The organism is Salinibacter ruber DSM 13855 (genome assembly GCF_000013045.1).
Taxonomy (GTDB): Bacteria; Bacteroidota; Rhodothermia; order Rhodothermales; family Salinibacteraceae; genus Salinibacter; species Salinibacter ruber.
In genome coordinates this window covers 2,813,269-3,274,641 of sequence record NC_007677.1, presented here as the reverse complement: position 1 = coordinate 3,274,641, position 461,373 = coordinate 2,813,269, and the positions used below count along the sequence as shown (strand labels likewise).

379 protein-coding genes, 5 tRNA genes and 4 pseudogenes (2 of these 388 cut by a window edge) are annotated in these 461,373 nt (G+C 67.4%); 246 read left to right on the top strand and 142 right to left on the bottom strand.

Going from position 1 to position 461,373, the window contains the following annotated elements; genetic code table 11:
- A protein-coding gene (locus SRU_RS13870; RefSeq protein WP_164923682.1) for a hypothetical protein crosses the window boundary here: on the bottom strand, window positions 1–91 show its 5' portion. It extends 698 nt beyond the left edge of the window; the window shows 91 of its 789 coding nt (coding positions 1–91); it begins with the start codon at window positions 89–91; its stop codon lies off the left edge, out of view.
- A 268-nt stretch (window positions 92–359) separates the two neighbouring features.
- Here SRU_RS13870 and flgF point away from each other — a divergent pair, with 268 nt between their 5' ends.
- The 10 genes from flgF (at window position 360) to SRU_RS13815 (ending at window position 9,561) form a co-directional block, all read left to right on the top strand.
- On the top strand, window positions 360–1,085 hold the full coding sequence (gene flgF / locus SRU_RS13865) for a flagellar basal-body rod protein FlgF (protein WP_011405356.1): 726 nt from the start codon (window positions 360–362) through the stop codon (window positions 1,083–1,085).
- A 39-nt stretch (window positions 1,086–1,124) separates the two neighbouring features.
- Window positions 1,125–1,913, top strand: coding sequence for a flagellar basal-body rod protein FlgG (gene flgG, locus SRU_RS13860; protein WP_011405355.1), 789 nt, complete (start codon window positions 1,125–1,127; stop codon window positions 1,911–1,913).
- 27 nt (window positions 1,914–1,940) lie between these two features.
- The gene (gene flgA, locus SRU_RS13855) at window positions 1,941–2,669 is read left to right on the top strand and encodes a flagellar basal body P-ring formation chaperone FlgA (RefSeq protein WP_011405354.1); all 729 of its coding nucleotides are present in this window, start codon (window positions 1,941–1,943) and stop codon (window positions 2,667–2,669) included.
- A 47-nt stretch (window positions 2,670–2,716) separates the two neighbouring features.
- Window positions 2,717–3,364: a flagellar basal body L-ring protein FlgH gene (locus SRU_RS13850; protein ID WP_011405353.1), complete on the top strand. Its 648-nt coding sequence runs from the start codon at window positions 2,717–2,719 to the stop codon at window positions 3,362–3,364.
- 57 nt (window positions 3,365–3,421) lie between these two features.
- Window positions 3,422–4,585: a flagellar basal body P-ring protein FlgI gene (locus tag SRU_RS13845; RefSeq protein ID WP_112904907.1), complete on the top strand. Its 1,164-nt coding sequence runs from the start codon at window positions 3,422–3,424 to the stop codon at window positions 4,583–4,585.
- Window positions 4,586–4,626: 41 nt separating this feature from the next.
- A complete protein-coding gene (locus tag SRU_RS13840) occupies window positions 4,627–5,139 on the top strand; it encodes a hypothetical protein (protein ID WP_013062800.1) in 513 nt (170 codons plus the stop codon).
- Window positions 5,129–5,665, top strand: a complete 537-nt coding sequence (locus SRU_RS13835; protein ID WP_112904905.1) for a flagellar protein FlgN — start codon at window positions 5,129–5,131, stop codon at window positions 5,663–5,665. The genes SRU_RS13840 and SRU_RS13835 overlap by 11 nt, the downstream gene beginning before the upstream one ends.
- A 16-nt stretch (window positions 5,666–5,681) precedes the next feature.
- The gene (flgK, locus tag SRU_RS15590) at window positions 5,682–7,484 is read left to right on the top strand and encodes a flagellar hook-associated protein FlgK (protein ID WP_011405349.1); all 1,803 of its coding nucleotides are present in this window, start codon (window positions 5,682–5,684) and stop codon (window positions 7,482–7,484) included.
- Window positions 7,485–7,524: 40 nt separating this feature from the next.
- Complete coding sequence (locus SRU_RS13820) at window positions 7,525–8,484, top strand: flagellin (protein ID WP_011405348.1); 960 nt, start codon at window positions 7,525–7,527, stop codon at window positions 8,482–8,484.
- A 72-nt stretch (window positions 8,485–8,556) separates the two neighbouring features.
- Window positions 8,557–9,561, top strand: coding sequence for an HDOD domain-containing protein (locus tag SRU_RS13815; protein ID WP_011405347.1), 1,005 nt, complete (start codon window positions 8,557–8,559; stop codon window positions 9,559–9,561).
- Window positions 9,562–9,779: 218 nt separating this feature from the next.
- Here SRU_RS13815 and SRU_RS13805 read toward each other — a convergent pair whose 3' ends face one another.
- On the bottom strand, window positions 9,780–10,643 hold the full coding sequence (locus SRU_RS13805) for a sulfotransferase domain-containing protein (RefSeq protein WP_011405345.1): 864 nt from the start codon (window positions 10,641–10,643) through the stop codon (window positions 9,780–9,782).
- A 102-nt stretch (window positions 10,644–10,745) separates the two neighbouring features.
- Window positions 10,746–11,603 (bottom strand): sulfotransferase domain-containing protein, encoded by an 858-nt coding sequence (locus SRU_RS13800; protein WP_164923681.1) that lies wholly within the window; start codon window positions 11,601–11,603, stop codon window positions 10,746–10,748.
- A 289-nt stretch (window positions 11,604–11,892) separates the two neighbouring features.
- Between SRU_RS13800 and SRU_RS13795 the strand changes: the two genes are divergently transcribed.
- The 8 genes from SRU_RS13795 (at window position 11,893) to SRU_RS13740 (ending at window position 23,343) form a co-directional block, all read left to right on the top strand.
- Entirely contained in the window at window positions 11,893–13,155 is a 1,263-nt protein-coding gene (locus SRU_RS13795) for a flagellin (protein ID WP_011405343.1), read from the top strand.
- Between the two features lie 98 nt (window positions 13,156–13,253).
- Entirely contained in the window at window positions 13,254–14,498 is a 1,245-nt protein-coding gene (locus SRU_RS13790) for a flagellin (RefSeq protein WP_011405342.1), read from the top strand.
- A 363-nt stretch (window positions 14,499–14,861) separates the two neighbouring features.
- Window positions 14,862–15,356, top strand: coding sequence for a hypothetical protein (locus SRU_RS13785; protein ID WP_011405341.1), 495 nt, complete (start codon window positions 14,862–14,864; stop codon window positions 15,354–15,356).
- A gap of 583 nt (window positions 15,357–15,939) precedes the next feature.
- Entirely contained in the window at window positions 15,940–20,142 is a 4,203-nt protein-coding gene (locus SRU_RS15250) for a PAS domain S-box protein (RefSeq protein ID WP_183956854.1), read from the top strand.
- A 410-nt stretch (window positions 20,143–20,552) separates the two neighbouring features.
- Window positions 20,553–20,867, top strand: coding sequence for a flagellar export chaperone FliS (fliS, locus tag SRU_RS13755; protein WP_112904885.1), 315 nt, complete (start codon window positions 20,553–20,555; stop codon window positions 20,865–20,867).
- Window positions 20,868–20,920: 53 nt separating this feature from the next.
- A complete protein-coding gene (fliD, locus tag SRU_RS13750) occupies window positions 20,921–22,405 on the top strand; it encodes a flagellar filament capping protein FliD (protein ID WP_011405338.1) in 1,485 nt (494 codons plus the stop codon).
- Between the two features lie 47 nt (window positions 22,406–22,452).
- Window positions 22,453–22,860, top strand: coding sequence for a flagellar protein FliT (locus tag SRU_RS13745; protein WP_011405337.1), 408 nt, complete (start codon window positions 22,453–22,455; stop codon window positions 22,858–22,860).
- Window positions 22,861–22,983: 123 nt separating this feature from the next.
- A complete protein-coding gene (locus SRU_RS13740) occupies window positions 22,984–23,343 on the top strand; it encodes a hypothetical protein (protein ID WP_011405336.1) in 360 nt (119 codons plus the stop codon).
- 13 nt (window positions 23,344–23,356) lie between these two features.
- On the opposite strand, the gene SRU_RS13735 is transcribed toward SRU_RS13740, so the two are convergent.
- Both SRU_RS13735 and SRU_RS13730 read right to left on the bottom strand, forming a co-directional pair.
- The gene (locus SRU_RS13735; protein WP_164923680.1) at window positions 23,357–24,895 is read right to left on the bottom strand and encodes a sigma-54-dependent transcriptional regulator; all 1,539 of its coding nucleotides are present in this window, start codon (window positions 24,893–24,895) and stop codon (window positions 23,357–23,359) included.
- Between the two features lie 87 nt (window positions 24,896–24,982).
- Window positions 24,983–25,744, bottom strand: coding sequence for a sensor histidine kinase (locus SRU_RS13730; RefSeq protein ID WP_118839914.1), 762 nt, complete (start codon window positions 25,742–25,744; stop codon window positions 24,983–24,985).
- 318 nt (window positions 25,745–26,062) lie between these two features.
- On the opposite strand from SRU_RS13730, the gene SRU_RS13725 reads away from it, so the two are divergent.
- From SRU_RS13725 to SRU_RS13680, 10 genes are all read left to right on the top strand, one after another.
- Complete coding sequence (locus SRU_RS13725) at window positions 26,063–26,401, top strand: flagellar basal body rod protein FlgB (protein WP_103017338.1); 339 nt, start codon at window positions 26,063–26,065, stop codon at window positions 26,399–26,401.
- A 46-nt stretch (window positions 26,402–26,447) separates the two neighbouring features.
- Window positions 26,448–26,948, top strand: coding sequence for a flagellar basal body rod protein FlgC (flgC, locus tag SRU_RS13720; protein ID WP_011405332.1), 501 nt, complete (start codon window positions 26,448–26,450; stop codon window positions 26,946–26,948).
- Between the two features lie 50 nt (window positions 26,949–26,998).
- A complete protein-coding gene (locus SRU_RS13715) occupies window positions 26,999–27,319 on the top strand; it encodes a hypothetical protein (RefSeq protein WP_011405331.1) in 321 nt (106 codons plus the stop codon).
- 79 nt (window positions 27,320–27,398) lie between these two features.
- On the top strand, window positions 27,399–27,719 hold the full coding sequence (gene fliE / locus SRU_RS13710) for a flagellar hook-basal body complex protein FliE (RefSeq protein ID WP_011405330.1): 321 nt from the start codon (window positions 27,399–27,401) through the stop codon (window positions 27,717–27,719).
- Window positions 27,720–27,805: 86 nt separating this feature from the next.
- Window positions 27,806–29,404 (top strand): flagellar basal-body MS-ring/collar protein FliF, encoded by a 1,599-nt coding sequence (gene fliF, locus SRU_RS13705; protein WP_011405329.1) that lies wholly within the window; start codon window positions 27,806–27,808, stop codon window positions 29,402–29,404.
- Window positions 29,405–29,461: 57 nt separating this feature from the next.
- Window positions 29,462–30,595 carry a flagellar motor switch protein FliG gene (fliG, locus tag SRU_RS13700; RefSeq protein WP_013062779.1) on the top strand — a complete coding sequence of 378 codons (1,134 nt, stop codon included), beginning with the start codon at window positions 29,462–29,464 and terminating at the stop codon, window positions 30,593–30,595.
- Window positions 30,596–30,639: 44 nt separating this feature from the next.
- Entirely contained in the window at window positions 30,640–31,599 is a 960-nt protein-coding gene (locus SRU_RS13695) for a FliH/SctL family protein (protein ID WP_011405327.1), read from the top strand.
- A 39-nt stretch (window positions 31,600–31,638) separates the two neighbouring features.
- Entirely contained in the window at window positions 31,639–32,967 is a 1,329-nt protein-coding gene (locus SRU_RS13690) for a FliI/YscN family ATPase (protein WP_011405326.1), read from the top strand.
- 181 nt (window positions 32,968–33,148) lie between these two features.
- Window positions 33,149–33,610, top strand: coding sequence for a flagellar FliJ family protein (locus tag SRU_RS13685; RefSeq protein ID WP_158442709.1), 462 nt, complete (start codon window positions 33,149–33,151; stop codon window positions 33,608–33,610).
- Between the two features lie 8 nt (window positions 33,611–33,618).
- A complete protein-coding gene (locus tag SRU_RS13680; protein WP_013062776.1) occupies window positions 33,619–34,308 on the top strand; it encodes a kinesin K39 in 690 nt (229 codons plus the stop codon).
- A 1,370-nt stretch (window positions 34,309–35,678) separates the two neighbouring features.
- On the opposite strand, the gene SRU_RS13675 is transcribed toward SRU_RS13680, so the two are convergent.
- Window positions 35,679–35,843 carry a hypothetical protein gene (locus tag SRU_RS13675; RefSeq protein ID WP_237701760.1) on the bottom strand — a complete coding sequence of 55 codons (165 nt, stop codon included), beginning with the start codon at window positions 35,841–35,843 and terminating at the stop codon, window positions 35,679–35,681.
- Window positions 35,844–35,886: 43 nt separating this feature from the next.
- Here SRU_RS13675 and SRU_RS13670 point away from each other — a divergent pair, with 43 nt between their 5' ends.
- The 31 genes from SRU_RS13670 (at window position 35,887) to SRU_RS13520 (ending at window position 68,281) form a co-directional block, all read left to right on the top strand.
- Window positions 35,887–36,300 (top strand): hypothetical protein, encoded by a 414-nt coding sequence (locus SRU_RS13670; RefSeq protein WP_164923678.1) that lies wholly within the window; start codon window positions 35,887–35,889, stop codon window positions 36,298–36,300.
- 81 nt (window positions 36,301–36,381) lie between these two features.
- Complete coding sequence (locus tag SRU_RS13665) at window positions 36,382–37,104, top strand: flagellar hook assembly protein FlgD (RefSeq protein ID WP_231847195.1); 723 nt, start codon at window positions 36,382–36,384, stop codon at window positions 37,102–37,104.
- 48 nt (window positions 37,105–37,152) lie between these two features.
- Window positions 37,153–37,554, top strand: coding sequence for a TIGR02530 family flagellar biosynthesis protein (locus SRU_RS13660; protein ID WP_011405320.1), 402 nt, complete (start codon window positions 37,153–37,155; stop codon window positions 37,552–37,554).
- Window positions 37,555–37,711: 157 nt separating this feature from the next.
- Complete coding sequence (locus tag SRU_RS13655) at window positions 37,712–39,010, top strand: flagellar hook protein FlgE (RefSeq protein ID WP_011405319.1); 1,299 nt, start codon at window positions 37,712–37,714, stop codon at window positions 39,008–39,010.
- Between the two features lie 189 nt (window positions 39,011–39,199).
- Window positions 39,200–39,718, top strand: a complete 519-nt coding sequence (locus tag SRU_RS13650) for a chemotaxis protein CheW (protein WP_043552707.1) — start codon at window positions 39,200–39,202, stop codon at window positions 39,716–39,718.
- 45 nt (window positions 39,719–39,763) lie between these two features.
- Window positions 39,764–40,642, top strand: a complete 879-nt coding sequence (locus tag SRU_RS13645; RefSeq protein WP_011405317.1) for a CheR family methyltransferase — start codon at window positions 39,764–39,766, stop codon at window positions 40,640–40,642.
- Between the two features lie 68 nt (window positions 40,643–40,710).
- The gene (locus SRU_RS13640; protein WP_164923677.1) at window positions 40,711–41,082 is read left to right on the top strand and encodes a response regulator; all 372 of its coding nucleotides are present in this window, start codon (window positions 40,711–40,713) and stop codon (window positions 41,080–41,082) included.
- A 53-nt stretch (window positions 41,083–41,135) separates the two neighbouring features.
- Window positions 41,136–42,125: a hypothetical protein gene (locus SRU_RS13635; protein WP_013062772.1), complete on the top strand. Its 990-nt coding sequence runs from the start codon at window positions 41,136–41,138 to the stop codon at window positions 42,123–42,125.
- A 68-nt stretch (window positions 42,126–42,193) separates the two neighbouring features.
- Window positions 42,194–44,113 (top strand): chemotaxis protein CheA, encoded by a 1,920-nt coding sequence (locus tag SRU_RS13630; protein WP_164923676.1) that lies wholly within the window; start codon window positions 42,194–42,196, stop codon window positions 44,111–44,113.
- A 46-nt stretch (window positions 44,114–44,159) separates the two neighbouring features.
- Window positions 44,160–45,260, top strand: a complete 1,101-nt coding sequence (locus SRU_RS13625; RefSeq protein ID WP_119841931.1) for a protein-glutamate methylesterase/protein-glutamine glutaminase — start codon at window positions 44,160–44,162, stop codon at window positions 45,258–45,260.
- Window positions 45,261–45,344: 84 nt separating this feature from the next.
- Window positions 45,345–46,028 carry a lytic transglycosylase domain-containing protein gene (locus SRU_RS13620; RefSeq protein WP_011405312.1) on the top strand — a complete coding sequence of 228 codons (684 nt, stop codon included), beginning with the start codon at window positions 45,345–45,347 and terminating at the stop codon, window positions 46,026–46,028.
- 204 nt (window positions 46,029–46,232) lie between these two features.
- On the top strand, window positions 46,233–48,950 hold the full coding sequence (locus tag SRU_RS13615) for a methyl-accepting chemotaxis protein (protein ID WP_193345374.1): 2,718 nt from the start codon (window positions 46,233–46,235) through the stop codon (window positions 48,948–48,950).
- A gap of 116 nt (window positions 48,951–49,066) precedes the next feature.
- Window positions 49,067–49,687, top strand: a complete 621-nt coding sequence (locus tag SRU_RS13610) for an ABC transporter substrate binding protein (RefSeq protein WP_231847194.1) — start codon at window positions 49,067–49,069, stop codon at window positions 49,685–49,687.
- A gap of 106 nt (window positions 49,688–49,793) precedes the next feature.
- On the top strand, window positions 49,794–51,689 hold the full coding sequence (locus tag SRU_RS13605) for a methyl-accepting chemotaxis protein (RefSeq protein ID WP_013062767.1): 1,896 nt from the start codon (window positions 49,794–49,796) through the stop codon (window positions 51,687–51,689).
- A gap of 161 nt (window positions 51,690–51,850) precedes the next feature.
- Window positions 51,851–52,495 carry a hypothetical protein gene (locus SRU_RS13600; protein WP_231847193.1) on the top strand — a complete coding sequence of 215 codons (645 nt, stop codon included), beginning with the start codon at window positions 51,851–51,853 and terminating at the stop codon, window positions 52,493–52,495.
- A 47-nt stretch (window positions 52,496–52,542) separates the two neighbouring features.
- On the top strand, window positions 52,543–54,501 hold the full coding sequence (locus SRU_RS13595) for a methyl-accepting chemotaxis protein (protein ID WP_237701759.1): 1,959 nt from the start codon (window positions 52,543–52,545) through the stop codon (window positions 54,499–54,501).
- Window positions 54,502–54,627: 126 nt separating this feature from the next.
- Window positions 54,628–55,449 (top strand): motility protein A, encoded by an 822-nt coding sequence (locus SRU_RS13590; RefSeq protein WP_011405306.1) that lies wholly within the window; start codon window positions 54,628–54,630, stop codon window positions 55,447–55,449.
- Window positions 55,450–55,473: 24 nt separating this feature from the next.
- Window positions 55,474–56,250, top strand: coding sequence for an OmpA/MotB family protein (locus tag SRU_RS13585; RefSeq protein WP_112904838.1), 777 nt, complete (start codon window positions 55,474–55,476; stop codon window positions 56,248–56,250).
- Entirely contained in the window at window positions 56,187–56,801 is a 615-nt protein-coding gene (locus tag SRU_RS13580; protein WP_011405304.1) for a flagellar basal body-associated FliL family protein, read from the top strand. Before SRU_RS13585 ends, SRU_RS13580 begins: the two co-directional genes overlap by 64 nt.
- 59 nt (window positions 56,802–56,860) lie before the next feature.
- Entirely contained in the window at window positions 56,861–57,979 is a 1,119-nt protein-coding gene (gene fliM, locus SRU_RS13575; protein WP_011405303.1) for a flagellar motor switch protein FliM, read from the top strand.
- On the top strand, window positions 57,897–58,847 hold the full coding sequence (fliN, locus tag SRU_RS13570; protein WP_112904835.1) for a flagellar motor switch protein FliN: 951 nt from the start codon (window positions 57,897–57,899) through the stop codon (window positions 58,845–58,847). Before fliM ends, fliN begins: the two co-directional genes overlap by 83 nt.
- Window positions 58,848–58,925: 78 nt before the next feature.
- Window positions 58,926–59,543, top strand: coding sequence for a FliO/MopB family protein (locus SRU_RS13565; protein ID WP_231847191.1), 618 nt, complete (start codon window positions 58,926–58,928; stop codon window positions 59,541–59,543).
- Between the two features lie 29 nt (window positions 59,544–59,572).
- Window positions 59,573–60,394 (top strand): flagellar type III secretion system pore protein FliP, encoded by an 822-nt coding sequence (gene fliP, locus SRU_RS13560; RefSeq protein ID WP_051010891.1) that lies wholly within the window; start codon window positions 59,573–59,575, stop codon window positions 60,392–60,394.
- Window positions 60,395–60,448: 54 nt separating this feature from the next.
- Window positions 60,449–60,718 carry a flagellar biosynthesis protein FliQ gene (gene fliQ, locus SRU_RS13555; protein WP_011405299.1) on the top strand — a complete coding sequence of 90 codons (270 nt, stop codon included), beginning with the start codon at window positions 60,449–60,451 and terminating at the stop codon, window positions 60,716–60,718.
- An 84-nt stretch (window positions 60,719–60,802) separates the two neighbouring features.
- Window positions 60,803–61,579 (top strand): flagellar biosynthetic protein FliR, encoded by a 777-nt coding sequence (gene fliR / locus SRU_RS13550; protein ID WP_011405298.1) that lies wholly within the window; start codon window positions 60,803–60,805, stop codon window positions 61,577–61,579.
- A gap of 108 nt (window positions 61,580–61,687) precedes the next feature.
- A complete protein-coding gene (locus SRU_RS13545; protein ID WP_011405297.1) occupies window positions 61,688–62,749 on the top strand; it encodes an EscU/YscU/HrcU family type III secretion system export apparatus switch protein in 1,062 nt (353 codons plus the stop codon).
- A gap of 36 nt (window positions 62,750–62,785) precedes the next feature.
- On the top strand, window positions 62,786–64,948 hold the full coding sequence (gene flhA / locus SRU_RS13540; protein WP_231847190.1) for a flagellar biosynthesis protein FlhA: 2,163 nt from the start codon (window positions 62,786–62,788) through the stop codon (window positions 64,946–64,948).
- Window positions 64,949–64,975: 27 nt separating this feature from the next.
- Complete coding sequence (locus SRU_RS13535) at window positions 64,976–66,325, top strand: flagellar biosynthesis protein FlhF (RefSeq protein ID WP_011405295.1); 1,350 nt, start codon at window positions 64,976–64,978, stop codon at window positions 66,323–66,325.
- 33 nt (window positions 66,326–66,358) lie between these two features.
- Window positions 66,359–67,129: a P-loop NTPase gene (locus tag SRU_RS13530; protein ID WP_011405294.1), complete on the top strand. Its 771-nt coding sequence runs from the start codon at window positions 66,359–66,361 to the stop codon at window positions 67,127–67,129.
- 47 nt (window positions 67,130–67,176) lie between these two features.
- Window positions 67,177–67,494 carry a hypothetical protein gene (locus tag SRU_RS13525; protein ID WP_118839889.1) on the top strand — a complete coding sequence of 106 codons (318 nt, stop codon included), beginning with the start codon at window positions 67,177–67,179 and terminating at the stop codon, window positions 67,492–67,494.
- A 40-nt stretch (window positions 67,495–67,534) separates the two neighbouring features.
- A complete protein-coding gene (locus SRU_RS13520) occupies window positions 67,535–68,281 on the top strand; it encodes a sigma-70 family RNA polymerase sigma factor (protein WP_011405293.1) in 747 nt (248 codons plus the stop codon).
- A 156-nt stretch (window positions 68,282–68,437) separates the two neighbouring features.
- On the opposite strand, the gene SRU_RS13515 is transcribed toward SRU_RS13520, so the two are convergent.
- From SRU_RS13515 to miaB, 6 genes are all read right to left on the bottom strand, one after another.
- A complete protein-coding gene (locus tag SRU_RS13515; RefSeq protein WP_011405292.1) occupies window positions 68,438–70,015 on the bottom strand; it encodes a methyl-accepting chemotaxis protein in 1,578 nt (525 codons plus the stop codon).
- A gap of 85 nt (window positions 70,016–70,100) precedes the next feature.
- The gene (locus SRU_RS13510) at window positions 70,101–70,808 is read right to left on the bottom strand and encodes a bacteriorhodopsin (RefSeq protein WP_011405291.1); all 708 of its coding nucleotides are present in this window, start codon (window positions 70,806–70,808) and stop codon (window positions 70,101–70,103) included.
- Window positions 70,809–71,147: 339 nt separating this feature from the next.
- Window positions 71,148–72,032, bottom strand: a complete 885-nt coding sequence (locus tag SRU_RS13505; protein WP_164923675.1) for an HDOD domain-containing protein — start codon at window positions 72,030–72,032, stop codon at window positions 71,148–71,150.
- 251 nt (window positions 72,033–72,283) lie between these two features.
- Window positions 72,284–72,619 carry a DUF4286 family protein gene (locus SRU_RS13500; RefSeq protein WP_164923674.1) on the bottom strand — a complete coding sequence of 112 codons (336 nt, stop codon included), beginning with the start codon at window positions 72,617–72,619 and terminating at the stop codon, window positions 72,284–72,286.
- A gap of 120 nt (window positions 72,620–72,739) precedes the next feature.
- Window positions 72,740–73,672, bottom strand: a complete 933-nt coding sequence (locus tag SRU_RS13495) for a CapA family protein (RefSeq protein ID WP_237701758.1) — start codon at window positions 73,670–73,672, stop codon at window positions 72,740–72,742.
- A 255-nt stretch (window positions 73,673–73,927) separates the two neighbouring features.
- On the bottom strand, window positions 73,928–75,439 hold the full coding sequence (gene miaB, locus SRU_RS13490) for a tRNA (N6-isopentenyl adenosine(37)-C2)-methylthiotransferase MiaB (RefSeq protein WP_043552700.1): 1,512 nt from the start codon (window positions 75,437–75,439) through the stop codon (window positions 73,928–73,930).
- Window positions 75,440–75,837: 398 nt separating this feature from the next.
- Between miaB and SRU_RS13485 the strand changes: the two genes are divergently transcribed.
- The 11 genes from SRU_RS13485 (at window position 75,838) to SRU_RS13435 (ending at window position 88,207) form a co-directional block, all read left to right on the top strand.
- On the top strand, window positions 75,838–78,078 hold the full coding sequence (locus SRU_RS13485) for a PAS domain-containing sensor histidine kinase (RefSeq protein WP_164923671.1): 2,241 nt from the start codon (window positions 75,838–75,840) through the stop codon (window positions 78,076–78,078).
- 169 nt (window positions 78,079–78,247) lie between these two features.
- Complete coding sequence (locus SRU_RS13480) at window positions 78,248–79,123, top strand: DUF58 domain-containing protein (RefSeq protein ID WP_043552698.1); 876 nt, start codon at window positions 78,248–78,250, stop codon at window positions 79,121–79,123.
- Window positions 79,124–79,161: 38 nt separating this feature from the next.
- Complete coding sequence (locus SRU_RS13475; RefSeq protein WP_011405284.1) at window positions 79,162–80,178, top strand: hypothetical protein; 1,017 nt, start codon at window positions 79,162–79,164, stop codon at window positions 80,176–80,178.
- Window positions 80,179–80,269: 91 nt separating this feature from the next.
- Window positions 80,270–81,028 (top strand): SIR2 family NAD-dependent protein deacylase, encoded by a 759-nt coding sequence (locus SRU_RS13470; RefSeq protein WP_011405283.1) that lies wholly within the window; start codon window positions 80,270–80,272, stop codon window positions 81,026–81,028.
- A 72-nt stretch (window positions 81,029–81,100) separates the two neighbouring features.
- Window positions 81,101–82,078: a vWA domain-containing protein gene (locus SRU_RS13465; RefSeq protein WP_112904820.1), complete on the top strand. Its 978-nt coding sequence runs from the start codon at window positions 81,101–81,103 to the stop codon at window positions 82,076–82,078.
- A 65-nt stretch (window positions 82,079–82,143) separates the two neighbouring features.
- Window positions 82,144–83,220, top strand: coding sequence for a VWA domain-containing protein (locus SRU_RS13460; protein ID WP_164923669.1), 1,077 nt, complete (start codon window positions 82,144–82,146; stop codon window positions 83,218–83,220).
- Between the two features lie 77 nt (window positions 83,221–83,297).
- Window positions 83,298–83,939, top strand: coding sequence for a hypothetical protein (locus SRU_RS13455; RefSeq protein ID WP_011405280.1), 642 nt, complete (start codon window positions 83,298–83,300; stop codon window positions 83,937–83,939).
- Window positions 83,939–84,535 (top strand): hypothetical protein, encoded by a 597-nt coding sequence (locus tag SRU_RS13450; RefSeq protein WP_221231603.1) that lies wholly within the window; start codon window positions 83,939–83,941, stop codon window positions 84,533–84,535. The genes SRU_RS13455 and SRU_RS13450 overlap by 1 nt, the downstream gene beginning before the upstream one ends.
- Before the next feature lie 155 nt (window positions 84,536–84,690).
- A complete protein-coding gene (locus tag SRU_RS13445) occupies window positions 84,691–86,490 on the top strand; it encodes a BatD family protein (protein ID WP_011405278.1) in 1,800 nt (599 codons plus the stop codon).
- A gap of 34 nt (window positions 86,491–86,524) precedes the next feature.
- Window positions 86,525–87,274, top strand: a complete 750-nt coding sequence (locus tag SRU_RS13440; protein WP_011405277.1) for an SH3 domain-containing protein — start codon at window positions 86,525–86,527, stop codon at window positions 87,272–87,274.
- Between the two features lie 96 nt (window positions 87,275–87,370).
- Window positions 87,371–88,207, top strand: coding sequence for a hypothetical protein (locus tag SRU_RS13435; RefSeq protein ID WP_237701757.1), 837 nt, complete (start codon window positions 87,371–87,373; stop codon window positions 88,205–88,207).
- Between the two features lie 181 nt (window positions 88,208–88,388).
- Here SRU_RS13435 and SRU_RS13430 read toward each other — a convergent pair whose 3' ends face one another.
- On the bottom strand, window positions 88,389–89,291 hold the full coding sequence (locus SRU_RS13430; RefSeq protein WP_011405275.1) for a LysR family transcriptional regulator: 903 nt from the start codon (window positions 89,289–89,291) through the stop codon (window positions 88,389–88,391).
- 240 nt (window positions 89,292–89,531) lie between these two features.
- On the opposite strand from SRU_RS13430, the gene SRU_RS13425 reads away from it, so the two are divergent.
- From SRU_RS13425 to lipB, 12 genes are all read left to right on the top strand, one after another.
- Complete coding sequence (locus SRU_RS13425; protein ID WP_011405274.1) at window positions 89,532–90,128, top strand: MarC family protein; 597 nt, start codon at window positions 89,532–89,534, stop codon at window positions 90,126–90,128.
- 69 nt (window positions 90,129–90,197) lie between these two features.
- Window positions 90,198–91,394, top strand: a complete 1,197-nt coding sequence (locus SRU_RS13420) for an MFS transporter (protein ID WP_011405273.1) — start codon at window positions 90,198–90,200, stop codon at window positions 91,392–91,394.
- Between the two features lie 42 nt (window positions 91,395–91,436).
- Window positions 91,437–92,069 (top strand): trimeric intracellular cation channel family protein, encoded by a 633-nt coding sequence (locus SRU_RS13415; RefSeq protein ID WP_231847184.1) that lies wholly within the window; start codon window positions 91,437–91,439, stop codon window positions 92,067–92,069.
- Window positions 92,070–92,220: 151 nt separating this feature from the next.
- The gene (locus SRU_RS13410) at window positions 92,221–92,928 is read left to right on the top strand and encodes a thymidine kinase (RefSeq protein ID WP_051010882.1); all 708 of its coding nucleotides are present in this window, start codon (window positions 92,221–92,223) and stop codon (window positions 92,926–92,928) included.
- Window positions 92,929–93,008: 80 nt separating this feature from the next.
- Complete coding sequence (locus SRU_RS13405) at window positions 93,009–93,218, top strand: hypothetical protein (protein ID WP_162713407.1); 210 nt, start codon at window positions 93,009–93,011, stop codon at window positions 93,216–93,218.
- A 52-nt stretch (window positions 93,219–93,270) separates the two neighbouring features.
- Complete coding sequence (locus tag SRU_RS13400) at window positions 93,271–93,747, top strand: RDD family protein (RefSeq protein WP_011405270.1); 477 nt, start codon at window positions 93,271–93,273, stop codon at window positions 93,745–93,747.
- 169 nt (window positions 93,748–93,916) lie between these two features.
- Window positions 93,917–96,103, top strand: a complete 2,187-nt coding sequence (gene dnaX, locus SRU_RS15245) for a DNA polymerase III subunit gamma/tau (protein ID WP_011405269.1) — start codon at window positions 93,917–93,919, stop codon at window positions 96,101–96,103.
- A 169-nt stretch (window positions 96,104–96,272) separates the two neighbouring features.
- A complete protein-coding gene (locus SRU_RS13390) occupies window positions 96,273–96,617 on the top strand; it encodes a YbaB/EbfC family nucleoid-associated protein (protein WP_197537018.1) in 345 nt (114 codons plus the stop codon).
- Between the two features lie 95 nt (window positions 96,618–96,712).
- On the top strand, window positions 96,713–97,426 hold the full coding sequence (locus tag SRU_RS13385) for a recombination mediator RecR (protein WP_011405267.1): 714 nt from the start codon (window positions 96,713–96,715) through the stop codon (window positions 97,424–97,426).
- A gap of 18 nt (window positions 97,427–97,444) precedes the next feature.
- A complete protein-coding gene (locus SRU_RS13380) occupies window positions 97,445–98,695 on the top strand; it encodes a saccharopine dehydrogenase family protein (protein WP_011405266.1) in 1,251 nt (416 codons plus the stop codon).
- A 361-nt stretch (window positions 98,696–99,056) separates the two neighbouring features.
- Window positions 99,057–106,796, top strand: a complete 7,740-nt coding sequence (gene sprA, locus SRU_RS13375) for a cell surface protein SprA (RefSeq protein WP_237701756.1) — start codon at window positions 99,057–99,059, stop codon at window positions 106,794–106,796.
- A gap of 63 nt (window positions 106,797–106,859) precedes the next feature.
- Window positions 106,860–107,630: a lipoyl(octanoyl) transferase LipB gene (gene lipB / locus SRU_RS13370; protein WP_011405264.1), complete on the top strand. Its 771-nt coding sequence runs from the start codon at window positions 106,860–106,862 to the stop codon at window positions 107,628–107,630.
- Here lipB and SRU_RS13365 read toward each other — a convergent pair.
- Window positions 107,596–107,958 (bottom strand): hypothetical protein, encoded by a 363-nt coding sequence (locus SRU_RS13365; RefSeq protein ID WP_011405263.1) that lies wholly within the window; start codon window positions 107,956–107,958, stop codon window positions 107,596–107,598. The genes lipB and SRU_RS13365 overlap by 35 nt on opposite strands.
- A gap of 220 nt (window positions 107,959–108,178) precedes the next feature.
- Between SRU_RS13365 and SRU_RS13360 the strand changes: the two genes are divergently transcribed.
- On the top strand, window positions 108,179–108,538 hold the full coding sequence (locus tag SRU_RS13360) for a hypothetical protein (RefSeq protein WP_011405262.1): 360 nt from the start codon (window positions 108,179–108,181) through the stop codon (window positions 108,536–108,538).
- A gap of 36 nt (window positions 108,539–108,574) precedes the next feature.
- On the opposite strand, the gene SRU_RS13355 is transcribed toward SRU_RS13360, so the two are convergent.
- The 4 genes from SRU_RS13355 to SRU_RS13340 form a co-directional block, all read right to left on the bottom strand.
- Entirely contained in the window at window positions 108,575–108,946 is a 372-nt protein-coding gene (locus tag SRU_RS13355; RefSeq protein WP_011405261.1) for a DUF423 domain-containing protein, read from the bottom strand.
- Between the two features lie 29 nt (window positions 108,947–108,975).
- Window positions 108,976–109,443 carry a ribosome silencing factor gene (gene rsfS / locus SRU_RS13350; protein ID WP_011405260.1) on the bottom strand — a complete coding sequence of 156 codons (468 nt, stop codon included), beginning with the start codon at window positions 109,441–109,443 and terminating at the stop codon, window positions 108,976–108,978.
- Between the two features lie 60 nt (window positions 109,444–109,503).
- On the bottom strand, window positions 109,504–109,971 hold the full coding sequence (locus SRU_RS13345) for a LytR C-terminal domain-containing protein (protein WP_011405259.1): 468 nt from the start codon (window positions 109,969–109,971) through the stop codon (window positions 109,504–109,506).
- Window positions 109,972–110,058: 87 nt separating this feature from the next.
- Complete coding sequence (locus SRU_RS13340) at window positions 110,059–110,568, bottom strand: hypothetical protein (RefSeq protein WP_011405258.1); 510 nt, start codon at window positions 110,566–110,568, stop codon at window positions 110,059–110,061.
- A gap of 190 nt (window positions 110,569–110,758) precedes the next feature.
- Here SRU_RS13340 and tsaD point away from each other — a divergent pair, with 190 nt between their 5' ends.
- Window positions 110,759–111,763, top strand: a complete 1,005-nt coding sequence (gene tsaD, locus SRU_RS13335; protein ID WP_112904802.1) for a tRNA (adenosine(37)-N6)-threonylcarbamoyltransferase complex transferase subunit TsaD — start codon at window positions 110,759–110,761, stop codon at window positions 111,761–111,763.
- 121 nt (window positions 111,764–111,884) lie between these two features.
- The gene (gene mltG, locus SRU_RS13330) at window positions 111,885–112,925 is read left to right on the top strand and encodes an endolytic transglycosylase MltG (RefSeq protein ID WP_164923667.1); all 1,041 of its coding nucleotides are present in this window, start codon (window positions 111,885–111,887) and stop codon (window positions 112,923–112,925) included.
- 31 nt (window positions 112,926–112,956) lie between these two features.
- Here the strand turns inward: mltG and SRU_RS13325 are convergent, their stop codons facing one another.
- Window positions 112,957–114,570 (bottom strand): OmpP1/FadL family transporter, encoded by a 1,614-nt coding sequence (locus SRU_RS13325; RefSeq protein WP_011405255.1) that lies wholly within the window; start codon window positions 114,568–114,570, stop codon window positions 112,957–112,959.
- Window positions 114,571–114,651: 81 nt separating this feature from the next.
- The gene (locus tag SRU_RS13320; protein WP_011405254.1) at window positions 114,652–116,043 is read right to left on the bottom strand and encodes a hypothetical protein; all 1,392 of its coding nucleotides are present in this window, start codon (window positions 116,041–116,043) and stop codon (window positions 114,652–114,654) included.
- Between the two features lie 415 nt (window positions 116,044–116,458).
- Between SRU_RS13320 and proS the strand changes: the two genes are divergently transcribed.
- The 5 genes from proS to SRU_RS13295 all read left to right on the top strand — a co-directional run bounded on the left by proS (window position 116,459) and on the right by SRU_RS13295 (window position 123,055).
- On the top strand, window positions 116,459–117,931 hold the full coding sequence (gene proS, locus SRU_RS13315) for a proline--tRNA ligase (protein WP_118827359.1): 1,473 nt from the start codon (window positions 116,459–116,461) through the stop codon (window positions 117,929–117,931).
- 153 nt (window positions 117,932–118,084) lie between these two features.
- A complete protein-coding gene (locus SRU_RS13310) occupies window positions 118,085–119,296 on the top strand; it encodes a DUF3667 domain-containing protein (RefSeq protein ID WP_103015861.1) in 1,212 nt (403 codons plus the stop codon).
- A gap of 36 nt (window positions 119,297–119,332) precedes the next feature.
- Window positions 119,333–120,034, top strand: a complete 702-nt coding sequence (locus SRU_RS13305; RefSeq protein ID WP_118827358.1) for a hypothetical protein — start codon at window positions 119,333–119,335, stop codon at window positions 120,032–120,034.
- A 151-nt stretch (window positions 120,035–120,185) separates the two neighbouring features.
- A complete protein-coding gene (locus tag SRU_RS13300; protein ID WP_164923666.1) occupies window positions 120,186–122,699 on the top strand; it encodes a TonB-dependent receptor in 2,514 nt (837 codons plus the stop codon).
- 44 nt (window positions 122,700–122,743) lie between these two features.
- On the top strand, window positions 122,744–123,055 hold the full coding sequence (locus tag SRU_RS13295) for an ArsR/SmtB family transcription factor (RefSeq protein ID WP_011405249.1): 312 nt from the start codon (window positions 122,744–122,746) through the stop codon (window positions 123,053–123,055).
- A 34-nt stretch (window positions 123,056–123,089) separates the two neighbouring features.
- Here SRU_RS13295 and SRU_RS13290 read toward each other — a convergent pair whose 3' ends face one another.
- From SRU_RS13290 to nagB, 7 genes are all read right to left on the bottom strand, one after another.
- Window positions 123,090–124,094, bottom strand: coding sequence for a sugar phosphate isomerase/epimerase family protein (locus SRU_RS13290; protein WP_011405248.1), 1,005 nt, complete (start codon window positions 124,092–124,094; stop codon window positions 123,090–123,092).
- A 46-nt stretch (window positions 124,095–124,140) separates the two neighbouring features.
- Entirely contained in the window at window positions 124,141–124,545 is a 405-nt protein-coding gene (locus SRU_RS13285) for a hypothetical protein (protein ID WP_164923665.1), read from the bottom strand.
- A gap of 53 nt (window positions 124,546–124,598) precedes the next feature.
- Entirely contained in the window at window positions 124,599–125,552 is a 954-nt protein-coding gene (locus SRU_RS13280) for a Gfo/Idh/MocA family protein (RefSeq protein WP_164923738.1), read from the bottom strand.
- A 76-nt stretch (window positions 125,553–125,628) separates the two neighbouring features.
- Window positions 125,629–126,402 carry a 3-keto-disaccharide hydrolase gene (locus tag SRU_RS13275; protein WP_237701755.1) on the bottom strand — a complete coding sequence of 258 codons (774 nt, stop codon included), beginning with the start codon at window positions 126,400–126,402 and terminating at the stop codon, window positions 125,629–125,631.
- A gap of 107 nt (window positions 126,403–126,509) precedes the next feature.
- Window positions 126,510–127,685: a Gfo/Idh/MocA family protein gene (locus SRU_RS13270; protein ID WP_118827353.1), complete on the bottom strand. Its 1,176-nt coding sequence runs from the start codon at window positions 127,683–127,685 to the stop codon at window positions 126,510–126,512.
- A 386-nt stretch (window positions 127,686–128,071) separates the two neighbouring features.
- The gene (locus SRU_RS13265) at window positions 128,072–129,040 is read right to left on the bottom strand and encodes a sugar phosphate isomerase/epimerase family protein (protein ID WP_164923664.1); all 969 of its coding nucleotides are present in this window, start codon (window positions 129,038–129,040) and stop codon (window positions 128,072–128,074) included.
- A 110-nt stretch (window positions 129,041–129,150) separates the two neighbouring features.
- Window positions 129,151–131,118, bottom strand: coding sequence for a glucosamine-6-phosphate deaminase (gene nagB / locus SRU_RS13260; RefSeq protein WP_118827352.1), 1,968 nt, complete (start codon window positions 131,116–131,118; stop codon window positions 129,151–129,153).
- Window positions 131,119–131,372: 254 nt separating this feature from the next.
- Here nagB and SRU_RS13255 point away from each other — a divergent pair, with 254 nt between their 5' ends.
- Window positions 131,373–133,106 (top strand): GMC family oxidoreductase, encoded by a 1,734-nt coding sequence (locus SRU_RS13255; RefSeq protein ID WP_011405241.1) that lies wholly within the window; start codon window positions 131,373–131,375, stop codon window positions 133,104–133,106.
- 100 nt (window positions 133,107–133,206) lie between these two features.
- Window positions 133,207–133,833, top strand: a complete 627-nt coding sequence (locus SRU_RS13250) for a gluconate 2-dehydrogenase subunit 3 family protein (RefSeq protein WP_103017578.1) — start codon at window positions 133,207–133,209, stop codon at window positions 133,831–133,833.
- Window positions 133,834–133,971: 138 nt separating this feature from the next.
- Here SRU_RS13250 and SRU_RS13245 read toward each other — a convergent pair whose 3' ends face one another.
- The 3 genes from SRU_RS13245 to SRU_RS13235 form a co-directional block, all read right to left on the bottom strand.
- Window positions 133,972–135,324, bottom strand: a complete 1,353-nt coding sequence (locus SRU_RS13245) for a hypothetical protein (protein WP_183958871.1) — start codon at window positions 135,322–135,324, stop codon at window positions 133,972–133,974.
- Window positions 135,325–135,453: 129 nt separating this feature from the next.
- Complete coding sequence (locus tag SRU_RS13240) at window positions 135,454–135,999, bottom strand: hypothetical protein (protein WP_146032014.1); 546 nt, start codon at window positions 135,997–135,999, stop codon at window positions 135,454–135,456.
- A 56-nt stretch (window positions 136,000–136,055) separates the two neighbouring features.
- Window positions 136,056–136,565, bottom strand: coding sequence for an RNA polymerase sigma factor (locus tag SRU_RS13235; RefSeq protein ID WP_162713406.1), 510 nt, complete (start codon window positions 136,563–136,565; stop codon window positions 136,056–136,058).
- Between the two features lie 234 nt (window positions 136,566–136,799).
- On the opposite strand from SRU_RS13235, the gene SRU_RS13230 reads away from it, so the two are divergent.
- Both SRU_RS13230 and SRU_RS13225 read left to right on the top strand, forming a co-directional pair.
- On the top strand, window positions 136,800–138,062 hold the full coding sequence (locus SRU_RS13230; protein WP_162713405.1) for a hypothetical protein: 1,263 nt from the start codon (window positions 136,800–136,802) through the stop codon (window positions 138,060–138,062).
- Between the two features lie 53 nt (window positions 138,063–138,115).
- Entirely contained in the window at window positions 138,116–138,772 is a 657-nt protein-coding gene (locus tag SRU_RS13225) for an ATP-binding cassette domain-containing protein (RefSeq protein ID WP_011405235.1), read from the top strand.
- A gap of 26 nt (window positions 138,773–138,798) precedes the next feature.
- Here SRU_RS13225 and SRU_RS13220 read toward each other — a convergent pair whose 3' ends face one another.
- From SRU_RS13220 to SRU_RS13210, 3 genes are all read right to left on the bottom strand, one after another.
- Window positions 138,799–140,082 carry an ectonucleotide pyrophosphatase/phosphodiesterase gene (locus tag SRU_RS13220; protein WP_164923663.1) on the bottom strand — a complete coding sequence of 428 codons (1,284 nt, stop codon included), beginning with the start codon at window positions 140,080–140,082 and terminating at the stop codon, window positions 138,799–138,801.
- A gap of 91 nt (window positions 140,083–140,173) precedes the next feature.
- On the bottom strand, window positions 140,174–140,962 hold the full coding sequence (locus SRU_RS13215) for a hypothetical protein (protein ID WP_237701754.1): 789 nt from the start codon (window positions 140,960–140,962) through the stop codon (window positions 140,174–140,176).
- 4 nt (window positions 140,963–140,966) lie between these two features.
- On the bottom strand, window positions 140,967–141,254 hold the full coding sequence (locus SRU_RS13210) for a PLDc N-terminal domain-containing protein (RefSeq protein WP_011405232.1): 288 nt from the start codon (window positions 141,252–141,254) through the stop codon (window positions 140,967–140,969).
- Between the two features lie 190 nt (window positions 141,255–141,444).
- On the opposite strand from SRU_RS13210, the gene dusB reads away from it, so the two are divergent.
- A complete protein-coding gene (gene dusB, locus SRU_RS13205; RefSeq protein WP_237701753.1) occupies window positions 141,445–142,584 on the top strand; it encodes a tRNA dihydrouridine synthase DusB in 1,140 nt (379 codons plus the stop codon).
- A 149-nt stretch (window positions 142,585–142,733) separates the two neighbouring features.
- Here the strand turns inward: dusB and SRU_RS13200 are convergent, their stop codons facing one another.
- Together SRU_RS13200 and SRU_RS13195 are read right to left on the bottom strand one after the other, a co-directional pair.
- On the bottom strand, window positions 142,734–143,210 hold the full coding sequence (locus tag SRU_RS13200; RefSeq protein WP_164923660.1) for a nucleoside deaminase: 477 nt from the start codon (window positions 143,208–143,210) through the stop codon (window positions 142,734–142,736).
- A gap of 207 nt (window positions 143,211–143,417) precedes the next feature.
- Complete coding sequence (locus SRU_RS13195) at window positions 143,418–143,696, bottom strand: hypothetical protein (protein WP_011405229.1); 279 nt, start codon at window positions 143,694–143,696, stop codon at window positions 143,418–143,420.
- 317 nt (window positions 143,697–144,013) lie between these two features.
- Here SRU_RS13195 and SRU_RS13190 point away from each other — a divergent pair, with 317 nt between their 5' ends.
- On the top strand, window positions 144,014–145,702 hold the full coding sequence (locus SRU_RS13190) for a hypothetical protein (protein ID WP_011405228.1): 1,689 nt from the start codon (window positions 144,014–144,016) through the stop codon (window positions 145,700–145,702).
- Between the two features lie 59 nt (window positions 145,703–145,761).
- The gene (locus SRU_RS13185; RefSeq protein WP_164923659.1) at window positions 145,762–147,117 is read left to right on the top strand and encodes an SPFH domain-containing protein; all 1,356 of its coding nucleotides are present in this window, start codon (window positions 145,762–145,764) and stop codon (window positions 147,115–147,117) included.
- 96 nt (window positions 147,118–147,213) lie between these two features.
- Here SRU_RS13185 and SRU_RS13180 read toward each other — a convergent pair whose 3' ends face one another.
- Both SRU_RS13180 and SRU_RS13175 read right to left on the bottom strand, forming a co-directional pair.
- Window positions 147,214–148,047: an HDOD domain-containing protein gene (locus SRU_RS13180; protein WP_221231597.1), complete on the bottom strand. Its 834-nt coding sequence runs from the start codon at window positions 148,045–148,047 to the stop codon at window positions 147,214–147,216.
- A gap of 54 nt (window positions 148,048–148,101) precedes the next feature.
- The gene (locus SRU_RS13175; protein WP_164923658.1) at window positions 148,102–149,868 is read right to left on the bottom strand and encodes an ATP-binding protein; all 1,767 of its coding nucleotides are present in this window, start codon (window positions 149,866–149,868) and stop codon (window positions 148,102–148,104) included.
- Window positions 149,869–150,501: 633 nt separating this feature from the next.
- Between SRU_RS13175 and SRU_RS13170 the strand changes: the two genes are divergently transcribed.
- The 3 genes from SRU_RS13170 to SRU_RS13160 all read left to right on the top strand — a co-directional run bounded on the left by SRU_RS13170 (window position 150,502) and on the right by SRU_RS13160 (window position 155,496).
- Window positions 150,502–152,769: a sensor histidine kinase gene (locus SRU_RS13170; protein WP_011405224.1), complete on the top strand. Its 2,268-nt coding sequence runs from the start codon at window positions 150,502–150,504 to the stop codon at window positions 152,767–152,769.
- Window positions 152,770–153,163: 394 nt separating this feature from the next.
- Entirely contained in the window at window positions 153,164–153,883 is a 720-nt protein-coding gene (locus tag SRU_RS13165; RefSeq protein WP_011405223.1) for a bacteriorhodopsin, read from the top strand.
- A gap of 56 nt (window positions 153,884–153,939) precedes the next feature.
- Entirely contained in the window at window positions 153,940–155,496 is a 1,557-nt protein-coding gene (locus SRU_RS13160; protein WP_011405222.1) for a methyl-accepting chemotaxis protein, read from the top strand.
- 370 nt (window positions 155,497–155,866) lie between these two features.
- Here SRU_RS13160 and SRU_RS13155 read toward each other — a convergent pair whose 3' ends face one another.
- The gene (locus tag SRU_RS13155; RefSeq protein WP_011405221.1) at window positions 155,867–158,746 is read right to left on the bottom strand and encodes a PAS domain-containing sensor histidine kinase; all 2,880 of its coding nucleotides are present in this window, start codon (window positions 158,744–158,746) and stop codon (window positions 155,867–155,869) included.
- A gap of 442 nt (window positions 158,747–159,188) precedes the next feature.
- Window positions 159,189–159,671: a CBS domain-containing protein gene (locus tag SRU_RS13150; protein WP_164923656.1), complete on the bottom strand. Its 483-nt coding sequence runs from the start codon at window positions 159,669–159,671 to the stop codon at window positions 159,189–159,191.
- 665 nt (window positions 159,672–160,336) lie between these two features.
- Between SRU_RS13150 and SRU_RS13145 the strand changes: the two genes are divergently transcribed.
- From SRU_RS13145 to SRU_RS13135, 3 genes are all read left to right on the top strand, one after another.
- A complete protein-coding gene (locus SRU_RS13145) occupies window positions 160,337–160,654 on the top strand; it encodes a hypothetical protein (protein ID WP_118829377.1) in 318 nt (105 codons plus the stop codon).
- A 447-nt stretch (window positions 160,655–161,101) separates the two neighbouring features.
- On the top strand, window positions 161,102–161,545 hold the full coding sequence (locus SRU_RS13140; RefSeq protein WP_013062694.1) for an SCP2 sterol-binding domain-containing protein: 444 nt from the start codon (window positions 161,102–161,104) through the stop codon (window positions 161,543–161,545).
- A 50-nt stretch (window positions 161,546–161,595) separates the two neighbouring features.
- Window positions 161,596–162,078 carry a phasin family protein gene (locus SRU_RS13135; RefSeq protein WP_237701752.1) on the top strand — a complete coding sequence of 161 codons (483 nt, stop codon included), beginning with the start codon at window positions 161,596–161,598 and terminating at the stop codon, window positions 162,076–162,078.
- Here SRU_RS13135 and SRU_RS13130 read toward each other — a convergent pair.
- The 5 genes from SRU_RS13130 to SRU_RS13110 all read right to left on the bottom strand — a co-directional run bounded on the left by SRU_RS13130 (window position 162,075) and on the right by SRU_RS13110 (window position 167,384).
- Entirely contained in the window at window positions 162,075–163,484 is a 1,410-nt protein-coding gene (locus tag SRU_RS13130) for a WS/DGAT/MGAT family O-acyltransferase (RefSeq protein ID WP_011405217.1), read from the bottom strand. The two genes, SRU_RS13135 and SRU_RS13130, sit on opposite strands and share 4 nt — an antisense overlap.
- 63 nt (window positions 163,485–163,547) lie before the next feature.
- Window positions 163,548–164,756 carry a DUF445 domain-containing protein gene (locus tag SRU_RS13125; RefSeq protein WP_011405216.1) on the bottom strand — a complete coding sequence of 403 codons (1,209 nt, stop codon included), beginning with the start codon at window positions 164,754–164,756 and terminating at the stop codon, window positions 163,548–163,550.
- Between the two features lie 48 nt (window positions 164,757–164,804).
- Window positions 164,805–165,737, bottom strand: a complete 933-nt coding sequence (locus SRU_RS13120) for an MlaD family protein (RefSeq protein WP_013062687.1) — start codon at window positions 165,735–165,737, stop codon at window positions 164,805–164,807.
- A 57-nt stretch (window positions 165,738–165,794) separates the two neighbouring features.
- Window positions 165,795–166,565: an ABC transporter ATP-binding protein gene (locus SRU_RS13115; RefSeq protein WP_011405214.1), complete on the bottom strand. Its 771-nt coding sequence runs from the start codon at window positions 166,563–166,565 to the stop codon at window positions 165,795–165,797.
- Window positions 166,566–166,631: 66 nt separating this feature from the next.
- Complete coding sequence (locus SRU_RS13110) at window positions 166,632–167,384, bottom strand: MlaE family ABC transporter permease (protein WP_011405213.1); 753 nt, start codon at window positions 167,382–167,384, stop codon at window positions 166,632–166,634.
- Between the two features lie 236 nt (window positions 167,385–167,620).
- On the opposite strand from SRU_RS13110, the gene radA reads away from it, so the two are divergent.
- From radA to SRU_RS13080, 6 genes are all read left to right on the top strand, one after another.
- Window positions 167,621–169,000 (top strand): DNA repair protein RadA, encoded by a 1,380-nt coding sequence (gene radA, locus SRU_RS13105; protein ID WP_011405212.1) that lies wholly within the window; start codon window positions 167,621–167,623, stop codon window positions 168,998–169,000.
- A gap of 141 nt (window positions 169,001–169,141) precedes the next feature.
- Window positions 169,142–169,747: an RNA polymerase sigma factor gene (locus tag SRU_RS13100; protein ID WP_013062684.1), complete on the top strand. Its 606-nt coding sequence runs from the start codon at window positions 169,142–169,144 to the stop codon at window positions 169,745–169,747.
- Window positions 169,748–169,795: 48 nt separating this feature from the next.
- Window positions 169,796–170,359 carry a hypothetical protein gene (locus tag SRU_RS13095; protein WP_164923655.1) on the top strand — a complete coding sequence of 188 codons (564 nt, stop codon included), beginning with the start codon at window positions 169,796–169,798 and terminating at the stop codon, window positions 170,357–170,359.
- 50 nt (window positions 170,360–170,409) lie between these two features.
- A complete protein-coding gene (locus SRU_RS13090; RefSeq protein ID WP_164923654.1) occupies window positions 170,410–171,153 on the top strand; it encodes a hypothetical protein in 744 nt (247 codons plus the stop codon).
- A 149-nt stretch (window positions 171,154–171,302) separates the two neighbouring features.
- The gene (locus tag SRU_RS13085) at window positions 171,303–172,589 is read left to right on the top strand and encodes an N-acetylmuramoyl-L-alanine amidase family protein (protein WP_011405209.1); all 1,287 of its coding nucleotides are present in this window, start codon (window positions 171,303–171,305) and stop codon (window positions 172,587–172,589) included.
- An 84-nt stretch (window positions 172,590–172,673) separates the two neighbouring features.
- A complete protein-coding gene (locus SRU_RS13080) occupies window positions 172,674–173,228 on the top strand; it encodes a hypothetical protein (protein WP_164923653.1) in 555 nt (184 codons plus the stop codon).
- 16 nt (window positions 173,229–173,244) lie between these two features.
- On the opposite strand, the gene SRU_RS13075 is transcribed toward SRU_RS13080, so the two are convergent.
- A complete protein-coding gene (locus SRU_RS13075; RefSeq protein WP_011405207.1) occupies window positions 173,245–173,643 on the bottom strand; it encodes a RidA family protein in 399 nt (132 codons plus the stop codon).
- A 232-nt stretch (window positions 173,644–173,875) separates the two neighbouring features.
- Here SRU_RS13075 and mnmA point away from each other — a divergent pair, with 232 nt between their 5' ends.
- From mnmA to SRU_RS13060, 3 genes are all read left to right on the top strand, one after another.
- The gene (gene mnmA, locus SRU_RS13070; protein WP_011405206.1) at window positions 173,876–175,027 is read left to right on the top strand and encodes a tRNA 2-thiouridine(34) synthase MnmA; all 1,152 of its coding nucleotides are present in this window, start codon (window positions 173,876–173,878) and stop codon (window positions 175,025–175,027) included.
- A gap of 226 nt (window positions 175,028–175,253) precedes the next feature.
- Window positions 175,254–176,684, top strand: coding sequence for an RtcB family protein (locus SRU_RS13065; protein WP_011405205.1), 1,431 nt, complete (start codon window positions 175,254–175,256; stop codon window positions 176,682–176,684).
- Window positions 176,685–176,930: 246 nt separating this feature from the next.
- The gene (locus tag SRU_RS13060) at window positions 176,931–177,671 is read left to right on the top strand and encodes a response regulator transcription factor (RefSeq protein WP_011405204.1); all 741 of its coding nucleotides are present in this window, start codon (window positions 176,931–176,933) and stop codon (window positions 177,669–177,671) included.
- Between the two features lie 28 nt (window positions 177,672–177,699).
- On the opposite strand, the gene SRU_RS13055 is transcribed toward SRU_RS13060, so the two are convergent.
- On the bottom strand, window positions 177,700–178,410 hold the full coding sequence (locus SRU_RS13055) for a response regulator transcription factor (protein ID WP_013062678.1): 711 nt from the start codon (window positions 178,408–178,410) through the stop codon (window positions 177,700–177,702).
- Between the two features lie 244 nt (window positions 178,411–178,654).
- Here SRU_RS13055 and SRU_RS13050 point away from each other — a divergent pair, with 244 nt between their 5' ends.
- On the top strand, window positions 178,655–179,725 hold the full coding sequence (locus tag SRU_RS13050) for a M42 family metallopeptidase (RefSeq protein ID WP_011405202.1): 1,071 nt from the start codon (window positions 178,655–178,657) through the stop codon (window positions 179,723–179,725).
- A 27-nt stretch (window positions 179,726–179,752) separates the two neighbouring features.
- Here SRU_RS13050 and SRU_RS13045 read toward each other — a convergent pair whose 3' ends face one another.
- The gene (locus SRU_RS13045) at window positions 179,753–181,111 is read right to left on the bottom strand and encodes a class II 3-deoxy-7-phosphoheptulonate synthase (RefSeq protein ID WP_011405201.1); all 1,359 of its coding nucleotides are present in this window, start codon (window positions 181,109–181,111) and stop codon (window positions 179,753–179,755) included.
- A 197-nt stretch (window positions 181,112–181,308) separates the two neighbouring features.
- Here SRU_RS13045 and SRU_RS13040 point away from each other — a divergent pair, with 197 nt between their 5' ends.
- The 3 genes from SRU_RS13040 (at window position 181,309) to SRU_RS13030 (ending at window position 185,376) form a co-directional block, all read left to right on the top strand.
- Complete coding sequence (locus SRU_RS13040; RefSeq protein ID WP_011405200.1) at window positions 181,309–182,046, top strand: response regulator transcription factor; 738 nt, start codon at window positions 181,309–181,311, stop codon at window positions 182,044–182,046.
- Window positions 182,047–182,198: 152 nt separating this feature from the next.
- Window positions 182,199–183,674, top strand: a complete 1,476-nt coding sequence (locus SRU_RS13035) for a sensor histidine kinase (protein ID WP_164923652.1) — start codon at window positions 182,199–182,201, stop codon at window positions 183,672–183,674.
- A gap of 202 nt (window positions 183,675–183,876) precedes the next feature.
- Window positions 183,877–185,376, top strand: coding sequence for a spondin domain-containing protein (locus SRU_RS13030; RefSeq protein WP_011405198.1), 1,500 nt, complete (start codon window positions 183,877–183,879; stop codon window positions 185,374–185,376).
- A 92-nt stretch (window positions 185,377–185,468) separates the two neighbouring features.
- On the opposite strand, the gene SRU_RS13025 is transcribed toward SRU_RS13030, so the two are convergent.
- Complete coding sequence (locus SRU_RS13025) at window positions 185,469–186,974, bottom strand: carboxypeptidase M32 (protein WP_011405197.1); 1,506 nt, start codon at window positions 186,972–186,974, stop codon at window positions 185,469–185,471.
- A gap of 156 nt (window positions 186,975–187,130) precedes the next feature.
- Here SRU_RS13025 and SRU_RS13020 point away from each other — a divergent pair.
- From SRU_RS13020 to SRU_RS12980, 9 genes are all read left to right on the top strand, one after another.
- Window positions 187,131–187,849, top strand: a protein-coding gene (locus tag SRU_RS13020; RefSeq protein ID WP_076611408.1) for an IS1-like element ISSru3 family transposase whose coding sequence is annotated in 2 segments (ribosomal slippage) — window positions 187,131–187,379 and window positions 187,382–187,849 — 717 coding nt in all. Because the reading frame shifts where the segments join, the coding sequence is not laid out codon by codon here.
- A gap of 162 nt (window positions 187,850–188,011) precedes the next feature.
- The gene (locus SRU_RS13015) at window positions 188,012–188,530 is read left to right on the top strand and encodes a hypothetical protein (RefSeq protein WP_164923650.1); all 519 of its coding nucleotides are present in this window, start codon (window positions 188,012–188,014) and stop codon (window positions 188,528–188,530) included.
- A gap of 77 nt (window positions 188,531–188,607) precedes the next feature.
- The gene (locus SRU_RS13010) at window positions 188,608–189,534 is read left to right on the top strand and encodes a CPBP family intramembrane glutamic endopeptidase (RefSeq protein ID WP_011405195.1); all 927 of its coding nucleotides are present in this window, start codon (window positions 188,608–188,610) and stop codon (window positions 189,532–189,534) included.
- Window positions 189,535–189,573: 39 nt separating this feature from the next.
- Window positions 189,574–191,088: a DUF5687 family protein gene (locus tag SRU_RS13005; RefSeq protein WP_164923649.1), complete on the top strand. Its 1,515-nt coding sequence runs from the start codon at window positions 189,574–189,576 to the stop codon at window positions 191,086–191,088.
- A gap of 190 nt (window positions 191,089–191,278) precedes the next feature.
- Entirely contained in the window at window positions 191,279–192,007 is a 729-nt protein-coding gene (locus SRU_RS13000) for an ABC transporter ATP-binding protein (protein WP_162891552.1), read from the top strand.
- A gap of 45 nt (window positions 192,008–192,052) precedes the next feature.
- Entirely contained in the window at window positions 192,053–193,546 is a 1,494-nt protein-coding gene (locus SRU_RS12995; protein WP_011405192.1) for a DUF5687 family protein, read from the top strand.
- Between the two features lie 114 nt (window positions 193,547–193,660).
- The gene (locus SRU_RS12990; protein WP_011405191.1) at window positions 193,661–195,169 is read left to right on the top strand and encodes a DUF5687 family protein; all 1,509 of its coding nucleotides are present in this window, start codon (window positions 193,661–193,663) and stop codon (window positions 195,167–195,169) included.
- Between the two features lie 59 nt (window positions 195,170–195,228).
- Window positions 195,229–196,704 (top strand): DUF5687 family protein, encoded by a 1,476-nt coding sequence (locus SRU_RS12985; RefSeq protein WP_011405190.1) that lies wholly within the window; start codon window positions 195,229–195,231, stop codon window positions 196,702–196,704.
- Between the two features lie 16 nt (window positions 196,705–196,720).
- Window positions 196,721–197,119: a CHY zinc finger protein gene (locus SRU_RS12980; protein ID WP_011405189.1), complete on the top strand. Its 399-nt coding sequence runs from the start codon at window positions 196,721–196,723 to the stop codon at window positions 197,117–197,119.
- Between the two features lie 11 nt (window positions 197,120–197,130).
- Here the strand turns inward: SRU_RS12980 and SRU_RS12975 are convergent, their stop codons facing one another.
- Together SRU_RS12975 and SRU_RS12970 are read right to left on the bottom strand one after the other, a co-directional pair.
- Window positions 197,131–198,654 (bottom strand): glycine betaine ABC transporter substrate-binding protein, encoded by a 1,524-nt coding sequence (locus SRU_RS12975; RefSeq protein WP_011405188.1) that lies wholly within the window; start codon window positions 198,652–198,654, stop codon window positions 197,131–197,133.
- A 15-nt stretch (window positions 198,655–198,669) separates the two neighbouring features.
- On the bottom strand, window positions 198,670–199,425 hold the full coding sequence (locus SRU_RS12970; RefSeq protein ID WP_011405187.1) for an ATP-binding cassette domain-containing protein: 756 nt from the start codon (window positions 199,423–199,425) through the stop codon (window positions 198,670–198,672).
- Window positions 199,426–199,558: 133 nt separating this feature from the next.
- Here SRU_RS12970 and SRU_RS12965 point away from each other — a divergent pair.
- Window positions 199,559–199,631 (top strand) — tRNA-Thr (locus SRU_RS12965).
- 90 nt (window positions 199,632–199,721) lie between these two features.
- On the opposite strand, the gene SRU_RS12960 is transcribed toward SRU_RS12965, so the two are convergent.
- Window positions 199,722–199,943 carry an Lrp/AsnC family transcriptional regulator gene (locus tag SRU_RS12960; RefSeq protein WP_237701751.1) on the bottom strand — a complete coding sequence of 74 codons (222 nt, stop codon included), beginning with the start codon at window positions 199,941–199,943 and terminating at the stop codon, window positions 199,722–199,724.
- Window positions 199,944–199,973: 30 nt separating this feature from the next.
- The gene (locus tag SRU_RS12955; protein ID WP_237701750.1) at window positions 199,974–200,402 is read right to left on the bottom strand and encodes an STAS/SEC14 domain-containing protein; all 429 of its coding nucleotides are present in this window, start codon (window positions 200,400–200,402) and stop codon (window positions 199,974–199,976) included.
- Between the two features lie 221 nt (window positions 200,403–200,623).
- Here SRU_RS12955 and SRU_RS12950 point away from each other — a divergent pair, with 221 nt between their 5' ends.
- The 3 genes from SRU_RS12950 to SRU_RS12940 are packed head-to-tail and all read left to right on the top strand — an operon-like array spanning window position 200,624 to window position 202,413.
- On the top strand, window positions 200,624–200,887 hold the full coding sequence (locus SRU_RS12950) for a hypothetical protein (protein ID WP_011405184.1): 264 nt from the start codon (window positions 200,624–200,626) through the stop codon (window positions 200,885–200,887).
- A gap of 6 nt (window positions 200,888–200,893) precedes the next feature.
- Window positions 200,894–201,154 (top strand): DinB family protein, encoded by a 261-nt coding sequence (locus SRU_RS12945; RefSeq protein ID WP_011405183.1) that lies wholly within the window; start codon window positions 200,894–200,896, stop codon window positions 201,152–201,154.
- Window positions 201,151–202,413, top strand: coding sequence for a hypothetical protein (locus SRU_RS12940; protein WP_164923646.1), 1,263 nt, complete (start codon window positions 201,151–201,153; stop codon window positions 202,411–202,413). Before SRU_RS12945 ends, SRU_RS12940 begins: the two co-directional genes overlap by 4 nt.
- A gap of 11 nt (window positions 202,414–202,424) precedes the next feature.
- Here the strand turns inward: SRU_RS12940 and SRU_RS12935 are convergent, their stop codons facing one another.
- From SRU_RS12935 to SRU_RS12920, 4 genes are all read right to left on the bottom strand, one after another.
- Window positions 202,425–203,183: a hypothetical protein gene (locus SRU_RS12935; RefSeq protein WP_103016719.1), complete on the bottom strand. Its 759-nt coding sequence runs from the start codon at window positions 203,181–203,183 to the stop codon at window positions 202,425–202,427.
- 198 nt (window positions 203,184–203,381) lie between these two features.
- The gene (locus SRU_RS12930; protein WP_011405180.1) at window positions 203,382–203,477 is read right to left on the bottom strand and encodes a YqaE/Pmp3 family membrane protein; all 96 of its coding nucleotides are present in this window, start codon (window positions 203,475–203,477) and stop codon (window positions 203,382–203,384) included.
- Between the two features lie 105 nt (window positions 203,478–203,582).
- Window positions 203,583–204,155, bottom strand: a complete 573-nt coding sequence (locus SRU_RS12925) for a hypothetical protein (protein WP_011405179.1) — start codon at window positions 204,153–204,155, stop codon at window positions 203,583–203,585.
- A 224-nt stretch (window positions 204,156–204,379) separates the two neighbouring features.
- Window positions 204,380–205,093, bottom strand: coding sequence for a hypothetical protein (locus SRU_RS12920; RefSeq protein WP_221405894.1), 714 nt, complete (start codon window positions 205,091–205,093; stop codon window positions 204,380–204,382).
- Window positions 205,094–205,252: 159 nt separating this feature from the next.
- Between SRU_RS12920 and SRU_RS12915 the strand changes: the two genes are divergently transcribed.
- From SRU_RS12915 to SRU_RS12895, 5 genes are read left to right on the top strand one after another with little or no spacing between them, the layout of a single operon-like run.
- Complete coding sequence (locus SRU_RS12915; protein ID WP_011405177.1) at window positions 205,253–205,591, top strand: ArsR/SmtB family transcription factor; 339 nt, start codon at window positions 205,253–205,255, stop codon at window positions 205,589–205,591.
- A gap of 5 nt (window positions 205,592–205,596) precedes the next feature.
- Window positions 205,597–206,409: an arsenite methyltransferase gene (locus SRU_RS12910; RefSeq protein ID WP_011405176.1), complete on the top strand. Its 813-nt coding sequence runs from the start codon at window positions 205,597–205,599 to the stop codon at window positions 206,407–206,409.
- A 47-nt stretch (window positions 206,410–206,456) separates the two neighbouring features.
- Window positions 206,457–207,617 (top strand): ACR3 family arsenite efflux transporter, encoded by a 1,161-nt coding sequence (gene arsB, locus SRU_RS12905; RefSeq protein ID WP_202795382.1) that lies wholly within the window; start codon window positions 206,457–206,459, stop codon window positions 207,615–207,617.
- 39 nt (window positions 207,618–207,656) lie between these two features.
- On the top strand, window positions 207,657–207,953 hold the full coding sequence (locus SRU_RS12900; RefSeq protein ID WP_011405174.1) for a CC/Se motif family (seleno)protein: 297 nt from the start codon (window positions 207,657–207,659) through the stop codon (window positions 207,951–207,953).
- Window positions 207,954–207,986: 33 nt separating this feature from the next.
- On the top strand, window positions 207,987–208,400 hold the full coding sequence (locus tag SRU_RS12895) for an arsenate reductase ArsC (RefSeq protein ID WP_011405173.1): 414 nt from the start codon (window positions 207,987–207,989) through the stop codon (window positions 208,398–208,400).
- A 190-nt stretch (window positions 208,401–208,590) separates the two neighbouring features.
- Here the strand turns inward: SRU_RS12895 and SRU_RS12890 are convergent.
- A protein-coding gene (locus tag SRU_RS12890) for an IS1-like element ISSru3 family transposase (RefSeq protein WP_076611408.1) occupies window positions 208,591–209,309 on the bottom strand; the annotation gives its coding sequence in 2 pieces (ribosomal slippage) (window positions 208,591–209,058 and window positions 209,061–209,309; 717 coding nt in all).
- An 87-nt stretch (window positions 209,310–209,396) separates the two neighbouring features.
- Between SRU_RS12890 and crcB the strand changes: the two genes are divergently transcribed.
- The 7 genes from crcB (at window position 209,397) to SRU_RS12855 (ending at window position 215,568) form a co-directional block, all read left to right on the top strand.
- Window positions 209,397–209,798 carry a fluoride efflux transporter CrcB gene (gene crcB, locus SRU_RS12885; RefSeq protein ID WP_011405171.1) on the top strand — a complete coding sequence of 134 codons (402 nt, stop codon included), beginning with the start codon at window positions 209,397–209,399 and terminating at the stop codon, window positions 209,796–209,798.
- A gap of 85 nt (window positions 209,799–209,883) precedes the next feature.
- Window positions 209,884–210,345 carry a DoxX family protein gene (locus tag SRU_RS12880; protein ID WP_164923645.1) on the top strand — a complete coding sequence of 154 codons (462 nt, stop codon included), beginning with the start codon at window positions 209,884–209,886 and terminating at the stop codon, window positions 210,343–210,345.
- Window positions 210,346–210,394: 49 nt separating this feature from the next.
- On the top strand, window positions 210,395–211,075 hold the full coding sequence (locus tag SRU_RS12875; RefSeq protein WP_011405169.1) for an ABC transporter ATP-binding protein: 681 nt from the start codon (window positions 210,395–210,397) through the stop codon (window positions 211,073–211,075).
- A 66-nt stretch (window positions 211,076–211,141) separates the two neighbouring features.
- Complete coding sequence (locus SRU_RS12870) at window positions 211,142–211,948, top strand: ABC transporter permease (RefSeq protein ID WP_011405168.1); 807 nt, start codon at window positions 211,142–211,144, stop codon at window positions 211,946–211,948.
- 114 nt (window positions 211,949–212,062) lie between these two features.
- Window positions 212,063–213,544 carry an alkaline phosphatase gene (locus SRU_RS12865; RefSeq protein WP_237701749.1) on the top strand — a complete coding sequence of 494 codons (1,482 nt, stop codon included), beginning with the start codon at window positions 212,063–212,065 and terminating at the stop codon, window positions 213,542–213,544.
- A gap of 205 nt (window positions 213,545–213,749) precedes the next feature.
- Entirely contained in the window at window positions 213,750–213,977 is a 228-nt protein-coding gene (locus SRU_RS12860) for a cold-shock protein (RefSeq protein WP_011405166.1), read from the top strand.
- Window positions 213,978–214,146: 169 nt separating this feature from the next.
- Entirely contained in the window at window positions 214,147–215,568 is a 1,422-nt protein-coding gene (locus SRU_RS12855) for an amidohydrolase family protein (RefSeq protein WP_221231646.1), read from the top strand.
- A 38-nt stretch (window positions 215,569–215,606) separates the two neighbouring features.
- Here SRU_RS12855 and SRU_RS12850 read toward each other — a convergent pair whose 3' ends face one another.
- Window positions 215,607–216,428, bottom strand: a complete 822-nt coding sequence (locus SRU_RS12850; RefSeq protein ID WP_164923643.1) for a DUF3108 domain-containing protein — start codon at window positions 216,426–216,428, stop codon at window positions 215,607–215,609.
- A 154-nt stretch (window positions 216,429–216,582) separates the two neighbouring features.
- On the bottom strand, window positions 216,583–217,635 hold the full coding sequence (locus SRU_RS12845; protein ID WP_164923642.1) for a TlpA family protein disulfide reductase: 1,053 nt from the start codon (window positions 217,633–217,635) through the stop codon (window positions 216,583–216,585).
- A gap of 539 nt (window positions 217,636–218,174) precedes the next feature.
- Between SRU_RS12845 and SRU_RS12840 the strand changes: the two genes are divergently transcribed.
- From SRU_RS12840 to SRU_RS12810, 7 genes are all read left to right on the top strand, one after another.
- Window positions 218,175–218,975 (top strand): metallophosphoesterase, encoded by an 801-nt coding sequence (locus SRU_RS12840; RefSeq protein ID WP_011405162.1) that lies wholly within the window; start codon window positions 218,175–218,177, stop codon window positions 218,973–218,975.
- Between the two features lie 211 nt (window positions 218,976–219,186).
- Entirely contained in the window at window positions 219,187–220,932 is a 1,746-nt protein-coding gene (locus SRU_RS12835) for an L-aspartate oxidase (RefSeq protein WP_011405161.1), read from the top strand.
- Window positions 220,933–220,939: 7 nt separating this feature from the next.
- Window positions 220,940–221,545: a hypothetical protein gene (locus tag SRU_RS12830; protein ID WP_011405160.1), complete on the top strand. Its 606-nt coding sequence runs from the start codon at window positions 220,940–220,942 to the stop codon at window positions 221,543–221,545.
- Window positions 221,546–221,593: 48 nt separating this feature from the next.
- Window positions 221,594–223,684 carry an ATP-binding protein gene (locus tag SRU_RS15650; protein WP_262504699.1) on the top strand — a complete coding sequence of 697 codons (2,091 nt, stop codon included), beginning with the start codon at window positions 221,594–221,596 and terminating at the stop codon, window positions 223,682–223,684.
- Window positions 223,685–223,717: 33 nt separating this feature from the next.
- On the top strand, window positions 223,718–225,085 hold the full coding sequence (locus tag SRU_RS12820; RefSeq protein ID WP_011405158.1) for a hypothetical protein: 1,368 nt from the start codon (window positions 223,718–223,720) through the stop codon (window positions 225,083–225,085).
- Between the two features lie 70 nt (window positions 225,086–225,155).
- A complete protein-coding gene (locus SRU_RS12815; RefSeq protein ID WP_118829345.1) occupies window positions 225,156–225,491 on the top strand; it encodes a GCN5-related N-acetyltransferase in 336 nt (111 codons plus the stop codon).
- Window positions 225,492–225,538: 47 nt separating this feature from the next.
- A complete protein-coding gene (locus SRU_RS12810; RefSeq protein WP_011405157.1) occupies window positions 225,539–226,471 on the top strand; it encodes an SDR family NAD(P)-dependent oxidoreductase in 933 nt (310 codons plus the stop codon).
- Window positions 226,472–226,544: 73 nt separating this feature from the next.
- On the opposite strand, the gene SRU_RS12805 is transcribed toward SRU_RS12810, so the two are convergent.
- Both SRU_RS12805 and SRU_RS12800 read right to left on the bottom strand, forming a co-directional pair.
- Complete coding sequence (locus SRU_RS12805) at window positions 226,545–227,039, bottom strand: CBS domain-containing protein (protein ID WP_043552617.1); 495 nt, start codon at window positions 227,037–227,039, stop codon at window positions 226,545–226,547.
- Window positions 227,040–227,214: 175 nt separating this feature from the next.
- On the bottom strand, window positions 227,215–228,168 hold the full coding sequence (locus SRU_RS12800; protein ID WP_011405155.1) for a CHRD domain-containing protein: 954 nt from the start codon (window positions 228,166–228,168) through the stop codon (window positions 227,215–227,217).
- A gap of 346 nt (window positions 228,169–228,514) precedes the next feature.
- Between SRU_RS12800 and SRU_RS12795 the strand changes: the two genes are divergently transcribed.
- Window positions 228,515–229,738: an FAD-dependent oxidoreductase gene (locus tag SRU_RS12795; protein ID WP_164923640.1), complete on the top strand. Its 1,224-nt coding sequence runs from the start codon at window positions 228,515–228,517 to the stop codon at window positions 229,736–229,738.
- A 127-nt stretch (window positions 229,739–229,865) separates the two neighbouring features.
- On the opposite strand, the gene SRU_RS12790 is transcribed toward SRU_RS12795, so the two are convergent.
- The 4 genes from SRU_RS12790 to SRU_RS12775 form a co-directional block, all read right to left on the bottom strand.
- Complete coding sequence (locus SRU_RS12790) at window positions 229,866–231,557, bottom strand: CCA tRNA nucleotidyltransferase (RefSeq protein WP_118839799.1); 1,692 nt, start codon at window positions 231,555–231,557, stop codon at window positions 229,866–229,868.
- A 124-nt stretch (window positions 231,558–231,681) separates the two neighbouring features.
- Window positions 231,682–232,401: a bactofilin family protein gene (locus SRU_RS12785; RefSeq protein WP_011405152.1), complete on the bottom strand. Its 720-nt coding sequence runs from the start codon at window positions 232,399–232,401 to the stop codon at window positions 231,682–231,684.
- A gap of 45 nt (window positions 232,402–232,446) precedes the next feature.
- Window positions 232,447–233,475: a ParM/StbA family protein gene (locus SRU_RS12780; RefSeq protein WP_164923639.1), complete on the bottom strand. Its 1,029-nt coding sequence runs from the start codon at window positions 233,473–233,475 to the stop codon at window positions 232,447–232,449.
- A gap of 227 nt (window positions 233,476–233,702) precedes the next feature.
- Window positions 233,703–234,869, bottom strand: a complete 1,167-nt coding sequence (locus SRU_RS12775) for a D-TA family PLP-dependent enzyme (protein WP_011405150.1) — start codon at window positions 234,867–234,869, stop codon at window positions 233,703–233,705.
- 140 nt (window positions 234,870–235,009) lie between these two features.
- Here SRU_RS12775 and SRU_RS12770 point away from each other — a divergent pair, with 140 nt between their 5' ends.
- Window positions 235,010–235,519 (top strand): thioredoxin family protein, encoded by a 510-nt coding sequence (locus tag SRU_RS12770; RefSeq protein ID WP_164923638.1) that lies wholly within the window; start codon window positions 235,010–235,012, stop codon window positions 235,517–235,519.
- 53 nt (window positions 235,520–235,572) lie between these two features.
- Here SRU_RS12770 and SRU_RS12765 read toward each other — a convergent pair whose 3' ends face one another.
- From SRU_RS12765 to atpD, 3 genes are all read right to left on the bottom strand, one after another.
- Window positions 235,573–237,603, bottom strand: a complete 2,031-nt coding sequence (locus tag SRU_RS12765; RefSeq protein WP_237701748.1) for a peptidylprolyl isomerase — start codon at window positions 237,601–237,603, stop codon at window positions 235,573–235,575.
- 596 nt (window positions 237,604–238,199) lie between these two features.
- The gene (atpC, locus tag SRU_RS12760; RefSeq protein ID WP_011405147.1) at window positions 238,200–238,649 is read right to left on the bottom strand and encodes an ATP synthase F1 subunit epsilon; all 450 of its coding nucleotides are present in this window, start codon (window positions 238,647–238,649) and stop codon (window positions 238,200–238,202) included.
- Window positions 238,650–238,726: 77 nt separating this feature from the next.
- Window positions 238,727–240,229, bottom strand: coding sequence for a F0F1 ATP synthase subunit beta (gene atpD / locus SRU_RS12755; protein ID WP_011405146.1), 1,503 nt, complete (start codon window positions 240,227–240,229; stop codon window positions 238,727–238,729).
- 275 nt (window positions 240,230–240,504) lie between these two features.
- Between atpD and SRU_RS12750 the strand changes: the two genes are divergently transcribed.
- Window positions 240,505–243,093 (top strand): zinc-dependent metalloprotease, encoded by a 2,589-nt coding sequence (locus SRU_RS12750; RefSeq protein WP_164923637.1) that lies wholly within the window; start codon window positions 240,505–240,507, stop codon window positions 243,091–243,093.
- Window positions 243,094–243,329: 236 nt separating this feature from the next.
- A complete protein-coding gene (locus tag SRU_RS12745; protein WP_011405144.1) occupies window positions 243,330–243,701 on the top strand; it encodes an Hpt domain-containing protein in 372 nt (123 codons plus the stop codon).
- 4 nt (window positions 243,702–243,705) lie between these two features.
- Here the strand turns inward: SRU_RS12745 and thiL are convergent, their stop codons facing one another.
- From thiL to SRU_RS12700, 9 genes are all read right to left on the bottom strand, one after another.
- On the bottom strand, window positions 243,706–244,788 hold the full coding sequence (thiL, locus tag SRU_RS12740; protein WP_011405143.1) for a thiamine-phosphate kinase: 1,083 nt from the start codon (window positions 244,786–244,788) through the stop codon (window positions 243,706–243,708).
- Between the two features lie 148 nt (window positions 244,789–244,936).
- Window positions 244,937–246,130 carry an anhydro-N-acetylmuramic acid kinase gene (locus tag SRU_RS12735; protein ID WP_011405142.1) on the bottom strand — a complete coding sequence of 398 codons (1,194 nt, stop codon included), beginning with the start codon at window positions 246,128–246,130 and terminating at the stop codon, window positions 244,937–244,939.
- Window positions 246,131–246,205: 75 nt separating this feature from the next.
- The gene (locus tag SRU_RS12730; protein ID WP_164923636.1) at window positions 246,206–247,060 is read right to left on the bottom strand and encodes a tetratricopeptide repeat protein; all 855 of its coding nucleotides are present in this window, start codon (window positions 247,058–247,060) and stop codon (window positions 246,206–246,208) included.
- A gap of 143 nt (window positions 247,061–247,203) precedes the next feature.
- On the bottom strand, window positions 247,204–248,736 hold the full coding sequence (locus SRU_RS12725) for a glycosyltransferase (RefSeq protein ID WP_011405140.1): 1,533 nt from the start codon (window positions 248,734–248,736) through the stop codon (window positions 247,204–247,206).
- Window positions 248,737–248,838: 102 nt separating this feature from the next.
- Window positions 248,839–250,383: a hydroxymethylglutaryl-CoA reductase gene (locus tag SRU_RS12720; protein WP_011405139.1), complete on the bottom strand. Its 1,545-nt coding sequence runs from the start codon at window positions 250,381–250,383 to the stop codon at window positions 248,839–248,841.
- A gap of 185 nt (window positions 250,384–250,568) precedes the next feature.
- Entirely contained in the window at window positions 250,569–251,798 is a 1,230-nt protein-coding gene (locus SRU_RS12715) for an ArsA family ATPase (protein WP_237701747.1), read from the bottom strand.
- Between the two features lie 38 nt (window positions 251,799–251,836).
- The gene (locus SRU_RS12710; RefSeq protein ID WP_011405137.1) at window positions 251,837–253,144 is read right to left on the bottom strand and encodes a bifunctional folylpolyglutamate synthase/dihydrofolate synthase; all 1,308 of its coding nucleotides are present in this window, start codon (window positions 253,142–253,144) and stop codon (window positions 251,837–251,839) included.
- Window positions 253,145–253,271: 127 nt separating this feature from the next.
- Entirely contained in the window at window positions 253,272–253,763 is a 492-nt protein-coding gene (tsaE, locus tag SRU_RS12705; protein ID WP_011405136.1) for a tRNA (adenosine(37)-N6)-threonylcarbamoyltransferase complex ATPase subunit type 1 TsaE, read from the bottom strand.
- 123 nt (window positions 253,764–253,886) lie between these two features.
- Window positions 253,887–255,455, bottom strand: a complete 1,569-nt coding sequence (locus SRU_RS12700; protein ID WP_164923635.1) for a response regulator — start codon at window positions 255,453–255,455, stop codon at window positions 253,887–253,889.
- A 329-nt stretch (window positions 255,456–255,784) separates the two neighbouring features.
- Here SRU_RS12700 and SRU_RS12695 point away from each other — a divergent pair, with 329 nt between their 5' ends.
- The 8 genes from SRU_RS12695 (at window position 255,785) to SRU_RS12660 (ending at window position 267,369) form a co-directional block, all read left to right on the top strand.
- Window positions 255,785–256,630, top strand: coding sequence for a hypothetical protein (locus SRU_RS12695; RefSeq protein WP_011405134.1), 846 nt, complete (start codon window positions 255,785–255,787; stop codon window positions 256,628–256,630).
- Between the two features lie 177 nt (window positions 256,631–256,807).
- On the top strand, window positions 256,808–257,470 hold the full coding sequence (locus tag SRU_RS12690) for a class I SAM-dependent methyltransferase (RefSeq protein WP_011405133.1): 663 nt from the start codon (window positions 256,808–256,810) through the stop codon (window positions 257,468–257,470).
- A 757-nt stretch (window positions 257,471–258,227) separates the two neighbouring features.
- The gene (locus tag SRU_RS12685; RefSeq protein WP_183959084.1) at window positions 258,228–260,996 is read left to right on the top strand and encodes a TonB-dependent receptor; all 2,769 of its coding nucleotides are present in this window, start codon (window positions 258,228–258,230) and stop codon (window positions 260,994–260,996) included.
- A 104-nt stretch (window positions 260,997–261,100) separates the two neighbouring features.
- Entirely contained in the window at window positions 261,101–262,021 is a 921-nt protein-coding gene (locus SRU_RS12680; protein WP_011405131.1) for a fasciclin domain-containing protein, read from the top strand.
- Between the two features lie 174 nt (window positions 262,022–262,195).
- Complete coding sequence (locus SRU_RS12675; RefSeq protein ID WP_237701746.1) at window positions 262,196–264,307, top strand: BatA domain-containing protein; 2,112 nt, start codon at window positions 262,196–262,198, stop codon at window positions 264,305–264,307.
- Window positions 264,308–264,549: 242 nt separating this feature from the next.
- Window positions 264,550–265,917, top strand: coding sequence for a GTPase HflX (gene hflX, locus SRU_RS12670; RefSeq protein WP_164923633.1), 1,368 nt, complete (start codon window positions 264,550–264,552; stop codon window positions 265,915–265,917).
- A gap of 140 nt (window positions 265,918–266,057) precedes the next feature.
- On the top strand, window positions 266,058–266,717 hold the full coding sequence (locus SRU_RS12665; protein ID WP_013062612.1) for a CBS domain-containing protein: 660 nt from the start codon (window positions 266,058–266,060) through the stop codon (window positions 266,715–266,717).
- Window positions 266,718–266,850: 133 nt separating this feature from the next.
- Complete coding sequence (locus SRU_RS12660; RefSeq protein ID WP_011405127.1) at window positions 266,851–267,369, top strand: hypothetical protein; 519 nt, start codon at window positions 266,851–266,853, stop codon at window positions 267,367–267,369.
- Window positions 267,370–267,390: 21 nt separating this feature from the next.
- Here SRU_RS12660 and SRU_RS12655 read toward each other — a convergent pair whose 3' ends face one another.
- Window positions 267,391–269,241, bottom strand: coding sequence for a glycoside hydrolase family 13 protein (locus SRU_RS12655; protein WP_112904626.1), 1,851 nt, complete (start codon window positions 269,239–269,241; stop codon window positions 267,391–267,393).
- Window positions 269,242–269,529: 288 nt separating this feature from the next.
- On the opposite strand from SRU_RS12655, the gene gyrB reads away from it, so the two are divergent.
- Complete coding sequence (gene gyrB, locus SRU_RS12650) at window positions 269,530–271,488, top strand: DNA topoisomerase (ATP-hydrolyzing) subunit B (protein WP_011405125.1); 1,959 nt, start codon at window positions 269,530–269,532, stop codon at window positions 271,486–271,488.
- Window positions 271,489–271,637: 149 nt separating this feature from the next.
- Window positions 271,638–272,600, top strand: coding sequence for a glycosyltransferase family 2 protein (locus SRU_RS12645; RefSeq protein WP_011405124.1), 963 nt, complete (start codon window positions 271,638–271,640; stop codon window positions 272,598–272,600).
- A 9-nt stretch (window positions 272,601–272,609) separates the two neighbouring features.
- Here SRU_RS12645 and SRU_RS12640 read toward each other — a convergent pair whose 3' ends face one another.
- Window positions 272,610–273,518 carry a hydrogen peroxide-inducible genes activator gene (locus tag SRU_RS12640; RefSeq protein WP_011405123.1) on the bottom strand — a complete coding sequence of 303 codons (909 nt, stop codon included), beginning with the start codon at window positions 273,516–273,518 and terminating at the stop codon, window positions 272,610–272,612.
- A gap of 229 nt (window positions 273,519–273,747) precedes the next feature.
- On the opposite strand from SRU_RS12640, the gene katG reads away from it, so the two are divergent.
- From katG to SRU_RS12620, 4 genes are all read left to right on the top strand, one after another.
- On the top strand, window positions 273,748–275,895 hold the full coding sequence (gene katG / locus SRU_RS12635) for a catalase/peroxidase HPI (protein WP_272481480.1): 2,148 nt from the start codon (window positions 273,748–273,750) through the stop codon (window positions 275,893–275,895).
- Window positions 275,896–276,027: 132 nt separating this feature from the next.
- Entirely contained in the window at window positions 276,028–276,576 is a 549-nt protein-coding gene (locus SRU_RS12630) for an ankyrin repeat domain-containing protein (RefSeq protein ID WP_164923632.1), read from the top strand.
- 197 nt (window positions 276,577–276,773) lie between these two features.
- The gene (locus SRU_RS12625; protein WP_183956949.1) at window positions 276,774–277,754 is read left to right on the top strand and encodes an aldo/keto reductase; all 981 of its coding nucleotides are present in this window, start codon (window positions 276,774–276,776) and stop codon (window positions 277,752–277,754) included.
- Between the two features lie 156 nt (window positions 277,755–277,910).
- Window positions 277,911–279,083, top strand: a complete 1,173-nt coding sequence (locus SRU_RS12620; protein WP_011405119.1) for a glycosyltransferase family 4 protein — start codon at window positions 277,911–277,913, stop codon at window positions 279,081–279,083.
- 28 nt (window positions 279,084–279,111) lie between these two features.
- On the opposite strand, the gene SRU_RS12615 is transcribed toward SRU_RS12620, so the two are convergent.
- Window positions 279,112–281,223, bottom strand: a complete 2,112-nt coding sequence (locus SRU_RS12615) for a S9 family peptidase (protein WP_011405118.1) — start codon at window positions 281,221–281,223, stop codon at window positions 279,112–279,114.
- 192 nt (window positions 281,224–281,415) lie between these two features.
- Here SRU_RS12615 and SRU_RS12610 point away from each other — a divergent pair, with 192 nt between their 5' ends.
- The 4 genes from SRU_RS12610 (at window position 281,416) to SRU_RS12595 (ending at window position 286,013) form a co-directional block, all read left to right on the top strand.
- Window positions 281,416–282,507 carry an iron ABC transporter substrate-binding protein gene (locus SRU_RS12610; protein WP_011405117.1) on the top strand — a complete coding sequence of 364 codons (1,092 nt, stop codon included), beginning with the start codon at window positions 281,416–281,418 and terminating at the stop codon, window positions 282,505–282,507.
- Window positions 282,508–282,616: 109 nt separating this feature from the next.
- The gene (locus SRU_RS12605) at window positions 282,617–284,206 is read left to right on the top strand and encodes an ABC transporter permease (RefSeq protein WP_164923631.1); all 1,590 of its coding nucleotides are present in this window, start codon (window positions 282,617–282,619) and stop codon (window positions 284,204–284,206) included.
- A 74-nt stretch (window positions 284,207–284,280) separates the two neighbouring features.
- On the top strand, window positions 284,281–285,372 hold the full coding sequence (locus SRU_RS12600; protein WP_011405115.1) for an ABC transporter ATP-binding protein: 1,092 nt from the start codon (window positions 284,281–284,283) through the stop codon (window positions 285,370–285,372).
- A gap of 113 nt (window positions 285,373–285,485) precedes the next feature.
- Window positions 285,486–286,013, top strand: a complete 528-nt coding sequence (locus SRU_RS12595) for a DUF1648 domain-containing protein (protein ID WP_011405114.1) — start codon at window positions 285,486–285,488, stop codon at window positions 286,011–286,013.
- Between the two features lie 138 nt (window positions 286,014–286,151).
- On the opposite strand, the gene SRU_RS12590 is transcribed toward SRU_RS12595, so the two are convergent.
- The 4 genes from SRU_RS12590 to SRU_RS12575 form a co-directional block, all read right to left on the bottom strand.
- Entirely contained in the window at window positions 286,152–286,805 is a 654-nt protein-coding gene (locus tag SRU_RS12590; protein ID WP_164923630.1) for a CIA30 family protein, read from the bottom strand.
- 750 nt (window positions 286,806–287,555) lie between these two features.
- A complete protein-coding gene (locus SRU_RS12585) occupies window positions 287,556–288,833 on the bottom strand; it encodes an RNA-guided endonuclease InsQ/TnpB family protein (protein WP_011405112.1) in 1,278 nt (425 codons plus the stop codon).
- A gap of 299 nt (window positions 288,834–289,132) precedes the next feature.
- Window positions 289,133–289,597, bottom strand: a complete 465-nt coding sequence (locus tag SRU_RS12580) for a hypothetical protein (RefSeq protein WP_164923629.1) — start codon at window positions 289,595–289,597, stop codon at window positions 289,133–289,135.
- A gap of 241 nt (window positions 289,598–289,838) precedes the next feature.
- Entirely contained in the window at window positions 289,839–290,432 is a 594-nt protein-coding gene (locus tag SRU_RS12575) for a hypothetical protein (RefSeq protein WP_164923628.1), read from the bottom strand.
- Window positions 290,433–290,880: 448 nt separating this feature from the next.
- Here SRU_RS12575 and SRU_RS15860 point away from each other — a divergent pair.
- Both SRU_RS15860 and SRU_RS15575 read left to right on the top strand, forming a co-directional pair.
- Window positions 290,881–291,138 (top strand): annotated as a pseudogene (locus tag SRU_RS15860) (site-specific integrase); the annotation flags it as partial.
- A gap of 22 nt (window positions 291,139–291,160) precedes the next feature.
- The gene (locus SRU_RS15575; protein ID WP_237702058.1) at window positions 291,161–291,493 is read left to right on the top strand and encodes a hypothetical protein; all 333 of its coding nucleotides are present in this window, start codon (window positions 291,161–291,163) and stop codon (window positions 291,491–291,493) included.
- 480 nt (window positions 291,494–291,973) lie between these two features.
- Here the strand turns inward: SRU_RS15575 and SRU_RS15570 are convergent, their stop codons facing one another.
- Together SRU_RS15570 and SRU_RS12560 are read right to left on the bottom strand one after the other, a co-directional pair.
- Window positions 291,974–292,297 (bottom strand): sensor histidine kinase, encoded by a 324-nt coding sequence (locus tag SRU_RS15570; protein ID WP_237702057.1) that lies wholly within the window; start codon window positions 292,295–292,297, stop codon window positions 291,974–291,976.
- Complete coding sequence (locus tag SRU_RS12560) at window positions 292,212–293,954, bottom strand: histidine kinase dimerization/phospho-acceptor domain-containing protein (RefSeq protein WP_011405110.1); 1,743 nt, start codon at window positions 293,952–293,954, stop codon at window positions 292,212–292,214. Before SRU_RS12560 ends, SRU_RS15570 begins: the two co-directional genes overlap by 86 nt.
- 413 nt (window positions 293,955–294,367) lie before the next feature.
- Here SRU_RS12560 and SRU_RS12555 point away from each other — a divergent pair, with 413 nt between their 5' ends.
- The 7 genes from SRU_RS12555 (at window position 294,368) to SRU_RS12525 (ending at window position 304,863) form a co-directional block, all read left to right on the top strand.
- Window positions 294,368–295,834: a dihydrolipoyl dehydrogenase family protein gene (locus SRU_RS12555; RefSeq protein WP_112904604.1), complete on the top strand. Its 1,467-nt coding sequence runs from the start codon at window positions 294,368–294,370 to the stop codon at window positions 295,832–295,834.
- A 148-nt stretch (window positions 295,835–295,982) separates the two neighbouring features.
- Window positions 295,983–297,950 carry an Ig-like domain-containing protein gene (locus SRU_RS12550; RefSeq protein WP_011405108.1) on the top strand — a complete coding sequence of 656 codons (1,968 nt, stop codon included), beginning with the start codon at window positions 295,983–295,985 and terminating at the stop codon, window positions 297,948–297,950.
- A gap of 97 nt (window positions 297,951–298,047) precedes the next feature.
- On the top strand, window positions 298,048–299,115 hold the full coding sequence (locus tag SRU_RS12545) for a YncE family protein (RefSeq protein ID WP_237701742.1): 1,068 nt from the start codon (window positions 298,048–298,050) through the stop codon (window positions 299,113–299,115).
- The gene (locus SRU_RS12540; protein ID WP_011405106.1) at window positions 299,112–299,561 is read left to right on the top strand and encodes a GIY-YIG nuclease family protein; all 450 of its coding nucleotides are present in this window, start codon (window positions 299,112–299,114) and stop codon (window positions 299,559–299,561) included. The genes SRU_RS12545 and SRU_RS12540 overlap by 4 nt, the downstream gene beginning before the upstream one ends.
- A 107-nt stretch (window positions 299,562–299,668) precedes the next feature.
- Window positions 299,669–299,875, top strand: a complete 207-nt coding sequence (locus tag SRU_RS12535; protein WP_164923626.1) for a YccF domain-containing protein — start codon at window positions 299,669–299,671, stop codon at window positions 299,873–299,875.
- A gap of 375 nt (window positions 299,876–300,250) precedes the next feature.
- Window positions 300,251–303,301 (top strand): excinuclease ABC subunit UvrA, encoded by a 3,051-nt coding sequence (gene uvrA, locus SRU_RS12530; protein ID WP_011405104.1) that lies wholly within the window; start codon window positions 300,251–300,253, stop codon window positions 303,299–303,301.
- A 143-nt stretch (window positions 303,302–303,444) separates the two neighbouring features.
- Window positions 303,445–304,863, top strand: coding sequence for an ammonium transporter (locus SRU_RS12525; RefSeq protein ID WP_011405103.1), 1,419 nt, complete (start codon window positions 303,445–303,447; stop codon window positions 304,861–304,863).
- Window positions 304,864–305,276: 413 nt separating this feature from the next.
- On the opposite strand, the gene rodA is transcribed toward SRU_RS12525, so the two are convergent.
- Both rodA and mrdA read right to left on the bottom strand, forming a co-directional pair.
- Window positions 305,277–306,539 (bottom strand): rod shape-determining protein RodA, encoded by a 1,263-nt coding sequence (gene rodA / locus SRU_RS12520; protein WP_011405102.1) that lies wholly within the window; start codon window positions 306,537–306,539, stop codon window positions 305,277–305,279.
- Window positions 306,536–308,476 carry a penicillin-binding protein 2 gene (mrdA, locus tag SRU_RS12515; RefSeq protein ID WP_011405101.1) on the bottom strand — a complete coding sequence of 647 codons (1,941 nt, stop codon included), beginning with the start codon at window positions 308,474–308,476 and terminating at the stop codon, window positions 306,536–306,538. The genes rodA and mrdA overlap by 4 nt, the downstream gene beginning before the upstream one ends.
- Before the next feature lie 392 nt (window positions 308,477–308,868).
- Here mrdA and SRU_RS12510 point away from each other — a divergent pair, with 392 nt between their 5' ends.
- Window positions 308,869–311,979, top strand: coding sequence for a basic secretory protein-like protein (locus SRU_RS12510; RefSeq protein WP_237701740.1), 3,111 nt, complete (start codon window positions 308,869–308,871; stop codon window positions 311,977–311,979).
- Window positions 311,980–311,992: 13 nt separating this feature from the next.
- On the opposite strand, the gene SRU_RS12505 is transcribed toward SRU_RS12510, so the two are convergent.
- Complete coding sequence (locus tag SRU_RS12505) at window positions 311,993–312,805, bottom strand: PhzF family phenazine biosynthesis protein (RefSeq protein WP_103017434.1); 813 nt, start codon at window positions 312,803–312,805, stop codon at window positions 311,993–311,995.
- 116 nt (window positions 312,806–312,921) lie between these two features.
- Between SRU_RS12505 and SRU_RS12500 the strand changes: the two genes are divergently transcribed.
- The 8 genes from SRU_RS12500 to SRU_RS12465 all read left to right on the top strand — a co-directional run bounded on the left by SRU_RS12500 (window position 312,922) and on the right by SRU_RS12465 (window position 322,709).
- Entirely contained in the window at window positions 312,922–314,022 is a 1,101-nt protein-coding gene (locus SRU_RS12500) for a quinone-dependent dihydroorotate dehydrogenase (protein WP_011405098.1), read from the top strand.
- Between the two features lie 86 nt (window positions 314,023–314,108).
- A complete protein-coding gene (locus tag SRU_RS12495) occupies window positions 314,109–316,007 on the top strand; it encodes an AMP-dependent synthetase/ligase (RefSeq protein WP_011405097.1) in 1,899 nt (632 codons plus the stop codon).
- 212 nt (window positions 316,008–316,219) lie between these two features.
- Window positions 316,220–316,293: transfer RNA gene (locus tag SRU_RS12490), tRNA-Pro, on the top strand.
- Between the two features lie 287 nt (window positions 316,294–316,580).
- Window positions 316,581–317,072: a hypothetical protein gene (locus SRU_RS12485; protein WP_011405096.1), complete on the top strand. Its 492-nt coding sequence runs from the start codon at window positions 316,581–316,583 to the stop codon at window positions 317,070–317,072.
- Between the two features lie 230 nt (window positions 317,073–317,302).
- Window positions 317,303–318,628 (top strand): threonine synthase, encoded by a 1,326-nt coding sequence (gene thrC / locus SRU_RS12480; protein ID WP_237702056.1) that lies wholly within the window; start codon window positions 317,303–317,305, stop codon window positions 318,626–318,628.
- A gap of 76 nt (window positions 318,629–318,704) precedes the next feature.
- Complete coding sequence (locus SRU_RS12475) at window positions 318,705–319,424, top strand: COG3650 family protein (RefSeq protein ID WP_118829318.1); 720 nt, start codon at window positions 318,705–318,707, stop codon at window positions 319,422–319,424.
- A gap of 151 nt (window positions 319,425–319,575) precedes the next feature.
- Window positions 319,576–321,213: an adenine deaminase gene (gene ade / locus SRU_RS12470; RefSeq protein WP_118829317.1), complete on the top strand. Its 1,638-nt coding sequence runs from the start codon at window positions 319,576–319,578 to the stop codon at window positions 321,211–321,213.
- A 50-nt stretch (window positions 321,214–321,263) separates the two neighbouring features.
- A complete protein-coding gene (locus SRU_RS12465) occupies window positions 321,264–322,709 on the top strand; it encodes a phytoene desaturase family protein (RefSeq protein ID WP_011405092.1) in 1,446 nt (481 codons plus the stop codon).
- A 40-nt stretch (window positions 322,710–322,749) separates the two neighbouring features.
- Here SRU_RS12465 and pckA read toward each other — a convergent pair whose 3' ends face one another.
- Window positions 322,750–324,342, bottom strand: coding sequence for a phosphoenolpyruvate carboxykinase (ATP) (pckA, locus tag SRU_RS12460; protein ID WP_011405091.1), 1,593 nt, complete (start codon window positions 324,340–324,342; stop codon window positions 322,750–322,752).
- A 215-nt stretch (window positions 324,343–324,557) separates the two neighbouring features.
- Here pckA and SRU_RS12455 point away from each other — a divergent pair, with 215 nt between their 5' ends.
- Window positions 324,558–325,160, top strand: coding sequence for a ribonuclease HII (locus tag SRU_RS12455; protein ID WP_011405090.1), 603 nt, complete (start codon window positions 324,558–324,560; stop codon window positions 325,158–325,160).
- A gap of 37 nt (window positions 325,161–325,197) precedes the next feature.
- Here SRU_RS12455 and SRU_RS12450 read toward each other — a convergent pair whose 3' ends face one another.
- The 4 genes from SRU_RS12450 to SRU_RS12435 form a co-directional block, all read right to left on the bottom strand.
- Window positions 325,198–325,980, bottom strand: a complete 783-nt coding sequence (locus SRU_RS12450) for an ABC transporter permease (protein ID WP_011405089.1) — start codon at window positions 325,978–325,980, stop codon at window positions 325,198–325,200.
- Between the two features lie 44 nt (window positions 325,981–326,024).
- Window positions 326,025–326,990 carry an ABC transporter ATP-binding protein gene (locus SRU_RS12445; RefSeq protein ID WP_011405088.1) on the bottom strand — a complete coding sequence of 322 codons (966 nt, stop codon included), beginning with the start codon at window positions 326,988–326,990 and terminating at the stop codon, window positions 326,025–326,027.
- 67 nt (window positions 326,991–327,057) lie between these two features.
- On the bottom strand, window positions 327,058–327,963 hold the full coding sequence (gene cyoE / locus SRU_RS12440) for a heme o synthase (RefSeq protein ID WP_011405087.1): 906 nt from the start codon (window positions 327,961–327,963) through the stop codon (window positions 327,058–327,060).
- A 98-nt stretch (window positions 327,964–328,061) separates the two neighbouring features.
- Entirely contained in the window at window positions 328,062–329,054 is a 993-nt protein-coding gene (locus SRU_RS12435; RefSeq protein WP_011405086.1) for a COX15/CtaA family protein, read from the bottom strand.
- Between the two features lie 224 nt (window positions 329,055–329,278).
- Here SRU_RS12435 and glmM point away from each other — a divergent pair, with 224 nt between their 5' ends.
- The 4 genes from glmM to SRU_RS12415 all read left to right on the top strand — a co-directional run bounded on the left by glmM (window position 329,279) and on the right by SRU_RS12415 (window position 333,311).
- Window positions 329,279–330,688 carry a phosphoglucosamine mutase gene (gene glmM, locus SRU_RS12430; RefSeq protein ID WP_164923623.1) on the top strand — a complete coding sequence of 470 codons (1,410 nt, stop codon included), beginning with the start codon at window positions 329,279–329,281 and terminating at the stop codon, window positions 330,686–330,688.
- Between the two features lie 186 nt (window positions 330,689–330,874).
- Window positions 330,875–331,168 carry a hypothetical protein gene (locus tag SRU_RS15565; protein ID WP_237701739.1) on the top strand — a complete coding sequence of 98 codons (294 nt, stop codon included), beginning with the start codon at window positions 330,875–330,877 and terminating at the stop codon, window positions 331,166–331,168.
- A gap of 60 nt (window positions 331,169–331,228) precedes the next feature.
- Window positions 331,229–332,761 (top strand): AMP-binding protein, encoded by a 1,533-nt coding sequence (locus tag SRU_RS12420; RefSeq protein ID WP_011405083.1) that lies wholly within the window; start codon window positions 331,229–331,231, stop codon window positions 332,759–332,761.
- Window positions 332,762–332,819: 58 nt separating this feature from the next.
- Window positions 332,820–333,311 carry a DUF427 domain-containing protein gene (locus SRU_RS12415; RefSeq protein ID WP_103017635.1) on the top strand — a complete coding sequence of 164 codons (492 nt, stop codon included), beginning with the start codon at window positions 332,820–332,822 and terminating at the stop codon, window positions 333,309–333,311.
- Between the two features lie 17 nt (window positions 333,312–333,328).
- Here SRU_RS12415 and SRU_RS12410 read toward each other — a convergent pair whose 3' ends face one another.
- Together SRU_RS12410 and SRU_RS12405 are read right to left on the bottom strand one after the other, a co-directional pair.
- Window positions 333,329–334,525 (bottom strand): cystathionine gamma-synthase, encoded by a 1,197-nt coding sequence (locus SRU_RS12410; RefSeq protein ID WP_164923622.1) that lies wholly within the window; start codon window positions 334,523–334,525, stop codon window positions 333,329–333,331.
- A gap of 165 nt (window positions 334,526–334,690) precedes the next feature.
- Window positions 334,691–336,241 (bottom strand): tetratricopeptide repeat protein, encoded by a 1,551-nt coding sequence (locus SRU_RS12405; RefSeq protein ID WP_237701738.1) that lies wholly within the window; start codon window positions 336,239–336,241, stop codon window positions 334,691–334,693.
- 367 nt (window positions 336,242–336,608) lie between these two features.
- On the opposite strand from SRU_RS12405, the gene SRU_RS12400 reads away from it, so the two are divergent.
- The 4 genes from SRU_RS12400 (at window position 336,609) to SRU_RS12385 (ending at window position 340,455) form a co-directional block, all read left to right on the top strand.
- Window positions 336,609–337,613 carry a hypothetical protein gene (locus SRU_RS12400; protein ID WP_237701737.1) on the top strand — a complete coding sequence of 335 codons (1,005 nt, stop codon included), beginning with the start codon at window positions 336,609–336,611 and terminating at the stop codon, window positions 337,611–337,613.
- A 93-nt stretch (window positions 337,614–337,706) separates the two neighbouring features.
- The gene (gene fahA / locus SRU_RS12395) at window positions 337,707–338,996 is read left to right on the top strand and encodes a fumarylacetoacetase (RefSeq protein ID WP_011405078.1); all 1,290 of its coding nucleotides are present in this window, start codon (window positions 337,707–337,709) and stop codon (window positions 338,994–338,996) included.
- A gap of 213 nt (window positions 338,997–339,209) precedes the next feature.
- Window positions 339,210–339,743, top strand: coding sequence for an Hsp20/alpha crystallin family protein (locus tag SRU_RS12390; RefSeq protein WP_011405077.1), 534 nt, complete (start codon window positions 339,210–339,212; stop codon window positions 339,741–339,743).
- A 262-nt stretch (window positions 339,744–340,005) separates the two neighbouring features.
- Window positions 340,006–340,455 (top strand): hypothetical protein, encoded by a 450-nt coding sequence (locus tag SRU_RS12385; protein WP_231847158.1) that lies wholly within the window; start codon window positions 340,006–340,008, stop codon window positions 340,453–340,455.
- A gap of 94 nt (window positions 340,456–340,549) precedes the next feature.
- On the opposite strand, the gene SRU_RS12380 is transcribed toward SRU_RS12385, so the two are convergent.
- Window positions 340,550–341,782 carry an Lnb N-terminal periplasmic domain-containing protein gene (locus SRU_RS12380; protein WP_011405075.1) on the bottom strand — a complete coding sequence of 411 codons (1,233 nt, stop codon included), beginning with the start codon at window positions 341,780–341,782 and terminating at the stop codon, window positions 340,550–340,552.
- Between the two features lie 106 nt (window positions 341,783–341,888).
- Between SRU_RS12380 and nth the strand changes: the two genes are divergently transcribed.
- Complete coding sequence (gene nth, locus SRU_RS12375) at window positions 341,889–342,737, top strand: endonuclease III (protein WP_237701736.1); 849 nt, start codon at window positions 341,889–341,891, stop codon at window positions 342,735–342,737.
- 109 nt (window positions 342,738–342,846) lie between these two features.
- A complete protein-coding gene (gene gpmI, locus SRU_RS12370; protein WP_011405073.1) occupies window positions 342,847–344,418 on the top strand; it encodes a 2,3-bisphosphoglycerate-independent phosphoglycerate mutase in 1,572 nt (523 codons plus the stop codon).
- Between the two features lie 46 nt (window positions 344,419–344,464).
- On the opposite strand, the gene sppA is transcribed toward gpmI, so the two are convergent.
- The gene (gene sppA, locus SRU_RS12365; RefSeq protein WP_237701735.1) at window positions 344,465–346,270 is read right to left on the bottom strand and encodes a signal peptide peptidase SppA; all 1,806 of its coding nucleotides are present in this window, start codon (window positions 346,268–346,270) and stop codon (window positions 344,465–344,467) included.
- Window positions 346,271–346,872: 602 nt separating this feature from the next.
- Between sppA and hrcA the strand changes: the two genes are divergently transcribed.
- From hrcA to SRU_RS12345, 4 genes are all read left to right on the top strand, one after another.
- Complete coding sequence (hrcA, locus tag SRU_RS12360; RefSeq protein WP_237701734.1) at window positions 346,873–347,964, top strand: heat-inducible transcriptional repressor HrcA; 1,092 nt, start codon at window positions 346,873–346,875, stop codon at window positions 347,962–347,964.
- 118 nt (window positions 347,965–348,082) lie between these two features.
- Window positions 348,083–348,745: a nucleotide exchange factor GrpE gene (locus tag SRU_RS12355; protein WP_237701733.1), complete on the top strand. Its 663-nt coding sequence runs from the start codon at window positions 348,083–348,085 to the stop codon at window positions 348,743–348,745.
- Window positions 348,746–348,844: 99 nt separating this feature from the next.
- On the top strand, window positions 348,845–350,011 hold the full coding sequence (dnaJ, locus tag SRU_RS12350; protein ID WP_011405069.1) for a molecular chaperone DnaJ: 1,167 nt from the start codon (window positions 348,845–348,847) through the stop codon (window positions 350,009–350,011).
- Window positions 350,012–350,151: 140 nt separating this feature from the next.
- Window positions 350,152–350,694: a flavin reductase family protein gene (locus SRU_RS12345; protein ID WP_011405068.1), complete on the top strand. Its 543-nt coding sequence runs from the start codon at window positions 350,152–350,154 to the stop codon at window positions 350,692–350,694.
- On the opposite strand, the gene SRU_RS12340 is transcribed toward SRU_RS12345, so the two are convergent.
- Window positions 350,619–351,461 carry a TIGR02757 family protein gene (locus tag SRU_RS12340; RefSeq protein WP_118827327.1) on the bottom strand — a complete coding sequence of 281 codons (843 nt, stop codon included), beginning with the start codon at window positions 351,459–351,461 and terminating at the stop codon, window positions 350,619–350,621. The genes SRU_RS12345 and SRU_RS12340 overlap by 76 nt on opposite strands.
- A 218-nt stretch (window positions 351,462–351,679) precedes the next feature.
- On the opposite strand from SRU_RS12340, the gene SRU_RS12335 reads away from it, so the two are divergent.
- Window positions 351,680–352,687: an acetyl-CoA carboxylase carboxyltransferase subunit alpha gene (locus SRU_RS12335; RefSeq protein ID WP_011405067.1), complete on the top strand. Its 1,008-nt coding sequence runs from the start codon at window positions 351,680–351,682 to the stop codon at window positions 352,685–352,687.
- A gap of 38 nt (window positions 352,688–352,725) precedes the next feature.
- On the top strand, window positions 352,726–353,142 hold the full coding sequence (locus SRU_RS12330) for an acyl-CoA thioesterase (protein WP_011405066.1): 417 nt from the start codon (window positions 352,726–352,728) through the stop codon (window positions 353,140–353,142).
- A gap of 34 nt (window positions 353,143–353,176) precedes the next feature.
- Here SRU_RS12330 and SRU_RS12325 read toward each other — a convergent pair whose 3' ends face one another.
- Window positions 353,177–354,448, bottom strand: coding sequence for a serpin family protein (locus SRU_RS12325; protein ID WP_118829304.1), 1,272 nt, complete (start codon window positions 354,446–354,448; stop codon window positions 353,177–353,179).
- A gap of 203 nt (window positions 354,449–354,651) precedes the next feature.
- On the opposite strand from SRU_RS12325, the gene SRU_RS12320 reads away from it, so the two are divergent.
- The 3 genes from SRU_RS12320 (at window position 354,652) to SRU_RS12310 (ending at window position 357,774) form a co-directional block, all read left to right on the top strand.
- On the top strand, window positions 354,652–355,788 hold the full coding sequence (locus SRU_RS12320; protein ID WP_011405064.1) for an acetoin utilization protein AcuC: 1,137 nt from the start codon (window positions 354,652–354,654) through the stop codon (window positions 355,786–355,788).
- A gap of 624 nt (window positions 355,789–356,412) precedes the next feature.
- Complete coding sequence (locus SRU_RS12315) at window positions 356,413–356,805, top strand: VOC family protein (protein WP_112904553.1); 393 nt, start codon at window positions 356,413–356,415, stop codon at window positions 356,803–356,805.
- 276 nt (window positions 356,806–357,081) lie between these two features.
- On the top strand, window positions 357,082–357,774 hold the full coding sequence (locus SRU_RS12310) for a cell wall hydrolase (protein ID WP_011405062.1): 693 nt from the start codon (window positions 357,082–357,084) through the stop codon (window positions 357,772–357,774).
- 15 nt (window positions 357,775–357,789) lie between these two features.
- Here the strand turns inward: SRU_RS12310 and SRU_RS12305 are convergent, their stop codons facing one another.
- Both SRU_RS12305 and SRU_RS12300 read right to left on the bottom strand, forming a co-directional pair.
- Window positions 357,790–359,421, bottom strand: a complete 1,632-nt coding sequence (locus tag SRU_RS12305; RefSeq protein WP_011405061.1) for a UDP-N-acetylmuramoyl-tripeptide--D-alanyl-D-alanine ligase — start codon at window positions 359,419–359,421, stop codon at window positions 357,790–357,792.
- A gap of 119 nt (window positions 359,422–359,540) precedes the next feature.
- A complete protein-coding gene (locus SRU_RS12300) occupies window positions 359,541–360,317 on the bottom strand; it encodes an alpha/beta fold hydrolase (protein WP_011405060.1) in 777 nt (258 codons plus the stop codon).
- Window positions 360,318–360,998: 681 nt separating this feature from the next.
- Here SRU_RS12300 and rho point away from each other — a divergent pair.
- From rho to SRU_RS12285, 3 genes are all read left to right on the top strand, one after another.
- Window positions 360,999–362,120, top strand: coding sequence for a transcription termination factor Rho (gene rho / locus SRU_RS12295; protein ID WP_011405059.1), 1,122 nt, complete (start codon window positions 360,999–361,001; stop codon window positions 362,118–362,120).
- Window positions 362,121–362,248: 128 nt separating this feature from the next.
- Window positions 362,249–363,025 carry a RadC family protein gene (gene radC, locus SRU_RS12290; RefSeq protein ID WP_013062547.1) on the top strand — a complete coding sequence of 259 codons (777 nt, stop codon included), beginning with the start codon at window positions 362,249–362,251 and terminating at the stop codon, window positions 363,023–363,025.
- A gap of 60 nt (window positions 363,026–363,085) precedes the next feature.
- Window positions 363,086–363,472 carry a four helix bundle protein gene (locus tag SRU_RS12285; protein WP_011405056.1) on the top strand — a complete coding sequence of 129 codons (387 nt, stop codon included), beginning with the start codon at window positions 363,086–363,088 and terminating at the stop codon, window positions 363,470–363,472.
- Between the two features lie 3 nt (window positions 363,473–363,475).
- Here SRU_RS12285 and SRU_RS12280 read toward each other — a convergent pair.
- A protein-coding gene (locus tag SRU_RS12280; RefSeq protein ID WP_076611408.1) for an IS1-like element ISSru3 family transposase occupies window positions 363,476–364,194 on the bottom strand; the annotation gives its coding sequence in 2 pieces (ribosomal slippage) (window positions 363,476–363,943 and window positions 363,946–364,194; 717 coding nt in all).
- Window positions 364,195–364,299: 105 nt separating this feature from the next.
- Here SRU_RS12280 and SRU_RS12275 point away from each other — a divergent pair.
- On the top strand, window positions 364,300–365,838 hold the full coding sequence (locus SRU_RS12275) for a glycine--tRNA ligase (protein ID WP_011405055.1): 1,539 nt from the start codon (window positions 364,300–364,302) through the stop codon (window positions 365,836–365,838).
- Window positions 365,839–365,863: 25 nt separating this feature from the next.
- Here the strand turns inward: SRU_RS12275 and SRU_RS12270 are convergent, their stop codons facing one another.
- Window positions 365,864–367,228: a CaiB/BaiF CoA transferase family protein gene (locus tag SRU_RS12270; protein ID WP_011405054.1), complete on the bottom strand. Its 1,365-nt coding sequence runs from the start codon at window positions 367,226–367,228 to the stop codon at window positions 365,864–365,866.
- Between SRU_RS12270 and SRU_RS12265 the strand changes: the two genes are divergently transcribed.
- Entirely contained in the window at window positions 367,180–367,851 is a 672-nt protein-coding gene (locus SRU_RS12265) for a class I SAM-dependent methyltransferase (RefSeq protein ID WP_011405053.1), read from the top strand. The two genes, SRU_RS12270 and SRU_RS12265, sit on opposite strands and share 49 nt — an antisense overlap.
- Window positions 367,852–368,051: 200 nt before the next feature.
- On the opposite strand, the gene SRU_RS12260 is transcribed toward SRU_RS12265, so the two are convergent.
- Window positions 368,052–368,495 (bottom strand): Hsp20/alpha crystallin family protein, encoded by a 444-nt coding sequence (locus SRU_RS12260; RefSeq protein ID WP_164923619.1) that lies wholly within the window; start codon window positions 368,493–368,495, stop codon window positions 368,052–368,054.
- Window positions 368,496–368,737: 242 nt separating this feature from the next.
- Here SRU_RS12260 and SRU_RS12255 point away from each other — a divergent pair, with 242 nt between their 5' ends.
- The 3 genes from SRU_RS12255 to SRU_RS12245 all read left to right on the top strand — a co-directional run bounded on the left by SRU_RS12255 (window position 368,738) and on the right by SRU_RS12245 (window position 372,686).
- A complete protein-coding gene (locus SRU_RS12255; protein ID WP_011405051.1) occupies window positions 368,738–370,351 on the top strand; it encodes an FAD-binding domain-containing protein in 1,614 nt (537 codons plus the stop codon).
- A 287-nt stretch (window positions 370,352–370,638) separates the two neighbouring features.
- Complete coding sequence (locus tag SRU_RS12250) at window positions 370,639–371,586, top strand: glutathione synthase (RefSeq protein ID WP_011405050.1); 948 nt, start codon at window positions 370,639–370,641, stop codon at window positions 371,584–371,586.
- A gap of 50 nt (window positions 371,587–371,636) precedes the next feature.
- Window positions 371,637–372,686 carry an LLM class flavin-dependent oxidoreductase gene (locus SRU_RS12245; protein WP_193345383.1) on the top strand — a complete coding sequence of 350 codons (1,050 nt, stop codon included), beginning with the start codon at window positions 371,637–371,639 and terminating at the stop codon, window positions 372,684–372,686.
- A gap of 175 nt (window positions 372,687–372,861) precedes the next feature.
- Here the strand turns inward: SRU_RS12245 and SRU_RS12240 are convergent, their stop codons facing one another.
- The 3 genes from SRU_RS12240 to SRU_RS12230 form a co-directional block, all read right to left on the bottom strand.
- Window positions 372,862–373,698 (bottom strand): LytR/AlgR family response regulator transcription factor, encoded by an 837-nt coding sequence (locus tag SRU_RS12240; protein WP_011405048.1) that lies wholly within the window; start codon window positions 373,696–373,698, stop codon window positions 372,862–372,864.
- Window positions 373,699–373,719: 21 nt separating this feature from the next.
- A complete protein-coding gene (locus SRU_RS12235) occupies window positions 373,720–374,880 on the bottom strand; it encodes a sensor histidine kinase (RefSeq protein ID WP_164923618.1) in 1,161 nt (386 codons plus the stop codon).
- A 156-nt stretch (window positions 374,881–375,036) separates the two neighbouring features.
- Window positions 375,037–377,508, bottom strand: coding sequence for a TonB-dependent receptor domain-containing protein (locus tag SRU_RS12230; protein ID WP_237701730.1), 2,472 nt, complete (start codon window positions 377,506–377,508; stop codon window positions 375,037–375,039).
- 340 nt (window positions 377,509–377,848) lie between these two features.
- Here SRU_RS12230 and SRU_RS12225 point away from each other — a divergent pair, with 340 nt between their 5' ends.
- Window positions 377,849–378,895 (top strand): hypothetical protein, encoded by a 1,047-nt coding sequence (locus SRU_RS12225; RefSeq protein ID WP_112904533.1) that lies wholly within the window; start codon window positions 377,849–377,851, stop codon window positions 378,893–378,895.
- A gap of 64 nt (window positions 378,896–378,959) precedes the next feature.
- On the opposite strand, the gene SRU_RS12220 is transcribed toward SRU_RS12225, so the two are convergent.
- On the bottom strand, window positions 378,960–379,433 hold the full coding sequence (locus tag SRU_RS12220; protein WP_013062535.1) for a hypothetical protein: 474 nt from the start codon (window positions 379,431–379,433) through the stop codon (window positions 378,960–378,962).
- A 410-nt stretch (window positions 379,434–379,843) separates the two neighbouring features.
- Between SRU_RS12220 and SRU_RS12215 the strand changes: the two genes are divergently transcribed.
- The 6 genes from SRU_RS12215 (at window position 379,844) to SRU_RS12190 (ending at window position 387,405) form a co-directional block, all read left to right on the top strand.
- On the top strand, window positions 379,844–382,069 hold the full coding sequence (locus SRU_RS12215) for a hybrid sensor histidine kinase/response regulator transcription factor (protein ID WP_164923617.1): 2,226 nt from the start codon (window positions 379,844–379,846) through the stop codon (window positions 382,067–382,069).
- Between the two features lie 457 nt (window positions 382,070–382,526).
- Window positions 382,527–383,183, top strand: coding sequence for a hypothetical protein (locus SRU_RS12210; protein WP_011405042.1), 657 nt, complete (start codon window positions 382,527–382,529; stop codon window positions 383,181–383,183).
- Between the two features lie 257 nt (window positions 383,184–383,440).
- A complete protein-coding gene (locus SRU_RS12205; RefSeq protein ID WP_112905276.1) occupies window positions 383,441–384,997 on the top strand; it encodes a magnesium chelatase in 1,557 nt (518 codons plus the stop codon).
- A 51-nt stretch (window positions 384,998–385,048) separates the two neighbouring features.
- Window positions 385,049–385,558, top strand: coding sequence for a GNAT family N-acetyltransferase (locus SRU_RS12200; protein WP_011405040.1), 510 nt, complete (start codon window positions 385,049–385,051; stop codon window positions 385,556–385,558).
- A 69-nt stretch (window positions 385,559–385,627) separates the two neighbouring features.
- Window positions 385,628–386,389, top strand: a complete 762-nt coding sequence (locus SRU_RS12195; RefSeq protein WP_164923616.1) for a glycosyltransferase family 2 protein — start codon at window positions 385,628–385,630, stop codon at window positions 386,387–386,389.
- A gap of 74 nt (window positions 386,390–386,463) precedes the next feature.
- Window positions 386,464–387,405, top strand: coding sequence for a branched-chain amino acid transaminase (locus tag SRU_RS12190; protein WP_011405038.1), 942 nt, complete (start codon window positions 386,464–386,466; stop codon window positions 387,403–387,405).
- A gap of 71 nt (window positions 387,406–387,476) precedes the next feature.
- Here the strand turns inward: SRU_RS12190 and SRU_RS12185 are convergent, their stop codons facing one another.
- From SRU_RS12185 to SRU_RS15770, 3 genes are all read right to left on the bottom strand, one after another.
- A complete protein-coding gene (locus SRU_RS12185) occupies window positions 387,477–388,259 on the bottom strand; it encodes a queuosine precursor transporter (RefSeq protein ID WP_237701729.1) in 783 nt (260 codons plus the stop codon).
- Window positions 388,260–388,376: 117 nt separating this feature from the next.
- Complete coding sequence (locus tag SRU_RS12180) at window positions 388,377–391,631, bottom strand: UvrD-helicase domain-containing protein (protein ID WP_011405036.1); 3,255 nt, start codon at window positions 391,629–391,631, stop codon at window positions 388,377–388,379.
- Entirely contained in the window at window positions 391,574–392,521 is a 948-nt protein-coding gene (locus SRU_RS15770; RefSeq protein ID WP_011405035.1) for a protein-L-isoaspartate O-methyltransferase family protein, read from the bottom strand. Before SRU_RS15770 ends, SRU_RS12180 begins: the two co-directional genes overlap by 58 nt.
- Window positions 392,522–392,824: 303 nt before the next feature.
- Here SRU_RS15770 and SRU_RS15645 point away from each other — a divergent pair.
- Window positions 392,825–393,457: pseudogene (locus tag SRU_RS15645) on the top strand (carboxypeptidase-like regulatory domain-containing protein); the annotation flags it as partial.
- A 24-nt stretch (window positions 393,458–393,481) separates the two neighbouring features.
- Window positions 393,482–395,536, top strand: a complete 2,055-nt coding sequence (locus tag SRU_RS12170; protein ID WP_341475708.1) for a TonB-dependent receptor plug domain-containing protein — start codon at window positions 393,482–393,484, stop codon at window positions 395,534–395,536.
- A 30-nt stretch (window positions 395,537–395,566) separates the two neighbouring features.
- Here the strand turns inward: SRU_RS12170 and SRU_RS12165 are convergent, their stop codons facing one another.
- The 3 genes from SRU_RS12165 to SRU_RS12155 all read right to left on the bottom strand — a co-directional run bounded on the left by SRU_RS12165 (window position 395,567) and on the right by SRU_RS12155 (window position 397,290).
- Window positions 395,567–396,904 carry an APC family permease gene (locus SRU_RS12165; RefSeq protein WP_011405033.1) on the bottom strand — a complete coding sequence of 446 codons (1,338 nt, stop codon included), beginning with the start codon at window positions 396,902–396,904 and terminating at the stop codon, window positions 395,567–395,569.
- A gap of 136 nt (window positions 396,905–397,040) precedes the next feature.
- A tRNA-Leu gene (locus SRU_RS12160) sits at window positions 397,041–397,126 on the bottom strand.
- Between the two features lie 90 nt (window positions 397,127–397,216).
- Window positions 397,217–397,290 (bottom strand) — tRNA-Lys (locus SRU_RS12155).
- Window positions 397,291–397,618: 328 nt separating this feature from the next.
- Between SRU_RS12155 and SRU_RS12150 the strand changes: the two genes are divergently transcribed.
- The 3 genes from SRU_RS12150 to SRU_RS12140 all read left to right on the top strand — a co-directional run bounded on the left by SRU_RS12150 (window position 397,619) and on the right by SRU_RS12140 (window position 402,102).
- Complete coding sequence (locus SRU_RS12150; protein WP_043552545.1) at window positions 397,619–398,221, top strand: short chain dehydrogenase; 603 nt, start codon at window positions 397,619–397,621, stop codon at window positions 398,219–398,221.
- Window positions 398,222–398,411: 190 nt separating this feature from the next.
- Entirely contained in the window at window positions 398,412–399,803 is a 1,392-nt protein-coding gene (locus SRU_RS12145; protein ID WP_237701728.1) for an alpha-amylase family glycosyl hydrolase, read from the top strand.
- A gap of 1,075 nt (window positions 399,804–400,878) precedes the next feature.
- A complete protein-coding gene (locus SRU_RS12140) occupies window positions 400,879–402,102 on the top strand; it encodes an MFS transporter (RefSeq protein ID WP_011405030.1) in 1,224 nt (407 codons plus the stop codon).
- A 72-nt stretch (window positions 402,103–402,174) separates the two neighbouring features.
- Here the strand turns inward: SRU_RS12140 and SRU_RS12135 are convergent, their stop codons facing one another.
- A complete protein-coding gene (locus SRU_RS12135; protein ID WP_043553401.1) occupies window positions 402,175–403,185 on the bottom strand; it encodes an alcohol dehydrogenase in 1,011 nt (336 codons plus the stop codon).
- Window positions 403,186–403,428: 243 nt separating this feature from the next.
- Between SRU_RS12135 and SRU_RS15855 the strand changes: the two genes are divergently transcribed.
- Together SRU_RS15855 and SRU_RS15850 are read left to right on the top strand one after the other, a co-directional pair.
- On the top strand, window positions 403,429–404,139 hold the full coding sequence (locus tag SRU_RS15855) for a DUF2207 domain-containing protein (protein ID WP_013062521.1): 711 nt from the start codon (window positions 403,429–403,431) through the stop codon (window positions 404,137–404,139).
- Window positions 404,140–404,190: 51 nt separating this feature from the next.
- Window positions 404,191–405,072, top strand: a pseudogene (locus tag SRU_RS15850) (DUF2207 family protein); the annotation flags it as partial.
- Window positions 405,073–405,136: 64 nt separating this feature from the next.
- On the opposite strand, the gene SRU_RS12120 reads toward SRU_RS15850, so the two are convergent.
- Genes SRU_RS12120 through ribD form a run of 3 tightly spaced genes read right to left on the bottom strand, consistent with a single transcriptional unit; the run spans window position 405,137 to window position 407,306 of the window.
- Window positions 405,137–405,358, bottom strand: a complete 222-nt coding sequence (locus tag SRU_RS12120) for a putative signal transducing protein (protein WP_162890683.1) — start codon at window positions 405,356–405,358, stop codon at window positions 405,137–405,139.
- Window positions 405,359–405,398: 40 nt separating this feature from the next.
- Entirely contained in the window at window positions 405,399–406,052 is a 654-nt protein-coding gene (locus SRU_RS12115) for a riboflavin synthase (RefSeq protein ID WP_011405026.1), read from the bottom strand.
- A gap of 60 nt (window positions 406,053–406,112) precedes the next feature.
- A complete protein-coding gene (gene ribD, locus SRU_RS12110) occupies window positions 406,113–407,306 on the bottom strand; it encodes a bifunctional diaminohydroxyphosphoribosylaminopyrimidine deaminase/5-amino-6-(5-phosphoribosylamino)uracil reductase RibD (RefSeq protein ID WP_013062519.1) in 1,194 nt (397 codons plus the stop codon).
- Window positions 407,307–407,925: 619 nt separating this feature from the next.
- On the opposite strand from ribD, the gene SRU_RS12105 reads away from it, so the two are divergent.
- The 5 genes and pseudogenes from SRU_RS12105 to SRU_RS15550 all read left to right on the top strand — a co-directional run bounded on the left by SRU_RS12105 (window position 407,926) and on the right by SRU_RS15550 (window position 418,659).
- Window positions 407,926–408,816 carry a lysophospholipid acyltransferase family protein gene (locus SRU_RS12105; RefSeq protein WP_231847148.1) on the top strand — a complete coding sequence of 297 codons (891 nt, stop codon included), beginning with the start codon at window positions 407,926–407,928 and terminating at the stop codon, window positions 408,814–408,816.
- A 46-nt stretch (window positions 408,817–408,862) separates the two neighbouring features.
- Window positions 408,863–408,935 (top strand) — tRNA-Gln (locus SRU_RS12100).
- Window positions 408,936–409,789: 854 nt separating this feature from the next.
- Window positions 409,790–416,860, top strand: a complete 7,071-nt coding sequence (locus SRU_RS12095) for a S8 family serine peptidase (protein WP_011405023.1) — start codon at window positions 409,790–409,792, stop codon at window positions 416,858–416,860.
- 125 nt (window positions 416,861–416,985) lie between these two features.
- Window positions 416,986–417,372: pseudogene (locus SRU_RS16055) on the top strand (cohesin domain-containing protein); the annotation flags it as partial.
- A gap of 333 nt (window positions 417,373–417,705) precedes the next feature.
- Window positions 417,706–418,659 (top strand): T9SS type A sorting domain-containing protein, encoded by a 954-nt coding sequence (locus SRU_RS15550; protein ID WP_231847147.1) that lies wholly within the window; start codon window positions 417,706–417,708, stop codon window positions 418,657–418,659.
- A 16-nt stretch (window positions 418,660–418,675) separates the two neighbouring features.
- Here the strand turns inward: SRU_RS15550 and phoU are convergent, their stop codons facing one another.
- From phoU to SRU_RS12060, 6 genes are all read right to left on the bottom strand, one after another.
- Window positions 418,676–419,413 (bottom strand): phosphate signaling complex protein PhoU, encoded by a 738-nt coding sequence (gene phoU, locus SRU_RS12085; RefSeq protein ID WP_011405021.1) that lies wholly within the window; start codon window positions 419,411–419,413, stop codon window positions 418,676–418,678.
- A 45-nt stretch (window positions 419,414–419,458) separates the two neighbouring features.
- Entirely contained in the window at window positions 419,459–420,340 is an 882-nt protein-coding gene (pstB, locus tag SRU_RS12080; RefSeq protein WP_013062515.1) for a phosphate ABC transporter ATP-binding protein PstB, read from the bottom strand.
- 48 nt (window positions 420,341–420,388) lie between these two features.
- Window positions 420,389–421,276, bottom strand: coding sequence for a phosphate ABC transporter permease PstA (pstA, locus tag SRU_RS12075; RefSeq protein ID WP_237701727.1), 888 nt, complete (start codon window positions 421,274–421,276; stop codon window positions 420,389–420,391).
- Between the two features lie 85 nt (window positions 421,277–421,361).
- Window positions 421,362–422,327: a phosphate ABC transporter permease subunit PstC gene (gene pstC / locus SRU_RS12070; protein WP_011405018.1), complete on the bottom strand. Its 966-nt coding sequence runs from the start codon at window positions 422,325–422,327 to the stop codon at window positions 421,362–421,364.
- A gap of 42 nt (window positions 422,328–422,369) precedes the next feature.
- Entirely contained in the window at window positions 422,370–423,437 is a 1,068-nt protein-coding gene (locus tag SRU_RS12065) for a PstS family phosphate ABC transporter substrate-binding protein (protein ID WP_011405017.1), read from the bottom strand.
- Window positions 423,438–423,539: 102 nt separating this feature from the next.
- Window positions 423,540–424,250 (bottom strand): response regulator, encoded by a 711-nt coding sequence (locus tag SRU_RS12060; protein ID WP_011405016.1) that lies wholly within the window; start codon window positions 424,248–424,250, stop codon window positions 423,540–423,542.
- Window positions 424,251–424,837: 587 nt separating this feature from the next.
- On the opposite strand from SRU_RS12060, the gene SRU_RS12055 reads away from it, so the two are divergent.
- Window positions 424,838–426,154, top strand: coding sequence for an MATE family efflux transporter (locus SRU_RS12055; RefSeq protein WP_011405015.1), 1,317 nt, complete (start codon window positions 424,838–424,840; stop codon window positions 426,152–426,154).
- Between the two features lie 16 nt (window positions 426,155–426,170).
- Here SRU_RS12055 and SRU_RS12050 read toward each other — a convergent pair whose 3' ends face one another.
- From SRU_RS12050 to ilvA, 4 genes are all read right to left on the bottom strand, one after another.
- A complete protein-coding gene (locus SRU_RS12050; RefSeq protein WP_231847146.1) occupies window positions 426,171–426,950 on the bottom strand; it encodes a porin family protein in 780 nt (259 codons plus the stop codon).
- 93 nt (window positions 426,951–427,043) lie between these two features.
- A complete protein-coding gene (locus tag SRU_RS12045) occupies window positions 427,044–429,302 on the bottom strand; it encodes a DEAD/DEAH box helicase family protein (protein WP_118841309.1) in 2,259 nt (752 codons plus the stop codon).
- Window positions 429,303–429,414: 112 nt separating this feature from the next.
- Window positions 429,415–429,699 (bottom strand): hypothetical protein, encoded by a 285-nt coding sequence (locus SRU_RS12040; RefSeq protein WP_011405012.1) that lies wholly within the window; start codon window positions 429,697–429,699, stop codon window positions 429,415–429,417.
- 345 nt (window positions 429,700–430,044) lie between these two features.
- Window positions 430,045–431,259, bottom strand: coding sequence for a threonine ammonia-lyase (gene ilvA / locus SRU_RS12035; RefSeq protein WP_043552539.1), 1,215 nt, complete (start codon window positions 431,257–431,259; stop codon window positions 430,045–430,047).
- 271 nt (window positions 431,260–431,530) lie between these two features.
- On the opposite strand from ilvA, the gene SRU_RS12030 reads away from it, so the two are divergent.
- The 4 genes from SRU_RS12030 (at window position 431,531) to SRU_RS12015 (ending at window position 435,487) form a co-directional block, all read left to right on the top strand.
- Window positions 431,531–432,130, top strand: coding sequence for a TetR/AcrR family transcriptional regulator (locus SRU_RS12030; protein WP_011405010.1), 600 nt, complete (start codon window positions 431,531–431,533; stop codon window positions 432,128–432,130).
- 172 nt (window positions 432,131–432,302) lie between these two features.
- On the top strand, window positions 432,303–432,947 hold the full coding sequence (locus SRU_RS12025; RefSeq protein ID WP_043552537.1) for a nitroreductase family protein: 645 nt from the start codon (window positions 432,303–432,305) through the stop codon (window positions 432,945–432,947).
- A 284-nt stretch (window positions 432,948–433,231) separates the two neighbouring features.
- The gene (locus tag SRU_RS12020) at window positions 433,232–433,537 is read left to right on the top strand and encodes a hypothetical protein (RefSeq protein ID WP_148278439.1); all 306 of its coding nucleotides are present in this window, start codon (window positions 433,232–433,234) and stop codon (window positions 433,535–433,537) included.
- 108 nt (window positions 433,538–433,645) lie between these two features.
- A complete protein-coding gene (locus SRU_RS12015) occupies window positions 433,646–435,487 on the top strand; it encodes an ABC transporter ATP-binding protein (RefSeq protein ID WP_011405008.1) in 1,842 nt (613 codons plus the stop codon).
- A gap of 72 nt (window positions 435,488–435,559) precedes the next feature.
- Here SRU_RS12015 and SRU_RS12010 read toward each other — a convergent pair whose 3' ends face one another.
- Window positions 435,560–436,042, bottom strand: coding sequence for a CBS domain-containing protein (locus SRU_RS12010; RefSeq protein WP_011405007.1), 483 nt, complete (start codon window positions 436,040–436,042; stop codon window positions 435,560–435,562).
- 253 nt (window positions 436,043–436,295) lie between these two features.
- Between SRU_RS12010 and SRU_RS12005 the strand changes: the two genes are divergently transcribed.
- From SRU_RS12005 to SRU_RS11995, 3 genes are all read left to right on the top strand, one after another.
- On the top strand, window positions 436,296–437,033 hold the full coding sequence (locus tag SRU_RS12005; RefSeq protein ID WP_013062511.1) for an SDR family NAD(P)-dependent oxidoreductase: 738 nt from the start codon (window positions 436,296–436,298) through the stop codon (window positions 437,031–437,033).
- 99 nt (window positions 437,034–437,132) lie between these two features.
- Window positions 437,133–437,594 (top strand): hypothetical protein, encoded by a 462-nt coding sequence (locus SRU_RS12000; protein ID WP_011405005.1) that lies wholly within the window; start codon window positions 437,133–437,135, stop codon window positions 437,592–437,594.
- A 101-nt stretch (window positions 437,595–437,695) separates the two neighbouring features.
- Window positions 437,696–438,118 (top strand): OsmC family protein, encoded by a 423-nt coding sequence (locus SRU_RS11995; protein WP_011405004.1) that lies wholly within the window; start codon window positions 437,696–437,698, stop codon window positions 438,116–438,118.
- 58 nt (window positions 438,119–438,176) lie between these two features.
- Here SRU_RS11995 and SRU_RS11990 read toward each other — a convergent pair whose 3' ends face one another.
- The 10 genes from SRU_RS11990 to trkA form a co-directional block, all read right to left on the bottom strand.
- Window positions 438,177–438,563 carry a hypothetical protein gene (locus tag SRU_RS11990; RefSeq protein WP_011405003.1) on the bottom strand — a complete coding sequence of 129 codons (387 nt, stop codon included), beginning with the start codon at window positions 438,561–438,563 and terminating at the stop codon, window positions 438,177–438,179.
- Between the two features lie 44 nt (window positions 438,564–438,607).
- On the bottom strand, window positions 438,608–439,207 hold the full coding sequence (locus SRU_RS11985; protein ID WP_013062510.1) for a hypothetical protein: 600 nt from the start codon (window positions 439,205–439,207) through the stop codon (window positions 438,608–438,610).
- Between the two features lie 171 nt (window positions 439,208–439,378).
- Window positions 439,379–440,236: a shikimate dehydrogenase gene (locus SRU_RS11980; RefSeq protein ID WP_011405001.1), complete on the bottom strand. Its 858-nt coding sequence runs from the start codon at window positions 440,234–440,236 to the stop codon at window positions 439,379–439,381.
- Between the two features lie 164 nt (window positions 440,237–440,400).
- The gene (locus SRU_RS11975) at window positions 440,401–443,868 is read right to left on the bottom strand and encodes a PAS domain S-box protein (protein WP_011405000.1); all 3,468 of its coding nucleotides are present in this window, start codon (window positions 443,866–443,868) and stop codon (window positions 440,401–440,403) included.
- A gap of 440 nt (window positions 443,869–444,308) precedes the next feature.
- Complete coding sequence (locus SRU_RS11970) at window positions 444,309–446,444, bottom strand: amino acid permease (protein WP_011404999.1); 2,136 nt, start codon at window positions 446,442–446,444, stop codon at window positions 444,309–444,311.
- Between the two features lie 168 nt (window positions 446,445–446,612).
- A complete protein-coding gene (locus SRU_RS11965; RefSeq protein WP_011404998.1) occupies window positions 446,613–448,823 on the bottom strand; it encodes an APC family permease in 2,211 nt (736 codons plus the stop codon).
- Window positions 448,824–448,936: 113 nt separating this feature from the next.
- Complete coding sequence (locus tag SRU_RS11960; protein WP_011404997.1) at window positions 448,937–450,514, bottom strand: cation:proton antiporter; 1,578 nt, start codon at window positions 450,512–450,514, stop codon at window positions 448,937–448,939.
- Window positions 450,511–452,139, bottom strand: coding sequence for a cation:proton antiporter (locus SRU_RS11955; RefSeq protein ID WP_011404996.1), 1,629 nt, complete (start codon window positions 452,137–452,139; stop codon window positions 450,511–450,513). The genes SRU_RS11960 and SRU_RS11955 overlap by 4 nt, the downstream gene beginning before the upstream one ends.
- Before the next feature lie 345 nt (window positions 452,140–452,484).
- Window positions 452,485–453,984 (bottom strand): TrkH family potassium uptake protein, encoded by a 1,500-nt coding sequence (locus SRU_RS11950; RefSeq protein WP_011404995.1) that lies wholly within the window; start codon window positions 453,982–453,984, stop codon window positions 452,485–452,487.
- On the bottom strand, window positions 453,981–455,321 hold the full coding sequence (trkA, locus tag SRU_RS11945) for a Trk system potassium transporter TrkA (RefSeq protein ID WP_011404994.1): 1,341 nt from the start codon (window positions 455,319–455,321) through the stop codon (window positions 453,981–453,983). The genes SRU_RS11950 and trkA overlap by 4 nt, the downstream gene beginning before the upstream one ends.
- Window positions 455,322–455,656: 335 nt before the next feature.
- Here trkA and SRU_RS11940 point away from each other — a divergent pair, with 335 nt between their 5' ends.
- Complete coding sequence (locus SRU_RS11940; protein WP_011404993.1) at window positions 455,657–457,081, top strand: TrkH family potassium uptake protein; 1,425 nt, start codon at window positions 455,657–455,659, stop codon at window positions 457,079–457,081.
- A gap of 113 nt (window positions 457,082–457,194) precedes the next feature.
- Here SRU_RS11940 and SRU_RS11935 read toward each other — a convergent pair.
- A protein-coding gene (locus SRU_RS11935; protein WP_118841017.1) for an IS1-like element ISSru2 family transposase occupies window positions 457,195–457,913 on the bottom strand; the annotation gives its coding sequence in 2 pieces (ribosomal slippage) (window positions 457,195–457,664 and window positions 457,664–457,913; 720 coding nt in all).
- 269 nt (window positions 457,914–458,182) lie between these two features.
- On the opposite strand from SRU_RS11935, the gene SRU_RS11930 reads away from it, so the two are divergent.
- Window positions 458,183–458,863 (top strand): potassium channel family protein, encoded by a 681-nt coding sequence (locus SRU_RS11930; RefSeq protein ID WP_043552532.1) that lies wholly within the window; start codon window positions 458,183–458,185, stop codon window positions 458,861–458,863.
- 197 nt (window positions 458,864–459,060) lie between these two features.
- The gene (locus SRU_RS11925) at window positions 459,061–460,695 is read left to right on the top strand and encodes a potassium channel family protein (protein ID WP_011404991.1); all 1,635 of its coding nucleotides are present in this window, start codon (window positions 459,061–459,063) and stop codon (window positions 460,693–460,695) included.
- A gap of 141 nt (window positions 460,696–460,836) precedes the next feature.
- Here SRU_RS11925 and SRU_RS11920 read toward each other — a convergent pair whose 3' ends face one another.
- Window positions 460,837–461,373, bottom strand: partial view of a DUF3124 domain-containing protein gene (locus tag SRU_RS11920; RefSeq protein WP_118841308.1) — the 3' portion only. It continues 78 nt past the right edge of the window; the window shows 537 of its 615 coding nt (coding positions 79–615); its start codon lies beyond the right edge, outside the window; it ends in the stop codon at window positions 460,837–460,839.

The window sequence follows — 461,373 nt, the reverse complement described above, 5'->3', positions numbered from 1 at the left end:
CGGGCGCCGTCTGCCCGTGCCCCGGCGGCGCGAGGAGCAGGCCGAGGGCGCAGAGGAGCGCGAGTCGAACGCGCCGCGAAGGCGTCGTCATGGAGGGCGGGGCGATTGGGGCGACAGAATGCGGCGGGGGGCTGGCTGGTGTACGCCGGACGCGGGCCCTCGTTTTGGCGCCGGGGGGGATGAGGCCACCGCAGCGCGGCGACGGCAGGATCTGCCGTGACGGGTCGGAAAATTGTGCCCGAGCAGAGGCGGGCCCCGTCTCGCCGCTGGGGCGCGTCCCGCCCGTGGAACCTGGTAGGCTCTTTGAAAGGCCTTTGGGGCCCGACCGACCATCCCGTTCATCGTCCCCCCGGCCCGCCATGCTTCCCCGGTTCCAGAACGCCGCCGCCGCCATGAGCGAGATGCGACTCCAGCAGGAGCAGGTGGCGAACAACCTCGCCAACGCCAGCACCACCGGCTACAAGAAGGACCGCGTCTTCACCGAGGCCCTCAACGAGCGCCTCACGAAGGACGGGTCGCCGATCAGCGACCGGCGCCTGGAGCAGGCCAACGACCTGTCGGGCGGCAGCCTCAAGGAGACCGGCAATCCGCTCGACGTGGCGCTGGGGGACGAGGGCTTCTTCGTCACCCAACCCCGCGGGGGCGGGGCCGAACGCTACACCCGGGCCGGCCACTTCGTCGTGGGCAGTCAGGGGACGCTCCGCACGCCCGAGGGGCGCGAGGTGATGGGGGAGGGCGGGCCGATCCAGCTCCCGGTGGAGCAGGGGGGCGACATCAGCATCTCCAAGAGCGGGCGCATCACCGCGGGGCAGCAGCAGGTCGGGGCCCTTCGCGTCGCGACGTTCGAGAACCCCGAGCAGCTGGAGCGGACGAGCGGGGCGTCCTTCGCGGCGGGCGACGCCCAGCCCCAGGCGGCCGAAAACCCGGTCGTGCTGCAGGGCAAGGTGGAAACCAGCAACGTGGACCCGGTGACCGAGCTGACCAACATGATTGAGATCCAGCGCCAGTTTGAGGCCCAGCAGAAAACCATCCAGACGACCGACGGGGTGCTGGGGCGCGCGACCCAGTCGCTCGGCGGCATGTAGACCCGGCACTCTCTCTCGCATCATCGATTCTCGACGCCTATGCCCCCTCGCTCTCTCCAGACGGCTGCGCTGGGAATGCAGGCCCAGCAGACCAGCATCGACAACATTGCCAACAACCTCTCCAACGCCAACACGACCGGCTACAAGCGGTCCCGTGTGGTCTTTCAGGACCTGCTCTACGAGAACGTGCAGGCCAGCGCGGAGGGCCAGACCGACGGCGCCGAGCCGGCGGAGCTCCAAATCGGAAGCGGCACCACCGCCGTGGCTACGGTCCGCAACTTCTCGCAGGGCAGCTTCTCCAAGACGGGCAACTCGCTGGACCTCGCCATCAACGGCGACGGGTTTTTCCAGGTGCAGCAGCCGGACGGGTCCCTCGCCTACACCCGCGACGGCACATTTACCCTCAGCAGCGAGGGCAACATCGTCACCCAGACCGGCCTGAAGGTGCAGCCGAACATCAACGTGCCGCCCAACGCGGTCGAGATCAGCATCGATCAGGAGGGAACAGTGAAGGCGCGGCTGCAGGGGGAGTCCGAGATGGTGGAGCTGGGGCAGATGGAGCTCGCCCGCTTTCCCAACTCCGCCGGCCTGCGGCCACAGGGGGGCAACCTCTACGAGCAGACGGAGTCGAGCGGGGAGCCCTTCATCGGGACGCCGGGACGCGGGGGGCTCGGCAACGTCCGCCAGGGCTTCCTGGAGAAGGGCAACGTGAAGGTGGTGCAGGAGATGACGAGCCTGATCCAGGCCCAGCGCACCTACGAGTTGAACTCGCGGATGGTGACCACCAGCGACGAAATGATGCAGACCGCCAACAACGTGAAGCGGTAAGTCCCTGCCAGCCCCCCGCTCGCCCGTATGCAGCGCGTTCTCGTCTCCATTTTTCTCGGACTGCTTGCCGCCAGTGGGCCGCAGGTCCTGCGGGCGCAGGAGGGCGGGGCCGAGGCGGCGGTGCGGCGCGCCGCGGAGCAGAAAATTGCGGCACGTCGCCCGGAGAGCGCCGGTCACCTGGAGGTGCGGGTGCGCCGTGTGCGGGGGGCGATCGACAGCACGGCCCGGCTCCGGCTGGAGCTCCCCGATCGGGGGGCCATGACGGGCGGCCTCACCCGGGCCCGCGTCCGGGCGCAGGCCCCGACGGGCGACTGGGAAGACGCCGGCTGGGCAACGCTCCGAGTGACCCGGTACGACTCGGTACTGACGACACGGAGCCGCATCAAGCAGGGGGCTCCGGTGAAGCCCGAGGACGTGGAGCGAACCTGGATGCGCGTAAGCGACCTCCACGGCGAGCCCCTGCGGGCGTCGGCGTTTCGGGCGCAACGGAAGAAGGGGGCGCTCGTCGCCGACCGGTATCTGCGCCCGGAGCGCGTCCTGCGGGCCCGGGACGTGCGCCCGCCTTACGCGGTGGACCCCGGCACCGACACCGATATGTACTACCGGCGCGGCCGGGTTCGCTTCCGGCTCTCCTGCACGGTGCGGGAGACCGGCTTCGTCGAGGACGTGGTCCGGGTGTACTGCCCCGGCACGCGCAAGACCTACCAGGCCCGCGTCCGGACGGCGGAGGCGGTGACGTGGGTCAAAACACTGTAGCAGCGACGTTTTCCCTTGCATTCTTGCTCATCGTACCGATTAGCCCCATGATTCGATTTCGTTGTGCCTCAAGTGCGCTTCTCGTCACGTTAGCGCTTGCCCTCGGCCTGGCGGGCGCGCCCCCGGCGCACGGGCAAGAGTCCTCCACGAGCGTACGGGCGGCGGAGCAGTCGCTGTACGCCGACCCGGTGGCCCGCGAGCCGGGCGATGTGATCACCGTCGTCATCGACGAGCAGACGTCCGGCCAGCGTGAAAGCTCGTACGAGGGCAACTCCTCGTCGAGCCTGAACGGCAGCGGGTCCGGAACCTTCTCCGAAAGCATCAGCGGCAGCTTCTCCGCGGGCACGGAGGTCAGTTCCGAGACGGAGAACAGCAACGAGTCCGTCCAGAGCGAGGTGCTGAACGGGACCTTCACCGCCCGCGTGACGGCCGTTAACAACGCCGGCAACCTGGAGGTGAAGGGGGAGCGGCGCCTGACCATCGACGGGGTGACGCACATCATGGAGGTGTCCGGCGTCGTGCGGCCGACCGACGTGCGCCAGAACAACACCATCCTGTCCACCCAGATCGCCAACGCCAAGATCAAGTACGGGGAGGAGGGCTTCCGCAACCAGGGCATCTTCTCGAAGGGCCTCCTCCTGAAGGTGGGCGGCGTCGTCGCGACCGGCATTGGCATCTTTCTTGGGGTACGATAACCAAGACAAAGCCCCGAACGCCGCCTTTACGCGCCCCGTGCACACATTCGCCACTTTATGAGGACCGTTCGCCTACGACGCATTGTGCTGGGACTGCTGGTGCTCGTCCTGAGCGGAAGCGTGGGCGCGGCCCGTGCCCAGCAGGGCCCCGCCGCCGCGGACTCCGGGGAGGCCTCCACGGCCACCTCGGAGCTGAAGAGCATGGTGACGATCGAGGGCGCCTCCTCCATGCCGCTGACCGGGTACGGCCTCGTGGTGGGCCTCGACCGCACCGGCGACCGCGCCCGGGCCCAGAGCGGGGCGGTCTTCACCGTCCAGAGCATCGCCAACATGCTGCGCGAGTTTGGGGTGAAGGTCGACCAGGAGGTGCTGCAGTCGCGCAACGTGGCGGCGGTGCTGGTGACGGCCACCCTGGATCCGTTCGCCGGCACCGGCAGCGAAATTGACGTGACCGTCTCCTCGATGGGCGATGCCCGCTCCCTCTCCGGGGGCGTGCTCCTGCGAACCCCCCTGCAGGGGCCCGACAAGGCGCTCCGGGCCGTGGCGCAGGGCCCGCTGACCACCGGGGCGGCCCAGGCGTCGAGCCAGGGCACGGAGGTGACGGTCAACAGCCCAAACACGGGCCGCATCCCGAACGGGGCCATCGTCCGGCAGGCCCGCCCCGTCAACCTCACCGGAGACGAGGTGGGCCTCGTCCTGCGTCGGCCCGACTTCACGAACGCAAGCAAGATTGCCGACGCGATCAACGAGGTCTTCCCCGACGCCGCCGAGGCCGCCCACGCGGGCCTCGTCAACGTGGGAATGCCGGAGGCGCTGAACAACACCTCGCAGCTGATGGCGGCCCTGGAGGGGGTGGAGGTCGAGGTGAAAGCGCCCGCCCGCGTCGTCGTCAACGAGCGCACCGGCACCATCGTCGCCGGGGGCAACGTCACGATCAGCGAGGTAATGGTCACCACCGGGGGCATCACGGTCTCCACGCGGGAGGACCGGTTCGTCTCGCAGCCGAACCCGCTGGGGGAAGGGGAGACCCAGCCGGTGGCGGAGGGGGAGGCCGAGGTGCAGCAGGAGGGCGCGCGGTCGGTCGTGCTCCCGCCGAACACGAACGTAAGCGAGCTCGCGTCCGCCCTGAACGACCTCGGCATCACGGCCCGCGACATCATCTCCATCTTCCAGTCCATCGACCGCGCCGGCGCCCTCCAGGCCGAGCTCGTCATTCTGTAGCCGCCCGCCTCGCTCCCTGTCCCACCCCCACGCCGTTCCCCATGTCCTCCGTTGCGTTTGCCAGTTCCGAACAGGCCGCCCGGGCCGTCCGGCGCCGCGCGTCCCCGTCCCCGGGCGGGCTGGGCACGGGCCTGACGGGCGACGACCCCCCCGAGACGCCCAAGGAGGCGGCGGAGCAGTTCGAGAAGGTGCTGGTCCGCCAGTTCGTGGACGTGATGACCGAAGACATGTACTCCTCGTCCCTCGCGGGGGGCGACGGGAAGAACTGGATGAGCAGCCAGCGCGACCGGCAGCGCCGGGTCATGACCGGCATGATCACCGACAAGCTCACGGAGGCCGGCAACCTCCAAATTTCGGAGACGCTCATGCAGAGCTGGGGCACGGACGCGTCCGCGGAGGCCGACGCCCCAGAGGCCAACGCCCCAGAGGCCGACGACGCGGCCCCCGCCCCGGCATCGCCGGAGAACTCCATCCCGGAGTTCGTGGACCCGCTTCCCGCCCCGGCCGACCCCTCAACGCCTACGGATCGCCCCCAGATTGACCATGTCGTTTAAACGCCTCACGCCGGTCACCGATAAATTGGTTGAGACCCTTAGCGAAAAGGCCGATGCGTTCGAGAAGCTGGAGTCTCTGTTCGAGCAGCAGCTGGATGCCCTCCGGAACGGGGAGACCGACGCGCTGGGCCCCCTCGCGACGGAGGCGCAGGACTGCACGGACACGATCGACGACCTGCGCCAGACGTACCAGCGACAGGCCCGCCTCCTCATCCGAATGCTGGAGCTGGAGGAGGACGACCCGTCCCTCGAGACCCTGATCGAGGTGCTGGAGCAACGGGCCCCCTCCGCGGAGGCGAGCACGCGGCTGGCCGAGGCGCGGGCCGCCGTGCTGGAGCGGGCCGAGTCGGCCCAGCGGACCAACGACACGCTTCAGTTTGCGCTGGAATACGCCGCCGGCCTCAACCACGAGCTGCTGGCCGCCGTGCAGCAGGCCGCGGTCGACACCGACCGCCGCACCTACACCGCCGACGGGACGGCCGAGTCCGGGGGCGGCGAGCATTCTCTCGTCAACACTGTTGGATAGACCCTGACCGCGTCCCGTGAGCGTCAACTCGCTGTTCGACATTGGGAGCACGTCGCTGCGCGCCGTCGGCGAGAAGATCGACGCGACCAGCCAAAACATCGCCAACGCCGAGTCGGAGGGCTACCGCCGGCGCCGCGTGAGCCTCAGCTCCCGCAGCGTCGCCGCGACGGGCCTGTACGCCTCGAACGGGGCGCAGGACGTCACGTCGAGTGGCGTGGGGGTCGAACAATTCGAGCGGGTGCGGGACGGCATGCTCGTGGGCGCCCGGAACGAGGCCCGGAGCAGCGAGAGCGCCGCCCGGGAGGAGGGCCGCGTGCTGGGCGTGCTGGAGGGGGCCCTCGCCACCGACACGGACGCGAGCCTGTCCGCCTCGCTTCAGGGCCTTGCCGACGGCTTTAGCAATCTCGCCAACAACCCGGAGAGCCAAGGCGTGCGCGAGTCCGTTCTGGGCCGGGCCCGCCAGCTGACCGACACGTTCGGCCGCCTCGACCAGCGCCTCGGGGAGCTCACGTCCAGCACCACGAAGGCGCTGGCCAGCAACGTGGAGAAGGCCAACGGGCTCCTCGACAAGGTGGCCTCCCTGAACGAGCAGATCGAAAGCGCCCGGGCCGGCGGCTCGCCCGACTACGCCGCGGAGGACCAGCGGGACCAGACCGTCAAGGAATTGTCGAAGCTGCTTCCGGTGGAGGCCCAGGAGAACCGGTCGGACGGCTATACGCTCACCGTCGACGGCATGACGGTGGTGCAGGGCGACGACGCGACGACTCTCTCCACGGAGAACAAGAACGATCCCAGCAAGCCCACGAGGGTCGAGTTCGGAGACACCGGTGTGGCGTTCGATCCTGGCGAGGAGGGCGGTGGTGAAATTGGCGCGCAGGCGCGCCTCCTGAACGACACCCTGACCGGCAAACAGAGCGTGCAGGACAGGCTGGACACCCTCGCCGACAGTGTGGTGGAAAAGGTGAACACGGCCCACCGGAAGGGGGCCGACCAGAACGGCGACACGGGGGAGAACTTCTTCGTCGACAAGTCCAGGACGGCGGGCAACATCGAACTCAACGTCGACGGCCCCAAGGACATTGCGGCCGTGGCGACGCCGGCCCTCGGCACCCCGGAGGGAAACGAAACGGCCGTCACCATCGGCCAGGGCGACTTTGGCGACAGCAGCGGGGCGGGCAACATCGAGGACCGACTCACCGTCGGCCCCGACGGCAGCGCCAGTACGGTCGAGGTGTCGTCGATCTCCCCCGACGGAAACCTCCCTGGGGGGGTGGAGGGGGGCACGTTCGATATTACCGTAGAAGATAATGCCAATACCGGTGAGCTCGACTTCACGATCAATCGCCCCGACGGGTCGACCAGTGCCCAGACCGGTGTCGATGTCAGCTCCGACGGCACCAGGATCACGCTGGAGGACGACGGAAGCGGCAATACGCTGAAGCTCGACGTGGGCACCGCCTTCGCGGACGGCGACGTGGGACCGACAGAAACGAAAGAGTTTTCGGTGACGGTGGACAATTCCCTCCCCGGCAACACCGGCCCGGCCCAGAATATCGCCGACGTCGCGTCGGACCTGACCACGGGCGCGACCGACCTGGCCGCCGGCGTCGGCACGCAGGTGCAGGAGGCCGCCGCCAAGGAGGAGGCGCAGGCCGCCGTGGGGGAGCGCGTTCAGGCCCAGATCGAAGACGTGTCCGGCGTGTCGGTCGACCAGCAGCTGAGCAGCCTGATCGAACAGCAGCAGCAGTTCGCGGCGTCCGCACAGGTGCTCACCACGGCGCGGGAGGTCTCCAGCACGCTGCTCTCCATCGCGCGGTAACGACCATCGGGCGCTCCGTCCACAACCCTGAGACTTCGCCATGGCCAACGTCAGCATCGCCACCAATTCAAGTGTCTACTCCGGCGTGATTTCCGACGAGGTGCCCCGCCTGCAGCGCGACATCAGCCGCCTCCGCGAGCAGATCAGCTCCGGGAAGCGGATCAACCGCCCCTCGGACGACCCCTCCTCGTTCGCCACGGCCGAGCGGATGAAGACGCTCGGCAACCAGCTCGCGCGGCGCGAGGAGTCGATCGCCAGCGCCCGCACGTTCGTCGACCGCACGCAGCAGGAGCTCGACGGCCTGGCCGACCTCTTCACCAAGGCCCGCGAGGACGGCGTCCGGGCCGCCGACGACACCCGGAGCGCAGACGACCGCGCGGCCATCGCCGAAGAACTCCGGTCCATCAAGGGGGAGGTCGTAGACCGGATGAATAGCACGCAGGGCGGGGAGTACATCTTCGCCGGCAATCGCACCGACACGCAGCCGTTCGGGGCGGACGGGAGCGCCAACGACGCCGCCCCCATCAACGGGTCCCTCGACGCCCTCGACGGCGACCGCACCCGGCCGATCGGGAAAAACAAGGACCTGACGATCAACGTCGACGGCAAGGCGCTCGCCCAGTACGACACGGACGGCGGGGACCCGGAGACCATCACCGGCGCCCTCGACAACCTGATCAAGGCCGTGGATCCGGCCGACAATTCCCCCCCGAGCGGGCCGCCGGACCCCGACATCAGCACGGCCCTCGGCGAGGTCGAAGACGCGCTCGACCACGTGATTTCGAAGGGCTCGGAGGCGGGCGCGATTGGGCGGCGCCTCTCCACGGCCCAGGAGCAGGTGGAGGCGGCGTCGCTGGAGGCCAACGAGCGGCGCTCCGACGCCGAAGACACGGACCTCGCCACCGCCATCTCCGAGCTCCAGCAGCGGCAGACCCAGCTGCAGGCGGCCTTCCAGGCTACCTCCTCGTCGCAGCAAACGTCCCTCGTGAACTTCCTCTAGCACGACCCCTGAACCCGAGCCGACCCCGCGGCCCGCCCCTTCCTGCGGCCCGCGCCCCGGCGCCCCAGCCCGATGAGCACCGACCCGTCCCCCCCGTCCGACTCGGCCCTGCGCGACCTCGACCTGCGCGTGCCGCCGTTCCCGCGCACGCTGCCCAGCGTGCTGGAGCTCCTCCACGAACCGGGCTTTACGGACCCGGAGGACCTGACCGAGATCGTGCAGCACGACCCGGCCGCCACCGCGCGGCTGCTCAAACAGATCAACTCCGCCTACTACGGCCTCCGCCGCTCCATCTCGGACGTGGGGCGGGCGATCCGCATGATGGGCACGACCACCGCCGCCGGGTCGGTCGTCAGCCTCGGCATGCTGCGGATGGACGAGCTGGCGGACGGGCCCGTGGAGGCCTGCTTCCACCGGTTTATCCGACACAGCGAGGCGACGGGCTTCCTCGCCAGCAGCCTGCTCGGCCCGCTGTCGCCGGCCGACGACGGCCCGGCCCCGGAGTCGGACGTCACCCAGGGGGAGGGCTTCGCGGAGGGCCTGCTCCACGACTTTGGCAAGCTGGTCCTGTTCTACAACTACCCCGAAAAGGCCGCCGCGCTCTACGAGGAGAAGCGGTTTGCGGAGCACCTACAAGAGACGGACCCCCGCAAGCTGGAGCGGTTCGTCTTCGGGTGCGACCACGGCCAGGCCGGGGCGTACGCGGCCCTGGAGCTGAACTTCCCGCAGACGCTCGTCGACGTGATCCGCCACCACCACCCGCCCCATTCCGAGACGGGCGACGCGCCGCGGCGGGTGCTCCGGGCCGTCCGGGCGGCCAACCTGGCCGCGAAGGCGATGGGGGCGCCCCTCGCCGGCGTGGCGCCCACAGAAGAGCCGATCGACTGGGCGGCGTGCGCCGACCGGCCGGTGTGGCGGCACTGGAACCCCGCCCCCGAGGCCGAGGGCCCGCCCCCGGACCTCATGGACCGGCTGCGGGGGAAGAAGGAGATGGTGATGCTCTTCACCGACTTCTTCGTCGGCGCGTCGGACGCGGAGACGCCGGACCGGCCGTCCGGCGAGCCCCTCGCGGCGTAGGGGGCCGCGCCGAAGAGGGACCGTGGGGAGTGCCGCCCTCGTTGGGGGCCCCCAGACAGAACTACAGGTAGCCGAGGGCCTCCATCACCTCGCCGTGGTCTCGTTCGATCGTACGGGCGACCCCGACCGGCACCTCCTCCTTCCGCCCGTCGGTCTCTCCGGAGCGGAACACCTGTCTGTGGCCGGCCTCCGGAAAGCCGGCCGGCCCGTCGGGTGCGCTACAGATACCCGTAGCCCAGCGCGTTCATCATGTCGCCGTGGTCCTTTTCGATCTTGCGGACGAGCCGGACCGGAAGCTCCCCCTTCCAGCCGTCCGTCTTGCCGGAGCGGAAAAAGTTGTCCTGGTGCTCGGTGGACTCGGGAAACTCGTGCTCGTTTTCTTTCTGTTTGAGCCGGTCGAATCGCGTTTTCTCGACGGCCTTTTCTACCCGTTCGATGGTCAGGTCGGGCGCGTTCAGAAAGTCCAAGATGTCGTAGAACTCCCCGACGGGGTTGGCCTTCATGTCCTCGTACCGCACGGTGTGGACGGGGGTCTCGTCGGCGCTGAGCCACCCCCGGACGTGCTGCGACCAGGTGCCGAGCAGATGGTAAAGGTTCTCCCCGCCCCCAATGGTGAACTTCTCCTCGTTCATCTGCTCGGCGGTCTTCTCCAGGCTGTTTCCCATGTGCGCGGCGAATGAGCAGCAGACCTCCCGCGGGTCGCGGACCGGATTCACGACCCGGTCGGTCCACGCCGGGTTCCAGAGGTTGATGCCGTCCACGTCGCCGTTGAGGTGGTGACTCTTCACCAGAATGGGACGCTGGGTCGTCGTCTCCGACAGCTCGTGTTCGAGCTTGAGCATGGCGGCCGGCCGGAGACGGGCCTGCGCCGAAAAGTTGAGGGCCTTGATGGGGTAGGGGCTGACCGCCTGGAAGTAGTACTTGGTTCCGTCCCCAAACCGGATCACGTTGCTGATGCGGGACTCGTCGTCCTCGTTGAACCGCATGAAGTCTTCGGCGGTGACGTTTTGCAACGAGTACGCGGCGGCGACGAGGCGAATCCAGGTATTTCCGCTCTTTGGGTAACTGGCAACAAACTGCATAGGGCAGATAAGGAATTGGTGGGACGATCGAGGCGGTGGGGCCGGAAGGCCGTGCGGTCCGGGTCCGCTCCTGCTCAGATCCGTGCGGCAGTCGACCGGGGGCTACAGGTATCCGAACTGCTCCATCACATCCCCGTGGTCCTTTTCGATTTTGCGGGCCACGTCGGTGGGGAGCTCGTCCTTCCATCCATCCGTCTCGCCGGAGCGGAAGAACTGGGCCTGGTCCGCCGTGCGCTCGTGGAAGCCGTGCTCCGCCTCCATCGCCTGCATCCGCTCGAAGCGCGTCCGCTCCACGGCGTCCTCGACGCGCTCCTCGGTCAGGTCCGGCACCTCCAGAAAGTCGAGGATGTCGTAGAACTCCGCGACCGGATTCGCCTGCAGGTCCTCGTACCGCACAGTATGGACGGGGAGCTCACCGGCGTTTTGCCAGCTCCGAACGTGCGTCGACCAGGTCGTGAGGAGGCTTTCCACCCGCTCGTTTTCTTCGCCCATTCGCGCCTGGGAGTCGTTCATGAACTCGGCCGTCTCCTCGTAGTCCATGTCCCGGTGGGCGGCGAACGAGCAGCAGATCTCGCGGGGATCGCGAATGGGGTTGACGACGTGCTCGACCCACTGGCCATTCCAAAGGTCAATGTTGTTGACCTCCCCGTGGATGTGGTGGCTCTTGATGAGGGCCGGACGTTGGCTCGTCGTCAGGTTCTTTTCCCGGTTCAGGACGAGCATCGCGGCCGGGCGGAGGCGGACCTCCACCGGAAAGCTGATCTGGGAAAGGGGGAACGGGGAGATGGTCTGGTACTGGTACCGCTCCACGTCGGTGTATTGGAGCGTGGCGGGCAGGTCCGCGGAGGCCGTGGGGTATTTCAGGGCGTTCATTAACTCCTCGTCGGAGAGGGTGTACGCGGCGGCGACGAGGCGGACCCACGTGTTTCCGCTCTTCGGGTAGCTGGCGACAAACTGCATAGCGGGGGATCGTAGGAAATGAGCGAGGGGCACGGACGAAAGGGACCGGAAAGCCTTTCGGTTAGGGCTCCACACCGGCCGGGCGTAGATACAGCGCAAACACCGGACCAGAAGGGGGGCTCCTGCGTCTCTCGCCCACAGGGGCCACAGTGGCTCAGGCCCGGGATTTAAAAAGCCAGGTCTGCGTCCGATAACCGGAGGTGAGCCGATGCGAGACGGCGGAGACCGGCCGTCGTGGCGCACACGCACCGTCCGATAAACCTTCTCTCGCGCAAACAGACTGAGACCCATGAGTAGTTTTTCGCAGATCAACACCAACATTCAGGCCCAGCAGGCCTTCCAGAACCTCTCCGACACCAGTGAGCAGCTGGCCGAGACGCGGGAGCGCCTGACGACCGGCCTCCGCATCAACAGCGCCAGCGACGACGCCGCCGGCTTCGAGATTGCGGAGGGGCTGGAGGCACGCACCGGGTCTCAGCAGCAGGCCCTCCGCAACATTGGGGACGCCAAAAGCGCGCTCAGCGTGGCGGAGGGGGGGCTCGACTCCCAGCTCAACATTTTGCAGTCCGCCCGGGAGAAGGCCGTGCAGGCGGCCAACGGGAGCCTGTCGCAGAACGAGCGGAACGCGATCGCCGGGGAGCTGCAGGAGCAGGTCGGGGAGATCAACGACATTGCCAAGAACACGACCTTCAACGGCGACAAGTTGATTGAGGGGGGCACGTCGGGGGATAGCGGCAACTCGGTCGGACTCACCTTCCAGACCGGGTCGGAGAGCGACCAGACCTTCGACGTCAACATCGAAAACTCCACCGCCGACGATCTCGGCGTCCGGCAGCCGTCTGTTAATGTAAACCAAGCCACGACCAACTCAGGTGGGCAACTCGTGAATGAAGGAGACTTCGCCGAATCGGCCGTGTCAGGGCTTGAGGGATCTGTTACTGTAGCTTCGGGGTCAACGGCCTCCACCTTGGCCAGTGGCCTCGAAGGGGGGGAGTTTGAGGTGCAGGTATCTCAGACTGCGTCAGACAAGATCAAGCTCAGTGCGAACGGTAACTCGGCAACGCTCACCGGTGTCAATGCTGGCAACGGGACATTCAGCGGTGCCGGCACCCTGACACTATCGAAAAGCGGTACTAAGACCATCCAGGCCAAGGCCAGCAACATAACCATCGCCACCGACAGCCTTGAGCAGGGAGGCGATGCGAAGAGCTTCACGGTGGAGGTTCGGGACGAGCTGGACATCGGGACCCGGCTGCAAAACAACGGTGCCGACGAGGCCCGCGAGATCATCAACGACGTGGACAGCGCGATCAACAGCCTGACCTCCCAGCTCAGCGACCTGGGCGCGAGCCAGAACCGGCTTTCGTTTAAGGAGTCGAACCTGGAGACGAGCCAGACGAACCTGCAGGCCGCCCAGAGCCGGATTCAGGATGCGGACTTTGCGAAGGAGCAGACGCAGGCCGCGAAGCTGCAGGTCCAGCAGCAGTCCGGGACCGCGCAGCTGGCCCAGGCCAACGCCGCCGGCCAGAGCGTCCTCTCGCTCCTCCAGTAAACGACCCGCGGTGATTCCCTCCGGACGGTGAAGGATGAATTTGACGTCCGGGGGAAAGCAGTCCTCGCGTCCTTCGATGAGACAACCAGCCTAGACCCATGAGTAGTTTTTCGCAGATCAACACCAACATTCAGGCCCAGCAGGCCTTCCAGAACCTCTCCGACACCAGTGAGCAGCTGGCCGAGACGCGGGAGCGCCTGACGACCGGCCTCCGCATCAACAGCGCCAGCGACGACGCCGCCGGCTTCGAGATTGCGGAGGGGCTGGAGGCGCGCACCGGGTCTCAGCAGCAGGCCCTCCGCAACATCGGGGACGCCAAAAGTGCGCTCAGCGTGGCGGAGGGGGGGCTCGACTCCCAGCTCAACATCTTGCAGTCCGCCCGGGAGAAGGCCGTGCAGGCGGCCAACGGGAGCCTGTCGCAGAACGAGCGGAACGCGATTGCGGGGGAGCTGCAGGAGCAGGTCGGGGAGATCAACGACATTGCCAAGAACACGACCTTCAACGGCGACAAGTTGATTGAGGGGGGCACGTCGGGGGACAGCGGCAACTCGGTCGGGCTCACCTTCCAGACCGGGTCGGAGAGCGACCAGACCTTCGACGTCAACATCGAAAACTCCACCGCCGAAGATCTTGGGGTTCAGTCGAACCTCGACGTGACGACGACGGACGGGCAAGACGTGAGTGCGGGGGACTTTACTCGATCCCAGGCAGTTACGGCAGCCTCCGGAAACATTTCCCCGTCGGCCTCTGGGACTAACCTTGCGGGAACGCTCGAAGGTGGGACCTTCGACGTTACGGTGGAGCGAAGTGGTACGTCTCTCACGCTCAAAGCCAATGGGAGTACGGTCTCCGCTGCAGGGACTAACGGTGGTGGTAACGGTACATTCACGGGAAGCACCTCGGTGACACTCTCATCGGACACGAGTGGAAACAAGATCGCACTCAACGTTACGGAATTGAGCGTGCGGAAGGGTGACATCACCGACGGTGGATCGAAAGACTTTTCCGTACAGGTCCGAGACAGCGAGAACATTGGGAGTCGGTTGCAAGGAGGCAGCTCCGACGAAGCCCGCGAAATTATCAACGACGTGGACAGCGCGATCAACAGCCTGACCTCCCAGCTCAGCGACCTGGGCGCGAGCCAGAACCGGCTTTCGTTCAAGGAGTCGAACCTGGAGACGAGCCAGACGAACCTGCAGGCCGCCCAGAGCCGGATTCAGGACGCGGACTTTGCGAAGGAGCAGACGCAGGCCGCGAAGCTGCAGGTGCAGCAGCAGTCCGGGACCGCGCAGCTGGCCCAGGCCAACGCCGCCGGCCAGAGCGTCCTCTCGCTCCTCCAGTAATCCTTTCGTCAGTACTCAGCCGAGCGGCGACGCGTCGAGCGGACGTTCGCTTGACGACGTTCTCGCCGTAGTCTTAAAATCAACACCAATGCCCACAGCCTCCGGCCCAACGCCGGAGGCTGTGCTTTTTTATTTGTTGTGGGCTGTCGTATTGGGTCCCCCCGTTCGATTCCGTGAGGCTCCAGACGGTCTGGCGTGTCGCCCTCCCGGACCGGCTCGTCCGGACCCCCTGGGCTCGTCTCCCGCGGGCCTCTGTTCGCGGGGCGTTTAAAGTCCCCCGCTTACGTCCGATAACAAAAGACGAGCCGGACTCACACGGCGTGCCCATTCGCCCTGCACTCACATAGCCCCCCGGTCTCCGCCATGCGTGTCTTTTCGGCGTCGCCCCGTCCCGCCTCCCCGACGACGTTTCTGCTTCCGCTCGGCCCCGGCCCGGAGGCAATTCCGGACGACGGAGCACGTGTGCACGTCCCCCACGCGACGGGCAGCACCTCGGGCGCCACGCGCACCGGCATGGACGGGCGGCCTGTGAGCCGGGCCAGCGCGGGGGCGTGGCCCGACAATCCGATGCGCATCCCGTCCGATTCTCTCGAAGACGCCGGGTCCACGACCGCCGGGCTGGCGACGGGCGATGGGGCCCGGGATCGCGCCCCGGCCCCGAATCTGCAGGAGGCCCGGTCCGAAGCGGATGCCCCCGAGCACACCGTAGCGGACGCGATGGCCCCCCGTCCCTCCCGGGCCGATCAGGTTCGGGCGCAGGCCCGGGCCGCGAAGCTCCAGATGCGCGCCCAGGCCGAGACGGCGCGCCGCGCCCAGGCCCACGCCACGGGGGCGGCGGTGCGCGACCTCATCGAGTAGCTTATCTGAAGCCCATCTGGAGCGCCCCCGGAGCCCACTCGTGCCTCTTCGTCGGGGCGGGCTGCACGGGGTGCCGGTGCGCGTGAGCGGCCCCGCGACGCACGGTGCGCCAGGCGGGGGCGGGGGACGGTGGGCCTCGTGTTGAGGGCGGCCGTTCGGCATCAGCGGGCGGCCGGTTGGACCAGAAGAGTCATTTCATTCCGCACCGACGGGGCCGGGAGAGGCATCGCTCAGGTCTTCTACCCGTCCGCGCCGGTCGAGTCGTCAGCAGGCCGGCCGCCACGACATCACCGGGGCCCGGCGTCCACCCCTCCGAGCCGAGAGGATTTGAGCCGTCGTCGGAGGGGCGCTCAGTCACGCGGAGGGCGAGGAACGTGCCGTTTTTTGGGACGGCGCCTATTCCCGGGACACAGCACGTACTCTGCGCTATGGCGCAGGCCGTTGTTACAGACTCGTGACGCACCCGGGGCATTCGACCCGCACCGGCGGGTGTGATTTTCGTTTGCCTAACTTTTGCTTACATTCACTACTGGGTGTATCTTCACACCCCCGGCACGTCACCACTTCACACAGGCACCGTCCAATGAGCGTGCTTTCTCCCGGCATGCTGGTGTTCGGGTACGTTCTCTCGTTTCTCGCCGGCGCCGCCGTGTGCCTGGCGGGGGCCGGGCTCTGGCGCCGGTTCGGGGCCGCAGGGGCCGAGGCTGCCGGGGAGCAGGCGCGCCGGACGCCCGAGGCGGACCGGCTTCGGGGCGTGTCGCAGAGCCTCCCGGGCATCGAATTTCAATACCGGGTCGACCCGGGCGGGGCGGGCCGGTACCGGTTTGTCGGCGCGCGGGCGGAGGCCCTGCTCGGGCTGTCCCCGGACGCGGACGACTTCGAAGAGCAGTTCCTGGCTCGGGTGCCGGAGGCGTACCGGGACCGGCACGACCACTGCGTGCGGGCGGCCCGGAGCGGGGCGCGCCCGGAGCAGGTGGAGCTGCCGTTCGACCGGCCCGACGGGGAGCGGGTCTGGCTGCTCCTCACCTCGGTGCTGGAGCGCCGGCCGGAAGCAGGGGGCGAGGCGCTTGTCTTCAACGGCTTCATGCTGGACATCACCGAACGAAAGGAGCAGGAGCACACCCTGCGCATCCTCTCCGAGGCGGTCGAGCAGACCACGGACGGCGTCGTGGTGACCGAGGCCCCCGGACGCGACGACGCGGGCGAAGCGGACGGCGGCACCATCGCGTACGTCAACCGCGCGTTCGAGGAGATGACCGGGTACGCCGAGGAGGAACTGATCGGCCGCACGCCGCAGCTGCTCCGGGGCCCGGAGACCGATCCGGACGTGATTGCCTCGCTCGAGCAGGCCCTGGCGGCCCAGGAGCCGTGGACGGGAGAAACCGTGAACTACCGGAAGGACGGGACGCGCTACAGTGCCCGCTGGACCACGACGCCGATGTTCGACGAGGCGGGCGCCCTGCAGTACTGGGTGTCCATCCAGCGGGACGTGACCGAGAAGCAGGAGCGCGAGCAGGCGCTCCGGCGGCAGCGACGCCTGCTGGAGCAGGCCCAGCGGCTGACGGGGGCGTGGATGGCCGACCTCCGCACCGGAGATGTGGCCTGGTCGGACGAGGGGTATCGGATCCACGAGCTCGCCCCCGGCGCCGAGCTGGGTCTGGAAGAAGGGTTCGAGTTCGTCCATCCGGCGGACCGGTCGGCGGTGCATGCGGCCTTTGAGCGCTGCGTGGAGGCGGGCGCCTCCTACGACGTGGAGCATCGAATCATCACGGCCGAGGGGAATCGCCGGTGGGTCCGCACGGTGGGGGCGCCGGTCGAGGAGGACGGGGAGATTGTGAAGGTGGCCGGGGCCCTGCAGGACATCACCGAACGGAAGCGGCGCGAGCGCGAGCTGGAGCGCCAGAACGACCTCTTCGAGCGGGCCCAGGAGATCGCCGATGTCGGGGCGTGGGAGTACGACGTGGAGGCCGACACGGTGCGCTGGACCGAGAACGCCCGCCGAATGATGGCCCTGCCGGCTCGTCCCAGTGACAGTCTGGACGAGGCCCTTCGCACCTGCCACCCGGACGACCGCCCGACGGTGCGGGCCGCCGTCGAGGACGCGGTCGAGGAGGGCACGCCGTTCGACCTGAAGGCCCGGCTGATTGCCCCCGACGGAGAGCGACGATGGGTGCACGCCCGCGGGGAGCCCCAGTCCGAAGACGGGACGGTGGTGCGGGTGCGGGGGACGATTCAGGACATCACCGACCGACGACGGCGGCAGGAGGCCCTCCGGACGTCGAAGAGCCAGTACCAGACCCTCGTCGACAACTTTCCGGACGGGGCCGTCTTCCTGTTCGACGAGGACCTGACGTTCCGGACGGCCGGGGGGCAGGGGCTGGCCGACGTCGGGCTCTCGACCGACGAGGTCGTGGGGCGCACGCTCCACGACCTGTTTCCCGAGGACATTGCCGATCGGCAGGTCGAATATTACCGCCGTGCGCTGGACGGGGAGAAAAGCGTCCTGGAGGAGCAATACCAGGGGGGCGACTACCGCGTCCAGGTCCTTCCGGTCCGGGACGAGGACGGGACGGTGATCGCCGGCATGGCCGTCTCTCGGGACGTCACCGACGAGAAGGAGCGCGAACGCGCCCTCCGGGGGCGGCGGGACAAAGTGGAGGCCCTCTACGAGACGGCCGATCGTCTGCTGACGGCGCGCAGCACGGACGAGATCGCCACGGTGCTCGTCGAGATCATCCGGGAGGCCCTCGGCCACCAGGGCGTGTCCGTCCGGTTTGCCCGAGAGGGCGTTCTGGAGGTGGCCCACGTGGCGGAGGCGACCCGCGAGTTCATGCCCGAGCGCCCGCCCTTCGACGTGGACGGGGACAGTGCGGTGGCGGAGGTGTACCGGAGCGGCGATACGCTCACCATTTCCGACCTGCAGGCCACCGAGGTGGAAGACCCGCACGACTACGGGGCGCTCCGGTCCGTGGTGGTCGTGCCGATGGGGGCGCACGGCACCTTCGCGGTCGCCTCGCCCGACCCCGGCGCCATCAGCGAATTTGACATCCGCCTGATTGAGGTGCTTGGCACCTACGCGACGGCTGTGCTCGACCGGTTGGACCGAGAGAACCGTCTTCGGGAGGAGCGGGATCTGCTGGATCAGTTGTTGTCCACGAGCCCGGCGGCCATTGTGCTGCTGGACGAGGCGGGCAACTTCGTCCGGGTCAACGAGCGGGCTAAGGAGGTGCTGGGCATCGAAAGGAGCGAGGTCACTGAACGTGCCTTCGACGACCCAGAATGGGGCATCACGACGGTCGACGGGCGCCCCATCCCGGATGCAGACCTTCCATTCCGGCGGGTCCTTCGGAATCAGGAGCCCGTCTTCGGCTACGAGCACGCGATTGAATGGCCGGACGGGACCCGTCGCATTTTGTCGGTGAGTGGGGCGCCCCTCCAAGACGTCGAGGGCACGGCGCAGGGGGCCCTGTTTCACCTCAACGACATCACGGAGCGCACGGAACAGAAGCAGGCGCTCCGCAGGCGCACCGAAAAGATCGAGGCGCTCTACGAGGCCACCCGGCGGCTGCTCCGGGCCGGGTCCCGCGAGGCGGTGGCCGCGGAGGTGCACGGGGTGCTCCAGGATGTCTTTGCGTACCCGTTCCGGCACACGGCCTTCGTGGAGGCCGGCGAGATCATCCCGAAGAAGACCACCGCCGAGGGGGACGCCGACCTGCCGGCGCCCAGTCCGCAACCGGTCGATGGGGACACCGTTGCGGCGCGTACGTTGAAGGCCGGGGAGGCGGTCGTCGTCCCCGACACCGCAGCGCTGGAGAACGGCATCGACTACGGGGACCTGCGGGCCGCGGCCGGGGTGCCGATTGGGCGGCGTGGCGTGATCATTGCCGGCACGTCGGACGAAGGCGACTTCGACCGGCTCAACCTACGCCTGCTGGAGGTGCTGGGCGGGTACGCGGCCCTGGTCCTGGAGCGCCTGCGCCGCGAGGAGGAGCTTCGGGGGGCGAAGGACAGGGCGGAGGCGGCCCGGGCCGACGCCGAGCAGGCCCGGGACGACGCCCGGAAGGCGGCGCGGCTGAAGTCCGCGTTCCTCGCCAACATGAGCCACGAGATCCGGACCCCGCTGACGTCGATCATTGGATTCGCCGAGGTGCTGGGGGCCGAGGTGGGGGCCCTGGACGCGTCGGCGGCCGGCTCGCTGGAGCAGAAGGCCCATCTGATCGAGCAGGGGGGCAAGCGCCTCCTGGACACCCTGGAGGGGGTGCTCAACCTGTCGAAGCTAGAGGCCGGGCAGATGGAGCTGGACCGCCGGCCCGTCGACCTGGCGGACCGGGCGCGCCGAACGGCCGAAGAGCTAAAGCCCAAGGCCACGGACAAGGGGGTTCGCCTCCAGGTCGAGACCGGGACCGGGCCCGTCCGGGCCCGGGCCGACGAGGGAGGGGTGCAGATCGTGGTCCAGAATCTTCTCTCCAACGCGATCAAATACACCAACGAAGGCGGACGCGTCCGTGTGCGAACGTACCGGGAGGACGGGGCGGCCGTGCTGGAGGTCGAGGACACCGGGATTGGGATGGAGCCCGAGGCCGCGAAGGAGCTCTTCGAGCCGTTCCGCCAGGCGTCGGAGGGCATCGGCCGGAAGTACGAGGGCAGCGGGGTGGGGCTGGCCGTCACCCAGAAGGCAACCGAAGAGATGGACGGGGACATCGAGGTAGACACGGAAAAGGGAGACGGGAGCCGGTTCGTCGTGCGACTGCCCCGGGCCGAGAGTGCTGCCGACGCGGAGGCGTAGGTCCACAAGCGCGGGCCCGAGGCGATCGCCTCCACCGGGCTGCGCTGGGAGCGACAGCGAGGGCCGAGTAGAGCGAGGTCATGCGGCCTGCGGCACGAGTAGTCAGCGGGCTGCGCTGGGAGCAGCGGCGACCGAGTAGTCAGCGGGCTGCGCTGAGAGTGTGGGAACCGAGTCGTCAACGGGCCGGGCCGGGAGGATGGGGCCGGGGCCCCGTTCAGAATGGCACAACGGGCGTTTGGCGCGGGGCGCCCTTAAAAGATTGCCCAGCGCTCCGATAACCAGGGGTGAACGGCGGGGACGCCGCCGTCCCGGAAGGACTCTCCGGGCCGGAAATCGTTTCCCGTGAGGGAACGAGGCGGCCCGTCGTCCCCCATTTTGATCGCGTTGGACTCAAATTTGCATCCATCCTCATGTACAGCGCACGTCAGCAATACCAGCAGCAGTCGGTGCAGACTGCCTCGCCGGAGAAGCTCATCGAAAAGCTCTACGAGGCGGGCATTCAGGCCTGCCACCAGGAAGATCGGGACACGCTCCGCAAGGTCATTGTGGAATTGATTGATGCGCTTGACGTGGAGCAGGGCGGCGAACTGGCCGACCGCCTGCTGGGCATCTACGAGTACTGCCTCAACGAGTGCGCAACGGGCGACCTCGACGTGATCCGCGAGCTGCTCGAAGAACTCCGGGACGGATGGAAGCAGGGCGTCGTCGAGGGACAGCCCGCGTAGCGGCACTGCCCGCCGCCCGTTTACTCCTCCTCATCGACATCTTCTAAGGACCCATGGGAACGTCTGTCGGCCCCTCAGCGGGCCTGAGCCCAAAGTATCAGCGGCTGATCCAGCGCACGCTCCGGATTGAGCGCCAGCCGAAGCTGGAGCTTCAGAACGAGCGCCAGCAGAAGAAAAATACCAAGTCGCTGGTGAGCGACCTGGACGGGAAGCTTTCATCGCTTCAAAGTCAGCTGAGCACCCTAACCGACACGACCTCCAGTCCCTTTGACGGCCGCAATGCCAGTGCCGCGGAGGGCACGGAGGGGTTCAGCGTATCGGCCGACGAGACGGCCAGCACGGGCAGCTACTCGCTGGCCGTCAACCGGCTCGCCTCGGAGGACGGGCGGGTGTCTCAGACGTTCGACGCCGACAAGTCGAACCTCTCCGACTTCTTCACCAACAACGGTGCTCAAACCTTTTCGGTGGACGTGTCCACCCCCACCGACAGCAATCCCGACGCCCGCACGTCCATCGACGTGACGGTCGACTCCGACGGCACCAACAACAAAGAAGTGCTGAGCGACATTCAGTCGGCCATCGACAGCGCGTTTCAGTCGGCGGTGGACGACGGAACCCTCTCGGCCGACCAGCGCCCGAGCGCATCGGTGATCAACCCCACGAGCGGCACGGCGCGCCTCTCGCTCCGAAGCCAGCAGACCGGGTACCAGGGGCGGCTTAGCTTTTCCGACTCGTCGAACAATTTGCTCTCGGAGCTGCAGGTCAACGCCGATCAGATCGCCGACGACACGCAGGGGGGCGAGATCACGGAGGTGGGGACGGACGAGGCCAGCTCGAAGCTGACGAGTGAGTTCGAGCTGAACGGCCTCACCTTCACCCGGAATAGCAACGAGGTGACCGACGCGGTGGATGGGGTGACGATGAACCTGGAGGAGGCCAACGGGACGGCGTCCTCGTTCGAAGTGACGGCGGACGAGGAGGGGGCCCAGAGTGTGGTGAAGAATTTCGTCGATCGGGTCAACGAGGTGATTACCTTCCTGAACGAGAAAACGAACGTCAATCCGGAAAACGGTGAGCGGGGAGAATTGGCGGACGACAGTACCTTCCGGCGGTTGAGTCGACAGCTCCGCACCGACGCGACCCGGCCGGTAGAGGGCCAGCCGGAGGGGCTCAACACCCTCGCGGACATTGGCATAGAGGCCAACCGGGACGGGACCCTGAAACTTACCGACGAAGATGCTCTTCGTACGGCTGTCCGTGAAAACCAGGGTGCCCTGAAGGATCTGTTTGCCGGCCCCGACGGGGTCGCCACGCGGATGAAGGAACGCGTGGATCAGTACGCCGACACGGGGGGGCTTCTCGACAGCCGGCAGGACAGCATCGACAGTAGCATCGACCGAATTGACGACCGGATCAACGGTCTCGACGAGCGCCTCCAGCGCCGCGAGCAGCAGCTCCGTGAGCAGTACGCCGAGGTCGAGAGCACGATCCGCTCGCTCGCCAGCCAGCAGCAGTCCATCAGCCAGCGGCTCTTTTAGCCGGGGTCGCTGGGCCGCGCCCATCGCCACAGCGCCATTTCGAGTAAATGGCCGTGTCCGCCGAACGTCTCGACGCCCTTCTCCACCTTGGGGAGCGAATCGCCGAGGCGGTGGAGGCCGACGACTGGGACCGTACGGCGGCGCTGATCGACCGGCGCGCGCGGCTCATTGATCGCCTGGCGGGGGACACGGGAACGGAGGCCGACACGTCCCCGTCCACATCGTCGGACGCGAGCCGGGCCGACGGCGCGCTCCGGCGAAAGCAGAAGGCCCTGGTCGACCAGCACGAGGCGCTTCTGGATCAGCTCCGAGAGCGAGAAGACGAGATTGAAGCGGAGCTCAACCAACTGCAGCGACTGCAGCGCGCAAACGACTCGTACGACGACCACACCGCGTCCTCAACCTCGAACCGGAGCGGCCACGACGGGGTGCTCCCCCCCGAACTGAGCGGATAGCCGCCTACTTCACGTGTTCTTCACTTAAGAAGCCCGCCCCCGCCCCGATAACCTCATGCGAGACGGCAGTCGTTTGTGGCACGGGGCCCCAACATCCATCCTTTACAAACAGCGCTTGAGCCCATGAACATTCAGAACCCGTCCACCGGGCCGTTGCAGCCAGACTCGGCGCGCAACGAAAACATCGGTGAGGCGCAGCAGGCCGCAAACTCGGAGGAGGCGTCGTCGGAGCAGTCGTCCGAGACGACCGACGCCGCCGGCACCGACCAGGTTGAGATTTCCGACGCCGCCCGCGCCGCCCAGGAGCGCCTCAGCGGCGAAGACGTGGCGCTCGTGGAGCGCGGCCGCCAGGCCCTCAGCGAAGAGGCGTCGCTCTCGGAGGAGCGGCGGACGGAGCTTCAGGAGCAGGTCGAAAATGGGCGGTTCACCGAGCCGGACGTGACCGAAGAGGTGGCCTCCTCCCTCACCGAGCTCTTCGGTTAACGGGGCCGAGACCCTAGATTGAGAACCCGTCCTCCCGGTACTCCTGCAACTTGTTGCGGATGGTCCGCGCGCTGACCCCGAGCTTCTCGGCGGCGTGCTTCTGGCTTACGTCCTCCTGCGACAGGGTGCGCAGAATGAGCTTGCGCTCCATTTCGGCAATCGTTGGCGGGCCGTCTCCGTCCGCCAGCTGGGTGAGCGTCACGCTCCCCGTGCCCCCGTCCGCGTCGGCGGCGGTCCCGTCCCGCGTAAACGATGCGTTCAGAACGTGCTCCTTCGTGATGGTGTCCGCGTCGGCGGCCATCACCACGCCCCGGTGGATCATGTTTTCGAGCTCCCGCACGTTGCCGGGCCAGCTGTGGGTCTGAAAGTGCTGTAGCAGCCCGCTCGACAGCGGTTTGTCCGGAAGGTCGTACTGGGCGGCGTATTTCTCCACGAAGTGTTCGGCCAGCAGGGGAATGTCGGAGAGGCGGCCCCGCAGGGGCGGCACGTGGAGGGGAAAGACCGCCAGTCGGTGGTACAGGTCCTCCCGGAAGGCGCCCTCGTCCACCGCTTCTTTGAGGTCCCGGTTGCTCGTGGCGACGACGCGCACGTCCACCTCTTTCTTCTCCGAGGCGCCCACCTTTTGAAACTGCTGTTCCTGCAGTACGCGCAGGAGCTTCGCCTGGACGCCGCAGTCAATCTCCGTGATCTCGTCGAGGAGCAGCGTCCCGCCGTCGGCCCGTTCGAACGCCCCCTCCATGTCGTCCACCGCGCCGGTGAACGCCCCCTCGACGTGCCCGAACAGGTGGCTCTCCACCAGGTCGCTCGGCAGGGCGGCGCAGTTGATGGGGACGTAGGGCGCGTCGGCGCGGGCACTCCGGTCGTGAATCAGCTGAGACAGAATCTCCTTCCCTGTCCCGCTCTCCCCGTGGATGAACACCGGGGCCTCGCTCTGCGCGACCCGCGGCACCATCGTTTTGAGGTGCTGGATGCTCTCGTGCTCCCCGACGAACTGGGCGTCGCTCTCCGGCGCCCCGTCCTGGGAAAAGAGCGAGGAGCTGGTGGAGAGATCCGGGTCGTCGGGGCGGCCGGTGGGGGCCCCGTCGGCCGAGGTCACGTTTGCGGCGCCGGGTGCGGAGTCGCCGCCCGGTAGGCTGCTCGGCTGCGCGGACGGGGCCGGCTCCTCGAGAAGGCCCTTGACCCGATCCACGAGCTCGTCGGTCGAGAACGGCTTCGGAATGTAGTCGGCGGCCCCTTTCTGCATCGCCCGCACGGCGTTTTGCGCGTTGTCCTGGTCCGAGAGCAGGATCACGCGCACCGTCGGGTGGTGCTCCTGGATGTGGTCCAGCAGCTCCATGCCGTCGGGCCCCGGCATCTGATGGGTGGCCAGGACGAGGTCGAAGGCGGCGTCCTCCAGCAGCTCGATTGCCTCCGTGCCGCTCGAGCAGGCCGTCACCTCGATCCCCTCGCGCGGAAAGAGGCGCTCGAAGACGTCGTGGAGCATGACCTCGTCGTCGACGGCCAGAATGTGAGGAGAGGTGGTCGCAGGAGACGTGGGCGAGGTTGTGTTCATGCTTGGCGGGGTCGGTGGGGTGAACGTATGCTGCACGGGGGGCAGGGACGCGAGACGGACACGCCCCTATGGACGGACGGTCGAACCTCAGACCTGGAGGGTGAAGCAGGTCCCCCCGTCCGCGACGCTGTTCGTGGAGAGGCGGAGGGAGCCGTCGTGTTGCTCGGCGATGTGGGCCGCGATGGGGAGCCCGAGCCCAAGGTGCTGCGGGCGGGCGGAGTAGAACGGCTGGAAGACCACGGACGGGTCGTCGAGCTCGATCTCCCCGTCGTTCCATACCTCGAACGCGACCTGGGGGGCGGCATCGGTACGGGCGGCGCGCAGAAGCACCGTTTCGGGGGCGGTCGTGGCTTCCAGGCCGTTCTGCAACAGGTTGAGCAGGGCCTGTCGGAGCAGGGCCGGGTCCGCGTCGATGGGGGCGTCGGCCTCGGGCTCCACCTTCATCCGGACTCGCGTCTGCGCCGTGTCGTCGAGCAGGCCGATCGTGTCCTCCACCACATCGGCCACGGGCACGCGCTGCGCGGAGGCGTCGACGGGGCGGCTGTAGTGACGGAGGGCCGCCAGCAGGTCGTCGATCTGGGCGGAGGCCGCCAGCACGTCCATCGCACTCTCGCGTCGCCGCTTCGGGTCGGGCGCATCCACCAGCCGATCCGCGTGGCGGGCAATCGTGTTCGCGAGGGGGGCGAGGTGGCGGGTGAGCACCGACGTCAGGTGCTTCAGGGCCTCGTCGTGTCCGTCCGCCGGAGACGACGCCCCCTCGGCGGCGTCGGGAGACTCCGCGCCGCTCGGGGTGGACGGGACCTCCAGGGTCGGAACCGAGGGGCGCTCGGGGGACGTGTCGGGAGGCATGGACGGGAAGGGGACGATGAAGGGAGGCAGCGCGGTGGTTCTTGGTGTCGCAAACCGTACGCCGACCCCGGCCCCGCATCTTCTCAAGACGGGCCACCGGTCCGCACGGCGTGTCTGTCGGGGGGGCAGGGGCCATCCCGGTCGCGGGTTGGTGTAAATATTTCCCACCTTCTCCGAAGATGTCTTCCATTTTAACACGGAGACGAATTCGTCGATAACGAACCCCCCCTGCCGGGTGGACCGGTGGTCTGTGGTCGTGGCACGGTGCTTGATTGGATTGTAGGCCCGACGCGCTTTCTTCGCAGGACCGATTCGGCCATGGAAACCACACAGGTTCGCCTTCTGCGCAACGCGATGTCCGCCTACGCCCAGCGTCGGCGGGCCGCGTCCAGCAACCTTGCAAACATCGACACGCCCGGATACGACCGGATGTCGGTCTCCTTCGAAGAGGAGCTGCAGGACGTGCGTCGGCACTCGGGCAGCCTCCGGGAGCAGTCGGAGGTGGAGCCCGACACGGAGGTCGAAGACGAGGCGCCCGTGCTCGAGGAGGAGCTCATGACGCTGACGGACACCCAGATGCGCACGCGGATGGCCTCCCGGGCCCTTACCGAGCACTTCGACCTCATGAAAATCGGCATTACCGGAAGCGCGCGGTAGCCACCGCGCTCCCCGCGCCCCTTTCCCCTAGAAGCAACCCCTGCCCATGCCGATCGGAAACCAGTTTCTCCCCGCGATGAAGACCGCCGCGCGCGGCCTGGAGGCCCAGCGCCGCAAGCTGGGCGCCGCCACGGAGAACCTCGCCAACGCCTCCACCTCGCGCACGGAAGACGGGGACCCGTTCCGGATCAAGCGGGCCGTGCAGGAGGTCGACAACGCGGATTACGAGCGCCTGAACCGGGGCGGACTCGACCCGCAGCTCGAACTGCGCAGCACCAATGCCCGGCACCTGCGCGAGGCCTCGCTCCCGCCGGAGCAGGCCACCGGAAACCTGGGCCCCGAGACCGAGATCGAGGAGATTGAGAAGGAGCGCCTCGAGTACGACCCCTCCCACCCGCACGCCGACGAGGAGGGCTACGTCCACTACCCGGACGTGAACGTTGCCCAGGAAATGGCCCGGATGACGTCCGCCAACCGCGTCTACGAGGCCAACCTCTCGGCGGTGGAGGCCACCAAGAGCATGGCCCAGCGCACCTTTGAAATTTAACGGACCGCCCGCCCTCTCGTCGCCCTCTTGCACGCGTTGCCTCGTTTCCCATGAACACAATTGGTTCCTCCGCGGCCGGCCGCGCGGCCTACACCCAGGGCGTCAATCCGTCTCAGGAGTCGTCCGGCGCCGCTTCGGGTCCCGAAAAATCTGCCTCGGGCGCCGAGAAATCTTCCGAGACGCAGCAGGCCCCGGACGCCGCGGCGACACAGGAGGCCTCCGAGGACGCCCTCACCACGCAGGAGCGCCAAGCCATCGAGGAGAACTTTCCGGAGGACCCGGAGCTGTCGATGCGGCTCTACGGGCGCGGGCGAGGCGCGCAGACGGTCAATCCGAACGCCGTCGGCGGCAACCTCGACGTGACCGGGTGACGCCCCACTGGCCCCCACCGCACGCACAGGTCCCCTTGGAACGACGTCCCGCATTCGACGGACAGACCCCCGAACGGCCATGAAGGCTGCACAGCTCCAAAATTTCCGCCAGGCCGCCATCCAGCAGACGGATGAGGGGGGCGGCGACGATCTCCCCAACCTGGACGAGGCGACCGACGGCCCCAGCTTCAGCGACACGCTCGAGAACGCGGTCGAAGGGGTCGACGAGGCGCAGGACACGGCCAACGAGAAGGTCAGCGCCTTCGTGGCGGGGGAGGAGAAGGACCTGCACGAGGTGATGATCTCGATGAACCAGGCCCGGCTTCAGTTCGAGCTCATGAACGAGGTGCGCAGCAAAGGCCTTCAGGCCTACCAGAAGCTGATGCAGACGCAGATCTAGACGACCCGCACGCTGCAGTCGGGGCCTCCGCCCCGACGTCGAGGGGCTGGGGATTCGCTTTGTGCTAGTGCTGTTTTTTGCCACGAATGGAGACGTTTCTCGCCCGCATTCAGCAATTTCTGGGGCGCCTCTCGACCGGGCAGCAGGTGGGGCTCGGGCTGTTGGCGGTCGGGACGATTGCCCTCCTCGTCGGCACGGCCTACTGGTCGAGCCAGCCCGACTACGCGCTTCTCTTTGGCGACCTGGAGCCCGAGGCGGCCAACCGGGTGGTCAGCCGGCTGAAGGAGGAGGGGACGCCCTACGAGCTCCGCAACCAGGGCTCGGCGGTGTACGTCCCGCGCGCCTCCATGCACGAGCTGCGCCTCCAGTTCAGCTCGGACGGCACCATCGACGACGGGCAGACCGGGTACGAGCTGTTCGACCAGGGGACGCTCGGGATGACGGACTTTATGCAGAAGCTCAACAGCAAGCGCGCGCTGGAGGGGGAGCTGGCCCAGACGGTCTCAAGCATCGGGCAGGTCGAGGGCGCCCGGGTGCACCTCGTAGAGCCGGAGGACGATCCGTTTGAGGCCCAGCAGGTGGAGGCGAGCGCCTCGGTCGTCCTCAGCCTCACGGGCGGGTCGTTGTCGCAGGCGCAGGTGCAGGGGGTCACCCAGCTGGTGGCGGGCGCGGTGGAGAAGCTGAGCCCCTCCCAGGTGAAGGTGATCGACCAGGACGGAAACATGCTGTCCGACCCCAACGCCGCGGACGAGAACGTGCAGATGACCTCCACGCAGATCGACATGCAGCGGTCGGTGGAGGAGCAGCTCATGAAGCAGGGGCAGTCGATGCTCCGGGAGGTGGTGGGGCCGGACAATGCCGTCGTCCGGGTCTCCACGGAGCTCGACTTCGACCGCACGGTGACGGAGAAGAACCTCGTCGACCCCGAGAGCGCCACCGTCGTTAGCGAGGAGCGGATGCGGGAGGAGGGCGGCGGGGACGAGGCGGGCAACTCGAACTCGGTCGTCCGCAACTTTGAGGTGAGCCGCACCACGAAGCGGTCGGAGAAGAGCGTGGGGGATGTGAGCCGGCTGACGGTGTCGGTGGTCGTCGATCAGGAACGGACGACGGGGCCGGACGGGGAGCCCACGTACGAGCCGCGCAGCCAGGAGGAGATCGCCAAGATCGAGTCGCTCGTCAAGAACGCCGTTGGGTTCGACGAGGAGCGGGGGGACCGGTTCACGATTCAGCAGACCCGCCTCGACACCGACGCCGGGCCGGCCGGGCCGGTTGCCGGGGACGGCGGCGGTGAGACCCCGATGCGGCTATACCTGCGGTACGGGCTCATCCTCGTGGCGATTGGGGCGGCCGTCTGGGTGGCCCGCTCGCTCGTGCAGGCCCTCACCGCGACCCCGGAGGAGCAGCCCACGCCGCTCCAGGCCGACGAATCGCGTCAGGTCGAGGGGCGGACGGCGGACGGGGCGGTCGAGGAGGGAGACGGCCCCGCCGCCCTCCAGGAGACCGAGGAGGAGGAAGAGAGCCTGGTCAAAGACGACATGTACACCAACAAGCTCTCCGACGAGGCCAAGGCGCGCCTGGAGGCCCGGAGTGAGATGTTTGAGGAGATTCAGGACCAGGTCGAAGAAAATCCCGAGCAGACCGCCGATCTGATCCGGTCCTGGCTCGTGGAGGATCAGACCATGTAGCGTCCCGCCCGCCCATCCTCCCGTCGCACCACGCTTTTTGCTTGCCGCTTACAAACCATGGGATCTTCTGCTTCTCCGTTTGCCGACGAGCCAATGACCCCCACGGACCCGTCCGGGGTGGGCGGAAAGGGGGGCGGTGCCATGAGCCCGAGCCCGGAGGGGGCCCCGGGCACCGCCCTCCCCGACGACCCGGAGGACCTCACCGGGGCCCAGAAGGCCGCCACGCTCCTCATCGCCCTCGGCGTGGAAACGGCCAGCGACGTCCTCAAGCACCTCAACGACAAGGAGGTAGAAAAGGTGTCCGTGGAGGTGGCCCGCATGCGCAACGCCCCCAGCGAGCTGGTGGAGGAGGTGCTCCTGGAGTACCGGGACGTGGCGCGCGCTCAGGACTACGTAACGAAGGGCGGTGTGGAATACGCCCGCGAGGTGCTCAACGAGGCCCTGGGCAACCGCCGGGCCGAAGAGGTCATGATGCGGGTGGAGGCGGCGATGGAGGTGTCGGCGTTCCACCTCCTGCAGACGGTCGAGACGGACCAGCTGACCGGCTTCCTGCGGCGCGAACACCCCCAGACCGCCGCGCTCATTCTTGCCCACCTCAACCCCCGCAAGGCCGCAGAGATTATCTCGGGGCTGGAGGAGGAGCTGCAGAGCGAGATCATGTACCGCCTGGCCACGATCGGCAACACCTCCCCCGAGATGATCAACGACATCGAGGAGGTCATTCGGAACCAGCTCGGGTCCGTCATCGGCGCCGAGACGAGCGTGATGGGGGGCATCGAACAGGCCGCCGAGATCCTGAACACGACGAGCCGCTCCTCCGAGAAAAACATTCTCGACAACCTCCGGGACCGCTCCGAGGAACTGGCCTCCGACATCAAGAACCTCATGTTCGTCTTCGACGACCTGACGAAAATTCGGGCGGAGGACCTTCAGAAGCTGCTCATGGAGGTGGACCAGGAAGACCTGGCCCTCGGCCTCAAGGGTGCCTCCGAGGAGCTGGAGAACAAGGTCATGCGCAACGTGAGCGACCGGGTGGCCGAGGCCCTCGACGAGGAGATCGAGCTGCTCGGCCGCGTCCGGGTGAGCGACGTTGAGGAGGCCCAGAACCGCATCCTGGAGATCGCGCAGGAGCTCGAAGAGAAGGACGAGATCGCCCTGTCTAGCGCCTCCGAAGAGGCGGTCATCGAGTAAGCGGCCCCTTCGCTGTTCTGTTGCATTGCCGGCCTACACACGAAATGGGACGTGTCATCAAAAACGCAGACACATCGGAGGTGACGTCCGTCTCGCTCGACGAGGACGTGCTCGCGGAGGGAGCCGACCGGATTCCCGCCGAGCAGGTGGAGGAGACGGAGGGCGACGACGCGGACCCGCCGCCGGGGGACGCGGCGCCCCAGGGACGCGTCCTGCGGGCGGGGGAGGCCGGGCGGTCGCCCGAGCCGGTAACGGTGCGCCCGGACGAGATCGCGACGCAGGACGCATCGGGGAGCGACCCGGCGGGGCCCTCGGGACCGGACGACACAGAGACAGACGCCCCGCCGGCCGACGGGGCGGACGACGACCCGGACGAACAGGAGCCGACCCGGACCGACGCGGAGTGGCGGGCACATCTGGAAGAGAAGGTAGAGGCGGCCCGGGCCGAGGGGTACGAGGAGGGCCACGACGACGGCTACGAGGCGGGGTACGACGACGGCTACGCGGAGGCGGAGGCAACCCTGCGGGCTGAGTTCGACGACACGCGCCGGCAGCTGTCGGAGGACATCGCCCGGTTCGAGGAGCTCTGGGAGACGTACATCGACGACGCCGAGTCGGAGATCATCGAACTGACCCTCGACCTGGCCGAAACCATCGTCGATGCGCCGTTCACGGAGACGATGCGGCAGGCCTCGGAGGAGGCGGTCATCGAGGCCGTGACCGAGCTGGCCGCCACTCCGCCGGTGACGATTCGGCTGCACCCGGTCGACTGCCAGCGGGTGCGAGAGTCGGGGCTCGTAACGCGCCTGCAGGAAAACTACGAGGGGCTCACCCTGGAGCCGGAGCCCGACTTCGAGGAGGGGGACTGGAGCGTCTCGTCCCCGACCGGCGTCGTGCGCCGGCTGCGGGCGGAGGTGCTGGAGACGCTCCGGGGCGAGCTCCGGCGCGCCACGACGGATTCGGACGCCGCCCCCGATACGGCCCCCGACACCGCCCCGGCGTAGTGCCCACCCGACCTGTCTCGTTTGTCGTCTTTGCGCCCCATGCCCGCCCTTGCCCGCTCGCTCGACCGCATCCGGGAGACGACCGTTCCGGCCCGCCGCTACGGCCGCGTCACGTCCGTGGTGGGCCTGCTCGTGGAGGCCAGCGAGCTGGACGCGGCGGTGGGGGAGATGTGTCGCATCCACGTGGCGGAGGGCGGCGAGACGCGCACGGTGCGCGCCGAGGTGGTCGGGGTGAAGGAGAGCACGACGGTCCTCATGCCGATGGAGCAGACGCACGGCCTGCAGGCCGGCTGCCTGATTCGGCCCGCCGACGAGGGCATGAGCGTGCCGGTCGGGCCCGACCTCCTGGGGCGCGTCATCGACGCGGGGGGGCGCCCCATCGACGGCAAGGGGCCGCTCGGGACGGACGCCCGGGAGCCGATTCATCGCGACCCGCCGTCGCCCCTGGATCGTCCCCTCATCGATACGCCCCTCTCCACGGGCATCCGGTCCATCGACGCGTTTCTGAAGATGGGAAAGGGCCAGCGAACCGGGATCTTTGCGGGGTCGGGGGTGGGAAAAAGCACGCTGCTGGGCATGATCGCCCGCCGGGCCGAGGCCGACGTGAACGTGATTGCCCTCATCGGGGAGCGAGGGCGCGAGGTCCGGGAGTTTATCGTGGACAACCTGGGCGAGGAGGGGCTGCGCCGCTCGGTGCTGGTGGCCGTGACGGGGGACGAGGCGGCGATGAGCCGCGTGAAGGCGGCCAGCGCGGCGATGGCCATCGCCGAGCATTTCCGCGATCGGGGCCAGGATGTGCTTCTCATGATGGACTCCATCACACGGGTGGCGCAGGCACAGCGCGAGATTGGGCTGGCGGTGGGCGAGCCGCCGACGCGACGCGGCTACCCGCCCAGCGTGTTTGCACTCCTGCCCCGCCTCTTGGAGCGGGCCGGGCCCGCGGAGGCGGGCACCATCACGGGCATCTTTACGGTGCTCGTGGAGGGGGACGACATGAGCGAGCCCATCAGCGACGCGGCCCGCGGCATTCTGGACGGCCACATCGTCCTGTCCCGCGAGCTGGCGGAGGCGGGCCACTACCCCGCCGTCGACGTGCTGCAGAGCGTAAGCCGCGTGATGCCCCGCGTGGCGAGCCTGGAGGCCGAGGCCGCCGCGCAGGAGGCCCGCGAACTGCTCTCCGCCTACGAGGAGGTGGAGGACCTGATTAGCGTGGGGGCCTACGAGGAGGGGAGCGATCCGGAGACCGACCGTGCCGTGGAGGCCTACCCGGCGCTGGCCGACTTTCTGCAGCAGCCTGTCGACGCCCCGCCGCCGGATCCCGCCCCGTCCACCCAGCTCCGCCAGCTCCTGGACGACATTCCCGAGTAGGAGCTGGCAGGAACTTTGAGTTGTGTACGGTACGCAGGCGGAGGGCCTCGCGCCCGAGCTCGCGCCTGCGGGCTACCGGCCCGTTCGCATGCCGCCGGAGACGGACCGACCGTCCCCGGGCGGATGCACGCCGCCGAGGCCGCCTTCACACTGCGTTCTGTCGCTCCATTCGTCCCTGAAAATGCCCGGAAAGAAGTTCCGCTTCTCGCTGCAGAAAGTGCTGGAATTGCGCCAGCACGAGACCGAAAAGGCCCGCCAGGCCCTCGCCGACGCCGAGCGTGCGCTCGAGCAGAAGGAGGACGCGCTCGAGCAGGCCGAAGGCCACCTGGCGGAGTGTCGGCGGCGGGTGGACGAGGCGCGCCGGCAAGACCCGGCCCGCATTCAACAGGCCGATGCGTTTCGCCAGGCGGCGCGTCAGACCGTGGAGGAGACCCGGGACGCCGTGGAGGCCTGCCGGGAGCGGGTTGAGCAGGCCCGGGCCGAACTTCGCGAACGCCGGCGGGCCGAGGAGGCCCTCGAAGAGCTGCGAAGCCAGGAGCGGGACCAGCACGACCGCGAGCAGAAGAAGGCGAGCGAGGCCTTCTTCGACGAGCAGGCCACGCTTCGTCACGACCGCACCGACGAGGCGCTGTCGCTACTCTAACGACGGCCATGCAGTCGACCGTGATCAAGTACGGACTTCTCATTGCGGGCGCGGCGCTGGGGGCCTTCGCGGTCGCCCTGCTGGGGGCGTACCTGCTGATGCCGTCCATCGCGCCGGAGACGGCGGGGGTGTCCGCCGACAGCCTCGACGCGTCCGGGCGCGACACGACGCGACAGGCGTCCCTGCCCGGGGACACGACCGCGATGGCGTCGGACACGACCGCAACGCAGGCGTCCCGCGACTCGACAGGGGGGGCGCTCCGCGACTCGATGCGTGCGGCGTCCTCGCTGGTCTCGCGGCTTCGGGACTCCCTCACGGTCGTCGGGCAGCTTCAGGATTCGCTCCGCACCCTCAAGGAGCAGCTCCGCACGACCGAGGCGGAGGCCGATACCCTGCAGGCACAGCTCACGTCGCTGGAGAGCCGGGAGGCGAAGGTGGATGAGCTGAAGGATGCCCTGCTCGGCATGGGGCGGCGGGAGCTCGCGACCGTGCTGGCGAACGTGAACATGGCGGTCCTCAAGGAGCTGTACCAGCGCACCTCGGGGCGGACGCGCACCCAACTGCTCACCGCCATCTCGGCGGAGCGGACGGCACAGTTTGTGAATCAGGTCGTCGGGGGCGACGATGCGCCCGCCGACACGACCGCCACGCAGGAGACCGACAGAGACGAAGGCCGGGGCGCGTCGCCCGGCCGCTGACCTTTTTCCTCAATCGGCCCCGCAGAGGGCCCTCTCTACCATGCAAGCGATTCGTCTCACGCTACCGACCGAAGAGGCCGCCCAGCAGTCCCCCGCCACGAACAAGGCGAAGGCGGGCACGGGCGCCACGGCCTTCCCGTCGATCTTGTCCGGCGTGCAACGTGCGTCCGGAACCGCCGCGGAGGGCGGGGGGCGCGCGGCCCAGCGCCTTGTGTTGGGGGGCGAGGGGGCGGCCGGCCTTGAGGGAACGGCGGCCAATGGGGAAGAGAGGGGACTCGCGGCGTTGTTTGGCGGGGCGCTTCTTCGGGCCGGGGACGGGGAGGGCAAGGCACAGAAGCGGATTCTGCTTGCGAGCGAGGGCGGCACGGCGAGCGGAACCGGCCCGTCGGCCTCAGCGGAGACGGTGAAACTGATGCCCATTTTGCACGCGGCTGGAGGCAAGAACGCGGCCGGAGGAGAGAATACACAAGGAGGTGAGAACGTGGGATCGCTCGTCGTCCGGGCGGTGCGGGCCGGCAAGCAAACGGCCGGTCAGGCCGGCGGGGAAGGGGGGAACGCCTCGTCGTCGGGGCAAAAGACCGAGGGCGGGACGCAGGTCCGGGTGTCCTGGGGCCGAGTGGCGTTCACGTCGGGGGACGGAACGGCACGGTCGGCGCAGCAGGGACAGAAGACGGTCCCCGTGGTGAAAGGAGCGGGCGGCACGGAGGGCGGAGCGCAACAAACTGCCAGGCAAGGGGCCTCGGGAGGCCGAGGAGCGGGGGCGAACGGGGCCTCATCGTCCGGGACCGGATCGGGCCGTGCAAAACAGGTCCAGGTATCGCCGGGCACGATCGCCGTTGAGTCCGGAGAAGGCCGGTCTGGCCAAGGAGCAGACGGACAGCCCTCCAAGGGGAAGGGGACCGTGAGGCGGATGCCCGAGGGGGAACGGGCGGGGGCGTCGGCCCGAAAGGGAGGCCGGGGCCCGGGCCAGGAGGGCACGCTTCTCTCCGGCGAGAAGCGCCGTCCGGGGCAGAACGCAGGCCGATCGTCTCGCCCAAACGGGGTGCGTTCGGAGGGGCAGGCACGGGGGGACGCCGGACGCTCCCAGGACGCCGGCTCCAGGGCGGGGGGAAGCGCCAAGAAAGACGGAACGCGCGGGAAGCAGATTGCCCCGGCCGCCCTGAAGGGGGGAGGCGCAGAGTCGGGACGCGGGCAGGAGGGGACAGACGAGGGGCGGACGGCCCGGACGGCCCGGGACGGCGAGGCCGGGGCCGATCGGGACAGCGGGGCGGAACGGGGCAGCAGGGCGGCGGCCAGCAGGGGCAGGGCCCCGGACAGAACGGGCAGGGGCAAAAGGGACAGACGCAAGGGGCGAAGAGCGGGCCCGGGTTTCAGGCCCTCGCGTCCTCGTCCACGAGTACGTCGGGGGAGTCCGACGCCCGCACGCTCCGCGCCTCCCTGACGCAGGACGGCGCCTCGACGGGCAACGGCACGCAGACGGACGGGAAGGGGGCGAACGCGTCCGGGGGCGGGTCGGGCGCGGCGTCGAAGGCCAAGGCGGACGCGCGCGCTACGGGCAAGCCGGGCCCGCCCCGCACAATGCCCTCGGCGTGGCTCAACGCGGCCAAGAATGGCCCCCTGCGGACGGCAGAACTTGCGGGGGGGTGGAAGGCCCTGGAAATGTCGCTGGGCGAGGACAAGGGCACGATGACGGTAAAGGCCCGGCAGGGGCAGGAGCAGACGGCCGTGTCGGTCGGGTTCAGCGACACCCGGGTGCAGGCCCAGGTGACGGCCAACGCGCGCCAGCTCCAGGACGCCATGCAGGCCCAGTACGGCACCGACGTCGACCTGTCCTTCAGCGGGGGCGACGCGAACGAGTCGGACCAACAGGCCTCGGATGGGGCGTCCTCCGAGGGGGCCTCCGCCCTGGCTCCCGGAGACGAGTCCACCGACGCGGATGAATCCAGTGGCGCCTCCCTCCGCGGCCGCGGCCGGCGGGAGTGGATTGGGTAGGCCCGTCGGCCCGCACGATGTTTGCGCCCCAGCATTTGTGCTTCACTGTTTGCGTTCCACGCACCAACGTTCCCATACGACATGATTGAGTCCCTCGCATCGTCCGCGGCGCCGAGCACGGCCGTCCTCCCGAACGGAGATGGTTCGCAGGACGGGGAATCGGGCGGCAAAGGCGCCCTCTCGCAGGCCACCTCGGCGAACCTGGGCAAGAATGACTTTCTGAAGCTGCTGACCACGCAGCTCCAGAATCAGGACCCCTCAAACCCGATGAAGGGAAAGGACTTTGCCGCGCAGCTGGCCCAGTTTAGCTCCGTCGAGCAGCTCACCAACATCAGCGGCCAGATTGAGGAGCAGGGAAAGAGCGACGGGGCCCTTGCCCAGAGCATCAACGACAGCATGGCGACCGACCTCATTGGGCGCACGGTGAAGACCTCGGGCAACACCCTGCAGTGGACGGGGGAGGGGGAGGCGACCTTTGGGGTCGACCTGGAGCGCCCGGCCTCCGAGGCCACGGTCACGATTCGCGACGCGGGGGGCAACGCGGTGCGGACGAAAACCCTCGAGAACGTATCGCAGAGCACGGAGGTCACCTGGGACGGCACGGCGGACGGGGGCGCACAGGTGCCCGACGGCACGTATTCGGTGGAGGTCAGCGCCACGGGCGGGAGCGGGGATGCCGTCGAGGGGACCGCGCGACTGGAGGGCACCGTCGACCGCGTCACGCTGGAGGACGGGAGAACGTCCCTCCGGATTGGCGGGGCGCAGGTGTCGATGGGGCGTGTGCAGAGCATTGCGGCCCAGTAGCCCCCCGCCGTCCCCTTCGCCGCTCTCGATGGGCAATTCGGTGTCCCCATGACGGTCCACCAGCGAAACGGACGCGTCCCGCCGGACGCGCTCCGGCAGACGCCCAAACAGGACCCGGCGGCCCCGGACGGGCCGCCCGAGGACACAGGCGAGTCGTCGTTTGCCGACCACCTGGAGGCGGCCCAGGACCAGACGGACGGCATCGACCTGTCCGGGCACGCCAAGCAGCGGATTGCGCAGCGCAACATCTCCCTCGACACCCCCCAACGCCAAGAACTCGCCGACGCCATGGACCAACTCGACGACAAAGGGGCCCAAGACGCGGCCGTGCTCCGGGAGGACGCGGCCTTCGTGGTCAACGTGCCGAGCCGGACCGTCGTCACGGCCCTCGACCAGACCGAGATGAAGCAACGCGTCTTTACCCAAATCGACAGCGCCATGCGGCTCTAATTCCCCTCGCTACCCTCTCGAATCTCTTTGAGCACTCCCGGCGGGACCCACGCCTCGCTTCCACGACGGAGCGAGGCACGGGACGCCGGTGCGCGGCTGACCGACCGAGGCCGCGCGCGTTTCGACGTATTTCTCTTCAACAACACACCTGAGACCTATGAGTCTTCAGTCTCTGAGCATCGGCGTCTCTGGGCTTCGAAGTCACCAGACGCGCCTCGACACGGTCAGCAACAACATCGCAAACTCGAGCACGACGGCCTTCAAGCGGCAGCGGGCCGCGTTCAGCGAGGAGCTCGGCCAGGCGATTCTGGGCGTGGGGCGCACGGCGGGCGGCTCGAACATCAACCCCTCGAAGGTGGGCCGGGGCGTCTCGGTCGCCTCGATCGACCGGAACTTCTCGCAGGGCTCGCTCAACGACACCGGCATCAAGACTGACCTTGCGCTGAACGGGGACGGGTTCTTCGTCGCGAGTCCCAAAAGCGGGGCGGCGAGCGACCAGCGCCGCCTTACGCGGGCCGGCAACTTCACATTTAACCAAAATGGCGAACTCGTCACGGCCAACGGCCTGAACGTGCAGGGCTGGGAGGTCGGGGAGGACGGGACGGCCAATACGGGCGAGCTCAAGAACGTTCAGTTCGACCCCAATGCCCAGTCCGCGGCGAAAGCCACCACGGAGGCCCAGGTTGGGGGCAACCTCTCGGCGGACGCCGAGGCGGGCGACACGAGCGAGATCTCAAGTGTCGTCTACGACGAGCAGGGGAAGGCCCACAACGTGGTCATCAATTTCGAAAATACCTCTGAAGACACGTGGACATTCAGCGTAGAGGACCCCGATGGCGTCCTTCAAGACGCTAATGGAGGGGGGCCGGGTGACGCCAACGGAACGATCACATTCAAGGACGACGGTTCCGTAGACTCGATTTCAGGCATGACCAACGCGTACGACCCAGACGGCAACGGGACCAACGACGGGGTGAGTCTCGACTGGACGAATGATGCGGTTCAGGGGGGCAAAAGCTTGGGCATCAGCCTGCGCGACATTACGCAGTTCAGTGGCTCGACCACGTCGAAATTCCAGGGCCAGAACGGCAACTCGTCGGGGGAGCTGTCCGGCGTTCAGTTCACGCCGGAGGGGAAGCTGCAGCTCAACTACACCAACGGGGTGCAGGAGGAGGAATATCAGCTGGCCATCGGCGACGTCAACAACCCGAACGGCCTGGAGCAGCAGGGCGAGAACTTCTTCACCACGACCGGCGCCTCGGGCGATCTCCAGCTCGGGCGTGCGGGCCGCGACCTGCAGACGTCCGTGGTGTCCGGGGCGCTGGAGTCGAGCAACGTGGACTTGGCGAAGGAATTCTCCGACCTCATCAAGGCGCAGCGGAGCTACCAGGCCTCCTCCCAGATCATTACGACCGCGGACGAGGTCCTCAACCAGACCGTCCAGCTTAAGCGGTAATCTGCTTGGTCGGTAGCCACGTGTCGTTGGTCCCCCCGTGCCGGGGCCCTGTGGAGGAGACAGGGCCTCGGCGTTGGAATAGGGGGAGGGTGGCCCCAGGGGTTAAGAATCCGGCTCGGCCGCCGATAATGGAAAATGGACCGTCTCAACCGCCGCACTTTTCTTTCATCGTCGACTTGTTCTGTTTCCATGCGCGAACCTGACTCGCAAACCGAAGACGTCCGCCAGTTCGTTAGCTTCATCGTGGCGGAGGAGGAATTCGGGGTCGACATCCTGACGGTGCAGGAAATCATCCGCCCCGTCGAGATCACCCGCGTGCCCCATGCGCCCGACTTCGTAGAGGGCGTCATCAACCTGCGCGGACGCATCCTCCCGATCATTGACCTGCGCACGCGCCTCGGCTTCCCGGAGCGCGACCAGGACGAAGACACGCGCATTCTCGTGGTGGAGCTGCAGGACCAGACGGTCGGGTTCGTGACCGACTCCGTCCGCGAGGTCCTCCGCGTAGAAGAGAGCACGATTGAGCCGGCCCCCGACCTTGCCACGAACATCGACACGCACTTTCTGCGGGGCGTGGCGAAGCTCGACGAGCGGCTCCTCATTCTGCTGGACCTGGACGGCATCTTCTCCGACGAGGAGGCCGAGGCCCTGCAGGGCATGGAGGAAGACGAGGCCGACGCGGCCGCCGCACAAGGCGTCGCGGCATGACGGGTCCCCGAACGCCCCCAGCAATTTCTCCCTGAGGAGGCACATATGAAGAAACCGACCGCAGCGGAGGCGTCGCTCTCCAGACAAACGTTTAACCGCCTCCGCGACCTCGTGCGCGAGCATGCCGGCATCGACTTTCCCGACGAAAAGCGGTACCTCCTCGAAAGCCGCGTCAAGCCGCGACTCCTGGCACAGGAAGTGCCTGACTTCGAGACGTACGCGGATCGTCTGGAGCAGGGAGACACCAGGGAGATTGCGCGACTGGTGAACGCGGTGACAATCAACGAGACGGCGTTTTTCCGGCACCCGTCGCAGTTCGAGGCCCTGGAGGACACGATCCTCCCCGAATTGGTGCGGCTGCACCATCAGGAACGGTCGGGCCCCATGCGGCTCTGGAGCGCGGCCTGCTCGGCCGGCGACGAGGCCTACTCGCTCGCGATTCTGATCCGGGAGACGATCGGGCCGCGCCACCCGCGCATGGACTACGAGATCGTAGGGACGGACATCGACACCGAAGTGCTGGAGGAGGCCCGCGCGGGCCGCTACCGAAAACGGTCCGTCCGGAACGTGCCGCCGGCCTACCTGCGCGACTATTTTGATCGTTCGGGCGAGGCCTTCGTGGTCGATCCCGCGATCCGCGACATGGTGGAGTTCCGGCCCCTCAACCTGACCGATGCCCAGGACATGCGGCGGATGCGCAACTTCGACCTCATCATGTGTGCCAACGTGCTCATCTACTTCAACGAGACATCCAAAAAGAACGTGCTCCAAGGGCTGTACCGGTCGCTCCGTCCGGGCGGCTACTTGTTCGTCGGCGGCTCGGAGGCGCTCGGGGGGCTCGACGTCCCGCTGGAGCCCGTCCGCCACGAAGGCGCGCTTGCCTACCGGCGCCCGACCAACGGGTCGGTCTCCTCGCGAGCATGACGGGGACGCCCCGACGGTAGCCGTTCACTCACACGCATTTGTTTTCACTGACCCCCTTTGCTGTACCCATGAAGTTCCTGATCGTCGACGACTCGCCTACGATGCTCCGCATCATCCGGAATGCCCTCCAGGAGATCGGCTACAACGACATTGTGGAGGCCGAGGACGGCGAGGACGCGCTGGAAAAGTTGGAGGAAAACGCCCCGGACTTCGTCGTCACCGACTGGAATATGCCCAACATGAACGGGGTGGACCTCACCAGCAACATCCGAAATCACCCCGAGTACTCGGACCTCCCGATCCTGATGATTACCACCCGAGGCATGAAGGAGGACGTGAAGACCGCCATGAAGGCGGAGGTGAATAACTACATCGTGAAGCCCTTCGAGCCGGAGGTGCTCGAGGAGAAGGTAGATAGCTGCCTCGAAGCGGCTGCGTAGGCGTCTTCGTGCTCCACTGTCTTTGTCCCGTACGTAACTGCTTTTTTTCTGTTATGTCATCGCGCCCGCAAGTCCAAGAATTCCTGGACAAGCTGGACGAGCTGCAAGCGATCTTTGTGCTCAGCCGTCGGTTTGCCCCCTTCCTGGACGAGCTCTTCGACTTCGTCCAGGACATCACTGTGCTTCTCGAAGAGGTGAACACCACCATTCGGACGCGCTCCGGACACATGGAGCGCGCCACCGAACACCTCAAAAGCGTGTCGGAGGCCACGGAGGTGGCCACGAGCGAGATCCTCGACCACTCCGACGAGGTCCTGAAAGACCTCCGGAGCATCGAGGACCAGCTGTCGACGGTTGAGGAACAGTTCGCCGAGGAGGCGGAGGCCGACAATCAGGTTCTGGCCCTGCTGCGGGAGGAGCTCGGCGAGGGGCACGAAGAACTGCTGGACGAGGTGGCGCGCATTCAGGGCCGGAAGCAGGACCTGCGGGACGAGTGGGCGGCCCAGCTCCAGGACACCCGCGACTCCCTGTCCCCCATCCGGGACCGTATGAACCAGATTATGATGTCTCTGCAGGTGCAGGACGTCACCGAGCAGCAGCTCTCCAGCGTGAATCACCTCATCGAGACGGTCCGCGACCGGATCGACGCGCTGCTGGCCCGGCTCGGAACGGGACAGGCCGACCGGAGCGACGCGCCGTCGGGGGAGCCCTCGCGCACGGCAGCGTTCAACATGAATGCCGAGTACGACCGCTCGGGCGATCAGCAGCGCATGGCCGACAACGTGATGGCGGGGAAAGACGGCGGTACGTCGACGGGGGGCCGGGGCGGAGGGGGCACGGGGGGCACCGCGTCGCAGTCGACCGCCTCGAACGGGGCCTCCTCGAACGGGGCGTCCGCGAACGGCGCCTCCTCGGACGGAGGGGAGGCGGCCTCCCAGTCCGACATCGATGACATGTTCGACGACGGCGGGGGCGGCTCCGGTGGGGGCGACGAGGGGGGCGAGGCGGCCTCCCAGGAAGAAATCGACGAGCTTTTTCAGTAGGGCCCGCGCCCGACGCGCCCCGCGCGGCCCCAGGTTCTTCACAAGGCGCACAAGTTGCTTCCGGTCCCATGAGCGAACAGCACCCTATTCACGACGACGGCATGCAGGAGATCGTCGAGAGCTTCGTGGTGGAGGCCACGGAGATCTACGACGGCCTTGAGGGGGATCTCCTCCAGCTCGAAAAAACGCCCGAGGACGAAGAGCTCGTCGACAGCGTCTTCCGGGACGTGCACACGGTGAAAGGCACGGCGGGCTTCCTCGACCTCGAACAGCTCAGCACGCTCGCGCACCGGTTCGAGGAGGTGCTCGACGCGATGCGGGAGCAGGAGGTGGACTTCGAGCCGGCCATGACCGACGTGATGCTGTGTGCCTTCGACCACATGAAGGTGCTCACCCAGCAGGTCATCGACCGCGACCTGGAGCCCCTCGAAATGGAGCCCCTGCTCGATGCCCTTGAGGCGATCAACGAGGGCACGTTCGAGGCCGGAGCGGTCTCGCTGCCGGATCCGGACGGGGGGGCGCCCGAGGAGGTTGGGGGCGACGCCGCCGGGGGCGCCGACGAGCCGACGGACGCGGACGGGACGGGCGACACAGAGGGGGCCGCCTCGCCCGACGCGGGCGAGCCGTCGGACGACACGTCGAGCACCGACGGCGACGGGGGGGACGGCGACTCGGGGCGAAAAGCGCCGGACACCATCCGCGTGGAGGTGAGCCGACTGAATCAGCTGATGGACCTGGTGGGCGAACTGGTGCTGGGGCGCAACCGGCTCCTCCAGCTCATCACCGAGGCCCGCACCGAGCACGACGCGCGTGCCGACACGGACGAGCGCCTCCGTCTCGACTCCCTGCTGGGGGAGCTGGAGGAGGCGAGCGACAAGGTCGACTACACGACCACGGAGCTGCAGAGTGCCATCATGCAGACGCGCATGGTGGAGGTCGGACAGGTCTTCGGCAAGTTCCCACGCGTGGTGCGCGACCTGGCCCGCGAGTTCGACAAGCAGATCGACCTGACGGTGGAGGGGGAGGACACGGAGCTGGACAAGTCGCTGGTCGAGGAGATTGGAGATCCCCTGCTGCACCTCGTGCGCAACGCGGCGGACCACGGCATCGAGCCCCCCGAGGAGCGGAAGGAAAAGGGCAAGGACCCGCGCGGCGAAATTCACCTGTCGGCGTCCCACGCCGGCAACCACATCATCATCGAAATTGCCGACGACGGCGCCGGCCTCGATCCGGACGCCCTGAGGCGGAAGGCCATCGAGAAGGACGTGCTGACCGAGGACGAGGCGACGGACCTGAGCGACTCGGAGGCGTACCAGCTCATTTTCCGCCCGGGGTTCTCGACCACCGAGGAGGTGGGGCAGGTGTCCGGACGCGGGGTCGGCATGGACGTGGTGAAGACCAATCTGGCCGAGCTCAACGGAACCATCGACATCGACTCGACCCCCGGAGAGGGCACGCGGTTTACGCTGAAGCTCCCCCTCACGCTTGCGATCCTCCAGAGCATGCTGGTGCGGAGCGGAGCGGAAACCTTCGCGATCCCGCTCTACGCCGTCTCGGAGGCGGTGCGCCTGGAGCCGGGCATGATCGAAACGATCCAGGAGGGGGAGGTCATCGAACACCGGGACCAGGTGATTCCGGTGATGCGCCTCGGGGAGGTGTTGGACGTCCAGTCCCCCGGCGCCGGTGGGCAGCGGGCCGACCGCTTCACCGAGGAGCAGGACGCGTACGCCGTCGTGGTGAACGTGGCCCACCGCCGCGCCGCGCTGGTCGTCGACGAGCTCATTTCCCAAGAGGAGGTCGTCATTAAGTCACTGGGCGACTACCTCAAGTCGGTGCCGGGCATTGCCGGGTCCACCATCCTGGGCGACGGCCAGGTCATCATGGTGCTCGACATTGGGGAGATGATCCAGCACGAAGAATTTGCCGCCGAGGAGGAAGGCGCCGAGGCCGCCGACGCGGACGGGGTGCCGGCCGCGTCCTCGAAGTAGCCCCCCGTTCCACCGATCGCCCCCATTCTGGTCTCTTTCAATCGCTATGATCCGAGTGCTCGTCGTTGATGATTCGTTGGTGATGCGGAAGGCCATCTCGCGGATCTTCGAGCAGGCCGACGATACGACCGTCGTGGACACGGCCACAAACGGCGAGGCCGGGGTCGAAAAGGCGCGTCGACTGGAGCCCGACGTGGTGACGATGGACGTCGAGATGCCGAAGATGAATGGCATCGAGGCCGTCCGCCACATCATGGAGGCGTCCCCCCGTCCCATCCTCATGCTGAGCTCCCTCACGGAGAAGGGGGCCGAGGTGACGATGGAGGCGATGCGGGCGGGCGCGGCCGACTTTCTGTCGAAGGGGGCGTCCAGCGCCACCCTCCGGGCCAACGACGTCGAGGAAAAACTGCTCGGCAAGGTACGAGCCCTCGCAGATTCGAACGCGCGGCTGTTCCGGGAGGACGGGCCTTCCCCCGCCGAGACGGTGTCGTCGACGGGCTCCCGGGAGGCATCGTCCTCCTCTTCCCCCACGTCGTCCGGCACCGACACTGCGACGAAGGGCTCCTACGAGTTGGCCGTCATCGGCGTGTCCACGGGTGGGCCGATGGCCCTCCAGCACGTCATCCCGGCCCTGCCCGCCGCGTTTCCGCTGCCGATCGCGATTGTGCAGCACATGCCGGCCCAGTTCACGCGCTCGCTGGCCGATCGCCTCGATTCCCTCAGCGAACTTGCGGTGGCCGAGGCCGAAGACGGGATGCTGCTCGAGCCGGGACGGGTCGTCGTCGCGGCGGGGGATCGCCACCTTACGGTGGAGCGACGCGAGGGCGCCCTCACGACCTGCACGCCGGCGGAGCCGGCGGGCGACTCCCATCGGCCATCGGTGAACGTCCTCTTTCGGTCCGCCGTCGAAGCGTGCCGGGAAGACGTGCTGACCCTCGTCATGACGGGCATGGGGAAGGATGGGTTGGAGGGGGCCCGGCGCATCCAAGACGATGGGGGGACCGTTTACGTCCAGGACGAGGATACCTCCGTGGTCTACGGGATGCCGCGTGCCGTTGCGGAGGCGGGACTCGCGGACGCGACGTTTCCGCTCGATGACCTGCCCGATGCGATGCAGAAGGCCGCGGGGGCCCCGGCCCGCCCGTAGTGGCGGAGGGGCTCGGCAGAACGAAGGCATGCAGTTTGCGCGGTTCAAGGGCCGACGGTCGTGGCCCAATGACGCTGCCCCGCTATGGCACCCAACACCTCTCGGCTCCTGCCCCGCGCGTTCCTCGCAGGCGGGGCGCTGTTCCTCCTTGCCGCCCTGGGGGCCGTTCCGGTCGTTCCGCCCGCGTGGGGGCAGAAGGGGCCCCACGGCGACGCGCATGTGCGGCACGTGGCCCAGAACACGCGCCCCAAGGCCCCGGCCCGTTCGACCCGGCGTCGCCTCCGGGACTACGACTCGTACGTCCGGTACTTCTCCGGGCTGGCGTACACCCGGAGCGGGGTCAACCTGAGCACCAATTTCGTGCGGGCCCTGATCGCGGCCGAGTCGGCCGCTCGCCCCCGCGCCGTGTCGTCGGCCGGGGCCATCGGGCTCCTGCAGATCCGGCCCGAGACGGGGCGCCGGGCCGCCCGTGCGCTCTACGACACCGGCTACGAGTTCCGGTTCGTCGACCGACGCCGGCTCCGCCGCCTGTCGGCCGACGACCTGAAGGACCCGGCCCTCAACATCCTCATCGGCTGCTACCTGCTCGACCGCTACAACGCGGAGTTCGGGGACCACCTGGCCCGGACCGTCGGGGCGTGGAACGCGGGCCCGGACCGGGTGCGCCAGTACCGCGGCACGCCCCCCTACGAGGAAACGGTGGGGCTCATCCGCCGCGTGAACGCCTTCTACCTCTTCTTCCGACGCCAGGACGCCCGGACCCCGTAGAGGTCCCGTTGCCCCGCGGCCCCCGGCCGCCGGAATGGGCGGGTGGGTCCTCCCGACCCGAGACGGTCGTCCCGAGCGGAAGGGCGTTCCGAGTAGGGCGTCTCGGGAAGGGGGGCTGATTGCATGGGGCCGGGCCGACAATCAAAAACCATCCATGCCCGCACGACCGCCCCTCACTGGTTCCGCCAGCACGTCTTCTCCGTCATGCCTCGACTTCGAGACCTAAGCATCCGGGCGAAGCTCCTCCTCACACTCCTCGGCATCGGGGGCCTCTCGGTGGGCATCATGGGATGGATCGGGTACTCCAGTGCGCGGCAACGCCTCGAATCCGAAGCCCTCGGGCGGCTGGCGGGCGTGCAGGCGAACAAGGCCAACGCCGTTGAGGCGTACGTCGAGGACCTCCGAAGACAGGTCGTCACGACGTCGAAAGACGACCAGACGGTGCGGGCAATGCAGAAATTTCGGTCGGCCTTTCGGGTGCTGGACGCCCGCAACGCCGCCCCGATTGGAGGGGGGACGGCGGCCGTGCGGACATACTACGAGGACGAATTTGGTCCCCGGCTCGAGGAGGGCACCGGGACGGATGGGGCCGCCGCCTCCTACGTGCCGGAGGAGGGGCACATCCAGTACCTGCAGAACAAGTACATCGCCTCCAATCCCCACCCGGTCGGCGAGAAAGACCGGCTGGACCGACCGGGGGAGGGCTGGGAGGTGTACCACGTGCCGCACGCCAGGTACCACGATGCCTTCCGCCGGCTCCTCCACGCCTTCAACCACGCCGATCTCTTCCTGGTGGAGCCGGACAACGGGCACGTCGTGTATTCCGTGCAGAAGGAGGTCGACTTTGGGACGAGCCTGCTCGACGGCCCGTACCGGGACAGCAATCTTGCCGAGGCGTTCCGGGCGGCCCGAGGGGCGGAGACCGGCGACGCACACCGGATGGTCGACTTCGCGGCGTACGGCCCCTCGCATGGGACGCCGGCCTCGTTCGTCGCGTCGCCGATCATGGACGCGGGCGAGGTGATTGGGGTGCTCGTCTTTCAGGTGTCCGTCGGGGAGATCAACGAGACGCTGACGGGCGGGCAGGACTGGGCCGCCGAAGGGCTCGGGGAGACCGGAGAAACCGTCCTGGTCGGGGCAGATCGCCGAATGCGGACCGACGCCCGCTTCCTTCTGGAGGATCAGGATGCGTACCTGCAGACCCTCCGCAGTCAGGGCCATGACGACGCCACGATCGACCGGATCGATGCCCTCAACACCACGATTCTCCAGCAGGAGGTCCGGATGGAGGCGGTCGATCGGGCCCTGGCGGGCAGCACGGGCCGGACGACGGAAGCCGACTACCGAGGGGAAGCCGTCCTGAGCGCCTACGGGCCGGTCGATCTAGAGGGGGTCAACTGGGCCGTCGTGTCGAAGATCGATCGCGACGAGGCACTTGCCGCCGTCGACGCCCTGACGGGGCGGATCGCGCTGTGGGGCGGTGCGCTTCTGGTGCTGGTGGCGGGCATCGCGTTCGTGGTCGTCCGCTCCCTCACGCGGCCCCTCCTGGCGCTCCGGGATGCCGCGAGGAAGGCGACGGCGGGCACCCTGGACGCCGCCGTTCCCGTCGAGGGGCAGGACGAAGTGGGCGAGCTCACGGCCGCATTCAACGAGATGGTCGACCAGAACCGGCGGGCGCGAGACGACGCCGCGGCGCAAGAGGAGGCGGCGCGGCAGGCCCGGCAGGAGGCCGAGGCGGCCCGGAACCGCCTAGAGCGGCAGCGGGCCAACCTGCAGGACGACATCGCGACGATGGGGGCGGCGATGGATCGGTTCGCCAACGGGGACCTCACGGTGCGCCTCGACGCCGGCCGTGACGACGAGATGGGGCGCCTCCACGAACGGTTCAACCGGGCCGTCGAAAATCTGCGCCGGATGGTCGTGAGGGTGCGCGAGGCGGCGGGGGCGGCGGCCGCATCGGCCGGTCAAATCGAGGCCTCCAGCGAGCAGATGGCCGCCAGCGCCGAAGAGCAATCCGCCCGGTCCGAGGCGGTGGCCACGGCGGTGGACGAGCTCGGCCGCACCATTGACGAAAACCGTACGACCGTCCAGCGTACCGCCGACGCCGCGGCGGCCGGCGGGGAGCAGGCCCGGTGGGGGGGCGAAGTGGTGGACGACATGGCACGCAAGATCGACGAGATTGCCGACGTGGTGGCCCACTCGGCCGAGACCATTGAGCGCCTCGGGGCGTCCAGCGAAGAAATCGGCGAAATTGTGGAGACGATCAACGAGATCGCCGACCGGACCAACCTGCTCGCGTTGAATGCCGGCATCGAGGCCGCCCGGGCCGGCGAGGAGGGACAGGGCTTCGCGGTGGTGGCCGAGGAGGTGCGCACGCTGGCGGAACGGACCGACCGGGCCACCGACGAGATCGCCGAGATGATCGGGCAGGTCCAGTCCGAGACCGACGAGGCCGTCGAATCGGTACGGGCCGGCACCCGCCGCGTGGAGGAGGGGCTGGAGCTGGCCGACGAGGCCGGGACGGTTCTCGACGAGATTGTCGACTCGATTGCCCGGGTCGAAGAGCGAACGGACGACATCGCGGCGGCCTCCGAGCAGCAGTCGACCACCACCGACGAGATCGCCCAGAGCGTCCAGTCGATTTCTACGGCCGCCCAGGCGTCGTCCGCCTCGGTGACGCAGGTGGCCGGGTCGGCCGCCGACCTCAGCGCGCTGACCGAGACGCTGCGCGAGAGCGTCCGGCCGTTCCGCGTCGAGCGCGACGGGCACGCCGAGGCACACGGGGGCACGCCCACGCCCGGCCGCGGGAGAAGCCCCGACGGCGCCCAAAAATCCCGCCGGGATGCGGGTGCTGATCGGTGCTCCGAAGAAGAGCCCCTCCGAGGCGCCGATTCGTCGAGGACAGTCTCGAAGGAACAGTGAAGGCAAGGGGAAAAGGGTGACGTTCTCGTTTAAGGTTTCTCGGTCGCCGCCGATACCTGTAGATGGAGTGCGTTTCTTCCCGATGCTCGATTCTCTTCACGCAAGCCCCTTGCACCATGCGCATGCGTTCTCTCGGATTTCTTTCTCTCCTCGTTGCCTTCGTGGCCATGGGCACTGCACCGGCCCCCGCCGGACCGTCGTCCACGGCGGACATAAACCCCGCCGACGGCCCTCCGCCCACGACGGCCAGCCAGAGTGCCGGGCTGGTGCAGCAGATGTTTTTTCTGAACAAGATGCGCCCGGACGTTGAGCGCGTCGGCCTCATCTGGAAAAAGGGCGCCGCCAACCAGGAGAAGATGATCGAGCGGGCCAACCGGGCCGTCGCCGCCATCCAAGGCAAGCTGTACGTGGGATACGTCGAGGACAAAAGCGGTGTCGCGGAGCAGTTTCGGGTGTTGACCCGCAAGCACGACGTCCAGGCCATCTGGGTGATTGAAAACGACGGGATCGTCAATGCCTCGGCGCCTCGAAAGTACCTGATCAAGAACACCATCAAGAAGGGCATTCCCCTGGTGGCGCCGAGCCGCGACTGGGTCGATGCCGGCGCGCCGGTGGCCATTGCGAAGAGCGGCGGAGCGATCCAGATCCTACTCAACGAGCAGGCGGCAAAGGCCACGGCGCTCAAGGTCCCCGAGAAATACCAGTCGAACACTGAGTTGATTGCGTCGGCCAACTAACAGAAGGCCCTCGGGCGGGACGGCGCCGGTCTGGGCATGGTGGAGGGCGTAGGCGCGTCCCCTCTTCGGACGTCAGTTACCCGTACCATCCTTGATTCCCAAACTCATGTCGCTACGATTTACAGATCTGAACCTCAGCACCCGATTTGCCTTGCTCCTGACGATCGGGGCCGTGGGCTTTATCGTTCTCTTTCTCTCGTTCGTGTTCTACTCCCTGAACCAGACAGAGCTTGAGGTTGAACGGCGTGGGCAGTTGATGGCGGAGACGGTGGGGCAGCAGTCCATCGTGAAGATCAAAATGGCCGACAAGGCGGGCCTGAAGGAGACCCTCAAGCGGGCCGTCGAGGGCAGCTCGGCCCTTGCGGGCGGGTTCTACGGCCCCAATGGGACCCGCATTGCCTCGTACGGACTCGACGAGACGCTTCCGTCCTCGGCCCGCAAGATGGACAACGAGGCGGGCGCCCGGTGGGTCGAGACAACCGACGGCACGTCCGTGCTGGCCGCCACGTCGAGCGTCATGAGCGACGGGGAGGCCATTGGGTCGGTGCTCACGGTCATGCCGTCCACGGTCCTGCAGGAGACGAAGCAGACAAGCTACCTGATCGCGGGGGGGATTGTCCTCGGCATTGGGCTGTTGGGCGTGTTCATCGTGGTGATCCTGCGGCGCACCGTGTCCCGACCGGTCAACGCGCTCCGCGAGGCGGCGGAGGAGGTGCGGGACGGCCGCCTGGACGTGCACGTCGATGCGGACCAGGGGGACGAGATTGGGCAGCTTGCGGATGCCTTCAACGCGATGGTGACGGCGAGCCGGGAGAAAACCGAGGCCCTGGAAGAGAAGTCGGCGCAGGCCGAAGAGGCCCTGGAGAAGGCCGAGACCCTTCAGCACGAGGCGGAGGAGGAGCAGGAGTACCTGCGCGAGCAGTTCAATCGCATCTCCGACGTGCTGTCGGCGGTGGAGCAGGGCGACCTGACCCAGCGGCTGACCGTACAGAAGGACGATGCGGTGGGCCAGCTCATGAAGCAGGTCAACGCGATGATCGACCAGCTTGCCAACCTCATTCAGGAGGTCGAGACCACCAGCAGCCAGCTCTCGGCGGCCGCGGAGACGACGGCCTCGACGGCCGCGGAAATGTCGGCCGGGACCGAAGAGCAGGCGGAACAGACGACGGAGGTGGCGGCGGCCGTCGAGGAGATGTCGTCGACCGTGGCGTCGTCCTCCGAGCACGCCGAGCGCACCAACGAGAAGGCCCGAGAGGCGTCGGAGCTCGCGGAGCGGGGCGAGAAGGTGTTCAACCGCACCACCCAGGCGATGGAGCGCATCGTCGAGGTGGTCAACTCCTCCTCCGACAAGGTGTCGGCCCTCGGCGAGGCGAGCGCCGAGATCGGCGACATCGTGCAGGTCATTGAGGACATCGCCGATCAGACGAACCTCCTCGCCCTCAACGCCGCCATCGAGGCCCAGCGCGCCGGCGAGGAAGGAAAAGGCTTCGCCGTGGTGGCCGACGAGGTCCGGGAGCTGGCCGAGCGGACCACCTCCGCAACCCAGGAGATTTCGGACGTGGTCGTGCAGATTCAGGAGCAAATCGACGAGGTCGTGGCCGCGATGGAGAAGGGCACCGACGAGGTCGAGAGCGGGCTCGCCCTTACGGAGGAGGCCTCCGATGCCCTCGACGAGATTACCGCCTCCATCGACGACATGGCGGCGACGATCGACGAGATCGCGGCGGCCACCCAGGAGCAGTCGGCCACGACGACCCAGATTGCCGAGAGCGTCGAGTCGATCTCCGGCGTTGCCGACAGCGTGTCGAACTCGACGAACCAGCTGGCGGAGATGGCCGACGACATGTCCCGGCAGGCCGACGACCTGAGCGACCTCATCGAACAGTTCGACGTCTCCGGGGCAGGGGGAAGCGCCTCCCCCCGCCAGGACGAGGCGGCGCTGGAGCCCGCCCCGAACGTGTCGGCGTCCGGCTCCAACGGGGCAGCAGTTGGGGCCGCTTAGCCGCGGGGCACACGCCCCGTCCCCGGGGGCATTCAAGTCCCTGGGGCATTCAATTTTGACGCCCTCGAAAAGAGGGAGGACGGAACCACCGGACACTTAAGGTCCGCTCCGGCGCGCCGATAATCATGGGTGCGCCGGATTTCTTTTGCCCGCCCCGCGTCATGCAGCGCCCCGCCTTCGACATCTGGACGACCCGCCCGGTGGGGTGGATTGCCGTGATCCTCTGGGCGGCGGCGGTTGGGAGCGGGTTCGTGCTGCTGACGAGCTACCAGAACGCACCCGGAACGCCCGCCCAGCCCCCCGCCGACTGGCCGGCCGAGAGCCGCATCGAACCGGCCGATCAGGGGGCGACGCTGCTCGTGTTCGTCCACCCGCACTGTCCGTGCACCGACGCGACGATGGAGGAGCTGGCGCGTCTCATGCGCCACGTGCGGGACACCGTGCGCGCCCATGCCGTCTTCTTGCGGCCGGAGCCGGTCGAGCCGGGCTGGGTCACGACGTCCCTCTGGCGCCGGGCCGAGTCGGTGACCGGCGTGCGTCCCCGCCGAGACCCGGGCGGACGCGAGACCGACCGGTTCGGGGTGAAGACATCGGGCCAGGTGCTGCTCTACGGGCCCGAGGGCGCGCTCCAGTTTCAGGGCGGCATCACGGCGGGGCGGGGGCACGAAGGCGACAACGCGGGGCGCGCCGCCCTCCGGGCCCTTCTCACCGGTGCCCGCCCGGCGGACACGGAGACATTCGTCTTCGGCTGCTCGATGCACGAAGACGGAACGACCGGATGCATCGGAGGGATGTGCCTCCGGTGAGGTGTCGTTCCGCCACCGTCTCATGCACGCTCAGCGTTCAATCTGCCATGCCTTCCTCCACGACAGCCCCTTCGGAAGCGGCTGGTTCGCCGCCCGGCGACGTCGAGGCGTCGGCCGACACGGTCGCGCCGGACGAGATCCACCGCCGCTTCGTCGACTACGTAACGGAAAACTACCGCGACGTCGATTTTCGGTTCGCGGTGTTGATGACGGTGCAGTGGGCCGCGGCGATCGTGGCCGCCGTCCTCATCTCCCCGAACACGTGGGCCGGGACCGAGAGCACGATGCACGTGCATGTCTACGCGGCGGTCCTGCTGGGGGGGCTCATCAGCGCCCCGCCGGCCCTCCTGGCGTGGGTGCGGCCGGGAACGACCCTTACCCGCCACCTCATTGCCGGGGCCCAGCTGATGATGTCGGGGCTGCTCATTCACCTGTCGGGCGGACGCATCGAGACGCACTTTCACATCTTTGCGTCGCTGGCCTTCCTCTCGCTGTACCACGACTGGCGGGTGCTCCTGACCGGCGCGGCGGTGACGGGGGTGGACCACGTCGTTCGGGGCATCATCTGGCCGGAGTCGATCTACGGCGTGCTCACGGCCAGCCCGTGGCGCACCGTCGAGCACGTCGCCTGGGTCGTGTTTGCCGTCTCCTTCCTGGCCGTGGGGTGCGTGCAGGCCGTGCGGATGTACCGCCGGCGGGCGGAGCAGGAGGCCGAGGCGGCCCAGAAAAACGACCGACTGGACGCCCTGCTCCAAGACGTCAAGGCGGCCAAGACCGAGGCGGAGGAGAAGCGCGAGCAGGCCGACCGGCTGGCCGAGCAGTCGCGCGTCGTGCGGGACTACCTGGAGGGGGAGGTGGAGCGCATGCTCGGGGCGATGAATCGCCTGTCGGACGGGGACCTAACGGTTGAGTTTGAGCCGGGCCGCGTGGAGGACACCCTCAACGAGGACCTCAGCGAAACGGAGGCCCTCGTGGACCGGCTCGGCGACGGGTTCAACCGGACCGTCGAGCAGATGCGCGAGACGCTCGCAGAGGTCGACGCCGCCGTGGAGGAGACGGCCACGGCCACACGGCAGGTCGGGGCGGTGGCGGACCAGCTGGCCGACGGCGCCGACCGGCAGCACGCCCAGGCCGACGAGGTGGCCACCGCGGTGGAGGAGATGAGCCGGACCATCTCCTCGAACGCGGACAGCGCCACCCGGGCGGCCGAGGCGGCCCAGCAGAATGGGCAGCAGGCCGAGACCGGCGCGGAGGTGGTCGGGGAGGCCGTGGAGAAAATGCACGAGATTGCCGATACGGTCCAGGACTCGGCCCGGACGGTCAAGGAACTGGGCGCGTCGAGCGAAGAGATTGAGGAGGCCGTGTCCATCATCAACGACATTGCCGACCAGACGAACCTGCTGGCCCTCAACGCGGCCATCGAGGCGGCCCGAACCGGCGAGGAGGGGCACGGCTTCGCGGTCGTGGCCGAGGAGGTCCGCGAGCTGGCGGAGCGCACCGCCGAGGCGACGGACGACATCGCCGAGATGGTCGCCGAGATCCGCGACAAGGCGGACGAGGCGGTGTCGGCCATGCAGCAGGGAGAGGAGCAGGTGCAGGACGGCATGGCCCTCGCCGACGAGGCCGGGGAGGCCCTCGACAAGATCGTCGACGGGACGCAGGAGGCGGCCGACACCGTCAGTGAAATTGCGTCGGCCACCGAGGAGCAGTCGGCCACCAGCGAGCAGATTACACAGAGCGTGCAGGGAATCTCGGAGGTGTCCAGGGAGGCGGTCACGGGCATCCAACAGATTGCAGACACCGTGGCGGACATGGAGGCGCGGACCGATCGCCTCGGCCGGCTCGTCGGCCACTTCACGCTCGGGGGGGAACAGGCAGTCGGGGACCCTCGGGAAGCGGGGCCGGCCGCGAACGACGCGCCGGATGATTCGTCGACGCAGCCCCGAGCCCCAACCGAGGGCCTGCCGGCGGCCTCGTCGTCCCTGGGGGACGGGGCGCCCGACTAGGGGCCCTGCGCTCGGGGGAGGTGGGGTGGAACGGCAATCGTGTGGGCGGCACGATTTTCCGTAGAGGGGCCCTGGGTTTTTTCCGGCTCGTCGTGTCGTTGCGGTGTCATTCTGAATGGAGGTACTATGCGGAAATCAACCTCGATCGGCCTGATCAGTGGATTTGTCCTCATCACCGGGGCCATCCTGCTGGGCAACACATGGGGGAAGTTCTTCGACCCGGCCTCGCTGCTGATGGTGGTGGGGGGCACGGCGGCGGCCGTCGTGGTTAACTACTCCTTCGACGACCTGAAGCGCGTCATCGAGATGACGCAGGACCTCTTCGCGTTCGAGCCGCCGTCGCTCCAGCGCCGCCTCGACCAGATTACAAACATGGCCCGCACCGCGCGGCGGGAAGGGGTGCTTGCCCTCGACCGGCACATCGACGACGTTGACGACGAGCTCCTGGAGTTCGGCCTCGAAATGGCCGTCGACGGGATGGGGGAGGACGAGATTGCAGGCATGCTCGACCAACGGATCGCGGAGATGAAGGGCAAGCGCCAGCTCGTGGCGGACTTCTTCACGCAGGCGGGCACGTACGCCCCGGCGTTCGGCATGATCGGCACCCTCATCGGGCTCATTCAGATGCTGAACAACCTCGACGACCCGAGCAAGATTGGCTCGGGCATGGCGACGGCCCTGGTCACCACCTTCTACGGGGCCCTGCTGGCCAACCTGGCGTTCCTGCCGCTGGGCGACCGGGCGCGAAAGCAGAACGAGCTCCGGGGAAAGGCGCACTACATCACCCGGGAGGGCATCCTCGCCATCGCCCGTGGGGACAGCCCGCGCATGATCGAGCAGCGCCTCGGCTTTCTCGCGGAGGACGAGGTGGAAGGGGAAGCGGAAGACGCGGGGGCGGAATCGACCGAAGACGCCACCGATGCCCAGCCCGCCGCGGCCGCGGCATAGTCCCATTGATTGTTCTACGCCCTTATGAGCAGTGACGAGGTGGGTCCCAATACCGACGAGGACGACGGCGACGACATGCCGACGGCGCCGTTCTGGATGACGACGTACGGCGACATCATGACGCTCCTCGTCACCTTCTTCGTCCTCCTGATCTCGATGTCGGAGATCCGGATGAAGAAGTTCCGGGACGCCATCAGCAACTTTCAGCGGCAGCCCGGCATGTTTTCCGGGAGCAAGTCCGTGGTCCCCGCCGACTACTCGTCGGGCTCCAGCCAGTCTCGGGCGCGAAAGCGGGCCGAGCAGTACGAGCAGTTCCTCAAGAGGCTTGAGGAGCGCGGGCTCGGCGAGAAGATCCAGGCGGACCTGAAGAAGGAGGGCATTCACGTCGTCATTGCCGATTCGTTGATGTTTCGCACCGGACGGGCGCGCCTCCTCAAGCCGTCCCGGACGGTGCTGCGGGAGCTGGCGAACCTGCTTAGCCGCGACGTGGGGTCGGTGGTGGTGTCGGGGCACACCGACGACCGCCCGATCGGGACGCGGAAATTCCCGTCGAACTGGGAGCTGTCGACCGCCCGGGCGGCATCGGCGGTACGTTTTCTGCAGGAACGGGCTCCCGAATACGACTCCTCGCGGTTCCAGGCGGTGGGGCACGCCTCCACGGACCCGCGTGCCTCGAACCAGACGGACGAAGGGCGGGCCAAGAATCGTCGTGTAGAAATTATGTTCAACTGGCGGTCATGGAACAGCAACAAGACGACATCGACCCGTCCGACGCCGGAGTCGACGGCGACGGGGCCCTGACGGAGGACGAGGAGCCGCTCATCAAGCGGCACTTCCTCCTGCTTCTGGCCCTGGCGCTTGGCGTGGCGGGCGTGGCCGGGGTAGGGGTGACGTACGCGCAGTACGACCGCGTCGGGGAGACCATCCAGGCGATCCCCTACGTGGGACAGATTGCCCAAAACCCCGGGACGGTTCCCTACGCCGACCAGATCGCAGGGATGCTCCCCTTCGTGGGGGGCGACTCCGGCGGGGACGCGGAATCCAAAAAGGTCGGCGCCCTCTCAAAGCTGGAGGGACTCGTGGTCAATCCCGCGGGCTCCCGCGGCAACCGGTACCTGGCCATTAGCGTCGTTTTCGAGATGGAAGCGCCCAAGGTGAAGAAGGAGATGGAGAAAAAGAAGGTCATCATTAAAGACGCCGTGCTCCGGCTGCTGTCGGAGCGGACGGTCGAGGAGCTGTCCGACCCCGAACGGCGTGACAACCTGAAAAAAGCGCTGCGCGAGGAGGCGAACGGGATCCTCAGCAAGGGAGAAGTGGATCGGCTGTACTTTACGGAATTCGTTTTGCAGTGACGTGGACCCGTGGGCGCGGAACCGTTCTCTGATCTTCTCGACGGCCTCGTAGCACCAGCATGTCGAAGCCCCTTAGTCAGGAGGAAATTGATGTCCTTCTCGGCGACGCCGACGCGGAGGAACAGGAGGTCCCCACCGGAGGCGCCGGCGACGAGCAAGACGCGCAGGCGGAGAAGGAAAAGCAGGCGCAACCGTACAATTTTAAGCGGCCGCGCCTGTTCTCGCAGACGCAGAAGCGCATCCTGAATCAGGTACACGAGTCGTTTGCCCGGGACCTTTCGGTCTACCTCTCCGCCCAGCTCCGCACCATCGTCGACATTTCGCTGACGGCCGTCGACCAGGTGCTCTACTCGGAGTTCGTGATGTCGAGCGCCCCGCCGTCGGCCCTGTACGTCCTGCGCGAGGACGAGCTCGAATACCGGTCGATTTTCGAGATCGACCCGCGGCTGGTGGTGTACACCATCGAGAAGCTCATGGGGGGCGACGGGCAGCTGATGGACGAGTCCCGTGAGGTGTCCCCGATCGAGCAGCGCATCATGAGCCGGGTGATGAAGCGGGCGTACCGGAAGCTCGAGGAATCCTGGCGGAAGGCCTACGAGCTGTCGGTCGAGGAGGTCGCGTTCGAGTCGAACGCCGAATTTGTGCAGATCATCCCGGCGGCCGAGCCGGCGCTCGTGGCCTCGTTCGACGTGCGCGTCTACGACGAGCCGTCGTTTATCAACATCTGCTACCCGTACCTCATGCTGGAGCAGATGCTGGGGCGCTCCGGCATGGAGCAGTGGATTTCCAGCTCCACGACGGCCGTCGAGCCGGAAGTGCGAGACCGGTACGAGGAGACCCTGCGGGAGACAGAGGTGAACCTAAGCGCCGAGCTGGGGCGCACCGTCCTGCCCGTCACCGAGCTGGCCCAGCTGCAGGAGGGCGACGTCATTCCCCTCGACCGCGAGACCGACGACCCCATCAAGGTGTTTGTGAACGGCGAGCAGAAGTTTGAGGCCGTGCCGGGCCGTTCGGGACGGCAGCGGGCCCTGCGGATTACGGCGGCGGAGTCCCCCGAAAACGTCGAGTTCGATTCTCTGACCCCTTCCCCTGACCATGACCCAGAACACGCTCAAGACGCACATACAGACGGCACTGACGGCGCTGGAAGCGCTGCTGGAGCAGCTGAGCGGGAATGAAATTCCGCTCGACGCGTCGGCCCCGAAGAACATCGCCGACCGGTCGCCCACGGAGGCGCTCCAGAACGACCTGAAGGAGCGCTTCGTCTTGTACGCCGCCGACCAGGGCGCGGTCGTGGCCCTGGACCCGGACTGGGTGCCCCTCTTCTCGGAGGCCATGTTCGGGGAGGAGATGGCGCCCGACGCGGACGGGGCCCTCGACCTCATGCAGGAAATCTCGTCGCAGGGCTTCGGAACCGTGCAGAGCACCCTCGCGGAGGAGGGCCTGACCCTGCCCGAGGTGCAGTTCGACACGGCCGCGCCGGGCCAGGCGCCCCCGTCCCCGGACGAGGCCGCGTGGCTCGTGCCGTTCACCGCGCAGCGGGGCGGTGGCGAGCTGGACGGGCTCGTGCTCCTGCCCGACGGCGCCGAGGCGTCGTCGGACGCGTCGACCACGACGGAGAGCGCCCCCCAAGAGGCCGCCGCGGGGGCCGACCAGTCGTCGGGTGCGTCTCAGCCGGCGGGCGGCGGGGCCCCGTCGTCGTCGGCGGACGAGTCGGACGGCGTCGAGGTGTCGCCCGCCGCCTTCAGTGAGCTCGGCGACGAGGAGATCAGCGGGGACGGGGACTCCGGCACCTTCAAGCTGCTGGCGGACGTGGACCTGGAGGTGCGCGTGGAGCTGGGCCGTCGCGAGCTGCCCCTGGCGGACGTGCTGAAGCTCACGACGGGGAGCGTGGTCGAGCTGGAGAAGATGGTCGGGGAGCCGTTGTCGGTGTACGCCAACGGACGCCTGATCGCCGAGGGGGAGGCCGTGGTGATCGACGAGCAGTTCGGGGTGCGGATCACGAATCTCGCCTCGGAAGGACACCGGGAAAAGGCATTCTTCTAGACGGGAACGGGACCGACCGATGGGGGCGCCCGGATGGGTTTTTCCGGCTGGCATCGTTTTCGCAGAACAAGAGGGCAGATGTTTCGCCTTCTCGTTCTGCCGCTCGCCCCCGATCCCTCGCCCATGGTCCCCGCGTCTTCAGACTCGCCCGGAGTCTCTCCGCGCCGCCTGGCCTGGTACGCGCTGTACGCGCTGGGGGCGCTGGTGGCCCTTTGGGTGCTGGTCCAGGCCGCCGCGTTGGTGCCGTCCGCCGAAGGGGCCGAGTCCGCCGACGGGGCCACACCGAAGGCCCCCGCGTCTTCGTCCGTGTCGTCGGACGCCGGCATCGATCTCTTCACCTGGGGGAACCTGTCGGCCCTCCTGGTGCTCGTTGGCGGCGGGGGGTACGCGCTCTACGTGCGCCGCCGTGTCTCGTCCGGGGAGGCCTCCGCTGCCCTCCGTCCGATCGGGCAGTTGGCCCTCGGGCAGTCGCAGCACCTTCGCCTCGTTGCGTGCGGGGACGAGGTGCTTCTGGTGGGCGCAACCGAGGAGACGATCGAGCTTCTGAAAACGTACCCACGAGAGGCGTTCGACGAGTCGGTGCTTGACGCGGCGGAGGGCGGCACGGCCCCACCGGGCGGGGGCGGGCCCCCGCCTCAGTCGGCGCACTTCGCCGACGTGCTGAAGCAGTTTGCCCGTCAACACTCCCTGTCGTGACGCCCCACGCCGTGTCTACACGCTTCCCGATGCCAGGTCCCTCGCCCGTTCGACGGGCCGGGGGGCTCATCGTACTGGTCGCGCTTCTCCTGGCGGGGGGCCCCCTCGTCGGGGCCCCTGCATTCGCCCAGGAGGCCGGGGCGACGGCCGCCCAGGTCGACACGTCCGGGTCGTCGCTCGGGGGCCTCCCCCAGGTCGACCTGACCCCCTCGGAGGACGGGTACGAGCTGCCGATCCAGCTCCTCCTCCTGCTGACGGTCCTCACGCTCGCTCCGGCCATCATCATTCTGATGACCAGCTTCACGCGCCTGGTCGTCGTCTTCAGCATCCTGCGTCGGGCGCTGGGGCTGCAGCGGTCCCCGCCCCGGCAGGTCGTCATCGGCCTCTCGCTCTTCCTGTCCCTCTTTATCATGCAGCCGGTGCTGGAGACGGTCCACCAGGACGCGCTCCGGCCGTACCTGGACAACGAGATCACGCAGCAGGAGGCGTTCGACCGGGCGTCCACGCCGATGAAGCGGTTCATGCTCACCCACACGCGGGACAAGGACCTCATGCTCTTCATGGACATGGGGGAGATCGAGAGCTTTGAGGGCCCGGACGAGGCGCCGCTCTACGTGGTCGTGCCGGCGTTCGTCATCAGCGAGCTCCGGATTGCGTTCCAGATCGGCTTCATGATCTTCCTGCCGTTCCTCATCGTGGACCTCGTCGTGGCGAGCATTCTGATGAGCATGGGCATGATGATGCTGCCGCCCGTTATGATCTCGCTGCCCATCAAGCTGCTGCTCTTTGTGCTGACCGACGGCTGGTACCTGATCGTCGAGTCGCTCATGCAGGGCTACGCGGTGGGGTAGCGCCCGCCCCGCACGCCCCTTCACAATCACCGTACACCAACCGCCCCGCCTCCAATGAACGCAGACGTTGCTGTCTACTGGCTCAAAGAATCGCTCCGAACGGGATTCATGGTGCTCGGGCCCATGCTGGGCATGGCGCTGCTGGCCGGCATCGTCGTGAGCCTCTTCCAGGCCGTCACCTCCATGCAGGAGATGACGCTCAGCTTCATCCCGAAGCTCATCGCGATTGCCGTCGTCTTCTTCTTCATGATGCCGTGGATGATTCAGATGATGACCGACTTCACGGCCGAGATTTTCGCCGCCATTCCCAGCGTGTCGAAGTGACCGGCGGCCCGCCGCCGGACGCCCCCGCCGGACGCCCCTGCCCTGTGCCCGTGACGCCCGACGCCGAGACCAACGGCGTGTCCCATGTCGCTGCTCGATACCGAATACATTCTGCGGGTGCTGCTCGTGTTCGTGCGGGTGAGTGGCCTGATGCTGGCGGCCCCGTTCTTCCAGCAGAAGACCATTCCCGTGCGGGTGCGGGTGCTGGCCAGCGTGGTGCTGGCCTACAGCCTGGCGGGCTTCGCCACGGGGCCCCTGCCCGAGCACGTAACCCACGACGTCGGGTTCATGCTGGTCGTGCTGGTGGAGGCGGGCACGGGGCTCGTCATGGGCTTTACGGCGCGCATCATTTTCTGGGCGGTGAGCTTTGCGGGGACCATCATGGGGTACCAGATGGCGCTGAGCCTCGCGCAGACCTACAACCCGATCAGCGGCACGTCGAGCAACCCGCTCGGCCAGATTCTCTCGTATACGTTTCTCCTCGCGTTTCTCCTGGCCGACGGGCACCACTTCCTCCTGCGGGCGCTCGCGCAGTCGTTTGAGGTGGTGCCGCTGGGCGGCGCCGAGCTGTCCGGGGCCGGGCCGCCGATGCTGGGGTGGATGGGGGACTTCTTCCGGCTCGCCGTCCGGCTCGCGGCGCCGTTCCTGGTGATCCTCTTCCTGACCGACATCGCGCTGGGCATCTTCGCGCGCCTCGTCCCCCAGGCCAACCTGTTCACGCTCAGCCTGCCCGCAAAGCTGCTCGTGGGCATTGGAATCTTCCTTGTCTTTATACAGGGGGCCGTCCCGTTCTTCCCGTCGCTCTTTGGGGAGATTGAGCAGATGGTGCACGAGGTCCTCCGGATCATTGCCCCCGGGTAGCCGGCGATGGCGGGGCGGGAAAAGTTTTCCGTTGCGCCCTACGCAGTCCTTTCCCCGTGCGGGGACGCCGAGTAATCGCGATCGCGTGATTGCCTCCCAGCGCCACCGATGAGTGAGACGCAGGAAAAACAGTACGACCCCACGCCCCGACGCCTCGAAAAGGCGCGCGAGAAGGGAAACGTGCTCCGGGCCACGGAGCCGGTCTCCGTGGGGCTCCTGCTGACGGCGATGGCCGTCTTTTCGGTGGGGGGCGCCTCGGCGTTTCAGTCCCTGCAGGACATGGCGGCCCGCATTTTTCTCCGGTCGGCGCGCATGTCCCTCACCCCGGCGTCGCTCCAGCGCCTCGTCGCGGAGATCGGGGCGCAGGTCGCCGGGATGCTGGCTCCCCTCTTCATTGTGCTCATCGTGGCGGCGGTGGGGCTGAACATGGTCCAGTCCGGGTGGAACGTATCGTTCACCCCGATCCAGCCGCAGCTGAGCCGCGTGAATCCCCTGGAGGGGCTGAAGCAGATTTTTTCCTCGAAGGGGGCCTTCGGCTTCGCGAAAACCCTCCTCAAGATCGGCGTGGTGGGGCCCATCGCGTACTTCGCCATGCGGCCGCTCATTCCCGAGATGGTGCAGGTCTACACGCTGCCGCTGCCAGCCCTGCTCAACCAGGCGGCCGACTGGTTCTTTGCGCTGATGTGGCGGGTGCTGATGGGCCTCGTCGTGATTGCGGCGCTCGACTACGCGTTCGAGCGCTGGAAGTACTACGAGGACCTCAAGATGAGCAAAAAAGAAATGGAGGACGAACAGAAGGAAACGGAGGGGGACCCGGAGTTCGAAGAGAAGCGCCGGGAGAAGGCCAAGGAGCTGGCCGAGCAGCCGCGCATGGACCACGCCGTCATGAAGTCGGACGCGGTTGTTACAAACCCGACGCACTACGCCATTGCCCTCCGCTACGACCCCGACGAGGCGCCGGCCCCGCGGGTGCTGTTGAAGGGCGTGCGCAAGCGCGCACTCCGGATTAAAGAGCTCGCCGCCGAATTTGACGTGCCTACGTTCGAGAATCGGTCCCTGGCACACGCCTTGTACGAGAATGTGCCAGAGGAGGAAGAAATTCCGGAGGAGCTTTACCCGGCCGTCGCCGCCATCCTCGCCGAAGTATACGAGCAGCGCGGCGACGTCTAACCCGCTTATGCTTTGTCATCCACCCCCGTCGGTGCTTTGTCCCGCGCTGCTGAGTCCCGCACGTCATCGTCGCCCACCGGGTCGCTGGGGATTGGGGGGATCGACAGCGAGATTTTCGTGGCTGGCGCCATCGTGGCGATCTTGTTCATGATGGTGGTGCCCCTGCCCAGCTACCTGCTGGACCTCTTCCTGGCCACGGACATCGCCTTGAGCCTCGGGGTGCTCCTGACGTCGTTCTACGCCGAGCGGCCTCTGGAATTTGCGATCTTCCCGGGCCTGCTGCTCACGACCACCCTCTTCCGGCTCTCGCTGAACGTGGCGTCGACCCGGCTCATCCTGGGCAACGCGGAGGCGGGCGCCCTCATCAACGCGTTTGGGAGCTTCGTCGTGGCGGGCAACTACGTGGTGGGGGCCATCATCTTCCTCGTGCTCGTCATCATCAACTTCGTGGTCATCACGAAGGGCACCGAGCGCATCTCGGAGGTCGCCGCGCGGTTTACGCTCGACGCGATGCCGGGGAAGCAGATGGCCATCGACGCGGACCTCAACTCGGGCCTCATCGACGAGCGGGAGGCGCGCGAGCGGCGGGACGAGGTGACGGAGGAGGCCGACTTCTACGGGGCCATGGACGGCGCCACGAAGTTTGTGCGGGGCGAGGCCGTCGCGGGCATCCTCATCACGGCCATCAACGTCGTGGGGGGCCTGGTGATCGGCGTCACCCAGCAGGCGATGGGGATTGGGGAGGCGGCGAGCACCTTCGCCCTGCTCTCGATCGGGGACGGGCTCGTGTCGCAAATCCCCGCGCTCATGGTGTCGACGGCGGCCGGCATCATCGTCTCGCGGGCCAGTGGGGAGGAGGGGTCGCTGGCCAGCGAGATGAAGGGCCAGCTCCTCGACAAGCCGCCCCCGCTGCTGATCACGGGGTGCTTCCTGGGGGTCATGGGCTTTGTGCCGGGGCTGCCCATCATTCCGTTCTGGCTGCTGAGCGCAGGGGTGCTCCTGCTGTGGTACCTGCGCAGCAAAGAGAAGAAGGCGGAGGACGAAGCAGAGGCCGAGCGCCAGCGCGAGGCCGAGGAGCAGCAGGCCGAGGAGGAGGCCGAGGAGGACCCCTCCGACCTGTTGCTGGTGGACCCGCTCGAACTGGAGATCGGCTACGGGCTCATCTCCCTCGTGGACCCGGACCAGGGCGGGGACCTCCTGGAGCGCGTCAAGATGCTGCGGAAGCAACTGGCCGAGGAGATGGGCCTCGTCATCCCGCCGGTGCGCATTCGGGACAACGTCGACATGGACTCGAACAAATACGTGATCCGGCTCCGGGGCAATCCCATCGGCGAGGGCCAGGTGATGCCGGGGTACAAGCTCGCGCTGCTCCCGGACGACGTCGACGAGGCGCCGTCGGGCATCCGGGTGGAAGACCCCACCTTTGGGCTGCCGGCCGTCTGGGTGGCGGAGCGCAACCTGTCGGAGGCGGAGCAGATGGGGCTGACCGTCATCGAGCCGCCGGCCGTCATCTCGACCCACCTGCTAGAGGAGCTGCGCAAGAATGCCTATCGGCTCCTCGACCGGCAGGAGGTCCGAGAAATGCTGGACAAGGTCGAAGAATCGGCGCCGGCCCTCGTCGACGAACTGGTGCCGGACCTCCTCTCGCTGGGCAGCATCCGCAAGGTGCTCCAGCGGCTGCTGGAGGAGCGCATTCCGATTCGCGACCTCGTGACGATCCTCGAAACGCTGGCCGACCACGCGTCGCAGACGCAGACGGTGGAGGTGCTGACCGAGCACTGCCGGGCGGCCCTGGCGCCCACCATCACCCGCGAGTTCTCGGGGCCCGAGGGGCGCATCAAGGCCTTCGTGATGGACCCGGCCCTGGAGCAGCACCTGCTCGAAACGGCCGAGTCCGGGGGGCTCGACGCCAACACCCTCGGGCTGCAGCCCGAGCGGGCCGACGCCCTCGTCAAGGCGATCGACGAGCAGGCGACTGAGCTTATCAGCAACGACCGGGCGCCGATCCTGCTGATCTCCCCCGTGCTGCGGGCGACGGTCTACCAGTTTCTGGACCCGATGGTCTCGGACATTACCGTTCTCTCCTACAACGACCTTACGCCCGACGCCCCGGTCGACATCGTCGACCAGGTCAGCATCCCGCAGGGCTCGTCGTCCCCCGACCTGTCCGCCGCGACCGCCGGGGTCTCCAACGCATAACCTCATCCGCGCCGCGCGCACACTGCCATGGACGTCAAGACCTTTACCGATTCGAGCATTCAGGCGGCCCTCGAAAAGGCGCGGCACAAGCTGGGCGACCAGGTTGTGCTGGTCGAGTCGGAGCCGTCCACCGACGAGGCGCCCGCGCAGGTCACCGTGATGGTGGACGAGTCGGCCCAGCAGGCCGCCACGCAGGGCGAGCCGTCCTGGGGACACGTGCCGAAGCCGTCGGAGGCGCCTGCGTCGGCCCCGAGCACGTCGCCCCCGAGCACGTCGCCCGCCCCGGACCCTGGGGGCGAGGACGACGGGGCCGCCCTCGGGTACGAGGCGGACGAGGCAGCGGGGCCGCCCGGGGCGGGGCGGGCGTCGCGCTTTCAGTCGGAGCTGGAGGCACAATCCCGGCCGGAGGCGGATGCGTCGGGGCAGGGCCCGGGGCGGGGACGGGTGTTTCCGGCCTCGGATGCGGAGGGCGACGGTGCCTCGACGACCGGCGACCACGAGGCCTGGGTCGAGTCGCGCCTGGCGGAGCTCCGGGCCCGGGGCGGGGACGGGCACGACCGGACCGCCCGCCTCGCCGGAGCGGAGACCGACGAGTGGGCGACCCACCCCCTCTACGGGCGCCTGCTGGAGGACGGCCTCCGTCCCAAGACCGCGACCGCCCTCTTCGGCGACCTGACGGAGCGGGGCGTGGACCCGAGGGAGAGCCCCCGGGACGAGCTGCACTGGGCCCTCGCACAGGTGGTGTGTCGCCGCATCCAGACCGACCCCCTGACCGACGACACGGGCGTGATCGCCCTGGTGGGGCCCAGCGGCGCCGGGAAGACGTCGCTCGCCCTCAAGCTCGCGGTGCACGACCGCATGCTCGCCCGGCAGGACACCGCCGTGCTTCACCTGTGTCCGGAGGCGGGGCGCAACGCGTCCTATCAGAACCCGACCGCCCTGTACCGGCGCTTCGGCCTCCCGGTGCGGAGCGTCCGCACGAAAGAAGACATGGCGAAGGCGCTCCGGTGCGTCGGCGACTTCGAGCAGGTGCTCATCGACACACCACCGCTCCCCATGCCCCTGTCGGAGGCCCGCCCGGTGCTGCGGCGGTACCGGCGCCTCCTGCGGCCCCTGCCGCGGCCCGATGTCCACTTCGTGGTCGACGCCACCCGGGCGCTCGGGGGGATCGACGAGGCGACGTTCGCCCGGCTGCCCCTCCGCCCCACGGCGGCGGCCGTCACTCACCTGGACGAGGTGCACGACTGGGGACAGGTGGCGGAGTGGCTGATCCACGTCGACCTGCCCGTGCAGATTGTCTCGGAGGGGCCCGAGGTGCCGGACGGGGCCCGGGCCTTCTCCCTGCGGTGGTTCGTGGAAGACGTCATGGACCTCTAACCGTCTTGCTTCCTCCTGCCTGACTTTTGACCGATGGAAGTAACCTCCAACGTTCTCACATTTGCCAGCGGCAAGGGCGGCGTCGGAAAGAGCGTCGTGACGACCAACCTCGCCGAGACGCTCGCGCGGGAGGGGCACCGTGTGGCCCTCCTCGACGCGGACCTGGGCCAGAGCGACGCGGCGGTGCTCCTCAACGAGGCCCCCGCCACGACGGTGTGGGGCGCCGTGCAGGAGGACGCCGCGCTGCGTGCGGTGCCACACGAGACGGAGGGGGGAGTGACCCTGGTGCAGGCCGCCAACCGCCCGCCCCCCGAGGCCCCGGACGCGCGTGACGCCCTGTACGCCGCGCTCGATACCCTGCTCGGGCGCCTCCGCGAAACGCACGATTACGTGCTCGTCGACGCGTCGGCCGGAACCGACGGGCCCGTGCAGTGGGCCCTGGATCGGGCCGACCTGGGGGTGCTCGTCGTCGTGGGCGAGCCCACCGCCGTGGCCGATGCCTACCGGCTCGCCAAGCAGCTGTGGAGCGCCGACCCCGATTACCCGCTGGGCCTCGTCGTCAATTTTGCCGAGGACGAGGACGACGCCCGCAGCATCGGGGAACGGTTCAAAGCGGTCACGACCCGCTTTCTGGGACAGGCCCCGAAGACCCTCGGCTGGATTCCGTTCTCGCACGCCGTGCGCCGCTCGGTGTCGGACCAGACGCCGGTGGTGCGGAGCGAGGGGCCCGCCCGGGACGCCTTCGCCGATCTGGCCGACACGACCGCCCGGGGGCAGTACGCCCTCTCGCCCGCCCTCTCATGAACTGCGCCCTGCACGTCTCACTACGTCTCCCAATCGCGCCCTGTACCATGCCGTCTTCCGACACTGCCTCCGTGTCCCTGTCCTACCACACAATCATCGCCGACGTGAGCGTGCTGTTCGGGACCGGCATCTTTCTGGCGCAGATGTGGGGCGGGGCGCCCCTGGAGCACACCGTCGTTGCCGCGGCGGGGGGCGGGGTGGCAACCTACCTCATCCTGGCAGTCGGCTACGCGGCGGCCCGAAGCATCGTCCAACACGGGATGCCCTTCGAGACAACCGCGGAGGAGGACGCCTCGGACGAGGGGGCGTCTGCGGAGTCGGAGCCTGAGCCGTCCGAAAACGTTCCGGAAGCCCAGGCCGCCTAACTCCCCGCGACTCGTTGCGACGTCCTAACGCCGTAGTGCCATGTCCCGTGACCTGCAGCCCCTCGTCGAGCAGTACCTCGACGACCCAACCCCGTCGAACCGAGAGGCCGTCGTGATGGCGGCGCTCCCCCTCGTGCGCTCCATCATCGGCAAGATCAGCGTGCCCGATCACCTGCTTGCCGCGCACGAGGACCTGGAGAGCGTCGGGATCGTCGGGCTGCTCGAAGCCCTCGACAACTACGATCCGGAGCAGGCCCAGTTTGCGACGCATGCATACCGGCGCATCCGGGGCAACATCATCGACTACCTCCGCTCAATCGACGTGCTCTCGCGGGAGAAGCGCAAGAAGATGGGCGCGGTGCAGGAGGCGCTCTCGTCGCTCCGACAGATGCTGGGGGAGGAGCCGTCGGACGAGGACGTGGCCGACTACATGGGGATGGCCGTGGAGGAGTACCACGACCTTCTCCGGGACGCGCAGTGCCGCTTCTCCCTCTCCCTCTCGCGGCCCAGCGAGGACGACGACCACACGATGCTCGACGTGCTCCCGAGCGACGACGGGACCGAAGGGTTCGAGCAGTTCGAAAAGGCGTCTACGCAGAAGCACCTCGAAGACCTGATCCAGACGCTTCCGGAGCGCCAGCAGACGATCCTGGGCCTGTACTACACGGAAGACCTGACCCTCCAGGAGATCGGGGAGGTGCTCGATCTCAGTGCCGCTCGCATCTCGCAGCTCCTCGGAAAAATTCAGCTCACCCTGCAGTCGAAGTTCGAAGAGCACGCCCACTGACGGCATTGTCTGAGCGCGGGGGCAGCAGCCCCATTTCGTTCCGGATGCGCCGGGCAAGCTCCTCGTTGCACGCCCGTGCATTGACATTAAAGGTGGGCCTGGCTCAGGTCCCGAGGGGCACTCGGCCCGCCCCTCGGGACACGACAGTCGGGCCGTCTATTGCTGCCGGCCGTCCCCGCCGGGCGTGCTGCCGGCATGTGGGTCCTCAAGGGCGGGCTCGCGGGATGCGCCGTGGGCGGCGGCACCGGTGGAGCGGGGGAGAGACTCGGTGCCGGAGTGCTGCGGGGCCGACGGGGCGGGGGACCCGTCGCCCTGAGGCCCGGCCTCGAGGGTGAACTGTTGGACGAGGCCGTGGAGGTTTTCGGCGAGTGTATCGAGTTCCGCCGCCACCCCCGACACCTCTTCGATGTCGTGGGCCGATTCGTGGGCCACCTCGGAGATCGCCTGGATGCTTTCGGAGATCTGGTCGCCCGTGGCGGCCTGCTCTTCGGTCGCCGTCGCGATGCTGCCGATGCGGTCGGTAATGCCCTGGGTGCTGTCCACGATTTCCTCGAAGGCGTCGGCCGCCTGTCCGGCGAGTTCGATGCCGGCTTCAATTTCACGCTGCCCCTCCTCGATCGCCCCAACGGCTTCGCTGGTCTCGTCCTGGACCGACCGCACCATGTCCTCGATCTTGTCGGTGGCCTGTGCCGTGCGCTCGGCCAGCTCGCGCACCTCCTCGGCCACGACCGCGAAGCCCTGTCCGGTCTGGCCGCGGCCACCGTCGCCGCCGGCCCGGGCCGCCTCGATGGCGGCGTTCAGCGCGAGCAGGTTCGTCTGGTCGGCAATCTCGTCGATCGTAGCGACGATCTCGCCGATCTCCTCGCTCGACTCGCGGAGCTGACTCACCGTCTCCGCGGAGTTTTCGACCACCGTCCCGATCTCGCGCATCTTCTCGACGGCCCTGAGCACCACCTCGCCGTTCTCGCGGGCGAGTTCGCCGTTGGCCCGGGCCGCCTCGGCGGTTTCCGTCGCGTTCTGGGCGTTGTCGTCGATGGTGCGGGCCATCTCCTCCATCGCCGCGGCCACCTCGTCGGCCTGGCTGGACTGCCGCTTGACGCCCGCATCGAGCTGGTCGGTCGACCCGCTGAGCTGATCGGCCACCGATGCCGTTCGTTCGATGGCCTCCACGACGCGGTGGAGGATCTGCCGGACGGTGCGCACCGACCGGTTGAACTCGGTCCGCAGTCGGTCCATCTCCGTGTCTTGGTCGGTCTCCGTGTCGAAAGCGTCGATCTCGACGGTCAGGTCGCCCTCGGCGAAGCGGCCCATGCCGGCCACCATCTCGTCCACGCGGGCCGAGAGGGCCTGCCGGGCGGCCTCGCGCTCCCGGGCCACCGACTCGGCCTCCTGCTTCGCCTCCTCGGTGCGGGCCCTCGTCGCCTCCACCTCCTCAATGCGGTCGAGAAGGGTCTGGCGGAGGTTGTCGATCGCGTCGTACATGTCGCCAAACTCGTCGCGCCGGTTGGAATAAAGCTCGCGGTCGAGGTCGCCGTCCGCCACGGCGACGGTCTGCATGTGGAGGTCGGTCAGTGTGGTGATGGTGATCGACCCCATGATGGAGCCGAGGGTGATGAAGCCGACGAACGTGGCCACGGCCCCGGTGAGGGCGCTGCCGGTGACGAGCCCGGCGGCGGCAATCATGAGGCCGGTGGCGACGTAGCCGGCCGCGTACTTGGTTGCGTAGCTTTGCATAGGAGCGTACAGAAGGGATGTTGATGCAGAAACGGGAATCCGAAGGAAGGGGAAACAAACGACGGCCCGGCCTCACGCCGGACGCCTACGCCGTGTGTGCCGGGGCGACGGAGGCGGTCGAGGGTGCTGAGCGAGCGTCCGCCCCGGTAAACACCTCTCGGGACCGGTACACGAAGTAGACAAACGGCACCTTGGCGAGCACGTCCATGTACATGATCATGATGGACACGCCGGTGGCGGAGATGAGCTGAAGGCCCGGGCCGAAGACCCACACGACCGGATATGTGATCCAGAGCAGCCCCGTGTGGTTCACGAGAAGACGGGCGAGCCGCTGTCGTGTGGAGGGCTGGTCCCAAGCGTTCTGCCGGATGGGGCCGTAGAGGGCGCCGAGGAGAACGAGGTGGCACAGGGCCGCCAGCCCGAAGAAGATCCATTGGGTGGGAGGCGCGGTGACAACCGCGGCCGTCCCCAATCCAATCATCACGGCGTCGACCAGGGCCGCCCCCACAATGCCGCGTTTGCTGGTGCCGGCGACATATGCGGCGTACCCGATCATGATTGGGGTCGTCACCAGCCAGTCGAGGTAGCGGAGGAGCGGAACGGTCTGGCCCTGGAACGTCTGGGTCCCCACGCCAAACGTCATGAGTGCGTACATGAGGGCCGCAAAGCCCGGGATGAGGAGCAGATACCCAAAGTGGCCGTCGGCCTCCATATCGAGGAGCCGGAGGCACGGCGGGATTCCGAACAGCATGCCGGCGGTGCCCAGCATGAGTACGATGGTGGTGGCGTCCATGGGAGAAGAGGGTGTGGGGAAAGAGATGGCTATGGTGGCAGGCCATGCGCGAGGTGGATTGGCCCAGTCCGATGAGGTTTATCGACGCGCAAAACACAGTTTTAAGCGCGTCGCCCCGGCCGGTCGGCGCAGGGCTGGGCCGGGGGCACGAGCGCAGGTGGGGGCGGACTGTGTGGGGCGAAGGAGAGGACCCGCCGTCCTACGGCCCGGCGGACGGCCCGACTTGCGGACGGGACGGGCCGGACGACGACGGTTCCAGGACGACACGCTCGCCCCTTCGTCGAGCGAGGGGCCCGGTGCTAGACGAGAACAGGGACGGCCCGCGGGGCCCGAGGCTCGTCAGAAGTGGCCCACCTCCGATGCGTAGGTCGACGCGTCCTGGGCGACCGTCATCATGAGGTCGTCGATCCTCGACACAGAAGAGTCCTCGGAGGCCTCAGAGTCCTCGGAGTCCTCAGGGGTGTCCAACGACGCGGCGAAGTTTTCATCGAGGTCCCGACGGGCCAGGTCGCCGCCGTTCCGGATGGAGACCCCGAGCATCTTGCTGGACGACTCCGGCTCGTCCGCCGGGTTGGCGGCGATCTGAAGCACCGAGCAGACCCGCTCCGGCAGCTCCCAATGGTCGGCCGCCTGCGGGGCCAGGGTGCGGTAGTTTTCGCCGAAGGCATGGGCCTCGGCCTCGGTGTCGGGGAGGGGCATCGTGCCCGCCTCGGCCAGCGTCGCGTACCGGTCCGGCTGGATGTGGAGCAGGACGAGGCGCCCCATCGCGTGGATGAAGCCGGCCGAGAAGGCCAGCCGGGTCCAGTCCTCCTCCACGTCGAGGGCCTTCGTAAGCCCCTGCGCAAACCGACCGGTAAAGACGGCCGAGTGGGCGATTTGGCGGAGCAGGGCGGAATGGGCGTCGAAGTGCTCCCGGAGCTCCTCCACCCCCTCAATCATGACGATCGACGAGACTTCGACGAACCCGAGAAGGCGGACGGCGCGGTCGATGCTTTCGACTTCTCGCCGGAGGCCGTGGTACGGAGAATTGACGCGCCGGAGCACGTTGAGGGAGACGGACGGGTCGTGCTCCACGATGTCGATGAGCGGGTCGGGGTCCGTCTGTCCGGAGGCGATAAATTCTTCCACCTTCGAGATGGTGGACGGAAGGGTCGGAAACGTGAGCGTGAGGCCCTGTTTCTGCACGGACGGGGTGCGGAGTTGATGAGCCGACGAGGCGAGCAAGAGCCTGCGGGCCCGTCCGGGGCGACCGCCGGCACCAGCGCGGACGGCACCGGCGTCCGGGGGCACCGGACGGAGAAGAGACTCCTTTGCAACTGGTTATCGACAGGTGCCGGGCCACTTTAAACCCAAGCTCCAGGACCTCCGCTGAGGGGCTGTCCGTGCGTGAAGCGTCAGGGCCTTGCATGCCCGTCTCGCCGAACCGGAGACGCCCCGCCCCCACGGTCAGCCGGTCTGCCGTGGGGGGGCACGCGTCACCCCTGAAAAAGACGCTTCTGTTCGAGGACGCGGCGGTCGGCGGCCACGTGGTCGCCGTGTTCGGGCCCGGCCTCCTGCAGTTCATCGGCGTGCTCGTCGAAGTAGGCCTGCAGGGCGTCGCGGTCGCGCACCTGATACTGCACGGTCCAGGCCCGCTCGCCGGTCGGCTCGTCGGGGGCCGGTGCGGTGTCGCCGTCGTCGCTGGTGGCGTACCAGACCGCGGCTTCAAACCCGTCGAGCCCGAGCATCTCCCGAATGTGTTCGCGCAGCCACGAGCTGTAGCGGGGCGCGGTCTCGCCGTCGACGGTCAGGTTCACTTCGTAGAGGAGCATGGGGGGAGGGGACGTTGAATAGAGCCAGTCGGGAATGAAGAGCCGTAGGCCTTTCCAACCTAAGGCCCAGTTGGGGAAATGACAGGTGGATCGAGCACGAAGACGGGGACACAAGATGGGTCAGGCCCCCTCGTCGAGGGGGAGGCACTGGGGCTCGGGAGGGGCGGCATGCCGAAGGGCGACGTGGCACTCCTGTCGGGTGCGGTGGAGGGTGATCTCGCGGAACCGGGCCTGCACGACCGCGGGGGCATCCGTCTTGGAACGGGCGAGATCCACCTTGAGGAGGGCCCCCTCCCCGAGTACGGGAAGTTGTTTGCCGGTCACGAAGTTGCCCAGCGAGTACGCCACCAGGCGCCCGTCGTCGCGGGCCTCCAGCGGCTGGGGGAGATGGGTGTGGTGCCCGGTCGTCAGCGTGTAGCCCGCGGGCGGCGTCTGCTCGGGACGTGGTGTGCGCTCGTGCTCGTAGCCCCAGTGCGGAAGGGCGATGTGAAGGCCCGGGGCGTCCGGCGCCCCAGGGTCGGTGCGGGCCACCCCTTCGCCCTCGCGGTTGAGCCACCAGGTCCAGGCCGTCACCGTGAGGCCGTCTGCGATCTGGAGGCGGGGACGGTCGGTGGTGCCGAGCCAGCGCAGGCCGTGGCGGTCCAGGCGCCGGCAGGTGCGCCGCAGGGCGTCCGGGCCGTAGTCGGTGGCGTGGTTGTTGGCGACCGAGACCACCCAGCGATCGAGGGGACGGAGTTCGGCCAGCGCCGGAAAGATGTCGGGCTTGTGTTTCATGAGGAACGGCCTCCAGGCGCGCTCCGAGAAGATGCCCTCGAAGTTGCCCACCACCACGTCACAGTCGTCCAGGAAGTCCTGCACGCCCGCCCCGAACCGCGCCTCGCGTCCGAACAACGGGCAGATGTCGCCGACAAAGCCCAGCGTGCAGTCCGGCTCCACGGCTCGGAGCCGCAGGTCCCGGTCGAGGGACGGGGGGCGGGGCGACGGGCCGGTGAAGCGCCGCCACACCATCGGGAAAAATTCGCCCCAGGAGTACGGGCCGAAGGGATTGTCCATGGAGGAGACGATTCGAGACGAAAGGCGGATGCGCTTCTCGTGGCCGGTGGAGAACGCCGATAGGGGGGGAAGGGGGAAGTGCCCCGCGCCCCGACTGCAGGCTCCCCGCTGGAACGAGCGGATCACGGGGGCATGGACTTGCCTGAAGGGATGGCGCCTCCGCACAGAGTCCAGGCGCCCGGGGCCTACACGGGTGGGGCCCCAAACGCAGGCGGGGCCCCAAAGCGACGAGGGGCAGGAAGAGACGGCCACCGTCTACGCGACGGCCGGGGACGTCGTAATCGAGTCGGTCCGCGCCGCCGCCTCCAGCGTGGTCTTCTCAATCGCAGTGCCCAGAAGCGTACTGGAGGTGCAGTCCTCGATGCGAACCCGCACGTAGTCGCCCTTCTCATAGTCCTCGCGGTCGAAGACGACCCCCTTGTTCGTGTCCGTGCGGCCGAAGAACTGCGCGTCGCTTTTCTTGCTGGGGCCCTCGACGAGCACCGTGTGGACGCGCCCGACCTCCGCCTCGTTGCTTTCCTTCGCGTGCTGGTTCTGCAGCTCGATGATCTCCTCCAGGCGCCGCTGCTTCGTGTCCTCCGGCACGTCGTCCTCGTACTTGCGGGCGGCGTAGGTCTGGGGCCGCTCGCTGTACTTGAACATGTAGGCGTGGTCGTAGCGCACCTCTTCCATCAGCGAGAGGGTGTCCTCGTGCTGCGCCTCCGTCTCCCCGCAGAAGCCGGCGATGAGGTCGGTGGAGAGGGAGACCCCGGGGCACAGCTCCTTCGCCCGCTCCGTGAGCGCCAGGTACTCCTCGCGGGTGTAGGTGCGGCGCATGCGGTCGAGCACCTCCGTGTTGCCGTGCTGCACCGGCAGGTGGATGTAGTTGCAGACGTTGGGCCGGTCGCGGTGCACCTTCAGGAGGTCGTCGGTGCAGTCCTTCGGGTGACTGGTGGAGTAGCGGACGCGCATCTCCGGCGAGACGCGGCTGACGCGGTCCACGAGCTCGGCGAAGGAGACGGACGTGCCGTCCGCGTCGGTGTAGTGGTACGAGTTGACGTTTTGGCCGAGGAGGGTCACTTCTTTGTAGCCCTCTTCGGCCAGCCGGGCCACCTCCGAGAGGATGGTCGTGACCGGGCGGCTCTCCTCGCGGCCCCGCGTGAAGGGCACCACGCAGAAGGTGCACATGTTGTCGCAGCCGCGCATGATGGAGACGTAGGCGCTCACGCCGTTCGAGTCGTAGCGCACCGGCTGGATGTCCTCGTACGTCTCCTGCTTCGACAGCTCCACGTTGACGGCGGCCTGGCCGGTGGCGTCCGCCTCGTAGAGCAGCTGCGGCAGGTCGCGGTAGGCATCGGGGCCCACCACCACGTCCACCAGGTCCTCCTGCTCCAGCAGCTTCTCGCGGAGGCGCTCGGCCATGCAGCCGAGGACGCCCAGCATGAGCTCCCCGTCCCGCTTCTCCTTCTCCGAGCGCAACATGCTGAGGCGCGCCCGAATCTTCCGCTCGGCGTTTTCGCGGATGGCACACGTGTTCAGCAGGACGACGTCCGCCGCCGCCTGGTCCCGCGTGAGGCCGTAGCCGCTCTCCTCCAGCACCGAGGCCACGATCCCGGAGTCGTTCACGTTCATCTGGCAGCCGTAGGTCTCGATGTAGACCTGCTTGTCGCCGGCGGTGGCGTCGTAGCCGTGTTTGACGCGATCGAGGTCCTCGTCGACCTCCCCGTCGGCCTCGCGCTGGCGCACCTCGTCTTCGGCGAGGACGTCGAGGTCTTCAATCGGCTCCATGGGAAAAGAGGGGTTGGTGGACGAGCGGCCGAAGGAGGGAAGAACGTTGCATTCAGGGGTCGGGCGAACGTTCCCGACGGAGGACGGACGAACGCGTCCGATCGGGGCAATCGAACCGGCCTGCGGAACGGTATGGGTCGGCAGGCCCGACCAACCATGTTGAAATTGCCCCGGGCGTGGACGACACCGCCTCCTGATCGCGAACATCCCGGACCGGGTTTCCCGGCGCCCCCAGGCTGGAATCTTTTGGAAGAGAATTTGCGCTGTTTTGTCTTGTACACAACACTTCCGGTCAATTTGCCCGGACACGACAGCCGTCCCTCGGTCCACAGCGGCGATACATCTGTAGTCCCGCGGCGGATATGGCCCCGTGTTCGTTCTGCGCGCCCTGACTCTTTATGTACGCTCTGGCCCTTCGGCTCTACCAGCTTCTCCGGCCCGAAGATGCGTTCTTCTCGCGGCGGCACAGGTCGCAGGTGCAGCTGTACCGCCTGCTGTCTCTGCTCGGGCCGGTTCTGCTCCTCGTTCACGGGGCGGCTCATCGAGCCGCGGCCCCGAGTCATTACGACCTCCTGTGGTTTCGGCTCGTCCTCGCAGGGGGATTGCTGCTCCTCTTTTCCGCGTCCCTCGTCTCCGCGTCGGTCCGCCGCCGGTACGTGGAGGCGTCCTGGGGGGTGTTGTACCTGGTGATGGCCTGGACCGTCACGCTTGCCGCACTAAACCAGTTCAGCGGGGAGTATTCGCTAAGCGTCCTGTTCGTCTACGCCCTCTTCGGAGGGATTGTGATTCTCGGCGCCGATTCGATGGCCCCGGTCCTGTCGTTTCTGGCGACGGGCTTCGTCCTGCTCGGCGCAGGGGTGTGGGCGGCGCCCGCTCGCGAGACGAGCCCGCTCGTCTTGGGCAGTGGGATGGCCGACGTGGCCCTCTTCGAGGCGGTGGCCCACTGGTGGGGGTTGTCGATGCGCAATAGCCTCAAGACACAACGAGACGAACTGCGCCGGTCCCGAGATCAGCAGCGGCAAATGATTGAGCAGCTGCCGATGGAGATGGCCGTCTTCGACACGGAGGCACGGTTCCAGTACGTCAACGAACGGGCCGTCGGGGACCCGGCGGTGCGGGAGCAGTTGATTGGGCTCACCAACGAGGGATACTGCCGCCGGCACGATCTGGACGTGGCGTTGGGCCGGCGGCGTGACGAATCGATTCGAGAGGTGGTCGAGACCAAATCGATCAACCGCCTCCGGGAGACCATCGAGACGGACGAGGGCCCCCGGCACTACCTCCGCATCCACGTGCCGATCACGGACCCGGACGGGACGGTGAGAAAAGTGGTGGGGGGCGGGCTGGACATCACCGAGCGCAAGGAGCGAGAGCGGGACCTCCGCGCGCGACAGGAAAAGATTGAGGCCCTGTACGAGGCGACCAAGCAGCTGCTGCGGGCCGGCTCCCAGGAGGAAGTCTCCGACCGGATCCACTGGGTGCTGAAAGAGGTCTTCGACTACCCGTTCGCCCACACTGGATTTTTGGAGGACGGGTTGATTGTCCCGGAGCGCACAGAGGCCGCGTCGGGGCTGTCGCTGCCAATGCCCGAAGCGCGTCCCCCACAGGAGAACATGGTGGCCGGGCAGGCCCTTCGGTCCGGCGAGGCCGTCGTCAGCGAAACCATTCAATCCCTGGCAGACTCCATCGATTACGGCGATCTCCGCTCGGCCGCCTCCGTCCCAATTGGCGGACACGGCGCCATCGTGGTGGGGAAGGCCGACGAAACGACGTACCGCCAGTTCAACCTTCATCTTCTGGAGCTGCTGGGCGGGTACGCCGCGCTCGTCCTCGACCGGCTCCGTCGCGAGGCCGCCCTTCGAGACGCAAAAGAGGCGGCCGAAGAGGCCAGCCGGCTCAAGTCGACCATGCTGGCGAACATGAGCCACGAGATCCGCACCCCCCTCACGTCGATCATTGGGTTTTCCGAGACGATCGAAGAAGAGGCGGATCTCCTTGAGGCCACGCCCGCGGACGCAAATCCGTCCACCCTGAGCCGGTTTGCCCATCTCATCGGAAAGAACGGGCGTCGCCTCCTCGACACACTGGACGGCGTCTTGAACCTGTCGAGGCTGGAGGCGGGCCAGATGGACCTTGCCGCGGAGCGGATCCCGCTGGATGAACTGGCGAAGGGGCTCGTGGACGAGCTCCATCCGCAGGCCGAGGAGGCGGGGGTCCACTGCGAGGTAGAGAAGACTCCGCGTCCGGTTGTTGCCCGGGTGGATCGGGGCGGAATGCAGATTGCCCTCCGGAACCTGATCAGCAACGCCATCAAGTACACGGAGGAGGGCGGACGCGTCCGCGTCCGGTCCTACCGGGCGGAAGACGCCGCCGTGGTCGAGGTGGAGGACACCGGCATTGGGATGGACGCGGACACCGTCGAGCACGTTTTCGAGCCGTTTCGACAGGCCTCGGAGGGCCTCAACCGAGAGTACGAGGGCACCGGGCTCGGGCTTGCGGTCACCAAACAGGTCATCGAGAAAATGAACGGGGACATTGAGGTCGATACGGAGGAAGACGCCGGCACGTGTGTTCGTCTGCGGCTTCCCCGGGCGGCCTCGGAGGCGGACGCCGGCTCGTCCCCTGGCGACGAGCAGTAGCGTTGGGGGCGCTCGGGCCGACCGCGCCCACGGGAGGCGTTTGGCCCGGCGGGCGGCGGCCGCGGCGAACGATTCGCGTCGAGAGGGACTACAACGATGTGGTGCCGAAAGCCTCTCGCGTGCGGCCTCCTCGTCCCGGCGGCCGCGTCTTCCCAGCGTGCGCCTCGCCATGATTCCCGACGAGCTCTTCGAAAAGATCCGCCGGCTGGAGGTCCGCACCCGCGGCCGGGTCGAGAGCGTCTTTCGGGGCGAGTACCAGTCGGCCTTCAAGGGGCGCGGCATCGAGTTTGCGGAGGTCCGGCCCTACCAGGTGGGGGACGACATCCGCAACATCGACTGGAACGTGTCGGCCCGGATGGACGACACCTACGTGAAGGTGTACGAGGAGGAGCGGGAGCAGACCGTCATGCTGTGTGTCGACGTGTCGGGGTCGGAGAACTTTGGGTCGCAGGGGAAGCTGAAACGGGAGGTGGCCGCGGAAATCTGTGCGGTGATCGCCTTCAGTGCCGTTCAGAACAACGACACGGTGGGGCTGCTGCTGTTTTCCGACGAGACGGAGCGGTTTGTGCGGCCGGGGTCGGGGCGGCGGCACGTGCTGCGGTGCATTCGCGAGCTGTTTACGGCCGAGCCCGAATCGATCGGGACGGACATCGGCGGGGCGCTCCGGCGCGTGCTCCGCATCCTGCAGCGCCGGTCGATTCTTGTGCTGGTGAGCGACTTCTTCGATGCCGGCTACGACTCGGTGCTGCGGGCCGCCGGGCAACGCCACGACACGATCGGCATTGAGCTCCAAGACCCCCGCGAAGAGGAACTGCCCCCGGTGGGGCTGGTTGATTTGACCGACGCCGAGACCGGAGAGACCGTGACGGTGGACCCCCGCGATCCGGCGGCCCGGGCGGCCATCGAGGCCGCGGCGCAGGCGCGTCGGGAGCGCACCCGCGAGATCCTTCGGCGGGCCGGGGTCGGGCACGTCATCGTCCGCACCGACGGCGACTACCTGGAGCCACTCATTGCATTCTTTCGGAGGCGTGCCCGGCGGGGCTAGCGACGAGGCGCGCCCGTCCGTTGATCGACTCGGGACGTATGCAGCGACGGATGCGAGGGTGGACGTGGATCGGTGGCCCTCTTCTCGTGGTCCTGGGCCTGCTGCACGCGGGCGGGCACCCTGCAAGGGCCCAGTCGGAGCCCCGCATCGAGGCCCGCGTGTCGGCCGACAGTGTAAAGATCGGCGAGCGATTCACGCTCATCCTGGTGGCTGCGCGCGCCGCGAATCGCGACGCGATGTTTCCGGGCGTGGACGCCGGGTCGGCTGTGTTCGGGGATCTGCACGCGGTCCGGCGGGGGGCAGTCCGGACGCGCCGCCCGTCGACCGCCCGTCGGGTCGACAGCGTGGCCTACGAGGTGACCACCTTCGCCCTCGACTCGGCCCGCGTGCCCGTCCTGCCTGTTCGCCTCGCGTCGGGGGGCGACACGACGGTTGTGGGGACCCCGCCCCGGACAGTGCCGGTCGTGTCGGTCGTGGGGCCCGATGCGGAGGCGCTGCGCACCCCGGCCGCGCTTATTCCCTTTCCGCGTCCGGCCTGGGCATGGGGGCTGCTCGCCCTCCTCACCGCGGCCGCGCTCGGCGGGGGCGCCTACGGATGGTGGCGCTGGCGCACCCGGGACGAGGAGGCCCCCGACGAGACCGAATCCAAACATCCCTACGAGGCGGCGTCGGCGCGGCTCCGGCGCCTGGAACGGCGCCATCCGTCCGGAGACGAGGCCGCCAAGGCCTTCTACGTGGACCTCACCGAGGCCCTGCGCGTCTACTTGGTGCGACGCGTCGGCGTCCGGGCCCTGGAGCAAACGACCGCCGAGGTGGTGGCGGCGCTCCGCCGCCGCCCCGAGGTGCACGAGGAAACCATCCGGCGCCTCCAGGCCGTGCTGGAACAGGCCGACCTCGTCAAGTTCGCCGACGCCCAGCCCTCCCCGGCGGAGAGCCGGTCCGTGCTGGACGAGGCGCAGGCCGTGCTCGACGCCCTCGAAGCCACCCGGCGCCGGGACGACGCGCAGACACGGGACGACGCGCAGGCAACGGACGACACGCCCCCTTCTGCGTGAAAGCCCGGTCCGGTGTTTCTGTCTGGTCCCCACGCTTCGTTCGTGTAGGGCCCCGCAAGCTTCTTCTCCGCATCCCTCCCTTTCGTCGCCCATGCCCGACTTCAGTGATACGCTCGTCGACCGACTCGTCGAGGCCGGCCATGTGGCCGTGCTGACGGGGGCGGGCATCAGTGCCGAGAGCGGCATTCCAACCTTCCGCGACCCCGGTGGGCTCTGGGAGGAGTTCGACCCGCAGGAGCTCGCGAACGTGGAGGCGTTTCTCGACAACCCCGAGTTGGTGCAGGGCTGGTACCGGCACCGGCGCGAGGTGGTGGAGGACGCCGCGCCCAACGCGGGCCACCACGCCCTGGCGGACCTGGAGGCACACGTGCCGTCGATGGCCGTCGTGACCCAAAATGTCGACGACCTGCACAACCGCGCCGAGACCAGCACCGTCATCGAGCTGCACGGCAACATTACGGACAACTACTGCATGGACTGTGAGCAGGCGGTTGGGGCGGCGGCCGTCGACGCTGCCATCCAGGACGGCGAGCCAGCCCGCTGTCCGGACTGCGGGGGGCTCGTACGCCCCGACGTGGTCTGGTTCGGGGAGATGCTGCCGCCCGACGCGATGGAGCAGGCGGACGCGACCACCGAGCAGGCCGACGTGTTCTTGAGCGTGGGGACGAGCGCCGTCGTGTACCCGGCGGCGCGCCTGCCCGTCGCGGCACGGGAACAGGGCGCCTACGTGGCCGAGGTCAACCCGGACACGACCGGCGTCACCGACGACGTCCACGAGACGATCCGGGGGCCCGCCGGGGACGTGCTGCCCGCCCTCGTCGACGCCGTGGCCGCTCGCCAGAGGCCGTAATACCTGCTCGTGGCGTGCCCTTTGCTCTTCCCTTTGTGCTGAATCCGCTGGGTCTGCGCGATCCACTCCACCGTGAGTTTCGTCAATCCCCAACTGTTGTGGCTGCTCCTCGCCGTGCCGGCGGTGGGGGCCTGGACGTGGTGGCGCCGACGGCGGACGACGGGCCTCCGGTACAGTGACGTGTGGCCGGTGCGGGAGGCACCGATCGCGTGGACTGTGCGCCTGCGATGGCTGCCCGCCGCCCTCCGCATGGGGGCGCTCGCGCTCGGCATCCTGGCCCTGGCCCGCCCCCAGACCGAAGAGACCACGCGGACCCGGACGGCCGAGGGCATCGACATCATGATGGTCCTCGACGCCTCCACGTCGATGCAGGCGGAGGACTTTCAGCCGACCCGCTTCGAGGCTGCGCGCGAGGCGGCGGGGGCGTTCGTGGAGGGGCGCGTGTCCGACCGGGTGGGCCTCATCGTTTTTGCCGCCGAGGCGTACACGCAGGCCCCCCTCACGCTCGACTATTCGTTCCTTCAGCGCATGCTCGAGGACGTGGAGGTTGGGGCGGTGGAGGACGGCACCGCCGTGGGGACGGCCCTGGCGACGGCCGTCAACCGGCTGAAGGACAGCGAGGCGGAGAGCAAGGTGGCCATTCTGCTTACCGACGGCCGCAACAACCGGGGCCAAATTGATCCCCGCACGGCGGCCGAGGTGGCCCGGACGATGGGCGTGCGGGTCTACGCGATCGGGGTCGGGTCGTCGGAGGACAGGGACACCTGGGAGGAGCCCCTGCCGCAGGGCCAGCGGGACGAGTCGGCCGGCGTGGACGCGGAGATGCTCCGGTCCGTCTCCGTGTCCACCGGGGGGCAGTACTTTTCCGCGACGAACCGGGACGCACTGGAGCGCATCTACGCCGAGATCGACACCATGGAGGCCACCCCGGTCGACAAGCGCGTCTACACGGACCGGACGGAGCGGTATTCGTGGTTCTTGCTGCCGGCCCTGGGGCTCGCGCTCCTGGAGGTCGGCCTCTCCGCCACCCTGTTCCGGCGCTTCCCGTAGCACGCAGCGAGGGATCCGCGGGACCCCCGAAAGCCCGTGCTCACCCCTGCAATCACAGCCCAGACATGGACTGGCTTCACCCCACATACGTGTGGACGCTTCTCCTTGGCCCGGTGGCCCTGGGGATCTACGGGTGGGCGGTGCGTCGGCGCCGGGCGGCCCGGGAGCAGTTTGGGCACCCAGGGGCCGTGCGGCGGCTCGCGACGACCCGTCGCCCGCGCCGTCGAATGTGGGAGGCGGGCCTCGTGGTGGGGGCGCTTCTTCTCGGGGCCGTGGCCCTGATGGGGCCGCGGTGGGGCACGGAGGTGCGCACGGTGGAGCGCCGGGGGCTCGACCTCGTCGTGGCGCTGGACGTTTCGGCGTCGATGCGGGCCCAGGACGTGCCCCCAAGCCGCCTCCGGCGGGCGAAGAACGAAATCCGCACGTTGGTGGATGATCTGTCGGGCGACCGGGTGGGGCTCGTCCTCTTTGCCGGAAGCGGGTTCGTGCAGTCGCCCCTTACGACCGACTACGGCGCCTTCCGCCTCTTCCTCGACGCGGCGGCGCCCGACCAGATCTCGACGCCGGGCACCGACGTGAGCGCGGCCGTCGACGCGGGCCTGCAGGCCTTCGGCGCGCCCCGTCCGACGGACGACACGACGGCGGCCCCCGAGGAGCCGCGCCCCCGCGCACTGCTGATCGTCTCGGACGGAGAGAACCACGCCGGCGACCTCGACGCCGCCCGGCAGCGCGCGGAGGAGGCCGGGGTGACGCTCCTGACCGCCGGCGTGGGCACCGAGGACGGCGCCCGGATTCCGGTCTACGAAAACGGGCGGCGTGTCGACTACAAGCGGAACCGCCAGGGCGAGGTCGTGCGGAGCCGTCTGCGCGAGGCCCCCCTAACGCGCCTGGCCCGGTCGGGGGCGTACTTCCGCGTCAGGGCGGCCGCCAGTGCCCTCTCGGACGTGCCGGCGGCGCTCCGGCAGATCGGGGCCACGACGTACGACGCCGAGCGGTTTGCCGAATACGAGGAGATGTACCAGTGGCCCCTGGCGGCGGCCCTGCTGCTACTGCTCGCCGCAAGCGTCCTCCCGACGGGGCGCCGTGACGCCTCCGGCGTACAGTTCGAGGAGTGGCTCAGCGGGGTCTGGAAGAGGGAGTAGTCGCGTCGGAATCGACGGACGAGACCGCACGTACAATTGCCGTCCTGTCATCCCATTCGTAATCGAACCCCGAGCGCATGCTCGCCCGAGCGGCACTCATTTTGCTCTTCTTCGGCCTCCTCGGCGACAGCGGAGCGGGGCAGGGCCGGGACGGCAACGCCCTCTTCGACCGGGGACGGTACGTCGCCGCGGCGGAGACCTACCGGGCGGGCCTGGATGCCCTCGACGACACGACCGGCTCCGTGTACACGGGCCTCCAGAACAACCTGGGACTGGCCCTTCATCGCCAGGAGCGCCTCGGGGCCGCTCGGGCCGCGCTCCGGAAGGCCCGTCGGGCCGCCACGACGGAGGCGGAGCGCGTCCGGGTGCTTTTCAACGCCGCCACCGTTGCGGCCGAGATGAATGACCGAACCAAGGCCCTCGACCGCTACCGGACGGTGCTCCTCCTCGACCCCACGCATGAGGCCGCCCGGTTCAACTACGAGTATCTGAAGCGGCAGGCGGGAGGGGGCGCCGGAAGCGATCCGCCGACCCTCGAGCCCTCGCCCTTCGCCCAAAAGCTGAAGGAACGAGCGGACGCCCTGGTGGCACGGACCCAGTACACCACCGCCGCGGCCCTGCTGCGGGACGGGATGCAGAAGGACTCGACGGTTCGCGCGTACCGCGACTTCGTCACCCGCATCGAAGAAATTGCTCAGATTGCCCGCTCGGACCCGTGATGCGCCTGTACTGGATTGGAGTCGTTGTGGGCCTGCTGGTCGGGGGCGGAGGCGCGCCGGCCCTGGGCCAACCCTCCGCCAACGCCCTGTTCCACGACGCGGCGCAGCGGTACGTGGCCAGCGATACGGAGGCGGCCCGGCGGGCGGTGGAGCGGGGGTTGGAAATCGCCCCGTCGGACCCCCGGCTGCAGGCCCTTCGGAAAAAACTGGAGCAGCGAGAGAAGCAGCGGGGGGGAGGGCGACCGTCCCAGCAGGGCCAGCAGTCGCAGAACCGGCGCGACCCCTCAAGGGGAAGCGAAGGATCGCAGGAGCAGTCCGGCGCCTCGGGGGAGGAATCCCAGTCTCAATCCGACGACCCGTCCCGCTCGGAGTCGTCCCCATCCGGGACGCCGGACCCATCCTCGACGGGATCGTCCGGCGCGAAGGCACAGGGGCAGCAGGGGGGCGATCGACCCGGCGCCCGCCGGTCGGCCCGCCGCCTGAGTCAGGCGCAGGCGGCCCGGCTCCTCCAGGCCCTCGAAAATCAGGAGCAGAGGCTGCTGCGTGAGGTGCAGGGCGAATCGGAGGCGCCCAGCCGGGTCGAGAAAGACTGGTAACGGCGCAGACGGCACGGCCCATTGCCGGAGGAAAGGTGGCGCCCCGGGCCGGAACGATTTTCTTCATCAGCGGCACACCGCCCATGTGGCCCGCACAGTCCATGCTTGTCCGACTCGCGGTTTTTGTGGTTGTGTTGGGGGGAGTGTGTGTCGGGATGAGTCGTGCCCAGTCCAGCGGACCGGTACGGGTCACGGCCGAGGCCGACCCTACGGACGTGAGGGTGGGCGAACCGGTCCAGTTGACAGTGCGGGTCGACGGGGCCCCCGCCACTGTCGTGCAGACGCCGGATCCGCCCTCGACGACCAACCTGGAGCCTCAGCAGCGCACGCCCCGAACGAGACAGATTCGGGCGTCGAGGGGCGGGCGGCTTCGTCAAAGCGTCGTCTTTTCGTGGCGGCTTCGCCCACGGCAGCAGGGGGCCGCACTCATCCGGCCCCTCACCGTGGTGGTGCAGGGGGAGACGTACAGCACCGATCCCATCCGCGTTCGGGTGTCCCCGCGGACGGGCAAGCCCGACGCCCCGACGCTAACGCGCCCCGACGGCGCGTCCGGGGACAAGTCCCTGAACGCTCGGGACCTCTTCATCCGTGCGCGGGCAACCGACGGTCAGGTGTACCAGAATGAGCAGGTGATCGTCGAGTACAGTTTATTCTATCGTCCCGGCATCCGGCTCCGCCACAGCCGTCTGGCCGGATCGTGGGACGCGCCGGGCTTCTGGCGCGAGGAGCTCAACGTGGCCGCCCGCCCCACCCCCCAGCGGCGGCGGGCCCGCGGACGGGCGTACGAGACCGTGGTCCTAAAGCGGGTGGCCCTGTTTCCCACGCGGCCGGGCACCCTGCAGGTCGATCCCCTGCGCATCGAGACGGAGGCCCAGGGGACGATGCGCTTGCGCGACCGCGGGCCGTCCCTCCGGGGGCGCTTCGAGCCCGTGCAGCTCGCCTCCGAGGGCCTCTCGCTGGAGGCACGGGCCCTGCCGTCGGGGGCGCCGCCCGCCTTCAACGGGGCTGTGGGGCAGTTTTCGATGACGGCCGGGACCGATACGGACAGCACGTCGGTGGGGGCGCCGGTGACCCTGACGGTAGAGGTGGACGGCACGGGCAATTTGGCGACGCTCGCCCCGCCCTCCGTAGGGTCGCCTGGGGACATGGAGGTGTACGAGCCAACCGTCGAGACGAACATCGAGCGCAACGCGTCCCGCATCCACGGCACCAAAACGTTTACCTACACGCTCGTGCCCCAGTCCGGCGGGCGCTACGACCTCCCGGCCGTCACGTTCTCCTACTTCGATCCGGACGCGGGGCGGTACAGGACGCGCCGCGCCCAGCCCTCGACGCTACAGGTCACGGGGGAGGCGGCCCCGCGGGCGGTGGGCCGAACGGGAAACGGCCTGCCAGTGGGGGACGTGGCGGCGCCGATGGCGGCGGGCGAGGCGCAGTGGGTACGAGCGGACCGGCGTCCCCTCTACCGAAATCCCTGGGCATACCTCGCCCTCCTGGCGCCGGCCCTGGTCGTCGCGGCCGGCGTCGCCTATCGGCGCTGGCGGTCCGGTGGTGCGCCGTCGCCGGACGAAACGGCCGCCGTCGAGAAAACGCCCGCCCCCAATGAAGAAACAAACCGCCTTCAGGCGGCCCGTCGCCACCTGCAAGCGGGGGACGACGCGGCCTTCTACGATGCGGTGGCGCGTGCGCTCCGCGCCTTCCTGGCGGAACGGCTGGGGCGCGACGGCCCCAACGACGTGCCCCGGACGGTGCTCGACCGCGACCTGCCCCGCCACGACGTTCCGCCGGATCTTCAGGACGCCCTCTACGACGTGCTCGACCGCTGCGACGAGGCCCAGTACGCGCCCCGTGCCGGCTCTGCGGCGCCCGAAGACGTGCTGGCCAATGCCCACGCCGTGCTTCGGCGACTCGACACGGCCCTTCCGCGGTCGGCAACCACGCCACCGCGCCCGTAGTCCCGATGCCCCCTTCTGTTGCTCCGCCCCTTTCATGCGCCTTCTTGCGGCCGTTCTCGGTGGATTTGGACTGATCGTCGCCGCCCCGGCTTGCGGGCAGCCGTCGTCCGTCGCCCAACAATTTGAGGCGGCCAATGAGGCCTACGACCGGGGCCGGTACGGAACCGCCGTGGAAGCGTACCGGGCCGTCCTCGACGCCGGCCACGAGAGTGCAGCGCTCTACCACAATCTAGGCAATGCCTACGTGCGCCTCGACCGTACGGGGCTGGCGGTCTGGGCCTACGAACGAGGGCGTCGCCTCCGGCCTGGAGACCCGCGCCTGCAGCACAACCTGGAGTACGTCCGTCGGCGTGCCGAGCTTCCGCGGCGCGGGGGGGCGGCCGGCGGCCTCGTGGCCCTCGTGGTGGGATGGTCGCCCCTGCTCCTGTTCGGCATCGGGATGCTTGCCATGTGTGTTGGGGGGCTCGGGGCGGCAGTCTGGGACGGCCCGCGTCGGGGAGGCGCGTGGCAGGGGCCAGCGATGAGGGGGCTGATTGGGGCGGGAGTGCTGCTCGTTGCCGTCGCGCTGGCCACCTCGTACATGCAGGCCCAGGAGCGCCGGGCCGTCGTGGTGGACAAAGAGGCGACGCTCCGGTCCGCCCCCACCGACACGGCCCCCGCCGATACGACCCTTCGTTCGGGGGTGCTCGTAACCCACGGAGCCGAGCGGGAGGCGTGGACGCGCGTACAGATGCGGAGCCGAACCGGGGGCTGGATTCCATCCGGCGCGCTGGCGGAAATATAACACAAGGCGGGATCCGAAGCCGGGCCGATCCGTTTGATCGTTGAACATATCTCGCACATGTGCCGGGCCCACACTGAGGGGCGTGCCGGGCCCGGCATGCACGTTCCTGACCAGCGTTTCCACGCCATGCCGACGGGCCACTTTGCCATTGGGGATCTTTCCTTTTCGTTCGAGGGCTCCCTCGAAGAGCTCGCGCACTGCCAGGAGATTGTCCGCGAAATTGAGCGCGCGGAGCATCGGCTTCGGCGGGCGTCGGGGGCGGAGGAGGTCGTCGTGATCTACGATCAGGACCTTGAGGGCGAGCGCGGCACGTTCGACAAGATGCGGCTCCGCGCGTACGACGACGATCACAACTACACGCTCGACCTCGGGGTGACGGACACCAATCCGCTTGGCATTTACGTCGGGTACGATCAGAACATCGAGGTGTACGACCGGGACGCTGGGGAGGCGTGGCAGATCACCCCGGAGGGAGACCCGGTCCAACCGGACGCGGACACGTCCGAGGCAAACCGCCGGGAGGAGCCGACCGCCCGGGAGGCGGACGCGTCGCGGGGCCCCTCTTCCTCCTCCACGCAATCCACGGACTCCTCCACGCAATCTACGGAGCCGGCGTCGTCCGAGGGGCCGTCCCAGGCCGAGATTGACCGGGCGGCGGAGGTGCTTCTGACCCGCGTGCGTCAACAGCCGTCCGAACAGCGAGTGGGCGAGACCACCATTCCGGACGGGCCGCTCGGGGAGAAGCTCCTCGGGTTTGCCACGTACTGCGGGCGCGATGAGGGGTACCTGAATCGGGTGCTCGACGTGAAGAGCGTGTCCGGGATCGGGGAGTTGACCGTGGGGCAGGTGCCGGACGTGCTCGCCATGATCAAGGACGAGGAGACGCTTCGTCAAAACGAGAGCTTCGAGCCGGACACCGATCTCCCGTTTTAGAGAGTACTAGGCACGAAGGGCCGGGGCCTCGTCCGCCGGCCGACTCCGGCTCGGACCGACCCGGTGGAGACGCGCGGTTTTGCCCTGTGCGCGGGGCCTGGGGACATGCTGTCGGGCACGTCCAGGCGAAAATGCGTCCCGCACCGAGGCGCTCCCGCCGACATTCACGAGCCCATTTTGGTTAGATTGGGTTCTGGGTGAACGCGTCCTGTTCGTCCGCTACCGTCTCCAAAAACCGGTCGAGGAGCGGCGAGTCGTTGTCGCGCCGGTACGCGAGGCCCAGGGTAAGGGGCACGGTGGGCTCCACGATCTTTGCGTACCCCACGCCGGGACGCTGGATCTGCACGTTCGAGGCATGGGCGATGGACACCCCCAGCCCCGCCTCCACGAGCCCGAGAAAGCTCTCTCCCCGTTCAATCTCCTGCGGAATCTGCGGGGTAAACCCGGCCTCGTGGCAGGCGCGCACGTAGGCGTCATGGATGCGGGGCGCCCCGCTCCGCGCCCAGATCACGTGCGGCTCGCCTTCGAGCTCCCGGAGGGGGACGGACGTCCGGTCGGCGAGGCGATGGCCCGTCGGGAGTACCACCACCATCGGGGCCGTAAAGAGGGGCTGCACCCGCAGGCCGCGCTCGTTGATCGGCAGAAACAGGAACCCGACATCCGTTTCCTTCCCCCGCAGGGCGTCCACCTGTTCGCGAGTGGTCTGCTCGACCAGATCGAGCTCCCCGTGGGGGCGCTTGGACCGAAAGGTCTTGATGATGGCGGGGAGCCCGCTCCGCATCGCGCTCGCCGCGTAGGTAATGGTGAGCAGGCCCGCCAGTCCGTCCCGGGCCGCCCGCGCCACGGACTCCGCACGCCGTGCCTCCCGGAGCACGCGCTTCGCGTACGGGAGAAAGGTGTGGCCCGCCTCCGTCAGCTCCACGCCCCCCGAGGCCCGGTCGAAGAGCGCGACCCCGATCTCCTCCTCAAACGCCTTAATCTGCTGGCTCAGGGTGGACTGGGCGACGAAGACAGCGTCGGCGGCCCGGCCGAAATGCAGTTCGTCGGCGAGGGCCGTGAAGTACCGGAGGTGGCGAAGTTCCATGGCGCAGGCAGTCGGGGAGGCCGAGGAAAAGGCACGGGCGGACGTTTCTCCGAAGGCCTGTGATAAACGATCGATGACGTCGATCGGTCCGAGCGAAAAACTCCATGAAACGGCAGTGCGGAGGCGCCCCTACGACCTTATGGAGAGATAAGAGACGGGCCACTGCGCGTTACATTGCCGTAATCCCTCTTTTTCGACCATTCCGCCGTGCTTTGGCATCCAATCGACTACTACGAATAGATGACGATATTTTCGGCCGCCCTCTTGCTCTTCCTGGTCATGGATCCGTTTGGCAACGTTCCGGTGTTCCTCTCGGTCTTGCGTCCAGTGAAGCAGGAGCGTCGGCGGTGGGTCATCGCCCGGGAGCTGCTGATCGCCCTGGGGTTTTTGGTGGTCTTCCTGTTCGGCGGCCAGTACCTGCTTGCGGCCATCGGCATCTCGGAGTCGTCCGTGACGGTAGCGGGGGGCATCATCCTGTTTCTGATTGCCCTCCGCATGGTGTTTCCGTCGCCCGGTGGCGTGTTTGCGGAGGATGCGGAGCAGGCAAGTGACGCCCCGATCCTCGTGCCGCTCGCCGTGCCGCTCGTGGCGGGCCCGTCGGCCCTGGCGTCGGTGCTGTTCATCATGAGCAAGGACCCGACGCGCTGGCTGGAGTGGCTGGCTGCGCTCGTCGGGGCGTGGGCGGCCACCGGCGTCGTTCTGCTTCTGGCCCCCAACCTGTCGCGCCTCCTTGGGGACCGCGGGCTGGTGGCCACGGAGCGGCTCATGGGGATGGTGCTCACCGCGATCGCGTCGAAAATGGTACTGGGCGGCGTCGCGGAGTTCTTCGGCATCTAGGCCGCCTAGGCCCGTGCCTGCACGCAGCCTCCTCCTCGTTTGCTTTGCCTCACCAACTGCCCTACGCCTGTGACACTTTGGTCACGCCAGGGGGCCGTCCTCGGGACGTGTACCCTGGCCTTTTTCGCAACGATGGCCGCGCGACTCGTCATTAGTCCGGTCGTCCCCTCCATCAGCGACGCGTTTGCCGTGCCCAACGGCGCGATCGGGCTGGCCCTGACCGGCATGTGGCTGGGGTATGCCCTCTCTCAATTTCCGAGCGGGCTGCTGGCCGACCGCTACGGGGAGCGGGGCATCATTCTGGTGGCGGTGGGGGGCACCGCGGTCGCGAGCACGCTTCTGGCCTTCGCCTCGTCCTACGCGATGTTCCTGGTGGGAACGGCCGTGCTGGGAACCGTGGCGGGGCTGCACTACAGCGTGGCCACGTCGCTTCTGACGCGTACCACCGACCAGATCGGCACGGCCATCGGCATTCACACGGCGGGGGCGCCGGTGGCGGGGGTGTTGGCGCCGATGGCCGCCGGGGCCGTTGGCGCGTGGATGGGCTGGCGCTGGGCCGTCGCCCTGGGGACGGTGTTTGCCGCTCCGGTCGTGGGCCTCGTGGTCTACGTCGTGCGGGCACGGCCGCCGGTGCGGCCCGACGAGTCGGTGTGGGGGCGATTCAAAATCGGGCCCCTGGCCGAGCTTCTTCGCCGTCCGCCGATCGCCCGCACGGTGATCCTCTCGGCCGTCGGAATGTTCGTGTGGCAGGCCACGGCGTCGTTCCTGCCGACGTTCTTCGTGGCGTACCACGGCTACTCGGAGGCAACCGCCGGGGTGCTCTTCTCGGGGTATTTTCTGATGCAGGGCGTCACCCAGCCCGGCCTCGGGGCGTTGTCGGACCGCATTGGGCGGGACGCGGCCGCCAGTCTCGCCATCGGGATCGGCATCGTAGGGTACGGGCTTCTGGTGGGGGGAACGGGCCTGGGCATGGCCATCGTATCGGTGGTGTGTGCCGGCTTCTCGATGGGATGGGGGGCGGCCCTCATGCCGAAGTTCATGGACCACCTGGACGACCACGAGCGCAGTGCAGGGTTTGGGCTCGTCCGGACCGTCTACATGGTGCTGGGGGCGAGTGGCAGCGTCGTGACGGGGTTCGTGGCCGACGTGTTTGGGTGGGGCGTCGCGTTTGTCGTCCTCGTGCTGCTGCTGGTGGGCATGCTGGGGGCGTTGGTCCAGTCCACATGGCGAAACCAGACGGAGCGGCGGGCCCACGCTGCTCCCTGAGATCTCTCAACGCGTTCCTGTCCGATGGAGTCGCTGCGCCCGATGCCCGTTTCCCCCGGCACCGTTCTGTACGTCCTGGACCTATTCGGCACGGCGGTCTTTGCGGTGTCCGGGGCGCTGGCGGCCGGCCGGCGCCGGATGGACCTGTTTGGGGCCCTTGTGATCGCGGCGGTGACGGCCGTCGGGGGCGGCACGATTCGCGACTTGATCCTGGACCGACATCCGGTTTTCTGGATTCAGGACCTGCGGTACCTCGCGGTGATCGCGGGGGCGGGCGGCCTCACCTTCGCCTACACGTCGGTCTTCCGGCCCCCCCGGCAGTCGCTGGAGGTGGCCGACGCGTTTGGGCTGGCGGTGTTCTCGGTGGTGGGGGCCCGTGTTGCGCTCGGGGTGGGCGCCCCGCCGGTCGTGGTCGTGATTATGAGCGCCGTCACGGCCACGGTGGGGGGAATGGTGCGGGACGTGCTCTGCGACGAAACCCCTCTCATTCTGCGGGAGGAGATCTACGCGACGGCGGCCCTGTCCGGGGGCGTGCTCTATCTGGGCCTGCGGGCCGCGGCCCTTCCGGAGGCGGCGGTGGCGGGCCTCACGATCGTCGCGGTGTCGGCCGTGCGCCTGGCCGCGCTGCGGTGGGGCGTGCACCTTCCTTCGTTCCGGGTGGAAGAGGCCGGGTAGCTGCGCGCCTGGACACGCACGGCCCCGGCCTGCCCCGAGCCCCCACAGGCCGACCTTCCCCGCTTCCATACAAAACCGGTGTGGACTTCCTCCCGGACGTGCGGTTACCTTGCAACGTCTGCGTCTGTCCCCGCACCGTGCAGCCCTGTTCATGTCCGCCCTGGAGCCCCACATCGTGGACCGCGACCGCACCACCGGCTGGATGGAGGTCATCTGCGGGTCGATGTTCAGCGGCAAGACGGAGGAGCTGATTCGTCGGCTGCGCCGGGCCCGCATTGCTCGTCAGCACACCCGCGTCTTCAAGCCGGCCCTCGACGAGCGCTACAGCGAAGACGAGGTGGTGTCCCACAACGAGAATTCCGTGACCACCACGCCGGTGGAGGCGCCCCCGCAGATTCAAGAGCTGGTGCAGGAGGCGGACGTCGTGGGCATCGACGAGGCGCAGTTCTTCGACGACGACCTCGTGCCGACGTGTCAGGCGCTGGCCGAAGACGGGCACCGTGTGATCGTGGTGGGGCTCGACACGGACTACCGCGCGGAGCCGTTTGACCCGATGCCCCAGCTCATGGCGGTGGCCGAGCACGTGACCAAGCTACACGCCGTCTGCGTGGTCTGTGGGGCGCCGGCCAACCACTCCCAGCGCATCGTGCCGGGCGAGGACCGGGTGCTGGTCGGGGCCACGGAGGCCTACGAGCCGCGGTGCCGGGCGTGCTTCGAGCCGGAGCCCGTTACGGTGACGCGGCCCCGCCCCCACACCGAAGCGCTGCGGGCGGTCGCCACCGACGATGCGGACGCGTCGACGAACGAGGCGGATCCAGAGGCGGCGGACGCGGCCTCGGCCGACGGGACGGCGGCCTGACGGGCGGTGCCAACAACCGCCTGAGGGACACGTACAAGCACACCCTCAGCATAATGCGGACGAACTTTGGTTTCGGTCCCATGCCCGACGCTCGCCCTCAGATCGCCCCGGCCAATCCCCGCCGCCGTCGCACGCCGCAGCGCACCCCACAACGAACCCCGCAGCGCTCGCCCCAGCGGCAGCCCAAGCAGCCGCCCAAGGTGCCGAGCCCGACGCGCCGCGAACCGTCGACCCCGGACCCGCAGCGCCGGGAACCGAACTCCCCGGATCCGTCGTCGAACGCGGCGTAGACGCCACGGGCCGTGACCGGACCCGTTCCCTTTTTCTAGACACACCCCCCTCATGAACGGGTCTTCCGCAGACGCCTCCTCGCCTTCGCAACACGAGCGGTTCGTTGCGGCCCTCCTCGACGGCATCATCGCGACGGGGCTGACCGCCCTGTTTGGGGGCGCCCCCCTGCTGGGGGGGCTCGTGGGCGGGCTGTACCTGGTCGCCCGGGATGGATTCGAGGTCGGGCCGCTGCGCTTCCGGTCGCCGGGAAAGTACGTGATGGGGCTCGACCTCGTGCGCCTCGACGGGGGCCCGGTCTCCCTCGAAACGTCGGTCCAGCGCAACTGGATGCTGGGGCTCAGCTCCGTCGCGGGGGCGTTCATCGTCGTCCCCATCGTCGGCGGGGCCCTGGCGTCGTTCCTCTCGCTTGCGGGGCTCGGGCTCATCCTGTTTGAGATCTACAACGTCTTCGCCGACCCCGTCGGCCGACGCTGGGGCGACCGGCTGGGCAACACCAAGGTCGTGGCCGCCGGCGACGGGCTGGTGTAAGAGGGGCCGCGCGGCGGGCGAGTGGGCTGAGTGCGCGTTGAGGCACCATTGACTTCCCCGAGGCGGTGCCGGTATATTGAGCGGGACGCCCCCGCGCTCTCGTCGTCCCCTGGCCGACGACCGGTACCAGTTCTCCCTCCACCCTTCTCTCATCCGTCCCCGCGCTCACATGGACGAACAGCGATACCTGGTTACGGCGCGCAAGTATCGGCCCTCGCTTTTCACGGAGGTCGTTGCGCAGGAGCACGTCACCGAGACGCTCAAGAACGCGATCCGGATGGAGCGGCTCGCACACGCCTACCTGTTCAGCGGCCCGCGGGGGGTGGGGAAGACCACGGCCGCCCGCATCCTGGCGAAGGCCATCAACTGCGAGACCCCGCGGGAGGAGCGCGAGGACGGTGCCGAGCCGTGCTGCGAGTGCGACTCGTGCGAGTCGTTCGAGGCGGGGCGCAGCCTCAACGTCTTCGAGATGGACGCGGCCTCCAACAACAAGGTCGACGACATCCGCGAGCTGCGCGAGAAGGTCCGGATCCCGCCACAGGGCGACCAGAAGAAGGTCTACATCCTCGACGAGGTGCACATGCTGTCGAAGCAGGCGTTCAACGCCCTGCTGAAGACGCTGGAGGAGCCGCCCGCCCACGCCCTCTTCATCTTCGCCACCACCGAGCCGCACAAGGTGCTGCCCACCATCCTGTCGCGGTGCCAGCGGTTCGACTTCCGCCGCATTCCGGTGCCGGAGATCGTCCAGCGCCTGCGCGAGATTTGTGAGACGGAGGGCGTGGAGGCCGACGAGGAGAGCCTCATGCTGCTGGCACGCAAGGGCAACGGGGCGCTCCGCGATGCCCTCTCGGCGTTCGACCAGGCCCTCTCGCTCTGCGGGGCCACGCTGGAGTACGGGGAGCTGACCCAGGCCCTGGGCGTGGTGGACCAGGACCTGTACTTTCGCCTTACCGACCACGTCGCCGCGCAGGACACGGCGGGGATGATTGAGCTCGTGCGCCACGTGGTGCGCAGCGGGTACGACCTGCAGGAGATGCTGGTGGGACTGGCCGAGCACCTGCGCAACCTGCTGGTGGCCCACTCGCTGGGCGGGGAGGCGCTGGAAGAGGTTGCGGAGTCGACCCGCACCCGCTACGCCGACGAGGCCGAGCGCTTCGACGAGGCCGACCTGCTGCGCCTGCTCACCATGGCCGCGGACACGGAGGACGACATCAAACAGAGCCCGCAGCCGCGCCTTACGCTGGAGACGACGCTCCTCAAGATGGCGCAGCTTCGCCGCTCGGCCGACCTCCGGGCGGTGCTCGAAAAGATCGACCGCCTGGAACAGATGGCCGAGGACGGCGACCTCCCCGAGGCCGTGCCGGGCGACGGGGTGACCGCGTCCGAAACGGCGTCGGCCCCGCCGGCTCCCCCCGAGTCTGAGAAGTCTGAGAACACAGAGACGGGCGGGGCGGCCGGACGAGAGGCGTCCCCCGACGCGGCCGCCGAGCCCCGCCCCGGCTACGGGCCCGAGTCCACGGCCCCGCCGAATGCGCCGGAGGACGCCCCCTCAACGAAGGACGCAGAGAGCGATCCGAAGAACGAGACGCCCGACGGGGCGCCGGCCGACGTCGTGGACGAGGCAGGGAACGAGACGCTGAGTGCATCGGACGAGGACGACGCCCCAAACGACGACGCCCCAAATGACGAGGCCCCGAACGACGAGGCCCCAGACGCCGACGCGCAGGGCCCCGACGACGGGGACGAGCCGCCGTCCTCGGATGCCCCAGCCGACGGGACGGACGCATCGGGGGCGGATCCGTCCGTTGGGTACAACGACATTTTTGGCGCCCCGGCGCTGGGGGACGACGAATCGTCGGAGGGCGGATCGGCATCCGGCACCACGGACGCTCGCGCGTCCGAGTCGGCGTCGACGTCGGACGGGTCGGACGCGTCGGCCGCCGCGGTGGCGGAGCCAGCCGTGGCGGCAGGGGCCGACGCCGACGGGGTAGCCACCGAGTGGCCCCAGGTCGTGCAGTCCGTCAAGGACACCCACATTAGCCTCGGCTCCCTGCTGGGCGAGGCCGAGCCCGTCGAGTACGTCGACGGCACGCTCACCGTCGCCGTCCCCCGGGCCCTCCACCGCGACACCCTGCGTGACCGGCGGCGCGTGCTGTTGCGCCACGTCACCGACACGGTGGCCCCTACCGTTGACGACCTGCGGTTCGTCGTCGAGGATACGAGCGACGCGGCCGCCGCCGACGCCGACACGTCGGACGAGCCCCTCAGCCCCCGTGAACAGCTGAGCCAGCTCCGCGACACCTACCCGGCACTCGACGTGCTCTTCAGCGAGTTTGGGGCCGAGCCGGTGTGGTAGCGGCCCGGCGGCCCCCCTCGGCCCGCACCGTGGGCGTCGTCTCCGGTCAGGGATCGGTTCCGCCCGACGTCCGTTGCACCCCTTTGTACAAACCCGGGGCCATTCCCGCCTTCCGGTGAATGACCCACCCTCCCTACGAGTCTTCGAATTAAGACCACCCCCCTCAGTTATGGCTAACCCAGGAGGAATGAACATGCAGGACATGTTCGGGAAAATGATGGAGATGCAGGAAAAGATGAACGCCGCGCAGGACGAGCTCGCGGACAAGACGGTGACCGCGGAGGCCGGCGGTGGCATGGTGAAGGTGACCGCCAATGGCGCGCAGGAAATTACGGGCATCGAAATTGACCCGGAGGCCGTCGACCCGGACGACCTGGAGTTGCTGGAGGACCTCGTCATCGCGGGCGTCAACAAGGCCCTTGAAGACGCGTCCGACATGGCACAGGAGGAGATGAAGGATTCCATGGGCGGCATGCTGCCACAGGGCATGGACCTCAGCCAGCTCGGCCTCTAGGCGGTTGCGAACGGCGGGCTGGGAGTGCCGCGTGACCTCGGGACATTCCGCCGTTTGCGCTTGAACCTCGACATTCGAAACGCGAGATTGTCGCGATGCAGTACACCTCGGAGTCCGTCGAAACCCTCGTGGAGCAGTTCACGAAGCTGCCCACGATCGGGAAGAAGACGGCGCGGCGACTGGCCAACTACGTCCTGAAGATGCCCCAGGAGGAGGTTGAGACCATCGCGAACGCGTTGACGTCCGTGAAGGAGGACGTGCAACGCTGTTCGACGTGCTACGTCGTGGCGGATCAGGATCCGTGCCCCATCTGCGGCTCGGACAAGCGCGACGCCTCGACGATTTGTGTCGTGGAGGAGTCGAGCGACCTGACCGCCATCGAGCAGACCAACGAGTACCGGGGCGTGTACCACGTGCTCGGCGGGGTCATTTCGCCGCTCGACGGCGTGGGCCCCGACGACCTCCGGGTGCACGAGCTGGCCACCCGCATCGACCCGTCCTTCGAAGACACGGCGGCCGATGCGGCTCCGGAGCCCAACACCACGCCTGATGGCGAAGCGGACGCCGAGGCGCCTCCCTCGGAAAATGGCGGGGCGGACGAGGCGGAATCGGGGGTCGACGAGGTGATTCTCGCCGTCAACCCCAACGTCGAGGGCGACACGACGGCATACTACATCTCCCAGCTTCTTGAGCCGTTCGACGTTCGCGTCACGCGCATCGCGCGGGGACTGCCCATCGGCGGGGATCTGGAGTACGCCGACGAGGCGACCCTCTCGCGGGCGCTGGAGGGGCGCGGGCACGTCGACTAGTGCCGCTGGGCCTGCCCGATGCGTTCGCTTCGTCCGGACCCTCCCAACCCGACGACTGCACTGCACATGACGATTACGGTTCTCGGTGCCGGATCGATTGGAGCCCCCGTTGTCCGCGAGCTGTGTGCCCGAAGCGGGGAGGTGGAACAGGTTCAGGTCTGTGACACCCGGTCGCAGGCGCTCGAACGCCTCCACGAACAGGTCGACGCCGACCAGTTTCTCCGCTCCTTCCAGGTCGACGTGCGCGACACCAGCGTGCTGTCCCAGATCGTGCAGGGCAGCGACTGTGTCATCAGCTGCGTGCCGGCGGAGTTCAACCCCGCACTCGCAGAGCTGTGCCTCGATGCGGGGGTGCACTTCTGTGACCTCGGGGGGGACGATACCCTCGTGGGCAAAGAGCTGGCCCTCGACGAGCAGGCCCGCGAGAAGGGCGTCTGGATCGTTCCCAACTGCGGGCTGGCCCCCGGCCTCGTGAACGTCGTGTGTCTCCACGGCATTGATCAGCTTGACCGGGCCGAGGCGGCACACCTGCGGGTGGGCGACGTCCCTCTGCACCCGGAGCCCCCCTTCAATTTTCGCATCTCGTGGTCGGCCGAGCGCATCCTCGCGGACTATACAAACCCGGCGCAGTTGATTGAAAACGGGCAGGTCGTGGAGGCGGACGCCCTCTCCCGCGAAGAGGAAATTCAGTTCGAGAAGCCCTTCGGCACGATGGAGGCCTTCTGCACGCAGGGCGGGCTTTCCACCCTCACCGATACGCTGGCCGGGCACGTGGAGGCCCTCGACCACAAGACGATCCGGTGGCCGGGCCACGCTCACCAGATGCGCTTTGTGCTCGGGCTCGGGCTCGCCGAGGAGCGCAAGATTGGGGTGCGCACGCACCTGACCTACCGCGACCTCCTGGTGCGCCGCATGCGGAAGCGTCTCGGCGGCGACTACGAGGACGCGGTGCTCATGCGGGTCCTGCTACGGGGCGAGCAGGAGGGACGGCCCACGACACTCGTCTACGAGATGGTGGAGCAGTACGACGCGGAGACGGAGCAGACGGCCGTGATGCGCTGTACGGCCATCCCGACGGTCGTCTCGGCCCTCTTCCTGGCCCGTGAGGAGGCCGTCTCCACCGGTGGGGCCGACGTGCCGGAAAATGTGATCCCGCGCGCTCAGTTTCTGCAGAAAATCGCTGATCGCGGGCTTAACATTCAGACGGAGCGGCACGACGACTTCCGAGACGTCACCGCCAAGCGCCCCCTCGACGGCCAGCGGGCCTGACGGGCCGGCCGCCACGAGTGGGCACGGGGTTTGCGGCTTGCCCGCCCCCAGGCCGAACGAGTTGCTCTTGTGCTTGACGAAAAAAACGCCACATCTTACATTCGAGGTGAAGATCCATTGGGGCGGCGCCTGGTCGCACACCCCTCGTCCGTTGCTCTCATTCCCAGACGCAACACCGCGCATCGGCAGGAACCGCTACAAACCCCCTCAAATACGCACTGGGGCCTCCGTCCATGCCTAGGCCGGAGCACCGGTGCACGCCGTAGCACCTCGGAGCGTTCCTGGACCCGTGCCGCTGATCTCATCGATGTTGCCGTCCCCGGCCCCCTGCATGGGGCTGTCGAGAGAGGGACGTGTATTCATGTCGACGGTGGCGCTGTTCCTGATTGGAAGCCTCGCCGGGGGGGAATCGCCGGCCCGAGCGCAGGAGGGGCCGCCGCCCGACACGACTGTCCCCGACACGACCGCCCCCGACACGACCCGCCGCACCCCGGTCCTGCAGTTGGAGGGACTGCCCCCACCCCCTGGAGATAGCGCATCCCTCTCGGACCGAGTGGGCGGTCTTCCGCGAACTGAGGGAGAGGGCCTCTCGGCACCGTCCCCGTCCCCCGACACCGGCGTCGTCGGCCGGTACCTGCCGGCACGGCGCAAGCGGGCGGTCCGCCTGTTTGGACGGGCGTCTCCGTTTCTGGGGCCGCGCGCCCCCACGGCGGGGGCACAATCCGTCACGCTCGACTCCACTCAGAACCGCTACGTCCTCACGGGCGACACGCGTCCCGGGGAGCGCGTGGGGATGGACGCAGACGCGTACCGGCAGGAGCGCTACCGTGCCAACCTGCGCGAGAACTGGCGCACGCTCACCGAGCAGCGCCAGCAGGGGGACGGACGCAGTGGGTTTGGGGTGAACATGGTGGTTCCGGGGGGGCGGGAGAGTGCCTTCTCCACCGTCTTCGGCAAGCCGCAGGTGGACCTTCGGGTGAACGGCCAGGCCGACATCAACGCCGGGTTCAAGTACCGGAAGAGCGACCAGCAGGTCAACGTGACGGGGAACGCCAGCCAGCTCAATCCCGACTTCAAGCAAGATCTGCGGCTCGGCATCACCGGGACGATCGGGGACAAGCTCCAGATCAACGTCGACTGGGACACGCAGAGTCAGTTTGACTACCAGAATCAGGTCAAGCTCGACTACACCGGCTACGAGGACGAAATCCTGCAGAGCGTGGAGGCGGGCAACGTGTCCATGCAGACGCCGTCGCAGCTCATCAGTGGGGGGCAGAGCCTCTTCGGGATCAAGAGTGAGTTTCAGTTCGGCAACCTGAGCCTCACGACGATTGCGAGCCAGCAGGAGGGCCAGTCCAACAGCCTCAGCATTGAGGGGGGCGCGCAGGAGACGGAATTCGACCTCAAGCCCACGGACTACGACGAGAACCGGCACTTTTTTCTTGGCTACTACTTCCGCAACAACTGGAACCGCGCCCACGAGGACCCGACGACGATCCGGACGTTCGGGGGGTTCGACGAAATTACCGAGGTGGAGGTGTGGAAAATCACGCAGCAGGTGGGGAGCCAGGCAAACACCCGGCAGGCGGTGGCGGTGGTCGACCTGGGGGAGCGCGCCCGGCTGGTGAATCAGGCGAACGACTACACGGAGACCCTGCTGCCGGTCCCGGAGGAGGACCAGTACGGCGAGGCCGACCTGACGGCCCTCCGGGACGGGGAGCAACGGGCCTCGTCCTACCTGAGCGACCCCGCCACCATGCAGCAGCCCCTGGACACCCAGCAGGACCTCCACGCGGGCGAGTTCAAGCGGCTTGCGCGGGGGCAAGACTACCGGATCGACGGTCGGCTGGGCTTCCTGTCGCTCCAGCAGCGGCTCCGGCCCGACGAGGCCCTGGCGGTGGCGTTTCGGTACCGGACGAACGATGGCACCGTGCGCACGGTCGGGGACTTTACGCAGGGCGGAACCACGGGGGGCATCAATGCCGACCGCCTCGTGTTAAAGCTGCTCCGCCCCACCGATCCGGTCGCGCCCGGGCAGAACGGGACCGTCAACCCGGCCGCCTGGTTTTTGCAGCTCCGCAACGTGTACGACCTCTCGGGGCGAGACTTTAATCCGGAGAATTTCGAGCTCGACGTCGAGTACCAGGCCTCCGGGCAGGGCGCGCGCACCACGCTGCCGGACGTGGCGGGGCAGACCACGCTGCTGCAGGTGCTCGGGTTGGACCGGGTGGACCAGAACGGCGCGCCCAACCCGGACGATCAGTTCGACTTTCTGCCGCAGACGATTAATGCGGACCGGGGGCTCCTCTACTTCCCCTACCTCCAGCCGTTCGGCGCGCGCATCCTGGACGCTGCGGCCCAGAACGGGAGTCAGGCGGCCGGGGAGTCCTTTGCGTTTGAGAACCTCTATACCAAGAAAAAGGCGAACGCCCGGAAGGAAGACACTCAGAAGAACGTCTATCGGATTCGGGGCTCGTACACGGGGGGCGCCCAGCAATTCTACGACCTGGAGGCCTTCACCGGGCTGGTTGAGGGCTCGGTCGAGGTCACCTCGGGCGGGCAGACCCTCCAGGAAGGCGTCGACTACCGGGTGGACTACCAGGGCGGGACGGTCAACATCACCAACGAGTCGTACCTGACCGCCGGGCGGGACATCATGATCGACTACGAGCAGAACAGCCTCACCAACATCCAGAAGAAGACCCTGCTCGGTGCGCGGGCCGACTGGTCGATGCGGGACCAGTTTTCGCTCGGGGCCACCGTCATGCGGCTCAGCCAGCAGTCGCCCGTCGACAAGTTTCGCATCGGGCAGGAGCCCATCCAGAACACCATCTGGGGCCTGAACGGCTCGATGGACCTGCAGCCGCAGTGGATTACGGAGGCGGTCGACGCCCTGCCGCTCGTGCAGACGCGGGCCGAGAGCCAGCTCTCGGTCTCCGGCGAGTTTGCGCAGCTCCGGCCCGGCCACACCACCACCGACGCGTACGAGCGGACCGTGGACCGGGTGGAAAACAGCGAGACGGACCAGTACGCGTCGGACGAGCGCAACGGGGTGTCCTACATCGACGACTTCGAGGGCTTCGAGAACACCTTCTCCCTCCGCGAGCAGCCGGGTGCCTGGCAGGTGAGCGCGGCCCCCGACTCGACGGCCGACGCCGCCCTGCTCGACGGCGAGGTGCCGGGGACCTACGAGGACAACCGGCAGCGGACCCACTGGCGGGGGCGCCTCGGGTGGTACCGGCTCAACGAAAACGTGCTGGAGTCCATCGGCACGGAGGACGGGGGGGAGGCCACCGAGCTCATCAACACCGAGGAGGTCTTCGTGGGGCGCGACACGCAGGGCGAGGCGAATCCCACCCTCCGTACGCTCGACCTCCACTTCAATCCCTGGCAGCGCGGGCCCTACAACTACACGGAGGACCTGGTGGACTTCTTCCGGGAGCCGCGGAAGGTATGGGGGGGCATCACACGCTCGCTCCCGGAGGGCTACACCGACTTTTCGGTGCAGAACGTCGAGTTCGTCGAGTTCATCGTGAAGGTATACCCGGAGAACGGCGAGGTGACCGACGGGGCGCGCCTGTTCGTCGACCTCGGGACGATCTCGGAGGACGTGGTGCCGAACCAGCGCATTGACATGGAGGACGGGCTCTCCCTCAGCTTCAACGAGGCGGACCTTGGGGACCTGAGCCGCATCCCCAACGCCGAGCCGGGGGGAGGCATCGACCTTCGGGGGCGCCGGACCCAAGACCTGGGGCTCGACGGGCTCGTCTCCTACACGGATGGGGCCTACGACGAGCGCCTGCTCGAACGCAGCTTCTATTCCGGCTTCGTGGCGTACGCGGACAGTCTGCAGGGCGCCATCGGGCAGCTCGGCCTGTCCACCGCGCAGCGGCAACGCCTGCGGGCCGAGATTGCACGGACCGCCGAGGACCCCTCGGCCGACGACTACCACTTCTACGAGAACGACCGCTTCTTCGACGCCTCAGAGTTCTTCCCGGACGGGGCCTCGGTGCAGCAGCGCCTGAGCTGGTACCAGGCGGGGCACGAGCTCAACGGCTTCGAGTCGCAGAACGAGCTGGCCGAGGATGCGAGCGTGAAGCGGGGCGTGTCCCGGTCCCCGGACCGGGAGGCCCTCGACGGGGTGAGCAGCCAGATCAACATCGACAACAACTACTTCCAGTACGCCGTCCCGCTCGACGAGCTCGACCAGCGCGCCGGGGCTGATCGCGGGCCGACCGATTACGTGGTGAGCCGGGTCGGGCAGGAGAAGGACTGGTACAAGGTGCGGATTCCGGTGCAGGAATTCACGCGCCAGGTGGGCTCCATCGAAAACTTCGACGACATCAAGTCCATCCGCCTGTGGACGACCGGGCACGAGGCGCCCGTGACGATGCGGTTTGCGTCCCTGGAGCTGGTGGGCAGCCAGTGGCGCGTCTCGGAGCCGGTGGCACAGCAACCGGTGCAGGAGAACAGCGTCGTGGATGCGGGAACGGGCGAGCTTCGGGTGGCGAGCATCAACAACGAGGAGGACCTGAGCTACGAGCCGCCCGCCGGGGCGGTGGTGGGGCAGAACCGCACGTCCCGCGGCGTGCAGCAGCAAAACCGCGAGCAGGCCCTCCTGCTCAACGTGGACCAGCTGGCGCCCGGCCGGCAGCGGGGCGTCTTCAAAACATTCGGACAGGGCCTCGACCTGCTCAAGTACTCGAACCTGCGGATGTACACCCACCTACACGGGGCCTCAAGCAGCACGCAGGTGAAGGACCGGCTCCGCGAGCACCTGCGGCTGTTCGTCCGCCTGGGGTCCGGGGAGACGGGGGACTACTACGAGTACGAGCAGCCCCTCTCCCCGGGCGACGTGCCCATGGCGGACGGATCCCAAAACCTGTGGCCGGAGGAGTTTGAAATGAACCTCGTCCTCGAACGACTCAATCGGCTCAAGCTTCTCCGGGACCAGAGCGGGGTCCCGACGGACACGTCGTTCTCGAGCGCCGACGTGAATTTGGACATCGGCGACTTTGCGCCGCCGGAGACGGTGCTTCGGGTGCGGGGCACCCCCTCCCTGCAGAACGTGAAAACGATCGTCGTCGGCGTGCGGCACGCGACGCCCCCCGAGGAGAACCCGCCGGTGCTGCAAAATTTCGAGGTCTGGCTGAATGAGCTGCGCGTGAGCGGGTTCGACGAGCAAAAGGGCTGGGCCGCCAACGCCAGCGCGAGCCTCGACCTCGCGGATTTTGCGTCCGTCGAGGGCAGTTTCCAGCGCCGGACGGACGGGTTTGGGGCGTTGTCCAGCACCCTGAGCGAGCGGGAGCAGTCCGACAACACGAGCTGGAACCTCCGCGCAAGCCTCAACGTCGACTCGTTCCTGCCCGAGGACCAGGGCTGGCGCATCCCGGTGACCATGCAGGTGCAGTCGAACCGGACGACCCCCCGCTTCGACCCCAACCGCGGCGACGTGGAGGTTCAGAGCGTGGTGCGGCAGTTCGACGCCGTCCCGGACAGTACGCTGGAGAGCCGCTACCGCAGCCAGTACGGGGCCCTTGGGGCGGGGGAGATTCGCCGTCGGCTGAAGGACAGCGTGCGCACGGCGGCCGAGACGCGCAGCCTGCGCCGCACGATGACGGCCGACGTGTCAAAGCAGGGATCCGACTCGTGGTGGCTCCAGAAGACCGTCGACGGCCTCTCGCTGAGCTTCTCCTACCTCGACCAGTCGCGACGCAACCCGCAGCGCCAGCTCAACGACCGGTGGAGCTGGACGGGTGATCTGCAGTACCAACTCAGCTTCGGGCAGCCCCGGACCGTGGACCCCTTCGGCTTTCTTCCCGACGCGCCGGTGCTCGGCACGCTGGCGGGCCTCTCGTTCAACTATGTGCCCCGCTCGCTCTCGTTTTCGATGAGCGCGGAGCGGGAGGCCCAGACGACCCGAAGCCGCCCGTCGGGCGTCCGGAATACGCGCAGCCAGCCCTATCGAATTGCCTATTCCCTCCGGGAGCAGCAGCAATTCGACCACCGCCGCAACTTCAGCCTCCAGTACGACCCCTTCGGCTTTCTGAGCCTCAGCTTCGACACCAACACGCGCCAAAATTTCGACGACGCCGCCTCGCGGAACCAGACAAACGTTATCATCAACGGCGAAAGCGTCCGGGACACGGTGCTCACCGACATTGGGATTCCCCGCGACAGCACCGCGAACTTCTTCGATCGCCTGGGGGACTACGGACTGGCCGACCGGGATATCACCGCCGCCGACGAGGGGGAGACGGTGTTCTTTGAGAGCCGGCTGTTCCGGCGGTCGGAGCTTGACGTGTTTCGGGACCTGCTGGTCGGGCGGGTGAGCCCGCGCACGAACAACTATCAGCAGCGGTTTTCGGCCACCCTGAGCATGGGATGGACCGACCGGCCGTGGCTCAACTGGATCGACCTGCAGGACCTCTCCTACCAGTCGTCGTTTCAGTGGTCGAACGGGCCGGCGGAAAGCCTGCAGGGCGCCAGCGTGCGCAACTCCCTCACCCTGCGTACAGGAGCGACCCTGCGGCCCAACCGGGTGTGGGAGCGGTTTGGGTTCTTCGAGCGGCTCAAAGAGGCGCAGCGCGAGTCGGGCCGGGACGACCCGGAAGACGGGGGACGGTCCACCGGGGACAACGGAGACGACCGGGGGGACGACGACGGAGAGGCGTCGGAAGGGGACGGCCTGGGGTGGGAGGACGTCCCCCTTCCCAGCCCGATGGGCATGCTGCGGGGGCTGGCCCTGATGGTGCTCGACATTAACGACTTCAGCGTTAACTACAACGGCGACTGGAGTGCCCGTTCCTCCAATGTGGGGCGCCTGAATTCGGACTCGACGGACGTCGAGGTGCACTACCGCCTGCTCGACGCGGTGCGCGGGGACGGGCCGTCCGTGGGCTACCGGCTCGGGCTCGACCGCTCCATCGGGGCCGGGAGGCGCGTGCTAGACTCCCGGTTCCAGGTGTCGGATGCCCTCAGCAACACCCACCGGCTGGAGGGGCGCACCGCCCTGAGCCCGAGCCCGTCCTTCCAGATCGACCTGAGCTGGAACGTGGAGTGGCGCACCCAGACCGATCGGACCTTCCAGGCGGGCACCGGCGAGCCCGGGAACGAGGGCGAGGCAAGCGACGGCCCCTTCACGACCGAAAGCGGGGACAACTCGGCCTCGGTGTGGGGCTTCGGGTCCGTGGTGGCGCTGGTGGAGGAGCAGGCCCGTCGACTGCCGGCGGGCGGCAGTGGAGCGGGGGAGGTGCTCCCCGCCGCCGAGGTGCCCCTCACCAACGCCTCCGTCGCGGACGACTTTAAGTCGGCCTACCTGACCGGGGGCGGGAGCGTAGGCGCCCACGGATTCGCCCCGTTCCCCCTGCCCGGGTGGAACATCCGCTATTCGGGGTTGGCCGACTGGCCCCTGCTCGGCCGCATCGTGGAAAGTGCGTCGCTCCGGCACAGCTACAACGCGGAGTACCAGTCCAGCTACGCCACCGACACGCGCGCCGGCGACGAGGTGGAGGCCCCGAACGGGCAGACGTTTTTGAACCCGGATTTCAAAGTGGGGTCGGCCCGCGTCAGTGAGCAGTTCCGGCCGCTCCTCGGCGTTAGCATCACGTGGCCCGGCAACCTGGAGACGAGCGTCGAGTGGAGCCGCCAGACGGAGACGTACCTGCGCACGGCCAACCTGAAGGTGGAGGAGGTGCAGACGAATCAGTTGTCCGGAAGCGTCTCCTACCGGAAGCAGGGAATTCGCATTCCTGTGCTCGGCCTCGGGCGCCTCGAAAACCAGATCCGGTTCTCGCTCACGGTCTCCCGCTCGGTGAACGACGAGCGGAGCTACAACCTGCGCGGGGCGCTCGCGGACGTTCAGGATGCGGGGGGATCGGTGGATCCGGGTCAGGTGACCGATCCGACCAACGACTACGTCCAGGTCCGGAAGCAGACGACCCGCATCCAGGTGACCCCCGAGCTGACCTACCGGCTCAGCGACCGGGTGACGGGGGAGCTGTTGGTCGAGTACGAGCGGTTCAACGGCGACAACCGGCAGCCCTCCTACACGCGGGTCAACGGGGGCTTCAACGTCAGCGTAAGCATCTCACAAAACTAGGCCGGGCGTTTCGAGTACAGGCTAGGTCCGTAGCACCTCTCCTGTCTCCCCCCGCCCGCAGAGATGTCGTCGTCCGCCCAAAACGAGATCGTCGCGTGCCATCTCGGCCGCGTATCGTACGAGCGGGCGCGGGCCCTACAGGAGCGGGTGCAGGAGCGCCTCATTGCGGCGAAGCGGGCCGAGCCGCCGGAGCCGGAGCCCCACGTGCTGCTTCTGCTAGAGCATCCCCCCGTCTACACCCTCGGCAAGAGCGGCGACGCGGCGAATCTGCTCGTGTCGGAAGAGCGGCTCGAGGAGGTCGGGGCCACCTTTCACCGCATCGGGCGGGGGGGCGACGTCACCTTCCACGGCCCCGGCCAACTGGTGGGGTATCCGCTGTTCGACCTCGACCGCTTCTTTACCGACCTGGGCCGGTACCTGCGCACGCTCGAGGAGGCGATCATCCGCACCTGTGCCGACTACGGCGTGACCGGCACGCGGGTGGACGGGCGCACCGGGGTGTGGGTCGGGCCCGACGACCGGGGCCCGGAGCGCAAGATCTGCGCGATGGGCGTGCGCTGCAGCCGGTGGGTCACCATGCACGGCTTCGCGCTTAACGTGACCACTGACCTCGACTACTTCGACCACATCGTGCCCTGTGGCATTGACGACCGCGGCGTCACGTCGCTGGCCGCGGAGACCGACGCACCGGGGACCGTGGACGACGTGTGCGGGCCCGTGACGGAGCATTTTGGTGCCTTGTTCGACGCGGAGGTGACGACGCGCCACGGCGACGATGCCCGCTCGTTTCTGAGGGGGCTCACGGGAGAACGCGTCGAGGCGCCCGGGCGGTAGCGGTCGTCACTGCAGGGAATCTGTCCGGCGCCCCCGGCCCGCGTAGCCGGGCCCCGCTACGCAACCGCGACCGGTGATGTCCTCCCTCCGTCGAGGGCGCCTCCTGGCCCTCGGTCACGGCGTCCACGTCTACGGGCGGCAGGTCGTGGTACCAGTCGTGGTGGGGGGACCAGGCCCGGCACTCGTGGCACTGCGTCTCGCGCCACACCGTGCCGCACTCCGGGCACCGGCCGTGCGTGTCGAACGTGTGCCAGGAGTGCCCGCACTCACAGGTCCACGTCGCGCTCGACGGGGGCTCCCACTCGCATTCGGGACAGTAAATCTCCATGGCACGCCGGGGGGTGTGGAAACGAAATGAGGAGGTGAGTTCTGTTTGACAAGTCCGTCGCCGGTGAATACCCTACTGCCGATTCGTGTAGCGTGAACTGTGCATCGCGACCAGCACCTGGGCCTGACGGGCTGCAGGGCGTTCATATTACTCTTCACGCGTCGCGGTCCGCGGCGCGCGCATCCATCGCTTTCCTTTTCCCCCGATCCGGTTCCCCACCATGCCGCCATTCGATCCCGACAACTTCACCACTCGCCTTCTCGCAGAGTCGCTGTTCTACGACATCGAGTACGGCCTCGTGGGAAGCGTAAGCCTCATCGACGTCGAGGCGGAGCGGGAGCTCTACCTTGCCTCCTTCATGCCGGACGACGGGACGTACCTTGTGGAGGAGGCGACGGCGTGGGAGGACGAGCCGACGCTGGACGAGGACACGGACGTGGCCTACGCCCTCGCCGTAGACAGCGACGTGCACGGGCGCTACGAGGTCCCGGAGGCCGCGGCGCAGTCGCTTCTGGAGCTGGCCCGCGGGCACGACCTCCTGCCGAGCGTCACCGTACTGTTCGAGGACGAGGAACTGTGACGATAGGCGGGCGCCGGGGGCGGAGGGCGCCGGTCACTATCCCCCAGTGAACGCCGCCCATGCCAGTAGGGCCCAGCCCGCGATGAAGGCCACGCCCCCGAGCGGGGTGATCGCGCCAAGCCAGCCCGTGTCGCTCAGGACGAGCACGTACAGGCTGCCCGAAAAGATCACGATGCCGGTGACGAAGCAGTAGCCGGCCCAGTGCAGGGACGGCCCCCAGCCCTGCGCGGCGGCCCAGCCCACGACGAGGAGGGCGAGGGCGTGGTACATCTGATACGCCACCCCGGTGCGAAACGTCTCCACCCGCTCCGGCGAGACGCGCCCTTCAAGCCCGTGCGCCCCGAACGCGCCGAGGGCAACGCCGATAAGCGCCGCAATCGCGCCGAGTCCAACGAACAGGCGGGGCATTTTCGAGCGGGGAGTCACGGGAAAACAGGTTACGCCGGGTCTGAAGACTGCTGCAGGCGGTCCTGCAGGAGGTCAAGGTCCGAGGCGTCGCCGTCCTCGGGCACGATCTCCGAATCGGCCTCCCCCCAGAGGCGGTCGATTCGGTAGTGCTCCCGCTTGTCGGGCAGGAAGACGTGCGCGACGACATCTACGTAGTCGAGCACGACCCACTGGAGGTGATCCGTGCCTTCCCGCTTCCAGGGCTCCTCCCCGCATGTCTCCTGCACATGATCCGCGATGCCGTTGGCGATGGCCTTCACCTGGAGGTCCGACTCGCCGGTGCCGAGAACGAAGAAATCAGCCATGCTACTCACCTCCCGTAGATCGATGACACTGATGTTCATGGCCCGCTTGTCGGCCATGGCATCTGCGACCCGCGCGGCAAGCACCGGACTGGGGTTCTCGGGGGTTCGGCGGAGGGAAGGCTCTGGGGAGGAGGTCTGGTCGGGGGAAGCCATATGGGTTAAGACATTGGTGCGGGGGGTCGTGAGGGAATACGAAGGCGCGCCGAATACAGGCTAGGGGGCCTCCTGAAACGGGCGGAGTTGTGCGTAGTCGCGGCCGAGAATCACGGAGGCGTCGAGATAGTACTCCGGTTTGATGTTCTGACGCACCCGGGAGAACGGAATCCCAAGCGCCTCCGCCACGTTTCGTGCGGCCTCGGGGTTGCCGGCCCGGTCGATCACGACCGAGTGGGCCTGGTCGAACGACGAGTGGTTGCCCACGTCGACCACGTCAAAGCCGCGGTCGCGGAGGTACTGTGTGGTGCGCTCGGCGAGGCGATCGACCCCGGCGCCGTTGCGCACCTCTACCTGGATGATCCGGCTCACCAGCTGCGAGGTGTCGGAGGGGGGGCGTTTCGGGCTCGGGCCCGTGAAGACGGTCCGACTCGCAAAGGCGTACAACAGAACGGCCGCGCCCAGTCCAGCCGCTACGAGCGCAGCGTTCAGCAGTCCATTGGTGAAGCGGGAGGGCCATTGGGCCATGGGCGCCGGGGCAACCAGGCCGATCCGGCAGGGGGCCTACGTGCAGGCCGCCGTGCTCCCCGATCGGCACCGAGAAGAAAGGGCAACTCAGTTCGGCAGCAAGGGGGCAGTGGAGGCGAAGGCGCCCCGACGATGCCGATACCCGTACGGGCTCGCATGTCGCCCACGAGGGCTCTGCCGCACCTGGAAATGAATTTTCATGTTGTCGGACGGCTTGTAGGCCACCTCCGCGTTGCGGAGAAACACCCGCGCCTCCTGATTCCCAAACGCGTTGTTGCTGGCGAGCGGGTGGGATACGCCCACGTCGACCCGGGCGGCCAGGTCGGAGTTGAACTGCCACATCATGGAGTTGGTGTACATGCCCACCGAGGACGTACTGCCCCCGAACGAGGAGAACGACATCTGGTAGCTGTGGCTCATCCGAAAGTCCTCAGCCCCGAACAGATTGCCGAGGGCATCGGTCGCGTCCGAGCCGGTATCGTACAGCTGGGTGACGACCGAAGAGTTTTGCTGAGCCGTTTCCCGGAGCTGAGCGTGCGCCGGGGCGGCGGCGCTCAGTACGAACACGAGACACAAGAGGGGCAGAACCGTGCGCATGAGAACCTCGTCCGTCGGTGTGGAGGGGGTGCGGAGTGAAGTTTATCAGTGCCCATGTGTAATACCTCAGGGCAGCCGGTTTGTTCGCGCTTCATTCCGGGATGGGATCCAGGCCCAGAACGGTTCGTGCGAAAGAGGCAATTCAAAGCCCTCGTCCATCCGGCATCGAACCCGATTCCCAAACGGCACCATGCTCGTGCTCGGCATTGAATCGTCGTGTGACGACACCGCCGCGGCCGTATGGGACGACGGCACGGTGCGGTCGAACGTCGTGTCCTCGCAGGCGGACCTCCACGAGGAGTACGGCGGTGTGGTGCCGGAGCTGGCCTCCCGCAACCACCAGCGGCTCATCGTGCCCGTCGTGCAACGGGCCCTTGCCGAGGCGGATGCGGACGCCCGTGCACTCGATGCCATTGCGGGCACCTACGGGCCGGGACTGCCGGGCTCCCTGCTCGTGGGGCTCAGCTTCGCGAAGGCGCTCGCGCAGGGGCTCGACGTGCCCCTGATCGGGGTGAACCACCTGGAGGGGCACGTCTACTCGGTCGACCTGGGGCCGGAGCGGCCGGCCCGCCCGTTCCTGTGTCTGATCGTGTCCGGCGGCCATACCGAACTCGTGCACGTCGGCGATGATTTCCAACATGACGTGCTCGGGCGCACCCGCGATGACGCGGCGGGCGAGGCGTTTGACAAGATGGCGCAGCTGTTTGGGCTTGGGTACCCTGGGGGGCCCGACATTGATCGTCACGCCGAGTCCGGAGCTCCAACCTTCCACGATTTTCCCCGGAGCCGGCTCGACGACTTCGACTTCTCGTTCAGCGGCCTGAAGACCTCGGTCCTCTACTACCTCCGCGACCGGTCCGACGCGGACCGCGAGCGCCTGCTCGACGAGCACCTCGACGACCTGTGCGCGTCGGTGCGGGCGGCGGTGGTGGACGTGCTCGTGGATGCGGTGCGGCGGGCCGTCGAGGCGACGGGGGTTGGGCACGTGGCTGTGGTGGGGGGCGTGGCGGCCAACTCCGCGCTGCGGCGGCGAATGAAGGCCCTCGGGGACGACGAGGGCGTTGACGTATCGGTGCCCGACCTGGCGTACTGCATGGACAACGCCGCCATGATCGCGCAGGCCGGGGCTCGGCGCCTCGCGGCCGGCCATGCGAGCCCGCCGACGCTGGACGTGCACCCGAGCCTCCAGCTGTAGCATGGGGGGGCTCGTTGGGCCCGAAACGAGGCCACGGAGGGGAGAGTATCTCTGGCCTGCCGTTTCTGTCCCGGACGGCGGATCCTCGTCTGATCTGTCATTTCCCCACTGTTTTCGGTCCGTGTACGCTCGCAGTCGCCTCGGGATCGTCGTTGCAATCCTCTTTGTTGGGGGGCTCGTCGCCGGTGTGGGGGGCGCGTTGGTCTTCGGGCCCAATACGGGCGGGTACGATGCGCCCCGCAGCGTGTACATCGCGCGCGGAGCGACGCTCGACACGGCCATCGATTCGTTGGCGCAGGCCGACGTGCTCGTCGTGCCCGCCGCGTTCCGGCTCGTGGCGCGGGCGACCGGGTGGGGGCAGCAGATCAAGTCGGGGCACTACCGCATTGCTCCCCGCCGCTCCAACTACGCCCTGCTCGACAAGCTGCGGCGGGGCCTGCAGGACCCGGTGCGCATTACACTCCCGCCGGGCGTGCAGCCCGGCGCCCTCACGTCGGTCCTGGGCCGGCGGCTCGAACGGGACGCCGGCGCATTCCGCGCGGCCCTTCGCGACACGAGCCTCGCCGAGGCGCTCGACAGCACCCCCGCGCGGCTGTTCGGGTACATGCTCCCCGAGACGTACGAGTTCTACTGGCAGACGCCCCCCGAGGCCGTCGTTCGGCGCGTCAAACAGGGATTCGATCGCTTCTACGAGCGCGAGCTTGCCGCCGGGGCCGACAGCCTCGGGCTCACAAAGCGGGAGGTCGTCACGCTTGCCTCGATTGTGGAGTGGGAAGCCCTCGTCGACGCCGAGAAGCCGGCGATTGCCGGGGTGTACCTGAATCGTCTCACCCGCGGGTGGCCCCTCCAGGCGGACCCGACCATCCAGTACGTCCTGCTCGACACGAAGGGGGCCCGCGTCACCCGGGTTCTCTACGAGCACCTCGAGATCGACCACCCGTACAACACCTACCAGAATCAGGGCCTGCCGCCCGGGCCCATCACGAATCCGTCCCCCTCCAGCCTGCGGGCCGCGGCTCGTCCCGAGCGGCACGAGTACCTTTACTTTGCGGCCGACGGGACCGGCGGGCACACCTTCAGCCGCACGCTCCGGGAGCACAACCGGGCGGCGGAGAAGTACCAGCGGATGCTCGACGAGCGTCGGTCAGATGGCAGGCCCTAGGGCGATATGTGCTGCCGGCGGACGGGTCCGCTCAGAACGAGTAGCGAAAACCCACCCGAATCTGGTTCCGGACGACGTCCTCGTCGATGACCGGAACGTCAATCGGTTCGGACTCGCCGGGGGGCGTCACGCTTGCGTAGGGGAGAAACTGATCCGTCGAGCGCTCCTGCATCCAGGCGGCATTCAGGGAAAGGCGCTCGCTCAACTGGACGCCAGCCCCTGCCGACAGAAACAAGCGTGAGCGATCGGTCTCTTCGCCATCGGCCAGGGTGAAGTCAAACCCGCGAGCCCCCGGGCGGTACGCGATCCCGGTCCGTAGAGAGAGGCCGTTTTCCGAACGGTATTCGATGCCGCCCCGCCAGTTCACCACATAGTCGTACTCCTCGAGAGTCTCGTTCGTCACATCGAACTCAGTCTCGTCGGCATCGAGACGTGTCTGGGACCAGTCCACGAACTCCACGTCGGCCGAAATTAGGAACGGGTCGCGCGTGTAGCTCACGCCGGTGCTGAGACGCCACGGGGTTTGCAACTGGTACTGAAATTCCCCGCGGGCGGCGTCTTCGTCGGGGTCGTCCCCGTAGGCCAGCGATCCGTTCCCAAACTCGGTGCGGATAAACGCGTCCGTGAACGTCTCGTCAATGGAGTACCAGGTGGGCGTCTCCACCGTAAACCCCAGCCGGACGTCTTCGGCTGCGTTGGCCGAGAGGCCGAGGCGAAGGTTGAAGCCCGTGAGGTCGGAGGTGAATCGCTCACGGAAGAACATGCTCCGGAAGCCCTCAAGTAGCCGGTCGCCCACGACGACGGAGTACCCGTCGTTAGAGCCAGGGCGGGTCGCCGTTTCCGTCAACTCGTTCTCGAACACGTACGTACCGTACGAGATATTGGCGGCCCCTCCAATCATTACGTCCGGCGCGACCTCGACGGCGCCGGCGAAGCTGAATTCGTTCATGGAGCCGCCCCGCGTTACTGTACCGTCTTGTTGGATGCTTTGGCCTGGGGCGACGGCCTGAAGGAATGGATACTGGTCGTTCTGAAATCGAGAATTGAAAAATTCAACGGCTCCTGCCTGAAAGGCGACAAAGGGGACGACGGGAAAGACATCGATGTTGACGGTGCCGTTGTCCTCCGAGACGTCGAACTCCTCCCCGAATGGCAAAAATGTGTCCGTAATCGAGCTAGAGGAATTTTTACCGCTGTACGTCAACTCGCGGTCGAACGCAGACGTCCGGTTAAAGCCGAGCGCAAAAACGAGCGATCCTCGTTCCGTATCCACGTTGTAGATGCCCGTGAGATGGCCGAGCCGGGCGGTCGCGTTGTCGCCGGTATTCTGGGAGGCAGGCCCGTCGACGAAGATCTGGTAGGTAGATTCATCTCGACTAAGCAGTCCACTGAGGCTCCCGCTGATCTCCGACGCCTGGTAGTACCCGAGGCCCGCCGGGTTGGTGTAGAGGGCACTCGGGTCGGCCCATCCCCCCACGCCGCCGGCGCCGCTCATTCCGGTCGCACGTGTCCCGACCGCCGGAAACCGATTGGAGAAGCGGTACGCATCATCCGCTGTCTGTGCGGCGGCGATGGCGGGCCCCCCCCCGACAAGGCCAACGAGAAAGAGCAGGAGGAGCCGAGAGCAAAACGACCGCGTCGACATAGATCGGGTGTTGCTGTGTGACAGAGCAGGTCTGGGGGCCGAGGAGCCGGGGCGGGGCCGCCGTCCCGGCTGCGAGGTGGACTACTGGTCGTCCTCGTCACTCCGGCTGCTCCGGCTTGATTCCCCACGGTCCGAACGGGAGGACCGCGAGCCCCGGGAGGCCGAAGACGAGCGATCGGAGCGCGACGATTCGGCGCGAGAGGACGACCGTGACGACCGAGAGGTTGACCGCGACCGGGAGCGGTTCACGGACCGGGAGCGCTCAAACGAGAACGGATCGGCCCGATCGGAGAAGCCGACGGTCTCGGACTCAGGGGGGGCCCAGTTCAGCGTGCGATGGGACAGCCGTCGCTCCTGCCGGAGGCGTTTCCGCTTTTGCTCGTAGCGGTCGGTGTCAAGGCGATCTGGGGTGTAACGATCCAGGAGCAGTCGTCTTTCTCCGTCCTCGTCGGAGCGGGAGCCGCGGCTCGATCGGGAGCCCTCGCGGTCCGACTGCCGGCCCGACCGTGCGCGCCTGTTGCCTGAGTCTGAGGACCGCCGTCGCGCCTGGCGGCGGGCGTCCCGGTTCGAGGAACGGCTGGACCGTCGTGCCCCCGCGTCGTCGGCCCGCCGGCTTCGCCGAGCGTCACGCGAGCGGCTTCGAGAAGACCGACCCCGAACCGTACGGTCCCGGTCTATGGTGCGGCGGCCGATGCGTCCGCGCGACGACCGGGCCCGGTCGCTTCGCGGCGAGCGCGCGCGTCGCCCTCGTTCGGTGCGGCTCGATCTTGCGCGACGTGCCTCACGCCGGTCCGACGGACGACGACCAATGCGGCCGTCGGACTCGGCACGGCGGGTGACGACTGCCCGGCGGCCGTTCCGTGATCGCGTGCCCCGTCGGTCGGCGCCCGAGGCGCTTCGTCCGACGGTTCCTCCCCGCGGGCGGTAGTCTCGGCCCCCGGTTGCCTCCTCCGACGTACCTGCAGGATACGGGCTGCCGTAGCTCAGCCCGTAGGCGGGCCCGAAAGAGGAGAATGCGCCATATCGGTACCCGTACAGAGGGCGCCCGAATGGGTCGAGATAAAAGGACCGGTAGTACCGCGGCCGGACGGAAACGTACGGCGTTCCAAAACGGAAGGAAAGCGAAAACGAGGAGCCGTACGGATGGTGGAAAAAGGGATCGTGAAAGAAGGGATCGTAGTGCAGGCCGCTGTACGTCACGCCCCGGTCATAAAAGTGGTAGTTGTATTCGTAGCGTTCGGTCCTGTGCGTCTCGGTCTGCCGACGGGCCCCCCGGCGGTCTTCGCGCCGGTACTCGTCGGCGTACTGCTGCGTGCGCGTCTGCGTCTGCTCGGCGCGCGGCTGCCGATCCGGCGCGTCCACCGTCTTCAGTTGGGTGTAACAGCCCGTGAGGCCAACGGCCAGAACGCTAAGGATGAGAAGAACGCCTACGTGGCGCGGTGTGGAGGGGCGAGACCAATCAACGTATGCCATAGTGGGACACCTTCAGCCGCAGGGGGTTGTTAAAGCGTTTGGGAATGATAACACGTCGCAGAACGCCAAAAGTTGCAGCGGGGACGCCGGATTGCTTGTCTCGTCACGCGGAGGCACGAGGTCCCAGAACTTTTGGTTGGAGGGCTTCGCCCTGTATAGTCGTAGAGACCGACTCGAAAGTAACAAAACCGGTCGGGAGGGGCCGTGACCGCGGGGGGGGAGCGGGTTCTACGAGCGTTGCCCCGACCCCCGGCCCAAAATGCGATCGCCGTGAACACCGCCCCGGCCCGTTGATATCTGTGGAGTGGCATTCCTATATTCAGACCTGCAACATCGACACCCAAAACGGCGGCCGACGTGCGTCGCCTCAAGTGTCCGTCGCTCGTTTTTTACCGGTCCCCAACGCCCCGACGACATGGCAGACGCAGTCACGCCCCGTGATGAAGACTACTCGCAGTGGTACCAGGACGTCGTGCGCAACGGTCAGCTGGCCGAGAACTCCCCCGCCCGTGGGTGCATGATCATCAAGCCCAACGGCATGGCCCTCTGGGAAAACATGCGCGACCAGCTGGACCAGATGTTCAAGGACACGGGCCACCAGAACTACTACTTTCCGCTCTTCATCCCGGAGCGCTACATGGAGCGGGAGGCGGAGCACGTGGAGGGCTTCGCGAAGGAGTGCGCGGTGGTAACCCACTCCCGCCTCACGCAGGACGAAGAGGGCGACCTGGTCCCCGACCCGGAGTCGGAGCTGGGCGAGAACTACATCGTGCGCCCCACCTCCGAGACGATCATCTGGGACACGTACTCGAAGTGGATCCAGTCGTACCGCGACCTGCCGCTGCTCTACAACCAGTGGGCCAACGTCGTCCGGTGGGAGATGCGGCCGCGCCTCTTCCTGCGCACCGCCGAGTTTCTGTGGCAGGAGGGGCATACCGCCCACGCCACGGAGACGGAGGCGGTCGAGGAGGCCGAGCGGATGCTCGATGTCTACACCACGTTCGCCGAGGAGTATATGGCGATGCCGGTGCTCCAGGGGCGGAAGACGGAGAGCGAGCGCTTCCCGGGGGCGGTGGACACCTACTGCATCGAGGCGATGATGCAGGACGGGAAGGCGCTGCAGGCCGGCACGAGCCACTTCCTGGGCCAGAACTTTGCGAAGGCGTTCGACTGTACGTTCACCAATGAGGACAACGAAGAGGAGTACGTGTGGGCCACCTCGTGGGGCGTGTCGACCCGGCTGATCGGGGGCCTCATCATGACCCACTCCGACGACCAGGGCCTCGTGCTGCCCCCCAAGCTGGCGCCGCATCAGGTCGTGATCGTGCCCCTCTTCTTCGACGACGACCAGGAGGGGCCGGTGATGGAGACGTGCGAGCGCCTGCAGGAGAGGCTGGAGGACCACGGCATCCGCGTGAAGATGGATCAGAACCACACGCAGAGCCCGGGCTGGCGCTTCAGCGAGCACGAGCTGCGCGGCGTGCCGCTCCGCCTCGCCATCGGGCCGCGCGACCTGGAGAACGACAACGTGGAGATGGCCCGTCGCGACACGCAGGAGAAGGAGGTGGTGCCGCAGGACGGCATCGCGGAGCGCGTGTCCGACACGCTCGACGACATTCAGCACGCCCTCCACGAACGGGCCCAAGACCGGCAGGCGGACAACACCCGCGTCGTCGAGGACTACGACGCGTTCCGCGAGGTCATCGGGCGTGGCGGCTTCGCCTGGGCCCATTGGGACGGCACGCCGGAGACCGAGGCGCGCATTCAGGAGGAGACCTCCGCGACCATCCGCCTCATCCCCTTCGACCGCGAGGACCACGAGGAGGGAGAAGACATGCTCACGGGCGAGCCGTCCGAGGGCCGCGTGCTCTTCGCGCAGGCGTACTGATTTTCGTATTGCGCAACGCGTATTGCGTGATGAGGTGGCGACGAGAGGACACACGCAATACGACATACGCGGTGCCCGGCTGTAACATTTGCGGGCGTCGTGCGTGAATAATAACGAATTCCCGAGTTCACGCACACGTTTCGCTCGGCCCCCATGAGCGCCCCGCCGCTCGGCTCTGAGTCCGGCCGTCCCGAAGACGATCCCCTGGGAGGCCCCGGCGACGAGGCCCCGTCCGGACAGGCCGCATCGGACCCGGACGAAGCCCGGGCCGCGGCCGAGGACGCCCTGGCGCAGATCGAGGCGATGGCCGACCTCGACGAGGAGCCGGACGTGGAGGCGGCGGATCCGCAGGAGCCCCCGCCCTCCGAGTCGGCGTCCGCCCCGACCGACTCGGGCACATCGCCTTCGTCCGGGGCCCCCGAAGACCAGTGTGAGAACTGCGGCGCGCTCCTGCACGGGCCGTACTGTTCGCAGTGCGGGCAGAAGGCTGCGGAACGGGTCGTGCCCCTCTGGCACATGCTCAATGAGGCGTTGGAGGCCGTCATTGAGCTCGACATGCGGGTACTCTGGACCCTGCCCAAATTCCTGTTCCTGCCCGGCCGGCTCACGAAGGAGTACATCAACGGGCGGCGCAAGCGCTACATCCGCCCCTTCCGGCTGTACCTATTTACCACGTTCGTCCTGTTTACCGTGCTCGCCCTCACCGCCGGAGGCGGGGTGCAGGTGCCCTTCAATCCGCAGATGTCGCCCGCGCAGGCGGACACGGTCCAGGTGGAGACGGGGATGGCCGGGATGGACACGACCGCAGTGGCCTCGGCGCCCTGGTTCTTTGGCAGTCCCGAGCAGCGCGAGCGGTGGGCGCGGTCGTTTCGGCAAAATCCGGGCACGGTGGATGTGCTGTTTGGGGGGGCGGAGACCCAGGCGCGTCTCGAGCCGCTCCTCCGAGCAAAGGTGGCCGAGGCCATCCGGAACCCCCGAGACCTGATCGGGGGCATGATTGATCGGGGGCCCTACGTCATGTTCCTTATGCTGCCCGTCTTTGCCTTTCTCCTCAAGCTGCTCTACATCCGGCGGGGGCGTCTCTACGTGGAGCACCTCATCTTCAGTCTCCACCTGCATGCGTTCGCCTTTTTCGCCTTCACCGTCGGGATCCTGCTCGGCGAGGTCGAGGCCCCGTGGGTCCAGACCGCCGCGACCTGGGTGGAACTAGCGCCCCTCCTGTACCTCGTCGTCGCGATGGGGCACGTCTACGAGCAAGGACTCATCAAGTCGACGATCAAGGCGTTCCTCCTGCTGCTCGTGTATTCAATTATGCTGCTGATTGGATTCATTCTGCTCGCCCTCGCGGCCGTGGTGTTAATGTAGCGTCCCGATCGCCCGGAATTCCGCCAACGTAGGCATATGTCGCCCCCCAACCCGCTCCCCAATCCCGCTGCCTCCCAGACCGATGCGCCCGGCGGGGTTGGCCTGTGGGCGGCGGTGGCCGTGAGTTACGTGGTGAGCCCCCTCGCCCTGCCCCCGCTGGTATACGGACTGGTGCTGGCCCACGTGGGGGCGTCGTGGGCCGGCGTCGCGTGGGGGGCGGGGATTGGGCTCGTGTTTTTGTCCGTGGTGCCGCTCGTGTACGTGGGCGGGATGCGGCTGCAGGGGCGGATTGCGTCGCTGGAGATCCGGGACCGGACGAAGCGCACCGAGCCGTTCCTCGTGGCGCTGGGGGCCAACGGAGCGGCGCTGGCCGTGGTGCTCGGGATCGACGTCGCGGGGCGGGGGCTGCTGGCGGCGCTGGTGGCGTGCCACGCCCTCAACACGACCCTCCTCGTTCTCATTACCACCCGCTGGAAAATCTCGGTGCACTGCGCGTCGGTGGCCGGGGCGGTGTCGACCCTCGCGTTCGTTCACAGGCATGTGCCCGGGCGGGTCCTCGATGCGGGCCCTGCAGGAGCCGCCGTGCTGGCCGGCGGGGCGGGCCTGACGGGGCTCGTGCTTTGGGCGCGTGTGCGGAGCCGGGCCCACACCCCGGCCCAGGCCGCGGCGGGAACGGGAATGGGGCTCGTGGCGCCCTACCTAGAGCTGGTCGCCTTGTCGGGCGCGATCGGGGTGTGAGCGGCGAAGCGCGGGAGTTGGATCACACCGCATTGTTTCGTTTCTTAACAAATGCGCCCACCGGCCCCCTCGCTGTTTCGTATCATCGTTTTCCTGCACCCTCTGACGGACCGATACGGCACGCCCTGGCTCACCGACCGCACTCTCGCCCATGCGCCTGTACCGCGTTTTGATTCTTGCGGCCTGTTGTTGGCCCTTGGGGGCCGCGCCTGCTCACGCCCAGACCTGGGGCACCGTCACGGGCACCGTTACGGACTCGGTGCAAGGAGCGCCCCTGCCGGGCGTAACGGTCCTGGTGGAGGGCACCGACTTCGGCACGGCCACCAGTGCCGACGGCCGCTACCGCCTGGAGCTTCCCACGGGCCGCTACACGCTCCGGTTCTCGGCGGTTGGCTTTGCGACGCGCGTCGACTCGGTCACGGTGGCGGAGGGGACGACGCAGCTCGACGCAACCCTGGCCTCCACCGTCTTGAAGATGGACGAGCTAACGGTGACGGACGGGGCCGTCCCCAACCGGCCCGGTGTCTACAAGGTCGACCCGGCCGACGTGCAGAACATGCCCACGCCCTTCAAAGACGGCTTCCGGGCCCTCAAGACCACGCCGGGAGTGGCGACCAACAACGAGCTGACCCAGCAGTATTCGGTGCGCGGCGGGGGGTACAACGAGAACCTCGTCTTCATCAACGGCTTTGAGATTTTCTTCCCCTTCCGGCCCCGGCAGGGGGAGCAGGAGGGGATGGGCCTGTTGAACCCGGCCCTGGCCTCGGACATCACGTTCTACACGGGCGGCTTTCCGCCCGAGTACGGGGGCAAGCTCTCCTCCGCGCTTGACGTGCAGTACGTCCGCCCCGAGAGTGACCCCCTGAGCGGGTCGGTCGACCTCTCCACGCTCGACGCCAGCGCGCACCTTCAGTCGTCGGCCCTCGGGGGCGATCTCGGGTGGGGGTTCGGGATGCGGCGGGCGCAGCCCGGCCGGTTTTTTGGAACGCAGGACCTGAAGGGCGACTACAGCCCCCGCTTCACCGACCTGCAGGGCACGGTGTCCTACCGGTTCTCCGATCGCGTCTCGGTAGAGGCCCTCGGCATCTGGGCCGACAATACCTTCGACCTGGAGCCGGAGGAACGGACCACCTACTTCGGGGTCATCAGCCTCGATCCGGAGCGGCCCTCCGACTTCAAGGCGCTCCGGGCCAGCCTAAACGGGGCCCGCACGGACGGATACACCACCACGTTTGGGGGCGTGCGGCTCCACACGGACCTCTCCGACCGGCTTAAGCTGGCGCACGATTTTGCCTATTTCGGAACGCGGGAGACCGAGAGCTTCGACATCCAGAGCGACCGACGGGTGTGCCAGGTCAACCCCACGGGCGGAGACAACCCGTCAAACTGCACCAGCGTGCTCCAGGGGGAGTCTACGGTGACCCGGTTTGCCGATAACTCCGTGGAGGTGCGGCGTCGGACCGGACGGGGGCGCTACGAATGGGACCTCGACCGACAGACGCTGAAGGGCGGCTGGCACCTGCGCGGCCTCCACTTCGACGACAACCTCAATGAGCGGACCACGATCGACGGTCGGGTGGAAGACGGCCAAGACTCTACGCTGGTCGACCGGCTCGACGACAGCGCGACATTCGACGAGTACCAGTTTGGGGCCCACCTCCAGGACGCCGTGGATGTGCTCCCCACCGACGGCCGCCTCACCATCACGGGCGGGGTGCGGGCCGACTACTTCTCGTTTAACGACGAGTGGACGGTCTCCCCTCGCCTGTCGGGCCGCTTCGTGGCCACCGACCGTCTCACCCTCACGGGGGCCTGGGGCATCTATCACCAGAAGCCGACCTACCGGGAGCTTCGGGGCACCCCGACGGACACCGCGTCGATCCGGGGCACGCTGGACCAAAACCGAGACATCCGGTCGCAACGGTCGGTGCAGTACGTATTCGGCGGGGAGTACTTCTTTCCCGATCGGCGGCTGTACCTGCGGGCCGAGGCGTACTACAAAGACCTCGACGACCTGATTTCCTACACCATCGAGGACGTGCGGGTGAACTATTCCGGCGAGAACGACACCTACGGGTACACTTACGGGGTGGACTTTCAGCTTCGGGGCGAACTCGTCCCGGGCCTGGAGAGTTGGTTCAACTACAGCTACCTGGTCTCCCGCGAGCGGTTCACGGACGCGGCGCTGGAGCGGTACGCGGCCCAGGCGCCGACGGGGTTCTCCGACGAGTTTCGGGAAAACCGAACGGGCCTCCTGCCCCGCCCCGCCGATCAGCGCCACACCTTTTCGGCGTTTGTGCAGGACTACGTGCCGGGGGACAAGTCCTGGAAGGTGCACATGCGCCTGCTCTACGGCAGTGGGCTGCCGTACACCCCCACCAGTCCAGGGCCGAAAACCCCGGGCGGGGCCGAGACCCGCATTCCGGGCGACCGGATGAGCGGACGGCTCCCGGCCTACCGGCGCGTGGACGTGGGGGCGACCAAGCGCATCGAGCTGGTCCAAAACGGAATCGGCGGGCCCGTCCACCTGGAGCTCACGCTCGAAGTGCTCAACCTCTTCGACATGGACAACACCGTCGACTACAGCTGGACGCAGGGCTATGAGCGCGTGCCCAAGCGCCTGACCCCGCGGACCCTGAACGCACGCCTCCACCTCACCTTTTAGCCCCGTTTCCCGAAGCGCGTCCGTTTTGTTTTCGCACCCAGCTCATGGATCGTCCCCTGCTTCCGCCCGACGACATTAAGCCCGTGGCGCGCCGGTTCGACGTGCTCGGCGCACCGGCACGGCTCCGGCTGCTCAGCGCACTGCACGCAACGGGGGAGCAGACGGTCGGCGAACTGGTGGAGGCGACCGGCATCCGGCAGTCCAACGTCAGCAAGCACCTGAGCCTGATGGCGGAGGAGGGGCTGCTGGCGCGGCGGCGCGACGGCGTGCACGTCTACTACGCGCTCGACGACCCCACGCTGGGGGCCCTCTGCATGCTCGTGTCCCGCCGCCTGCGCGAGGAGGACGGGCGGTAGCGCGACGTGGCCGCTGCGTGGGGGCAGGCGGGGACTATCCCTCCCCGAACGCCTCCTCGAATCCGGCGTCGGCGGGCGGGAAGTCGACGGCGCGGACCCGCCCGAGGGCCTCCGCGGCCCCGTGCTCCCGCTCCATGCCACTGTCCTCCCACTCGATGGAGAGGGGCCCGGTGTAGCCGATTCGGTTGAGGCGACGAATGATCGCCTCAAAGTCGATCTTGCCGCGGCCAATGGAGCGGAAGTCCCAGTACCGGTCCTCGTGCCCGAACGGGAGGTGCCCGCCGAACACGCCGGCGGGCTGCCGGTCGTCGGCCCACCAGACGTCTTTCATATGGACGTGGTCGATGCGGTCGGCACACCGGTCCAGAAAGGCGAGGTAGTCGGCGCCCTGGTAGCCAAAGTGGCTGGGGTCGTAGTTGAAGCCGAACGCCGAGTGGCCGTCGAGGGCGTCGAGCGTGCGCCGGGCCGTGCTGAGGTCGAACGCAATTTCGGTGGGGTGCACCTCCAGGGCGAACTGCACGCCCGCGTCCGCGAAGGCGTCGAGGATGGGCGTCCACTGATCGGCGAAGGCCTCGTACCCCTCGTCGATCATCGACTGCGGGGTGGGCGGAAAGGCGTACAGCAGGTGCCAGACGGGGGAGCCGGTGAAGCCGGTCACCACGTCCACCCCGAGCGCACTCGCCGCCGCGGCGGTGCGCTTCAGCTCCTCGATGGCGCGCCGCGTCACGCCGTCGGGGTCGCCGTCGCCCCACACGCGCTCCGGCAGCACGTCCTCGTGGCGCTCGTCGATGCGGTCGCTCACGGCCTGGCCCACCAGGTGCTGACTGAGGGCCCAGACGTCCAGGTCGTGCGCCGCTAGTCGGTCGCGCTTGTTGCGGACGTAGCCGTCTTCGTTTGCGGCCCGTGCGGGATCGAAGTGGTCGCCCGCACAGGCCAGTTCCAGGCCGTCGTAGCCCCAGCCCGCGGCCTTTTCGGCGAGGGGGGTGAGGGGCATGTCGGCCCACTGTCCGGTGAAGAGGGTGACGGGGCGGTAGGACATCGGGACAAGGGCATGAGCGAGGAAGGACGACGGGGACGCCGGGGCGCTACAGCGACCACTCCCCGCGGTAGTTCCGGCGCAGGTACTGCTCCGCCGCCGGCGCGTTGGGGATGGCCATCGAGCGCGGGTCGTACCGCACCGGGGCGCCGGCCTGGAGGGCCACCACCCCCAGAAGGAGCGTTTCCGTCAGCGGGGCCGCGTAGTCGAAGGGACACGTCGCCTCGGCCCGCCCTTTGCAGGCCTCCACCCAGTTCATCTGATGGCTCGTGCCGACCCGGGGCAGCTGCCGAGGGGCATCGCTGTGCTGGGCCTCCAGTTCCTTGGGGTAGAGGCGCGGGTTGCGGCCGTAGGTGTCGTGCATCAGAATGCCCTCGTCCCCGACCCAGATTGCGCCGCCCCAGGACGGCGGCGGCCCGTCCTCGTTCGCGCCGAGGTCCCGCACCAGTGGCACGTCGTTCGGGAGGGCCTGCGGGCGAGGCGGCAGCAGGCCGCCGTCGTACCAGGTCAGACGGACCGGATCCCGGCCGCCCCGTCCAAACGTGTAGTGGACCGTCTCGGCGGTGGGCCAGGAGACCCGCTCGTCGCCGTCCCGGCCGAAGGCGTTCGACGAGCCCCACACCTCCGTCGGGGCCCCCAGGTCGAGCGCCCACATCGCGTGGTCGATGAGGTGCGCCCCCATGTCGCCGAGCGCGCCGGTGCCGTAGTCGACCCATCCCGCCAGTCGAACGGATGGTAGGCCTCGTGGTAGGGCACCTCCGGGGCTGGGCCCAGGAAGAGGTCCCAGTTGACCGCATCGGGGATGGGCATCGAGCCTTCTGGACGAGAGACGCCCTGCGGCCACCAGCTGGCCGGGCGGTCGGTCCAGGCGTGAATCTCGTGCACCGTGCCGATGGCCCCGTCCCACACCCACTCAATCGCGCGACGCCCGTCCGGATGGGTGTGCCCCTGATTGCCCATTTGGGTTACGACGTCCATCGCGTCGGCCGTTTCCATCAGCGTCCGTGCCTCCCGGACGGTTCGGGTCAGCGGCTTCTCGACGTAGACGTGCAGTCCGCGCTTCATCGCCTCCTGCGCGGCGACGGCGTGGAGGTGGTCCGGGGTCGAGATGACGACCCCGTCGATTTCGTCTTCCAGGTCGTCGAACATGCGGCGGTAGTCGGCGTAGCGCTCGGCCTGCTCGTACGCCTCGTGCAGGGCCCCGAGCCCGTCCGCCACGTTGCCGTCGCCGTCGCGCAGCGACTGGTCGACGTGGTCGAAGTCGATGTCGCAGATGGCGACGATGTTCTCGCTCGTCATCGCGTTCATGTTACTGGTGCCCCGTCCCCCGACGCCGATGCCCGCGATGTTGAGGGTGTCGCTCGGGGGCTGGTGGCCGGCGCCGCCCAAAACGGAGCGGGGCACCACACTGAGGCCCGCGGCGGTCAGGGCCGATCCTTTCAAAAACGTGCGTCGGTCCATCGTGTCGGCGTTTTTACTGTATCGGTGGTTGTGGCGGAACGGTCGTCGTGGCAGGGGGGCTCCCGGACAGGGGGCGCTAGAGCTCCTTGATCTTGATGTTGCGGAAGTGGGCCGTCGTTCCGTGGTCCTGAAGGCCAATGTGTCCCTCCCGCGCGTCTCCGAACTCCGGGTGGGTCCGAAACTTGCTGTCGCGAATCATCCGGTACCAGCCGGGGGTCCACGTCTCGTACTCCAGCACCTTCTGGCCGTTGAGCCAGTGCTCAACGTGGCCGCCCTCGACGACGATCATGACGTCCTGCCACTCCCCGTGGCCGGAGAACGTCTGGGGATCGGCCGGGATCAGGTCGTAGAGCGATCCGGCCTTTCGGTTGCCGTTTTCGCCCCGGCCTGCGTCCGGGTGATTGGCGTTGTCCAGGATCTGCATCTCCGGGGCCGACCAGTAGATGGGCTGGTCCGGCTGCTCGATGGCGCGGTAAAAGATGCCGCTGTTGCCGCCCTCGGAGATCTTCCACTCCAGCTTGAGGACGAAGTCCCCGTACGTCTCGGTCGTGATGATGTCGCCCCCCGATCCGCTCACGCCCCCGCCGGCGCCCTCGATGGTGAGGACCCCGTCCTCGATTGTCCAGCCGGTGTCGGGGAAGTCCTCGTCGTTGTAGCCGCGCCATCCTGCGGCCGTCTCCCCGTCGAACAGCAGCGTCCAGCCGTCGGCCCGCTCCGCCGGCGTCAGTGTATTGGGGGCGTCCATCTCCTGGGCGCTCGCGGGGGCGGTTAGAAGGAGGGCGGACGAGAGTGCGATAAGGATCGTGGCTGCGCGCATCGTGCGTCCGGTCATGGGGGGCAGTACAGTCATGGTGGGCAGTACAAGGGTCGTGAAACGAAAACCGTGTATGCGTTCGGGCTTCGATCCGACCCGGCCGGTCGACGGCCGGAGGGAAATGCGAAGCGAAATATGAGGAATTATGTGCGCGGGGGCGTGTAGCTGGCGTCGACCCAGGCCTCCTGCTCGCTGCTTTCGAGGGCGGTTTCGATGAAGTGGACGCCGGCGGCCCCATCCTGCACCGTCGGGAAGTCTCGGGCCCACGGCTCGGGTTCCACGCCGGCCTCGTGGGCCGCGATGGCGTGGGCCGCGCTCCGGTAGAGGTTGGCGAAGGCCTCGATGAAGCCCTCGGGGTGGCCCTGCGGGGTGCGGACGAACGGCTGCACCGAATCGGCGAGGGAGGCGCGGCCGTGGCTATAGATTTGTTGCGGGGCCTCGCCGTTGATGTCGGTGAGGAGGGTCAGCCGATGCGGGTCCTCCTGGCGCCAGTCGAGCCCGGCCTCCGTCCCGTAGACGCGCAGGCGGAGGTTGTTTTCCTCCCCGGCCGAGATCTGCGAGACGTGAATGAGGCCGCGCACGCCCCCTTCGTAGCGGGCCAGGATGCTGGCGTCGTCGTCCACCGGGCGTCCCTCCACGACCGTTCCCACGTCGGCACACATGCGCTCCAGCGACAGGCCGGTCACGTACCGGGCCAGGTGCTCGGCGTGGGTCCCGATGTCGCCCAGCGCGCCGGCGCCGGCCTTGTCCGGGTCGGTGCGCCACGAGGCCTGCTTGTTGCCCTCCGCCTCGAGCCGCCGGTTCAGCCAGCCCTGCGGGTACTCCACTACGATCTTGCGCAGGGCGCCGAGGCGGCCCTGTTCTACGAGCGCCCGGGCCTGCTTCACCAGCGGGTAGCCGGCGTAGTTGTGGGTAAGGCAGAACACCACGTCCTGCTCGTCGACGCGCCGACACAGGTCCTCGGCGTCCTCGAGGGTGGTGGTCATCGGCTTGTCGCAGATGACGTGGAAGCCCCGGTCGATGAAGGTGCGGGCCACGTCGTGGTGCAGGAAGTTGGGCGTGACGATGGAGACGACGTCGATGCCGTCGGGCCGCTCGGCCTCCGCGTCGGCCATCTCCTCGTAGGTGTCGTAGACCCGATCGGGGTCGAGGTGCAGGTTGTCGCCCTGCTCCCTGGATTTTTCGGGCGAGGAGGAGAAGGCCCCGGCGACGAGATTCATCTCGCCGTCGAGGGCGGCGGCGGAGCGGTGCACGGCGCCGATGAAGGCCCCGGGCCCGCCCCCCACCATGCCGTAGCGAATCGTGCGATTGAGGGCCATGAGGGAAAGGGAGGTGAGTGAAGCGAGTGTCCTCGAGAGGGGAGGAAGAAGGGGGAAGCGTCCCGCCCTGCCCGACGTCCCGCAGCGTTGCTTCGGCAACCGGCGTCTTCGTGGGAGGTGGCGAGACTGTGGGAGGTGACGAGACAGAGGGAGCGAGAAATCAGTGCGGAGGGATCCGCGCGCAGCGAAGCGGAGTGCGCCCCCGAGACGACGGGCACCGACGCCCGGCCATGCATCGCCCGGTCAGAAGTCGTACGTCATCCCGTCAATCTCAAACGCCAAGCGTATCGTCGCACAGGGGGGCGCGTGTCTTGCGGGCGGCCGGCGCGAGATGGGCCCGGATTTGAAGGCCCCGCAGGCGGTCCGCTCGCTCCTTGCTTGGCTGTTCAGGTATATTCACTTTCGAGCTGGCCGCGCACGTCCATCAGAAGCTGTTTCGTTGCCCGAATGCCCGCCCGCTCGCTCAGCCCGTCGCCCTCGTACTCGATGCCCACGTGGCCCCGATACCCCGCGTCGAGCACGATGCTCATTAGCTTTGTGTAGTCGAGGGTTGCCTCCCGTCCCCGGTCATCGAAGCCGTACGCCTTCGCGCTGATGGCCTGTGCGTGGGGCATGAGGTCGCGGACGCCCTCGTACGGGTCGTACGACGTTCCCTCGCGGATCTGCCAGTTGCCGAAGTCCGGGAGCGTGCCGCAGCGCTCGTGGTCGACCTCGTTCATCACGCCGGCGAGCCACTCGCCGTCGGACGAGAGGCCGCCGTGGTTCTCGACGAGCACGTTGATGTCCCGCTCGGCGGCAAACTCGGTGAGGCGACGGAGCCCGTCTGCCGCCCGCTTTTGCTGCTCGGCGGGCGCCCCCTCGCCCATCGTCTCTGCGTTTACGCGAATCGAGTGGCACCCGAGCATGGCGGCGGCCTCGACCCACTTGTGGTGGTTTTCGACGGCGGTCGTTCGCTCCGCGGCGTCCGGGTGTCCGAGGGCGCCCTCCCCGTCGCACATGATGAGCAGGCCCTGCACGCCCGCGTCTTCGGCGCGCGTCTTCATTGTCTGCAGGTACTGTGCGTCCGTCGCCCGGTCCATAAAGAACTGGTTGACGTACTCGACCGCCCCGATGTCGAACGCCTCACGGGCCGTGCGGGCGAAGTCGAGCGGGTCGAGGTCGCCGTCGAAGAGGGCCCGGTGGAGGGACCACTGCGCAAGGGAGATCCGGTAGAGAGGCCCGCTCCCCGCGGCAGCCCTTCCGCTTCGGGCCGTGTCGGGGGCGCGGGCGGAGGCCGGCCCGCCCGCGGGAAGGGCGGTGCCGAGGGCCAGGGCGGCGGAGGTTTTCAGGAACGCGCGTCGGCTCGAAGCAGGCATGGGGACGCAATTCTGATCGAGGGAGCACCGGGGGCGGCTACGCCGCGTCGGGGCGACGGCCGAGTCGTGCTTGTTTGCTTCGGGGCGGGGCGGCAGGGACGCGGGGCATATCAGGGCATGTCGTAGGTCGTCACGAACGCCTCGGCGGCGTAGAATTCCGGGAGCCCGAGGCCGTTCAGGGCGTCGGCGGTGTCGCGGTTGCGGTCGCGGGCCCGTTCCCAAAATTCGCGGTCGTCGTAGGCGCCCGGAAACATCGCCCGGTCCTTCTGGCTCTCGTGCTTGAAGATGGCTTCGACCTTGCGGTCGAGATCCGCCTTGGAGAGCGGCACGAACACGTCGGCCTCGTGGAGCGGCCACTCCTGCCAGGCCCCACGGTAGAGCCACACGAGGGGCTGAGGACGGGGGGTCTCGTTCGCCGTGGGGGCCTCGCCATTGGCGCCCGCCGGCACGGTGGCCTCGTCGTTGTACTGGCGGAGGGCCTCCTTGATGGCCTTGTAGCACATTCGGTGCGTGCCGTGGGGGTCCGAGAGGTCGCCGGCCACGAAAATGTGGGTGGGCTCGACCTCCGTGAGCAGGTCGTGCACCACGTCCACGTCGTCCTCCGTAATCGGATCCTTGCGGACGCGCCCCGTCTTGTAGAAGGGCATGTCTAGGAACTCGGCGTGGTCGGCGTCCAGGCCCATGACCTCGATCGCCGCGATCGCCTCGCCGTACCGGATGTGGGCCTTGAGGGTTTGCACCGCCGACGGGTCCACCTCCGCCGGGTCCTTCTCGGCAAAAAAGGTTTCGATCTCCTCGCGCCGGTTGCGGAAGCCCGACAGGTCCTCGGGGCTCATGTTGAGCGCGTCGCTGCTGAGGCCGATAAAGCGGAGGTAGCGGCGCACGTCGGCGTCGAAGACGGCCACCGACCCATTCGTCATGTACGAGACGGTGATGTCGTTGCCGTTGGACACGAGCTTGTCGAACATGCCCCCCATCGAGATGACGTCGTCGTCCGGGTGCGGGCTGAAGATGAGGACGCGCTCGTCGGAGAGCAGGTTTTCGCGGTAGGTGATGCGCTGGCGCAGGTCCTCGAAGACCTCCCGGGCCAGATCGTCGACGTCGTCGTAGCGGTGAACCAGGCTGTGGAGCTGGTTCTGGTAGTAGTCAGACGCCTCGAGGCGGGGGATCGGGGTGTCGAGCGTCTCGGACAGCCAAATGACGGCGCGCTTGGCCTTCTGGTCGGTCCAGTCGACCTCGCGGACGCGCCACGGCATCTTCTCCCGCGTGAGTTCGCCCGCGGCCGCCCGGTCGAGATAGAAGGTCGCGTTGGGGTGGTCCTGCAGGTAGCTGGCCGTCACCTCGCGGGAGGGGGGCTTCTCCACCGCCCGCTTCACGATGGGGGCCTTGTGCTCCCCCGTGGCCATGAGCACAATCTCGTCGCAGTCGAGGATGGTGCCCACGCCCATCGTGATCGCCTCCTGGGGCACGTTGGCCTCCCCAAAGAAGTCGCTCGCGGCGTCCTTGCGCGTGATCTCGTCGAGGATCACCTGGCGGGTGCGCGTCTGCCGCCCGGAGCCCGGCTCGTTGAAGCCCACGTGGCCGGAGCGCCCGATGCCGAGCAGCATAAGGTCGATTCCGCCGGCCTTTTCGATCTCGTGCTCGTACTCCACGCAGTGGCGCTCCACGGCGTCCGGCGGAATGTCGCCGCGGGGAATGTGAATCTGGTCTGCCGGGATGTTGACGTGGTTGAAGAAGTTCTCGTCCATGAACCGGTGGTAGCTCTGCAGGCTGCTCGGGTCCATGGGGTAGTACTCGTCGAGGTTGAACGTCACCACGTTCGAGAAGTCGAGCCCGTCCTCCCGGTGCATGCGGATGAGCTCCTGGTACACGCCGATGGGGGTGGACCCGGTCGGCAGGCCAAGAACCGCCTGCTGGTCGACGGCCTGCCGTTCCTCAATTAGGGTGGCGATGCGCCGGGCCACGCGATGGGCCATCTCGGCCGGATCGTCGAAGATGAGGGTCTCGACCCGTTCGTGTTGCGTGTCGGGCCGGGTGGCCTGTTCGGAGGCGTTGGCCGGAGGGGCGTACGAGTCCATGGCTCGGGGCGGCGGTGGTTCGAGGAGGGAGGAACGCGCGGTGAGACGCAGTGCTCGGACCGTGTATGATAGAAGACGAGACCCGCCGTAACAATATCGAGAGAAGTTCGGGACCGCTTCCAGATTGCACAACGCCCGGAACCGGTTCCAAATTTTGAGACGCCGCCCTGGGCCGGGATATTTGGTTGCGTCTGAATCCACCCCGTGATTACTTTCTGCAAAGCGCATTGCTCTTCCTACGTCTTTTTGCCTGCATGCCGTTTGTTCAGGAAACCCCCGACACCTACGATGTCTGCATTGTTGGCTCCGGCGCGGGGGGCAGCATGGCCGCGAAGGTCCTGGCGGAGGCCGGGGCCAACGTCGTGGTCCTGGAGGCCGGCCCGGAGTGGAGCGTCGAGGAGGACGGGGCGATGTTTGACTGGAACTACTCCTCGCCCCGCCGGGGGGCTTCGACGACGGCGCGTCCCTTTGGGGAGATGGACGCGTGCCTTGGGGGATGGGACATTGAGGGGGAGCCGTACACGACCGCCGAGGACACCAACTGGAACTGGTTCCGGGCCCGGATGCTGGGCGGGCGCACCCACCACTGGGGCCGCATCTCCCTCCGTTTCGGGCCGGACGACTTCAACGGGCGGAGCGTCGACGGCCACGGACAGAACTGGCCCATCGACTACCAGGACCTGAAGCCCTATTACGACCGGGTCGACCGGCTGATTGGCCTCTTCGGGTCGGAGGAGGGATTTTACAACTCCCCCGATGGCATCTTTATGGAGCCCCCCGAGCCCCGCTGCTACGAGAAGTTCATCAAGAGCGGGGCCGAGGACGTTGGGGTGCCGGTCATCCCGTCCCGCCTCTCGATCCTGACCGAGCAGCACAACGGCCGGGCGCCCTGCCACTACTGCGCGCAGTGCAACCGGGGCTGCACGACGCACTCGAACTTCTCGGCGCCGCCGGTGCTGCTGGACCCGGCCCTCCAGACCGGCAACGTGACCCTGATCACCCACGCGATGGCACGGGAGGTGACCACCGACCAGGAGGGGCAGGCCACTGGCGTCTCCTACGTCGACACCCAGAGCCGGCGGGAGCAGAAGGTGAAGGCCGACGTGGTGGTCCTGGCCGCCAGCGCGTGCGAGTCGGCCCGTCTTCTGCTCAACTCCACCTCCCGCCAGCACCCCAACGGCCTGGCCAACTCCAGCGGCGCGGTGGGGCGCTACCTGATGGACTCGACAGGGTCGACCATCATGGGCGTGGCCCCGCAGCTGATGGACCAGCCGGCCCACAACTGCGACGGGGTCGGGGGCATGCATTCCTACATTCCGTGGTGGGCCCACGACCAGGACCTCGACTTTCCACGGGGCTACCACTTCGAGCTGTGGGGCGGGCGCGGGATGCCGGGCTATGGCTTCGGCAGCGGCATCCAAAACCTCAACGCCATGTTTCCCGGCGACGAGGAAACCAAGAAGAAGGGCGGGGGCGGCTATGGCCAGCAGCTCAAGAACGACTACCGGCGCTTCTACGGGGCAACGGTCGGGATGTCCGGGCGGGGCGAGTCGATTGCCCGCCGGGACAACTACTGCGAGATCGACCCGGACGCCCGCGACGAGTACGGCATTCCGGTCCTGCGCTTCCACCACTCCTGGGGGGAGGAGGAGTACCTGCAGGTCAAGCACATGCAGGAGAAGGGGCGAGAGATTCTGCGATCGGCCGGGGCCGAGCCGCTCGGCTCGGTGCCGAGCAAGGAAGACGGCTATGGCATCACCATGCCGGGCGAGATCATCCACGAGGCAGGGGTGACCCGGATGGGGGCGGACCCGGACACCTCGGTGCTCAACGCGCAGTGCCAGGCCCACGACGTGGACAACCTGTTCGTGGCCGACGCCGGGCCGTTCACGTCGATGCCGCACAAGAATCCGACGTGGACGATCCTTGCCCTCTCGATGCGCACCTCCGAGTACATCATCGACCAGCGCAACAAGGGCAACATCTGAGCCGCCTGCGTCCCCGAGAGGGAGGGCGCGCCCGCCGCGCGCCCTTCACCCTGAGCATTCCTGTCCGCACGTCGTTTCCTCACCGCCTCCCCCGACTTCCATGAGCGACCTCAACCGCCGAGACGCCCTCAAGATGCTGGGCCTGATGGCGGCCGCGCCCACCTTTAGCGTGGCCTGCTCCTCCGAAGACGTGCAGCGGGCCCGCGAGCAGCAGGCCGAACAGGCCCCCACCCGGCCGGCGCCGCAAGACTACGACCGTCAGCTCCTTACCGACCACGAGTTCGAGACGGTCCGCGTGCTGACCGACTGGATCATCCCGGCGGACGACCGTTCCGGCAGTGCCACCGACGCGGGCGTGCCGGAATTTATCGACCACATCCTGACCGACGAGGCGCTGCCCGACCGCGAGGAGCAGCAGGCGGCCTTTCGCGGGGGGCTGGCGTGGATCGACTACACGTGCCTCGACCGGCACGGCACCCCGTTCGTCGAGTGCACCGAGGCCCAACAGCAGGGGCTGCTCGACGACATCGCGTGGCCGGAGGCCGCCGCGCCGGAGATGCAGCCGGGCGTCGAGTTCTTCAACAGCCTCCGCGACCTGACCGCCTCGGGGTTTTTCAGTTCAAAGATGGGAATGGAGGACCTGCAGTATCAGGGCAACCAGTTTGTGGCCGAGTGGACCGGCTGTCCCGACGAGGTGCTTCGGCACATCGGGCTGGAGACGGCGTGAGCGTCGGGGGCCAGGGCCCACCGGCGGCCCAGGGGCCGCCCCCGGTTTGCGAAGAGAGCGAGGAAGACAGGGGGCCGCATCGCAGGGGGGCCGCATCGAAGGATTGCGGGCGAAAGATTGCGGGCCCGCCTGTGGGGCTCAGCGAAAGGTCGCCTCGATGGCATTGGTGAAGTGGACCGCCGCGTCGCTGTAGATGTTGACCTGGTAGGGCCGAAATACGTCGTCCGAAATGATCTGGGAGGCGTCGCTCCAACTGTCCACCGTGCGCAGGCGCTTCAACACGCGGCGGTAGGCGTCCCGGTCGCCGTCGAAGAGGGCGTCTACGTACACCTCCCGCTTCGGCGTGTGCGACGGCCCGAACACCTCCCGTTCCAGGGCCGACAGGGCGTCGTCGGGGTCGGAGGCGGTCGACCGCCCGCCCGACGAAGAGGACGAGTCCGCACCCGTAGGGGGAGAGGAAGCGTTCGTCTGCCTGGATCCGTCTGCGGGACGCTGCTGGAACTGGGCCCAGAGGGGCTGGGCGTCATCGTTGGACGCGTCGGTCTCGGTGCGGCGCCGGCTGGCGTCCTGCTCGAACTGCTTCCACATCGGTGTGGCTTCGGGGGCGGCCTCCGACGAGGAGTTCGACCGCGGGGCGGAGGCCTCGTCGGTCGGCTTGTGGAGGTCGGGGTCCAGAGGGGCGTCCGGGGCGTCGCGTTTTCCGGAGGGGACTTCGGGGGAAGAGCTCTGGGCGGGGGCCGCGTTGATCAGTCGACGCAGCGTATCGGGGGCCACGGCGTCGGCGTCTGCGGTCCGGCCGTGGGCGGTCAGGCGTTCGACGAGAGGGGCGGCGTTCTTCTGCTCGAAGAACGTACGCAGGAGCGGGAGGGGCACCTGGGGGCGGTCGGTGGCACAGCGGGCCGTGTCGAAGAGGGGATCGAGCAGGTCGAGCCAGCGGTCCGCGTCGAAGTCCGCCGTCATGCGCTCGTCGACGCGCCGGAGGACACGCTCAAAGGCATCCGGGGTGAAGGCGTCCCGGTCTTGCTTGTCGGCGAAGGCCTGCACGGCGTTTCGAAGGTAGGCGTACGGCCCGAAGAAGCGCATGCGCCACTGCACCTGGGGCACCGGCACCGCCCCGGCGGCGTCCTCGAATACAAAGGCGCGCAGTGTCGGGACGGGACGCACGAGGTAGTTCGTCGTGCGGCGGGCGGCGGTGCGGAGCGTGTCGGTCCACTGGTCACGGGGCACCTGCATGTGCTGCTCCGTCGCGTCGAGAAACGAATGGGTGGCCTGTTCCATCTCCGGGTGGTCGTAGTCCACCCAGTCGGTCCGCGCCCGGCGCAGCTGGCGCGCCTCGCGCCGATGATGGTGCCGCAGGAGGTGGGTCAGGTAGTGACGGAGGGGCTCCGGCATCGCGTCCGTCGCCCAGTCGGCCTTCGTGTAGGCCTGGTCGGCCGGAAACGTGTCGAGCAGGCGCTCCGAAAGGGCGTCGGCGAGCGAACGCGTGGACATGAGGGGCGCAGCGGGCAGTGCGGGAAAATGTGACGTGCCGTGGCGTGTACACGCGTGTCGGAGGAGAGGTTTTCGGGAAGGCCCAGCGGGGCCGTGCTGCCCCGACGGCAAGAGGCCCGGCGTTGTCGGTCAGGGGGTGTTCTCCTCCACCTGTTCGAGTAGGCGGGTCAGTTTCTCGTGGCGCGGCTCGTAGGTGCAACGCCGGCCCCGTTGGTTGAACAGGTAGAGGGCCCCGGTGACGAGAAGCACCAAGACCGCCTGAACGAGGGCACTCCAGGTCCACCCATTACTCCCAACCACGATGAGAAGGGCGCCCAGTGTAATCGGGGCAAGGTACCACCAGAGAACGGTGTCGAGCAACTGAATTTGCTCTTCCACCTTTGCCCGTTCGGTGCGGAGGACCTCCGCTACGGGGCGATCCGAGGGGGCCGCGTACCGGGTGCGGGCCCGACGCAGGCGCCAAAATACGTACGCGCTTCCCGCCATGAGCAGAAGGGCGCCGGAGCGGGTCCACCAGGATGGATCCCGGAGCAGAATCCAGCCGAAGAACAGGAAGACCGCGACGGCGGCGATCGATTCCAGAAGATCGCGTCGCCAGAGTCGTCGGTCGAAGGCCTCGGCCTTCTCTTTGACAAAGTGCAGCAGTTCGTCGTCGGACAGGGAGCGTGCAGACATGGGCGGGGTGTTGGAATCTTGTTTGGAGGTCCAGAGCTCTTTGGCGTCGTCGAGGTTCATGCTGGAGGGGCCTCCAGCCAGGAGGCCAATTTGTTCTTGACTCGGTGTAGTTTTACGCCGACGTGGGACTCGCTGAGGCCGAGCACATCGCCCATTTCCCGATAGCTCTTCTCGTCGAGGTACATCATCACGAGTGCCTTGTCGACGTCGTCGAGACGGTCGATAGCTGCGTACAGCCGGTCAAGCTTCTCGTCCCGATCGAGACGCTTGTCGGGGCGGCTCACGCCGTCCGTCCATACCGGATGGTCGGCGTCGAGCGTTGCTTCGTTCCGCACCGCCCGAGAGCGGTCGTGGCTCAAGGCGGTGTTGAGGGCCACGCGGTAGAGCCAGGTGCCTGGCTGAGCATCCCTCTCGAACGAGGAGAAGGACCGCCAGAGCTCCACGAGAATGTCCTGGTACAAGTCGCGCTGCGCCTCCGTATTGTCCGCGTATACGCGGCAGATTTTGCGAAGACGCACGTCGTTCTCGCGCACCAGCTGTACAAACTCGTCGTCCCGATCAGGCATGACACGGGCCGTAGCGCATCCGCGAAACTTGTTCATTATAATGAGTCTCCCGAGGCGCCCCGATCTTACAACCGGATCCCTGGTTTTGGGGAAACTTCACAAGGGCGAGTGCGGACACGAACGGACGGCAATTCGGGCACATTTGGTCTGATTTTCCCGGGGGCGGATGGACAGGAAGGCCCGCTCGGCAATACGTTGCTTTCACCGCCAATTGTCGAAATCGCCCCGCCCCTCGTGTTGTCTCGTTCCCTGCCGGCCCCGATTCGTCACGTCCGCGGGGGGGCGTCCCGGCTCGCCTACGGACTGCTCCTGGGGGTGCTGAGTGCGGCGGCCCTGCTGCTCGCCGCCGGGGCCGATCCCGGGGCGCGGGCCGCCGGGCTCCGGCTGTGGGCGCTGGCGGGGGCGGGGGTGTTTGCCGTGGCGCCGCCGAACGTGCTGTTCCCGGACCCGAACGTCTCGATGCTACAGCGCCTGAACTGGTCGCCCCCGCGGCTCCTGCGCTACCAGGCGCGCCGCCTGGGGCCGCTCGTGCTGCTGGCGGCGGTGCCGGCCGTTCTGGTGGCGTACGGGGATTCCGGCAGCCCCCTCCAGCACCTCGGCGTGAAGACCGTCGCCCTGGGGCAGGGGCTCCTCCTAATTGGGGGCACCGCGCTGGACAGCTTCGTCCACTTTGCCACCCTTGGGGCCCGGTCGCAGGCCTGGCATGAGGGGCGGGCGGGACAGTGGTACGCCCGGGCCGTGGAGGAGCAGGGCCAGGGGATTAGTCTCCCGCGGGGGCTGGTGCCCGCCCTCTTCGCCACCACGCGGTGCTTCGCGGTGGGGGTCGCCGTCGTGGTGGCCACCGCGGCGGCCGCGGCCAACGGGCTGCACGGGCTGGCGTGGGCACCCGGGGCGCTCCTCGTGGGCTGGGCGGGCGTGCGCCTGTGGCGGTCGCGGGCCGCGTACGACCGACATTTCTACCACACCACGGCCTTCTACGCGGAGGTGCTGGGCGGGGGCACGGTGGCGGCCACCGACCGCGAACCGGTGCCGTACGACGCGCTCTACTGGGTGCCGGCACGGTGGCGCCCGGCCGCCTGGGCCAGCATCCGGCAGCTCGACCGCCGCCTGCCCCTCGGCCGCCTCGTGGCCGTGGCCCACCTGGGCCTCTGGCTCTTCTGCATCCGCGGGGGGGCGCCGGCCTTCATCACCGGGTACCTAACGCTGGTCTTCACCGGCCAGGTCGCCGCCTGTGCGGTGCTGGGAACCCCCTCGGCAGCCCCCCGCCCCTTTCAGCGCGCCCTGCAGTCGGTGGGCGACTGGATCGGGACCCGCACGTTCGTCAACCTGCGCTGGTTCGGGCCGCACATGGGCAGCCTCGCGCTCGTGGTGCTGTTTGGCGACGCCTACGGATGGGCCTGGGTCGGGACCTGGGCGGCCGTCCACGTCGGGCTCTCGGCGGCGGCGGCCACGGCCGTCACCCTCGCGACGGAAGGATCGGTGCGCTCCGCCGCGTAGCCGGCACCGCGGCCCCAACTGCCCACCCCTTTTTCTCCACATCGACTCGCGCTATGGCCGACACGCTTGCCCTCGACGCCCTGTCCAAACGGTACGGCGACGGGCCGCCCGTCCTGTCGAACCTCTCGCGGTCGTTTGAGCCGGGGACGCTCACGCTCCTCGTGGGGCCCAACGGCGCGGGGAAGACCACGCTCCTGCGCCTGCTGGCCGTGCAGGCCTACCCCACGGACGGGGCGGTGCGCTACGGCGAGATCGACGTGCACGACGACCCGTACCGGTACCTCCAGCGGGTGGGCCTCGTCCACGCGGGGCCCGAGCTGCCGGAGCACCTCACGGCGGTGGAGCTGCTGGAGTGGATTCTGCGCAGTCGGGGGCACTGGACGGAGGACGAGGGCCCGGCCCGGATCGCGGCGGTGCTCGACCGCCTCCGGCTCGACGAGCGCCGCGCGAACCTGATCGGCACCTACTCCAGCGGCATGACGCAGAAGGCGCAGGTGGCCGCTGCGTTCGTGGCCGAGCCGGCGGTCGTGCTCATGGACGAGCCCCTCCGCAGCCTCGACACCGCCACCACCGAGGCCACCGTCGACCTCGTAGACGAGTTTGTGGCGGACGGCGGGCTTGCCGTCGTGGCCAGCCACCTCACAGACGCGCTCCGCCCGCTCGCCGACGAGGTGGTGCGCCTCGGCGAGGAATCGCCCGTGTCCGCCTAGGACGTGCCCCCGAGGCGGCCGCCGGGCTACTCCGCCGTCCGGGCGGACGCCGGCAGCAGGAGCGGCCGGGCCGCCTCCAGGCGCCCGTCGTTGGGGGCGGGCTCCACGTCGAGCAGTGCGCTCATCAGCTCGTAGAGGTGGAGCAGGGACAGTTGATCGACTGTCGTGTTGCGCCGAAATCCAGGCCCGCGGGCGGCGAGCAGCGTATGCATGTTCTCGGATCGAGGGTCGTAGCCGTGCGTGCCGCCGCCGGTCCAGTCCGGGTTCTCGTCCATCCACGCCTGCGTCCGGATGCTCCACCGGTCGTCGGCCACGGCGATCACGGATGGAATGCGGCGGTGGCCCTCGAAGTGGAGCGTGTCCGGCAGCGTGCCGCGCCGGTACGCCGACAGGTGAGGGGCTTGGTCGAGCGCCGTCACCACCGAGTCGGCCGGTATGCCGGGCCGGGGCTCCATCATGGCCACCGGGTTGCGGGCGGTGAGCCGCACGTCGTCGGGGTCGATGTAATCGTCGAGCACGATGGTGCGGTCGCGGGACGTGGGGCTCATGCCGTGGTCGCCGGTCACCATCACGTTGACCGCGTCCGCGAGGCCCCGCGCAGCGAGGCCGTCGAGGAGGCGCTGGATGAAGCCGTCGACCTCCCGCAGGGCCGTGGCGACCGAGTCGGAGCGCGGGCCGTGCCTGTGTCCCTTCGTGTCGACGCGGCTGAAGTAGAGCGTGATGAGGTCGGGGCGCGTGTCCGCCGGGCGATCGAGCCACTGCAGGGCCTGGTCGACGCGCGTGGTGCCGGGCACGCTGCCGTCGTACTCAAACCACTCGGTGGGCCGCGTGCCCCGGACAGGCGCCTCGGAGCCGGGCCAGAAGTACGTGGCCGCGGTGCGCCCCTGCTGCTCGGCGGTGACCCAGATCGGCTCGCCGCCCCACCAGTCCGGGTTCATCACGGCCTCCCGGTCGCTGAGGCTGAACGAGGCGTCCATCGCCGGGTCGTACATCGTGTTTGCGATGATGCCATGGCGGGACGGGTAGAGGCCCGTGACCGCGCTGTAGTGGTTGGGAAAGGTCTTGGTGGGAAAGACCGGCGTGAGGTGATCGACGTGGGCCCCATCCTCGGCGATCCGCGACAGGGCCGGCGCCTCGTGCCGGTCGAGGTAGTCCCAGCGGAGGCCGTCGATGGAAATCACGATCAGGGGCGCCGGGGCGTCCTCCGTTGCCGAGGGCGAGGAGGTGGACGGCGCTGTCGACTGGCATCCAGAGCCAAGGGCCGGAAAGAGGAGGAAAAGGGCGATCGTCAGCGAGCGTCGGATCGGCATGTGGGGGCGGGCCGGTGGGAAACAGACAGCGGCATCGCCAAAGTAGGCATCCGTCGGCACGATCGTGTAAACCGCAAAGAAAAGATGCCGGTCACCCTGAGCCGTCGCAGTACGCGGCCGTCGAGTACGTGGCCCGGACGATGCCGGGCTCGCCGGGCCGCAGCACGAACTCACTCGGCCCCACCTCGTCGGTCGCTGGGTGCCAGTCGTAGGTGTAGCCGAGGCCGGTGAAAGGGTATCCGTCCGGGCCGTAGGAGGTCTCCTTCAACCCCTGAAACCAATCCTGGTGGGCGTCGCTGACCGGCACGTGCGTCTGGGGCTTGGGCGGGCGCAGTTCGCACTCACGGTCCGTCACTTCGGGGTCGGGACAGGGGCGCACGAGGTCTCGGGGGCGGACCCAGAGCTCCACGAAGCGGTCGTAGTCCGCGTCGGGCGGCAGGCCGAGGCGCTGCGCGAGGCGGAGCCGGAGGGCATTGTCGGTGCGGTCGGAGGCGCGGCAGAACTGTTTGAGGGCGGGGGCGGCGGTCACCCACACGTCCCGGTCGGCCGTCACCGTGTCGCCCGCCGTGGCGGCGGGGAGGGTGTCGGCCCCGCCCCAGGTCACCACGAGCACCTGCCGCGTCGAGTCGGCCGGGGCGCGCCAGACGAGCGCGTCGTTGTACGGGACGAGGGGCGTGAGGGTGGTCGCAATCTCCGACGGCTCCGCCGTGCGGGCGTCCGCAATGGCGGCCCGGTACTGCGCCGCCGGGTCCGGCTCGGTCACGGCACGGGGCCCGCCGCAGGCCATCATCAGCAGGCCCGCCGCGATTGCGGCGACAGCCCCCCAGCCCCCGGCGGCCCGCCCGGAGGTCCACGCGTGCATCTCCGTGCGGCTCTCCATGGGGCTACTCGCGACCAAAGATAAAGTACAGGATCACCCCGAGCACCGGCGCGAAGACGATCAGGAGCGCCCAGACGACCGTGCTGGTCGTGCTCCGGGTGCCGTCGCCGAGCAGGTCGACCAGTGCCACGAGGTCGAGCACGATGATGACGGTGCCCCAGAAGCCCCAATTGCCGATCGACAGACGCTCGATGAGGTTGGGGCCGCCGCAGCCGGTGAGTAGCACCGCGAGCGGCGCGAGCAGGCCGAGCGAGAGCGGACGGAGGCGGGAAAAGCGGTGTTCGTCGGACATGAAGGCCAGAAGGTCAAGGAAAAAGAGGCCGTGCACCCAACGTACGAATGAGCGACCGGAATGGGTACAGGCTCTCGTTAAACGTGCGAACGTTCAACGTTTCAGCACACTCTCGGAACCACCGTCCGCGCACAATCCGTTTCTGGACACCTTGCAACACACTGCTACAAACCAAGTCGGCCTCGTTTCGATGCGCATCGGCCACCTCGACTTTGACGACCGGCCCCTCTTCCTCGCGCCCATGGAGGACGTGAGCGACCCGCCGTTCCGCATCCTCTGCAAGCGGTACGGGGCCGACATGATGTACACCGAGTTCGTCTCCTCCGCGGGGCTCCTCCGCGAGCAGGAGCACGAGCACCAGAAGCTGGAGATTTTCGACGAGGAGCGCCCCATCGGCATTCAGGTGTGGGGCGGCGGGATCGACGAGGTCCGCAACGCGACGCCCATGGTCGACGCCGCCGGGCCGGACGTGATCGACATCAACTTCGGCTGTCCCGTCCGCAAAATCGTGCAGAAGGACGGCGGGGCCGGGGTGCTGCGCAACCTCGACAAGATGCGCAACATCACGGCGGCGGTGATGGAGGAGGCCACCCGCCCGGTCACGGTCAAGACGCGCCTGGGCTGGGACGACGACTCGATTCACATCGTGGACGTGGCCCGCATGCTGGAGGACATGGGCGTCGCGGCGCTCACGGTACACGCCCGCACCCGGGAGCAAAAGTACAAGGGCGACGCCCGGTGGGAGTGGCTCCGCACGATCAAGGAGGAGGGCACCCGCGACATGCCGTTTATCGGGAACGGGGATGCGCTGGACCCGGAGGCCATCGAGGCGATGTTCGAGGAGACGGGCGTCGACGGCGTGATGCTCGGGCGCGGGGCGCTCGGCAACCCGTGGATTTTTGAGCGCGCGAAGACCTACATGGAGACCGGCGAGCTGCCCCCGCCCCCCGACTGGGAGGAGCGCGTACAGGTGGTGGCCGAGCACCTGTCGCTCAAGTGCGAGTGGCTGGGCGAGCGGACCGGCGTGATGGAGATGCGCAAGAACTACAGCAGCTACTTCAAGGGCTTCCGCAACGCGTCGACGCTGCGGCACGAGCTGATGCAGCCGGAGACGAAGGCGGGCGTGCTCGAAGTGATGCTCAACTTCAAGCCCGACGCGCCCGACATCCAGGTGCCCGCCGCCAAGCTGCCGGAGGAGACCGCCGACCCGGACGCGGTGGACACGAAGAAGCCCGACGTGCCGGACGACCTGCCGTCGCCGGGCGGCGACGGGGCAGACCCGGAGGTGGGGACGAAGAAGGCGGAGCTGCCGGCGTCGATGGCATCGTAGCTGATGAACGGACTGGGCGCAGTGGGGACTGACCGAGAATGTTCGGCATGAGCTTGCCCCCTAGGCGCATCTGACCGGTGTCCAAACCGCGGTGGTGACGCGCGTCCGCCACGATGAGACCTGAGCGGAGAGCCATGCGCCCGTGGAAGTCATGAAATGTCGAACACCGCCGCGGCTTCGTCCTCCAGCACCGGCCCGACGACCTCCACCTCGTGGTTGCCCCGGGCGAGCACGTCCTCGCAGGACAGGGCCAACTGGCGCCCGGCGTCGCCCTTCATGTCGTAGAGGCGCTCGGCGCGCAGCCCAAACACGACGCGCCCGATGCGGGCCCAGAAGATGGCCCCAGCGCACATCGCGCACGGCTCCGTGCTCGCGTAGAGGGTGGCCTTCGCGAGCCGCTCCGGGTCATACTCCTGAGAGGCGGCGCGGACGAGATTGGTCTCGGCGTGCCCCGTGCAGTCCCCCGTGCGGCCCTCCGTATTGCCGGCGCGGTCTAGGACCGTCCCGCCCGGGCCCACCAGCACGGCGCCAAAAGGCGGATTGCCGGCGTCCTGGGCCGAGCCAGCTTCGTCGATGGCGGCCCGGACGAACCGCTCGTGGTCGAGGGCGTCAACGGAGTCGGGCATGTAGCAGTGGAGCGGTGCGAAAGAGAAAGCGGCGAGGTTCGGAGGGCCCTTCGAACGCGCCAGGGCCCGGTCTCGGCGGCGTGCGCTCCGTCCCGGGTGCTCCCGTGTTCGAACGTTCGGGGACCACGCAGACGAAACGGCACGTGTTCGGGCGTCTCGGCGTCTCCAGGGCGAGGGGGCCGTGACCACGTGCGCCCTGCGTCTCCCCTACGATGCCGGATTGCCCTCCGGCCGTCCGGCCTGAAAATCAGAGGAGGGTTTCCGCCACGCCATGTACGACCGGTACCCGCCCACGGCCGCCAACGCAAGCAGAAGGCCCGCGGAGAACAGGTCGGCCGGGGCGCCCCCCGACGTGGCCCCCTCTAGAAGGCCGAGCCCCACGAGTATCGGCGTGAGGAGCAGGGTCGCATGATCTCGCGGCCGGAGGACAGCGAGGCGTGTTCGAAACGAAACGTTCGGGGGCGTGTCTTCGGAAGTCGTGTCCATCGGCGTCCGGAACTGTCGGAGAGGAGGGCGACAGGGGAACCAGCATCATCGCTACTGCACATAAGCCTGCCCCGAACAGACCGTTCCTGCCCCCAGATGAGGCCGTAGGGGCCAAGTGGTGGCGGGAAGACGGAAGGCGGAACGGTACTCCGGTCGGCGATGCGGGGCCTGTAACAACTCCGCCCGTTTCGTCGTGAAGGGGCACGCGGGAAACAGCAAAAATCCGACGATTCCACTCTCCGGCCCACGGACGGGCCGCGTCGGCCCGCGACCCGGCATTCAGAGAACGCTCTTCTACACCCACCGACCCTTCCCCCATGGATTCTGTGATTGGAGTCACCGAGAAGCGGGGCAGTTACCAGGACGCGCTCCGGCGGATCGGGCAACAGGACCCGGACGGACAGACCATCGGCATCGTCTACGTTGAGAGTGGGGTGTTCAGCTTCTTCCCGACGTTCTTCCGGGCCCTCGGCCTTGTGTTCGTCCTCTCGGTGTACTTTCTGCACCAGCCCCTCGGCGTTTTGCCGGAGGGCGTGCACTGGACGGTCGATGCGCTCCACGGGTGGGAAGTGGTGTCGCTCGGGACGTGGCTGACCGCGGTCGTGCTCTATCTGCTATACTTCGGGTTCTCGCTGGTGAAAAACAACCTCTACACCGGCCAGCCGGGGGCCGAGATCCACTTCATGAAGCACGAGAAGATCGTCAAGACGCTCCGGCCCGGCGAGTGGAGCTTTGTGCTGGATCCGCGGGTGCAGCCCTACGCGGTGGTCTCCTCGAAGCTGATCGTGCTGGAGATGCCGGAGATTGACGGCAACACCAGCGAGAACATCACCCAGAAGTACCGGGGGGCCATCCGCATGCGGGTCACCGACACGTACCGCCTCCTCGAGCGGGGCGGCTTCGAGAAATTCCTCCGCCAGCTCCGGGAGGTCTACGAGAGCATCATCAAGGACGCGGTGCTCAAGATCAGTGCGCGGGAGTTCAACCAGTTCATGGTCGAGTCGGTGGCGGTGCCGGAGATCGAGGGGGAGAGCGTCACGGAGCGCCTCGACAACCTCGAGTCGAGCGACCTCTCGGTTGAGTACCTCACGGGCGCCTCCCAGATCGAGGAGATTGACATCTCTCAGTTCGACCTCGAGGAGTCCGACGACCCGGACCGGCGCCAGATCCTGGATCGGTTGCAGCGGCTCGGCTCGGACTACGGCATCGACATCATCGACCACATCCCGGTCGGCAACCTCACGAGCGGGGACTACCTGCGTACGCTGGCCCTGCCGCTCGTGTCGTCGATCACGCGGCTGCGCCAGGCCACCGAGACGCTGCGCGAAATTACCGAGGAGGAGATCGACGAGGAAATCCAGGCGAAGGTGGCCGAGCTCAAGCTGGCGGTGCGGGAGACCGATCAGGTCCTCCGCGAGATCAAGTCGATGCGGCAGACGCTCAACGACGAGGAGAACAAGGAAGCCATCATGCAGGCCCGCGAGGCCACGATCGAGAACGCGGCGCAGGAGGAGATCGCCCCGGCCATCTCGCTCATCGAGTCCCTGCAGGCGCAGATTCGGGCCAAAGAGATGAGCACGATCGGGGCCATCGAGCGGTTCAACTCGGAGTGGGAGCAGATTCTGGACGAGCTCGAAACCAAGCTGCCGGAGTACGTCCCGCAGGTCGAGTCCGTCGTCGTAAATGGGGTGAATGAGGACATCATCCCTGGGGAGGACGTGGTCCAGCGCGTGCTGGAAGACACCGGAACGCTCCGGCAGCTCGAACGCCTCGTCGAGGAGGCCGGCGACTCCTACACCGAGGCAGAGATTGAGGAAATCATCCAGGAGATTGAGGGGAAGGCCGAAGACGTGAACGTCAGCGAGATCATGGATCGCCTCCAGACGGCCCTCGACCAGATCTCGTCCGAGTCGGAAATCTCGACCGAGCGGTTTTCACTGGACAACGTCGAGTCGCGGCTCGAAGAAATTTCCGAGGACGTCGAAGCGTCGCTGCAGGAGGGCTAGCGCGCCCCGCGGGCCGTCCGCAGTTCACTTCCGTTGGCATCAAAGACGCCCAACCAACCATGGAACGCGTACAGGACGCCGCCGGCGACATCGCAAACGAGGTCGGCGACAAGGCCTCGGATGAGCTTCAGGCCTCCATCGAGGAGGGACGGAAGAAGGTGCAGGGGGAGATTGAGGACAAGCTCGGGGCGATGGTCGGGATGGTAACCGACTCGGCCCGAGAGACGCTCAAAGAACAGTTTCGGGGGATCGACGAGGAGGAGGTGCTCAGGTTTGTCCCCGACCGGCGCCGATTTGCGGGCATCGGGCCCCTGCTCATGGGGCTCTTTCTGCTGGTCCTTCTGCCCTCGGTTCTCAACGTGGTCGCGTACCTGTTTTTCCTCGGCGGCGCCCTCGCGTTCGGGGCCCGGTACGTGCTCAACGCCAAGGTGGACGTGCCGGAGGGCTACGAGGGGGTGCTCTGCCGCTTTGGGGAGCCCTACGAGAACAAAGAGACCCGCAACGGGCGCAACTGGCTGTTTCGATTTTCCGACTACATCCCGTACCTCGTCTCGAAGCGGGACCAGGTGGTGGACATGCACAACGCGAACTTTACCGCCGACTACGCGAGCATCGGCATCTCCAGCCAGATCGTCTTCCAGGTGGTCGACGCGAAGAAGTTCATCGCGAACACCACCCCGGCGGGCATCATGAAGAGCCTCAACCTCTACGCCTCCTACATCGCGCTGCGCATCATCACGTCCGTGGAGGACGCCCGGGTGAAGTTCAGCGGGCGCGACTCGCTCGACAACATCGTGGCGGCGCTCAACGACCACCTCTCCGACGACTTCGGCATCGAGGTGACGAACGTGAGCATGCCGTCGGCCGACAATCAGATCCTGGAGGACCTCGAAGAGATCCGCACGCTCCTCAAGGAGATCGACGCCATGAAGGAGAAGCGGCAGGTGCGGCTCGAGTCGGCCGTCAAGGCCGTCGAGTCCGAGCTCCGCACGAAGCGGAAACAGGCCCGTCGCCTGACCCCGGAGCTGCAGCAGGCCAAGATCTCGCTGGACACCGACATCACCGAGCTGGTCAACGAGAAGCGCCAGGAGGTGCTCATCGAGGCGCGGCGGAAGCTGGAGGAGGGGGCGTCGGAGCTGGACCGGGACCTGGCCAACTTCCGAGCGCGGCTCAAGAAGGCCATCTCGCTACAGAATTCCCTCGAGGCGCTCAAGCGCAACTTCGAGCTCCGGACGTCGAAGCTGAAGCGCCGGGCCTTCAACCTCATCGGCCCGGATCAGGTGACGGTACTGGGGGTGTCCGGCATCGGCACCGGCGTGGGACTCGGCATGAGCAAGGACGTCGTCAAGAACATTCTGAGCGACGGGTCCGGCCCGCTCGTCGATGAGGACCCACTGACGCGGGCCGCAGGATGACATGGGCCGCGGGATGACGCGGCGGCCGACACGCGGGGGCCTGAAGCAGCCGTCCCGAGCCCCTCCGCGCCGGGCTGCCGTGGAGGGCGGGACGCCTCAAAAGGTGCCCAGGTTCGCGGCGTAGTCGGTCGCGTCGTCGGCGGCGACGGCCACGAGCTCCTCCGGCAGGGAGGCGTCGGCGGTGGGCAGGCCCTTCGGGAGCGCGAGCGGCGCGTTGCTCAGGTCACGCTGGGCCAGGGCGCTCCCCGCCCGAACGGCCACTGCCAGCGTCCACCGTCGGCCCGTCGAAGGCCCGGACAGGTCGATGGCGCGGTGTAGGACCGAGCAGATGCGGTCGGAGAGGTTCCAGTGTTCGCCGGCGCGGCGGGCGAGGGTGCGATGGCCCTCCCCGAAGAGGCGCCGTTCATCCCCCACCTCGGGAAGAGCGTCGTCCTGTCCATCGGCCAGCGGGGCATACTGGGCCGGGGCGGAGTACAGAAGCACGAGGCGGCCCATCACGTGGAGGAGCCCCACCGAGAAGGCTGGGCGCGCCCATTCGTCCGCCAGGTCGAGCTGGCGAGTCAGCTGTTGGGTGAACCGGCCGGTGAAAATGGCGGCGTGCATGATGCGGTCGAGAAGGCCCGTGTGGTTCGTGAGTTGGTCCCGCATCTCGTTGGCGCCTTCAAGCACAACGATCGACGTCACCTCGACGAAGCCGAGAAGGCGTACCGCCTGCTCGACGCTTTCAACTTCGTGTCGCAGGCCGTAGTAGGCAGAGTTTGCCCGGCGGAGGACATTGAGGGACGTCGACGGACACTGCTTGACGACCGCGATCAGCTTCTCGGGATCGGTCTGTCCGGACGCGATCAACTCCTCTACCGCCTCGATCGCAGAGGGGAGCGTGGGAAACTTGGCCTCCAATGCTTCGGTCTCCACGGCGCGTGTGCTCATGGTCGGCAGGAACGAAAAGGGGATGGGGAAGCGTGGGGGCAGTCGTATTCGGCGTCAGTTCGTCACGGTCGTCTGGGGGTCCCGATGCGCATCGGCGACCTCCTCGGAAGGCTCAACGGGGCCGTCCCCGCAGTCGTGAGTGCTGTGGTCCGCCATCGGGAATCGGATGAGGAACCGGCTGCCTGCCCCCGGCTCGGTCTCCACCTCAATCGCCCCGCCCATTTGCTCGGTCGCCTCCTTCGTGACCGCGAGGCCAACGCCGGCGCCTTCGTACTCGCGTGCCATGCCGGTGGAGGCCTGTCGGAACGGCTCGAAGAGCTGATCGACCGTCTCCGGCTCCATCCCGGCTCCGTCGTCTTCGACCTCCAGCACAGCCCTCCCCGGCTCCGGACGGGTCCGCACCCACACGGTGCCCCCATCCGCCGTGTACTTGATCGCGTTGTCCAGGAGGTTCTGCAGCGCGACCTGGACCCCGTTCTCGTTGGCACGCGCAGAGACGCTGGTCGCCTCCAGCCGCACGTCGATCTCTTTGTCCTGGGCGTTGGCCCCGCATTCCTGGACGGCCCGGCGGGCCTGCTCGGCGAGGTCGACCGTCTCGATGCCGAGCTCCATCTGGCCCGCCTCCAATTGGGAGAGGTCCAGTATGTCCTCGAAGGTGTCGAGCAGGCGCTTCCCGCTCTGCTCAATCAGGTCGGCGTAGCCGGTCAGTGGGGTGTGCTCGGGCAGGTCCATCTCACTGGCGGTCGTGCCGATCGCCTCGGCAAACCCGATGATCGCGGTCAAGGGGGTGCGGATTTCGTGGTTCATGTTCGCCAGCAGGGCGGACTTGAGGCGGTCGGCCTCTTCGATCTCCTCTTCGGCCCGCCGGAGGGCCTGCTTCCGACGTTCCTGCTCGGTCACGTCTTCGAGGTGAAAGACGGCCTCGCGAATCGTCCCGTCGGCCCCCCGCACCGGCGCGCCGCTGGCCGAAAGCACGCGCCGGGTGCCGTCCGGCCGCTCGACCGAGCACTTTAGGTTGCGCACGACGCGCCTCACCTGCAGAACCTGCGACAGGGGGCGGGTGCCGGGGGGCGTTGTCTCCTCGTCTCCGGCAGACCCGCCTGTGGTGGCCCCGTCCGAGTCGCCGGACGCCGCTTCCACATCGGGGCCGAGAATCTCTTCGGCCCGGCCATTTGCACCGGTGGGCGCCCCGCTCGCGTCGACCCGAACGACCGCGTGGGGACTCGTCTCCACGAGACGGTCCAGGAGGTCGCGCTGCTCGCGAAGGGTTCGCCCCTGGGTCCGAAGGCGGGCACACACCGACCGAACCCACCGGAGGGTGGCCCCTTCGACGAGGGCCACGACGCCCATGGCCCCGATCAGCGCCCAGGGACTCGTCTGGAGCACAGGGGCCCACAGCAGTGCCCCCCCAACCGCCAAAAGGCCCGCCAGAAGAAACGTCAAGACGGGTCTCATCGACGCGCTTCCCAGTGCCACCACGCCCCCGAAGACGGCGTAGACCAGAAGGACGCCCACCGCGTATCCCCCGGCGAACTCGTTGAGCGCGGCGAGGACCGCGGTCCATCCCATGATGGCGTAGAGCAGCCCCCACGTGATCGCCACGTGGCGGCGACGGACCGTGTCGGAGATGTACGAGGCGCCGATCAGGGCCACGAGCAGTCCCGCTACGCCGAAGTGAAGCCAGCTCATCGAGACTGGGGCGTCGGCACCGGCCCCGTACAGGGGGACGTACAGGGATACCAGGACGGCCCCCAGCAGACACAGTAGGCGGGCGACCCGAACGTGGCCGTGTTCGTCGACAGGAAGCGTCTCGCCGTCCATGCAAAGCAGAGAGAAAAGTCGGAGGTCAGGTGCGTCGTGCGGCACCAGATGATGCGGTCGCTCGTGCCGGCCGTGCGGTAGCCGAGGAGATGGGCCCCGTACGGCCACGCCCAGGGGGGCTTCTCGTCCGTTGGATTATAATCATCGGCCCGACCGGCGAGGCATTAAAGGCGTAGATTTTAAAAATACACTATGTCCCACATCCGCCGGGGTGAGCTGTGCCGCGCGGACATCTCACGACCGTGCCCCAGCACCGATCGTCGAGGAAGGGCCACGACGGGAGGGAGAAAACGGCCACCGCGCAATGCTGGGCGGGCGCGGTTCAATACAGAAAAAACGATGCCGGGCCCGAACGGGCACTGGAGGCCCGCTGGAGTGGGGGGGCGCGGCCCGGTGTCGTAGCGCCTACGCTGTAAAATTACCGGGGGCTGGTAGCTGTGAAAGGCCCGTTCGTCGCGCCGGCCGGCCGATACGAGGACCACCGAAGGAGGAAATTTGACGGGGGCTGTGACGACCCATGTCGAGTTTGACGAGTCCGATACGGATCAAGAGATGGAGTATACACGGTCCCTTTCTTGCTCCATTAGAGTGGATGCTGTGCTGTAGCGAGCTTTTTTGCACAACGACCCGCCCATGATCGGAAGCCTGATTGAGGCATCCACGCCCCTGACCTACACCGGTTATCTTCTTGCTTTCGTCGCCGCGACCGCTGCCTGTCTGGGGGCCGCCTGGCGGGCCCGGTCGGTTCCGTCGCCGGAGACCCGGCAGGCCCTGACGTGGTTCTTTTCCGGAAGTGCCGTCTGGGCCGGGGCCTACGTGGGCTTTCTGCTCGTCGGATCGGCCCTCGAGAAGCACCTCTTCTACCAGCTGAGCCTGATCGTGGGCTTCGGCACCGTCTTCGCCTGGCTCTGGTTTTGCTCTGCCTACAGCGGGCGGGGCCTCCACCGCAACCGAAGGGTCCAACAGTTTGCGATCGCCGTGTACGTGATCGTGACCGCCCTGAAGGTGACCAACCCGCTGCACGGCCTCTACTACGGGCTGGAGCCGGCGGGGGGCGCCTTCGGCCTGGTCGTGACCCACGAGACGCTCTACTGGGTCGTAATGGCCGTGGCCTACGCCCTGTCGGCAGCCGGCTACCTGATGATCTTTGAGTTTCTTCTCGAGGCGGAGGCGAAGGTGCTCCCGCTAGGGGTGCTGACGGGGCTCACGGCCCTGCCGGCGGTCTTCAACGTGATCGGGCACGTCCAGCCGGCGCTCTTGGACATCACCCACGAGCCGCTGGGGGTGGCGGTGTTTGCGGTGGGGCTGCTGTTCGCCTACGAGACGCAGTTCAGCGTCGTGCAGCTGACCGGGAGCGTCGAGGAGCCGAACCTGACGATCGGGCGGGAGGGGCGGATTCGGGGGCTCGGCGGGGGGATTAAGGAGATCATTCCCCCGCTGAGCGAGGAGGACCTGGGGCGGCCGCTGACGGAGGCATTGCCCGGACTCGGGGAGACGATTCGCCGTGGGGAGCCGGCGTGGCGGGCTGGGTTCGAGAAGGGGGAGGCGCAGGAGTGCCAGGAGGAACGGGCGATGACTACCCCCAAGCAGTCCGACGCCAGCGTGCACCCAGCGGAGCACTGCCGGTACTTTCGGGTGATCCAGACAAGCCTGGGACAGGGCATGGACACCCAGACGGTCGTCCTGTCGGACATCACCGAACAGAAGCGTCGGGAGCGGGAGCTGCGGGAGAGCGAACGGCGCTTCCAGGCGATGCTGAACGACCCGAACATCCTCGCCGGCGTGCTCTCGCCGGACGGGACGTTCCAGAAGGTCAACGACACGGCCCTCGGGTACATCGAGGCGACCCGGGCGGACGTTCTCGGCCGGCCGTTCTGGGAAACCCCCTGGTGGGAAACGGAAAACAGGTCGGCGGTCCGAGAGAAGGTCGAGCGCGTGGCGGAGGGGGAATACGTGCGGTTCGAGGCCGAGCACGTGACCCCGGACGGGGAGGCCCGGACCGTGACCGGCATCATGCGTCCGGTGACCGGCGAGGAGGGGGAGGTCGTCTCGATTTTTGTCACGGCCCGGGACATCACCGAACGGAAGCGGAAGGCGCGGCGGCTCAAACAGGCGAAGGAGCAGGCCGAGCTCTCAAAGCTGGAGGCCGAAGAGGCCAGCCGCATGAAGTCCGCCATGCTCGCGAACATGAGTCACGAGATTCGCACGCCGCTGACCGGAATCATTGGGTTCGCCGAGGCGATCGGGGACGAGATCGACGGGGACGGCGGCGTCGCTCATTTCGCGGACCTGATTGAAGACAGTGGCCGGCGGCTGCTGGACACCCTGGATGCGGTGCTCAACCTCTCAAAGCTGGAGGCCGGACAGATGACCTTGGAGTCCCGCCCCATCGATTTGGCGGGTCAGGCTCGGCAGGTCGCCCGGGAGTTTGCGGCGGAGGCGGACGACAGCGGCCTTGCGCTTGAGGTCGAGGCCGAAGAGGCTGGCGCCTGGGCCGATGAGGGGGGGCTCCAGATCGTACTCCAGAACCTCCTGTCCAACGCGATTAAGTACACGGAGGAAGGGACGGTGCAGGTGCGGACGTACCGAGAAGACGGGGAGGCGGTGCTGCAAATCGAGGACACCGGCATTGGGATGGACCCGGCGGTGGCCGAGTCGCTCTTCGAGCCGTTCCGGCAGGGGTCCGAGGGGCTGTCTCGCGAGTACGAGGGCACTGGCATCGGGCTGGCGGTGACGAAGAAGGCGACCGAGCAGATGGGGGGATCCATCGACGTGGAGACGGAAAAGGGGCAGGGCAGCACGTTCACCGCCCGGCTTCCGGCGGCGGACCGGAAGGCCAAGCGTTCAGCAACGGACCCGAACGAGAAGAAAACGGGCCGGTCCGACCGAGTCGGTGGATGAGTGGGGCGTTCCGAAGACCCGCCCGTGGTGTCCTTCGGAATCATCCCACTGATCGTCGTCCCGTGCGGGGCCCGCCCGGCATGTCTGCCCGGAAAACCGAATTCAGCACCGGCTCGGTGCGCAGAGTACCCCGCTTTTTTGTGATCAATACAAAGAAATAAATAGAGCACATCTGGCTTAAAAGTCAGACATCAGGACCGATAAAATAGAAAGGAAGGATGCAAGGATTTATCGCGGAGGCCAGCGACAGTCCCACGGAAGAGAAGAGCGGTCTGCGGGCCTCTCCTCAACCCTGCTGGAGGAATGCCTTGCTGAAAAACGCTCTCCGGAGAGAAGCTTCTCTCTCGGAAGGGAGCCCCAAACGTTCTGTCTGGATTCAGAGATACACACCCCCATGGACCCGATTACGATCGTCTACATCATCGGAACCCTTGGAATGCTCGTTGGGATTCCCCCTGCACTGTCGCTGGTCGGCGACGAGGTGGGACTCGACTTCGACTACGTCTGGGCCATTCCCGGAATTGCCGCGTTCATGTACCTGCTCATGACGTTCGACGTCGGGTCGGTGCAGTTTCAGGGGTATCATGTGCCCATCCCCCGGTATATTGATTGGGCCCTCACCACGCCCCTTCTCGTGGGGTACACCGCGTACATCGCCGGGGCCAGCCGGGGCATGATCGCGGGCACCGCCCTGGCCGACTTCATGATGATCGTGTTCGGCCTGGGGGCCGTCGTGTTTTCGTCCACGGCCCAGTGGGTGTTCTTCGGGCTGTCCTCGGCCTGCCACCTGACCCTCCTCGCGCTCCTCTACGGGCCGGTGCGCAACTCGGCGTTCGGAGAGCCGCCCTCCCACCGGCGGCTCGCGCGGCTCCTGCTGAACTACGTCGGGCTGCTCTGGCTCGCCTACCCGCTGGTGTGGCTCTTCGGGCCGGGCCTGCAGTGGGTCGACGCGGCGGGAATCGCGGTGATCATCAGCTACCTGGACGTGACCGCGAAGGTGCCGTTTGTCTACTTCATCTACCGGGCGCGCAAGAACTTTGTCAAGGTGACCGGCGGAGAGCCCGAGACCGCTTCTGGGCAGGGGGGGGCAGCGACAGTCACGTCTGCCGCCTAAGCGCCGCCCCTGCTTCTTTTCTCCTCACTGTTTGGCTCCCAACACCCTACTTTCCCATGAAACGCTTTCTGACGAAGTACGTCTTCTGGTATTTGCTGACTGGCGTCATGATCGTGACAACGGTCTTAGTCACAGAGAGCCCCCTCGCCAGCGGGCTGGCGACGTTCGTCGGGTTCCTCACGATCGGGTCCATCACGGGAACGATCACCATTACGGCCCTCACGGACCTGCGCTACGTCACCTCGAAGCTCGCGGAGGGCAACCTCGACAAGTCCATCCGCACCGGCCGCGGCGACGAGTTCGGCGACGTGTACCGGGCCGTCGACGACCTTCGCCAGTCCCTCCTCACCCGTATTGAGGAGGTTGAGGAGCGAAAGGCCGAGGCCGAGGAGACGAAGCGCGAGGCGGAGTCCCTCGCCAACAAGCGGGAGAAAGAGAAGGAGGCCCTCTCCGAAGAAGTGGACCGGATGGTCGGGGCCATGGACCGCTTCGTCAGGGGAGACCTGACGGTCCAAGTTGACGCCGAGACGGAGGGCCGGGACCTTGCGTCCAAGATGGATGCCTCGCAGGCCGAAGAAATCGGGCGTCTGCAGGGCAAGTTCAACCAGTCCGTCCAGAACATTCAGCAGGTCTTTCACCGCTTGTCTGAAGCGGTCGAGAAGACCGACGCGGTCGCCAACCAGCTCGCAAGCTCGGCCGATCAGCTGAACGCCGGGGTGCAGAAGCAGGCCCAGCAGGCCGACGAGGTTGCCGCCGCCATGGAGCAGATGGCCCGCACGATCGACGACAACGCGGAGAACGCGACCGAGACGGCCAAGGCCGCCCGGAAGAATGGGGAGCTGGCCGAGGAGAATGGAGACGTGGTGCTGAAGGCCGTCGACAAGATGCGGGAGATCGGGGACGTCGTGAAGCGTTCCGCCCGGACCGTTAGTGGACTGAAGGAATCGAGCGAGGAGATTGGCAAGATCGTGGCGACGATCGACGAGATTGCCGATCAGACGAACCTTCTCGCCCTAAACGCGGCCATCGAGGCGGCCCGCGCGGGGGGCGACGGCTCCGGAAAGACGGGACAGGGATTTGCCGTCGTGGCCGAGGAGGTCCGCGAGCTGGCCGAGCGGACGTCGAAGGCCACCGACGAGATCGAGCAGATGGTCTCCTCCGTTCAGGAGGACACCAGCGAGGCGGTCGGCGCCATCGAGCAGGGACAAAGCGAGGTGGAGGCCGGAATTGAATTGGCCGGGCAGGCGGCCGATGCCTTCGAAGAGATTGTGGACAGCACCGGGGGCATTACCGACCGGGTCGACAGCATCGCCACCGCGACCGAAGAGCAGGCGGCGACCGGGGACCAGATTTCCGAAAGCGTGCAGTCGATTTCCGAGGTGTCCGACGAGTCAGCGCAGGGCATCGAAGAGGTCGTGCAGGCGGCCACGGAGCTGGAGGAGCTGACGGGCAGCCTCCGCGGGCTGGTCGACGAGTTCCACGTTGGCAGTCGGGACGCCAACGGCCGTGCGGACGGCCCGAAAGCGCCCGCCAACGGCACGGAAGGGGGGTTCGAGAGCACGACCGGGGACGGCGCGGCCGGCCGACGGGAGGCGCCGGAGCTCGGGGCATAGGACGCAGAAGGACGCCGCTCGCGTCTGTCCGTCCGGATCCGTTGTCGCCCCGAGGACGCCCGAGACAAGGCGGTGCCGCCTCTCGACGGAAGAGAGCGGGGGGCGGCACCGGTGGTCGGAGCAGAACTGCGGTGCCGGCCTGTGGTGCACCTGGACGCCCGCGGTCCGTTCGGGTGCACATTCGGGGAGAGACGCCGGAAGCCGCGTGGGATGTCGTACATGCCTCTACTGACCAAAGGCGACTTCGGGGGCTGAATGACGCACGACCCTCGTGGGGGCGGCAGCGCGGCCCCTGGCGAGGGAGAAATGAGAGACACTCAAGAGACAGCGGGTCTCCGTGTGGCCCCGCCTCGTTTCGTCGCATCCGTCTTCACGAGGCGGATCCATCGGTCGGATGCTCCTCCGAGGCCGGAAGATGGATGGTAAACCGGGTGCCCTCGCCTTTCTCGGTGTCTACCTCGATGGATCCGTCCATCTGGGCAACCGCCTTGTTCGTGACCGCCAGGCCGACGCCGGTCCCCTCGTACTCGCGATTTAGCCCTTCCGACGCCTGTCGGAACGGCTCGAAGAGCGACTCGGCCACCGCCGGGTCCATCCCAATGCCGGTGTCCTCAACTTCAAGCACGGCCCGGTCCTCGTTCTGAAACGACCGGACCCAGATGCGGCCGCCCTGCTCGGTGTACTTGATCGCATTGGAGACCAGGTTCCGAATGACGATCTGGATGCCGCCTTCGTCGCCCTCCGCCACGGCGCAACCGGTCTCGAGCTGAAGGCGAACCCCCTTCTCCTCAGCCTTCGGGCGGAGCTCCTGAACGGCCCAGCGGATTTGCTCGTTCAGGTCGACCGGGGCCGTTTCCAGCTTCATCTGCCCGGACTGCAACTTGGAGAGGTTGAGCACCCCCTCCAGCGTTTCGAGCAGGCGCTTCCCGCTTCGCTCGATCATGGTGGCATACCCCGGGAGCGGGCTGTCCGACAGATCCAACGCGCCGGCCTCCGAGCCGATCAGCTCGGCAAAGCCGATAATCGACGTCAGCGGGGTGCGAATCTCGTGGCTGATGTTAGCGAGGAAGGCGCTTTTGAGGCGGCTGGCCTCCTCGGCCTCCTGGCGGGCCGCCTCCGCGTCGGCCTTGGCTGTGCGGAGGGCCTGCTCTCGCTCCTTCTGGTCGGTGATGTCCTGGATCGTTCCACGGACCCGAACCGTCCGGCCGTCGTCCTGTTGCGGCGCCCCGCGGGTGCGGATCCACTTCTCCTCCCCAGCGTCGGTAATCAGGCGGGCCTCGACGTCGTAGGGTACCCCGTCCTCGGCCGCCCGGCGGAAGGCCTCTTCGGCCTCCCATCGGTCATTGGGGTGATACAGCCCGTGGCTCCGCTCCAGCGTCATCTTCGCGCCCGGAGAAACGCCGTGGATGCGGTAGGCCTGGTCGGTGAGGGTGAGGGCGCCCGTGTCTAGGTCGTACTCCCACCCGCCGACATTGGCGATCTCCTGGGCCCGTTGGAAGAGATCGTTCTTCCGCTCGAGCTTTTCCTTGCGGCGGCGCTCCTCGGTGATATCCTGGGCGACTGCCATGCCGGCGATAACTGTTCCGGACTCGTCCCGAACCGGGAGCGTTCGGTTGAAGTACCGGCGCCCGTCCATCGTCTGCTCGAACGCATTCTTCTCGCCGTTGAGTGCGCGCCGGAAGTACATGTCGAGCTCCTCGGCCAGGGCGGCCGGAAATATGTCGTGCGGACCTCCCCCTTCCACGTCCGACGGGGAGAGGCCCGCGTCCCGGAGTTCGCGTCCCCCTGCCAGTGTATACTGCAAATCCTCGTCGAAGAGAAAAACGCCCCCGGGAAAGTTCTCGATAAGCGCTCGGTACCGCCCCTCCGCCACCTGAAGGGCCTCCTCCCGCCGTTTCCGCTCGGTGATGTCCCGGGCCGTGACAAAAATCGAGACGACCTCCCCCTCCTCGCCGGTCACCGGACGCATGATGCCGGTCACGGTCCGGGCTTCCCCGTCCGGGGTCACGTGCTCGGCCTCGAACCGCACGTATTCCCCCTCCGCCACGCGCTCGACCTTCTCTCGGACCGCCGACCTGTTTTCCGTTTCCCACCAGGGGGTCTCCCAGAACGGCCGGCCGAGAACGTCCGCCCGGGTCGCCTCGATGTACCCGAGGGCCGTGTCGTTGACCTTCTGGAACGTCCCGTCCGGCGAGAGCACGCCGGCGAGGATGTTCGGGTCGTTCAGCATCGCCTGGAAGCGCCGTTCGCTCTCCCGCAGCTCCCGCTCCCGGCGCTTCCGCTCGGCAACGTTCCGGCCGACACACACGATCTGGCGCTCCCCCTCCAGGTTTTCGACGGGGTTGCCCACGAACTCGTAGGGCACCGCCACTCCGTCGTCGGCCACGAGGGGCACTTCCACCTGGCCGCTGCCGGTTTGAAGCACCCTGCGGATGGCTTGCTTGGCCTGCTTCTCCCGCTCGGCCGGCACAAAATGGTCCAGCGCGTCCACGCTTCCGACGTCCTCGTCGGACAGGCCGGTCGTCTCCAACACGCGGTCGTTCCACCATTGAAACTGGCCTGTCGGGTCGAGGGCAAAGAACAGGTCGTCGGTCGCGTTGAGGAGGCGGTTGGTGTACGCCCGATGGCCCTCCAGCCGGTCGCGCTGCTCCTCGAGCTCCCGTGCCTGGTCCGCGAGGTGCCTCCGCACGCGCAAGACCCACCGCGCGACCACCCCGACGACGAAGGCCACCATGGCCATGCCCCCGCACAGCACCAGGGGGCTCAGCTGAACGGCAGGGGCCCACAGCAGTGCAGCCCCCGTGAGGAGCAGGCCCGCCGACAAAAACGACAGCACGGACCGCAGCAATTGACTGCTGACCAACACCAGGGTGGCGGAGACAGCGTACACGACGAGCATGCCTACCACGTACGCGCCCGAAAACTGATTGACCGCCGCCAGGGCCACACTCCAGGCCATCAAAAGGTAAAGCAGTCCCCACGCGACGCCGACGCAGTGGGTGCGAAGCGTTCGCAGAACGTATGTGCCCGCCACGAACGCCCCCAAGACGCCCGCAATGACGAGCCGGATCCACATCGGATCGGTTGCCTCGGGGCGCGCGGCCTCGTACAGGAGGCCGTAAAGTGGGATCAGGAGGCTCCCGAGGAGGCAGAGCAGACGAACCACCTGCAGCCGAGACTTAGCATTGGTGGAGAGCATGTCGTCGCTCGGCCAGAGAAGGGCGGTGATGTTGCGGGCGGGAGAAGGCATGGCAGATCCCGAGAGCGGCGGAAACCGACGGCCGTAGATTGAAAAGAGGTGTCGGGGCCGTCTTCAGACTACAACGTTACACATTGCATCACGGGAGGTGGACGAGGGTTCCGAGGCGAGGACGCCCGGAAGGGACGTTTCTCGCCTCCACGTCGCGTCGTGTTGCGTCCGTGCCGGGGAGAGGCTGGATCGGCCGAACTCCATGCCGCTGCGAGCAGGGGGCACTACGGGATGTACTCTCCCCGATCGATCTGGGGCTCAGCGGGTCCGCGGGTTCTCGCGGACGATTGAGGCGCCGTCTCCGCTCTTTCGGGGACAGCCGCCTGCGCGAGCGGCTCCAGAAGCCGTGCCCTCAGCTCAAGCGTACGGTCCGTCCGGCGCGGCGCATTCCGGCCCGTCGAATCCCACAACCGGCGCCTGCCCTCGGCGAGCATCCGCTCTCCTACCGGGTGGAATACTGGCCCGTCACGTAGTTCACGAGCTGCGTCGCGCCCGACTCCGCCGACTCGGCGACTTGCTTCGCGCAGTCCCGCATCGAGATGATGTCGGCGAGGTTGCCCTCGTCGTCGACCACGGGAAGGTGGCGGCACTGCAGGTCGTTCATCCGATCCAGGCAATCGCGGAGCTGGTCCTCCGCCTCTGCGGTGACGACGTCTTCCGTCATGACTTCCTGCACCTCGGTCTCCGGGGAGGAGCGTCCCTTCAAGGCAATGTCGCGCATGTAGTCCCGCTCGGTGAAGATGCCGACCATCTCGTCGTCCTCCGTGATGACGATGGACCCGATGCCGCGGTCCACCATGGCGTCGATACACTCGTAAACGGTGTCGGTGGGGGTGGCCGTGAGGACATCCCCGTTCTGCTGGAGGGTGCCCTTCGTTCGCAGCACGTCTCGGACCCGTGTCTCAACAAGTTCGCGTTCGTCCATAGCAGGCAAAGCGTTTGAAGAAGTGTAAGAATTGGGCCAAACCACGAGTGCTGGTTCCCCTTGCCCACCCGGGTCGTTCCCGCTTCCTCTGCATTGTAACGCGATCGCGACACCCTTCCGCCGTCGTGGGGCAGGCCCCCTTCGCGCGAAGACCTCCCAGACGGACGGAAGACTGGTGCTCGGGCCCACCGAGGCTAGGTCCCCACCGGCACGAAGTGGTTCAGTGATCGGGGGATGGGGCCGGCCTTCTCACGAAAGCGAAGAGACTCCCCCGAGAACGTCCGGTCGTCGTACGCCCGGCCCGAATCCCAAAAAATGGCGAGGCCGTTCGTCCGCCCGGACGGGTCCCGCACGACACTCAGGGCGACACGGACCCCGGTTCTCCGCCGTACGGCCCCGGGCCATCTGGGGACGACCCATTGGATTTCGATTTTATTTTGACCTTCAGGGGAGGCGTCAGGGCCCACTCTCCGGACCTCCCACGTTCTTTGTTGGTTCTCTAAAAAGCGAGTTACCGCGTCCTACGAGCCTGTGTGGCGTTCTGAAGGATCGCGGAGCAACGGCTGCGCACTCACGCGACTGCAAAGCGGCCGGAAATAGCCCCACGAGCCGGTCCCGCCTCGCTTTTCAGGGCGGGCCCTTTCTGTGTTTGAGCGTTCATCCTTATGAGCCAGAGCGAAGACGAGACGATTTCTTCCCCATTGGTTGGCGGCCTGCTGGTCGAGGACCTGGTTCGATCCGCCTTCTTCGGGTTCGTGTTCGGGGCCGTTCTCTTCGTGGTCTCCGACCAGACCGGCATCGTTCAGCGCGCGCTCTCCTGGATGGGCTTCATCAGCGTCAGCAAATACCTGGGCGTGAAGGAGCTCGCCATCTTTGGCATGGGGCTCGGGGTTGCCCTGGGCCTTGCTGGGCAACTGTTCAGCCGGGGCGTGGCCCTTCTCGTGTCCTCCTCCGGAGAGAGCCCCGGCCCGATCGACCCGTAAGGCCGGATGCGACTGCATGCGCAGGGGCAGAGGGAACCGCGTGGTGGTGGGGAAAAGAACCGGGGGCGACCGTCCCCGGAAGGGACCACGGCCCGTCCCACCCGCCCCCGGCCGAGAGATCCGTTTCTGAAAGCCGACGCTCAGGTCCTCTTCGGGACGGTGCGCCGAGTCATCGTCTCCACGCTAGAAGGGGACCGTGTGGACACCCGACGGTCGGTGCTGGTCGGCGTGGGGCCGGTCCGCAGAGCGGGGAATGGGGACCGGCCTTGTCTGTGAGTTGTGAGTCGTCGCGGCGATGGACGGGGGGGACGGGAAAGACCGCGAGACGCACGAGACCTGGGCGCCGGTCAACGTGCCCCAACGTTGCGCGCCCCCGTTTCGCTTGCCACTCTGCCCCCCGCACGGCTACACTACGGCGCGGCCTTTTGACAAATCCCTTCTCCACCCATGAGCGACGACGCCCCCCGCTACTGGACGCCCGCGTACGTCGAACGCTTCGTCGAGGCGCTGAACCGCGACGACGAGTTCCAGGACACCGCGGGCTCCTTCTCCGAAACCATCGAGCTGCGGTGCCTCGACACGCCCGACGCCGAGGACGTGACCGCCACCTACACGTTCGAGGAGGGCCAGGTCGTGGACGTGGACCTTTGGATTGACGACGCCCCCTCCGATCAGATGCGCGAGGAGGCGGTGGACACCGATGCGATCATGGCGCGGGCCACGGCCCCCTACGACGTGTGGATGCAGATGGACCAGGGCGAGATGGGCGCCACCGAGGCCATCGCGTCGCCGGACTATAAGATCGACGGCTCCATGATGCAGATCATGTCCAACATGGGCGTCTTCCGCGGCATGATGTCGGTGGCGGCGGACGTGGAGAAAACCTACTAGCGTTGCGTGAGGGCACCGATCCGTTCTCCGACATCCTCAACGGCAAACACATGAGCGACAGCGGCCCCACAATTACCATTACGCGTGGCAAACGACCCGAGCAGGCCGACCCGAAGCCGTCCGCGTCGTCTGCGCGCTCGCGATCGTCGGGGTGGGGGCTGCCGGGGCCCGGCGCAGTGGCATCGGGCCTGGTTCGTGGGGCGCGTGCGGCGTGGTGGGCCGGCCTCGGGGTCGTCGGGGCGGTGCAGGACGCCGGCACGCAGGTGTTCGACGCGCTCGTGGAGGAGGGCCGGTCGTGGGAGCGGGCCCGGCGCGAGCGCACGGAGGCGATGGCCCGGCGGGTGCGGCGGGCGACGGACGAGGCCGACGCGATCCGGGCGTCGGACGAGCGCGTCCAGGCGGACGTGAACGACGTTCTCCGGCGGGTGGGGGTGCCGTCCCGCGACGACGTGGCGGAGTTGCGCGAGCGGGTGGACGCCCTCGGCGCCCGCATCGAGGCGCTCGCCCGGTCCATTGAGGAAGCCGATTCTTAACCTTGAGGGGATGACGCGGGGGGCGGTCCCTCATCCGTGGCGGGCAGCAGGTCGTCCGCGAGCCGGTCGAACTCGCGCTCGAACCCCTCGATAATGGTGTCGGGGTCGGGGATGAGGCCGGCGTCGCAGGCGATGCCGAGGCGCACCGTGCCGTCGTAGCTGAAGATGCTCACGCCCAGGCCCACGTGCCCCGCCCGCGGCACCCACGGCATCACGTGCTGCACGTGCCGCCCCTTCATGTGGAGCGGCTCCTGCGGCCCCGGCACGTTCGTCATCACCGCGCTGGCCCGGTTGCTGAAGTGGCGCACGGCGCGGTCCTCCACGCTCAGCGGCAGGTACCCGAGGCTCTCCAATACGCTGAACGCGGCGACGGCCTCCGCCGAGCCCTTGAGGGCGTCCATCCGCTGCTTTACCGCCAGCATGCGCTCCAGGGGATCGTCGAGGCCGACGGGCAGGTCCAGAAACACGAGCCCGAAGCGGTTGCCGAGCTCGAAGGCCTGCTCTGGCGGGCGCAGGTTGACCGGGATGAGGGCGCGTACCGTCTCCGTGTCGGTCGGCTCCGTGCGGGCGGCCAGGTAGTACCGCAGCGCCCCCGCCACGGCCCCGAGCAGCACGTCGTTCACCTTGGCGTCCACGACGCCCCCGATGCGCTTGACGCGCGCCAGGTCGAGGGGGGCGGACCACGTAGCCCGCTGCTTCACGCCCAGCTCGCCCTTCAGGGGCGTGTCGTCATCGTGGGGCAGCGAGAGAAACTTCGACAGCGCCGCCCCGAAGCTCAGGCCCTGTTTGGCGCGCCGCAGGGCGCGGGAGGGCCGAAGGAGCGACTTCGCGCCTTCGCTCAGCAGGCGCCGCCCGGTCCGGACGGTGCCGCGGACGGTGTCGAGGGCGCCCTGCATCACGCCGGAGAGCAGCCCGCGGTCCTCCGTCGTGGGGAAGCGGGCCGGGTCGAAATACTCGTCGGTGAGCGACAGCAGCACCTGCAGCAGCGCCATGCCGTCGGCGATGCAGTGGTGCAGCCGTATGATGAGGGCACTGCCGCCGAGATAGTCCTCCACCAGCTCCATCTCCCAGAGTGGCTTGTCCCGGTCGAGCGGCACGCTCATGAGCGTGCTCACCCGCTCCTTGAGCTCGTCGCGGCCGGCCGCGCCCGGCAGGGCCGTGCGGTGCACGTGCCGGTCGAGGTCAAAGTACGGATCCAGTTCCCAGTACGGGGAGCCCTCGGGGTCGCGCACCCGCTGCCGAAACCGGTCGAAGCCGAGGAAGCGCTCCTCTAGAAGGGTCTTGAGCGTGTCGACGTCCATCGGGTCGTCGAGCACGAGCACGCCGGTGATGGTCATCAGGTTCGTCGGCTCGTCCATCCGCAGCCACGCCGCGTCGACGCCGGAGAGGGGCTCGTGGGGGGGCATTGGCGGCAGTGCAGGTGGTGAAGGAAAAGCAGGGACGACCGATCAATGTGTGCGCGGCCGGTTTTACGAGGACGACGTATCATCTGTCCGGGCGCGAAAGAGCGCCTCGTCCAGGCCGTACACGGCGAGGCCGAGTGTCGTGACCGCGACGAGTGCGGCCGCTGGGGCCCAGATGATGAAGCCGCCGATGATGCCGAGCGCGGCCCCGAGGTACTTGATGTAGTTGAGCTGCTCGTTGGTCGTGCGGCGCAGCAGCATTTCGAGTTGCCGCTCGTCGTAGGCGCGCACGTTCTCATAGATCATGCGCTCCAGGTCGAGCGTGTCCACGAGGCGGAGCACCACGCGCGTCAGCAGCGATTCGATCTCGTCGCTGCGGCGTTCCAGTTCGGCGGGGAGGCGGTCGAGCACCGGATCGAGCTCCTCCACCAGCGGGTCGACCGCGTCGGGCAGGCGCCGCACGGTCTCGCGCAGGCGGGCCCGGAAGTCGTCCTCCCCGAAGTACCGGTAGGCCCGCAGCATCAGGCCCGAGAGGCCCTCGCCGGCCTGCGCCTCCACCTGCTCGGCGGTGAGGGCGACGATCCGTGTCTGCACCGACGGGGTGGAGAGCACGTCTCGCAGCGCGCGGCGGAGCAGGGCCTTCCCCTCCGTGCGCACCGCGTCGTCGGTCGCCACGTCGCTGGCCGCCGCCACGAGCAGATCCCGGTACTGGGCCACGAGGCCGCTCTCCCGAATTTTCTCCTTGATGAGGGCCTTGTTGATGAGCTCGTCGCTCACGGCCTGGGCGAGACGGTAGGCCACCCGCTCCCGCTGGGCGGGCACGAGGCCCTGTCCCACGAGAGGCCGCGGCTCGCGGGGGCGAAAGAGCATCGTGATGGCGAGCCAGTTCGTCCCGAAGCCGACGAGGCCGCTGACGGCGGTGAAGCGCAGCAGGTCCTCCAGCACGACGGTATACCCGGCCACGGTCAGGGTCACGCCCGGAAAGTCCCACACGAACGACAGGGCAAAGAGCGCGCCCAGCACCCAGGGCAGGGCCTTCAGCACCGGCAGCCAGCGGGCGTAGCGGCCCGTGCGCTTGGGGGGCGGCTCCACCCCCGCCTCCGCCGTGCCGGCGGAATCGGGCAGGTGGCGGCTCGCCGTGCGAAAGATCTGCCGCTGCAGGCGGGGCCACGACGCGTCGCGTCCGGTCGCCCCGTCGTGCGAGCGGGATTGCACCGCTGCCGCCAGCCCTGTATCTTCCTGGCCGTCGTTGGTATCGGAATCAGGAGCCGCCATGCGCAGCGATCGGTTGCGTGCTGAGGGGCCCGTCGGGGTGCTCCGTGTCTAAAACACCTTCACGAGCGTCATGTCGTTCAGGTAGCGCCCCGGGTCGCGCTGGAAGTCCTGGAGAAGCGTGTTGGTGCGGGCCGCGGCCGAGTCCAGCCGCAGGTAGAGGCTCGGGTCGTTGAGGAGGCGGCCGGCCGTGCCGTCGCCCTCGTTCAGCTTGGTGGCCACCGTGTCGAGGGTGGCGGAGGTCTGTTCGAGGGAGGCGAGCCCCCGGTTGAGGCGGTCGAGCGACTCGTTCAGGCGCCGCACGGCCACGTCCAGGGAGTCGCCGTTTTCGCCCATGAACGTGTCGAGGTCGCTCGACACCGACTGCAGGTTTTGGAGGAGGGCGCGGAGGGTTTCCTTCTCCGCCTCGGTGACCGATTCGAGGTCGCCCGTGATGTTCTTGGCGGAGGTGAGGGCCTGTCGCAGGTCGCTGTCCGGATCTTGGAGTTGGGTGCTCAGGGCCGACATGGTCGTGTTCGTGCTCGTAAGCACGCTGTCGGCCTTGTTCGCCAGCGCGGGGGCCTGGTCGGTAAGGCGGTCGAAGACGCTGCCCTCAGGGGGCGCCGAGAGCGTGGCGTCCGGCGGGAGCGGGGGGTTCTCGCGGGGGCCGGGAAGGATGCTGATGCGGACGCCGCCAATGCCGCTAAAGCCGGCAACCTTCGCGTGGGAGCCCTCCGGAATCCGAATGCCCTCCTCGATGCGGAGGCGGGCCCGCACGGTTTGGGTCTCCTGGTTGAGGCGGATCGACTCCACGGAGCCCACATTGACGCCCTTCATGCGCACCGGGTTGCCCGCCGTGAGGCCGCTGGCCTCCTCAAATTCGGCCTTCACGGCGTACGTGTCGCCGAACAGCGGGAGGTCTTGCAGGAACCGAACCCCAAAGACGGCCGCGACAACCGCGACGACGATGGCGATCCCAACCTTGATTTCGTTGCTGTATTCCATGTAGCAGGAGAGCAGGACGTGCGAGAACGGCGAAGAACCCGAAACGAGCCCAAGGGGTCAGGCCGACGGCCCGGACAGGGCGGGGGTGGTGTCGCCCACCTGGTACTCGTTGGCTTTCACAAAGGAATTGAGGTGCGGGTTCGAGCAGTCGTGAATCCCGGAGACGGGCCCCACCCATTCGAGGTTGCGCTCGTGGAGAAAGGCGACCCGGTCGGCAATGGAAAGGACGGAGTGCATGTCGTGGGTGACGACGACACTCGTCACGTTAAGCTCCTCGGCGAGGTGGCTGATGAGGTCGTTGATGGTGTTTGAGGTCTCGGGGTCGAGGCCGCTCGTCGGCTCGTCGTAGAGAATGTATTCCGGCTCGATGGCGATGGCGCGGGCGAGGGCCACCCGTTTCCGCATCCCCCCGGATAGGTCGGTCGGGTTCTTCGTCCCCACGCCTGAGAGGCGAACCAGGTCGAGGCACTCCTGCACGCGGTCCCGGATGCCCCCCTCGTCCATCGACGAGAAGTAGCGGAGCGGGAAGGCAACGTTTTCGAACGTCGTCATCGAGTCGAAGAGCGCGCCGCCCTGGAACAGCACGCCGAACCGGCGCCGGAGCCGGCGAAGCTCCTCGTAGGGAATCGTGTCGATGTCCGTGCCGTCCACGAGCACACGCCCTTCGTCCGGCGTGAGCAGGCCCACGACGTGCTTCATCAGCACGCTCTTTCCGGACCCGGACCGCCCGATGATGGCGAGGGTCTCGCCGTCGTGGATGTCGAGCGAGACGCCCTCCAGCACCTGGAGCGTTCCGAACCCTTTCGATACGTTCTGGACCTCAATCATGGCGGGGAGGGAGGCAGGGGGTGCAGGGACGGCCCGTCGCACGGAGCCGGGCACGCGTCGGGCCCGTCACAGCAGCAGCAGGGCGATGAGGAGGTCGGCGACGAGGATGAACACGCAGCTCAGGACGGCCGCCTGGGTCGTGCTGTCGCCCACCCCCACGGCCCCGCCGCCCGTGTAGTAGCCTTTGTAGCAGGCGATGGAGGTGATGATAAACCCGAAGGCGAACGACTTGATGAGCCCGATGGTGGGGTCGAGCAGCTTGAAAAACTGGCGCGCGCCCTCCAGAAACTCGCTGGCGCTCAGGAAGCCCCCGAAGTGCCCCACCCCGATGCCGGTCCCGATTCCGACGACGCAGGAGACGACGTACAGCACCGGAAACATGAGGACGCCGGCCAGCACGCGCGGCAGGACCAGGAACCCGACGGAGTTGAGGCCCATCACCTCCAGGGCGTCGATCTGCTCGGACACCCGCATTGTCCCGAGCTCCGCCGCGATCCGGGCGCCCACGCGCCCCGCTAGGATGAAGCCCGCGATTACGGCCCCCAGCTCCAGCATGATGGACGGCGCCACGATCGACCCGATGATCGTCTTCGGGATGAAGGGCGTCTCCAGCTGGTAGGCGGTCTGCACGGTAAACACCGCCCCCGTAAACGCCGCCGCGAGGGCGACGATGGGGATCGAGTCGATCCCCACGCGCACCATCTGGATGAAGAGGTTATTCCAGTAGGTGCCCACCTTGTCGATCGAGGCAAACGCCCGGCCCATGAGCGTCGCGTACCGGCCGAGGGCCCGAAACGGAGAGAGCAGAGCGTCGAGCAACGAGACAGAAGAAGCAGAGAATGCACAGGGCGCGAACGAGGCGGCCCGGAGCCGGGACGGCTCTGAGCCGGAGCCTGCATATGCACATCCAACCCGACGCGGAGGTTCCTCTACGTCGGGGGCACGGAGGGATCTCTGGCGGACGGATGGCAGTGCACTATGCAGGCGCAGCCCTCGGAAGAACACGGGCCGCGTCCGCCCTCAGTCGTCAAACGCACGAACCCGCCGGTATTCGCATGGCCAGCTCCGAGCCGCGATACGTTTGTCAGGAATGTGGGCACGAGGCCCACAAGTGGATGGGCAAGTGCACCGGGTGCGGGGCCTGGAACACGCTCGTAAAGGAGACCGAGAGTGCCGACGTGGAGGCCCAGGTCCCCGACCTCAGCACGGACGGCCAGAACGGAACGGCGGCGGCCCAAAACCAGCCGACCCAGCTGACGGAGGTGGAGATGGAGGGGGAGTCTCGGCTGAAGACCGGGGTCGACGAGCTCGACCGCGTCATGGGCGGGGGCATCATGCAGGGCTCGTTCAGCCTCATCGCCGGGGACCCCGGCATCGGCAAGAGCACGCTCATGACCGAGCTGGGCGGCTACCTGCCGGGCCGCAAGATCCTGTACGTGACCGGGGAGGAGTCGAAGCGACAGGTCAAGCTGCGCGCCCAGCGGCTCGGGGTCGACAGCGACGCCCTCTACCTGCTGGCCGAGACGAACGTGCAGGAGATCGCCAACGCCGTCGACGACGTGGCCCCCGACCTGCTCGTGGCCGACTCCATTCAGACCATCTACCGTCCCGACCTGACGAGCGCCCCCGGTTCGGTCAGTCAGGTGCGGGAGAGCACCGCCTCGCTCCTCAAGCTCACGAAGGAGCGGGAGTTCTCCACCTTCCTCGTGGGGCACGTTACCAAGAAGGGCACCATCGCGGGGCCCCGGGTGCTGGAGCATATGGTGGACACGGTGTTGTACTTTGAGGGCGATCAGAACCACGCGTACCGCATCCTCCGGAGTGTGAAAAACCGGTTCGGAGCGGCCAACGAGATTGGGGTGTTCGAGATGCGGGAGGACGGCCTGCGGGAGGTGCCCAACCCGAGTGAGATCTTCCTGTCCGAGCGCGGCTACGGCGTGAGCGGCTCCACGGTCGTGTGCTCCCTGGAGGGCACCCGGCCCATCCTGGTCGAGATTCAGGCGCTCGTCACGCCCACCTCCTACAGCACCCCCCAGCGCACCGTCACCGGCTTCGCGGCCCAGCGGCTGCAGATGATACTGGCGGTGTTGGAGAAGCGCGCCGGACTGGCCTTCAGCGACCATGACGTGTTCATCAACGTGGCCGGGGGGGTCAAACTGGAGGAGCCGGCCGTGGACCTGGGCGTCGCCATCGCGGCGGCGTCGTCGTTCCGCGACATTCCCGCCGACACCGGCTCGGCCCTCATCGGCGAGGTGGGGCTCGGCGGCGAGATTCGCACCGTGAGCCGCGTGGAGCCGCGCCTCAAGGAGGCCGCCAAGCTGGGCTTCGACCGGGCGGTGGTGCCGGAGAACAACCTCGACCGCATTGCGGGCGACTACGACATCGACGTGACCGGGGCCCAGCAACTGAAGGAGGTCGTGGACGTGGTGTTGTGACGGCGGATCGCCGCTCCGGAACGGTCCTTGTAAACGTAGAGGGCCGAGCACGAGGGGACACACAATAATTGCGCTGGGACACTCGTTTGAATCGGCACCATGTCCCCACGTCCCGGCACCTGCCACTGATTGGGTTTCCGCATGCAGCCTACGGATGAGGAACTGGTATCGGCGTACCTGGACGAGAGCGACGAGCAGGCCTTTCGGCAGCTCGTCGAGCGGCACCAGGACCGTATTTTTGGCTACCTGATGGGCATGGTGAAAGACCGGGCGGTGGCCAACGATCTCTTCCAGGAAACCTTCGAGCGCGTGATCAAGGCCATGCACGGCGAGCGCGGGTCGTACGACCGGCAGGGCCAGTGGCTGAGCTGGGTGATGAGCATCGCGCGCAACGCGGCAATCGACCACACGCGGAAGCAGAAGAAGTGGACGGACGTGCCGCAGGACGAGGACGACGGGCGGTCCTTCTGGGACACCCTGGAGGACGACTCGCCCTACGCCGACGAGCAGCTCCACCGCGCGGAGCAGCGCGAGTGGCTCGACGAGCACATCGAGCAGCTCGCCCCCGAGCAGAAAGAGGTCCTGCTCCTGCGCCAGGAAACGGACCTCACCTTTCGGGAGATCGCCGAGCTCCAAGACGTGTCCATCAACACCGCCCTCGGCCGCATGCGGTACGCCCTCAAGAACCTTCGCAAGATGATGGAGGCCTCCGACGAGACCGCGCTGGTCGGCACGATCGACACGTGAGGGTCGCGGCGCGGTCCGGCCTGCTTCACAGAGTGACCTTTTGCCCCTATGGACGATCGGCTACGTCTCATTCGGTATCTGTACGACGAGGAGGTGGACGAGTCGGCGCTCGCGCGGCGGTTGTCCGACGATCCGGACCTCTACCGCGAGTACGAGGAGCTGGCCGCGACGAAGCGGGCGCTGGACGACCGGCCCGCGCGCCGGCCGGACGCGGCGGTCGTGGACCAGGTGGTGGACCAGGCCCGCACGGCCGCCCCCCCGGCCGCGCCCCCGAGCGAGGACCGCCCGGCGCGGGCCCCCTCCCACGCCTGGGCCCGCCGCCTGCAGCCCGCCGGTGCCGCGCTTGCCCTCCTGCTGGTGATTGGCCTAGGGTGGTGGCAGGGCGACGGAACGTCCGACGGCCCGGCCGCGGACGCCGCGGCGCCCGGCGCGATCGACGGGGCGCCCCGGCAGGCCCCCACGACCGCCCAAACCCGGTCGAGCGGCGCGGACGCCATCCCGGCGTGGGACGACGGGGAGGAGTTGATCCGCATACAGCGCCGCATCGACCGGCTGCAGGCACGGAGCGCGCCGGACCGGTGGGGCTCCCTCCAGCGGGTCAGCCGCCCCTAACATCCGTTTCCGGCTCGCCTCGCGTCCCATTGTTCACGTCTCGCTTCCCCATGACCGCTCTGCACCGCCTGGGTTCTACGTGTCGTCGAGTCGTCGCCGGGCTCGCCGTCGGGCTCCTCCTGTGGGGCCTGCTTCTGCCCGCCGCGTCGGCCCAGCAGACCCACACCCTGAACATCCGGGACGGCACCGTCTACGTCGACGGGCAGCCTCTGTCGGCGGACCAGCTCCCGGACAGCTTGGACCTGCGAGGGGTGCGGGCCAACTACCGGTTCGTCGGCATCCAGCGCCCCGTCGTGGAGCTCAAGGGACGCCTGTTCGTGGTGCAGGATGGACTGAGGCCCATCACCGAAGAGGAGGTGCGGCGGCAGCGGGCCTCCGTCGTATTGGGAAGTGGCGGGGGGCAGGCGCGAGCCTCTTCGTCCCCTGACGGGGTCGAGGCCGCGAGTGCCCCCGAGGCGTCGCACCGGCAGTACCTCGACGCCGTGCAGCGCTCCAGCCGGGAGCTCTACGAGCGGCTTCAGCGCGAGCGCCAAATGGAGCAGAACGCGCGGAACCTCGCGCGCACCATTCGGCTGTTGCCGGAGGGCGCGGAGCGCCGGGCCCAGATCGACACGCTTCGCGCCATGCTCGAAGACATTTTTGCGGTGAAGCAGGAAAACCGGCGCCGCGAGATCGAGCGTCTACAGCGGCAGATCCGTGAGCTGCAGGAAAACCTTCAGCGACGGGCCCAGATGCGGGACCGCATGATTGACCGCCACCTCCGCCAACTCATCGACTCCACGCGCGGCCGATAGCGACGCCGCACAGGGCCGTCCGCCGCCCGCATCGTCCTCGTTGTCACCTCATCCTTTACTTTAAGTGGGCTGCGCCGCATCTTGTAGGGCGGCGGGGCACGCAGCCACCGTCCGCACGTCGCTTTTCGTCAGGGGTGTCGCATCTGTCTATGGATTGGTTCCGGGCCCACATCGCTCGTTGTGTCGACGCCGGGCATCGATCGCGTTGGGGCCCGTCGTGGCTCCTGGTCGGGCTTCTGCTCGTGGCGGCGGGGCCGGCCCAGGCCGATGTGCTCGTGACCGACGTGATCTTCTCTCCCCGGTCCGACGGGCAGGGCTACGTCGTGCGCGTCCGGACGACGGGCTCCCCCGAGGCGTACATGCTGCAGCCGGAGCAGGCGCGCGAACTGAAGTGGGTGCTCTACAACACGACCCTCCACGCGGACTATGACAAGCGGGCGCCGGCAGGGCCGGTTGAGGACTACACGGTGACGCAGCAAAACGGCCACTTGATCCTTCGGGTGACCCTAACCTCGGACCGCTCGATCTCGCCCACGGCCTACCGCGACGGGGCGTCCGACGACGTGCTACTGAACCTCGCGTACGACGACGCCCCGCCGGTGGCCTCGGGGGCCGCCTCGTCCCCCGCGTCGACCGCGTCCGCCTCGTCTCCATCCGCCGCGGACGCCCCGACGGCCGCCCGGACAGAACAACGCCGGCGGGACCCGATGGCGACCCTCTCCCGCGAGCGATCACGCCTCGACACGGTGGTGATCGATCCCGGGCACGGGGGCAAAGACCCGGGAGCGGTGGCCCACGGGCTGTACGAGAAGGACATTGTGCTGGACGTGGCGCACAAGCTGGGGGAGTACGTCGAGAACCGCCTGAACCTTGAGGTGGTCTACACCCGAACGGACGACCGCTTCATTGCCCTGGAGGAGCGTGGGCACCTGGCCAACCGGAGGGGCGGCGACCTCTTCATCTCGCTTCACGCCAATGCGTTTCAATCCGCGTCCGTCCAGGGCACCGAGACGTACTTCCTGGGGCGCTCCAAGACGGACGCGGCGCGGCGCGTCATGAAGCAGGAGAACAGCGTTGTGCGGGAGTACGAGGAGAATCCGGACCGCTACGACGAGTACGACGCGGAGGCCTTCGTGAAGGGCGAACTCTTCCTCAGCGCGAGCATGCAGTTCAGCGAAGAGTTCGCGTCGATCGTCCAGAATCAGTTCAAGGAGCGGGTCCAGCGGCGCAGTCGGGGGGTGCACCAGGCCGGGTTCTACGTCCTGTGGAGCGCCTCAATGCCGTCGGTCCTCGTGGAGCTTGGGTACCTGACCAACCGCCAGGAGGCCCGCTTCCTCAACAGCGACCGGGGCCAGACCTATCTCGCAAGCGCCATTTTCCGGGCCGTCCGCAAGTACAAGAACCAGTACAACAAGGGCATCGTCTCCAGCGAGTAGGGCCCGTTCGCGTGCGGCCCTGGTGGGGACGGGGCTGGACTGCTCACACTGGTGCCCTGCTCCTCACAGCCAACCGCACGTGCCATGACCGTTGCCGAACGGACCCTGCGCCGAGGATCGTTGCTGATCGTGCTGCTGGCCGCAAGTGTGGCGTGGACCAGCTGCGACCTTGCGTCGGCGAGCAACACGGCCATCCTGAACGCGAACTCGCCCATTGCTCCGACGGTGCAGCATCGGTTCGAGTACAAAGGGGAGGACGTTGTGGATGGAGAAGTGGCGGTCGAGTCGAAGATTCAGTCGGATGACCTCGACGCCATTTTGTCCCGCAACGGATTTAGCCGGAGTGATGTGGTCGATGCCCGAATTGATAGTGTAAAGATTATCAATCCGGAATCTGCCCCGTCGCTGAGAGACGCAGATGTGTTCTTGGGGACAGACGCAGAAGGCCCTCGCGTTGCACAGGTCACGTCTTTTCCGGACGGCGCTTCGTTCGTCGTCGACGACACGTCTACACCCGTCCTTGAGGCTGTACGAAACGACGAGGCACGAACGCTCTACGGCCGGTTTGGGCTAGAAAGCGCCGGCGATGGAGCAGTCAAGGCTGAGGTCTACTACCGACTCGAAGTGGAGGGTGTGTAGGACGCCCTCTGGGGCTCTACCGGATGGCGATGCAGGACACCTCGACCCGTGCATTCCGGGGGAGCTTGGCAACCTCCACGGCCTGCCGGGCCGGCGGTTTTTCGTTGAAGTACCGCGCGTACACCTCGTTGATCTGCGCGTAGTCGTTCATGTCGGCCATGAAGACCTCGCACCGCACCACGTTCTCGAACGACATGCTCGCGGCCTTCAGGACGGCGCCAACGTTTTCGAGCACGCGTTCCGTTTCCGCCTCAATCGTCCCGTCCACCATGCTGTCGGTGTCCGGGTCGATCGCGATTTGACCTGAGACATAGAGCCGGTCGTCGACGAGGACGCCCTGGCTGTACGGGCCGATGGCCGCGGGGGCGAGGGGGGTCGTGACGGTACTGCGAGACGCAGAGGTCGACGTGGACATAGAATACGTACCGGGGGCGTTTGGCAGGGAGTGATGCCTTCAAACTTCTGCTTTCCGGGGTCGTGGTACAAGCAAATATTTTCTGAAGACCATTTCCCGCTCGAGGCGGCCGAGCAGCAGGGGGGCACGTGTGTTGCTGATCGGCGGGGCCCCGACGCGACTGAGGAACGCCCATCCGTGCGCGGCGGTTTTACATATCTACAGTCTTCTCTTTCGACTCACCGCCTAAATCATGAGCAAGAAGGGACGCGTGCTCGTCGCCATGAGTGGCGGCGTCGACTCCTCGGTGACGGCCGTGCTGCTCAAAGAGCGCGGCTACGACGTGGTGGGCCTCACCATGAAAACCTGGGACTATTCCACCAGCGGGGGGCGCGACGGAAAAGAAGTGGGCTGTTGCTCCATCGAGTCGATGAACGACGCCCGTGTGGTGGCGACTGAGCACGGCTTTCCGCACTTCGTCGTGGACCTGCGGGAGGAGTTTGGGGACTGGGTGATCGAGCGCTTCACCGACGAGTACCTCTCGGGCCGCACGCCCAACCCCTGCGTGCTCTGTAACACCCACATCAAGTGGGACGCCCTGTTGCAGCGGGCCGACGACCTGGACTGCGAGTACATCGCCACGGGCCACTACGCCAACGTCCGTTACGACGACGAACGGGACCGCTACCTCCTGAGCCGCGGGCTCGACCGCAACAAGGACCAGAGCTACGCGCTCTGGGGCCTGCCGCAGGAGCACCTCGCCCGCTCGATCTTCCCCCTTGGCGCGTACGAGAAGCCGGAGATCCGCGAGATGGCGGCGGAGTTCGGCCTCGACAACGTAGCCGACAAGCCGGACTCCTACGAGATCTGCTTCATCCCGGACAACGACTACCCTCGGTTCCTGAAGGACCGCGTCGACGGCCTTGAGGAGGAGGTAAGCGGCGGCACGTTCGTGCTCAGCGACGGCACCGTGGTGGGGGAGCACGACGGCTACCCCTTCTACACCATCGGCCAGCGCCGGGGGCTGGACCTCGCGCTCGGCGAGCGGGTCTACGTGACCGACATTGACCCCGAGACAAACACGATTACGGTGGGGCCGAAGGAGGAGCTCATGGAACAGACCCTGACGGCCCACGAGATCAACCTCGTGAAGTACCCCGAGCTCGACGGGGAGCGCCCGGCCTGGGGGACCATCCGCTACAACGACGATGGGGCGGGGTGCCTGGCCTGGCAGCCGGACGAGGACACCCTGAAGGTGGCCTTTGCCGAGCCGAAGCGCGCCATCACGCCGGGGCAAAGCCTCGTGCTATACGAGGACGAAGACGTGCTCGGCGGGGGGTGGATTCACGAAGTGGGCGGGGCCGAGAACGAGGCGGCGGAGCGGGCGGCTGAAGCCCCAGCGTAACCCCACCGACGCCGGGGCACCGTCCTCGCTGGAGAGGGGACACAGCGACTGTGCAACGCACGTCGCTCGAAAAGAAAGCCTACGGGGAAGTCCCCATGAGGAAGATGGAAGTGGAACACTGAATTTCTTCCCATGGTTCAATTTTCGCTCAATTACGTCTCAAAAATAACAAGACGCGGCGTTCCAGACGGCGTTCAGCCCTGGGGCGTGCGCGAGCCTCTAGCGTATGAAACGCACGGACCTGACGCGGATCGACGAATTCACATGGGAAATCCCCAAGTCGTTCCAGGACGCGATGCGGGTGCCCGTGCGCATCCTCGCGAGTGAGAATCTCATCGACGAGATTCTCGAACGAAAGGCCATCGGTCAGGCGATTCGCACCTCGATGCTGTCCGGACTGGTGGGGCATCTCGTGGTGATGCCCGATGTCTACAGCGGGCAGGGGGCGCCGGTAGGCATTGTGGCCGTGTCGAAATGGCCGGTGGGCACCATTGCGCCCGGCGCCATCGGACACGACATCAACGCGGGCGTCCGACTGCTGGGGTCGGACATCAAGACCGAGGAGGCGGAGGGCAACTTCGACGCCCTTGCCGACGCCCTGAAGAACCACATTCCGAGTGGGACGGACGCGGAGGGGTCCATCTCGCTCAACAAGAGCGAGGTCGACCACGTCGCCCAGTCCGGTGCCCAGTGGGCCCTGCGCAAGGACATGGCGCAGCAGGACGACCTCGTCCGCGCCGAGGAGGGGGGGCGCCTCAACGAGGCGGACCCGAAGAAGGTGAGCGAGGCGGCCCGGTCGATCGGGGCGCAGCAGCTCGGGACGCTCGGGGGCGGAGAGCACTTCATCGAGATTCACTCGGTGGAGGAGGTCTTCAACCGCGCGGCGGCCGTCACGATGGGTCTCAAAGAGGGCACCCTCGTTGCCCAGATTCACTGCGGGTCCCGTGGGTACGGGCGACAGGTCTGTGCCGACTACATCGAGCGATTTCAGGAGGTGGCCCCCTCCTACGACATCGACCCGCCGGACCCGAACCTGGCGTCGGTGCCGCTCGACTCGGGCGAGGCGGAAGACTACATGGGGGCCATGCGGGCCGCGGCCAACTACGCCTATGCCAACCGACAGGTGCTGGCCCACCGCGTCCGCGAGGTGTTCGACGATCTGCTTGAGGGGGCGGGGGAACGGCTCAAGACGGTCTACGACGTGGCCCACAACCTGGGGCAGGTGGAGATGCATCAGGTCGACGGCAAGCACATGCGCTGCTATGTCCACCGCAAGGGGGCGGCGCGCGCCTTCGGCCCCGGCACGCCGGGCATCTCGCTCCCGTACCGTGCCCTCGGACAGCCGGTGCTGGTCCCCGGAAGCATGGGCGAGACCTCGTGGGTCATGCTGGCCACCCGCGACGCGATGCAGAAGAGCTTTGGGTCGGCCTGCCACGGCGCCGGACGGACCATGAGTCGCCACGAGGCAAACCACCAGGCCGAGCCGGTGCCGCTCGACGGGGACGGGGACGGCGTCGCCGTTCGGTCCGGCGACGGATCCGCGTCCGCCGGCGTCCAGCTCAAGGAAAACATCGGCGGGGTCGTGGAGACGGTGGCCGGGTCGCGCCTCGCCGGCAAGGTGGCGCGGCTGGAGCCCCTCGCCGTCATGCACGGATGAACCCCTGGCATCGCTGTACGGCCCGCCCCATCCGTTTGCCGACCGGGCCCCCGGCCGAATGCAGGAGGAATGCGGTCGGGACGGCTCCCAACGGGGCCGGAGGGATATGAATCCGTTGAACCAGCTTCTCTTGTTGCGAGAGGGTAATAGGATCGGGCGCCCTGTCGGAAGCGTACCGTGCTTCGTATCGTATGGGCTACCTAGCTCCGCGCCGACTCTTCTCTTTGCCTAACTTCTTTTGCCTCCATGTCCGACTCCGACCCCGAAGGCCCCTCTCTTCTCGTCGTCGAGGACGATAGCGAGCTTAGCACGAGTCTTCTGCTCTACCTGGAATCCGAGGGCTACGAGGTCACGCTCGCCGAGACGGGAGAAACGGCCCTGGAAGAGGCCACACGGCTCCCGGGGTACGACCTGATCGTGCTCGACGCGAAGCTGCCGGACCTCAGCGGCTTCGAAGTGCTCCGGCAGTCCCGGGACGACGGGGTCCGCACGCCGGTGCTCATGCTCACGGGCCTCGGCGACCACGAGCACAAGATGCGGGGCTTCCAGGTCGGAGCCGACGACTACCTAACGAAGCCGTTCGAGACGGAGGAGCTGGTGGCACGGATCGACGTGCTGCTTCGTCGGGAGGCGGAGGCAACCGACGAAACCGGAACCTTTCGGGTCGGGGGGCTCCGCGTGGATCTCGAAGAGGACGATGTCTCACGGGACGGAGAGCCCGTCGACCTCACAGACCTGGAGTACAAACTGCTCGCCTATCTGCTGCGCCGGCGCGGCCGCACGGCCACCCGTGAGCAGATTCTCCGCGACGTGTGGGACCTGCCCACCGAGGTGGAGACGCGCACCATCGACCGGCACGTCAACGCCCTCCGCGACGTCATGGACGGCGAGGCGGAAGACGAGTGGCCCATCCAGAGCGTGTACGGAATTGGGTACAAACTGGAGGGCGCCGAGCGGACGACAGGGTCCGAGCAGGAGACGGTGTAGGGGCAGGGGGGCGGGGCGTCCAGACGGACTACTCCTCGTCGAACCGGTAGCCGATGCCGTAGACCGTCTCGATGTAGGTGGGGTCGGACGGGTCCGGTTCGATCTTCTTGCGGACCGAGGCCATGTGGCGGTCAATCGTCCGTGTGATGATGTTCTCGTCGATGCCCCAGACGTCCCGCAGCAGCTGCTTGCGCGTGACGGTGCGGCCCTTGTGCTGGATGAGGTAGCGCAAAATGTCGAACTCCAGGGCCGTGAAGTTCAGCTCGTCGCCGTTCCGGTACGCCTCGTGGGTCGAGAAATTGACCTCCACGTCCCCGATCTCGTAGACGTCCATCGGGGCCTCGGCGGGCGGCATGGTGCGCTGGAGGATGGCCTTCACCCGCGCCGCCAGCTCCTCCACATTGAACGGCTTGGTGATGTAGTCGTCCGCCCCAAGGCCGAACCCCTTCAATTTCGACTCCTGCTCCCCGCGGGCCGTAATCATGAGAACGGGGGCGCTGAAGCCCATCTCCTGCGACTCCTCGAGCACCTCAAAGCCGTCCTTCTCGGGCAGCATTACGTCGAGGAGGACCACGTCGCACTTGTCCATGTCCTTCATTTTCTGGAGGGCCGTCTCCCCGTCCTCGGCCGTGTCCACCTCGTAGTCTTCGAGCTCAAAATACTCTTCGAGCCCCATGAGGATGTCGGTGTCGTCCTCCACAATAAGCATGTGGTAGGTGCGGTCCGTTGTCGTCTGCATGATCGGCGGGATGAATCGGGGAAGGGAGAACGCACGAGAACGGTGTCTGAGAAGCGACTATAACATAGCTCTTTCTTCTCGTATTGGTCCCGGGACGGGCGACGGGGCTGTGACGGTCGGGTTGGAAACCGTCGGGCATGCCGAAATTTGATGCGGGCGCCGGACACCACGCGGGGGCGTCCCGTATAGAAGACGGCATCCAGTCCGACGCCTACGATTCCGTTCACCCATTCCTTCCGTCCGCATGACCGACGACGCGAAATCGTTCTTCTTCGATCTTCTGGACACCCCGAGCCCCACCGGCTTTGAGGCGCCCGGGCAGCGCGTGTGGACCGAGTACGTGCGCGACCACGCCGACGCGGTGGAGGCCGACGCGTACGGCACGGCCTGGGCCCGCCTGGAGGGCACGGCCGACGATGCCCCGAGCGTCATGCTCGACGCGCACGCCGACGAGATCGGGTTCATGGTGCGCCACATCACCGACGACGGCTTCATCCACATCAACCGCATCGGCGGCTCCGACCGCGCCATCGCGCGGGGGCTGCGTGTGCGCATCCTCGGGGACGACGGGCCGGTCACCGGCGTGGTGGGCAACACGGCCATCCACATCCGCGACACCAAGAACGAAAAGGTGCCCAAGGTGCACGAGCTGTTCGTGGACATCGGGGCCGAGGACGAGGAGGAGGTGCACGACCGCGGCATCCGGGTGGGCCACCCGATGGTGTTCGACGTGGGCCCGACCGAGCTGACCGACACCCGCATCACCGCCCGCGCCATCGACAACCGACTCGGCGGCTTCATCCTCGCGCAGGCCGTGGCGCGGCTGGCGGAGGAGCGCCCGGCGTGGCAGGTGCAGGCGGCCAACTCGGTGCAGGAAGAAATTGGGGGGCACGGGGCGAAGATGATTACGCACCGCCTCGATCCGGACGCCGCGATCGCGTTCGACGTGACCCACGCCACCGACTCGCCGGGCATCAGCAGCACCAAGCACGGCGACGTTGAGCTCGGGGCGGGGCCGACCGTGACGCACGGCACGTCCAACCACCCGCAGCTCGTGGAGCGCGTCATCGAGGTGGCCGACGCCGAGGACATTCCGCTCCAGCACGAGCCGAGCAGCCGCCGCACCGGCACCGACACCGACTCCATCTTCAAGACCCGCAGCGGCGTGCCCAGTGTGCTTCTGTCCGTGCCGCTCCGCTACATGCACTCGACCGTCGAGGTGGCCGACACCGAAGACATCGAGCACTGCGTGCAGCTCTACGCGGCGCTCGTGCGTTCCTTCGGGGCGGACGAGGAGTTTAGCGTCTCGCTGTAGCGGCCGGCCGGCGTGCGCCTGGGGGACTCACCCGTGCAGCTGGCGGTACTTGCGGACGATGCTGAAGGCCATCTCGAGGGACTGCTCGTAGTTGAGCCGCGGGTCGACGCGCGACTCGTAGGCCCGCCCGAGGTCGGCCTCGCTCAGCCCGCGGGCCCCGCCGATGCACTCGGTGACGTCCCGGCCGGTGAGCTCGAAGTGTACGCCGCCCAGGTGCGACCCCTCGGCCGCGTGGACGTCGAGGGCCTGCTCCAGCTCGCCCAGGATGTTGTCGAAGTGGCGCGTCTTGGTGCCGTCGTCGGTCGTCTCGGTGTTGCCGTGCATCGGGTCCGCGATCCAGAGGACCGACTGGCCGGTGGCCTGCACCGCCTCGACGAGGGCGGGCAGCCGGTCGCCAATCGTGTCGGCCCCGAGGCGCGAGATGAGCGTGAGCTTGCCCGGCTCGTCCTCGGGGTCGAGCGTGCGGACGAGGGTCTTGAGCCTCGACGGCGTCATGTCCGGCCCCACCTTGAGGCCCACCGGGTTTTCGATGCCCCGGGCGTACTCGACGTGGGCGTTGTCGACCTGATTGGTGCGCTTGCCCACCCACGGCAGGTGCGTGCCGAGGTTGTAGATGCCGTCCTTGTGCGGGACGGAGCGGGAGAGGGCCTCCTCGTAGGGCAGCAGCAGCGCCTCGTGGCTCGTGTAAAACGTGACGCTTTCGAGGGAGTCGAGCTCCTGCTCGGTCACGGCCTCGACGAAGTCGATCGTGTCCCCGATCGCGTCGACGAGGGCGTGGTACTCCTCCGCGAGCGGCGAGTGGTCCATGAAGTCGAGGTCCCAGTACTCCGGGTGCCGCAGGTCCGCGAAGCCCCCCTCGGCGAGGGCCCGTACGAGGTTGAGGGTGAGGGAGGAGCTGGAGTAGGCCTCCACCATCCGCTCCGGGTCTGGGCGGCGCGCCTCCGCCGAGAATTCGGGGCCGTTGATGATGTCGCCCCGGTAGCTGGGGAGCGTCGTGCCGTCGTGCGTCTCGGTGTCCGAGGAGCGTGGCTTGGCGTACTGCCCCGCAAAGCGCCCGACCCGCACGATGCTCGTGTTGAGCCCGTAGGTGAGCACGAGGCTCATCTGCATCAGAATCTTGAGCCGGCCGGTGATGACGTCGGCCCGGCAGTTGCCGAACGACTCCGCACACTCCCCGCCCTGCAGCAGAAACCGGTCCCCCTGCGCGGCCCGGGCGATCTCCGCCTTGAGGTTCTCGACCTCCCACGACGTGACGAGTGGGGGGAGGGCCGCGACGTGGTCGAGCTTCTCCTCCAGCGCCGCCTCGTCGGGATAGGTGGGCTGCTGGAGGGCGTCTTTTTCGCGCCAGGAGTGAAGCGACCAGTCCTGAATGGTGGGCTCAGACATAGGCAGAGAAGTGTTCGTACGACAATGATTGCATGGACAACGAACCCCGCCGCGCACACGTTTCTGGAAGCGTGGGTGAGGACGTAGGCCGGAGACGAGCGAGATAACCATCGGCGCCGTGCCTCCGTAACACTGCGTCCCGTGCGACCGACGAACCCGAGAAACCGCCTGTTTCGCAACCCACCGCCCGTCCGCCCGTGACGACCGCCGCCGAGAAGCGCATTCTGCTCGTCGAGGATGACGACGACATCGCGGACCTGCTGGAGCTGCACCTCACCGACGCGGGGCACGCGGTCGACGTGGTTGGGGACGGCGACGACGGGCTGGCGCGGGCGTTGACCGAGGCGTACGACCTCATCGTCCTCGACATCATGCTGCCCGGCACCGACGGCTTCGACATCTGCCGCCGGCTGCGCCAGGAGAAGTGCCCGACGCCCATTCTCATGGTGACGGCCAAGACCGAAGAGGTGGACAAGGTGCTGGGGCTGGAGCTGGGGGCCGACGATTACATCACCAAGCCGTTTAGCATCCGCGAGGTGCTGGCCCGGGTGAAGGCCCTCTTTCGGCGCGTGGAGGTGGACCAGGAGACGCAGGGGCAGGCCGACGACACGCCCATTGAGCTCGGGAAGGTCGTCGTTGAGCCGGAAAAGCGCAAGGTGACCGTCGAGGGGGAGGCCGTCGACCTTACGAGCAAAGAGTTCGAGCTGCTGCTTCTCTTTGCCCGGCACCCGGGGCGGGCCTTCAGTCGCGACGAGCTGCTCGACGAGGTGTGGGGCTACCAGTACAGCGGGTACAGCCACACCGTCAACACCCACATCAACCGCCTCCGCAACAAGATTGAGCCGGACCCCTCCGAGCCCCGGTACGTGAAGACGGTGTGGGGGGTGGGCTACCGGTTCGCCGAGCGGGAGGAATTGGCGGCGCGTGATGTGTAACGGGTATTGCGTATCTCGTATTGAGTATTTCGTGGTTCGGGGCCACCTACGCAATACGCACTACGCAATACGACCCTTTAAATCTTGACTGTCTCTGGTTCTTCCTGCCGCCCCACGCCACAGGTTCACCCAGCACGCACCTCTGAATCCCCATGCCCAACAGCTTCTACGCCAAGCTGAGCGCCCTTTTCCTCGTGCTGATCGTGGGACTCGGGGTCATCCTCGCGACCTTCGGGGTGCGGGCCGCCCGGCAGTACGCCAGCGAGGTGGAACAGAAGCTCAACCGCACCCTGGCGGAGGAGATGGTGCCCCGCTTCGAGCCTCACCTGAGAGACAGCATCGACACGGAGGCCATCGAGGCCACCATCCAGGACATGACCGGCATCAACCGGCGCATCGAGATCTACCTGCTGGAGCGCGATGGGGCCCTAAAGGCGTCGTTCGCGGTGCCCGACGCCCAGATCGAGCAGCGCCGCATCGACCTCGCGCCCGTCCGTCGGTTCCTGAAGGGCGGCGACCTTCCCGTGCTCGGCGACGACCCGATGACGGCGGGGACCGAGAAGCCCTTCTCGGCCGCCCACATCGAGATTATGGGCCGCACGGGCTGCTACCTCTACGTCATTCTGAGCAGTGAGCAGTACGCCTCGGTGGCCAACATGGTGGGGGAGAGCTACATCCTGCAGACGGCCCTCTGGGGCCTCGGGCTCGTCATCCTCGTGACCGCCGGGGTGGGCCTGCTGCTGTTTCGGCGCCTCACGCAGCGCCTGCGGGCCATGCAGGACGTGGTGGCCGACTTCGAGGCAGGCGCGTTCGGTCGCCGGGTGGACGTCACCTCGAACGACGAAATTGGGCGGCTCGGCACGTGCTTCAACCGCATGGCCGACAACCTGCAAGAGACCATGGAGGAGCTGCGGCAGGCCGACCGCATGCGGCGCGAACTGGTGGCCAACGTGTCGCACGACCTGCGCAGCCCCATCGCGTCCATTCAGGGATACCTGGAGACCGTCCACATGAAGGACGGCGACCTTCCTCCACAGGAGCGCCAGCGGTACGTGAAGACGGCGCTCCGGAATACGAAGCGCCTCAATACGCTCGTGAACGAGCTCTTCGAGCTGTCGAAGCTGGAGACGAAGCAGGTCGAGCCGACGATCGAGGCCTTCCCCATCGCCGAGCTCGTGCAGGACGTGGTCATGCAGTACGAGCCCCGAGCGGAGGAGCAGGCCGTGGACCTGCGGGCCGACCTGCCGGAGCGCCACGCCCGGGTCGAGGCGGACATCGGCCTCGTGGAGCGGGCCCTGTCGAACCTCATCGACAACGCGATCCACTACACCCCCGAGGGGGGACAGGTCCGCGTCCGGCTCGACAATGAGCAGGGCGAGGTCTGTGTGGCGGTGGCGGACACGGGGCCCGGCATCCCGGAGGACGACCTGCCCCACATCTTCGAGCGCTTCTACCGGGTCGACAAGAGCCGGGACCGGGACCGGGGCGGGGCCGGCCTCGGCCTCGCCATCGCCAAGACGATCCTGGAGCTCCACGGCCGCACCCTGGAGGTGGAGAGTACGGTGGGGGAGGGAACGAGCTTTCGCTTCTGCCTGCCGGTCGAGTCACCGATCACACACCCGGAATGACCCCAGTCCCCGCTCCCCAACGGGAGCGCGTGTTATAGAACCGTGAGAAAACGTCATTCGATTGTGAGGAGACGTTAGCCTTGCGTGAGGCGCCTCTGTCGGACAATGGGAATGTTAGCTTTTCGAATTGGATGAGAGTACGAAGATGTCTTGTCTCGTCCAGTCACACGCGACTTCTTTCCCAATTCCGACATGAGCACCAATGACGCTACAGTCTACCTTCTCACGATTCCTCTTTGCTTTCTCGTGGATCGGCTGTTTTGCCCTCGTCCTTGCGGGGTGCGACAGCACGGGAAACGGCGGGGCAGCCGATCCTGACGCCTTCGAAGTTACGGTCGAAAACGTTGGCTCGGGCAGTCCCGCGCTGAAAAGTGGGGCCTTTACCCCGGCGGACGTGATTGACGACAACAACAACGTTCCTCCCCTCGAACCCGGAGAAGCCTTTCAGTTCACGTTCACGGCCGGACCGGATGAACTCCCGGGGACGGGGATGAAGCTGTCGTTCGCCACTATGTTCATCCAGTCGAACGACCTGTACTACGCCTTCGAGCCGGGCGGGCTGTCCCTGTTCGAAAATGGAACCCCGATCGGGCAGAACAGCCCCCGTGACGTGACGGCACAGGTGGGCCTGTACGACGCCGGGACGGAAGGGGACCAGACACCCGGCAGCGGATCCGATCAAGCCCCGCGCCAGAGCGCCCTCGACACGGGCCCCGATGGGGAGGGTAGCGTCGTCGAGGTTGTGGACGAGGACGGAGATGGCCGTCTGGAGAACGACGACTTCAGCTACCCGGCCACCGAGGACGTCGTCAAGGTGACCGTCGAAAGCGCGTCCCACGAGGACGGCGGCGTGGCATTTACCGTCACCATCCGGAACCAGGGCGCGACCGTCAACGGCAAGCCCGTTCCCCTCTCCCCCGGCTCCTACGCCGTGCACTGGGACCAGAATCCAATGAATGGAAATGACGTGACGTACCCGGGCCACAGCCCCGGAGAGGCGGCCGGCGGGGGGATCGAAGCCATCGCCGAAGACGGCCGTCCGAACGGCGCTCTCGACGGCGATTCCGGCTCCCCGGCGGGGAACCACGTCCAGACCCTTCAGGACATCACCGGCGTCACCGTCCCCTTGTCGCCCGGTGCCGTGGCCGTCCACTCGGACGAGGTATCCCTCTTCGAAACCGGTGCGCAGGCCTCCGGCGGCATCGAAGCCATCGCCGAGGACGGGCGCCCGAACGGGGCGGTGGAGGGGGACGCCGGCTCCCCCGCGAGCAATCTCGTGGCCGACCTGACGGGCGCCGACGGCATCGAGAGCATCGATGCATTCGGGAGCGGCCCCATCACTCCGGGCAACAGCGTCACGTTCACCGTAAACGCAACGCCCGGCGACCGGCTTTCGCTCGCCACCATGTACATCCAGTCGAACGACCTCTTCTACGCGACTCCGCAGGAGGGAATCGCCCTGTTCGATAACAACGACCAGCCGATCAACCGGACGATCAACGTCGGCCTCTACGACGCTGGCACGGAGGGCGATCAGGAGCCGGGCGTTGGGCTCGATCAGGCCCCTCGACAGTCCGAATTGAACACGGGGCCGAACGGAGAAGGCTCCGTTACGCAAGTGAGCGGGAGCAACGACGGATTCAGCTACCCCGCACCGAGCGACGTGATTGAGGTATCGGTTCGTCCCGCCTCCTCGCAGTAGCGTCCGCTTCCCCATTTCGTCGAATGGCCACAGCCCGGCAGGCCCTCCGTCTGCTGGGCTGTGCTATGTCGGAGGAGCATGCGAGGGAATGGTTAAGCAAGGTCGTACAGCGCCCCAAACTTGTTCTCGGCGTAGCGGAGCCACGGGTCGGCCGACAGCTCGGCGCCGGTGGCGCGCTCCAAGAGATCGGGGGCCGTTAGGATGCGTCCGTGCCGGTGGACGTGAGAGCGGAGCCAGTCGAGCAGCGGATCGAAGCGACCGTTGGCAACCTGCTCGGACAGGCTCGGAAGGTCGTCCTGGATCGCCTCCATGAGCTGGGCCGCCGTGAGGGTGCCGAGCGTGTAGGTGGGGAAGTACCCGAAGGCGCCCTGCGACCAGTGCACGTCCTGCAGCACGCCGTTCGCGTCCGTCTCCGGCACCACGCCGAGATAGGTGTCCATCGCCTCGTTCCACCGCTCGGGGAGGTCGTTGACGGAGAGGGTTCCGTCGATGAGGCCGCGCCCCAATTCGAAGCGGAGCATGACGTGCAGGTGATACGTCACCTCGTCGGCCTCCACACGGATGAGGGACGGCGTCACCCGGTTGATGGCACGGTAGAACGGCTCCAGGGCCGCGTCGCCGAGGGCGCTGGGGAAGCGATCTCGGAGCGCCGGCAGGTAGTGGCGCCAGAACGGGCGACTGCGGCCGATGTGGTTCTCCCAAAGGCGCGCCTGCGACTCGTGGGTGCTGAGCGCGGTGCCGTCGCCGAGCGGTGTGCGGGCGAGCGACGGGTCGATGCCCTGTTCGTACAGGCCGTGTCCCGCCTCGTGGATCGTGGAGAAGAGGGCCGAGGCCACGTTGTCCTCGTCGTAGCGCGTGGTGAGGCGCACATCGTTCGGCGCGAAGGACATCGTGAACGGGTGGGCCGACACGTCCTGCCGCCCGCGGTCGAAGTCGTAGCCGAAGTCCGCGATCACCGAGCGCCCGAAGGCCCGCTGGTCGGACTGCGGATAGGTGCCGCGGAGGATGGTATCGTCGATCGGCAGCGCGTCGCCGATGGCGTCGACGAGGGGAACGAGGTCGTCGCGCAGGGTGCCGAACAGCGACGCGACCTCGGCGGTGGTGCGGCCCGGCTCGTACGCGGTGAGCAGGGCGTCGTAGGGCGCGTCCGCGTAGCCGATGGCCTCGGCCTTTTCCACGGACAGGTCCACGAGCCGCTCCAGGTGCGGGGCGAACCGCGAGAAGTCGTCGTGTTGACGGGCCTGGGTCCACGCCTGCTGGGCCTGGGACTTGGCCTTCGACAGCTCCGCCACGAGCGAGGACGGGACGCGCACGGCCCGTTCGTAGTCGCGCCGCGTCACGCGGACGAGGGCTGCGTCCGTGTCGAGCGGGGCGGCGTCGCCCACGGCGTCGGCCGCGCGGTCGAGCAATGTGCCCGTCTCCTCGGCCACGAAGCGTTCGTGGGCGGTGGACTGGAGCGTCGAGAGCTGCTGCGCGCGTGCCTCGGCGCCGCCGTCCGGCATGTAGGTCTCCTGGTCCCACCGGAGCACCGTGGCGGCGGCCTTCAGGTCTTCGATGGGGGCGAGGTGAGTGCGGAGATCCTCGATGGGGTCGGGCATCGTCATGAAAGATGGGTGGGAGCGCAGTGGCGAAAGAAAACGGGACGGAGGCGAATCCGGTGCCGTTCCCCTTGGAAAAATGGGTAGCGGCTCAACAAGTAGTGAGTCTTTCTGTTTGAACTGCGTCGCGTCTGGCCCACCAGCCTGGTCTATCCGATGATCAAAGAGACTTACGAGTGTAGAGAGTGTGGCTCCTCGAACATCGTCAAAAACGGACACAGCGCTAGCGGCTCTCAGCAGTATCACTGCAAGGACTGTGGAGCGCACAAGGTTCTCGATCCAGAGCCGCGAGGCTACTCCGAGGAGGAGAAAGAGAAAATCCTCCGTGCTTACCGCGAGCGCGGGTCAAAGCGGGCAATCAGCCGGATATTCGGCATCAGCCGCAATACATTGACCCGGTGGCTCAAAAAAAGGGACGAGAATCCGATTCAGTAGCCGAAGGGCTCCGGCCTGCTGAGGAAGGCGATGTCCTTGAACTCGATGAATGCTGGACGTATGTCCGAGAGCGGGCGAATAAACGGTGGCTGTGGGTTGCTCTGTGCCGGAGAACCCGGCAGGTCGTGGCATTTGTGATCGGAGACCGTTCGGCCAGAACCTGTGCTCGGCTCTGGAGCCGGATTCCGGAGGAATACCGTCAGGGCAGAAGCTTCAGCGACTTCTGGAAGTCCTATCGCCCAGTGTTTGCGGGCGACCCCAGCCACCGGCAGGTCGGAAAGTCCAGTGGTGAGATGGCCCACGTGGAAAGATTCTTCGGGCGACTGCGCCAGAAGCTGGCCCGGTATGTCCGCCGGACGCGAGCGGCCTCCGAGTCAGAACGGATGCTCCATCTGACGACGAAACTGTTCGTGGAGTGGTACAACGAAGCCATCACTTAACATCTATCCGCTACCGAAAAATGAATCGAAATGAGTGAGGGACGAGGCGAGCAGGCGTCCCCTAAGCAGCTCTCCCAACTGAAACATTCGAGAGTCAAAAAATATACGCCTTCTGGTTTTCAGTTCAGACGCTCAAGCTCTGTTCTTAACATTCCTTCCGGCATGAACACCCGCTCAGGAGATCGGGACGCTGAGTTGCCCGATCGTCCCCGTCCAAGTGATGTAGAGGTGTATCGCTACGGGATGCCCTACCGGTGGCTGGCGTACGGAACGGGAGGCCTCGTCCTCCTTGCGGTCGGGGCCGTTGGCTGGGTGGCAGTCACCGGTGGACTGTCCGAAGTGAACTGGGGCGCGTATGCGGGCCTGGCCACAGCGCTGGTGTGCGGGGTCACGTCGGTCCCCACTCTTCTGTCGGAACTCCATCTGACCGAGGACCGGCTCCGAAAGACGGGGCCGTTGCGGGCGGGCCAGGAGGTCCGTCTCGACGAGGTGCGTCGTGTCTTTATCGGTGGGGCCAGCGTCGAGCTTTACAGCTCGTCCGACGTCGATCCGGCCCTGACTTTCCACCGAAAAATCCAAGGAAGCGATGATCTGATTGAAAAGCTGGTCGGCCGCCTGCCGGCGAGTGCCGAGATCGATCACCCCTCCGGAGAGCTGGACGGACGGCTTGAAATTGCCTAACGAAGACGACACGGTTCTGGCCTCGTCGCCCCATTCCACCGCACGCCGCTTCCGCACACGTCCGTCCACGTCGGCCGATGGGTCCGCTCCCCAACGATTCATCCGCGTCCGCTCCGGATGCCTCTCCGGCGTCCACATCCGACACGGCGCTTGACCGCATCCGCGTCCGTCACTTTGCGCTGTGGGCGATTGGGGCATTCCTCGTCGCCGTCACGTTCCTCGTAACCACGGGCGCCGAGGTCGGGAACGACGTCTCGGCTGGGGTGCTGGGAATGGGAATCGTGTTGTTTGCGGCGGGAGGCTGGGGGGTCCAGATGGTCGGATGGCAGGGGCTGAGCGTATCGGCGGTTTTCGGCCCGGTGCCGACGCAGTGGACATCCTGGGGGCTCGTGTTGCTGGGCGTGCTCGCCCTGGACCTGTTCGAGAGTGCGGAGCTTCACCTCCTGCTACCGTGGCTCAAGGAGGTGGCACCGGCCCTTGCGGACCGGTACACGATGAACGTCGTGGAGGAGCCGTCCGGGATGGGGGCGTATCTCCGGCTGATCGGGTCCGGCGTCATCGCTGCCGCGCTCGTCGAGGAGGTGCTGTGGCGCGGGCTGGTGTATCAGCGGTGGGCGCACGCGTGGAGCGCGCCGGTGGGGGCACTGTTCGCCGCGGCCCTTCCCTTTGCGCTCATGCACGGCCACGTGCTGGGCGCCTTCGTCTTTGCCGGGGTCACCACGCTCCTGTATCTTCGCACGCGGAGCTTGTGGATCCCGATCGCGGTACACGCACTGGGCAATGGCATCAACCTCTTCGGGGGGCTGCCGGTGGAGGATGGATTCACTGCCGTGACCGGCGTGACAAACGAATGGGTATTCGGAAGTGTGTGCTTCGTCGCCGCAACGGGCCTGTTGATCTTGATCGTTCGGCTCTGCGGCGGCGCACTCCGCGAACCGGCTCCCTACGTCGAGCACGAGAAGGCCGCACGGACGAACGCGGAGTCGTTGGTACGTTCTGAGTAGATCCAATCGCTGGCCGTCGTTCGCCACTCCCTTCCAGCTGTGACCCTGTTATCCCTTCTTTATCACCGCCTCCAGGCCGCCGTACGTGCCCCGTTCGTCGGGCGGCGGGCCCTTTCGCTCATTCTCGGCGGGTTCCTGGCGCTGTATCTGGGTGGGGGGCTCGTGCTCGTCGGGCTGGTGTTCGACGATCTGGTGCGGGAGGTCGCGCCGGGCGCCGACCCGCTCCTCGTGGCGGCGAAGGGCCTGCTCCCGTTCGGCCTCGGCTACGCGGCGCTACGGGTGGTGATGGAATCCGGGCTCGGGGTTGATCCGCGCCCCTATCAGGCCCTCCCGGTGCGCCGCTCCGCCCTCGCGGGCCTGCTGGCAGTCTTTGCGCCTTTGAGCCTCTGGAATGCGGTGCCACTGGCGTTCATTGTTGCGGTCGGTGTGGAGGGGGCACTGAACGGGACGGGCGGCGCGGCCCTGCGCTTCGGGCTTGCGGGCCTCGGGGTGCTGACGGCGGTCACCTACGCCGCGCCGATGCTCCGGCGCGCGGTGTCGGACCGTCCGTTTCGGGCGGCGGGGGCCGTGGGCCTGCTCGTCGCGGCCGCGGCCATCGAGGCGGTCGACCTGGGCGTCGGGCTCGTCTCGCTGGTGGACGTGTCGGCGTGGCTCTTCGGCGGGGTCGTGCGGGGAGACGTGCTGCCCACGTCGGTTGCCGCGCTTGGTCTCGTCGGCCTCGTGGGGGGGTACACGCGGTGGCTGCGGGGGGCCATGGTCATGGACCGCTCGCGGCGGCGGGCCTCGTCGCGAACCTCGAGCGAGTGGCTCGATCGGCTGGCGCGGCGGGGGCCCGCCTGGCGGGAAGCCGTCCTGGAGGCGCGGCTCCTGCTTCGCAATGCCCAAACCCGCTGGACGTTCTTCACTGCGCTCTTCTTCGTTCTGGTCATTTCTGGATTTTCCGTCTCCCCGATCGAGGTAGCAGATTTGCGGGCAGCCCCGCCCATGGAACTGATCAACATGACGGTCTTCCCCGGACTGTTCGCAACGGGGGTGTTCGCGATTTACCACGGCCAGAACCTCTTCAGCTACGAAGGCACGGGGGTGGAAGCCTGCGAGGCCCGCCCCGTCTCTGCCCGTCATCGCATGGGCGGGAAGTTGCTTTTTCTGGAGGTGGGAACCCTCCTTTGCTTCTTGGTCCCGCTTCCGACGTTGCTTCTGTCGCAGAATCCGTTTCTGATTGTGCACACCACGTTTTTCCTGTACAATGCCGGGGTCGTGGTGCCCGCCATGATTGCCGGTGCGACCTTCAATCGGAAAGCCCTCGAGATTGACCAGCGGTCGTTTATCCAGACCAACTTCTCCGGCGGACGCGTGGCCGTCACGTTTCCGCTGTTCGTCGTTCCCTTTCTGTTTCTGTTCTCGTTCGACCGCCTGGTCCTCCAGTTTGGTGGGGTGGCTGCACTCGGGCTCCTTTCGCTGCTTGCACTGCCGGTCTGGTTGCGCGGCCTCACGCGGCTGTACGACTACAACCGCCACGCGATGCTGCGCGGCTTCCGGGCGTCGCGGGAGTGAGAAGGGCGGGGGGAGCGCGGGAGGCGCAGAATACGAACGGAGGGGTTGGAGGCGAGACGACTGATGCCTACACTGTTTCGGGATCGTCGAATGCACGGCGCGCCCCACATTGGCGTCTGCGCGTCCGGGCGTTCATGTTACACCGCAGTCCGTGCTCGATCATGTTCACAACCAACCGTCCCGCTCCACCATGCGCCTGACCGCCAACGCCCTCACGAAGCGCTACGACGAGTTTGAGTTGTCCATCCCCGACCTGACGGTTGAGCCGGGCACGGCCCTTGGCCTCGTCGGCAACAACGGGGCGGGCAAGACCACCTTTCTCCGCCTCGTCCTCGACCTGATCCGCGCCGATGACGGGCAGGTGCGGCTCGACGGCGACGATGTGGCCAGCGCCTTCGACTGGAAAACGCGCACCGGCTCCTACCTCGGCCCCTCGTTCCTGATCGACTTCCTCACGCCCGACGAGTACTGGCACTTCGTGGGCCAGACCTACGACCTGAGCGAGGCGGAGGTCGACGAGCGGCTCACGCAGTTCGCGGACTTCTACGTCGACGAGCCGATCGGGGAGACGACCAAGTACATCCGCGACCTCTCGACCGGCAACAAGAACAAGGCGGGCCTCGTCGCCGCGCTGCTGCCAGCGCCGGACCTGCTCGTGTTCGACGAGCCGTTCGCGAGCCTCGACCCGCGGTCGCAGATCCAACTCAAGGAGCTGCTGCAGGCGCGCCGTGGGGACACGACGATGCTCGTCTCCAGCCACGACCTGGGACACGTCACCGACGTGAGCGACCGCATTGCGATCCTGGAGGGTGGAGAGATCGTGCGCGACGAGCCGACGGACCCGGACACGCTGGAGGACCTGACGACCTACTTCGCGGAGGCGATTCGGCCGAAGGAAACCACGCCCGCCGATGCGTAGGGACATGGCATCGAGCCGGCTCCTGACCTCAACAGCACGCCTCGAATGCGCGCGCTTCGAATTCTGCTTCGACACCGCGTCACGCGCTGGCTGCGCGACCCGACGTGGGGCACCGGCACGGTGGCCGGCCAGGTCGTGTTGCTGGGCTTCTTGCTGGTTCTGCTCGCGCCGCTCGGGCTGGGAAGCTACGTGCTGGGCGAGGTGTTGCGGGAATTGTACCCGGAGGCGAGCGCCCTGAGCCTCATCAACGGCGGGATGCTCTACCTGGTGCCCGTCTTCATGGCGAGTCGGTTCTTGACGCAACCGCCGCCATCGGAGCATGTGGCGCCGTACGTGTCACTTCCCATTTCGGGGACCGGTCTCCTCAACGGGCAGGCAGCATTGTCCCTGCTGTCGCTGCACACGGTCTTCGCCGTGGTGCTGGTCGGGCCGGTGTGGGCGAGGGAAATCGCGACGGCATGGACACCAGTCGGGGCCGGAGCGTGGCTCGTTGCCGCGTTGCTGTTGACGATCGTGCTGGCGAGCCACGGAGCAAACCTGCTTCACCTGCTGCTAGGCCGACGGCCGTGGGGAACGGCCGGCGCACTAGCGGGGATCGCGTTGTTTTTCGCGGCCGACGCGACGCTGGGCCCAGACCTCTTCCGTGGATTCTCCCGCGTTCTGTTTGGGCGACCGGCCCTCGGGCTGGCCGTGGCAGTTGGCATCGTGGGCGGCACGCATGCTGCGTTGTTGCGGGCAATGCGAGCACGGCTGGAAGTGGACGGGCGGACGGGGCGGCGGACGGGAGGTCCCTCACGCCGACAGGCTGGCTTCTACCGGTGGGTCGAGCGGACGCTGCCCGCGGGCCGCCTCGTGGCGCTGACCCTGCGGCAGGTCGCGCGGACACGGCGGCTGCGGGGGCTTGGTCTTTACGGGCTTGCGCTCGTGATCGTCTGGTACGGTGCTGCGCTCGGAGGAGTCTATGGTGATGTTGCGCGTTCGCTGTTCCTCATCGGCCTGTTCGGGTTGGGCCCTACGTTCGGGCTCGGGTTCATCGTCTTCGGGATTGCGGCGGGGCATGCCGACGGATTGTTCGCGCGGCCCCACGCGCCCCGCCGCATCGTGAAGGCGACACTCGTCCTCCTCTGGCTGGGGATCCTCCCCGGCACGCTTCTGCTCCCGGCGTTTCTCCCGTGGCTGTCGCCCGCGCAGTCGAGCCTTCTGCTCGGCTTCGCGCTGTGGTGGAGCGGGATCCTGGTGCCGGCGCTCGTCTACGTCGCGCCTCGGCTTCGGAAGCCCGTAGACACGAGCGCCAGCGCATTTACGATCAGCGTTCGCACCCTCCACGGCATTGCGGTGTACCCGCTCTTGTTTGCGCCCATGATTGCCGCTGCGGTCGCAGACGCCGCCGGGGTCTGGTGGACTGCAGGGGCGGTTCTCGGGGGAGCGGGCCTGATCGGGCTTCTGGCCCTTCCCTGGACCACGGGGGTACTCGCCCGACAGCTTGCGTCCCACCGGCACGCGATGCTGGCGGGTTTTCGGGCGAATGAGTCGGTCTGATCCATGCGCCTGCGCTGGTGACGTGCTCCACTCTCCCGGTTGTCGGCCGGTGTGTTGGGGGAGGCGATTGAGAACGGGGAACTCGACCCGCAAGACCGATGCAGATTTGTTGGCATGCGCGCGATTCGTTTTCTATTGCGGCACCGCGTGACGCGCTGGCTGCGCGACCCGAGGTGGGGCACCGGCACGGTAGCCGGCCAAGTCGTGTTGGTCGGCCTCCTGGTGCTCCTGCTGGCGCCACTGGGGCTGGGCAGCTACGTGCTGGGCGACGTGCTGCGGGAGCTCTTCCCGGAGGCCGATGCGCTGGCGCTCATCAACGGCGGGATGCTGTACCTCGTGCCCGCCCTGATGGCGAGCCGTTTCCTTCTGCAGTCGCCCCCGTCGGAGCGGGTGGCATCCTACGCGGTGCTTCCGGTGTCGCGGAGGGGACTGCTCAATGGGCAGGCGCTCCTGTCGCTCCTGTCGGTGCACACGGTGTTTGCGGTAGTACTGGTGGTTCCCGTGTGGGCGGCGGAGATCGCGACGGCGTGGTCGCCGGTCGCAGCGGGCGCGTGGCTCGCCACGGCGCTGCTGCTGACGGTGGTGCTCGCGAGCCACGGGGCAATCCTCCTGCACCTGTTCCTGGGGCGGCGGCCCTGGGGCTTTGTGGGCGTGCTGGCCGGGATCGCGCTGTGTTTCGTGGCCGACGCGGGGGTGGGCCCCGACCTCTTTCGTGGGCTCTCCCGGCTCCTATTTGGCCGACCGGAAGGGGGGCTGATTGCCACGGCCTGCGGCGTAGGCTCTACGCATGCGCTGATGATACGAGTGATGCGGGCGCGACTGGAGGTCGATCGGCGGACGGTCGCTCAGATTGGGGGACCGTCCCGGCGGGCCGCGTCGGTCTACCAGTGGATCGAACAAACCCTGCCGGCGGGCACCCTCGTGGCGCTGGAACTGCGGCAGGTCGTCCGAACGCGGCGGCTCCGGGGCGCCACCGCGACCATACTCGGGCTGATGGTGCTCTTCTATGGATGGGCGGGCGCGCAACTCGTCATGACAGGGACGGTAGAGTCAGAGGTGCTTATGAACATCGTGCTCTGGGGAATCGGAGGCCCGTTCTTCGCAATTGGGTATACCGTCTACGGAATCTCGGCCGGGCACATCGATGGGCTCTTTGCCCGTCCGACCCCTCTATCGCACATTGCGATTTCGAAGTTAGCGCTGCTTTGGGCCGGTCTCATTCCAGCCACCCTTCTTCTTCCGACGTTACTTCCCTGGGTCCCGCTCCGGTACGTGGCGTTCCTGGTGGGCTGCACGCTCTACTGGTGGGGCGTGATGGTGCCCAGTACCGTGTACTTCGGGCCGCGCTTCCGCACCCCGGTCGACCTGTCGGCGTCGCACTTTTCGATGAACCCGTCGGGGTCGATGCGGGGACTGGTGCTTCTCCCTCCTCTTCTCGTACTCATTGCGTCACCGATCTTGGCAGATGCAACCGGCGCCTGGTGGATCGTCGGCGGGAGCCTGTGTGCGGTGGGCGTGTTCGGGATCGGGGGGGCCGCCTGGCGGCCGGAGCCCTTTGCCCAGCAACTCAACCGCCACCGGCACGCGATGCTGAAGGCCTTCCGGGAGAACGAGCCGATCTGAGACGAGAACAGAAACGAAGAGGTCCCTGTCGACGCGTCCCGCCATGCAGCTGATTCATCATGACGCTTCTTGACGTCCTCCGCCACCAGTGGCATCAACAGACCCGCTCGCCGACCTTTGGCCGCAGCCTGATTGGGGGCCTGCTCCTCCTGCTGGCGGCCGCGTACTTTGGGTCCCTCTTCGTGGCGGCCGGGTGGTACTATCCGCAGGTCGTGGCGGAGGTGGCACCGGGGCAGGATCCGCTGCGGTTGCTCAACGAATTTCTGCTATACGGCGCGGTGGGGCTCGTCCCGATGCGCTTCTTCCTCCAGCGGTCCGCCGGGAGCGACGTGCGGCCGTATCTGCATCTTCCCCTTCGGCGGCCGCGGATCGTCCGCATCCTGCAGGTGGTCTCGTCTCTGAGCCTGCTGAACCTGCTGCCGGTCGTCGTCCTCGCGTCGCTGTGGGGGAGCACGGTGCGTCCTGCGACCTCGGCGGTGGGGGCGGCGTGCTGGGCCGTGGGGGCGCTCCTGCTGGTGGCGACGACGCAGTTTCTGAACGGCCTCCTCCGGGCCGTGTGGGACCGACACGCCGGGTTCGTGCTCGGCGCGGCCGGCCTTCTCGCGGTCGTCGTGGCGGGGGGCTACTGGACGGGAGGACAACTGCTCCAATCCGCGTCTGCGTGGCTCTTTGGAGGGCTGGCGGCGGGGCGGATCGCGCCTCTTCTTGTGTTGATTGGGGGCGCAACCGGAATGTCCGTGGCGGCCCACCGGGCGCTGCGGGGGCGCCTCTACAGTGTGCTGGGCGACACGGAGGAGGGCCACACGCACGCCGGCGCGGCGCTTCGGGGGCGAGGCCGTGGGTGGGGCCGCGTGGCGTCGCTGGCACTGCTGGACCTGAAGCTCATCCTGCGCAACAAGCGGCCGCGGCAGATGCTAGCCGCCGGGCTCTTGGTGCTCGGGCCATTCCTCCTCATTCCCCTGGTTGGGGGAACGGTTGCGCCGATGAACAAAGTAATCTTTGGCTTCTTGTTGAGTGGCAACTTGGGACTGACCTACACGCAATTCAGCTACGCCTGGCACGGGGCCCACTTCGACGGGCTCCTCGCCCGTGCGGTAGCGCCGCGTTCACTGGTGCAGGCGCAACTCCTCACATTCACTGGATTGTGCGTGGGCCCTCTCGCCCTCATCAGTCCCCTCATTGCGGCGCTGCGTCCGCCGTTTCTCGCGCCGCTCGGGGGCCTTCTTCTCTACAATCTCGGGGTGTGCGCCCCCGTCCTACTGGGGCTCGGGGTGTGGGCGCGGACGCCCCTTCAGCTTGGTCAGAGCACGTTTTTCAACTACCAGGGCACCTCCACGTACCACTTCCTCGCTGTTTTACCGATCATGGGCCTGCCGGTGGGGCTCGTGGTGGGGATGGGGCTGTCGACAACGCTTCTCATCGCAGCGGGCCTAGGGGTGTTGGGGCTCCTTGCGGTGCCGCTCTGGACCCGCGGCCTCGGCCGGCTGCTTCGAGGGCAGCGCCACGCCATGGCGACGGGCTTCCGCGACGAATAGACCCCTCTGCGTTCCGATGACCGCCGACGATTCTCCGTCCGACCGATGGGGCCCGCGGTGCACCACCCGCGGGCCGGGTTCGGACCCTCGATTCGACGTGCCCGTCCGCGGCGTCGACGTGGGGCCGGAGACGCGCTGCGCCCACTACCACGGCCCGCGGGACGTCATTGCCATCCGCTTTGCGTGCTGCGACGTGTTCTACCCGTGCCACAGATGCCACGAAGAGACGGCGACCCACCCTCCCGAGCGGTGGCCGCACGATCAGTTTAACGCGTCGGCCGTCCTGTGTGGACGGTGCCGGACAGTGCTGACGATCGAGCAGTACCTGGACGCCGACCACACGTGTCCGGCATGCGGGGCGGCGTTCAATCCCAACTGCGCGCGCCACCACGACCGCTACTTTTGCGTCGGGTGAGCCGCGGGGTATCACGACTGCATCGACCGCGGCAGCAGGCCGCGCTCCAGGCCCTCCAGCAGGCCCAGCGCAAGGATTGTGAGCACCGCCGCCGGGACGGTGCCCTCGAGGATGAGGCCCAGGTTAGCCCGCCGGATGCCGGTGAGGATGGGCTGGCCGTAGCCGCCCGCCCCGATGAGGGCCCCGAGTGTGGCCGCGCCGATGTTGATGATGACGGCGATCTTGATGCCCGCGAGGATGGACCGCCCGGCCAGCGGCAGCTCCACCCGCCACAGCTTCGCCGGGGCCGACAGCCCCAGCGCGTCGGCCGACTCCCGCAGCGGCCCCGAAATGTCCTTCAGGCCCGTGTACGTGGTCCACACGATCGGGAGGAGGCTGTAGAGGGTGAGGGCCGTCACGGCGGGCACGCGCCCCAGGCCGAGCGGTGGCACCATCATCGCCAGCAGGGCGAGCGCCGGAATGGTGTAGATGACGCCCACGACGATCAGGACGCCGGGGCCGAGAAACCGCCGCTTCGCGGCCACGACGCCCAGCGGGACGCCGAACAGGATCGCGAGGCCGAGCGAGAGGCCGACCAGCACGAGGTGGTCGGCCGTGTACCGGCGCAGGCGCTCCACCCGTGTATCGGCGTCGGCCGTGGCGTTGAGGCCGAGCGACTGATTCAGGAAGTCGGCCGCCACCGTCGCCTCGTCCGTCTGGTCGATGTTGGACCGGGCGTTGAGCCGCTGCATCGTGTCGGCCGGGATTTGGCCGGCGAGGCGCTTGAGGGCCGTGACGGCGGCGGGCGCCCGCGTCGCCAGGTCGCGCCGGTAGAGGAAGAGGGCCTCGTAGGCGGGGAAGTGGTCTTTGTTGTCCTCCAGAACGCGGAGGTCGTACTGCTCGATCTTCGCGTCGGTCGAGTAGAGGTCGATCACGTCGATCTCCCCGTTGGCGAGGCCGCGGTAGGCGATGTCATGATCCAGCCCTCGGGCCGACTGCGGCAGGTCGTAGGCCCGCCGCAGGGACGGCCAGCCGTCGGACCGGTCCATAAACTCGTTCGTGAAGCCGAACCGGAGGTCGGGGTGGTCCTGCAGGTCGGCAATCGACTCGATGCCGAGCGCCGCGGCCTGGTCGGCCCGCATGCCGAGGGCGTAGGTGTTGTTGAAGCCGAGCGGAGCGGTCATGGCGATGCCGTAGCGGGCCAGCGTGTCGGCCAGGGCGCCGGGGGCAATGTCCACGTCGGCCAGCAGCTCCTGGCGAAGCGTCCCGGTGTACTCGGGATACGCGTCGATGTCGCCCCGCCGGAGGGCCTCCCACAGAAAGCGCGAGCCGCCCAGCTCCTCGCGGTGCGTGGCGGTTAGCCCCTCGGCCCGAATCAGGTGCGTCCCCATCCACCCCAGAATGACGTTCTCGGTGAATTTCTTGGAGCCGAGGGCGAGGGTGGAGTCGGTCGCCTGTCCCTGGGCCGGGGCCGCGGCGAGGGACAGGACGACGAAGATTGAGAGGAGGGCGCTGAAAATCGAGGATCGGACAATGGGACTCGCGCTTTGGGGCATGGGGGCGTGCATGGCTTATTCGCGACCCTCAGTTCGCAAATGCTCCAACGGGGCGCGCTGGGCCTGGATGAAGTCCGTGACGAAGGGGGAGGCCGGGTCGTCGAGGAGGGTGGCCATGGCGCCGCGCTGTTCGATCTGGCCCTCACGGAGGAGCACGATCTGGTCGCCGAAGAACGCGGCCTCGCCGATGTCGTGGGTAACGAAGACGACGGTCTTGCCGAGGCGCCGGAAGATGTCGCGCAGGTCGTCCTGCAGGTCGGCCCGGATCATGGGGTCGAGGGCGCCGAGCGGCTCGTCGAGCAGGAGCACGTCGGGGTCGAGCATGAGGGCGCGCATCAGGCTCACGCGTTGGCGCTGGCCGCCGGAGAGCTCCGTCGGGTACTGCGCGAGGCGGTCCGGGTCGAGCTGGACGAGCCGGGTCAACTCCTCGATGCGGGCGTCGATGCGCTCCCGGGACCAGTCGAGGTGGCGGGCCATAAGGGCGGCGTTGGCCCGGCCCGTGAGGTGGGGGAAGAGGCCGCCCTCCTGGATCACGTACCCCATGCGGCGGCGGAGGGCCCTGGCGGTGGCCGGGGTGAGCCGGTCCCCCGCCACGGTGACCGTGCCGGCGTCCGGGGAGGTCAGCCCCATCACCAGGCGGAGCAGGGTCGACTTGCCGCTGCCGGACGGGCCGATGAGGAGGGTTGTGGCCTCGGATGCGGCGGTCAGGCTAATGTCCTGCACCGCGTAGGCGTCGCCGTAGCGCTTGGTAACGCCGTCGAGTTGAATCATCGAGCGTAGGACCCAGTGTCGGAAAGCGCGTTGCTCTCTGGACCGTTAATCGACCGTGAAAGTAGGGGGCGGCCGGGATCTTCCGTTGCGGGCCGTTCGTGCCTATCCGTCGAGAAAAAGATACCAGCGCGATGCCAACGTAGCTCAGCTGGTAGAGCAGTCCCCTCGTAAGGGACAGGTCACCGGTTCGAGTCCGGTCGTTGGCTCTTGATGTCTTCACCGAATTGCCGTCGAGGCCCCGTTCTGCGCAGCGGGGCCTCTTCTATTTCGATGGGTGGGGCCCTCCCGGCGGCGGTCTACGAGTGGGCGCGAACCCACTGGTCGCCCGTGTTTGTGCAGCGCACGTGACGCCCCGACGCGTGCACGAGGTCGTGTTGGGCAAGGCGCCGCACGGCGTCCTGCACCGCCCGAGGGCCCGTGCCCACCGCCCGGGCGAGGTCGTACAGGTCGGCGGTGGCCTCGGACTGAACGGCCCGGAGCACGTCGGCCTCGGTGTCGGAGAGGTCGGGGGACGACATCGGGGACGGGTGGGGACAGTCCAACAGGAGCTACTCGTCCTGGTCGGCGAAGGAGGCCTCCGGGTCGGAGGAACTGCCGGGGCCGACGCCGGGCACGTCCATGTCGCCCCGAATCCAGTCGAGCGCCTCCTCCTGGTCCGCCGCGTCGTAGGTTTGGATCGTCGACATCGGGAAGAGGGCCTCGGTTTTCTCCAGCCAGCGCTCCCAGGGGTCGTCGCTCACGATGGCCACCTTGTCCACGTCGCTCAGGTGGCGGACGTCGAACGCCAGGTCCTCCCAACGTTCCTCCGGGGCCCAGTCGTCCACGTCCTCCATCACGAGCAGCACGCGGGTCGTGATGTGGGCCGCGAACTGGTCTTCGAGCGCCGAGGTGAACGCCTCGTAGTCGTCCTCCGTCAGCGTATCGCTCAGCGTGATGCCGACGAGGTTGGGGTCGGGAAGGTCGAGAAAGTCGTGCATGGGCGGTCGGAGGCGTGAGTGATCAGTCGACGAGGGGTCGGGCCGCGCGGGACCGACGTGACACATCGGGGTACGTCGGGCACGACGGACTGTTCAAGGACACTTGCAGAATCTCGGGATTCTTTCGGGGCGGGCGTGCTATGAACGTCGCGGGGTTGAAATGGGCCACGGGGTGGTGCATTTTGGGCGCACAATGATCTTGTCCACGACTGGTCCCGCCCATGTCTGCTCCTCAGTCCCCCGCGGCCGACGACATTCAGACGCTGTTTCGATACACCCGCTGGGCCAATGCCCGGATGCTCGACGCGATGCAGGCGGCCGAGGCCGTGCCGGTGCGGGCCGTGGAGCTCCTCAGCCATCTCCTCCGCGTTCAGGACGTGTGGTTCGGGCGTGTGGAGGGGACGGCCCATGCGGACCTGGCCCTTTGGGTCGACGAAGACCTGGCGGCATGTGCCGAGCGGGCCGGGACGAGTGTCGCCCGCTGACAGTCGATGCTAGAAGAGCGGTCCGGAGATGCCCTCGATCAGCCCGTGGCGTACACCAACTCCACGGGGGCTCGCTTCGAGACGCCCCTGCGCGACCGCTGTCGTGACGTCGTGAACTACGGCACGCACCACCGCGCCCAGATTGCGCTCGTGCTCCGCGAGGCCGATGTCGCCCCGCCGGCCCACGGACTACATCTTCTTCGTCCGCGACGCGTAACGAGCCTGCAAGCCGACGTTTCGTCTCAGAGATTCCCCGCTGCTTTGTGACTCAATACGCGCCGTCGCTGCCTCGACCGCTTCGGCTCGGAGGGCTTCTGCTCGCCGGGATGCTGGTCGCGCTGGGCTGCCAGTCTGATCCCGACTCCCCCACCGCCACGTCGGCGTCCCCCGAGGCCGGCACGCGCCTAAACGGGCCGGCCCCTGCCGAGAGCGGACAACCCCACCTTCATGCCGGTGAGGACGGGACCGTATGGATGAGTTGGGTCGAGCCGGTCGGGGAGGACCGGCACGCCCTCCGCTACGCCACGCTCGATGACACGAGCTGGGCGGCGCCGCGCACCGCAGCGCGCGGGGGCGACTGGTTCGTGAACTGGGCCGACGTGCCGTCCCTCCGTCCGCTGCCGAGCGGCCGCCTCGCCGCGCAGTACCTGCGGAGTACCGGCCCCGATCCCCTCGCCTACGCGGTGCAGATTACACAGACCGACGGGGCGGGCACGTGGCGGTCGGCGGTCAGGCCGCACGACGACGGGACGGCGACGGAGCACGGCTTCGTCTCGCTGCTGCCGTGGCCGGACGATCGCCTGCTGGCCGTCTGGCTCGACGGGCGCACGATGGCCGGGCGTGACGGACACGAGGGCGAGATGACCCTCCGCGGGGGCGTGCTCGACGCGACCGGCACGGTGGAGCAGCGGGCGCTGCTGGACGACCGCACCTGCGAGTGCTGCCCCACCACGGCGGTGCGGACCAAGGGCGAGGCCCTCGTGGCGTACCGGGACCGGTCCGCGGACGAGGTTCGCAACATCCGGCTCGTGCGGTTTGACGGCCAGTCGTGGTCCGACCCCGCCGTCCTCCACGACGACGGATGGCGGATCGAGGGCTGTCCGGTCAACGGCCCGGCGCTGGCGGCGGCGGGCGACCGGGTGGCCGCGGCGTGGTACACGGCGCCGGGGGGCGTGCCGCGCGTCAACGTGGCGTTCTCGGCGGACGGGGGGCGGCAGTTTGGCGACCCGATCGTCGTGGCGAAGGGCACGCCGACGGGCCGCGTGGACGTGGCGTGGCTGGGGGAGGGGCGGGTCGCCGTGAGCTGGCTCGGCACGTCCGCCGATGGCGCGCCCGCCCTTCGCGTGCGTGCCATAGCGACGGACGGGGCGTCCCGACCCGCCGTCCCGATGGCCACGCTTGCGTCCGCCTCGCGGGGCGTGGGCATGCCGCGCCTGGTGCGGAGCGGCCCGCATCTCTACGCCGCGTGGACCCATCCGGAAGAGGGCGTGCAGGTGGGGCGGCTTCGCACGAATGCCCTCCGATAAGGAAAAAGACGCTACTCGTCGTCCGAGTCGCTAATCCCCCCGATGGTGAGGCGGAGGAACGGCCCCTGCATCGACGCGTCCGGCCCGCCGGCCAGGGCGCTGTCCCCGAGCTGCCAGTCGGAACGGAGGGCGGAGACCATGTACCCGGCCCGCAGGCCGAGCCGCGCGGTCCGCCCCTCGCCGGGCGTGCCGAACTGGTATTCGAGCCCGCCCCCGAGGCTTACGAGAAAACTTGCCTGTCCCACCGAGGCGCTGCGGTTGGGGTTGTCTAGCACGTCGTCGAAGTCGTCTGCGGTTCCTGCGTTCTCGATGTCCAGTTGGAGGCCGCCCCCGCCGAGGCCGAGCAGCGGATACACCCGTAGGCCGGACGCCGGCCGAAAGAGGTAGCCCAGATTGAACAGGCCGTAGCCCCCGCCCACGGAGACGTTTCGCCCCTGAAAGGAGCCGTCCGCGGTGAGGAGGCCGTGCCCCTCGCCCCCCAGCATGAGGCGGTTGGCCACGACGCCATAGCCCCCGCCGCCGAGGGACACCATCTCCGACGCGAACGTCGGGTAGCCGGCGCCCCCGAGGCGGTCGTTGAGGGGGGCGAGGTCGGTGAACTGGGTGCCGACGGCAAAGAAGCCGGCGCCCTGTTCCTCCGCAACCGGCTCGTCACCGGGGGCGTCCTCGTTGGTGTCCTGTGCGTGGACGGTCGTGAGGGCGCCCAGGCCCAAGAACAGAAGACTCGCGAGAAAGAGCCGAAGAAGGGAAGACGATCGTGAGGTTCGCATGGTTGTGTGTTCTGGTTCCCACTGCGCGTTCGTGTCGAGAGGAAGAACAACGGCGCACCATCCGCGCCCGGATGAGCACGCGCAAGATCGTACGCGCAGACGGCGCGTCGATCCGGGGCGTTCGATGAGCCGCACTACGGATCGACGAGTCGTCAACCGGTCGGCCGTGGTTCTGCAGCCCTGACGAGACGGGCGCCACTACCGGCGGGCGATGATCCAGATGGCGTGGACGAGGCCGGGAAGGTATCCCATCAGGGTGAGGAGGAGGTCGGCCGAGCTGCCGGCGGAACTCATGGGAATGGGCGGTTGGGGAACGAACCGTGAAGGCCCGGCGCACGGGCCGTTGTGTTCTCGGTACGGGGGCGGGCCGGGGACGTTGCACCTACAGAGACGTTACGCCTACACAAGCCCGACCACGAGAACGGCGAGCAGGGCACCCGGCACGAGCAGCCCCGTGGCGACGGCAGCCCCCACGACCAGAAGCAGGAAGCCCGGATTGACGAACCGGACCAGCGCGCCGTAGCGGACGAGTAGCGCCCGGTTTTCCAGAAGCACGCCGCGGAGGGCCCAGATTTGCGTTGCGATCCCCCACAGGCGGCCGAACAGGCCCGACCCCGATGGGCCTGAGGCCACTGCCTCGGCGGCGTCGGCGGACTGCTCGACGGTGCGGGCCGTCCGGTTGGCCAGCCGGTCCGGGAGGGCCCGCAGGTCGCGAAGGCCCAGGTAGAAAAGAGCAAGGACGGCCGACGGGCCCAACAGCAATACGAATGTGCCCCCGGCCCCCACGAGGGACGCCAAGTGGCTGCCCACAGGCCACCAGAGGAGGCTCCACAGCAGCAGCCCGGCCCCGGCCGAGGTGCCCGCCAAGGCGCCGGCGGCCGTGGTGAGCCGGGCGGCCAGCGACGCGGCGGCACGGGCCGCCTGCATGAGCCGTCCTTCGTTGCGGGTGTCGGACGAAGAGGAGGCCGGCATACGGGTATCGGGAGAATCCCTGATGGCGTGAACGTAGACGGATCAGTGCGGCCCCTCTTCCTCCCAATGATTGCTCGTGATCCCGATCCAGGCCCGCGCGGCCGCACTGGACGATGAGATCTACGAACGCAGGCGCCGAAGGGCACGACCCAGCGGCCGTGGCGACGCAGCGAGGCGGGCCTGAAGCGCCGGAAGGAATTCAGCCCCCGAGCACGCGACCGGGGTTACGGGTACAGTGGCGCCGACATGAAGGTGAACCCGAGGGTGGCCCACGTGCTCCGCCCGTCGACCGACCCGCCACGCGTGACCGACACATCCATTTCGATGCGGTCTGGCAGGAGCACGGTGCGCAGCACGGCCTGCAGCGAGGGATTCGAGCGCCCCTCCCCGTACACCTCCCCAATGAGGGTGGCCCGGTCGAGGGGAGACCAGTCGAGCCGGGCCCCCCACGTGAGCTCGTGGGGCCCATTCTCTTCGTTCACCCACCCGACGTTCTGGTAGGCGGTGAGGCCGGCCCCGAGGTCCTGACTAACGACGCCGTACCCGTAGACACTGGCCGGTCGATCCCGGGGCACGCCGAGCTGGCGGACGCCCACCCCGCCGACGGCCGCGACCCCAATCCGGTGCGCCGACCCTGGGCGAAGAAGCAGTTTTCCCTCCGCGCTGTACTCCACGGTCCGCCGGTCCTCGATCCCGGTCGCGAGAAACGCGGCGCCCGCGGCCAGCTCCAGGGTTGGATGCACCCGCAGGGCCGGGGCCATCCAGGACTCCTCCACGCTGTGCCACGCCTCCAACTGGGCCGCGCCGCGAGGAACGCTCGTCGGGTCGTCGACCAGCACCTGCTGGGCATGAAGCGGGGCGGAGGAGAGTCCCAGGCCGAGACCTCCGAGGAGAAGCAAAACGCGGATGGGGCGCGGAAGCATGGCTGGGCGGGGCATTCGGGGCGGTGTGCCGTTCACTCGCGACGAAAAACAGCGTGGATCGTTCAGTTCCCCACCGTCCCCCTCGGCGGCGTGGCATCGGGAGACGGTGCGAAACATCCCCAACTTCTGCACTTATCGTATATCGACGATAAACGATCAAAATGCGTGCCCCCCATGCCCGCGACCGCCGACGCCGCCTTCACGGATGCGGATCGCCGCCTTGCCCAGGCCTTCAAAGCCCTGGGGCACCCGGCCCGTGTGGCCATCGTCCGGCTGCTGGCCGAGCGCGACGAGTGCGTCTGCGGCGAAATCGTGGACGACCTGCCGCTTGCCCAGTCGACCGTTTCCCAGCACTTGAAGGCGCTGAAGGAGGTCGGGCTGATTCAGGGGACCATCGAGGGACGGCGGACCTGCTACTGCCTCAACCCGGAGGCGATGCGGGCCCTCAGCGAAGACACGGGCGACTTTTTCGACGCCCTGTCGCTCTCACAGCCCTCTCAACATTGTTGCTAATGGCCATGACCCGCCCTCACGCTTCCGCCGACGATCTCAAATCGACCGTCCGGGCCAAATACGCGGCCCTTGCGACCGCCGACGACTCCTGTTGCGGACCGTCCGGCTCTGGGGAGGCAGGCCTGGACGTCGACATGAGCGAGGACTACGCCGACGCGATTGCCACGGACGCCGACCTGGACCTCGGCTGCGGGCGCCCCACCGATCATGCGGGTCTGCAGCCGGGCGAGCGTGTGCTCGACCTCGGCTCGGGGGCGGGCATGGACGCCTTCGTGGCGCGTCGCACCGTGGGGCCCGACGGCCACGTCCACGGCGTCGACTTCGCTGAGGAGATGGTCGCGAAGGCCCGGGCGAACGCCGACACACTGGACTACGACAACGTCACCTTCGAGGTTGGAGACATCGAGGCCCTACCGGTCGAGAGCGGCGCGTTCGACGTTATTCTGAGCAACTGCGTACTCAACCTCGTGCCGGACAAGGAGGCCGCGTTCGCCCAGATGCACCGGGCGCTGCGGCCCGGCGGCCGGTTTTCGGTGTCCGATGTCGTGCACGCGGGGGCCCTGCCCGACGGGCTGCGTGAGGCCGCCGAGCTGTACGTGGGCTGCGTGGCCGGGGCGATGGAACGAGATATGTACCTGGACCGGCTTCGAGAGGCGGGGTTCTCCGACGTGCACATCGCCACCGAAAAGCCCATCTCGCTGCCGGATGAGCTGCTGGCCGAGCACCTAGGCGCCGCCGAACTCGATCGCTTTCGGGCAGGCGACGCCGCCCTGCAAAGCGTCACGGTGGTGGGCCGCCGCCCGGACGCCACGGCGTAGCACGGCCCGCTTCTTCCGGTCTGCCTGTTCCGAACCGCACCGACTCGATGCCCGACCCGACGGCCGCTCCCGACGCGACGGACGCCTCCCCCGATCCGTCCACCAACGGCCACAGCGAGACGAATCCCCCAAACACGTTGGACGCCACCGCCGAGAAGGCGCAGGAGGGGCTCGGGGTGTTCGAACGCTACCTGAGCCTGTGGGTGGCCCTGTGCATTGCCGCCGGCGTGGCGATTGGCCAACTGATCCCGGCCGTGCCCAACGTGCTGGGGGAGATGGAGGTGGCACAGGTCAACCTGCCGATTGCCGTCCTCATCTGGGCGATGATCTACCCGATGATGGTGCAGGTCGACTTCAAGAGCATCCTCGGCGTGCGGCGCCACCCGAAGGGCATTGCCGTGACCCTCGTGGTGAACTGGCTCATCAAGCCGTTCACGATGTTCGGGGTTGCGTGGCTCTTCCTGAAGGGGATCTTCGCCCCGTTCATCGAGCCGGCCGTGGCGAGCGAGTACGTGGCGGGAGCAATCCTGCTGGGGGCGGCCCCCTGCACGGCGATGGTGTTCGTGTGGAGCTACCTGACGGACGGGGACCCGGCCTATACGCTGGTGCAGGTGTCGATCAACGACCTCATCATGCTGGTGGCCTTCGCGCCGATCGTCGCGTTCTTGCTGGGGCTCTCGGACGTCATCGTGCCGTGGGACACGCTGCTGCTGTCGGTGGGCCTCTACATCGTAATTCCGCTGGTGGCGGGCGCCCTGTCCCGCACCTTGATCATCCGGGCAAAGGGAGAGGAGTGGTTCGACGATGTCTTCCTGGAGCGGCTCGGGCCGGTGACGATGGTCGGCCTGCTGCTCACGCTCGTGCTCCTGTTCTCCTTCCAGGGCGAGGTGATCCTCCAGAACCCGCTCCACATCGCCCTGATTGCGGTGCCGCTCGTCGTGCAGACCTTCTTCGTGTTTGCCATCGCCTATGGCTGGGCCTACGGCTGGCGGGTGCCGCACGACGTGGCCGCCCCGGCCGCGATGATCGGGGCTAGCAACTTCTTTGAGCTGGCCGTGGCGACGGCCATCGCGATGTTTGGCGTCGCCTCTGGGGCAGCGCTGGCCACCGTGGTGGGCGTGCTGGTGGAGGTGCCGGTCATGCTGGCCCTGGTCCGCATCGCCAATGCTACGCGGCCGCAGTTCGAGTCCCGAATGGCCACGGCCTGATTCTCACTTGCCCAACGTTCTGCCACGCCCATTGCAGAAATGCAGCTGGATCTCACCATCGACGACGAGGCGGCCGCCTACGCCCGTGAGCAGGGGGGTGTGCTCGCCATCCGCACGCGGCCCCAGCACGGGTGTTGTGGCGGGCGGGTCGACCTCGCGACGGTGAACGTCGAGCGGCCCGACGATCCGGAGGCCTACGAGCAGACCGAGCGGGGCGGGCTCACGGTGTACGTGCACCAGAGCCTCGTTGCCCTCGGCGACGAGCCGATGCACATCGGCCTCGACCGGCTGTGGATCTGGCGGTCGCTCTACGTGGAGGCGGCGTCGCAGATGTGATCCGCCGATCCTCTCCGTCACACCCGTTTTTCCATGGACACTGTCTTGTTCGTCTGTACCCACAACTCGTCCCGCTCGCAGATGGCGGAGGGCCTGCTGCGCAGTCGCTACGGCGACCGCTACGAGGTGCACAGCGCCGGCACCAATCCCGAGGGGGTAAACCCGTTCGCCGTGGCCGTGATGGACGAGATCGGGATCGATGTCTCGGACCATACGTCGGACCCCATCGAGGCATACGACGACACGCCGCTCGACGTTGTCGTGACCGTCTGTGACGACGCCGCCGAGAACTGCCCGTACATCCCCGCCCGAAAGAAAAATCTGCACCGGGGCTTCGAGGACCCCTCGGCCGTGAAGGGTGCCGAGGAGGAGAAGCGGGCGGCCTTTCGTCGCATCCGCGACGAACTGGCTGACTGGATTGACGAGACATTCCCAACAGACCGATGACGGTTCAGCCGGCCTCTTCCACGATTTCGAACCCGTTCGGGGCCCTGCTCCAGAGGGTCGACCTGCCGCACGACGACCTCCCGAGAACGCTCGGCCCTGCCCGTCCGGTGCGGCGGAGTGAGTGCTGCGGAATGGCGTTTGTCGACTTCGTTTCGACGTGAGACTTCCACTTCTCGGTAGCGGATAGATGTTAAGTGATGGCTTCGTTGTACCACTCCACGAACAGTTTCGTCGTCAGATGGAGCATCCGTTCTGACTCGGAGGCCGCTCGCGTCCGGCGGACATACCGGGCCAGCTTCTGGCGCAGTCGCCCGAAGAATCTTTCCACGTGGGCCATCTCACCACTGGACTTTCCGACCTGCCGGTGGCTGGGGTCGCCCGCAAACACTGGGCGATAGGACTTCCAGAAGTCGCTGAAGCTTCTGCCCTGACGGTATTCCTCCGGAATCCGGCTCCAGAGCCGAGCACAGGTTCTGGCCGAACGGTCTCCGATCACAAATGCCACGACCTGCCGGGTTCTCCGGCACAGAGCAACCCACAGCCACCGTTTATTCGCCCGCTCTCGGACATACGTCCAGCATTCATCGAGTTCAAGGACATCGCCTTCCTCAGCAGGCCGGAGCCCTTCGGCTACTGAATCGGATTCTCGTCCCTTTTTTTGAGCCACCGGGTCAATGTATTGCGGCTGATGCCGAATATCCGGCTGATTGCCCGCTTTGACCCGCGCTCGCGGTAAGCACGGAGGATTTTCTCTTTCTCCTCCTCGGAGTAGCCTCGCGGCTCTGGATCGAGAACCTTGTGCGCTCCACAGTCCTTGCAGTGATACTGCTGAGAGCCGCTAGCGCTGTGTCCGTTTTTGACGATGTTCGAGGAGCCACACTCTCTACACTCGTAAGTCTCTTTGATCATCGGATAGACCAGGCTGGTGGGCCAGACGCGACGCAGTTCAAACAGAAAGACTCACTACTTGTTGAGCCGCTACCCACTTCTCCTCGTATGCTCAAGCTTCTCTGGATTGCCCTTGGCGGAAGCCTCGGCGCGCTGTGTCGGTACGGCCTCTCTGTGCTCGCGCGATGGGGCCTGCCGCCGACGGTTCCGTGGGGCACGCTTGCGGCCAACCTCGTGGGCTGCTTCCTGATCGGGGGGTTGTGGGTCCTCGCTGCCCAGTACTCGTTTTCGGAAGAACTGCGGGTGTTCATTTTTACGGGAGGAATCGGGTCGCTGACGACGTTTTCCACCTACAGCCTTGAGAGCCTCCTGCTGCTGCGGGAGGGACGGGTGTGGGCCGGGCTGGCCAACGTGCTGGTGAGCAATGTGCTCGGCCTCGTCCTGGTTGCGATTGGCGCCGGATGTGCCCTTTTTCTGCTGGGGGGACCCGTTGCTGCGTTCGGCGCATAGTCTCATTGGGGCCGGTATCCAAGGCGAAGAGACTGACTGAGTGCTCGGCCCCTCCAGCGCATCCACTCCTTGTCTGATCCACGCCATGGCATCCCCCCAATCCCGTTCGCCGTCCAGGGCCGCGTGGTGGACGCTCCCCCTCGTCCGCCTCATGGTGGGGGCCGTCTTCCTGTCGGAAGGGCTCCAGAAGTTTCTGTATCCGGTCCTGCGCGGCCCCGGCCGGTTCGCCGACATGGGCTGGCCGGTGCCGGAGGGGGTCGCAAGCCTCGTGGGCGGGACGGAGGTTGTCTGCGGACTGCTCATTCTGATCGGCTTCTACACGCGGCTCGCCGCGGCGGGGACGGCCACGATCATGACGACGGCGATCATCACGACGAAAATTCCGATCTGGCTGGGCGAGGGCTTCGGGCCGTTCGAGGTGCGGACGCTGGGGGAGTACGGCTTCTGGAGCATGGCGCACGCGATGCGCACCGACTGGGCGATGCTGCTCGGCTCGCTCGTGCTGGTGATCGCCGGCGCCGGGCCGTGGGCCACCGATTCGACGTAGACGACACGGCGCCGCCGCTCGGCGTTCTTCTCGCTGATTTCGATCCGACATGCCGGAGGCCCCGCCCCTTGCCACGGAGCACCTGACCCGCGTCGTCGACGGCCAGACCCTGGTGGCGGACGTGTCGATCGAGGTGCGGGCCGAGGAGGTGTTCGTCGTCTTCGGGCCGTCCGGGTCGGGCAAGAGCTCGCTCCTGCGCCTCCTCAACCGCCTCGACGAGCCGACCGGCGGCACCGTGTACCTCGACGGCACCGACTACCGCACGATCGACCCGCGCACGCTCCGGCGGCGCGTCGGGTGGGTGCCGCAGCGGCCCACGCTCATCGAGGGCACGGTGGCGGAGAACGTGGCGTGGGGCCCGACGCTGCGGGACGAGCCGGTGGATGAGGCGCGCCTCCACGAGTTGCTCGACCGGCTGGGCCTGTCGGGCTTCGCGGACCGGGACGCCGATCGCCTCTCGGGCGGGGAGGCCCAGCGCGTGGCCATCGCCCGCACCTTGTTCAACGACCCCGACGTCGTGCTGCTCGACGAGCCGGCCTCCAGCCTCGACGCCGCGGCGGCCGACCGCGTCGAATCGCTCCTGGCGGACGTGATGGCGGCGTACGCCCTCACCGCCGTCCTCGTGACCCACGACGCCGATCGGGCCCGCCGGCTGGGGCACCGCGGGGTGCGGCTGCATGATGGTGGGGGAGTGGCAACGGGTTCCCTCGATGCTTTGCTCTCTGGATAAGATGCGTTTTAACGTTCGAACGGCCAACGTTGAACGTTTTGGCGTGCCGCATGAAATCACACGTCAATGTCTCAGGACCTCCTCAACCACATCCAGGACCCCATCGTCTGGACCGGACTCACCCAGGTGGGGGCGGCGGCCGTGCTGGCGGCCCTCGTCGTGCTTCTGTCCCGCCGGCGCGGCCTGGGGCTGGAGGCAGAGCTGAGCATCGCGTTCGCCCAGGGCTTCGTGCAGATCGTGGCCGTCGGCCTCGTCATTGGGGGGCTGCTGACGGTGCCCGTCGCCTGGAGCGCGCTCATCCTGCTGGGCATGGTGGGCGGGGCCACCTGGATTTCGCGGCAGCGGGGGACGGGGCTGCCGGGCGTCACGCAGGTCTCGTTTCTGGCGATCACGGTGGGGGCGGGCCTGGTGATCGTGACGATGACGGGGGCCGGCGCCATCGAGCCCACGGTGCGCAGCCTCGTGCCGGTGGGGAGCCTCGTCATCGCCAACGCCATGAAGATCAACGGCCTGGCCCTCAACCGCCTCAAGGACGAGCTCCGCGACAAGCGGGACGAAATTGAGGTGGGGCTCGCGCTCGGGGGGCCGCCCGCGGCTGTACTGTCCCGGCACCTGCGGACCGGCGTGCGGGCGTCGCTCATCCCCGTGGTCGACTCGCTGAAGAGCCTGGGATGGGTGTGGATTCCCGGCGTCATGGCCGGAATGATCCTGGGGGGCGAGAATCCCGTCTACGCTGCGCTCTACCAGTTCGTCATCATGGCCATGATCTTCGCTGCGGGCGGCCTCACGAGCATGCTCACGAGCCTTCTGATGGGCCGCCGCGTGATGACGGCAGCCGAGCAGCTGCGGCGGATTGGGGACGACGGGGACTAGAGAAATCATCCTTTGGTAATGCGCCGCCGTCGGCGGGGCAGGGATCTTTGGGCTCTCCGTTGGTTTTCGTATTGTGCCTTTTCGTTCTCCCACCCAAGCTCCCCCGCTTCCGTCGTGAGTGACACGTACCACGATCGCCTCGCCGCTGCGTCCGACGACGCGCCCTCCCGCCGCGACTTTCTGAAGACCGGGGCCCTCGGGGCCCTTGCCCTCGGCACCGGCGGCATGGCCGGCACGGCCCGCGGGCAGGCCCGCACCGACGTCTCGAACGTTGAGGCCCCGGGCGACGCCAAGAACGTCATCTTTCTGGTCAGCGACGGCATGAGTGCCGGCACGCTTACGATGGCGGACCTGCACCTCCGGCGCCACGAGGGGCGGCGGTCGAACTGGCTCCGTCTCTACGAGGAGGGCCGCGTGCGGCACGGCCTCATGGACATGGCCGCCGCCAACTCGGTCGTCACCGGCTCTGCGGCGGGGGCCTCCTCCTGGGGCTCGGGCCACCGCGTGTTCAACGAGACGCTCAACATGAGCCAGGATGGGGAGAAGTACCGGACGATCCTCGAGATCTTCCGCGACGCGGGGCGGGGCACGGGCCTTGTGACCACCACCCGCATCACCCACGCCACCCCGGCGGGCTTCGGGATCAACATGCCCGAGCGGTGGAGCGAGGACAAGATTGCGGAGCAGTACCTGGAGCGCGAGTACGATGTGCTCATGGGGGGCGGCGCCCGTCACTTCGATCCCGACCACCGGGGCGACGGGACGGACCTGCACCAGCACTTTGCGGACAAGGGCTACACGGTCGCCCGGTCGAAACAGGACCTGAGCTACTGGGGACATGACGGGGCGTTCTTGGGCACGTTCTACGACACCCACCTCCCCTACGTCCTCGATCACCAGAACATCCCGTCGCACCAGCAGCAGGTGCCGCGCCTCCCCGACATGACCGACGCGGCCCTCCAGCGCCTCGACCGGAACGACGATGGGTTCCTCCTTCAGATTGAAGGGGGACGCGTGGACCACGCGGCCCACGAGGACGACACCGGCGGCCTCATCTACGACCAGATCGAGTTCGACCGTGCCATCGGGCGTGTGCTTGAGTTCGTCGAGGGGCGCGACGACACACTGGTCATTATCACCACCGACCACGGCAACGCCAACCCCGGCATCAACGCCGCCGGCGACCGCTACAACCAGTCAAACCCGATGTTTGACCGGGTCGCGGACTTCCAATACACCAACAGCTGGATCCTCTCGGAGCTCGACGCGAACAGCACCTACCGGCAGATTCAGGACCGCGTGGAGGAGGCGTGGCAGTTTCCCATCCGCCGCGACGAGGCGGAGCTCCTCCAGGACGCGCTGCGGGGCGAGTACCGGGCCGCCTACCGCGAGAAGAGCGCCCCCGACCTGCTGCTCGGGGCCATCCAGGCCAACTACACGTCCGTCAACTGGCTGGGGGGCGACCACACGTCCGACTACGTGCAGCTGGCCGCCCTGGGCCCGGGCAGCGAAGTGATTGGCTCGTTTACCCGCAACACGGACCTCTTCGACCTGATGGTGGAGTCCGCCGGGGTGCGAGAGTACGCGAGCGGCTGACCGCGGGGCGGTGGGGAAAGAAGGCGACTCCGTGAATACGGAGCACGGGCGTCTCCCTTAGGGAACTGCGAGTGGACTGATGGGTGTAGCTTTCACATCAAATACGCGTCATCACACAGTGTGACTCTGCCGAGACGGAATCCCCCTCGCTGCCGGGTCGTCACCCAGAGGTGAGGCATTCCAAACATAGATTAGGTATACCTACATGGAAAAGGGTAAGCTTAAGTTTTTCGATACCTCCCGCGGATTCGGCTTCATCGAGCCTCTCGACGGGAGCGAGGACGTTTTCCTCCACGCAAACAACATTTCGGGCATGACCTCCGGCGAAGACCTCCGAGAGGGTCAGACCATTGAGTACGAGACGGAGCAGACGGAGAAGGGCCTCAGCGCCCTCAACGCTGCCCCGGCCGACGAGACCAGTGGTGCGCTGTAACGGCGCCCGAAGCGTCTCGACGGCTTGAGACGCACTGCCATTTGGTAGCAGACGTAGAGGCTCGCTCCGATCTGGAGCGGGCCTTTGCTGTTTGGGGGAACGTTGACGCCGACGAGATCCGTTCCGTGGCGTGCATGTGTTGTTCTGCCCGTCGGTCCCCGCCGCCCTCATGACGCCCGTCCGTATCCGCCCACTTGTCGCTCTCCTGTGCATTTTCCTGGCGGGCGGCGTCGGGCTGGAAACGGCCCGGTCCCAACCCACGACCGTGCTTCGGGGCGGGCAGTTGTTCGACGCCACGGACACGACCCTCACGGACAATCCGGGCATTGTCGTGCGGGCCGGCAAAATCGTGGACCGGGGCGCGACGGCTCTCGACACGACCGGGGCCCGGATCGTGCGGCTCGGGCCCGACCACGTCATCCTGCCGGGGCTCGTCGACCTGCACGCGCACTACGCGGTCGACTTCTTTGGGGCGGGGCGCGTGGAGGAGACGGAGGGCTACCCGCTGCTGTACCTCGCCAACGGCGCCACCACCACGTTCACCGCGGGGGAGATGCAGCCGAAAAAGATGCGCCGCGTCCGGCGGGCCATTGCGCGCGGCGACCGGATCGGGCCGCGCATGCTCACGTCCGGCCCCTACTTTGGCAAGGCGCGTCCCGGCTGGGACACGACCCGCACGCCCGCCAGCATTCGCCGGGAGGTGGACCGGTGGGCGGCCCGCGGGGTGGAGCACTTCAAGGCGAAGCGGCTCCAGGCCGAGCTCCTCCGTGCCCTCATCGATCAGGCGCACCGGCACGGCGCCACCGTGACGGGCCACCTCGGGTCCGGCTCCGGCCAGAGCGTGAATCCGCGCACCGCCATCGACATGGGCATCGACCGCATCGAGCACTTCCTGGGCGGGGCCCAGTTGCCCGACACCGCCGGGGCCTACGACGCGCTCCCCACCGCCACCCCCGACGAGCCGGCCTTCGACCGGATCGCGCAGCACTTCCGGGAGCACAACGTCTACTTCGACGCCACCATCTCGGCGTACGGCTACTACGGCACGCGCGAGTCCGACGTCTACGCCGACTGGCCGGACGCCCAGCAGTATTTCACGCCATACCTGCGGTCTGTGCTCGCGGAAGAGGACTACCAGGCGCCCGTTCCGCGCTTCCAGCGCATCTTTGAGCTGAAGCTCGACCGCATCAAGGCCTTCTACGAGGCCGGGGGCGGCGGCCTCATCACGCTGGGCACCGACCACCCGAGCTGGGGCGAGTACCTGGCGCCCTTCGGCGTGCACCGGGAACTGCAGGCCTTCGTGCGGGCGGGCATCCCGGAGGCCGCGGCGCTCCGCATCGCCACGATCAACGGGGCGCGGGCTGTCGGGAGGGGGGACCGGCTCGGCACCCTGACGGTGGGCAAGTGGGCGGACCTGTTCGTCGTGCGCGGAAATCCGCTGGCAGACATCCGAAATACCCGCAACGTCGAGTGGGTGATGGTGCGCGGCGACTTGCACCGGGCGGCGGCCCTCCGGGAGGCGGCCCGCGGCACGGTGGGGCCGGACGATGCAGCGGCGGCGGAGGCCTTCAAGCCGGATCGGGGGCCGTAGGTGGGGGGCATGCGGTTGGGCGTGGTGTAGCGACCGTCCTACTTGGCATCCGGGGACGCTTGCATCTCCATTGACGACAGGGTTTGACGGATTGTGCGGGTGCCCTGGCCCGTGGCCACCTCCGTCGCCCACTTGACGTAATAACGGGGCGCCGTCTTGCGGAGGTGGACGGTGCCGGTGATGTATCCGCCGCCGACGTTCAGGTCGACCACGTAGGTCTCAAACGTGCCGGCGGGCGTCTCGACCGTCTCCGTGCCGGTCACCTCGAATTCGGCCCGCTTCACCGACTGGTCCTGCGGAGAGAAGACCCGGAGCGCCGCCCGGAAGCCCGGCTCCAGCGGCATCGCGCCGAAGGCAACGACGTCGTGAACGCCTCCCGCAAGGGTTGGGCCGTCCAGGTCCTTGCTGATCGGTTTCGACTGGCCCCGGCGCTTCATGGTGCCGGAGGCCGCCATCCCACCCGCCGTGGAAGGGCCGGTGTAGGTGAGGTCCATCACAACACGCCCGCGGAGGTGTCGCGAGATGGGAAGCAGGGAGGAGCGGTCCACGATTAGGGAGTCGGTGCGGAGTCCCCCAGGGGTCTCAATCGTGTTTACGAGCGTCCAGGTGTCGGCCCCGCCGGTGGCGGTCCGGGCGAAGGTCTGCGTCGAGGAGAGATCTCGGGGCCGGCCGTCTATTTTCATCGTGGCGTCGTAGGAGAGCGTCGCGGGCGCCAGCTTCGTGCCGTCGATTTTCTCGAATCCGTCCGTGTCGCCCGACGGTCCGTCCGGCCCCTGGGCCGCCGCCGGGACGGTCGCCGCCGCGGAAAGGAAGGCCGCGAAGAAAAGCGCAAGAACACATCGGAAGAGCAGTCGGCTCATGGCGAGTCGGGGAGAAGAGGAGAGTGCGTGAAAGGTGTTTGCTCGGCGTCCGGTGCAGAAACCGGTGAGGGAGGACATGCCAGGGGCACCACGGGCGTGCCCGGCACGTGCCACGTCCGCGTCAGGCAAGCCCTTGGGGCCCTAGACGGCCGGTCTACAGGGATGCGTTCGATTCCTGTCCGCTGGCGTCTTCTGAATGGGCGCCTTCCGAAGGGGCGTTTTCCGAATCAAGATCCTGGGCCAGGACCTCCGAGATTGCCCGGGCCATTTTCTTTCCGCTCCCGACCCCGCGGTGCACGCGCAGAATTTGGCCGTCGGGCCCGACCAGAATGGTGGCCGGGAGTCCCTGGATGTCGAACCGGCCCCGCAGCTTCTTCTGCAGGTCGCTTCCCTTCGGCACGAAGGCGTGGTCCCAGGGCATCTCCCACTTGTGAGCGCGGAATTGCTTCACGGCCTCCCGGGTGTCCCGCATCGCGACGCTGAGGATGGTGAAGTCCTCTCCGCCGTGCGTCCGGTAGGCCTCGTGAAGGTGTGGCATTGCCCGGATGCAAGGCCCGCACCACGTGCCCCAGATATCGATCAGGACGGTCTGGCCTTCGAAATCGCGCTTCGTATAGGTGGCCGTCGGGTCTGAGAGGGCCGGAATCTCGAAGTCCGGGAGCGGCTTTCCGGCCTGGATCTGACTGTCAGGATCAAAAAGGCGCCGGGCCTTCGTGGCGTAGTGGGTGCCCTCGTGGCCGTCGGTGAGGCGCCTGTAGAACTGGTCTTGTGTCTCTCCGCGCTCGGCGGAGGAGGCGACCTGAAGCCCCCCGAAGAGAAACTCCGCCCGCACCGCCGGGTCTGGGTGCCGGGTGCCCGCCTCGCGGAGAAACGTCAGCACCGAGTCGGACCAGGCGCGGGGGTAGGCCACGCGGCCAATCTGAAAGGCGGTCTTGGCCGCTGCGAAGCGTTTGGTTGAGTCCTGGAGCCGCGTCCAGTGGCGAGAGGTCGGGCCGAGCTCCGCCCGCAGAAGCCGCCGTGCCTGCGCCGCCTCGTCGGGGGCAAGCACGGTCCCGGCCACCCGAATTGTATCCTGTGACTGGGCGGAAGCCGGGTGGGCCCCTCCCGTCAGAAGCGCCAGGCCGACCGCCAGAAGCAGGGCGGGATGCATCGTGGAGACGCGAGCACTTGTGCAGAGCCCATCTGCACCCAAACCAAAAGAACGCATGGCTGCACCGGTCTATACATTCGAAAGAAACCGTGGCTCAGAGGAGCCTCTCAAACAGGCGCCCCCTGAGAGCCCTTTCGTTGAGCTGTCTCCCGTCGGAGCGTCGGTTCAGATCGACTGGTCGACCTACGGGTTCGGGGCCTGAGACCAACCGGGCCCCCAGCGCGGTGGGCCGTCGGGATAACGCGCCGAGTCGATACACGGGGGCCCTGCTCTGCGGGGAGCGTCTCCTCGATCGCCGTTGATGCCCGGCCCAGGGCGAGAGAGACCGTTCTTCTCTTCTGGGCGGCTGACTCCTCACGGGCAGCGCCGCCGTCGCACGAGGTCGCGGGGGACACGCCTTCCTCCGGGAGAGCGAAGGAAAAGACGGTCTGAGACGGAGCACCGGTCCGTGAAGGGGGCGAGGGGGGCTCCACTGCCGGGGGCGGTCTCCCATTGTTTCCTTGCCCCGGGTGCGCTCGGAAAAGTCGGAGGCGCGTCCCCGTGCCCTTTCATGACGTGTGCCCGTTGCAATTTGCGCTCAAGGAGTTCCCCTGCCAATGCGCCTCCGCATCCTCAGTGACGTCCACATCCGGGACCACGGGCCGCCCGACCTGTGCCGCCGGGCCGCCGACCCGCCCGCCGACGCAATTCTCATAGCGGGCGATACCCACCGAGGACCGGAGGCCATCCGATGGATGCGGGCCACCTTTCCGGAGCGCCCGGTCGTGTGCGTGGCGGGGAACCACGAGCACTACGACGGCTGCCTCGATGCGACGCTCCCCGCGCTACGACGTGCCGCCGACGACCCGTCCGCCGCGGCCCGTGGCGACGCGAACCCGGACGGGGTGTATTTCCTCGAACGGGACGAGATTGTGCTCGGGGACCTCCGGATTCTGGGATGTACCTTCTGGACGGACTTTACCCTGTTCGAGGGGCGGCGGGCCCGTGCGATGCGGGCCTGCCGGGCCGACGTGGACGACTACCGGCGCATCCACCTGCTCCGCGCCCGCCGTGCGCTCCGGCCCCGAGACACGGCGCGCATTCACCAGACGTCGATCCGGTGGCTACAGGATCGCTTTGCGGAACCGCCGTCCGGCGTACGGGCGACGGTGGTGCTGACCCACCATCCCCCGTCGCGCCGGTCCGTGGACCCGCGGTACGCCGACAGCCTCACCAGCGCCGCCTTCGTGGCCCGCCAGGGGCCGCTCGTCGAGGCCTCCGGCGCGGCGCTCTGGGTCCACGGGCACGTCCATGCCTCCTTCGACTATCGGCTCGGCGGCACGCGGGTGCTGTCCAATCCGCAGGGGCACGGCGACGAGAACCCCGGCTTCCGGTCCGACCTGGTCGTCGAGGTGTAAGCCCCTGCCCCCCTCGCTCAGTGTTGGACGTGGGGAAGGACGCTGGACCTCCGTCGGCGCCTGGGCGCGCGGCGCTGCTTCTGCAAACGAGATCGCCACAGCTGTTACGTTCTTTCTATTCCTCAGTCGTAGCAGAAAATAAAGAATACCGGGCCCCCCCGCGTCCGTTGTGGCAGTGTTAGCAAGCAAGCGCACGATCAGAGCACGTTCTATGAGCACTGTTTCCAACCCCGAGACCGTATCCACGAGTGTTCTCATCATTGGGGCCGGCGGGGCGGGGCTCCGCACCAGCATCGAGCTGGCCGAACAGGGGGTCGACTGCCTCGTCCTGGGCAAGCGCGCCCACGGAGACGCCCACACCATCTGGGCGGCGGGCGGCATCAACGCCTCCCTCGGCAGCCTCGACCCTGAGGACCGGTGGGAGATTCACGCCGCCGACACCCTCGACGAGGGGCACTTCGTGAACGACCCCACGGCCGTCGAGACGCTCTGCAAGCGGGCGCCGGACCGCATCCGGGAGCTCGCGGAGTGGGGCATGGACTTTGACCGGACCGACGAGGGCAAGATTAACCAGCGCTACTTTGGCGCCCAGTCCTTCCGTCGCACCTGCTTCGTGGGCGACCGCACCGGGCAGGCCCTCATGGATACCCTTGTCCAGAAGGCGATGGACCTGGAGGTCCCGTACCGCGAGAACCTGTACATCACCGATCTGATGGTGGAGGGCGGGCAGGCCGCCGGGGCCGTCGGGTTCGACATGGACGCGGGGCGGCCTGTGGCCTTCGACGCGGACGCCGTCGTCATCGCGGCGGGCGGCCACACCTCGCTGTACCGCCGCAGCTCGTCGCGCACCGACGAGAACACGGGCGATGCGCAGGCCCTGGCGTTCAACGCCGGCGTGCCGCTGCGCGACATGGAGTTCGTGCAGTTCCACCCCACTGGCAAGGTGAAGCCGGAGGCGGAGGCGGGGCACCTCGTCACCGAGGCGGTTCGCGGGGAGGGCGGGCGGCTCTACAACACGGAGGGCGAGCGCTTCATGGAGCGCTACTCGCCGACGCAGATGGAGCTGGACGCCCGCGACGTTGTGGCCCGTGCCAACGAGCAAGAGATCCGTGAGGGCCGGGGCACGGAGGATGACGCCGTGCTGCTGGACATTTCCCACCGCGACGACGACTACATTCACGACCGGCTCCCCCGCATGGTGGAGGAGTTTGCCGAGCACGGGATCGACATCACCGAGGAGCCGATGGAGGTGGCGCCGACGGCCCACTACGCGATGGGCGGCATCGAGGTCGACTTCGAGACGGCCCAGACGCAGGTCGACGGCCTGTACGCCGTCGGCGAATGCACGGCCGGCGTGCACGGGGCCAACCGCCTGGGCGGCAACTCGCTCATCGAGACCGTCGTCTTCGGTCAGGTGGCCGGAAATCACATCGCCGAGACGCTGGGCAGCCGCACGAGCCCGTCACTCTCCGACGCGGCGGTGCGGGACCACGTCGCCACCCAGGACACGCTCGCAGCGGCTGAGGGAGGCCACACGCCCGCCGAGATCATGGATCGGCTCCGCGATCTGATGTGGCAGCACGCGGGCATCCTCCGTGACGAGGACGGTCTCCTGAACGGCCTCGGGAAGCTGCAACGGCTCCGCGCCGACGCCGAGGACCTGCAGGTCCAGGCCGACCGTACGAGCCGCCGCTACGAGCGGGCGCAGAACCTGCGCTTCATGTTCACCACGGCGGAGACGATCCTGCGGGGGGCACTGGAGCGCAAAGAGTCGCGGGGGGCCCACGCCCGCACCGATTACGAGGCGAAAGACCCCGACCTGCGGAAGAACATTCGGAGCCTCCCCACGGGCGACGGCGGAATGGAAATTGGCATGGAGGCGGCCGGCCGGCCCTCTCGCCGCGTCCAGCAGGCCGTCGACGAAGACCACGAGCTCGACTATCACCACCTGGAGTAACCCCTTCATGCCTCGTTCCCGGACGGGCCTGCCCATCGTCGCGCTGGGAGTCCTGCTGCTGGGCAGTGCCGTGGCGCTGCCCCCGGCGGCCATCGCCCAGACGTCTGGCCCCGACCGGCGAGAGGCCGATGCACGCTGGGCGGCGCTCCGGAGCGACGTCCTGAGCCCTGGGTTCTTTTTCAAGAGCATCGGGTCCGCCACCGGGGCGCACCTCGACGACGATCCAGGCGCCTGGGGCGAGACGGTCGGCGGGTACGCGGCCCGTGTCGGGTCGAGTACCGGAGAATCGGTGCTCCAGACCGGCACGATGCACGGGCTGGCCGCCGCCCTACACCTTGACATTCGTCCCCGCCTGGGCCGCCACAGCGGCACGGGAGCTCGGCTTCGGCACGCAGTGTTATCCCCTTTCATTGCCCGGACCCCCACCGGCGCTCGCGTGCCGAACGCCCCGAATGTCGCCGCCACCTACGGCGGTGCCCTCGCCCAGGCGCGCTGGGAACGAGGGACGTGGGCCCCCGGCCGCGCCCTCCGAAGTACGGGCGTATCCCTCGGAATCGACGTTCTGATCAACATCTTCCGGGAGTTTCTCGGGACGCCACTCAGCCGCGACTAGGCGCTCGTCGCGACGCGCTTTTCTGTAGTTCCTGTTTGTATGGCTCCGATGGCCGACTCCACCCCTGACACGCGGCCGCCCGACGCCCCGGACGACCCGGTCGAGGCCCTTACCGTCGACGCGCTCCACACGGCCCTCAATGATGCGGGATACATCTGCTCCCGGGAGCGGGCGCGGAGCGTGATGGCCGCCCTCATGACCGACCCCCTGGGCGGCTTTTTCGCGTTCGGCCCGCCCGGCACCGGCAAGACGTGGCTCTTGGAGGTGCTGGGGGACATCCTGGACATGGAGACCTTCTTCAAGCAGGTGAGCCCCGGCAGCCGGGAGGAGGATTTGATCCTCGATCTGCTCCCCGACGAGAATGCGGAGAGCGGCATCAAGAAGCAGTGGGGCGAGCTGCCGAAGGCCGTCCGGGCCAGCCACGAGGGCAACACGCTCCTCATCCTCGACGAGTGGGACAAGACGCGCCCCACCGCCGACGCCTTCCTGCTCGACTTTCTGCAGAACGGGCGGGTCAACTACGGCGACATCCAGGTGCAGGCGAACATGGACAACCTCTACGTCTGCATCACGCTCAACGACGAGCGCGACCTGTCCGGGCCGGCCCACCGGCGGATGCCGTACCTCCACTTCGAGCCGCTGCACCCGTCGCTCGTCCGCGAGGCGCTGCGCCGGTCGCACGGCGGCCACCCGTATCTGGAGGCGGCCGTCAACCTCTACGTGCGGTGCGAGCTGTCGATGATGGAGAAAAGCTGCACGATTCAGGAACTGCAGCAGCTGCTCGACGCAATCAGCGTTCTCGGGCCCGACGACGCCGACTGGGACCAGCTCGTGCTCGACTACGTGACCAAGGACCGGGACAACCACCGGCTTCTGAAGAAGGCCGAGGACGTGGACACGTCCGACTGGGAGGACGCAGGGTGGACTGAAGGGCACGACGCGGACCCGCTGGATCCGTCCGCTTACGCCCCGGTCGACCTTCCGAACCAGGCGCCGGCGTCCAACGGAGAGGGGGACGAGGGGGCGCGCCTGCCGCCCATGGCGGACGTGAAGGGGTACACGCCGCCCCAAAACGACGAGACCCCGGACCTGGAGGCTGCGTTCGCCGCGCTGGAAGGGACCGATTCGGTCTATGACGCCCTCACCCGCCAGGAGTCCCCGGCGGAGGCGCCGGACCGCTTCGGGCGCGTGCAGGTGCAGGGCGACACCATCACCTTCGACGCCCCGGTGCCGCTCATGGAGCACGACGGGTACGCGGCCGAGCTGTGGGGGCACCCGGGGGAGGTCGTGTTCGTGGAGGAGGCCGCCACCCGTGCGGACCTGCGCCTGCTCCAGCAGGAGCGGGGGCTGGAGTTCATCTCCTACGCCGACGAGGAGATTATCGGGCGCTACGAGGGGCTGCACCTCCGCTGGACGCCGGACATGGGCGCCGAGATCATCGTGCCGACCGCCCGGCGGGACACGTTCGACGACCTGTTCCGGGGCACCTGGCTGAACGAGGCCGACATCGCGGGGCCTGCGGACCTGCCGACGCCCGTGCTCGCCCGCCTCGGGACGCAGCAGGCCGGGGTCGTAGAGGCCCGTCACGCCGATGAGCCCGTGGCGGATCCGTACTTCGCCGGCGTCTTCGACTACTGGACCCAAAGCGAGCAGGACACCGTCGAGACCGCCGAGGTCTCGGGGTACGACGCGTTCATGGACCATGCGGAGGCGCACGCCGACCCGTTGATTCTGGAGGGCGACGCCGTTTATGCCCTCTTCGACGGACTGCTAATGGGCCTCGTCGGGGACGAGAACGACTACCTCGTCGTGTCGGTCACCGGGCCGTTCGACCCCGCACTCGAATCGTACCTCCAGCACTGGCTCCCCAACGCCAAGCTCTCCCTGCGCCGGAAGGCGGCCGTGCAGGTCCCCGCCAAGACGCTCGTGCAGGACCACGGATTCGGCGTGGTCCGCCCCTCCGACGACCGCCCGAGTCCGGGCAAGAAGCTCGTGCGCATCGAGGACGGAGTCAAGAGCATCTACCGCGACGGGCACCTCACGGTGGGGACTCAGATGTCGGGCCGGCAGATTACGGCCCATCGCGCAGAGCTCCTCATCGGCAACATCGACCAGACGCTCGACGAGTTTACCGGGTAGCGTCCCGCACTGTGCCACACCCGCCAGCCTGCCATGCCCGACTCGGCCCCCGACAATGCGTCTCCGAATTCCGAAGCGACGGCGGACGAAGAATCGTCCCCTGCGGTAGAGCGCCGTTGGCGGCCCGTGGCCGACGCGCCGTTCCGCACGCCCACGTCGTCGGAGGCGGAGGTACCGACCGACGCCCCGGAGTCGCCCCCCGACGCGCCCCCGGGCGACGAGGGGCCGGGGCAGGGCGACCACGACCAGGGGACTCCCGACCCGTCCGCGGAGCACCCCCCTGAGCCCGACCCGAACCAGGACGGGTCGGTCCCTCCGGAGCACGGAAGGGCGGAGGAATCGGGGGCGGCCGATGAGTCCGCCGGGGCCAGCGCCGTGCCGGACGGCGCCTCCGAGTCCGGGAGCGGCCCCCCCGAACAGACCGGCCCGCCCAGCACCGGTGTGCCCGACGCGAGGCCGTCCGACAGCGGGGACCCGGGGCGCAACCCGACTGAGTCCCAGCCCGACCCTGCTGATCCAGACGAGGCGGCGGACACGCTTCCGCCGCAGGCGCCCTCCGACGAGGAGAGAGCGGCCGCCCGCGAGGTCAACGACGAGGCCCTCACGGACGACCCCGACGACGGGTCGTGGATCGAGCAGGTCCAGGATCCGCCCGAGGCCCCTCCCCTCGATGAGGAGCAAGCGGACGAGGAGGAATTCTTTACCGACGAGCACCGTCGCGCGCACGGCGCCGAGCAGGTGGAGGAGGAGCTCCAAGAGTTCGCCTACGAGATCAACGAGGGCACGGCCGACACCGAGTGGACGCCTTCGGACCGGGAGGACCACCGGATCGCGTCGATGTTCGCCCGCCTCGTAAGCAAGGTGGCCGAGGACATGAGCTACCAACAGGTGCCCGGGGACGAGTTCTGGGACCCGCGCAAGATCATGCGACGGCAGATCGACCGCCGGCCCCTCCAGCACTGTAAGATGGACTACACGAAGCGCCGGCTGGCCCTGCTGGTCGACACCTCGCCCTCCTGCCGCGACGAGGCGGTGTTCTACTCGAAGGTTGCCACCGGCGCCCTCCTCCGCGACGACATCGACATTTTCCTGTGCCCCAACGGGCGCATCGATGCCCAGTTTGACCCGGGCCCGATGCGGTTCGTCAACGACGATCGGGGGGCTGCGTGGGACCTGGAGGGACGCGTGGTCCTCTACTTTACCGACTGGGACGGAACCGACGAGATCGTGGAGCACTCCCGGAACTGCACCCTCTACTGGTTCGACAACTGCCCCCCGTCGAACTACTGGGAGAGCGCGCGGGACCGCCATCAGCGGGTCCGGCTCCAGTACCGAGGGCGGCACTTCCACTGCCCCGACACCGAGGCGTTCGGGCGGCTCGCGCGCAAGATTCGGCCGTGAGGACGCGGGCGTTCGCGCCGGTCATCGCAACGCCCCCATCGACGCCCGTCCTCCCAAAGCCAACAAGAGCATGCCGATGCCCCAGCAGACGTGCCTGTTTGCGTCGCCCGACGAGACGCCCTCGGGGCTCGTGCGCACGATGGAGCATCTCGCGGAGGACATTCTTCCCGCGAAGGCCGCGTCGGGGGCCTATCCGGTGCGGTTCGATCACTGTTTCAAGCGCATCGCGTACGACGTGGCGGTGGGGACAAAGTGGGACACCGACGTGACGCCGCCCTTCTGCGCGAACGCCACCCCGGCACAGCTCCGTCGCGCCATAGACGTGTTGCGGGCAATGGCGCGGGATCCGGACCGGGCCCACGAGTACAACCGCTACTCCCTACGCTGCCGCAACGCCGACGCGTAGGTACGACTGTCCCTTCTCCGTTCTGAGTCTCAATCCTCAACGATCCAATGAGCACACGCCCCGAGTCTCTCGCGACCGTCACGGACATCGACTGCACCGGACAGACGGCCCTCGTCACCGGCTCCACGAGCGGCATCGGCCGCGTGGCGGCGTATGCGCTGGGACGGCTCGGGGCGGAGGTGATCGTGCACGGCCGCGACCGCGAGGCGGGAGAGGCGGTCGTCGAGGGCATCCGCGAGGAGGGAGGCGAGGCGGCCTTCGTGGCGGCGGACTTCACGGAGGCCGCCGCGATCCGTACGCTGGCGGAGACGGTCCGTACGGAAACGGACGGGCTCGACCTCCTGCTCAACAACGCCGGGGGGCTGTTTCGGGAGGGGCGGCTCGTGGAGGGCATCGAGCGCACGTTCTACGTAAACCACCTCGCCCCGTACCTGCTGACCGCCGAGCTCCTCGACCACCTGCGCGAGGACGCCCGCGTCGTCACGATGGCCTCCGACGCCCACCGCGGGGCCGAGCTCGATCTGGACCGCGTGCGCACCGTCGACGGGTACTCCGGAATGGGGGCCTACGCCCACTCGAAGCTCGCAAACGTGCTGTTCGCGTCGGAGCTGGCCCGTCGCCTGGACGCCGCGGGCCGCCCCGCCGTGTCCAACAGCCTCCATCCCGGATTCGTCCCCGGAAGCCAGTTCGGACGGTTCCTGCCCGGCCCGCTCTCGGGCCTGTTTCAGATGCTGGGCGTGGTGCCGGGCACCTCGTCGGTGGCCGACGGGGCCGCCGAGCTCCTGCACGTGGCCGTGTCGCCCGATACGGCCGATGTCTCGGGGCGGTACTTCTCGGGGCAGTCGCCCACCACGCCGGCGGCTGCGGCCCGGGACCGGGCGGCCGCCGAGCGCCTGTGGCACCGGAGCGCGGAGCTGCTGGGCATGGACGTGCCCCTGTCTGACGCCGTGTCCGGGTCGGCCGCGACCGACGCGTCGTAGCCGCCGCGCCGGCCCGTGTGGCCTTTTCCGATGGAGGGCAGCCACGGCCCCACCGGCCGAGTCCCATCGTGGACTATCCGTACTGGCGCACGACGTACTCCTCCTCCATGTACTCGATCAGCTGAAGGGCCTTGGACTTCGCCGCCTCCGAGAGCTGCCGCATGCAGTCGCGCATCGAAATGATGCCGCTAAGCTGCCCGTCGGCGTCGACCACCGGCAGGTGACGGCACTGCAGGTCGCGCATTCGGTCGAGGGCGTCTTCGAGCGACTGGGCCGGCGTGACGGTCGCTACGTCCTCCGTCATGACGGTTTGCACCGCGGTGTCCCTGGGGGCGCGTCCCTCCAGCGCCATCTTGCGCATGTGGTCGCGCTCCGTAAAGATGCCCGCGATGGCGCCGTCGGCCGTCACCACGATGGAGCCGACCCCGATCTCGGCCATCCGGTCGATGCAGTCGTAGACGCTGTCCTGGGGCGCGGCGGTGAGCACGGTGGTCGGGTCGTGGAGGGCGCCCTTCGCCTCAAGCACGTCCTCGACGCTGGAGTTGGGAATTGCGGGTTCGTCGTCCATTGGAAGCAGGAATGCAGTAACACAGGAATGCAGTAACGAAGGTGATCGGAGGCAGGCCCGTCGGTCCAAATGGACATACGGGGCAGAAACACGAGCAGGAAAAGGGACCCCCCGACACGTGGTCGGACGGTCCCTTTTCCGGTTCGTGTGATACGTGACGCTAAGCGGGGATGCACTAGTATCCGCCGCCCCCACCTCCACCGCCGCCCCCGCCGCCATCGTCGCCACCACTGGCATTGGCACCGATGTTGCCCTGCGCGACGACATTGCCAAGCTTCGCGGCGCTCTGGTGAACGTTAACGTAACCGTCGAAGCTCGTCAGGTTGTCGTAGGAGCGGTTGACGAGCTTGCTGCTCCGAGCCGCAGAGTCGGTGCCGTCAACAGGGCTGAGGTAAATCTCGATGCCCCCTCCCGATCCGCCGATCACACCGTTGTGGATGTGCGCCGGGTGGGATACGTCCGCTCCCGTTGCACCGTCGACATTGAGCTTCCAGGTGACGATTGTCATTCCGTTGGTCACCTCGTTAAACGTCACCTGTCCTGGAATGCCGTCCGGAGCGACGCTGCCATCGTTCGGGTTGGCGGACAGTGAGTACGTCGTTGATTGGGGATTGTCCACTACGTTGAAGCCTTCGCTGGGCTGGCCGTCGGCGTTGGCCCCAATGTTGCCCTGCGCAACGACATTGCCGAGGTTCGCGGCGCTCTCGTGGATGTTGATGTATCCGTCGAAGTCGGCAAGATTATCAAACGATCGATCTACGACCCGAGCACTTGTCCCCCCTCCGCCGGTGCCGTCGATTGGGCTGAGGTAGATCTCGATGCCCCCTCCCGACCCGGCGGCGCCGTTATGGATGTGCGCGGGGTGGGACACGGTTGTGCCTGTGGCTCCACCGTTGAGTTCAAGCGTGACGAGTGTCTGGTTGGGGCCCAATTCCCGAAAAGTGGCCGTGGCGCTCAAGCCGTCGGAGAGCGCCCCGTCGTTGGACTGGGCCGACAGGTCGTAGCTCACTTGGCGGAGAGGCTGATCTGCATTCATTCCCGAATCGCTGCTGTCACAGCCGGCCAGTACCCCGAGGGCCAGTGGAAGAAGGCAGAGGATTGGGAGGGTAGAAGTACGGAAGGCATCCATGAGGCTAGGCTCGGTGGTCAGAAGGACATGCTCCGGAAGAGCACTATTAAGTATGTGAGTGCGGTACCTATTCTGCGTCGAGAAGGTGCAAACGAGGCCTGTTCAAACGTGACGACCCTGCGATCTACCCTTACGGTCGTGTTATCTCGTGGGAAGTCGCCCGTGGTCGTGTGCTGCGTTCCCACATGAGGACCGCCATTCCTTCTCGTCCGCAGTCGAGACGTCCACGAGGTTGTGAAAGACATGTCTCATATCCCCAGCGCCCGGACAACTACGTCCTGAAGGGGTGTCTAACTTTTGTGCTCATCGGACACTTCCCCAATTTCTCCACGGACCCCCGCCCAACATGAACGACTCCCCCGCAGTACTCGTGATTGGCGGCGGCGCCACCGGCACGGGCATCGCCCGGGACCTCGCGCTGCGCGGCGTTGAGGTGCTTCTGGTGGAGCGGGAGGGGCTCTCCAGCGGGGCCTCTAGTCGCTCCCACGGACTGCTACACAGCGGGGCCCGTTACGCCGAGGCCAACCGGGTGGGGGCGGAGGAGTGCATCGCAGAAAACCGCGTCCTCCGGTCCATCGCCGGGGCGTGCATCCGGGACACCGGCGGCCTGTTCGTCCAGCTGGCCGACGACGACCCGGACTACTTCGAGGAGAAACGGGCGGCCTGCGACGCGATTGGGATCGAGACGACCCTGCTTAGCGCGGCGGAAGCGCGCGCCCGCGTGCCGGGCCTGTCGGACGATGTGGAGCGGGCGATGTGGGTGCCCGACGGGGTGGTGTACCCGTCGCGCCTCAGTGCCGCCAATGCCGCCGATGCCGAGGCCCATGGCGGGTTCGTGCGTCCCCACGCACCCCTTGAGGACCTGGTGGTTGAGAGGGGACAGGTCGTGAAGGCACTGATCGGTGGGACGGTCGACGCGGCGGTCGAGCCGACATACGTCGTGAACGCGACGGGGGCCTGGGCGGGCACGGTCGCGTCGATGGCCGATGTCGACCTGGGAATGGCCCCCTCCCGGGGCGTCATGATCTCGGTGGAGTACGAGGGCCTCGGCCCGGCGCTGAACCGGTGTCGCGACCCGGACGACGGGGACATCGTCGTGCCCCACGACGACGAGGTGGTGCTGGGAACCACGAGCGTGCCGGTGTCGGACCCGGACGACTACGAGGAGGCCGACTGGGAGGTCGAGACGTCCGTCCGGGAGTGCGCCACCATGCTGCCCCCTGTGGCCGACGCCCCGACGGTCCGCACGTGGTGGGGCGTGCGGCCGCTGTACGCCCCCGACGAGCAGGCGAGCAATCGGCGCGGCATCTCGCGGGGCTTTACCACCGTGGACCATGCCGCCGACGGGGTGGACAACTTTGCCAGCATCGTCGGCGGCAAGCTGACGACCTACCGACAGATGGCCGAGGCCGTGTCCGATCACGTCTGCGGCGAGCTCGGCGTGGACGCCGCGTGCGAGACGGCGACCCGGCCGCTGCCCGGCGCCGACGACCCCGACCGGCTCGACGAATTCGTCGCCGCCTACGACGGACAGGGACCGACCGACGCGGACGTGTCCGGACAGGGATAATGTTTCTGCCCGTGCGATCCGGCCTGTCGATGGGGTTGAGACGAGGGAAAGGCCCGCCAGAAACAGGAGGCTCCTGCCAGTCCACTCCGCTGTTGCACAGAGCGGATCGATCCGTGCAGTAGGGGGGCTACGGATCCGCTTCGTCGGTGGAGGGCCCGTCCGCCAGCGCCTCCTCCTTCACGGCGTTCAGGTAGTCCAGTGCCGCCTCGCGGTCGTCCGGCAGGTCCGGGTCCTCGAAGACGACCTCCTTGATCGCGCCCAGCGCCCGGTTCTCCGGCCCGTCGAGCCGGTCCTGCATCGCCTCGAAGAGGGCGCCGCGGCGGAGCGCCTCGTCCTTGATCGCCATGAGGTGGTCGTAGGCCGCGTCGTGCTCGTTGGGAATCTCGCCGTCGAGAATGGCCTCGCGGATCCACGTCTTGGCGATGCCCACGGCCACCCCCTCTTCGATGCCGAGCGTCTCCATGATCTCGTACCCGTCCACCGGCGGCTCGAAGTTGCGGAGGCGGTCCTTCTCCTCCACGGCCCGCATCTTCTCCTCCACGCGGTCGAAGGCGCGCTGGTAGCGGCGGCGCCGGTCCGGGTTGTTCGAGGTGACGTCCGACCGCACCAGGGTCATGAGGTCGTCGATGTCGTCCCCGGCCTCGTAGAGCAGGCGGCGCACCGCCGAGTCGGTCACCTTCTCGTCCGCCAGCGCGATGGGGCGGAGATGGAGGCGGACCAGTTTCTGCACGTAGTCCAGCCGCTCGTCGGTCGGCAGGCGCCACTTGCGGAAGAGGTCCGGGATCATGCGGGCGCCCACGTCCTCGTGGCCGTGGAAGGTCCAGCCGTCCTCCGGATCGAATCGCTTGGTCTTGGGCTTGGCGATGTCGTGGAGGAGGGCGGCCCACCGGAGCCAGCGCGTCTCCGCCCCGGGCCGGTCCGACGTCCGCTCCGCGACGTTGTCGAGCACCTCGAGCGTGTGGTAGAAATTGTCCTTGTGGTCGCGCCCGTTGACCACGTCCACCCCCTTCAGCCGCTGAATTTCAGGCATGACGTGCGCCAGCACGCCGGAGGCCTCCAGAATCTTGAAGCCGATGGACGGCGTGTCGGCCTCCAGCATCTTGTGGAGCTCTTCGGTGATGCGCTCCTGGCTCAGGATCTCGACGCGGTGGGCCTGCGTCCCCATTGCGTCGAACACGCGGTCGGACACCCGAAACTCGAGCTGCGTGGCAAAGCGGGCGGCCCGGATCATGCGGAGGGGGTCGTCCTCGAACGTGTCCGCCGGGTCGAGGGGCGTGTCGATGGTCTGCCGCTCCAGGTCGCGCCGGCCGTCGAACGGGTCGAGGAGGGCGCCGAAGCGGTCCGGCGTGAGGTGGATCGCCATCGCGTTGACCGTAAAGTCGCGGCGGTACTGGTCGTCCTCCAACGTGCCGGCCTCCACCTCCGGCTTTCGGGAGTCGGAGCGGTAGCTCTCCTTGCGGGCGGCCACGAACTCCAGCACGAGCGCGTCGTCCGGGTGGTCGTCGGGGAGCGCGTCCGCGGCGGGGATGCGGATCGCGGCGGTGCCGAACTTGGGGTAGACGTGTGCGGTGCGGCCGCCGAGGGCCTCGCCCACCGCCTCGGCCAGTGCGATGCCGGTCTCGGGCCCGACGGTGACGAAGTCGAGGTCCGTAGTGGAGCGGCCCAGGAGCACGTCGCGCACCATGCCGCCCACGGCGTACGCCTCGATGCCCTTCCGCTCGGCCACGCGCCCGATCGTGCGCAGGATCGACTCGTAGGGAACGTCCCGTAGCCGGTCGGCCAGGGTGTCGATGTCAGTGTAGGAAGGGGCCTCCGTCATGCCGTCGGGACGTCTTGAACACCAGTTTCGCGGTGTGTATGGACGGCATGGGCCCCCGGTTCGTTCGGCGGGGGCGGGGCTTTTCGCCGGCAATTTGGGAGACCGCGTGGTGAGGGCGGCGGCATCACCACTCAATCGTGGAGAGGGTGTCTTCCGTGTCGTCGGTGTTTTCGGCATCCGGCGTCTCGGGCTCGGCGCCGGACGGGTCCGTCGAGGGGGCGGCCGGCGAGGAGGACGGGGATTCCGGAAGGCCGTCCCCTTCTTGGAGGGGGCGAAAGGAGGCGGTCTCCTCCCCGGTATCGGTGGACTCGGGGGGCGACGACGGCTCAATGTCGAGCGTAACGGACCGCTCGGCGGCCTCGGACGGCTGTTGCCCCGACGAGTCGGCCGGGGGCTCGTCGGGGGACGACGAAAGGGCAGGGATTGTGTATGCCTCGGCGGAGAAGAAGGCGTCCTTCAGAACCGGAATCTGGTCCGCGGTGTCGCACAGGCCCCCCTCAAAGTCGGCCTCGTCCTCAATTGTCAGGGCCTCGGCACACAGAATGCCGTGCACCGACGCGGTTTGCAGCACGACGAGGTCCGCCTGCGCGTGCAGGATCCCTGTCGCGTCGCCGGCGATTCGGATCGACCCGGCCCGAATTTCCCCGTGGATGGCGCCCCCGCGGGACACGTGCACGTGCCCCTCGGTCGTCACGTCCCCGTCGAGGACCCCATCGACCCGGAGGTCGTCCTCCTTCAGGTCAAACGTCCCCTGTGCGGTCGTGTCCTCCCCGAGCACCGAGAGGGCCGACGAGGGGGCGGCGGCGTCATCGTCGTCGGTCGAGCGTCGAAAAAAGTTGAACATGGCGGCCGGAAATTGTTCGAACGGAACAGGCGAAGGGCCTCCGGGCTACGCGCGCTCTCGGTCGAACAGCGTGACGGAGGTGTTGGCGTTGCCCAGGTCGAGCCCGACGGCGTGGTCCGGGCTCTTGCCGTTTACGCCGGCGGCGTGGAGCGCAAACCCTCGGCTCACGTGGGCGGCCGGATCCGGCACCACCTCCAGGGAGAGGACCTCCCCAAACTCGTCGTCGAAGGCGTCCACGAGCTCCGTGTAGAGGGCGCCGCCCCCGGCGAGGTACATCTTGCGGGTCTGCCCGAAGTCGCTGTCGTCGAAGGCCTTTTTGAGGGCCGGGGACACGACGTCGTTGTAGTAGATGCGGAGCACCTTCTGCCGAAGCTCCGAGAGGTCGTAACGCTGGCGCCCGGCCACGACGGTGCCCCGGCGCATCGCCATGTCGATCTGGTGCTCGGTGGGCATGTCCAGGTAGTGCTTCTCCCGGAGCCGCTCGGCCATCATCGACGTGGCGTAGCGGAGCCCGTGTCCGCTCGTCGCCGTTCGCTGGACGGGGCCGGAGGGAAGGCTCAAGACGGACTCGAACGTTCCGTACCCCAGCGAGACGGCGAAGAAGGGGTCGTCTTCTTCGATCTCCCCCTCGCGGGTCGCCGTCACGTGGCCCTCGATCTCCGGAAGGACCTCCACGTCCGCAATGTCCACGCCCACGACCGAGTGCTCCCCCTCGCCGAAGGGGCGCCCGTCGAACTCAATTTCCTGCTCGCCTTCAATCAGGTTGCCCGCGCTCCGGCGGTGGACCCGGTACGAGGAGTAGGGGAAGCCCGTCGTCAGCGTCAGTGGCGTGTCGGCCCCGCCGGCCTGGGCGACCAGAAGCCCGGCCCGAAGCAACAGGCGGTAGTCGAGGTCGGAGGGGGCGTTGTTGATGCCCTTGTGGGGGGCCGTCCCCTCGCGGAGGGCAAGGTCCCCGACGACGTACTGCTCATCGTCGACCTGGACCTTCAGGCCCTCGAGAAGCCCGTCGGCCACGTCGACCAGCTCGGTCGTGTTGGTTTCGAAGACACTCGGAAACGACTGTGTTTTCAGCATCGCGCTAGAAATTTCAAGAGACCCGGACAGCGAAGGCGGCACGTTCCCAGACGGAGGGACCGGCTGGGTCTCTTGTTATCGCCACGATTGTCGGTGTATTAAGCGCACATGCTTTCGACCAGGGAGAACCGACCACGGAGGCCCGCCGGAGGCCTCGGTTCCGCCGGCCCGCGAGGACGGGACCGGCACCGGGGGAGGCACGAACCGTGAAGAAGCGGGCCGCAGGATTACCCCCCTCGGGCGTCGACCGACCACGCGTCCACGACGGAGGGGCCGTCCACGACGTGGAGGGTGTCCTGGTTGGCCACGGTGACGCAGGCGTGGTTCGGGACGATGCGGAGCCGGTCGCCCACCGTCAGGTCCGCATCACCGGTCATCGTGAGCCATCCGTGCTCCTCCGAGAGATGATCGACGCGAAGGCCCGGGTGAGGGCGCATCTGCGCGGCATCGGCTAGGGCAATGCCGTGTCCGTCCGTGCCGTAGCCGGTGTCTGTGGTGAACACCTTTTTTCCCGCGTCCACGAACGCGTGGGCGGTGCCGTCGGGTTTTTGCTGCGTGCTGACGACGGTTGTGAGCACCGTGAGGGCGCAGTCGCCGAGCGGGGCCGCGCCGAGGGCGACCTGCATCGCGTCGTGCATCACGTAGTTGCCGGGGCGAATCTCGGTGACCCGAAAGCCGTCGCGCGTCGCGTTCTCGAAGGCGGCCATCGACGGCGTGGAGCCGACGCTGATCTCAAGGTCGTCGGGCGTCACGTCCACGCCATCCGCCTCGGCGAGGGCGCACGCCACGGACAGCATTCGGTCCCGCTCGTGCCGCGCGGCGCGGCGCAGGGCTCCTTTCGCTGTCTCGTCGTCGGACGGGCCGTCGTAGGCCTGGCCGGCGTGCGTGAGAATCCCCGCAAGCTGGAGGCCCGGCAGGGACGCGATGTGCTGCGCCAGCGCCACCGCCGCCGCGTCGTCCGCCCAGTGGACGCCGCAGCGCCCGTGGCCCACGTCCACCTCCATGAGCACCTCGACCGGGTTGTCGGCCCCGGCGTAGACGGCCGACGCCTGGTCGGCGCCCGCCATGGTGTCGACCGTGAACGAGAGCGTGGCGGCGGCCCGCAGGGCGCGCAGCCGCTCGTGCTTCGGGCGACCGACGACCGGGTAGGCCACGCGCACGTCGTCGAAGCCCGCCGCGACGAAGGTCTCGGCCTCGTGCACGGTGGCGACGGTGAGGCCCTCGGCGCCGCGCTGTTGTTGCTGCTCGGCGATCGCGACGGACTTGTGCGTCTTCACGTGGGGGCGGAGGGTCACGTCGTTCGCGTCGGCCGTGGCCTGCATGGCCGCAAGGTTCTCTTGCAGGCGCGACTGTTCGATCAGGAGGGCAGGGGTGGAAAGGGCAGACAGGGTCATGAGGAAATGGACGTAAGTGGGGAGGCGTGCGTGAAGGGGCGCGACTGGTCGGGCGGTTCCGTGGGCGCGGAGGGAGGAACCTCCTGCTCCTCAATCCCATCGGACAAGGGACTTTTCATCCCCAGCGCTGCTTCGTCACAATGCGTTTGCTTTTTGCAGTTCGGTCGTTTGTCCTCGTGGCGGTCCTCGTGCTCGCGATGGGACCGGGCCGGGCCCACGCCCAGATGGAAATGCCACCCCGGTCGCTCGGCGCGGTAATCGAGCAGGCGGAAGCGCAAGAGGCGCCGATCCTGCTGGAGGTCTACGCGCCGTGGTGCCCCTACTGCCAGCGGATGCAGGAGAACGTGTACGCGGACGCAGAGGTGCGGTCGTACCTCGACCGCCGCTTTACGTATGCCCGCCTCAACCGCGACACGACGGGGGGCACCCATCGGTTCAACGGCCGCACCCTCTCGTCGAAGGAACTGGGGATGGCCCTCGGGGCGCGAGGGGTGCCCACGACCGTCTTCATGAAACCGGACGGCACCCCCATTGCAAAGCAGCCCGGCTACATCAAGCGGCCCGTCTTCCTCCAGATGCTCCGCTACTTCGGCTCCGGGGCGTACGAGGAGCAGAGCTTCGAGGCGTTCCGGGCACGGGCGTCCGAGTGACCCGCTGCGGACTGCCGGCCATGGGCGAGGGGACGTCAGGTCCCTAGGGGATTTTATTCGTCCGTCGCCTCCACCCGGGCCGACTCAATCCGGTCGAAGGCACGGAGCCGGTCCACGACCTCCATCCCGTCCGTCACGCGTCCGAACGCGGTGTAGCTCCCGTCCAGGTGGGGCTGCATGCTGTGGGAGACAAAGAACTGGCTGCCCTCCGTATCTGTGCCGGCACTGGCCATGCCGATGGTGCCGCGGCGGTGGCCGATGCGCGTCGCCTCGGTGCGGAGGAAGAATCCAGGCCCGCCGAAGCCGTCCCGCCGCGCAAAGTCGCCCCCCTGCACCACGAAGTTGGGCACCACGCGGTGGAAGGGCACGCCGTCGTAGCGGCCCTCCTGCGCAAACCGCGTGATCGCCTGCGTCGTCTGCGGCGCCTGTTCAGTGTCGAGCGCGATCGTGACCGTGCCCCGGTTCGTTTCCAACACGAGGCGCGGGTGCGGGCCTAGCGCCTGGAGGGCGCCCCAGTCGATCGAGGGCGTCTCCGGGAGCGGCTTCGCGGCGGCGGTGACGGTTGAGTCCGTCGCGGCGGAGAGCCCCTGTGCGGCGGTGTTCCGGACGGCGTGATGGGGATGATCGAGCGCGTCGCGGAGGGTCGTCTCGGCCGTCGAGCCCCCGAGCGTGCCGAGCGCCCCCAGCACGGCCGTCATGCCCTCCAAATCGTCGGGCGTGGCGAGTGTGCGGTAGGTGGCGGCGAGCGTGTCGGCGGCGCCCATGGAGGCAAAGGCCGAGTCGGCGAGGGCGGACGCGCCGTGGTAGAGCAGCGCCGGGTCGCCCCGGCGCACGGCGGCGGAGAGTCGTTTGAATGTGGCCTCCGCGTTGGTCGGGCGGGTGCGCTCCCATCGTGCCGTGAGGGCCTGCACGGCGGCCGCGGCCACGCGCACATCGTCGTGCCGGAGGGCGGCGTGCAGCATGGTATCGGCCCGCGGGCGATCGAGGGGGGCAAGGGCGGGGAGGCCCGCGGCGTAGGCCACCGGTGAGCGCTCGGCGCGCCAGCGGCCGACGGTATTGAGGACCCGCTCCGAACGTCCGTTTCGGGCGAGGCCGAGCAGCAGCGGTGCGGTTACGCGCCACCGGCGGGGATGGGCGTCGAGCCAGGCCCCGACGGCCGCGACGCGGTCGGGGGACCAGTCGAGCCCGGCCAGCGTCTCAGCGGCCGTGCGGGCCACGAGCGGATGGCCGTCGTTGAGGGCCGCGACGAGGGCGTTTCGTGATTTGTCGGCGGGAGTGAGCGCCGAGAGCCCCCGGGCAGCCTCCACGCGTGTGCGCCAGTCGGGGGCCGTCCGGAGCCAATCCGCCAGGCGAGGCGCATCGGCGGCGTCGCCCGTCGTGCCCAGTGCCCGAAGCAGATGCATGGCGGCCGGGTCGTCGGGGGCCGTGTCGTTGAGCACGGCGCGGATCGTGTCGGCGCGGCCGGCAGCGAGGGCCTCCACCCGCCCCAGTGCGTACGCCGCGTTGCGGCGCGTCCACGGGTCGTCGGACCGCAGGTGGTTCAGAAGCCAGGTCGTGGCCGTCGAGTCGGTCACGCCGCGCATGCCGTAGCGGGCGATCGTCAGCGCCAGGTCGGAATGACGGGCCGGGGGGGGACGAAGCCGAATGAGGTCGCGTAGGGACTGGGTGTCGCCCGTCGCGCCGAGTGCGTCGATGAGCCGTCGCTGCACCGAGGGGTCGCGCTCGAAGCGTAGGGCTTGAAGCAGCGGGGCCGCCGGCACCCCCGACGGCATCTGGGCGAGGGCGAATGCGGCGTCGGTGCGGACGAGGGGCACGCTGTCGCCCAGCAGGTCGAGGAGCCCGGGAATGGCACTGGTGTCCCGGACGGAGGCGAGGGCAAGGGCGGCCCGGGCCCGCACGTCGGCGTCGTCGGCCCCAATCTTTTCGCGGAGCAGGGCGCCGTTTCGGTCGACCTGGGCCTTCACGACCGCCTGCAGCGCAGGGCGCGTCAGCAGGTCGTCGGATGGGCGCTCGGGCATCGGCTGCGCGGCCACGCCCGTGAGGCTCCAGAGACAGACGAGGGGGAGGGCAAGCCAGGTCCTCATGGGGAGGCGGGACAGGTGAGGAGAGACCGGGGACGGGCAAAAGCGAACGGCGCGACGCGTGTTCGCGCCCTTGCGGCCGCACTCCTGCATCGTCTCGTGCGCACGACCCGACGGCCGTCTCTCGGTGATCGGCTGCTGCAGCCGTCGCGGACGAGGCGGTTCCGTGCGGGAGCAGGGCCCGCTGTGAGGGGCGGGGAGAGGGAAGCGGACAGCCAGGACGCGGGACGCCGGAGAGGTGGAGACGGCGTCCCGGTCCCTTCAAATATAGTATTGAGTGAGCGCGAGAGAGCAGTTGCCCCGAAGGGGTACTCTTTGAGAAAACCCCCGGATTTATCCGGGAGATACACGGACTCTCTCGTTAGCCACAACGAAACAAATTAGTTGCCTAACGATGCGGTTTAATGTCATACCGATAACCAAAGTATGACACAGTTTTCTTTTGAGCATCTGTACCGTCGGGCTGACGGGAGAGGCTTTGGTCTCTAATGCCTACGGAGGGCATGTAAGACCTGAATTGAAAGGACTTCAGGCAGGCCCCGCGAAACAGGAAGTCTTTTCCGTGAGGAAGAATCCCCTCGATTCATCGAGGGGAGAAGTCAAGACTGTCGCGTGCCGACCTTCCCCATGGCGACGCGCAGGCGGTTGCGGGCCCGGTCGCGGGCGGCCTCGTGGGTCTCGCGCTCCTCCTCCTGCACGCCTTCTTCGAGGCGTCGCTTCGCGCGCTCCTCGGCGCTCTCGGCCCGCTCCACGTCGATTTCCGAGGCCGGCTCGACCGTCTCGGCCAGCACGGTGACCTTGTTGTCGATGACCTCCAGAAAGCCGCCGCTCGTGGCAAAGATGATGCGGTCGTTGTGCATGTCGGCGTACTCGTGGGCCGCCTGCGTCTTCACGATGAGGGGCCCGATGCCGAACGCGGCGATCATGGGGGCGTGGTCTTCGCGGACCTCGAACGAGCCTTCAATGCCGGGGGCGCGGACGCCGTTGGCCGGGCCCTGAAACGAGCGCTCGTCCGGCGTCACGATGTCAACGGTCAGTTCGTCGGCCATCTGTGGGTGTTGGGTTTGAGGGTTGAGGGGGGGCGTCGCTCAAATGGTCAACGCACGACGCGTGGCGCCCAACTCGGTTATGCTTCCTCGGCCATCTCCTCGCCGGCCTCGATCACCTCGTCGATCGTGCCCTTCAGCAGGAAGGCCCGCTCGGGCAGGTGGTCGAGCTCGCCGTCGAGAATCATGCGGAAGCCGCGGATGGTCTCCTCGATGGGGACGTACTTGCCGGGCTGACCGGTAAACTGCTCGGCGACGAAGAAGGGCTGGCTGAGGAACCGCTGCACGCGCCGGGCGCGGTTGACGGCCTGCTTGTCCTCGTCGCTCAACTCGTCCATCCCGAGAATCGCGATGATGTCCTGGAGCTCCTCGTAGCGCTGGAGGATCTCCTTCACGTCCTGCGCGGTCTCGTAGTGCTCGGTGCCCAGGGCCCGCTCGTTGAGCATCTGGCTCGTGGAGTCGAGCGGGTCGATGGCCGGGTAGATGCCCTGTGTCGACAGCTGGCGCGAGAGAACGGTCGTGCAGTCGAGGTGGGCAAACGTCGTGGCCGGGGCGGGGTCCGTCAGGTCGTCGGCCGGGACGTAGACGGCCTGGAAGGAGGTAATGGAGCCCTCCTGCGTCGAGGTAATGCGCTCCTGAAGGTCGCCCATCTCGCTGGCGAGCGTCGGCTGGTAGCCCACGGCGCTCGGCATGCGCCCCATAAGGGCCGACATCTCCTGGCCCGCCTGGACGAAGCGGAAGATGTTGTCGAGGAAGAAGAGCACGTCCCGCCCCCCAAGGTCGCGGAAGTACTCCGCAATCGTGAGGCCGGTCAGGCCCACCCGGGCCCGGGCGCCGGGCGGCTCGTTCATCTGGCCAAAGACGAGCGAGATGTTGCTCTCGCTGTTCATCTCGTCGAAGTCGACCTTGTCGAGGTCCCAGCCGCCGGACTCCATCGACTCGCGGAACTCCTCGCCGTAGGTCATCACGCCGGCCTCAATCATCTCGCGGAGCAGGTCGTTGCCCTCGCGGGTGCGCTCCCCAACGCCGGAGAAGACCGAGAGGCCCTCGTGCGCCTTGGCGATGTTGTTGATGAGCTCCATAATGAGGACCGTCTTGCCGACGCCGGCCCCGCCAAAGAGGCCGACCTTGCCGCCCTTCGGCACCGGCTGGATCAGGTCCATCACCTTGATGCCGGTTTCCAGCACCTCCTGCGACCCGGTCAGTTCGTTGTACTCGGGCGGGTCCTGGTGAATGGCCCGGCGCTCGTCGACGTCCGGCTCCGGCAGGCCGTCGATCGGCTGGCCGACGACGTTGAAGAGGCGCCCCCGAATCTCTTCGCCGATGGGCACGCTGATGGGCTGGTTCGTCGCCGCAATGGCCTGGCCGCGCTGCAGCCCGTCGGTCGAGTCCATCGCAATCGCCCGGACGCGCCGTTCGCCAAGGTGCTGTTGCACCTCCAGAATCAGGTCGCGGCTGTCCTCCCGTTCGATCCGGAGGGCGTCCAGAATGTCGGGCACGCCGTCGCGCGGGAATTCGGCGTCGACGACCGGGCCGAGCACCTCGACAATTTTGCCCTTGACTTCGTTGCTTCCTACTTCCATGAGACGGGGTCAGTTATTCGTTGAGAAGAGGGGCCAGACGCTGCAAAGGACGGCGGCGCTTCGCCGGAAGATATCGGTCCATTTGCAGAATGTACACGCTTGAAAACGTAACGGGCGCCGACGGAAAATGCCTACGCGCCGGATGAGAATTCCACGGTTGCGCCGCAAAGAATCCAGGAATTCCGTGCCGGTGCGAATTTCGGTTTCCGATGCCTGATTTCGTAGGTTTTGGACAGCCCCACGTTCCATCCCCGTGCCAACCCGGTTGTGCACCCATGCATTTTGGTTCCCTGCCCGCCTCGCTGCGCTGCTCGTGCGTCGTGCTTCTGGTGCTCGGGGCGGTGGGGCTGACCACGCTTCCCACCCGCGCCCAAGACGCGAAGGACTCCTCCCTTCCGACCATCGCCGAGAAGACCGAGGGGATGACAAAAATGGACGGCTACGTTCCGGTCTACTGGGACGCGACGACGGGCAAACTCTGGCTGGAGATTTCCCGATTCGATACCGAGATGCTCTACGTCAGCTCGCTGCCCACGGGGCTCGGGTCCAATCCCGTCGGGCTCGACCGGGGCCAGCTCGGAACCCAGCGGGTCGTCCGCTTCGAGCGGACGGGGCCGACGGTGCTGCTCGTGACCCCGAACCTCGACTACCGCGCCGCCTCCGACAACGCGTACGAGCGAACCGCGGTGCGGGAGGCGTTCGCGCCGGGCGTCCTGCAGGGCTTCGAGGTGGCGGCCGAGGGGCCTGAGGGGCACGTGCTGGTCGACGCGACCGACTTCGTGGTCCGCGACGCCCACGGGGTGGTCCGTCGCCTGAAAAACACCGGGCAGGGGGCGTACTCGCTCGCGGAGGGACGCAGTGCGCCCGTTCTCGAACACGTAAAGGCCTTTCCCCAGAACACCGAGCTGGAGGCGCGGCTCACCTTCACCACGGACGGCGACCCGGGGGCGTACGTGGAGCGGACGGCGGCCGCGCCCCGCGCCCTCACGCTCCGCGTGCGCCACTCGCTCGTCGAGCTGCCCGACACGACCGGGTACACCCCGCGCCGCTTCGATCCGCGCTCGGGGCTCTTCTACACGGACTACATGGATTTTGCAACGCCCATCGGGAAGTCCATGACGAAGCGGCTCGTCAACCGGCACCGGCTCACCTGTGCGGAGGCGCCCGGCGCGGACGGGCTGTGCCCGCCGGAGGAGCCCATCGTCTACTACCTCGACCCCGGCACGCCCGAGCCGGTGCGCAGCGCCCTGCTCGACGGCGCCCGGTGGTGGGCGGAGGCCTTCGAGGCCGCGGGCTTTGAGGACGCCTACCGGGTCGAGGTGCTGCCGGACAGTGCCGACGCGATGGACGTGCGCTACAACGTGATCCAGTGGGTGCACCGCCGCACGCGGGGGTGGAGCTACGGCGCCTCCGTGACCGACCCGCGGACCGGCGAGATTCTAAAGGGACACGTCACGCTCGGCTCCCAGCGCGTACGGCAGGACTACCTGCTGGCCGAGGGGCTCCTGGCCCCGTACCAGGGCGCCCGTGCCGACGGCTTTCCGCCCGGCGACGACCCGATGCTGGAGATGGCGCTCGCCCGCATTCGGCAGCTGTCGGCGCACGAGGTGGGGCACACGCTGGGCCTCGCCCACAACTTTGCCGCGTCGGTGAATGACCGCGCCTCGGTCATGGACTACCCGGCGCCGCTGGCCCGCGTAGAGGGGGATTCCATATCGCTGAAGGAGGCCTACGACACCGGCGTGGAGCGGTGGGACGTGAAGGCCCTCCAGTACGCCTACGCCCGTCCGGGCCCCAATCAGACGGAGGCCGCGCTGCTCGACAGCCTCGTGCGGGCGGCGGAGCGGGAGGGCCTCCGGTACGTAACGGACGCGGACGCCCGTCCGGCCGGGGCCGCCCACCCGAAGGGCAACCTCTGGGACAACGGGCGCAACATGGTCGACGCCCTCGACCGGGAGATGCGGGTGCGAGACGTGGCCCTCGACCGGTTCGGCGAGGCGGTCGTGAAGCGCGGGGAGCCGCTCGCCCACATGGAGGAGGCGCTCGTGCCCCTCTACCTGCGCCACCGGTACCAGGTCGGCGCCACGGCGAAGCTGATTGGGGGCGAGGTGTACGAGTACGCCGTGCGTGGCGAGTCGGAGGCGCAGGTGTCCGAGCGCGTGCCGGCCCAACGCCAGGCGGCCGCCCTCGACGCCCTGCTGTCCACGATCACGCCCGCGGCGCTGGCCCTGCCGGAGGCCGCCCGGACCCGCATTCCGCCGCGTCCGCCGGGCCATCCGGACACCCGCGAGGTGTTCGAGGGCCGGACGGACCCGACGTTCGACCCCTACGCCCCGGTCGAGGTGGCGGCCACTATGGTGCTCGACGCCCTCACGGCGCCGGAACGGGCCCTGCGCCTCATCGAGCAGCGGGACGCCACCCCCGACCTGCCGGGCCTACAGGGCACCCTCACAACCATTACCGAGGCCGTCTGGAAGGCCGACCCGCCCGCCGACGGGTACCGGGCCGAAGTGCAGCGGACGGTGCAGCAGGTGTGGACGGACGTGCTGCTCGACCGCGCCGACGCGGGGAACGGGGCGCCGGCCGTACGGGCCCGTCTCGAACAGCACCTGCGCACGCTCCGAGACTGGCTCGCGGCCCATCCGGGGGCGATCACGGAGGCAGAGGCCCATCGGACCGCCGTCCGGGCGTCGATCGACCGGTACTTCGACCGGTCCCACGACGCGGCGTCTCCCCCGGCCTCCGTGGCGGCCCCGCCCGGATCCCCCATCGGACAGGCCCCAGGGTACCACCGGCGCCACGCCCAGCGGCAGGCCTGGCTCGATCGGTGGACCCCGCCCGTCTGCTCGCGGCAGAGGCCGTAGGGGCGGGCTCCTCATTTCTTGCATGTTTTTTGCGCACATGAAGGTCCCCGAACGTCTCCCCTCAGAGGCCCTGTGTGCGCGACGAATTGGCGGAGGAAGGGAATATACTCCGCTTTGATCCTCGCCGTCGGGAAAATACGCCCGTCCCGACGGGCCGTGGACGGGACGACCCCGTCTCTTTCCCACCGGGCGCTGATGGAGGCACCCACTGAATTGCTCTAGAGGATTGAAGGCCGATGGCCACCCCTGCTGTTGACCGAGATGCCCTCGTCGAACTCTTGGACGGGAACCCGGACGTCATCGCAACCCTTATCGACTCGTTCCTGGACGATTGCTCGGACTACATGGACGCCATCCGGAACGCGGTTGAGAGCGAAGACGCCGAGGCACTGGAACGGGAGGCCCACGGCCTGAAGGGGGCGACGGGCAGCCTTCGGGCCTCCCCGTCCAGCGAGGCGGCCCAGACGCTCGAGGAGATGGCCCACGCGGGGGACTTTGCGGACGCCGAGGCGGCCCTGGAGACGCTGGAGGCCGAAATTGACCGCCTCAAAGACGAGCTCCGTGCCCTCAGGACGGCGTGTCAGGAAGCCGCCGGACGGGTGGACTGAACGGCTACGCCGGCGGGGCGGTCGCGGACGGGCCGTCGAAGTGGTCGAAGCCCCCGGGCTGAAGCGGGACATTCTCGCCGTGGGCGCGCTGAATCTTGATCGGGTGCTCCGGGTCGTCGGGCTCCACAATCTCGCCCACCACCGTGTACGTCTGTGGGTCGAGGGCGTCGAGCTCGTCTTCCGGAATCGTGAACACCAGCTCGTAGTCCTCCCCGCCGAACAGGGCGTAAATCGTCACGTCCTCCCCGAAGTCGGTGGCCGTGTTGCGGGTCTCCGGGTCGATGGGGAGGGCCGGCTCGTAGAGTTGCGCGCCGAGGTCGCCGGCCTCGCAGATGTGGTGCACCTCGGCGGAGAGGCCGTCCGAGATGTCGATGAGGGCGTGGGGCTGCACCCCGGCGTCCCCCCAATCGCGAACCGTCTTGAGCTGGGCCGGCGGAGCCAGGTGCCGCCGGATGACGTAGGAGTACGGGTCGAGGTCCGGCTCAAAGTCCTCCTCCTGCTCCTGGAGGCGCTCCCGATTGCGCAGCAGCACCTTCAGGCCCGCGTACGAGGAGCCGAGGTCGCCCGTGACGCAGATCTTGTCGCCGACCTGGGCCCCCGTGCGGTAGACCACGTCCTCCTCCGCCGCCGCCCCCACGACCGAGATCGAGAGCGAGAGGCCGTGGGACGCGTTCGTGTCGCCCCCTACGATGTGCATGTCGTAGGCGTCGCAGGCCTGCTTCAGGCCCTCGTAGACCGTGGTAATCATCTCGACGGACACGTTCTGCGGGATGCCGATCGAGACGGTGGCGTAGCGCGGCGACGCGTTCATCGCCACCACGTCGCTCACGTTGACCGAGAGGGCCTTGAAGCCGAGGTGCTCCATCGGCATGAAGGCGCGGTCGAAGTGGACGCCCTCCACGAGGGTATCGGTGGTCATGACGTGCACGCGGTCCTCGTCTGTGCGGTACACGGCCGCGTCGTCGGCGATGCCCGACACGATGGTGTCGTCGGTGGGCTCGCCGAGCGTGTCGCGCAGGAGGGCAATGAGGCCAAACTCACCGATTTCGGCGAGGGCCGTCTGGTCGGACTGCTCCTGGGATTCCATGGGGGCGTTTGGGTTTGGGAAAGGCAACGACTGCCGGCCCTTCTATATTCCGGCGGCGGGGGCATGTTTGTATCCCGGGCGGGAGAGGCGGGCCTTTCGTCGGCTTTTTGCCAAGGCGGCGGGGCGTCCAGGCCCCTCAGCCCGGCCGCTACGGGCCGGGCACGCTCAGAGAGCCGAGAGGGGTGCGCGCCGAGGCCCCCGTCACCGACGGCAGGTTCGTGGGCGTTCCGTTGACGGCCTCGTGGGCGAGGACGGCGAAGCAGAGGGCCTCCTTCGCGTCCGGGGCCACGCCGTAGTCCGACGTGGGGCGGACGGGGATTGGGGTGAAGGCCTCCTCCAGCATCCGCAGGAGGGTGTCGTTGTGCACGCCGCCGCCACTGACGATGAGTTCGTCGATGGCCTGCTCCGGACGCACATACTGCGCGTAGGCCTGGTAGACGGACGCGGCGGTGAGGAGCGTCGCCGTGGCCATCGTGTCCTCGGGGGAGAGGGTGCGCGACTGGGCGGCGCCGAGCAGGCGGTCCACGTAGTCGGGCCCGAAGTCGTTGCGGCCCGTGGACTTCGGCGGCTCGCGGCGAAAGTACTCGCCCTCCAGCAGGTCGGCAAGCAGGTCGTGGTCGGGCGTGCCGGCGTTGGCGTGCCGGCCGTCCGGGTCGTGGGGCGCGTCGAAGAGGCGGGCGGCGAGCGCGTCGATCACCATGTTGGCCGGGCCCGTGTCGAAGGCCCGCACGTCGTCGGGGGCCGCGCCGGCGGGCAGCACCGTCAGGTTGGCGATGCCGCCGAGGTTGAGCAGCCCGCGGGCCTCGTCGGGGGCGGTGAAGGCGACCCGGTCGAAGTACGGCACGAGCGGGGCGCCCTGTCCACCCAGCGCCAGGTCCGCCGCGCGGAAATTGCCGACGACCGGCACGCCCAGCCGCGTCGCGAGGGTCGACGGGTTGCCGAGCTGGAGCGTGGCCCGGACGTCCTTGCCGGCGCAGTCCGCCGGCTCAGGGAGGTGGCACACGGTCTGGCCGTGGGCCCCCACGAGGTCGACGGTCCCGCGGTCCACGTCGGCCTCCGCCGCCACGCGGTCGACGGCCGCCGCGTACGTCTCCGCGAGGCGGGCATCGAGGCGCGTCACGTCCTGGACCGACGACGAGGCCGGATCTGTGTTCGTGCGAATGAGGTCCCGGAGGGCGGTGGGATAGGGGATGTGTACGAACGCCTCGGGGTTCATCGTCAGGTCCGGGCCGCTGCCGTCCAGCTGCACGAGGGCGGCGTCCACGCCGTCGAGCGAGGTGCCAGACATGAGGCCGACGACCGTGCGGCGCGACCGGCGGTGGAGGGCGAGAAGGGCGTCCATTCGGGACGGCGATGGGTGATGAGAAAGCGGGACGCGGGCATCGGGCCTCCACGCGCCACGATGAATGCTCCGACGCTAGGCGTCTTCCCCGGCCTCGTCGGCCTTCCTGCGCATCTCGTCGGCCTTTTCCTGAAACTCGTCGGCCCGGTCGGGCTCCTGCTCGGCCAGTGCGGCGTAGATCCGGGCGGCCTCCTGGTAGTCGTCCTGTCCCTCGTGAATGCGGGCCAGCGTTTCCGAGACGATGTCCTCCGTGTCGTCGTCCGCCGCCATCCCCGCCTCGTCGTCCACGTCTGGGGGCGGGGCGTCGGCGTCGGCCTCCGGCTCGATGCGGGCCGACTGCAGCTCGTTGATGAGGTGGTCAAGGTCGTCGGTGTCGCCCTCGTCTTCGAGCTGTTCGACCTGCTCTTCCGGTGTGGCCGGGGCCTCGTCGGGCGAGGACGGGCGGTCGGACGAGGGGGGCGCGTCGGACAGCCCCGGGCGGGCGCCGCCCTGCCGGGCCTCCCGTTCGGCCTGGCGCCGCAGCTGGGCCAGGCCGGAGTCCGCGTCGTCGGGCGGGTCCTCCGTCCCCTCGGCCGGGGAGGCAGCGTCGTTGGGGGCGGCGTCCGGGTCGGCGTCGGAGGGGGACGAGGTCTTGAGGGACGGGGGAAAGGCAAAGGTGAACGAGGCGCCGTCGTGATCCTCCAGGCGGCGAAGGACCCGCTGGGTGCCCGCCTCGGCGATGGGGCTGTTCGGCATCAGGAAGCGTGCCTCCGCCCAGGACTGCAGGGCCTCCGCCCAGCGTTCCTGGGACTCGTAGGCGTGGGCCAGCAGCACGTGCGCCCCCAGATGCGCCGGCAGGGCCCTGACCGTGTCGTGAAGCGTCGCGATGGCGGCGTCGTAGTCCTCCTGTTCGAGCAGGGCAAGGGGCTCTTGAAGGTCGGGCACAGACATGACGGAGGGCAGGAATGTGCTCGGGACGGAAGAGAGGACAGAGGCAATGAGAGGCGCCCACGGGGGTTCCCGACGCAGGCACGGTTGCAGCGAGCATCCGTGTGCCGCCGGAGGGGGACGTGCCCTGCAGGAGGCCCCTAGGGTCAGGCGGCCGGCGACGAGGCCGGAGCGGAGGCCGTCGGGCCCTGCTGGGCCGTTAGGGCCTGCCGCAGGCTCGACGCGGTCACCAGCGCGAACCCGAGGGCGAACAGCGCCTGAAACGGGACGGCGGCCCACTCGCCGAGGCCGATCACGACGCCGAGGCCCACCGTCGAGTAGACGGCCAGGGCCAGCTCGCCCCATACGATGCGGGGCACCTCGCGGATGGCGTAGCGGCTTTCCCACCAGCCGTCGCCGCCGGCACTCCCCACCTTCGGCGTGCGGATGAACGCGGTGTCGGTGCCCCGGAGGGCCTGCCACACGGCGCTCGTGTTGCTGAGCGAGAGGCCCATGGTGCCGGCCATGAACGGCACGAAGAGGCGGAGGCGCCGTCGCCAGTCGGGGTGCAGGGCGCGCTGGGCGAACAGCTGGGCGAGGAAAAACCCGGCGAACCCGAACAGGCCGAATCCCATGACGGCGAAATAGACCTCCCCGGGCCCGTGCCCGATGCCCTTGAGCAGCAGGAGCGGGGCGTGGGTGAGGGCGGCGAGCAGAATAAACGGGAAGGCGAAGTGGGCGGTGAGGTGGAACGTGCCCTCCAGCTTCACCCGCCACGGCTGGGCCGAGCGCCAGAGGCGGCCCGTCAGCTTGAGGGCCGTTTCGGCGCCGCCCTTCGCCCACCGAAATTGCTGGGCGCGGAGCGCGTTCATGTCGGGCGGCAGCTCGGCCGGCGCCTCCGCGGCGGGGACGTACGTGAGGCGCCACCCCTGCAGTTGGGCGCGGTAGCTGAGGTCGAGGTCTTCGGTGAGCGTGTCGTGGGCCCAGCCGCCCGCGTCCTCGATGCAGGCGCGGCGCCAGACGCCGGCGGTGCCGTTGAAGTTCAGGAAGCAGCCTGCCAGCTCGCGCACCCGCTGCTCGATCGCGAAGTGGGCGTCGAGCCCGAAGGCCTGCACCTTCGTCAGCAGCGAGTCGTCCCGGTTGAGGTGGCCCCAGCGGGCCTGCACCATGCCCAGGTCGGGGGCGTCGAAGAAGCGCGGCACGAGGCGGCGGAGGAACGACGGGCGCGGCACGAAGTCCGCGTCGAAAATCGCGATCAGGTCCCCGCGGGCACGCTGCAGCCCGTTGGCGAGGGCGCCGGCCTTGTAGCCGGTCCGGTCGTCGCGGCGGACGTGCGTGATGTTGACGCCCTCGGCCTGCCAGTGGGCGACGCGCCGGGCCACCCGCTCGGTCGTCGCGTCGGTCGAGTCGTCGAGGACCTGGATGTCGAGCCGGGAGCGGGGGTAGTCGAGCTGGACGCAGGCGTCGATGAGGCGGTGGGCCACTTCGGCCTCGTTGTAGAGGGGCAGCTGCACGGTCACGACGGGCCAGTCGTCGTCCGGCACTGGCAGGTCGTCGGGGTCCGGCACGGGGCCGTCGCGAAGCCTTTCACTGGCGGCGTGGACGAGGGCCAGCCAGAGGAGGTTGCCGCCGTAGGCCGTGAGGACCACGATGGCGACCGCGTAAAGTGCCGGAACGGCGACCTCGAGGGCTGCAAGCATGCGCGTTGATCGTTGGACCGTTGAAGGGTGAACGGGGGCCGCTGGTTACGGAGGCGGGGAATCCACTCGCTCATTGCTGTGCCCCCATGCTCTCGTGCCCGGTTACCGGTTGCGGCCGTAGGTCTCGTGGCTGGAGACCCAGTCGGACGACGAGATGGCGGCGCCCAGCGACAGCTCGCCGGCGAGGGTGGCCGCCGCCACGATCTCGGCAAACTTGTGGACCTTGCCTTTGCCGTAGCACCCCATCACCTCCAGGCACTCGCGCTGGGTGGGGAGGCCCGTGCCCCCGCCGTACGTGGCCACGATAAGGGACGGAATGGTGAGCGAGATGTCGAGATCGCCGTCGTCGGTAATGTCGGTGTAGAGGACGCCCGCCGACGATTCGGAGACGTTGGCCACGTCCTGCCCGGTGGCGATAAAGAGGGCCGTGATGGCGTTGGGCGAGTGGGCGCCGTTGTTGTTGGCGCCGGAGAGGAAGGCCCCGACGGTCGACACGCTCCAGTGGTGGTGCAGGGCCTCGGGCTCCACCCGCATGTGCTGGGCGAGCGTGTCCCGGTCGATGGTGGCCTCGGCCGTCACGCGCTTGCCCCGCGTCCGCATCACGTTAACCTGGGAGGCCTTCTTGTCCGTCGCGAAGTTGGATTCCAGGTAAAAGTGTTCGACTGGGCCCGGGTACTGGTCCATGATCCAGCCGCAGGCGGCGAAGGTGGCGCGCCCCACCATGTTCTGCCCCGCCGCGTCGCCGGTGCGGTAGTTGAAGCGCAGGTACGCGAAGTGGTTCGACAGGTAGTGGTCGATGTAGAGCAGCTCCGCGACGCTGGAGGTCGACTCCGCCTCCGCCCGGATCGCGTCCATGTGGTCGTCCACCCAGTGGGTGAAGTCGCGGGCCGCCCGGGCGTTGTCGAAGATGAAGACCGGGGCGCGCTGCATGCAGTCGCGGGACACGGTCGCCTCGATGCCCCCGCTCAGGTTGCACACCTTAATTCCGCGGTTGTAGGAGGCCACGAGGGTGCCCTCGGACGTGGCGAGGGGGATCAGCACGTCGTCCTGCGCGTGCTCGCCGTGCACCGTGAGCGGCCCGGCAAAACCGAGCGGAATCTGGGCGACGCCGGTGAAGTTTTCGACGTTGCCCTCCGTGACCGCCGGGTCGAACGAATAGTGCGGCACGTGGTCGAGCGAGGTGTCGCCGTAGTCCTCGACGAACTGCTGCCGCTCGTCGATGATGGCCTGGCTGCAGTTGTCGTCCGGGTCGCGGGGAATGCGCTCCAGGGCCTCGTCCTGCTCGGAGATCGAGTCCTCGACGGAAAAGGTGAGCGTGCCGAACGGGTCGGCCCGAAAGGTCAGCTCGAGGTTGTGCGTGCCGCTCTCCAGCGCCGGGCGGTCGGCCCGCAGGTGAAGGGTGCGGCGCAGGGGAAAGTCGAGCGCATCCTCGTCGGAGATCTCGTCGGCCGCGTGGGTCTCGCCCTCGCCCATAAAAAGATGCACCCGCTCCGGCGGCACCGTGTCGCCGTCAATTTTTACGTCGAGGAGGCCGGTGAGTGTGGCATCCTGCAGGCGGTTCTTGAGCGCAAACTCGACGCCCCGGTCGGTATTCTCGAGACTGCCAAACGTGTAGAGCTGCTTCAGAAGGGCGTCGGGCACGGACATGAGAGGTCGAGAGTTCGGACGGAAGCGGCTCGGACGAACGAGACATCGCCCTCAACGGAGAGGGCCCGAACGGGTTCGTGGGGAGGGCGTGGGGGTAAAGAGTGTGGGAGGGAGAGTATGGGGGTGGAAAGTGTGGAGGGGGGAGTGGGGGAAGAGGGACGTGAGCGGGCCCCCTTCGATCGTGTTCAATTCGAAGAGGCTTCGCCATCCGGGGTGAAGCGGACCCGGAGCCATCCCTCCTCCAGGGCGGCGTTCGTCATGTGGTAGTAGTTGAGGAAGTTGGGGAGGATCACGTTGGACCGCTGGTTGGCGACCTGCACGACGAGCTGATCCCCGAGCTGGCGCACGTCGACGTCGGCCTCCGTGGCGAACGCGAGGCGCAGGTTCAGAACGTAGGCGTCCCCGTCCTCCTCCACCGTGAACGTGGGCTCGTCGTAGAACACGTCCGTCGGGTTCCGCTCCGCATACATCGCGTCCCCGATGCGGCCCAGGCGCTCGGCCCCGAACACCTCTTCGCCCAGGTGCGGCACCTGCAGGATGGGAAGGGGGCGGAAGCTCTGCTCAATCTCCTCGAGGTATTCGCGCTGGCTCTCCACGTAGCCCTCGAAGAACGAGTCGGCCGGCACCTCCTCTTCCGGCAGCACGCGGTTCACGACGACGCTGTCCACGCCGTAGCCGTACAGCTGCAGGTACGTGAAGGCCCGCCGCGCCTCCTCAATCACCATCTTTTCGGGGTTCGTCACGAGCCGGATCGAGGTGGTCGACGGGGTGGCGAGCACCTGCTGGACGCGCTCCAGCTTCTCGAAGATCACCTCCAGTTCCTCGTAGCCCTTGTCCAGCGGAATGCCGGTGGCCTTGCGGACGCCGAAGCCGAGCGACTTGACCGCCATCTTCTGGAAGGGAAACGCCTTGGCGAGCCACCACTGGGTGACCTGCGGCAGGGTGAGCAGGGTGAGCGTCTCGCCGGTGGGCGCGCTGTCCACGACGATGAGGTCGTAGTCGGCCTCGCGGAGGGCCTCTTCGAGCCACAGCAGCACCGATCCCTCGTTCATGCCCGGCAGCGCGGCGAGCTCCTCCGCGGCAATCTGGTCGACCCCCTGCCAGCGGAAGACGGTGAGCATCAGCTCCCGCATGTGGCCCCAGTGCTTCTTCATCGAGTAGTAGAGGTCCACCTCCTGGGCGAAGAGGCGGTCGCGCACTTCTCGCGCCTCGGGGCCGAGCTCCTGGTCGAGCGCGTCGGCGAGGCTGTGGGCGGGGTCCGACGAGAGGACGAGGGTTTTGTGGCCCTGCCGGGCCGCGTGCTGGGCCGTGGCGGCGGCGCAGGTGGTCTTGCCGGTGCCCCCCTTTCCCGTAAACAGGAGGATGCGGGGGGCGTCGTCGAAGGGCACGTCGTCGTCGCTGGCGGGAAAGAGCATGGGCGGGGCAAGCGGCAAGGGAGAGCGGGAAGCGACGATCAATCGCGAAACCGGGGCGGCAGCACGTCCACGAGCTTGTGCGAACCGGTGAGCAGCAGCCCGTCCGCGGGGGCCGCGCTCCGCTCGAACGCGTCGAGCGCGTCGGCGAGGGGCCGCGGCTCGCGTGTCGTGACGCCCTGGGCCCGCAGCCGCTGGGCAATCTCGTCGGGCGGGAGGGCGCGCTTCGTGTCGATGGGGATGGGGGTGACGACGGCGTCGTGGGCGGCGAGCAGCCGGGCCGTCTCGTCGAGCTGCTTGCCGCGCACGGCGTTGAGGCACACGTGCAGCGTGCCGCCGCGGTCGGCCACGGTGGGGGCCACGACGTCGAGGGTCGCGGCGATGGCCGGCGGGTTGTGGCCCACGTCGACCACGAGGAGGGGCGCCTCCCGAAGGACATCGAGCCGCCCGTGGAAGCCGGTGTGGCCCCGCACGTCGCCGAGCCCATCGCGCACCGCGGCGTCCGCCGCTGCGTCGTCCGCGTCGGCGAGGACGGTGAGCTCCGCGGCCCGCACGGCCAGGGCGGCGTTGCGCTGCTGGTGGGGGCCGGCGAGCGACAGCGAGAGGCGGTCGTAGTGGCGCACCGGGGTGTCGAGGCTGAATGCGCTCCCGGTCAGGCCCGACCGGTGCGTCGTCCAGGTCGCCTCGTCGTCGAGCCGGTGGAGCGGCGCGTCCTGTGTGGCGGCGACCTCGGCGATGGCGGCCTGCGCCTCGTCCGGGGTCACGGCGCTGAGCGCGGGCGTCTCGGGCTTGATGATGCCGGCCTTTTCGCGGGCGATGGCGTCGAGGGTGTCGCCCAGCATGTCGGTGTGGTCGAGGCCGACGTGCGTGAGGACCGACAGGGCCGGAGCGAGTACGTTCGTCGAGTCGAGCCGCCCGCCCAGGCCCACCTCGATTACCGCCAGGTCCACGTTCTGCTCGGCAAAGTAGCGGAAGGTGAGCGCGACGGCGAGCTCGAAGAAGCTCGGCCGGACGTCTTCGACGAGCGAGCGGTGCTGCCCCAGCGTGTCGGCGAGCCAGTCCGTGGGGGCGGGCGTGCCGTCCACCCGCATCCGCTGGGCGACGTGCGTGAGGTGGGGGGAGGTGTGGAGGCCCGTGCGCAGGCCCGCCGCGGTGGCGATGGCGGCGGTCATCGCGGCGGTTGAGCCCTTCCCGTTCGTCCCGGCCACGTGCACGGCCCGGAGCGCCTCGTGCGGGGTCCCCATCCCGTCGAGCAGGGCCCGCATCCGGTCCAGGCCCGGGGCGAACGCGTCGTCGGCGACGTCGGCGTACTGGGGGCGGTCCAGGAGAAGGTCGAGGGCGTCGGACATCCGCGTTGAGGGTTGACGGGTTGAGGGGAGAGGGTTGAGCGTTCAGCGCTGAGGGTTGAGTGTTCGGCGTTGAGCGTTGCGGGTCGTTGACCTCGGGGTGCTTCCAAGAGAGGGCGCGGTCTGGAGGTTAGCGGTCGTCTTCAGAGGAAGAACTGTCCGGGGCGCCGAGGGTGATGCGGCGTGTCGACGGGGCGACGTGATGGAACTGGAGGGGGACCGTGTCGGCCGGGAGGAGGTCGGCGACCCGACCGGCCCACTCGATGCACGTAAGGCCGTCGCCGTGCACGTACGTCTCGAAGCCGAGCTCCACGAATTCGTCGGGGGTCTGCACGCGGTAGGCGTCGAAGTGGTAGAGCGGCCGGTCGCCGTCGTCGTGGACGGCGAGGATCGTAAAGGTGGGACTGCGGACCTCGGCCGGGGGCAGCCCAAGGCCCTGCGCGACCCCTTTTACGAAGTGGGTTTTGCCCGTCCCCAGGTCGCCGTACAGCGCGACCACGGCGCCCGGGGAAAGCCCCTGCGCGATGCGGGCCCCGAGCGCCATGGTGTCTTCCACCGAGTTGGTCGTTCGGGGGAGGCGGTCCTGGATGGCATTGGTCTCTGTAGGGGGCATGTCGGGCATGAGCCGTGAGGCGCGATGTGTGAGGCATGATGCGTGAGGCGTGCACTGCCTCGGGTGCCCGTCACGCGTTGCGCATCACGCATCAGTGGGCATGCATTTCGACCACGGGCAAAGCGCGGGTCTTCAGGACGATCCCCTCGGCCTGAGCGTCGCGACCGGCAGGATCATTTCCTGCATGGAGGCCCCGCCGTGCTGGAGGGTGTCGCGGTAGAGGTTTTCGTAGTGGTGGAAGTTGGTGGGGTACACGAAGTAGTAGTCCTGCTTGGCCAGGAGGTAGGTCGTGTTCATTCCGTAGCTGGGCAGCCCGAACCGCTCCGGCTCCCGGACGAAGATGGCGTCGTCCTCGTCGCACTTCAGGTTGCTCCCGTACTTGTAGCGGAGGGCCGTGGAGGTCTCGCGGTCGCCGATCACCTTGGTTGACTGCAGGCTGCGCACGGCGCCATGGTCGCTGGTGAGGACGACCGTGCAGTCGGTGTTGGACAGGGCCTGCAGCATGTCGAGGAGCCACGAGTGCTCGAACCAGGTACGCGTGAGGGCCCGGTAGGCTTCTTCGTCGGGGGCGAGCTCCTTCAGCACGTCCGACTCGGAGCGGCTGTGGGCGAGGATGTCGATGAAGTTGACGACGACGGCGCTCAGGTCGTGCTGCGTCAGGTTGGCCGCGTCCTGGGCCAGCTGCTGGCCGTCCTCGCTCGTGATGAGCTTGTCGTAGCGGATGCTCAGGTCGTCGCGGTGGTGCTGGTCGAGCTGGTGGCGGAGCAGGGCGTCCTCGTACTGGTTGCGGCTGTGCTCGCTCTCCTCGCCCGTCTGCCACGCCTTCGGGAAGCGGTCGACGAGGTCGACCGGCAGCATGCCGCCGAAGATGGCGTTGCGGGCGTAGGGGGTGGCCGTGGGCAGAATGCTTATGTAGAAGTCCGTGTCGACGGTGTAGTGGGGCCGGAGCAGCTCGGCAATCTCGAGCCACTGGTCGTACCGCAGGCAGTCGATCACGAAAAAGACGACCGGCTCCTCGCCCGTCTCCGGCAGCACGAACTCGGGCACCACCTCGTGGGACAAAACGGGGCGGTCATTCCCGGGCGCCTCGTCGACGCGGGCCATCCACTCCGGGTAGTGCTCCTCGACGAACCCCCCAAACTCGCGGTTGGCCTCCTCGAACTGGTCCTGAAAAACCTGCCGGGCGCCCTCGTCGTCCGTCAGCTCCAGGTCGTACTCCACGAGGGTTTGGTAGAGGTCGATCCACTCGTGGGGGGAGAGGGCGCCGCGGAGCTTCTGAGAGATCCGATTGAACGACTGCAGGTACTCCTGCGAGAGGGCCTCTTTCCGAATCTGAGACTGCTCCAGCAGCCGCTTGCAGGTGAGGAGGATTTGGCTGGGGTTGACGGGCTTGGTGAGGTAGTCGCTGATCCGGTTGCCGAGGGCCGCCTCCATCAGGTCCTCCTCCTCACTCTTCGTCACGAGCACCACCGGCAGGGTGGGCCGCTCGTCCTTAATCGCGTCGAGCACCTCCAGCCCCTCCATGCCCGGCATCTGCTCGTCGAGCAGCACCACGTCGAAGGGGCGCTGCTGTACCAGGTCGACCGCGTCGGCCCCGTTCGCCACGGTGGAGACATCGTAGTCCTTCTCCTCCAAGAACATCACGTGCGAGCGGAGCAGGTCGATCTCGTCGTCGACCCAGAGAATGTGTGGGATGCTCATGGGGGGAAGGGACGGGTGTCGAGCCCCGACCGAGAGAGGCCGGGCAGGAACGATGATGGGTGGCGCTGGGACCCACGACGCGCAACAGTGCCTTGTACCCGGGTCGTCACGTCGCGTTCGGGGCACGCAACCGCCAATCCGAGAAGGTCCAGTCCGGCGGGTTCGTTCCGCCGTCCCGCCCGGATGGGCCCCATTCGCGAGAACGCCACTGACCGGAATGCCGGCGGGCGGTCGAAGGGGGACCCCAACGTTATGGCGGGGCGGCCCTTCGTGTCTCCCGAGTCCCGAGGCGGGTCGCCGATTCGTCCACGAATGCTCCGTCCGCCGCCATGTCCAAGCCCGAGAACACATTCCAGGAGCTTGCAGGGGTGCCCGTTCACTACGACCGTGCCCCCAGCGCCGGGTACGGGACGCGTGGCATTCCCTACACCTTTCACTGCACCGAGCCGTTCGAGGCGACCCTGCACGCGGCGTTCGAGGCGCTTTGGGCCGCCTGCCCGCTCGGGACGGCGGAGGTCATCACCTCGGCCGGGGCCTACGTGGACAAGAGCGGACTGCACGGGGCGGGCCGGGCGTTCGACATCGACGGCATCTTCTGGCCCGACAAGGCGTTCATTACAAACCAGTACCCGAGCGACCGCCGCTTCTACCTGGCCGTCGAATCGGTGCTCCGCAAGCACCTCGGGACCGTGCTCAACTACAAATTCGACGCGGCCCATCAGGATCACTTTCACGTGTCCGGGCGAGGGGAGCCCGGGTTCGTCCCGGGCCACGAGTCGCGGGTCCTGTACTGGCAGATGGCACTGACCCACCTGTTCGATCGGCCCGTGACGGTGGACGGGCTCACGGGGCCGGAAACCAACGGCGCCTCCCGGGCGCTGCTCCGCGCACTTGACATGGCGAAGGACGACGAGATGAGCACCGCTGGCGCTCTGCACCGGGGCCTCGATCGCGCCTGGGAGGACCTCCTCGACGCGGCGGCGGAGCGGGGCTTTCGGGGCGTGGCGGGCGAGGCGGAGCAGACGCCGCTCCAGCTTCTCGAGGCCCTCTACGCCACCATCGCGGACGAACTGGACGGGCAGGCGAGCCGAAAGGCCGTCGAGAGCGCCGTGACTACGTTCGCCCAGCACCCCGACACCGACGCCTGGCTTGACCAATTCCGCGACGCCCCGTGAGGGGGACGGGGGCGTGCGGTCGAAGAAGACCACCGAGGGGGGCCGGAGCGGGTTCTGTCGTAGCGACATGGGGGGAGGGATGCCCGTGCCGGCCGCCGCGGAGACGAAGCGGGGAACGTTGCCCTCGCCACGTCATGCGGTCAATGCCACTGTACTCACTTCTCCACCCACCCCACGATGTCTACCCAGTCGATCGGCCTCCCGGACGAGCTGCACGAGTATCTCCTGTCCGTGTCCCTGCGTGAACCCGAGGTGATGCAACGCCTCCGGGAAGAGACGGCCGAGCACCCCCGGTCCAACATGCAGATTGCCCCGGAGCAGGGGCAGTTCCTGCAGTTCCTCGTCCAGCTGATTGGGGCCCGCCGCACGATCGAGGTCGGCGTCTTCACCGGCTACAGTGCGCTCGCCGTGGCGTCGGTCCTGCCGCCGACGGGCACCCTCGTCGCCTGCGACGTGAGCGAAGAGTACACGACGGTGGCCCGTCGCTACTGGAAAGAGGCGGGCGTGGCCGACCGCATCGACCTCCGCATCGCCCCCGCCGAGGAGACGCTCGCGGCGCTGATCGACGACGGGCAGGACGGGACCTTCGACTTCTCGTTCATCGACGCGGACAAGGAGGGCTACGACACCTACTACGAACAGTCGCTCCGGCTGCTGCGGCCCGGCGGGGTCATTGCGCTTGACAACGTGTTTCGCAGCGGGCGGGTCGCCGACCCGGACGTGGAGGACGAGAGCGTGCGGGACATTCAGCGCCTCAACGAGAAGATTCACGACGACGAGCGCGTGGACCTGAGCATGCTCCCACTGGCCGACGGCGTGACCCTCGCGATGAAGCGGTGACGGCCTACGAGAGGCACGACGAGGGCCGGTTTGCACCTCCCGATCCCTGGGGCCCGCGTGCCAACCGGTGCCGGAGGGGCCGGGATGCCCGAGGCCTTCGGGGCGGATCTTCCGGGAGTGCGCCCGTCAGACAGGCCGGTAAGGCCGGCGGGGTGAAAGACGGGCATGCGGCGGAGGGGAGCTGTCCCAGGCCGCCCCGGCACGAGCACACCTGTGCCGCGTCCGGCTGCCCCTGACTTCGAGGCATGAGGCCCCGGCGACGCGTCCTGTCATCGCCGCGTCGAGCGGCAATTCCGTGCCGGCGTGGACGCTCTTGGTCCCGGCCGCGCCATGGCTGAGGCCCAGGCCCCTGTGTCCGCAATGCCGAGCCGACCGGCATGGCCCGCTACGAGACCCACCGTCCCATCGGGCCTTCGGCCAGTGCAGATGCCGTCCGTTCATTGGGGTCGGTGTGGGGGCCAGCGCGGCGGCCCTTCCGAGACACGAGCCCACCCAATCGATCGGCGGCATTGGGGACGTTCCACCAGGCGGACGGGCGCGGGAAGGCCCAGAACGTGCCTTTCTTGTAAGTTCATAGAGTATGGGGTTATATTGTCTTTACAGAGCCGTCGAAGCGTTTCCAAAACATTGACAGTGATGGTTCCCGGAATTATGTATTGCGGGTACTTCTGGTAAACACTTTATCAAAAGCTCCTTCCCTTGGGTTGTGTCAAGGAAGATCTCCCGTCTGTTATTTCCGAAGCTCCCTCGTCCAGCTATGATGCCACGCTACGCTTCGACCCTTTTGCTTGCTGGCCTCACATGGGGGCTCGCCGCGGTGGGGGCGGCGCCGGCCCAGCAGGCCGCTACGCTCACCGGAACCGTTGAGGACGCGAACGGGGCACCCCTGCCAGGGGCCAACGTCGTCCTCCTGGATTCCGACTACGGCACGGCGGCGGGCGCTGACGGGTCCTACAGCATCACAGGCATCGATCCGGGGACGTACGCCCTCCGTGTGACGTTTGTCGGATACGAGACAATCGAAGGGGAAATTCGCTTCGAGCCCGGCGAAGAGGCCACGCGAACCTTTGCCCTTGAGCGCGCCCCCTTGCAAGGAGAGGGCGTAACGGTTACCGTCGGGTCCCGGGCCCGCGACATGGCCGCCGAAGACATGGCGGTGCCCGTGGATGTGTACGGGACGGAAGAGATCCAAACGTCTGGGGCCTTCGAGACCGGGCGGATTCTTCAGCAGAGTGCGCCGTCGGTCAACTTTCCACAGAACACGCTCTCCGACGGGATGGACGCCCTCCGTTCGTTCACGCTCCGTGGCCTGAGTCCGGACCAGACGCTGGTGCTCGTAAACGGCAAGCGCCGACACAAGTCGGCCCTCGTCAACCGGCTCGGGGCCGGGGTGTCGGGCGGGTCGAGTCCGATTGACCTGAACGCGATCCCGGCCAACGCCATCGAGCGAATTGAGGTGCTCCGGGACGGGGCGTCCTCGCAGTACGGATCCGACGCCATCGCGGGCGTGGCGAATCTGCGCCTCAAAGATGAGCCCCTCGATCCGACGATCGAGACCCGCATCGGGGGGTACGCCACGGAGCCCTACCCCAATGACGGCACCACCTACAGCGTTCGTCCGTCCTTCGGCGTGGAGCTGGGCGACGACGGTGGATTCCTCAACTTCTTTGGCGAGTATCGGCTGCGCACGCCGACCAACCGGGCCGGCCCGGCGAACTTCAATCTGGGACCGGCCGGCCAGGCGGGGGATGAAATTGCGGACCCGGACGGCGACGGGTTGTTCGACATCGTCGACAAGAACAATTCGGTGGAGCAGCCGGCCTTCCACTGGGGCGATGGGCGTTCGGAGAACCTGCTATTCTGGGCGAACGGGGCGTACCCCGTTGCCAACGTCAACGCGGAGCAGCCCACCGAAGTCTACGCGTTCGGGGGCTACAGCTACCGGAAGGGGAAGGGGCAGGGCTTCTACCGCGAAGGCACCGACGACGGCAACTGGCCCCAGGTGCACCCGGAGGGCTTCCTCCCGAACTTTGAGAACCCGATCAACGACGGCTCGGTGGTCGTCGGGCTCCGGGGGATGCTCGACGAGTGGAACTACGACCTGAGTGCCCAGACGGGCTTCAACTACTTCCAGTACAACATCACGAACTCCCTGAATGCCAGCTACGGCCCCTCACAGGAAGGGAACCAGACCGACTTCTACGCGGGGGCCGTGCAGCTCCAGCAGACGGTCGTACAGCTGGACGTAGACCGCGGCCTGGAGGTCGGCCTTGCCTCGCCCCTGAACGTGGCGGCCGGCGCCCTCTTCCGAGCGGACAACTACCAGTTGAAGGCCGGGGAAGAGGCCTCCTGGGCGGGCTTCGAAAATCCCCCCTGGGGCATCAACCAGAACGGCGGCACGCCCGCGCCGGGGGCACAGGTCTTCCCGGGCTTCCGGCCGGAGCAGGAGGTCGACGAGACGCGAACGAACATTGGGACATACGTGGACCTGCAGGCGGACCTCATCGATCCGCTTCAGGTGAACATCGCGGGCCGATTCGAGAACTACAGCGACTTCGGCTCGACCGTCAACGGAAAGGTTGCGCTGCGCTTCGAGCCGGTTTCGCAGCTCGCCTTCCGCGGGACGGCGCAGACGGGCTACCGCGCCCCGAACCAGGCGCAGAAGTTCTTCTCGAAGGTCTCCACGACGTTCATCGACAATCAGCCTGTGCAGACCGGAATCTTCCGCATCAACAGTGATGTGGGGAACGCACTGGGCATTCCGGACCTCGAAGAAGAGCGCTCGGTCAACTTCAGCGGCGGGGTCATCATCGAGCCCGTCGAGCGGTTTCAGGTGTCGGTCGACTACTTCAACATTCAGATTGACGACCGGATCACGCTCTCCGGCGATCTTGGGGAGCCGGGGTCGCCGGGAGAAGAAGCCATCAAAGACGTTCTCAGCGCCAACAACACGGGGGCGTCGACCGCCAGCTTCTTCTCGAACGCCATCGACACAAAGACCGAGGGCGTCGACGTGACCTCCAAGTTCTCGGCACTCCTCGCGGATGGGATTCAGCTGCAGCTCCGCGGTGCGTTCAACTGGACGGACACCGAGATCACGGGCGGCCCGCGCAACCCGACGACGCTGGACGAGGACTTCAGTACAGTGATCCTCGCTCCGGACGACCAACGGTCATTAACGGAAGGCGCACTGCCCGAAACGACGACGAAACTGACCGCGTCCCTCACGGCCGGTCCGGTGGACCTGACGCTCCGCGGGGCCCGCTACGGCGAGCTCCTGAACGCGGATAACGACGCCGACGACCAGTTCACGCTCGATCCGGAGTACGTCTTCGGCGGCGAGCTCGGGTACAGCATGTTCGACGACCAGGTGAATCTCGCCGTTGGGGCCCGGAACCTGTTCGACAACTACCCGGACCTGGATCCAAACAAGGGCACCTTCGACATCATCCTGCCCTACAACCGGGCCCACCCGATGGGCTTCAACGGCCGCTTCGTGTACAGCCGGCTCACAATCTCCCTCTAGCAATCTTCTCCTAACGGAGACGGCGGGGCAGAGGGGCCTACCCCCCGGCCCCGTCGCCGCGCCGGCCCGACCCCCTCACTCCAAACCGATCACCTTTCCTCCATATGATTGATCTCGCTACGTCCCTTCGCCGATGGGGCCGCCTCGGCCTCGGTCTTTTTGCCCTTGTCCTCGTCACGACAGGGTGTGACGCTTTTATCGACCAGGACCAAAGCGACTCCGCGCCTTCATCCCCTACGATTGCGGGCTACGTCCAGGAGGTGCCGGCATTGAGTGCGCTTGAGGGAGCCGTGGCCGAGGCTGGGCTCGTCGAGACCCTGGACACGGGCGGTCCATTCACCGTATTTGCTCCTACGAACGACGCCATCTCACCGGCCATTGACCCCTCGCTCAATCGGCAGGTCGCCGGGAAGGTTGTTCAGCACCACGTCGTGAATGGAGAGGCCACCTCCGACCAACTCAGCGATGGACAGACGGTGTCACCGCGTGCTGGGGATGACCTCACGATCGGGGTGGGCGAGAATGTGACGGTGAACCGGGCGACGGTCACGAACCCCGATGCGAATGCGCAGAATGGAGTCGTGCATGTTGTGGATGAACTGCTGGCCGATGCGGTGGATCGGGCCACCCTGACCCCGCGGTTTACATTGTTTGCGCGGTTGGTGAAGGAGGCCGACCTCGCGGGTGCCCTCCGAGGGCCTGGGGCCAACGACGGACGAACGATCTTCGCGCCGACGAACGAGGCTTTGCTGGCCGCCCTCGACAACGACGACAGCGGAGAGGTGGAGTCGGACGAGATTCCCCCGGACGCCGGCGACATTCTACAGTACCACGTGCTCGACAGCGTCTTCCTTGCCGGAGACGTGCCGACCTCGGCCACGGACGTACCGACGCTGGAGGGCACGGACGTGACAGTTCAGCGCTCGAATGGGACGGTTACCGTCAATGGAAATGAAGTGTCCGTTCCCAACGTGGAGGTCGACAATGGCGTCATCCATGGCATCGACGCGGTCCTCATGCCGTAGCTTCAGCCTCAGGATGGCGCCTTTTCTGGAAAGGGTCTCTGGGTGTTTGCGCCGGGTCGGCCATCGAAGGCGGCCCGGCGTGTCTACGTGAAGAGACGGTGGAACGCCGGGCCCAGATGGGCGGTAGCAGCCGGCCCCAGCCGCGTCGTTGCTCGTGCCCAACGGTCCCTGCCCGTGTCGTTCCTCAACCCCTTTGCGCTCCTGGCGATGGCGGCGGTGGCGGTGCCGCTGTTCCTGCACTTCTTCAACCTGCGCCAGCCGCGCACCGTCGAGTTTAGCTCGCTGGCGTTCGTGAAGGAGCTGAAGGAGTCGGCGGTGCAGCGGGTCCGCATCAAGGAGTGGCTGCTGCTGGCCCTCCGCATGCTGGCCATCGCGTCCCTCGTGATGGCGTTTGCCCAGCCCACGCTCACGAGCACGATTGGGGGCATGGGGGCGTCGGCGCCCACCGCCCACGCGGTCGTCGTCGACAACTCGCTCTCGATGGCGGCGGACGGGCCGGGCGGGGCGTACTTCGACCAGGCCATCCAGAAGGCCCAGGGCGTGCTGGGGACGGTGGAGGAGGACGACGAGGTCCTCCTCTGGCCGACGGCCCGGAGCGGCGCGCGGCCCCCGGAGCCCATGGCGAACACGGGCGTGGCGCGGCAGTCGCTCGCGGAGCTGGCGCCGCAGGCCGGAGCGCGGCCGCTCGCGCAGGCAGTGGGCCGGGCGGCCGAGGCGGCCGACGAGGCGGACGCGCCGCAGGCCGTCGTCTACGTGGTGAGCGACCTGCAGGCCAGCACCCTCGGCGACTCGGTTGCGACGAACGTGCCCGACGGCGTCCAGGTGCAGCTGCTCCCCGTCGAGACGCGGGCGCAGTCCAACATCGGCGTCTCGGACGTGACCGTCACGAGTCGCATCGCCGAGGTCGACCAGCCGGTGCAGCTGGAGGCGACCCTCACCAACCACGGGCCGGACCCGCTCTCCGACTACGTGGCGAGCGTCTACCTGGCGGGCGACCGGGTGGCCCAGGCCACGACGACGCTGGAGCCGGGCCTGGAAAAGACGGTCTCGTTTACGGTCACGCCCCAGACACGGGGCTGGCTGGACGGGGCGGTGGTGACGGAGGACGACGACCTCCCGGTCGACGACCGGCACCACTTTTCACTGCACGTGCCGGAGGAACGGCGCGTGCTACTGGTGCGGGGGGAGGGACAGGACACGCGCTACCTCGACCTCGCCCTCTCGTCCGAGATGGTGGCGGACCGAATTGCCTTCCGCACCACCGCCATCGACGAGCGCGACCTGGCCTCCGCCGAGCTTGGCCGCTACGACGCGGTGCTCCTCGCGGGGCCCCGGTCCCTGTCGAGCGGAGAGGTCGACGCCCTCGCCCGCTTCGTCGACCGCGGGGGCGGCCTGCTCCTCTTTCCCACCGCCCAGGCCCGCCCGGACGACTACAACGCCCTGTTCGGGGCGCTCGATGCCGGATCGTTGCGGGGCTTTAGCGGCGCCTTGTCGGGCGAGCAGACGGTCGCCTCGTTTGGTCGGGTGGACCTGCAGCATCCGCTTTTTGAGGGCGTCTTTCAGGAGCGGCGCCGGGAGGAGGCGTCCGTGGAGCAGCCGGACCTCTACTACGTCATGAACTTTCGCCCGTCGGGCCAGGCGGGGCAGACCCTCATTGAGCTGTCCAACGGCCGTCCATTTTTGCACGAGGTACGTCACGGAAGCGGGCGGTTGCTGCTGTCGGCCGTGGCGCCCACCCAGGCGTGGAGCGACCTGCCCGTCCGCGGCCTCTTCGTGCCGCTTCTCTACCGGTCGGTCTACTACCTCTCCGCCACCACGTCCGTGGCGGGGGAGCAGCTGGTGGCCGGGCGGCCGGCCGAGCTGCGCGTGACCGGCGTCCCCCCGGTGGCATCGGTCCGCCTCCACGGCCCCGACGGCATCGAGGTTGCGCCCGAGCAGCGCACCCTCTTCGGGGCGACCCTCGTGCAGGTGGGGGGCACGCTGACCACGCCCGGCCTCTACGACGTGCAGGCCGGCTCGACGCGGGTCCGGCGGGTGGCGGTGAACGTCCCCCCGGCCGAATCGAACCTCCAGGCGGCGGCCCCGGAAGAGGCCTCGGAACGGCTGGGGACCGCGACGGGGGCGCCGGTGCGGGCGGTGGCCGCGGCGGAGACCGAGGACCTCAAAGAGACCCTCCGCACCCGGCGGGCGGGCACGGAGCTCTGGAACGTGTTTTTGCTCCTGGCACTCGTCTTCCTCGCGGCGGAGATGCTCGTCGCCAGCCAGTGGGCCCCGGAGACGACGTAATCCTGGCTCCGGCGCACCGCTGGCGGGGCCGTTCGGGGCCCCTCGTCCGGGCCCTCTTCGTCCGGTTCCCCACTGGGGGCGGCGGGTCAAGAAAATTGTGTTCTCCCTGTGGGCTGCGTGCAACAAGCGGGCGCACGGACAGGTACAACTGTATGGAATTTGGTTGAACCAACGGCCCGCACGCTTGGCCGTCGCCAACTCCACTCGCACGTTCTTCCCTCGAAAAAGCCGCTTCCGCCGCGTTGTTTACCCCTGAGCACAAGACCGAAGACGCCGAAACGGCCATCATCGTCGGGGTCATCACGCCCCAGGAGTCGCGCTGGGAAGTGCGCGATCACCTCAACGAGTTGGAGCACCTCGCCCGCACGGCCGGGGCCGACGTCACCGACCGGCTGACGCAGTCGCTCAACAGCCCGAGCCCGGCCACCTTCATCGGCTCCGGAAAGGTGAAGGAACTGGCGCGCCTCACGAAAGAGCGGGACTCGGACCTCGTCATCTCCGACGACGAGCTGTCGCCCGTCCAGGTTAAGAACATCGAAAAGAAGATTGACTGCAAGCTGCTCGACCGGACGGGGCTTATCCTCGACATTTTTGCCAGTCGGGCGCAGACGCGAGCGGCCAAGACGCAGGTGGAGCTCGCGCAGCTCGGCTACCTCCGCTCCCGCCTCACGCGGCGCTGGACCCACCTCTCGCGGCAGGAAGGCGGGATCGGCACGAAGGGGCCCGGCGAGAAGCAGATTGAGATGGACCGCCGCATCATCGACAAGCGCATGGCGAAGCTGCGCGAGAAGCTCGACGAGATCGATCGGCAGCGCACGACCCAGCGCAAGGGCCGCGAGGGATACACCACCGCCTCGCTCGTCGGCTACACGAACGCGGGCAAGTCCACCCTTCTCAACGCCCTGGCCGACGAGGACCTCGAGGCCGAAGACCGCCTCTTCGCCACGCTCGACGCGACCACCCGCACCGTGGAGCTGGACTCGAACAAGGAGGTCCTGATGTCCGACACCGTCGGGTTCATCCGGAAGCTGCCCCACCGCCTCATCGAGAGCTTCAGAAGCACCCTCGACGAGGTGCGCGAGAGCGACGTGCTCATCCACGTGGTGGACGTGACGCACCCGAACTACGAGGAGCAGATGCGGGTGGTGGCCGAGACCCTGGGCGAGCTGGAGGCCCGCGACAAGCCGACCCTCGTGGTGTTCAATAAGATCGACGCGATGGAGGACCGGACGTTGCTCCGCCGCCTCCGGCGCAACCACCCGGACGCGGTGTTCGCGTCCGCCCTTCGCGGCATCGGCCTGGAGACGCTGAAAGAAGACCTCCTTGACCTCATCGAGCAGGACTACGTGGAGCGGGTGGCGTACATTCCGGTGAGCGAGCCGGAGGTCATCGCGCAGGTGCACCGGCTCGGCGATGTCATCGAGGAGAGCTACGAGTACGCCGAGAATGGGGGGCTGGAATCGTTGAACGGAGAGGTGGAGGGGGCCCAGGCCGTGGCGCGCATCCACTTCCGTGCCGCCCCGCGCAACGACGCCCGCCTCCAGGAGGCCCTGGATCCCCGCGGGGCGCTCCGGCCGGCCGAGACCGAAGAGCCGGTCCTGAATGCCTGATCGGCCGAGATGAATTCGAGTCGAGATGCCCTGCGATTCTGGCAGGGGACGCTTTCGGCACGGCGATTGTAGGGAAATGCACCGACGATCCCGTGCCCACGCCTTCCGCTGCGTGTCCTTTTCCTCAAGCCCCCGATCCCATGAAAGTACGAGAGGCCATCCATTCCGCCACTCCCGCCCTCCAGAGCTCCGACTCGGTGGAAAAGGCCCTGGGGCTGCTCATGGAGCATCACGTGCGTCACCTGCCGGTCGTGAACGAGGACGGACGGCTGGCCGGCATCATTGCCGAGGAGCGACTGATGGACGCCGACGGGCCTGCCTCATCCATCGGGGCGTTGCTGGTCGGGCGGCCCGTGAGTGTGCCGCCGGACGCGCACATCTTCGACGCGGCGCGCATGATGGTCAAGCACGACCTCAGCACCGTGCCGGTGGCCGGTTCGGAGGGGCAGTACCACGGGCTTCTCCGCCGGCACGACATCTTCGACCAGTTTGCGCAGATGCTGTCGACCCGCGAACGGGGGGCCATCCTGGCCCTGGAGGTCGACCCGCGCGACTACGCCCTGTCGAAGCTCATCCACGTCATCGAACAGAACGAGGCGAAGGTGCTGGCCGTCGCCTCGGAGCTGCCGGAGACCTCGACGGACGACATCCGCGTCACGCTCAAGCTTAACGTGAAGGACACCTCCCGCGTCCGGCACGTCCTGGAGCACAACGACTACCACGTCGTGGCGGCCTTCGGGGAGGAAGGGGAGGAGCTGGAGGAGCTGGTCGACGAGTTCGTGCGGTACCTGGAGGTGTAGGGCCGCGATGCGTGATTTGTGACGCGTCTCCCGTGATGCGTGACGGACATCGCTCACGCTTCACGTCCTCGCGCACCGGTCTCCTCGGGCGTGTGCTGTTTCCCGTCCCTCTTCTGTTGAAGCCCGTTCCCCCATGAGTAGCGAGAGCCCCTCCGACCCCCAGCCCGACCCCGCCGCCGTGCTGGAGTCCATGACGCTGCTGGCCACCCTGTCGACCGCCGCGACGCTCCGCGAGTCGGTGGCCCAGCGCCGCGCCGGCCGCGACCCGTCGGCGCAGGCGCCCCCCGACCAGGCCGCCGCCCGCCTCCAGAACGCGGGGCAGACGCTCATGGAGCTGCTCATGCAGATGGCCCTGAGCCGCGTGCCGCTGGAGCAGCGCGACGAGGAGCCGCTGCCGCACGTCGTGCGCCACTTCGACCTCCTTATGAAGATGCGTCGCGCCGAGCGCCGTACGCAGGCCATGCACCAGCACCTGCTTAGCCTCTACCCGGAGGTCTCGGAGGAGCTGGTGGAGGAGGCGCGCCGGACGCACGACGAGATCGAGCAGTTCCTGGCCGATGCCCCGGCCGACGATGCCGGGGAGGGCCCCCACCTGTCGGACGTGCTGGAGCGGGGCATGAGCCTCATCGTGTGGATGCGGCACGAGGTGTGAGGCCGCCTGGGGAGGGATGCGTCACTTCCGAAGCTCCAAGACCATCGGGGTCCGTGCGGGCACCGTGAGGGAGTCCCCGAGCGCCACGGTCGCCCCGCTGATCACGTCACGGCCCGCCGTGTGGCCCTGGATGCGCTCCTCGAAGCGATCGAGGGCGAGGGTGCGCGACTCCTCTGCGTTGTTGAGGACGACCATCACCGTGTCGTCGGCGTCGTGGCGGAAGTAGACGTAGGTATCGTCCTGCGGGATGTAGTGGGTGAGGCCGCCGTGATGAACCACGTCGGCGTCCTCGCGCCACGTCGTCAGGGTGGTCACGAAGTCGTGCGCCCGGTTCTCGCGGGCCGTGCGGCCCTCCTCGGTGAACACGCTCCGCGCGTCGCCGGGCCAGCCGCCGGGCATGTCGGGCCGCTTCGCGCCGTCGCCCTCCACGTCCAGCATCGGCTGCATCAGCTCGGTGGCGTAGTAGACCTGCGGGATGCCGCGCGTGGTCATGAGAAATGCATACGCCAGCTTGAAGGCGTCCTCGTCCTCGTCCACGACGGAGAAAAACCGGGTGAGGTCGTGGTTGTCGAGGAAGGTCACGAGCTTGTTGGGCGCGGGGTAGACGTGGTCCTGGGCGAGCGTCCGGTAGAGGTCGTAGACGCCCCCGCCGTCGGGGGCGAAGGCGTCCTGCATCGCAAAGCTGAGCGGGAAGTCGGTGACGCTCGGCAGGTCCGAGTCGTAGTCGTCGGGGTGGGCCTGGAAGTCGTCCTGCCAGTAGGCCTCGTGGGGCACGGTGGGCACCCAGCTCTCGCCCACGATGTTGAAGTCGGGGTACTCCTCCAGCACGGCCGACGTCCAGCGCGTCATGTAGTCCTTGTCGGCGTAGAAGTAGGTGTCCATCCGGATGCCGTCGATGCCGGTCGACTCGATCCACCAGAGCGTGTTCTGAATCAGGTAGGTGGCGAGCAGCTCGTTGTCCTGGTTGAGGTCGGGCATGGAGGGGACAAACCAGGCGTCCGTCAGCTGCTCGCGGTCGTGCTCGGCGGCGTACGGGTCGATGACGGCGGCGCCCTCGTAGTTGGTGGTGCCGTATTTGTCGAAGTCGTGGACCCAATCGCCGGTCGGCGGGTCGTCCATCCACCAGTGCCGGTCGCCGATGTGGTTGTGGATCATGTCCATGATCACCTTCAGGTCCCGCTCGTGGGCGCTTTCCACGAGCCGCCGGAACGTGTCGTTGCTCCCGAAGCGCGGGTCCACCCGATACATGTCGGTGGCCGCGTAGCCGTGGTAGGCGCCGTATTCGGGGGGCATGTCGTTCTCGAAAATGGGCGTCATCCAGAGGGCCGTCATGCCCAGGTCGTCGATGTAGTCGAGGTGCTCGCGGATGCCGGCGAAGTCCCCGCCGTGGCGCGCGTCGGGGTCGGAGCGGTCGACCCCCTCCAAAAAGCCGGGGATCGAGTCGTTTTCGGGGGCGCCGTTTGCGAACCGATCCGGCATGAGGAGGTAGATCACGTCCTCACTGGAGAAGCCCTGGGCGTATGTGCCGGTGCGGCGCGGGCGGAGTTCAAAGCTGCGGGTGAGCGTCCCGGCGTCGTGGCGGAAGTGGAGCGGGATCGTGCCGGGCGTGGCCGTGTCGCCGATGCGGAGGCGAACGAAAAGATAGTTGGGGTTCTCGACCTCCGTCACCCGGTCCAGCGTCACGCCGGGGTGAGTCCCAATCTCCACTCGCGTCGTGGCGAGGTTCTCGCCGTAGACCATCAGCTCGACGGTCGGCCGCTCCATGTCGACCCACCAGAAGGGCGGGTCGATGCGGTCGATCTCGGGCGCCTGTGCCAGAACGAGGGCGGGGCAGGCGAGCAGGAGCAGGACGGCGGCGAGGAGGCGTCGCATGGGGGAGATCTCAGTTGTGGAAAAAGCACGGGCGGCCACCATTCATTCGACGTGACCACGGCGGCCCACAACGTAGGGCCCTGCCCGAGCGGTGTCCACCGGCCCCTAACGAATTGAGGACGACTCCACGCGACGGGGCCGTGTTCGGGCGTGGGGCACACCGGCGCTGCGCGGGCGGCACGCAGGGCGAACCATCAATCAATCGTTCCGTTACATCTAGACTGGCTAAGAAGCCGAAAAAAGCCCCACGAGCGCCTTCACACCCTTTCGACTGGCTGTCTGTTTTTCATGAGCGAGACCACCGACCTTCCGGATCGCGCAATCAGCGACTACGCGGCGTCCAACATCCAGGTGCTAGAGGGCCTGGAGGCCGTGCGCAAGCGCCCCTCCATGTACATCGGCGACGTAGGCCTGCGGGGGCTGCACCACCTCGTCTACGAGGTGCTCGACAACTCGATCGACGAGGCGATGGCCGGCCACTGCGACGAGATTGGGGTCGAGATCTACGAGGACGGCTCGGTGTCGATCGAGGACAACGGGCGCGGCATTCCCGTCGACCAGCACCCGGCGGAGGACCGCTCGGCCCTGGAGGTGGTGATGACCGTGCTCCACGCCGGGGGCAAGTTCGACAAGGACAGCTACCAGGTGTCCGGCGGGCTGCACGGCGTGGGGGTGTCGGTCGTGAACGCGCTGGCCTCCCGGTTTGAGGTGACCGTCTGGCGCGACGGGTCGGTCTGGGAGCAGAACTACCTGTGCGGGGTGCCGGAGGACCCGGTGCGCAGGGTGCGCCCGATGGAGGCGGGGGAGGAGACCGGCACGCGCATCCGATTCTGGCCGGACGGGGACATCTTCAAGACGACGGAGTTTCGGTTCGAGACGCTTTCGGACCGCCTGCGCGAGCTGGCCTTCCTGAACGCGGGGGTGCGCATCCGCGTCGAGGACCACCGCGAGGAGGACAAGGGCCTGGCCCGCGAGACGTACCACTCGGAGGAGGGGATCATCGGGTTCGTGGACTACCTCGACGAGGCGCGCGACTCCATTCTCGACGAGACGATCTACATCGCCGAGACGGACGGGGAGGTGCCGGTGGAACTGGCCATGCAGTACAACGACGAGTACAACAAGAACGTCCTCTCCTTCGTCAACAACATCAACACGCACGAGGGGGGCACGCACGTCACGGGCTTCCGGCGCGCCCTGACGCGGACGCTGAAGCGCTACGCCCAGAAGAACGACATGCTGAGCGACCTCAAGTTCGACCTGTCGGGCGACGACTTCCGGGAGGGGCTCACGGCGGTGCTCTCGGTGAAGGTGTCGGAGCCGCAGTTCGAGGGCCAGACGAAGACGAAGCTCGGCAACTCGGACGTACAGGGCATCGTCGAGTCGCTCATCAACACCGAGCTGGGCCGCTGGCTGGAGGACCACCCCGACCAGGCGGAGCGCATCATCGAGAAGGTGATCCAGGCGGCGGAGGCGCGGGCGGCGGCCCGCAAGGCGCGCGAACTGGTGCAGCGCAAGGACGCGTTTTCGGGGGGCAGTCTGCCCGGCAAGCTGGCCGACTGCTCCTCGCGCGATCCGGAAGAAGGGGAGCTCTACCTCGTGGAGGGCGACTCGGCGGGCGGCTCGGCCAAGCAGGCACGCGACCGCCACTTCCAGGCCATCCTGCCCCTGCGCGGCAAGATCCTGAACGTGGAGAAGGCCCGTCTCGACCGCATCCTGGAGCACGATCAGATCCAGAACATCGTCACGGCCCTCGGGACCGGCCTCACGTCCACCGAGGAGGAGTTCAACATGAACGAGATGCGGTACCACAAGATCGTGATGATGACCGACGCGGACGTGGACGGGGCCCACATCCGGTCGCTGCTCCTCACCTTCTTCTACCGCCAGCTGCGCCCCCTCATTGAGAAGGGCAACATCTACATCGCCCTGCCGCCGCTCTACCGAATTCAGAACGGCAGCCAGGAGATCTACTGCTGGTCCGACGAGGAGATGCAGACGCGCATGGCCGAGCTGCGGGCCGACGGCAACAGCCCCAGCATGCAGCGCTACAAGGGCCTCGGCGAGATGAACCCGGAGCAGCTCTGGACCACCACCATGAACCCGGAGACGCGCAAGATTCAGCAGGTGACCATCCAGGACGCCGCCGCGGCCGACCGGCTGTTTTCCACCCTCATGGGCGACTCGGTGGAGCCCCGCCGCGAGTTCATCGAGCGCAACGCCAAGTACGCGACGATCGACGCGTAGGGCGCGCCGCGTGGTGCGCGCTGCGCAGGGGGCAGAGGAGCGGCCGCACGCGACGCGCACCGCGAAGCCCCCACTTCTCTGGATAGTGCCCACTGGTCGTGGAAGCACCCGCTCCCCAACATTCTCCGCCCGATTCTCGGACCCCGGACTTGTCCATCGTCGTGCCGGCGTACGAGGAGGCCCAGTCGCTCCCCGAGCTCGCCGACGGGGTGCGGGCGGCGTGTGAAGAGGCGGGACTCTCGTTCCGACTGTGGATCATCGACGACGGGTCGCGGGACGAAACCTGGGAGGTGGTGCGGGGGCTTTGCGAAGACGACCCGCGAGTCGCCGGTGTGCGCTTTCGCCGTAACTACGGCAAGTCCGCGGCGCTGGCCGTGGGGTTCGACCGGGTGCAGGGGCGCTACGTCGCGACCATGGACGCGGACCTGCAGGACGACCCCGACGAAATTCCGGCCCTGATCGACAAGCTGGAGGAGGGGGGGCACGACCTCGTCAGCGGATGGAAGAAAGACCGCAAGGACCCGCTCCGCAAAACCCTGCCCAGCCGCTTTTTCAACTGGGTCACGCGCCTCTTCTCCGGCCTCCCCCTGCACGACTTCAACTGCGGCCTGAAGGTCTACCGCCGCCCGGTCGTGAAGAGCATCGACGTCTACGGCGAGCTGCACCGCTACATCCCGCTCCTCGCCAAGTGGGAGGGGTACGACCGCGTCGCCGAGAAGGAGGTGCAACACCACCCCCGCAAGTACGGCACCACCAAGTTCGGGGTCGAGCGTTTCATCCAAGGCTTCCTCGACCTCATCACGGTCGTCTTTCTTACCCGCTACGCCGTGCGGCCCATGCACTTCTTCGGGTCGATGGGCACCGTGGCGTTTGCGCTCGGCTTTCTGGTGAGCCTGTGGCTGTCGTTCGACAAGCTCGTGCTGGGGCACCCGATCGGGGACCGCCCGCTGTTGCTGCTCGGGGTGCTGCTCATCCTGTTCGGGTCGCAGATGTTCACCACGGGCCTGCTGGGCGAGATGATCATCCGGCCGCGCATGGAGGACCCGTCGACGTACGAGGTGGCGGAGGCGACGGGCCTCGCCGACGAGGCGGCCGACGTACTGGAGGGCTGAGAGGGGCGGTCAGCGGCGCGTGACGGTGTCCGGGAGGGCGTCGTACAGCGTGCTGACGACGGCGTCGACGAGGCGCTGCTTGTGCCGCCGCCGGGTGACGAGCCGCACGTTGCGGGTGGGCGCCGGGTCGGCGAAGGGAACGACGAACGTGGACCGCTCCGCCTCCGGCATCTGGTGCGTGGCGAGCCGGGGGAGGAGCGTCATCCCGCCGCTGTTCCGGACCAGACGGACCAGCGTCTCCAGGGAGCCGCTCTCGAACTGGGTGGCGGCCTGGGGGGCGGACGGGGCGCGGCCGCACACCTGGAGCACCTGGTCGCGAAAGCAGTGCCCCTCGCTCAGCAGCCACAGGTCTTCGATGGAGAGGGCCGCGGGCGCCAGCGCGTCGCGGTCGGCGAGGCGGTGGGACGGAGCGACGTAGCCCACGAAGGGCTCCGTGAAGAGCACACGGTCGTGGAGGTCCGGGCCCGCCTGATTGGTGGCGATCAGGGCGGCGTCGAGGGCATCGGTGCGGAGGGCATCGAGAATCTCGGTCGTGGGCCACTCGCGCAGCACGAGGGAGACCTCGGGAAATGCCGTGTCCAGGGCGGGCAGAAGAAGGGGAAGGAGGTAGGGCGACAGCGTGGGAAGCATGCCGAGGCGAAGGGTGCCCGTCACGCGGTCCTTCACCTCCGTCGCGGTGGTTGCAAGCCGGTCCCGGGCGGCGAGCACCGCCCGGGCCTCTTCCACGATGGGCTCGCCGGCGGCCGTGGGCACCACCGGCTGGTGGCTCCGGTCGATCAGCTCCACCCCCAACTCCTCCTCCAGCCGCTGTAGTTGCCCGCTGAGGGTGGGTTGGGTCACGTCGCACGCCGCGGCCGCGTCGCCAAAGTGGCGGTGCGTATCGAGGGCCACGAGATACTGCAGCTGCGCGAGCGTCATCGAACGGAAGGCCGGCTCTTTGATAGAGGAAAGCTATCAAGAATATAGAGGTGATCGATTTGAATAATCAACTCCGGATGCGTACCTTCTGTAACGACACGCTATTCCCCCAGCAACGCCCTCATGTCGATCTATGTCAGAAGAACACGCTACCGAAAGCACGAACGGGACCAACGGGTGCCCGGTGATGCACAACGGGTCCAACGGTTCGGTGGAGCAGCGGGACAGCATGCCCGAGACGAGCCGCGAGTGGTGGCCCGGCAGCCTGGACGTTGAGATTCTCGACCAGAACGCGCAGGACGTCGGTCCCTGGAATGGGGACTTCGACTACGCAGAGGCCTTTCAGGAGCTCGACTACGAGGCCCTGAAGGAAGACATCGAGGAGGTCATGACGACCTCGAAGGACTGGTGGCCGGCCGACTACGGCCACTACGGGCCGCTCTTCATTCGGATGTCGTGGCACGCCGCGGGCACGTACCGCACGACCGACGGGCGCGGGGGCTCGTCCGGCGGCCGTCAGCGCCTGGCCCCCCTCAACAGCTGGCCCGACAACGCGAACCTCGACAAGGCCCGGCGGCTGCTCTGGCCCGTTAAGCAGAAGTACGGGCGGAAGATCTCCTGGGCGGACCTGCTGGTGCTGGCCGGCAACGTCGCCATGGAATCGATGGGGTTTGAGACGTTTGGCTTTGCCGGCGGCCGGGAGGACGACTTCAAGCCCGACGAGTCCATCGACTGGGGGCCCGAAGACGAGATGGAGACCTGGGGGCGGTTCAACGAAGAAGACGAACTCGACAACCCGCTCGGTGCAACCGTGATGGGCCTCATCTACGTAAATCCGGAGGGACCGGAGAGCACCCCGGACCCGGAGTGGTCGGCCCAGCGGATCCGTAAATCCTTCGGCCGGATGGCGATGAACGACCGGGAGACGGCCGCCCTCATCGCCGGCGGGCACACATTCGGGAAGGTCCACGGCGCCGACACCGACGAGCACCTCCAGGCCGAGCCCGAGGCCGCTCCCATCGAACAGCAGGGCCTCGGCTGGCACAACGAGCACGGTTCCGGCAAGGGCGGCGACACGATTACCAGTGGCATCGAGGGCCCCTGGACCGACGCCCCGACCGAGTGGGACATGGGCTACCTCGACTTCCTGCTCGATTACGAGTGGGAGGTCCACAAGGGCCCCGGCGGCGCGTGGCAGTGGCGCCCGAAGAGCGATGAGCTGAAGGGGGTCGTGCCGGACGCCCACGACGCGTCGGAGACGGTAGACCCTATGATGCTCACGACCGACGTGGCCCTGAAGCGGGACCCGGACTACCGGGAAATCATCGAGGACTTCCGCGAAAACCCGGATGCGTTTGAGGACGCGTTCGCACGGGCCTGGTTCAAGCTGCTGCACCGCGACATGGGCCCGAAGGAGCGATACCTCGGTCCGGAGGTCCCGGAAGAAGACCTGATCTGGCAGGACCCCGTGCCCGATGCCGACCACGACCTGATCGGCGACGAGGAGATCGCCGAGCTGAAGGAGGCGATCCTGGAGACCGATCTGTCCGTCTCCCGCCTGGTCAAAACCGCCTGGGCGTCGGCGTCGACCTACCGGGACAGCGACAAGCGCGGAGGGGCGAATGGCGCGCGCATTCGCCTGGAGCCGCACCGGAACTGGGAGGCCAACGAGCCGCCCCAGCTGGCCCACGCCCTGGAGGTGCTGACGGGCATCCAGAAAAACTTCAACGACGCGCGGACCGACGACGTGCGGGTGTCGCTGGCCGACCTGATCGTCCTGGGCGGCAGCGCCGCCATCGAGAAGGCCGCGGCGGACGCGGGCCACGACGTGGAGGTGCCCTTCACCCCCGGCCGCACCGACGCCACGCAGGAGCAGACCGACGTCGAGGCGTTTGAGTACCTCGAGCCGAAGGCGGACGGCTTCCGCAACTACATCGCCGACGACCCGTGGCAAGACTGGACCCCCGAAGAGTTTCTGGTGGACAAGGCCGATCTGCTCAACCTGACGCCCGCCGAGACCACGGTCCTCGTCGGCGGCATGCGCGCGCTGGACGCCACCCACGAGCAGGCCGACGGGTACGGCGTTTTCACCGACCGCCCGGAGACGCTGAACAACGACTACTTCGTGAACCTGCTCGACATGGGTCACGAGTGGGATCCGGTTTCGGAGGACAAGCAGCACTTCAAAATCCGAGACCGGGACACCGGTGAGGTCAAGTGGAAGGCCACCCGCGTGGACCTGATCTTCGGGTCCAACTCCCGGTTCCGGGCGCTGTCGCAGGTCTACGGGTCCGGCGACGCGGAAGAGAAGTTCGTCGACGACTTCGTAGACGCCTGGACGAAGGTAATGAACCTCGACCGGTTCGATCTTGAGTAGACGGTCGTCCGTTCCCCGAATGACGGGGGCTAGCTTCCGTCACGGATGGACAGCCCGAAGAGGGGCGGACCTCGCGTTCGCCCCTCTTTCGTGTTTTGCACTCGCACCTGTTTCCCAACACCCCCCGACCGCATGTCCGATTCTGAGTCCGCTGATCCCCACAGCCCGTCCCCCACCGGCGACGGGCAGGACACCGAGCCCCGGGACGCCGACGGCCACGAGGTTGCTCGCCGGGGCGACACCGAGGCCATGGAGGGGCTCCTCGAACAGGGAATGGATCCCAACCACACGAACGAGCACGGCCACAGCCTCCTCATGATCGCCGCCTACAGCGATCAGCCCGAGATGGCGGATCTGCTGATCGAGCACGGGGCCGATCCGAACCGGTCGGACCCCAGCGGCAGCACGCCCCTCATGGGGTGCTGCTTCAAGGGCCTTGCCGAGGCGGCGGAGGTGCTCATCGAGGCGGGGGCCGACGTGAATGCGACCGGGGCCCGCGGCGCGACGGCGCTCATGTACGCGGCCACGTACGGGGAGTCGGCACTCGTGGACCTGTTGCTGGAGCACGGGGCCGACCCCACGACGACGAACGAGCAGGGCCAAACGGCCGCCGAGCAGGCCGCCGCGGAAGGGCACGAGGAGATCGCCGAGCGGCTGCGGCAGGCCACGGCGGGGGCGTGAGCATCAACGTACGGGGACCCGCCCGTGCATCCGCCGCCGCGTGCCGGAACGCGCGGCTCGTTCCGCCCCATTCCGCCCCGTTCGGGCCCGTGGACGCGGCCCCTCGGCGAGCCGCGCAACAGCCCGTGGGGGGAGGCGTTGGACTGCGCGGCACCTCCTTCTACTACGCAATTCTGTCTCCCGACCCCACTCGTACCGTGAAGCAACGCACGCTCGGAACCAGCACCCTCACCGTCTCCGCGGTCGGCCTCGGCTGCATGGGCATGTCTGACTTCTACGGCACGCCCGACGAGAACCAGGCCATCAAGACGCTCCAGCGGGCCCTGGACCGCGGCCTTACCTTCTTCGATAGCGCCGACATATACGGCCCCTTCACCAACGAAAAGCTTCTGGGCCGCGTGCTGGACGCGCACCGGCACCGGGTCACGATTGCCACCAAGTTCGGCATCGTGCGGGACGAGGCGGGCGAGATGCACGGCCTCAACGGCCGCCCGAGCTACGTGAAGACGGCCTGTGAGGACTCCCTGCAGCGCCTCGGCGTCGACACCATCGACCTGTACTACCTCCACCGCGTGGACCCGGAGGTGCCGATCGAGCACACGGTGGGGGCCATGGGGCGGCTCGTGGAAGAGGGAAAGGTGCGGCACCTGGGCCTGTCGGAGGTCGCCGCCGACACGCTCCGCCGCGCGAACGAGGAGCATTCCATCACGGCGCTCCAGACGGAATATTCGCTCTGGAGCCGCGACCCGGAGGACGACATTCTGCCGACGTGCCGCGAGCTGGGCATCGGCTTCGTGCCGTACAGCCCGCTCGGCCGCGGCTTTCTCACCGGCCGCTTCCAGTCGCCCGAGGACCTGCCGGAGGACGACTGGCGCCGCCACAACCCGCGCTTCCAGGGCGAGAACTTTCAGAAGAACCTGGACCTGGTGGCGGAGGTGAACCGGCTGGCCGACGCGAAGGACGTGACGCCCGCGCAGCTCGCCCTCGCCTGGGTGCTGCACCAGGGCGACGACATCGTCCCGATCCCGGGCACCACCGATCCGGATCACCTCGACGAAAACATTGCGGCGCTCGACGTCTCCCTCTCCGAGGAGGAGCTTGCCCGCATCGACGAGATCGCGCCCCAGGGCGTGGCGGCCGGCGACCGCTACCCGGACATGAGCACTGTAAATCGGTAGCAGGTCAGTCTGTCAGTTTCTCATCGTCTCATTTCGACATTGGCTTTCGTCGACGGTCGATGATGAAGGGATAGTGTGGCGTACAGTAGTGCGGTTTTCAATTTGGGAAAGTGGAAGGGGGGTAGTTGGTCTTTGAAGAGAAAGCGAGAGCGGAAAATGGGACAAGGGGACAATGAAAAATGGAAGATTGCAGTCCTCGGTCCGATGCACCCGTACCGGGGCGGCATTGCGCACTTCACGGAGATGACGGTGACGGGGCTGGACGAGCGCGGGCACGACGTGCGGCCGGTCAACTTCTCGCGGCAGTATCCCGAGCTCCTCTTTCCCGGCGAGACGCAGTACGAGCCGGAGAGCGACGCGCCCCCGGTCGTGCGGGGCGCCCCCCGCCCGCTGGACTCCATCAACCCGTTCTCGTGGTTCCGAACGGGGTTTCACCTGCGGGACGCGGCCCCCGACGCCGTGGTTTTTCAGTACTGGATGCCGTTCTTCGCGCCCGCCTACGGCGTCGTTGCGCGGGGACTGCGGCGGCACTACGGCATTCCCTCGTTCGCCGTCGTGCACAACGCCCTGCCCCACGAGCGGCATCTCGGCGACGCGGCGCTCAGCCGCTTCTTCCTTGACGCCTGCGCCGGGCACGTCGTGATGTCCGACGCCGTGGCCGCCGATGCCCGGCGGCTGGCCGGGCCTGGGGCACAGATCGAACAGATTGCCCACCCGGTCTACGAACGCTTCGGGGACCCCGTCCCGAGGGGCGAGGCCCGCGCGGCACTCGGCCTGCCCGACGATGCGCCGGTGGTTCTCTTCTTCGGCTTCGTGCGGGAATACAAGGGGCTGCACGTTCTCCTGAAGGCGATGCCGGACGTGCTGGCCGACCACCCCGACCTGCGCCTCGTCGTGGCGGGGGAGCCGTACGACGACCCGCAGCGCTACCGCGCGATTATCGACCGGCACGGGCTTCACGACCGGGTGCAGTGGCACGACGCCTACGTCCCGTCCGACGCGGTCCCGACCTATTTCTGCGCCGCCGACCTCGTGGTGCAGCCGTACGTGTCGGCCACGCAGAGCGGCGTCGCCCAGATCGCGACCCACTTCGAGCGGCCCATGGTGGTGACCGACGTCGGCGGCCTCGCGGAGTCGATTCCACACGAGGAGGCCGGCTTCGTAGTGCCGCCCGAGGACCCGGAGGCCCTGGCCCGGGCCATCGGTCGCTTTGTCCGGGCGGACTGGGCCGGGCGGCTCACGGAGGGGGTGCGCGAGCGGAAGCGCGCCCAGCAGCCCGCCCGCCTGATGGAGGCCATCGAACGGCTCGCGGCGAGGCACGCGGGCTGAGAGGAGAGCTGCCCGGCGCCCCGAGAATTTATTGCCGGTACCGGTCGAACCAGCCGAGCACGTGGTCGACCTTCGTGATGAGCTGGCTGGGCCGGTACGAAATGCCGTGGGAGGCGCCCGGGATCTCGACGTAGGCCGCCTCTACGCCGCGCAGCTTGAGTCCGTTGTAGAGCTGCTTCGCCTGCCAGGGGGGCGTGCGGAGGTCGTCGCCCCCCACGATGACGACCGTCGGCGTGCTCATGGAGCCGAGGAGCGAGACCGGGGACACGTCCCAGTACTCCATCGGGTTCTCCCACGGCTGGCCCGGGTAGCGGTACTCGGCGTAGCCGTAGTAGTTGTCCGCCGCCAGGGTCTTGCTGATCCAGTTGGTGACGGGCTTCTGCACGGCCGCGGCCCGGAACCGGTCGGTCTTGCCCGTGATCCAGGCGGCGGAGGTGCCGCCCGCGCTGCCGCCGGTGACGTACAGGCTGTCGGCCGCCACGTAATCCCGCTCGACGAGCTGATTGACCCCGTCCATGATGTCCTGGTATTCCCCGCCCGAGAAGTCGTTGTAGAGCAGGTTGCCGAACGCCTCGCCGTAGCTGGTGCTGCCCCGCGCATTGGGATAGAACACGACGTACCCAGCCGCCGCGTAGAGCTGAATCTCGGCGGAGAACCGGTCGCCGTAATTCGAGATCGGGCCGCCGTGAATCTCCACCATCAGCGGATAGGCGCGGTCCGGGTCGTAGTTCGGCGGCGTCACCACCCAGCCGTGGATCTCGCGCCCGTCCTTCGAGGAGGAGTAGCGGATCTCCTCCACGGCGCCGAGGGTGCGGTCGTCGAGGAGGTCCCCGTTCAGGTCCGTGAGCCGCCGCGTCGTGTCCCGGCCCCGGCGCGTGACCGCCAGCTCGGCGGGGTGGGCGGGCGAGGTCTGGTTGAAGGCAAGGCGTCCTGCCTCAGAGACGGAAAAGTCGCCCCCGCCGTACGGGCGGCCGATCGAGGTGCCACCCAGATTCGTCGCCACCACCGAGGTCGAGCCGTCGAGGGTCGTGTGCCCCAGTTTGGTCGTGCCCTCGTCCTCGTACTGGACGTACAGGCCCTCGCCGTCCTCGTCCCAGGCGATGTCGTCGATCGAGCGGTTCAGGCCCAGGTCGACCACCCGCCGGTTAGAGCCGTCCCGGTCCATCACGTAGAGCCGCGTCACCTGGTAGGTCTGGACCTCGTCGTCGTACCCGAGGTAGGCGATCGTCTCCCCGTCCGGCGACACGCGGGGCGTGTGGTCGGGGCCGAACCGGTCCGTCAGCGGCGTGCTCTCACCCCCGTCCACCGGCACCCTGTAGAGCTCCGAGTTGCGGCGCTCGCGCTCCCAGTTGTCGTGGCGGTTGGCCGAGTAGAGGAGCGCCTCCCCGTCAGGCGTCCACACCGGGCGGCTGGAGTGGTTGTAGTCGCCGGCGGTTACCTGGCGGGCGCGGCCGCCGTCGGCCCGCACCACGAACAGGTGGTCGTGCCCGTAGTCCAGGACGCCCGTCCCGTCCGACTCGTGGTTGAGGCGCGTCTCCACGCGGGGCGGCTCCGCCCAGTCGGCGCCCTCGGGCGGCTCCGGGCGCGAGGCCAGCGTGGGCTCGGGGGCCGACACGTGCATGGAAAACGCGAGGTGCGTTCCGTCCGGCGACCACGAGAGCCCGCTCGGGGCATTCTCCAACTGCGTGATGCGAGCGGTCTTGTTCTGCTCCACCCAGTGGACGTAAATCTCGGTGCCGTGCTCCTCGTCCGAGCTGGTGAACGCGATTTTCGAGCCGTCCGGGGACCAGCGGGGCGAGGATTCGTCGGCCGTGCGGGAGGTCAGCTTCGTGTGGTCGGTGCCGTCCGCGTCGAGGCGCCAGAGGGCGGAGGTGCGGCGGTCCTCCATCACGTCCATGCCCCGCCGCTGATACACGATCTGGCTGCCGTCGGGAGACACCTGTGGGTTGGTCACCCACTCCAGGTCAAACACGTCCATGCGGGAGAAGGGTGCGTCCTGGCCGTGGGCGAGGGCGGGAAGGGCGAGCGCAACGAGCAGGGCGAGAACAACGCGGCGGGCCATCGGGGGCGTGAGGAAAGTGCACAGGGGACGAGTCGCGTACCTACGAAGAAAAGAGACCCAGGCCGCGAAGGCAATCATGTGTGGCCTGCGGGGCCGGATCCGTGGGGCTACGGCGACGAAGGAGTCGAGCGGAGGCGGGTGAGTCTGCGATTTGTGTGGAGTTTCTGCGATTTAAACGCGTCCCCCGGCGCGTCCCGTGTCATCTCTCGCCCGCCTTCTTTAGAATCAATCTAAACAAATTCAGCTCACCCAACCCTACACGCACCTCTCATGAAGCGACTTCTCAGCCTCAGCCTCGTCGTCACCCTGGTCCTGTCCCTGCTCGGATGCGGCGGGGAGCAGCAGGACGAGCTCGTCATCTACTCGGGCCGCAGCAAGGCCCTCGTTGATTCGCTCGTCCAGCAGTACCGACAGCAGGCGGACGTGCCGGTCCGCGTGCGCTACGGCACCGACTCGCAGCTGCTGGCCGCGCTCCAGGAGGAGGGCGACCAGTCTCCGGCCGATGTGTTTTGGGCGAACACGACCGGCGCCCTGGGCAACGCCGTCAACAACGGCCTGCTGACCGAGCTGCCCGACACGCTGGCGAATCGCGCGGCCCGCTTCACCCCGTCGAACCAGCGGTGGACCCCGGTCACGACCCGCTTCCGCGTGCTGGCCTACAACAGCGACGCGGTGAGCCCGGAAGACCTCCCCGACTCGGTGCTCGACCTGCCGGAGCACGAGGAGTTTGAGGGCCGCGTTGGATGGACGCCCGCCTACTCGAGCTTCCAAGACTTCGTGACGGCGCTCCGTGTGACGGAAGGGGCGGAGACGGCCCGCACGTGGCTGTCGGACATGCAGGCGCTGAACCCGAACAGCTACACCTCCAACACGCCGATGGTGCAGGCCCTGGAGGCCGGCGAGATTGACGTGGCGCTGACGAACCACTACTACGTCCTGCGCCTGAAGCACGGCGGGGCGGAGGGCGAGTACGAGGGGGCGGAGGGCGAGTACGAGGGGGAGGAGGAAGAGGGCGAGGAGCACGAGGAGGAGGCTACGCCCCGGGCCTCCGCGCCGGTTGAGATGTATCACTTTGCCGACGGGGACCTTGGCAACCTTGCCCTCGTAACGGGGGCGGGAGCGCTGCAGACGAGCAACCAGCCCGACGCGGCGAACCGGTTCCTGCGGTTCCTGCTTTCGGAACAGGCGCAGTCCTTCGCCGCGACCCGTGTAAACGAGTATCCCGTGGTGTCGGGCGCGTCGGTGCCGGACTACCTGATGCCGGCGGACGAGGCCCTGAAGATGAGTCCGGAGTTCGACCTGCAGAAGCTCCAGAACATGGAGCCGACGCTCGATCTGCTCCGCGACGCCGGGGCGCTCTAGCGCCTTGCCGGGACGTTGTGTGGGCGTGCGGAGGAACGAGGAGGGCACTCCGCACGCGTCCACGCGTCCGTCCGTTCACCCGCACTCGCAAAACCGATCTCCCGCTCGCGTGCTGGACACGATCCGCCGCCGCTGGTACGTGACAATCCCCGTGGCGGTCGTCCTGGGGGGCGTGCTCATTCCGCTGGTGTACCTGCTGCTCCGCGCCTTCCAGGCGGACCCGGGGACGCTGTGGGACCTGGTGGTGCGGGGGCGCACCCTGCGGCTCCTGTGGAACACGGTGGGGCTCACTGCGGGCGTGCTCGCGGGCACGAGCGCACTGGCGCTCCCGCTGGCCTGGCTGACCACCCGCACGGCCCTCCCGGGCCGAAAGGCGCTCACCCTGCTGGGCGTGCTCCCCCTCGCGGTGCCCGGCTACGTGATGGCGTACGCCCTGATGGCCACGACGGGCGAATACGGCACGCTCGCGCAGACACTCGGCCTCGTGGTGCCCCGGCTAAGCGGCTACACCGGGGCCTGGCTTGCGCTCAGCCTCTCGACGTTCCCGTACCTCTTTCTGAACCTCCGGACTGCCTTCCTGGGGCTGGATCCGTCCCTGGAGGAGTCGGCCCAGGCGCTGGGGCGCGGCCGGTGGCGGGTCTTCGTGCAGGTGGTGCTGCCGCAGCTGCGCCCGGCCTTCCTGTCGGGCGGGCTCCTGGTGGCCCTCCACGTGCTGGGCGACTTCGGGGTCGTGTCGCTCATGCGGTACGACACGTTCAGCTACGCGCTCTACATCCAGTACGCGGCCTCCTACGACCGCATCTATGCGGCCTGCCTCGCGCTCATGCTGTTGATCCTGACAGGCGCGATCCTGCTGCTGGAGGCGCGGTTGCTGAAGGGGCTCCTGTTTCACCGGACGGAGAGCGGCACGAGCCGCACCGCCGTCCGGTACGAGCTGGGACGCTGGCGCTGGGGCGGGTATGCCTTTGCGCTGGGCGTGGCGGGGCTGTCGGTGGTCCTGCCGGCGGGCACGGTGGGGTACTGGATGACCGACGCGGCGGCGGGCGGGGTGCCCTGGGCCGGCCTGGGGGCGGCCCTCTGGGACTCGGTGTCGGCCTCCGCCCCCGCCGCCGTGCTGGCGGCGCTGCTGGCGCTGCCGGTGGCGTACCTGGGCGTGCGGCACCCGTCTCCCTGGACGCGCGTCGTCGAGCGTGCTGCCTACCTGGGCTACGCCACGCCCCCGCTGGCCTTTGCGCTCGCGCTCATCGTGTTCTCGCTCGGGGTTGTGCCGTTCGCGTACCAGACGCTGGCCCTGCTCGTGACGGCCTACGCGCTTCACTTCATGGCGGAGGCCGTGGGCCCCGTGCGGAGCGCGCTCTACCAGGCGCCGCCCCACCTCGAGGAGGCCGCCCGGTCGCTGGGCCGCTCGCCGCTCGGGGCGTTCGTGAGCGTCACCTTTCCGCTCGTGCGGCGCGGCCTGCTCGTGAGCATGGCGTTCGTCTTCCTCTCGGCCATGAAGGAGCTGCCCCTCACCTTCCTCCTGGCGCCGATCGGGTTCGAAACGCTCGCCCTCAACACGTGGAGCTACGCGGAGGAGGCGATGTTTGGGCAGGCGGCCCCCTACGCGCTCACCATCATGTTCGTCTCGGCGCTCTTCGTGGGCGTGCTGCTGCTCCGCGAGCAGGCGAGCGAGCGCCCCGCGGCTGCGGAGCGCACGTAGACCCGTTCAATTGTGCCGTCGCTGGACGGCACGCCGGGAACGACCCCGGCCGACGATAGGTGCCATTTTCTGTCATGAGCACCCCGATCCTCTCCGTTCAGAACCTGACCAAGCGGTTTGGGCCCGAGGCCCCGCCCGTCGTCCACGAGGTGTCGTTCGAGGTGGAGGACGGGGAGATCTTTTCGATCCTGGGCCCGAGCGGCTGCGGCAAGACGACGACGCTTCGCTGTGTGGCGGGTTTTGAGGAGGCCTCGGCGGGCACGATCGCGGTGCGGGACCAGACGCTCTCCGGACCCGGCGTGCACGTGTCGCCGGACGCGCGGGACGTGGGCATTGTCTTTCAGAACTACGCCCTCTTTCCGCACCTCACGGTCCGCGAGAACGTGGCGTTTGGGCTCGATGGGGCGTCGGAGGCGGCGCGGTCCGCCCGGGCGCAGGAGGTGCTGGAGATGGTGGGGCTCGACGGCTTCGAAGACCGGCGGCCCCAGCACCTCTCGGGCGGGCAGCAGCAGCGGGTGGCCCTCGCGCGCACCCTCGCCCCGGAGCCGGACCTCATCCTGCTCGACGAGCCCTTCTCCAACCTCGACGCCCTGCTGCGACAGGAGACGCGCCAGGAGGTGCGGGAGCTCCTGAAGAACAAGGGCATGAGTGCCGTCTTCGTCACGCACAACCAGGAGGAGGCCCTCTCGTTTGCCGACCGCCTGGCCGTGATGCGGGGCGGGCAGCTCGACCAGATCGGCACGCCGGAGGAGGTCTACTACCACCCCCGTACGCTCTTCGTCGCCCAGTTCCTGGGCCGCACCAACCTGCTGCTCTCGCAGGCCGCCGGCACCGAGGCGGACACGCCGCTGGGGCGCGTGGGGCTCAACGAGGCGGCGGAGGGGACGGTGCTGGTGTCGATGCGGCCGGAGCACCTCGCGCTGGAGGCGCCGGAGGCCTCGGACGGCACGGTGGGGACGGTCGTGGGCCGGGCGTTCAAGGGACACGACATCACGTACCGGGTGTGTTGCGGCGGGAGCGAGTACCTCGTCCACACCGACAACCGGCGGTTCTACGAGCCGGGCGACACGGTGGCCGTCCGCCCCCTCGAACCGGCCGTCGTTTTGGAGAGCCGGTCGACCCCCGCCGAGGTGCCAAGCGGTGCGACCCCGGAGCCGGAACCATAGCCGCTGGTGCCCCTTTTTGTCTTACCAAACGCTCATGCTCCCCGGTATGTGCCTCTAACCGGAGGCCGTGTAGCGCGCCCGCGACGCCTTCGCGCTGACCCACTCGTCCCGCGATGGATCGCCTGACCCACGGTCTGAATGCGGCCCTTTCGCTGCTCCTCGTCGGGGGAAGCCTGTGGGTGTTTCCGACGCTCCCCGCCCGGGTGCCGCGCCACTTCGGCCTGGGCGGCACGGCGGATGCCTACTGGGACGCGACGCTCCTGCACTGGATGGTCCTCCCGACCATTGCGATCGTCGTCGTGGGGGGGCTCTACGGCGCCGCGTGGTGGGTGGGCACGAGGCCCGCCGCCGTCAGCATGCCGGACCAGCAGCGGTACGATGCCCTGCGGCCGGCGGACCAGCGTCTGATTGCGGGGCACGTGCAGACCTTTCTGTACGGGACGGCCACGGCGACGCTGGTCCTGTTCGTGGTCGCACAGGGGAGCACCTATCACGTGGCCACGTCGGCCACGAACACGCTCCCCGAGGTCGGGTGGGCACTCACCCTCGGCATCCCTGTGGTCCTCACGATCGCGACGGGCGCCCTGGCGTGGTGGCTGCCGCGGCGCGTGCGGCGGCTCGCGGGCGACCGAGGACCGTAATCGCTGTGGTACTCGAGCTGGGACATCGCCTCAGTTGCGTAGAAAAGGGAGGGCCGAGGCCGAGGGGGGCGGGAATCCGCGAATGAGGTGCGGCTCAAACCCGAAGGCATGACGTGCCCCGCCCCTCGAACCGGTTGCCTACTCCGCCTCGCGGTACCCCCGGATCCAGTCCACCTCCAGCCGAAACGGGCCGTCCTGTCCGTCGATGATGTAGATCCCGATCGACTGCACGGCCGAGCGGTCGAGCGGGTCGACGCGCACGGGCTCGCCGTATGCGGTCTCCTCCAGTGAGTCAAAAGGGACGCGGACGGTCGTCCAGGCGTCGCGCGTCGGGACCGGCCCGCGGCGGCTCACCTCCCGCCCCCGGCTCCGGGTTCCGTCGTCGACGTCGAGTTCGAACGTGCGCCCCCCGCCGCGGACGCGAAGTTCGATCCCGTCGTAGCCCGACAGGTCCGCCCGCGACGCCGCGCGGACCGACGTGAACCCGCCGCCCTCGGTGACCACCTCTCCGGTGAACACGAGCGTGCCGTCGGCGACCTCGACGAAGCCCTCCGAGCGCCCGCCCATCACGCCGTCGTTCTCGACGCGCCACGGGGCCGTATCGGCGCCGTCGAAGGTGAAGAGCATCAGGGGCGCGGGACAGGAGGGGGGGCCGGACGAAGGGGGACTGCCAGGGCTGTTTGGGTCTGTGAGCGGTGGGCCCGGGGCGTCCGTCGTCGGGGCCGGGCGGTGGAAAACGTGCCCGACGAGAAGGACCGCGGGGACGACTGCGAGCGCGAGAAGACGAGTCATATCCTTGATCCGGAAAGAGGGGCCGCTTCGAGTGTGCGGTGTCGGGACGTTGGGGGCCCTCGTCTTCTGAATCCGGGAGCGCCTCAACTGTTGCGAGGGGACGCGGCCTCGTGCCTCCGCTCAACGGACAAGATGGGCTCGCGACGGGCAAGGAAAAGTGTCACCTCCCGCATTCATCCAAGGAAGACATCGAAGGTCGAAGACGCCACCCTTTCGTGCTGCCACGTCCGACCCGCGGCGCCGAGCCGACCCGCCCAGTCCCAATTGACAGTGGCGATGGTCCCTCGTTCGCTACATCGGGGGGGATGCGGCTGCCTTTTCTTTCTTTTCGGCGGTCTCCTCTTCACTCTGAGCCACCACTAGTTCACAGAGGAGACGCTGCTTCTCCAACTTTACCATCCTCCACATTCCTGCTAAAGCGACAAACCCCATGCAAAAAGCAAGGTAGAGCGGAAAGGCGAATTCCTCCAGTGTCCAGTTCACACCGACTCCCACGTAGGAGAGCCCCGTTAGCACGCCCCCAGAAATCAACAGCACTGTCGCGACTGCAGCGTATGCCTTTGCCCAATAGATTCTGCGTTCAAGCGTGGGCAGCTTCTCCGCTGCGACTTCGGCGTATTCCCCGGCCTTGAGCCGTTGTCGATCCGTGTAGCTCAGATGGATATCCGGATCCTCGAGGGAGGACTTGAACGCCTCTTTGACTTCTCCCCCGGCTAAAGCCGGGAGATTCTTCTGCGGGCTTCTCTGCCCTTATCCCACGGGTCTGCCCGCCTGCCTACTAGAGCCTCTCGGCTCTGTGCAGGTCTTACCAGCGGTCGCCGGGTTACACCGTTGCGGTTCAGAGCCTGTCGGCTCGGTTCGCATGTGCGGACGATACCGCACTCCGGTGGGCGAAGCCATCTCGCCAGCTACCTGGGTAGAACCTGTCGGTTCGTCCCCAGGATACCTCTCGTTCAGAATATTTCGTGCTCCTACCACGTCCCGGTGCCCCTCAAATGAGCATTGCGGGCAGTTGAAGTCTCTGCCATTTGACTTATGCCTGTGCTCGCAACTCGGACACGTCTGTGAGGTGTAGGCTTCCGAGGCCCGCTCAACGGTCATTCCGCGAAGCTGGGCCTTGTAGGTGAGCATGTGCTCGAACTTCGAGTATGCCCACTGGTGTAGGCGTTGGTTCATTCGGTCTCCGTACTTGATCCGCTCTCGGATTCCCGTGAGATCACCGACTACAACTGTTCCTGTCCGTCTCTCGTGGAGGACATTTACCAGCCGCGTCGTGACCTTGTGCAGGAAGTCCTCGATTTGATTTCGGATCTTCCGCAGTTGCCGGTCCTTGGCTCTGGCGAGCCGCTTCCAACGCCTACTTCCTTTCTCTTTGCGGTCGATCTTCGACCTCAGGGTGCTCAACATTCGGTTGTGTTGCCTGCGGAGCGAACGAAGCCGTCCGCCGTGAACACTGATGTTCTCTCCGTTCTCGACATATACAGTCGCAAGATGCCGTTCTCCGAGGTCTACTCCTGCTTTCTTAGTGCCCTTCGGCTCTTGATCTTCTTCGACATTGTACTGGCATCGGAGTTCGTATTGATCTCCGTCCCACCCAATCTCAACGCGCTTTGGTTCCTTCTCCGAAGGCCAGTCAATCAACACCGGGTTGTTCCCTCGCCCATTGGAGAGGCGAAGCACGCCATCGTCTCGGAGTTTAATTGCCCCTGACTTCCACTGGACTTTGAAATACCGCTTCTGCTTGTAGGGCGGGCGGAGCCCCTCGTAGTCTCCGTTCTTGCGCTTTTTACGCCAACTCTGGAGGCTGTCGTAGAAGCTGTCTGCCACTGCTTGAGCAGATTGGCTATGCAGCCCGTCGAAGCCTTTACAGTACATCTTCTGGGCCTGTCCCTTCGAGAGCCAGTAGCCTTGGCGACGGGCGAAGCGCCAGTGCCACTTCGTCAAGGTAGACCACAGTTCTCCCGCTTGCCGCGCAAGGCGGTCAAGCTGGTCGGTCTGGCCCAATTTGAGCTTGCGAGTCAAATACATGGCGGTTGTTCTCACTTCGTCCCGAAAGCTTTCGGGAGAGTCCGTGTATGTCCCGGCTAAAGCACGGGACCTTTACTGCTCTTCTCGCGCTCTACTCAATAATGTAAACCGAGAAAACAGCTGCTCATACATTGGATTCGTTCGTTCTATCTCGAAGAACGAGACCTTTTCGGCACACGCATAACGGTTTGCGGCTCACCGGCGCAGGGCACGCTGCCGGTCGGCTGAAACAATGAGTCTTCAAGTTAGCGCAGCGGCAACCCAAACGCACCGGCCCTGCGTCCACGTGCAGCCGCTGGTTATGCGGCGATCTCTTCCTCGGTGGCGCCAACCCCTTGATGCGGACCCGAATTCGATGCGTTCTCCTCGAAAAGCACGCGCGCACGCTCGAAAGCCGCGATTCTCGGCAGCGCTACCTTCAACGCGTAGCCCATAAAGAACATTGCCCACAGTGCTGAAACAGCTAACCCGAGCGCCCCACGCACGCCCCCTTCTCCCGCCGAACCCGGCCACCAATACAGTTCGAGGTATAACTCGAGGACGAGCACGATGGGGACCGAGAGGCCCATCCCCCAGAGCGTACGCTTGGTGCGCTTAAGGCGCTGATCGAGAATCGGGCGCACGGCGGCGACATCTTTCTCGTTGAAGGCTTGCTTCTGCCGGTAGTTCAGGCCGAGGAAACTACCCTCCTCGTCACGCTGGCGGAGTTCGCGGAAGGCGCGTCGCTTTACTTCCTCGGCGAGTCCTCTTGTCATGGTTGTCATGGCAATGCGGATTCCGTGAGAGCGGTTTGTTTACAAATGATTGTATCGCCGCATAACGTAGAGCTTAGCTGAAATGGGCGCGAAAAGGTCCGGCAGAAGACGATACAACAGATTGCCCCGGTCCACGAAGTTACCATTTCCCGGTATCGTCACTCCTGGTCGGCGAAGCAGAACCCGCTCGGTTACCCCCGCCTGACAACGCCCGCGCCCATTTTCAGGTATAGCGCCGTGTTATAGCGCCTTATTTGCCACTTGTTAAAGAAGGCAAACTGCAGTTTTTTACCCCCCACTCCCACAATCTCTTAAACCCATAAAGAGAGGCTTTTTCGGAGGTGTAACCCATTTCTAATATTTCGATCGATCCATGAGGCGACTCTTCAAAGGCTACCTCCGCGGCATTTTCAGCAGGAGGCCAATGGTTACCCCGCTCTTGACTACCATATGACTCGGGTAGGTTTTCTGAAAATACTACTTTACCTCCATCATTTTTTATTACCATTTTACCATCCCCTCCGATACTCACCTCCTCGTTAGTCCATCTTCCTCCCTTGATCCCAAACGTAGAGCTCACCCCAATAGAAATATGGCAACCCCCGCCGTACTCATCGAATCCTTTCTGGATACCTAAGTCTTCATTCCCAACCACATTAACCCGTGCAAAGCCGTCACGATCATCAGATTTGTAGATATCGAGCTCTGCGTCTGATAGACCACCAGAGACCCCAATATCTTTCCATCCACACTCATCCCTCCCCATGTTGTAGACGTACGCTAAATTAGGCGCGTCTAATTCGGTGTCATGCTTTGCATAGTCAGGCCAGTCAAAGTAGCGCAAGCGGACACGACTGCCCTTGACTAAAGCACTTACTACCGCCTCAGCTCTCTGGGAATTTGTTAAGGTCAAAGCCTCCTGTTGGTTCGGTCCACTAAGGCTGTTCGGAGCGCGTTCGCCTACTCGTACCAAGTGGGTCCGGTGTCCCTTCTGGGTTGTCCCTCTACACCGATTATCTAGCCAGGGCATCGAAATATAGAAGCTGGTGGAGAGTGAGCGGCGCTATAACATATCTTATACGGATCCATTCCGTCATATCACATTATGACGATCGGCATAATATGAGTCGATGGATCGGAGAAGTCCATAAGATCCAAGCATTTGCGAAAATGGAATGAGTGTTATGCCGAACCGATCCGGATAATAACGTTATGCCGACCGGAGTGTATGCGTTTACAGTGTACAGTTTTCTTCTGTGTACATCAAGCCAAATGTCTTCCGCTTCCTCGTCATGGCCGGTTCGTCTTCACCGGACTCGTCTTCGGGTGGCTCGTCCCCCTTTTTGAATCGCGTTCGGGCGGCCTGTCGCCGAAAAGGATACACCTATTGGACGGAAAAGACCTATCACCGCTGGATCGTCCGCTACGTCAAGCAGCACGGGACTCAGCATCCGCGTGCGTTTGGAAAAGAAGAGGTTCGGGACTACCTGTCCCACCTCGCCATGGATCGAAACGTGGCCGCCGCCACGCAGAACCAGGCCCTCAACGCCCTTCTGTTTCTCCAGCTTGGGCGTGCTCGGCGCAGGGTGGGACGCGGGATCCGACTTCGAGCGGGCTCAAGGGCCGGAGCGGCCCCCGGTCGTTCGGACTCCGGAGGAAGTGAAGGCGCTCCTGGAAGAGACGGACGGGCTCGACGGCCTCGTTGCTCATCTGCTCTACGGGGCCAGGCTTTGGCCCTCGGAGGCACGTCGATTGCGAGTCAAGGACCTGGATTTTGAGTACGAGCAGATCACGGTGCGGCAGGGCAGCGGGAAGAACGATCGCTGCACGATGCGCCCCGCGTCGCTCGAAGCCCCCTCCGGCGGCCGCTTCGCAAGAGCAAGGCCCTCTGGGGGGAAGACCTGACGGCAGGGGACGGCACGGCCTCGATGCCGAAGGCGCTCGCGCGAAAATACCCGAGCGCCCTGACCGAAGGGCGGAAGTAGTCTCTGGGCTGCGCCGCTTCCGTAGCGGCGTTGCCGCCCGCCCGTTCTTCGGGGCGTCCGTGCCACTTCGTGAGAACCGATCGCGTCAATGCCCGGCGCTCCCGCTTCCGTTCGCTGCCCCCTCGTCCTCGCTCGTGTCCCCCAGCATCGCGGCCAAGGGGACGGGCCTTCTCTTCGCCTTTCGGCCCGCACGGAGACCATCGGGGGCAACCCGGGGCCACCTCGCTCTGCGTTCACCTGGTGAGAGGGCGTCCCGCAGCACATTCGTCCCCTGCGGGGGGATTTCTCACGATTGGTGGGGGCTTGGGGGCACCGATCCGATGCAGATGAGGAGCGCATTTCACGGAAGGCAGAATGGGGGGCAATCGTCCAGCCTCGCTGCGGGCAGGGGAGCGTTTCGTCACGGCCGTGTGGCGTGCTGAGGCTCGACGCCCTCGGCGCGTGGCAGCTGCACGCTGAATCGGCTGCCGACTCCCTGTTCGGTCTCAACAGTGACCGTCCCCTCCATCGCGTCGGCCGCCTTTTTCGTTACGGCGAGGCCGATGCCCGTCCCTTCGTGGGTGCGGTCGTGCCCCTCGGAGGCCTGTCGAAACGCCCCGAATAGGTCCTCGACCTCGCCCGGATCCATGCCCATCCCCTCATCTTCTACCTCCAGGACCGCAGCCCCCGCGTCGTCTTCGTGGACGCGCACCCACACCCGCGACCCTTCCGCGCTGTACTTGATGGCATTCGAGATGAGGTTGCGAAGGATGATCTGAACCCCCCCCGCTGTCCGCCCGCGAAACCACCGGTCGATTGGGGGTTTCTACATGGAGGTCGATGCCACGCTCGTCGGCCTTCTGGAGAAGCTGACGGGCGCTGCTTCGGGCCTCCTGGGTCAGGTCGACCGGTTCGAGAGAGAGGTCCATCTCTCCCGTCTCCAACTTCGACAGGTTCAACACTGCGTTGAGCGTGTTCAGGAGCCGATGTCCGCTGTTTTTGATGAGGCGGGCAAACCGCACAACGTTTTCCCCAGCCGCGTCCCCGGCCGCGTCCCCAATGGTTTCGGCGAACCCAATGATGGACGTGAGCGGGGTTCGAATCTCGTGGCTCATGTTCGCGAGAAAGACCGACTTGAGCCGGTTGGCTTCCTCCGCCTCCCGCCGGGCCGTTTCGGCGTGCTGTTTTGCCCGGCGCAGGTCCCGTTCCTGACGCTTGCGATCGGTGATTTCCACGCCCAGACACAGGCGCCGCCCTTCCTCAAGGTCCGTTCGCCACCACTCTGTAATCAGCTGGTGCCCATCTCGGGTCTCGGGGCGAGACTCCAGGCGGTCCGTCGGGGCCCCGTCCACGAACGCCAGGGTCTCGCGTCGATCCGTGTCGTCCGGATACAAGAGCGTCCAGGCATCGTCCCGTGCCAACAGCTCCTCCTCGGTCCACCCCAGGACGTCCTCGAACTGCTTGTTAATGCGCTCGAACCGGTTGTCCTCGTCGAGCAGCATGATCATTACGGGGGCACTCTCGAAGACGGATTCGAACAGCTTCCGCATCCGCTCGCTCTCGCGCTTGGCCTCCTTCAGTTGGCGGGTGCGGCGGTCCACGGCCCCCTGCAGCACAACGCCCCAGATCACGGCCCCCGTCGCCAGGCCCCCGAGAATGATGAGGGCAACGCGGAGGTATTCCCAGGTCAGGCCGCTCTGCACGAGGTCGCCGTCGTCCCTGGGCTCGATCAGGTACCGGTTTCCGTGTTGGCTTACGATGCCCGTCGCCTCGACGACGTCCCCCGTCTCGAACCGATCCAGCCGGAACCGGTCTCCGTGGCGGTCGGCAACGAAGAGGGACAGCCGGGCCGACGAGGACCCGTCCGGGCTTTCGAGCACGAGAGACCGGCCCCTGGAGGTGCGTCGCTTGTCGACGACCCGTCCCCGTGTTCGGGCGAGCCAGCCCTCATAGTGGTCTTCGACGGTGGTGGCCACGGTGAGGGGGACCGGCACCGGGGTGCGGGGGGGCGACGGCACGACTCGGTACTGTGCCACGTCGATTGCCGTCAAGCCCCTCGCCTGCAGGAGCCGTCCCCGCACAACGAGGCTGTCGCCCCGGCTCACGAGCGGGCCGTCGGGGAGACGAACGTGAATCCCGTCGGTGTCGTCCTGAAGGGTGGCCACACTGGGACGGACGTGAGAGAGTTGAGCGGGAGCCGCGGTCACCCGTCCGCTGACGGCCAGGGTGTCGCCGAGTCGGTCCGGCGTGCCGTCCCCGTCTCCGTCTGCGAGTATGGCCGAGATCATTGGGGTGAGGCGCATCTGGAGGCTATCAATTGGGGGCGGCGGGGCCGAACGAGCGGTAGAGGGAGCGCCGAGAAGGCACGCGCCGAGGAGGAGGGAGAGAATCAGTTGGGGCATCGAACGGTGGGGGAGGGAGGATGCATCGAAAAGATCGTCTTGCCGACTCTGAGCGTCGGCGTGCCCCTTCGGAAACGGGACAAAGAAAAACGAGAACCGCCCGGTCGAGGGGCTGCGCCTTCAATTATCGCGGGCCGAGGCGGCAGAGCCAAATTATGTTTTTTGAAACTAAGGCCCTGGGGCCCACGGCCCTGTCGCCCGTGTGGGGCCACGAGCGTCCGGTGGGAACGTCTCCGGTCCGCACCACGGGGGGCAGCAGAGGCCTGCGGCCGTCGTTCTGTTCGGGGCGGTCTCCTGCGTGGCCTGTGGGCCGCGTGACACGGGGTCGTGTGTCGGGCGGGCCCGTCGTAACGACTGAGGCTCCAAGCAGTACAGTACATCACCCTGAGGTCTCATCATCATCCCTTGTTTCCATGACGACCGACTACGACGTCCTCGTGATTGGCGGCGGCGCCGGCGGCCTCTCCGCGGCCGGCATCGCCACCAACCTCGGCGCCAAGACCGCCATGATCGAGCGGGACGCCCTCGGCGGCGACTGCACCTGGACCGGCTGCGTGCCGAGCAAGACGCTCCTCAAGGCCGCGACGGTGGTGCACCAGGCCCGGACGGCCAGCAAATACGGCCTGACCGACCAGTCCGTCGACGTCGACTTTGGGGGCGTGATGGACCACGTCCGCCAGGTGCGCCAGGAGGTGTACGAGGAGGCCGACGCGCCGGAAATCTTCGAGGACCTGGACATCGACGTGCGGGAGGGGGACGCGCACTTTATCGATGCGCACACCGTGGGCGTGGAGCGCGCGGACGGGTCGACCGAGCAGGTGACGGGCCGCTACGTGATCGTCGCGGCGGGGGCGCGTCCGCTCGTCCCGCCCATCGAGGGCCTCGGCGAGGTCGACGTCCTCACGAACGAGTCGCTGTTCGAGCTGGAGGAGCAGCCGGAGCGGCTCGCGATCGTGGGGGGCGGGCCGATCGGGACCGAGATGGCGCAGGCCTTTGCGCGGCTCGGCACGGAGGTCGTCGTGCTCGACATGGCCGACCGCATCCTCTCCAACGACGACGCGGAGCTGGCCGCCACGCTGCGCGAGACGCTGGAGGAGGAAGGGGTCGAGTACGTGTTAGGCGCGCAGGTGGAGAAGGTGGCGCAGTCCGGCGGCACCATCACCATTTCGGCGGGCGAGCAGGGCCCCGTGGAGGCCGACGCGCTGCTTCTCGCCACGGGCCGTACGGCCAATGTCGACGGCCTCCACCTCGACGCCGCGGGCATCGACTATACCCGCCAGGGCATCACCGTCGACGACCGCTGCCGCACGAGCCAGGGCCACGTCTACGCCGTGGGCGACGTGACGGGCCGCTACCAGTTCACGCACATGAGCAACCACATGGCGAAAGTGGCGGTCACGAACGCCCTCCTGAAGGTGCCTTCCAAAATCGACGCCGACCACGTGCCGTGGGTCACCTACACGGAGCCGGAGCTGGCGCACGTGGGCGCCCACGCCGCCGACCTCGACGAGCAGGGCGTCTCGTACGAGACCTACCGTTTCCCCTACGACCAGCTCGACCGCGCCATTACCGAGAGCGAGACGACCGGTCAGATCAAGGTGCACGCCACGTCGCTCACCGGCAAAATCCTGGGCGCGAGCGTCCTCGGCGAGCGGGCCGGCGAGCTCATCACGGCGTTCACGATTGCCATGCGCAACGGCGTCACGCTCCGCAACATCGGCGACACGATCCACCCCTACCCGGCCTACGGCGAGGGGGTGCGCCGCGTGGCGGATCAGTGGTACGTGCAGAAGCAGTCGCCCACCGTCACGAAGATGCTGCAGACGGTCTTCGGCTACCGCGGGCCGGTGCTCAAGTACGGGCCGGACGAGATCGTGTAGCCCGGAGACGAAGGGAGGCGGGCTGGACGGACGCGCAGTCGATGAGGACGTGCCGGCAAAAGAAACCTTGGGGGAGACGGCTGGTGGAAAGGGCGTGTGAACACGCTCCTCTCCGCGCCCCTGTTTTCCACTTCGTCCCTGCACGCTCATGTCCATTCGCCTCGTGCTCGCGACGGGAATCGCCGCCGTCGCGTCTGCGCTCCTCCTCGCCCCGTCCGCCTACGGCCAGTCGCTAAAGGTCGAGCCGACTCGTCCCACCCTCCAGGTTGGGCAGAGCCAGCAGCTGGAGGCCTATTACGTGAACGCGGACGGGGAGCGCAGGCGCGACACGACCGTCGTCTTCTACGCCCGGGGCGACGGCGCGCTCACGTCCCGCAGCGGCGAGGTGACGGCCGAGGCCCCCGGCACCCACGAGATCATCGCGCTGCGGCCCGGCACCGGGTCTCAGGATCGCATCGTGCAGCGCGTGCCGGTGACGGTTGCCCAGGCCCCGGTCGGTGAGGTGGCGTTCGCCGAGGCCCCGGCGCAAGTCTATGCGGGCACGCAGGTGCCCTTCGTCGCCGAGGCCCGGACGGCAGACGGGCAGGTGCGCGATGATGTTGCCGTGCAGATGGAGAGCAGCAATCCCGAGGTGGCCACGGTGGATCGGCTGCACCGAATCGACGCCGAGGCGCCCGGACGCGTGACGATTACGGCTCGAGTGGAGGGCCACGAGGCCACCACGACCGTGGACGTGAGGGAGAACCCGGTGGCGTCGCTGACCCTGAGCGGCGGGGCCGACTCGGCCCGCACGGGGGACGTGCTCGACTTTGCGGCGACGGCCCGCACCGAGGCCGGCACCGCCGTGGGCGACGCCCCGATCCGGTACGCGGTGCGCACCGACCACACCGAAGAGATCGCGCCGGGCGCCACCGCCGAGATTGGAGCCGACGGCCGCTTCGTCGCGGAGGACGCCGGGCAGTACACTGTCGTGGCCACGAGTGGGGGGCACACCGCCACGCACACCGTCTCCGTCACGCCGCGCGGCCTGGAGGGGGCGATCGAGGTCGTGGGCCGGGGGCGCGTCTCCAACGTGCACACCTCGGACCTCTGGGTGTGGGAGGCGCCGGACGGCCGCGACTACGCCATCACTGGCACCTGGGGCGGCGACGGCGAGGCCTACTTCTGGGATGTGACCGACCCGTCCGACATCACGCCGGTCGACACGGTCACCGTCGACGCGCGCACGGTCAACGACGTGAAGGTGAGCGACGACGGGCGCACCTGTATCATCAGCCGCGAGGGGGCGTCCGACCGGAAGAACGGCATGGTGATTCTCGACTGTTCGGACCCGACCGACGTGTCGATCATCACCGAGTACACGAACCGCCTCACCGGCGGCGTCCACAACCTGTTCATCTACGAGGACCACGTCTACGCCCTCAGCAACGGCCGCCGCTACGAAATCATCAACATCGAGGACCGCGCGAACCCGACCCGGGTCACCGACTTCGAGCTCGAGACGCCCGGCCACTCGATCCACGACGTGTGGGTGGACGACGGCATCGCCTACTCGTCGAACTGGGACGACGGGGTCGTGATGGTGGACGTGGGCAACGGCGTGAAGGGCGGTTCGCCCTCGAATCCGGTCGAGATCGGGCGCTACGCCTACCCAAGCGGCTGGAACCACGCCGCGTTTCCGTACGACGACGCGGAGACGGGCAAAGACTGGGTCGTTGCAGGCGACGAGGCCTTCCCCAACGGCCTGAACACCGAGAACGAGCCGACCATTCCCGCCGGCTGGCTCCACTTCGTCGACGTCACCGACCCCGAGACCCCGTCCGAGGAGGCGCGGTACCGCGTGCCCGAGGCCGGCTCGCACAACTTCTGGGTGGACGGCGACACGCTCTACGTCGCCTACTACAACGCCGGGCTGCGCGTGGTGGACCTGTCCGGCGACCTGAAGGGCAACCTCTACGAACAGGGCCGCGAGATTGCGCACTTCAAATCCCACGACCCCGAGGGGCGCATCCCCAACGCCGCGATGGCCTGGGGGCCGCAGCCGTACAAGGGGCACGTCTTTTTCTCCGACTGGAACTCCGGCCTCTGGGCGGTGGAGCTGACGAGGGAAGAGTGATGCGTGAGGACGTGATGCGTGAGGCCTGACGAGTGAGGAGGGACCGATGGCCCCAACTCACCAACCCACTAACCGACCAACCCATCAACCAACCCCCATGCACCTGCTCCGGACGCTCCTCCTTGTCATCTGCCTGTTCGGCCTGGCAGCAGCGCCGGCCCTCGCCCAGAATTACTACGCCTACGTCGCGTCCGAGTCGGCCGACGAGGTGGCCCTGGTGCGGTTTGATGCCGACACCGAATCGGCGACCGTGGAGGAAACCGTTCCTGTCGGCTACATCGCGCCCGAGACGGAGGGGGCCCACGGCATGACGGTGGCGCCGGACGGGGAGCACTGGTTCGTGTCCATCGCCCACGGCAAGCCCTACGGCCGCGTCGCGAAGTACGAGACGGGGACGAACGCGAAGGTCGACACCGCCCACGTCGGCATGTTTCCGGCCACGATGGAGGTCTCCTCCGTGACGGGCCTGCTTTACGTTGCGAACTTCAACCTGCACGGCGAGCCGGAGCCAAGCACCGTGTCGGTCGTCGATCCGGAGGCCATGACGGAGGTGGACCGGATCGAGACGGGCATCATGCCGCACGGCTCCCGCTTCGCGCCGGACGGGCGCACGCACTACTCGGTGAGCATGATGGACGGGACGCTCCACGAAGTTGACGTGCTCACGGGCCGGGTCACGCGCACCCTCACGACCGGCGAGGGCACGCCGAAGCCGACATGGGTGGACCCGCACCCCTCGCGGCCGCTGGCGTACGTGGCCCACAATGGGGCCGACGAGGTGGTCGTGGTGGACCGGGACGACTGGGCGGTCACGCAGCGGCTGCCGACGGGCGAGGGGACCGCGCCGTACAACCTGGAGGTGTCGCCGGACGGCACGACGCTCGTGGTCTCCTACAAGGGGACCGGCGAGACGGGCATCTGGAACCTGGAGACGGGCGAGCGGGCGGCGCGGCTGGCCAACAGCCAGTCCGTCACGCACGGCGTCGTGATCTCGCCCGACAGCCGCTACGCGTTCGTCTCGGCGGAGGGGCGGGGCGACGACCCGGGCGCCGTCGACGTGTTTGACCTGCGGTCGAACGAGCGGGTTGCGTCCGTCGAGGTGGGGCCGCAGGCGGGCGGCATCGCGTTCTGGAAGACGGATGCGACGACCACCTCGGCCCGATGACGGACGCGCCCGGTACCTACGCGTTGCTGCTCCAGAATGAAGAGAGACAGGAGATTGAGGTGGGCGCCCTCGGCGCCATGACGGTCCGGCCCGGCGTGTACGTCTACGTCGGGAGCGCCTTCGGCCCCGGCGGGCTCCGCGCCCGGGTGGGGCGGCACGCTCGGGGCGATGGCGCGCTGCACTGGCACGTCGACTACCTGCGTGCGGCCACGGCGCTGGAGGCGGTCTGGTACACCCACGACCCCGAGCGCCGCGAGTGCACGTGGGCCGCGGTGCTCCGGTCGCTCTCCGGCGCCTCGGTCCCGGTCGACGGCTTTGGGGCGTCGGACTGTACCTGTCCGGCCCACCTCGTCCGTTTTGAGGCCGCGCCATCCGTCTCGACGTTCCGGACGCGCCTTCGTGGAGAGTGTCCGGATCACGAGATGATCTCTCGCTTCGAGCCGTAACGTTCCACCGTCCAACGTAGGGTCCGGTGGAAAGGGGCACTTCCCCGGAAGAACAGCAGTCGGGAAAGAGACGACTCCTACCACTTGGGAAAAAACGTAACGACGCAATGCGCACCCTCGGCAACATCCTCTGGTTTCTGATCGGCGGCCTCGAGATGGGACTGGCCTGGTGGCTGGCCGGTCTCGTGATGTACGTCTCCATCGTCGGCATCCCGTTCGGCATTCAGCACGTCAAGATTGCGGGCCTCACGCTCTCGCCGATCGGCAAGACGGTGGTGCGGGAGGAGGTGGCGCAGGCGGCGCGAGGCCGCTGAGTCCTTCACGTCGAATGGGCCTCGTCCGTGAACCGCCTCAAAAGGAATCATGCCCGCTTTTCGTGCCCCTGCTCGGGCAATGCGCAAGTCGAAGAGGGGACCCCTCGGATTCCGAACTGCGTTCGTCGGCTCGCTCCCGCCATTTCTCGGTGGGGTACGCAACGTATCCTTGCCGTAACACCCCTGTCCTAACCAGAAACGCGTGCCCACCCCGACGGTGTAACTTCTTCTGTAGAAATCTAGGCGCCTTTGCCCTCACGCAATACGCATCACGCGCCCCAAGTGAAACGAGGAAGTGCCCTTGGGGTGCAACACGAGGGCCCGGCAGGGCGCTTGCTCCGAGCATCCCCCTCCACGAAGTTGCCGACTCCCCGCATGCCCGAGCACATCACCCTCCGCGGCGCGCGCGAGAACAACCTCCAGGCCATCGACCTCGACATTCCCCGCAACCGGCTCGTCGTGGTGACGGGCCTGTCAGGGTCCGGCAAGTCGAGCCTCGCGTTCGACACGATCTTTGCCGAGGGCCAGCGGCGCTACATGGAGAGCCTGAGCGCCTACGCCCGCCAGTTCCTAGAGATGATGGAGCGGCCCGAGATCGACTACGTCGACGGCCTCTCGCCGGTCATCTCCATCGAGCAGAAGACCGTCTCCGGCAACCCGCGCTCCACGGTCGGCACCGTCACGGAGGTGTACGACTTCCTGCGCCTGCTCTACGCCCGGGCCGCCACCGCCTACTCCCACGAGACGGGCAACCGCATGCGGCAGCAGAGCGACGACGAGATCGTGGACGGGATCCTCGACTTCCCCGAGGGCACGCGCCTGCAGATCCTGGCGCCGGTGGTGCGGGGGCGCAAGGGCCACTACCGCGAGCTCTTCGAGCAGACCTCCGCGCAGGGCTTCGAGCGGTTTCGCGTGGACGGGGAGATGCGGACCTACGAGGAGGACATGAAGCTGGAGCGCTACGCGACACACGACGTGGAGGTGGTCATCGACCGCCTCGCCATCAAGGACGGCATCCGCTCGCGGGTGAGCCAGTCCGTCGAGACGGCCCTGGAGATGGGGGGCGGCACCCTCATCGCGGACGTGGTCGACGGGCCCGACGGCGTGGAGACGGGCGACCACCTCTTCAGCCGCGACCTCGTGGACCCCGAGACGGGCCTCTCCTACGAGGAGCCCTCGCCCAACATGTTTTCGTTCAACACGCCGTACGGCGCGTGTCCGGAGTGCGAGGGGCTGGGGACCGCCAAGCAAATTGCGCCGGAGCTCGTCGTCCCGCACCCGGAGAAAACGATCAACGAGGGCGCGCTGGCCCCGCTCGGGGAGCCGCGCGACATCTGGATCTTCAACCAGCTGGAGGCGGTCGCGGAGGCGTACGACTTCGACTTCGACACGCCGATCGAGGCCCTGAGCGACGAGCAGCTGGCAGTGATCCTGGAGGGGGCCGGCGAGGAGCAGTTCGAGATCGAATACGGCTACAAGGGCCGCGAGGTGCAGTACAAGCACCGCTTCGACGGCCTCTACGACCACATCTGGCACACCTACGAAGAGACGAGCTCGTCGAAGAAGCGGCGGCGGGCCGAGTCGTTCATGCGCGAGATGGACTGTCCCGCCTGCGGCGGCGGGCGCCTGAAGACCGAGAGCCTACACTACCGCATCGGGGGCAAGTCGATCGCCGACCTGGCGCAGATGGACCTCACCCGGCTCCGCGATTTCGTGGAGGACGTCCCGTTCGACACCGAGCGACAGACGCGCATCGGAGAACCGATCGTGAAGGAGGTGCGGGAGCGGCTCGACTTCCTCATCGGGGTGGGCGTGGGCTACCTCACGCTCGACCGCCCGGCCCGCACCCTCAGCGGGGGCGAGAGCCAGCGGATCCGCCTCGCCACGCAGGTGGGCACGCAGCTGACCGGTGTCCTTTACGTCCTCGACGAGCCGACCATCGGCCTGCACCCGCGCGACAACGACCGCCTCATCGAGAGCCTCGAAAGCCTGCGCGACCTCGGCAACTCGGTCGTCGTGGTAGAGCACGACCGCGACATGATCGAGGCCGCCGACCACGTGGTCGACCTCGGCCCCGGGGCCGGCATCCACGGGGGACACGTCATCACCACGGGCCCGCCGTCCGTCTTGACGGTCGATCCGGTGGAGCAGACCAACGGTACGGCGGCCAATGGCGCGGCCGAGCACGAGATCGAAGACAACGGCGTGGCGCGGCAGCAGGTGGCCGAGCGCGCCGCGGACTACGACAGCGACCACTACGACTTCGAGAGCTTTACCGCCGCCTACCTGCAGGGCGAGCGCGTCATCCCGCTGCCCGACGAGCGCCGTGACGGTACCGGCGAGTCGATCACGCTGAAGGGGGCCACGGGTCATAACCTGAAGGGGGAGGACGTGGACGTTCCGCTGGGAACGCTGATCTGCGTCACCGGGGTCAGCGGCTCCGGCAAGTCGACCCTCGTCAACCAGACGCTCTTTCCGATTCTACACCGGCACCACCACAACGCCAAGACGGTGCCGCTGCCCTACGACCGCGTCGAGGGCATCGACCACGTCGACAAGGTCATCGAGATCGACCAGCAGCCCATCGGCCGCACGCCGCGCTCCAACGCGGCCACCTACACGAAGCTGATGGACTACCTGCGCGACCTCTTCGCCCAGCTGCCGGAGGCAGAGATCCGCGGCTACACCAAGAGCCGCTTCAGCTTCAACACCGACCCGGGCCGCTGCGATAAGTGCGGGGGCACCGGCACGGTCACGCTGGAGATGAACTTCCTGCCGGACGTGGACGTGACCTGCGACGCGTGCGATGGCAAGCGCTACGGGCCCGAGACGCTGGAGGTGGAGTACAAGGGCAAGAACATCGCCGAGGTGCTGGACATGACCGTGGCGGAGGCGGTCGATTTCTTCGAGAACCAGCCGCGCCTCGTCCGCACCCTCAAGACGCTCGACGCGGTGGGGCTCGGCTACCTCACCCTCGGCCAGTCGTCCACCACGCTCAGCGGCGGGGAGGCGCAGCGCGTGAAGCTCTCGAAGGAGCTCTCCCGCCCCGGCACCGGCGATACGCTCTACATTCTCGACGAGCCGACCACCGGCATGCACTTCGAGGACGTGCGTCATCTCCTCAACGTCCTGCACGGGCTCGTCGACGAGGGCAACACGGTGATGGTCATCGAGCACAACATGGACGTCATCAAGCAGGCCGACCACGTGATCGACCTCGGCCCGGAGGGCGGGCGCGAGGGCGGTGAGATCCTGTTTGAGGGCCGGCCCGAGGCCCTGGCGGAGGCCGACACGCACACGTCGGCCTACCTGCGGGAGGAGTTGGAGCGCACCCGAACCGCGCAGACCGACGCGGAGAAGACGGCCCCCGTCGGCGAATCGGGCGACGGCCTCTCGTCGGGACAGCCGGAGCCGACGGCGGAGTGACGAGGTGGGAGGAGCGTCCGCACAGGAGCTCCTGAAATGTGGTGATCCTGTTAAAAGAACGCCCGGAAGCGGTTCCGTAATCGTTGGGAGCGCTTTTATGAAGGTCGAATTTTTGTGGTTTTAGGGGAGTATTGGTAGAGTAAGTGGCGTCAGTATCGCTCCCACCACAAAAAATACTCGCCTTCGGAATGCGGATACGCACGTTCGTTCTCGCCGTCGTCGGTCTTCTGTTCGTACCCATTGGGGCTGCGGCCATGCCGCTGTCGGACCCCGCAAACGTTGCCGAGGCGCTGCAATCGGCCGAGCAAACACAGACGAATCTGGATTACGTCTGGACGATCCTCGCCGCGGCGCTGGTCTTCTTTATGCAGGCGGGCTTTGCGCTGCTGGAGTCCGGCTTCTCGCGGGCGAAGAACGCGGTAAACATCATCATGAAGAACGTGATGGACGCCTCGGCCGGGGCGCTGGTCTTCTTCGCGGTCGGCTTCGGGCTGATGTTCGGCACCTCCTGGGGCGGCCTGATCGGGACCGACGGCTTCTTCCTCACCGGCACGGGCGACCAGCCGCAGACCTGGGTCTACGCCTTCTACTTCTTCCAGGCGGTCTTTGCGGCCACGGCGGCCACCATCGTCTCCGGCGCGGTCGCCGAGCGCATCAAGTTCAGCGGCTACCTGATCTTCTCCGTCACCATCACGGGGCTCATCTATCCGGTGTTTGGGGCGTGGGCGTGGGGCGGCCTCTTCAACGGCAGCGGCTGGCTGGAGGCGCTTGGTTTCATCGACTTTGCCGGGTCGACGGTCGTGCACAGCGTCGGCGGCTGGGCGGCGCTGGCCGGGGCGTTGGTCGTGGGGCCCCGGGTGGGCAAGTACGCGGACGACGGCACGCCGCGCAGCATTCCGGGGCACAGTCTTCCCCTGGCGGCGCTGGGGGTGTTTATCCTGTGGCTCGGGTGGTTCGGCTTTAACGCGGGCTCCACGACGGCCGGGTCCACCGCGATCGCCAAGATTGCCATGAACACGTTCGTCGCGGCGGGGGCCGGGGCGGTGGCGGCCATGGCCATCACCTGGATCGACGGCGGCACGCCGGACGCCACGATGACGCTGAACGGCGTGCTCGGCGGCCTGGTCGGCATTACCGCGGGGTGCGCGGCCCTCACGCCGCCGTACGCCATCCTCACGGGGGCCATCGCGGGCGCCGTCGTGGTCTATGGCACCCGCGCGCTGGAGTGGTACGTCGACGACCCGGTGGGGGCCATCGCCGTGCACGGGCTGGCCGGCGCCTGGGGCACCATCGCCGCGGGCCTGTTCAACTCCGCCGGCTTCAGCCTGTCGCAGGTGGGCGTGCAGGTTGTGGGCGTGGCGGCGGCGTTCCTGTGGACCTTCCCCGTCAGCTACCTCGTCTTCTCGATCGTCGACGCCGCGATTGGCATTCGCCTAAACGGCAAGAAAGAGACGGTCGGGCTCGACCGCATGGAGCACGACGTCGAGGCGTACCCGGAATTCACGACGGACGGGGACCGTCAGGCCCCGGCGCCCGAGGCGGACGAGGTCGTTGCCCGGTAGCGGCGCGGCCCCTCCACCACTTCCCTGTGCCCGGAGGAGAACGAGCGGTGTTCTCCTCCGGGGGGAGGGGGAGGCGCGTTTCGCAATGCGGGGACAGGCGCTCATCATTACGGCAAGCGCGACGGCCGCAGGGTCGGGCCCGGTGGGAGCCTGGCCCCTGCGGCCGTTCGTGTGTGGGGCCGATGTACAACGATGGGCGCATTCCACGTCCGCGAGCTGGTGCGCCCCCCTCGCGAAAACGGCCGATGACGGACCGCAGACGGCGGCGTCTCGGGGTGCTTCGGCGGTCTGTCAGCCGAGAGCAGTCGGGCCACGGTCGTCGCACGCCAAACCAGCGCTTCTGCAGTGCACACCCACTGTTGAGGTGCACCCCAACGCTCGACCCCTCAACCCCTCACGCTCAACCTCCACCCTCAATATCCGTAGATCGAGAGGTCCTCCCGACGCATGTGGGTGTTGAGGACGATTGCCAGCAGGGCCGTGTTGGCGAGCATGGCCGAGCCGCCGTACGACAGGAACGGCAGCGGAAGCCCGATCACGGGCAGCATGCCGGTGACCATGCCGATGTTGATGAAGATGTGGATTAGGTAGACGCCCACGGCCCCCGCGGCGACGATGCTGCCGAATGGGTGCTTGACGTCGGCCCCCAGCTTGATGAGCCGCAGGAGGAGGGCGGCCAGCAGGCCCAGGACCACCAGCGACCCCACGAGGCCGAACTCTTCGGCCACGACGCTGAAGATGAAGTCGGTCGTCTGCTCCGGCACGTAGGCGCCCTGGGTTTGGGGCCCCTGCATGAAGCCCGTGCCCCAGATTCCACCGGAATAGAGGGCCGCCTTCGACTGCACCAGGTGGAACCCCACGCCCTGCCGAAATTGCTCGGCTCCCGGGTTCGTAAACGACAGCAGACGGTCGACCTGGTAGGGCTGGAGGATCTTGCGGAGCACGAACGAGATGAGGGCCGTCACGCCGGCGGTGAAGGTGGCCGCCAGGGCGGCGATGGAGCGCCGGCCGGAGTAGGCCCAGAGCCCGCCCGTGAACAGGACGGCGAACCCGAGGGCGGCCGGAGTGGACACCAGCGCAAAGTAGCCCGCGATGGCGGGCGAAACCATAAGCAGGAGGACCGAGAGGGACAGCCCGCTCCAGAAGAGCATGATGGGCACGAGGCCGAAGAAGACGAGGGCGGTGCCCAGGTCGTTCTGGAGGATGACGAGGAGGGCCGGCGCGACGATGAGGCCCGCGGCCTTCAGGGCAAAACTCAAGTCCTGCCCGGCTCGGGTGTGGCGCTCGGACAGCAGCTGCGCCACGGCGAGGACCGTTCCCACCTTGGCCAGCTCCGACACCTGCAGCCGCAGCGGCCCGAGGGCGAGCCATGCGCGGGTGCCATGCACCTCTACCCCCATCACGAGGCACAACACGAGGAGGACGAGCGTCGCGGCGTAGGCCGGATAGGCCGCGTACCGGAGAAACCGGACGGGCACCAGGAGGGTGGCCGCAATGCCGGCGATCGACACGCCAATCCAGAGAAACTGACGGGCGAAATTATCCTGGACGCCTGGGCCGATGTATTCGGCCGCGGGGCCGTGGGTGGTGCTGTACAGGGCCACGAGGCTCACGGCCGCGAGCCCCAACCAGAGCAGCAGCGTCCAGGGATCCAGTTTCCGGGCTGGGGGACTCATGGGCGATCGGTCGGCGATGAGGCACTGGGGCGGGACGAGTCAGCGGGCGTCGGGGCGGCGGGTTGCGTAGTGGCCTGGACGGCGGGCGTTGTCTCCGAGGGAGACGTGGAGGGGGAGGGCGCGCCGTCCTCCGGGGCGCTGCGCACCTCCTCCCGCAGGCGTCGCTTCCAGTAGCGCCGCTCCCACGTGTCCGCGATTGAGCCCGTCAGGTATTGTTCGGCCATCAGGCTCGCAATGGGGGCCGCGGCGGTGGCCCCGTAGCCCGCATTCTCGACGACCACCGCGAGGGCGATCTCCGGGTCGTCGTACGGCGCAAACATGATGAACAGCGAGTGGTCCTCGCCGTGCGGGTTCTGGGCCGTGCCCGTCTTGCCGGCGCTGGGGATGTCGGGAATCTGAACCCACCGGCCGGTGCCGTCGGTCATGACGCGGTGCATGCCCTCCTGCACGACGTCGAAGTGGGAGGGATCGACCGGAATTGGGTCCGGGGGAGGCAGCTCGGGGCGCCGGGCCGCCCCGGTCTCCGGGTGGACGGCCTTGCGGACGAGGTGGGGCGTGGGGAGGCGGCCGCCGTTGCCGAGGGCCGCCGCGTACCGGGCCATCTGGAGGGGGGTGACGGACATGTCGCCCTGTCCGATGCCAAGGTTGATGGTGTACCCGTCGGTCCAGCGGCCGTACGTCTGGTCGAAATAGGAGGAGTCCGGAATCAGTCCCGGCTCCTGCCGGAATCCTTCGAGCGGCACCTCCTGGCCGAACCCGAACTTCAGGGCCCAATCGTGCCAGGTGGCCAGGCTCATATTCTCCATTACCTGGTAGAAAAAGGTGTTGCAGGACACCTCCAGGGCCTTCGCCACCGTGATGCGCCCTTCGTCCTGTCCGTTGTGGTTCTTGAACGCCCGGCGCCCGATCTGGTAGCTCGACGGGCAGTCCATGCGCTCCGAGGCGGTGAGCATCCCGGTTTCGAGGGCGACGAGGGACATGAACGGCTTCCAGGTGGAGCCTGGGGGATAGCCGCTCTGCGTGGCGCGGTTGTAGAGCGGATCGCTCGGGTCCGAGCGGAGGCTGTCCCACGCCGATGTGCTGACCGACCGGGCAAACAGGGAGGGGTCGAAGTCCGGCGTGCTGACGAGGGAAAGGATGCCGCCGGTGTCGGGGTCGAGGGCAACGGCCGCGCCGCGCTTCCCCACGAAGAGGGACTCGGCGAGGGCCTGCACCTCGTGGTCGAGGGTGAGGTGGAGATCGTGCCCGCCGACCGGAGGAGTGTCCATGGCGCCGTTCTGGTACTCCCGCACCTCCGTCCCGTGCACGTTCACGAGCACCATCTCGCGCCCCCGGTCGCCCCGAAGGATCGATTCGTAGGCGTGCTCCAGGCCCGTGCGGCCGATGCGGTCGCCGGCCCGGTAGTCCGCCGGCATGCGGGACAGGGCCTGCTCGTCAATCTCGTGAACGTAGCCGAGGGCATGGGCCGCCCGGGCGGCCGTGTGGTAGCGCCGCCTCAACTCCACGTCGTACGACACGCCGGGCAGTTCGTAGAGGTGCTCCTGCACGCGACTGAACGTGTCGAACGAGACCTCCCGAAACGAGGGCGTCGGGCGGAAGGCATTCCGCTCGCGCGCCTCCCGCAGTCGGCGGCGCACCGTCGAGTCGGCCACGCCCAGTAGATTGGCCAGCAGCGGGGCCTTCGACGCGTCAAAGTACCGGGGCGTGATCCGAATCGTGTAGGTGGGCCGGTTGTCCACCAGGAGCGTGCTGTCCCGGGCGTACAGGGCCCCTCGTGCCGGCTCTACCGATTGCTCCCGCACGGCGCTTCCGGGCGGCGTGCCGTCCTCGGACGCGCCGTTGAAGCCCTGGAGCTGCACCAGACGAAGGCCGAGCAGGAAAAAGAGAAAGACGACGACCCCGGCGTAGATCCGGACGCGGGTGCGATACTCATCCATGCAGGCGCGGTCGGGGCGGCGAGTGTGCGTCGGAGGATGACAGTGGGGGGCAGCCCATCATTTGAGCCCAAACGGCGGAAGGCGCGAAATGGGTCCTGAGCCGTCGCGAGAGCAAACAGTCTCGTTCCATCCGTGGCGGACCCTCAATTCTGCCCAAAAGTTTTAGTTTTCGGAGAAGGCGGACTCCAAACCTCGCGCCGTCTAGACGCGCATCTCAACCGAACCCTGGGCATTGTCGACGGGATGCGTGTCTTAAAGGTGCAAGTTCCGTTCCGGGCACGCTCCCATTTGGGGGAGCGTAACGATTGAACCCTTCCGTACTCCAACCAATACACCTAGGGCCGTACGTCGGGTGTAAATTTCGTAAAGCCTCGTTGATGTCCCTGGCCGTTATGCAACGATCTCCTGTGCGTTTTGCTCTCGCTCTCCTTGCGCTCTCGGTCGCCTCGATGATTGGGGCCGTAGGGCCGGCGTCGGCCCAGTACTTCGGGCAGAATAAGGTCCAGTACGAACAGTTTGACTTCCGCTCCTTCGAGACGGATCAGTTTGAGATTTACTTCTACCCGGAGGAGCAGCAGGCCGTTGAGGATGCGGCCCGGATGGCGGAGCGGTGGTACGATCGCCACTCCCGGACCTTCCTCCGAGAGTTTCAGAAGAAAAAGCCGCTGATCTTTTACGCCAACAGCCCCGATTTTCAGCAGACCAATGCCGTGCGCGGGCAACTGGGACAGGGCACCGGCGGCGTGACGGAGAGCATCAAGGAGCGCGTCATCATGCCGCTCACAGGAAGCTACGGGGAGACCGACCATGTGCTCGGCCACGAGCTCGTCCACTCGTTTCAGTACGACATTGCCCTGCGCAAGAACAACGAGGGGTTCTCGCTGCGCAACATGCCGCTGTGGTTCATTGAAGGAATGGCCGAATACCTGTCGATCGGGCGGCAGGACTCACACACCGCGATGTGGATGCGGGACGCGGCCGTGCGCGGGGACCTGCCCACAATTCGGCAGCTCACGCGCGACCAGCAGTCCTACTTTCCCTACCGCTACGGCCAGGCCTACATGGCCTACATCGGCGGCAAGTACGGCGACGCCACCGTCACGGACCTTTACAAAATGAGTGGGCGGGTGGGGCTTGACTCCGCCTTCGTGTACACGCTCGGCATCACGGCCGACTCGCTGTCGGAGGAATGGAAGCAGTCTACCCGCGATGCCTTCCTGCCGGCCACCGACGGACGGACGCCGGTGGACTCGGTGGGCACGGCGGTGATCGGGGACCCCGGGGCGGACAACCAGCTCAACATCTCCCCGGCGGTGAGCCCGGACGGGCGCTACGTGGCCTTTATCTCGCGCCGCAACCTCTTCAACACGAACCTCTTCGTCGCGGACGCGGAGACGGGCGAGATCGTGCAGGAACTGGAGGGGACCCGGTCGAATCCACACTTCGACGCGCTCCGGTTTATCAACTCGGCGGGGGCGTGGTCGCCCGACGGGCGGCGGTTTGCGTTCATCACGTTCGCGGACGGCCGCAACGAAATCAACACGTTCAACGTCCAGACGGGCGAGATCCGGACGCGGACGGCGGTGGAGAACGTGGGGGCCATTCACAACCTGGCCTGGTCGCCGGACGGGCAGTCCATTGCGTTTTCGGGGTTGGAGGGCGGCCTGAGCGACCTGTACGTCTACGACCTGGACCAGAAGAACGTGCGCCAGCTCACCAACGACCGGTACGCGGCCCTGCAGCCGACGTGGTCGCCCGACGGGGAAACCCTCGCGTTTACGACGGACCGCGGGCGGGACGGGACAAACTTTGAGACGCTGGAGTACGGCGAGGAGCGCATCGGCCTGATCGACGTCGCGTCCGGCGAGATTCGCACGATTCGGCCCTTCTCCACGGGCATGCAGCACAACCCACAGTTCAGTCCGGACGGCCGCAGCATCTACTTCGTTGCCGACCAGGACGGCTTCAAGGACGTGTACCGCTACGACCTGGACGAGGAGGCGACCTACCGCGTGACGGAGCTGAAGACCGGCGTGAGTGGCATTACGGCCCTCTCCCCGGCCCTGTCGGTGGCGCGGCGGAGCGGGCGGATGATGTTCTCGGTCTTCTCGAACGGCGGGTACTCCATCGTGGGGCTCTCGCCGGAGGAGACAAAGGGCGAGCGGATGACGCCGAAGGAGGAGGCCTCCAACACCGCCGCGTTGCTTCCCCCGGTGCAGCCGAAGGGGGACGGCCTCGTGGGCAGCTACCTGGAGGATCCGACGACGGGGCTGACGGACGTGGACACGACCCAGACGACGAAGGCCAGCAATCGGCTCCGCCTCGACCGCATCGTGCCCCCTTCGGTAGGGGCCTCGGTGGGAGGGCCCGTGGGCACGCAGGTGGCGGGGGGGATCGGGTTCATGTTCAGTGATATTCTCGGCCATCGGAACCTGAGCGTCTTCGTACAGGCCAACGGGACGATCAAAGACATCGGCGGGGGCGTCTTCTACTCCAACCAGGAGAACCGATTCAACTACGGCGTGGGCATCTCGCACCAGCCGTCGGCCCGTGGGCGTGTGGGGCGTACCCGAAGCGGCCAGTTTGTGCAAATCGTCAACCGGATCTTCCGGACGCAGGTGGGCGCGCAGACGAGCTATCCCTTCTCCCAGACGAACCGGCTCGAACTTGGCGTAGGGGGCACACGCTACGGCTTCAGCCAGACCGTCCGCGCGTTCAACCGGTTCGGGCAGTCCCAAGAGATCGATGCCGGGACGGTCCGCGATCCCATCTACTTCGCGCGCACGAGCCTTGCGTATGTCGGGGACTTCTCGCGATCGGGCCTGACGTCGCCCCTGCAGGGCGGGCGCTATCGCTTTCAGGTGACGCCGCAGTTCGGGTCCCGGAACTTCGTGTCGGTGCTGGCCGACTACCGGCGGTACTTCTACCGCGAGCCCGTCACGCTTGCGGTGCGGGGCCTCCACCGCGGGAACTACGGGGCGAACGAGTTTAGCGGAGAGTTGACGGACAACTTCATCAGCGAAACGCTCGGGGATCCCTACCAAGCCGGCTTTGTGCGGGGGTACAGCTTCAATTCGCTGCTCGAAGAGCCGAATTGTCGAGCCAATCTTGAATCCTGCAGAGTCGGGCGATTGTACGGCACGCGCATGGCGCTCGGGAGCGTCGAGCTACGCCTCCCGCTTCTTGGGCCGGAGGTGCTGAGCCTCGCGACCTTCGAGTACCTGCCGACCGACCTGGTGGCCTTCGCCGATGCCGGGGTGACGTGGACCAACGAGGACCTGACGGACCTGTCCTTCTCCTCGAGCACGATTGGGGCTGACGCAACCGGGCGCCTGGGCACCGGCAGTACGGAACGCACCGTGGCCGCGCAACCGGTGACGAGCGCCGGCGTGTCGGCGCGCGTGAACGTGCTGGGCGCGATCGTCATGGAGGCGTTCTACGCCCGCACGTTCCAACGTACCAAAAACTGGGACTTCGGGGTCATCCTGCGGCCTGGATGGTAGGGCAAAATGAGGACTACGCGTCGAGGCGGCCGTCGACGACGGTGACGGCCCGCCCGCCTAGCGCGACCCGTTCCGCGTCGGGCGTGTCGAGGTGCACGCGGACGGTGCCGCCCCGCGCAGACACCTGCCGGCCGGTGAGTTCGGTGCGTCCCATCCGGGCGGCCCAGTAGGGGCCGAGGGCGCAGTGGGCGGACCCCGTCACGGGATCTTCGGGGACCCCCACGCGGGGCGCGAAGAACCGGGACACGAAGTCGACGTCGTCGGCCTCGGCCGGGGCGGTTGCAATCACCCCCCGTGCCTCATCGAGGGTGTGTAGGGGCGAGAGGGTCGGCTGCAGGGCCCGCACGGCGCCCGCGTCCGGCAGGCGAACGAGATAGTCGCGCCCGCTCCATCCAACCTCCTCTGGCGTTGCTCCGTCGAGGGCATTGAGAAGTGGGGTGGGCGGATCGGCCGGGGCCACCGGATCGGCGGGAAAGTCCATCCAGATCCATCCGTCGTCGCGCCGGGCCGTGAGGCGCCCGCTCGCCGTCTCGAAATGAAGGGCGGGGCGGGCCGCCTCGTGGTCGGTCGCCCAGAGGACGTGTGCGCTGGCGAGCGTCGCGTGTCCGCAGAGGGCCACCTCGTCGGTGGGGGTAAACCAGCGTAACTGGTAGGTTGCCTCCTCGTCCCAGGGACGTAGGAAAGCCGTTTCCGACACGTTCATTTCGGCGGCCACCTGCTGCATCCAGTCGGCGTCGCGGTCATCCCGGAGTAGGCACACGGCGGCGGGATTCCCGGCGAACGGGACGGTGGCGAAGGCGTCAACCTGGTAGAGGGGGGTGGGCATGGGAGGGGGGGATTGGAACGTTGCAGATCGTGGAGAAACGAAGCGTCCCGGGTACAGGTCCAATGGGAGGAGTGATTGATGAACCCTCACCCTCTACCCGACGACACCGAGCCCGTATGTACCGTCTTCTCCGGCCGTTGTTGTTTCGGTTGAATCCCGAGTGGGCGCACACGGCAAGCCTGTGGGGGGCGCGGGTGGCACAGCGCACGGTCCTGCCACTCGTGGCCTCGCGGTATCAGTTTGAGGACGAGCGGCTCAAGCAGCGCCTCTGGGGCGACACCTTTCCCAATCCCGTGGGGCTGGCCGCGGGGGCCGACAAGAATGCCCGGGCGGTGCCGTTCTGGGAGGCGGTCGGGTTCGGGTTTGTGGAGGTCGGGTCCGTGAGTGCCCAGCCGGCGCCGGGCAACCCGACGCCGCGCGCCTTCCGACTGCCGAAGGACCAGGCCCTGATCAACCGTCTGGGCCTCAACAACGACGGGGCGGAGGCCGTCGCGGACCGGTTGGAGCACAGCCGGTCGGACCGGGCGCGCCCGCTGGGCATCAACCTGGCCAAGACCCACGACCCCGACATCATGGGGGAGGCGGCCCTGGAGGACTTTCGGACGAGCTTTCGGCAACTGGTCGGGCAGGCGGACTACGTGACGCTCAACGTGTCGTGCCCGAACACGCCGGACGGAGGGACCTTCGAGGACCCGGCGGCCCTCGATGCGTTGCTCGGCGCCATCACGGCGGAGCAAAAGGCGCCGGGGCTGGCGGTGCCCGTGCTCGTCAAACTGAGTCCCCCCCTCAGCGACCGCGTCCTGTTCGACACGCGGCTGGAAGAGATCCTTGCGGTGGCGGCGGACCACGACATAGACGGCTTTATCGCGACGAACACGGCCTCGGACCGGAAGGGGGTTGAGACGTCTGCGGACCGGCTCGACGAGATCGGGGCGGGCGGGCTCAGTGGGCCCCCCCTGGAGGCACGGGCCACGCGTCTCGTGCAGTACCTCTACCGGGCGACCGACGGCGAAATTCCGATCATCGGGGTTGGGGGGGTGCACGACGCGGAGTCGGCCTACACCAAGATCCGCGCGGGGGCCTCGCTGGTGCAGCTCTACACGGCGCTCGTCTACGAGGGGCCCGGGCTGGTGCGGCGCATCAAAGAGGGCCTCGTGGCGCGGCTCAGTGACGACGGGTACGCGTCTCTTGAGAACGCCGTGGGGGCAGACGCGTGACCGAACACAGCACTCTCAGAAACAGCGCTCAGGCTCACAGGTAGGGCCTGCGTGCTCGCATTCTTCACACTGGTCTTCGTCCGTCCATGCCCGCACAGGTCGAATTCGACACCATTCCCGAGATGGTTCTCCGCCTTTGTGATCGGTACCGAGGGCGGGAGCGGCCGGTGCTGCGGCACAAGGTCCGGGGCGACGGGTGGCAGGAAATCACCTGGGAGGGCTTCCAGGATCGGGTGCAGGCCCTGGCCGGCTACCTGCATCGGCAGAGTGTGCGCGAGGGCGATCGGGTCGCCCTGCTCTCGGAAAACCGTCCGGAGTGGGCCGTCAGCGACCTGGGGACGCAGCTCATTGGGGCGGCGAACGTCTCGATCTACACGTCCCTTCCGCCCTCGAAAGTAGCCCACATCCTCCGGGACTCCGGGGCCAAAGTGTGCATCGTGTCCGTGCCGGTCCAGCGCAAGAAGATCGAGGAGATTGCGGACACGTGCCCCGAGCTCGAAGAGGTGATCGTAATGAGCGAGACGGCGGACGACCCGCCCGTCCCCATGACGCACTGGGACGATGCCCTGGCGGCGGGCCGCGAGCACTGGAGCGAGCACGAGGCGGAGCTTACCGGCATTGCGGAGTCGATCGCGCCGGGGGACACCAGCGCCCTCATCTACACGAGCGGCACCACCGGCCAGCCGAAGGGGGTGGTGCTAACCCACCGCAACTTCTGCTCGAACGTAAAGGGCGCCCTGCGGCGCATCCCCATCGGGGAGGACGATCACCACCTTTCGTTCCTGCCCCTCTCGCACGCCTTCGAGCGGACGGCGGGCCACACGGCCGTGCTCGCCGCCGGGGCCACCATCAGCTACGCGGAAAGCATCGAGGCGGTCAGCCAAAACCTCCAGGAGGTGCAGCCGACCCTCATGATCTCGGTGCCGCGCATGTTCGAGAAGGTGTACAAACGCGTGACGAAGCAGGCCAAGGAGGGAGGACCCCTCAAGCAGGCCCTCTTCGACTGGGCGGTTGGGGTGGGCGAACGGCACGCTGAGGCCCAGCAGAAGACCGGCTCGGGACCGAACCTGCTGTTGCGTGGGCAGCGGGCGGTGGCCCACCGTCTGGTCTTTTCCAAACTGCACGAGAAACTCGGTGGAAACCTCCGGTTCGCCGCCTCCGGCGGGGCGGCGCTGCCCGAAGAGATTGGCACCTTCTTCCAGGCCGCGGGCGTGACCATCATCGAGGGCTACGGCCTTACGGAGACGGCCCCCGTCCTCACGATCAATCCCCTGGACGCCCCCCGCTACGGCACCGTCGGCCACGTCATGCCCGGCGTGACGGTCGCCATTCAGCCGCTGGAGGAGAACGAGCCGGCCGGGGCGGTCAGTGGCAGCGACTACCCCACATCCCTCTCCACGCCGGAAGGGGAGATTCTGGTGAAGGGCCCCAACGTGATGAAGGAGTACTGGAATCAACCCGAAGAGACACGGGCGGCCTTCGGCCCGGACGGGTGGTATCACACCGGCGACGTCGGACGCTTCGAGGAGGGCTACCTCAAGATTACGGACCGGATCAAGCACATGATCGTCACGGAGGGCGGAAAGAACGTCTATCCCGGCCCGATCGAGGAGACGTTTAAGACCAAAAACTGGATCAACCAGATCGTCGTGGTGGGGGAGGGGCGTCCGTTTCTCGCGGCCCTGGTGGTGCCCGACTTCGACGCCCTCCGCATGCGGGCACGAGACGAGGGGATTGACGAGTCCACCTGTGACGATGCGGAGCTGCTGCACCACGACGCGGCGCAGGCCCTGTTTCAGGACGTCTTTACGGCCTACAACCGCGACGCGGCGGCCCACGAGAAAATTCGCAACTTCCGCCTCCTCGGCGAGCCGTTCACCGTCGAGGAGGGGACGCTCACCCCCACGCTCAAGCTCCGTCGCAGCGTCATCCGGGAGCGCCACGCGGACCTCATCGACGAGATGTACGAGGAGTTCGGCCGGTGACGAATCGCGCCTTGCTTGTGGGGCCCTGCGAAGGGACCGTCGAGATCTGTTCTGTGGGCGCCGCCTCACATCTCCCCTGAATCCGAGCGTCAGAGAACCCGTGTGGATAACCGTTGAACTCTCCTCTAGGGGGCCGCCAGCGCCCATGGTTGAGAGGGGCGTCCCGGATCTCGACTCCGCATCGGCCCTATAAGACGCTTGGACATTTCCCTCGGGGCATGGCGCAGTCCGGTAGCGCGCGTCGTTCGGGACGACGAGGTCGCCGGTTCAAATCCGGCTGCCCCGACCCTCCGAAAGCGGCCTTCACGGTTGGTGGAGGCCGCTTTTGCGTTGCTGAGCCCCCTATCCCCGACCTCCAATGGGGACTTCCCGGGGGCTTCAAGAATAATCCCGCCCGTGAGACCGTTCGCAGCACGTGGATGCGGTCAGGAAAAGGGTCGGAACCCGTTCCGGCCCCCGAAACACTCTGATCGATATTCGTATTTCCAGAAGCATATTCGCGGGCCTTGCTCGTCGGGGGCGTCCCCGGTGTGATCTCTTTCCTCCACGTTTTTCTCACTACGACCCACTCTTATGCTACAACGTTTGTTCAAATCGTCCTGCGTCGGCCTGATCGCCCTCGCCTTCGCCTTCACCGCCCCCGCGTTCGGCCAGATGCCCCAACAGCCGGACACGACCACCCTCTCGGCCTCCGAGGTAAGCCAGGAGCAGATTGACAAGGCGGCCCGCATCGCCGCGGCCGTCCAGTCCTCCATGCGGGCGCAGCAGATGAAGATGCGGAAGCAGATGAAGGAGAAATACGGCAATCCGCAGGAGATGGACTCCACGCAAAAAGCCAACGCACGGCGGGAGATGAAGCGCCAGCAGATGCGGATGCGCAAGCAGCAGATGAAGATGATGCAGCAGGAATCGCAGAAGGAGAACATGGACCCTCAAATGTTCCGGCGCATCATGCGGTCGGCGCAGCAGGACTCCACGCTGAAGAAGCAGATTCAGCAGGCCATGAAGGCAGAAATGAAGAAGCAGCAGTCGCAGATGCAGCAAAACCCGAACTCGCAGAACTAGCTGCGACGGTCGGGGGCTCGCCGACAGGGGCGAGCGTTCCTGCACATTGCACGCGATGGGAAAGCGGCCCTTGCCCCCGTGGCAACGGCCGCTTTCTTGTTGGGACCCGTCCGGAGGCACCGGCGCGCCGCGCGGGACCTGACGAGGCGCTGTCCGTTGTTGAAAGGAGCCATCCCGAAGATGCAGAGAACCGACTCGTCGCCCGCACACCTTCATTGCGCTTTCCTGCCGTGCAGTATTTGAGCACCCGCACCCCCGCCCATCGCGTTTCCCTCTCCACGGCGCTGCAGGACGGACTGGCGCCGGACGGGGGGCTGTACGTGCCCGAACGGTTTCCGACCCTCGGGCCCGAGGCGTTTGCGGGATGCACCACGATCGAGGCGGTGGCGGAGCGGCTTCTGCGCCCGTTTGCGGAGGGGGACGGCCTGGCGGACGTGCTGCCGGGGATCTGCGAGGCGATGTTTGGCTTTCCGGTGCCGCTGCGCGAGATCGGCCGGGGGACGAGCGTCCTCGAACTCTTCCACGGCCCCACGGCGGCGTTTAAGGACGTGGGGGCGCGCTTCCTGGCCGACAGCCTTGCCCGTCTCAACGAAGGGGCCGCGCAGCCGCTTACCATCCTCGTGGCCACCTCCGGCGACACCGGCGCGGCCGTGGCGGCGGCCTTCTGGAAGAAGCCCAACGTCGAGGTCGTCGTCCTCTACCCGAAGGGCAAGGTGTCCGACCGGCAGGAGCAGCAGCTCACCGGGTGGAGCGACAACGTGCAGACCGTGGCCGTCCGCGGCGTGTTTGACGACTGCCAGACGCTCGTGAAGGAGGCCTTTCAGGACGAGGCGTGGCAGGAGCGCCTGCGCCTCTCCTCCGCCAACAGCATCAACATCGGGCGTCTGCTGCCGCAGATGACGTACTACGCCTACGCCAGCCTCCGGCACTGGCGCGCCCACGGCACCCGCCCCAACGTGATCGTGCCGTCCGGCAACCTGGGCAACGGGCTCGCCTGCCTGTACGCCCGCGAGTGCGGGCTGCCGATTGGGGAGGTCGTCTTCGCGACGAACGAGAACCGCCCCGTCACGCACTACCTGGAGACCGGCGAGTACGAGGCGTTTGAGACGCAGGAAACCCTGGCGACGGCGATGGACGTGGGCAATCCCAGCAACATGGAGCGCCTGCGCCACCACTATTCCGGCAGCGGTGGAGCGGAGGCACTGCACGATGCCATCGGCGCCGAGCGCGTCACCGACGAGCAGATCGAACGGCACGTCCGCCAGGGGCCCGAGGCCTGGGACACGGTGTGGGACCCCCACACGGCCACCGCGGTCGAGGCCCGCGAGCATCTCGACCCCGACGACGAGCACGAGTGGATCCTGGTGGCCACCGCGCACCCGGCCAAGTTTCCGGAGGTGGTGGAGCCGCTCGTGGGGCACGCGGTCGACGTGCCCGAACCACTGGCCGAGGTGATGGCGCGGTCGCATCCCGTCCCCGAGGTGGACCCGACGCTCTCGGCGGTGGCGGACGTGGTGTTCGAGGACCGCAGGCCCGACGCGACGGAGCACGCGTAGAGGAGGGCCCCGCCGTTGGTCGGTCTCCGGTCGTGCGCTCGATGCACCGTCTTCGCCGCATCTCTGAAGGGAAAACATGAACGGCAGACAGACAGGTCTTCGGTACATCGTGGGGGGCGTGCTGCTGGGGGCGGCCGTGCTGCTCGGTGGCGGGTGTGGGGGAGACCCTCAAGAAGGCCGAGACGCCCCCGAGACGGCTCCGACGACCGAAGAGGAGTCGCCGGCACAGAGGCGTGCCGTGCAGTGCAGGGGGCCGGAGGGGGGCGTGGTGACGTTCCGGGCGCTCGTCCGTCCCGACTCGCTCGCGCTACGGGTGCCCGCAGCGTTTGGGGGCGACACGCGTCACCTTGTGGCGGCACAGGCCGCCAGCGGGGCGAAGTACGAAGGCGGTGCCGCCACGGTCTGGAGCAAGGGCGGCACGGCCACCGTCGAAATCGATGGCCAGCGCCTCGAGAATTGCACCATCGCGCCTCAGACGGAGCCACAGGACGAGCATCCTCCCAATCTGCAGTTTCGGGCGGTGGGGCAGGAACCCGGATGGATCGTGGAGGTGACCGACGACAGCCTCCGGTTTGCCTGGGCTTACGGGCAGCATGAGGTCACCGCCGCCCAGTTCGTCACAGACACGGACGACGAGCGCGTGCTCTACAGCGCCAGCACGGACCGTGGTCCCCTGCGTGTCGTGGCCCGGCCCCAGTACTGCACGGATCCGATGAACGGGCGGTTGTTTAGCCATACGGTCACCGTCACGCTTGCCGGCGATGTGCACACCGGCTGCGGACACCCGACGCGGTAGTCCGGCATTGGCGTCTACGGCCCGCAGAGGCCTTCTTCCTGCGCGGCGGAACGGGCCGAGTGCTCGCCGGGGGGAGGCACTTCGATCCTCTACCGGCCGATTCGTATGTTGGTGTCGTCGCCGTACTGCCTCGGTGGACCCCTCTGGTTTCATGCCCGCCTCGTTTTCGATCGCCGGCCGCCTCGTCGACCTGCACGCCCGCGCAATCCGGCCGGCCACCGTGCACGTCCAGGACGGCGTGATTGCGCGCATCGAGCCGGCCGAGACGGTGCCGGAGCGGCATCTGCTGCCCGGGTTTATCGACGCGCACGTCCACGTCGAGAGCGCGATGCTGCCGCCGTCGGAATTTGCGCGGGCGGCGGTGCGGCACGGGACCGTGGGCACGGTAAGCGACCCGCACGAGATCGCCAACGTGCTCGGTGTGGAGGGGGTCGAGTACATGATTGCGGATGGCCGCCCGGTGCCGTTCCACTTCGCGTTCGGCGCGCCGTCGTGCGTGCCGGCCACGCCCTTCGAGACGAGCGGGGCGGAACTCGGGCCGGACGCGGTATCGGCATTGCTGGACCGCGACGACGTGCCCTATCTGAGTGAAATGATGGACTACCCCGGCGCCATCGATGGGGCCCCGAACGTGCTGGCAAAAATTCGGGCCGCGCAGGTGCGCGACAAGCCGGTGGACGGGCACGCGCCCGGTCTGCGGGGGGACGACGTGGCACAGTACGCGGCCGCCGGCATCGAGACCGACCACGAGTGTGTTTCGATTGAGGAGGCGCGCGAGAAGCTAGAGGCGGGGATGAAAATCGCGATTCGGGAGGGCTCGGCGGCCAAGAACTTCGACGAACTGATTCCGCTGATGGACGAGGCGCCGGACCGCCTCATGTTCTGCAGTGACGACCGGCACCCGGACGCCCTCGCGGAGGGACACATCGACACCCTCGTCCGCCGCGCCCTCAATCGCGGATACGACCGGTTTGACGTGCTCCGTGCCGCCTGCGTGCATCCGGTCGAGCACTACGGGCTGGACGTGGGGCTGCTGCGTGAGGGGGACCCGGCGGACTTTATCGTGGTGGACGACCTGGACGCGCTGAATGTACAAGAGACGTACGTCGAGGGCGCCCTCGTTGCCGAAGAAGGGGAGACGCACATCGAGCACGTTGCGTCCGACGTCGTCAATCGCTTCGACGCGGAACCGGTCGCACCGGCGGATTTTCGGGTGCCGGCGGGCGGCGATCGGCTCCGTGTGATCACTGCCGTCGACAATCAGTTGGGTACCGGGGAAGAGGTCGTGACGACGCCGACCGACGACGGATACGCCGTGGCGGACCCGGACCGCGACGTGCTCAAGCTTGCCGTGGTGAATCGGTATACGGAAGAGAGCACGCCGGCCGTGGCCTTCGTCCGGGGCTTTGGGCTCGACGGGGGCGCCCTTGCCTCCAGCGTGGCCCACGACTCCCACAACGTGGTGGCCGTGGGGGCTCGTGATGACGCCCTGGCCCGGGCCGTGAATGCGGTGGTGCGGGCGGAGGGCGGCATCAGTGCGGCGGCGGAGGGCACGCAGGTCCTGCCGCTCCCCATCGCCGGCCTCATGAGCGACGAGCCGTACGACGTAGTGGCCCGGCGCTACACGCGCCTCACCGACTACGTTCGGGCAGAGCTGGGCAGCGCGATGGACGCGCCGTTCATGACGCTCTCGTTCCTGTCGCTGCTTGTCATTCCGCAGCTCAAGCTCAGCGACCGGGGCCTCTTCGACGGGGCGGCGTTCGAGTTCGTGGACCGGTTCGTCGATTGACCGACAGTGGAGGGGGACGCACGTGCTGTTTCTTGCAATCACCGCTTCTTATGGCCAACGCTGACGCCATTGTCGTGGGGTCGGGTCCGAACGGGCTCGGGGCCGCCGTCGTGCTCGCCCGGGCCGGGTGGGACGTACACGTGATCGAGCAGGCCGACGCCGTCGGCGGCGCGGCGCGCTCGGAAGAGGTGACGCGTCCGGGCTTCGTCCACGACCTCGGCTCCGCCATCCACCCGCTCGCCGCGGCGTCGCCCCTGTTCCGGCGGCTCCCCCTCGACGAGTACGGCCTGTCGTGGGTGCAGCCGGACCTGCCGCTCGCCCATCCGCTGGACGGGGGGCGGGCCGTGGCGATGCACCAGTCCCTGGAGGAGACCGCCCTCGGGCTCGGGGGCGACGCGGGGCGCTACCGGTGGCTCAACGGGCCGCTCGCGGACCGGTGGCGGGCCGTCCTCGACGAGGTGCTCCAGCCGGTGCTCCACCTGCCGCGTGCCCCCCTGCTCCTGGCGCGGTTCGGCCTGCGGGCGATCTGGCCCGCGCAGCTTCTGGGGCAGGGCCTCTTCCGGACGGAGGAGGCGCGGGCCCTGCTCGCGGGACTGGCCGCCCACTCCAACCTGCCGCTCTCGGCGCTCGGGTCGACGGCCTTCGGCCTCGTCCTCGGAATGGCCGGGCACGCGGTGGGGTGGCCGTTTCCGAAGGGGGGCGCCGGGGCCATCACGCAGGCACTGGCGGACTACCTGCGTGACCTGGGCGGGACCATCGAGACGGGCCGCCGCGTGCATTCCGTCGACGAGCTGCCCCCGTCCCGGACGGTGGTGCTCAACCTGACGCCCCGGCAGGTCCTGCGCGTCGCCCGGCCGCGGCTGCCCGCCCGCTACGAAACGCAGCTGACGCAGTACCGCTACGGCGCGGCGGCCTTCAAGGTCGACTACGCCCTCAGCGACCCGATTCCGTGGGCCGCCGAGGCCTGCGGGCGGGCCGGAACCGTGCACGTGGGCGGCACGCTGAACGAGATTGCCGCCTCGGAGCGGGCCGTGGCGCAGGGGCGGGTGCCGGAGCGCCCGTACGTGCTGCTGGCCCAGCACAGCCGCTTCGACGAGAGCCGCGCCCCCGGCGACCAGCACACCGCGTGGGCCTACTGCCACGTCCCCAACGGGGCGACCGCAGACGCGACGGCCCAGGTTGAACGGCAGATCGAGCGGTTCGCGCCCGGCTTCCGGGACACCATTCTGGAGCGGCACGTCATGGGCCCGCAGGCGCTGGAGGCCTGGAACCCGAACCTCGTGGGCGGGGACATCAACGGGGGCGCCCTGGACCTCGGGCAGCTCATCGCACGGCCGGCCCTTCGGTGGAGCCCGTACCGCATTCCGGCCCGTACGGCCCGCGGGGCGCAGCTCTACATGGCCTCCGCCTCGACCCCGCCCGGCGGGGGCGTGCACGGCATGGCGGGCCGCCACGCCGCCCACACCGTGCTCGCGGACGCGGGGCAGGACGTGTAGCCCCCGCCGAGACGGACCGAGTGAGCCTCCCCCTGGCGACTTACGCCGCCTGCAGCTGTGGACCGGCCTCGGCAATCGCCGGGGCGGCCTCGTCTTCGTATTTCTCGAAGTGATCGTGGAAAAGGCCCACGAGGTGCTCGGCCTTCTCGTCGTAGGCCTGGGGATCGTCCCACGTCTCGCGCGGCATCAAAATGTCGTTGGGCACGTTGGGGCACTCGGTCGGCACGTCGAGGCCGAAGACCGGCTCCGTCTTCTTCGGCGCGTCCAGCAGCGAGCCGTCGTGGATGGCGTCGATCATGGCGCGGGTGTGCTCGAGCGGCACGCGGTGGCCCACGCCGTACGGGCCGCCGGTGATGCCCGTGTTCACGAGCCACGCCTCGGCGTCGTGCGCGCGGATTTTTTCGGCCAGCATTTCGGCGTACTTGTCCGGCGGCCACACGAGGAACGCGGCGCCGAAGCAGGCGCTGAACGTGGCCTGCGGCTCGTCGACGCCCACCTCCGTGCCGGCCACCTTTGCCGTGTACCCGCTGATAAAGTGGTACATGGCCTGCTCGGGCGTGAGCTTGCTGACTGGCGGCATCACCCCGAACGCGTCGTACGTGAGGAAGATGATGTTGTCCGGGTGCCCCCCCATCCCCGGAATCTTGGCCCGGTCGATGTAGTCGAGCGGATAGGAGGCGCGGGTGTTTTGGGTGATGGAGGTGTCGTCGTAGTCCACCGCCCGGGTGTCCTCGTCGTAGACCATGTTTTCGAGCACGGTGCCGTAGCGGATGGCGTTGTAAATCTCCGGCTCCTCCTCCTCGGACAGCCCCACTGCCTTGGCGTAGCAGCCCCCTTCAATGTTGAAGACGCCGTCGTCGCTCCAGCAGTGCTCGTCGTCGCCGATGAGCTTGCGGTTCGGATCGGCGGACAGGGTCGTCTTGCCGGTGCCGCTGAGGCCGAAGAAGAGCGAGACGTCCCCCTCGTCCCCCTCGTTCGCCGAGCAGTGCATCGAGAGCACGTCCTTCTTGGGCATCAGGTAGTGCATCACCGTAAAGACGCCCTTCTTCATTTCCCCGGCGTACTCGGTGCCGAGGATGACCATCTCCTGGTTCTCGAACGACAGATCCACGCTCGTCTTCGAGCTCATGTGCTTGGTCTGCCGGTTGGCCGGGAATTCGCCCGCGTTGTAGATCACGAAATCCGGCTCACCGAAGGACGCCAGCTCCTCCTGGGAAGGCCGGATCAGCATGTTGTGCATGAAGAGGGCGTGGTAGGGCCGGGAGCAAATGATGCGCACCTTGAGGCGGTGCGCCGGGTCCCAGCCGGCGAACCCGTCCATCACGTAGATGCGCTGGCGGGTGTTGAGGTAGTCCTGCGCCCGCTCCTTGTTGATCTCGAAGGTGTGGTCGTCGATCTCCATGTTAATCGGCCCCCACCAGATGTCGTCCTCGCTGTTGGGGTGGCGCACGATGCGCTTGTCGGCGGGACTGCGGCCGGTCTTTTCGCCCGAGCGGATGGTGAGGGCGCCGCTGTGGGCGATGGCGGCCGTGGGGTCGTAGTGGATGGCCTCCTCGTAGAGGCGCGCCGGATCCGCGTTGCGGAGCGTGGTGTCGGGGGTGATGCCGTACTGAGACAGGTCAAGATCGGACATGACAATTGGGGAAATGTGTGCGGCGTGAGGTGCGTGGAGTGATCCTCAATGTATAAAAAGACGCGTCCGAATGTGTAGTTGACCGGCCGGATCGATGTGGGGCGCCGTCCTGTATCCGGTGTCGGGCATGGCCCCGCAACGAGTCTGCGCGTCCGCAGGGTGGGGCTTGCCCGCTTGTTGCTACGCATTCTGTTTGCTTTTCGGAGGATCCCCGTATGCTTTCCCACGAACGTCGGCTCTGGGCCGACGGCTACGAACGTGTGGCCGGGCTCGACGAGGCCGGGCGAGGGTGCCTGGCCGGTCCGGTCGTTGCCGCCGCCGTCATCATGCCGCCACAGGTTGAGATCACGGCCATTCAGGACAGCAAGGCGCTCTCCGAAGGGCAGCGCCTCGACGCCCGGGCCACGATCGAAGACGAAGCCGTGGCCGCGTCCATTGCCCGCTGCTCTCCGACGGAGATTGACGACCGCAACATTCTCCAGGCGGCCCTCGAAGCCATGCGCCGGGCTGCGTCTGGTTGCCGGCCCCCTCCCGACTTTGTGCTCGTGGACGGCAACCAGTGGGACCGGAACCTCGTCGATGCGCCGTGGCCCCACGAGACGGTCGTGAAGGGGGACGCAAAGAGCCAGTCCATCGCCGCCGCGTCCATCCTCGCAAAGACCGAGCGGGACGCCCTCATGCGCGACCTGCACGAGGCACATCCCGAGTACGACTGGGCGTCGAATGTCGGCTACCCCACCCAGCAGCACTACGACGCGCTCCGCGAGCACGGCGCGACGCCCCACCACCGCCAGTCGTTCACGCTTTTTCGGGACTGAGGCGCACGGGAAGCCACGGCGGGCGGCGCCGCCCTCGTCACGTTTGGAAGAAGGGCCGGCGCACCTGCCACACTGCCAGCCCCGTCATGAGCACCGCGAAGGCACCGGTCACGGCCAGGCACACGCCCGGCCCCGCCAGGGCGGCGGGCGTGCCGGCGAACCCGTGGAAGCCGTGCCGGAGGCCGCTGACGGCGTAGGAGACCGGGTTGCCCCACATCACGACCTGCAGCACCGGCGCCGCCCCGTCCACCGGAAACATGGCCCCCGACAGAAACCAGAGCGGCAGCAGAAACAGGTTCATGACCGCGTGGAAGCCGCGCGTGGTCTCCATGCGCCACGCGATGGCGAAGCCGAGGGCGGTGAAGGCCAGGCCCGTGAGGAGGCACACGGCCACGATCATGCCCACCCCCGCCACGCCGGGCGAGAGGTCGATGAGCGGCAGGGCGCCCAGAAACAGCAGGGCCTGAACCGTGGCCAGCAGGGTGCCCCCCAGGGTGGTGCCGAAGACGAGCGCCGTACGCGGGGTGGGGGCGACCAGAACGGCCTGAAGGAAGCCCGACGTGCGCTCCTCGACGATGGAGATGGTGGAGAAGATGGCGGTGAAGAGAAGCACCAGGGCGAGGATGCCCGGCAGGAGAAACGCCCCGTAGCTCCCCCCGACGCTGCCCTGCGGGGGCTGAAAGGTGTTCTGAAACCCCAGCCCCAGCAGGAGCCAGAGGGCCAGCGGTTGTGCGAGGGCGCCCAGCACGCGGCTCCGGTCGCGGACAAACTTGAGCATTTCACGGGCCGTGAGGGCCCCGATGGTGCGCAGTGCACTCATTCTGCGGGAGGGGAAAGACAAGGGTAGAGGGCAGTGGCGGACGCCTAGTCGTTCGAATCGTCCCCGCGAGCGAGAACGCGCTCGCGGGACTCCGTGGGGGAGACGCCGGCATGGACCATGAACACGTCCTCCAGGGTGGGCGTCCGGATCGTGGCGCTCCGGATGTGGTCGCTCAGGGCCTCGTAGAGCGACGACAGGAACGCGGGCGGATCGGGCGGAGCGACCTGCACGGTCGCGCCCACGATGCGGGTCGGCACGCCGAACTGGGCCTCGATGCGGTCGCGCAGGGCGGTGGGGGCGTCGGCCTCCAGCCAGATGGTTTCGTCCCCCAGGTCGGCCTTCAGGGTGTTCGGCCGGCCGTCGGCCACGAGGGCGCCGTCCGAGAGAATGCCGACTCGGTCGCAGCGCTCCGCCTCGTCCATGAGGTGGGTCGCCAGCAGGAGCGTGGTCCCTTCGTCCGCCCGCAATTGCTGCACGGCCGCCCAGAACGTGCGTCGGGCGGCGGGGTCGAGGCCCGAGGTCGGCTCGTCGAGCAGCAGCAGGTCCGGGCGGTGCAGCAGGCCGCGGGCGAGGTCCACGCGGCGCCGGAGTCCCCCCGACAGGTCGGCGACCGGGTCGGCCGCCCGGTCGGCCACGTCGAGGCGCCGGAGCAGGTCTTCGGTGCGCTCGCGACGCTCCGCGCCGTGCAGGCCATAAAGGGCGCCCTGAAACCGCAGGTTCTCGCGGACGGTCAACGCCTCGTCGAGGGCCGCCTCCTGGAAGACCGTCCCGATGCGTTGCCGTACGGCCCCGGACTCTCGGGCCGTATCGAGCCCAAAGACGTGCGCCCGGCCCTCCGAGGGGGGCATCAGTGTCGACAGGATTCGGAAAAGCGTCGTCTTGCCGCTGCCGTTGGGGCCGAGCAGGCCGTACAGCGCGCCCGGGTCCACCTGGAGGGTAACGTCCCGCAGGGCCGGGTGGGCCCCGTAGCTGTGGTGCACCTTCTGAATGTCGACGGCAGGGGCGGGCATGGATGGGTTGCGTGTGGGCGTTCAAACAGGGAAGCACTGGGGGCGGCGGAATGCCGTCCGTCGGGACTCAGAGAAACCAGTCCACGAGCAGGAGGGCCACGAGGCCCGGGATGTAAAGCACCGACGCTTTCAGAACGCGCTTGGCCTTTTGTCCCGTCCGTTCCCCGTGGAAGACGATCGTCGTCCACAGGAACCACAGGCCGAGCGGCACCACGCCGACGCCGTAGATCCACCCGGCGGCCTCGGTCAGGACCGGCAGAACGCTCACGGGCACGAGCAGCGCGGCGAAGCCGATCATCTGGGCCGCGGTGGAGTTGCCGTCCGGCTCCACGACCGGCAGCATGGCGTAATCGCCGCGCGCGTAGTCCTTCCGGTACATCCAGGCCAGGGACAGAAAGTGGGGCATCTGCCACGTCGCGAGGATCCCAAAGGTCGCCCATCCGCCCGCTCCAAGGTGGCCGGTTGCGGCCGTGTAGCCGCCCAGGGCCGGAAGTGCCCCCGGCACCGTCCCGACCAGCGTGTTCCACTTCGTCGTCCGCTTCAGAGGCGTGTAGACGAACAGGTACAGCACGGCCGTGAGGGCCGCCAGCACGGCCGTGAGGACGTTGACGAGCGGGCACAGGAGGCCAACGGCGAGGCAGACCAGGAGGATGCCCACGCGCCGGGCCATTTTGGGATCGGCCCGTCCGGCGGGAAGGGGGCGCTGTGCCGTTCGCTTCATTTGCGCGTCGTACCGTCGCTCCAGCACGTGGTTGAGCGTGCCCACGCCCCCGGCACAGAGGGCCGTACCGAGCATGGTCCAGAGCAACGTGCCGCCGTCCAGCCCGGTCGGGGACCCGATCAAAAAACCCGCGAACGCCGACAGGGTGACCACCGACGAAATTTCGGGCTTGGCCAGGATCAGGTAGTCCCAGAGCACGGCCCCGAGGGTGCGCCCGGAGGCCTGCGCGTCGGTCGTAGAGGGGGCAGCCATAACGGCCACGGGGGAGTCTGACGACCCGTCGGGTGGGGACTCCATGAACGAGAATGATCAGGCAAGAAGAGCGGCGAAGGGGGCAGGCGCTGTGGGGGCTACGGCTCGGCCCTCGCGAGCGACCGCTCGGGGACGTTCCGCGTCGCGCCGTTGGTGGGGGCAGAGGGGGGGGCGTGTTGGGGGCGACGCGACGTCAACAGGCTCATCACGACCGACGCCCCGAGCAGCACGGCGCCGACCACGAGGTGAGCCACCGTGAGCACCACGTACGCAATGACGCCCGCCTGACCGCCCGGCTCGTACAGGGTCAGAAGCAGGGACGCGAGGCCGAGGGCAAACTGAAGCCCCATGATGCCAAGCAGGACCCAGGCCGTGCGGCGCACCGCCGGCACCGCGTCAAAGTGCTTTTCCGCGACCACGAAGGCCCCGAGAACAACCCCAACCACCGCAAAGGCCCCGGCAACGTGCAGCGTCGTATAGCCCCCCGACATGCCCGCGCCGGGATGTCGCAGCAGGGCCCCCAGCACAATCTGCAGGTAGATGAACGCGGCGGCGGCGTACGACCACCAGCGCAGGTGGCGGGCGGAGTCGGTCTGGGGCAGCACGCCGTCCCGGCGGCGCCACGTGTCGGTGACGAACAGCGTCATGGCGACCAGAGTGGCGAAGAAGAGCTGCGCGACGCAGGCGTGCACCATCGCGAGGTCCAGCGAGACCCAGAGGACACGCAGGCCCCCAAGGAGGCCCTGAAGGATGACCAGCGCGACGGCCGCGAGGCTCAGCTTCCGCATCCAGGCCCGGGGGTCCTCCCACCAAGTCCAGGCCGCCAACGCCACCGTGAACGCGCCGACGAGACTCGCAATGAGGCGGTGCCCGTGCTCGGCGAGGTAGGCCGGCACCAGCCACCACTCCTCGACCGGATTGATGAGGTTGTAGGAGCCGAGCGAGGTGGGCCAGTCCGGAAACGCCATGCCGGCGCCGATACTGGTCACCACCCCACCCCAGGAGAGGAGGAAGACGGTCAGGAGGACCGTACACGCCGAGAACCGGCGGCGCCAGGTCCAATCGGAAGCACGAGAACGTGAGGGAGACATGGCGGCAAAGAGGCCGTCAACACTGTAGCAAAAACAGGAGTCTTTCTGGGATCTTTAGGCCCAACGATCCCACCAAGAGGGAGGCATTCCGGTTCCGTAAAGAGGCCGCAAACGGGAACCATTGGTGGGGTCTTTCCTACGCCTTTTCGGCCTTTTCCCATCTCCTGCGCCGCGCACCTGTTTCGCCTGCACGGTCAACTCTGTTTCCACATCCTCCCTGCCCCATGGCTTCGAACGACACCCTGATTGCGTCCATCTCCGGCATCCGTGGCATCGTCGGGCAGGGCCTGGATCCCTCCGTCCTGGTGCGGTATGCCGGGGCCTTCGGCACGTGGTGCCGTGAACGGGCCAATGCCGCGGACCGCCCATCCCGTGTCGTCGTGGGGCGCGACGCCCGCCCATCCGGAGACGCCTGCGCCCAGATCGTCATTGGGACGCTGCGCGGGATGGGGTGTGACGTGGTGGACCTCGGGATGGCCTCTACGCCCACCGTTGAGATGGCCGTGCTTCAAGAGCAGGCCGCCGGCGGCATCGTGATGAGTGCCTCGCACAACCCAGAAGAGTGGAACGCCCTCAAGCTGCTCAACGAGACGGGTGAGTTCCTGACGCCGGCGCAGGGGGAGGCCGTCATTGAACGCGCCGAGGCCGGAGAGGCCGCCCCTGCAACCCACGCCGCCCTCGGCGGGTACCGCTCCCGCAACGCCCTTCCCGAGCACATCGACGAGATCCTGGCGCTCGACCTTATTGATCCGGAGGGGATCGCCGCGCAGAACCTGAGCGTAGTCGTAGACGGCGTCAACTCCGTGGGCGGGGTTGCCCTGCCGCGTCTGCTCCACCGTCTCGGCGTGGCCGAGGAGAATGTCCACTGCCTCCACTGCGAGCCGACCGGCGCCTTTGCCCACCCCGCCGAGCCGCGCCCCGACCACCTCACCGAGCTCACGGCGGCGGTGCCTGAGCACGGGGCCGACCTCGGGCTGGCGGTGGACCCCGACGCCGACCGCCTCGCCCTGGTCGACGACCGGGGGCGCTTCATGCTCGAAGAGCTCACCCAGGTGCTGGCGGCGGACTTCCTGTGGCGGCACCGCGAGGGGCCCTTCGTGACCAACCTGTCGTCGTCCCGGGCCATCGATGACGTGGCCGCCCGGCACGGCCAGCCGGTCTACCGCTCCGCCGTCGGCGAGATCAACGTGGTGCAGCGCATGAAGGAGGTCGATGCCGTGCTGGGCGGGGAGGGGAACGGCGGCGTCATTCTTCCGGACCTGCACTACGGCCGGGACGCCCTCGCCGGAACGGCCTTCGTTCTTCAACACCTGGCCGACTCGGGGCGGTCCCTGGGAGCGCTCCACGACGACCTGCCCCACTACGCCATGGCGAAGGACAACCTGCCGCTCCCCGACGTGGCCCCCGACCGGCTCCTCGCAGCGCTGGCGGAAAAATACAGTGACACGAACCAGTCGACCCTCGACGGGCTCAAAATCAACTTCGACGAGTCCTGGGTGCACATGCGGCCCTCCAACACCGAACCCATTCTCCGGGTGTACACGGAGGCCCCGACCCAGGACGACGCGCAGGCCCTCGCGGACCGCTTTTGCGGAGAGCTGCGGGAGCAGATCGATGCACTGGAGGCGACGTAGGGCGAGGCATCTTTTTCGGGATCGTTGTTCTGTGGACAGGAACCGCCCGTCGAAGGCCCAGATTCAATTTTCCCATACGAAAACGCTTTTGTTGCCAATCCACTCGTTGCCAACCCAGAAGCGCCTGCTCCCGGCCACGAGTGGAGGAGGACTCGTTTCGACCTTGCGTCCAAGACCGTCAGTTCAATGAACGACGACCACGACCTCGACTGGTACCGAGCACAATGGAACGAACTGGTCGATGTGCTCGCCGTGGAGGACTCCGACGCCGTCGTGTCCGAAGTACGGCGTCTGCGGAAGCAGGCGGAGGCCCTATCGGTCCAGCGCGAGGTCCTTGTGGAGGCCGGGGTGGAAAACCCCGAAAAGGCGCTTCGGATGATTGAAAACATGGCGGACCAGCTCGAAGAGTTGTACGCGGAGCGTGATCACCCCGAACTGCCCGTCAAGCCGGAGGAAGAGACGAACGGAACGTCCGGCTGACGGCCCGGCCCACGTTCGTCGGTTTCGTCGTGTTCTACGATCCCCCCTGCCCGACCTTCCATGGAGACAACGGCTCCCCCATCTCGATCGGGCAGCGCTGCGCGGCCCGCGCCGGCGGCCCCCACCGAGGTTGTTGCGGACCTGCGCGCTGCGCGCTCACAGTGCTCGTCCGACGGGGCGACCGCCGGCGAGAATCCATGGCGGGGGCTGTTTTACGAACACCTGCGGGACGAGGGGCTGCCCGCCCTCGTAAAGAACGATGCCGCAACCCCGGCAGGATCGCTGTGGACGGGGGCCCGGCGGTGGACCGACGCGTTCCGCGAGGCGTCGCTCCGGGCCGGAGACCGGCTCGTCGTGGCCCTGCCGCCGTCGACGGCCTTCGTGCAGGTTCTCGTCGCCGCGTTGTGGGAGGGCGTCACCGTTGCGGTGGCGCGGCCGGACGACGACATCGGTGGCGTGTGCGCGGCCCTGGACGCCCGGGCCGCGGTCGCCCCCGAGTCGGGACCGTGCCGCTGGACTGCGGATCCGTACGCGGGGCCGGCCTCTGTGCCGGACGCGCTCCGGCCAGTGGAGACGCCCCCGACCCCTGCCGTTCGCTTCCTCTTGCGCACCTCGGGCACCACGCAGCGGGCCCGATGGATTGCGCTCTCGGACCGCAACGTGTTGTCGGTGTTGGCGAGTCACCTCCCGCACCTGACCCTGCGACGGGCGCGTGTGCTGTCCGTGCTTCCTTGGTCGCATGTCTTCGGGCTGGTGCTAGACCTACTGCCGGCGCTCCTGGCCGGTGCCGAAATCATCCGGGATCCGGCCGGAGGGCGCGATCCGAAGTCCCTGGCGGCCCTGGGCGAGGCGTGGGGGGCCACCCACCTTTCGGCCGTGCCGCTCACGATTCGGCGCCTGTGGGCGACCGACCGCGGCCCCGCGTTGCTTCGCCGCCTGCATGGGGGCATCGTGGGGGGCGCCCCGGTGGCCGGGCCGCTCGCGGATCGCCTGTCGGAGACGCGGCTCCGTGCGGGGTACGGGCAGACCGAGGCTGCGCCCGGCATTGCGCTGGGGGCGCCGGGCGAGTGGGACGCACACTACCTGGGACGTCCCCTCGGATGCCAGGTGCGGGTGGCAGAAGACGGCGAACTTCTGTTCAAGGGACCGAACGCCTGCGTGGGCGTGTGGCGGCGGCACGAGGGCCTCGATCGACGGGCCCCGAATCGGACCGTCCGCACGGGCGACCTCGTCCGTCGGGAGGGCGATGCCCTCTACTTCGACGGACGCAAAGACACGGCATTCAAGCTGTCGAACGGACGTTTCGTCCGGGCAGGGGCGTGGGAGGCACGCCTCAAGGGCCAGTTTCCGAGTCTCCACGACGCCCTGTTGTTTACGCCGGCCGGGGAGGACCTGTCGGTCGCCCTCTGCGTCGATCCGTCGGCCTCGGAGGGGCCCTCTGAGGCGGCCATCCGGGATGTGCTCGGCCCCCTGGGACACCGGCTCGCTGGATGCGTCCGGGTTGCTCCCGGGGACTGGGCCCAGGAGGGCAAGGGCAGGGTCGATCGGGACGAGATGACCCGTCGACTCCGGGCGTCCCCTTCCTCAGACTAGGACGGCCCCAAGGCCGCGAACCTTCTCACTTCATTTCCCTCCATTGTACGCTCTCGCCATGCCGACCCCCACCACACCCGGGCCCGATCAAGAATCCGTTTGGGACTATCCCCGCCCGCCGGCCCTCGAATCGGAAGATCGGCGCATCCGGGTCGTCTTCAACGACGTGACCATCGCCGACACGACCGAGGCGCTGCGGGTCCTCGAGACGAGCCATCCGCCGGTGTACTACCTGCCCCCGGACGACATCGCCACCGAGCACCTGGAGCGCGAGCAGCAGACCACGATGTGCGAGTTCAAGGGGCGTGCCGTGTACTACACCCTCACGGTCGGCGACCGCTCCGCGCGGAGCGCGGCCTGGGGCTATCCGGACCCGACGGCCCGGTTTGCCGAGCTGCAGGACTACGTTACGTTTTACGCCAGCAAGGTCGACGAGTGCTACGTGGGCGAGGAGGAGGCCCGCGCTCAGGAGGGCGACTTCTACGGCGGCTGGATTACCGATGATGTCGTAGGGCCCTTCAAGGGCGGGCCCGGTACGATGGGGTGGTAGTCCCCCTCGTACAGCCACTAGACGCGGGACAGCGCGCGGTCGAGGTCATCGCGCAGGTCCTCGAACGACTCCACCCCGACGCTCAGGCGGATCAGCGAGTCCGTAAGCCCGATCTTTTCGCGCTCCTCCGCGGGAATGGAGGCGTGGGTCATCGAGGCCGGGTGTTCGATGAGGCTCTCCACCCCGCCGAGGCTCTCGGCGAGGGTAAAGACCTCGGCGGCGTCCAGAACGGCGAGGGCCTTGTCCATCTCGTCGTCGGCCAGCTCGAACGAGATCATGCCGCCGTAGCCCGACATTTGCTTCTGGGCCAGCGCGTGGCCGGGGTGAGAGGGAAGGCCGGGGTACCGCACATGCCCCACCTTGTCGTGGGCGTTGAGCATCTGGGCCAGCCGCCGGGCGCTGGAGCAGTGCTGCTCCATGCGCAGGTGAAGGGTTTTGGTCCCGCGCAGCGTCAGGAAGCAGTCCATGGGCCCGGGGGCGGCGCCGGTGCTCTTGATCTGAAAGCGCAGCTTCTCCGCCCACTCGTCCGAGTTCGTACACACGGCCCCGAGGATGAGGTCGGAGTGGCCGCCGAGATATTTCGTGGCGGAGTGGAGGACGAGGTCGGCGCCGTGGGCGAGGGGCTGCTGGAGGTAGGGGGTGGCGAAGGTGTTGTCGACCGCTACGGTGATGTCGTGGGCGTGGGCCCGCTCGGCGAGCGCCTCGATGTCGACCAGCCGCATGAGCGGATTGGTGGGCGTTTCGACCCAGAGCAGTGCCGTGTCCTCGGTGAACGCGTCCGTCACCGCGTCCGGGTCGCTCATGTCCACGAAGGAGGTCTGAATGTTGAGCGGCTCGAAGACCTCCCGTAGCAGCCGGTAGGTGCCGCCGTACAGGTCGTCGGTCGCCACGACGTGGTCGCCGGGGCGCAGGCTCTTGACGATCGCGTCGATGCCGGCCACGCCGGAGCTGAACGCGATGCCGTGCTCGGCGCCCTCCAGGGAGGCCAGGTTCCCCTCCAGGGCCGTGCGGGTGGGGTTCGAGACCCGCGAGTACTCGTGTCCTTTGTGCTCGCCCGGGGCGGCCTGGGCGTACGTGGAGGTCTGGTAGATGGGCGTCATGACCGCGCCGGTGGAGGGGTCGGGCTGTTGCCCGGCGTGCACGGCCCGGGTTCCGAATCCATCGGCCTCGGGGGCCTCAAGGACGGCATCATCGTGAAGGGAAGAGTCGGGCATGAGGGAGAAGGTACATTCGAAAGAGAAAAAGACGTGTGCCACTCGGCGGGACGGGACCTCAGGTGCGGCTCCCGGAGAGGGGCCCGCAAACAGCAAGCCCCAGGCCTCTCGTGAGAGGCCCGGGGCGAGCGTCGAACCAAGATGAGGTTCGTGCAGGAAGGCAGGTTATCGTCCCCCGCTTCCGCCGCTCGTATTGCCTCCCGCACCGGCACACTGTTTCACGTCTTCAGCCTTGTCCGTCTGCTCGGTCTGCACGTAGGCCTGAAGGAGGGCCGAGCATGCGTTCTGCCGGTACCGTCCGTTCGCACCGCTCAGCTGCCGGGCCCGCTCCAGGGGCGGAATGGCGTTTTGGAAGAACTGGAGGCGCTGTTCGTCCAGGTCCTCAATCATCTGCGCCTCCTCCTGGGTTGGCTTGCGGTTCTGGGCCATCACGGAGTCGCGGACGGACACCAGGCTGTCCTGCAAAACGACGCCCTTGTTCAGGTAGGCCGCCCCGAGGTTGTACTGCTTCTTGGGGTCGTCGGAATCCAGCTTCACGGCCTCGCTAAGCTGCTCGATCGCCTCGTCGTACCGGTCGGAGTTCAGCAGGAGGGAGCCGTAGTTGTACCGGTAGCGTGCATTCTCCGGGTTTCTCTCGATTTGCTGCCGGTAGGCCTGCATGGCCTTTTCGGTGTTTCCGGTACTGTTGAGCGCACTCAGGCGCTGGTTTTGAAGTTCCGCGAGGGGCGTCACGCTGGATAGGTCTTCCGAGATCGTGATCTCTTCGAGCGCGGTGGTTCGGCTGTTGGCCACTTGGGTGCCTTGCGTGTACAGGCCGACCTGCAGGCGCCCCTTCGTCTGCTTCTTGCCGCCGTCCTGCTTCCGGAAGGTGCCGGTGACCATGCCGTCGCTGGTCGACAGCTCGATCCGGTCCGGCGTGGTGCCCTCCACCTGTCGGGAGGTGCCTCCGGCCTCGATGGTCCCGGTGTAGCTCAGCCCACGCGTCCCCTGGATGCGGAAGTGGGTGGGACGGCTCGAGAGATCGTCGAGGGCCCGTTCGGTCACCTCAAGTGCCCGTTCCGGCTGGTCCCCCTGGCGGTACAGCTGGGAAAGAATGCTGTAGACGTCCTTCTCGGGCTCGTCCTCCTTCTTGAGGTAGCGCTCCAGAATGGGGATCACGTTGGACATCTCCTGCATGCCCTGATCGCCCCCTTCGAGGCGGGCGGCCTGCAGGCGGGCAAAGGCCTCATTCCGGATGGGCCCTGTCGAGTCCGGACGGATCGCGCCCGCGGCCCCGAAGTACGCCGCTGCGCGCAGGTAATCGGACTTCTGGCTTGACTGCTGGGCCCGGTTGAAGGCATCGGCGCCCTTCTGAAACTCCTGAATAAACGCGAGTTCGCGCTGGTTTTTGATGTCGCTTCGTCGTCCCGGGTCGAACTTGATGGCCTTCTCCTCGGCCTGGCGGGCCTGCCGGTAGCGTTGCTTGTACGCCTCGGGCGGCGCCGTGCTGTCGGCCATCTGGCGCAGGATTCGGGCCTTCATTGCGTAGGCCTGAGCGTTGGCCGAGTCCTGGGCAATGGCCGAGTCGACATTGGCGAGGGCCCGCTCGTAGCGTTCCTGCTCCATGGCGTCCTCGGCGGCGCTCATGTTCGGGTTTCCGGCCGAGCACCCCGAAAGGGCCAGAAGGCCGAGGGTCCCCAAGGCGAGTGCAAAGAGCGCTGATTGTCGGATCGTCATGGTGGCAAAGTCGTGGTCAGTGGGATTCGGGTGAGGATGCGGCGTTCGAATTCCGACGATCGAACGAGGTGTTCTGACAGACCGATGCCGAGCTGACAGAGTGCCGGGGCGGAATCCATGTGCTTTTCTATGATAGCAGGAATGTGGAGCCCATTCAATACGTTTCGGTCCCCGAGCCGTGAACTTCCGATTCATCGAGCAGAGTGGGCGCGTTGTAACTGCTCGCCTGCTTTCCTTTCTTAGGGGTGCGTTTGCGGCGACGGTTCCTCGCGGGGCGGTCGTCGGGGCGGGGGTGCACCGGCACGGCGCTGTGCGGTCGCCCGTCGATGCTGGTTCTCGCCGTCTTTCCCAGTCCGTTTCGGTTCCCATGGAAGCCTCCGACCCGTCCGACTCCCTCATTACGCCGAGCCTCCGGGCCTTTCTCCACGACGTGATCGACTACGCCGGCCTGTTCCCACCGGCGGACCTGTCCCTCCACCGCGCGTTCCAGAGCCATGCGGAGTACCGGCGCGAGGAGGAGGCCTGGATGTTGTCGCGCTTTGTGCTTCCGGTGGGGCGCCTCCCCGACTTGAAGGCCCATCGCCCCCTGTTAAAAGAGGGGACGCGGTACGACCTCTCGGTGTTAGGAACGGGGGGCAGTACGGCCGACACGTTCCTGCAGGCGTTCGAGCGGGACCTGCAGGCCATCGAAGACTTCGGCGACGGCCTCGCGGAGCAGGCCCAGGTCGACGTGATGGAGGTGCCCCTCCCGGACGCCCTGGTGGGGGGCTCGCAGGCGGAGGGAATTGAGTTTTTGGAGTCCATCACCCGTACCCTCGTCGCGACCGGCACGGCCAAGCTCGACCTCTTCTTCGAGGTGCCCCTGCGGAACGACACCGTCCCGAACCTCTCGGCACTGTGCGCCGCGGCGGCCGAACACAACAGCCAGCAGGCCGTGCCGGCCCGCACCACCGTCGGGCTGAAAATGCGCTGCGGAGGCGCAGAGCCGACCGACGTGCCCGAGGTAGAGGACGTGGCGGCCCTCATTGTGGCCTGCCGCGACGCCGGGGTCCCGTTCAAGGCCACCGCGGGGCTGCACCACCCGGTGCGCCACTACGACGACGGGTTGGACACGGAAATGCACGGCTTCCTCAACGTCTTTGCCGCCGCGGTTCTGGCCGCCGAGCACGATCTCGATCCGCCTGAGGTGCAGGCCATTCTCGTCGAGAAAAACGCAGACAACTTTCGGTTCCTCAAGGACGCCTTCGCGTGGCGCGACCTGACCGTCTCCCTCGACGACATTCAGTACGCCCGAGAACACCTGGCCCTCTCGTTTGGCAGCTGTAGCTTCGAAGAACCCGTCGATCACCTGCGCGACCTGGAATGGCTCTGATTCGGCTGCTCGCCGCCGCGATCGGGGACTGAGCCCGCGCGCCTCTCATGCCCCTCTTCCGTCTCCCCTCTCCCAACTCAACGCCCTCGTCGAATGACCGACTCCCCCCCCACTTCGTCCCTCACCTCCTTTCTTGAGGTGGCATCCGACCATCCGTTTCCCATCCAGAACCTTCCGTACGGCGTGTTCACGCCCCCCGAGACGACCGTGCCCCGGGTGGGGGTGGCCATCGGGGACCAGGTGCTCGACCTCGCCACCCTCAACAACGAAGGCGTCTTTGACGTCCCCGAGCTGCAGAACGAACGCCCCTTCGCGCAGCCCACGCTGAACGACTTCATGGCCCTCGGCCCCTCGGCCTGGTCGGCCGTCCGGAGCCGCCTGCAGGCGCTCCTCCGGGCCGACACGGCCGAGCTGCGCGACGCCGCGTCCCTCCGCAACCGGGTGCTTCACCCCCGGGCCGACGTATCGCTTCGCCTGCCGGTCGACATCGGGGACTATACGGACTTCTACTCCTCGAAGCAGCACGCCACCAACGTCGGGACGATGTTTCGGGGCGCCGAGAATGCGTTGAAGGACAACTGGGTCCACCTGCCGGTGGGCTACCACGGGCGGGCCAGCTCCGTCCTCCTGAGCGGCCAAGACGTGCGGCGGCCCTGCGGCCAGACCCGGCCCGACGCGGACGCGCCGCCGGTCTACGGCCCGACCCAGCTGCTCGACTTCGAGCTTGAAACGGGCTTTTTCGTGGGGGAGGGCAACGAGCTCGGCACGCCCCTCTCGATCGACGAGGCGGACGACCAGATCTTCGGCATGGTGCTGGTCAACGACTGGAGCGCCCGGGACATTCAGGGGTGGGAGTACGAGCCCCTCGGCCCCTTCCTGGGCAAGAGCTTCGCCACCACCATCTCGCCGTGGGTCGTGCCCATGGCGGCCCTGGAGCCGTTTCGGGTGGCCGGGCCCACGCAGGACCCGGAGCCGCTCGACTACCTGCAGGCCGACGGGGACGCGGCCTACGACGTGACCCTGGAGGTGGACCTCGAAACGCCGTCGATGACGAGCCCGCACACGGTGTGCCGCAGCAACACCAAGCACCTGTACTGGACGATGCGCCAGCAGCTCGCCCACCACACCGTCAACGGCTGCAATGCCCGCCCGGGGGATCTCCTGGCGTCGGGCACCATCAGCGGGCCCACGGAGGACAGCTACGGCAGCATGCTGGAGCTGTCGTGGCGCGGGGAGGAGCCGGTGTCTCTGCCGGGGGACGAGACGCGCTCGTTCCTCGAAGACGGCGATCGGGTGATCATGCGGGCCTACGCGCAGGCGGACGACTACCGCGTCGGATTCGGAACGGCGGACGGTCGGGTGCTCCCGGCGTCCTGTGCGTGATCCGAGGGCGGTGCACGGCGGCGCGGGGGCCGGCACGTAGACGAATTGGCAGGGCCGGAGCCGAGACGGTTGCCGCCGTGGCAGAGCCGCCGCCGCAGCCGTTGTCACAATTGCGGGCCCCTGCGTCTGGCCTGCCACCTCGTCCGTGCGCTCCGTCGAAGTGGCAGGCTGTTTTGGGGTGTGTTTGGGATGGTACACGAGTTGCTCTTGTAAGTGGGTGGAATTCGACGCGAGAGGTCAGTCCACGGGACGGCCTCCGAGCGTCCTCACAGACTTTGCAACCGACCCCCTTTTCCCATTATGACTCGCTTGACCCGCACCCGAAACCGCAACCTGAACGGCCTCCAGAACGAGATCGACCGCGTGTTCGACCGGTTCTTCCCGTCCCGGGACGAGAACGAAGAGGACACGTCCCCGCAGGCCGTGTGGCGCCCGCGCATGGACCTCACTGAGGCGGAGGACGCCTATCGTCTTCGCCTCGACATGCCCGGCATGAGCACGGACGACCTGACGATCAGCTACAAGAACGACGAGCTGGTCATCAGTGGCGAGCGCGAGAGCAGCCGCACCGACGAGAATGAAGAGTTTGTGCGCGTGGAGCGCTCCTTCGGGCACTTCCGCCGCGCCTTCACCCTGCCCCAGACCGTGGACGCCGACAACATTGAGGCGACCTACGACAACGGCGTGCTGACAATCCGCGTGCCGAAGACGGAGGCGGTGAAGCCGCGCCAGATTGAGATTCAGTAGGGCCACCGTCCCGAACGCCCCGAACGCCGTCTCCCTCAGTGTCCTGTCGGGAGGGAGGGGGCGTCCATGCAGGCCCCTGTCCGGATGCTCCGGGCAGGGGCCTTTTTTCATTGGAGGGCTTTGTTGGAGGGGAGAGGGGCCGGGGCGGCCCGAGGGATCTGCAACGAGTTTCACGATTGTGGGCGGTGGCGGGGAAACCTCCACCGGCGGGGAATCCTTGGAGTCGGTAGTTTTCGCTCCCTCACACCGACGCCGTCTTCCGATGCGACGCACCACGCTCATCGACGAGAACGGGCATCTCGTGACGGTGAAGGCGCCGGACGAGCAGCCGACCAACGATCCGAAGGAGGACGCCCACCACGACTTCCTGACGGACCACTGGATGGACGTGGCCGCGGCGTCGTACCTGGGCTTCAAGCGCCACGGCATCGGCACCGTCGTGGTGACGCAGCGCGATCCGGCCTCCAGCCCCATCCACGAGAGCATCGGCACCCACAAGCTGCTCTACAGCCCCGCGAGCGGCGGCTGGCTGAAGCACCACGAGGAGCGACTCCCGACGGAGTGGCTCGACACGCGCTTCCAGTCATACAACCCGAACGAGTCGGCGGTCGTCATCATGTCCGACGACGACGGCTCGCTCCGCGTCTACGCCGTGGAGGGCACGCCGGCCCCGCCCCGGAGCTACGAGCTGGTGCAGGCCCGGCAAAATTAGCCCTGCTCTCCCTGAAGAAGAGGAGTGCCCGTGGGCGGTCGTGCACGAGGGGACGCCTGCGTCCCGCGTCGAAGTAGGAGAAGTAGGAAACGCCTCATCCCTCAAGCCCCCGGGCACCGCGCGGCCCCGCCCCACCGAGTGCTCGCCACCCCGTTCGGACCCCCACCGTCAGTACGATGGGGAAGACGGCTGCGTGCAGGTCTTGCGGCCACCACGTCCAGCCGAGGGCGACGACCGCCGCGCCGACGGCCGTCGCGGCCAGGTACGTCCGGAGCCCCGGTGCCGAAGGGCGCCACAGCAACACCGTGGCCGCAATGAGGTGTGTGGGCCACGCCCAGAGCAGGTTCCAATTGTGCTCGGTCACCGCGTAGGTGGACACGAACCAGAGAAAGCACGCGAGCAGTCCCGTAACGCCGACCGCCGCGAGCAGCAGCGCGTCGCCGGCCCCACCGGGCCGGCGTCCGGTCGTGGCCTGCCAGCCGGTCCAGCCCAGCGTGAGGACGAGAATCGTCCACCCCGCCACGAGGGGCCAGGGGAAGGCCGTGGGGGTTGCTTCGTAGCCGTCGATCCACTGCGTCGTGTCGGTCCGGGCCACCAGTGCACGGGTCGTGTCGCCCGATTGCACGGTGGCGTGGGCGAACGCCTCGAACAGGTAGTCGGGCAGGAAGTGCGCCTCCCGCGGCGTCACGCGACGGTCGGCCGGGGTGCCCAGGGCAAGGTCGAAGCTCAGGTCGACGAGCGGCAGGTTGGCCGCGTAGGGGTCGAGCATGTGCCGGAAGGTTGCGTCTGGGCGGGGCCGCCTCCCAAACTGCACGGCGTCGCCGAGGGCCTGCTCCAGGGCGTCCCGCACGCGGGTGGAGCAGTTGTCAAAGAAGAAGACGTACTGGTAGTGGCGGTTCTCGGGGCGGGCGTTTACCTGCAGCACCCGAAAGAGCGCCGTTCGTTGCGTGCGGGTCAGGTTGAGCGTCTGTTCGAGGACCGGCCGCCGCTGCTGCCGGTAGGCCCGCAGCGCCCGCTGGTAGGGCACCACGCTCAGAAAGTAACGGAGGTGTCCGTACGCAAACTTGGGAATGAACAGTGGGTCACTGAAGTCGAAGGTGCCGTAGTTATAGAGCCGGTCGATGTTCTGGGCCGGGTCGTGGACGCGGAGGGCGCTGTGCCCGAACATGGAGTATACCGGATCGCCGGGCAGGATGGTCACCATCGACACCTCCGACTCCGCCGAAAGCCGGGGCGGCTGGGCCGAAAGCGGGGCGGCCCCCCCGCCGAGCAGCAGCGCGACCCCGAGCGCGCACAGGAGGGATCGGATGGAGACGGAAGGGGCCATGGGGCACGACGTGAAGCACTGGGCAAATTGGTCGCGCCTCGAACGTTCCCCCGCCCCGTGGGTTCAACGCGCGGATGTCATTTTTGAACCAGCGCACCCTTCCCCCGTGGGACGATCCGACCGTGCCGACGTTGTTCTCGAGGAACTCCGCGAGCGCATCGACCGCCCGACGACCGAACTCCAGTACGACACCCCATACCAGCTCCTCGTCGCGGTCATCCTGTCGGCCCAGTGCACCGACGAGCGCGTTAACAAGGCGACCCCCGATCTCTTCGACGCGTACCCGGCGGTGGAGGCCCTTGCGGAGGCCACGCCCGACGACATTCACCCCTACATCCAGTCCATTACCTTCCCCAACAACAAGGCCGGCTACCTGGCCCGGATGGCCCGGCAGGTCGTCGACAATTTTGACGGGAAGGTGCCCGAGACCATCGACGACCTGGAGACCCTGACGGGCGTGGGCCGCAAGACGGCCCGTGTCGTGGCGCAGGTGGCCCACGACGCCGACGCGCTGCCGGTGGACACCCACGTCTTCCGCGTCGCCAACCGGATCGGCCTCGTCAAGGAGGACGCCACGACGCCCAAAAAGGTGGAGCAACAGCTCAAGCGCGTCATCCCCAAGGCGGAATGGGGCGAGGCACATCATCTGCTCATCCTGCACGGCCGGTATACCTGCACGGCCCGCTCGCCGGACTGCCACGACTGCCCGATCCACGAGGAGTGCAAACACTACGACCGTCTCCAGCGCCTGCCGGACCCCATCGACGGGCTGGATTCGTCGGCGGGGACCTACTACTGCACCACCAGCGACCATTACTTCGACGACCCCGAGACGCACGTGGATCGCTACGACCTCGAACAGGTCGCGTGCCCCCGCTGCGGCTCCATGCAGGTCGTCCGCACCTCGACGGGCGAGCCGACCAAGCAGGTCAAGGATTATCGGGTAAATGGGTGACGGCCGTTGAGGAGCAGGCAGGCACAGGGCCCGAGGCCGAACGCGAGCAAACGCCCATTTCCCCGCCCGACATTTCGCGGTAACACCCGACCCATCAACACCCATTTCGATGGACAGCTCAAAACGCCACCTCCTTCTCATTCTCGACGGCTGGGGCCTGGCCGACGACCCCTCGGTCAGTGCCGTCGAGCAGGCGGATACGCCCTTCGTGGATCACCTCTACGACGAATACCCCCACGGCGTCCTGAAGGCGTCCGGGCTGGAGGTGGGACTGCCCGACGGGCAGATGGGCAACTCGGAGGTTGGGCACACCAATCTGGGGGCGGGACGGGTCGTGTACCAGGAGATCCTGCGCATCTCGAAGGCCATCGAGGACGGGTCCTTCTTCGAGAACGACGCGCTGGTCCGGGCCGCCCGGCACGCGAAGGCCAGCGACCAGAAGCTCCACCTGATGGGCTGCTTCTCCGACGGGGGGGTGCACAGCCACCTCGAGCACCTGTACGGGCTGCTGGAGCTGGCCCGGCGCGAAGGGCTCGCCCCGGCGCAGGTGAACGTGCACGCGTTTACCGACGGGCGCGACACCGATCCGCACGGCGGCGTCGACTACGTGGAGCAGTTCCAGAAGAAGGCCGACGAGATCGGGGTGGGGCGCCTTGCCTCCATCGTGGGGCGCTACTACGCAATGGACCGCGACGAGCGGTGGGCCCGCACCGAGCGGGCCTACCGGCTCCTCACGGACGGGACGGGGGCGGCCTTCGACGACCCCGTCACGGCCCTGAAGGCGAGCTACGACGACGGGGTGACCGACGAGTTTGTGGAGCCCCGTCGCATTCGGGCCGACGACGCGGACGCGTTCGGGGACCACGGCACCCGCATCGAGGACGGCGACGCGGTGGTCTACTACAACTTCCGCTCGGACCGCGCCCGTCAGCTCACGCGGGCCTTCACCGAGGCCGACTTTGACGGCTTCGAGCGCGAGCGCCCCGACGACCTCCTGTTCGTGACGATGTCGCCCTACGACGACGAGTTCGACCTGCCGGTGGCCTTCGAGAAGCTCAACCTGGAGGGGACGCTCGGCGAGGTCCTCAGTGCGCGGGGCGGGCGGCAGCTTCGGGCCGCCGAGACGGAGAAGTACGCCCACGTCACGTACTTCTTCAGCGGCGGGCGCGAGGCCCCGTTCGACGGGGAGGACCGCGTCCTCGTGCCGTCGCCGAAGGTGGACACCTACGACCAACAGCCCGAAATGAGCGCGCCGGAGCTGGCCGATCGCGTCTCGCGGTCCCTCCGTGAGGCGGACTACACCCTCGCCGTCCTGAACTTCGCCAATCCCGACATGGTGGGCCACACCGGGGACTTCGAGGCGGCCGTGGCGGCCTGCGAGGCCGTGGACCGCGGCGCCCGGCAGGTGGTGGAGGCCGCCCGCGATCAGGGCTACTCGGTGAGTATCATTGCGGACCACGGCAACGCCGACAGGCTACAGAACCCAGACGGGTCGCCCCACACGGCGCACACCACTGCGCTCGTGCCCCACATCATTCTCAAAGATGGGTTTGAGGGGCCGGTGCGGGATGGGAAGCTCGGCGACGTCGCGCCCACCATCCTAACGCTGCTCGGCGAAGACGTGCCCGACGCCATGGACGGGGAGGTCCTCGTGCCCGCCGAGCGGGCCGCCGCCTCGTAGCAGGACGGCCGCCGCTCGGTTTGAGGAGGCCGCGTCGCCTCCCGGTCTACTCGATCGTGGGCTCGAAGGGCAGCCGGGCCTGGATGGAGCCGTGCGTGCCCATCATGCGGTCGAACATCTGCTTCTGGCGCCAGAACTTGCGCTCAAGCGCATTCGTCGTGGCGGACCGCCACACCTGCTGTGCCTGGGCCGCAAACTGCTCGCTGAAGCGCTCCACGATGGTTTTCGGCTGGGGGAGGGTGCGCGTCCGGTAGGGGCCGTCCCCGAGGCCCGCGGCCGCCCCCGCCATGGCCACGGCGTCCGCGAGCGTGCCGGTCGTGTCGACGAGGCCGACCTCCTTGGCGTCCCGCCCCGACCACACGCGGCCCTGCGCCACCTCATCGACCGCCTCCACGTCCATGTTGCGGGCGTCGGCCACGCGCCGGAGAAAGGTGTTGTACGTCTGGTCGATGGAGCCGCCCACGAGCCGCCGCTCGTCCGGGCTCAGGGGCTTCGTGGTGGAGTAGAGGTCGGCGTAGGGGCCGGTGCGCACGCCGTCGAAGGTGACCCCGAGCTTTTCCTCAAAGAGCCCCTCCGCGTTGAAGAGTATGCCAAACACCCCGATGGATCCGGTCGTGGTCGTGGGGTCCGCCATGATGGAGTCCGCGCCCGCAGCGAGGTAATACCCGCCCGAGGCGGCCACGTCCCCCATCGATACGATGACCGGCTTCTCGTTGGCGGTGCGCTTCACGGCGCGCCACATCGCCTCCGACGCCGCGGCGCTGCCGCCCGGCGAGTTCACGCGGAGCACGACGGCCTCCGTGCGCGAATCGGTCCGCGCGGTCTCCAGCGCCTCCGTCAGGGGCGTCGAGCCCAGCGCCTGGGAGCCCCCGATGGGGGACTGGCCGTTCGGGTCGCCGACGACGATGCGGCCCTGCGCGTACACGATGTCGACCTGTCCGCTCCCGGTGTACGACTGGCCGGCACTCTCGGCCGACACCCGCTGGTAGTCGGCAATGGATACGGTGGGCAGATCGCCCGACAACGAAGTGTCCACGAGGCCGCGGAGCCGGTCCCGCACTTCGTCCTCGTAGCGAAGCCCATCGATGAGGTTCTCCTCCAGGGCGGCCGCGGAGCTGAGAAGGGCGTTCTCCTCGGCGAGGCGGTTGAGGGCGTCCGTCGAGAGCCCCCGGGCCTCCGAGACGGCCGTCATGAACTGCTCGTTCGTCGTTTCCAGGAGGGCGGTAAGCTGCTCGCGGTTCGGCTCCGACAGGTCCGAGCGCACGAACGGCTCCCCGGCGCTCTTGTACTTCCCAGCCCGAATGAGCTGCGGCTCCACCTCGAGGCGCTGGAGGGCGCCGTCGAAGAAGGTGACCGTCGTCCCGAAGCCGTTGTACTCGAATGCGGATTGCGGGGCCGTAAAGACGCTGTCGGCGGCGCTGGCCAGAAAGTAGTCCTTCTCCGTCATGCCAAACTCGTCGCTGGACGCGAGGACCGGGAGGCCGCTCTCGCGGGCCTGCACGACGGCCTGCCGCACCTCTTCGAGCGTGGCCCAGTCGGCACTCACCCCCTTCGTCCGCAGCCAGACGGCCTCGATCCGAGAGTCGCTGCTCGCCTTCCGGAGGGCAGTCTGAAGGCCCCGAAGGTCAACGCTCGGGCCGCCCCCGAACGCCTTCTGGAAGGGATCATTGGTCACGCGCTCCGGAATGTCGCCGGACAGGGGCACCGTAAGGACCGACCCGGACTGGACGGTCGGCGTCTGGTCGGCCGAGAGGGAGACGGCAAAAAAGAAGAAGACGAAGAAGAAGACGATAAGCCCCAGCGCAACGAGGGTCCCGATCACGCTGGCGGCGAGGGTCGACAGGAAGCGCATGAAGAACGGCGGGGTGGAGTGGGAGGTCGGTGACGGTCGGGCAAAGCGGACACACGACCAGTGCACGTGTATTCGGTGGCGGGGCTGCCGTTTCAATGCGGCCCGCGGCCCACGAGCAGCCGCTCGGGCAATCGCACCAAACGGCTGTGTGGTTCGAACGAACCTCAGGTCGCCTGTTTTTCGGGCATTTGGGACCCAAATGCACTTCCTGCCGTCGCTTCCAACCTTGATGTACTTCGTCAGCCCCCAAGGGCATGCCCGTCGGCCCTCGCTTCGCTCTCGTGGGGCCCGTCCATCCGGCCGGTGTGGCCGCTTCGGAGGGGGGATGGGCGCTGAGTCAAGCTCAAAGCGACGGTGTAGGGCGTGTCGTGGTTGATGCGACTGCCGTGGAGCAGCCGCGCGCAAGGGAAACTCGCGCCCCGGTGTGAAGTACACTAGATGATCAACCCTGTCTCTCTACCCGGGGCTGCGTCCCACCTACGGATCCGTCGGTGTTGACGGGCGGGTCCCACTGGGGAAAGTGCCCAGCAAAGTCGGGTTGGGGGACAGACCACTCTGCACAACGGCCTGGACACCCGTTTGAGAAACCCCTTCACGCCCCTGTGAGCCCTGTTGATGCGAACGACGATCGGCCGTCCCTCAGCGAGCGTGAGCGCGACATCCTTCGCCTCGTCATCGAACAATTCGTCGACACGGCGGGGCCCGTGGGGTCGCGGTCGCTGGCCAAGGACGCGAACGTGGACCTGAGCCCGGCCTCCATCCGCAACACCATGGCGGACCTGGAGGACATGGGCTACCTCGACCACCCGTACACCTCCGCCGGCCGCGTGCCCACCCGACTCGGGTACCGCACGTTCGTCGACGAGCTGATGGACACACCGGAGCTCTCGGAGGTGGAGCAGGAGGTGCTCAAGGTCAAACTCGCCCGCCTCGTCAGCGATACCGACGAGCTGCTGAGCGAGAGCACCCGTCTGCTGAGCAAGCTCACCAACCTGCTCGGCATCGCCCTCACGCCCCGCCTCTCCACCGCGATGCTCGACCGGCTCGACATCGTGCCGCTGTCCGGGTCGCGCCTCATGTTTGTGCTCAGCGTGCGGGGGGGGCTCGTGAAGACGGTCGTCCTCAGCTTCGAGCCGGACCTGAAGCGGTCGAAGATGGACCGCATCGTGTCGACCCTGAACGAGCGCCTCGCCGGCCTCACCCTGCACGAGATCCGGGACACCTACGAAGAGCGCCTCGACGACCTGCCCGACGAGACGGGGCTCATCGCGCTCGTGCTCGACGAGGCCTCGATCCTCTTCAGCGAGCCAGATGAAGGTCGCCTGCAGTTTGACGGCACGCAGAACATTCTGTCTCAGCCCGAATTCCAGGAGCCTGACGATATGCGGCACCTCATCGAAACCATCGAAGATGAGGACCGCATTGTGCAGGTGATTGAGAATTTGTTCGAGGCCAACCCCGACGCCGTGGGACAGGCCGTCGTCCGCATCGGGAGCGAGACCGATCAGGAGGAGATGGACGCCTACTCCATCGTCTTGTCCCCGTACCAGCTCGGCGATACGGTGGGCTCCCTCGGCGTCATCGGGCCGAAGCGAATGGACTACGGACGCGCCGTGGCCCTCGTCGAGAACATGGCCGCCGTAGTGAACCGGCCCGCGGACGACGAGACGACGGACCCGTCCGTTCCGTCCTGATTCACTGTCCCCAGGCCCCGGGGGCGCGCCCCGAACGCCGTTAGCGGTCGCTGGCGAATGCCGGCGGCCGCTCGTGTAGTCTGTCCCGTGTCTTGTCCCACGAACCCTCTTGTTGACTGTGAGTGAAGCCCCCGACGACGGTCGTCCGACGACGAACGACGCGTCCCCAGCCGCCGACGATTCCCCCAACAGTGCTGACCCTGCCGACGAGGAGGGCACCGCCTCCGATCTCCCCGATGACGTCGAGGCACTTACGGACGAGGTCGAGGCCCTCCGCGAAGAGGTGGACGGACTGAAGGCGGAACGGGAGGAGCTGAACGAACGCCTGCTCCGCAAGGCGGCGGAGCTCGAAAACGTGCGCCGCCGCATGGACCGGGAGAAGAAGCGCCGCCACGTGGCCGGCAAGGAGACGGTGCTCGAATCGATGCTCGAGGTGCTCGACGACTTCGAACGCTCCCTTGACGCGGCCCAGGATCTCGACGTGTCGGAGGATCCGGAGTCGGCCTACGAGACGCTCAAGGGCGGGGTGGAAATGGTATACCGCAAGTTTCAAGACCAGCTCCAGTCCCTCGGCGTGGAACCGATCGAGGCCGAGGGGCAGCCGTTCGACGAGCAGCTGCACGAAGCGATGATGCGGCAGCCGTCCGACGACGTAGAGCCGGGCAACGTCCTGCAAGAGGTCCAGAAGGGCTACACGATGGGGGACCGCGTGCTCCGTCACAGCCGAGTTGTCGTGGCCGCCGAGCCGTCAGAGAGCGGCAGCGCGGCCGACTCTGCCTAGCGAGGGTCCTGCCAGCTCCCTGTAGCTGGCTCTCATTGTCACTGCACGCCGCCGCAGCGGCCCGAGGCCGCACTTTTCCAAACGAACTGCTCCTGTCACATGCCGCGCGACTACTACGACATCCTTGGGGTCGACGAAGACGCCTCCGACAAGGAAATCAAGAAGGCCTACCGGAAGAAGGCCATGGAGTACCATCCGGATCGGAACCCGGACGATCCGGAGGCCGAGCAGAAGTTCAAGGAGGCGTCGGAGGCGTACGAGGTCCTGTCGGACCCCGAGAAGCGCCAGCGCTACGACCAGTTCGGCCACGACGGGGTCGACAGTGGGGCCGGCGGCGGCCGGCGGGGCCGTGGGCGCGGCTTCCACGACATCGAAGACATCTTCGACGCCTTCAGCGACATCTTCGGCGGCGCCCCGGGCGGGGGCCGCGGGCGCGGTCGGTCGGAGCGGGGGCGGGGACGCCCGGGCAGCGACCTCCGCGTGTCGCTCTCGCTGACCCTCGAGGAAATTGCGGAGGGCACCGAAAAGAACCTCCGGCTTCAGAAGTACCTGGAGTGCGAGTCGTGTGACGGCACCGGCGCCGAGGGGGGCATGGGCGGGCAGAATTTCTCGATGTGCCCGAAGTGCGACGGCACCGGCGAGATCCGTCAGGTCTCCCGCTCCGTGTTCGGGCAGGTGGTCAACGTACAGCCGTGCCCCCGGTGCGAGGGGGAGGGGCGCATCATCGACAACCTGTGTGACGACTGCGGCGGCGAGGGCCGCGTGCAGGGCGAAGAGTCGATTTCGATCAACGTGCCGCCGGGCGTGATGGAGGGCAACTACCTCACCCTGGGCGACGCCGGCAACGCCGGCCTCCGCGGCGGGCCGAGCGGCGACCTCCGGATTGAGATTGAGGAGGAGCCCCACGAGCACTTCGAGCGGGACGGGCTCGACATCTACTACGATCTCCACCTGTCCTTCCCGGAGGCCGCGCTCGGCACCGAGGTGGACGTTCCCACCCTGGAGGGCGAGGCCCGCCTGGAGGTCGATCCCGGCGTGCAGGCCGGCAAGATTCTCCGCATGCGGGACCGCGGCCTGCCGGATCTGGAAGGAAGTGGGCAGGGCGACCAGATGATCCGCGTGCACGTCTGGACGCCGCAGGAGCTTACCGCGGAGGAAGAGGAGCTCCTCGACCAACTTCGGGCGCACGACAACTTCCAGCCCCGGCCCCCTGAGGAGGACACCCAGAAGTCGTTCTTCCGTCGCGTCTCCGACGTCTTCTCGTGATGAACACAGTTTCGTAACGGACGACACTCGGAGCGAACGGGCCGGCCGTCGCCTCATTGGAACGATCCTCTTCCAGATGAGGAATCCCGGGGACATGCGCTTCGGGACACGCACCCCACTCTTGTGCACCACCCTGCTCCATGGCCGAAGACGAACCAAGCACATTCCGGGCGTCGATGCGCCGGGTGCCGTCGCCCGTTGTCGTGGTGACGGCCCGGGGGCCTCAGGAAGCGCGCGGCATCACGATTGGGTCCTTTTCGAGCGTCGCGCTCGATCCGCCGCTCGTGAGTTTCAACGTGGGCCGCGACGCGAGCATGTTCGAGGTGATGGAGCACTGCGATCGGTTCGCGGTGCACGTGCTGGGCGAAAACCAGGCGCACCTCGCAGAGCAGTTTGCCATTCCCGGTCTGAGTGGGGCCGAGCAGTTTGAGGCGGTGCCCCATGAGCGGGACGCCCACGGCACGCCGATTCTTGAGGGCGGGTCGGGCGTTCTCCACTGCCGCCCGCACGATTCAATTCCGGCCGGCGATCATTGCCTGTACGTCGGGCGCGTGGTGGAGGTGGAGGAGCGCTCCGACCAGGGGGCGGTGCTGTACTACAAGAGCGACTACCGGGGCGTGGGCAAGGAGCTCTCGTCCACCCGGTTGGCCCCCGTGAAGCGCGCGTCCAACGACTCGTCCTGAGCCCCCACCCCGAAGAAGGCGAAGTCGTAGCGGGTGGGGTCCGACGCGCAGAAGTGCCGGCAGATGGCCGTGAGGCGCCGAACCGCCGTCCAGTCGTTGCTCTTCCGCTCCAGCAGGCCGAGCGCCCGAGCCTGGCGCCCCACGTGTACGTCGACCGGCAGCATCAGGTCGGACGGGTCCAGGGCCGACCACACGTTGAGGTCGACGGGGCCCGGCCGCACCATCCACCGGAGGTACATGTTGAGCCGCTTGCAGGCGCTCCCCGCCTCGGGCCGGGCCAGGTGCTTGCGGAGGCGCTGTGGGGTGTCGTCGTCGATCGTGAGCAGGGTCGTGCTCACGCCCTGGAGCATTGCCGCTACGGGGGAGCCGTCCGGGTCGTCGGGACGGTGCGCCGCGAACAGGCCCTCGACGGTCTCGTGTCGGTCGAGGGCGGTGCTCAAGTTGGCGGTCAGCCAGACCGCATCGATGGGCTGGAAGGTGCGGTGGACAAACCCATCGAGCGCCTCCGCGTCGGTGGCCGGGTCAAACGTTCGCACGAAACGGGAGGGGGCGTGGCCCATCCGTTCGCACAACTCCTCGAGCTTGCGAAGCATCACGTCGCGCCGGCCCCACGCCAGCAGCGCCGCGTAGAGTCCGATCACCTCTTGGTCGCGGGGGTCGTCGAAGGCGTGGGGAATGGATACGGGATCGTCGTCGATAAAAGGGGGACGCTCGTACCGGTCGACGAGCGTGTCGAGGTACTCCTGAAGGGCGTCGAGGGTGGCCACGTGGGGACAGAACTCGTTCGGGGCTGGCGCGCCGTACCCGGACGGGCACTGTGGAGGTGCGTTCCTGATGGCCGCTCTGTGGCCCGGGTGGTCCTCTCCTTCTGGAAAACTTTGTGTTTACACGGGCCGTTGCTTCCCGACGTATTGCCATTCCCGTCGCCAGACGGCTTATTTGTGGCACCCTATAGAAATGCGCCCGAAACCAACTTGTCTCTGCCATGGCCGACGACGAACACCTGCTCGACTTCGAGAAGCCCCTCGTCGAGCTTGAGGACAAGCTCACCGAGATGCGGGAGCTCAACGCGGAGACGCAGGACGACCTCTCCAACGAGATTGAAGCGTTGGAGGAGCGGGTGGAGCAGCTCCGGACCTCCATCTACCGCAACCTCACGCGGTGGCAGCGGGTGCAGATTGCGCGCCACCCGGAGCGCCCCTACACGCTGGATCACATCGAGGCGCTGACGGAGGACTTTACGGAGCTGCGCGGGGACCGGAAGTTTGGCGACGACCGATCCATTGTGGGGGGGCTGGCGCAGTTTACGGGGAGCCGGTTTGGCTATCGCGACCGCACCGTGATGATCATGGGGCACCAGAAGGGGCGCGATACGAAGGAGCGGAAGTACCGGCGCTTCGGTATGCCCAACCCGGAGGGGTACCGCAAGGCGGAGCGGCTGATGAAGATGGCCGCCAAGTTTGGAAAGCCGGTCGTCGTGCTCCTGGATACGCCCGGCGCGTACCCGGGCATGGGGGCCGAGGAACGCGGGCAGGCCGAGGCCATCGCGCACAACCTCTTCGAGATGGCGCGCCTGGAGACGCCGGTCGTGATCGTCGTCATTGGCGAGGGGGCGTCCGGGGGGGCCCTGGGCGTCGGGCTGGGCGACCGCATCCTGATGCTCGAAAACGCCTGGTACTCGGTGATTGCGCCGGAGAGCTGCTCGCAGATCCTCTGGCGCTCGTGGGACCACAAGGAGGACGCGGCGCAGGCGCTCAAACTCACGGCCACGGACCTGACGGAGGTGGGCATCGTCGACGAGATTGTGCCCGAGCCCGTTGGCGGGGCGCACCGCGATCCGCAGCGGACCTACCAGGCCGTCGGGGCGGCCGTGGCCGAGGCCCTCGATGAGCTTGAAGACCTCGATCCGCAGGCGCTGCTCGACCAGCGGCTCGAAAAGTTCGACGCCCTGGGCGCCTACGAATCGGCCGAGCCCATGACCGCCTCCGCGTAGCCCCCTGTCTTCCCTCCACGGCGCACTCAGGTTCGGCCATGGCCTATACGTACTCGCATGCCCACCGCGTCCGGTACCGGGAGTGCGACCCGATGGGGGTGGTCTACCACACGCACTACCTCGATTACTTCGAAGTGGCCCGGACGGAGGCCCTGCGCCACGCTGGGGTCCGCTACCGAGACCTTGAGGCGAACGGCATCATCATGCCGGTCGTGCACGTGGAGGTCGACTACCACGGCCCGGCCCACTACGACGACCCGCTCGTCGTGGACGCGCACTTCACGCAGATGCCCACGGTCCGCGTCCCCATCGACTACACGGTGTATCGGGAGGGAGACGACGACGCGCTTGTCACCGGGCACACTACGCTCTGCTTCACGGACGCGGAGGCGCGCGAGCCCGTTCGCGCCCCGGCCGCGGTGCGGGAGGCCTTCGCCCCGCTTCTCGAGGAATAGTTCCGGGGAGCGCGGGGACCACGGATGTCTTCGTTTACCCGGCGGTCGGATCCATGATGGTGCCGAGGAAGAGACTCGTCCCGGAGTGGTGCTCGCGGATGGCGACGACGAAAGGCTGGTCCACGACGAATGAGGGCGGGGCGGAGGAAATAGGCTCAATCTCGACCGATGTCGCGGCACTGGCCTCCGTGCCCTCCTCGTCGACCCGGAGGAAGGTCTTGTGATTTGCCTTGTCGATTGCGAGAGACAGGTCGGCGATGCCCCGAAAGTTGGCTCGTCCCGTGAACGCGACCCCCATCCCGAGGTCTTTGAGCACGTCGTTGAGCGTCTTCCCGTAGCGGAGGGTGAACCTCGGCATCTTCAGGCGACTGAGCGACTGCGGAGATAGTCCGCTGGTCATCTCCGTCCACGTCTCGGTGTCGAGGCTGTCCACGACCGACTGCACCGACGCGTCCTCGTGGGGCAGCAAGACCGTCATGCTGTAGAGGCTGTCCCCGTACGCGATGTCGACGGCCCGGAACTGCTCGGCCTGGTAGGTGGGATGCACCACGTTCTTCGTCTTCTCCATCATCGGGACCGAAACGGTCGATCCGTCGCCGCGGTGGAAAGGCTCGGGCGCGGTGTTCGAGGGATCGAATTGGTCCCGCCAGGGGCCGTTGAAATAGATGGCGTTGATGAGGTACATCACGGGGTTCGATGGGATCTGGCTGGGGACGATTTTCTCGATATTCCCGCGCGTCTGGTCGTTTACCCACCCGTTGATCCGGTCGGACGCGGACGGGTCGGCAAAGTCGAGCGCCTCCACCTCGGCGTCGAAGTGTGCCCGATTCGTGTCGATGAAGGCCTGCTTCACTGGGAGGCCCTCGCGGTACCAGATGGAGTTGGCAAGGGCCACCTCCACGTTCGGGTCAAGCCCTTCGAGGAGGTCGATGAGTCCGCGGTAGGCGTCGTTGATGTCGGTGGGGGACAGGTCCTGCTTTTCCAATGCCGCTTTCATGCCCGAACGGGTCTCTCCACGCGCCCCGTTGAGCGTCATCCCGAGGGCCATCGACACGCTGATCGGCGAGAGAAAGACGTTTTTGGACGTTCCCTCCGTGTCCACGGTGCTCCGGAGAAGCGTCAGGCCGAACGCATTGTCGGCGTCGACGACCTGATCCTCCGCCGCCGTGAGGGGCCGCGGCGGCGGGGCGTCAGCGGCGTCCTCCGGGCCGGTCGAGTCGCAGCCGAGCCCGAAGAACACGAGGAGCCCCGCGGCCACGAGCCGGCGAACGAGGGCGGAAACGGGCGGGTGGAGACCGGATGGCATGGCGGATGAGGGAGCTTTGGGGGCTGAGGGATGCGCTGTGTCGGTCCAACCTGGGGGTTGCAGTACCCGTGAGCGTCGACCAATGCCCAGGCCCGCGGGCGGCTCGTTGACGGATTGCCCTGGCAGTGTCTACCTTTCGGGTGCCCCGCGGCGTGCCCCGAGGGCCAGATTCCGCACCGCCCGTTTCACTCTCGCCCGCACACATGGCCACGTTCCTGTTCCACGACCGCTACCTCGACTACCATTTCGGCCCCCAGCATCCCTTCAGCCCCGTTCGGCAGGAGATGACGATGGACCTTCTGGCGGCGCTCGGGGCGCCCCTCAATCCCGTAGCGCCTTCCGTGGCGACCCGGGAGGAAGTGCGGCGGGTCCACGGCGAGCAGTTCGTGGAGAAGGTGGAGGCCGCGTCGGACGGCACGCCGCCCCCGGAGGCCCGCGCCTTCGGCCTCGACACAGGAGATGTGCCGGTCTTCGAGAACATGGACGCCGCGGCCCGTGGCCTCGTGGGCGGGACGCTCCACGGGGCGCGGCTGATTGGCGACGGGGACGCGACCCGCGTGCTCCAGTTTGGGGGCGGGCTCCATCACGCGCACCGGGCCCGGGCCTCTGGGTTTTGCGTGTACAACGACCTGTCGGTCGCCATCCACGCGCTCCGCGAGCAGGGGCTCCGCGTCGCCTACGTGGATGTGGACGTGCACCACGGGGACGGCGTCCAGCATCTGCACGACGACGATCCTGGGGTGCTCACGGTTAGCCTCCACGAGACGGGCCGCGCCCTCTTCCCAGGTACCGGACACGTCGAAGAGATTGGCAAGGGGGCTGGCCGGGGCTTCTCGCTGAACGTCCCGCTGGCCCCGTACACCGAGCCGGACAGCTACCTGGACGCCTTCGAGCACGTGGTGCCCCACGCCCTCCAGCACTTCCAGCCGGACGTGATCGTCGCGCAGTGCGGGGCCGACGCCCACTTCAACGACCCGCTGGCCGATCTTCTTCTCACGACGCAGGCCTACGACACGATTTTTCGCCGCCTCCTTGCCCTCGCCGACGACCACGCCGAGGGACGCCTGCTCTGCACCCTCGGCGGGGGATACCAGCTCGACACGGTGTCACGAATCTGGGCTCTTCTCGCGCTGATCGTTCTGGGCGGCGAGCTGCCGGACACCCTCCCCAACGACTACCGGGAGCGGTGGGAGGCACGCCTCGACGCTTCCCTGACGCCGACCCTTCACGACCCCGAGCGAACGTTCGACGTGCCCCGCCAGTCCTCCATCGAGACGCAGAACCGACGCACGAGCGAACAGGCCCTGGAACAGGTGGCGTCGCACTGGCACTACGCGTAATCCGACGGGGCGACGGTGGGGAGTCTCGTCGCCGCACCGCTAACGGGGGCGGTCAACGCCTCCATATGTGTATGAACTGCGCTTTTCACGTAGTGAAGAAACTTGCTGTAGGGATGGAGACGGAGGCAAAAATGCTCCAGAGTCCTACAGGGAGGCGTGCCGTATGAACAAAAAAGATCGCCATCAGCGTGGAGGGCGAGGGAGAATAGCGCTGCGGTGGGCAAGTCCTTATTTGATAATACGTTTACAGTACGACGAAATCGATCCCCGAGGGTGTCAAGGCCTAAGCGTAACGGAGGAGAACCCTCCCGCAGAGATTCGGGGAATTACTCTACGAGCGGACGGTGTCGCCCTTGAAGCTACGCCGTGGGCATGGTGTGGTGCGGCCCACGAGATCGTTCAGGCGCAAAGGTCCCGTCTGGTCCTCCGGCGGCAAGGGCTGCTTCGGAGACGATGCCTTCGCTGATCGGGGGGACGAGCATGCGTTCGCCCGAAGGAGAGGGCCTCGGCGTCGGTGCGCTGACGAGGGACTTCACAAGCCAGACTCAACCATTTTTCGAGGCACCGAGGGGCAGGCTGTTCGTGCAAAAGAGGCATGCATCCTTTCACGTCCCTCTCTCTACGATGGCTCAGATCGAGCACGCTGCCCTCTGGACCTCCGATCTCGAACAGGCCCGCGAATTCTACGAGACCTATTTCGGTGCCGAAGCGGGAACGAGGTACCGAAACGAGAAGAAGGATTTCACTTCCTACTTTCTGTCGTTCGACTCGGGGGCTCGCCTTGAGCTCATGCACACCTCTGACCTGGAGGAGGCCTCCGCGTCCGAAGGGACCGAACTGGAAGGCTACGACCACCTCGCCCTGTCCGTCGGCTCGGAGGCTGAGGTCGACCGTCGGACGCGTACGTTGCGGCGCGACGGATACGAGGTGGTGGGGGAGCCCCGACGAACCGGGGATGGCTACTACGAGAGTGTCGTTCTCGATCCCGACGGGAACCGCGTGGAGATTACCGTCTAGCGTTGCGGGGGCTCAGCATTGTCCCGGTCTGCCGACTGCCCGTGCGTCTGATGGTCTTCCTCCGGAAGGGCGCTGGGCGTTATTCCGGGATGAGACGGGGCAGAATCCCGTCCCGCGGCTGATCCGCTGGATTTCGTCCAGGTGGTGTGAAAGAGCACGTCGGGACGTTACGTCTCGCGTTTTCTGTGTGTCTACAGACGTAGTGAACTGGGAAAAGCTCGGCATCTGTGCCCGCCCAGGGGCCGCCGGCTCTTTCGCCAAGATACCGCGCCCGGCATGAATGCGCGCAGGGTGCTCCTCGGCGCCTCTCTCGGCGTTCTGTTGCTCGCCCCCGCCCCCGCTCCGGAGTCGGAGGGAGCCAACGCCGAGCAGGCACCGCCGGACCGAGGAGTGTCTGCGTCCGCCCCCTGTGCCGTGCAGCGAGCTCTTTCCCGCGAAGCGCCATCCCCCCGTCTGCGCGCCGCGTTCGCCCCGGCAGAGGGGCCGTCCAGCGACACCGTAGCGGTGGCCCCGCCTCTGAATCTGGAGGGGCCGACCCTGTGGCTGGCCCGGGCCATCTATTCGGAGACGAAGCTGCCCCACGAGCAGGAGCTGGTCGCCTGGGTGGTGCGCAACCGCGTGGAGACCGCCTACCGGGGCCGCCGCACCTACCGGGCGGTCGTGCTGGATCCCTACCAGTTTAGCGCCTTCAACCCCGGCGCCGCGAAGCGGGCCCGCTACCTGCGGCTCCAGCCGGAGGCCCCGCTCCCGCGGTGGCGGCAGGCCCTCTGGGTGGCCCGCTACGTGCGGCACGCCGAGGGGCGGGCCTACCGTCCGTTTCCGGTCGAGACGCGGCATTTCTACAGCGAGCGGTCGATGCGGGGGCGGGCGGTGCCCTACTGGGCGGAGCGGGGGGGTTTTGTGGCGCCGGACCCCGGCCGGTACGCGGTCGACGAGCGGCGCTTCCGGTTCTTTAAGCAGGCGTCGTAGCCCCGCAGGCACTCGTCACACGCTGTACTGGTCGGGCAGGTCGTTTTCGTAGAGCACCACGTCGCCCGGTCCCAATCTCCGTTCGAGAATTTCTTGGGCCTCGGCGAGGGAGTCGACGACCATGATCCGCTCCGCCGGAGCCCCGCCCTCCGAGAGCCCCGCCTGGATTGGCGCCGTTTGTTCCTCTCCGACCAGGACCACGAGGTCGAGGTCGTGCTGCGCGAGGACGACGCCGAAGTCCTTGTTTTCCGTCCACTGCCGGTCCCCGAGCTCCACCATCCCCGGCGTTACGATCACGCGCTTCCCGCCGTCCATTTCGCTCAGAATCTCGACGGCATTCCGGGCCCCAACGGGGTTTGAATTGAAGGCATCGTCGATGATCGTCACGTCGCCCCGGCTCCGAAGCTGGAGGCGGTGCTCGATGGGCTCGACGCGCCGGACCGCGTGGGCCATTTGACGGAGCCGAAGCCCCATCGACCGCCCCACGGCGACGGCCAGAAGCACATTGAGGACGTTGTGGCGGCCCAGCAGCTGGGTTTCGAACGTTACCGTCGTGCCCGTGTCGTCCGTCACGTCGAAGGCGGTGCCGCCAGTGTCGTACCGGATGTCGTCGGCGGTGATGTCGGCGTCGGGGTGCCCCTCGGTCGAGATCCGCCAGACCGGGCCGGCAGCGCGCTCGGCCATGGCGGCCACGCGCTCGTCGTCCGCGTTCAAGACCGCGGGCCCGTCCGGCGCCGTCCGCTCCACGAGCACGCCCTTCTCCGCCGCGATGCGGTCCTGAGAGCCCATGGTTTCAAGGTGGGCCACCCCTATGGTGGTCACGACCGACGCGTCCGGCTCGGCAATGTCGCAGAGCTCGTCCATGTCGCCGGGGTAGCGAATGCCGTACTCCAGCACCAGCACCTGGTGCTCGGGCTTTAGGTGCTCGTTGACGGCGAGGCAGAGCCCCATGGGGGTGTTGTAGGAGCTCGGCGTGGCGTACACGTTGTACTTCTGTCGGAGGAGCTCGGCGACGATAAATTTCGTGCTCGTCTTGCCGTACGAGCCCGTAATGCCGACCACGGAGAGGTCCGAGCGCGTCTGGAGGCGGCGCCGGGCCTGCCGCTTGAAGCCTCGCTGGATGGCCGTTTCGACGGGGTGCATGAGGGCGGCGCCCAGGGCCACCCACAGGGGCGCCCCGAGGTCGGCCGCGAGGAAGCCGCCCAGGTACCACAGCACGCCTGTCGGGGACCTAAGGGCCCATCCGTACAGGCCCCCGGAGGCGACAGGGAGCAGGGCCAGCAGGGCCGTGGGGATGGCGAGGCGCACCATGCGGTCCGTGAACGCGAGGGGCTTTTTCTCCTGGTCGCTCCGGTAGCGGCGCGACGAAATGAACGCCATGGGCCACACCAGGAGGACGGCGAGCACGCCCCATTTCGGGGCGGCGACGGAAGCGACGAGCCCGCCTCCCGCGAGTGCGGCGGCCCCCACGCCGTGGGAGGGACGCACGATCAGCGACGGCACGTGGCCGGCCAGCCAGCGCCCGTACCGGCCAAACTTATACGTCTCCAGCTGGAAGATGTGGAGGAAAAACCGGACCCGGCGTCCGGCCCGCCACCCGGCGAACAGGGTGGCGACGACGCCGAAAAAAATGAGCGCGCTCGTCATGCTGCCGAAGACGGATGGAAAGGTCGGTTCGGCCCGCAGATGCGTCGGGGCCCGATGGGGCTTCTCAAAATCAACATCAGGCGCATGCCGCGTCCGTGCAAGGCGCGCCGGCCGCGGGCCTACGAGTTCTCCAGGAAATGACGGAGCCCGGCCTGGACCGTGTCCGGCCGGTCGAGATGCCCGAAGTGGCCGGCGCCGTCGAGCTCCACGAGCCCGCAGTCGTCAATCTTCGAGGTCATCACCTCCATCTGCCGCCGTGAAACCGCCTCGTCCTCGGTGCCCCAGAACAGGAGGGTCGGAACCCGAATGCGCACCAGTTCCTCGTCGAGGTGATCGTTCACGGTCTTGACGAACGTCTCGCGCATGACGCCGTCCTGGGCGTTGTAGTCGGCGGAGCCGAGCAGGCGCCAGGCGAGCGAATGGCGGAGCCAGTCCTCGGCCGGGGCCTGGAGGGACGACGGAAGGGCCTGCACGGGGGCCTTCAGGGCCGTGGCCAGCCCCGACCGCAGGTGATAGGCCCATGCCCGCTCGGGCTCAACCCCCGAGGGGCTGATGAGCGCGAGCCGGCTGACCGCGGACGCGTGCGCCGGGGTGCCGGCCATGTACAGCGCGATGCGCCCCCCATTCGAGTGGCCGACCACCGTGACGCTGGACTGAATCTCCCTTCGGATGTAGTCGTGGAGCAACTGTGCGTGCTCGGAAACCCCCCAGGGCTCAGGGGGTGGGGGAGAGGCACCGTGCCCCGGCAGGTCTACGGCGTGCGTCCAGTAGGCGTCGGTGAGGGCCTGAGTGAGGGGGCGTAGGTCCTGTAGGCTCCGGCCCCAGCCGTGCAGCAGAAGGACCGGAGGATTCTCGGGGCGCCCCCGAACCTCGACGTTCAAATTGGAATCCGTCACAAAAACCCCGAACGTCGGATGAAGAGAACAGCGATGCAGTCCTCCGGGAAACCATCTGTATATGGCGGCGTTCCGCCTTCTGAATGCCGCTCTGTCTTCTGGCTTCCTGCCAAGTCTCCTCCCGCGTTCGGTCCTTCACAGATCGAAGGCAGCGGGAATGATTCTCACCAGCGTGGAGATGCGCTACGTCCTCACGTCGATTCACAGGTGCTGACGGGCACTGGCCCCTGTGCGCAAGTCGTGTCGGTCTGAGAAGAGCATCGAGGAGCGGAAGGATACTCGCTCCCGACCCTACCGGCTGAAGACGCACGATCGACTGTACGGGCGCCGCGGGAAGGCCGTCGTGGACAGGGGACATCCGTTTCGGTGTTGGTCCCACTGCTGACTTCCAACCTTGCAATTCAGCAGGACGACGTCGAGCATCCCCCCTTCTGGGGGTTCTCACCAGGTCTTTTTGCGAAGAGCGTGCCCGCGTGCCGAGTCAGCGCTCGGTTCCCGTGGCAGGCATGGGCATCTTGAGATTGAACCGTCTCCTCGTGTGCCCTGAGCAGGAAAGGCCACTGAGTCCGTGGGACACCTGGCGTTCAGGGGCGGCACGTTGTCGCCTCCGCATTGCGTATTGGCAGGCACGCTCCGTTGGAGCGGGGCTTGTCGGCTTCATCACTCATCGAAGAATCGACTATGTCAGAAAACGACAACGAATCATTTCGGAGGCTCCTCGAGCTCATCGGCGAAAAGAAGTACGGCTTCATGCGCGAGCTGCGGCCGGACCTGCCGAAGGACGAGGACGATCCCTTCATGCCGCCACCGCTCATTGGCAAGTTCAATCTCCGCGACGGGGTGGTCATTGAGGGCGACCTGAAGCCGGGCCGGAAAGGGGGCATGCAGGTGGGCTGGATCGACTCCGTGATGGGCCTTCCCCCCGAAGAGTGGGCGCAACTCAAGGACTTTGACCAGGGGGCGAGTGTATACCCGGACGAGAAGTTGGACCTGATTACCGGCACCGACGACGAGTCGATGCGGGTGCTGGATCTCGTTGCCCCCCTCGGCAAGGGGCAGCGCGCCCTGATCGTGTCGCCGCCCCGGGCCGGAAAGACGGTCTTGCTGAAGGACATCGCCGCGGGCGTCACGGAAAACCACCCGGAGGTCGAACTCGTCTCGTTGCTCGTGGACGAACGCCCCGAGGAGGTCACCGACTTCCGCCGGACGACGGAGGCCCAGGTGTTTGCCTCCTCCAACGACCGTGGTGAGGACAACCACGTGCGGGTCTCGACCCTGGCGATGGAGCACGCCAAGCGGCTCGTCGAGACGGGCAAAGATGTCGTGGTTCTGCTCGACTCCCTCACCCGTCTCGGGCGGACCTTCAACCTGTGGGTCGACGGCAGCGGCCGCACGCTGTCCGGCGGTCTGGACGCGGAGGCGCTCAAGGTGCCGCGCCAGATCTTCGGGTCGGCGCGCAACATTGAGGGCGGCGGCTCGCTGACGATCATCGCCACCGCGCTGGTCGACACCGGAAGCCGAATGGACGAGGTCATCTTCGAGGAGTTCAAGGGCACCGGCAACTCCGAGATCGTGCTCGACCGGGAGATGGCCGATAAACGCATCTTCCCGGCCGTCAACCTCCGCGAGAGCGGAACCCGGAACGAGGAGCGCCTCCTCGGCGAGGTGCGGCGCAAGAAGCACAACCAGCTGTTTCGGGCGCTCAACTCGCGGGCCCCGATCGAGGCGATGCAGGCCCTGCTTCGGCACCTGCGCAACAGCCCGTCCAACGCGCACCTGCTAAACGAGCTCGTCCCCGAGTAGATGGAACGAGCGCCGGCGGGCCCGAAGAAGCAGGATCGGTCCGCCGGCACGGGCAGAACGCGTTATGGACATTGGGGAGAACGTGTCTGGGGGACACGTGGCCTTTCTCCCTGTCTTTCCGCTCCGCGATGCCCTCCGATTCTGCGTCCGACGCCTCCGACGAAGCCCCGTCGTCCCCTGAAGGGTCGGAAGAGCCGGCCCTGTTGTACCGCGTCCCGATCCACGAATGGGACGAGTCTGACCAGCCGCGCGAGAAGCTGCTGACGCACGGGCCCACCGTCCTCTCCGACGCCGAGGTGCTGGCGCTTCTGCTCGGCTCTGGCACCCGTACCAGCGACGGCCCCGTCTCCGCCGTCGAGCTCGGCCGCGCCCTGCTTCAGTCGTACGGCTCGCTGCACGAGGTCTCGCAGCGCAAGCCGAAGGAGCTGACCCGCACGCGGGGCGTGGGGCCGGCCAAGGCCACCAAGCTCGCCGCCGCGTTTGAGGCCGGGCGTCGCGTCGAGTCGCAGCGGCAGCAGGACGAGCGAATGCAGGTCACCTGCCCCGCCGACGTGGCGGACGTCTACGGCCCGCTCCTGCGCGATCTCGACAAGGAGGTGTTCAAGGTCGTCCACCTCAATACGGCCAACGTCATTATCGGCGACTATACCGTCAGCGAAGGCGGCCTCTCGTCGAGCGTGGTGGAGCCGCGGGGGGTCTTCGAGCAGGCCATCCTCGACGACGCGGCCGCGGTCATCTGTCTCCACAACCATCCCTCCGGCAACCCCGAGCCCAGCCGCGAGGACATTCGGATCACCCGGCAGCTTGCGGAGGCCGGCGGCACGATGGGCATTCCGGTGCACGACCACCTTATCATCGCCGGCACCAAGCACACGTCGCTGGCGGAGCGCGGGGTTATTGACTGACGGGTCATTTTTCATTTTGTCATTTCGTCATTTTCAGTAGCAAAATGAGAAAATGGCCCAATGAAAAATGAACAAATGACCCCGAAGGAACTGGAAGATCGCCTCATCGACTTTGCGGTGCGGATTGGAAATGTCGCGGACGCGCTGCCGGAGACCCCGTTGGGACAGCACATTGCCGATCAGATCCTGCGCAGTGGCACGTCGCCGGCACCGAATTATTCGGAAGGCTGTGCCGCGGAGAGCCGTCGCGATTTTGCCCACAAGTTGAGCATCAGTCTGAAAGAGCTGCGTGAAACCAAAACATGGCTCCGCATCATTCGCAAGGCCGACCTGATTCCCGCCAAGCGCCTTCACGCCATCACCGACGAGACCGACCAGCTCTGCGCCATTCTCTCTCAGTCCGTGCATACGGCGAAGGAGAAAGTTAAAGGCCGAGGTAGCGGATAGATGTTAAGTGATGGCTTCGTTGTACCACTCCACGAACAGTTTCGTCGTCAGATGGAGCATCCGTTCTGACTCGGAGGCCGCTCGCGTCCGGCGGACATACCGGGCCAGCTTCTGGCGCAGTCGCCCGAAGAATCTTTCCACGTGGGCCATCTCACCACTGGACTTTCCGACCTGCCGGTGGCTGGGGTCGCCCGCAAACACTGGGCGATAGGACTTCCAGAAGTCGCTGAAGCTTCTGCCCTGACGGTATTCCTCCGGAATCCGGCTCCAGAGCCGAGCACAGGTTCTGGCCGAACGGTCTCCGATCACAAATGCCACGACCTGCCGGGTTCTCCGGCACAGAGCAACCCACAGCCACCGTTTATTCGCCCGCTCTCGGACATACGTCCAGCATTCATCGAGTTCAAGGACATCGCCTTCCTCAGCAGGCCGGAGCCCTTCGGCTACTGAATCGGATTCTCGTCCCTTTTTTTGAGCCACCGGGTCAATGTATTGCGGCTGATGCCGAATATCCGGCTGATTGCCCGCTTTGACCCGCGCTCGCGGTAAGCACGGAGGATTTTCTCTTTCTCCTCCTCGGAGTAGCCTCGCGGCTCTGGATCGAGAACCTTGTGCGCTCCACAGTCCTTGCAGTGATACTGCTGAGAGCCGCTAGCGCTGTGTCCGTTTTTGACGATGTTCGAGGAGCCACACTCTCTACACTCGTAAGTCTCTTTGATCATCGGATAGACCAGGCTGGTGGGCCAGACGCGACGCAGTTCAAACAGAAAGACTCACTACTTGTTGAGCCGCTACCAAGGCCGATAGAGGGGGCTCGCCAATGCTCAATGAACAATGAGGCGGTCCCATTGCATCCAGCAGAAGCGGTTGATACCTTTGCATGTTGTCTCCTGCATCCCTGCCACCGATCCCCACAACCCCGCCCCATGAGCGACGACCTGTTCGACACCATCGTTTCCCTCTCCAAGCAGCGCGGCTTCATCGTCCAGTCGTCCGAGATCTACGGCGGCCTGAGCGCCACCTACGACTACGGCCCGATGGGGGTGGAGCTGAAGCGCAACGTGAAGGAGAAGTGGTGGCAGTCGATGGTGTACCAGAACGACGACATCGTGGGGCTGGACGCCTCCATCATGATGCACCCGAAGACGTGGGACGCGTCGGGCCACACGGAGGCGTTCAACGACCCGCTCATCGACGACAAGGCCTCCGGGAATCGCTACCGGGCCGACGAGCTGATCGAGAATTACATCCGGGCCCTCCGGGAAGAGGGGGAAGAGGCGCACGCCGAGGCGGTCCGCGAGCGGCTGGTGGAGGCGCTCAACGCGGGGGAGGAGATGAACGACGCGCTCCACGCGATCATCATGGACGAGGAGATTCCGGCGCCGGAGTCCGGCGCGTTCGACTGGACGGACGTGCGCCAGTTCAACCTCATGTTCGAGACGGAGATGGGGCCGGTGGACGGGCAGACGGTGTTTCTGCGGCCCGAGACGGCCCAGGGCATCTTCGTCAATTTCCACAACGCCCGCGAACCGGCCCGCCTGCATGTGCCGTTCGGCGTGGCGCAGATCGGCAAGGCGTTCCGCAATGAGATCGTGGCCCGGCAGTTCGTCTTCCGCATGCGGGAGTTCGAGCAGATGGAGATGCAGTACTTCGTGAAGCCGGGGACGGAGCTCGACTGGTACGAGCAGTGGAAGGAGCGACGGATGAAGTGGCACGAGAGCCTCGGCATCGACCCGTCGAACCTTCGCTTCCACGAGCACGATCAGCTCTCGCACTACGCCAACGCGGCGGTCGACATCCAGTACGACTTCCCGATTGGGTGGAAGGAGCTGGAGGGGATCCACTCCCGCACCGACTACGACCTGAGTCGCCACGAGGAGTACTCCGGCAAGAAGATGTCGTACTACGACCCGTGGGAGGAGGAGCGCTACACGCCGTACGTCGTGGAGACCTCCACGGGGCTCGACCGGACGCTCTTCATGGTGCTGTGTGACGCGTACTACGAGGAGGAGGTGAAGGGGGATACGCGTTCGGTGCTGCAGTTCCACCCCGAGGTGGCGCCCGTCCGCGCCGGCATCTTCCCGCTCACGGACAAGGAGGGCCTGCCGGACATTGCTCGCGAGATTGAGGACGACCTGAACCAGCACTTCAACGTCCGCTACGACGACCGCGGCTCGATGGGCAAGCGCTACCGCCGGCAGGACGAGGCGGGCACGCCCTTCTGCATCACCGTCGACTTTGACACGCTCGACGACCAGACGGTGACGGTCCGCGACCGCGACACGATGGAGCAGGACCGCGTGGCGATCGACCAGCTTGCCACCTACATCTTCGATCAGACGGCCAACTGGGAGGCGTCGGCGTAGGGTGTGGAGGCGCAGACCGCAGGGGCTACCGGACAATCACGTCGCCCTGCGCGAGTGCATCCACCCGGTCGGGCGAGCATGCGAGGCGTTCGCGCAGGATCGCGGCCGTGTGTTCGGCGTACCGCGGCGGGGGGCGAAGCGACTGAGCAGCATCGTCGGCATGGGGGAAAGCCGCCTGCCGCGTTCCGGCCGGCCCACCCTCCTGGTTCAGAACCATCGCCTCCGCCGCGGGCTGTTCGAAGACGGCGGGGACATCGCGCACGGTTCCGACCGGTACGTCGCACTCGTGGAGGTCCGCCAGCAGGGCGTCGTGGTCGAGCCCTCGGATCCGGTCCGCCAGCACGGCATGCAGCGCATCGCGGTGGGCCACGCGCTGCTCGTTTGTCGCGAATCGCAAGTCGTCGGCCAGGTCCGGGCGCCCGAGAATGTCGCACAGCGCCGCAAACTGGCGGTCGGTGCCCACTGCCAAGACGATCGACTGGCCGTCGGCCGTCGGGAAGGACGTGCCGTACGGGGCAATGTTGGGGTGGGCCGAGCCCATGCGCTGTGGGCGGTGGCCGGCCACGAGCCAGTTGGTCGCCTGGTTGGCGAGGCCGCTTACGGCCGACTGGAGAAGGGAGACAGGCACGTACGCCCCGCCGCCGCCCTGCTCCCGCCGCAGCAGGGCCACGAGGAGCCCCTCTTTGAGCTGGTGGGCGGCCAGCACGTCCATCAGGGCCACCGGCAATTTCGTCGGCGGGCCGTCGGCCGGGCCGTTCATCTGCATGAACCCGCTTTCCGCCTGGATGACGGCGTCGTAGCCCGCCCGCTCGCGGTCGGGGCCGTAGCCGGTGACGTGGCCGCATACCAGATCGGGATTGACGGCGGATAGGGTCTCGTAGTCGGCGCCCAGCGCCTCGGCCGTGCCGGGGCGGTAGCTGGCAAGCACCACGTCGGCGTCCGCCGCCAGCTCGTGCAGGAGCGTCCGCCCCGCCTCCGTGGACAGGTCAAGGGCGATCGACTGCTTCCCGTAGTTGCAGCAGCAAAAGTAGGCCGACCGGTCGCCGCGCCCGTCGCCGTCGCCCTCGGGCGCACGCCACCGGCGGGTCACGTCGCCGTCCGTCCGGGGGTTTTCGACCTTGAGCACCGTTGCCCCGAGCTCGGCGAAAAACTGGCCCACGCTGGGGCCGGCGAGGACAGAGGCGAGTTCCAGGACGACGAGATCATCGAGCACGGGGGAAGCGCGTTTTGGAAGAGGTATGGTCGGGCAACACGAGGGCAGGCCCCGGCGAACAATTGGTCCCCTTTGAATTGAACATGCCCCGATGAGTTCGACCATGCTGGAACGACGCGGCCCGCGATATGCCCACTGAGTCCACGGCCTCTCTCCCGCCGCCCCGAACGTGGGCACGCTGGTGGAATCGGACCCGGTATCGGCTCTACGCGCCGGTCTACGACGCCCTCGCGTGGCCGATGGAGCGCGGGCGGCAACGGGCCCTCCGGTGGCTCGACCCAGCCCCGAACGCCCGAATCTTGCTTTCGGGGTGCGGCACTGGACTGGACCTCGCGTACCTGCCCCCCGAGACGCAGGTCACGGCCCTCGATGCGGTGCCGGCGATGGTGCGCCGCACGAAGGCACGGGCACGGACGCTTGGACGAGCGGTCGATGCCCAGGTCGGAGACGCCCACGCGCTCCCCTTCGAGGACGACTCTTTCGACGTCGTCCTGCTTCATCTGCTTCTCTCAGTGCTTCCGGATCCCGAGGCGGTCCTGGCCGAGGCGGCGCGCGTGCTGGCCCCGGGCGGACGCATCTCGATCTACGACAAATTTCTACCGCCGGAGACGCCGCCCTCGCTGCTCCGGCGGGCGCTCAACCCGGCGGCCCGGGTGCTCGTCTCGGACTTCAACCGTCAGCTGCGGCCGATGCTTACGGGGACGAACCTGGATCTTGTGGCGCATCGAGAGGCCGGGCTTTGGGGGCTGTATACCGCCTCCATCGCGCGCTTTGGCTCCGGGCACTCTGGAAGGCAATAATGGGAGCCCGAGGATCCGGAGAGCGGCACGCGGGCGACTGAGGGACGCGTCCGGGACGAATTCTGCCAAATAGAAAGGCCCCGGCCGGAACCGAGGGGGCCGACCGGGGGACGGAGCCGCACCCGATTACAACTCGTCGTCGATGTGGGCCCCAAGCGCCCGGGGAAGCCCGCAGGGATCGGGTGCGCGGAGCCGCGTGGCTACTGGATTTCAATCTGACGGCGCGTGGTCTCTTCCGTCTTCGGGACGCGAATCGTCAGTACGCCGTTGTCGTAGGTCGCTTCAGTGCTGTCGGCATCGACGGCGTCCGGGAGCGTGAACGTGCGGTGGAAGGTGCCAACGGCACGCTCCACACGGACGATGTTCTCGTCCTCGCCCGTCCGCTCGCTGGTGCGCTCGCCGCTCACCGTCAGCGTGCGGTTTTGGAGATTGATGCTGATGTCGTCCGCGCTCATGCCCGGCACGTCCAGGTGGAGGCGAACGTCCTCGTCCGTCTCCACCAGGTCGGTGCTCGGCGACCACGCCGGAGACGTGTCGCGGTCCCCGCCGTCGGTGCGGCCGAAGAACTGGTCGAAGAGGTCGTCCACCTCGCGTTGCAGGGTGCGAAGGGTGCGGGTGGGCGTTCGGCGCGTCATCTGCGTCATGAGTATCACCTCGTCCAATTGTCTCGTTCAACAGTTTGGCGAGCAGGGTCGTAGCGGTGCGAACAAGTCTTGAGGGCGGGCACCGGCCGTGCCCGCGTCGTCAGCACATCCGCCCATCCACACAATCAACGCGCGTGCCATCCCACCGAGCGCCCGGGCCAGTCCGAAACCCCGACAGGCGGCCCTGTCGCCCCGACAGAGCAGGGCTGTAGATTTGACGTGCATGTCTGCCGCGCTGAGCGGTGGGCCCCGCCCCGCACGATGTCCGTGGACGACCGCCGACAGATCTTGCAGAATGGGAAGAGTTTTGGGGAATCGGAGGGGGACGAGAGCAGTACATCAACTGCACGCAAATCGATGCTTTCGCCCCGCCCATGCCGCCGCGCACGCAAATCGTTTGGTACAAAAGAGACCTGCGGGTGGGCGACCATCGCCCCCTTGCGGAGGCCGCCGATCGGGGACCGGTGCTGCCCCTCTACGTGGCGGAGCCGTCCATCGCGGCGGGGGCGGACTATCATCCGCGCCACTGGACGCTGATTCGGGAGGCGCTCATTGAACTGCGGGCCCGCCTCGCAAAGCGGGGACAGCCTCTGGTCGTGCGCTGCGGCGAAATGCCGGAGGTCCTCGAGTCGCTGCGGGCGACCGCCGGGCCCCTTCGTCTCTGGGCCCACGAAGAAACCGGCAACCAGCGCACCCACGAGCGGGACCAGCGCGTCCGTGACTGGGCCCGCGCCCACGAAGTCCCGTTTACGGAGGTGCCAAGCCGAGGCGTGGTGCGCGGGCCGCACGACCGGGACGAGTGGGCCGACCAGTGGGAGGCGTCCATGGACCGGCCGCTCGTGCACCCGCCCGACGCGCTCCAGCCGGTCGACTCCGTAGCGCCCGGGCCGATGCCGTCCCACGCCGATCTGGGGCTCCGGCCGTCGACCGCCGCTCTTCAGCAGATTGGAGAGGCGGAGGCCCACCGCACCCTCGACTCGTTCCTTCGCGAACGAGGGCGCAGCTACCGCCGGGCCATGTCGCGCCCCGGTCCCGCGCAGACGGAGTGCTCGCGGATCTCGGTGCACCTGGCCTACGGCACGATCAGCCTCCGGCGGGTGGTTTACGAGCTGCGACGGCGGCAGGAAGAGCTTCGCGGAGCGAACGGCCCGGACGCGGCGGCCCGACGCAAGGCGCTGAGCAGCTTCGACAGCCGCCTGCACTGGCACAGCCACTTTACGCAGAAGCTGGAGGACGCGCCCCGGATCGAAAACGAGAGCTACATCCCCGCCTTCGATGCGCTTCGCGCCGACGACTGGGACCCGGCGCTCTACGACGCGTGGCTCCATGGCCGCACGGGGTTCCCGATGGTTGACGCCTGCATGCGGCACCTGCGGGCCACGGGCTGGCTCAACTTCCGCATGCGGGCGATGCTCTGCTCGTTTGCGGCCTACGACTGCTGGCTCGACTGGCGCCGCTTCGCGCCCACCTACGGCGGCCTCATGGCCGACTACGTGCCGGGCATCCACTACCCGCAGGTGCAGATGCAGTCCGGCACGACCGGCATCAACCGCGTGCGCATCTACAACCCGGTAAAGCAGGGCAAGGAGCAGGACCCCGACGGCACGTTCATCCGGCGCTGGGTCCCCGAGCTGTCGCACCTCGACACGACTGCGTACGTCCACGCCCCCTGGAAGATGTCGCCCATCGAGCAGCAGGCCGCCGGCTGCGTGATCGGCAAAGACTACCCGGAGCGCGTCGTAGACCACAACGACGCGTACCACCATGCCCAAGACGCCATCCACGAGCTGCGGCAGCGTCCGGAGATCCAAGCGCAGGCCGACACGGTCCTGGAACGGCACGGCAGCCGGGCCTGAGCCTCGTTCGGGCGAGACGGCCCCGCTAGAAACGGGCACGTCGCTGGGGACCAGAAGCTGAAGTCCATGTAACAGGGGGAACCCGAACGGACCCGATAGATATCGGACAACGATTTCTCAACAGTCAGGTCGCCACGATGACTGCCCCCTCGCCCGCACATTGTTGTTGCTGTCCGTACACTCGTGCGTGAACCGCGTGGTGAACGGTCGGCACTACTGCCTCCGCCCACCGGTTCGGCCGGGGGCTTTTTTAGTTTCCCTCCTTTCGACGAGTCATCGCCCATCCCATGAAGGCCTACATCATCTACGAGAACGAAGACTGGATGCCGCCCCTCCGGTCGGCGCTCGATGCGGCGGACGTGCCCTACGAAGAATGGTTCGTGGACGACGGCCACTTCGACGTCACGGGCGCCCCGCCCGAGGGGGTCTTTCTGAACCGCATGAGCGCGTCCTCCCACACCCGAGGCCACAGCCCGGCCGTCGAGCACACGCGCCAGCTGATCGCGTGGCTGGAGCGGCACGGGCGGCGCGTCGTCAACGGGTCCCACGCCTTCGAGCTGGAGATTAGCAAGGTGCAGCAGCACGCCGCGCTGGAGCAGGCCGGGCTGCGCACCCCGGCCACGCGGGCCGTCGCGGGCGGGCCGGAGGCGCTGCTGGCGGCCGCGCAGGACGTGCCGACCCCGTTCGTGACGAAGCACAATCGGGGCGGGAAGGGACTCGGCGTGCAGCTCTTCCGCACCCACGAGGCGTTTGAGGAGGCGGTGCGCGCCGGCGACATTCCGACGCCGCCGGCCCACATTACGCTTCTGCAGCAGTTCGTGGAGGCGGCCGAGCCGTTCATCACGCGCTGCGAGTTCGTGGACGGCGAGTTCCTGTACGCCATCACGTCCGACACCAGCGACGGCTTCGAGCTCTGCCCGGCCGACGCCTGCCGCACCGACGAGGACCGCTGCGCCGTGGACGGGGACGACTCGCTCTTCGCCCTCCGCGAAGACGTGCCCGCCGCCCTGATCGACCGCTACAAGGCGTTCCTCAATCGGGAGCAGATCGACATTGCGGGCATCGAATTTATCGAAGACACCGAGGGCCAGATCTGGACCTACGACATCAACGGCACCACCAACTACTCGCCCGAGGTCGAAGACAAGCACGACCTGAGCGGCATGGCCGCCGTCGCCGACCTCCTGAAGCGCGAACTGGAGGCCGCCGCCACGGGCGAAGGCATCCCTTCCTGACGCCCCTCAACGTTCCAACCGTCAACCTTCCAACGTTCAACCCATCGATGATTGATCTCGGAATTTGGCTCCCCGTCTTCGGCGGCTGGCTCCGCAACGTGGACGACGAGGGCATGCCGCCCACGTTTGCGTACAACCGAAAGGTCGCGCAGGCGGCCGACGCCGCGGGCTTCTCGACGATGCTCATCGCCGAGCTCAACCTGAACGACATCAACGGCCCGTCGCATCCGGCCCTGGAGTGCTGGACCACCGCCTCGGCCCTGGCCCCGGTGACGGACGACATTCGCATCATGGCGGCCATCCGCCCCGGCTTCCGCGAGCCGGCCGTGACCGCCAAGATGGCCTCCAACATCGATCACATCTCCGACGGGCGGTTCGAGATCAACCTCGTCTCGGCCTGGTGGGAGGAGGAGATGAAGATGTACGTCGGCGACTGGCTCGACCACGACGCCCGCTACGACCGCTCCGCCGAGTTCGTGCAGATCCTGAAGGGGCTCTGGTCGCAGGAGCGCTTCTCATTCGACGGCGACTTCTACACCATCGAGGACACGATCCTGCAGCCCAAGCCCGTCCAGTCCGGCGGCGTGCCCGTCTACGCGGGCGGCGGCTCCGAGGAGGGGCGCAACATGATCGCCACCCACTGCGACCACTACCTGATGCACGGCGGCACCGTCGACAAGATTGCCGGCGACATCGAGGACCTGCGCGAGCGGCGGGCCGAAAAAGGCCACGACCCCGACGAGATGAAGTTCGGCATGGCGGCGTACATGATCTGCCGCGACAGCGAGCAGGAGGCCCGGGAGGAGCTTGACCGCATCACCACGGTCGACTACGAGGCCGAGGGCTTCGACAGTTACGACGACTTCGTGGAGCACTCGGAGCTGGACTCCGAGGTGGACCTCAAGGACTATTCGGTCTCGAACCGCGGCCTGCGGCCCGACCTGGTGGGCACGCCGGACCAGATCGTGGAAAAGCTGAACGCGTACGCCGACGCGGGGCTCGACCTCGTGCTGCTTCAGTGCAGCCCGATGCTGGAGGAGGTGCAGCGGATTGGGCGCGAGGTCCTTCCGCGACTGAAGTCGGCGCCGGTGCAGGGATAGCGTTTCCGAGTCAAAATGTTGTCGTCTGCCGGAGGAGAGGGCCTCCGACGCGAGGAGTCCGCCCCGCCTTCAACCGGCGGACAGTGCCCGTTGGCGGTTGGACGGGTCAGCGGGAGCCTCCGTCCCGAAAGACGGAGCGGTCCCGACGCGGTGACATTTTCGGCCGGATTGCGAATTACGCGCCGTTCGCATCGTCGCGCTGAAGCACGTCGACGCCGAGGCGGTCCTGCAGCTCGTCGACGCGGCTGCGGCTCACGCTGACCCGCGTGCCGTCTCGGAGGCGTACGGCGTAGTTGCCGCCGCCCCCGCGCAAGATGAGCTCGATCTCGTCGAGCCGCACGATGGCCGACCGGTGCACCCGGACGAACGTGTCGGGGTCGAGGCGAGCGGCGAGGGTCTTCATGCGCTCGCGAATGACGTAGGTGTCGTCGCCCGTGTGCAGCTCCGCGTAGGAGCCGTCGGCGGTGATGTGGGTCAGGTCGTCGACGGGCACGATGCGGGCCTTGCCGCGGCCCTGCACGGCGATCCGTTCCAGGTACGGCTCGTCCCGGGCGCTCTCCTTTTCCAGAAGGGACGGGTCGCGTTCTTGGAGAAGCCGCAGAAGCCGGTCGGAAATGGCCTCGCCCTCCCGGTTGGCAATCTGCTCGCGGGCGCGCCGCAGGGCCTCCTCGAACCGCTCGTCGTCGAACGGCTTCAGCAAATAGTCCACCGCGGCGAGGTCGAACGCCTTGATGGCGTACTGGTCGTAGGCGGTCACGAACACGGTGACGGGCATGTCGGCCGTCCCGATCTCCTCGATCACGTCGATGCCGTTCATGCCGGGCATCTGCACGTCGAGGAAGACGAGATCGGGGGCCTGTTCGTGGATGGCGTCGACGGCCTCGAAGCCGTCCTCGGCCGTACCGGCCACGGTCACCGCCGGGGCGTCTGTCAGGAGCTCGTGCAGGCGCTCGCGGGCCAGCGGCTCGTCGTCCACGATGAGGGCACGAATGGCGGGCGTCTCGGAAGCCATGGCGAAGGTGGGGGCGGGCAGTCAGTCGAGGTCCATGTCGGGCGCGGTGAGGGAAGAGGTTCCCGAGGCGGTGTACAGCGACGCGCTCGTGTGATGGGGCAGTGCGAGTACGGCTCGCGTTCCCCCGTCCGGTACCGTCTCCATGTGGAGGGCCTGGTCGTCGCCGTAGAGCCCCTCCAACCGAGCCCGGACGTTGCGCAGGCCGAACCCGTCTTCCTGGGACTCGGGCAGGCCCGGCCCGTTGTCCGTCACCGTCAGCACGAGCCGGTCGTCCTCGTGGCGGCCGCGCACCTCGATGCGCCCCACGCCGCGCACCTGGCTGGCCCCGTGCTTGATGGCATTCTCGACGATGGGCTGCAGGATGAGGTTGGGCACCTGAGCGTCGTACAAGTCGGACGGGACGTCGACCGCCGTGTCCAGCCGGCCCTGAAAGCGGATCGACTGAATCTCGAAGTAGTCGTCGAGGAACTCAAGCTCCTGGGAGAGGGGGACTTCCTGAGGGGCCTCCTCGTCCAGCACATGGCGCAGGAGTTCACTGAGGCGCGCAATCATGCGACGTACGCCGGCCGGGTCCCGGTCGACGAGTGTGCTCACCGCGTGCAGGGTATTAAACAGAAAATGGGGGTTGAGTTGCATGCGGAGGGCCTCCAGCCGCGCCTCCGTGAGCTGGGCTTCGAGCGCCTCGGCGCGCTCCTCCAGGCGCGCGGCCTCCTCCTGTCGCGCCTTCTGCTGAAAGTAGTAGCTCCGCGCGAAGCCGGCCATCAGGATAACGAGGTAGAAGAGCAGCTCGTCGGTGAACCAGAATTGACTCACCGACTGAACGAAAGCGAGGGGGCGCTCCCCCAGTCCCGCCTCGACGGCGTCTTCGGTCAGGTCGACCGCGATGGACGCGGCGAGGGCGACGGCCGCATGTACGCCCACATTCCGCGTCACCGTCGTCCGCTCCGTATCGGTCGGCTCCACGACCGGGAGGGTCTTCGCGAGCCAAAAGATGATCGGGGTAAAGAGGCCCCAGAGGGCATATTCAACCAGCTCCGCCACCGTGCGTCCCCAGTGCACCTCGCTGGAGGCGTCCCCGAGGAGGGTCTGCCCGACCGACAGCAGGGCCACGGTCGTCCAGAACGCGGCCATGAGCCCCCACTCGACCCGGTTCGGCGACGTGAAGACCGACCGGTCACGCATGGGAGGACGAGAGTCGTGGGAGAAGAACCATTGAGGAAATACGAGGGTGCCTGATGGGGGACAGCATGCACTGTTCCCGAAGAGCGAAGAACCGGGGGACCGACGAACTGCCCCCCTCCCTTCCGCGTCCAGTGTGTCGCGACGGACGGGGAGGGATCAGCGGTAGTCCCGATCGCGCCGCCCGCGGTCGTCGTTCGACCCGGACCCGAAGCTGTACTGGAACGAGAGCGAGACCTCGCGGGCCCCCCACTGCATGTTTGACTCCTGATAGAGATCCTGGTCCCGGTACCACATGGTCATGTTCGTGTCGTTGAGAAGGTCGTCGACCCGGAGGGTGAGGGTGCCGTCGCCCCCGAGCAGCTCCTGCTGGAGGGCCAGCTCGGTGCTGGCAAACCGATCGATCCGTCCCTGCGGGGGAATGTCGCGGGCCGGCCGGTAGAACTGACTGAGCTCCAGCTGCAGGCCGTCCCGCAGCTTCGCCCGGACGCTGCCCCGGCCCGAGAACAGGATTGCGTCCTGGCTGAGGTCGGTGGTCACGTTGGAGCCGTCGGTGACCGAGCGGTAGAGGTTGCCGCTGAGGGTGCCCTCCAGGCGGTCGCCGGCGTTGAACGTCGTCACCAGCTCCGTGCCGTAGGAGGTGCTGGTGGACAGGTTCTGGGCCTGACGGACGATGACCGTACGCCCGTTGATGTCTTCCTCAAACCGCACTTCCTCAATCTCATTGACAGTGTGCCGGAGGTACGGGGTGACCGAGACGGAGCCGATGCCCCACCGCTGGGTCAGGCTCAGCTCGAAGGAGTGGATGTACTCGGGGGCGAGCCCAGGGTTGCCCCGCTCCTGAAAGGTCGGATTCTCGTTGTCCTCAATCGGGTTGATGTCCCAGAGGCCGGGCCGGTCCACGCGCTTGCTGTAGGAGAGGCGGGCCTGCCGCCTCGGGCTGGGCTTGTAGGTGAGAAAGGCGCTGGGGTAGAGGCTCACGTAGGAGCTGTTCGTCACCTCGTCCTCGCTGGAAAGGTCGAAGGTCGTGGTCACGGCCTCGGCGCGGAGCCCGGCCTCCAGTTGAAAGTCCCCGATGCCCCGACTCACTGTGCCGTACGCCGCGTGGATCAGCTCGTCGAACGTGAAGACCGTCGTGCGGTCCTCGTAGGTCTGGTCGCTGTCGAGCCGGCGCAGGGTGCCCTTGTAGCCGGTCTCCAAGGAGAAGGAGCCGAGCGGCCGTGCGTAGTCCACCTTCAGGGAGCCGTCCTGTTCGTCCTCGTTGACGACGTCAATTTCTTGGTCCCGAGGCGTGGAGAGACGGGCTCCGTTTTCGAATCCGTAGATGTTGTACGTCCCATCCTCGCCTTCGAGGTCGCGGTCGTAGCGCACCTGCGCGCTCAGGCTGTGGTCCTGGGCGAAGTCGTGGTTGAAGTCGAGGCGCCCGTCGACGCTCTCCTCGGACGAGCTGTTGTCCAGACGGCGGACGTACCGGTCCGTCACGTTCTCGGCGGTGGGGGCGCCCCCGGTGTATTCCCGATACGCCGAGCGCCCGTTCTCGTCGCCGCGGCGGAGGCTGACGCTCGTTTCCAGGCCGAGGGACGTGCCCTCGGCGACGCTGTAATCGACGTCGGTGCGAAACGAGTGGGAGCGGTCCTGCTCTTCTTCCCGGCCGTTCTGGTCGACCCACGTGCTGGGCCCGCCCCCATTGAGCCGCTCCACAATGCGGGTGTCGGTGTCCTCCTCGCCGTCGCGCCGGTGGGAGTAGGTGCCCACGACGCGCCAGCCGCCGGCCTGGAAGCCCACGTTTGCCGAGCCGTTGCCGCCGTACCGGTCGTTGGCGTCCCGCTCGCCGCCGAGCGTGAGTCCGCCGTTCCACTTCGCCTCCAGATCGCGGCTCAGCACGATGTTGATGATGCCCGACATGCCCTCGGGCTCGTACTTGGCCGAGGGGTTTGGGATCACCTCCACGCGGTCCACGGCGTCCGCCGACAGGCTTTCGAGGTAGCTGACGAGGCTCTGGCCCTGCAGCGAGGCCGGCTCGCCGTTGATCTGAAGCGAGACGCTCTCGTTGCCGCGAAAGCTGATGCTCCCGTCCATGTCGATCCGGATGGAGGGAAGGTCTTCGAGCACCGTCCGGGCCGACCCGCCGGCGCTCAGGGCGCGCTCGGAGGTGTTGTAGACGTTCCGGTCCGTCTCAATCCGGGCCGCGGGGCGGTCGGCCGTGACCTCCACCTCCTGCTGCTGGGTCGTCGTGCGGCCCAGCCGGATCGTGCCGAGGTCGGCCTCGTCGGGAGACGGGGCCGGCTGGGTGTTGGGGCGGCGCTCCGTGGTGTACCCGACGAAGCTGATGCGGAGGGTGTACGCGCCAAGGGCCACGTCCTCAATCGTGAACCGCCCCTCCGGCCCCGTCACCGTCCCCCGGACGAGCGTCGAGTCGCCCCCGGTGTTCTCCCAGAGCGCGACGGTCGCGTCCTGCAAGGGGGCGTCCGACGCCGCGTCGACCACCCGACCCGTCAGAACACCGGCCGGTTCGTCCTGCGCGAGAACCGGGGACGACGAGAGTCCCCCCAGGAGGAGTGCGAGGAGTACGGTCCCGAGGAGTCCGACGGGCCGGGGCCCGAAAGAGGACTTGGAGCGAGTCGTGTGCATGGCAGGCAGCAGGACAAATCCGTGGACGGTTTGCGGCAACGATGCAGTGTATGCGATGGGGCGCCGAGACCAGAGGATTCCGCCCGTTCTACGAAGTGCACCTGCGCGCCGCGGTTCGCACGGTACGGGCGCCCCGGCGGATGAGCTGCACGACACCCGAACGAGTTGCACCTCCGGAGAAGACTCTGTCGCGCGTGAAGAGGGGAACAGGCCCTTCCATGGGACGCCGACGTCGGCGAAACGTACGTCGGCGCGTCCGTTCAACGGGGACCGGAACGCGCGGTCCCCCGCCCCCTTCCGAACACGCTTTCGTCAATCCGCCACAGCCCCGGAGCCCTTCATGGACACGTCGGCCCTCGGCCGGAGACTCATGGTGTTTCTCTGCCTCGGCATTTGGCTGCCCGGCTGCCTGCCGTACAGCTGTCAGCCACAGCCCAACGAGGCCCTGTACCCGAGCGACTCGCTCTCCCGCCAGGTGGCGGAGGAGACCCCCACGGACACCCTTCGGCGGCGCTGGCAGACGGGGGGAACGAAGGCGCACCCCCTTGTCCACCCGCGGACGGTTCGGTTCGTGGAGGGGGGCGGGCTGGCCGTGAGCGACGTGGAGCGCAACAGCGTATTTCGGTTCGGGGCCGACGGGCGCCTGGTGCGCGAGATCGGGGACGAGGGCTTTCGGACGCCGTACCTGATTGGGACGCGAGGGGATACGCTGGTCGTCTTCAACGCCGAGTCGAACCGAATCGACCGGGTGGTCGATGGCCGTCGGGATGGGCCGTCCGTCTCGTACGAGCGCCCCGCTCCGGAGACGCTCGTCTACATGCTTGCGACCGACACGACGATGTACGCGAAGGTGGTCGGGCAGAACACAGACTCGTTCGTGGCCCGGCTCGGGGCCGACGCCCAGCCCACGAGCCGGGCGCCGCTGCGGGGGCCGCACTGGCGATACGCCGGCTTTCTCCGTGCCTGGGGCGACACGCTGGTGAGCCTGTCGGGCTTTCGGCCCGCAGTGGACATGCTCCCGCGTGGCTTCCGGGACGGAACGACGCCCGACAGCCTCGCGCTGATGGGCTTCGACTCGCCGATGCTGGAGCGTCGGTACGCCTTCGGGCAGGGCGACGTCACGGAGGCCCCGCTTCTGAGCCCCGCCGCGGCGCCGGTCGGCGACATGCTCTTCGTGCTCAACCTGCGCCCCGGCTGGATCCAGATCGACGCCTACGACCGCCGCGGGCGCCTGCAGCGTCGCCTCGTGGAGCGGAACGACGAGACCAACCCCAACTTTTATCCGCTCGACCTCGACGCGCGCCGCACCGAGGACGGCTACGTCTTCGCCGTCGCGATCCGGTCGCCGGAGCCCCGCCTAAAGGTGCTCGAGTGGCGGGCGCGCTGAGCAGAGGCGGGGCCGGAGGCCGCAAGGCGGGCGCCTCCCTCCGGCCCCATGTCCTTCGGGGGGGTTAGAAGTAGTAGCGAAGCCCGAGCCCGCCGCCGATACTGGGTTCCGTCTCGCGGACGAGCTCGAAGCGGGGGGTGGCCTGGATGTAGATCTCGAACCGCTCGTCGATGAGAATGTCGAGGCCGACCCGGCCGCTGACGCCCAGGCCCGCCTCCGACTGGGCCTCGTCGTAGACGCCCACGTAGGCGCCCGGGCCCACGAACCAGTGGACCGGCTGCTCGATGTTCTGGGCCGAGAGGCGGTGCTCGAAGAGGGCGTGGGCGTTTAGGAAGACAAAGTCATTGAAGCTCCAGGCAGCGAGGAAGTCGTAGGACGGGGCGTCGGCGTTGTAGATCTTGAGGGTGACGCCCGACGGCTCGCCGGCCTGTACCCCGAGCCCGGCGGCCCCGGAGGTCCGTTGGGCCTGCGCCGGCAGCGCCCCCACGCACAGTCCGACGAGCAGGGCAGCGAGAATCGTACGGGGGAGCGAGTGCATACGAGAGCATGCGGTTAATGAAACGAGCGTAAAGTAGGAGGCGGAGGACGTCGGCCTCTCTTCGTCGATCGTGCCCGAGACGCGAGAGACGGTCACCGGAAAACACGTCGGTCTCGGCGAAAAGGATCCGCGGGGCAGGGCGTCTCGTCCGAAGGTTCATTCGCTGGGGCCTCGGTTCGGAGGTGGGCAGAGAGAGATACGACGTGTTGCGCCGCCGCCGGGCGAATCGGCCCGCCTGGAGGCCGTTCCGGGACGCCTTGAGGGACCGTACATCGACGGCAAGACACGAATCGCATCGTCCAACCCGCCATGGACCCGCGTGGATCGATCGAGCAGGCGCGACGCATCGCCGTCGGGGCCGGTCGCCTCGAAGAAGAATCCGAGTTTCGATCCGTCCTTGCTGGGCTTGCGTGCACGGGTCTCCAGTGGGGGGACTGCTCGGCATCGTGGGGGTCCTCATTCTCGTGCCCGTCAATGTGGGCCTCCTCGGCCGGCCCGTGGCGTGGTGGTACCCAGGGGGTGGGGGCACAGAGGCACTCGTGCTCTGGGACAAGGCCCTCGTGACGCTTCTCTGCGCCGGGGCCGTCTGGGCCGGACGGACACGGAGTCGGGTGTCGGTTGCACGGGCCGTGGGAGGGGCGATTGCCCTTGCCATCGCGGTGGTGTCGCTGGTGCACGACGCCTACCGCGGCGTGCTGAGCATCGAGTACGTGATTCTTCTCTATCTGCTGACCGTCGTTGTCATTCCGTACCGCCCCTGGCAGACGCTGCTCCTAGGGGGGGTGCTTGGCGCCGTGCTCTACGGCCTGGGCAGCGTGGGGCTTCCCGGCACCGGCGCGGCCCGTCCCGACCTGGTGGCCCCTGGACACCTCGTGCGGATGGGGTTCGTCACCGTGGTCCTGACCGGCGTGTCGACCCTCCTCTACGCAGTGCGCCATCGCCGGTACCGGGCGCGGCGACGGGCAGAAACGCTCCACGAACAGGTGGCCCAGCTCGAACGGGCGAAAAGCCGCTTCTTTGCCGATCTCTCCCACGAGTTTCGCACGCCCCTGACCCTGATCCTCGGGCCGCTCCGCCAGGCACTGGGGAAACAGGGGGACGAAATTCCGGGGCCCCTCCGCGAGCGACTGGGGCAGGCGGACCGCCAGGCCCGCCGGATGGCACGGCTCGTGGATCAGCTGTACGACCTCGCCCGGTTTGACGAGGGGGACCTGGCCCTCCAGATGCGGCCGCACGACCTGGTGGAGCTGATCCGGACGGTGGTGCCGCCCCTGCGGCAATGGGCACAGGCGAAGGGGCTCACCGTCCAGGAGGACGTGGGGCCGGAGTCCCTTGCGGTGCCGATGGACGTGGATCGGGTCCGGCAGCTCGTGACGACGCTCCTCTCGAACGCGATCCGGCACACGCCGGAAGAGGGGACGGTGCGCCTGCGGGTGCGGCGGGGCGACGATGCGGCCGAGATTGCCGTGCGCGACACGGGCCCGGGACTGCCGGAGGCCCTTCAGAAGCGGGTGTTCGGGGATGCCGACAGCTACGTGCCTGTCCGCGGAGAAGAAGAGGCCGGGTCCACGGCGTCCACCGATCCAGAACGATGGATTGGATGGGGCATCGGGCTGGCCCACGCTCGCGCCCTGGTCCGGCGGCACGGGGGCGACATCGATGTGGAGAGCGAGCCGGGGTTTGGCACGGAACTGACCGTGTGCCTGCCGCTGGGGCGCGACCCCGAGGCGGCGGTGGAGGGGCCCGTCGCGGAGGCAGCCGTCCCGTCCGTGGAAGACGGGGCGGGGATGGCCGGCTCGGGGCGTGTCCCTGCAGGGGAGCCCCCGACGTCGTCGGACGAGGCTCCCCCGGACGCCCCCGCCGTGCTCATCGTAGACGACGAGGCGGAGATGCGGGCGTATCTCCGGGACCTCCTCGGACCGGACTATTACAGGGCGGCCGTCGCCGACGCCGACGCTGCGCTCGACCGGCCCCGGGACCGGTCGTTCGACCTCGTCCTCTGCGACGCGTCGTTGCCGGCCGGGGGCGGGAAGAAGCTGTGCCGCGCCATCCGCGAGGACGACGATCTGCGTCACCTGCCGATCCTCCTGCTGACGGCCCGCCCGAACGGAGAGCGGGCCGGCGATTCCCTGAACGTGGGGGCCGACGCGTACGTGTCGAAGCCGTTCGACCCGTCCGAGCTGCAGGCCCGCGTGGAAAACCTGATCGGCATCCGGCAGATCGTGCAGGACCGTGTCCGGCTGCCCGACTGGATGGCCCCGGAGGCGGAGACGACCGTCTCGTCCGAAGAGGAGGCCTTTCTCGAATCGCTGAATGACGTGGTGACGGCGCACATCGACAACAGCAACTTTGGGGTCGACTGGCTGGCCGACGAGATGGACCTGAGTGCCCGCCACCTTCGCCGCCGCATCAAAGACGCGACCGGCCTCTCGGCGTCGGGGTTCATCCGGACCCGGCGCCTGCAGCGCGCCGCCGCGCTGCTGCGGCAGGATGCGGACACGGTGTCGGACGTGGCGGCCGCCGTGGGGTACCGGGACCCGAGCTACTTCTCGCGCCTCTTCCGCGAGACCTTCGGCTGCCCGCCGACCGAGTACGCCGCGCAGGAGGCCCCCGAAGACCCGGACATGGGTCCCTGAATGGCCGGACACGGCCGGTCTTTACCATTGGACGACCGGTTTTTGGGATGTCGGATGGCGTCTGTGTGGGCCCGTCGCTGCGTGGGGGTTGCGATAGCGCAATGGGACGCGGCCCAATCTGCGCAGCACCACACCGTTGCCGTCTCACGACATTGTACGAAAGCCATGACTCAGTTCTTCGTTGCAAGCACGACGCAATTGGGCTCTCGCTTTCGGCCCGGTCGGGTCGCCCGACGGATCGGCGTTGTTCTGGTCGTAGTGCTCGGGGGCGTGTCGCTCGGGCTGCCCGGGGCCCTCCACGCCCAGGAGGCAGGGCCTCAAGAACCGATGTATCGCGTGGAGACGACCGGCGGGGAGGTTGTCATCGGCACGCTCGTATCCGAAGGGGAGGGGGAAGTGGTCCTGGATGCGCGGGAGCTGGGAGAGGTGACCCATCCAGCACCAGAACATCGAACGCATGGCGGAAATTCCGCCGGGGCGCTTCCGGGATGGGGCGTACTGGTTTCAGAATCCACAGTCCACGCGGTATTTCTTTGCCCCAAACGCCATCGGAATTCCGCAGGGACAGGGGTACTACCAGAACACCTGGGTTTTCCTCAACAACGTGAACTACGGGGCCACCGAGAATTTCTCCATCGGGGCCGGGACGGTGCCCGTCTTCCTGTTTGGGGCGGAGGCGCTCCCGATCTGGGTCCTGCCCAAGGTGTCCATCTCAACGCCCCGGGACAACCTTCACCTCGCCGGCGGGGCCGTGTTCGGGGGCGTTCTGGGAGCGGGGGACAGTGAGGGGGCCGGCCTCCTCTACGGATCCGCCACGCTGGGCAATCGGGACCACAACGTCACGGTGGGGCTCGGATACGGCTACGCGGACGGCGGATTCGCGAGTCGGCCCGCGATCAATGTCAGTGGCATGATGCGCGTGGGGCAGAAGACCTATCTCATTACCGAAAACTACTTCTTCCCAGGGGTCGACGACGCGAATCTCATCTCGTTGGGGGTCCGCTGGGCCCCCGAGAATTTTGCGGTCGACTTCGGTCTGGTGCGTCCCCTCACGGCCGCGGACGGGGTCATTGGGCTCCCCTGGCTGGGGGTGACGCTTCCGTTTGGGTCGTAATCGGAAGCAAAGGGGGCGCGCCGCCGGCAGCCCCGGCGCCCCGACGCCACGGCGCGGCCGTCGCCCCTTTCGCCCGCACTGATCACCGCGGGGACCGGGCGCGATCGCCCGGGTGGCAAACCGCCCGCCACTCGTTACAGGATCGGGCAGGAATTCGGGGTCTGCCCGGCGCGTGAGAGGAACAGCGGAGGGGCTGTTGCGGTGCCATCCTCGTCCAAATTTGGTTGCTGCCTCTCCTCATGAACCGCCGCTCCTCCATGGCCCTTACCGACCGCACGACGCTTGGCGAACTCAAAGAGGCCGACTATCAGGTCCGCTCCGTGAAGGACGAACTGCGGGCCAATCTGATGCAGAAGCTCCGTGCCGGCGAGGAGGTCTTTCCCGGCATTCTGGGCTACGACGAGACCGTCATTCCGCGGATTCAGAATGCCATCCTCGCGAAGCACGACCTCATTCTTTTGGGGCTGCGCGGGCAGGCCAAGAGCCGCCTCATCCGCATGCTGCCGCGGCTCCTCGACGACCACATTCCGGTGATCGAGGACACACCCCTCAACGAGGATCCCTTCAATCCGATCACCAAGCAGGGGCGCGCAATCGTGGAGGAGCGGGGCGACGACACGCCGATCGAGTGGCTGCCCCGGGAGGCGCGCTACGGCGAGAAGCTGGCGACGCCGGACACCACGATCGCCGACCTCATCGGCGACATCGACCCCATCAAGGCCGCCAACGAGCGGCTCACCTACGCCGACGAGGAGGTTATCCACTTCGGCATCGTGCCGCGCACCAACCGCGGCATTTTCGCCATCAACGAGCTGCCGGACCTCCAGCCGCGGATTCAGGTGGGCCTCTTCAACATCATGGAGGAGCAGGACATTCAGATCCGCGGCTTCAACGTGCGCTTCCCGCTCGACGTGATGATGGTCTTCTCCGCCAACCCGGAGGACTACACCAGCCGCGGCAACCTCGTGACGCCGCTCAAGGACCGCATCGACAGCCAAATCACGACCCATTACCCGAAGACGATCGAGACGGGCATGTCCATTACCGAGCAGGAGGCGTGGCAGGACCGCGCCGACGGGGCGGCGGCGGTGGACGTGCACATCCCGCGCTTCTTCCGCGAAATCGTCGAGCAGGTGGCGTTCGAGGCGCGCGAGAGCGAGTACATCGACCAGACCTCCGGGGTCTCGGTCCGTGTGACGCGGGCGGCGCTGGAGGCGCTCATCTCCGCGGCCGAGCGGCGGGCGCTTCTCAACGGCGAGGACGAGACGACCGTCCGCGTCAGCGACCTGATGCACGTGGCCCCGGCCATCACCGGCAAGGTGGAGCTCGTCTACGAGGGGGAGCAGGAGGGTGCCGAAGAGGTGGCGCTCACGCTGATCGGGCGGGCCGTCCGGGCGCTCTTCGACGAGTACTTCCCCGACCCGAGCGACAAGGAAGAGGGCCGTCCCGAGTACAAGGACGTGCTCGACTGGTTTGCGCAGGGCCGCTCCATCGACCTGGACCAGGACATGAGCGACGCGGCGTACGCGGAGACGCTCGGGCAGATCGACGGCCTCCAGGCGCTTGCGGAGGAGTACCTCTCGCCGGACACGACCGGCGAGACCCACACGGGCATGGAGTTCGTCGTGGAGTCGCTCCACCAGCACTCGCTCGTGGGCAAAGAGATTAGCGACGGCGGGCAGACCTACGACGACATCATGGGCTCGATGCTCTCCTCCATCGGCGACGGCGGCGTGCCGGGCGATGACTTCGACGAGGGCGACTTCGACGACGATGACGACGACACCGACGACCCGTTGAGTCGGTACCGGTAGTGTCGAAGCGGTACACCCGTTGATCCCTCTCTCAAACACCTGCGCCCGACGATGGAGAGCTCGCCGCACGTATCGATCCGGAAGGCCACGCCCGACGACGCGAAAACGCTCGTGGACCTCATCGTGGAGCTGGCCACCTACGAGAACCTGCTCGACGAGGCCGAGCCGAGTGTGGAGCTGCTGGAGGAGCACCTGTCGGCGGAGGCGCTCACGGGCTGCGAGGCGCTCCTCGCCGAGACGGAGCGCGACACGGCGGTCGGCTTTGCGCTCTTCTTCCACAACTACTCCACCTTCCAGACCAACGCGGGGCTCTACGTGGAGGACCTGTTCGTGCGGTCCACGTACCGCGGGGAGGGCATCGGGCTCGCGCTGTTTCGGCGCCTCGCAGAAATTGCGGAGAAGCGGGGCTGCCGCCGCATCGACTGGGCCGTGCTGGACTGGAATACGGAGGCGATCGAGTTCTACGACGAGCTGGGGGCCGAGCCGCTCGACGACTGGACGACCATGCGCCTGGACGAGGAGGCCATCGAAGAGATCGCGACGGCGGGCGCGGCGGCGTAACGGTTGGGGGGCGGCCCCGCTCTGAACCGTGACTCATCTCGCCACGCCCGTCCGTTCATCTCTAGCCCCGTGAAGACGCTCGCCATCATCCCCGCCTTCAACGAAGCACAGGCCATCGGCCCGGTGCTCGGCGACCTTCCCGATGGGTGGGTCGACGAGGTGGTGGTCGTCAACAACGCCTCGACCGACGCGACGAAGGCCAACGCCCGGGCCGCCGGGGCCACCGTCGTCGACGAGCCGCAGCAGGGCTACGGGGCCGCCTGCCTGCGCGGCATCGCCTACGCGGAGACGAGGCAGCCGGACGTCGTCGTGTTTCTGGACGGCGACTACAGCGACCACCCGGAGGAACTGCCGCGCCTCGTGGAGCCGATTGCCGCCGACGAGGCGGACTTCGTGGTGGGGTCTCGCATTCGGGGGGACGCCGAGCCGGGCGCCCTGCTCCCGCAGGCACAGGTGGGCAACCGGTTCGCCTGCTCCCTCATGGCGCGCCTCTGGGGGGCAGACTACACCGACCTCGGCCCCTTCCGGGCCATTCGGTTCCGCGACCTGCTCGCCCTCGACATGCAGGACGAGACCTTCGGCTGGACGATCGAGATGCAAATTCGGGCCCTCGAGGCCGGGCTCCGGGTCGAGGAGGTCCCCGTCTCGTACCGGCGCGGCATCGGGCCCTCCAAAATTACGGGCACCCTCTCGGGCACCGTGAAGGCGTCCGCCAAGATCCTCTGGACCATCGGCCGCATGGCCGCGACGACACACCGGCGTGCCCCCCGGCTTCGAGAGCGGGTCGACCGGGCCCGCACCGACGCCCCAACGCCCAACCCAGGGGGCTGAACCTTTGCCCCAGGGCGTCGTTTTTCTCTCGGTTCGTCACGTTATCCCCCGACCTTTCGCCCCCGCACGCCGCCATGGAGCCCGACATCTGGTACAACGGAGAATTTATCGACCACGAGGACGCTGAGATCCACGTCCTCTCCCACGTCATCCACTACGGGTCCTCCGTCTTTGAGGGGATTCGCTGTTACGACACCGATCAGGGGTCGGCGGTCTTCCGGCTCGAGGAGCACATGCAGCGCCTGGTCGACTCGGCCAAGGTGTACCGGATGGACATTCCCTTCGACCTCGACGAGCTCGTCGAGGCCGTTGTGGACACCATCGAGCGGAGCGGCCTGCGCGGGTGCTACATCCGGCCCGTCGTGCTTCGGGGCGAGGGCCCGATGGGCGTCAACCCGCTCGAAAATCCGGTGGAGACCTTCATCGCCGTCTGGGAGTGGGGCGAGTACCTCGGCGAAGAGGCCCTGGAGAAGGGGGTGGACGTGGAGGTGGCCAGCTGGAACCGCATGGCGCCCAACACCTTCCCGGCAATGGCGAAGGCGGGCGGGAATTACCTGAACGCCTCCCTCGTGAAGATGAACGCCATCAAGAACGACAAGATGGAGGGCATCATGCTGAGCACGGACGGCTACGTGGCCGAGGGGAGCGGCGAGAACCTCTTTGTGGTAAAGAACGATACGCTCTACACCGCGCCGACGGGGCTGTCCATCCTGCCCGGCATTACGCGGGCCTCCATCATCGCGCTGGCCGAGGAGCGCGGCTACGAGGTGGAAGAGAAGAAAATTCCCCGGGAGGCGCTCTACACGGCCGACGAGCTCTTCTTTACCGGCACGGCCGCCGAGGTGACGCCCATCCGCACGGTCGACGACTACACGATCGGCTCCGGCTCGCGCGGGCCCGTCACGAAGGAGATGCAGGACGCGTTCTTCGAGGTCGTCGAGAAGGGGCACGACCCGCACGACTGGCTGACGTTTGTGGACGTGCCGGCGGCGGACGAACCGGAGATGACGGCCTAAAGGACCCTGTCTGGAATTGAATGCTCGCGGGCCCATCCCTTCCGGGGTGGGCCCGTTTCGTTTGGGACGCGCTACTCCATCACGCCGTCCGTCTCCAGCGCCCGCGGGTCGGCCTGAATCCAGTTCGTGAGGTAGTGGGTGGCGACGTAGAAGAGGGGCGTGTCGAGCGCCGCGATGCCGAGCTTGAACACGTACTGCCCAAAGACGATGCCCTGCCACGTCTCGAACGCGAGGGGCGTCGTGCCCGGATTGCCGTCCACCTCCGGCCAGATCACGAGCGCGATGGTGACCACCATGATCGTGTCGACGAGCTGGCTGAAGAAGGTGGACCCGTTGTTGCGGAGCCACATGTACTTCCCGTCCGTGAGCCGGCGCCAAAACTCGAACAGCTGCACGTCGATGAACTGGGAGGCGAGGTAGGCGACCATCGACCCCAGCACGATGCCCGGCAGGAGGCCGAAGACGGAGTTGAACGCCTCCGCGGTCACGGGCGACTGCTCGTAGGTGGGGGCCGCGTTCGCAATCCACACCACGATCGTGATGAAGACGCTCACCACGAACCCGGCCCCGACGACCGTATTGGCGCGCTTCCGCCCGTAGATCTCCGAGATGAGGTCCGTCGCCAGAAATGTCACCGGGTACGCGATGATGCCGCACGAGAGCTCCTGCCCGAACAGGACGAAGAACTTGCTCGCGACGGCATTCGTGATGACGAGCGCCCCGATGAAGAGGCCGGCCAAGACGGTGAAGGCACGCTCGGCCCGCGACGGGTCGGCGTTCCGCAGGTGGTCGAGGTCCTGGCCCGGGAGGGTCGCCTCGCGTCGTGTAGTGGTGGGGGAGTCGGAAGGAGGCACGCGGCGGAAGGGAGCCTGTGAAGAAGTGTGACCTTGTCTGCACACCCGAGTGTGCCCGTTCGTTTCCCGGTTGAGCAATCGTAACGAACGCCGAAGACCCGGCGCCAGGTTGCGGCGTCAGGGGGCGGCGTCCGTGACCTGCAAGAGCTCGTCGGGGGCGGCGTCGAGGAAGGCGGTGGGGCGCCGGTCGTAGCCGCGTTCCCGCTTCGGGTAGGTGAGCACGAGGTGGCGCTCGGCGCGCGTCATGCCCACGTACAGGAGGCGACGGCTCTCGCGGCGCTCCTTGGGGTCGCGCGCAAAGTAGGGCGGGAAGGCGTTGTCGTGCACGTCCATGCAGACGACGCGCTCGAACTCGAGCCCCTTGGCGCTGTGGTAGGTGGAGAGCGTAATCACGTCCTCCCCCTGCGGCGTCGTCTCTTCGCCCCAGAGCGCGAGGTGCGCAAGCAGGTCCGCCAGCGCCTTGCTCCGGAGCGGGCGGTCGGCGTAGGGGGCGAAGAGGGCGGCCAAGCGGCGGGCGAGGCCGGGCTGGAGGCCGGCAGAGGCCGTGAGCAGCGCCTCCTCGTCGATCAGCGTGTAGAGCGCGTGCTGGCGGAGGCGATCCGGCAGGGCCCGGGGCAGGAGCGAGCGCAGGTCGTCACCGGCGGGGGAGGCGTCGCGCAGGGCCCACGTATGCCCCACCTGCAAAAAGACCTGGGCGTCGTCCGACAGGGCCTCGGGGGCGGGGGATTCGTAGGTGAGGGCGGCCACGAGGAGCGGCAGGAGCGGCTCGTGGGCCAGACGGCGGCGCCGGCGCGCGCGCTCCTCCTGCATGCGCGCCAGGATGCGCTGCTGATCCTCACAGTCGGCCAGGGCGCGATGGGCGGTATCCGCGTCGTCGTCCAGGAGCGTCTCGCGGAGGTGCGCGGCGTCGTAGCGGCGAAGGTCGGGAAACAGCTCGTGTGCGGCGGGCAGCAGGTCGTACGTCGTGGCCCAGTGGGCGTCGGCCTCGTGGGTGTTGGCGAGGCGGCGCAGGACGCGGAAGTCGTAGCGCTGGCCGTTGTGGGCGACGAGGGGCGCCCCGTCCACGAAGGCACAGAAGTCGGCCCAGACCGCCGCCTCGGGCCGGGCCTCGTCGAAGTCCGACGCCGGATCCAGGCCGCACACCGTGCGGAGCGTCTCGCGCTCGTCGGCCGTCAGGTCCTCGGGCAACTGCACGAGCTCCGAGAATCGGTCCACCACGGTTCCGTCTCGCACCTTGAGCGCCCCAATCTCGGCGACGCGGCAGTGGCGCGGGTCGGTGCTCGTGGCTTCGAGGTCGACCATCACGTACTCCGGAAAGAGCGGCTCGGGGGCGGACGGGCCGCTGGTCATCTGCAGGAGCTTGACCAGCCGGACCGAGGGGCTATGAAAGGTGGACTCGGGATCCACGACGTGCACGTTCTCCGGGTCGACCCCGAGCAGTGTCTTCTGGCCGGACGGCAGGGCGCCGTCGGGCGCGAGCAGGAGGATCTGGGGCGTATCGGTCGATCCCGAAAAGGCCCCGGTCCGCTCGGCCCAGCGGAGGAGCGCCTCCAGGTCGTTCGTGAGGACCACGTCGTCGGCCCCGAGTGGCGGAATGCCTTCGTCGGCGGGGCGGGCGAAGAGGGCCTCCTGCATTTCGGGCAGCGGCGCGGGCGGATCCGTTTCGAGGTCGAGGGCCCGCCGCACCAGCTGCCGCCAGAGCCGCGTGATCTGGGGCGTGCGGTGGTGCAGGAGCAGGCGGGGCGGGTCCCCGGCCCGCGCATCGCGGGCCTGGGCCCGGCGCCACTCGTCGAGGACCGTGCCGGCCTGGCGGACGGACGGACGAGAGGCCGGATCAGTCAGGGTGTCGGCGTAGCGGCGGAGCAGCTGGAGGGGATCTCCGAGCTGCCGAAGGGCAGTGCGGGTGAAGGCGCCGATGGTGAGGCCGTCCTCCTGTGTGTTCTGCAGGAGGTTGGTGATCGTGGCGTAGGTCTGGTCGAGGCGGTCCGTGGCCGAGTCGAGGCCGGCGCTGCGGCGGGCCTGCTCGTTGGAGACGACGGTCTGGAAGGCCGTCCAGAGGGTCGCGTCCGGCATGCTCCGCTCGCCGAAGTCGCGCAGCCGGGCCATCGTGTCGTCCGGCAGCAGGTGGGACAGCAGCTCCGTCATGGGGGCGTCGAGCGGCCGGCCGCGACGGCGGGCATCGACGACGCGGAGCAGGGCGTGCAGCTTCTGCGCCGGAGGGGTATCCAGGAGCGCCTCGCTCTGGCTCGTCTCGCAGGCGAGGCCGGCCCGGAGGCACGCCCGTTCCAGGGCCGCGAGGCGGCGGTTCCAGCGGGTCAGGACGGCCAGGTCGCTCCGCTCGGCCCCGTCGTCCAGCCAGTCGCGCAGTTGCCGGAGCACGTGGGTCCGTTCGGCCTCAGGGTCGTCGCAGGCGACCAGCTGCACCGGCTGTGTGCCGGCGTTCGACGTGCGAATGTCGCCGCGCTGTTTGAGGCGCTCGTCGGCGTCGAGCACCGCCTCGGCCACCGCGTAGATCGAGCGGTTTGAGCGGTAGTTGGTGGTGAGGACGTGGCGGGTGCCGCGCTCGGCGCTGCAGTCGAAGCGGTCGATGTAGCGACGCAGGTTGGCGGGCCGCGCCCCGCGGAAGCGGTAGACGGACTGGTCGTCGTCGGCCACGCAGTAGAGGTGGGCGCCCGCCTCGCCGAGGCGGCGGATGATGTCGAACTGCACCGGGTCGGTGTCCTGAAATTCATCGACGAGGACCGCCCGCGTCTCGTCCACGAGGTCGGCCCGCACGTCCGGGTGACTGCGCAGCAGGTCGCGCGTCTTGACGAGCAGGTCGTCGAAGTCGAGCGCGCCCCGGTCCCCGAGCATCTCGCCGTAGGCCCGCAGGCCTTCGGTGAGCCGCCCCGACACCGTGTCGATCCCGAGCTTAATGCGGCTGACGTGGGTTTTGACCTGGCGGTAGCTGTGGAGGTCGTTTGCCTCGCACCAGCGCTCGTGCGCCTCGTACCAGCGCTGCCAGAAGGCGTCCGTGACCGTGTCGTCGACCACGATGAAGTCGTCGGGCACGCCCGCCGGGGCCGAATGGGCGCGGAGGGTTTTGTAGCAGAAGTGGTGAATGGTGCCCGCCCGGACGTGCTGCGCCTCCGGGCCCACGAGGGCGGCGAGGCGGCTCGTGAGCTGCTGCGCGGCGCGCCGCGTGAAGGTGACCAGGACGAGGCGGGAGGGCGTCACGGCCTCGTGCTCGATGAGGTGGGCGGCCCGGCACACGAGGACGCGGGTCTTGCCGGTCCCCGGCCCGGCCACCACGAGCTGCGGATCCATCGACGCCGTCACGGCGGCCCGCTGGTCGGGGTTGAGGTCGGGCCAGTCGGCGGGGCGGGAGGGCACGGGGGCGTAGGCGTAAAGAAAGAGGAGAGGGAGAAAACGGCGTGTGCGGTGAGGAACGACGACGCGCCCACTACTCGGACGTGCCCGTCGCGGGCTCCAGGCCGAGGGCGGCGAGGAGGAGCGCGGCGGCGACGGAGCGGCGCATACAGAGGCGATAAGAATCTGCAAGGGAAGGCGCGTCCAAGATATGTGACGCGGGCGCCAACGAAAAGCGACAGAGACGTGTGGAGGAAAAAGAAGAGGGGCGGCGCGCGGAGCAGGACGGGAGGGGACCGGGCCCCGATCCGCATCAGGGCTCGGGACGGAGGAAGGGCACGAACCGGACGGGCGCGAGCGTCCGTCTCGTAAGTTTGCCGTCGTCGTTCGTGACGAGGGTGAGGTCCTGCGGGCCGCCCGCCGGGCCCACCGGCACAATCATGCGGCCACCCGTCGAAGCCATCCCCGTTCCGGACGACGACGTTGCGGTAGCCGAGGCGACGGAGGCGCTTGGTGGCGCTGGCGGCCAGGTCGGGAATGATTTCGATGGTGTAGACCGAATCCACGATCGAGGCCAGCACGGCGGCCTGGTAGCCCGAGCCGGTCCCCACCTCCAGGACGCGGTCCGCCGAATCCGGCCGGACGAGCGCCGTCATCCGGGCCACGATGTAGGGCTGGGAGATGGTCTGGTCGTGGCCGATGGGGAGCGGGCGATCCGCGTAGGCGAGCTCCGGAGACACCTCAGGCACGAACCGGTGGCGCGGCACGGAGCGCAGGGCGCCGCGCACCGCCGGATCGGTGAGGCCCCGGGCGGCGATCTGTTGCTGGACCATGCGCTCGCGCAGGTCTTGATGGGGCCACGAGGTGTCGGGCGGGGGCGCAACGACGAGGAGGGCGAGGAGGACGGGGAGCATGGCAGGGATTGAACACCTTAAAGTGTGAACAACTACTAACAGATCGTCCCAAGTGGGCGTTCAAGGTGCATGCAAGCTGGCTCTCTACAGGATTTCCACAGCATCTCTTTGAAGCGGTGCCTTAGTTGGGGGCGTCATATTTCTACACACCGACGTCGCGAGTACGCTATGCTTCCGTTTTCTTCTCCTTGCCGTCTCTCCGCCTTTGGGTCGCTGCTGTTGGGACTGGCGGTCGCGTGTGCAAGCCTGGGGGCCCTATCGCCTGGGATGGCACAGGCGTAGTCCTCCGCCACTGTCCAGGGACGGGTGGTCGACGCCGAGACGGGCGCTCCCCTTGCCGGGGCCAACGTGCAGGTCCTGGGCACCCAGCGGGGCACCAGCGCCGACACCGACGGGCAATATCGCGTCCGGGTCGCGCCGGGCGACCTCCGCCTGCGAGCGAGCTTCGTCGGCTACTCGGCGGAAACGGAGCAGCTGCGCGTGGAGGCGGGCGAGACGTACACGTTCGACTTTGAGCTGACGCCCGGATCGACGCTCGACGACGTGGTGGTCGTAGGAAGCCGGGGCCAGAGCCGGTCGGCCCTCCAGTCGGCCGTCCCCGTCGATGCGCTTCCGGTCGGGGAGTTGACGACCCAGTCGCCACAGACGGATCTGAACCAGTTGCTCACCTACACGGCGCCGTCATTCCAGGCGAATCGTCAGACCTCATCCGATGCGACTGAGTTCATTGATCCGGCAACCCTTCGGAGCCTGCCGCCCGACCAGCTGCTCGTGCTCGTCAACGGCAAGCGGCGCCACAAGAGCTCCCTCGTCAATACGCTTGGCACGGTGGGGCGGGGCGCCGTGGGGACAGACCTGAACGCCATTCCCTCGGCGGCCGTGCAGCGCGTCGAGGTGCTGCGCAACGGCGCTTCGGCCCAGTACGGGTCCGACGCCGTCGCTGGGGTCCTCAACCTGCAGATGAAGGAAGCGACCAATCAACTCACAGCCGACGTCACGACAGGACTGCGCAACGCCGGGGATGGGGAGGTCGTGAAGGTGTCGGCAAACTACGGCTTTGCGGTTGGCGAGGAGGGCTTCGTCAACGTCACGGGGATGTTTCGGGACCGGGCGCGCACCAACCGGGCCGACGGAAATCAGCTCATCCTCTTCGACCAGTCGGACTTTCCGAACGGCGTTGCGCCCCCGTCGGGCTTCCCGTTCGCGTATCCGCAGGTAGCCGGCATCATCGGAGAGGAAGCCGCTCAAAACGCCCGACGCATCGACAACCAGATCTTGAATCAGCGCGGGCTGGAGCGGTCCGACTTCCAGTTCCGAGTGGGGCAATCGGCCGTCCAGCAACGGGCCGTCTTCCTAAACTCGGAAGTAGGACTGGGCAACGACGCGACGCTCTACGCCTTCGGGGGCCTCTCCTACAAGAATGGAATTGGGGCTCCCTTCCGACGGCTTCCATTCAGCACCTCGGCCATGCCGTACCGGGCGTCCAACACTGACCCTGCCCTCTTTCCAAATGGTTTCCAGCCGGAGATGAACTCCGACGTGGTCGACCAGTCGCTCACGATTGGGGTGGAGGGCACGATTGGGGGCTGGACCTGGGACCTCAGCAACAGCTACGGGCGCAACAGCCTGGACTACCAGATGGACAACACGGTCAATGCGTCCCTCCTCCAGGCCAGTCCCACCAGCATCTACGCCGGTGGGCACGCCTTCAGCCAGAACGTGACCAACCTCGATGTGTCGCGCTTCTTCGACGACGCGTTGGCGGGCATCAACGTGGCCTTTGGGGGAGCCTACCGGACCGACCGGTACCAAATCTTTTCGGGGGAGGAAGCCTCGTACCGCAACTACGGCCGCGTCCAGCTGATCGATGACACGAGTGCCGCGAGCCCCCGATTGGTCACGCGCGACACGCTCGGCAAGGAGCCGGGCACGCAGGGCTTCGTGGGCTTTCGGCCGGAGAACGAGGTGGACCGCACGCGCAGCAACGTGGCGGCCTACCTCGATACGGAGGTGAATCTCACGGAGAACCTTCTGGTGACGGCCGCCGGCCGCTACGAGAACTACAGCGACTTCGGGGGCACCCTGAACGGGCGTCTGGCCGCCCGGTGGGGCCTGCTCGACGGGCGCCTCAACCTACGCGGGTCGGCGAGCACGGGGTTCCGTGCCCCGTCCCTCCACCAAATCTACTTCAACGAGGTGCGGACCGACTTCGACGATCAGGGACAGCTCGTGAACATCGGAACCTTCAGCAACGACAGCGAGGTGGCGCGCGTTCTGGGCATCCCGCAACTTGAAGAAGAGCGGTCGCGCAGCTACAGCGCCGGCATTACGGCCAGCCCCATCGAGAACCTTGACCTCACGATCGATGGGTACCAGATCTACGTGGACGACCGCGTGGTGCTGACGGGAGAGTTTAGCTCGGGGCTCTCCAATCTGCTCGCAGAGGTGGGGGCACAGAACGCACAGGTATTCGCCAACGCCGTAGACACGAAGACGACCGGCCTTGATGTGGTTGCGACGTATCGCCTTCCGCTGCCCACCGGCACCGTTGAGCTCTCGGCCGCCGGCAACGTCAACGACACCGAAATCCAGGCATTGACCATCCCCGAGACCGTTCGCGCAAACTACGAGGGAGACGACCTGCAGGGCACGTTCTTCGGCCGACAGGAGCAGGGCTTCCTCACGGAGAGCAACCCGGAGTCGAAGGTGACGCTCTCGGCCGATTACCAACTCAGCGCGTTTGGCCTTCTGGTCCGCACGGTGCGCTTTGGGGAACAGGTGCGGCCCGGCTTCGCGCAGAATCAGACCCACAGCCCCGAGTGGGTGGTCGACGCTACGGCCTCGTACGACCTCACGGAGGCGGCGACGTTGAGTGTCGGCGCCAGCAACCTGTTCAACAACTATCCCGACGAGCAGGTCTTTGGAAACTCGTACGCGGGTGTCTTCGACTACGCGCCGGTGCAGCAAGGGCTCAATGGGGCCTTTTACTTCGCCCGCCTCAACGTCCAGCTGTAACGGCTCCCTGTCGGGATGCAAGGCAGGACGCTACGGGCGGGGTCCGGAGACCGGGGCCTCGTCCGGGGCGCCCCACTGGCTGGCAAAGTAGAGGGCTGCTCCTACGGCCACGATGCCGAGCCCGATCAGCGACTCGGTGGGGCGGTCGAGAAACACGTACACGAGGATCCAGGCGTTCGCCGCCAGGAAGAGGAGCGGCGTCACCGGGTAGCCCCACGTCGTGTACGGGCGATCGATCTCGGGCCGGCGCCAGCGGAGGACGAACACCCCGGCGACCGTCACCATCGTCGACAGGATGAGCGTAAAGCCGGCGTACACGAGCACCTGGTCGAAGGTGGACGTGTAAATGAAGAGGAGGGCGAGGCCCAGCTGGAACAGAATGGAATTGACGGGAATCCCCCGGTCGTTGGTGACCGCGAGCCAGCGGAGCGCGGGGGCGTCCTCGCCCATCGCCTGGGTGACGCGCGGCCCCAGGTAGACGAGGGCGCTCACGGTGGAGATCAGAAGCAGGGCGATAAACAGCGACATCACCTCGCCCCCTGCGTCCCCGAAGATGACGGAGCCGGCGAGAAAGCCCACCTCCACCTCCCCGGCCATCTCCTGGGCGGGCACCGTGTATAGGAAGACGAAGTTGAGCAGCACGTAGAGGACCGTCACGAGCGCGGTGCCCAGCACCAGCGAGAGCGGCAGGTTGCGCTGGGGATCCCGAATCTCCCCGACAATGTAGATGGCAGCGTTCCACCCGGCATAGGCGTACGACACGAACACCAGCGACACGGCGAAGCCGGGGCTCAGGAGCTCGTTTAGGCCGTCTCCGCTGGGGGCGACCGTGATGCTGTGCGTCGGGTCGGCCCGAACGGCCGCGCCCACGAAGACGAGGATGAGCAGCACCTTCAGGGCCGTAAACGCGTTCTGGAACCAGCTGCCCCACGTGATGCTCGTGGCGTGGATGGCGGAGCAGAGGAGCACGATGCCGGCCGCCAGGTGGGTGGACGACAGGCTCGGGAAGACCGCGGTGGTGTAGTCCCCAAAGGCAATGGCGGCGAGTGCGGTGGGCCCCGCAAAGCCGAGTGTCGCCGAGATCCACCCGGCAATGAAGCCGAGCGAGGGGTGGTACAACTCCGAGATGAGATGGTACTCGCCCCCGGAGCGGGGAAGGGCGGCGCCCAGCTCCCCGTAGGTGAGGGCCCCGCAGAGCGAGATGACGCCCCCTACCGCCCACAGCATGAGGAGCGCGAAGGGGGAGTCCAGGTACTCCACCTGAAACCCGACGCTGGTGAAAATGCCGGTGCCGACCATGTTGGCCACTACGAGCGAAGCGGCGGTCAGCAGGCCCACTTTGACGGGCGTGCGGTCGGGCGTGGTCATTCGCGAAGGCGGGGTGGGGCGACGGGACGCGAGGCCGGACGCCGCGGGCCACGAGGCCGTGTCACGGCCATCGCGGTCCCGGAACGCTTCCGGCCAAACGAAAACCCCCTGGCTGCGAACGGCAACCAGGGGGCGGTGCCCGAGAGAGGACTCGAACCTCCACGGCCTATAACGGCCACATGGCCCTCAACCATGCGCGTCTACCAATTCCGCCACTCGGGCAGGTCGACTTCAAATTGCGAATCTGGAATGACGAGTGTGAGGGGCTTGTTTCGGCCGTTGTTCTCTGCCGCTCGCCACTCGCGCATGCAGTGACCCCGGCAGGATTCGAACCTGCGACTCACGGATTAAAAGTCCGTTGCTCTGCCAAGCTGAGCTACGAGGTCAAAATGTCAAAGACACACTCCTGTATATGCTGCCCCGTCGCATCTGTTCGTGGCGCGCGGCGTGAAGCGTTCGTGAGGCCGGAGCCGGACGACCGTCTGGACCGTCGTCCGACCGTCGAGGACGGCACGCCTCGGTCCATCGTGCAGGGCCATTTCTCATTTTCCCGCCCACTTTTGTATGATGGTCGGGCCGCTACACGCCTCCGCCAAGCCCGTCCTAAAAAATGGGTGCTGTGTCCCCGCCTCGGCGCCCGGGGCGGACTGGGGCGGAAATACGGCGGGTCTGACGTTCCACGTTGCTCCCTTGCACGAACCTCTCTCCTCTACCATGGATGTTCTTGTCGTCGGCGGCACCGGCACCATCGGCAGCGCCGTCGTGGACACGCTCTCGCCCCGGCACGACGTAACGGCGGTGGGGCACACGAGCGGCGAGCTGCAGGTCGATCTGGCCGATCCCGAATCGATTGATCGGCTCTACGACGCCGTGGCCCCGCAGGACGCTGTGCTCTCGTGTGCAGGGGAGGCGGCCTTCGGCGAGCTTCTCGAGCTAACGACCGACGACTTTTCCCGCAGCCTGTCGAATAAGCTCATGGGACAAGTACACCTTGTCCGCCACGGGCTCGACGTGGTGCGCGACGGGGGGAGCTTTACCCTCACGAGCGGCGTGCTGAGTCAGGAGCCAATGCCGGGCAGCGCGGCCATCAGCCTCGTCAATGCTGGCGTCGAGGGGTTCGTGCGGGCGGCCGCCCTGGAGGCGCCGCGGGACATCCGGGTCAACGTGGTGAGCCCGCCCTGGGTGGCGGAGACACTCGATGAAATGGGCGAGGATCCCAGTGACGGCCTGCCGGCGGCGGCCGTGGCGGAGGCGTACCGGACGAGCCTGGAGGGCGACATGACGGGCGAGACCCTCGATGCGCGGGCCCTGGCGTAGTCCGTGTGGGGCCTGCCGTGTTGCCCATGTGCCCCGCCGGCGGTCGGGGGAGGGCGACCGAGGCGAGGCGACGACGGAGGACGGGACTTGGGGGCGTTCGGGCTCTTTCCTATACTGTATCCCTGTCGCCCTGCGGCGCCCCCGCCGAGCGACGGGCACAGTTGTGTCTTGTCCAGTTGCCGTCTTCGTTATGCCCCACCGCCCGGTTCTTCTCGCGCTCGCATCCGCACTCGCGATCGGCCTCGTCGGATGCGCGAGCCCGTCGAACGAGTCCGCCTCCCCCTCCATTGACGGGGTGGGCGAGCCGGCCTGGGTGCAGGACGCCACCGTCTACGAGGTGTTCGTCCCGGACGCCTCCGCGGAGGGCACCTTCCAGGGACTCATCGGGCGGCTCGACGAGATTCAGGCGATGGGCGTCAACACGCTCTGGCTCATGCCCATCCACCCGATCGGCGAAAAGCGGCGCAAGAGCGACATCGGGGCGCTCGGGTCCCCGTACTCGATTCGGGACTACTACGACGTGAATCCGGACTACGGAACGAAAGAAGACTTCCGGGCGCTCGTGGATTCGGTGCACGCCCGGGATATGCACATCATCATCGACCTGGTGGCCAATCACACGGCCTGGGACCACCCGTGGCTGGACGAGCACCCGGACATGTACAGCGACGGGCCTATCAATGGCTTTACGGTGCCTGTCCTGAACGGCGACACGACCAACTGGACGGACGTGGTGGAGCTCGACTTTGAGAATCCGCGGACGCGGCAGGAGATGATCGACGTCATGCAGTACTGGGTTCGCGAGTTTAACATTGACGGCTACCGGGCCGACGTGGCCCACGCGGTGCCGCTCGACTTCTGGGAGAACGCGATTGACTCGGTGGAGGCCCGCAAGGAGGTGCTGATGCTGGCGGAGGCGGCGAGGCCAGAAATGCATGAAGTAGGCTTCGACCAGACGTACGCCTGGCCGTTTTACGGCGCGCTGAAGCGGGTGTGGGAGGAGGACGCCCCCGTCCGCACCCTCGCCACGCAGGTTGACACCACCCTTGCCAATCTGCCGGAGGCGGCCCGGCGCCTACGCTTCACCACGAACCACGACGAGACGATGTGGGACGCCCCTCCGCCCGCCCTCTTCGACGGCCTGGAGGGCTCGACGGCGGCGTTCGTGCTTGCGACGAGCATGCCCGGAGCGCCGCTGGTCTACAACGGCCAGGAGCTGGGCGTGACCGATTCGGTGTCCTTCTTTGCCCGCACGCCGTACGACTGGTCGCAGACGCCCGATGTCCGACGCTTCTACCGTGATTACCTCCGGCTGTACGGCGACAGCCCGGCCCTGCGGACCGGGGCCCTGACGGTGCACACCCCGGATGCCGAGGACGTGCTGGTGTACGAGCGGGCGACCGACACGGACAGCCTGCTCGTTGCGGTGAACGTCCGCGACGCCTCGCGCGAGGTATCCCTTCCGGACGGCTACGCCGACGCGCCCCTCACCGATGCCTCGACGGGGGCGTCTGTGGAGGGCGCGACGATGACCCTAGAGGGCTACGACTACCGCGTTCTCCGGCGGGCGACTGCGGAATGACCGACAAATCGGAAGGTCGACACCGCAGGGCGCCCGCGCCCGGACTCGCGAGGTCTTGCTTACGTCTCAGTGAGCTGGAAATCGCAGGCTCATCCATTGTTCTTTTCACATTGAACGCGTGCTGACGTGAGCAGCACGACCGCCCTACGGGCCTAAGCGGCATGTAATAGGACGTGCCGTGGAGAATCCGGCCCAGGAATGGGGAGACGGGGCTAGTAGCAAGCCCTAAGGTGCTCCCCTTGGCGATGGCCAAACAAGGTCATTTTCAAAGAACCGCCTCAGTTCCATCGGGAAAAGGCACCCCGGACTGAAGCTACTTCAGAGATTGAATCTTTTGGCGGAGTTAAGTCCCGTGAGAGGCAAATTGCCACTGTTATCATGCAGAAACTCTACATGTCTCCTGCCGGGAAGCCAAAAGAGGTCTGCGCGATCACTGAAGGGTTCCTGTTTTACCCAACAGATAGTTTTCCAGTGAGACGGAGACATAGAGCCTGAACCACGCTTTAAGGCTCTAATCGCGATAGCCCGGTTGTTCTGCCGGGTACAAGGGACAAGGAATAGGCGGGACCTACGTTTGGCGAATGTGAATGAACCTGCGAAATCCAGGATACACCCAGTAGGATGATAGGGTACCTAGATCTACCGATGCCTGCTGGGTGTCGGCGGAGCCTGTGTAGTAGCCTTGGAGCAGCCCGAAATGGCTGACACTGGCGAAGATGGATAACGAAGACTCAAATACAAAGTACAGAAGATGACCGACGAAGTCCCAGACACAGTGATTGGAAGTCACGGCAGGAGGGACCGGATAAGTATCCGGGAATTGGTAGGGGATTCTTGCACCCCGAAATTGGAAGCCTGCCCCAGATGGGAAGGGGCTGAAGTAAGCGTTCCTGAATGGGAATGTGGTAGGCCATTGCGGAAACGTGAGGCCGATGTGCCTCAATAGAGACTTCGTAGAGAGCCGAGGTACGCCGAAAGGTGTACGCCCGGTTCGGGAAGAAGAGGTTGGAGACGGCCTTTAAGGTATCTGAAGAGATTAAACGCACCAACCTCTTACTTTCACCTCGTATCGCTTATGGCACCTGCCGACGACGCCGAGGGCTCCGCTCGTTCCCCGAGCGCGTCGTCGGACTCTTCACCCCTCGCTGAACTCGACGTTTGGCTGCTCTTTGCCGTCACGCTGGTCGGAGTCGGCAATGTGTCCGGGGTGTCGCCCGCCTTTCCGCAGGTCGTCGACGTGCTCGGCATTTCGCGGGTCCAGGTGGGCTGGGTCGTAACGGTCTATTCGCTCCCGGGCCTCCTGAGTGCCCCCCTCGCGGGCATCGGCGCCGACCGCCTGGGACGGAAGCGGGTGCTGGTGCCCACGCTGTTCGTGTTTGGGATCGCCGGCGGGGCGTGCGCCCTGGCCCGGTCGTTTCCCGTCTTGCTCGTCCTGCGGGCCGTGCAGGGGTTCGCCGCGGCGCCGCTGGTCGGGCTCGCCATTACGATCATTGGCGACCGGTACGACGGCGCGACGCGGGCCGCGGTGGTCGGCTACAACGCCACGGCCCTCAACGTGGGGACGGCGGCCTTCCCGGCCGTGGGCGGAATGCTGGCGGCCATCGCGTGGTACGTGCCGTTCGCGCTCCCGCTTCTCGCCCTTCCAGTGGGGACGGCGGTGGCGTGGAAGCTGGAGGCCCCGGCGGTCGACGGTCGGTCGAGTGCGGAGGGCTTTCGGGGCTACCTCCGGACGGTGGGGGCGCGCCTGCGGGATCGACGGGTCTTCGGCCTGCTCGCCGTCAACCTCGGCATCTTTGTCCTGATCTTCGGCGCCTTCCTCACGTACGTGCCGGAGCTCGTCGAGACCCGCTTCGGCGCCTCGTCCGTCGTGTCGGGGGTGGTGCTGGCCGCGGCGTCGGTGTCGAGCGCCCTGGTGGCGACCCAGATTGGACGCCTGGCGACCTGGATCCCGCCCCGTCGCCTCATCCAGGGATCCATCGTGATCGACGGGGTGGCGCTTGTCCTCATGCCGCTGGCGCCCGGCGTGTGGGGCGTCGGGATGGCGTCGCTGTTCTACGGCGTGGCACAGGGCCTCAACCAGCCGGCCCTGCAGACCCGGCTGACCGAGCTGTCGTCGGAGGCCTCCCGCGGTGTGATTCTGTCCCTCAACGGCACGATCCTGCGCCTTGGGCAGGCCGGGGGGCCGCTCCTGATGGGCCTGGCGCTCGCGCTGGGCGGCATCGAGGCGGTGTTCTACGCGGCCGGGGGCGTGGCCTTCCTGGTGGGGCTCGCGGCGCTGTGGCTCCTCAGCGCGGAGTAGGAACGCCCGGACGGGCGGCCAGGGCCCTCGTCCGGGGCGTCGATGCGGTGGCGTCCCCTCTCCGGGCCGGCCCTAATGGTCCATCGTGAGGACCGCGCGGAAGCGGGCCTCATTGTTGATCATGCGGTCGTAGGCGGCCCCGGCCTCCTCTAGAGAGAAGGTCTCAATCTCGGGCAGCGCCTCGGCCTGCGCGCTGAACGCGAGCGTGTCCTCCGAGTCCTTCGCGTCGCCGCTGGGCCAGCCGGAGACCGACTTGCGGCCCTGAATGAGCGCCATCGGCGGGACCTCGACCGCCTCTCCCGTCGCGGCGACGATCACGAGGTCCCCGTCGCGGCCCAGCCCGCCGACGACCGACGTGATGGCGTCGGCGTTTGGGGCGGTGGCCAGGATGAGGTCGGCCCCGCCCTGGTGCTGGAGCGCCTCGGCCGGGTCGGTGCTCGAGACGTCAACGAAGTGGGAGGCCCCGAGGTCGTGGGCCAGTTCTTCCTTGTCGGCACTCGTGGAGAGCGCCACCACCTCCAGGCCCATCGCCGCGGCGTACTGCACGCCCAGGTGGCCCAGTCCGCCGATGCCCTGCACCGCGACGAGGTCGCCGGGCTGCAGGTCCTGATTGCGAAGCGCGTTGAACGTGGTGATGCCGGCGCAGAGCAGGGGCGCGGCGTCTTCGGCGGCCAGGGCCTCCGGCATCTTCGCCACGGCCTCGGCGGGGGCGGTCATGTACTCGGCGTAGCCGCCGTCGTAGTGGATGCCGGTCACGAGGCCGTTCTCGCAGTTCACAAAGTCGCCCGTGCGACAGGCGTCGCAGGTGAAGCAGTGGCCGCCGTGCCAGCCGACCCCCACGCGGTCGCCCTCCGACCACTGGGTGACATCCGTTCCCACGGCGTCGACCACCCCGGCGACCTCGTGCCCCGGCACGCGAGGGTATTCGAGGCCGGGGAACGTGCCCTCCTTCACGAAGGCGTCGCTGTGACAGATGCCACACGCCTCGACGCGAACGCGCACCTCGTGGGCGTCGGGGTCGGGCACAGGAAGGTCAACGATTTCAAAGTCGGCCCCGGCACTGGGAATGCGGGCGGCTTGCATGGTGGACATGAGGGCAGAAGGGGCTGTTGTGCAGGCGAATCGAACGGCTCCCTCCGGAGGAGTCGTTCTGGAAGGAACCCGAAAAGTCCGTAGACCGGTACCGATCGACTCCGGCCGCGTTTCCAGGCAGGGAATCCACGGCGAGGACCCACCCCGGATTGACAAAGGGGACTGCGGTGCTGTAACGTCTGGGAAGAAAGGCACGTAGAGAAATGAGAGCTCGTTCACAGATCCACGGCCCTCATGTCCGGCTCCTCCATTCTTCGTCTTTCAGTTGTTGCATTGCTTCTCGCCGCAGGGCCCGCCGCGGCCCAGGAACAGCAGTACGTGCTGTCGGAGATGGACGTCACCGTCCACGTGCGGCCCGATGGCGGCTACGAGGTGCAGGAGTCGATTGCGTACGATTTCCAACAAGGGGCTTTTTCGCGGGCGTACCGATCGGTCGTGCGGGAGGATGCGGGCGCCCTTCGGGCCGTGGCGGTGACCAGTCCGGAAACGTCCGTCGACTCGGTTCGGACTGGGGAGACAGACGGTGTGCGCCAGGTCTGGTGGTCGTTTCCGGACCGCTCCGCGCCGGCCCGGTTCGATGTACAGTACGTCCTGGACGAGGCGCTCTACGAACGGGGCGGCCGCAACGTGGCCCGACTCGACGTAATGGCCGACGGGGCCGTCGTGCCCACCCGAACCGTGGACGTGCAGGTGATCCTCCCGGCGGCCTTCGACCTGCAGCGAGGCGACGTTGTGCTCCGTCCGGACGCGGGGACCGTGCGACGAGAGGCCGGCCGGATTGTGGCGTCGTTCCACCGCGATCGCGTAGAGGAGGGGGACGACCTCTCGGTCGAGGTGTCGTTTCCGAAACAGGCGGCCGGCGAGCACCTGCCGACGACCGCAGATTTTCTCCTCGGGCTGTTTCTCGTGGTCGTGGGCGGTGCCGCGGGGGGCGTTGCTGCGTAGCGCTGGCGCGGCCCGCGCCCGGAGCGAACGGCCCGCCGCCCGCCGCCTGACCTCGACCGGCCGATGGCGGTGGCGCTGCTCGGGAATCGGGACGGACAGGCGTTCCTCGCAACGCTGTTCGATCTCGCCCGGCGCGGCCACGTCACCCTTCGTCACGACCGGGAGGATCAGGCCTTCGGAACCACCGACGTGGTCCGGCTGGAGACGCATCCTGCCCCGAACGACCTCTCGGACTTCGAGCGTCGCCTCGTGGACACGCTCGGGGAGTACGAGACCCTCGACGACTTTTGGTCGGACACCAGATCATTCCGGAGTGACGTCATGAGTGACGTCCGGGGCGTGCTGTTTGAGCGTGGGTGGATGGAGAATCACACGGTGCGCTCCGGACTGCTTCTGGGCGGGGCCCTCGTGGCGCTTCTCGGGGGATTCGCCGCCGTGGTTACGGGCGACAGCGCCCTTCGCTTCTACCTCCTCTTCGGGGGCATGGGCGTGAGCCTCGGGGGATTCATCGCCGCGGTGCGGCAGTACACCTGGACCGAGGACGGCGCGCGCCGGGCCATGGCGCTCCGCGCATACCTCGACCACGAGAAATCCGAGATTGAGCGGCTCCGAGAAACGAGCCCGGCACGCGCCGCCGAACGGCTCGTGGACGCGCTCCCGTGGCTGCTCCTCCACGACGAGGTGTCGAGGGCCTGGATCGAAGAGACAAAAGAGGCGCTCGACGCGGCGGACGAGGTGCCGGAACTCCCCGATGGGTTCGTTAGCCTCGTAGAGACGGAGGGATCGGCGAGGGCCCCCGTCGCGGCCTTTTTGCCGGTCGTGACGGTGATGGGGGCGGTCGAGTCGTCGTCGGCCGGGGCTGTGGGGGCGGCCGGGGCGTCTGGGGCTGCCGGGGCGGCGGGCGGCGGGGCCGGTGCCGCCGGGGCGGCGTGAGTGCGTTGAACGTTGAAAGGTTGGAACGTTGGGGGAGAGAAATCCCGTCTCCCGATGCCCGAGTTCATTCGGGGAGGTCAAGCACGTTCCGGGCCTCGTCTGCGCGATTGGCAGGCACTTTTGCCTGCACGCCCCCTTCCGTGGCGTCAAACATCGGCGTGAGGCCGGACTGGTCTGCGTTTGCGAGCATGCACGGGATCCCCGCGTCTTCGAGCTGCGTCTTGGCGAGCCGGGCCTCGCCCGTCGAGGCGTAGCGGGCGACGGTAACGAGGGACGCGTTCGACACGGCACGTGCAAGAGGCTGTAAGAGAAGTGGAATGAGGAGGCTAATCGGACATCCACGTCTTTGCCAGCGCCTCCGGATCGGGCGTCTCGCCGCTGGCGGTGAAGCTGCGGGCCACATACTTGCCGATCAGGTCGAACTCCAGGTTGACCGCCGCCCCCTCCGTCCACGTTTCCGCCACGTTCGTGACCGCGTGGGTGTGCGGGATGATGGCGACGGTGAACGCGTCCTCGTCGAGGCGGGCCACCGTGAGGCTGATGCCGTCCACGGAGACGGACCCGACCGGGATCAAGTACGCGGCGTGCTGCGGGTCGAACTGAATCGTGTAGAGCCAGTCGGTCTCCTCCCGCTCCACGTCCGTGATGGTGCCGGTGGCGTCGACGTGGCCCTGCACGAAGTGGCCGTCGAGCCGGTCGCCGGCCTGCAGGGCGCGCTCCAGGTTGACCGGGGCGCCCGCCTCCAAGTCGCTAAAGGTCGTCTTGCGCAGGGTCTCCTCGATGCTGTCGACGGCGAAGGTGGAGGCGTCCGGGTCGACGTCGACGACGGTCTGGCACGCGCCGTCGATCGACACGCTCTGGTCGACGTGGAGCTCGGGGGCGAGGTCCGCTTCGATCGTAAGCCGCTTGCCCGCACGGTCGCTGCCGAGGGACTCGACTGCCGTGAGCGTGCCGACTTCTTCGATGATGCCGGTAAACATTGTGGTGGGAGGGATTGGGAAAAATAACCTCTAAGCCAGGGGCGTCAGCGAGCGAGGGGCCTACACGGTGCGCCGGTAGCCGCGCAGGAGCACGTCCGCCCCCACGGTCGCCCACGCCTGCTCGGCAAACGTGAGGGCCCCGTCCATCTCCGTGATGCCGAGGTCGTGGAGTGCAGGCCGCCCGTCCCCCAAAACCTTCGGCGCGACGAAGCAGAAGAAGCGGTCCACGAGGTCCTGCCGGAAGAGGGCCGTCGCGAGGCCCGGCCCGGCTTCCACCAGGAGCGACTGGAGCGGCTCCGCGTCGCGGCCGGCGTCGGTGCCGAGGCGCTGGAGGAGGGCATGGAGGTCGAGGTGGGCATCGTCCGTTTCGGGGACGCGCAGGATGGCGCCCCCACGGTTGGTCAGCGGGCCGGCGTAGTCGGGGCGAGGGCGGTCGTCGCCCACGACGGCGACCGTATCGTCGGCGTGGGCGTCGGTGAAGAGGGTCCGGTCGGGCGAGAGCGTGCCCTTGCGGTCGAGGACGAGGCGGAGCGGCTGGGGGCCGTCCACGTGACGCACCGTGAGGCGGGGGTCGTCGTGTGCGGCGGTGCCGCGGCCCACGAGAATGCCGTCCAGTTCCGCCCGCCACTGGTGAACGAGCGTGCGGGCCGCCTCGCCCGTGATCCACTGGCTGTCGCCCGTGCGGGTGGCGATGCGCCCGTCCAGCGTCTGGGCCGTCTTGAGCGTGACGAGCGGACGTCCGGTGTCGACGTGGTGGAAGAAGGCCTCGTTGAGGCGGCGGCAGGCGTGCTCGTGGACGCCCACCTCCACCTCTACCCCCTGCTCGCGCAACTGTCGAATGCCGCGGCCCTGGGCCTGCGGAAACGGGTCGACCGTCCCCACCACGACACGAGGGACGTTCTTTTCAACAATCAGGTCGGTGCAGGGCGGCGTCTTGCCGTGGTGGCGACAGGGCTCTAGATTGACGTAGAGGGTGGCGTTCTGGAGGGCGGCGGGGCTGTGCTGCTGCTCGGCGGCCTGGAGGGCACGGGCCTCGGCGTGAGGGCCGCCGTAGGTCCGGTGGGCGCCCTCTCCCAGTACGGTGCCGTCCGGGGCCAGGAGGACGGCGCCCACCATCGGGTTTGGACTCACCGTGCCCGCCCCCGTCCGGGCCAGATCCAGGCACCGTTTCATCCAGGGCACGTGTCCGGTGTCGTCCACAGGGGGAACGTTTCCGTGGCGTAGGTCGGGGGCGGCGAGTCCGTCGGCGGTCATTTGTCAACGTCGAACTTGGGTTCAGAACGGGGCTTCTGGTCGGATAGGACGAATGGACGGGCCTTCTCGACGGGACGATCGCGAAGCGCCGCCGCGAGCCGGCCCCGCACAGGAGCGGGGGGCAGAAGCCCCAATCGGGTCCGCCGGGGGCGGCGTCGGGACAAGGACAGTACGGGTGCCCGTGGACCCGGTCCGCAACGCCCCGACGGCACGGCGCCCTACCTGCCACGGCGGTGGTCCGTTCCGCCGCAACCAGGCGATCGCCGTGCCGCCGGGCGTCACGACTGCCGTTCGGCGGCACGGTTTTCACGCGTGCAGGCCCCTCGGCGAGGCACTTGAATGTGGTGGACAGGTCGGTTCCGGACCAGAAGCATAATTGTCGTTTGGATGGCACTGCATGGCACCAGTTTCTATGCACGACAGAGGGGCACGATGCCGGTCAGAAGAGATTCACGAGATTCTGCCTCTTCGTGCACTGGAACCGCACGCGGGTCGGGCCGCACGCGCGGTGCCGCACATGCTGCGTCCGTGGGCTCGCGTCCCCTGTTTCGAACCAAACGCCCTCGGCCGGGCATAGGCTCCCTCTCACCGTTTGTGTGCCATCAACCTCGCCTGTCCGATGCGTTCGGTGCTCACGTCCATCTGGGTGTGGTTCGCCATCGGTACCCTGATCGTCCTGTGGGTGCCCGTCATGCTCGTGGCCCGTGCCGTGGACCGCGACCCGGCGCACTACTACGCCGGGTATACCCTCCGCATCATGGGACGCCTGTTTACGTATGTGAACCCGTTCTGGGACGTCACCCTCGAAGGGGCGTTTCCGGAGGACCCGCGTCGTCCCTACGTCGTGGTGTGCAATCACTTCTCACAGGCCGATCCCCCCATCATCTCCCGTGTGCCCTGGGAGATGAAATGGGTGGCGAAGAAACAGCTCTTCGACCTGCCGGTGGCCGGGTGGCTGCTGCATCTGAGCGGGGACATTTCGGTCGACCGGCGGCGCAAGAAGAGCCGGGCCCGGGTGCTCACGACGGCCCGCGACTACCTTGAGAAGCGGTGCAGCGTCATGTTCTTCCCGGAGGGCACGCGCTCCCGCGACGGGCGGGTGCAGCGGTTCTCCGACGGGGCCTTCCGGCTCGCCATCGAGGAGGGGGTGCCGGTGTTGCCCCTCGCCATCGACGGCACCCACGAGGCCCTGCCAAAAAACTCCCTCTGGTTCAAGCCCAACCCGGAACCGATTCGCGTACAGGTGCTGGAGCCGGTCGAAACCGACGGGTGTTCGCCGGACCAGGCCCGGGCCCTGCAGCGACACGTGCGGGCCCGAATCGCGCAGCAGATTGCGGACTGGCGCGACGCCGATCTCGACACTGTCGATGGACGCAGCGGGACGGAAGCCGCCGCTGTCCGGTGGATCGACGAGGGCCCGGGGGCCCCTGCCCAATCCGCCGGCGGGGCCTCTGGTGAAGCGTCCGTCAAACCCTCCAGCCCACCCGGCGCGTCGGAACCGGGCCGCTAGAGGACTCATTCTGTGTATTGCCTTAAATTCAGTTCAGCAGATCGCTTGCCCAGTAGCTCAATCGGCAGAGCGTCCGGCTCTGGACCGGGAGGCTGGTGGTTCGAATCCACCCTGGGCAACCGTTCACACCTCTTTGTCCCTGCGGGGCCGCCGGCGCCGTGGGGCTTTTTTGTGTCGTGCCGTGGCGCCCCCACGAAAAGGTCCCCCGCGGTGCCCGAGCGGGAAAAGGAGGCGTCGCGCCGGGGTCACGCCGAAACGAACCCCCGTGGGTGTCCCGGCCATGGGCGTGCCGGGGAGGGCGAGCAGCGAGGGCATGCCCCCGGTCCTGAAGAACAGATCCGAAGCGGTCCGTCGTCCCTACCCGACGGCAGGCAAAATCGGCGCCCCGCCCGAAAAATTCAGGCGTGACGTAAAGTACCAAAGAGAAGAAAAATTTTCGATATGAGTGGCCAAAAGACCAAAACTGGCACTCCTATTTTCCATACGGCCCAAAAAGTAGGGTACTGCTTAACATGAATATGAGATTAAGGTAGACGGAGGGCGTCGGGTGCGGAAGAGGGAGTTTGGGGGGGATGCGAGGGGGGACCGAGCGGGAAGGCAGGGTGGCTGAGGCTGAGGTGCAAATGTTGCGCCTCTCTCCAGATAAGGTCAATTGTGCTTTTGGATGATGATGTCCGTCGTGTTGGCGGACCGGGGATTCGCGGTTTCCTTCGTCTTGACAATAAAATTTCTTGTAGGTACAATTTGGGTGCCAGGAAAAGAGACGGCGAAGAGAATTGCTCTCGAACGCTAACGCGGACAGGGCACTTTTCTTCGCGCGTCTCCGGCGAGTCTCACATTTTGCCAACACATACTGAAGCCCCGCGCCGGGCTGGTCTTTGGAAGGGACGGCCGACGCGGGGCGCCCACAGCTGCCGCTGCAAGCTCCATGAATACAACGGTACGAGGAGAAGGTTCTGTGCTGCGCTCATGGATGTCAATCCTGGGCGCCGCCCTCACGCTTTTTGTCGCTGCGTCGTTCTTTGCCGGTACGGCCCTCGGCCAGGGGGCCGATCCCCCGGATACGTCTCTCGAACAGGAGGGGGAAGGCACCTGGCACGATGACGTGCTTCGCGTCAAGGTGGCCCCGGATGTGGCCGATCAGGCAACGCCCATGAAGCGAAATGGGGTTGCGACGCTTGGTGTCGAATCGATTGATGCGCTCAACCGGGAGTACGACGCCGTCTCGATTGAGCCCCTGTTTGATGTAGGGGGCGAGTACGAGGAGCGCCATCGCGAATACGGACTGCATCGGTGGTACGAAATCCGTCTCGCCGACGGGAAGGCGTCGGCCGATGCGGACATAGAGGCGGCCATGAGCGCGTACTCGAACGCGTCGGCTGTCTCCGTTGCCGAAGGAAAGGCTCGGGCTGAGCAGCACGTCGTCGAGGATTCGCGGGCGCCTGTCACCTCGTTGCTCGATCCACTGCCCGGCACGCCCGATGACCCGCTGTACGGGGATCAGTATGGATTTCAGAACATCGAGGCGGAGGGGGGATGGTCGACCCGGACCGGAGACACGACGGTCGTCGTGAGCATTCACGACTCGGGAATTACGGGGAACTTCGACGGGAACGAGACCACCGTCAACCACCCGGATCTCCAGCCGAACGTTTGGTACGGTGGGGACCCCAGCGACGGAAGTGTTCACGGGAAGAACTTTGCTGGAGATCCGGCCAATCTCGTGGACAACACCAACGGTCACGGGACGCATGTGACCGGAACGGTGGCTGCCGTCACCAACAACGCCTTCGGCGTAGCGGGCACTGCCGGTGGAAATGGGGAGTTTGCGAATGGGCGTGGGACTGGCATCCGGTACATGGTGATTCCGAATTTAGGTGAGCCGGACGCGTACGTCTACGCCGCCGATAACGGGGCGGTCGTCTCTCAGAATAGCTGGGGGTACACGAGCCCGGGGATATTCCCGCAGTCCCTGCAGGATGCCATTGACTACTTCATCGACAACGGAGGGGGGGACCATCTCGACGGGGGCATTGTCGTCTTCTCCGCCGGAAACGACTCCGACAACGGGGACTGGTTCCCGGCGGCCTACGACCCGATCGTCTCGGTGGCCTCTACCGATCAGAACGACAACGTGTCTTCGTTCTCCAACTACGGGGAATGGGTCGACATCGCCGCGCCCGGCACCGCGATTTTGAGCACCTGGATCGCGGGGCAGGGAAGCGTCGAAGAGAATTTTGAGTTCCTAAGTGGGACCTCGATGGCCGCCCCGCACGTGTCGGGCGCCGCCGCGCTGGTGGTATCCGAGTTCTCGGACGTCAGTAGCCCGGAGCAGGTGGAGTCGATCCTGGAGGAGTCCGCCGACGACGTTGGGGCGACGCTCGACATTGGGGCCGGTCGCCTGAACCTGGCCCAGGCGCTGCAAGAGGACGACGGCAACGCGCCGGCGGCGATTACTGATCTGTCGGTGAGTGACGTGGCGTCGGCCCATGTGGACCTACAGTGGACGGTTCCGGACGGGGAGCCGACGGTCTACGACATTCGGTATTCCACCGATCCGATCGAGACCGATCAGGACTTTCAGAACGCCACGCAGGTGTCCGATCCTCCGTCCCCGTCCGCGCCGGGCGACACCGACGAAGCAACCGTTGAGGGCCTAACGCCGGGCACGGAGTACTTCTTTGCCATCAAATCGTCGGACACGTTTGGCAATACCTCCGGCCTGTCCAACGTGGCGTCCGCGACCACCGAGAATGCCCCGGCGATCGCCGTGGACCCGGAGTCGGTGTCTCAGACGCTTAACACCGGCGAGTCCGGCTCCGACAACTTTGCGATTTCGAACGTCGGAGAGGACACGCTTTCGTTCGCGCTGCAGGCTGGCACGGGCGGCTCCGACATTGCCGATCCGATCGGCGAGCCGACGGAGCTTCGCAGCCTGGCCGGTGCACTTCCTCCGCGTCTCGAGCAGATGGAGGCGAACCAGCCGCAGGATCGCTTCTCGTCGAGTGAGACCACCTACGAGGCCGAAGAAGGAGCCGTACAGCAACAGTCCACGGAGGTCGAAGGGCGGCCCCTCGCGAAGCTGCTCGACGAGGTGGGGACGACTGGATTCGGAAATGACATCTTCAATGAGGAGTACGAGATCTACTCCTTCGACCTCGGCGTTCCCTCCGACCTCACACAGGTGGACGACGGCGTAAATTCCTTCGCCGGGAACTTCATCCAGGGGAATAACGAGGAGATCTACTGGATCGACAACGCGGACAACAACCTCAAGACGTACGCCCTTGACGACGGCACCGTCGAGACGATTGGGGAACTGAACCCGCAGTCGAGCGATCCGGGGTGGACTGACCTGGAGACGGATTACTCCACCGGGACGACGTACGTCACTACCACCAGTGCGCTTTACGAACTCGATCCCGAGAACGCAGAGCTGACGCTCGTCGGTGAATTCTCTGGGGGCCTGTTGCCTGTCGCCTTCGCGGTTGACGATGAGGGACAGGGGTACCTCCACGACATTCAGGGCGATAATATTCTAACCGTCGATCTGGAAACGGCGGAGACGGAGGTGCTCGGGTCTACGGGCATCGACGCCAACTTTGCCCAGAGCATGACCTACGACCACGCGATCGACCAGTTGCTCATGGCGGCGTACAAAGGCTCCACGGCGTCCGTCCCGGCCGAGCTCCGAGAGGTGAACATGGAGACCGGCAACACGGAGCTCATCGCCCCGATCGGGCCGGAGGGCGAGCCCAACGAGCTTGGATGGTTTGCCACGCCGGGGCCGAGCTTCCAGTGGCTCACCGCCGAGCCGACTGAAGGGGAGGTGGCCGCGGGGGACCCCGGAGAAGAAATAACCCTTACCTTCGAGACAATCGCGGACGACGAGAACGCGAACGACCTCGTCGGGGGACTGGCATACTCCGGAAATGTCCAGATTGAGAGCAACGATCCGGGCACGCCGGTCGAAGAGGTGCCTGTCACGTTGACCGTGGAGGGCAACCCGGCGATCTCCGTGGACGAGAGCCTCGACTTCGGCGAGGTCTTCGCCGGCACGACGGGACGGGACACGCTGACCGTTACGAACGCGAGTGACGACGCCATCCTACAGGTGGCCTCCATCGAGCTCTCCGGGGACGACACGCCGTTCTCGGTGGCGGACGCCTCGCCGTTCGTCCTCGATCCCGGACAGAGCGGAAGCGTACCCCTCGTGTTCGAGCCGACGGAGAACGGCTCGTTCGAGACGACCCTCTCGTTCCAGAACTCGGCCACCGGCACGCAGGAGGTCACGATTACCGGACAGGGTTCGCCGTTCGTCTCGATTGCGCCGGACGAGTTAAATCAGGAGATCGACCTGACGACCGGCGACTCCACGGCAACCCAAGAGTTCACCATCACCAACGAGTTCAGTGAGAGCCTTCCGTTCTCGGTGGTCATTGAGGCCCTTGAGGGCGAAGGGGCCATGGACATCACGCCAAAACTGGCGGATAAGGAACTCCGGCGCTGGCGCCAGTTGCAGCAGGCTCCCTCACAGCTGGCCTCGGATGGAGAGCCCGCTGAGCCGTCGCTCGGACCGGCGCCCGACGGTGGGGCGACGACGAGCTCGGCCGCAGCGCGCCTCCTGGACGGCCCGCAGGTGCTGGACGAAACCGGCGTGACGGCCTACGGGGCGGAGGTGCTTGCCCCCGAAATCGTGGCCTTCGACACTGGCCTGCCGGGCGAGTTCACGGTCGTCGATGAAGGCGTGGACTCGTACGCCGGAAACTTCACTCTTGGCAACAACGAGGAAATCTACTGGATCGACAACACGGACAACAACCTCAAGACATATGCCCTTGAGGACGGAACCGTCGAAACGATCGGCGAGCTCAATCCGGAGGGGTCGGACGTGACCTGGTCGGACATGGAGACGGACCCGACCGACGGCACGACCTACGTGACCGCGGGCGAAGGCAACACCAACCGGCTCTACGAGCTGGACGTGGAGAACGCCGAGCTCGACCTCGTCGGAGAGTATGCGAGTGGAGACGCCGTCGTGGCGCTCGCGATCGATGGGGAAGGAAATGCCTACGCCCACGAGATTGTCAATGACGAGATCCTGAGTGTCGACCTCGAAACGGCCGACTCGGAAGTCATCGGTCCCACGGGCATCGACGCCAACTTTGCCCAGAGCATGACCTACGACAAGGAGACGGGTCAGGTGCTCATGGCTGCGCTTCACGACTGCTTCATTGGATGTGCTGCTGGAACGCTCCGTCAGGTGAACCGCGAGACCGGCAATACGACGCTGATCGGATCCTTCCCGGAGGCGGGAAGCGACGAGCTTGGCTGGATGGCCACGCCGGGCCTGGGCATCCCCTGGCTCGCGACGAACCTGGAGCAGGGCACGGTCCCGGCCGGCGCCACGCTGCAGCTAGAGGCGCAGTTCGACGCCACGCAGTTTGAAGAAGGCGACTACGAGGCCCAGATCAGCATCGTCGGCGACGAGTTGCAGGGCGACCCCAGTGAGTCGGTTCCGGTAAGCCTTACGGTGGAGGCGGCGCCGGTGGCGTTCGTCTCGAAGGACTCGCTCGGATACGGCCAGCTCTTTGAGCAGGACACGTCGAGCACACAAATGGTCACGCTCCGGAACGACGGAGCAGCCGACATGACGATTACCGATGTGTCGATCGACTCGGAGAACTTCTTCTTTGAGGAAGAGAGCGAGTTCACGCTCGGGCCGGGCGACGCGAAGATCTTCGACGTGGCCTTCACGCCGCAGAGCGTCGGTGAATTCTCGGCGACGATGACCATTAAGGGCGAAGAAATCTCGACCCGCGAGGTCACACTCGTCGGCGAAGGCACCCCGGCGCCGGAGCTCGCGCTTGACCCGCAGGGCTTCGACAAGCAGGCCTATGTCGGCCAGACCCAGGAAGAGACGGTCGCAGTCACCAACGTGGGCGACGCCCTGCTGGACTACGACCTCGCGGTCCTACCGTCGCAACCGCCGGTCGAGGATGTTCTCCTCAGTGAGGAAGGATTCGGGGGCGAGTTCCCACCGGAGGGAGGATGGTTCCGGGCCGGTGCCAACAATGGGCAAAACTGGCGCCAGGGGGACATTGGCTCGCCTGCCGAATCCCCCGAGGCGGAGTTCTACTGGTCTCCTTCCACCGAAGGCACGCAGCGCTTGGTGACGCCGCAGTTGAACACTGAAGGCAAATCGGAACTGGTGGTCGAATTCGTCCACCTGATCAATGCCTTCACCGCTGGCGAATTTAAAGTGCGCCTCGAGAGCACCGGCGACGGTGGAGAGACCTGGACTACGGTGAAGGAATTCCCGGCCCAAGACGTCGGTCCGATCAGCGAGCAGATCGTGATCGAGAACGAGGACGTGGGCTCGGACGAATTCCACCTGGCCTGGACGTTCGAGGGCGACTCCTTCAATATCAACTGGTGGAGCGTTGATGATGTCCGGGTATTCGCCGGCAGCGAGTGGCTGGCCGTCGACCAGACGACCGGGACGCTCGACCCCTCCGAGTCGGACACGCTTGGCCTCGACGTCGATGCGACCGTGCCCGGCTTGACCGAGGGCACGTACCAGTCCGGCCTCGGCTTCACGACGAACGACCCCCTCGCGGAGACCGCGGCGCTGCCGTTCACGCTCGACGTAATTGAGGCCCTTTCCGTCACGCCCGAACATTCGGACGGGGACGATGAGGTCTTCCCGAGTGAGACCTACACCCTGAACATGAACGTCGAGAGTCTCGACGACCTGGAGGTCTTCTCCTACCAGATGGAGATGGGCTTCAACACCGACCGCATGCAGGTCCAAGAGGTGACGACCGAGGGTACGCTCAGCGAGGGCCTCACGCTTACCTCGAACATCGACAACGAGGCGGGCGTCGTGACCATCGCCGCGGCCGACGACGGGCTGAATAGCAACAGCACCGGGAGCGGCGAGAGCGACGACGGAGCTGCCCTCTTCGACATCGAGGGCGAGGGCGTTCTCGTCTCGATCGAGGCGACCGGCCAGCCCGACCACGGAGAAATGGTCATGGACATGCAGAACGTGGTCTTCAACGAGGGACAGCCGCCGGCGACCCCGGTGAACGACACCATGGAGGTCGTCCCGCTCTACGGCGACACCGACCTCAACCTCGGCATTGGTGCTGGAGACGCAGGAGATGCCCTCGACTTCGTCGTCGGATTGACCGACCTCATTGAGGCGCAGCAGACGCACGCGGATGTCTCGGGAGACGGTGACGTCAGCGCTCTTGATGCCTCACTGATCCTACAGCGTACAGTCGGTGGTATTCCGTGCTTCCCAGTGGAGGCCGGCTGCGAGCAGGGAACGGAGGCGCTGGCCACCACCTCGAAGTCGTCTAGCAAAGCGACCGCATCCTTTGCTTGGGGCGAGGTGACCGAACCGAAGCAGGCCACCAGCGCAGAGAGCGAGAAGATGCAGCTGCCGCTGGTTCTCAATCAGGCTGGCCAGTCGGTGCGGGCCATCGACGTGACCACGAAGGTGGACCCGGACAAGGTGGCTGTGAACGACATGGCGGCCCAGCTTCCGGATGACTGGCGGGCGGTCCACCACGTGTCCGACGATGGGACCCTGAAGATCTCGATGGCGGGCACCACGCCGATCTCCAATGCCGGAAAGGTTGCGACCCTGACCATGGAGCGCAAAGAATCCGACGCGACGCTGGAGATGGGCGGCAATGTGACCGTCAACGAAGGGGCCGCTCAGAAGCTTGAGACGAAGTCCATCGTCTCCATCCCGGATGAGTTTGCCCTGGAGGGGGCGTACCCGAACCCCTTCCGGCAGGCCGCGACGCTGGAGATGGACCTGCCCCAGAAGGCGAACGTGACCGTCGAGGTCTACGACCTGCTGGGCCGCAAGGTGCAGACCGCGCACCGCGGCGAGATGGCCGCGGGATCGGGCCGTACGGTCCAGATCAGTGGCTCCGACCTCTCCTCGGGCACGTACTTCTACCGTGCCCGCGTGGAGATGGATGGAAACCGTGTCACCGAGACCGGAAAGATGACAGTCGTTCGGTAGCACCGCTGGCGCACGTTCATGATCGGGTTCCCTGAAACGGCCGAGGGGTTCGAGGAGCTCTGCTCCTCGGACCCCTTTGGTTCTTGGGGGTACTCGTAGCCTTCACACTCAGAATCTCCTCTACCATGATGAGCGACCGACACGTAGACGCGGCATTGAGTCTGCTTCTCGTTCTGGTTTTTGTTGGAGGGATGCCTGTACCGACACATGCACAGTCGGGCATTTCTGTGACTATTCCTGAGAAGGACCTAGCGCCAGGTGAGACTGCCACCTTGAGTATCCAGGCAGACCTTGCGGGCAAAAATGTGGATAACTACTCGAACATGGAGTTTAAATTTGATAGTGCAGTCCTCAACATAGTCGATGTTCGAGATGGAGACGGGCTTAGCTTTGGGACGAGTCAGTTTGATGTTGAGCAGCCTCAGTCAGGGATTCTTCGGATAAGTAACGACGCTGATAATCCTCCAGTAACTGGAAATGGTGAGTTTTTGGAGATTGAAGTTGAGTTAAAAACCATTGCTCAGAAGCCCGGAACCTTTTTTAGACTCACTCCAAGTGTCAGTGAGATAGGAGAGCCATTTGTGAGTACGTTCAGAGAGGCGGGTTCGACATCGGTATTTGAAATTACGACCATCGAACAGGGGAAGGTCGGTGATCTTGAAGTTCAGAACGGTCGTCAGGAAGGAACCAGCAGTACCGCGACGGTGACCGGAACCGTTACGCGGGCTCTCGGGTCGTACGTGCGGTTCCAGGATGAAAGTGGCTCCAACGATAGCCCGAGTGGACTCACGGTAGGTCCTGTGGATGGCATTGGAGGAGATGTCACACAAGGCACTCGATTGTATGTGCGAGGCACATTGTCAGAGCCCGGGGGACTTCTTCGGATCGACGACTCAGGCCTCAAAAACTACGTTGTCCTAGGGCAAGGCACGCTTCCGACCGCCCAGAATGTCTCGCTCAGTCAGCTTCAGTCGAGCGGCGAGAACTACGAAAGCGAGCTGGTCCGAGTCAACGGACTTTCGTTTCAAAACCCGAGTGGGTCATTCAGTGCGAATACGACCTACACGGTTGCGGATGCAACAACGAGTCTTGCGTACCGGGTTGAGGGCGGTAACCAGACGGAGCTGATCGGTAAGTCTATTCCGACAGGAACGTTTACCTACAGGGGCGTGGTGGGGGAGTCCAGCAGCGGATCCCAACTCGTTCCGGTTCGCGCCTCGACGGCCCTGCCGGTCACCCTGACCGGCTTTACGGCGGTGCGCAACGGCTCCTCGACGGTGCTGACGTGGCGGACCGCTAGTGAGACCAACAACGCGGGCTTCCGGGTCCAGTACGAACGGGCCGCCGGCTGGGAGGCGCTCGGCTTCGTCCCGAGCACAGTCGACGACGGGACGACCGGCGAGGCCCAGTCCTACCGCTTCGTGGTCGACCGGCGGCTCGGCCCCGGCACCCACCGCTTCCGCCTCGAGCAGGTCGACCTCGACCGCTCGACGACCCTCAGCGACACGGTGCAGGTGGAGATTGGCATGGAGGGGGCGCTGCACCTGAGCGCGCCGGCCCCGAACCCGGCGGCCGAGCGGGCGACCCTGTCGTTTGCGGTGCAGGAGGGGACGAAGGCGGAAGTCACGATGTACGACGTGCTGGGCCAGCGGGTACGGACCCTGTACGAGGGACGGCCGCCGGGGGAAGAGGGCCGACGGCTGACGGTGGAGACGAGAGACCTGCCGAGTGGCGTGTACGTGGTGCGGCTGCGGGCCGGAGGGCAGACGCAGACCCGGCGCCTCACCGTTGTTCAGTAGGGAAACCGACGTGGCGCTATACCTCCTCGCCGAACGATTCGCCCGCCGCCGACTCGTCGAGGGGGGGAAGGTCCGGGGCGTCGGGATCGTCTTTGAGGCCCCGATGCCGCAGGTCCTGGCCCTCCACCATGAAGACGATGCTCTGGGCGATGTTTTTTGCGTGGTCGGAGATGCGCTCCAGCGCCTTGCTGACGGTCAGCAGGTGGGCAATCACTTCGGACTGCTCGTGTCCGTCCTCGCACATCTCCACGAGGGTTGCAAAGGTCTCCTCGTGCAGCCGGTTCACCTGTAGGTCCCGGGCGATCACCTTGCGGGCCTTCAGTCGGTCGTTCTCCAGGAACGCCATCTCCGCCTCCCGCAGCATCGTGCGGGACATGTCGGCCATCTTGGGCAGGCGCGTGTCGGCGAGCAGGCCGGGGGCGTCGACCAGGTAGCGCGCATTGCGGGACAGGTTGCGGCAGTGGTCCCCGATGCGCTCGAAGTCGGTGTTGATCTTCACCGCCATGATGAGCATGCGCAGGTCCACCGCGACGGGCGAGTGGAGGGCCAGGATGCGCTCACACTGCTCGTCGATGCGCAGCTCGAGGGCGTCGACGGCGTCGTCCCCGGCCACGACCTCCTCCGCGAGGTCCACGTCGCCCTGAAGCAGGGCGTTCATCGCGTTCGCGAACTGCTCGTCGACGCGGTTGGCCATGTCGGCGATCAGGCCGCGCAGGGACGCCAGTTCTTGGTCGAGGGACGAGCGGTTGGGCATGGCCGGACAAGGGAAGAACAGCAGTGGAAGAGGAGGGCCCCGACGCTACCCGAAACGGCCGGTGACGTACGCTTCGGTTCGGTCCTTCTCGGGGCGGGTGAAGAGCTGGTCGGTCGGGCTCATTTCGATGAGGCGGCCCATGTAGAGGAAGGCCGTCTCGTCGCTGATGCGGGAGGCCTGCTGCATGTTGTGGGTAACGATCACGATCGTGTAGTCCTTTTTCAGCTCCGTGATCGTCTCCTCAATTTTCGAGGTCGCGATGGGGTCGAGGGCGCTGGCCGGCTCGTCCATGAGCACCACGTCGGGCTGCACGGCGAGCGTCCGGGCGATGCAGAGGCGCTGTTGCTGCCCCCCACTCAGGTCGAGCGCGCTGCTGTGCAGCTGATCTTTGACCTCGTCCCACAGGGCGGCCTGGCGCAGCGAGCGCTCCACGAGTGCGTCGAGGTCTCCGGTGTAGCCGTTGATCTCGGCGCCCCACGCCACGTTCTTGTAGATGCTCTTGGGAAAGGGGTTCGGCTTTTGAAACACCATCCCGATGCGTCGGCGCACCATCACCGGGTCGGTGTCATCCGCGTAAATGTCCTGTCCGTCCGCGAGGATGGTGCCCTCCAGCGTCGTGCCCTGGATGAGCTCGTTCATCCGGTTGAGGCACCGCAGCAGCGTGGACTTGCCGCAGCCGGAGGGCCCGATCAGGGCCGTCACCCGATTGGGCTGCACGTCCATGCTGATGCCCTGCAGGGCGTGATTCTCGCCGTACCAGAAGTGCAGGTCCTCAATCCGCAGCTTCGGCCGCACCGACGGGGCGTCGGCCTCGGACGCGGCCGCCTCCCCCTGCGGCTCGGGGGTGTCGGAACGGCCGTTGGGCGTGGGCGCGTCGGCGGAGACCGGCGAGGTGGGCGCGTCGTCGGTGGATTCGTCGGTAGGCATAGGGGGCACAGTCGGTCGTGCGGGCAGGGTGGGAGCGTGGCGGTGGGCTTAGGAGCCGGCACGGCGCTCTTCGAAGTAGTTGCGCAGCAGGATGGCCGTCAGATTCATGGTGAACAGGAGAATCATGAGCACCACGATGGCGGCGGCCGCCAGGCCCTCAAACTCGGACTGGGGGCGGGCCGTCCAGTTAAAGATCTGAATCGGAAGCGCGGTGAACTGATCCAGGGCCCCTCGGGGAAGAAACGGAACGAAGGTGAGTGCCCCAATCAGGATGAGGGGCGCCGTCTCCCCGATGGCCCGACTGAGCGCAAGAATGACGCCGGTGAAGATGCCGGGCGCGGCCATCGGCAGGACGTGGCTCCAGATGACCTGCCAGCGCGTGGCCCCGAGGGCGTAGGCATTCTCGCGGATGCCGCTCGGAATGCTTCGAAGGGCCTCCTGGGTGCTGATAATGATGATGGGCAGGATGAGCAGGCTGAGCGTGAGGGCCCCGGCCAGGAGGCTTTGTCCCAGCGCCGCGAAACGCACAAAGAGGGCAAGCCCCAGGATGCCGTACACCACCGAGGGCACCCCGGCGAGGTTGGCGATGTTGATTTGAATCAGGCGCAGGAACCATCCGTCCCGGGCATACTCCTCAAGGTACACGGCGGAGGCCACGCCCAACGGCACCGAAATGAGTGCGGTGAGTCCCATTAGCCAGAGGGAGCCGAACAGGGCGGACTTGATGCCGGCCTCGCCCGGGTTGCGGGACGGGAAGCTTGTGATGAACCGCCCGTCGAGCCAGGGCGTGCCCGAGGTGACGACGTCTACCAGAAGCGTCACGAGCACGACCACGCCGAAGATCGTGGCCAGGAAGAGAATACCGGCCAGGGCGATCCCAATGCGCTTGCGGCGAGAGCGGTGGGTCTGAAATGATCCGTCTTCGGAAGGCTCCATCGAGGTGCGCGGAATGAATGCTCGGGTGCTCGAACAGGGCGCGGGGAGGGCGTGCATGGACGACGCCGTCCGCAGGCACGAGGCCCTAGTACTCCTCCTGGTAGTGAAGGGTAATGCGGTTGGCGAAGATGTTTAGGGCAAGGGTAATCAGGAAGAGCACCAGGCCGACGGCAAAGATGCTCTGGTAGACGATCGTGCCCTGTGGGGTGTCTCCCTTGCTCACCTGCACGATGAAGGCCGTCATGGTCTGGATGGACTGCGTGGGGTCGAGGGTCGCCTTCGGGGTCGCCCCTGCCGCCAGGGTCACGATCATCGTCTCCCCGATGGCGCGGCTCACCGCCAGAATAAAGCTCGCCATGATGCCGCTGAAGGCGGCGGGCACGTTGACGCGCACCACGGTCTCGTACTTCGTGGCCCCGAGGGCGTAGGCCGCCTGCGAGAGGCTGTCGGGCACGGCCTGGAGGGCATCCTCACTGAGGGAGGCGACCATCGGAATGATCATGATTCCGACGACGATCCCTGCACTGAGGGCGTTGTAGACCCCGAGGCCCGGGACGACCGTCTGCAGGAGTGGGGTGACGAAGGTAAGGGCGAAGTAGCCGTATACGACGGTCGGAACGCCAGCCAGCAACTCCAGGCTCGGCTTCAGAACCTTCCGGACCCACTTGGAGGCGTATTCCGAAATGAAGATGGCACTGGCCAGGCCCACCGGAAGGGCCACCACCGCCGAAATGACGGTCACGAGCAGTGTGCCTGCCAGCAGGGCCCAGATGCCGAAGTGCTTCTCCGAAAACTGAGGCGTCCACTGAGCGGTCCCGAAGAATTCCGTCAGGGCCACCGTCTGAAAAAACGGGATCGACTCGATGACCAAAACGGCCGCGATCCCGAGCGTCGTGAGTACGCTGACCAGAGCACATGCCCCGAGCGCGTACTCAATGAGCTTTTCCTTTGGGCTGTCGTAGACCTGCCGGCGCAGATCCTGGGCCGGACGGTCGGCTGTCGTCGTCTCATCGTCCGCGGGTTTGGAGGGGGGAGAGGGGGGCGTGCTCATAAGGGGGAAGCCTGTTCAAGACGCTCGCGACCGGGCAAAGACCTACTCGGCGGCCACTGTGTCGGACGGTGCCGTGCCTTCGGCTGCCTCGCGGAGCATTTCCTCCACCTGCGTGCCCGTTGCGTCCACGCCCTCGGCCCCGAAGACCGTTCCGCTCGTTCGGTCCTGAAAGCGCTGCAGGGCCAGCTCGTACGCGTCGTCGGGCATCGCGACGTAGCCCACGTCGGAGGCCAGTTCGTCGGCATTCTGGAGGTAGAACGTGACGAACTTTTCGACGGTGGGGGTGATTTTCGCGGGGTTGACGTAGATGAAGAGCGGGCGTGAGAGCGGGCGGTAGCGCCCGTTCTTGACGGTTTCCGCGCCGGGGGTGACGCAGGGGGCCCCGCCGTCCCGTTCGTCCGGGTCGATGCTCAGGGCCTTCAGCTTGTCGGCGTTGTTCTCGTAGTAGGCCAGCCCGAAGTACCCCAAGGCGGTTTCCGTCCCCGTGATGCCCTGCACGAGCACGTTGTCGTCCTCGCTTGCGGTGAAGTCGGAGCGGCTGGCCTCCGCCTCCCCCACAATCGCCTCCGTGAAGTAGTCGTAGGTGCCACTGGCCGTGCCGGGCCCGTACAGCTTGATGGGCCGGTCCGGATAGGAGTCGCGAATCTGGCCCCAGCGGTCAATCGAGCTGTCCGGCTTCCAAATCTCACGGAGCTCGCCGGCGGTCAGGCAGCTGGCCCAGTCGTTTTCGGGGTGCACCACGACGGCCAGTCCGTCGTAGGCGACCGGAATTTCGATAAACTCGATGCCGTTTGCCTCTGCCTTTTCAATCTCGTTCGGGGCAATGGGGCGGGAGGCATCGTTGATGGCCGTCTCCCCCCGCAGAAACTTCGAGAACCCTCCGCCGGTGCCGCTCACGCCCACGTTCACCCGGGCGCCCTGGCTGTCCTCCATGAATTCCTCCGCGACGGCCTCCGTGAGGGGAAAGACGGTGCTGGAGCCGTCAATGCTTACCGAGTCGACCGAAGAGCCGCCACAGCCGACGAGTACGACTGCCAGTACGACGAGTCCGGCGAGGGCCGATGGGAACGCCGGCGAACATTGAGGGAGAAAAGACGGGAGCCTACGCATTATAGCGGAAAAAGCATGAAGAAGATGACGGAGGTGAACGTAGTGAGTCAATCATAATGCTCACTCGGGCCAAGAGAAAGCCCTGTTCGTCGCCCTTGGCCCCTATTCTTTCATCCGGTACCCGACGCCCTTGACCGTTTCAATGTATTCGCTGCCAATTTTCTCGCGGATTTTGCGGATGTGCACGTCCACGGTTCGGTCCACGACGTAGACATCGCGGCCCCATACCTCGTCGAGAATCTCTTGTCGGGAGAACACGCGGCCGGGATGCGAGGCCAGAAAGTAGAGCAGTTCGAACTCCTTGCGGGGAAACCGCATTTCCGTCTCGCCGTCGCCGTTTTCCTGGTAGACGAGGTATCGGTCCCGGTCCACCCGCAGATTGTGCACTTCGATTTGGTCGGGCGGGTCCTCGTAGCGGTGGGCACTGCGTAGCAGGGCCTTGGTCTGGCTGACGATGACGGACACGGAGACCGGCTTTCCGAGATAGATGTCGGCCCCTACGTCGAGCCCCTGTACCTTATCATCCTCCTCGTTCCGGGCGGTCAGCATCATGATTGGGATGGTGCGGAGGTGGGCGTCCTTGCGGAGCTTCTGGCACACCTCGATGCCGTCCATCTTGGGCATCATGATGTCGAGGATGATGAGGTCCGGGTCGTGCTCGCGCGCCTGCTCGAGCGCCTCAACCCCATCGCGGGCAAGCAAAACGCCAAACCCCTCCTGCTCCAGATTATACTCCACAAGGCTAAGCAGGTCCTCCTCGTCGTCAACGACGAGAATGGTGGACTCCTTCGTTCCGAGCTGCTGTTCCGTCACAGTGTGTGAAGCCAGTCGTCTTGGAGACTGTGGAGCACTCGGTCCTACCTTCAGATCCGCGTTGCTGTTGTTATCGAACTATTATCATCCGTCTCCAGTGTCCCCCTTTGCCGGTTTTTCGCAGGCGGCAGGGCCCGCAGTGTGCCGAAAAGATCCTGGCGTAGCACACAACATGCCGCCTGCCGGGCCCAGGAGGCCCAAGCACGACGTCCCGGAAAGAACGCTGTCGGACCGGGACGGAGCCCGTGGCTCGACTCGTGAGACCTGCGGCTCCGGTGCTGGGATGGATTTTATTCCGGTTCCGTGCGGGCGGTGACGCGGGGCCCGTCCGTGAAGCACGCGTCCGTCGTATGGACGTATCGATCAGGGCAGGATTGTGCCCTTGCATCGATGGACGGAACGCGACGGGGGGCGTTGAGGCGCCGCCGTCGCCTGCGAACCTGAGAACTGCGAAAGGCGACGGAACCCTTCCGTGAATTCTGGAGACGCGGGCGGCGGGCCCGCGACGCGGAGGAATCCATCGGCGGTGGGACTCGTGGGGCATTGCGGTTGCGCAGTCCCGTCGAACGCATGCAAGGTCGGTTCACTTGATCCTTTCGAGTCCGTACGATCGCGACATTTTGGACCTGGCGGTGCCGGCCCTCGCGGGGCTTGCCGCCGGGCCGCTCGTCTCGCTGGTCGACACCGCGTTCGTGGGACAGTTGGGCCGCATTCCGCTGGGGGCCCTCGGGGTGAACACCTCGATCTTTTCGATGACGTTCGTCGTCTTCAACTTCCTCGCGTACGGCACCACCCCGCGCGTAGGCCGGGCCGTGGGCAACGACGACCGTGAGGAGGCCGGGCGGGCGGTCGTGCGGGCGCTTGTGCTCGCCATGGCGGTGGGTATCGTGGCCCTCGCCGCCCTGCAGGCGCTGGCCCGCCCCATCTTGATCGTGATGGGGGCGAGTGAGGAGCTGATGGCCCCGGCCCTGTCCTACCTGCGCATCCGCGCCCTGGCCGGCCCGGCGGTGCTGCTCATCACGGCGAGTCACGGTGCCTTTCGGGGGTACCAGGACACCCGCACGCCGATGGTGGTGACGCTCGGCTTCAACGTCGTCAACGGCGGGCTCGACCCGCTGTTGATTTTTGTCTTCGACTGGGGCCTTGCAGGGGCCGCGGCGGCGACGGCCGTCGGCCAGTGGGTCGGGGCCCTCACGTTTCTGTACTTGCTCCTCTACGCGCAGCGGGACGAACTCGGGATTCGGCTGCGGTGGCCGGCGCCCCACACGCTCGTGCCCTTTCTGAAGGTGGGACGGGACCTGTTCTTGCGCACCGCCTCGCTCGTGGGCACCATGACGCTGGCGACGGCCATGGCGGCCCGCGTGGGCGTGACGGCCGTGGCGGCGCATCAGGTCGCGGCCCAGCTCTGGACCTTCCTCGCCCTGCTGGTCGACGCACTGGCCGTCGCGGCGCAGGCCCTCGTCTCGAAGCACCTCGGGGCGGACGACCTGGAATCGGCCCGCGAGGTGGCCAATCGGTTGGTGCAGTGGGGCCTGGCCGTGGGCGTCGGGCTTGGCCTCGGGTTCTGGGCCCTGCGGCCGGTCCTGCCCGGCTTTTTTACCGACGACCCCGACACGGTCGCGGCGCTTCTCGACGTGTACCTCTTCGTGGTGGTGCTCCAGCCCCTGAACGGGCTCGTCTTCGTCGGGGACGGCATCTACATGGGGGCGGAGGCGTTTCCGTACCTGGCAAAAGCGATGATTGGAACGGCCCTGGCGGCGGCCGTGGTGCTGCTCCTAGTGAACCCCATGGGCTGGGGCCTCGTCGGGGTGTGGTGGGGCATCGCGACGCTCATGGTGGGCCGCATCCTCACACTGGCGGCGCCGTACGTGCGGGGGACCTTGTTCGCACAAGGGACGGAGTAGGGCGGCGCCGGGCCTGTCAAAAGAGCTGCAGGGGAACCGTGTATGTGAGGCTGGCGGTGACCACGTCGTGGCGGAGGGTGGACGGAGGGGCGGATAGCGGAAATACCCCTGCGTTCGTCGAGGGGCCCAATGCGTCCTCGGACCCGGCAAAGACCGAGCGGAGGCCCGGGTTGTACCGGAGCGCAAGGCCCAGGCGCCCGGTTGCCCCAATGCCGTATTCCAGCCCCGCCCCCACCACGAGCCCCACGTCCCAGCGACGAAGGTGGTCGTCGTCCAGGAGGTCGATGCGGTCCTCAAAGGTTCCTCGGGCGGAGCGGGCGTCGCGCTGCACGGTGCCCCTGAGCGCCACGTCCACGGAGAGCCCCGCCACGGCGTGGGCGGACAGACGGCCCCGGATCGGGAGGGCGCGGCGCCCAAGCATCAGGCCCTGCACGTACGACAGGCGATACCGCTCCACGGAGTACCGCTCGGACAGCGGTTGGGAGAAGTGGCCGCCCTTCTGGATGTATAAGAGCTCCGGTTGGAGGAAATAGGCATCGGTGAGCGGGACGAGCAGAACGGCCCCGGCGTGCAGGTCGAGCCGCGGGTTTGCGTTGGTTGTGCGCCGGCCTCCGGTGAAGGGAATTGCGCTGTCGCTCAGAAACCCGAAGGTGGGCCCCGTGCGAAGGCCCACCCGCGCATCCTGTGCCGCCGCGCGGGGCGCCACGCTCCCCACCAGGATGAGACACACCCCCATCAGCAGGACGAGGAAGGACGCCGCCTGTGCGGGCGACCGAAACGGATCGGGAGGCAGCATCCGCGCTGGGGGCAGTGTGAAACGTGCGACGGGTTCCAAAGGGGCGGGCCGTGGGGCCGGGCGGCTGCGACTGTAGACGGGGGGCGGCATCCCCTAGCCTGAAGACGAAAATGGATCGCCCCAGTCCACGTCGTCGGCCGTCCACGCGTCCTCCTGGGGCTCTGTGTCCGACGGGTCCGGCCCCGGGGAGGGGGCTGTGTCTGGGGCCTCCGGGCCCTCGTTGCCGCCGGCGTCCTCGATGTGGGCGAGCACGGCGTCCCGGATGTCGGGGACACGCTCCTTCGCCGTCTTCAGGGCGGCGAGCGACCACCCGTTGCGGCCCGTTGCCTCGTCGTCGCGGCCCACCGCGGCGTTCACCCGGCGATGCAGCATCCGGATCACGACCTCGATGTTGTTCGCTTCGTCGCCCTGCCCCACGACCCCGACGAGGGCTTCGTCCGAGGGCAGGTCGAGCCGGTGCAGGACGGTGCCCGCGGCGCGGCGGACGGCATGGTTTAGCATCGTGCGGTAGGCCTGTCGCTCGCGGGCCGGTCGGTTGGGGGGAGGCGGCAGGTCCTCGTCGCCGAGCGGGTGGTTTCGCTCGACGATTTCCCGTTTGAGGTGGTCGGCGTCCGGCACGTCGAGGCCCTTCTCGCGCAGGCTGTCGAGGGCCTCCTCCATGGCGGCAAAGTCGGCCTGGGCCTCCTCGGCTTCGGCGCCCTCCACCGGCAGGTACGCATCCACGTCGAAGCCCTCGATCTCTTCGCTCGTGACCTCCGCGGGGTCGCTCTCGCTGCGGTCCCGCGACGCGTCTGTGTCCGTGTCCCCCGCGCCCTCCTCGGTGTGGGACTGCGCCCAGGCGTCCAGGTCCGCGAGCACCTGCGCCTCCTCGGTTTCGTGCTTGAAGTACTGCCAGTGACCGTCCTGGTTGAGGCCCGCGTGGGCCACCACGTGCGCGAGGTTGTCGGTCTCGGTGCCGTTGGGCAGGGCGCGGAGGGCCCGGCCCACGAACTGGGTATAAGGGGCGACGGAGCGGAACGGGCGGAAGAGGGCCGCGATGGAAATGTTTTTGTTGTCGTAGCCCTCCCCCAGAATGCCCACGTGGACCATGGTGTCGAGATCGCCGTGTTCGTAGGCACGGAGGCGGCGCTCGCGCTCCTCGGTCGTCATGCCGCGGCTCGCCACGAACGCGGCCTCGACGCCCCGGCTCCGGTAGAGGGCCGCTACCTGCTCGGCGTGGCGGATGGAGCAGGCCGCGGCGAGAATCTGGTGCCGCTCCGTGCCGCGCCGGGTCTTGGCCTGCAGGAGCTGCACGCTGCGGTCTACGATTGTCTCGTTGCAGACGTCCGACAGGGCCACGCCCCGCGAGAACCAGGTTTCCTCGCGCAGGTCCATGATCTCCTCGCGGGTGAACGACCGCTCCTCTCCCTCCACGGTGAACGTCATTTCGGACGCCACGGCATCGACCCGCACGATGTTCTTCACGTACCCGGCGTTGATGGCGTCGGCCAGGGCGTAGCGGTAGACCGGCTCGGCGCGGATGGGGCGCTCGTCGCTCCGAAACGGCGTGGCCGTGCAGTAGATCTTCTTCGCGTCGGGGAACGCCTGATTGACGTTCTGCCACGAGTCGGCGGGGGCATGGTGCGCCTCGTCCACCAGAATGAGGTCGAAGAAGTCGGACGGAAAGAGGGGCAGCCAGCCCTGCAGCTGCTGCACGTTCGCCACGATCACGTCCGCCCGGCGGCAGTCCTCCTCGTTCACGCGGCCTCGCTCCAGGGCCACCACGCGGGGCAGGCGCGCGTCGGGCGGTAGCACGTCACAGAAATGATAGAAGTTGCCGGTGCCGCTGAAGGTGCCCTCTGCCAGGCCGTCCTTGATCGTCAGGTTCGGCGCCACCACCAGGACGCGGCCCTCCGCAATCCCGAACGGGGCGCAGGCGAGGAGGCCCGACTTTCCACAGCCCGTGGGCAGGACGACGATGGCCGGGCGTTGCGTCGCGCGTTCCGCGCTGAAATGGTCACGCAGGGCGAGGTACCCTTCCTCCTGCGGCGTCCGCAGTTGGTCGTTGCCCACGATGTGGGCGTCGGTGTCCCGAAAGTACTCCCGGATTTCCGTGCGCTGCCGGTCGTATTGGGCCCGGAGGGCGTTCGTCCGCTCGGTTGGGGCGTCCCCCTTCGCCCGGTTGCACTCGTGGCACAGGGGGTCGAGGTTGAAGACAGCGTGCTCCCCGCCGTCCGCAAAGGCCTCCCGGTGATCGAGGTGCTTCCGTAGGGACACGCCGTCGATCGTGCGCCCACATTCCCGGCAGGTCTGCCCGTCGAAGTACTCGACGCGTCGCCGAACGGCCTCGGGGATGTGGCGGGAACGGCTCATGTCGGGCGCGGTCGAATCGGCAGATCCGTCGGCGGTACGCAAGAACAACAGGACCGGCCCGACGATGGATTCGGGACCGGGGCGGAGGCACACGCGAGTCCCCGACGAGGGACTACATCCCGACAGGTTCCGCTTCTCCACCGTCGCCGTCTTCGTCGTGGCTGCCGTCGGAGGCAGGGGTGCGGTCGCCGACAGACAGGGGCTCGGTGTGAAGGGTGGACTCGTCTTCAATGTCGTCGGAACGGACGTAGACGCGCCCGTCGTTCTGGTCGACTGAGTAGGACCCAAAGTGCTCGTCGGACCAGTCAAGGATGCGGTAGATCTCGTGGCCGAGCTGATCGGCGTCGAGCACAAACCCAACCACCTGATTCTGGGGGTCCTGCAGGCAGTAGTGCATAGAGTGGGGGAGGTTGTTCAGAAATCAGTGACAAACGACAGTCCCTACATCCAGCAACATTTGCACCAGCCGTGTGCAATCAGGCCGGGGGCTGTCACTTCGGCATGTGCTGGCGGGAGCATAGAGGGGCCTGACAGCATCCGGGGACATTCGGGGAGACGGCCCGACAATCCGTCGCATCTAGCCATCGCTCCGGGGAGCGCCTGGGGAGCTTCCCGGCAGTGCGTCGCCGGTGCAGAGGGACTTCGCGGTCCCAATGTGCACCTCCATCAGACCGAATAGGGATGCCATCCTACTCGATCATGTCCGGGACGTTTTTACGAAGGAAAAACAAGTGAGCATCGGCTAGTTGACCCGTTCCACCTCGTAGCCGTCGTCCTCGATGGCCGCGATGGTGTTTTCGGCCTGGCCCCGACCACTGGTAATGACCTCGAACACGAGGTACGCCTCCCCCACATCGAGGCCGTGCACCGCCCGATCGTGGCGCACGTGCCGGATGTTTGCGCCCTGACCGGCGATGCGCCGGGAAATATCGGCCATCTTCCCCGGCTGGTCGTCGATGCGAACCCGGAGACGGAGAAGTTGGATGCGGTCGGCCATGGCGTGGTCCAGAACCTCTTGGAGCCGGGCCGGATCGATGTTGCCGCCGCACAGGAGGGGGACCACCGTCTCGCCCGTCACGTCGAGCTTGTCGGACAGCAGGGCGGCGACCGGAGCCGCGCCCGCGCCCTCCACCAGCTGCTTCGCTCGTTCGAGCAGCAGCAGGATGGCGCGCGCAATTTCGCCGTCGGTAACGGTGATGACCTCGTCGACGTGGTCATCGATGAGCCCCAGGGTGAGTGCGGACACGCCGCCCGTAGCGATCCCGTCCGCGATGGTGTCGGGGTGGTTGACGGGCACCGGCACGCCCTTCGCGAGGCTCTGAGGAACGGTTGCGGCGCCCGCGGCCTGCACGCCCACCACCCGGACGTCCGGGGCAATGTCCGCGAGGGCCATGCTGGTGCCGCCGATGAGCCCCCCGCCGCCGATCGGCGCAATGACGGTATCGACATCGGGCACTTGCTCGTAGAGCTCGAACCCGAGGGTGCCCTGGCCCGCCACGATATCCGGGTCGTCGTACGCGTGGACGAAGAGCGCGTCGTCGCCCCGGGCCAGTTCGCGGGCGCGAGTCATCGCCTCCTGAAATGTATCGCCCGTCAGCTCCACGTCGGCCCCGTAGCCGCGCGTCGCGTCCACCTTCGCCTGGGGCGCATTTCGGGGCATGACAATGGTCGACGGCAGGTCGACCGTCGTCGCCGCCAGGGCCACCCCCTGGGCGTGGTTGCCCGCACTGGCGGCCACCACCCGACCGACGGTCCCGGACGCCACCTGGGCGAGTTTGTTATAGGCCCCTCGCGTCTTGAACGACCCCGTGCGCTGCAGGTGCTCCATCTTGAGGATGGCGACCGCCCCGGACAGCTCCGAGAGCGAGTGGCAGGAGTCGATCGGCGTTTTGCGGACGACAGACGGGTCGTCCAGGCGCTCACGAGCAGCACGGACGTCGTCGATGGTGACGGACATGGGCAAAATTCGGGGGATGGGAGAAGAGTTGAGGCCCACGGAGGGGGCGTCGCTGGCCCGGCGTCTTGGGGCCAGCGAACGACCGACGGCAGACGCTTCGCCGGGGAGGGAGCAGTCAAGATAGGTGTCGGGGGCCGGTCGTCCAAACGCGTTGAGTCCCGAAATGCCATCCTGGCCTTCGGGAGTCCCGCCGAACACTCAGTTGAAACGACCGTTCCAAAAATAGAACTTACTTCCAAGCACAGCCCTGCCCCCTGCGGCACGCCGTTTCATGCCCCGATCACCAACGTTTGACCGTGACGCGAAGGTTGAGCAGGCGATGCAGCTCTTTTGGGAAAAGGGGTACGAGTCGACCAGCGTGCAGGACCTGGTCGATCATCTGGGCCTCAACCGTAGCAGCCTGTACAACGCCTTCGGGGGCAAGCATGAGCTGTACTTGGAGGCGCTCGACCGCTACCGCCAGGAGGACATCGAGTGGCTGCGGGGGCAGCTTCGAGAGGCCCCCACGGCGCTGAAGGGCATCCGGCAGGCCTTCGTGACGGTGGCGGAGCGGGCGACGGAGAGCTGCTGCGGGTGCTTCACGACCAACGCGGCGGTGGAGTGTGCCCCGCGGGACGCGTCGACCCAGAAACGGGCGCGGGAGAGCTTCGAGAAAATGCGCTCTTTGTTCCGGACGGCCGTGGAGCAGGCCCAAGAGGAGGGGGCTGTTGATCCGTCCCGAGACGCAAAGGCCCTGGGCTGCCATCTTACGAACGTTTACAACGGCATCCACCTGACCGCCAAGACGGATCCTCCCGATGCGGTCGTGCAGGACATCGTTGAGGAGACCCTTCGAGGGCTCACGTGTTCGGCCCGTGACGCGTCTCCGTAATCGCCGGCGTTTCGGCCCGGCCCGGACTGCGTCACAAGAACGTGATGGCTTAATCTGGAACACCCGTTCCAAAAAAGGTTTTGACGACACGGAACTGAAACGGATGGTCCAGAACGGCGGGGCAGTCCTTCCGGACCCACTTTCACTGCACTGCGCCCTTCTGCTTACTTCCATGGCACCTCCCTCGACCGCTCAGCACCCGAAAACGGCCGATCCCGACCACGACATTCTCGATCTCCTCCGCGAGCGATGGAGCCCCCGCGCATTCGCCGACCGGCGCGTGGAGCCGGAGAAGATCCGGCGCATGCTGGAAGCGGCGCGGTGGACGATGTCCTCCTACAACGAGCAGCCGTGGCGGTACGTCGTTGCGTCCCGGCACGACGATCCGGAGGCGTACGAACGGCTCCTCGACTGCCTCATCGATGGAAATCAGGCCTGGGCCCAAAACGCGCCGGTGCTGATGATGTCCTTCTATAAAGAAACGTTCTCGGGGAACGACCGCCCAAACCGGTGCGCGCCCCACGACGTGGGGGCGGCCTCCGCCGCGCTTACGTTTCAGGCGAAAGAAATGGACCTCTACGTCCACCAGATGGCCGGCATCCATGCGGACGTGGCCCGCGAGACCTACGACGTGCCGGACGACTTTGAGCCGATGGCGGGTCTGGCGGTGGGGTACTTGGGAGATCCCGAGATGCTGAGCGACGACAAGAAGACGGCCGAGCAGGCGCCCCGCTCCCGCCGCTCCCTCGACGAGTTCGTGTTTGGGGACGAGTGGGAGGATTCGGCTGACGTCGTCGCGAACGGGTCGTCCCGTTGAGCAGTCCCTCGACCGGTGCGTGCGAGGGGCCCCTTGCCGAGGGGCTGCTGCTCCCAGACGCCCTGAAAGAGCGAATCCACGCTGGCTTCACGATCCGTTTTGTTTCGGCCTTCGTCGCACACAGCGCCCAGAGACCCTTCGCACGCCCTCATTCCGACAGTGATGGCGCTTGCGCTTCTGATGACTGCGTACGTACCCTGCACCGGTACCATCGAACCAGTACCACCGAACCAAATGGGACCCCGGCACGGCCCGAGAAAGCCCCGCGGCCGCTGAATCGACACATGCCGTCTCCAAAACTGACCTTTGAGTCCATGACCGTTCAGTCTCCCCTTCGTGACTTTTTCGAGCAAGAGCTTGGTGCCTCCAACCAGGGACGCCGTTTCGGAACGGAGGTGCAGGTATCGACGGAGCACCTCGTGAGCCACCTGGTGGAGCAGACGGTGCACCGCGCCGCGCTGGATGCCGCCACGCACCGGCAAGAGTCGAGTGCGGCCCCGGGGGGGACGGCCGGGGTGTCCTGGAAGCATGTACTGATGGTGGCCGCCCTGACCGAACTGCGGCCCGTAAAGCTCTTGTCGAAAAACTGAATCGCCTAGAGGGCGGCAGAACGCCAATGGGCGCAGGGCCTCTCCGGGTCGTGTGCCGGATCGCCGCCGCCCCGTTTCCGCCTCTGTCTTCGCTTCCGCTGTACGTCTATGGCTGCTTCCGACCGCGACGACCGCGAGTCAACCCTCGCCATCCTGAGTCGACTCTGGGGCGTGCTGTCCCCGTACAAGGCTCGAGTGATTGGAGTGGCGTTGCTGATCAGCTTCTCGGCGGCGCTGGAGGCGGCGGGGCCGCAGTTCGTGCGCTACGCATTCGACGTGGTGATCCCCGGCGGGCGCAGCACGCTGTTTCTGTGGTTTGGGCTTGCCTTCGCCGGGTTCTACCTGTTTCGGGCAATCGTGGAGTACGGGGGCATGTACTGGAGCTTTGCCCTCACGCAGCAGGTGGTGAGCGACGTGCGCATGCAGGCCTACGACCACCTGCTGACGCTTCCGGTGTCCCGGTTTTCCAACGAGCAGTCCGGCTCCCTCAGCTCGCGTGTCGTGAGCGACCCGAACGCGCTGAAGGGGATGATCCAGGCGGCCGCGTCCCGCCTCTCCGGCCAGCTCGTGGCCATTCTGGTGGTGGCCGGCCTCCTGGTGTGGATGAACTGGAAGCTGGCCCTGGTGAACCTGGTGGTTCTGCCCCTTCTGGCCTTCGTCACCTACTACTACCAGGAGCCCCTCCGCACCGCCTCCCGCAGCATCCGCGAGACGGTCGCGCGCCTGACGGCCACGTCCACCGAGGCGATTTCCAACATTCGGGTCGTGAAGGCCTTCGTCGGGGAAGAGCAGGAGCGTGAGCGATTCGGCACGCACAATCAGCGGTACGTCGACATCAATCTCGACCGCCGCAAGGACGTGGGCAAGATGGAGGGCCTCATCAATATCACGTCCAACTACGGGACCGGGGCCCTTCTGCTCGTTGGGGGCTGGATGGTGGTGAGCGGCAGCCTTTCGCTCGGCGAGCTCACGGCGTTCATCATGTACCAGCGCCAATTGCAGGGGCCGGTGCAGTCGGTCATGTTCTTCAACGACAAGCTGCAGGCCGGCATGGCGGCCCTCGAACGGCTCTCTGAACTGGTCGACACCGACCCCGAGACCGGAGGCGACCGCGAAGAGGTACCCGTGGGGCCGGTGGAGCTGGAGGACGTACGCTTCTCGTACCCGGATGCCGACGAGCCGGCGCTGCGGGACCTTTCGCTCCGCATCGAGCCGGGAGAGACGGCGGCGCTCGTGGGGTCGTCCGGGGCCGGCAAGAGCACGGTGGCCAACCTCATCGGGCGCTTCTGGGACCCGCAGGAGGGGCGCGTGACCGTCGACGGCATCGACCTCCGGTCGTTCGAGCTGCAGGCACTGCGGGAGCACGTGGCCCTCGTACCGCAGGACCCGACGCTCTTCTCGGGCACGGTGGCCGACAACATCCGGTACGCCGAGCCCGACGCGCCCGACGAGGCGGTCCGCCACGCCGCGGAAATGGCAAATGCGCACGGGTTTATTCAGCAGCTGGTTGACGGCTACGACACGCAGATTGGAGAACGAGGCGTGCGGCTGTCCGGCGGGCAGAAACAGCGCGTCGCCATCGCCCGCGCCATCCTCACCGACGCCCGCATCCTCCTGCTCGACGAGGCGACCTCCGACCTTGACAGCGAGTCCGAGGCGGTGATTCAGGACGCCCTCGACGGGCTGTTCGCACGGGGCGATCAGCTCACGTCCATCGTCATTGCCCATCGGCTCAGCACCATCGAGAACGCAGACACGATTTACGTGCTGGAAGACGGGCGACTGGTGGAACAGGGGCCGCACGACGAGCTGCTGGCCGAGGGCGGTCGCTACGCGGAGCTCTGGGCGCTACAGCGACGGGACGCGGATCGGTCCGCTCGGCCCAATCCTGCGGAGCCGCCGGTCGTGACGTCGGCCCCGGTGGACGGGTCGTCGTCGACACGCTCGTAGTCCCTCCAAGGCGGGGCCCCAGTCCCGACATCCGACACCGCCGCGGCCGATCCGACCCGGCCCGAGTTGGTGCTACTCGGCGTACGTCCCGGTGACGTACTGGCGAAGCCGGCTCGTCTCCCTCTGGGCCGTCTGGATAATCTGCTTCACGCCGTCCCCGATCGAGACGATGCCGATCAAATCCCCGCCCTCGTCGACCACCGGAAGGTGACGACACCGGAGCCTCGTCATCAGACGCAGGCACTCCTCAAGCGGCTTGTCGGGGCGGACGGTCGCCACGTCCTCGGTCATCACCTCCTGGACCTCCGTCTCGTCCGAGCTGCGGCCCTCCAGGGCGATGCTCTGCATGTAATTCCGCTCGGTAAAGAGGCCGGCGATGGCATCGCCCTCCATCACCACGATGGAGCCTACGTCGCGGTCCACCATCCGACCAATACACTCGAACACGGTTGCCGTGGGGCTCGTGGTGAGGACGTTGCCGTCGTCGGCCAGGGCGGACTTGGATTGAATGATGTCTTTCACTCGGGTATCAAGAAGGCCATCTCGTGGATTCATGGTACCGGGGCGGGCTGGTTAGGGGGCAGTTGCGTTGCGGCCGTTTTCTTACCAACGATTAACAAAGGATTCGTTTAATGGGCGTAAGATTCGCGGAAGACCACGGTGCCGTTCCTCGATTGTCAGAAATATAACACTTTATGTAAAATTAAAAGAAGTGCACCCCGACGCAAGACGGTGAGTCCGTCATCGCTTCGCCGGGCGCGCAAAGAATTGCCCGAACCTGGGTTCTTGCGCCTCATTCGTACCGGGCATGCCTTCCGCAATCCAATACACTTTCGACCAGATGGATACCAACCGAACGGCCCTCGTCACGGGGGGCAACCGTGGCATTGGCCTCGCGATCTGTGAAGGCCTTGCTGATCGGGGTGTGCACGTCGTCATGGGCGCCCGCGATGAGGAGACGGGCGAGGACGCCGCGGCGTCCATTCGGGAGCGCGGCGGGTCGGTGCGCGTGGAGCAGCTCGACGTGATTGAGACCGCCTCGATTGAGGCCTGCAAGGAGCGTCTGGACGCGGATGACGTGGCGGTCGACGCGCTCGTCAACAACGCGGGCGTCTACCCGGAGGGCGACGCGCTGGGTGTCTCAATTGACCAGCTCGACCAGGCGTGGACGGTCAACACACGCGGCCCGTGGCTGCTGGTAAAGGCCTTTGTGCCCGACATGATTGAGCGGGGCTACGGCCGCGTCGTGAACGTGTCGTCCGGATCGGGGTCCTTCGGGGAAGGGCTCGATACGAATCACGCCGCCTACTCGGCCGCGAAGGCGGGCCTAAACGCCCTGACGATGACCCTCGACAATGCGCTGCCCGACGGGCCCGACGTGAAGGTCAACTCGATGGGGCCGGGATGGGTGCACACCCGCATGGGGGGCGAGGCGGCCCCGCGGACGCCCGAGGAGGGGGCCGACACGGCCCTTTGGCTGGCGACGCTCCCCGAGGACGGCCCGAGCGGGGGCTTTTTCCGCGACCGAGAGCGCATCCCGTGGTAGGGCGGGGACTGTACGGGACAGGGGCTGCACGTTACAAACAGGGGCGGGCACGTGTCTACGGGATGAGAACCAGTCGTCTCATCCATCGTCGCCGTCCTCATGAGGGGGCTCTGCCGAATTCTCGTCCTCGGGGTCCTTGGGCTTGTGCTCCTCCGGCCGGCCGCCGCGCAGCCGCAGACCGATACGACCCTCACGTGGCGCAGCTACAGCCGCACCGGGACCGTGCAGGTGCAGGTCTATCCCGGCCCGCCGGACGACGAGGAGGAGCACACCATCGTGCTCCGGGAACTGGCGGAGAACGAAGGGCCGTCGACGGTCGACGACCTGCAATATCTGGCCGACCTCGTGGGGCGCCAGCTTGGGATGGATCCCACTCGGGCCTACTGGGTGCTCCACTGGGGGGGATTTTCGTTTCGGGGAGCGGACCCCGACGCCGACAAGGCCCTCTTCCTCCGCGCCACCTTTAACCGCACGCAAAGCAACACCCTGAGCAGTCCGTACTGGAGCGTAATTTCGGAAACAGACGTGCGCGAACTCACCGATCGGCGATGGAGAGAGTAGGAGGGGCACAAATGGGACCCGGGCCGCGATGAATCCGACGCGGGGACTCTCCGTTTCGGGGGTGTCTTCGTTGGCTCCTTCAATCAGCTCGCCGCGAACCGATGGTTCAGATTGACACCGACTACATCGGGGACTTGCGCTGCGAGGCCGAGCACGGGCCGTCCGGCGTGACCCTCACCACCGACGCGCCGGAGGACAACCACGGCGAGGGCCGCTCCTTTTCGCCGACCGACCTGGTGGCCACGGCGCTGGGCACCTGCATCGCGACCATCCTCGGCATTCAGGCCGAGAAGCATGCCCTCGACCTCGACGGCATCGAGATTTCCGTCGAGAAAGAGATGGCGTCCAATCCGCGTCGCATCGCGTCGCTCCGGACCGACGTGACGATGCCGACTGCACTCGACGCGCAGACCCGTGAGCGTGTGGAGCGCGCCGCCCGTCACTGTCCGGTGGACGAGAGCATTCACCCGGACATTGAGGTCCCGATTACCTTCCACTGGCCAGGCGGGGGGGCGGCGTCCTGAGCCGGTCCGGACGGACGGTGCCGCCTACGGTTCGAGCAGGGCCGGGCGGGAGAAGCAATCAGGACGAGGCCGCGTCGCGATTTACGTCGAGGCGGACGTGGTCGGGCCGGCCGCTCAGGTAGTTGCGCATCGCGTCGAGGAAGGCGTCGAGAAGGTCGGCCCGGTCGTCGGGGGCCAGCGGCGTGTCCGCGTCGGGGCGGTCCAGCACGGCTAGCTGCACCGTGTCGGGGGCGGTCTCCACGAACCCCAGGTCGACGTAGTGGGCGCGGTCGGCGCGGTGGCGCAGGATGAGGCCCGGGGCCTCCTTGAGCTTCGAGTAGTGCTGCGAGTCCTCTTCCAGGTAGCTCCAGCCGGCCCGCACGTCTGCGAAGTCGCGGAGCACTTCCAGGGGAACGACCTTCGCATCGTCGGCGGGGCGGAGGGAGAGTCGAATGACGGTGCTCATAGGAAAGAATCGTTGTCGAACGGAAAGACAGGGACAGGGCAGGGCTACCGGACCAGGAGCAGAGGGCGGTCCAGCTCATACAGAAAGCGCTGGAGGGACGCGTCGACCAGTGGCAAGCCGGTGCCGGGCATCACGAAGAGCCCCGGGCCGCGTCGGCGGGCAAGGGCGGCGAGCCGGTCCACTTCGGCCGGCGTGAGGGGGGGCACCTGGGCCCGTGCGGGGGGTGCGCCGAGGACCTCGTGTACCTCCGCGCGCAACTGTTCGGTCGTCGTCTCGTCCCCGGGGGGCAGAAACACCGTACGGGGGACGCCCCGATCCGCGAGCCCGGCCGCCGTGCGCAGGGCCTGCTGGGCCGTCTCCGAACCGTCGTAGTATGCGGAGGGCGGGGGGCGGCGTCGCGGCGCGCGTCGGAGAACGAGCACCGGCGTGGAGGGCTCCGCCAGGAGGGCCTCACTGGTGGTCCCGAGGCGCCGCCGGCTGCTCTGCGTGCTCGTCTTGCCCAGCGCCACAAGATCGGCCTCCTCGACGGCCCGGTCCTGCCCCACCACCTCCGTTTCGGCGGGCAGGTCGTCCGTCGTCTCGAACCCGAAGTCGGACGGGTCGAAGCGCGTGCGCAGGGCGTCCGCAGGAAGGGCGTCGATCATGTGGAGGGAACGGGGCGGTTGCGTGAAGGGAGGGGACAACGAGGCCGAGATCGGCCGGAGGAGAAGCGGCCAATCGGCCTCAGTGATAAGCGGGTCGTCGGCCGGGGGGCAGGGAGCGCCCCGTGGCCGCAGGGAGGAGGAGGCCGCACGGCGGGGACGAGCCGCCCGTCGTCAGTCGGCACGGAGCGCATCGTACACCGCCGCCTGGGGCATGCCGCGATCGGTCCACTGCCGATAGGCCGCGGCGGCCTGCTCCACGAGCATGTCGAGGCCGCCGATGGGGGTTGCCCCTTCGGCGGCCGCCTCGCGCAGGAGCCGGGTTTCCTCGGGGGTGTACACGAGGTCGTAGACGACGTGATCGGCAGTAAAGTCCACGGGGTTCGGCCAGGGGGTCTGGCCGCGGCGGTCCGGCGCCATGCCCAGTGGGGTCGCGTTCACGACGAGCCGGCTCGTCCGGACCGACAGTGCGGCTTCCTCGAACGAGGAGACCCGGAGGGCGCCGTCGGGGTCGTGGGCGGCCAGGTCGGCGGCCAGCCCCTCGGCCTGGTCGGGGCGGCGGGCCACGATCGTGAGGCGTTCCGGCCGGTAGTGGCTGAGGAGCCCGTAGACGACGGCGCGCGCGGCGCCGCCGGCCCCGAACACGAGCATCGGCGCCCCCTCAAGGGCGTCGCCCCCGCGCTCCTCCAGGGGGCGCAGGAAGCCCGCAATGTCCGTGTTGTCGCCGTGCAGGCGGCCGCCGTCCCGGACGATCGTGTTGACGGCCCCCACGGCCCGCGCTCGCTCCGTCACCTCGTCGAGGACGGGCAGCACGGCCTCTTTGTGGGGCGTCGTCACGTTGGCCCCGAGGAACTGCAGCGCCCGGAGCCCGGCCACGGCGTCGCCGAGGGCCTCCGGCCGCACCGGCGTGGCCACATAGGCGGCGTTCACGTCCTGTGCCCGGAAGGCCGTGTTGTGGATGCGGGGCGACAGGGAGTGCTCGACCGGGTGGCCGAGGAGGGTCACGAGTTGGGTCGTGGCGTCGAGGGGCACGGAGGGGGGCGGTTAATTCAGGGCGCAGGAGGGGGGGCCGCGACGAGAGCACGCGGCAGGGTCTGAAGAATGGGCATCTGGGCGGTAAAGTCAATCCGGCGGCCGTCCGGTCGTTGCGGGGGCCGCGGGCGCCCTTCCCAGAACGGGCCGCGCCCCCGAGTGGATCACGGAGACAGATCGGAAGGGGACGCTGCCGTCGGCAGGCGGACGACGAAACGCGTGCCGACGCCCTTCTCCGTCTCCACGTCGATGGAGCCGTTCATGTGATCGACCGCCTGTTTGGTGACGGCCAGTCCCAGGCCCGTGCCCTCGTATTCGCGGCCGAGTCCCTCAGAGGCCTGTCGGAACGCCTCGAACAGGTCGGTGACCTGCTCGGGATTCATGCCGATGCCGGTGTCCTCTATCGCCATCACGGCCGCCGTTCCGGCGTCGCGCACCTGCACCTCCACCTCGCCCCCTTCGTTGGTGTACTTGATGGCGTTGGAGATGAGGTTGCGCAGCACGATGTGCACCGCCCCCTCGTCGGCCCGTGCCCACACCGGGGCGTCGTCGAGGTCCGTGTGGAGGGAAATTCCGGACGCCTGGGCCTGTGGGGCAAACTGGTCGGCCGTCTCTGCGGTCTGCACGGCAAGGTTGACGGGCTCGATCGTGAGATCCATTTCGCCCGCCTCGAGCTTCGAGAGGTTGAGGACCCCGTCGAGGGTTTCGAGCAACCGATTCCCGCTCTTCTCGATGAGCTGCGCGAACCGCAGGACCGGCCCCGCCGTCTCGTCCCCGAGTTCGTCCCCGATGGCCTCCGCGAAGCCGATGATCGAGGTGAGGGGCGTCCGGATCTCGTGACTCATGTTGGCCAGAAAGACGGACTTCATTCGGTTTGCGTCTTCGGCCTCCTCCTTGGCCGCCAGCATCTCCTTTTCCGCCGTCTTTCGCTGGAGGGCGTTGGAGATGGCGTCGCTGAGCACGCGGAGCAGCATCACCGTGTCCGCATCCCAGTCGCGCTGCTGCCGCACGGCGTCGAACCCGACGAAGCCGATCAGGTCCTGGTCGTTCAGCATCGGCAGCACGAGCAGGGACTGCACGTTCCCGGCCTCCAGGCGCTGCCGCAGGCCGGCGGCGTCGGGGGGAAGGTCCTCGAGACGCGGCACGCGCAGCGGCCCCTCCCGACGGCGCATGCGGGCCATAAACCAGGGCGTCTCCGCGTACGGAATGTTTTGGAGGCGCGACTGCGTGGAGGCCGTCGCTTCGGTCCGCCACTCGTGGGTGTTGCTCATGGTGGCCGCCTCGTCGTCGAACAGGAAGACGTAGCTCCGGTCGGCGTCCACGAAGGCGCCGATGGCCTGGAGGGCGGCCTCAATCTCCCGGTCCAGGTCGTCGATGGGCGTGTTGATGAAGCGGGTGGAGATGTCGACGATCTTGCTTTCGAGTTCGGAGCGGTACGTGAGCGTCTCCTCCAGCCGGGTCCGTTCGGTGATGTCGGTGTAGATGGCGTGGATCTCCGGCGGGGCGTCCCCCCGGGTTCGTCCGGTCGCCTGGAGCTGAAAGTCGCGGGGCCCCTCCTTGGTGCGGCGACGCACCTCGGTCTTCAGGGCCCCCTCCTGCACCGCGCGGCGGTTGAGGGCACTGCCTTCCTGCTCGGCGTCGTCCGGCACGATGGTCGCGTCGATGTTCTCGCCCTCGACCGCCTCGGGGTCGACCCCAAAGGTGTGCGCAAAGGCCTCGTTGACGGTCGACACGTAGCTCGTGCCGTCCTTCACCGTGCAGCGCATAACCGGCGTGGGCAGGCTCTCAAAGAGGCTCTCGAACCGGTCGCGCTCGTCCCGGAGGGCGCGCTCGGCCGTCTTGCGCTCGGTGATGTCGATCATGACCCCGTTGAACACGAGCTCCCCGTTTCGCCGTTCGGGGGTGGCGGTGTCGAGGAGCCAGAGGCGGTCGCCGGAGGGCCGGTCGAACGGCAGCTCGATCCGCCAGGGCATCTCCTGCTCGATGGCATCCTCAATTTCGTTCTGCGAGCGGGCCCGGTGGGGCGCGGGGACGCAGTCGTCGAACTGTTCGTAGAATGCGTCCGGGTCGGTGGAAAGCCCGAGGACCTCCCCGGCGTGTTCGCTGACGAAGTGGCACCCGCGTGTCCCATCCGGACGGGCGTAGAACTGGTAGGTGACGCCGGGAATGCTGTTGGCCATGCCCCGCAGCCGACTCCGCTGGTCGCGGAGGCGCTCTTCCATCTCGCGCCGGTCTGTGACGTCCCGCTGGATGGAGGCACGGTACTCCACCTCCGCCTCCTCGGCCTGCACGGAGGTGGTATTCCAGTGGGCGACGTACGGGGTGCCGTCTTTCTGATAGTTGATCGTCTCCCCCTCCCACCCCCGTGTGTCCCGGTCGGCGTCCTGAAGGGCATTGATGACCGACGGATCGGTCTCGGGGCCCTCCAACACCTCAACGGTGCGCCCGAGCAGCTCCTCCTCCCGGTAGCCCGTCATCTCTTCGAACGCCCGGTTGGCGTACACGATGGGCGGGTTCGCGCCGTCCCCCGAGGATCCGTTCTTCGAGACGAGGGCGTCGGGCTCGCCGTTGGCGAAGGCGAGGTCCCCAAACGTCGGGGTTCCATTTCGGGGCAGGGCCGTTACCAAAATGCCGTCGTCGGCCTGCTCCACGACCTCCGACAGCACGCGGAGCCGCCGCTGCCGCTGTTTGCGCTCGGTGATGTCCGTAACGGCCCCGTCGTAGTACTGCGGCTTCCCGTCCGCGTCCCGCACCACGGTGCTGCTGACGAGCCCGATGAACGGGGTCCCGTCCTTTCGGCGGAAGCGGACCTCCATTTGATCGAGCCCGTCGGCCTCGTGCTCTTCCTTGAGCAGGCGCTGCCGGTCGGACGGGTTGGCGTAGAACGAGGCGGAGTCCGCCTGCAGGATGGCCTCGGGACTCTCGTACCCGAACAGCTCGGCGAATGCCTGATTGGCGTAGACGAGCCCGTCCTCAGGGGTGGACCGGTAGATGCCGTCCGAGACGTTGCCGGTAATGACGTGGAGCTGCTCCTCCCGGTTGCGCAGGGCCCGCCGTGTTGAGAGCAGCCGACGGATGGCGACCCCCTCCGCGAGGGAGATGCCCGCGACGCCGGCCAGCAGGATGAGCGGGTTGATCTGGGGGCCGGGGCCCGTGACGTAGGAGACGCCAAGCCCGCCCCCCACCAGGGCGAGACTGAGTGCCGGAAACCAGGTGACCGGCCGCCCGGACTGCGCGCTTACCCCCACGAACGCGACGATGATCGTGTAGCCCAGCAGAAGGCCGACGGCAAACTCCCCGGCAAAGTGGTTCAACGTGGTGGTGGCGACCAACCAGACCAGCACGATGAAAAGGGCGCCGCGCAGCCACGAGACGAAGCGGTGGCGCACGTGGCGGGACAGATACGAGGCCGGGACCAGGGCCCCGAGCAGGCCGGCCACCCCGAGCCGAGCCCAAAGCGGATCCACGGCGTCCGGGTTGGTCGCCGCGTAGAGGGGGCCGAAGAGGAGAATGAGAACAGCCCCCAAGAGGGTCAGCAGCCGAAAATCCTGAACCCGTGATCGCTCTTCCTGGGAAAGAGCGTCGTCCTCAAGACGAAAGGGAGAAACGATCTGCTGCCAGAGGTCATCCACGGGGGAAGGAGTGAAGTCGCAAGGTCAGTCTGTTCCCGAAAACGGCTTTTTGCGTTGGGGCTTTGGCGTCCAGGGCCTCCCGACGGCCCCGAGGCGCTGTGCCGAGGGGCATTGACGAGAGCCGAGTCTTGGGGCGGGCACACGAGCCCTAAGGTCTTTCGTGTGATTGGGGGAACAGTACTATCAAAAAACATGCCCGATAAGTCAAGTCGGAATTCGACAAACATGCCAAACTGGAAAGTGGACGTTTCCCTGCCTTCTCCGCCGAGGGCTTTTTGGCGGTGGCGGGATGAGAGGGCAACGCCGAGATGGGCCCCATGTGTATATGTCGCAGGGCGGGTTCTCCGAGAAGGGCAGGGGCGGTCGTAGGCTCGGGCGCGGCCTGTACGGCGGGCGGCGGACATGCCTCGCCCGGGCGTCCACGAGACTGCATCGCGTGCCTACTGGACGACCCCTTCCTGCTCGCCCGCGCGGTACAGTTCGTACAGCCGGTCGATGCCCGCCGGATTGCCGATGATGGTTACGCGGTCCCCTTCCTCCAGGCGCGTCGCCCCGGAGGGGACGGTGATCTGTCCGTCGCGCCGCACGAGGGCCACCAGCACGCCCGCCGGCAGGTTCAGGTCGGTCACGGTTTGGCCGATAAACTCGTCCGTGTTGGTCCCCGACAGGAGGTTGAGCGTCAGGTAGCGTTCGTGGTGGAGCAGGCTCTCCTTGACCTCCTGCTCGTCGGCGGCCGCGCGCCACTCGACGAGGAATTGCTCCTCGTCGGTCCGGTTGGCGAGGGTCGCCAGCGTGCGGAGGTGCTCGCCCTCGTCGTCCTTCGGGCTGACGAGAAAGAAGAAGGCGTAGACCGGCTCGGAGCGGTCCAGCTCTTCGATCTCGTCCTCCAGGTCGACGCAGATCCCGGACTGGCAGTGCACCATCACCATCTTCGACTCGCTGATCCCGTCGAGGCGACAGTAGGGAAGGGCGGCCCCGTGGGAGACGGAAACGGCACTGTAGGGGGCCCCCTCCAGAAACCCGTGTTCGAGGGTTTCGGTCGAGAGGCCAAGCTCTTCCGCCAGCCGGCCCGACACGTCCTCCACCACGTCCGCGTAGGGAACCGGCTCGTCGAGGTGAATGACATCCGACTCGGCCACGAGCCGATCAAACGCGGTGTCGTGCCCCACCCCTTTCTCCTCAAGGATGGTCTGCAGCTCCCGGTCGAGGCCGTCGTAGCGCTGCTTGCCGAGGCGGGCAAAGAGGTGAAAGATCGCACCCTCGCGGGGGACGTCGGAGGCGTAGTAGAAGTACCAGCCCACGCCGACCAGCACCACCACGCCCGTGAAGACGATGGCCAGCGTCCCCATCTCCGAGATGAGGAAGAAGGGAATGGCGATGCCCGCCACCTGCACCCACGGGTACAGCGGCGACCGGTAGCCGGGCGCGTAGGACGGGATTTCGCTCTCCCGCATCACGATGACCGCGAAGTTGAGGAGCGCAAAGATCAGGAGCTGGAACGCACTGGCCAGCTTCGCCACGCCCTCTTCGGAGAGCACGAAGATGATGACGAGCATGAGCGCCACCGTCACCACAATCGAGCGGGTGGGCGTGTTGAAGCGACCGATCCGGGCGAAGCCGTCGGGCAGCAGGCGGTCGCGGGCCATGGCCAGCGGGTAGCGGGAGGCCGACATGATGCCGGCGTTGCCGGTGGAGGCGAACGCCGCGACGGCCGCAACGACGATCAGGATCGGGCCCAGGGTGTACGGGAGCCAGTTGAAGAACACCTCGCCGGAGGTGTAGACGGGCGTCAGGTCGGCGTGGAGGTCCGTGGCCGGCAGGATGGCCACCATGATGGCCACGCCCACGACGTAGATGCCCGTGGCCGTGAGCAGCGACAGGCCCATGCCCAAGGGAATGTTGCGGTCCGGATTCTTGACCTCCTCGGCCACGCTGGCCACCTTCGTCAGGCCGGCGTACGAGACGAAGACGATCCCGATGGTGGCGAGAAAGCCGCGCGCCCCCTCCGTAAAGAAGGGCGTGAACTCGCCGGCCGCCCCGCCGACCGCGCTCTGCCCGCCCCAGACCGACAGGACACCCTGTGCGGCGTAGAACCCGAGCACGCCCACCAGGATCGTCACCAGCACGCGCTGCAGCAGGCTGCTCTCCTTGGCCCCGACGACGTTGAGCACCCCGAAGGCCAGCGTGAGGGCCGCCGCCAGGGGCTTGATGGGCACGTCGGCGTAGATGGCGAGGTAGGCGCCCATCCCAATCAGGGCGAACGCGCTCTTGAAGACGAGCGCGAGCCAGGTGCCCAGGCCGCCCACCGTGCCCGCGAGCGGGCCGAGGGCCCGGTCGAGAAAGTAATACGTCCCCCCCGCCTTGGGCATGGCCGTCGACAGCTCCGCCATGCTGTACATGGACGGCAGGATGAGCAGGCCCGCCACCAGGTACGCGAGGATGACCGAGGGCCCTGTCTCCGCCGCCGCGATGCCGGGCAGCAGAAAGAACCCGGAGCTGAACATTGCCCCCGTACTGATCGAGTAGACGTCGTAGAGGGTGAGGGTTTTCTGAAGGTCCGAGGAGCCCGAAGCCATATTTGTAGCGGGCAAATCAGAGGAAAATGAGTTGACGTAAAGGACCAAGGCGGGGGGCACGGTTCCCCGCCTCCCCAAAACTTGACGAGTCTCTCCCAAGGGCACCGGTCCGCGCGCCCGCAATTAGGACCCCGTCGGCCGAGCGACCGGTCCAGCCCCTCGCAGACGTTAAAACGCAACCCGTTCGAGCAGGCGGCGCACCGGGCTGGGGCCTTCGGCCTGCTGCGGCCGCACCACGATGGCGGGGCCGCCGAAGGCGCCCGCAATGCGCTGCGGCTCCCGGTTGTCCAGGAGACGGGCCCACCAGGCCGCGTCGCTCTCCACGACGACAAGGTCGGCGGCGGACACGGCCCGCGCCATCGCTGCCGGTGTCGTCGTGCCCACGATGTTCGACTCGACCGGCACCGTGCACAGGCCCATCAGGTCTTCGTGGTAGGTGCGGACGGTGGCGCGTTGGTCCTCGGTCGCGTCGGCGGGGACGGCGTGCCCCAGGACGAGGCTCGCGCCGGCGGCCGCCGCGAGCCCGTTGGCCAGCTCCACCTTTCGGGGATCGAAGGGCCCGTTGTCCGTCACCAGGGCAATGCGGTCGAGCACCGCGAGGGGCGTCGGTTCCACCAGCACGAGGTCGGCGGAGCAGTGGCGCGAGATCCAGTCCAGGTCGCGCTCGTCCAGCCAGGAGCGGTCGGCGGAGAGGGTCCGCTCCAGCACCAGCAGGTCCACCGCGTGGTGCCGGGCGAAGTTGGCCACCGCGTGGCGCACGTCGTGGCTGACGACCTCCCCGTACTCGAACGGCCCGTCCACCGACGCCCCAAAGCGGTCCATCCGGGTCTCGAAGTCCACATCGTCGGGGGACTGCACCTCGGCGGCGGAGTCGAGCGGCAACTGGTCGGGGACCGCGTCGAAGCGCACCACCGTGAGGCCCCCCTCGAAGGCCCCGGTGAGGGCGGCCCCGACCTCCACCAGCGCCGTCTCCCGGTCCGGCCGCAGGTCTTCGGTGGTCCCTACGACCACGCGGTCCGCCCGCTGGCCGGTATCGAGGGCGACCCGGGTGCGCTCGGCGGCCTGCTGCCCCACGCGGCGCCGCAGTTCGTCCCGCACCACGCCCTCCCGCCCCACGCGGCGCCGGGCGTAGGCCCCGTACCAGAGCGCCCCGGCCCCGGTGATCAGAACGGCCCCCACGAGCGGCACCAGGCCCATCTGGCTGAGCAGGGCGAGGCCCCCAAGCACGCCGACCCCCTGCGTCCACGGGTACATCGGGTCCCGGAACGCGGGCTCGTAGTCGTCGAGGTCGCTTTCGCGAAAGGCGACGAGGGCGAGGTTGACGAGAATAAAGACGAGGATCTTGAAGGCACTGCCGAGCTTCGCAATGTCGTCGATCGGGACGAACGCAATCATGGCGAGCACGACGCCGCCCGTGACCGTGATGGCGGTGGTCGGTGTGTCGAACCGGTCGCTCACGTGCTGGAGCGCGTCGGGCACCAGCTTGTCGCGGCTCATGGCGAACGGGTAGCGCGAGGCGGAGAGGAGGCCCGCATTAGCGGTGCTCACGAGGGCCAGGATGGCGGCCGCGACCACCACGAGCACGCCCCACTGAATGAGGGTGCTGCCCGCCACGTCGGCCACCGGCGTCGAGGAGCCGGCAAGGCCCGCCGTGGGCGCCGCCCCTACGATGACGGTGACCACCAGCACGTAGAGCAGCGTCGTGAAGGCGAGCGAGCCGAGGAGGCCCAGCGGAATGTTGCGGTCCGGGTGTTCGATCTCTTCGGCCACGCTCGCCACTTTTGTCACCCCGGCGTACGAGACGTACACGAAGCCCGTGGCCGCCAGTAGCCCCCCGATCCCCTCATCAAAAAAGCCCTCGAAGCGCACCGGGTCCACGTCGCCGAGGCTGCCGCCCACGAACCACACCATGGCCGCCAGCATCACCGCCACCAGGGCCACCTGGATGCGCCCGGTTTGCTTGACGCCCAAGAGGTTCACCACGATCAGCACGCCCGCAATGCCCAGGGCCAGCGCCTGGGGCGGCACGTCGAACAGGAGCACGATGTAAGGCGCCCCACCGACGAGCGCGAGCGCTCCCTTGAACGAGAGGGAGAACCAGGTGCCAATGCCCGCGATGGTCCCGAGGAGGGGGCCCATCCCGCGCTCAATGTAGACGTACGTGCCCCCGGCCTCCGGCATCGCCGTGGCCATCTCCGCCTTGCTCAGGGCCGCCGGCAGCACCAACACCCCGGCCAGGAGGTAGGCCAGCACGACCGCCGGGCCCGCCATCTTCATGGCGAGGGCGGGGAGAATGAAGATGCCGCTGCCCACCATGGCCCCGATGCTGATGGCTAGCACCGAGGGCAGGCCGAGATCGCGCTCCAGTTCCTTGGCCATTGACGCGATGAGATTCCGAAAAGAAGCAGGATGAAGTGATCCGTGGGACGCGAAGGCACATTTCCCCCGAGCGTATTTGGGCCTCGCGCAACGTGTTTACGAACACGGAGGTTCTACGTCCCCGAGGGGGGCTGCTTGCTCCGCGCCGATTGCGCCCGCCGGAACCACTCCATGAACGCATCGCTCGCCGCGTGGGCGAAGCGGATGGGGGTCCCGCCCCGGGCCTCAACCCACTCGGCCTCGTGATCCTCGAAGACGCGCACCAGAATGGGAACGGTGTCGCCGACGTAGTCCAGCAACGACTCGACGGCCTTTGGGTTACGGAGAAGGGACACTACGATGCGGGCCTGCGCCCCCCCGGCCTTCAGCAGAACCGCCCGATCGCTGCCGTCGCCGCGCACACAGCGCACGCCCTGGTCGCGGAGGCGATCCACCACGGTGGGGTCCTCGTCCACCACGACGGCCTCGTATTTGGACTCCCGAAGCAGCCGAAGCAGGGGGCGGGCGCTTCGTCCGCCGCCCACGACGAGCACATGGTTGCTTGGTACCTCGGACAGAACGTCTGACTGACGCGAAGGGTGCCACCGCACGAGCTCCCACACCACCGTCTCGCTCGTGAGCAGCGGGGTGAGCATCATCGTGAAGACCGTAGTCAGGACGATCACCGAAAAAACCTCCCCCCCAATTTGGCCGGCCACGAGGGCCTGCAGGCCCACGACCAGCGAGAGCTCACTCGTCTGGGCGAGCAGGAGGCCACTCTCCAGGGCGGACTGGGCCACAAGCCCGGCCCACGCCCCCACGACGGCGACAATCAGGGGCGTCAGCACCAGCACCGCTCCCGCGAAAAGGGCCGCGTGGCCGAAGAGGACAGGGGCCGGCTGGGGGGCCGCCACCCCGAGCGACGCAAAGAAGAGTGCCGAGAAGAAGTCGTAGAGCGGCTGCATCTCGCTGTGCACGATGCCACTGAAGGGGAACCCTGAAAGCGAGACGCCCGCGAGGAAGGCGGCGGCGAAGAGGGGCACGTCAAGCCACGCCGCCGCCCCCATGAACCCGAACAGCACGCCGAGGACCGCGAGCAGCTGCGTCTCGGCGTCCAGCTCGCGCTTGAGCAGGAGTGGCACCACGCCCTTCATCACGACCCCGACCCCCACGAGGAGAACGATCGTCCCGCCCAGGCTGCCCAGCACGGCCGCCGATCCGTCTGGGAGCCGGACGAGCAGCGGCAAAAGGAGCACGACGATCACGTCCTGCAGGAGCAGTGCGCCGAGCACCGTGCGCCCGTAGGGCTCAAACATCTGCTGACGGCGCTGGAGAAGGCGCACGCCCACGATCGTAGAGCTGGCCGCCAGGGCTAGTCCCAGGTAGAGCGCGTCGGTGAGGGCATAGTCGAGCCCGTACGCAATCCCCAGTGCCGCCGCGGCGAGGCCTGCGAACTGCGCGACGCCGATCACGAACGCCGTTTTCTTGAACGGCCCAACGCGGGTGAGGCTGAGGTCCGTCCCCGCGACGAAAAGCAGGATGGACACGCTCAAAAACAAAACGTCCTCCACGAATCCGGCGTCGCCCACGGCCCCTGTGGCGTTCAGGGCGAGGCCCCCCATGAGCAGGAACGGGATCGCAGGAAGCTGCGTCCAGTGCGACACCCCGTACCCGGCGGCCGCCAGGCCGAGAAGAATGGTAAGCTCCGTCATGACAACACCGCTCTCGATTTGAGCTCATCGAGCAGGCGCCGGGCCCCTTCGTGCTTCGACCGAATCAGGTGGTCCACCCCGAAGGTGCGGAGGCTGTTCTCGCTGGTGCGATCAAACGCGTGGATGCTGCACGGCACGCCGGCCCGCTGGGCGTGGTAGGCCAACAGGTTGTTGGTGCCTTCGATGCTGAGGCTCGAAACAACTAGCTTGGCGTCCTCCCAGTCGGCTGCCTCCCGTGTCGTCTCGTGGACGGCGTTGCCGTGGACGGTGGATACGGAGCGGCGCGCGAGCTTCTCCGGGTCGGTGTCGACCGCGACGACCGTTTCGCCGGCCGCGGTCAGCCGGTCGACGAGGCAGCGGCCGAGTGTGTTCAGGCCCACGACGATGACGTGTCCCTGCAGCCCGTCCGGCGGAGGGGCAGGGGCCTCTTGCCGCGCCCCGAGCCATGCCAGCGGCCGATACGGCTTCACGGCGGCGTAGAGGCGGTCGCTGTAGAGCAACAGAAACGAGGAGAGCGCGAAGGTGACGAGGCCGACCAGCGTGATGACCGACAGGAGCGCCTCGTCGATCAGGCCCGAGGAGAGCGCCAGCGCGCCGAAGATGAGCGAAAACTCACTGATCTGTGCGAGACTGAGGCCCGTCCGGAACGAGGTCTCTTCGCCGTGCCCCAGCCGGGGCAGCACCCCAAAGAAGAGCAGCGGCTTGACCACCATCACGAACGCCGCGAGCGCGAGGGCAAGGGGCCACCGCGCGAGGGCCGCCCCCAGTTCCATCTGCAGGCCGAGCGACACGAAGAAGACGATGATGAAGAAGTTCATCAGCGGGTGCACGCGCTGGCGCAGCTCGTGGCACTGCGGCAGCTGGGCGAGCGCAATCCCGGCCAGGAAGGCCCCCAGCTCGGGCGAGAGGTGCAGCGCCTCGGCCCCCAGCACCACCAGGAAGCACCAGAAGAGGCTCCAGATGAACAGGCCCTCGGTCATCCGGGAAATCCACTGAATGGCCGGCGGCAGCACGTAGCGGGCTGCCGCCGCGATGAGGCCGCCCAGGAGCACCATTCCCACGAAGGCCTGCCCGAGGCCCCGGGCCACGTCGGCCCACGCGAGTTCGCCGGGCCCCGCGAGGCCGGCCACGAACGTGAGCACCATCACCACCACGAGGTCCTGCACCAACAACACGCCCACGGCAATCTGCCCGTACGGCGCGTCGAGGTCGCTCTGCTTTTCGAGCATCTTGACGACCACGACCGTGCTGCTGAACATAATGGCCACGGCCACCACGACGGCCTCGACGACCGGCACCCCGACGAGCCCTGCCAGCAGGCCCCCACCGAGCGCCGTGCCGCCCATTTGCACGCCCCCGGCTACGAAGGCGGTCGTGCCCACCGCTTTAATCTTGTCGAGGCTCAGCTCCAGCCCTACGAGGAAGAGGAGCAGGATGATGCCGAACTCGGCGATAAGCTCGATGGTATGGGTTACCGTCAGCACCCCGAGGGCTGGGCCGAGCAACAGCCCCGCCCCGATGTACGCCACGATGTTGGGCACGCGTGCAGTCCGGGCTACGAGCACGACCCCGAGGGCGGCCAGCAGCATGATGCCCAAGCTTCGGAGCAGCTCGAACTCGACCATGCGAGGGGGGCTGTCGAGGAGGGAGGGACCGGACGGACATCATGCGGGGGGCACAGATCCAGAATAACGGGCGAGCGAAGAAGACACAATCCGGAACCCAGGGAATGGGGCGTTGCCGTCTTCTCGATACAGCCGGAGAGCGCCATGCACGCGGTGGCCCGCGTCATTGTCGGAGCGGGGGCGCCCCAGCCCTGCCCGCGTGGGGAGAAAACGCAGTCCTGTGAACGGGAGGCGGCGGTCCGCCGTCGGCCCTCCACTGTCTCATCGAAAAGCAGCACCGGTGCTCCATTCTCGTGCCCCTGCGCTCACACTCTCTCCCACGCGCCCATTCGCCCACGCTCTCCGCTACCCCCGCCAGTAACTGGGACTCAGGACTACCAGGAACGTCATTACCTCCAGGCGGCCCGCCACCATCAGCAGACACATGAAGACCTTCGTCGGGACCGGCAGGGCCTCGAACCCGCCCATCGGCCCGACGGCGCCGAAGCCCGGGCCGATGTTGCCCAGGACCACCAGCGTGCCGGAGAGGGCTTCGCTGATGGAGAGGTCGATCCCCACGCGGTGGGCGTCCACGGCGATAAAGCCGGTGCCGCCGACCACCAGCAGCAGATAGGTGAGGATCACGATGAGAATGCCCCGCACCACCGGCTCCTTCACGGTGCGGCGCCCCAGCCACATCGGGCGCACGGACGAGGGGTGAATCATTTGAAAGAGCTCGCGCCCAATCACCTTGAAGCCCACGGTCCACCGCATGAGCTTGAGGCCGCCGGACGTGCTGCCCACGCACCCGCTGGCGAACATGAGGAGCAATAGGACCACGAGAACCTCCTCGCTCCACACCGCGAAGTCGGTGCTCGCGTAGCCGGTGGTGGTGAGCAGGGTGGCCGTCTGGAACGTGCCGTGCCGGAGCGTCTCTTCGAGGCCGGCAAACTGCCCGTTGCCCCACAGCATGGCGCTCACCAGGAGGCTTCCGACGGCAAAGACCGAAAGGTACACCCGAAACTCCGTATCGCGGGCAGGGGCCGTCGGGGTAGACACGATCGCCTGCCAGAGCAGCGTAAAGTTCATCGCCGCCACGAACATGAACGGGACGAGGATCCACTGCACCGCAGGGCCGAACGCCTCGATGCTCCGGGCCTGGGGCGAGAAGCCGCCGGAGGGAATGGTGGTAAAGACGTGCGCGAGGGCCTGGTACGGCGTCATGCGGGGGGCGAGCCCGGCGTAGTGCACCCCGAGGAGCAGCACCAGCAGCACCACCGAGCACCCGATGTACAGCAGCCAGAGGCGCCGGGCCGTCTCGGCGATGTGGGGCGTGAGCCGTTCCAGGCGCGGGCCCGGCACCTCCGCATCCAGAAACTGGGCGCCGCCGGCCGACAGGCGCGGCAACACGGCGACCGCCAGTGCGAGGATGCCCATGCCGGCAATCCACTGCGTGAGCTGCCGCCAGAGCATGAGCGCCGCCCCATGCTTCTCGATCGAAATGTCGAGCAGGATCGTCGACCCGGTCGCCGAAAAGCCGCTGAAGCTCTCGAAGATGGCGTTGATGGGCGTCGCGAAGCTGCCGGTGCCGCTCAACAGGTACGGGACGCTCCCGAGAAGCGAGACCAGGACCCAGGTGAGCGTCACGAGCAGGAATCCGTCCTGCACCGTAAGCTCGCTGTCGCCCCCGATCCATTCCGCGAGCGCCCCGGCCCCGAACGAGAGGCCCAGCGGCACGAGGAAGGGCACCACCGAGGTGCCGTGGTAGAGGGCCGTGGCGATCGGCACCGAAAAGACGGCCGAGAACCACTTTAGGACCGGCCCCAGCACACTGCTGACCCGGCGGAGTCGACGAGCTGCAATCATAGTGCCTCCAAGACCTCGTCTGCTTCTTCCGCGTCGACGAACAGGACGAGGTGGTCCTGAGGCTCCAGGACCGTTTTGCCCCGGGGAATGAGCACCTCCCCGTTCCGGGTCACCGCTCCCACGACGAAGTTGTACGGCACCGCTTCGACGCCCTCTTCAATCGGGCGTCCCACGAGGGGACTCTCCGCCGTGAGGGCCACCTCGACGACCTCCCCGCGGTCGCCCTCGACGAAGGTGATTTTCTCGATGCCCCGCACACGGGTGTGTCGGAGAATCTCCTCGATGACCTCTCGGCGGGGATTGACCGTCGTCTCGATGCCACTGCTCGTAAAGACCGACTCGTAGACGTCGCGGTGCACCACCGACAGCACCCGCTCGGCGCCGAGGTTCAGGCTCAACGTCGACGTGAGGAGGTTTCGCTCGTCGGGCGTGAGGGCCGAGACGACGAGATCGGCGTCCGCCACCCCTTCCCGGCGCAGGAATTTCGGGTCCGTCGCGTCGTTCTGTAGGACCAGCGTGTCCGGCAGCTCCTGAGCAAGGGCCTGGGCCCGGTCGGGGTCCTTCTCCACGAGGCGGGGCTGGAGGCCGCGTTGTTCGAGCATCCGGGCCGTCTGGAAGCCGATCTCGCCCCCGCCCAGGATCATGATTTGACGGGCCTGCCCTACGCGATCCTTGGGCGTGAGCGTGCCCGCAAAGTGCTCCACCTGGCTCGGCCGCCCGATCACCAGCAGCCGAATGTTGGGCCGGAGGCAGGTCGTCCCGCGGACAATCTCCATGTGCTCGTCGTCGAACACCGCCACGAGGTTCACACCGTCGCCCAGCCGCAATTCCTGAACGGTCTTTCCGGCGACCGGGCTCTCCTCGGGAACGGTAAATCCGGCCATGACGACCTGTCCCTGTCCGAAGTGCTCGACGTTGCGGGCGGTGGGGAGCCCCACGACCTCCACGATGTTGCGGGCCGTGAGGTGGTCGGCCCCCACCATGTAGTCGACGTTGAAGGCCTCGCGGAGCTGGGACCAGGTGGCGAGGTATTCCGTCTCGGTGACGCGGGCGATGGTGAAGGCGCCGTCGTTCAGGGCCCGCGCCGTGCTGCAGATCAGGATGTTGCTGCGGTCGTCGCTCGTGCTGCCGACCACGAGGTCGGCGTCCCGCACGTCCGCCGATTTCAGCACGTCGACCCGGGCCCCGTTGCCCTCGTAGGTGAGCACGTCGGTCTCGGCCCGGATCATTTCGAGGCGGTCGGGGTCCTTGTCGACCGCAATCACCTCGTGCTCCCCGGCCAGCGCGTGGGCCACGCTGCTGCCGACCTGTCCGACGCCGATGACGACGACCTTCATGAAACGAGGAGGGGGTCTTCGTGAGAGCTGTTCGAAGCCGGGACACTACGCGGAGCAGTGGGGTAGGACGCAGGGCGCCCGCGATCCGTTTCCGACTGGGCCGTGCGACGGCAGAGGGGCCTGCCGGAGGGGGCGATCGCTCCCGTCCAGGGTGTGTCCCCCGTGGGAACCGGCTGAGATTTTCTCCCAGGAGAGGATAGAGGCGTAGAAAAAGAAAAGCAAAGAACCGGGATGGTGTATGCTGCATCGCTCCCGGTGGGATTCCGAACTCTCACAATTGGGGAATGTTGTTCGATCTGGCAGTACAGACCGAATCGTCAAAGTCGGGTTCGCCTGTGAGCACGTCTTCTCAACAGCCTCCGCCTGGACGAAGAGGAGTCCTGTGGCGTCTCTGGTCGTGGTGGCGGTCGCTGAGTCCGCCGCAGCTGTTCGTGGGGGCCTTCCTTACGCTGATTCTTGCGGGGACGGTCGGGTTCATGACCCTGCCAGGCCTCTACGCCGGGCCGCCGCTGAACTGGGTCGACGCCCTCTTCACCGCCACGAGCGCGGTCTGTGTGACCGGGCTCATCGTGGTCGACACCGCCACGTACTTCACGACGTGGGGCCAGGCCTACGTCCTGTTGCTCATTCAACTTGGCGGGCTGGGCATCATCTCGTTCACGTCCGTCATCCTGGCGGCCCTCGGGCAGCGCCTGTCCCTGCGACACGAGCAGCTGGCCGGGAGCGGAACGAGCCTCGTGGACGACATCGACTACCGGGCGCTCACCTGGGCGATCCTTCGATTCACGTTCGTCGCCGAGCTGATCGGGGGCGTTCTGCTCTACGCCGCCTGGGTGCCCCGCTTCGGGTGGGGGGGCGCGGCGTGGCACGCCGTCTTCCACACGGTAAGCGCATTCTGCAACGCCGGGTTTTCGACGTTCACGACGTCGCTGGAGGGCTTTCAGGCCAACCTGCCGCTCCTGATGGTCGTGATGGGGCTCATTGTGGTGGGCGGGCTCGGCTTCCTGACCCTGGAGGAGCTAAATGTGTGGCGGCGAAAGCGCCGGGCCGAAGGGCGCTTTCGGCTGTCGGTGCACTCCCAGATCGTGCTGGGCACCACGGCCTTCTTGATCGTGGCCGGCTGGGTGGCCTTTACGGCGTTCGAGTGGCACAACACGCTGGCGGGGATGTCCGTCGGGGAGCGCCTCGTCAATGGCCTCTTCGCCAGCATCACCCCGCGCACCGCCGGGTTCAACACCATCGACTACGCGCAGGTGGAAACGGAGACGAACTTTCTCACGATCGTCTTTATGATGATTGGCGGCTCGCCCGGCTCCACGGCCGGGGGCATCAAGACGACCACTTTTGCGCTGCTCGGGCTCCTGGCCTGGTCGCGCCTGCAGGGGAGGCCCACCACGAGCATTTCCAGTCGTACCATTCCGGAATCCACCCTCCAGAAGGCCATGAGCCTCTTCATCGGGGCCTTCGGGATCGTGACGGTCGCCATCTTCGTCTTCAGTGTGACCGAGTTTGGGGACGGCGTGGCGGCCGGCGCTGCGCCCTTCCTCAGCTACATGTTTGAGGCGTTCAGTGCCTTCAACACGGTGGGGCTCTCGATGAGCGCGACGGGCACGTTGACCACGCCGGGGCGCCTGTGCACCGTCGTCCTCATGTTCATTGGCCGTGTGGGCACGCTTACCTTCGTGGCGGCGATGGCCCGCGAGCCGAAGCGCATCAAAGGCGGCTTCCGGTACGCCTACGAAGACGTGTCGATCGGGTAGAAGGCGTGGGAGTGAGAGGGGAAAGGGAGGAGTGGATGGAAGAAGGGAGAGACGAATTAATGCGTGAGGCGTGAAACGTGAGAGTACATGGAAATGTCGGTAGCGGGTCGATGTTAAGTGATGGCTTCGTTGTACCACTCCACGAACAGTTTTGTCGTCAGATGGAGCATTCGTTCTGACTGGGAGGCCGCTCGCGTCCGACGGACGTACCGTGCCAGCTTTTGCCGCAGTCGCCCAAAAAACCGTTCCACATGTGCCAACTCGCCACTGGACTTTCCGACCTGCCGATGGCTGGAATCGTCTTCAAAAACTGGGCGATAGGACTTCCAGAAGTCGCTGAAACTTCGGCCTTTCCGGTAGCCCTCCGGAATCCGGCTCCAGAGCCGTGCGCAGGTTTTTGCCGAGCGGTCTCCGATCACAAATGCTACGACCTGTCGAGTTCGACGGCATAGAGCGACCCAGAGCCACCGTTTGTTCGACCGTTTTCGGACGTATGTCCAGCATTCGTCGAGTTCAAGGGTGTCGTTGTCCCTGGCTGGCCGGAGGCCCTCAGCTACTGAGTCGGCTTCGTGTCCCTTTTTTCAAGCCACCGGTTCAGAGTATTGCGACTGATCCCAAAAATGCGACTGATTGCTCGTTTTGACCCGCGTTCACGGTAAGCCCGGAGAATCTTCTCTTTCTCCTCCTCGGAATAGCCCCGCGGCTCCGGATCGAGCACCTTATGGGCCCCACAATCCTTGCAGTGGTATTGCTGAGAGCCGCTCGCGCTGTGGCCGTTTTTGATAATGTTCGAGGAGCCGCACTCCCTACACTCATGGGTCTCTTTGATCATCGGACTGGATGGACTGGTGAGCCAAGAGCGACATCATTAAAACAGAGAGCTCCACTACGTGTTGAGCCGCTACCGAAATGTCTTGGGCCTGCCGTCCTGCCACAGCTCAACGGCAGGCCGGGCGGAATGGGGGAGCACCGACCGTCCAGTCCCGTGTCCCGCGTCGGGCATCACCTCGCACGCATCATCCATTCGTCCGGCTCGTAGCAACAACATTACGGCCCGTTCGCCCCTACTCGGATCTGCTTCAACACCGACTTCTACACCCTATGCATCGGTTCGTCATCGTAGGCCTTGGCAACTTCGGGGCCAGTGTTGCGGAGGCGCTGTACAGCCACGGCCACGATGTCATCGCCGTGGACGTCGACGAGCAGGCCGTCGACGACATCGCGCCGCACTGCTCCCGCGCGGCGGTGGGGGACGGGCGGGAGGCCGCCACGCTGGAGGAAATTGGCGCGGAGGCGGCGGATGCCGCCGTCGTGAGCACCGGCGACGACATCACGGCGAGCATCCTGGCTACGATGGCGCTGCAGGATCTGGGGGTGGACGTTGTCTACGTGAAGGTCATTTCGGACAACCACGCCCGCATCATGCGGCAGCTCGGCGCAACCGAGGCGGTCTTCCCGGAGCGCGACTCGGCCTTCAACCTGGCCAGCCGCATTTCGGAAAAGGGGGTCGTCAATTACGTGCGGATGGGCCGCAACCTCAGTGTGCAGGAGCTGGTGGTGCCGGAGGAGTGGCGGGGCCACACGCTCCGCGAACTCGACGTGCGGGCCGAGTACGGCGTATCGGTCGTGGGCATCCACGAGACGACGATCGACGACATGATCGTACCCCCCAATCCGGACGATACACTTCGGCACACCGACACCCTAATTCTGGCGGGGACGGACGAGGCGATTGAAAAGGTCGCCGACCTGGCCAGCGCCACGGCGGAGGAGGCGGAGTAGCCGAGAGGGCCGACCTTCTGTGGTCGCAGAGACGGTGTGGGCCGGGCCGGATACGGGCTCGTGGAGCGATCGGCCCCGTACGGATTCGGGTCGTGATCGAGAACGGTTGCTCGTCTCCACCACGCTAGGCTTTTTCACTGCTCACATCCGTCCGGCTGGGGGCGCGCCGCCGGGGATGAGGCCAACCCGACCAGACCATGAATGACTGGCAGCGACGTGTTGCGGCGGCGACGGGAGTCGTGGCGATGACGCTCCTAACGTACGCCTTCGTGTACCAGTGGGGCATGGCGGTGTACGAGGATCAGTCGGTGATGTATATCCAGGCACTGCAGGTGGTGATCGAGGCAATCACGACGGCGGGGTTTGGGAGCCACGCCCCCTGGTCGAGCCCACAGATGAACGCGATGGTGCTCTTCATGAACCTGACGGGGGTGCTGTTTGTCTTTCTCGCCATCCCGCTGTTTGCCGTGCCGGTGCTGCAAGATGCCTTCGAGCACCGCCCGCCGGAGACGTTTTCCGGGTCGGATCACGTCGTGCTTGCGCCCCACACGCCCCGCATTGAGGCGCTGATCGATGAGCTCGAGGCACAGGGCCGGGAGTACATCCTCCTTGAGCCGCGTCGCGAGCGGGCCCGGACGCTTCACGTCGACGGGTACCCGGTCGTGCACGGGGATCCGGAGTCGGTATCGGCGCTCGAGGGCGTTGACCTCCAGGCCGCCTCGGCGCTGGTGGTCGACGGGCGGGACGAGGTGGACACGAGCGTGATTCTTTCCGCGCGCGAAATCAGCGACGAGGTTCAGACCGTGGCCGTCATCGAAGACGAGGCGCTCGAACCCTACCACCGGATGGCGGGAACCGACCGTGTGCTCTCCCCGCGTCAGCTGCTGGGCAAGGGGCTGGCCGGGGAGATCCCGTTCCTGCTCCGCATGGCGGAGGATACGACGATCGGCATCGGCGAGGACCTGGAGGTTGCCGAGCTCGACATTGAGCCGGGAAGCCCGCTCTGCGACCAGACGATCGGCGAGCTCCGGCTGCGCGAGCGCTTCGGAATTGATGTGATTGGCGCCTGGTTCGACGGCGCGTTCGAGAGCCCCGTCGGCCCGAGTACCACCGTCAGTTGCCGGGCGCGCCTCCTCGTATCCGGGGGCCCCGACCGCATCCAGGCGTTGCGGCGCGAAGACAGCTCGACGCTTCAGCTGCGGAAGCGGCAGCGTGTCATCGTCGTCGGGTACGGACAGTCCGGCCAGGCGGCGGTCGACGTGCTGGCCGACACGGAGGCCCGGGTGACGATCGTCGACGCGAAGGATCGCCCGGACGTAGATGTCGTGGGCGACGCCCGGGATCCCGGGGTGTACAAAGAGGCCGATGCCGGAACGGCCGACGCCATCATGATCGATCTCGACGACGACACGACCACCCTGTTCGCCACACTCATCGCGCGGGACGCCAATCCCGCTGCGCACATCGTTGCCCGCGCGAACGCAGAGGAAAACGTGCGGAAGATCTACCGGGCCGGCGCGGACTATGTGCAGTCCCTCGCGTCCATCAGCGGGCGGATGATGGCCGCGACCGTCCTGGAGCGGGAAGAGGTCCTCTCGTTCCGGACGAAGATTGACGTGGTGCGCCTCCCGGCGGGCCGCCTGGCCGGGCGCACGCTCGCCGGAGAAGATGTGCGGGCCCGCACGGGCTGTACCGTCGTCGCGACGGTGCGCGACGGGGACGTGATCACGTCGCTCGATCCCGAGGCGTTCGTGGTTGAGGCGGACGACGAGCTCGTCGTCGTGGGCACGGACGAGGGGGTGCAGCGCTTCGAAGAGCGCTTTCTCCAGTAGCGAGGACCGTTCGCGTCCCGCCGAGGGAGCCTGTCCGACCGAACACATCTTTTTGCCGGGCAGGACGGGGGCGGGGGGCGACGAGGCATACAGGAGCCCCGACCGGGTCCCTCGGAAGGGCCTCCGTCGGCCCGGCGGGACTCACAAGTCTGCGTCGGAGCGGTGCCTGCTCGTATCCGCAGGGATGCGCTCTTCACGCAGCACGCGGGCGGCAGACCGGAACGAGATGCCCTGTGTGTTGGCGCCGGTGATCATGAGCGTCTCCACAACGGGCGGCGCGACCGGCTGCTTCGCGTGCCACCGCACGATGAAGTTGGCCCCCACGCCGCCCCGGATGTCGTCCGTGTCCACCACGACGTACGTGGAGGCGAGCGGCTTCAGGGTGCGGGGCGTGTCGAGGTAGGCACGCACGTACTCGCCGCTGCTGTCGTAGTAGTCGATGGTTGACAAGACGAGAGGGCGATCCGGGCTCGTGTTGCGGATGCTAAGGGTCGTCGCCAGGTTCATGGACCGCTGGGCATCCCGGACGTAAATGTGAGAGTAGGCGGGCACGTAGAGCGTCTGGCTCCGGACGCGCGTCGTCGGTGCTCCCCGGTTGCTGGGGGACGAGGAGGGGGCCGTCGGCAGACTGTCGAGGTGGGAGGCAGGCGGCTCGATATTCGCATCCCGGTCGGAGGG

Coding starts and splice junctions, on each gene's coding strand:
- flgF (WP_011405356.1), top strand. CDS start 360: ATGCTTCCCCGGTTCCAGAACGCCGCCGCCGCCATGAGCGAGATGCGA.
- flgG (WP_011405355.1), top strand. CDS start 1,125: ATGCCCCCTCGCTCTCTCCAGACGGCTGCGCTGGGAATGCAGGCCCAG.
- flgA (WP_011405354.1), top strand. CDS start 1,941: ATGCAGCGCGTTCTCGTCTCCATTTTTCTCGGACTGCTTGCCGCCAGT.
- SRU_RS13850 (WP_011405353.1), top strand. CDS start 2,717: ATGATTCGATTTCGTTGTGCCTCAAGTGCGCTTCTCGTCACGTTAGCG.
- SRU_RS13845 (WP_112904907.1), top strand. CDS start 3,422: ATGAGGACCGTTCGCCTACGACGCATTGTGCTGGGACTGCTGGTGCTC.
- SRU_RS13840 (WP_013062800.1), top strand. CDS start 4,627: ATGTCCTCCGTTGCGTTTGCCAGTTCCGAACAGGCCGCCCGGGCCGTC.
- SRU_RS13835 (WP_112904905.1), top strand. CDS start 5,129: ATGTCGTTTAAACGCCTCACGCCGGTCACCGATAAATTGGTTGAGACC.
- SRU_RS13820 (WP_011405348.1), top strand. CDS start 7,525: ATGGCCAACGTCAGCATCGCCACCAATTCAAGTGTCTACTCCGGCGTG.
- SRU_RS13815 (WP_011405347.1), top strand. CDS start 8,557: ATGAGCACCGACCCGTCCCCCCCGTCCGACTCGGCCCTGCGCGACCTC.
- SRU_RS13805 (WP_011405345.1), bottom strand. CDS start 10,643: ATGCAGTTTGTTGCCAGTTACCCAAAGAGCGGAAATACCTGGATTCGC.
- SRU_RS13800 (WP_164923681.1), bottom strand. CDS start 11,603: ATGCAGTTTGTCGCCAGCTACCCGAAGAGCGGAAACACGTGGGTCCGC.
- SRU_RS13795 (WP_011405343.1), top strand. CDS start 11,893: ATGAGTAGTTTTTCGCAGATCAACACCAACATTCAGGCCCAGCAGGCC.
- SRU_RS13790 (WP_011405342.1), top strand. CDS start 13,254: ATGAGTAGTTTTTCGCAGATCAACACCAACATTCAGGCCCAGCAGGCC.
- SRU_RS13785 (WP_011405341.1), top strand. CDS start 14,862: ATGCGTGTCTTTTCGGCGTCGCCCCGTCCCGCCTCCCCGACGACGTTT.
- SRU_RS15250 (WP_183956854.1), top strand. CDS start 15,940: ATGAGCGTGCTTTCTCCCGGCATGCTGGTGTTCGGGTACGTTCTCTCG.
- fliS (WP_112904885.1), top strand. CDS start 20,553: ATGTACAGCGCACGTCAGCAATACCAGCAGCAGTCGGTGCAGACTGCC.
- fliD (WP_011405338.1), top strand. CDS start 20,921: ATGGGAACGTCTGTCGGCCCCTCAGCGGGCCTGAGCCCAAAGTATCAG.
- SRU_RS13745 (WP_011405337.1), top strand. CDS start 22,453: ATGGCCGTGTCCGCCGAACGTCTCGACGCCCTTCTCCACCTTGGGGAG.
- SRU_RS13740 (WP_011405336.1), top strand. CDS start 22,984: ATGAACATTCAGAACCCGTCCACCGGGCCGTTGCAGCCAGACTCGGCG.
- SRU_RS13735 (WP_164923680.1), bottom strand. CDS start 24,895: ATGAACACAACCTCGCCCACGTCTCCTGCGACCACCTCTCCTCACATT.
- SRU_RS13730 (WP_118839914.1), bottom strand. CDS start 25,744: ATGCCTCCCGACACGTCCCCCGAGCGCCCCTCGGTTCCGACCCTGGAG.
- SRU_RS13725 (WP_103017338.1), top strand. CDS start 26,063: ATGGAAACCACACAGGTTCGCCTTCTGCGCAACGCGATGTCCGCCTAC.
- flgC (WP_011405332.1), top strand. CDS start 26,448: ATGCCGATCGGAAACCAGTTTCTCCCCGCGATGAAGACCGCCGCGCGC.
- SRU_RS13715 (WP_011405331.1), top strand. CDS start 26,999: ATGAACACAATTGGTTCCTCCGCGGCCGGCCGCGCGGCCTACACCCAG.
- fliE (WP_011405330.1), top strand. CDS start 27,399: ATGAAGGCTGCACAGCTCCAAAATTTCCGCCAGGCCGCCATCCAGCAG.
- fliF (WP_011405329.1), top strand. CDS start 27,806: ATGGAGACGTTTCTCGCCCGCATTCAGCAATTTCTGGGGCGCCTCTCG.
- fliG (WP_013062779.1), top strand. CDS start 29,462: ATGGGATCTTCTGCTTCTCCGTTTGCCGACGAGCCAATGACCCCCACG.
- SRU_RS13695 (WP_011405327.1), top strand. CDS start 30,640: ATGGGACGTGTCATCAAAAACGCAGACACATCGGAGGTGACGTCCGTC.
- SRU_RS13690 (WP_011405326.1), top strand. CDS start 31,639: ATGCCCGCCCTTGCCCGCTCGCTCGACCGCATCCGGGAGACGACCGTT.
- SRU_RS13685 (WP_158442709.1), top strand. CDS start 33,149: ATGCCCGGAAAGAAGTTCCGCTTCTCGCTGCAGAAAGTGCTGGAATTG.
- SRU_RS13680 (WP_013062776.1), top strand. CDS start 33,619: ATGCAGTCGACCGTGATCAAGTACGGACTTCTCATTGCGGGCGCGGCG.
- SRU_RS13670 (WP_164923678.1), top strand. CDS start 35,887: ATGCCCTCGGCGTGGCTCAACGCGGCCAAGAATGGCCCCCTGCGGACG.
- SRU_RS13665 (WP_231847195.1), top strand. CDS start 36,382: ATGATTGAGTCCCTCGCATCGTCCGCGGCGCCGAGCACGGCCGTCCTC.
- SRU_RS13660 (WP_011405320.1), top strand. CDS start 37,153: ATGACGGTCCACCAGCGAAACGGACGCGTCCCGCCGGACGCGCTCCGG.
- SRU_RS13655 (WP_011405319.1), top strand. CDS start 37,712: ATGAGTCTTCAGTCTCTGAGCATCGGCGTCTCTGGGCTTCGAAGTCAC.
- SRU_RS13650 (WP_043552707.1), top strand. CDS start 39,200: ATGCGCGAACCTGACTCGCAAACCGAAGACGTCCGCCAGTTCGTTAGC.
- SRU_RS13645 (WP_011405317.1), top strand. CDS start 39,764: ATGAAGAAACCGACCGCAGCGGAGGCGTCGCTCTCCAGACAAACGTTT.
- SRU_RS13640 (WP_164923677.1), top strand. CDS start 40,711: ATGAAGTTCCTGATCGTCGACGACTCGCCTACGATGCTCCGCATCATC.
- SRU_RS13635 (WP_013062772.1), top strand. CDS start 41,136: ATGTCATCGCGCCCGCAAGTCCAAGAATTCCTGGACAAGCTGGACGAG.
- SRU_RS13630 (WP_164923676.1), top strand. CDS start 42,194: ATGAGCGAACAGCACCCTATTCACGACGACGGCATGCAGGAGATCGTC.
- SRU_RS13625 (WP_119841931.1), top strand. CDS start 44,160: ATGATCCGAGTGCTCGTCGTTGATGATTCGTTGGTGATGCGGAAGGCC.
- SRU_RS13620 (WP_011405312.1), top strand. CDS start 45,345: ATGGCACCCAACACCTCTCGGCTCCTGCCCCGCGCGTTCCTCGCAGGC.
- SRU_RS13615 (WP_193345374.1), top strand. CDS start 46,233: ATGCCTCGACTTCGAGACCTAAGCATCCGGGCGAAGCTCCTCCTCACA.
- SRU_RS13610 (WP_231847194.1), top strand. CDS start 49,067: ATGCGCATGCGTTCTCTCGGATTTCTTTCTCTCCTCGTTGCCTTCGTG.
- SRU_RS13605 (WP_013062767.1), top strand. CDS start 49,794: ATGTCGCTACGATTTACAGATCTGAACCTCAGCACCCGATTTGCCTTG.
- SRU_RS13600 (WP_231847193.1), top strand. CDS start 51,851: ATGCAGCGCCCCGCCTTCGACATCTGGACGACCCGCCCGGTGGGGTGG.
- SRU_RS13595 (WP_237701759.1), top strand. CDS start 52,543: ATGCCTTCCTCCACGACAGCCCCTTCGGAAGCGGCTGGTTCGCCGCCC.
- SRU_RS13590 (WP_011405306.1), top strand. CDS start 54,628: ATGCGGAAATCAACCTCGATCGGCCTGATCAGTGGATTTGTCCTCATC.
- SRU_RS13585 (WP_112904838.1), top strand. CDS start 55,474: ATGAGCAGTGACGAGGTGGGTCCCAATACCGACGAGGACGACGGCGAC.
- SRU_RS13580 (WP_011405304.1), top strand. CDS start 56,187: ATGGAACAGCAACAAGACGACATCGACCCGTCCGACGCCGGAGTCGAC.
- fliM (WP_011405303.1), top strand. CDS start 56,861: ATGTCGAAGCCCCTTAGTCAGGAGGAAATTGATGTCCTTCTCGGCGAC.
- fliN (WP_112904835.1), top strand. CDS start 57,897: ATGACCCAGAACACGCTCAAGACGCACATACAGACGGCACTGACGGCG.
- SRU_RS13565 (WP_231847191.1), top strand. CDS start 58,926: ATGTTTCGCCTTCTCGTTCTGCCGCTCGCCCCCGATCCCTCGCCCATG.
- fliP (WP_051010891.1), top strand. CDS start 59,573: ATGCCAGGTCCCTCGCCCGTTCGACGGGCCGGGGGGCTCATCGTACTG.
- fliQ (WP_011405299.1), top strand. CDS start 60,449: ATGAACGCAGACGTTGCTGTCTACTGGCTCAAAGAATCGCTCCGAACG.
- fliR (WP_011405298.1), top strand. CDS start 60,803: ATGTCGCTGCTCGATACCGAATACATTCTGCGGGTGCTGCTCGTGTTC.
- SRU_RS13545 (WP_011405297.1), top strand. CDS start 61,688: ATGAGTGAGACGCAGGAAAAACAGTACGACCCCACGCCCCGACGCCTC.
- SRU_RS13535 (WP_011405295.1), top strand. CDS start 64,976: ATGGACGTCAAGACCTTTACCGATTCGAGCATTCAGGCGGCCCTCGAA.
- SRU_RS13530 (WP_011405294.1), top strand. CDS start 66,359: ATGGAAGTAACCTCCAACGTTCTCACATTTGCCAGCGGCAAGGGCGGC.
- SRU_RS13525 (WP_118839889.1), top strand. CDS start 67,177: ATGCCGTCTTCCGACACTGCCTCCGTGTCCCTGTCCTACCACACAATC.
- SRU_RS13520 (WP_011405293.1), top strand. CDS start 67,535: ATGTCCCGTGACCTGCAGCCCCTCGTCGAGCAGTACCTCGACGACCCA.
- SRU_RS13515 (WP_011405292.1), bottom strand. CDS start 70,015: ATGCAAAGCTACGCAACCAAGTACGCGGCCGGCTACGTCGCCACCGGC.
- SRU_RS13510 (WP_011405291.1), bottom strand. CDS start 70,808: ATGGACGCCACCACCATCGTACTCATGCTGGGCACCGCCGGCATGCTG.
- SRU_RS13500 (WP_164923674.1), bottom strand. CDS start 72,619: ATGCTCCTCTACGAAGTGAACCTGACCGTCGACGGCGAGACCGCGCCC.
- SRU_RS13495 (WP_237701758.1), bottom strand. CDS start 73,672: ATGGACAATCCCTTCGGCCCGTACTCCTGGGGCGAATTTTTCCCGATG.
- miaB (WP_043552700.1), bottom strand. CDS start 75,439: ATGGAGCCGATTGAAGACCTCGACGTCCTCGCCGAAGACGAGGTGCGC.
- SRU_RS13485 (WP_164923671.1), top strand. CDS start 75,838: ATGTACGCTCTGGCCCTTCGGCTCTACCAGCTTCTCCGGCCCGAAGAT.
- SRU_RS13480 (WP_043552698.1), top strand. CDS start 78,248: ATGATTCCCGACGAGCTCTTCGAAAAGATCCGCCGGCTGGAGGTCCGC.
- SRU_RS13475 (WP_011405284.1), top strand. CDS start 79,162: ATGCAGCGACGGATGCGAGGGTGGACGTGGATCGGTGGCCCTCTTCTC.
- SRU_RS13470 (WP_011405283.1), top strand. CDS start 80,270: ATGCCCGACTTCAGTGATACGCTCGTCGACCGACTCGTCGAGGCCGGC.
- SRU_RS13460 (WP_164923669.1), top strand. CDS start 82,144: ATGGACTGGCTTCACCCCACATACGTGTGGACGCTTCTCCTTGGCCCG.
- SRU_RS13455 (WP_011405280.1), top strand. CDS start 83,298: ATGCTCGCCCGAGCGGCACTCATTTTGCTCTTCTTCGGCCTCCTCGGC.
- SRU_RS13450 (WP_221231603.1), top strand. CDS start 83,939: ATGCGCCTGTACTGGATTGGAGTCGTTGTGGGCCTGCTGGTCGGGGGC.
- SRU_RS13445 (WP_011405278.1), top strand. CDS start 84,691: ATGAGTCGTGCCCAGTCCAGCGGACCGGTACGGGTCACGGCCGAGGCC.
- SRU_RS13440 (WP_011405277.1), top strand. CDS start 86,525: ATGCGCCTTCTTGCGGCCGTTCTCGGTGGATTTGGACTGATCGTCGCC.
- SRU_RS13435 (WP_237701757.1), top strand. CDS start 87,371: ATGCACGTTCCTGACCAGCGTTTCCACGCCATGCCGACGGGCCACTTT.
- SRU_RS13430 (WP_011405275.1), bottom strand. CDS start 89,291: ATGGAACTTCGCCACCTCCGGTACTTCACGGCCCTCGCCGACGAACTG.
- SRU_RS13425 (WP_011405274.1), top strand. CDS start 89,532: ATGACGATATTTTCGGCCGCCCTCTTGCTCTTCCTGGTCATGGATCCG.
- SRU_RS13415 (WP_231847184.1), top strand. CDS start 91,437: ATGCCCGTTTCCCCCGGCACCGTTCTGTACGTCCTGGACCTATTCGGC.
- SRU_RS13410 (WP_051010882.1), top strand. CDS start 92,221: ATGTCCGCCCTGGAGCCCCACATCGTGGACCGCGACCGCACCACCGGC.
- SRU_RS13405 (WP_162713407.1), top strand. CDS start 93,009: ATGCCCGACGCTCGCCCTCAGATCGCCCCGGCCAATCCCCGCCGCCGT.
- SRU_RS13400 (WP_011405270.1), top strand. CDS start 93,271: ATGAACGGGTCTTCCGCAGACGCCTCCTCGCCTTCGCAACACGAGCGG.
- dnaX (WP_011405269.1), top strand. CDS start 93,917: ATGGACGAACAGCGATACCTGGTTACGGCGCGCAAGTATCGGCCCTCG.
- SRU_RS13390 (WP_197537018.1), top strand. CDS start 96,273: ATGGCTAACCCAGGAGGAATGAACATGCAGGACATGTTCGGGAAAATG.
- SRU_RS13385 (WP_011405267.1), top strand. CDS start 96,713: ATGCAGTACACCTCGGAGTCCGTCGAAACCCTCGTGGAGCAGTTCACG.
- SRU_RS13380 (WP_011405266.1), top strand. CDS start 97,445: ATGCGTTCGCTTCGTCCGGACCCTCCCAACCCGACGACTGCACTGCAC.
- sprA (WP_237701756.1), top strand. CDS start 99,057: ATGTCGACGGTGGCGCTGTTCCTGATTGGAAGCCTCGCCGGGGGGGAA.
- lipB (WP_011405264.1), top strand. CDS start 106,860: ATGTCGTCGTCCGCCCAAAACGAGATCGTCGCGTGCCATCTCGGCCGC.
- SRU_RS13365 (WP_011405263.1), bottom strand. CDS start 107,958: ATGGAGATTTACTGTCCCGAATGCGAGTGGGAGCCCCCGTCGAGCGCG.
- SRU_RS13360 (WP_011405262.1), top strand. CDS start 108,179: ATGCCGCCATTCGATCCCGACAACTTCACCACTCGCCTTCTCGCAGAG.
- SRU_RS13355 (WP_011405261.1), bottom strand. CDS start 108,946: ATGCCCCGCCTGTTCGTTGGACTCGGCGCGATTGCGGCGCTTATCGGC.
- rsfS (WP_011405260.1), bottom strand. CDS start 109,443: ATGGCTTCCCCCGACCAGACCTCCTCCCCAGAGCCTTCCCTCCGCCGA.
- SRU_RS13345 (WP_011405259.1), bottom strand. CDS start 109,971: ATGGCCCAATGGCCCTCCCGCTTCACCAATGGACTGCTGAACGCTGCG.
- SRU_RS13340 (WP_011405258.1), bottom strand. CDS start 110,568: ATGCGCACGGTTCTGCCCCTCTTGTGTCTCGTGTTCGTACTGAGCGCC.
- tsaD (WP_112904802.1), top strand. CDS start 110,759: ATGCTCGTGCTCGGCATTGAATCGTCGTGTGACGACACCGCCGCGGCC.
- SRU_RS13325 (WP_011405255.1), bottom strand. CDS start 114,570: ATGTCGACGCGGTCGTTTTGCTCTCGGCTCCTCCTGCTCTTTCTCGTT.
- SRU_RS13320 (WP_011405254.1), bottom strand. CDS start 116,043: ATGGCATACGTTGATTGGTCTCGCCCCTCCACACCGCGCCACGTAGGC.
- proS (WP_118827359.1), top strand. CDS start 116,459: ATGGCAGACGCAGTCACGCCCCGTGATGAAGACTACTCGCAGTGGTAC.
- SRU_RS13310 (WP_103015861.1), top strand. CDS start 118,085: ATGAGCGCCCCGCCGCTCGGCTCTGAGTCCGGCCGTCCCGAAGACGAT.
- SRU_RS13305 (WP_118827358.1), top strand. CDS start 119,333: ATGTCGCCCCCCAACCCGCTCCCCAATCCCGCTGCCTCCCAGACCGAT.
- SRU_RS13300 (WP_164923666.1), top strand. CDS start 120,186: ATGCGCCTGTACCGCGTTTTGATTCTTGCGGCCTGTTGTTGGCCCTTG.
- SRU_RS13295 (WP_011405249.1), top strand. CDS start 122,744: ATGGATCGTCCCCTGCTTCCGCCCGACGACATTAAGCCCGTGGCGCGC.
- SRU_RS13290 (WP_011405248.1), bottom strand. CDS start 124,094: ATGTCCTACCGCCCCGTCACCCTCTTCACCGGACAGTGGGCCGACATG.
- SRU_RS13280 (WP_164923738.1), bottom strand. CDS start 125,552: ATGGACCGACGCACGTTTTTGAAAGGATCGGCCCTGACCGCCGCGGGC.
- SRU_RS13275 (WP_237701755.1), bottom strand. CDS start 126,402: ATGACTGTACTGCCCCCCATGACCGGACGCACGATGCGCGCAGCCACG.
- SRU_RS13270 (WP_118827353.1), bottom strand. CDS start 127,685: ATGGCCCTCAATCGCACGATTCGCTACGGCATGGTGGGGGGCGGGCCC.
- SRU_RS13265 (WP_164923664.1), bottom strand. CDS start 129,040: ATGCCTGCTTCGAGCCGACGCGCGTTCCTGAAAACCTCCGCCGCCCTG.
- nagB (WP_118827352.1), bottom strand. CDS start 131,118: ATGGACTCGTACGCCCCTCCGGCCAACGCCTCCGAACAGGCCACCCGG.
- SRU_RS13255 (WP_011405241.1), top strand. CDS start 131,373: ATGCCGTTTGTTCAGGAAACCCCCGACACCTACGATGTCTGCATTGTT.
- SRU_RS13250 (WP_103017578.1), top strand. CDS start 133,207: ATGAGCGACCTCAACCGCCGAGACGCCCTCAAGATGCTGGGCCTGATG.
- SRU_RS13245 (WP_183958871.1), bottom strand. CDS start 135,324: ATGTCCACGCGTTCGCTCGCCGACGCCCTTTCGGAGCGCCTGCTCGAC.
- SRU_RS13240 (WP_146032014.1), bottom strand. CDS start 135,999: ATGTCTGCACGCTCCCTGTCCGACGACGAACTGCTGCACTTTGTCAAA.
- SRU_RS13235 (WP_162713406.1), bottom strand. CDS start 136,565: ATGCCTGATCGGGACGACGAGTTTGTACAGCTGGTGCGCGAGAACGAC.
- SRU_RS13225 (WP_011405235.1), top strand. CDS start 138,116: ATGGCCGACACGCTTGCCCTCGACGCCCTGTCCAAACGGTACGGCGAC.
- SRU_RS13220 (WP_164923663.1), bottom strand. CDS start 140,082: ATGCCGATCCGACGCTCGCTGACGATCGCCCTTTTCCTCCTCTTTCCG.
- SRU_RS13215 (WP_237701754.1), bottom strand. CDS start 140,962: ATGGAGAGCCGCACGGAGATGCACGCGTGGACCTCCGGGCGGGCCGCC.
- SRU_RS13210 (WP_011405232.1), bottom strand. CDS start 141,254: ATGTCCGACGAACACCGCTTTTCCCGCCTCCGTCCGCTCTCGCTCGGC.
- dusB (WP_237701753.1), top strand. CDS start 141,445: ATGCGCATCGGCCACCTCGACTTTGACGACCGGCCCCTCTTCCTCGCG.
- SRU_RS13200 (WP_164923660.1), bottom strand. CDS start 143,210: ATGCCCGACTCCGTTGACGCCCTCGACCACGAGCGGTTCGTCCGGGCC.
- SRU_RS13195 (WP_011405229.1), bottom strand. CDS start 143,696: ATGGACACGACTTCCGAAGACACGCCCCCGAACGTTTCGTTTCGAACA.
- SRU_RS13190 (WP_011405228.1), top strand. CDS start 144,014: ATGGATTCTGTGATTGGAGTCACCGAGAAGCGGGGCAGTTACCAGGAC.
- SRU_RS13185 (WP_164923659.1), top strand. CDS start 145,762: ATGGAACGCGTACAGGACGCCGCCGGCGACATCGCAAACGAGGTCGGC.
- SRU_RS13180 (WP_221231597.1), bottom strand. CDS start 148,047: ATGAGCACACGCGCCGTGGAGACCGAAGCATTGGAGGCCAAGTTTCCC.
- SRU_RS13175 (WP_164923658.1), bottom strand. CDS start 149,868: ATGGACGGCGAGACGCTTCCTGTCGACGAACACGGCCACGTTCGGGTC.
- SRU_RS13170 (WP_011405224.1), top strand. CDS start 150,502: ATGATCGGAAGCCTGATTGAGGCATCCACGCCCCTGACCTACACCGGT.
- SRU_RS13165 (WP_011405223.1), top strand. CDS start 153,164: ATGGACCCGATTACGATCGTCTACATCATCGGAACCCTTGGAATGCTC.
- SRU_RS13160 (WP_011405222.1), top strand. CDS start 153,940: ATGAAACGCTTTCTGACGAAGTACGTCTTCTGGTATTTGCTGACTGGC.
- SRU_RS13155 (WP_011405221.1), bottom strand. CDS start 158,746: ATGCCTTCTCCCGCCCGCAACATCACCGCCCTTCTCTGGCCGAGCGAC.
- SRU_RS13150 (WP_164923656.1), bottom strand. CDS start 159,671: ATGGACGAACGCGAACTTGTTGAGACACGGGTCCGAGACGTGCTGCGA.
- SRU_RS13145 (WP_118829377.1), top strand. CDS start 160,337: ATGAGCCAGAGCGAAGACGAGACGATTTCTTCCCCATTGGTTGGCGGC.
- SRU_RS13140 (WP_013062694.1), top strand. CDS start 161,102: ATGAGCGACGACGCCCCCCGCTACTGGACGCCCGCGTACGTCGAACGC.
- SRU_RS13135 (WP_237701752.1), top strand. CDS start 161,596: ATGAGCGACAGCGGCCCCACAATTACCATTACGCGTGGCAAACGACCC.
- SRU_RS13130 (WP_011405217.1), bottom strand. CDS start 163,484: ATGCCCCCCCACGAGCCCCTCTCCGGCGTCGACGCGGCGTGGCTGCGG.
- SRU_RS13125 (WP_011405216.1), bottom strand. CDS start 164,756: ATGGCGGCTCCTGATTCCGATACCAACGACGGCCAGGAAGATACAGGG.
- SRU_RS13120 (WP_013062687.1), bottom strand. CDS start 165,737: ATGGAATACAGCAACGAAATCAAGGTTGGGATCGCCATCGTCGTCGCG.
- SRU_RS13115 (WP_011405214.1), bottom strand. CDS start 166,565: ATGATTGAGGTCCAGAACGTATCGAAAGGGTTCGGAACGCTCCAGGTG.
- radA (WP_011405212.1), top strand. CDS start 167,621: ATGGCCAGCTCCGAGCCGCGATACGTTTGTCAGGAATGTGGGCACGAG.
- SRU_RS13100 (WP_013062684.1), top strand. CDS start 169,142: ATGCAGCCTACGGATGAGGAACTGGTATCGGCGTACCTGGACGAGAGC.
- SRU_RS13095 (WP_164923655.1), top strand. CDS start 169,796: ATGGACGATCGGCTACGTCTCATTCGGTATCTGTACGACGAGGAGGTG.
- SRU_RS13090 (WP_164923654.1), top strand. CDS start 170,410: ATGACCGCTCTGCACCGCCTGGGTTCTACGTGTCGTCGAGTCGTCGCC.
- SRU_RS13085 (WP_011405209.1), top strand. CDS start 171,303: ATGGATTGGTTCCGGGCCCACATCGCTCGTTGTGTCGACGCCGGGCAT.
- SRU_RS13080 (WP_164923653.1), top strand. CDS start 172,674: ATGACCGTTGCCGAACGGACCCTGCGCCGAGGATCGTTGCTGATCGTG.
- SRU_RS13075 (WP_011405207.1), bottom strand. CDS start 173,643: ATGTCCACGTCGACCTCTGCGTCTCGCAGTACCGTCACGACCCCCCTC.
- mnmA (WP_011405206.1), top strand. CDS start 173,876: ATGAGCAAGAAGGGACGCGTGCTCGTCGCCATGAGTGGCGGCGTCGAC.
- SRU_RS13065 (WP_011405205.1), top strand. CDS start 175,254: ATGAAACGCACGGACCTGACGCGGATCGACGAATTCACATGGGAAATC.
- SRU_RS13060 (WP_011405204.1), top strand. CDS start 176,931: ATGTCCGACTCCGACCCCGAAGGCCCCTCTCTTCTCGTCGTCGAGGAC.
- SRU_RS13055 (WP_013062678.1), bottom strand. CDS start 178,410: ATGCAGACGACAACGGACCGCACCTACCACATGCTTATTGTGGAGGAC.
- SRU_RS13050 (WP_011405202.1), top strand. CDS start 178,655: ATGACCGACGACGCGAAATCGTTCTTCTTCGATCTTCTGGACACCCCG.
- SRU_RS13045 (WP_011405201.1), bottom strand. CDS start 181,111: ATGTCTGAGCCCACCATTCAGGACTGGTCGCTTCACTCCTGGCGCGAA.
- SRU_RS13035 (WP_164923652.1), top strand. CDS start 182,199: ATGCCCAACAGCTTCTACGCCAAGCTGAGCGCCCTTTTCCTCGTGCTG.
- SRU_RS13030 (WP_011405198.1), top strand. CDS start 183,877: ATGACGCTACAGTCTACCTTCTCACGATTCCTCTTTGCTTTCTCGTGG.
- SRU_RS13025 (WP_011405197.1), bottom strand. CDS start 186,974: ATGCCCGACCCCATCGAGGATCTCCGCACTCACCTCGCCCCCATCGAA.
- SRU_RS13015 (WP_164923650.1), top strand. CDS start 188,012: ATGAACACCCGCTCAGGAGATCGGGACGCTGAGTTGCCCGATCGTCCC.
- SRU_RS13010 (WP_011405195.1), top strand. CDS start 188,608: ATGGGTCCGCTCCCCAACGATTCATCCGCGTCCGCTCCGGATGCCTCT.
- SRU_RS13000 (WP_162891552.1), top strand. CDS start 191,279: ATGCGCCTGACCGCCAACGCCCTCACGAAGCGCTACGACGAGTTTGAG.
- SRU_RS12995 (WP_011405192.1), top strand. CDS start 192,053: ATGCGCGCGCTTCGAATTCTGCTTCGACACCGCGTCACGCGCTGGCTG.
- SRU_RS12990 (WP_011405191.1), top strand. CDS start 193,661: ATGCGCGCGATTCGTTTTCTATTGCGGCACCGCGTGACGCGCTGGCTG.
- SRU_RS12985 (WP_011405190.1), top strand. CDS start 195,229: ATGACGCTTCTTGACGTCCTCCGCCACCAGTGGCATCAACAGACCCGC.
- SRU_RS12980 (WP_011405189.1), top strand. CDS start 196,721: ATGACCGCCGACGATTCTCCGTCCGACCGATGGGGCCCGCGGTGCACC.
- SRU_RS12975 (WP_011405188.1), bottom strand. CDS start 198,654: ATGCCCCAAAGCGCGAGTCCCATTGTCCGATCCTCGATTTTCAGCGCC.
- SRU_RS12970 (WP_011405187.1), bottom strand. CDS start 199,425: ATGATTCAACTCGACGGCGTTACCAAGCGCTACGGCGACGCCTACGCG.
- SRU_RS12960 (WP_237701751.1), bottom strand. CDS start 199,943: ATGTCGTCCCCCGACCTCTCCGACACCGAGGCCGACGTGCTCCGGGCC.
- SRU_RS12955 (WP_237701750.1), bottom strand. CDS start 200,402: ATGCACGACTTTCTCGACCTTCCCGACCCCAACCTCGTCGGCATCACG.
- SRU_RS12950 (WP_011405184.1), top strand. CDS start 200,624: ATGTCTGCTCCTCAGTCCCCCGCGGCCGACGACATTCAGACGCTGTTT.
- SRU_RS12945 (WP_011405183.1), top strand. CDS start 200,894: ATGCTAGAAGAGCGGTCCGGAGATGCCCTCGATCAGCCCGTGGCGTAC.
- SRU_RS12935 (WP_103016719.1), bottom strand. CDS start 203,183: ATGCGAACCTCACGATCGTCTTCCCTTCTTCGGCTCTTTCTCGCGAGT.
- SRU_RS12930 (WP_011405180.1), bottom strand. CDS start 203,477: ATGAGTTCCGCCGGCAGCTCGGCCGACCTCCTCCTCACCCTGATGGGA.
- SRU_RS12925 (WP_011405179.1), bottom strand. CDS start 204,155: ATGCCGGCCTCCTCTTCGTCCGACACCCGCAACGAAGGACGGCTCATG.
- SRU_RS12920 (WP_221405894.1), bottom strand. CDS start 205,093: ATGCCCCGCCCAGCCATGCTTCCGCGCCCCATCCGCGTTTTGCTTCTC.
- SRU_RS12915 (WP_011405177.1), top strand. CDS start 205,253: ATGCCCGCGACCGCCGACGCCGCCTTCACGGATGCGGATCGCCGCCTT.
- SRU_RS12910 (WP_011405176.1), top strand. CDS start 205,597: ATGACCCGCCCTCACGCTTCCGCCGACGATCTCAAATCGACCGTCCGG.
- arsB (WP_202795382.1), top strand. CDS start 206,457: ATGCCCGACCCGACGGCCGCTCCCGACGCGACGGACGCCTCCCCCGAT.
- SRU_RS12900 (WP_011405174.1), top strand. CDS start 207,657: ATGCAGCTGGATCTCACCATCGACGACGAGGCGGCCGCCTACGCCCGT.
- SRU_RS12895 (WP_011405173.1), top strand. CDS start 207,987: ATGGACACTGTCTTGTTCGTCTGTACCCACAACTCGTCCCGCTCGCAG.
- crcB (WP_011405171.1), top strand. CDS start 209,397: ATGCTCAAGCTTCTCTGGATTGCCCTTGGCGGAAGCCTCGGCGCGCTG.
- SRU_RS12880 (WP_164923645.1), top strand. CDS start 209,884: ATGGCATCCCCCCAATCCCGTTCGCCGTCCAGGGCCGCGTGGTGGACG.
- SRU_RS12875 (WP_011405169.1), top strand. CDS start 210,395: ATGCCGGAGGCCCCGCCCCTTGCCACGGAGCACCTGACCCGCGTCGTC.
- SRU_RS12870 (WP_011405168.1), top strand. CDS start 211,142: ATGTCTCAGGACCTCCTCAACCACATCCAGGACCCCATCGTCTGGACC.
- SRU_RS12860 (WP_011405166.1), top strand. CDS start 213,750: ATGGAAAAGGGTAAGCTTAAGTTTTTCGATACCTCCCGCGGATTCGGC.
- SRU_RS12855 (WP_221231646.1), top strand. CDS start 214,147: ATGACGCCCGTCCGTATCCGCCCACTTGTCGCTCTCCTGTGCATTTTC.
- SRU_RS12850 (WP_164923643.1), bottom strand. CDS start 216,428: ATGAGCCGACTGCTCTTCCGATGTGTTCTTGCGCTTTTCTTCGCGGCC.
- SRU_RS12845 (WP_164923642.1), bottom strand. CDS start 217,635: ATGCGTTCTTTTGGTTTGGGTGCAGATGGGCTCTGCACAAGTGCTCGC.
- SRU_RS12840 (WP_011405162.1), top strand. CDS start 218,175: ATGCGCCTCCGCATCCTCAGTGACGTCCACATCCGGGACCACGGGCCG.
- SRU_RS12835 (WP_011405161.1), top strand. CDS start 219,187: ATGAGCACTGTTTCCAACCCCGAGACCGTATCCACGAGTGTTCTCATC.
- SRU_RS12830 (WP_011405160.1), top strand. CDS start 220,940: ATGCCTCGTTCCCGGACGGGCCTGCCCATCGTCGCGCTGGGAGTCCTG.
- SRU_RS15650 (WP_262504699.1), top strand. CDS start 221,594: ATGGCCGACTCCACCCCTGACACGCGGCCGCCCGACGCCCCGGACGAC.
- SRU_RS12820 (WP_011405158.1), top strand. CDS start 223,718: ATGCCCGACTCGGCCCCCGACAATGCGTCTCCGAATTCCGAAGCGACG.
- SRU_RS12815 (WP_118829345.1), top strand. CDS start 225,156: ATGCCGATGCCCCAGCAGACGTGCCTGTTTGCGTCGCCCGACGAGACG.
- SRU_RS12810 (WP_011405157.1), top strand. CDS start 225,539: ATGAGCACACGCCCCGAGTCTCTCGCGACCGTCACGGACATCGACTGC.
- SRU_RS12805 (WP_043552617.1), bottom strand. CDS start 227,039: ATGGACGACGAACCCGCAATTCCCAACTCCAGCGTCGAGGACGTGCTT.
- SRU_RS12800 (WP_011405155.1), bottom strand. CDS start 228,168: ATGGATGCCTTCCGTACTTCTACCCTCCCAATCCTCTGCCTTCTTCCA.
- SRU_RS12795 (WP_164923640.1), top strand. CDS start 228,515: ATGAACGACTCCCCCGCAGTACTCGTGATTGGCGGCGGCGCCACCGGC.
- SRU_RS12790 (WP_118839799.1), bottom strand. CDS start 231,557: ATGACGGAGGCCCCTTCCTACACTGACATCGACACCCTGGCCGACCGG.
- SRU_RS12785 (WP_011405152.1), bottom strand. CDS start 232,401: ATGTTCAACTTTTTTCGACGCTCGACCGACGACGATGACGCCGCCGCC.
- SRU_RS12780 (WP_164923639.1), bottom strand. CDS start 233,475: ATGCTGAAAACACAGTCGTTTCCGAGTGTCTTCGAAACCAACACGACC.
- SRU_RS12775 (WP_011405150.1), bottom strand. CDS start 234,869: ATGACCCTGTCTGCCCTTTCCACCCCTGCCCTCCTGATCGAACAGTCG.
- SRU_RS12770 (WP_164923638.1), top strand. CDS start 235,010: ATGCGTTTGCTTTTTGCAGTTCGGTCGTTTGTCCTCGTGGCGGTCCTC.
- SRU_RS12765 (WP_237701748.1), bottom strand. CDS start 237,603: ATGAGGACCTGGCTTGCCCTCCCCCTCGTCTGTCTCTGGAGCCTCACG.
- atpC (WP_011405147.1), bottom strand. CDS start 238,649: ATGGCCGACGAACTGACCGTTGACATCGTGACGCCGGACGAGCGCTCG.
- atpD (WP_011405146.1), bottom strand. CDS start 240,229: ATGGAAGTAGGAAGCAACGAAGTCAAGGGCAAAATTGTCGAGGTGCTC.
- SRU_RS12750 (WP_164923637.1), top strand. CDS start 240,505: ATGCATTTTGGTTCCCTGCCCGCCTCGCTGCGCTGCTCGTGCGTCGTG.
- SRU_RS12745 (WP_011405144.1), top strand. CDS start 243,330: ATGGCCACCCCTGCTGTTGACCGAGATGCCCTCGTCGAACTCTTGGAC.
- thiL (WP_011405143.1), bottom strand. CDS start 244,788: ATGGAATCCCAGGAGCAGTCCGACCAGACGGCCCTCGCCGAAATCGGT.
- SRU_RS12735 (WP_011405142.1), bottom strand. CDS start 246,130: ATGGACGCCCTTCTCGCCCTCCACCGCCGGTCGCGCCGCACGGTCGTC.
- SRU_RS12730 (WP_164923636.1), bottom strand. CDS start 247,060: ATGTCTGTGCCCGACCTTCAAGAGCCCCTTGCCCTGCTCGAACAGGAG.
- SRU_RS12725 (WP_011405140.1), bottom strand. CDS start 248,736: ATGCTTGCAGCCCTCGAGGTCGCCGTTCCGGCACTTTACGCGGTCGCC.
- SRU_RS12720 (WP_011405139.1), bottom strand. CDS start 250,383: ATGTCCGTGCCCGACGCCCTTCTGAAGCAGCTCTACACGTTTGGCAGT.
- SRU_RS12715 (WP_237701747.1), bottom strand. CDS start 251,798: ATGCTCTTTCCCGCCAGCGACGACGACGTGCCCTTCGACGACGCCCCC.
- SRU_RS12710 (WP_011405137.1), bottom strand. CDS start 253,144: ATGTCCGACGCCCTCGACCTTCTCCTGGACCGCCCCCAGTACGCCGAC.
- tsaE (WP_011405136.1), bottom strand. CDS start 253,763: ATGCCCGACATGCCCCCTACAGAGACCAATGCCATCCAGGACCGCCTC.
- SRU_RS12700 (WP_164923635.1), bottom strand. CDS start 255,455: ATGAGCATCCCACACATTCTCTGGGTCGACGACGAGATCGACCTGCTC.
- SRU_RS12695 (WP_011405134.1), top strand. CDS start 255,785: ATGTCCAAGCCCGAGAACACATTCCAGGAGCTTGCAGGGGTGCCCGTT.
- SRU_RS12690 (WP_011405133.1), top strand. CDS start 256,808: ATGTCTACCCAGTCGATCGGCCTCCCGGACGAGCTGCACGAGTATCTC.
- SRU_RS12685 (WP_183959084.1), top strand. CDS start 258,228: ATGATGCCACGCTACGCTTCGACCCTTTTGCTTGCTGGCCTCACATGG.
- SRU_RS12680 (WP_011405131.1), top strand. CDS start 261,101: ATGATTGATCTCGCTACGTCCCTTCGCCGATGGGGCCGCCTCGGCCTC.
- SRU_RS12665 (WP_013062612.1), top strand. CDS start 266,058: ATGAAAGTACGAGAGGCCATCCATTCCGCCACTCCCGCCCTCCAGAGC.
- SRU_RS12660 (WP_011405127.1), top strand. CDS start 266,851: ATGAGTAGCGAGAGCCCCTCCGACCCCCAGCCCGACCCCGCCGCCGTG.
- SRU_RS12655 (WP_112904626.1), bottom strand. CDS start 269,241: ATGCGACGCCTCCTCGCCGCCGTCCTGCTCCTGCTCGCCTGCCCCGCC.
- gyrB (WP_011405125.1), top strand. CDS start 269,530: ATGAGCGAGACCACCGACCTTCCGGATCGCGCAATCAGCGACTACGCG.
- SRU_RS12640 (WP_011405123.1), bottom strand. CDS start 273,518: ATGACGCTCGCGCAGCTGCAGTATCTCGTGGCCCTCGATACGCACCGC.
- katG (WP_272481480.1), top strand. CDS start 273,748: ATGCCCGAGACGAGCCGCGAGTGGTGGCCCGGCAGCCTGGACGTTGAG.
- SRU_RS12630 (WP_164923632.1), top strand. CDS start 276,028: ATGTCCGATTCTGAGTCCGCTGATCCCCACAGCCCGTCCCCCACCGGC.
- SRU_RS12620 (WP_011405119.1), top strand. CDS start 277,911: ATGGGACAAGGGGACAATGAAAAATGGAAGATTGCAGTCCTCGGTCCG.
- SRU_RS12615 (WP_011405118.1), bottom strand. CDS start 281,223: ATGATTGCCTTCGCGGCCTGGGTCTCTTTTCTTCGTAGGTACGCGACT.
- SRU_RS12610 (WP_011405117.1), top strand. CDS start 281,416: ATGAAGCGACTTCTCAGCCTCAGCCTCGTCGTCACCCTGGTCCTGTCC.
- SRU_RS12600 (WP_011405115.1), top strand. CDS start 284,281: ATGAGCACCCCGATCCTCTCCGTTCAGAACCTGACCAAGCGGTTTGGG.
- SRU_RS12595 (WP_011405114.1), top strand. CDS start 285,486: ATGGATCGCCTGACCCACGGTCTGAATGCGGCCCTTTCGCTGCTCCTC.
- SRU_RS12590 (WP_164923630.1), bottom strand. CDS start 286,805: ATGACTCGTCTTCTCGCGCTCGCAGTCGTCCCCGCGGTCCTTCTCGTC.
- SRU_RS12585 (WP_011405112.1), bottom strand. CDS start 288,833: ATGTATTTGACTCGCAAGCTCAAATTGGGCCAGACCGACCAGCTTGAC.
- SRU_RS12580 (WP_164923629.1), bottom strand. CDS start 289,597: ATGACAACCATGACAAGAGGACTCGCCGAGGAAGTAAAGCGACGCGCC.
- SRU_RS12560 (WP_011405110.1), bottom strand. CDS start 293,954: ATGCCCCAACTGATTCTCTCCCTCCTCCTCGGCGCGTGCCTTCTCGGC.
- SRU_RS12555 (WP_112904604.1), top strand. CDS start 294,368: ATGACGACCGACTACGACGTCCTCGTGATTGGCGGCGGCGCCGGCGGC.
- SRU_RS12550 (WP_011405108.1), top strand. CDS start 295,983: ATGTCCATTCGCCTCGTGCTCGCGACGGGAATCGCCGCCGTCGCGTCT.
- SRU_RS12545 (WP_237701742.1), top strand. CDS start 298,048: ATGCACCTGCTCCGGACGCTCCTCCTTGTCATCTGCCTGTTCGGCCTG.
- SRU_RS12540 (WP_011405106.1), top strand. CDS start 299,112: ATGACGGACGCGCCCGGTACCTACGCGTTGCTGCTCCAGAATGAAGAG.
- SRU_RS12535 (WP_164923626.1), top strand. CDS start 299,669: ATGCGCACCCTCGGCAACATCCTCTGGTTTCTGATCGGCGGCCTCGAG.
- uvrA (WP_011405104.1), top strand. CDS start 300,251: ATGCCCGAGCACATCACCCTCCGCGGCGCGCGCGAGAACAACCTCCAG.
- rodA (WP_011405102.1), bottom strand. CDS start 306,539: ATGAGTCCCCCAGCCCGGAAACTGGATCCCTGGACGCTGCTGCTCTGG.
- mrdA (WP_011405101.1), bottom strand. CDS start 308,476: ATGGATGAGTATCGCACCCGCGTCCGGATCTACGCCGGGGTCGTCGTC.
- SRU_RS12510 (WP_237701740.1), top strand. CDS start 308,869: ATGCAACGATCTCCTGTGCGTTTTGCTCTCGCTCTCCTTGCGCTCTCG.
- SRU_RS12505 (WP_103017434.1), bottom strand. CDS start 312,805: ATGCCCACCCCCCTCTACCAGGTTGACGCCTTCGCCACCGTCCCGTTC.
- SRU_RS12500 (WP_011405098.1), top strand. CDS start 312,922: ATGTACCGTCTTCTCCGGCCGTTGTTGTTTCGGTTGAATCCCGAGTGG.
- SRU_RS12495 (WP_011405097.1), top strand. CDS start 314,109: ATGCCCGCACAGGTCGAATTCGACACCATTCCCGAGATGGTTCTCCGC.
- SRU_RS12485 (WP_011405096.1), top strand. CDS start 316,581: ATGCTACAACGTTTGTTCAAATCGTCCTGCGTCGGCCTGATCGCCCTC.
- SRU_RS12475 (WP_118829318.1), top strand. CDS start 318,705: ATGAACGGCAGACAGACAGGTCTTCGGTACATCGTGGGGGGCGTGCTG.
- ade (WP_118829317.1), top strand. CDS start 319,576: ATGCCCGCCTCGTTTTCGATCGCCGGCCGCCTCGTCGACCTGCACGCC.
- SRU_RS12465 (WP_011405092.1), top strand. CDS start 321,264: ATGGCCAACGCTGACGCCATTGTCGTGGGGTCGGGTCCGAACGGGCTC.
- pckA (WP_011405091.1), bottom strand. CDS start 324,342: ATGTCCGATCTTGACCTGTCTCAGTACGGCATCACCCCCGACACCACG.
- SRU_RS12455 (WP_011405090.1), top strand. CDS start 324,558: ATGCTTTCCCACGAACGTCGGCTCTGGGCCGACGGCTACGAACGTGTG.
- SRU_RS12450 (WP_011405089.1), bottom strand. CDS start 325,980: ATGAGTGCACTGCGCACCATCGGGGCCCTCACGGCCCGTGAAATGCTC.
- SRU_RS12445 (WP_011405088.1), bottom strand. CDS start 326,990: ATGCCCGCCCCTGCCGTCGACATTCAGAAGGTGCACCACAGCTACGGG.
- cyoE (WP_011405087.1), bottom strand. CDS start 327,963: ATGGCTGCCCCCTCTACGACCGACGCGCAGGCCTCCGGGCGCACCCTC.
- SRU_RS12435 (WP_011405086.1), bottom strand. CDS start 329,054: ATGTCTCCCTCACGTTCTCGTGCTTCCGATTGGACCTGGCGCCGCCGG.
- glmM (WP_164923623.1), top strand. CDS start 329,279: ATGGCTTCGAACGACACCCTGATTGCGTCCATCTCCGGCATCCGTGGC.
- SRU_RS15565 (WP_237701739.1), top strand. CDS start 330,875: ATGAACGACGACCACGACCTCGACTGGTACCGAGCACAATGGAACGAA.
- SRU_RS12420 (WP_011405083.1), top strand. CDS start 331,229: ATGGAGACAACGGCTCCCCCATCTCGATCGGGCAGCGCTGCGCGGCCC.
- SRU_RS12415 (WP_103017635.1), top strand. CDS start 332,820: ATGCCGACCCCCACCACACCCGGGCCCGATCAAGAATCCGTTTGGGAC.
- SRU_RS12410 (WP_164923622.1), bottom strand. CDS start 334,525: ATGCCCGACTCTTCCCTTCACGATGATGCCGTCCTTGAGGCCCCCGAG.
- SRU_RS12405 (WP_237701738.1), bottom strand. CDS start 336,241: ATGACGATCCGACAATCAGCGCTCTTTGCACTCGCCTTGGGGACCCTC.
- SRU_RS12400 (WP_237701737.1), top strand. CDS start 336,609: ATGGAAGCCTCCGACCCGTCCGACTCCCTCATTACGCCGAGCCTCCGG.
- fahA (WP_011405078.1), top strand. CDS start 337,707: ATGACCGACTCCCCCCCCACTTCGTCCCTCACCTCCTTTCTTGAGGTG.
- SRU_RS12385 (WP_231847158.1), top strand. CDS start 340,006: ATGCGACGCACCACGCTCATCGACGAGAACGGGCATCTCGTGACGGTG.
- SRU_RS12380 (WP_011405075.1), bottom strand. CDS start 341,782: ATGGCCCCTTCCGTCTCCATCCGATCCCTCCTGTGCGCGCTCGGGGTC.
- gpmI (WP_011405073.1), top strand. CDS start 342,847: ATGGACAGCTCAAAACGCCACCTCCTTCTCATTCTCGACGGCTGGGGC.
- sppA (WP_237701735.1), bottom strand. CDS start 346,270: ATGCGCTTCCTGTCGACCCTCGCCGCCAGCGTGATCGGGACCCTCGTT.
- dnaJ (WP_011405069.1), top strand. CDS start 348,845: ATGCCGCGCGACTACTACGACATCCTTGGGGTCGACGAAGACGCCTCC.
- SRU_RS12345 (WP_011405068.1), top strand. CDS start 350,152: ATGGCCGAAGACGAACCAAGCACATTCCGGGCGTCGATGCGCCGGGTG.
- SRU_RS12335 (WP_011405067.1), top strand. CDS start 351,680: ATGGCCGACGACGAACACCTGCTCGACTTCGAGAAGCCCCTCGTCGAG.
- SRU_RS12330 (WP_011405066.1), top strand. CDS start 352,726: ATGGCCTATACGTACTCGCATGCCCACCGCGTCCGGTACCGGGAGTGC.
- SRU_RS12325 (WP_118829304.1), bottom strand. CDS start 354,448: ATGCCATCCGGTCTCCACCCGCCCGTTTCCGCCCTCGTTCGCCGGCTC.
- SRU_RS12320 (WP_011405064.1), top strand. CDS start 354,652: ATGGCCACGTTCCTGTTCCACGACCGCTACCTCGACTACCATTTCGGC.
- SRU_RS12315 (WP_112904553.1), top strand. CDS start 356,413: ATGGCTCAGATCGAGCACGCTGCCCTCTGGACCTCCGATCTCGAACAG.
- SRU_RS12310 (WP_011405062.1), top strand. CDS start 357,082: ATGAATGCGCGCAGGGTGCTCCTCGGCGCCTCTCTCGGCGTTCTGTTG.
- SRU_RS12305 (WP_011405061.1), bottom strand. CDS start 359,421: ATGACGAGCGCGCTCATTTTTTTCGGCGTCGTCGCCACCCTGTTCGCC.
- rho (WP_011405059.1), top strand. CDS start 360,999: ATGTCAGAAAACGACAACGAATCATTTCGGAGGCTCCTCGAGCTCATC.
- radC (WP_013062547.1), top strand. CDS start 362,249: ATGCCCTCCGATTCTGCGTCCGACGCCTCCGACGAAGCCCCGTCGTCC.
- SRU_RS12285 (WP_011405056.1), top strand. CDS start 363,086: ATGAAAAATGAACAAATGACCCCGAAGGAACTGGAAGATCGCCTCATC.
- SRU_RS12275 (WP_011405055.1), top strand. CDS start 364,300: ATGAACAATGAGGCGGTCCCATTGCATCCAGCAGAAGCGGTTGATACC.
- SRU_RS12265 (WP_011405053.1), top strand. CDS start 367,180: ATGCCCACTGAGTCCACGGCCTCTCTCCCGCCGCCCCGAACGTGGGCA.
- SRU_RS12260 (WP_164923619.1), bottom strand. CDS start 368,495: ATGACGCAGATGACGCGCCGAACGCCCACCCGCACCCTTCGCACCCTG.
- SRU_RS12250 (WP_011405050.1), top strand. CDS start 370,639: ATGAAGGCCTACATCATCTACGAGAACGAAGACTGGATGCCGCCCCTC.
- SRU_RS12240 (WP_011405048.1), bottom strand. CDS start 373,698: ATGGCTTCCGAGACGCCCGCCATTCGTGCCCTCATCGTGGACGACGAG.
- SRU_RS12235 (WP_164923618.1), bottom strand. CDS start 374,880: ATGCGTGACCGGTCGGTCTTCACGTCGCCGAACCGGGTCGAGTGGGGG.
- SRU_RS12230 (WP_237701730.1), bottom strand. CDS start 377,508: ATGCACACGACTCGCTCCAAGTCCTCTTTCGGGCCCCGGCCCGTCGGA.
- SRU_RS12225 (WP_112904533.1), top strand. CDS start 377,849: ATGGACACGTCGGCCCTCGGCCGGAGACTCATGGTGTTTCTCTGCCTC.
- SRU_RS12220 (WP_013062535.1), bottom strand. CDS start 379,433: ATGCACTCGCTCCCCCGTACGATTCTCGCTGCCCTGCTCGTCGGACTG.
- SRU_RS12210 (WP_011405042.1), top strand. CDS start 382,527: ATGGCGGAAATTCCGCCGGGGCGCTTCCGGGATGGGGCGTACTGGTTT.
- SRU_RS12205 (WP_112905276.1), top strand. CDS start 383,441: ATGGCCCTTACCGACCGCACGACGCTTGGCGAACTCAAAGAGGCCGAC.
- SRU_RS12200 (WP_011405040.1), top strand. CDS start 385,049: ATGGAGAGCTCGCCGCACGTATCGATCCGGAAGGCCACGCCCGACGAC.
- SRU_RS12190 (WP_011405038.1), top strand. CDS start 386,464: ATGGAGCCCGACATCTGGTACAACGGAGAATTTATCGACCACGAGGAC.
- SRU_RS15770 (WP_011405035.1), bottom strand. CDS start 392,521: ATGCTCCCCGTCCTCCTCGCCCTCCTCGTCGTTGCGCCCCCGCCCGAC.
- SRU_RS12170 (WP_341475708.1), top strand. CDS start 393,482: ATGAAGGAAGCGACCAATCAACTCACAGCCGACGTCACGACAGGACTG.
- SRU_RS12165 (WP_011405033.1), bottom strand. CDS start 396,904: ATGACCACGCCCGACCGCACGCCCGTCAAAGTGGGCCTGCTGACCGCC.
- SRU_RS12150 (WP_043552545.1), top strand. CDS start 397,619: ATGGATGTTCTTGTCGTCGGCGGCACCGGCACCATCGGCAGCGCCGTC.
- SRU_RS12145 (WP_237701728.1), top strand. CDS start 398,412: ATGCCCCACCGCCCGGTTCTTCTCGCGCTCGCATCCGCACTCGCGATC.
- SRU_RS12140 (WP_011405030.1), top strand. CDS start 400,879: ATGGCACCTGCCGACGACGCCGAGGGCTCCGCTCGTTCCCCGAGCGCG.
- SRU_RS12135 (WP_043553401.1), bottom strand. CDS start 403,185: ATGCAAGCCGCCCGCATTCCCAGTGCCGGGGCCGACTTTGAAATCGTT.
- SRU_RS15855 (WP_013062521.1), top strand. CDS start 403,429: ATGTCCGGCTCCTCCATTCTTCGTCTTTCAGTTGTTGCATTGCTTCTC.
- SRU_RS12115 (WP_011405026.1), bottom strand. CDS start 406,052: ATGTTTACCGGCATCATCGAAGAAGTCGGCACGCTCACGGCAGTCGAG.
- ribD (WP_013062519.1), bottom strand. CDS start 407,306: ATGACCGCCGACGGACTCGCCGCCCCCGACCTACGCCACGGAAACGTT.
- SRU_RS12105 (WP_231847148.1), top strand. CDS start 407,926: ATGCGTTCGGTGCTCACGTCCATCTGGGTGTGGTTCGCCATCGGTACC.
- SRU_RS12095 (WP_011405023.1), top strand. CDS start 409,790: ATGTCAATCCTGGGCGCCGCCCTCACGCTTTTTGTCGCTGCGTCGTTC.
- phoU (WP_011405021.1), bottom strand. CDS start 419,413: ATGCCCAACCGCTCGTCCCTCGACCAAGAACTGGCGTCCCTGCGCGGC.
- pstB (WP_013062515.1), bottom strand. CDS start 420,340: ATGCCTACCGACGAATCCACCGACGACGCGCCCACCTCGCCGGTCTCC.
- pstA (WP_237701727.1), bottom strand. CDS start 421,276: ATGGAGCCTTCCGAAGACGGATCATTTCAGACCCACCGCTCTCGCCGC.
- pstC (WP_011405018.1), bottom strand. CDS start 422,327: ATGAGCACGCCCCCCTCTCCCCCCTCCAAACCCGCGGACGATGAGACG.
- SRU_RS12065 (WP_011405017.1), bottom strand. CDS start 423,437: ATGCGTAGGCTCCCGTCTTTTCTCCCTCAATGTTCGCCGGCGTTCCCA.
- SRU_RS12050 (WP_231847146.1), bottom strand. CDS start 426,950: ATGCTGCCTCCCGATCCGTTTCGGTCGCCCGCACAGGCGGCGTCCTTC.
- SRU_RS12045 (WP_118841309.1), bottom strand. CDS start 429,302: ATGAGCCGTTCCCGCCACATCCCCGAGGCCGTTCGGCGACGCGTCGAG.
- SRU_RS12040 (WP_011405012.1), bottom strand. CDS start 429,699: ATGCACTACTGCCTGCAGGACCCCCAGAATCAGGTGGTTGGGTTTGTG.
- ilvA (WP_043552539.1), bottom strand. CDS start 431,259: ATGTCCGTCACCATCGACGACGTCCGTGCTGCTCGTGAGCGCCTGGAC.
- SRU_RS12030 (WP_011405010.1), top strand. CDS start 431,531: ATGCCCCGATCACCAACGTTTGACCGTGACGCGAAGGTTGAGCAGGCG.
- SRU_RS12025 (WP_043552537.1), top strand. CDS start 432,303: ATGGCACCTCCCTCGACCGCTCAGCACCCGAAAACGGCCGATCCCGAC.
- SRU_RS12020 (WP_148278439.1), top strand. CDS start 433,232: ATGCCGTCTCCAAAACTGACCTTTGAGTCCATGACCGTTCAGTCTCCC.
- SRU_RS12015 (WP_011405008.1), top strand. CDS start 433,646: ATGGCTGCTTCCGACCGCGACGACCGCGAGTCAACCCTCGCCATCCTG.
- SRU_RS12010 (WP_011405007.1), bottom strand. CDS start 436,042: ATGAATCCACGAGATGGCCTTCTTGATACCCGAGTGAAAGACATCATT.
- SRU_RS12005 (WP_013062511.1), top strand. CDS start 436,296: ATGCCTTCCGCAATCCAATACACTTTCGACCAGATGGATACCAACCGA.
- SRU_RS12000 (WP_011405005.1), top strand. CDS start 437,133: ATGAGGGGGCTCTGCCGAATTCTCGTCCTCGGGGTCCTTGGGCTTGTG.
- SRU_RS11995 (WP_011405004.1), top strand. CDS start 437,696: ATGGTTCAGATTGACACCGACTACATCGGGGACTTGCGCTGCGAGGCC.
- SRU_RS11990 (WP_011405003.1), bottom strand. CDS start 438,563: ATGAGCACCGTCATTCGACTCTCCCTCCGCCCCGCCGACGATGCGAAG.
- SRU_RS11985 (WP_013062510.1), bottom strand. CDS start 439,207: ATGATCGACGCCCTTCCTGCGGACGCCCTGCGCACGCGCTTCGACCCG.
- SRU_RS11970 (WP_011404999.1), bottom strand. CDS start 446,444: ATGGCTTCGGGCTCCTCGGACCTTCAGAAAACCCTCACCCTCTACGAC.
- SRU_RS11965 (WP_011404998.1), bottom strand. CDS start 448,823: ATGGCCAAGGAACTGGAGCGCGATCTCGGCCTGCCCTCGGTGCTAGCC.
- SRU_RS11960 (WP_011404997.1), bottom strand. CDS start 450,514: ATGACGGAGCTTACCATTCTTCTCGGCCTGGCGGCCGCCGGGTACGGG.
- SRU_RS11955 (WP_011404996.1), bottom strand. CDS start 452,139: ATGGTCGAGTTCGAGCTGCTCCGAAGCTTGGGCATCATGCTGCTGGCC.
- SRU_RS11950 (WP_011404995.1), bottom strand. CDS start 453,984: ATGATTGCAGCTCGTCGACTCCGCCGGGTCAGCAGTGTGCTGGGGCCG.
- trkA (WP_011404994.1), bottom strand. CDS start 455,321: ATGAAGGTCGTCGTCATCGGCGTCGGACAGGTCGGCAGCAGCGTGGCC.
- SRU_RS11930 (WP_043552532.1), top strand. CDS start 458,183: ATGCATCGGTTCGTCATCGTAGGCCTTGGCAACTTCGGGGCCAGTGTT.
- SRU_RS11925 (WP_011404991.1), top strand. CDS start 459,061: ATGAATGACTGGCAGCGACGTGTTGCGGCGGCGACGGGAGTCGTGGCG.